Origin of the sequence: Lysinibacillus sp. FSL H8-0500 (assembly GCF_038051955.1) — a bacterium.
GTDB lineage: Bacteria > Bacillota > Bacilli > Bacillales_A > Planococcaceae > Lysinibacillus > Lysinibacillus macroides.
In genome coordinates this window covers 2,270,658-2,732,030 of sequence record NZ_CP150292.1, presented here as the reverse complement: position 1 = coordinate 2,732,030, position 461,373 = coordinate 2,270,658, and the positions used below count along the sequence as shown (strand labels likewise).

At 38.0% G+C, this 461,373-nt stretch carries 443 protein-coding genes, 11 pseudogenes, 3 CRISPR repeat arrays, 8 riboswitches and 3 other annotated features (2 of these 468 running past the window's edge); of the genes and pseudogenes, 302 read left to right on the top strand and 152 right to left on the bottom strand.

Features of this window, described 5'->3' with window-relative positions; all coding sequences use genetic code 11:
• The 7 genes from argH to MHB44_RS13065 form a co-directional block, all read left to right on the top strand.
• A protein-coding gene (gene argH / locus MHB44_RS13095) for an argininosuccinate lyase (protein ID WP_341299516.1) crosses the window boundary here: on the top strand, positions 1 to 658 show its final stretch. Its footprint begins 716 nt before the window's first position; only the last 658 of its 1,374 coding nucleotides appear in the window; its start codon lies beyond the left edge, outside the window; the stop codon is at positions 656 to 658.
• A gap of 208 nt (positions 659 to 866) precedes the next feature.
• A complete protein-coding gene (locus MHB44_RS13090; protein ID WP_341299515.1) occupies positions 867 to 1,247 on the top strand; it encodes a carboxymuconolactone decarboxylase family protein in 381 nt (126 codons plus the stop codon).
• A 292-nt stretch (positions 1,248 to 1,539) separates the two neighbouring features.
• Positions 1,540 to 2,802: an alpha/beta fold hydrolase gene (locus MHB44_RS13085; RefSeq protein ID WP_341299514.1), complete on the top strand. Its 1,263-nt coding sequence runs from the start codon at positions 1,540 to 1,542 to the stop codon at positions 2,800 to 2,802.
• A 12-nt stretch (positions 2,803 to 2,814) separates the two neighbouring features.
• Positions 2,815 to 3,129, top strand: a complete 315-nt coding sequence (locus MHB44_RS13080) for a DUF3784 domain-containing protein (protein WP_341299513.1) — start codon at positions 2,815 to 2,817, stop codon at positions 3,127 to 3,129.
• A 138-nt stretch (positions 3,130 to 3,267) separates the two neighbouring features.
• Positions 3,268 to 5,226: an AraC family transcriptional regulator gene (locus MHB44_RS13075; protein ID WP_341299512.1), complete on the top strand. Its 1,959-nt coding sequence runs from the start codon at positions 3,268 to 3,270 to the stop codon at positions 5,224 to 5,226.
• Between the two features lie 120 nt (positions 5,227 to 5,346).
• Entirely contained in the window at positions 5,347 to 5,499 is a 153-nt protein-coding gene (locus MHB44_RS13070; protein WP_083448495.1) for a YpzG family protein, read from the top strand.
• 117 nt (positions 5,500 to 5,616) lie between these two features.
• Entirely contained in the window at positions 5,617 to 6,153 is a 537-nt protein-coding gene (locus tag MHB44_RS13065) for a hypothetical protein (protein WP_341299511.1), read from the top strand.
• Positions 6,154 to 6,268: 115 nt separating this feature from the next.
• Here MHB44_RS13065 and MHB44_RS13060 read toward each other — a convergent pair whose 3' ends face one another.
• The 3 genes from MHB44_RS13060 to mscL all read right to left on the bottom strand — a co-directional run bounded on the left by MHB44_RS13060 (position 6,269) and on the right by mscL (position 9,219).
• Complete coding sequence (locus MHB44_RS13060; RefSeq protein ID WP_341299510.1) at positions 6,269 to 7,429, bottom strand: aminotransferase class I/II-fold pyridoxal phosphate-dependent enzyme; 1,161 nt, start codon at positions 7,427 to 7,429, stop codon at positions 6,269 to 6,271.
• Positions 7,430 to 7,432: 3 nt separating this feature from the next.
• Positions 7,433 to 8,548, bottom strand: coding sequence for a methionine biosynthesis PLP-dependent protein (locus tag MHB44_RS13055; protein ID WP_341299509.1), 1,116 nt, complete (start codon positions 8,546 to 8,548; stop codon positions 7,433 to 7,435).
• Positions 8,549 to 8,829: 281 nt separating this feature from the next.
• Complete coding sequence (gene mscL / locus MHB44_RS13050) at positions 8,830 to 9,219, bottom strand: large conductance mechanosensitive channel protein MscL (RefSeq protein ID WP_053994557.1); 390 nt, start codon at positions 9,217 to 9,219, stop codon at positions 8,830 to 8,832.
• 408 nt (positions 9,220 to 9,627) lie between these two features.
• Here mscL and MHB44_RS13045 point away from each other — a divergent pair, with 408 nt between their 5' ends.
• Entirely contained in the window at positions 9,628 to 10,326 is a 699-nt protein-coding gene (locus tag MHB44_RS13045) for a lytic transglycosylase domain-containing protein (protein ID WP_341299508.1), read from the top strand.
• 35 nt (positions 10,327 to 10,361) lie between these two features.
• Here MHB44_RS13045 and MHB44_RS13040 read toward each other — a convergent pair whose 3' ends face one another.
• On the bottom strand, positions 10,362 to 10,619 hold the full coding sequence (locus MHB44_RS13040) for a GlsB/YeaQ/YmgE family stress response membrane protein (protein WP_341299507.1): 258 nt from the start codon (positions 10,617 to 10,619) through the stop codon (positions 10,362 to 10,364).
• Positions 10,620 to 11,270: 651 nt separating this feature from the next.
• Here MHB44_RS13040 and MHB44_RS13035 point away from each other — a divergent pair.
• The 18 genes and pseudogenes from MHB44_RS13035 (at position 11,271) to MHB44_RS12950 (ending at position 33,820) form a co-directional block, all read left to right on the top strand.
• Positions 11,271 to 12,446, top strand: coding sequence for an amino acid deaminase/aldolase (locus tag MHB44_RS13035; protein ID WP_341299506.1), 1,176 nt, complete (start codon positions 11,271 to 11,273; stop codon positions 12,444 to 12,446).
• The gene (locus tag MHB44_RS13030; RefSeq protein ID WP_341299505.1) at positions 12,434 to 13,756 is read left to right on the top strand and encodes a D-arabinono-1,4-lactone oxidase; all 1,323 of its coding nucleotides are present in this window, start codon (positions 12,434 to 12,436) and stop codon (positions 13,754 to 13,756) included. Before MHB44_RS13035 ends, MHB44_RS13030 begins: the two co-directional genes overlap by 13 nt.
• A gap of 301 nt (positions 13,757 to 14,057) precedes the next feature.
• A complete protein-coding gene (ilvD, locus tag MHB44_RS13025) occupies positions 14,058 to 15,728 on the top strand; it encodes a dihydroxy-acid dehydratase (RefSeq protein ID WP_341299504.1) in 1,671 nt (556 codons plus the stop codon).
• A 427-nt stretch (positions 15,729 to 16,155) separates the two neighbouring features.
• A complete protein-coding gene (ilvB, locus tag MHB44_RS13020; protein WP_341299503.1) occupies positions 16,156 to 17,922 on the top strand; it encodes a biosynthetic-type acetolactate synthase large subunit in 1,767 nt (588 codons plus the stop codon).
• Positions 17,919 to 18,434 carry an acetolactate synthase small subunit gene (ilvN, locus tag MHB44_RS13015; protein ID WP_053994563.1) on the top strand — a complete coding sequence of 172 codons (516 nt, stop codon included), beginning with the start codon at positions 17,919 to 17,921 and terminating at the stop codon, positions 18,432 to 18,434. Before ilvB ends, ilvN begins: the two co-directional genes overlap by 4 nt.
• Positions 18,435 to 18,478: 44 nt before the next feature.
• A pseudogene (gene ilvC / locus MHB44_RS13010) lies at positions 18,479 to 19,540 on the top strand (ketol-acid reductoisomerase); the annotation flags it as partial.
• 117 nt (positions 19,541 to 19,657) lie between these two features.
• Positions 19,658 to 20,758: a 3-isopropylmalate dehydrogenase gene (gene leuB, locus MHB44_RS13005; RefSeq protein ID WP_053994565.1), complete on the top strand. Its 1,101-nt coding sequence runs from the start codon at positions 19,658 to 19,660 to the stop codon at positions 20,756 to 20,758.
• Positions 20,759 to 20,785: 27 nt separating this feature from the next.
• Positions 20,786 to 22,195 (top strand): 3-isopropylmalate dehydratase large subunit, encoded by a 1,410-nt coding sequence (gene leuC, locus MHB44_RS13000; RefSeq protein ID WP_341299502.1) that lies wholly within the window; start codon positions 20,786 to 20,788, stop codon positions 22,193 to 22,195.
• 31 nt (positions 22,196 to 22,226) lie between these two features.
• Positions 22,227 to 22,817 carry a 3-isopropylmalate dehydratase small subunit gene (gene leuD / locus MHB44_RS12995; RefSeq protein ID WP_053994567.1) on the top strand — a complete coding sequence of 197 codons (591 nt, stop codon included), beginning with the start codon at positions 22,227 to 22,229 and terminating at the stop codon, positions 22,815 to 22,817.
• Between the two features lie 137 nt (positions 22,818 to 22,954).
• Positions 22,955 to 23,971, top strand: coding sequence for an Rpn family recombination-promoting nuclease/putative transposase (locus tag MHB44_RS12990; RefSeq protein ID WP_053994568.1), 1,017 nt, complete (start codon positions 22,955 to 22,957; stop codon positions 23,969 to 23,971).
• A 137-nt stretch (positions 23,972 to 24,108) separates the two neighbouring features.
• Positions 24,109 to 24,801 (top strand): response regulator transcription factor, encoded by a 693-nt coding sequence (locus MHB44_RS12985; protein ID WP_053994569.1) that lies wholly within the window; start codon positions 24,109 to 24,111, stop codon positions 24,799 to 24,801.
• Positions 24,802 to 24,878: 77 nt separating this feature from the next.
• Positions 24,879 to 25,802, top strand: a complete 924-nt coding sequence (locus tag MHB44_RS12980) for an ATP-binding cassette domain-containing protein (protein WP_053994570.1) — start codon at positions 24,879 to 24,881, stop codon at positions 25,800 to 25,802.
• Entirely contained in the window at positions 25,795 to 26,544 is a 750-nt protein-coding gene (locus tag MHB44_RS12975) for an ABC transporter permease (protein ID WP_053994571.1), read from the top strand. The genes MHB44_RS12980 and MHB44_RS12975 overlap by 8 nt, the downstream gene beginning before the upstream one ends.
• Before the next feature lie 20 nt (positions 26,545 to 26,564).
• A complete protein-coding gene (locus MHB44_RS12970; RefSeq protein ID WP_341299501.1) occupies positions 26,565 to 27,491 on the top strand; it encodes a HAMP domain-containing sensor histidine kinase in 927 nt (308 codons plus the stop codon).
• A 643-nt stretch (positions 27,492 to 28,134) separates the two neighbouring features.
• Positions 28,135 to 29,982 carry a GTP-binding protein gene (locus tag MHB44_RS12965; protein ID WP_053994573.1) on the top strand — a complete coding sequence of 616 codons (1,848 nt, stop codon included), beginning with the start codon at positions 28,135 to 28,137 and terminating at the stop codon, positions 29,980 to 29,982.
• A gap of 101 nt (positions 29,983 to 30,083) precedes the next feature.
• Positions 30,084 to 30,560 (top strand): RtcB family protein, encoded by a 477-nt coding sequence (locus MHB44_RS12960; RefSeq protein WP_341299500.1) that lies wholly within the window; start codon positions 30,084 to 30,086, stop codon positions 30,558 to 30,560.
• Between the two features lie 558 nt (positions 30,561 to 31,118).
• Complete coding sequence (locus MHB44_RS12955; RefSeq protein ID WP_341299499.1) at positions 31,119 to 32,933, top strand: reverse transcriptase domain-containing protein; 1,815 nt, start codon at positions 31,119 to 31,121, stop codon at positions 32,931 to 32,933.
• Between the two features lie 74 nt (positions 32,934 to 33,007).
• Entirely contained in the window at positions 33,008 to 33,820 is an 813-nt protein-coding gene (locus MHB44_RS12950) for an RtcB family protein (RefSeq protein WP_341299498.1), read from the top strand.
• Between the two features lie 122 nt (positions 33,821 to 33,942).
• Here the strand turns inward: MHB44_RS12950 and MHB44_RS12945 are convergent, their stop codons facing one another.
• Positions 33,943 to 34,452 (bottom strand): ferritin, encoded by a 510-nt coding sequence (locus MHB44_RS12945; protein WP_341299497.1) that lies wholly within the window; start codon positions 34,450 to 34,452, stop codon positions 33,943 to 33,945.
• A gap of 195 nt (positions 34,453 to 34,647) precedes the next feature.
• Positions 34,648 to 35,409: a TerC family protein gene (locus MHB44_RS12940; RefSeq protein WP_053994576.1), complete on the bottom strand. Its 762-nt coding sequence runs from the start codon at positions 35,407 to 35,409 to the stop codon at positions 34,648 to 34,650.
• Between the two features lie 393 nt (positions 35,410 to 35,802).
• Between MHB44_RS12940 and MHB44_RS12935 the strand changes: the two genes are divergently transcribed.
• The 3 genes from MHB44_RS12935 to MHB44_RS12925 all read left to right on the top strand — a co-directional run bounded on the left by MHB44_RS12935 (position 35,803) and on the right by MHB44_RS12925 (position 40,961).
• Complete coding sequence (locus tag MHB44_RS12935; RefSeq protein ID WP_341299496.1) at positions 35,803 to 37,554, top strand: ABC transporter ATP-binding protein; 1,752 nt, start codon at positions 35,803 to 35,805, stop codon at positions 37,552 to 37,554.
• 673 nt (positions 37,555 to 38,227) lie between these two features.
• Positions 38,228 to 38,902: a tetratricopeptide repeat protein gene (locus MHB44_RS12930; RefSeq protein ID WP_341299495.1), complete on the top strand. Its 675-nt coding sequence runs from the start codon at positions 38,228 to 38,230 to the stop codon at positions 38,900 to 38,902.
• A gap of 370 nt (positions 38,903 to 39,272) precedes the next feature.
• Positions 39,273 to 40,961 carry a methyl-accepting chemotaxis protein gene (locus tag MHB44_RS12925; protein WP_341299494.1) on the top strand — a complete coding sequence of 563 codons (1,689 nt, stop codon included), beginning with the start codon at positions 39,273 to 39,275 and terminating at the stop codon, positions 40,959 to 40,961.
• Between the two features lie 202 nt (positions 40,962 to 41,163).
• Here MHB44_RS12925 and MHB44_RS12920 read toward each other — a convergent pair whose 3' ends face one another.
• The 4 genes from MHB44_RS12920 to MHB44_RS12905 all read right to left on the bottom strand — a co-directional run bounded on the left by MHB44_RS12920 (position 41,164) and on the right by MHB44_RS12905 (position 45,263).
• A complete protein-coding gene (locus tag MHB44_RS12920) occupies positions 41,164 to 42,630 on the bottom strand; it encodes a spore germination protein (RefSeq protein ID WP_341299493.1) in 1,467 nt (488 codons plus the stop codon).
• Positions 42,630 to 43,754, bottom strand: a complete 1,125-nt coding sequence (locus MHB44_RS12915) for an endospore germination permease (protein WP_341299492.1) — start codon at positions 43,752 to 43,754, stop codon at positions 42,630 to 42,632. Before MHB44_RS12915 ends, MHB44_RS12920 begins: the two co-directional genes overlap by 1 nt.
• A 107-nt stretch (positions 43,755 to 43,861) precedes the next feature.
• Entirely contained in the window at positions 43,862 to 44,752 is an 891-nt protein-coding gene (locus tag MHB44_RS12910) for a DUF3298 domain-containing protein (RefSeq protein WP_341299491.1), read from the bottom strand.
• Positions 44,745 to 45,263 carry a sigma-70 family RNA polymerase sigma factor gene (locus MHB44_RS12905; RefSeq protein ID WP_341299490.1) on the bottom strand — a complete coding sequence of 173 codons (519 nt, stop codon included), beginning with the start codon at positions 45,261 to 45,263 and terminating at the stop codon, positions 44,745 to 44,747. Before MHB44_RS12905 ends, MHB44_RS12910 begins: the two co-directional genes overlap by 8 nt.
• Before the next feature lie 337 nt (positions 45,264 to 45,600).
• On the opposite strand from MHB44_RS12905, the gene MHB44_RS12900 reads away from it, so the two are divergent.
• From MHB44_RS12900 to MHB44_RS12890, 3 genes are all read left to right on the top strand, one after another.
• Positions 45,601 to 46,026, top strand: a complete 426-nt coding sequence (locus MHB44_RS12900) for a hypothetical protein (RefSeq protein WP_341299489.1) — start codon at positions 45,601 to 45,603, stop codon at positions 46,024 to 46,026.
• A gap of 74 nt (positions 46,027 to 46,100) precedes the next feature.
• Positions 46,101 to 47,093 carry an LLM class flavin-dependent oxidoreductase gene (locus MHB44_RS12895; protein ID WP_341299488.1) on the top strand — a complete coding sequence of 331 codons (993 nt, stop codon included), beginning with the start codon at positions 46,101 to 46,103 and terminating at the stop codon, positions 47,091 to 47,093.
• A gap of 75 nt (positions 47,094 to 47,168) precedes the next feature.
• Positions 47,169 to 47,510: a DUF3221 domain-containing protein gene (locus tag MHB44_RS12890; RefSeq protein WP_341299487.1), complete on the top strand. Its 342-nt coding sequence runs from the start codon at positions 47,169 to 47,171 to the stop codon at positions 47,508 to 47,510.
• 64 nt (positions 47,511 to 47,574) lie between these two features.
• Here the strand turns inward: MHB44_RS12890 and MHB44_RS12885 are convergent, their stop codons facing one another.
• From MHB44_RS12885 to yfkAB, 3 genes are all read right to left on the bottom strand, one after another.
• Positions 47,575 to 48,837, bottom strand: coding sequence for a S1 family peptidase (locus MHB44_RS12885; RefSeq protein WP_053994587.1), 1,263 nt, complete (start codon positions 48,835 to 48,837; stop codon positions 47,575 to 47,577).
• Positions 48,838 to 48,997: 160 nt separating this feature from the next.
• Positions 48,998 to 49,165, bottom strand: coding sequence for a hypothetical protein (locus MHB44_RS12880; RefSeq protein ID WP_161804063.1), 168 nt, complete (start codon positions 49,163 to 49,165; stop codon positions 48,998 to 49,000).
• Between the two features lie 90 nt (positions 49,166 to 49,255).
• Positions 49,256 to 50,368, bottom strand: coding sequence for a radical SAM/CxCxxxxC motif protein YfkAB (gene yfkAB / locus MHB44_RS12875; RefSeq protein ID WP_053994588.1), 1,113 nt, complete (start codon positions 50,366 to 50,368; stop codon positions 49,256 to 49,258).
• A 191-nt stretch (positions 50,369 to 50,559) separates the two neighbouring features.
• Here yfkAB and MHB44_RS12870 point away from each other — a divergent pair, with 191 nt between their 5' ends.
• Both MHB44_RS12870 and MHB44_RS12865 read left to right on the top strand, forming a co-directional pair.
• Entirely contained in the window at positions 50,560 to 51,264 is a 705-nt protein-coding gene (locus MHB44_RS12870) for a YjjG family noncanonical pyrimidine nucleotidase (RefSeq protein WP_341299486.1), read from the top strand.
• Positions 51,265 to 51,389: 125 nt separating this feature from the next.
• The gene (locus MHB44_RS12865; protein ID WP_341299485.1) at positions 51,390 to 52,025 is read left to right on the top strand and encodes a 50S ribosomal protein L25/general stress protein Ctc; all 636 of its coding nucleotides are present in this window, start codon (positions 51,390 to 51,392) and stop codon (positions 52,023 to 52,025) included.
• Between the two features lie 543 nt (positions 52,026 to 52,568).
• Here the strand turns inward: MHB44_RS12865 and MHB44_RS12860 are convergent.
• The gene (locus tag MHB44_RS12860; protein WP_341299484.1) at positions 52,569 to 53,198 is read right to left on the bottom strand and encodes a YitT family protein; all 630 of its coding nucleotides are present in this window, start codon (positions 53,196 to 53,198) and stop codon (positions 52,569 to 52,571) included.
• A gap of 237 nt (positions 53,199 to 53,435) precedes the next feature.
• On the opposite strand from MHB44_RS12860, the gene MHB44_RS12855 reads away from it, so the two are divergent.
• A complete protein-coding gene (locus MHB44_RS12855; RefSeq protein WP_341299483.1) occupies positions 53,436 to 53,858 on the top strand; it encodes a pyridoxamine 5'-phosphate oxidase family protein in 423 nt (140 codons plus the stop codon).
• 41 nt (positions 53,859 to 53,899) lie between these two features.
• Here MHB44_RS12855 and MHB44_RS12850 read toward each other — a convergent pair whose 3' ends face one another.
• On the bottom strand, positions 53,900 to 54,451 hold the full coding sequence (locus MHB44_RS12850) for a flavodoxin family protein (protein ID WP_341299482.1): 552 nt from the start codon (positions 54,449 to 54,451) through the stop codon (positions 53,900 to 53,902).
• Positions 54,452 to 54,564: 113 nt separating this feature from the next.
• Here MHB44_RS12850 and MHB44_RS12845 point away from each other — a divergent pair, with 113 nt between their 5' ends.
• The gene (locus tag MHB44_RS12845; protein WP_341299481.1) at positions 54,565 to 55,428 is read left to right on the top strand and encodes a LysR family transcriptional regulator; all 864 of its coding nucleotides are present in this window, start codon (positions 54,565 to 54,567) and stop codon (positions 55,426 to 55,428) included.
• A gap of 57 nt (positions 55,429 to 55,485) precedes the next feature.
• Here the strand turns inward: MHB44_RS12845 and MHB44_RS12840 are convergent, their stop codons facing one another.
• On the bottom strand, positions 55,486 to 56,511 hold the full coding sequence (locus tag MHB44_RS12840) for an S-layer homology domain-containing protein (protein WP_341299480.1): 1,026 nt from the start codon (positions 56,509 to 56,511) through the stop codon (positions 55,486 to 55,488).
• A gap of 454 nt (positions 56,512 to 56,965) precedes the next feature.
• On the opposite strand from MHB44_RS12840, the gene MHB44_RS12835 reads away from it, so the two are divergent.
• From MHB44_RS12835 to MHB44_RS12805, 7 genes are all read left to right on the top strand, one after another.
• Positions 56,966 to 57,124, top strand: coding sequence for a hypothetical protein (locus tag MHB44_RS12835; protein WP_341299479.1), 159 nt, complete (start codon positions 56,966 to 56,968; stop codon positions 57,122 to 57,124).
• 91 nt (positions 57,125 to 57,215) lie between these two features.
• Positions 57,216 to 58,127: a zinc ABC transporter substrate-binding protein gene (locus MHB44_RS12830; protein WP_341299478.1), complete on the top strand. Its 912-nt coding sequence runs from the start codon at positions 57,216 to 57,218 to the stop codon at positions 58,125 to 58,127.
• A 9-nt stretch (positions 58,128 to 58,136) separates the two neighbouring features.
• Entirely contained in the window at positions 58,137 to 58,865 is a 729-nt protein-coding gene (locus MHB44_RS12825; RefSeq protein WP_341299477.1) for a metal ABC transporter ATP-binding protein, read from the top strand.
• Between the two features lie 11 nt (positions 58,866 to 58,876).
• The gene (locus MHB44_RS12820; protein ID WP_341299476.1) at positions 58,877 to 59,749 is read left to right on the top strand and encodes an iron chelate uptake ABC transporter family permease subunit; all 873 of its coding nucleotides are present in this window, start codon (positions 58,877 to 58,879) and stop codon (positions 59,747 to 59,749) included.
• Positions 59,746 to 60,615: a metal ABC transporter permease gene (locus tag MHB44_RS12815; protein ID WP_341299475.1), complete on the top strand. Its 870-nt coding sequence runs from the start codon at positions 59,746 to 59,748 to the stop codon at positions 60,613 to 60,615. The genes MHB44_RS12820 and MHB44_RS12815 overlap by 4 nt, the downstream gene beginning before the upstream one ends.
• Positions 60,616 to 60,831: 216 nt before the next feature.
• Positions 60,832 to 61,491 (top strand): metalloregulator ArsR/SmtB family transcription factor, encoded by a 660-nt coding sequence (locus MHB44_RS12810; protein WP_053994598.1) that lies wholly within the window; start codon positions 60,832 to 60,834, stop codon positions 61,489 to 61,491.
• 35 nt (positions 61,492 to 61,526) lie between these two features.
• Positions 61,527 to 62,795, top strand: a complete 1,269-nt coding sequence (locus tag MHB44_RS12805) for an MFS transporter (protein WP_053994599.1) — start codon at positions 61,527 to 61,529, stop codon at positions 62,793 to 62,795.
• Between the two features lie 209 nt (positions 62,796 to 63,004).
• Here the strand turns inward: MHB44_RS12805 and MHB44_RS12800 are convergent, their stop codons facing one another.
• Positions 63,005 to 64,333, bottom strand: a complete 1,329-nt coding sequence (locus MHB44_RS12800) for a transposase (protein ID WP_053993626.1) — start codon at positions 64,331 to 64,333, stop codon at positions 63,005 to 63,007.
• Between the two features lie 153 nt (positions 64,334 to 64,486).
• On the opposite strand from MHB44_RS12800, the gene MHB44_RS12795 reads away from it, so the two are divergent.
• Positions 64,487 to 65,353, top strand: a complete 867-nt coding sequence (locus tag MHB44_RS12795) for a DMT family transporter (RefSeq protein ID WP_341299474.1) — start codon at positions 64,487 to 64,489, stop codon at positions 65,351 to 65,353.
• 27 nt (positions 65,354 to 65,380) lie between these two features.
• Here the strand turns inward: MHB44_RS12795 and MHB44_RS12790 are convergent, their stop codons facing one another.
• A complete protein-coding gene (locus MHB44_RS12790; protein ID WP_341299473.1) occupies positions 65,381 to 66,067 on the bottom strand; it encodes a helix-turn-helix domain-containing protein in 687 nt (228 codons plus the stop codon).
• Positions 66,068 to 66,149: 82 nt separating this feature from the next.
• Between MHB44_RS12790 and MHB44_RS12785 the strand changes: the two genes are divergently transcribed.
• The 4 genes from MHB44_RS12785 (at position 66,150) to MHB44_RS12770 (ending at position 67,941) form a co-directional block, all read left to right on the top strand.
• Entirely contained in the window at positions 66,150 to 66,458 is a 309-nt protein-coding gene (locus tag MHB44_RS12785) for an antibiotic biosynthesis monooxygenase (RefSeq protein WP_341299472.1), read from the top strand.
• 153 nt (positions 66,459 to 66,611) lie between these two features.
• Positions 66,612 to 67,139 (top strand): PA2928 family protein, encoded by a 528-nt coding sequence (locus MHB44_RS12780; protein WP_341299471.1) that lies wholly within the window; start codon positions 66,612 to 66,614, stop codon positions 67,137 to 67,139.
• A gap of 291 nt (positions 67,140 to 67,430) precedes the next feature.
• Positions 67,431 to 67,619 (top strand): hypothetical protein, encoded by a 189-nt coding sequence (locus tag MHB44_RS12775; protein ID WP_341299470.1) that lies wholly within the window; start codon positions 67,431 to 67,433, stop codon positions 67,617 to 67,619.
• Between the two features lie 31 nt (positions 67,620 to 67,650).
• A complete protein-coding gene (locus MHB44_RS12770; RefSeq protein ID WP_053994603.1) occupies positions 67,651 to 67,941 on the top strand; it encodes a hypothetical protein in 291 nt (96 codons plus the stop codon).
• 45 nt (positions 67,942 to 67,986) lie between these two features.
• On the opposite strand, the gene MHB44_RS12765 is transcribed toward MHB44_RS12770, so the two are convergent.
• Both MHB44_RS12765 and fdhF read right to left on the bottom strand, forming a co-directional pair.
• Positions 67,987 to 68,466, bottom strand: a complete 480-nt coding sequence (locus MHB44_RS12765) for a DUF1641 domain-containing protein (RefSeq protein ID WP_341299469.1) — start codon at positions 68,464 to 68,466, stop codon at positions 67,987 to 67,989.
• A 4-nt stretch (positions 68,467 to 68,470) separates the two neighbouring features.
• Entirely contained in the window at positions 68,471 to 71,428 is a 2,958-nt protein-coding gene (fdhF, locus tag MHB44_RS12760) for a formate dehydrogenase subunit alpha (protein ID WP_341299468.1), read from the bottom strand.
• Between the two features lie 474 nt (positions 71,429 to 71,902).
• On the opposite strand from fdhF, the gene MHB44_RS12755 reads away from it, so the two are divergent.
• From MHB44_RS12755 to moaA, 3 genes are all read left to right on the top strand, one after another.
• Positions 71,903 to 72,250 (top strand): DUF2294 domain-containing protein, encoded by a 348-nt coding sequence (locus MHB44_RS12755; protein ID WP_053994606.1) that lies wholly within the window; start codon positions 71,903 to 71,905, stop codon positions 72,248 to 72,250.
• A gap of 69 nt (positions 72,251 to 72,319) precedes the next feature.
• Entirely contained in the window at positions 72,320 to 73,081 is a 762-nt protein-coding gene (gene fdhD / locus MHB44_RS12750) for a formate dehydrogenase accessory sulfurtransferase FdhD (RefSeq protein WP_341302972.1), read from the top strand.
• The gene (gene moaA / locus MHB44_RS12745) at positions 73,082 to 74,098 is read left to right on the top strand and encodes a GTP 3',8-cyclase MoaA (RefSeq protein ID WP_341299467.1); all 1,017 of its coding nucleotides are present in this window, start codon (positions 73,082 to 73,084) and stop codon (positions 74,096 to 74,098) included.
• Between the two features lie 133 nt (positions 74,099 to 74,231).
• On the opposite strand, the gene moaC is transcribed toward moaA, so the two are convergent.
• Genes moaC through MHB44_RS12730 form a run of 3 tightly spaced genes read right to left on the bottom strand, consistent with a single transcriptional unit; the run spans position 74,232 to position 75,788 of the window.
• Positions 74,232 to 74,714, bottom strand: coding sequence for a cyclic pyranopterin monophosphate synthase MoaC (gene moaC, locus MHB44_RS12740; RefSeq protein ID WP_341299466.1), 483 nt, complete (start codon positions 74,712 to 74,714; stop codon positions 74,232 to 74,234).
• A complete protein-coding gene (locus tag MHB44_RS12735; protein WP_341299465.1) occupies positions 74,707 to 75,297 on the bottom strand; it encodes a molybdenum cofactor guanylyltransferase in 591 nt (196 codons plus the stop codon). The genes moaC and MHB44_RS12735 overlap by 8 nt, the downstream gene beginning before the upstream one ends.
• Positions 75,294 to 75,788, bottom strand: a complete 495-nt coding sequence (locus MHB44_RS12730; protein WP_341299464.1) for a MogA/MoaB family molybdenum cofactor biosynthesis protein — start codon at positions 75,786 to 75,788, stop codon at positions 75,294 to 75,296. The genes MHB44_RS12735 and MHB44_RS12730 overlap by 4 nt, the downstream gene beginning before the upstream one ends.
• 98 nt (positions 75,789 to 75,886) lie before the next feature.
• On the opposite strand from MHB44_RS12730, the gene MHB44_RS12725 reads away from it, so the two are divergent.
• From MHB44_RS12725 to moaD, 5 genes are read left to right on the top strand one after another with little or no spacing between them, the layout of a single operon-like run.
• Positions 75,887 to 76,903 (top strand): thiazole biosynthesis adenylyltransferase ThiF, encoded by a 1,017-nt coding sequence (locus MHB44_RS12725; RefSeq protein ID WP_341299463.1) that lies wholly within the window; start codon positions 75,887 to 75,889, stop codon positions 76,901 to 76,903.
• Positions 76,904 to 76,915: 12 nt separating this feature from the next.
• A complete protein-coding gene (glp, locus tag MHB44_RS12720; RefSeq protein WP_341299462.1) occupies positions 76,916 to 78,208 on the top strand; it encodes a gephyrin-like molybdotransferase Glp in 1,293 nt (430 codons plus the stop codon).
• Positions 78,169 to 78,702, top strand: a complete 534-nt coding sequence (gene mobB / locus MHB44_RS12715) for a molybdopterin-guanine dinucleotide biosynthesis protein B (RefSeq protein WP_341299461.1) — start codon at positions 78,169 to 78,171, stop codon at positions 78,700 to 78,702. The genes glp and mobB overlap by 40 nt, the downstream gene beginning before the upstream one ends.
• A complete protein-coding gene (locus tag MHB44_RS12710) occupies positions 78,690 to 79,148 on the top strand; it encodes a molybdenum cofactor biosynthesis protein MoaE (RefSeq protein WP_341299460.1) in 459 nt (152 codons plus the stop codon). Before mobB ends, MHB44_RS12710 begins: the two co-directional genes overlap by 13 nt.
• 1 nt (position 79,149) lies before the next feature.
• Entirely contained in the window at positions 79,150 to 79,383 is a 234-nt protein-coding gene (gene moaD / locus MHB44_RS12705) for a molybdopterin converting factor subunit 1 (RefSeq protein WP_341299459.1), read from the top strand.
• A 53-nt stretch (positions 79,384 to 79,436) separates the two neighbouring features.
• Here the strand turns inward: moaD and modB are convergent, their stop codons facing one another.
• Positions 79,437 to 80,093 carry a molybdate ABC transporter permease subunit gene (gene modB, locus MHB44_RS12700; protein WP_341299458.1) on the bottom strand — a complete coding sequence of 219 codons (657 nt, stop codon included), beginning with the start codon at positions 80,091 to 80,093 and terminating at the stop codon, positions 79,437 to 79,439.
• Complete coding sequence (gene modA, locus MHB44_RS12695; protein ID WP_341299457.1) at positions 80,094 to 80,885, bottom strand: molybdate ABC transporter substrate-binding protein; 792 nt, start codon at positions 80,883 to 80,885, stop codon at positions 80,094 to 80,096.
• Positions 80,886 to 81,037: 152 nt separating this feature from the next.
• On the opposite strand from modA, the gene MHB44_RS12690 reads away from it, so the two are divergent.
• From MHB44_RS12690 to MHB44_RS12680, 3 genes are all read left to right on the top strand, one after another.
• Entirely contained in the window at positions 81,038 to 81,952 is a 915-nt protein-coding gene (locus tag MHB44_RS12690; protein ID WP_341299456.1) for a helix-turn-helix transcriptional regulator, read from the top strand.
• 242 nt (positions 81,953 to 82,194) lie between these two features.
• Positions 82,195 to 82,794, top strand: a complete 600-nt coding sequence (locus MHB44_RS12685) for a trimeric intracellular cation channel family protein (protein WP_341299455.1) — start codon at positions 82,195 to 82,197, stop codon at positions 82,792 to 82,794.
• A gap of 57 nt (positions 82,795 to 82,851) precedes the next feature.
• Complete coding sequence (locus MHB44_RS12680) at positions 82,852 to 83,547, top strand: NAD-dependent deacylase (protein ID WP_341299454.1); 696 nt, start codon at positions 82,852 to 82,854, stop codon at positions 83,545 to 83,547.
• Positions 83,548 to 83,574: 27 nt separating this feature from the next.
• Here the strand turns inward: MHB44_RS12680 and MHB44_RS12675 are convergent, their stop codons facing one another.
• From MHB44_RS12675 to crcB, 3 genes are read right to left on the bottom strand one after another with little or no spacing between them, the layout of a single operon-like run.
• Positions 83,575 to 83,916, bottom strand: coding sequence for a hypothetical protein (locus MHB44_RS12675; protein WP_341299453.1), 342 nt, complete (start codon positions 83,914 to 83,916; stop codon positions 83,575 to 83,577).
• Between the two features lie 21 nt (positions 83,917 to 83,937).
• Positions 83,938 to 84,267 (bottom strand): CrcB family protein, encoded by a 330-nt coding sequence (locus MHB44_RS12670; RefSeq protein WP_341299452.1) that lies wholly within the window; start codon positions 84,265 to 84,267, stop codon positions 83,938 to 83,940.
• A complete protein-coding gene (crcB, locus tag MHB44_RS12665) occupies positions 84,264 to 84,626 on the bottom strand; it encodes a fluoride efflux transporter CrcB (RefSeq protein ID WP_341299451.1) in 363 nt (120 codons plus the stop codon). Before crcB ends, MHB44_RS12670 begins: the two co-directional genes overlap by 4 nt.
• Before the next feature lie 337 nt (positions 84,627 to 84,963).
• Here crcB and MHB44_RS12660 point away from each other — a divergent pair, with 337 nt between their 5' ends.
• The 4 genes from MHB44_RS12660 to MHB44_RS12645 all read left to right on the top strand — a co-directional run bounded on the left by MHB44_RS12660 (position 84,964) and on the right by MHB44_RS12645 (position 91,173).
• The gene (locus MHB44_RS12660) at positions 84,964 to 85,773 is read left to right on the top strand and encodes a hypothetical protein (RefSeq protein ID WP_341299450.1); all 810 of its coding nucleotides are present in this window, start codon (positions 84,964 to 84,966) and stop codon (positions 85,771 to 85,773) included.
• Between the two features lie 14 nt (positions 85,774 to 85,787).
• Entirely contained in the window at positions 85,788 to 87,287 is a 1,500-nt protein-coding gene (locus MHB44_RS12655) for a hypothetical protein (protein WP_341299449.1), read from the top strand.
• Between the two features lie 413 nt (positions 87,288 to 87,700).
• Positions 87,701 to 89,443 carry an ABC transporter ATP-binding protein gene (locus MHB44_RS12650; RefSeq protein WP_341299448.1) on the top strand — a complete coding sequence of 581 codons (1,743 nt, stop codon included), beginning with the start codon at positions 87,701 to 87,703 and terminating at the stop codon, positions 89,441 to 89,443.
• A complete protein-coding gene (locus MHB44_RS12645) occupies positions 89,440 to 91,173 on the top strand; it encodes an ABC transporter ATP-binding protein (protein ID WP_341299447.1) in 1,734 nt (577 codons plus the stop codon). Before MHB44_RS12650 ends, MHB44_RS12645 begins: the two co-directional genes overlap by 4 nt.
• Before the next feature lie 46 nt (positions 91,174 to 91,219).
• On the opposite strand, the gene MHB44_RS12640 is transcribed toward MHB44_RS12645, so the two are convergent.
• Complete coding sequence (locus tag MHB44_RS12640) at positions 91,220 to 91,588, bottom strand: hypothetical protein (RefSeq protein ID WP_341299446.1); 369 nt, start codon at positions 91,586 to 91,588, stop codon at positions 91,220 to 91,222.
• 440 nt (positions 91,589 to 92,028) lie between these two features.
• On the opposite strand from MHB44_RS12640, the gene MHB44_RS12635 reads away from it, so the two are divergent.
• On the top strand, positions 92,029 to 92,466 hold the full coding sequence (locus tag MHB44_RS12635; protein ID WP_341299445.1) for a MarR family transcriptional regulator: 438 nt from the start codon (positions 92,029 to 92,031) through the stop codon (positions 92,464 to 92,466).
• Between the two features lie 989 nt (positions 92,467 to 93,455).
• Here MHB44_RS12635 and MHB44_RS12630 read toward each other — a convergent pair.
• Positions 93,456 to 93,821: a cupin domain-containing protein gene (locus MHB44_RS12630; RefSeq protein ID WP_341302971.1), complete on the bottom strand. Its 366-nt coding sequence runs from the start codon at positions 93,819 to 93,821 to the stop codon at positions 93,456 to 93,458.
• 284 nt (positions 93,822 to 94,105) lie between these two features.
• Complete coding sequence (locus MHB44_RS12625; RefSeq protein WP_341299444.1) at positions 94,106 to 94,468, bottom strand: cupin domain-containing protein; 363 nt, start codon at positions 94,466 to 94,468, stop codon at positions 94,106 to 94,108.
• 224 nt (positions 94,469 to 94,692) lie between these two features.
• Here MHB44_RS12625 and MHB44_RS12620 point away from each other — a divergent pair, with 224 nt between their 5' ends.
• Positions 94,693 to 95,592 carry a LysR family transcriptional regulator gene (locus tag MHB44_RS12620; RefSeq protein ID WP_341299443.1) on the top strand — a complete coding sequence of 300 codons (900 nt, stop codon included), beginning with the start codon at positions 94,693 to 94,695 and terminating at the stop codon, positions 95,590 to 95,592.
• Between the two features lie 466 nt (positions 95,593 to 96,058).
• The gene (locus MHB44_RS12615; RefSeq protein WP_341299442.1) at positions 96,059 to 96,832 is read left to right on the top strand and encodes an IclR family transcriptional regulator; all 774 of its coding nucleotides are present in this window, start codon (positions 96,059 to 96,061) and stop codon (positions 96,830 to 96,832) included.
• 15 nt (positions 96,833 to 96,847) lie between these two features.
• On the opposite strand, the gene MHB44_RS12610 is transcribed toward MHB44_RS12615, so the two are convergent.
• Complete coding sequence (locus MHB44_RS12610) at positions 96,848 to 98,041, bottom strand: aminotransferase class V-fold PLP-dependent enzyme (protein WP_341299441.1); 1,194 nt, start codon at positions 98,039 to 98,041, stop codon at positions 96,848 to 96,850.
• 14 nt (positions 98,042 to 98,055) lie between these two features.
• On the bottom strand, positions 98,056 to 99,144 hold the full coding sequence (locus MHB44_RS12605) for a Xaa-Pro peptidase family protein (RefSeq protein ID WP_341299440.1): 1,089 nt from the start codon (positions 99,142 to 99,144) through the stop codon (positions 98,056 to 98,058).
• 265 nt (positions 99,145 to 99,409) lie between these two features.
• Here MHB44_RS12605 and MHB44_RS12600 point away from each other — a divergent pair, with 265 nt between their 5' ends.
• The 12 genes from MHB44_RS12600 to cas2 all read left to right on the top strand — a co-directional run bounded on the left by MHB44_RS12600 (position 99,410) and on the right by cas2 (position 114,546).
• Entirely contained in the window at positions 99,410 to 100,345 is a 936-nt protein-coding gene (locus tag MHB44_RS12600) for an LCP family protein (protein WP_341299439.1), read from the top strand.
• A 392-nt stretch (positions 100,346 to 100,737) separates the two neighbouring features.
• Positions 100,738 to 100,845, top strand: a complete 108-nt coding sequence (locus MHB44_RS12595) for a hypothetical protein (RefSeq protein ID WP_053994635.1) — start codon at positions 100,738 to 100,740, stop codon at positions 100,843 to 100,845.
• Between the two features lie 154 nt (positions 100,846 to 100,999).
• Positions 101,000 to 101,563 carry a signal peptidase I gene (lepB, locus tag MHB44_RS12590; protein ID WP_341299438.1) on the top strand — a complete coding sequence of 188 codons (564 nt, stop codon included), beginning with the start codon at positions 101,000 to 101,002 and terminating at the stop codon, positions 101,561 to 101,563.
• A gap of 409 nt (positions 101,564 to 101,972) precedes the next feature.
• Positions 101,973 to 102,072, top strand: a riboswitch (purine riboswitch).
• 66 nt (positions 102,073 to 102,138) lie between these two features.
• Positions 102,139 to 103,332, top strand: coding sequence for an MFS transporter (locus MHB44_RS12585; protein ID WP_341299437.1), 1,194 nt, complete (start codon positions 102,139 to 102,141; stop codon positions 103,330 to 103,332).
• Between the two features lie 2,107 nt (positions 103,333 to 105,439).
• Complete coding sequence (locus MHB44_RS12580; protein ID WP_341302970.1) at positions 105,440 to 106,201, top strand: DUF817 domain-containing protein; 762 nt, start codon at positions 105,440 to 105,442, stop codon at positions 106,199 to 106,201.
• 508 nt (positions 106,202 to 106,709) lie between these two features.
• Positions 106,710 to 109,079: a CRISPR-associated helicase Cas3' gene (gene cas3, locus MHB44_RS12575; protein ID WP_341299436.1), complete on the top strand. Its 2,370-nt coding sequence runs from the start codon at positions 106,710 to 106,712 to the stop codon at positions 109,077 to 109,079.
• A gap of 12 nt (positions 109,080 to 109,091) precedes the next feature.
• Positions 109,092 to 109,817: a type I-C CRISPR-associated protein Cas5c gene (gene cas5c / locus MHB44_RS12570; protein ID WP_341299435.1), complete on the top strand. Its 726-nt coding sequence runs from the start codon at positions 109,092 to 109,094 to the stop codon at positions 109,815 to 109,817.
• Positions 109,814 to 111,709 (top strand): type I-C CRISPR-associated protein Cas8c/Csd1, encoded by a 1,896-nt coding sequence (cas8c, locus tag MHB44_RS12565; protein ID WP_341299434.1) that lies wholly within the window; start codon positions 109,814 to 109,816, stop codon positions 111,707 to 111,709. The genes cas5c and cas8c overlap by 4 nt, the downstream gene beginning before the upstream one ends.
• A complete protein-coding gene (cas7c, locus tag MHB44_RS12560) occupies positions 111,690 to 112,571 on the top strand; it encodes a type I-C CRISPR-associated protein Cas7/Csd2 (RefSeq protein ID WP_341299433.1) in 882 nt (293 codons plus the stop codon). The genes cas8c and cas7c overlap by 20 nt, the downstream gene beginning before the upstream one ends.
• A complete protein-coding gene (gene cas4, locus MHB44_RS12555) occupies positions 112,558 to 113,217 on the top strand; it encodes a CRISPR-associated protein Cas4 (RefSeq protein ID WP_341299432.1) in 660 nt (219 codons plus the stop codon). The genes cas7c and cas4 overlap by 14 nt, the downstream gene beginning before the upstream one ends.
• On the top strand, positions 113,214 to 114,245 hold the full coding sequence (gene cas1c, locus MHB44_RS12550) for a type I-C CRISPR-associated endonuclease Cas1c (RefSeq protein WP_341299431.1): 1,032 nt from the start codon (positions 113,214 to 113,216) through the stop codon (positions 114,243 to 114,245). The genes cas4 and cas1c overlap by 4 nt, the downstream gene beginning before the upstream one ends.
• 10 nt (positions 114,246 to 114,255) lie before the next feature.
• Positions 114,256 to 114,546 (top strand): CRISPR-associated endonuclease Cas2, encoded by a 291-nt coding sequence (gene cas2, locus MHB44_RS12545; protein ID WP_341299430.1) that lies wholly within the window; start codon positions 114,256 to 114,258, stop codon positions 114,544 to 114,546.
• A 160-nt stretch (positions 114,547 to 114,706) separates the two neighbouring features.
• Positions 114,707 to 118,649: a CRISPR direct-repeat array (repeat unit 32 nt; unit sequence GTCTCTCTCTATATGAGAGAGTGGATTGAAAT).
• A gap of 10 nt (positions 118,650 to 118,659) precedes the next feature.
• Here the strand turns inward: cas2 and MHB44_RS12540 are convergent.
• Positions 118,660 to 120,057, bottom strand: coding sequence for an IS4 family transposase (locus MHB44_RS12540; protein WP_341299429.1), 1,398 nt, complete (start codon positions 120,055 to 120,057; stop codon positions 118,660 to 118,662).
• Positions 120,058 to 120,170: 113 nt separating this feature from the next.
• Positions 120,171 to 123,573: a CRISPR direct-repeat array (repeat unit 32 nt; unit sequence GTCTCTCTCTATATGAGAGAGTGGATTGAAAT).
• A 135-nt stretch (positions 123,574 to 123,708) separates the two neighbouring features.
• Between MHB44_RS12540 and istA the strand changes: the two genes are divergently transcribed.
• From istA to MHB44_RS12525, 3 genes and pseudogenes are all read left to right on the top strand, one after another.
• A complete protein-coding gene (istA, locus tag MHB44_RS12535) occupies positions 123,709 to 125,262 on the top strand; it encodes an IS21 family transposase (protein WP_341299428.1) in 1,554 nt (517 codons plus the stop codon).
• Positions 125,262 to 126,014, top strand: a complete 753-nt coding sequence (gene istB / locus MHB44_RS12530; RefSeq protein WP_341299427.1) for an IS21-like element helper ATPase IstB — start codon at positions 125,262 to 125,264, stop codon at positions 126,012 to 126,014. Before istA ends, istB begins: the two co-directional genes overlap by 1 nt.
• 51 nt (positions 126,015 to 126,065) lie before the next feature.
• Positions 126,066 to 126,230 (top strand): annotated as a pseudogene (locus MHB44_RS12525) (IS21 family transposase); the annotation flags it as partial.
• Between the two features lie 87 nt (positions 126,231 to 126,317).
• Here MHB44_RS12525 and MHB44_RS12520 read toward each other — a convergent pair.
• The 7 genes and pseudogenes from MHB44_RS12520 to MHB44_RS12490 all read right to left on the bottom strand — a co-directional run bounded on the left by MHB44_RS12520 (position 126,318) and on the right by MHB44_RS12490 (position 131,996).
• Positions 126,318 to 127,910 carry an IS66 family transposase gene (locus tag MHB44_RS12520; RefSeq protein WP_341299426.1) on the bottom strand — a complete coding sequence of 531 codons (1,593 nt, stop codon included), beginning with the start codon at positions 127,908 to 127,910 and terminating at the stop codon, positions 126,318 to 126,320.
• Positions 127,911 to 127,963: 53 nt separating this feature from the next.
• The gene (gene tnpB / locus MHB44_RS12515; RefSeq protein WP_341299425.1) at positions 127,964 to 128,317 is read right to left on the bottom strand and encodes an IS66 family insertion sequence element accessory protein TnpB; all 354 of its coding nucleotides are present in this window, start codon (positions 128,315 to 128,317) and stop codon (positions 127,964 to 127,966) included.
• Positions 128,314 to 128,508, bottom strand: a complete 195-nt coding sequence (locus tag MHB44_RS12510; RefSeq protein WP_053994648.1) for a hypothetical protein — start codon at positions 128,506 to 128,508, stop codon at positions 128,314 to 128,316. The genes tnpB and MHB44_RS12510 overlap by 4 nt, the downstream gene beginning before the upstream one ends.
• Before the next feature lie 96 nt (positions 128,509 to 128,604).
• A CRISPR array of direct repeats spans positions 128,605 to 128,901; the repeat unit is 23 nt; unit sequence TATATGAGAGAGTGGATTGAAAT.
• Positions 128,902 to 129,031: 130 nt separating this feature from the next.
• Entirely contained in the window at positions 129,032 to 129,574 is a 543-nt protein-coding gene (locus tag MHB44_RS12505; RefSeq protein WP_341299424.1) for a hypothetical protein, read from the bottom strand.
• Positions 129,575 to 129,603: 29 nt separating this feature from the next.
• The gene (locus tag MHB44_RS12500) at positions 129,604 to 129,870 is read right to left on the bottom strand and encodes a hypothetical protein (RefSeq protein WP_341299423.1); all 267 of its coding nucleotides are present in this window, start codon (positions 129,868 to 129,870) and stop codon (positions 129,604 to 129,606) included.
• The gene (locus tag MHB44_RS12495; protein WP_341299422.1) at positions 129,855 to 130,580 is read right to left on the bottom strand and encodes an ISL3 family transposase; all 726 of its coding nucleotides are present in this window, start codon (positions 130,578 to 130,580) and stop codon (positions 129,855 to 129,857) included. Before MHB44_RS12495 ends, MHB44_RS12500 begins: the two co-directional genes overlap by 16 nt.
• Positions 130,581 to 130,870: 290 nt before the next feature.
• Positions 130,871 to 131,996: pseudogene (locus MHB44_RS12490) on the bottom strand (IS4 family transposase).
• 448 nt (positions 131,997 to 132,444) lie between these two features.
• On the opposite strand from MHB44_RS12490, the gene MHB44_RS12485 reads away from it, so the two are divergent.
• The 13 genes from MHB44_RS12485 (at position 132,445) to MHB44_RS12425 (ending at position 142,335) form a co-directional block, all read left to right on the top strand.
• Positions 132,445 to 133,065: a hypothetical protein gene (locus MHB44_RS12485; protein ID WP_341299421.1), complete on the top strand. Its 621-nt coding sequence runs from the start codon at positions 132,445 to 132,447 to the stop codon at positions 133,063 to 133,065.
• A gap of 331 nt (positions 133,066 to 133,396) precedes the next feature.
• A complete protein-coding gene (locus tag MHB44_RS12480) occupies positions 133,397 to 133,912 on the top strand; it encodes a hypothetical protein (protein ID WP_341299420.1) in 516 nt (171 codons plus the stop codon).
• A gap of 487 nt (positions 133,913 to 134,399) precedes the next feature.
• A complete protein-coding gene (locus MHB44_RS12475; protein ID WP_341299419.1) occupies positions 134,400 to 134,963 on the top strand; it encodes a TetR/AcrR family transcriptional regulator in 564 nt (187 codons plus the stop codon).
• 59 nt (positions 134,964 to 135,022) lie between these two features.
• Positions 135,023 to 135,958, top strand: a complete 936-nt coding sequence (locus MHB44_RS12470) for an NAD-dependent epimerase/dehydratase family protein (protein ID WP_341299418.1) — start codon at positions 135,023 to 135,025, stop codon at positions 135,956 to 135,958.
• Between the two features lie 148 nt (positions 135,959 to 136,106).
• Complete coding sequence (locus tag MHB44_RS12465) at positions 136,107 to 137,633, top strand: right-handed parallel beta-helix repeat-containing protein (protein WP_341299417.1); 1,527 nt, start codon at positions 136,107 to 136,109, stop codon at positions 137,631 to 137,633.
• A 450-nt stretch (positions 137,634 to 138,083) separates the two neighbouring features.
• Positions 138,084 to 138,275, top strand: a complete 192-nt coding sequence (locus tag MHB44_RS12460) for a hypothetical protein (RefSeq protein ID WP_341299416.1) — start codon at positions 138,084 to 138,086, stop codon at positions 138,273 to 138,275.
• Between the two features lie 167 nt (positions 138,276 to 138,442).
• Positions 138,443 to 139,030 carry a class I SAM-dependent methyltransferase gene (locus MHB44_RS12455; RefSeq protein ID WP_341299415.1) on the top strand — a complete coding sequence of 196 codons (588 nt, stop codon included), beginning with the start codon at positions 138,443 to 138,445 and terminating at the stop codon, positions 139,028 to 139,030.
• Positions 139,031 to 139,053: 23 nt separating this feature from the next.
• A complete protein-coding gene (locus MHB44_RS12450) occupies positions 139,054 to 139,629 on the top strand; it encodes a DNA-3-methyladenine glycosylase I (RefSeq protein WP_341299414.1) in 576 nt (191 codons plus the stop codon).
• 581 nt (positions 139,630 to 140,210) lie between these two features.
• Positions 140,211 to 140,411, top strand: a complete 201-nt coding sequence (locus tag MHB44_RS12445) for a hypothetical protein (protein ID WP_341299413.1) — start codon at positions 140,211 to 140,213, stop codon at positions 140,409 to 140,411.
• A 138-nt stretch (positions 140,412 to 140,549) separates the two neighbouring features.
• Complete coding sequence (locus MHB44_RS12440; protein WP_341299412.1) at positions 140,550 to 140,837, top strand: hypothetical protein; 288 nt, start codon at positions 140,550 to 140,552, stop codon at positions 140,835 to 140,837.
• Between the two features lie 20 nt (positions 140,838 to 140,857).
• Positions 140,858 to 141,244 carry a hypothetical protein gene (locus tag MHB44_RS12435; protein WP_341299411.1) on the top strand — a complete coding sequence of 129 codons (387 nt, stop codon included), beginning with the start codon at positions 140,858 to 140,860 and terminating at the stop codon, positions 141,242 to 141,244.
• A gap of 51 nt (positions 141,245 to 141,295) precedes the next feature.
• Entirely contained in the window at positions 141,296 to 141,916 is a 621-nt protein-coding gene (locus tag MHB44_RS12430) for an SDR family oxidoreductase (protein ID WP_341302969.1), read from the top strand.
• Positions 141,917 to 142,179: 263 nt separating this feature from the next.
• Complete coding sequence (locus tag MHB44_RS12425) at positions 142,180 to 142,335, top strand: hypothetical protein (protein ID WP_341299410.1); 156 nt, start codon at positions 142,180 to 142,182, stop codon at positions 142,333 to 142,335.
• Between the two features lie 263 nt (positions 142,336 to 142,598).
• On the opposite strand, the gene MHB44_RS12420 is transcribed toward MHB44_RS12425, so the two are convergent.
• Positions 142,599 to 142,799, bottom strand: coding sequence for a hypothetical protein (locus MHB44_RS12420; protein WP_053994673.1), 201 nt, complete (start codon positions 142,797 to 142,799; stop codon positions 142,599 to 142,601).
• 151 nt (positions 142,800 to 142,950) lie between these two features.
• Between MHB44_RS12420 and MHB44_RS12415 the strand changes: the two genes are divergently transcribed.
• The 9 genes from MHB44_RS12415 to MHB44_RS12375 all read left to right on the top strand — a co-directional run bounded on the left by MHB44_RS12415 (position 142,951) and on the right by MHB44_RS12375 (position 148,374).
• Positions 142,951 to 143,253, top strand: coding sequence for a hypothetical protein (locus MHB44_RS12415; protein WP_053994674.1), 303 nt, complete (start codon positions 142,951 to 142,953; stop codon positions 143,251 to 143,253).
• The gene (locus MHB44_RS12410) at positions 143,237 to 143,875 is read left to right on the top strand and encodes an O-methyltransferase (RefSeq protein ID WP_341299409.1); all 639 of its coding nucleotides are present in this window, start codon (positions 143,237 to 143,239) and stop codon (positions 143,873 to 143,875) included. Before MHB44_RS12415 ends, MHB44_RS12410 begins: the two co-directional genes overlap by 17 nt.
• A gap of 207 nt (positions 143,876 to 144,082) precedes the next feature.
• Positions 144,083 to 144,955, top strand: coding sequence for an AraC family transcriptional regulator (locus MHB44_RS12405; protein WP_341299408.1), 873 nt, complete (start codon positions 144,083 to 144,085; stop codon positions 144,953 to 144,955).
• 69 nt (positions 144,956 to 145,024) lie between these two features.
• Positions 145,025 to 145,315, top strand: coding sequence for a DUF5316 domain-containing protein (locus MHB44_RS12400; protein ID WP_341299407.1), 291 nt, complete (start codon positions 145,025 to 145,027; stop codon positions 145,313 to 145,315).
• A gap of 91 nt (positions 145,316 to 145,406) precedes the next feature.
• Positions 145,407 to 145,715, top strand: a complete 309-nt coding sequence (locus MHB44_RS12395) for a hypothetical protein (protein WP_341299406.1) — start codon at positions 145,407 to 145,409, stop codon at positions 145,713 to 145,715.
• Positions 145,716 to 145,780: 65 nt separating this feature from the next.
• Positions 145,781 to 146,200 carry a hypothetical protein gene (locus MHB44_RS12390; protein WP_341299405.1) on the top strand — a complete coding sequence of 140 codons (420 nt, stop codon included), beginning with the start codon at positions 145,781 to 145,783 and terminating at the stop codon, positions 146,198 to 146,200.
• A gap of 101 nt (positions 146,201 to 146,301) precedes the next feature.
• Entirely contained in the window at positions 146,302 to 147,123 is an 822-nt protein-coding gene (locus MHB44_RS12385) for a DnaD domain protein (protein WP_341299404.1), read from the top strand.
• Positions 147,124 to 147,201: 78 nt separating this feature from the next.
• Positions 147,202 to 147,978, top strand: coding sequence for an N-acetylmuramoyl-L-alanine amidase (locus MHB44_RS12380; RefSeq protein WP_341299403.1), 777 nt, complete (start codon positions 147,202 to 147,204; stop codon positions 147,976 to 147,978).
• 108 nt (positions 147,979 to 148,086) lie between these two features.
• Positions 148,087 to 148,374 (top strand): hypothetical protein, encoded by a 288-nt coding sequence (locus MHB44_RS12375; RefSeq protein ID WP_341299402.1) that lies wholly within the window; start codon positions 148,087 to 148,089, stop codon positions 148,372 to 148,374.
• Positions 148,375 to 148,417: 43 nt separating this feature from the next.
• Here the strand turns inward: MHB44_RS12375 and MHB44_RS12370 are convergent, their stop codons facing one another.
• The 4 genes from MHB44_RS12370 to MHB44_RS12355 all read right to left on the bottom strand — a co-directional run bounded on the left by MHB44_RS12370 (position 148,418) and on the right by MHB44_RS12355 (position 152,016).
• Positions 148,418 to 149,005, bottom strand: coding sequence for a copper amine oxidase N-terminal domain-containing protein (locus tag MHB44_RS12370; protein ID WP_341299401.1), 588 nt, complete (start codon positions 149,003 to 149,005; stop codon positions 148,418 to 148,420).
• A 165-nt stretch (positions 149,006 to 149,170) separates the two neighbouring features.
• Positions 149,171 to 149,662 carry a DUF2975 domain-containing protein gene (locus MHB44_RS12365; RefSeq protein WP_341299400.1) on the bottom strand — a complete coding sequence of 164 codons (492 nt, stop codon included), beginning with the start codon at positions 149,660 to 149,662 and terminating at the stop codon, positions 149,171 to 149,173.
• 118 nt (positions 149,663 to 149,780) lie between these two features.
• Entirely contained in the window at positions 149,781 to 150,488 is a 708-nt protein-coding gene (locus MHB44_RS12360) for a DNA alkylation repair protein (protein ID WP_341299399.1), read from the bottom strand.
• 289 nt (positions 150,489 to 150,777) lie between these two features.
• Positions 150,778 to 152,016, bottom strand: coding sequence for an IS110 family transposase (locus MHB44_RS12355; protein ID WP_341299398.1), 1,239 nt, complete (start codon positions 152,014 to 152,016; stop codon positions 150,778 to 150,780).
• Positions 152,017 to 152,634: 618 nt separating this feature from the next.
• On the opposite strand from MHB44_RS12355, the gene MHB44_RS12350 reads away from it, so the two are divergent.
• Positions 152,635 to 153,477, top strand: a complete 843-nt coding sequence (locus tag MHB44_RS12350) for an aldo/keto reductase (protein ID WP_341299397.1) — start codon at positions 152,635 to 152,637, stop codon at positions 153,475 to 153,477.
• A gap of 59 nt (positions 153,478 to 153,536) precedes the next feature.
• Here the strand turns inward: MHB44_RS12350 and MHB44_RS12345 are convergent, their stop codons facing one another.
• Both MHB44_RS12345 and MHB44_RS12340 read right to left on the bottom strand, forming a co-directional pair.
• Complete coding sequence (locus tag MHB44_RS12345; RefSeq protein ID WP_341299396.1) at positions 153,537 to 154,676, bottom strand: S26 family signal peptidase; 1,140 nt, start codon at positions 154,674 to 154,676, stop codon at positions 153,537 to 153,539.
• Positions 154,673 to 155,188, bottom strand: a complete 516-nt coding sequence (locus MHB44_RS12340; RefSeq protein WP_341299395.1) for a sigma-70 family RNA polymerase sigma factor — start codon at positions 155,186 to 155,188, stop codon at positions 154,673 to 154,675. Before MHB44_RS12340 ends, MHB44_RS12345 begins: the two co-directional genes overlap by 4 nt.
• Positions 155,189 to 155,414: 226 nt before the next feature.
• On the opposite strand from MHB44_RS12340, the gene sstT reads away from it, so the two are divergent.
• Both sstT and MHB44_RS12330 read left to right on the top strand, forming a co-directional pair.
• Complete coding sequence (sstT, locus tag MHB44_RS12335) at positions 155,415 to 156,620, top strand: serine/threonine transporter SstT (RefSeq protein WP_341299394.1); 1,206 nt, start codon at positions 155,415 to 155,417, stop codon at positions 156,618 to 156,620.
• Positions 156,621 to 157,192: 572 nt separating this feature from the next.
• Positions 157,193 to 157,360, top strand: a complete 168-nt coding sequence (locus tag MHB44_RS12330) for a hypothetical protein (protein ID WP_162838600.1) — start codon at positions 157,193 to 157,195, stop codon at positions 157,358 to 157,360.
• 96 nt (positions 157,361 to 157,456) lie between these two features.
• Here MHB44_RS12330 and MHB44_RS12325 read toward each other — a convergent pair whose 3' ends face one another.
• Positions 157,457 to 158,077, bottom strand: a complete 621-nt coding sequence (locus MHB44_RS12325; RefSeq protein ID WP_341299393.1) for an FMN-binding negative transcriptional regulator — start codon at positions 158,075 to 158,077, stop codon at positions 157,457 to 157,459.
• Between the two features lie 137 nt (positions 158,078 to 158,214).
• On the opposite strand from MHB44_RS12325, the gene MHB44_RS12320 reads away from it, so the two are divergent.
• Genes MHB44_RS12320 through MHB44_RS12310 form a run of 3 tightly spaced genes read left to right on the top strand, consistent with a single transcriptional unit; the run spans position 158,215 to position 160,023 of the window.
• Entirely contained in the window at positions 158,215 to 159,264 is a 1,050-nt protein-coding gene (locus tag MHB44_RS12320) for a beta-eliminating lyase-related protein (protein WP_053994693.1), read from the top strand.
• Entirely contained in the window at positions 159,261 to 159,812 is a 552-nt protein-coding gene (locus MHB44_RS12315; protein ID WP_341299392.1) for a DUF1697 domain-containing protein, read from the top strand. Before MHB44_RS12320 ends, MHB44_RS12315 begins: the two co-directional genes overlap by 4 nt.
• 10 nt (positions 159,813 to 159,822) lie before the next feature.
• Positions 159,823 to 160,023 (top strand): hypothetical protein, encoded by a 201-nt coding sequence (locus MHB44_RS12310; RefSeq protein ID WP_053994695.1) that lies wholly within the window; start codon positions 159,823 to 159,825, stop codon positions 160,021 to 160,023.
• Positions 160,024 to 160,308: 285 nt separating this feature from the next.
• Here the strand turns inward: MHB44_RS12310 and MHB44_RS12305 are convergent, their stop codons facing one another.
• Entirely contained in the window at positions 160,309 to 161,082 is a 774-nt protein-coding gene (locus MHB44_RS12305) for an alpha/beta hydrolase (RefSeq protein WP_341299391.1), read from the bottom strand.
• Positions 161,083 to 161,568: 486 nt separating this feature from the next.
• On the opposite strand from MHB44_RS12305, the gene MHB44_RS12300 reads away from it, so the two are divergent.
• Positions 161,569 to 162,213, top strand: coding sequence for an ApaLI family restriction endonuclease (locus tag MHB44_RS12300; RefSeq protein WP_341299390.1), 645 nt, complete (start codon positions 161,569 to 161,571; stop codon positions 162,211 to 162,213).
• 4 nt (positions 162,214 to 162,217) lie between these two features.
• Positions 162,218 to 163,411: a DNA methyltransferase gene (locus MHB44_RS12295; protein WP_341299389.1), complete on the top strand. Its 1,194-nt coding sequence runs from the start codon at positions 162,218 to 162,220 to the stop codon at positions 163,409 to 163,411.
• A gap of 153 nt (positions 163,412 to 163,564) precedes the next feature.
• On the opposite strand, the gene MHB44_RS12290 is transcribed toward MHB44_RS12295, so the two are convergent.
• Positions 163,565 to 164,551, bottom strand: a complete 987-nt coding sequence (locus MHB44_RS12290) for a YhdH/YhfP family quinone oxidoreductase (protein ID WP_341299388.1) — start codon at positions 164,549 to 164,551, stop codon at positions 163,565 to 163,567.
• Between the two features lie 107 nt (positions 164,552 to 164,658).
• Between MHB44_RS12290 and MHB44_RS12285 the strand changes: the two genes are divergently transcribed.
• Together MHB44_RS12285 and MHB44_RS12280 are read left to right on the top strand one after the other, a co-directional pair.
• Positions 164,659 to 165,078: a MarR family transcriptional regulator gene (locus MHB44_RS12285; RefSeq protein WP_341299387.1), complete on the top strand. Its 420-nt coding sequence runs from the start codon at positions 164,659 to 164,661 to the stop codon at positions 165,076 to 165,078.
• Positions 165,079 to 165,091: 13 nt separating this feature from the next.
• Positions 165,092 to 165,715, top strand: a complete 624-nt coding sequence (locus MHB44_RS12280) for an HAD family hydrolase (protein ID WP_341299386.1) — start codon at positions 165,092 to 165,094, stop codon at positions 165,713 to 165,715.
• Between the two features lie 167 nt (positions 165,716 to 165,882).
• Here the strand turns inward: MHB44_RS12280 and MHB44_RS12275 are convergent, their stop codons facing one another.
• The 4 genes from MHB44_RS12275 to MHB44_RS12260 form a co-directional block, all read right to left on the bottom strand.
• Positions 165,883 to 166,362: an HXXEE domain-containing protein gene (locus MHB44_RS12275; RefSeq protein WP_341299385.1), complete on the bottom strand. Its 480-nt coding sequence runs from the start codon at positions 166,360 to 166,362 to the stop codon at positions 165,883 to 165,885.
• A 94-nt stretch (positions 166,363 to 166,456) separates the two neighbouring features.
• The gene (locus MHB44_RS12270; protein ID WP_341299384.1) at positions 166,457 to 167,092 is read right to left on the bottom strand and encodes an excalibur calcium-binding domain-containing protein; all 636 of its coding nucleotides are present in this window, start codon (positions 167,090 to 167,092) and stop codon (positions 166,457 to 166,459) included.
• Positions 167,093 to 167,291: 199 nt separating this feature from the next.
• Entirely contained in the window at positions 167,292 to 167,948 is a 657-nt protein-coding gene (locus tag MHB44_RS12265; protein ID WP_341299383.1) for a type II CAAX endopeptidase family protein, read from the bottom strand.
• Between the two features lie 22 nt (positions 167,949 to 167,970).
• Positions 167,971 to 168,567 (bottom strand): TetR/AcrR family transcriptional regulator, encoded by a 597-nt coding sequence (locus MHB44_RS12260; RefSeq protein WP_341299382.1) that lies wholly within the window; start codon positions 168,565 to 168,567, stop codon positions 167,971 to 167,973.
• A 451-nt stretch (positions 168,568 to 169,018) separates the two neighbouring features.
• Between MHB44_RS12260 and MHB44_RS12255 the strand changes: the two genes are divergently transcribed.
• From MHB44_RS12255 to MHB44_RS12245, 3 genes are all read left to right on the top strand, one after another.
• Positions 169,019 to 172,387, top strand: coding sequence for an Ig-like domain-containing protein (locus tag MHB44_RS12255; RefSeq protein ID WP_341299381.1), 3,369 nt, complete (start codon positions 169,019 to 169,021; stop codon positions 172,385 to 172,387).
• A gap of 135 nt (positions 172,388 to 172,522) precedes the next feature.
• A complete protein-coding gene (locus MHB44_RS12250) occupies positions 172,523 to 172,747 on the top strand; it encodes a DUF3953 domain-containing protein (protein ID WP_341299380.1) in 225 nt (74 codons plus the stop codon).
• An 88-nt stretch (positions 172,748 to 172,835) separates the two neighbouring features.
• Positions 172,836 to 173,381, top strand: coding sequence for a hypothetical protein (locus MHB44_RS12245; protein ID WP_341299379.1), 546 nt, complete (start codon positions 172,836 to 172,838; stop codon positions 173,379 to 173,381).
• 128 nt (positions 173,382 to 173,509) lie between these two features.
• On the opposite strand, the gene MHB44_RS12240 is transcribed toward MHB44_RS12245, so the two are convergent.
• Entirely contained in the window at positions 173,510 to 174,025 is a 516-nt protein-coding gene (locus tag MHB44_RS12240) for a hypothetical protein (protein ID WP_341299378.1), read from the bottom strand.
• A gap of 216 nt (positions 174,026 to 174,241) precedes the next feature.
• On the opposite strand from MHB44_RS12240, the gene MHB44_RS12235 reads away from it, so the two are divergent.
• From MHB44_RS12235 to MHB44_RS12220, 4 genes and pseudogenes are all read left to right on the top strand, one after another.
• A complete protein-coding gene (locus MHB44_RS12235; protein ID WP_341299377.1) occupies positions 174,242 to 174,412 on the top strand; it encodes a hypothetical protein in 171 nt (56 codons plus the stop codon).
• A complete protein-coding gene (locus tag MHB44_RS12230) occupies positions 174,399 to 174,806 on the top strand; it encodes a hypothetical protein (protein WP_341299376.1) in 408 nt (135 codons plus the stop codon). The genes MHB44_RS12235 and MHB44_RS12230 overlap by 14 nt, the downstream gene beginning before the upstream one ends.
• 66 nt (positions 174,807 to 174,872) lie before the next feature.
• Positions 174,873 to 175,145 (top strand): annotated as a pseudogene (locus MHB44_RS12225) (RNA polymerase alpha subunit C-terminal domain-containing protein); the annotation flags it as partial.
• A 39-nt stretch (positions 175,146 to 175,184) separates the two neighbouring features.
• On the top strand, positions 175,185 to 175,748 hold the full coding sequence (locus MHB44_RS12220) for a DUF4256 domain-containing protein (RefSeq protein WP_341302968.1): 564 nt from the start codon (positions 175,185 to 175,187) through the stop codon (positions 175,746 to 175,748).
• A 479-nt stretch (positions 175,749 to 176,227) separates the two neighbouring features.
• Here the strand turns inward: MHB44_RS12220 and MHB44_RS12215 are convergent, their stop codons facing one another.
• Entirely contained in the window at positions 176,228 to 177,169 is a 942-nt protein-coding gene (locus MHB44_RS12215) for a bile acid:sodium symporter family protein (RefSeq protein ID WP_341299375.1), read from the bottom strand.
• A 421-nt stretch (positions 177,170 to 177,590) separates the two neighbouring features.
• Positions 177,591 to 177,829, bottom strand: a pseudogene (locus MHB44_RS12210) (ferredoxin family protein).
• A gap of 319 nt (positions 177,830 to 178,148) precedes the next feature.
• Here MHB44_RS12210 and MHB44_RS12205 point away from each other — a divergent pair.
• The 10 genes and pseudogenes from MHB44_RS12205 to MHB44_RS12160 all read left to right on the top strand — a co-directional run bounded on the left by MHB44_RS12205 (position 178,149) and on the right by MHB44_RS12160 (position 185,280).
• The gene (locus tag MHB44_RS12205) at positions 178,149 to 178,499 is read left to right on the top strand and encodes a PadR family transcriptional regulator (RefSeq protein WP_341299374.1); all 351 of its coding nucleotides are present in this window, start codon (positions 178,149 to 178,151) and stop codon (positions 178,497 to 178,499) included.
• On the top strand, positions 178,486 to 179,484 hold the full coding sequence (locus tag MHB44_RS12200) for a hypothetical protein (protein WP_341299373.1): 999 nt from the start codon (positions 178,486 to 178,488) through the stop codon (positions 179,482 to 179,484). The genes MHB44_RS12205 and MHB44_RS12200 overlap by 14 nt, the downstream gene beginning before the upstream one ends.
• A gap of 157 nt (positions 179,485 to 179,641) precedes the next feature.
• A pseudogene (locus tag MHB44_RS12195) lies at positions 179,642 to 179,901 on the top strand (IS4 family transposase); the annotation flags it as partial.
• A 339-nt stretch (positions 179,902 to 180,240) separates the two neighbouring features.
• Positions 180,241 to 181,080 (top strand): hypothetical protein, encoded by an 840-nt coding sequence (locus tag MHB44_RS12190; protein ID WP_341299372.1) that lies wholly within the window; start codon positions 180,241 to 180,243, stop codon positions 181,078 to 181,080.
• A 202-nt stretch (positions 181,081 to 181,282) separates the two neighbouring features.
• Positions 181,283 to 181,468 (top strand): hypothetical protein, encoded by a 186-nt coding sequence (locus MHB44_RS12185; protein ID WP_341299371.1) that lies wholly within the window; start codon positions 181,283 to 181,285, stop codon positions 181,466 to 181,468.
• 397 nt (positions 181,469 to 181,865) lie between these two features.
• Positions 181,866 to 182,297, top strand: a complete 432-nt coding sequence (locus MHB44_RS12180) for a BrxA/BrxB family bacilliredoxin (protein ID WP_341299370.1) — start codon at positions 181,866 to 181,868, stop codon at positions 182,295 to 182,297.
• Positions 182,285 to 183,085 carry a class I SAM-dependent methyltransferase gene (locus MHB44_RS12175; RefSeq protein ID WP_341299369.1) on the top strand — a complete coding sequence of 267 codons (801 nt, stop codon included), beginning with the start codon at positions 182,285 to 182,287 and terminating at the stop codon, positions 183,083 to 183,085. Before MHB44_RS12180 ends, MHB44_RS12175 begins: the two co-directional genes overlap by 13 nt.
• On the top strand, positions 183,086 to 183,646 hold the full coding sequence (locus tag MHB44_RS12170; protein ID WP_341299368.1) for a hypothetical protein: 561 nt from the start codon (positions 183,086 to 183,088) through the stop codon (positions 183,644 to 183,646).
• Positions 183,647 to 183,650: 4 nt separating this feature from the next.
• Entirely contained in the window at positions 183,651 to 184,145 is a 495-nt protein-coding gene (locus MHB44_RS12165; RefSeq protein ID WP_341299367.1) for an immunity 22 family protein, read from the top strand.
• Between the two features lie 412 nt (positions 184,146 to 184,557).
• Entirely contained in the window at positions 184,558 to 185,280 is a 723-nt protein-coding gene (locus MHB44_RS12160; RefSeq protein ID WP_341299366.1) for a hypothetical protein, read from the top strand.
• A 152-nt stretch (positions 185,281 to 185,432) separates the two neighbouring features.
• On the opposite strand, the gene MHB44_RS12155 is transcribed toward MHB44_RS12160, so the two are convergent.
• Both MHB44_RS12155 and MHB44_RS12150 read right to left on the bottom strand, forming a co-directional pair.
• Entirely contained in the window at positions 185,433 to 186,290 is an 858-nt protein-coding gene (locus tag MHB44_RS12155) for a manganese catalase family protein (protein WP_341299365.1), read from the bottom strand.
• A 29-nt stretch (positions 186,291 to 186,319) separates the two neighbouring features.
• Positions 186,320 to 186,829 (bottom strand): DUF3231 family protein, encoded by a 510-nt coding sequence (locus MHB44_RS12150; RefSeq protein ID WP_341299364.1) that lies wholly within the window; start codon positions 186,827 to 186,829, stop codon positions 186,320 to 186,322.
• A 259-nt stretch (positions 186,830 to 187,088) separates the two neighbouring features.
• Here MHB44_RS12150 and MHB44_RS12145 point away from each other — a divergent pair, with 259 nt between their 5' ends.
• From MHB44_RS12145 to MHB44_RS12135, 3 genes are all read left to right on the top strand, one after another.
• Complete coding sequence (locus MHB44_RS12145) at positions 187,089 to 187,220, top strand: hypothetical protein (protein ID WP_341299363.1); 132 nt, start codon at positions 187,089 to 187,091, stop codon at positions 187,218 to 187,220.
• 118 nt (positions 187,221 to 187,338) lie between these two features.
• Positions 187,339 to 188,184, top strand: coding sequence for an MBL fold metallo-hydrolase (locus MHB44_RS12140; RefSeq protein WP_341299362.1), 846 nt, complete (start codon positions 187,339 to 187,341; stop codon positions 188,182 to 188,184).
• Positions 188,185 to 188,527: 343 nt separating this feature from the next.
• On the top strand, positions 188,528 to 188,881 hold the full coding sequence (locus tag MHB44_RS12135; RefSeq protein WP_341299361.1) for a hypothetical protein: 354 nt from the start codon (positions 188,528 to 188,530) through the stop codon (positions 188,879 to 188,881).
• A gap of 465 nt (positions 188,882 to 189,346) precedes the next feature.
• Here MHB44_RS12135 and MHB44_RS12130 read toward each other — a convergent pair whose 3' ends face one another.
• Both MHB44_RS12130 and MHB44_RS12125 read right to left on the bottom strand, forming a co-directional pair.
• A complete protein-coding gene (locus tag MHB44_RS12130; RefSeq protein WP_341299360.1) occupies positions 189,347 to 189,667 on the bottom strand; it encodes a DUF4183 domain-containing protein in 321 nt (106 codons plus the stop codon).
• Positions 189,668 to 189,697: 30 nt separating this feature from the next.
• Positions 189,698 to 190,111 (bottom strand): DUF4183 domain-containing protein, encoded by a 414-nt coding sequence (locus MHB44_RS12125; RefSeq protein WP_341299359.1) that lies wholly within the window; start codon positions 190,109 to 190,111, stop codon positions 189,698 to 189,700.
• 1,084 nt (positions 190,112 to 191,195) lie between these two features.
• Here MHB44_RS12125 and comX point away from each other — a divergent pair.
• Together comX and MHB44_RS12115 are read left to right on the top strand one after the other, a co-directional pair.
• The gene (comX, locus tag MHB44_RS12120; protein ID WP_341299358.1) at positions 191,196 to 191,357 is read left to right on the top strand and encodes a competence pheromone ComX; all 162 of its coding nucleotides are present in this window, start codon (positions 191,196 to 191,198) and stop codon (positions 191,355 to 191,357) included.
• Entirely contained in the window at positions 191,338 to 193,620 is a 2,283-nt protein-coding gene (locus MHB44_RS12115) for an ATP-binding protein (protein WP_341299357.1), read from the top strand. Before comX ends, MHB44_RS12115 begins: the two co-directional genes overlap by 20 nt.
• Positions 193,621 to 193,939: 319 nt before the next feature.
• Here MHB44_RS12115 and MHB44_RS12110 read toward each other — a convergent pair whose 3' ends face one another.
• Positions 193,940 to 194,167 (bottom strand): transposase, encoded by a 228-nt coding sequence (locus MHB44_RS12110; protein ID WP_341299356.1) that lies wholly within the window; start codon positions 194,165 to 194,167, stop codon positions 193,940 to 193,942.
• Between the two features lie 424 nt (positions 194,168 to 194,591).
• A complete protein-coding gene (locus MHB44_RS12105; protein ID WP_341299355.1) occupies positions 194,592 to 195,851 on the bottom strand; it encodes a hypothetical protein in 1,260 nt (419 codons plus the stop codon).
• A 672-nt stretch (positions 195,852 to 196,523) separates the two neighbouring features.
• On the opposite strand from MHB44_RS12105, the gene MHB44_RS12100 reads away from it, so the two are divergent.
• Entirely contained in the window at positions 196,524 to 197,132 is a 609-nt protein-coding gene (locus MHB44_RS12100) for a YpjP family protein (protein WP_341299354.1), read from the top strand.
• Between the two features lie 395 nt (positions 197,133 to 197,527).
• Positions 197,528 to 197,902: a DUF6713 family protein gene (locus MHB44_RS12095; RefSeq protein ID WP_341299353.1), complete on the top strand. Its 375-nt coding sequence runs from the start codon at positions 197,528 to 197,530 to the stop codon at positions 197,900 to 197,902.
• A gap of 358 nt (positions 197,903 to 198,260) precedes the next feature.
• On the opposite strand, the gene MHB44_RS12090 is transcribed toward MHB44_RS12095, so the two are convergent.
• Positions 198,261 to 198,659, bottom strand: a complete 399-nt coding sequence (locus MHB44_RS12090; RefSeq protein ID WP_341299352.1) for a hypothetical protein — start codon at positions 198,657 to 198,659, stop codon at positions 198,261 to 198,263.
• A 559-nt stretch (positions 198,660 to 199,218) separates the two neighbouring features.
• Positions 199,219 to 199,872 (bottom strand): FusB/FusC family EF-G-binding protein, encoded by a 654-nt coding sequence (locus MHB44_RS12085; RefSeq protein WP_341299351.1) that lies wholly within the window; start codon positions 199,870 to 199,872, stop codon positions 199,219 to 199,221.
• A gap of 480 nt (positions 199,873 to 200,352) precedes the next feature.
• Here MHB44_RS12085 and MHB44_RS12080 point away from each other — a divergent pair, with 480 nt between their 5' ends.
• From MHB44_RS12080 to thrS, 7 genes are all read left to right on the top strand, one after another.
• Entirely contained in the window at positions 200,353 to 202,551 is a 2,199-nt protein-coding gene (locus MHB44_RS12080) for an NERD domain-containing protein (protein WP_341299350.1), read from the top strand.
• A gap of 253 nt (positions 202,552 to 202,804) precedes the next feature.
• The gene (locus MHB44_RS12075) at positions 202,805 to 203,203 is read left to right on the top strand and encodes a MarR family transcriptional regulator (RefSeq protein ID WP_341299349.1); all 399 of its coding nucleotides are present in this window, start codon (positions 202,805 to 202,807) and stop codon (positions 203,201 to 203,203) included.
• Entirely contained in the window at positions 203,203 to 203,550 is a 348-nt protein-coding gene (locus MHB44_RS12070) for a DUF3147 family protein (protein ID WP_341299348.1), read from the top strand. The genes MHB44_RS12075 and MHB44_RS12070 overlap by 1 nt, the downstream gene beginning before the upstream one ends.
• Positions 203,551 to 203,687: 137 nt before the next feature.
• Positions 203,688 to 204,149: a hypothetical protein gene (locus MHB44_RS12065; protein ID WP_341299347.1), complete on the top strand. Its 462-nt coding sequence runs from the start codon at positions 203,688 to 203,690 to the stop codon at positions 204,147 to 204,149.
• Between the two features lie 125 nt (positions 204,150 to 204,274).
• Positions 204,275 to 204,862, top strand: coding sequence for a hypothetical protein (locus MHB44_RS12060; RefSeq protein ID WP_341299346.1), 588 nt, complete (start codon positions 204,275 to 204,277; stop codon positions 204,860 to 204,862).
• Positions 204,863 to 204,874: 12 nt separating this feature from the next.
• Positions 204,875 to 205,231 carry a hypothetical protein gene (locus tag MHB44_RS12055; protein WP_341299345.1) on the top strand — a complete coding sequence of 119 codons (357 nt, stop codon included), beginning with the start codon at positions 204,875 to 204,877 and terminating at the stop codon, positions 205,229 to 205,231.
• A 416-nt stretch (positions 205,232 to 205,647) separates the two neighbouring features.
• On the top strand, positions 205,648 to 207,561 hold the full coding sequence (gene thrS, locus MHB44_RS12050; RefSeq protein WP_341299344.1) for a threonine--tRNA ligase: 1,914 nt from the start codon (positions 205,648 to 205,650) through the stop codon (positions 207,559 to 207,561).
• A gap of 115 nt (positions 207,562 to 207,676) precedes the next feature.
• Here thrS and MHB44_RS12045 read toward each other — a convergent pair whose 3' ends face one another.
• Positions 207,677 to 207,838 (bottom strand): aspartyl-phosphate phosphatase Spo0E family protein, encoded by a 162-nt coding sequence (locus MHB44_RS12045; protein WP_341299343.1) that lies wholly within the window; start codon positions 207,836 to 207,838, stop codon positions 207,677 to 207,679.
• Between the two features lie 986 nt (positions 207,839 to 208,824).
• Here MHB44_RS12045 and MHB44_RS12040 point away from each other — a divergent pair.
• The 3 genes from MHB44_RS12040 to MHB44_RS12030 all read left to right on the top strand — a co-directional run bounded on the left by MHB44_RS12040 (position 208,825) and on the right by MHB44_RS12030 (position 211,029).
• Positions 208,825 to 210,252: a serine hydrolase domain-containing protein gene (locus tag MHB44_RS12040; RefSeq protein ID WP_341299342.1), complete on the top strand. Its 1,428-nt coding sequence runs from the start codon at positions 208,825 to 208,827 to the stop codon at positions 210,250 to 210,252.
• Positions 210,253 to 210,502: 250 nt separating this feature from the next.
• A complete protein-coding gene (locus MHB44_RS12035; RefSeq protein ID WP_341299341.1) occupies positions 210,503 to 210,703 on the top strand; it encodes a hypothetical protein in 201 nt (66 codons plus the stop codon).
• A gap of 17 nt (positions 210,704 to 210,720) precedes the next feature.
• On the top strand, positions 210,721 to 211,029 hold the full coding sequence (locus tag MHB44_RS12030) for an SMI1/KNR4 family protein (protein ID WP_341299340.1): 309 nt from the start codon (positions 210,721 to 210,723) through the stop codon (positions 211,027 to 211,029).
• Positions 211,030 to 211,342: 313 nt separating this feature from the next.
• On the opposite strand, the gene MHB44_RS12025 is transcribed toward MHB44_RS12030, so the two are convergent.
• From MHB44_RS12025 to MHB44_RS12015, 3 genes are all read right to left on the bottom strand, one after another.
• Positions 211,343 to 211,543 (bottom strand): cold-shock protein, encoded by a 201-nt coding sequence (locus tag MHB44_RS12025; protein ID WP_004230248.1) that lies wholly within the window; start codon positions 211,541 to 211,543, stop codon positions 211,343 to 211,345.
• 177 nt (positions 211,544 to 211,720) lie between these two features.
• A complete protein-coding gene (locus tag MHB44_RS12020; protein ID WP_341299339.1) occupies positions 211,721 to 212,347 on the bottom strand; it encodes a response regulator transcription factor in 627 nt (208 codons plus the stop codon).
• A complete protein-coding gene (locus tag MHB44_RS12015; RefSeq protein ID WP_341299338.1) occupies positions 212,322 to 214,565 on the bottom strand; it encodes an ATP-binding protein in 2,244 nt (747 codons plus the stop codon). Before MHB44_RS12015 ends, MHB44_RS12020 begins: the two co-directional genes overlap by 26 nt.
• 164 nt (positions 214,566 to 214,729) lie before the next feature.
• On the opposite strand from MHB44_RS12015, the gene MHB44_RS12010 reads away from it, so the two are divergent.
• The 4 genes from MHB44_RS12010 to MHB44_RS11995 all read left to right on the top strand — a co-directional run bounded on the left by MHB44_RS12010 (position 214,730) and on the right by MHB44_RS11995 (position 217,251).
• Positions 214,730 to 215,632 (top strand): hypothetical protein, encoded by a 903-nt coding sequence (locus tag MHB44_RS12010; RefSeq protein WP_341299337.1) that lies wholly within the window; start codon positions 214,730 to 214,732, stop codon positions 215,630 to 215,632.
• A 62-nt stretch (positions 215,633 to 215,694) separates the two neighbouring features.
• On the top strand, positions 215,695 to 216,672 hold the full coding sequence (locus tag MHB44_RS12005; RefSeq protein ID WP_341299336.1) for a thymidylate synthase: 978 nt from the start codon (positions 215,695 to 215,697) through the stop codon (positions 216,670 to 216,672).
• Between the two features lie 147 nt (positions 216,673 to 216,819).
• Positions 216,820 to 216,999 carry a hypothetical protein gene (locus MHB44_RS12000; RefSeq protein WP_341299335.1) on the top strand — a complete coding sequence of 60 codons (180 nt, stop codon included), beginning with the start codon at positions 216,820 to 216,822 and terminating at the stop codon, positions 216,997 to 216,999.
• 45 nt (positions 217,000 to 217,044) lie between these two features.
• Positions 217,045 to 217,251, top strand: coding sequence for a thymidylate synthase (locus MHB44_RS11995; RefSeq protein ID WP_341299334.1), 207 nt, complete (start codon positions 217,045 to 217,047; stop codon positions 217,249 to 217,251).
• A 60-nt stretch (positions 217,252 to 217,311) separates the two neighbouring features.
• On the opposite strand, the gene MHB44_RS11990 is transcribed toward MHB44_RS11995, so the two are convergent.
• Positions 217,312 to 218,265: a DUF5643 domain-containing protein gene (locus MHB44_RS11990; protein ID WP_341299333.1), complete on the bottom strand. Its 954-nt coding sequence runs from the start codon at positions 218,263 to 218,265 to the stop codon at positions 217,312 to 217,314.
• 2 nt (positions 218,266 to 218,267) lie between these two features.
• Positions 218,268 to 218,777, bottom strand: coding sequence for a sigma-70 family RNA polymerase sigma factor (locus MHB44_RS11985; protein WP_341299332.1), 510 nt, complete (start codon positions 218,775 to 218,777; stop codon positions 218,268 to 218,270).
• A gap of 235 nt (positions 218,778 to 219,012) precedes the next feature.
• Between MHB44_RS11985 and aspA the strand changes: the two genes are divergently transcribed.
• Entirely contained in the window at positions 219,013 to 220,434 is a 1,422-nt protein-coding gene (gene aspA, locus MHB44_RS11980) for an aspartate ammonia-lyase (protein ID WP_341299331.1), read from the top strand.
• 102 nt (positions 220,435 to 220,536) lie between these two features.
• On the opposite strand, the gene MHB44_RS11975 is transcribed toward aspA, so the two are convergent.
• Positions 220,537 to 220,917 carry a hypothetical protein gene (locus MHB44_RS11975; protein ID WP_341299330.1) on the bottom strand — a complete coding sequence of 127 codons (381 nt, stop codon included), beginning with the start codon at positions 220,915 to 220,917 and terminating at the stop codon, positions 220,537 to 220,539.
• 94 nt (positions 220,918 to 221,011) lie between these two features.
• On the opposite strand from MHB44_RS11975, the gene MHB44_RS11970 reads away from it, so the two are divergent.
• The gene (locus MHB44_RS11970; protein ID WP_341299329.1) at positions 221,012 to 221,389 is read left to right on the top strand and encodes a PH domain-containing protein; all 378 of its coding nucleotides are present in this window, start codon (positions 221,012 to 221,014) and stop codon (positions 221,387 to 221,389) included.
• A gap of 81 nt (positions 221,390 to 221,470) precedes the next feature.
• Here MHB44_RS11970 and MHB44_RS11965 read toward each other — a convergent pair whose 3' ends face one another.
• Positions 221,471 to 222,613 (bottom strand): MFS transporter, encoded by a 1,143-nt coding sequence (locus tag MHB44_RS11965; RefSeq protein WP_341299328.1) that lies wholly within the window; start codon positions 222,611 to 222,613, stop codon positions 221,471 to 221,473.
• A gap of 197 nt (positions 222,614 to 222,810) precedes the next feature.
• Here MHB44_RS11965 and MHB44_RS11960 point away from each other — a divergent pair, with 197 nt between their 5' ends.
• The 10 genes from MHB44_RS11960 to MHB44_RS11915 all read left to right on the top strand — a co-directional run bounded on the left by MHB44_RS11960 (position 222,811) and on the right by MHB44_RS11915 (position 230,735).
• Positions 222,811 to 223,782 (top strand): VOC family protein, encoded by a 972-nt coding sequence (locus MHB44_RS11960; protein WP_341299327.1) that lies wholly within the window; start codon positions 222,811 to 222,813, stop codon positions 223,780 to 223,782.
• Between the two features lie 26 nt (positions 223,783 to 223,808).
• Complete coding sequence (locus MHB44_RS11955; protein ID WP_341299326.1) at positions 223,809 to 224,540, top strand: PIG-L deacetylase family protein; 732 nt, start codon at positions 223,809 to 223,811, stop codon at positions 224,538 to 224,540.
• Positions 224,540 to 225,250: a 4-carboxy-4-hydroxy-2-oxoadipate aldolase/oxaloacetate decarboxylase gene (locus tag MHB44_RS11950; protein ID WP_341299325.1), complete on the top strand. Its 711-nt coding sequence runs from the start codon at positions 224,540 to 224,542 to the stop codon at positions 225,248 to 225,250. Before MHB44_RS11955 ends, MHB44_RS11950 begins: the two co-directional genes overlap by 1 nt.
• 14 nt (positions 225,251 to 225,264) lie before the next feature.
• Complete coding sequence (locus MHB44_RS11945) at positions 225,265 to 225,645, top strand: RidA family protein (protein WP_341299324.1); 381 nt, start codon at positions 225,265 to 225,267, stop codon at positions 225,643 to 225,645.
• 32 nt (positions 225,646 to 225,677) lie between these two features.
• Positions 225,678 to 226,688 (top strand): TRAP transporter substrate-binding protein, encoded by a 1,011-nt coding sequence (locus MHB44_RS11940; RefSeq protein WP_341299323.1) that lies wholly within the window; start codon positions 225,678 to 225,680, stop codon positions 226,686 to 226,688.
• A 103-nt stretch (positions 226,689 to 226,791) separates the two neighbouring features.
• Positions 226,792 to 227,307: a TRAP transporter small permease gene (locus MHB44_RS11935; RefSeq protein ID WP_341299322.1), complete on the top strand. Its 516-nt coding sequence runs from the start codon at positions 226,792 to 226,794 to the stop codon at positions 227,305 to 227,307.
• Complete coding sequence (locus tag MHB44_RS11930; RefSeq protein WP_341299321.1) at positions 227,304 to 228,581, top strand: TRAP transporter large permease; 1,278 nt, start codon at positions 227,304 to 227,306, stop codon at positions 228,579 to 228,581. The genes MHB44_RS11935 and MHB44_RS11930 overlap by 4 nt, the downstream gene beginning before the upstream one ends.
• 159 nt (positions 228,582 to 228,740) lie before the next feature.
• Positions 228,741 to 229,382, top strand: coding sequence for a GntR family transcriptional regulator (locus MHB44_RS11925; protein ID WP_341299320.1), 642 nt, complete (start codon positions 228,741 to 228,743; stop codon positions 229,380 to 229,382).
• Between the two features lie 220 nt (positions 229,383 to 229,602).
• Positions 229,603 to 229,787: riboswitch (cobalamin riboswitch) on the top strand.
• Positions 229,788 to 229,813: 26 nt separating this feature from the next.
• Complete coding sequence (locus MHB44_RS11920) at positions 229,814 to 229,939, top strand: hypothetical protein (RefSeq protein ID WP_341299319.1); 126 nt, start codon at positions 229,814 to 229,816, stop codon at positions 229,937 to 229,939.
• 73 nt (positions 229,940 to 230,012) lie between these two features.
• The gene (locus MHB44_RS11915; protein ID WP_341299318.1) at positions 230,013 to 230,735 is read left to right on the top strand and encodes a hypothetical protein; all 723 of its coding nucleotides are present in this window, start codon (positions 230,013 to 230,015) and stop codon (positions 230,733 to 230,735) included.
• 77 nt (positions 230,736 to 230,812) lie between these two features.
• Here the strand turns inward: MHB44_RS11915 and MHB44_RS11910 are convergent, their stop codons facing one another.
• Entirely contained in the window at positions 230,813 to 232,750 is a 1,938-nt protein-coding gene (locus MHB44_RS11910) for a translation factor GTPase family protein (protein WP_341299317.1), read from the bottom strand.
• Between the two features lie 145 nt (positions 232,751 to 232,895).
• Positions 232,896 to 233,085: riboswitch (cobalamin riboswitch) on the top strand.
• 126 nt (positions 233,086 to 233,211) lie between these two features.
• On the opposite strand from MHB44_RS11910, the gene MHB44_RS11905 reads away from it, so the two are divergent.
• Genes MHB44_RS11905 through MHB44_RS11895 form a run of 3 tightly spaced genes read left to right on the top strand, consistent with a single transcriptional unit; the run spans position 233,212 to position 236,969 of the window.
• On the top strand, positions 233,212 to 234,207 hold the full coding sequence (locus tag MHB44_RS11905; RefSeq protein WP_341299316.1) for an ABC transporter substrate-binding protein: 996 nt from the start codon (positions 233,212 to 233,214) through the stop codon (positions 234,205 to 234,207).
• A 47-nt stretch (positions 234,208 to 234,254) separates the two neighbouring features.
• Positions 234,255 to 234,932: a precorrin-3B methylase gene (locus MHB44_RS11900; protein ID WP_341299315.1), complete on the top strand. Its 678-nt coding sequence runs from the start codon at positions 234,255 to 234,257 to the stop codon at positions 234,930 to 234,932.
• 48 nt (positions 234,933 to 234,980) lie between these two features.
• The gene (locus MHB44_RS11895; RefSeq protein WP_341299314.1) at positions 234,981 to 236,969 is read left to right on the top strand and encodes a S9 family peptidase; all 1,989 of its coding nucleotides are present in this window, start codon (positions 234,981 to 234,983) and stop codon (positions 236,967 to 236,969) included.
• Positions 236,970 to 237,017: 48 nt separating this feature from the next.
• Here the strand turns inward: MHB44_RS11895 and MHB44_RS11890 are convergent, their stop codons facing one another.
• Complete coding sequence (locus MHB44_RS11890; protein ID WP_341302967.1) at positions 237,018 to 238,214, bottom strand: class I SAM-dependent rRNA methyltransferase; 1,197 nt, start codon at positions 238,212 to 238,214, stop codon at positions 237,018 to 237,020.
• Between the two features lie 62 nt (positions 238,215 to 238,276).
• Positions 238,277 to 239,194: an alpha/beta hydrolase gene (locus tag MHB44_RS11885; protein WP_341299313.1), complete on the bottom strand. Its 918-nt coding sequence runs from the start codon at positions 239,192 to 239,194 to the stop codon at positions 238,277 to 238,279.
• A gap of 133 nt (positions 239,195 to 239,327) precedes the next feature.
• On the opposite strand from MHB44_RS11885, the gene MHB44_RS11880 reads away from it, so the two are divergent.
• Positions 239,328 to 239,810, top strand: a complete 483-nt coding sequence (locus MHB44_RS11880) for a dihydrofolate reductase (RefSeq protein WP_341299312.1) — start codon at positions 239,328 to 239,330, stop codon at positions 239,808 to 239,810.
• A gap of 35 nt (positions 239,811 to 239,845) precedes the next feature.
• Here MHB44_RS11880 and MHB44_RS11875 read toward each other — a convergent pair whose 3' ends face one another.
• Positions 239,846 to 240,481 carry a hemolysin III family protein gene (locus tag MHB44_RS11875; protein WP_341299311.1) on the bottom strand — a complete coding sequence of 212 codons (636 nt, stop codon included), beginning with the start codon at positions 240,479 to 240,481 and terminating at the stop codon, positions 239,846 to 239,848.
• A gap of 232 nt (positions 240,482 to 240,713) precedes the next feature.
• On the opposite strand from MHB44_RS11875, the gene MHB44_RS11870 reads away from it, so the two are divergent.
• The 6 genes from MHB44_RS11870 to msrB all read left to right on the top strand — a co-directional run bounded on the left by MHB44_RS11870 (position 240,714) and on the right by msrB (position 244,511).
• The gene (locus tag MHB44_RS11870) at positions 240,714 to 241,556 is read left to right on the top strand and encodes a DegV family protein (RefSeq protein WP_341299310.1); all 843 of its coding nucleotides are present in this window, start codon (positions 240,714 to 240,716) and stop codon (positions 241,554 to 241,556) included.
• Between the two features lie 119 nt (positions 241,557 to 241,675).
• Positions 241,676 to 242,062 carry a hypothetical protein gene (locus MHB44_RS11865; protein ID WP_341299309.1) on the top strand — a complete coding sequence of 129 codons (387 nt, stop codon included), beginning with the start codon at positions 241,676 to 241,678 and terminating at the stop codon, positions 242,060 to 242,062.
• The gene (locus MHB44_RS11860) at positions 242,035 to 242,958 is read left to right on the top strand and encodes a GDSL-type esterase/lipase family protein (RefSeq protein ID WP_341299308.1); all 924 of its coding nucleotides are present in this window, start codon (positions 242,035 to 242,037) and stop codon (positions 242,956 to 242,958) included. Before MHB44_RS11865 ends, MHB44_RS11860 begins: the two co-directional genes overlap by 28 nt.
• A 4-nt stretch (positions 242,959 to 242,962) precedes the next feature.
• Positions 242,963 to 243,544, top strand: coding sequence for a YpmS family protein (locus MHB44_RS11855; protein WP_341299307.1), 582 nt, complete (start codon positions 242,963 to 242,965; stop codon positions 243,542 to 243,544).
• Between the two features lie 12 nt (positions 243,545 to 243,556).
• Positions 243,557 to 244,090, top strand: a complete 534-nt coding sequence (gene msrA, locus MHB44_RS11850; RefSeq protein ID WP_341299306.1) for a peptide-methionine (S)-S-oxide reductase MsrA — start codon at positions 243,557 to 243,559, stop codon at positions 244,088 to 244,090.
• The gene (gene msrB / locus MHB44_RS11845) at positions 244,077 to 244,511 is read left to right on the top strand and encodes a peptide-methionine (R)-S-oxide reductase MsrB (protein WP_341302966.1); all 435 of its coding nucleotides are present in this window, start codon (positions 244,077 to 244,079) and stop codon (positions 244,509 to 244,511) included. The genes msrA (MHB44_RS11850) and msrB overlap by 14 nt, the downstream gene beginning before the upstream one ends.
• Positions 244,512 to 244,582: 71 nt before the next feature.
• On the opposite strand, the gene MHB44_RS11840 is transcribed toward msrB, so the two are convergent.
• Positions 244,583 to 246,421, bottom strand: coding sequence for a methyl-accepting chemotaxis protein (locus MHB44_RS11840; RefSeq protein WP_341299305.1), 1,839 nt, complete (start codon positions 246,419 to 246,421; stop codon positions 244,583 to 244,585).
• Between the two features lie 249 nt (positions 246,422 to 246,670).
• Between MHB44_RS11840 and MHB44_RS11835 the strand changes: the two genes are divergently transcribed.
• Together MHB44_RS11835 and deoD are read left to right on the top strand one after the other, a co-directional pair.
• Positions 246,671 to 246,889: a YozE family protein gene (locus MHB44_RS11835; RefSeq protein ID WP_053994775.1), complete on the top strand. Its 219-nt coding sequence runs from the start codon at positions 246,671 to 246,673 to the stop codon at positions 246,887 to 246,889.
• An 89-nt stretch (positions 246,890 to 246,978) separates the two neighbouring features.
• Positions 246,979 to 247,686: a purine-nucleoside phosphorylase gene (gene deoD, locus MHB44_RS11830; RefSeq protein WP_053994776.1), complete on the top strand. Its 708-nt coding sequence runs from the start codon at positions 246,979 to 246,981 to the stop codon at positions 247,684 to 247,686.
• Between the two features lie 593 nt (positions 247,687 to 248,279).
• Here the strand turns inward: deoD and MHB44_RS11825 are convergent.
• Both MHB44_RS11825 and MHB44_RS11820 read right to left on the bottom strand, forming a co-directional pair.
• Positions 248,280 to 248,624 (bottom strand): IS3 family transposase, encoded by a 345-nt coding sequence (locus MHB44_RS11825; protein ID WP_341299304.1) that lies wholly within the window; start codon positions 248,622 to 248,624, stop codon positions 248,280 to 248,282.
• Between the two features lie 113 nt (positions 248,625 to 248,737).
• Positions 248,738 to 248,926, bottom strand: a pseudogene (locus MHB44_RS11820) (helix-turn-helix domain-containing protein); the annotation flags it as partial.
• Between the two features lie 420 nt (positions 248,927 to 249,346).
• Here MHB44_RS11820 and MHB44_RS11815 point away from each other — a divergent pair.
• A complete protein-coding gene (locus tag MHB44_RS11815) occupies positions 249,347 to 249,547 on the top strand; it encodes a cold-shock protein (RefSeq protein ID WP_049664906.1) in 201 nt (66 codons plus the stop codon).
• 150 nt (positions 249,548 to 249,697) lie between these two features.
• Here the strand turns inward: MHB44_RS11815 and MHB44_RS11810 are convergent, their stop codons facing one another.
• A complete protein-coding gene (locus MHB44_RS11810) occupies positions 249,698 to 250,750 on the bottom strand; it encodes an Ig-like domain-containing protein (RefSeq protein WP_341299303.1) in 1,053 nt (350 codons plus the stop codon).
• A gap of 266 nt (positions 250,751 to 251,016) precedes the next feature.
• Between MHB44_RS11810 and MHB44_RS11805 the strand changes: the two genes are divergently transcribed.
• The 3 genes from MHB44_RS11805 (at position 251,017) to MHB44_RS11795 (ending at position 253,898) form a co-directional block, all read left to right on the top strand.
• A complete protein-coding gene (locus MHB44_RS11805) occupies positions 251,017 to 252,447 on the top strand; it encodes an S-layer homology domain-containing protein (RefSeq protein ID WP_341299302.1) in 1,431 nt (476 codons plus the stop codon).
• Between the two features lie 218 nt (positions 252,448 to 252,665).
• The gene (locus MHB44_RS11800) at positions 252,666 to 253,022 is read left to right on the top strand and encodes a hypothetical protein (RefSeq protein WP_341299301.1); all 357 of its coding nucleotides are present in this window, start codon (positions 252,666 to 252,668) and stop codon (positions 253,020 to 253,022) included.
• A gap of 570 nt (positions 253,023 to 253,592) precedes the next feature.
• Positions 253,593 to 253,898: a hypothetical protein gene (locus MHB44_RS11795; RefSeq protein WP_053994778.1), complete on the top strand. Its 306-nt coding sequence runs from the start codon at positions 253,593 to 253,595 to the stop codon at positions 253,896 to 253,898.
• Between the two features lie 213 nt (positions 253,899 to 254,111).
• On the opposite strand, the gene MHB44_RS11790 is transcribed toward MHB44_RS11795, so the two are convergent.
• Both MHB44_RS11790 and MHB44_RS11785 read right to left on the bottom strand, forming a co-directional pair.
• Positions 254,112 to 254,291, bottom strand: a complete 180-nt coding sequence (locus MHB44_RS11790; protein ID WP_053994779.1) for a hypothetical protein — start codon at positions 254,289 to 254,291, stop codon at positions 254,112 to 254,114.
• A 632-nt stretch (positions 254,292 to 254,923) separates the two neighbouring features.
• On the bottom strand, positions 254,924 to 256,012 hold the full coding sequence (locus MHB44_RS11785) for a serine hydrolase domain-containing protein (protein ID WP_341299300.1): 1,089 nt from the start codon (positions 256,010 to 256,012) through the stop codon (positions 254,924 to 254,926).
• Between the two features lie 765 nt (positions 256,013 to 256,777).
• Between MHB44_RS11785 and MHB44_RS11780 the strand changes: the two genes are divergently transcribed.
• From MHB44_RS11780 to MHB44_RS11765, 4 genes are all read left to right on the top strand, one after another.
• Positions 256,778 to 257,068 (top strand): hypothetical protein, encoded by a 291-nt coding sequence (locus tag MHB44_RS11780; protein WP_341299299.1) that lies wholly within the window; start codon positions 256,778 to 256,780, stop codon positions 257,066 to 257,068.
• 376 nt (positions 257,069 to 257,444) lie between these two features.
• The gene (locus MHB44_RS11775; protein ID WP_053994782.1) at positions 257,445 to 257,807 is read left to right on the top strand and encodes a hypothetical protein; all 363 of its coding nucleotides are present in this window, start codon (positions 257,445 to 257,447) and stop codon (positions 257,805 to 257,807) included.
• Positions 257,808 to 258,283: 476 nt separating this feature from the next.
• Positions 258,284 to 259,882, top strand: a complete 1,599-nt coding sequence (locus MHB44_RS11770) for an AraC family transcriptional regulator (protein ID WP_341299298.1) — start codon at positions 258,284 to 258,286, stop codon at positions 259,880 to 259,882.
• A gap of 118 nt (positions 259,883 to 260,000) precedes the next feature.
• Positions 260,001 to 260,954, top strand: a complete 954-nt coding sequence (locus tag MHB44_RS11765; RefSeq protein WP_341299297.1) for an ABC transporter substrate-binding protein — start codon at positions 260,001 to 260,003, stop codon at positions 260,952 to 260,954.
• Between the two features lie 196 nt (positions 260,955 to 261,150).
• On the opposite strand, the gene MHB44_RS11760 is transcribed toward MHB44_RS11765, so the two are convergent.
• The gene (locus MHB44_RS11760) at positions 261,151 to 261,783 is read right to left on the bottom strand and encodes a hypothetical protein (RefSeq protein ID WP_341299296.1); all 633 of its coding nucleotides are present in this window, start codon (positions 261,781 to 261,783) and stop codon (positions 261,151 to 261,153) included.
• Between the two features lie 291 nt (positions 261,784 to 262,074).
• Between MHB44_RS11760 and MHB44_RS11755 the strand changes: the two genes are divergently transcribed.
• From MHB44_RS11755 to MHB44_RS11745, 3 genes are all read left to right on the top strand, one after another.
• On the top strand, positions 262,075 to 262,383 hold the full coding sequence (locus MHB44_RS11755) for a hypothetical protein (RefSeq protein ID WP_341299295.1): 309 nt from the start codon (positions 262,075 to 262,077) through the stop codon (positions 262,381 to 262,383).
• A gap of 13 nt (positions 262,384 to 262,396) precedes the next feature.
• Positions 262,397 to 262,552, top strand: coding sequence for a hypothetical protein (locus MHB44_RS11750; protein WP_341299294.1), 156 nt, complete (start codon positions 262,397 to 262,399; stop codon positions 262,550 to 262,552).
• 1,818 nt (positions 262,553 to 264,370) lie between these two features.
• The gene (locus tag MHB44_RS11745) at positions 264,371 to 265,570 is read left to right on the top strand and encodes an MFS transporter (protein WP_341299293.1); all 1,200 of its coding nucleotides are present in this window, start codon (positions 264,371 to 264,373) and stop codon (positions 265,568 to 265,570) included.
• 91 nt (positions 265,571 to 265,661) lie between these two features.
• Here MHB44_RS11745 and MHB44_RS11740 read toward each other — a convergent pair whose 3' ends face one another.
• Positions 265,662 to 267,035 carry an MATE family efflux transporter gene (locus MHB44_RS11740; RefSeq protein ID WP_341299292.1) on the bottom strand — a complete coding sequence of 458 codons (1,374 nt, stop codon included), beginning with the start codon at positions 267,033 to 267,035 and terminating at the stop codon, positions 265,662 to 265,664.
• Between the two features lie 19 nt (positions 267,036 to 267,054).
• The gene (locus tag MHB44_RS11735; protein ID WP_341299291.1) at positions 267,055 to 267,534 is read right to left on the bottom strand and encodes a DUF6530 family protein; all 480 of its coding nucleotides are present in this window, start codon (positions 267,532 to 267,534) and stop codon (positions 267,055 to 267,057) included.
• Positions 267,535 to 267,679: 145 nt separating this feature from the next.
• On the opposite strand from MHB44_RS11735, the gene MHB44_RS11730 reads away from it, so the two are divergent.
• The 5 genes from MHB44_RS11730 to MHB44_RS11710 all read left to right on the top strand — a co-directional run bounded on the left by MHB44_RS11730 (position 267,680) and on the right by MHB44_RS11710 (position 274,984).
• Positions 267,680 to 268,123: a hypothetical protein gene (locus MHB44_RS11730; RefSeq protein WP_341299290.1), complete on the top strand. Its 444-nt coding sequence runs from the start codon at positions 267,680 to 267,682 to the stop codon at positions 268,121 to 268,123.
• Between the two features lie 692 nt (positions 268,124 to 268,815).
• A complete protein-coding gene (locus MHB44_RS11725; protein WP_341299289.1) occupies positions 268,816 to 270,501 on the top strand; it encodes a methyl-accepting chemotaxis protein in 1,686 nt (561 codons plus the stop codon).
• 326 nt (positions 270,502 to 270,827) lie between these two features.
• Positions 270,828 to 271,037, top strand: a complete 210-nt coding sequence (locus MHB44_RS11720) for a hypothetical protein (RefSeq protein ID WP_341299288.1) — start codon at positions 270,828 to 270,830, stop codon at positions 271,035 to 271,037.
• Between the two features lie 2 nt (positions 271,038 to 271,039).
• Entirely contained in the window at positions 271,040 to 271,366 is a 327-nt protein-coding gene (locus MHB44_RS11715; protein ID WP_341302965.1) for a TlpA disulfide reductase family protein, read from the top strand.
• Positions 271,367 to 271,873: 507 nt separating this feature from the next.
• A complete protein-coding gene (locus tag MHB44_RS11710; RefSeq protein ID WP_341299287.1) occupies positions 271,874 to 274,984 on the top strand; it encodes an ATP-binding protein in 3,111 nt (1,036 codons plus the stop codon).
• Between the two features lie 98 nt (positions 274,985 to 275,082).
• On the opposite strand, the gene MHB44_RS11705 is transcribed toward MHB44_RS11710, so the two are convergent.
• Entirely contained in the window at positions 275,083 to 275,640 is a 558-nt protein-coding gene (locus tag MHB44_RS11705; protein WP_341299286.1) for a recombinase family protein, read from the bottom strand.
• A 117-nt stretch (positions 275,641 to 275,757) separates the two neighbouring features.
• Between MHB44_RS11705 and MHB44_RS11700 the strand changes: the two genes are divergently transcribed.
• Complete coding sequence (locus tag MHB44_RS11700) at positions 275,758 to 277,185, top strand: SulP family inorganic anion transporter (protein ID WP_341299285.1); 1,428 nt, start codon at positions 275,758 to 275,760, stop codon at positions 277,183 to 277,185.
• A 10-nt stretch (positions 277,186 to 277,195) separates the two neighbouring features.
• On the top strand, positions 277,196 to 277,615 hold the full coding sequence (locus MHB44_RS11695) for a universal stress protein (RefSeq protein WP_341299284.1): 420 nt from the start codon (positions 277,196 to 277,198) through the stop codon (positions 277,613 to 277,615).
• 306 nt (positions 277,616 to 277,921) lie between these two features.
• Here MHB44_RS11695 and MHB44_RS11690 read toward each other — a convergent pair whose 3' ends face one another.
• Both MHB44_RS11690 and MHB44_RS11685 read right to left on the bottom strand, forming a co-directional pair.
• Positions 277,922 to 278,749, bottom strand: a complete 828-nt coding sequence (locus MHB44_RS11690) for a copper amine oxidase N-terminal domain-containing protein (protein WP_341299283.1) — start codon at positions 278,747 to 278,749, stop codon at positions 277,922 to 277,924.
• A gap of 532 nt (positions 278,750 to 279,281) precedes the next feature.
• Positions 279,282 to 280,130 carry a copper amine oxidase N-terminal domain-containing protein gene (locus MHB44_RS11685; protein ID WP_341299282.1) on the bottom strand — a complete coding sequence of 283 codons (849 nt, stop codon included), beginning with the start codon at positions 280,128 to 280,130 and terminating at the stop codon, positions 279,282 to 279,284.
• A gap of 495 nt (positions 280,131 to 280,625) precedes the next feature.
• Between MHB44_RS11685 and MHB44_RS11680 the strand changes: the two genes are divergently transcribed.
• From MHB44_RS11680 to MHB44_RS11655, 6 genes are all read left to right on the top strand, one after another.
• Entirely contained in the window at positions 280,626 to 281,129 is a 504-nt protein-coding gene (locus MHB44_RS11680; protein ID WP_341299281.1) for a hydroxymyristoyl-ACP dehydratase, read from the top strand.
• 60 nt (positions 281,130 to 281,189) lie between these two features.
• Positions 281,190 to 281,933 carry a polysaccharide deacetylase family protein gene (locus tag MHB44_RS11675; protein WP_341299280.1) on the top strand — a complete coding sequence of 248 codons (744 nt, stop codon included), beginning with the start codon at positions 281,190 to 281,192 and terminating at the stop codon, positions 281,931 to 281,933.
• Between the two features lie 313 nt (positions 281,934 to 282,246).
• The gene (locus tag MHB44_RS11670; RefSeq protein WP_341302964.1) at positions 282,247 to 283,758 is read left to right on the top strand and encodes a S41 family peptidase; all 1,512 of its coding nucleotides are present in this window, start codon (positions 282,247 to 282,249) and stop codon (positions 283,756 to 283,758) included.
• A 67-nt stretch (positions 283,759 to 283,825) separates the two neighbouring features.
• A complete protein-coding gene (locus MHB44_RS11665) occupies positions 283,826 to 284,728 on the top strand; it encodes a CobW family GTP-binding protein (protein WP_341299279.1) in 903 nt (300 codons plus the stop codon).
• 336 nt (positions 284,729 to 285,064) lie between these two features.
• Complete coding sequence (locus tag MHB44_RS11660) at positions 285,065 to 285,730, top strand: CAP domain-containing protein (protein WP_341299278.1); 666 nt, start codon at positions 285,065 to 285,067, stop codon at positions 285,728 to 285,730.
• A gap of 489 nt (positions 285,731 to 286,219) precedes the next feature.
• Complete coding sequence (locus MHB44_RS11655; protein ID WP_341299277.1) at positions 286,220 to 289,177, top strand: EAL domain-containing protein; 2,958 nt, start codon at positions 286,220 to 286,222, stop codon at positions 289,175 to 289,177.
• Positions 289,178 to 289,227: 50 nt separating this feature from the next.
• Here MHB44_RS11655 and MHB44_RS11650 read toward each other — a convergent pair whose 3' ends face one another.
• Positions 289,228 to 290,574 carry an MATE family efflux transporter gene (locus tag MHB44_RS11650; protein WP_341299276.1) on the bottom strand — a complete coding sequence of 449 codons (1,347 nt, stop codon included), beginning with the start codon at positions 290,572 to 290,574 and terminating at the stop codon, positions 289,228 to 289,230.
• Positions 290,575 to 290,740: 166 nt separating this feature from the next.
• On the opposite strand from MHB44_RS11650, the gene MHB44_RS11645 reads away from it, so the two are divergent.
• Complete coding sequence (locus MHB44_RS11645) at positions 290,741 to 291,817, top strand: undecaprenyldiphospho-muramoylpentapeptide beta-N-acetylglucosaminyltransferase (protein WP_341299275.1); 1,077 nt, start codon at positions 290,741 to 290,743, stop codon at positions 291,815 to 291,817.
• 69 nt (positions 291,818 to 291,886) lie between these two features.
• Here the strand turns inward: MHB44_RS11645 and MHB44_RS11640 are convergent, their stop codons facing one another.
• Positions 291,887 to 292,435: a GNAT family protein gene (locus tag MHB44_RS11640; RefSeq protein ID WP_341299274.1), complete on the bottom strand. Its 549-nt coding sequence runs from the start codon at positions 292,433 to 292,435 to the stop codon at positions 291,887 to 291,889.
• A gap of 685 nt (positions 292,436 to 293,120) precedes the next feature.
• On the opposite strand from MHB44_RS11640, the gene MHB44_RS11635 reads away from it, so the two are divergent.
• The 10 genes from MHB44_RS11635 (at position 293,121) to MHB44_RS11590 (ending at position 306,322) form a co-directional block, all read left to right on the top strand.
• Positions 293,121 to 295,148 carry a PAS domain S-box protein gene (locus MHB44_RS11635; RefSeq protein ID WP_341299273.1) on the top strand — a complete coding sequence of 676 codons (2,028 nt, stop codon included), beginning with the start codon at positions 293,121 to 293,123 and terminating at the stop codon, positions 295,146 to 295,148.
• A 99-nt stretch (positions 295,149 to 295,247) separates the two neighbouring features.
• Positions 295,248 to 295,922, top strand: coding sequence for a response regulator transcription factor (locus MHB44_RS11630; protein ID WP_341299272.1), 675 nt, complete (start codon positions 295,248 to 295,250; stop codon positions 295,920 to 295,922).
• A complete protein-coding gene (locus tag MHB44_RS11625; RefSeq protein ID WP_341299271.1) occupies positions 295,919 to 297,304 on the top strand; it encodes a HAMP domain-containing histidine kinase in 1,386 nt (461 codons plus the stop codon). Before MHB44_RS11630 ends, MHB44_RS11625 begins: the two co-directional genes overlap by 4 nt.
• 233 nt (positions 297,305 to 297,537) lie before the next feature.
• Entirely contained in the window at positions 297,538 to 300,363 is a 2,826-nt protein-coding gene (locus MHB44_RS11620) for a 2-oxoglutarate dehydrogenase E1 component (protein WP_341299270.1), read from the top strand.
• A gap of 90 nt (positions 300,364 to 300,453) precedes the next feature.
• A complete protein-coding gene (gene odhB / locus MHB44_RS11615; RefSeq protein WP_341299269.1) occupies positions 300,454 to 301,692 on the top strand; it encodes a 2-oxoglutarate dehydrogenase complex dihydrolipoyllysine-residue succinyltransferase in 1,239 nt (412 codons plus the stop codon).
• A gap of 390 nt (positions 301,693 to 302,082) precedes the next feature.
• A riboswitch (Lysine riboswitch) is annotated at positions 302,083 to 302,269 on the top strand.
• Between the two features lie 118 nt (positions 302,270 to 302,387).
• On the top strand, positions 302,388 to 303,251 hold the full coding sequence (locus MHB44_RS11610) for a transporter substrate-binding domain-containing protein (RefSeq protein WP_341299268.1): 864 nt from the start codon (positions 302,388 to 302,390) through the stop codon (positions 303,249 to 303,251).
• 154 nt (positions 303,252 to 303,405) lie between these two features.
• Positions 303,406 to 304,131 carry an amino acid ABC transporter permease gene (locus tag MHB44_RS11605; protein ID WP_341299267.1) on the top strand — a complete coding sequence of 242 codons (726 nt, stop codon included), beginning with the start codon at positions 303,406 to 303,408 and terminating at the stop codon, positions 304,129 to 304,131.
• A gap of 12 nt (positions 304,132 to 304,143) precedes the next feature.
• Positions 304,144 to 304,875, top strand: a complete 732-nt coding sequence (locus tag MHB44_RS11600; protein WP_341299266.1) for an amino acid ABC transporter ATP-binding protein — start codon at positions 304,144 to 304,146, stop codon at positions 304,873 to 304,875.
• A 166-nt stretch (positions 304,876 to 305,041) separates the two neighbouring features.
• Complete coding sequence (locus MHB44_RS11595; protein ID WP_341299265.1) at positions 305,042 to 305,794, top strand: glucose 1-dehydrogenase; 753 nt, start codon at positions 305,042 to 305,044, stop codon at positions 305,792 to 305,794.
• A 330-nt stretch (positions 305,795 to 306,124) separates the two neighbouring features.
• Positions 306,125 to 306,322, top strand: coding sequence for a DUF6501 family protein (locus MHB44_RS11590; RefSeq protein ID WP_053994820.1), 198 nt, complete (start codon positions 306,125 to 306,127; stop codon positions 306,320 to 306,322).
• 54 nt (positions 306,323 to 306,376) lie between these two features.
• On the opposite strand, the gene MHB44_RS11585 is transcribed toward MHB44_RS11590, so the two are convergent.
• Together MHB44_RS11585 and MHB44_RS11580 are read right to left on the bottom strand one after the other, a co-directional pair.
• Positions 306,377 to 307,444 (bottom strand): toxic anion resistance protein, encoded by a 1,068-nt coding sequence (locus tag MHB44_RS11585; protein ID WP_341299264.1) that lies wholly within the window; start codon positions 307,442 to 307,444, stop codon positions 306,377 to 306,379.
• Positions 307,441 to 308,091 (bottom strand): 5-bromo-4-chloroindolyl phosphate hydrolysis family protein, encoded by a 651-nt coding sequence (locus MHB44_RS11580; protein ID WP_341299263.1) that lies wholly within the window; start codon positions 308,089 to 308,091, stop codon positions 307,441 to 307,443. Before MHB44_RS11580 ends, MHB44_RS11585 begins: the two co-directional genes overlap by 4 nt.
• Before the next feature lie 301 nt (positions 308,092 to 308,392).
• On the opposite strand from MHB44_RS11580, the gene MHB44_RS11575 reads away from it, so the two are divergent.
• Both MHB44_RS11575 and MHB44_RS11570 read left to right on the top strand, forming a co-directional pair.
• Positions 308,393 to 308,602 (top strand): hypothetical protein, encoded by a 210-nt coding sequence (locus MHB44_RS11575; RefSeq protein WP_341299262.1) that lies wholly within the window; start codon positions 308,393 to 308,395, stop codon positions 308,600 to 308,602.
• 219 nt (positions 308,603 to 308,821) lie between these two features.
• Positions 308,822 to 309,628: an alpha/beta hydrolase gene (locus MHB44_RS11570; RefSeq protein ID WP_341302963.1), complete on the top strand. Its 807-nt coding sequence runs from the start codon at positions 308,822 to 308,824 to the stop codon at positions 309,626 to 309,628.
• A 144-nt stretch (positions 309,629 to 309,772) separates the two neighbouring features.
• Here MHB44_RS11570 and MHB44_RS11565 read toward each other — a convergent pair whose 3' ends face one another.
• The 5 genes from MHB44_RS11565 to MHB44_RS11545 all read right to left on the bottom strand — a co-directional run bounded on the left by MHB44_RS11565 (position 309,773) and on the right by MHB44_RS11545 (position 311,425).
• The gene (locus MHB44_RS11565) at positions 309,773 to 310,135 is read right to left on the bottom strand and encodes a Uma2 family endonuclease (protein ID WP_341299261.1); all 363 of its coding nucleotides are present in this window, start codon (positions 310,133 to 310,135) and stop codon (positions 309,773 to 309,775) included.
• Positions 310,132 to 310,332, bottom strand: a complete 201-nt coding sequence (locus MHB44_RS11560) for a hypothetical protein (RefSeq protein WP_341299260.1) — start codon at positions 310,330 to 310,332, stop codon at positions 310,132 to 310,134. The genes MHB44_RS11565 and MHB44_RS11560 overlap by 4 nt, the downstream gene beginning before the upstream one ends.
• A 301-nt stretch (positions 310,333 to 310,633) precedes the next feature.
• On the bottom strand, positions 310,634 to 310,846 hold the full coding sequence (locus MHB44_RS11555; RefSeq protein ID WP_341299259.1) for a hypothetical protein: 213 nt from the start codon (positions 310,844 to 310,846) through the stop codon (positions 310,634 to 310,636).
• 14 nt (positions 310,847 to 310,860) lie between these two features.
• A complete protein-coding gene (locus tag MHB44_RS11550) occupies positions 310,861 to 311,139 on the bottom strand; it encodes a type II toxin-antitoxin system RelE/ParE family toxin (RefSeq protein WP_341299258.1) in 279 nt (92 codons plus the stop codon).
• Between the two features lie 76 nt (positions 311,140 to 311,215).
• On the bottom strand, positions 311,216 to 311,425 hold the full coding sequence (locus MHB44_RS11545) for a helix-turn-helix transcriptional regulator (RefSeq protein ID WP_341299257.1): 210 nt from the start codon (positions 311,423 to 311,425) through the stop codon (positions 311,216 to 311,218).
• Positions 311,426 to 311,989: 564 nt separating this feature from the next.
• On the opposite strand from MHB44_RS11545, the gene MHB44_RS11540 reads away from it, so the two are divergent.
• The 4 genes from MHB44_RS11540 to MHB44_RS11525 all read left to right on the top strand — a co-directional run bounded on the left by MHB44_RS11540 (position 311,990) and on the right by MHB44_RS11525 (position 314,072).
• Positions 311,990 to 312,502: a hypothetical protein gene (locus MHB44_RS11540; protein ID WP_341299256.1), complete on the top strand. Its 513-nt coding sequence runs from the start codon at positions 311,990 to 311,992 to the stop codon at positions 312,500 to 312,502.
• A gap of 99 nt (positions 312,503 to 312,601) precedes the next feature.
• Positions 312,602 to 312,952, top strand: a complete 351-nt coding sequence (locus tag MHB44_RS11535; RefSeq protein WP_341299255.1) for a hypothetical protein — start codon at positions 312,602 to 312,604, stop codon at positions 312,950 to 312,952.
• Positions 312,931 to 313,233, top strand: coding sequence for a hypothetical protein (locus MHB44_RS11530; RefSeq protein WP_341299254.1), 303 nt, complete (start codon positions 312,931 to 312,933; stop codon positions 313,231 to 313,233). The genes MHB44_RS11535 and MHB44_RS11530 overlap by 22 nt, the downstream gene beginning before the upstream one ends.
• Before the next feature lie 326 nt (positions 313,234 to 313,559).
• The gene (locus tag MHB44_RS11525) at positions 313,560 to 314,072 is read left to right on the top strand and encodes a hypothetical protein (RefSeq protein WP_341299253.1); all 513 of its coding nucleotides are present in this window, start codon (positions 313,560 to 313,562) and stop codon (positions 314,070 to 314,072) included.
• Between the two features lie 241 nt (positions 314,073 to 314,313).
• On the opposite strand, the gene MHB44_RS11520 is transcribed toward MHB44_RS11525, so the two are convergent.
• Together MHB44_RS11520 and MHB44_RS11515 are read right to left on the bottom strand one after the other, a co-directional pair.
• On the bottom strand, positions 314,314 to 314,595 hold the full coding sequence (locus MHB44_RS11520; RefSeq protein ID WP_053994825.1) for an acylphosphatase: 282 nt from the start codon (positions 314,593 to 314,595) through the stop codon (positions 314,314 to 314,316).
• A 45-nt stretch (positions 314,596 to 314,640) separates the two neighbouring features.
• A complete protein-coding gene (locus MHB44_RS11515) occupies positions 314,641 to 316,368 on the bottom strand; it encodes a globin-coupled sensor protein (protein ID WP_341299252.1) in 1,728 nt (575 codons plus the stop codon).
• Positions 316,369 to 316,455: 87 nt separating this feature from the next.
• Between MHB44_RS11515 and MHB44_RS11510 the strand changes: the two genes are divergently transcribed.
• From MHB44_RS11510 to MHB44_RS11500, 3 genes are all read left to right on the top strand, one after another.
• Complete coding sequence (locus tag MHB44_RS11510; protein WP_341299251.1) at positions 316,456 to 316,776, top strand: DUF1033 family protein; 321 nt, start codon at positions 316,456 to 316,458, stop codon at positions 316,774 to 316,776.
• 225 nt (positions 316,777 to 317,001) lie between these two features.
• The gene (locus tag MHB44_RS11505; protein WP_004230088.1) at positions 317,002 to 317,202 is read left to right on the top strand and encodes a cold-shock protein; all 201 of its coding nucleotides are present in this window, start codon (positions 317,002 to 317,004) and stop codon (positions 317,200 to 317,202) included.
• A gap of 274 nt (positions 317,203 to 317,476) precedes the next feature.
• A complete protein-coding gene (locus tag MHB44_RS11500; protein WP_341299250.1) occupies positions 317,477 to 317,968 on the top strand; it encodes a DUF1232 domain-containing protein in 492 nt (163 codons plus the stop codon).
• 54 nt (positions 317,969 to 318,022) lie between these two features.
• Here MHB44_RS11500 and MHB44_RS11495 read toward each other — a convergent pair whose 3' ends face one another.
• Both MHB44_RS11495 and MHB44_RS11490 read right to left on the bottom strand, forming a co-directional pair.
• Positions 318,023 to 318,847, bottom strand: coding sequence for a serine protease (locus tag MHB44_RS11495; protein ID WP_341299249.1), 825 nt, complete (start codon positions 318,845 to 318,847; stop codon positions 318,023 to 318,025).
• Positions 318,848 to 318,905: 58 nt separating this feature from the next.
• Complete coding sequence (locus tag MHB44_RS11490) at positions 318,906 to 319,544, bottom strand: hypothetical protein (protein ID WP_341302891.1); 639 nt, start codon at positions 319,542 to 319,544, stop codon at positions 318,906 to 318,908.
• A 172-nt stretch (positions 319,545 to 319,716) separates the two neighbouring features.
• On the opposite strand from MHB44_RS11490, the gene MHB44_RS11485 reads away from it, so the two are divergent.
• From MHB44_RS11485 to fabF, 3 genes are all read left to right on the top strand, one after another.
• Positions 319,717 to 320,187 carry a DinB family protein gene (locus tag MHB44_RS11485; RefSeq protein ID WP_341302890.1) on the top strand — a complete coding sequence of 157 codons (471 nt, stop codon included), beginning with the start codon at positions 319,717 to 319,719 and terminating at the stop codon, positions 320,185 to 320,187.
• An 80-nt stretch (positions 320,188 to 320,267) separates the two neighbouring features.
• On the top strand, positions 320,268 to 320,825 hold the full coding sequence (locus MHB44_RS11480; RefSeq protein ID WP_053994831.1) for a TetR/AcrR family transcriptional regulator: 558 nt from the start codon (positions 320,268 to 320,270) through the stop codon (positions 320,823 to 320,825).
• Between the two features lie 28 nt (positions 320,826 to 320,853).
• Positions 320,854 to 322,089 (top strand): beta-ketoacyl-ACP synthase II, encoded by a 1,236-nt coding sequence (fabF, locus tag MHB44_RS11475; RefSeq protein WP_341302889.1) that lies wholly within the window; start codon positions 320,854 to 320,856, stop codon positions 322,087 to 322,089.
• 84 nt (positions 322,090 to 322,173) lie between these two features.
• On the opposite strand, the gene MHB44_RS11470 is transcribed toward fabF, so the two are convergent.
• Positions 322,174 to 323,778, bottom strand: a complete 1,605-nt coding sequence (locus MHB44_RS11470) for an ATP-binding cassette domain-containing protein (RefSeq protein WP_053994833.1) — start codon at positions 323,776 to 323,778, stop codon at positions 322,174 to 322,176.
• 466 nt (positions 323,779 to 324,244) lie between these two features.
• Between MHB44_RS11470 and MHB44_RS11465 the strand changes: the two genes are divergently transcribed.
• From MHB44_RS11465 to recQ, 5 genes are all read left to right on the top strand, one after another.
• The gene (locus MHB44_RS11465; protein WP_341302888.1) at positions 324,245 to 326,128 is read left to right on the top strand and encodes an FAD-dependent oxidoreductase; all 1,884 of its coding nucleotides are present in this window, start codon (positions 324,245 to 324,247) and stop codon (positions 326,126 to 326,128) included.
• 75 nt (positions 326,129 to 326,203) lie between these two features.
• Positions 326,204 to 326,423 (top strand) — a binding site (T-box leader).
• A 44-nt stretch (positions 326,424 to 326,467) separates the two neighbouring features.
• Entirely contained in the window at positions 326,468 to 328,141 is a 1,674-nt protein-coding gene (gene argS, locus MHB44_RS11460) for an arginine--tRNA ligase (RefSeq protein ID WP_341302887.1), read from the top strand.
• A 130-nt stretch (positions 328,142 to 328,271) separates the two neighbouring features.
• The gene (locus tag MHB44_RS11455; protein WP_341302886.1) at positions 328,272 to 329,450 is read left to right on the top strand and encodes an MFS transporter; all 1,179 of its coding nucleotides are present in this window, start codon (positions 328,272 to 328,274) and stop codon (positions 329,448 to 329,450) included.
• Positions 329,451 to 329,701: 251 nt separating this feature from the next.
• Positions 329,702 to 330,790, top strand: coding sequence for a hypothetical protein (locus tag MHB44_RS11450; RefSeq protein WP_341302885.1), 1,089 nt, complete (start codon positions 329,702 to 329,704; stop codon positions 330,788 to 330,790).
• 7 nt (positions 330,791 to 330,797) lie between these two features.
• Positions 330,798 to 332,573 (top strand): DNA helicase RecQ, encoded by a 1,776-nt coding sequence (gene recQ / locus MHB44_RS11445; RefSeq protein WP_341302884.1) that lies wholly within the window; start codon positions 330,798 to 330,800, stop codon positions 332,571 to 332,573.
• Positions 332,574 to 332,841: 268 nt separating this feature from the next.
• Here recQ and msrA (MHB44_RS11440) read toward each other — a convergent pair whose 3' ends face one another.
• Positions 332,842 to 333,363 (bottom strand): peptide-methionine (S)-S-oxide reductase MsrA, encoded by a 522-nt coding sequence (gene msrA, locus MHB44_RS11440; protein WP_341302883.1) that lies wholly within the window; start codon positions 333,361 to 333,363, stop codon positions 332,842 to 332,844.
• A gap of 120 nt (positions 333,364 to 333,483) precedes the next feature.
• On the opposite strand from msrA (MHB44_RS11440), the gene MHB44_RS11435 reads away from it, so the two are divergent.
• The 3 genes and pseudogenes from MHB44_RS11435 to MHB44_RS11425 all read left to right on the top strand — a co-directional run.
• Positions 333,484 to 334,434, top strand: a complete 951-nt coding sequence (locus MHB44_RS11435; RefSeq protein ID WP_341302882.1) for an LCP family protein — start codon at positions 333,484 to 333,486, stop codon at positions 334,432 to 334,434.
• A 65-nt stretch (positions 334,435 to 334,499) separates the two neighbouring features.
• The gene (locus MHB44_RS11430; RefSeq protein WP_341302962.1) at positions 334,500 to 335,699 is read left to right on the top strand and encodes an AI-2E family transporter; all 1,200 of its coding nucleotides are present in this window, start codon (positions 334,500 to 334,502) and stop codon (positions 335,697 to 335,699) included.
• A 99-nt stretch (positions 335,700 to 335,798) separates the two neighbouring features.
• Positions 335,799 to 335,987, top strand: a pseudogene (locus MHB44_RS11425) (cupin); the annotation flags it as partial.
• A 251-nt stretch (positions 335,988 to 336,238) separates the two neighbouring features.
• On the opposite strand, the gene MHB44_RS11420 reads toward MHB44_RS11425, so the two are convergent.
• On the bottom strand, positions 336,239 to 336,640 hold the full coding sequence (locus MHB44_RS11420) for a hypothetical protein (protein ID WP_053994841.1): 402 nt from the start codon (positions 336,638 to 336,640) through the stop codon (positions 336,239 to 336,241).
• Positions 336,641 to 336,941: 301 nt separating this feature from the next.
• Between MHB44_RS11420 and MHB44_RS11415 the strand changes: the two are divergent.
• A pseudogene (locus tag MHB44_RS11415) lies at positions 336,942 to 337,098 on the top strand (cupin); the annotation flags it as partial.
• A 52-nt stretch (positions 337,099 to 337,150) separates the two neighbouring features.
• On the opposite strand, the gene MHB44_RS11410 reads toward MHB44_RS11415, so the two are convergent.
• Positions 337,151 to 338,326: an aminotransferase class I/II-fold pyridoxal phosphate-dependent enzyme gene (locus tag MHB44_RS11410; RefSeq protein ID WP_341302881.1), complete on the bottom strand. Its 1,176-nt coding sequence runs from the start codon at positions 338,324 to 338,326 to the stop codon at positions 337,151 to 337,153.
• 332 nt (positions 338,327 to 338,658) lie between these two features.
• Here MHB44_RS11410 and MHB44_RS11405 point away from each other — a divergent pair, with 332 nt between their 5' ends.
• Positions 338,659 to 339,465: an AAA family ATPase gene (locus tag MHB44_RS11405; RefSeq protein WP_341302880.1), complete on the top strand. Its 807-nt coding sequence runs from the start codon at positions 338,659 to 338,661 to the stop codon at positions 339,463 to 339,465.
• A gap of 145 nt (positions 339,466 to 339,610) precedes the next feature.
• Here MHB44_RS11405 and MHB44_RS11400 read toward each other — a convergent pair whose 3' ends face one another.
• Positions 339,611 to 340,405, bottom strand: coding sequence for an enoyl-CoA hydratase/isomerase family protein (locus tag MHB44_RS11400; protein WP_341302879.1), 795 nt, complete (start codon positions 340,403 to 340,405; stop codon positions 339,611 to 339,613).
• A gap of 295 nt (positions 340,406 to 340,700) precedes the next feature.
• On the opposite strand from MHB44_RS11400, the gene MHB44_RS11395 reads away from it, so the two are divergent.
• Positions 340,701 to 341,576, top strand: a complete 876-nt coding sequence (locus MHB44_RS11395) for a site-specific integrase (RefSeq protein ID WP_341302878.1) — start codon at positions 340,701 to 340,703, stop codon at positions 341,574 to 341,576.
• A 43-nt stretch (positions 341,577 to 341,619) separates the two neighbouring features.
• Here MHB44_RS11395 and MHB44_RS11390 read toward each other — a convergent pair whose 3' ends face one another.
• From MHB44_RS11390 to MHB44_RS11380, 3 genes are all read right to left on the bottom strand, one after another.
• Positions 341,620 to 342,474, bottom strand: a complete 855-nt coding sequence (locus MHB44_RS11390; RefSeq protein WP_341302961.1) for a transglutaminase family protein — start codon at positions 342,472 to 342,474, stop codon at positions 341,620 to 341,622.
• A gap of 61 nt (positions 342,475 to 342,535) precedes the next feature.
• Complete coding sequence (locus MHB44_RS11385) at positions 342,536 to 343,501, bottom strand: alpha-E domain-containing protein (protein WP_341302877.1); 966 nt, start codon at positions 343,499 to 343,501, stop codon at positions 342,536 to 342,538.
• Positions 343,455 to 344,945: a circularly permuted type 2 ATP-grasp protein gene (locus MHB44_RS11380; protein ID WP_341302876.1), complete on the bottom strand. Its 1,491-nt coding sequence runs from the start codon at positions 344,943 to 344,945 to the stop codon at positions 343,455 to 343,457. Before MHB44_RS11380 ends, MHB44_RS11385 begins: the two co-directional genes overlap by 47 nt.
• Before the next feature lie 78 nt (positions 344,946 to 345,023).
• Here MHB44_RS11380 and MHB44_RS11375 point away from each other — a divergent pair, with 78 nt between their 5' ends.
• On the top strand, positions 345,024 to 345,437 hold the full coding sequence (locus MHB44_RS11375) for a hypothetical protein (RefSeq protein WP_341302875.1): 414 nt from the start codon (positions 345,024 to 345,026) through the stop codon (positions 345,435 to 345,437).
• Between the two features lie 479 nt (positions 345,438 to 345,916).
• On the opposite strand, the gene MHB44_RS11370 is transcribed toward MHB44_RS11375, so the two are convergent.
• Both MHB44_RS11370 and MHB44_RS11365 read right to left on the bottom strand, forming a co-directional pair.
• Positions 345,917 to 346,138, bottom strand: a complete 222-nt coding sequence (locus tag MHB44_RS11370) for an acetyltransferase (RefSeq protein WP_341302874.1) — start codon at positions 346,136 to 346,138, stop codon at positions 345,917 to 345,919.
• Positions 346,139 to 346,319: 181 nt separating this feature from the next.
• The gene (locus MHB44_RS11365) at positions 346,320 to 346,490 is read right to left on the bottom strand and encodes a hypothetical protein (RefSeq protein ID WP_341302873.1); all 171 of its coding nucleotides are present in this window, start codon (positions 346,488 to 346,490) and stop codon (positions 346,320 to 346,322) included.
• Positions 346,491 to 346,702: 212 nt separating this feature from the next.
• Here MHB44_RS11365 and MHB44_RS11360 point away from each other — a divergent pair, with 212 nt between their 5' ends.
• The 13 genes and pseudogenes from MHB44_RS11360 (at position 346,703) to MHB44_RS11300 (ending at position 360,584) form a co-directional block, all read left to right on the top strand.
• Complete coding sequence (locus MHB44_RS11360; protein WP_341302872.1) at positions 346,703 to 347,656, top strand: tyrosine recombinase XerC; 954 nt, start codon at positions 346,703 to 346,705, stop codon at positions 347,654 to 347,656.
• A 118-nt stretch (positions 347,657 to 347,774) separates the two neighbouring features.
• Positions 347,775 to 348,320 carry a sigma-70 family RNA polymerase sigma factor gene (locus MHB44_RS11355; protein ID WP_341302871.1) on the top strand — a complete coding sequence of 182 codons (546 nt, stop codon included), beginning with the start codon at positions 347,775 to 347,777 and terminating at the stop codon, positions 348,318 to 348,320.
• On the top strand, positions 348,289 to 349,635 hold the full coding sequence (locus MHB44_RS11350; protein WP_341302870.1) for a DUF4179 domain-containing protein: 1,347 nt from the start codon (positions 348,289 to 348,291) through the stop codon (positions 349,633 to 349,635). Before MHB44_RS11355 ends, MHB44_RS11350 begins: the two co-directional genes overlap by 32 nt.
• Positions 349,636 to 349,779: 144 nt before the next feature.
• Positions 349,780 to 349,929: a hypothetical protein gene (locus MHB44_RS11345; protein WP_004230023.1), complete on the top strand. Its 150-nt coding sequence runs from the start codon at positions 349,780 to 349,782 to the stop codon at positions 349,927 to 349,929.
• 122 nt (positions 349,930 to 350,051) lie between these two features.
• Positions 350,052 to 350,222, top strand: a complete 171-nt coding sequence (locus MHB44_RS11340) for a transcriptional regulator (protein WP_341302869.1) — start codon at positions 350,052 to 350,054, stop codon at positions 350,220 to 350,222.
• A 319-nt stretch (positions 350,223 to 350,541) separates the two neighbouring features.
• The gene (locus tag MHB44_RS11335; RefSeq protein ID WP_341302868.1) at positions 350,542 to 352,245 is read left to right on the top strand and encodes an EAL domain-containing protein; all 1,704 of its coding nucleotides are present in this window, start codon (positions 350,542 to 350,544) and stop codon (positions 352,243 to 352,245) included.
• A 37-nt stretch (positions 352,246 to 352,282) separates the two neighbouring features.
• Positions 352,283 to 352,503, top strand: a binding site (T-box leader).
• 49 nt (positions 352,504 to 352,552) lie between these two features.
• Positions 352,553 to 353,989 (top strand): proline--tRNA ligase, encoded by a 1,437-nt coding sequence (gene proS / locus MHB44_RS11330; protein WP_341302867.1) that lies wholly within the window; start codon positions 352,553 to 352,555, stop codon positions 353,987 to 353,989.
• Positions 353,990 to 354,151: 162 nt separating this feature from the next.
• Entirely contained in the window at positions 354,152 to 354,676 is a 525-nt protein-coding gene (locus MHB44_RS11325) for a VanZ family protein (RefSeq protein WP_341302866.1), read from the top strand.
• 39 nt (positions 354,677 to 354,715) lie between these two features.
• Positions 354,716 to 355,402, top strand: a complete 687-nt coding sequence (locus MHB44_RS11320; protein WP_341302865.1) for a diphthine--ammonia ligase — start codon at positions 354,716 to 354,718, stop codon at positions 355,400 to 355,402.
• A 159-nt stretch (positions 355,403 to 355,561) separates the two neighbouring features.
• Positions 355,562 to 355,885, top strand: a complete 324-nt coding sequence (locus MHB44_RS11315; RefSeq protein WP_341302864.1) for a metalloregulator ArsR/SmtB family transcription factor — start codon at positions 355,562 to 355,564, stop codon at positions 355,883 to 355,885.
• Positions 355,885 to 356,295, top strand: coding sequence for an SRPBCC domain-containing protein (locus MHB44_RS11310; RefSeq protein ID WP_053994859.1), 411 nt, complete (start codon positions 355,885 to 355,887; stop codon positions 356,293 to 356,295). The genes MHB44_RS11315 and MHB44_RS11310 overlap by 1 nt, the downstream gene beginning before the upstream one ends.
• A gap of 71 nt (positions 356,296 to 356,366) precedes the next feature.
• Positions 356,367 to 359,536: pseudogene (locus MHB44_RS11305) on the top strand (ATP-binding cassette domain-containing protein).
• Positions 359,537 to 359,639: 103 nt separating this feature from the next.
• On the top strand, positions 359,640 to 360,584 hold the full coding sequence (locus MHB44_RS11300; protein ID WP_341302863.1) for a nucleoside hydrolase: 945 nt from the start codon (positions 359,640 to 359,642) through the stop codon (positions 360,582 to 360,584).
• A 91-nt stretch (positions 360,585 to 360,675) separates the two neighbouring features.
• On the opposite strand, the gene MHB44_RS11295 is transcribed toward MHB44_RS11300, so the two are convergent.
• The 3 genes from MHB44_RS11295 to MHB44_RS11285 are packed head-to-tail and all read right to left on the bottom strand — an operon-like array spanning position 360,676 to position 364,442.
• Complete coding sequence (locus tag MHB44_RS11295) at positions 360,676 to 361,800, bottom strand: Ger(x)C family spore germination protein (RefSeq protein ID WP_341302862.1); 1,125 nt, start codon at positions 361,798 to 361,800, stop codon at positions 360,676 to 360,678.
• On the bottom strand, positions 361,787 to 362,908 hold the full coding sequence (locus tag MHB44_RS11290) for a GerAB/ArcD/ProY family transporter (RefSeq protein ID WP_341302861.1): 1,122 nt from the start codon (positions 362,906 to 362,908) through the stop codon (positions 361,787 to 361,789). The genes MHB44_RS11295 and MHB44_RS11290 overlap by 14 nt, the downstream gene beginning before the upstream one ends.
• 16 nt (positions 362,909 to 362,924) lie before the next feature.
• Positions 362,925 to 364,442, bottom strand: coding sequence for a spore germination protein (locus MHB44_RS11285; RefSeq protein WP_341302860.1), 1,518 nt, complete (start codon positions 364,440 to 364,442; stop codon positions 362,925 to 362,927).
• Between the two features lie 563 nt (positions 364,443 to 365,005).
• On the opposite strand from MHB44_RS11285, the gene MHB44_RS11280 reads away from it, so the two are divergent.
• Both MHB44_RS11280 and MHB44_RS11275 read left to right on the top strand, forming a co-directional pair.
• Positions 365,006 to 365,890, top strand: a complete 885-nt coding sequence (locus tag MHB44_RS11280; protein ID WP_341302859.1) for a GNAT family N-acetyltransferase — start codon at positions 365,006 to 365,008, stop codon at positions 365,888 to 365,890.
• Between the two features lie 316 nt (positions 365,891 to 366,206).
• Positions 366,207 to 367,679 (top strand): DHA2 family efflux MFS transporter permease subunit, encoded by a 1,473-nt coding sequence (locus tag MHB44_RS11275; protein ID WP_341302858.1) that lies wholly within the window; start codon positions 366,207 to 366,209, stop codon positions 367,677 to 367,679.
• Between the two features lie 46 nt (positions 367,680 to 367,725).
• On the opposite strand, the gene MHB44_RS11270 is transcribed toward MHB44_RS11275, so the two are convergent.
• Positions 367,726 to 368,640: a C40 family peptidase gene (locus MHB44_RS11270; protein ID WP_341302857.1), complete on the bottom strand. Its 915-nt coding sequence runs from the start codon at positions 368,638 to 368,640 to the stop codon at positions 367,726 to 367,728.
• Positions 368,641 to 369,242: 602 nt separating this feature from the next.
• Positions 369,243 to 370,121, bottom strand: a complete 879-nt coding sequence (locus MHB44_RS11265) for a DMT family transporter (RefSeq protein ID WP_341302856.1) — start codon at positions 370,119 to 370,121, stop codon at positions 369,243 to 369,245.
• Between the two features lie 113 nt (positions 370,122 to 370,234).
• Between MHB44_RS11265 and MHB44_RS11260 the strand changes: the two genes are divergently transcribed.
• The 9 genes from MHB44_RS11260 (at position 370,235) to MHB44_RS11220 (ending at position 376,999) form a co-directional block, all read left to right on the top strand.
• A complete protein-coding gene (locus MHB44_RS11260; RefSeq protein WP_341302855.1) occupies positions 370,235 to 371,119 on the top strand; it encodes a LysR family transcriptional regulator in 885 nt (294 codons plus the stop codon).
• Positions 371,120 to 371,389: 270 nt separating this feature from the next.
• Positions 371,390 to 371,842 (top strand): MarR family transcriptional regulator, encoded by a 453-nt coding sequence (locus MHB44_RS11255; RefSeq protein ID WP_341302854.1) that lies wholly within the window; start codon positions 371,390 to 371,392, stop codon positions 371,840 to 371,842.
• A gap of 20 nt (positions 371,843 to 371,862) precedes the next feature.
• Positions 371,863 to 372,381, top strand: coding sequence for a GNAT family N-acetyltransferase (locus MHB44_RS11250; RefSeq protein ID WP_341302853.1), 519 nt, complete (start codon positions 371,863 to 371,865; stop codon positions 372,379 to 372,381).
• Positions 372,382 to 372,688: 307 nt separating this feature from the next.
• A complete protein-coding gene (locus MHB44_RS11245; protein WP_341302852.1) occupies positions 372,689 to 373,444 on the top strand; it encodes an NADH dehydrogenase FAD-containing subunit in 756 nt (251 codons plus the stop codon).
• Positions 373,445 to 373,496: 52 nt separating this feature from the next.
• Positions 373,497 to 374,165, top strand: coding sequence for a hypothetical protein (locus MHB44_RS11240; RefSeq protein WP_341302851.1), 669 nt, complete (start codon positions 373,497 to 373,499; stop codon positions 374,163 to 374,165).
• Positions 374,162 to 374,860, top strand: a complete 699-nt coding sequence (locus MHB44_RS11235) for a hypothetical protein (protein ID WP_341302850.1) — start codon at positions 374,162 to 374,164, stop codon at positions 374,858 to 374,860. The genes MHB44_RS11240 and MHB44_RS11235 overlap by 4 nt, the downstream gene beginning before the upstream one ends.
• Before the next feature lie 12 nt (positions 374,861 to 374,872).
• Entirely contained in the window at positions 374,873 to 375,511 is a 639-nt protein-coding gene (locus MHB44_RS11230; RefSeq protein ID WP_341302849.1) for an ABC transporter ATP-binding protein, read from the top strand.
• 208 nt (positions 375,512 to 375,719) lie between these two features.
• On the top strand, positions 375,720 to 376,391 hold the full coding sequence (locus MHB44_RS11225) for a copper amine oxidase N-terminal domain-containing protein (protein ID WP_341302848.1): 672 nt from the start codon (positions 375,720 to 375,722) through the stop codon (positions 376,389 to 376,391).
• A 230-nt stretch (positions 376,392 to 376,621) separates the two neighbouring features.
• On the top strand, positions 376,622 to 376,999 hold the full coding sequence (locus MHB44_RS11220; protein ID WP_341302847.1) for a metalloregulator ArsR/SmtB family transcription factor: 378 nt from the start codon (positions 376,622 to 376,624) through the stop codon (positions 376,997 to 376,999).
• A gap of 122 nt (positions 377,000 to 377,121) precedes the next feature.
• On the opposite strand, the gene MHB44_RS11215 is transcribed toward MHB44_RS11220, so the two are convergent.
• Positions 377,122 to 378,246 (bottom strand): IS4 family transposase, encoded by a 1,125-nt coding sequence (locus MHB44_RS11215; protein WP_053994495.1) that lies wholly within the window; start codon positions 378,244 to 378,246, stop codon positions 377,122 to 377,124.
• Positions 378,247 to 378,400: 154 nt separating this feature from the next.
• On the opposite strand from MHB44_RS11215, the gene MHB44_RS11210 reads away from it, so the two are divergent.
• Positions 378,401 to 379,399, top strand: a complete 999-nt coding sequence (locus MHB44_RS11210; protein ID WP_341302846.1) for an NADP-dependent oxidoreductase — start codon at positions 378,401 to 378,403, stop codon at positions 379,397 to 379,399.
• 343 nt (positions 379,400 to 379,742) lie between these two features.
• On the opposite strand, the gene MHB44_RS11205 is transcribed toward MHB44_RS11210, so the two are convergent.
• Entirely contained in the window at positions 379,743 to 380,642 is a 900-nt protein-coding gene (locus MHB44_RS11205; RefSeq protein WP_341302845.1) for a LysR family transcriptional regulator, read from the bottom strand.
• Positions 380,643 to 380,773: 131 nt separating this feature from the next.
• On the opposite strand from MHB44_RS11205, the gene MHB44_RS11200 reads away from it, so the two are divergent.
• Positions 380,774 to 381,970: a YbfB/YjiJ family MFS transporter gene (locus MHB44_RS11200; protein WP_341302844.1), complete on the top strand. Its 1,197-nt coding sequence runs from the start codon at positions 380,774 to 380,776 to the stop codon at positions 381,968 to 381,970.
• Between the two features lie 49 nt (positions 381,971 to 382,019).
• Positions 382,020 to 383,111: a nitronate monooxygenase gene (locus tag MHB44_RS11195; RefSeq protein ID WP_341302843.1), complete on the top strand. Its 1,092-nt coding sequence runs from the start codon at positions 382,020 to 382,022 to the stop codon at positions 383,109 to 383,111.
• A 451-nt stretch (positions 383,112 to 383,562) separates the two neighbouring features.
• On the opposite strand, the gene MHB44_RS11190 is transcribed toward MHB44_RS11195, so the two are convergent.
• Both MHB44_RS11190 and MHB44_RS11185 read right to left on the bottom strand, forming a co-directional pair.
• Complete coding sequence (locus MHB44_RS11190; protein ID WP_341302842.1) at positions 383,563 to 383,946, bottom strand: hypothetical protein; 384 nt, start codon at positions 383,944 to 383,946, stop codon at positions 383,563 to 383,565.
• An 836-nt stretch (positions 383,947 to 384,782) separates the two neighbouring features.
• Positions 384,783 to 385,739 (bottom strand): bile acid:sodium symporter, encoded by a 957-nt coding sequence (locus MHB44_RS11185; RefSeq protein WP_341302841.1) that lies wholly within the window; start codon positions 385,737 to 385,739, stop codon positions 384,783 to 384,785.
• A gap of 1,190 nt (positions 385,740 to 386,929) precedes the next feature.
• A riboswitch (cobalamin riboswitch) is annotated at positions 386,930 to 387,110 on the top strand.
• A 170-nt stretch (positions 387,111 to 387,280) separates the two neighbouring features.
• On the opposite strand from MHB44_RS11185, the gene metE reads away from it, so the two are divergent.
• From metE to MHB44_RS11150, 7 genes are all read left to right on the top strand, one after another.
• Positions 387,281 to 389,572 carry a 5-methyltetrahydropteroyltriglutamate--homocysteine S-methyltransferase gene (gene metE / locus MHB44_RS11180; protein ID WP_341302840.1) on the top strand — a complete coding sequence of 764 codons (2,292 nt, stop codon included), beginning with the start codon at positions 387,281 to 387,283 and terminating at the stop codon, positions 389,570 to 389,572.
• Positions 389,573 to 389,717: 145 nt separating this feature from the next.
• Positions 389,718 to 389,911, top strand: a riboswitch (cobalamin riboswitch).
• 135 nt (positions 389,912 to 390,046) lie between these two features.
• Positions 390,047 to 390,376, top strand: coding sequence for a hypothetical protein (locus MHB44_RS11175; RefSeq protein ID WP_341302839.1), 330 nt, complete (start codon positions 390,047 to 390,049; stop codon positions 390,374 to 390,376).
• A complete protein-coding gene (locus tag MHB44_RS11170; RefSeq protein ID WP_341302838.1) occupies positions 390,363 to 390,488 on the top strand; it encodes a hypothetical protein in 126 nt (41 codons plus the stop codon). Before MHB44_RS11175 ends, MHB44_RS11170 begins: the two co-directional genes overlap by 14 nt.
• A 36-nt stretch (positions 390,489 to 390,524) precedes the next feature.
• Positions 390,525 to 390,677: a hypothetical protein gene (locus MHB44_RS11165; protein WP_341302837.1), complete on the top strand. Its 153-nt coding sequence runs from the start codon at positions 390,525 to 390,527 to the stop codon at positions 390,675 to 390,677.
• A gap of 188 nt (positions 390,678 to 390,865) precedes the next feature.
• A complete protein-coding gene (locus tag MHB44_RS11160; RefSeq protein WP_341302836.1) occupies positions 390,866 to 391,231 on the top strand; it encodes a DUF2089 domain-containing protein in 366 nt (121 codons plus the stop codon).
• Between the two features lie 13 nt (positions 391,232 to 391,244).
• Positions 391,245 to 391,631 carry a hypothetical protein gene (locus MHB44_RS11155; RefSeq protein WP_341302835.1) on the top strand — a complete coding sequence of 129 codons (387 nt, stop codon included), beginning with the start codon at positions 391,245 to 391,247 and terminating at the stop codon, positions 391,629 to 391,631.
• Between the two features lie 9 nt (positions 391,632 to 391,640).
• Positions 391,641 to 391,922: a hypothetical protein gene (locus tag MHB44_RS11150; protein ID WP_341302834.1), complete on the top strand. Its 282-nt coding sequence runs from the start codon at positions 391,641 to 391,643 to the stop codon at positions 391,920 to 391,922.
• Positions 391,923 to 392,055: 133 nt separating this feature from the next.
• On the opposite strand, the gene MHB44_RS11145 is transcribed toward MHB44_RS11150, so the two are convergent.
• The gene (locus MHB44_RS11145; RefSeq protein ID WP_341302833.1) at positions 392,056 to 392,823 is read right to left on the bottom strand and encodes a sulfite exporter TauE/SafE family protein; all 768 of its coding nucleotides are present in this window, start codon (positions 392,821 to 392,823) and stop codon (positions 392,056 to 392,058) included.
• Positions 392,824 to 392,928: 105 nt separating this feature from the next.
• On the opposite strand from MHB44_RS11145, the gene MHB44_RS11140 reads away from it, so the two are divergent.
• The 9 genes from MHB44_RS11140 to MHB44_RS11100 all read left to right on the top strand — a co-directional run bounded on the left by MHB44_RS11140 (position 392,929) and on the right by MHB44_RS11100 (position 401,310).
• Positions 392,929 to 393,813, top strand: a complete 885-nt coding sequence (locus MHB44_RS11140) for a LysR family transcriptional regulator (RefSeq protein WP_341302832.1) — start codon at positions 392,929 to 392,931, stop codon at positions 393,811 to 393,813.
• A gap of 599 nt (positions 393,814 to 394,412) precedes the next feature.
• Positions 394,413 to 395,243: a GIY-YIG nuclease family protein gene (locus tag MHB44_RS11135; RefSeq protein ID WP_341302831.1), complete on the top strand. Its 831-nt coding sequence runs from the start codon at positions 394,413 to 394,415 to the stop codon at positions 395,241 to 395,243.
• Positions 395,244 to 396,064: 821 nt separating this feature from the next.
• Positions 396,065 to 396,670, top strand: a complete 606-nt coding sequence (locus MHB44_RS11130) for a hypothetical protein (protein ID WP_341302830.1) — start codon at positions 396,065 to 396,067, stop codon at positions 396,668 to 396,670.
• A 293-nt stretch (positions 396,671 to 396,963) separates the two neighbouring features.
• Positions 396,964 to 397,605 carry a nitrous oxide reductase accessory protein NosL gene (locus tag MHB44_RS11125; protein ID WP_341302829.1) on the top strand — a complete coding sequence of 214 codons (642 nt, stop codon included), beginning with the start codon at positions 396,964 to 396,966 and terminating at the stop codon, positions 397,603 to 397,605.
• Entirely contained in the window at positions 397,577 to 398,842 is a 1,266-nt protein-coding gene (locus MHB44_RS11120) for a right-handed parallel beta-helix repeat-containing protein (RefSeq protein WP_341302828.1), read from the top strand. The genes MHB44_RS11125 and MHB44_RS11120 overlap by 29 nt, the downstream gene beginning before the upstream one ends.
• Positions 398,839 to 399,291: a nitrous oxide reductase accessory protein NosL gene (locus tag MHB44_RS11115; protein WP_341302827.1), complete on the top strand. Its 453-nt coding sequence runs from the start codon at positions 398,839 to 398,841 to the stop codon at positions 399,289 to 399,291. Before MHB44_RS11120 ends, MHB44_RS11115 begins: the two co-directional genes overlap by 4 nt.
• A 44-nt stretch (positions 399,292 to 399,335) precedes the next feature.
• The gene (locus tag MHB44_RS11110) at positions 399,336 to 400,085 is read left to right on the top strand and encodes an ABC transporter permease subunit (protein ID WP_341302826.1); all 750 of its coding nucleotides are present in this window, start codon (positions 399,336 to 399,338) and stop codon (positions 400,083 to 400,085) included.
• A complete protein-coding gene (locus MHB44_RS11105; RefSeq protein WP_341302825.1) occupies positions 400,082 to 400,768 on the top strand; it encodes an ABC transporter ATP-binding protein in 687 nt (228 codons plus the stop codon). The genes MHB44_RS11110 and MHB44_RS11105 overlap by 4 nt, the downstream gene beginning before the upstream one ends.
• Positions 400,765 to 401,310 (top strand): TlpA disulfide reductase family protein, encoded by a 546-nt coding sequence (locus MHB44_RS11100; RefSeq protein ID WP_341302824.1) that lies wholly within the window; start codon positions 400,765 to 400,767, stop codon positions 401,308 to 401,310. Before MHB44_RS11105 ends, MHB44_RS11100 begins: the two co-directional genes overlap by 4 nt.
• Positions 401,311 to 401,609: 299 nt before the next feature.
• Here MHB44_RS11100 and MHB44_RS11095 read toward each other — a convergent pair whose 3' ends face one another.
• From MHB44_RS11095 to MHB44_RS11085, 3 genes are all read right to left on the bottom strand, one after another.
• Complete coding sequence (locus MHB44_RS11095; RefSeq protein ID WP_341302823.1) at positions 401,610 to 402,500, bottom strand: RNA polymerase sigma-70 factor; 891 nt, start codon at positions 402,498 to 402,500, stop codon at positions 401,610 to 401,612.
• Positions 402,501 to 402,535: 35 nt separating this feature from the next.
• On the bottom strand, positions 402,536 to 403,717 hold the full coding sequence (locus tag MHB44_RS11090) for an FAD-dependent oxidoreductase (RefSeq protein WP_341302822.1): 1,182 nt from the start codon (positions 403,715 to 403,717) through the stop codon (positions 402,536 to 402,538).
• A gap of 795 nt (positions 403,718 to 404,512) precedes the next feature.
• Positions 404,513 to 404,785, bottom strand: a complete 273-nt coding sequence (locus MHB44_RS11085) for a YqhV family protein (RefSeq protein ID WP_341302821.1) — start codon at positions 404,783 to 404,785, stop codon at positions 404,513 to 404,515.
• 281 nt (positions 404,786 to 405,066) lie between these two features.
• Here MHB44_RS11085 and MHB44_RS11080 point away from each other — a divergent pair, with 281 nt between their 5' ends.
• The 3 genes from MHB44_RS11080 to MHB44_RS11070 all read left to right on the top strand — a co-directional run bounded on the left by MHB44_RS11080 (position 405,067) and on the right by MHB44_RS11070 (position 407,145).
• The gene (locus tag MHB44_RS11080) at positions 405,067 to 405,225 is read left to right on the top strand and encodes a hypothetical protein (protein WP_341302820.1); all 159 of its coding nucleotides are present in this window, start codon (positions 405,067 to 405,069) and stop codon (positions 405,223 to 405,225) included.
• A gap of 548 nt (positions 405,226 to 405,773) precedes the next feature.
• Positions 405,774 to 406,361 carry a TetR/AcrR family transcriptional regulator gene (locus MHB44_RS11075; RefSeq protein WP_341302819.1) on the top strand — a complete coding sequence of 196 codons (588 nt, stop codon included), beginning with the start codon at positions 405,774 to 405,776 and terminating at the stop codon, positions 406,359 to 406,361.
• A 34-nt stretch (positions 406,362 to 406,395) separates the two neighbouring features.
• On the top strand, positions 406,396 to 407,145 hold the full coding sequence (locus MHB44_RS11070) for a hypothetical protein (RefSeq protein WP_341302960.1): 750 nt from the start codon (positions 406,396 to 406,398) through the stop codon (positions 407,143 to 407,145).
• A 423-nt stretch (positions 407,146 to 407,568) separates the two neighbouring features.
• Here the strand turns inward: MHB44_RS11070 and MHB44_RS11065 are convergent, their stop codons facing one another.
• A complete protein-coding gene (locus tag MHB44_RS11065) occupies positions 407,569 to 408,165 on the bottom strand; it encodes an SCO family protein (RefSeq protein WP_341302818.1) in 597 nt (198 codons plus the stop codon).
• A 567-nt stretch (positions 408,166 to 408,732) separates the two neighbouring features.
• Between MHB44_RS11065 and MHB44_RS11060 the strand changes: the two genes are divergently transcribed.
• The 5 genes from MHB44_RS11060 to MHB44_RS11040 all read left to right on the top strand — a co-directional run bounded on the left by MHB44_RS11060 (position 408,733) and on the right by MHB44_RS11040 (position 413,217).
• Positions 408,733 to 409,068: a DUF485 domain-containing protein gene (locus tag MHB44_RS11060; RefSeq protein ID WP_341302817.1), complete on the top strand. Its 336-nt coding sequence runs from the start codon at positions 408,733 to 408,735 to the stop codon at positions 409,066 to 409,068.
• Complete coding sequence (locus MHB44_RS11055) at positions 409,069 to 410,622, top strand: cation acetate symporter (protein WP_341302816.1); 1,554 nt, start codon at positions 409,069 to 409,071, stop codon at positions 410,620 to 410,622. It abuts the gene before it with no gap.
• 473 nt (positions 410,623 to 411,095) lie between these two features.
• Positions 411,096 to 411,434 carry a DUF485 domain-containing protein gene (locus tag MHB44_RS11050; protein WP_341302815.1) on the top strand — a complete coding sequence of 113 codons (339 nt, stop codon included), beginning with the start codon at positions 411,096 to 411,098 and terminating at the stop codon, positions 411,432 to 411,434.
• Complete coding sequence (locus tag MHB44_RS11045; RefSeq protein ID WP_341302814.1) at positions 411,431 to 412,975, top strand: sodium/solute symporter; 1,545 nt, start codon at positions 411,431 to 411,433, stop codon at positions 412,973 to 412,975. Before MHB44_RS11050 ends, MHB44_RS11045 begins: the two co-directional genes overlap by 4 nt.
• 65 nt (positions 412,976 to 413,040) lie before the next feature.
• Positions 413,041 to 413,217, top strand: a complete 177-nt coding sequence (locus MHB44_RS11040; protein ID WP_341302813.1) for a hypothetical protein — start codon at positions 413,041 to 413,043, stop codon at positions 413,215 to 413,217.
• Between the two features lie 27 nt (positions 413,218 to 413,244).
• Here MHB44_RS11040 and MHB44_RS11035 read toward each other — a convergent pair whose 3' ends face one another.
• The 7 genes from MHB44_RS11035 to parE all read right to left on the bottom strand — a co-directional run bounded on the left by MHB44_RS11035 (position 413,245) and on the right by parE (position 421,616).
• The gene (locus MHB44_RS11035; protein ID WP_341302812.1) at positions 413,245 to 413,994 is read right to left on the bottom strand and encodes a TatD family hydrolase; all 750 of its coding nucleotides are present in this window, start codon (positions 413,992 to 413,994) and stop codon (positions 413,245 to 413,247) included.
• Positions 413,984 to 414,733: an ABC transporter ATP-binding protein gene (locus MHB44_RS11030; protein WP_341302811.1), complete on the bottom strand. Its 750-nt coding sequence runs from the start codon at positions 414,731 to 414,733 to the stop codon at positions 413,984 to 413,986. Before MHB44_RS11030 ends, MHB44_RS11035 begins: the two co-directional genes overlap by 11 nt.
• Positions 414,708 to 415,481, bottom strand: coding sequence for an ABC transporter permease (locus MHB44_RS11025; RefSeq protein WP_341302810.1), 774 nt, complete (start codon positions 415,479 to 415,481; stop codon positions 414,708 to 414,710). The genes MHB44_RS11030 and MHB44_RS11025 overlap by 26 nt, the downstream gene beginning before the upstream one ends.
• Positions 415,481 to 415,771, bottom strand: coding sequence for a thiamine-binding protein (locus tag MHB44_RS11020; protein ID WP_341302809.1), 291 nt, complete (start codon positions 415,769 to 415,771; stop codon positions 415,481 to 415,483). Before MHB44_RS11020 ends, MHB44_RS11025 begins: the two co-directional genes overlap by 1 nt.
• A 1-nt stretch (position 415,772) precedes the next feature.
• Entirely contained in the window at positions 415,773 to 416,774 is a 1,002-nt protein-coding gene (locus MHB44_RS11015) for an ABC transporter substrate-binding protein (RefSeq protein ID WP_341302808.1), read from the bottom strand.
• Positions 416,775 to 416,955: 181 nt separating this feature from the next.
• Positions 416,956 to 417,066: riboswitch (TPP riboswitch) on the bottom strand.
• A 129-nt stretch (positions 417,067 to 417,195) separates the two neighbouring features.
• On the bottom strand, positions 417,196 to 419,643 hold the full coding sequence (parC, locus tag MHB44_RS11010) for a DNA topoisomerase IV subunit A (protein WP_341302807.1): 2,448 nt from the start codon (positions 419,641 to 419,643) through the stop codon (positions 417,196 to 417,198).
• Positions 419,640 to 421,616, bottom strand: coding sequence for a DNA topoisomerase IV subunit B (gene parE / locus MHB44_RS11005; RefSeq protein WP_341302806.1), 1,977 nt, complete (start codon positions 421,614 to 421,616; stop codon positions 419,640 to 419,642). Before parE ends, parC begins: the two co-directional genes overlap by 4 nt.
• Before the next feature lie 480 nt (positions 421,617 to 422,096).
• Here parE and plsY point away from each other — a divergent pair, with 480 nt between their 5' ends.
• The 6 genes from plsY to MHB44_RS10975 all read left to right on the top strand — a co-directional run bounded on the left by plsY (position 422,097) and on the right by MHB44_RS10975 (position 427,234).
• Positions 422,097 to 422,699, top strand: a complete 603-nt coding sequence (gene plsY, locus MHB44_RS11000) for a glycerol-3-phosphate 1-O-acyltransferase PlsY (protein WP_341302805.1) — start codon at positions 422,097 to 422,099, stop codon at positions 422,697 to 422,699.
• Between the two features lie 21 nt (positions 422,700 to 422,720).
• Positions 422,721 to 423,011: a HesB/YadR/YfhF family protein gene (locus MHB44_RS10995; RefSeq protein ID WP_341302804.1), complete on the top strand. Its 291-nt coding sequence runs from the start codon at positions 422,721 to 422,723 to the stop codon at positions 423,009 to 423,011.
• 122 nt (positions 423,012 to 423,133) lie between these two features.
• Positions 423,134 to 424,663, top strand: coding sequence for a spore germination protein (locus MHB44_RS10990; RefSeq protein ID WP_341302803.1), 1,530 nt, complete (start codon positions 423,134 to 423,136; stop codon positions 424,661 to 424,663).
• Between the two features lie 3 nt (positions 424,664 to 424,666).
• Positions 424,667 to 425,869 (top strand): Ger(x)C family spore germination protein, encoded by a 1,203-nt coding sequence (locus MHB44_RS10985; protein ID WP_341302802.1) that lies wholly within the window; start codon positions 424,667 to 424,669, stop codon positions 425,867 to 425,869.
• A gap of 1 nt (position 425,870) precedes the next feature.
• Positions 425,871 to 426,104: a hypothetical protein gene (locus MHB44_RS10980; RefSeq protein ID WP_341302801.1), complete on the top strand. Its 234-nt coding sequence runs from the start codon at positions 425,871 to 425,873 to the stop codon at positions 426,102 to 426,104.
• Positions 426,105 to 426,124: 20 nt separating this feature from the next.
• A complete protein-coding gene (locus MHB44_RS10975; protein ID WP_341302800.1) occupies positions 426,125 to 427,234 on the top strand; it encodes an endospore germination permease in 1,110 nt (369 codons plus the stop codon).
• 42 nt (positions 427,235 to 427,276) lie between these two features.
• Here MHB44_RS10975 and metA read toward each other — a convergent pair whose 3' ends face one another.
• The 3 genes from metA to MHB44_RS10960 all read right to left on the bottom strand — a co-directional run bounded on the left by metA (position 427,277) and on the right by MHB44_RS10960 (position 429,822).
• Complete coding sequence (gene metA / locus MHB44_RS10970; protein ID WP_341302799.1) at positions 427,277 to 428,212, bottom strand: homoserine O-succinyltransferase; 936 nt, start codon at positions 428,210 to 428,212, stop codon at positions 427,277 to 427,279.
• A gap of 88 nt (positions 428,213 to 428,300) precedes the next feature.
• Positions 428,301 to 428,412, bottom strand: a riboswitch (SAM riboswitch).
• Positions 428,413 to 428,645: 233 nt separating this feature from the next.
• A complete protein-coding gene (locus MHB44_RS10965; protein ID WP_341302798.1) occupies positions 428,646 to 429,029 on the bottom strand; it encodes a hypothetical protein in 384 nt (127 codons plus the stop codon).
• Positions 429,022 to 429,822 carry a HipA domain-containing protein gene (locus MHB44_RS10960; protein ID WP_341302797.1) on the bottom strand — a complete coding sequence of 267 codons (801 nt, stop codon included), beginning with the start codon at positions 429,820 to 429,822 and terminating at the stop codon, positions 429,022 to 429,024. Before MHB44_RS10960 ends, MHB44_RS10965 begins: the two co-directional genes overlap by 8 nt.
• A gap of 344 nt (positions 429,823 to 430,166) precedes the next feature.
• Between MHB44_RS10960 and MHB44_RS10955 the strand changes: the two genes are divergently transcribed.
• The 5 genes from MHB44_RS10955 (at position 430,167) to MHB44_RS10935 (ending at position 434,836) form a co-directional block, all read left to right on the top strand.
• Positions 430,167 to 430,844 carry a response regulator transcription factor gene (locus MHB44_RS10955; RefSeq protein ID WP_341302796.1) on the top strand — a complete coding sequence of 226 codons (678 nt, stop codon included), beginning with the start codon at positions 430,167 to 430,169 and terminating at the stop codon, positions 430,842 to 430,844.
• Complete coding sequence (locus tag MHB44_RS10950; RefSeq protein WP_341302795.1) at positions 430,816 to 431,751, top strand: sensor histidine kinase; 936 nt, start codon at positions 430,816 to 430,818, stop codon at positions 431,749 to 431,751. The genes MHB44_RS10955 and MHB44_RS10950 overlap by 29 nt, the downstream gene beginning before the upstream one ends.
• Positions 431,752 to 431,819: 68 nt before the next feature.
• Positions 431,820 to 432,572: an ABC transporter ATP-binding protein gene (locus MHB44_RS10945; RefSeq protein ID WP_341302794.1), complete on the top strand. Its 753-nt coding sequence runs from the start codon at positions 431,820 to 431,822 to the stop codon at positions 432,570 to 432,572.
• A complete protein-coding gene (locus MHB44_RS10940; protein WP_341302793.1) occupies positions 432,569 to 434,386 on the top strand; it encodes an FtsX-like permease family protein in 1,818 nt (605 codons plus the stop codon). Before MHB44_RS10945 ends, MHB44_RS10940 begins: the two co-directional genes overlap by 4 nt.
• Before the next feature lie 78 nt (positions 434,387 to 434,464).
• Positions 434,465 to 434,836 carry a nucleotide excision repair endonuclease gene (locus MHB44_RS10935; RefSeq protein ID WP_341302792.1) on the top strand — a complete coding sequence of 124 codons (372 nt, stop codon included), beginning with the start codon at positions 434,465 to 434,467 and terminating at the stop codon, positions 434,834 to 434,836.
• A gap of 48 nt (positions 434,837 to 434,884) precedes the next feature.
• Here the strand turns inward: MHB44_RS10935 and MHB44_RS10930 are convergent, their stop codons facing one another.
• Positions 434,885 to 435,682, bottom strand: coding sequence for a helix-turn-helix domain-containing protein (locus tag MHB44_RS10930; RefSeq protein ID WP_341302791.1), 798 nt, complete (start codon positions 435,680 to 435,682; stop codon positions 434,885 to 434,887).
• A 104-nt stretch (positions 435,683 to 435,786) separates the two neighbouring features.
• Here MHB44_RS10930 and MHB44_RS10925 point away from each other — a divergent pair, with 104 nt between their 5' ends.
• On the top strand, positions 435,787 to 436,560 hold the full coding sequence (locus tag MHB44_RS10925; RefSeq protein ID WP_341302790.1) for a TSUP family transporter: 774 nt from the start codon (positions 435,787 to 435,789) through the stop codon (positions 436,558 to 436,560).
• A 33-nt stretch (positions 436,561 to 436,593) separates the two neighbouring features.
• On the opposite strand, the gene panF is transcribed toward MHB44_RS10925, so the two are convergent.
• From panF to MHB44_RS10910, 3 genes are all read right to left on the bottom strand, one after another.
• Entirely contained in the window at positions 436,594 to 438,042 is a 1,449-nt protein-coding gene (gene panF, locus MHB44_RS10920) for a sodium/pantothenate symporter (RefSeq protein WP_341302789.1), read from the bottom strand.
• Positions 438,042 to 438,299, bottom strand: coding sequence for a YhdT family protein (locus MHB44_RS10915; protein ID WP_341302788.1), 258 nt, complete (start codon positions 438,297 to 438,299; stop codon positions 438,042 to 438,044). The genes panF and MHB44_RS10915 overlap by 1 nt, the downstream gene beginning before the upstream one ends.
• Before the next feature lie 248 nt (positions 438,300 to 438,547).
• Complete coding sequence (locus MHB44_RS10910; RefSeq protein ID WP_341302787.1) at positions 438,548 to 439,528, bottom strand: diaminopimelate dehydrogenase; 981 nt, start codon at positions 439,526 to 439,528, stop codon at positions 438,548 to 438,550.
• 265 nt (positions 439,529 to 439,793) lie between these two features.
• On the opposite strand from MHB44_RS10910, the gene MHB44_RS10905 reads away from it, so the two are divergent.
• The gene (locus MHB44_RS10905) at positions 439,794 to 440,105 is read left to right on the top strand and encodes a hypothetical protein (RefSeq protein ID WP_341302786.1); all 312 of its coding nucleotides are present in this window, start codon (positions 439,794 to 439,796) and stop codon (positions 440,103 to 440,105) included.
• A gap of 22 nt (positions 440,106 to 440,127) precedes the next feature.
• Here MHB44_RS10905 and MHB44_RS10900 read toward each other — a convergent pair whose 3' ends face one another.
• The 3 genes from MHB44_RS10900 to yeiL all read right to left on the bottom strand — a co-directional run bounded on the left by MHB44_RS10900 (position 440,128) and on the right by yeiL (position 444,671).
• Positions 440,128 to 441,822 (bottom strand): HAMP domain-containing methyl-accepting chemotaxis protein, encoded by a 1,695-nt coding sequence (locus tag MHB44_RS10900; RefSeq protein WP_341302785.1) that lies wholly within the window; start codon positions 441,820 to 441,822, stop codon positions 440,128 to 440,130.
• A 30-nt stretch (positions 441,823 to 441,852) separates the two neighbouring features.
• A complete protein-coding gene (locus MHB44_RS10895; protein ID WP_341302959.1) occupies positions 441,853 to 443,604 on the bottom strand; it encodes a methyl-accepting chemotaxis protein in 1,752 nt (583 codons plus the stop codon).
• A 404-nt stretch (positions 443,605 to 444,008) separates the two neighbouring features.
• Positions 444,009 to 444,671 (bottom strand): transcriptional regulator YeiL, encoded by a 663-nt coding sequence (yeiL, locus tag MHB44_RS10890; RefSeq protein ID WP_341302784.1) that lies wholly within the window; start codon positions 444,669 to 444,671, stop codon positions 444,009 to 444,011.
• A 96-nt stretch (positions 444,672 to 444,767) separates the two neighbouring features.
• Between yeiL and MHB44_RS10885 the strand changes: the two genes are divergently transcribed.
• Positions 444,768 to 445,919, top strand: a complete 1,152-nt coding sequence (locus MHB44_RS10885; protein ID WP_341302783.1) for an MFS transporter — start codon at positions 444,768 to 444,770, stop codon at positions 445,917 to 445,919.
• A gap of 167 nt (positions 445,920 to 446,086) precedes the next feature.
• On the opposite strand, the gene MHB44_RS10880 is transcribed toward MHB44_RS10885, so the two are convergent.
• Entirely contained in the window at positions 446,087 to 447,574 is a 1,488-nt protein-coding gene (locus MHB44_RS10880; protein ID WP_053995685.1) for an L-lactate permease, read from the bottom strand.
• A gap of 131 nt (positions 447,575 to 447,705) precedes the next feature.
• Here MHB44_RS10880 and MHB44_RS10875 point away from each other — a divergent pair, with 131 nt between their 5' ends.
• On the top strand, positions 447,706 to 448,266 hold the full coding sequence (locus tag MHB44_RS10875; protein ID WP_053995684.1) for an XRE family transcriptional regulator: 561 nt from the start codon (positions 447,706 to 447,708) through the stop codon (positions 448,264 to 448,266).
• A 440-nt stretch (positions 448,267 to 448,706) separates the two neighbouring features.
• Here the strand turns inward: MHB44_RS10875 and MHB44_RS10870 are convergent, their stop codons facing one another.
• Entirely contained in the window at positions 448,707 to 450,140 is a 1,434-nt protein-coding gene (locus tag MHB44_RS10870; RefSeq protein WP_341302782.1) for a PLP-dependent aminotransferase family protein, read from the bottom strand.
• A gap of 110 nt (positions 450,141 to 450,250) precedes the next feature.
• Here MHB44_RS10870 and MHB44_RS10865 point away from each other — a divergent pair, with 110 nt between their 5' ends.
• On the top strand, positions 450,251 to 450,853 hold the full coding sequence (locus MHB44_RS10865; RefSeq protein WP_341302781.1) for a LysE/ArgO family amino acid transporter: 603 nt from the start codon (positions 450,251 to 450,253) through the stop codon (positions 450,851 to 450,853).
• A gap of 42 nt (positions 450,854 to 450,895) precedes the next feature.
• Here MHB44_RS10865 and ileS read toward each other — a convergent pair.
• The 4 genes and pseudogenes from ileS to MHB44_RS10845 all read right to left on the bottom strand — a co-directional run bounded on the left by ileS (position 450,896) and on the right by MHB44_RS10845 (position 456,641).
• Positions 450,896 to 453,987, bottom strand: a pseudogene (ileS, locus tag MHB44_RS10860) (isoleucine--tRNA ligase).
• Between the two features lie 61 nt (positions 453,988 to 454,048).
• Positions 454,049 to 454,288 (bottom strand) — a binding site (T-box leader).
• Between the two features lie 388 nt (positions 454,289 to 454,676).
• Positions 454,677 to 455,636, bottom strand: a complete 960-nt coding sequence (locus tag MHB44_RS10855; protein WP_341302780.1) for a DUF3221 domain-containing protein — start codon at positions 455,634 to 455,636, stop codon at positions 454,677 to 454,679.
• Positions 455,629 to 456,147, bottom strand: coding sequence for a sigma-70 family RNA polymerase sigma factor (locus MHB44_RS10850; RefSeq protein ID WP_341302779.1), 519 nt, complete (start codon positions 456,145 to 456,147; stop codon positions 455,629 to 455,631). The genes MHB44_RS10855 and MHB44_RS10850 overlap by 8 nt, the downstream gene beginning before the upstream one ends.
• 56 nt (positions 456,148 to 456,203) lie before the next feature.
• Positions 456,204 to 456,641, bottom strand: coding sequence for an Lrp/AsnC family transcriptional regulator (locus tag MHB44_RS10845; RefSeq protein ID WP_341302778.1), 438 nt, complete (start codon positions 456,639 to 456,641; stop codon positions 456,204 to 456,206).
• Between the two features lie 141 nt (positions 456,642 to 456,782).
• On the opposite strand from MHB44_RS10845, the gene MHB44_RS10840 reads away from it, so the two are divergent.
• Positions 456,783 to 457,367 carry a DJ-1/PfpI family protein gene (locus MHB44_RS10840; protein WP_341302777.1) on the top strand — a complete coding sequence of 195 codons (585 nt, stop codon included), beginning with the start codon at positions 456,783 to 456,785 and terminating at the stop codon, positions 457,365 to 457,367.
• A gap of 145 nt (positions 457,368 to 457,512) precedes the next feature.
• Here MHB44_RS10840 and MHB44_RS10835 read toward each other — a convergent pair whose 3' ends face one another.
• Together MHB44_RS10835 and acnA are read right to left on the bottom strand one after the other, a co-directional pair.
• Positions 457,513 to 459,045: an S-layer homology domain-containing protein gene (locus tag MHB44_RS10835; RefSeq protein ID WP_341302776.1), complete on the bottom strand. Its 1,533-nt coding sequence runs from the start codon at positions 459,043 to 459,045 to the stop codon at positions 457,513 to 457,515.
• Between the two features lie 194 nt (positions 459,046 to 459,239).
• Positions 459,240 to 461,373 carry the 3' portion of an aconitate hydratase AcnA gene (gene acnA, locus MHB44_RS10830; protein WP_341302775.1) on the bottom strand. It continues 572 nt past the right edge of the window, so 2,134 of the gene's 2,706 nt are visible here — the last part of the coding sequence; the start codon falls outside the window, past its right edge — the gene reads right to left on this strand; the stop codon is at positions 459,240 to 459,242.

Below are 461,373 nucleotides of genomic sequence, written 5' to 3'. Positions count from 1 at the left end.
AAGCAACTCATCCCTGCTCATGGCGCATCTATCGCGCTTTGCAGAGGAGATTATTATATGGTCTACAGATGAATTTAAGTTTATCGAGCTGGATGATGCCTTTTCCACAGGCTCTTCCATTATGCCACAAAAGAAAAATCCTGATATGGCAGAGCTGATTCGTGGTAAAACGGGTCGTGTCTATGGCAACCTAATGGGCTTATTGACGGTGTTAAAAGGTACACCATTAACATACAATAAAGATATGCAGGAGGACAAGGAAGGCATGTTCGATACGGTACATACAATCCTTGGCTCACTCAAAATCTTTGAAGGTATGGTTCGTACAATGACCGTCAATACAGAACGCTTACATCAAGCTGTTCATGCCGATTTCTCGAATGCCACGGAGCTTGCCGATTATCTGGCTACAAAGGGTATGCCATTCCGTGAGGCACATGAGGTAACAGGAAAACTTGTCTTTACGTGTATTCAAAAAGGCATTTACTTATTAGATTTACCGCTTGATGAGATGCAGAAGGAAAGTGCGCTGATTGAAAAGGATATTTATGATGTCTTAGCGCCAGAAGCGGCTGTTCGTCGTCGTCATTCCTTAGGCGGCACTGGCTTTGAGCAGGTGCAAATCCAAATTGAGCAAGCGCAAGCCTGTCTTGTCTAATATTACTTTTGCGTGCATGTCCTTGTGACTTTTGCATAGATAATTCATGAAAGCTGTCCTGTGAGGCGCTATGAAAACCAAATCCTTTTTCAACAAAGCCAGAGGGTGATGTGAAAAAGAGAACCTTACATACGTGAAGGACAATCCTCAATTCTGGAGACGCGGAATTGAGGTTTTTGTGTACAAAAAACAGGGGGAGGATTTATCAATGAGTGAACGTTTTACAAAGGGACTTGAAACGATTAAACAGTATGTAACAGAGGAAGAAGCAGCGAGAATGATCGAATCCGATGCATTAGCTGAGACAGCACCAGATTTACGAAAAATGATTATTGAGTTTGCTTATGGAGATGTTTATTCGAGACCTGGGCTTGATGCGAAAAGTCGAGCACTTGTTGTGATCACAACGGTTGTCACACAGGGAGCTGCACCTCAAACTAAAACACATATCCAGCGTGGCTTACATGCAGGCTTAACGCAAACAGAAATTGTCGAAGCACTTTTACAATTAGTACCTTATGTTGGTTTCCCACGTGTGCAAAATGCTTTAACAATCGCACAGCAAGTTTTTGCAGAAAAAAATGAATAAAAACATGGGAAATGGCTCATCATAATAGCGGAACCACTTATTAATCTGTGATGATGGGGAGGATATAGAATGAGTAGTCAAACACCCAAAGACCAAGAATCTCAGGAAAGTCCGCCACAACTGTTAAAGCTATTAACAGTAAAAGTCAACAAGAAACAATAAGTGTCCATGGATCCAGAATTTTTCTGGGTCCTTTTTTCGTTTGCCTAAAAATTGGTCCATCAAAAATTTAAAATTTTGACATACTAAAAAATCTGTAATACTCTAACTATAACAGATTGGGGGAGAGGCTATGAAAAAATTATTATGGCTATGCTGTATATGGTTGCTTTTGGGAGCATGCACGCAAAAAGAAACAAAGGGGGAAGTTCATATGAATGAGCAGTTTCTTGGCAAATGGGAGGGAACGATTGAAACACCCAATGGCCCATTACCGATGATGGTTGAGTTACAGAAGGATAGTGGTACATTATCGGTGCCTGCACAAGGCTTAGCCAATTTTCCCTTTCAACGTGTCGACTATATAGATGACCAAGTAAATATATCGATTCAGATAAATGGCGCTGCTATCGCGATTAAAGGTAAATTAAAAAATGATCAGATAGAGGCTACATTCCAGCAAAACGGTGGTATATTCCCATTAGTTTTAACAGCCTACCAGGAGCAGCCCATTACGTATGAGACAGTGAGAATACCTGTTCAAAATGGTGATTTAACGGTAGCCCTACACAAGGCTAGCACAGCCCCATCGCCCGTGGCACTAATTATTGCTGGCTCTGGGCCAACAGATAAGGATGGCAACTCAGCTTTGGCGGGCAAAAATAATAGCTTAAAAATGCTTGCAGAAGGCCTTGCCGAAAAGGGAATTGCCACAGTGCGCTATGATAAACGGGGACTTGGCGATAATCAAGCACTCTTAACGAAGGAGGAGGACAGTACATTCGATCAATACGTGGATGATGCCGTACAAATCCTTCAAACATTGCTAGCGGATCAAGCTTATACAAGCGTTCATATTATTGGCCATAGTGAAGGTTCACTGATTGGATTACTAGCAGCACAAAAAACAGATGCGGCGTCCTTTATTTCGATCGCGGGCGCAGGGAGACCATTAGATGAGGTTTTAATGGAACAATTACAAGGACAGCTAGCACCAAATCTTGTCAATGAAGCAACCGATATTTTGGCTACTCTTAAACAGGGTGAGCAGGTAAAAACAATTTCGCCAGAATTACAGGCCATCTTTCGTCCATCTGTGCAGCCTTTCTTGATTTCCTTGCTGAAATATCACCCTGCAGCTGAGCTTGCCAAAGTGAAAAGTCATGTATTATTGATACAGGGAACAAATGATTTACAGGTGAAGGAAGCGGATGCTGCAGCATTAAAAGAAGGGAAGCAAGAGGCACAGCTACTTTATATGGAAGGTATGAACCATGTGCTAAAAGCAGCGCCAACAAATCGCGCTGGCAATTTAGCAACCTATGCAGATCCCTCACGCCCATTACATGAAGAATTGTTACCTGCTGTTCAACAATTTATCCTAAATGGAAAGTAAGGTGATGTGTGTTTGAGTGCCTTTGTATATTTTATAATGATGCTACCATTTCTAATCTTTGCGATTGTTTTATCGCAGGGGAAGGGAGCCTTTTTACTGGCGGGGTTTAATACGATATCACAGAAAGAGCAGGAACAATATGATGAAAAGGCACTGGCAAAATTTATGGGGAAGGTCATGTATGGATACTGTTTTTGCCTATTATTATGTGCTCTGGGTGAACTTTTGTTCATACAATGGTTATTAGTAATTGGGCTTAGCCTATTTGTAGTACTCACTATTTTTGTGCTTGTTTATACGAATACAGGCAATCGTTTTAAAGAATAATACAGTAGAAAAGGACTTGTTCAATGGAATGGCAAGTCCTTTTCGATATTTCTTTATGAGAACCATTATCATTTAATTGGATTTCTGTTAAACTAGATGCATAAAAATGGTTCAGGCTAGAAAGGGTGCTTTAGCACGATGAAATTAAGCGATCATATACTTTTGTGGAATCATGCCCACATTAAAGTAATGGATGTACGTTTTAGAATGATGAAGCAGGGAGAGAGTTTCGGTCCCTATCGATTACCGACAAGTGCCTTTCTATATACGAAAAGAGGCAGTGCACAACTATGGATGGATAAAAATAGACATATGATTCAGCCATTTTATGTTCTTCACGCAGGAAAGGGCGTTTATATAGAGATTGAGGCTGAAAAGGATATGGAATACTATATGATCTTCTATAAAGCAACGCTCCCCTTACCAAATCGACAAGAGCTCATAGCCTTATTGGAACATAACAATCCATTTTACTATCAATATGCCTTTGCGTCAGCCATGCCACTCGCACTATTTGATAAAGTGGAACAGATGCAGAGGATTTGGTTACAATCATCTGATAAAGGATTGAAAAATTTACATATCAAATCATTATTTTATCAGTTTGTCGATGAACTTTTACAACAAATGCATAGACAGGCTATCCAGCCATTAAAATCAGACTTAGTGACAGAGGCAGTTCGCTATATAGAGGACAATGGCCATCAGCCCCTGACGCTTGAACTATTAGCGCAAGAGTTAGCCTGTAGTGTAGGGTATTTATCGAAGCGCTTTAAAGAAAAAATGCGTACCAGCCCTATGCACTATTGGGGTGAAGTGCGAGTTAATAAAGCTGCAAAATTGCTGGTACAAACAGATGCGACATTGCAGGAAATTGCTGAGCATGTCGGCTATCCTGATGGACATTCACTAAGTCGAAGCTTTAAACGATATAAAGGCATATCTCCTGCTCAATTTAGACAAAAGCAGCAAGGCAAAAATGAAGAATTGCTACATTGGAAAGGAAGATCTGCTATTCTCCCAGATAAACACGAGTGGTATATTGATGATGAAATTGAAAATCATTATCAACGAAAGGGAGCAAGCGAAATGTCAAAGTACAAAAATATGAAAATAAAGGCCATGACTTTATTTATGTGCCTGTCTTTATTATTAACAGCATGTTCAGGAGCAACTAATACAAATGGAGCCTCACAATCACCGACAAATCAAGTGGAAACACAAGCAAATAGTGAGCAAGAAGCAAAAACAAGAATGGTTTCTACACCAAAGGGAGATGTTGAAATTCCAGCACAGCCTCAACGAGTGGCAGCAGATCAGTATATGGGACAGCTATTAAAGCTAGGAATTATTCCAGTGGGTGTGCGAGAAGGGATGTTACATGAGGCCTGGATTGAGAAATCAGGTATTGCTAAAGAAACATTAGCTAAAATAGAGAATTTAGGTAATTTTCCAATGAATCCTGAAAAGCTTACGATGTTAGAGCCTGATTTAATTATTGGCTCGATAGAAGATAATATTGAGCAATATGAAAAAATTGGCACGACAGTCTTTATCCCTTATTGGGAGGAGCTTTCAACGGCAGGACCTGTAGAAAAATTTAAAAGAATTGCAGAAGTATTTGGCAAAGAGCAAGAAGCAGAGGAGTGGGTAGCAGAATACCAGCAAAAGGTTGAAGAAGCTCGCAAGCAAATAGAGGGTATTATTAAAGAAGGCGAAACGGTGTCAATCGTCCAATTAAGCCCTACAGGTTTGTTTGTGCTAGCTGCTGAGGGTGGCAATTATGGGAGTAATACCATCTATCAAATGCTGAAATTACCGCCTACAGAGCAAGCATTGAATATGAAAGAAGGCTTTGAAAATATTTCATTAGAGGTGCTGCCCGATTATTTAGGCGATCATGTATTTGTCTATGTGAATTCCCCAGAAGATGCAAAAGAGATTTTAAACAGCCCTGTTTGGCAGGGAGCGCCTGCTGTGAAAAATGGCAATGTATATATGTATGGTGAATTTGGAGATGAATTTGTGATGGAGGATCCTTACTCTTTAGAGCTTCAGCTTGAGAAAATCGTCCATATTTTATTGGAGAAAAAGTAGAGTATCCAGAGATGAAACAAATTTTCCTAATGGAATAATGTAAGAGGTATAGATGAGTAGACATTGGTCATAATAAAAAAGATTTCACTTATAAAAGCTCAATGATGAGGAGGATGAACAATGAGTAGGTTCGAACAATTAGATCCGAAATCTCAAAAAATCCACCGCAACTGGTCAAGGATGAAGCATTCCAAAGCGCAAGTCAATGGCGAAACGGAGATTACACTCCATAACCGTCTCTTGCGAAGTGAAGCAAAGGCCCGACAGTTTTAATCATGCTAGACAAATAAGTGTAATCAAGCCCAAAAGCATCGAGATGAAAAATTCTCGATGTTTTTTATGTGAGATTATATACTATACATACTACTTGAAAAATAAGGAGAGAATACCATGAATATTCCGATTCCACTCTATTTACAGCCATTTGCAGAAAAGATAGAGCAAATAGACGATGTGATTTCACAATTCCAGCTTCGCTCCAGCGCAGGCAATCATCACTTTGAGATTTGGTATGCTGGTGATTTATTAGCAATCGATGGTGAAGAATTGTCCTTTATTACAGGGGCAACAGCTAAAATCATGGCAAAGGATGCTTTAACAGGTGAGGAAATTTTGCTCTTTGATCGTACAGAACATGGCTATGATGCGATGTTTTGTGATGAATACACCGAGGAGGAACGGGCAAATCGCTCACTGCAAAAATACAATATGCCAGCAGGCGAGGTACTGCTCGCCTTTTGTTACAATATTGACTATGATGAGGAGATGGATGACTACGAGGTCAATCAGCAAGGTGATGTACAGTTAATCAATGGCAAAACAGCAGACTGGCAAACTGTCAAAAGCAATGGCTATGACGCATTTGCTTTTTATCTAAAGCAAGCGGATGGCACACTACTTCTATTTGCAGAGGAAGAATTAGCATAACCACTAAAGGAGATAGAGGCGAGGATGCTGATAGCTACAGTGATTTACAAGATGAATGGCTGAAAATGGTGAAAAAGACTGTGAGAAAATGCCTTCTCACAGTCCTTGAAGTGAATTAAACTTGTGCAGCAATATCTAATGCTTGTGCGAAATCAGCAATTAAATCATCTACATGCTCAAGCCCTACTGAAAAGCGTAAAAGTCCATCTGTAATCCCACGTTTTGCGCGCTCCTCAGGCTCCATCGCAGCATGACTCATCTTTGCTGGATACGAAAGTATAGATTCTACACCGCCAAGAGAAACTGCGAAAACAGGAATGGTCATCGCTTCGACCAATGCCTTTGCAGCAGCATAGCTTGGCAAGCGGAAGGATAAGACAGCACCTGCGCTTGTACATTGGCTTTGATGAATAGCATAGCCAGGATGTGAGGCAAGTCCAGGATAATATACTTGCTCCACAACAGGGCTGGCAGCTAAAAATTCTGCAATTTTTTGTGCAGATTCAGTAGAACGACTAAAGCGTACATCGGTTGTTTTGATATTTTGTAGTAGTGTGTAACAATCCTGCACACCTAAAATATTGCCGAATGAATTTTGGATAAAGTAAAGGTCCTGTCCAAGCTTTTCATCGGCAGTAACTGTTAAGCCAGCTATAATATCAGAATGGCCAGATAAGAACTTCGTCGCACTATGAATCACTACATCCACGCCAAGCTCTAATGGACGTTGGTGTAACGGAGTCATAAATGTATTATCTAAAAACGTGAGGCATTGGTGTTGCTTCGCAAGTGCCACCACACCACGAATATCTGTAATGCCTAATGTTGGATTTGAGGGTGTTTCCATATAAAGTAGCTTTGTAGCTGGCGAAATTGCTGCTTCTACTGCCGCTAAATCCGTGAAATCTACAAATGTATGAGAAATCCCAAAGCGTGGTAATACTTTTGTTACAAAACGATAGGTGCCACCGTAAACATCCTCTGTCATCACAATATGATCGCCCTGTGATAGTAGCATTAAAGCTGCTGATACGGCAGCAATCCCTGAAGAAAAGGCATGGGCACGCACACCGCCCTCTAGCTCAGCAACCGCTTTTTCTAGCGCATCTCTTGTTGGGTTACCAGAGCGCGCATAATCATATTCGCCAAACTCATCAATACTTTCTTGATGGAAGGTAGAGGACAGATACATTGGGACATTGACCGCCCCTTTTTTATTTGCATAGCCATCACGCACACCAGCATGAATAAGACTCGTTTCAATACGTTGCTTCATAAATTATGCCTCTTTTCTTAGGATATCAAATACTTGTCGTAAGTCTGCAATTAAATCCTCTGCCTCCTCAATACCAACAGAGAAGCGCAGTAAACGATCACATACGCCACGCTCAACACGCTCTTCATACGGCATATCTGCATGTGTTTGTGTTGCAGGATACGTAATAAAGCTTTCAACACCGCCAAGACTTTCAGCAAACGTAATTAATTTTAAGTTGCGCAGGAATGGGTCAACCCACTCAGGCTTTTGCAGGCGGAAGGATAGCATACCACCTTTTCCTGTATACAGCACATCTGTTACAAGCTCTTCTTCCTCTAAGTAAGCAGCAATTGCTTTGGCATTTGCATCATGCTGTTTTAAGCGGAGATGCATTGTTTTTAAGCCGCGAATCAGCAGCCATGCATCCATTGCGCCTAGCACCATACCGCTCCCGTTATGAATAAAGCCAACACGTTCTGCTAATTCCGTACCCTTTACTACTACAAGACCTGCTAGCACATCATTATGCCCGCCAATGTATTTTGTCGCAGAATGAAGGACAATATCTGCGCCTAATTCAATAGGACGCTGGAAGTATGGTGTATAAAACGTATTATCAACAATTAATAATAGATCATGCTTCTGTGCTAGCTCAGCATATAATTGTAAATCAAATTCCTGCATTAATGGATTTGTTGGTGTTTCAATGAATAATGCACGTGTATTGGCTGTGATTAACGCCTCCACCTGCTCAACAGCTTCAAATTTTGAATAAACAGGCTTAATATTATAGGTTTCCTCAAAGAAGCCAAATAGTCGGTATGTCCCCCCATATAAATCATCAGGGACTACTAGCTCATCGCCTGGTTTAAATAAGGAAAGCACTAATTGAATGGCTGCCATCCCAGAGCTACAGGCAAAACCCATATCGCCGCCCTCTAAATCTGCAATGCCTGCCTCTAAAAGGGTACGTGTTGGGTTTTTTGTACGTGTATAGTCAAAGCCAGTAGATTCACCAATTCCAGTATGCTTATAGGCAGTTGATAAATGAATTGGCGGGCTCACAGCACCTGTTGTAGGGTCGCTTAAATTTCCTAATTGTACGAGTTTTGTTTCAATGCTTCTGTTTATTGTCATAATGTCACTCTTTTCTCTAATGCTGAATTAAAAGCCCTCATATACGCTTTTAATTCATTGTATTTTCAATAATTGTTATCAATTTAACATGTATGGAAAAGAAGAACAAGGGTGATTTCTGAAAATTAGTGGGATTATTGCTAGTTAATCTCCTAGGAATAGTAGGAGATATTGAATAGAAGGAGGATTATGCTTTATAGACGAATGCTTCTACATAAAGACAAATACGTGCTCCATATAAAAAATCTGCCTCGTGTATAAACGAGACAGATTTTTGATCCTTATGCTTTTTCTTGCTTTAATAAATCGCGAATTTCCTTTAGTAGCTCTTCCTTTGCATCCAGCTCAGGTGTTGGCTCCTCAACGACCGCTTCTTCCTTTTTACGTGTCAGCTTGGTCATAATTCGTAAGGCCATAAAAATCGCAAAGGCAATAATTAAAAAATCAAGAATGGATTGCAAAAATACACCTAATTGGATTTGGGCTTCACCTGAGCCGTACACAAAGCTTTTCGTTAAATCAATGCCACCTGTTAACACACCCACTAATGGCATAATAATATTTTCAACTAAGGAGGTTACAATTTTACCGAAAGCACCCCCAATAACAACTGCTACGGCAAGATCGATAATGTTGCCTTTCATCGCAAATTCTTTAAAGTCTTTCCACAAAATAAATTCCTCCCTATTTTTATCCCGTATTAATAGGCTGTAAGACCCCCGATAAACACGGGGATCAACAGCCTGTAATAAAGCGTGGTGAAACGTCCAATCAGTGGGGCTAGTGCGAAACCCCATTCATTAAAGATTCACTTTATCCATTTAAAATAAATCAATTTGTATTTTACTATATTTTTCCCAACCATTTCAACTGGATTCGTAGTGGAAATGATTTCTCTCCCTTCAATCAATGGGAGATGTCCGTTTCAATATAGAGCGAATTCAATACGTCTTTATCCTGCTTAAATGAAGAGAAAATCTTGAGACGATTTCCAACATCGTGCTATTGATGAAAAGATATACTACATTTATCAGTAAGTTTGGTAATATGGAAGAAGAATATTGAATTAGGTGTGACATATGGCAAAGAAAAAGAATAGCAAACCGATGTTATCATCCGCCACAAAAAAGGGCATGATAGCGTTATTAATACCAATAGCAATAACCGTGTATGTCCTTATCTTTTTTGCGTGGAAGGAGCTACAAACATTACCGATTTTCGAAAAGCTAGCCCAGCAAAAGGCAATGGAAGAAATTCAACAACAATTCGATATGAATATCCCAGAGCAATTTATTCCTATCTATGTAGCGGCAGAGGAAAAATACGGTGTGCCCTGGACATTACTAGCTGCTCATCATCGTATAGAAACACGCTTTTCTACCATAAAATCAATGGTTTCTTCCGCTGGAGCAGAAGGGCATTTACAATTTATGCCTTGTACCTTTGTCGGCTGGCAGCATCCTACCTGCTCTGGGCTGGGGAAAGGCAATATACCGAAGGCGGAGCTCATGAATCCAGCCATTATTGAAAAATATGGTGGCTATGGTGTAGATGCCAATGGTGATGGCCTTGCAGATCCCTATGATATTGAAGATGCAGTCTTTAGTGCTGCCAATTATTTAGCTAAATCTGGCGCTGCGAATGGCGACATTAAACAAGCCGTTTTTCAATACAACCATAGTGATGAATATGTAGAGAATGTGCTATATTACTTTCAATTATACAACGACTATCGCGATGAGCTGAAAGCAGCCCTGCTGATGAATAATGAAAAATAAAGAGCCACCGCAATGGATGGCTCTTCATTACATATTTAAGTTGCTTTACGCATACCCTTTAGAATAAGGCTTACGATAAAGATCAGTACAATTGCACCGATTAATGCAGGGAACACATAGAAATCACTAACTCGCCAACCCCAGTTACCTAAAATCATACTACCAATCCAAGAACCGATAATACCAGCAATAATATTCCCGATGATGCCACCAGGTACATCCTTACCTAAAATTACGCCAGCTAACCAACCTAAAATCCCACCGATGATTAAATACCAAATGAAACTAATCATTATTTTTCATCTCCTTAAATTAAGATATAATGGCGATTACTTAGTTATACCCTGAATAAAGCAGATTAAACGCTATCCGCTTTTTTAGTAATTATTACATGCTTTTTTTGAACAGTAGACAGCTTTTCAGCTAGCTACTTTTATCTGCATACATCGCTGTAAACTTGAGCAAATTAACTACAGTAACCTATGTCTTGTACATAGCATGATTTCATCGCTTACTGCTATCATATGTTCAACAAAAAAATTTGTACCAGCCACATGTCAATATTGAAACTTCCTATTTTAAATCATAATAAATAAAAAAAGTATATATAAAATAAAAAAATAGTTTGAAAATTTTGTGACAAATCACTATAATAATAAAAAAGGAGAGTGATTGAGATGGATATGGCTGTTATGAAACGTTTAAATCGACAAGGTTTTCTTATTGCAGGGTTGCATTTACTAGTTATGCTAAATTTTGCAGTTGAATTTTTATACGCATCGTAATTAACTACTATAGAAAGGTGAATACAATGTTTATCCAATCTTAAAACAATCGTGAAGGCTTTATTTAGCCGATGCTCACGATTGTTTTTATTTTTGCTGAAAAGAGGGATTGGTTTGTTAAATGTCAAATACATAGTACATATAAGAGGAGGCGATGGTATGACAGCAAGACTCGATCAAGCATTTTATCATTTGGAACGACCATTTGCTTGGCTGGACTTAGATGCAGTAGATAAAAATATTCAAACGGTGCACAACGCTTGTGGTGAAAAACAAATTCGAATTGCAACAAAATCCATTCGTTCTGTGGAGGTGCTGCGCTATATCCAAAAGAATCTTGCGAATGTTGTAGGCTTGATGACATTCACGGCAGCAGAAACGATTTATCTATTAGAACAGCATTTTGATGACGTATTGCTAGGCTATCCCGTTATGGAGGAGTCAGCGATTCAACGACTATTACATTTTGTGGAAAATGGAAAAACCGTTACTTTTATGGTGGATCGACCTGAGCATATCCACCTATTAGCAAAGCTGGGGGAGGAAATGGGTGTACGTGTGGAGGTTTGCATTGATATGAATGTCTCCACTGATTTTAAACTATTGTATTTTGGTACGAAGCGTTCTTCATTGCATTCCCTTGAGCTATTAACATCATTTTTACAAGTTATTCAACAGCATCCTATTATTGAGGTTGTTGGCGCGATGGGCTATGAGGCTCAAATTGCAGGTGTCGGCAATCGCCCTGCAAATGCTTTAAAAGGTAGGTTGATTGAAACGATGCAAAAACAGGCCAAAAAGCAAGTGACCCAATTTCGTCGATTCGCCATTGCCCATATTAAGGCTTATTTTCCGAATCTTCGCTTTGTCAATGGAGGAGGGTCAGGCAGTATGAGCTATACAGCCCAGCAAAAAGAGGTGACTGAAATTACCGTAGGTTCCGCCTTTTATGCGCCTGCATTGTTTGACCAATTTACACATTTACAGCTAGCAAAAGCAGCCGGGTTTGCATTACGTGTTACAAGAAAGCCTGACAAGGATATTGTTGTTTGTCATGGTGGTGGTTATACCGCTTCTGGCGCAATCGGTATTGATCGTTTACCTGTATTCTATGAACCTGCTATATTTGCATATCTTAGCTTAGAAGGAGCAGGGGAGGTGCAAACGCCCGTTAAAGTAAAGGGAAGACAGCTACAGATTGGCGATACAATTTATTTTCGACATGCCAAGGCTGGTGAGCTTTGTGAGCGCTTTCAAGTATTGCATAGTATTCGTGGAGATAAGTATATGGGACCTTACACCACATATAGGGGGGATGGACAATGTTTTCTATAGATAAATGGCATAATGGGGCAAAATGGACAAATTGGGCTGGCAATGTGGTGTCATATCCAGGTGAAATGCACTTACCGCAGTCGATTGAGGAAGTTTCAGCAATCGTCAAGCAAGCGCGTCAAGCGGGGAAAAATATTCGTGTCACAGGTGCAGCTCATTCCTTTAGTGCTGTAGCCATGCCTGAGCATATCGCTATTTCCTTACATAATATGCGCGGATTAATCGCCGTGAATAAGGATAGGCAGGAGGCCACATTATGGGCGGGAACCTACCTCTATGAAATTGGCCCACTGCTAGCGCAGCATGGCTTTGCATTAATCAATATGGGCGATATTCAGGAGCAAACAATTGCAGGAGCAGTATCAACTGGCACGCATGGCACTGGAGTGACACTTGGCTCCTTGTCTGCTGCTGTTAGGGCATGGGGATTTGTAGATGGCACTGGTGCTTACCAGGAGCATAGAAGAGGGCTGGATGAGGTATCTGAAGCACTTCATGTATCGCTTGGAATGCTTGGTGTAGTTGTCAAAGTAACGATCAAGGTCATACCACTATACGCTTTGCATTATGTGGGAGCAAGAGAAACTTTGGCAAATGGACTTGCCATTTTTGCAGAGGATATTCGCCAGCATCGCCATGTGGAATGGTTTTACTTTCCTGGTAGTGAAACCGTTCAGGTAAAGCGTATGAATGCGGTAGCGCCTGTCTATCAGAGTGAATGGCATAAACGAGTAGAAATGCTAAAGCTGCAAATTGTGGAAAATGGTGCTTTTTTTGCGATGTCAGAGCTTTGTAGATGGAAGCCTGCTTTAAGTGGCGTGATGAGTAAGATCGCAGCTGCAAATGTAGTAGAGGGTGAAAAAGTAGGCATTAGCTATGAAATTTATCCGTCACCTCGTAGTGTAAAGTTTCAGGAAAGTGAATATGCGATTCCATTAACCCAATTTGAAGCCTGTATGGAGGAAATACATGCAACCTTTCAAAAGGGCATCTTCCATGTACATTTCCCATTAGAGTGTCGAACAACGGCTGGAGAACCAGGCTTTTTAAGTCCAACGCAAGGACAAGAGTCAGCCTTTATCGCCTTTCATATGTATAAAGGAATGCCAGAGGAGCCCTACTTTAAATGGGTCCATACATTGATGCAAAAATATGAGGGACGTCCTCATTGGGGCAAGCAGCATCATTTAACAGCGCAAGCAGTCCATACATTGTATCCAGAGATTGAAAGATTTTTAACCATTCGTCAACAATATGATCCTGATCAAATATTTTTAACAGGATATCTAAAAAAATTATTTATATTGTAGCGGATAAATCATAAAAAAATTAAAAATTACATGAACTATTAAAAATTTTATCAAAACGAGATAAAAATGATATTTAATCAGCATGAAAACGATTTCAAATTTAGCTGATTTTTTGAATTGTTTAAACAATTCAAAAAATACTGTTGACGAGAAGCTTTTTTCGTACTATGATAACAACAATTTAACACGTTTGTTACAGCCGTAACGAAACGAAAAAGCTATGATTCTATAAACAAAATTAAAATAGACAGAACATTTTGTATATAGCAACAAACAGAGCAATAAATGAGGGGCGTTTAAAATGAGAAGTGACATGATTAAAGTAGGCGTAGATCGAGCGCCGCATCGAAGTCTTTTATATGCAACAGGCAAAGTAAAAGCGAAAGATTTAGGCAAGCCATTTATTGGGGTTTGTAACTCTTATATCGACATAATACCAGGTCACGTTCATTTACGTACATTCGCTGATGTTGTCAAAGAAGCCATTATTGAGGCGGGCGGTATTCCATTCGAATTTAATACAATTGGTGTTGATGATGGTATTGCAATGGGGCATATTGGTATGCGTTATTCATTACCAAGCCGGGAAATTATCGCAGACTCAGCAGAAACAGTTATCAATGCACACTGGTTTGATGGTGTGTTTTATATTCCAAACTGTGACAAAATTACACCAGGTATGCTAATGGCAGCAGTTCGTACTAATGTACCATCCATTTTTGTTTCGGGTGGTCCAATGGAGGCTGGTACATCTGCTTCAGGTAAGCAGCTTTCATTAACATCTGTTTTTGAAGGTGTAGGTGCTCATAAATCTGGCAATATGTCAGCTGAGGAGCTATTAGATATTGAAAATAATGCATGTCCAACATGTGGTTCATGCTCAGGGATGTTTACAGCAAACTCGATGAACTGCTTAATGGAAATGCTTGGTGTCGCTTTACCTGGAAATGGTACAATTGTAGCCACTTCTGAAGAGCGTCATAAGCTGATTAAGGAAGCAGCTAAGCAATTAATTCGTATGGTCAAAGAGGATGTTAAACCTCGCGACATTATTACAAAAGAGGCAATCGATGATGCGTTTGCACTTGATATGGCAATGGGTGGTTCCACAAATACGGTGCTCCATACATTAGCGATTGCGAGTGAAGCAGAAATAGATTACAACATTGAAGATATTAATAAAGTAGCAGAGCGCGTACCATATTTAGCAAAAATCATGCCTGCTTCAGATATTTCAATGGATGATATTAATAAAGCGGGTGGCGTAAGTGCCATTATTAATGAATTAACAGCCATTCCTGGAGCTATTCATCCAGACCGACCAACAGTGGCGGGTGTAACGATGGGTGAGCTTGTAAAAGATTATCATATTACTAATGATCAAGTCATTCGAACGAAAGATAATCCATATAGTGCTGTAGGTGGTTTATCGGTATTATTCGGTAATATCGCACCAGAAGGCTCTGTGATCAAGGTTGGAGCAGTTGATCCTTCCATCAAGGTATTTACAGGAGAGGCAATCGTCTTTGATTCACAGGAGGCAGCACAAGAAAATATTGATAATGGAACAGTGCAAGAGGGTCATGTTGTCGTCATTCGCTATGAAGGACCAAAAGGTGGCCCAGGGATGCCTGAAATGCTTGCACCAACATCTGCAATTCAAGGTCGTGGTCTTGGAACAAAGGTTGCCCTAATTACAGATGGTCGTTTCTCAGGCGCATCTCGCGGTATTTCAATCGGACATATTTCACCAGAAGCTGCTGAGGGTGGTCCAATTGCTTTAGTAGAAAATGGCGATATCATTTCTATTGATTTACCAAACCGCACAATTCAGTTAGAAGTTTCAGAGGAAGTTTTAGCTGAACGTCGTGCAAAATTACCAGTCTTTGAGCCAAAGATTAAACGCGGTTGGCTCGCAAGATATTCAAAATTAGTGACAAACGCTTCAACAGGTGGCGTAATGAAGATTTAACAATTAGATATTTGAAAACGTTGATGAGGTTAAAGGTTTTAGAGTCTTGTATCTACCAGAGAGCCGGTCGTGCTGGAAGCCGGCGATACAACTAAATCCGACATCCCCTCGGAGTGAGCTATTAAACGTGTTTACACCATTAGATAGCTTCGGGCATAGTCGAAAGTGCTCGTTATTAATGAATAAATGTTTTATGACACTCTATTGGATGCGATGTCTTTCGCATTGGTGCATAAATGCAGTCATTTATTCGCGAGGTAGCAATTATTTGCTATAAAAAAGGGTGGTACCATGGAAAGTCTTTTTCATCCCTACGTAAGGTAATTCTTTGCGTGTGGAGAAAAAGGCTTTTTATTATGTTCAACATGGAATAAGCCAACTCTTTAGTAAAAAATAGGATTGAAAAATATGAAGGAGGCATAATTTGATGAGTACAAATGTTTCGATCAACGAAAAAGAACAATTAGCAGCAACAGCCACTGATAAACCAGCTTATCAGGCGAAGGATGGTGCAGATATATTAGTACAAGCACTACATGATCAAGGTGTTGAAATCATTTTTGGCTATCCCGGAGGAGCCGTACTACAAATTTATGATGCGATGTATAAAAATCCAATCCGTCATATTTTAACAAGACATGAGCAGGGAGCAATTCATGCAGCGGAAGGCTATGCACGTGTATCGAATCAACCAGGCGTTGTTATTGCAACAAGTGGACCTGGCGCGACAAATCTTGTAACAGGTATTGCCGACGCCATGATTGATTCCATCCCATTAGTTGTCTTTACAGGTCAGGTTTCTACCGCTGTTATTGGCACAGACGCTTTCCAAGAAGCAGATATTATGGGGATTACAACACCAATTACTAAGCATAATTACCAAGTACAGGATATTAATGATATTCCACGTATCGTGAAAGAAGCTTTCCATATTGCCAACACAGGTAGAAAGGGTCCTGTTGTCGTGGACTTCCCAAAAAACGTCTCACAAATGTTATTTGATGTAGAGAATCCACCACAAGCACCTGATGAAATTTATTTACCAGGTTACCAGCCGACCTATAAGCCAAATTATTTGCAAATTCAAAAGGCGATCCAAGCCATATCTTTAGCTAAAAACCCAGTGATTTTAGCGGGTGCGGGTGTTCTGTTTGCTGATGCACGTGAAGAGCTAACAACTTTCGCAGAAAAATATCGCATTCCAGTAGTTAATACCTTGCTTGGGCTAGGCTCGATTCATGGTGAACATGAGCTATTCCTTGGTATGGCTGGTATGCATGGGACAGTGACAGCAAATACCGCTATTACAAAATCAGATTTATTACTAAATATCGGTGCGCGCTTTGATGACCGTTTAACAGGTAATTTAGCTACCTTTGCACCAAATGCAACCATTATCCATATTGATATCGACCCAGCTGAAATCGGTAAAAATGTACCAACGGATATACCGATCGTTGCTGATGCAAAAGAAGCTTTAAAAGCATTATTGAAAAAGAGCTTTGAGGGTCCTGATACAGCAGAATGGCTAGCATTTTTACAAAATCATGCTGAAGAATACCCATTATGGTATGTCAAGGATGCGAATGATCAGGAAATTTTACCACAAGAGGCATTACAGCTTGTACACAAAATTACAGAAGGTGAAGCAATTGTCACAACAGATGTGGGTCAGCATCAAATGTGGACAGCGCAATACTATCACTTAAATAATGCACATGGATGGGTAACGTCTGGTGGACTTGGTACGATGGGCTTCGGCTTCCCTGCCGCAATTGGCGCCCAGTTTGCGAAACCAGACAAAAAAGTTATTTCGATTGTAGGAGATGCAGGCTTCCAGATGACAGCACAGGAGCTTTCGCTACTACAGGAGTTTAACTTACCAGTAAAAATCGTGATTTTGAATAATAGCTGTCTTGGAATGGTACGCCAATGGCAAGAAACATTTTATGAAGAGCGCTATTCATCGTCACTAATGCCAATCCAACCAGATTTTGTTAAATTAGCAGATGCCTATGATATTAAAGGCTATCGTATTAACACAATCGATGAGGCAGAAGCCATTTTCCGTGAGGCACTACTTTCTGATGAGCCAGTATTAATTGATTGCCGCGTGAAACAGTTGGAATGTGTTTACCCAATGGTAGCACCAGGCGCAGGCTTACACGAAATGATTGGGGTGAAAAAGAATTGAAACGAGTAATTACTGTAACTGTGATTAACCAAAGTGGTGTATTAAATCGATTAACAGGTTTATTGATGAAGCGTCAATTCAATATTGAATCCATTACAGTTGGTCATACAGAGCAACAAAACTCTTCAAAAATGACCTTTGTGGTGCATGTAGAGGATGAGCGCAAAATCGAGCAGCTAGTCAAGCAATTATCCAAGCAAATTGATGTATTAAAAGTGAATGACATTACTGACAAAGCCATTGTTCTACGCGAGCTAGCACTTGTAAAGGTTATTTCACCACCAAATTTACGATTGGAAATGAATTCGATTGTCGAACCATTCCGTGCACAAATTATTGATACGGCCAAAAATGTTGTGACGTATCAAGTAGTAGGACACCCTGAAAAAATTGATGCCTTTATTGAGCTCATTCGACCATATGGCATTAAAGAACTTACACGTACAGGCGCAACAGCATCCGTACGTGAAACACAAATCGTCTCAAACCCACAGCTTTCTATTTTAAAATAGTTTGCATATAAAAATTAACCGCTTTTCCGAAAGCGCTAAAACAAACACATTCTAGGAGGAAACAAATTATGGCTACAATGTACTACGAACAAAATATCAATGAAGATGTATTAAAAGGAAAGAAAATCGCGATTATCGGCTATGGCTCACAAGGTCATGCGCATGCACTAAACCTTAAAGAATCAGGTTTCGATGTAGTTGTAGGAGTTCGTCCAGGCGGCTCTTTCGATGCAGCAAAAGCAGATGGTCTTGATGTGAAAACAGTTGCAGAGGCAGCACAAGAAGCAGATATTATTCAAATTTTACTACCAGATGAGCGTCAAAAAGCTGTTTATGAAGCAGAAATTGCACCACATTTACAAGCTGGAAAAGCATTAATGTTTGCTCATGGTTTCAATATTCACTTCGGTCAAATTACACCACCAGCAGATGTTGATGTATTTTTAGTAGCACCAAAAGGCCCAGGTCACTTAGTGCGTCGTCAATTCCAAGAAGGTGCGGGCGTACCAGGTTTATTCGCAATCCATCAAGATGCAACAGGTCAAGCAAAAGACATCGCACTTGCATACGGTAAAGGAATCGGTGCTGCACGTGGTGGACTTCTTGAAACATCATTTAAAGAAGAAACAGAAACAGATTTATTCGGTGAACAAGCAGTATTATGTGGTGGTGCGACAGCATTAGTACAAGCAGGCTTTGAAACGCTAGTAGAAGCTGGCTATCAACCAGAGCTAGCATACTTTGAAACACTTCATGAGTTAAAGCTAATTGTTGACCTAATGTTTGAAGGTGGTATGGCAACAATGCGCTACTCTGTATCCGATACAGCGGAATGGGGCGATTATGTAGCAGGACCACGTATTGTGGATGAATCTGTGAAAGCTCGTATGAAAGATGTTTTAACAGATATCCAAGATGGTACATTTGCTCGTCGTTGGATTCAAGAAAATGAAAATGGTCGTCCTGAATATACAAAATTCAAAGAAGCTGGTGCAAACCATCAAATCGAAGAAGTTGGCGCAAAATTACGTGCGATGATGCCATTTATCAATGAAGGTAAAAAGAAAGTTGTAAGAGAAGAAGCAGCAACAAGCGCGAAAAACTAATTATTTCGATTCTACAATGTAGAATGTGAATCAACCATTACGCTCACCTCAATCAAAGGTAGGTGAGCGTAATTATTCAAATAACGAATGCACTATACAAAGAAAGGTGTTTTGACGATGGAGAAAAAAATTACAGTCCTTCCTGGTGACGGAATCGGACCAGAGGTTGTTGCTTCTGCTGTACGTGTATTACAGGTGATTGGTAAGCGGTTTAATCATACATTTCATTTAGGGTATGCAACAATTGGAGGTGCTGCCATCGACCAACACAATAATCCACTACCTGATGAAACAATTGACATGTGTGAAAATAGTGATGCCATTCTATTAGGAGCCGTTGGTGGCCCAAAATGGGATCAAAATCCACCTGAATTACGTCCAGAAAAAGGATTATTGCGTATTCGTAAACACTTTGATTTATTTGCAAATCTACGTCCAGTAAAGGCGTTCCCGAGTTTACTAGATGCTTCACCATTAAAGCGTGAAGTAGCTGAAAACGTTGATTTAATGATTGTACGTGAATTAACAGGCGGAGTATACTTTGGGGAACCACGTATGCGTACTGAAAATGGCGCAATTGATACAACGGTTTACTCAAAAGCAGAAGTGGAGCGTATCGTTGAAAATGCCTTTGAGCTAGCACGTTTACGTGGAGGCAAATTATGCTCTGTTGATAAGGCGAATGTTCTTGAAACAAGTCGCTTATGGCGTGAAGTTGTAGAAGAAAAGAAAAAAGATTATCCAGATGTACGAGTAGAGCACAACCTAGTGGACTCTGTAGCAATGAAGCTTATTACTAATCCAGGACACTATGATGTAGTCGTTACGGAAAATATGTTTGGTGATATTTTAAGTGATGAGGCATCGGTTATTACAGGCTCACTTGGTGTACTACCATCTGCATCCATTCGTGGTGATAATTTTGGCTTATATGAACCTGTCCATGGTTCAGCGCCTGAAATTGCAGGACAAGGTGTTGCCAACCCTGCCGCTACAATTCTTTCAGTAGCGATGATGCTACAATACTCCTTTGGCTTAAAGGAAGAGGCAGCAGAAATTGAACGTGCTGTCAGTGCAGTGTTTGATGATGGCTACTTTACAGCAGATCTTGCTCGTGACGGCGGTCGCACGTTATCCACAAATGAATGGACAGATAAAGTAATTAATGAAATTGATACAAGCTTTGTTTCAGAAAGCATTATGACAACATATATCTAATGAAATTTAAAGAAATAGGTGAAGACAATGGGTAAAAATATAATTGAAAAGATTTGGGATAAACATGTTGTTTATCAGGAAGAGGGCAAACCGGACCTGTTATATATTGATCTTCATTTAATTCATGAAGTAACGTCTCCACAGGCTTTTGAAGGACTACGTATCAATGGACGTAAAGTGCGACGCCCTGATTTAAGCTTTGCGACAATGGATCACAATGTACCAACGAAAAACTTACCAACAATTAATGACCCAATTGCACGCAACCAAATCGAAACATTGGCAAAAAATGCGGAAGAATTTGGTGTGGAGCTTGCAGGAATGGGACATCCAGACCAAGGAATTGTCCATGTTATTGGACCAGAGCTAGGCCTAACACAGCCAGGTAAGACAATTGTTTGTGGTGACTCTCATACATCTACACACGGAGCCTTTGGTGCGATCGCCTTTGGTATCGGTACATCAGAGGTGGAGCATGTTTTATCCACACAAACATTATGGCAAAGCAAGCCAAAAACAATGGAAATTCGTGTAGAAGGTGAGCTACCAGTTGGTGTAGCCGCAAAGGATATTATTTTAGCGATTATTGCCAAGTTCGGTATTGGCGTTGGTACAGGGCATATTGTGGAGTTTACTGGAGAGGCCATCCACAAGCTGTCAATGGAAGAACGTATGACAATTTGTAATATGTCGATTGAGGCGGGTGCAAAAGCAGGATTGGTATCACCTGACCAAATTACAGTTGATTATATTCGTGGACGTCGCTATGCACCACAGGGTGAAAAATTTGAAGAGGCTACGGCTTATTGGCTAAGCTTAGCATCAGATGAGGATGCAACGTATGATGAAGTACGCATCATCCAAGCTGAGGAAATCGAGCCAATCGTGACATGGGGCACAAATCCATCCATGGGTTCAGGTATCTCAGGAAATGTACCAACACAAGCAGATTATAATGATGAGACAGATAAGGCGGCTCTTCGTAAAGCACTTGCTTATATGGGCTTAGAGGAAGGGCAACCACTAACATCCATCGACATCCAGCATGTCTTTATTGGCTCCTGTACAAACTCACGTATTAGTGATTTACGTGCAGCGGCTAGCGTTATTAAAGGACGCAAGGTGCATGATCGTGTCACAGCAATTGTTGTACCAGGTTCTCATTCTACGAAAAAGCAGGCAGAGGCAGAAGGACTGGATAAAATCTTTATTGAGGCAGGCTTTGAGTGGCGAGAGTCAGGCTGCTCGATGTGTCTAGCGATGAATGATGATGTAGTTCCAGCTGGCGAACGCTGTGCCTCTACATCCAACCGTAACTTTGAAGGACGTCAAGGTGCAGGTTCTCGTACACATTTAGTATCTCCGCCAATGGCAGCAGCCGCTGCCATTGCAGGTCACTTTATCGATGTACGTGAATTTGTAAAGGAAACTGTGTAAGCCTTGCTTTACATGGAAAGGATGATTGAAAATGGAACCAATTAATATCGTAAATAGTGTGATCACACCACTTGACCGTAAAAATGTAGATACAGACCAAATTATTTCAAAAGAGTTTTTAAAGCGTATTGAGCGTACAGGCTTTGGCCAATATTTATTTTACCATTGGCGCTTTGATGCACAGGGCAATGAAATACAGGACTTTGTGCTGAATAAACCTGAATTTAAAGATTCAAAAATTCTTGTAGCACAAGATAATTTTGGCTGTGGCTCTTCTCGTGAGCATGCACCATGGGCTATTTTAGACTATGGCTTTAATGTTGTTATCGCACCATCCTTTGCAGATATTTTCCATAATAACTGCTTTAAAAATGGGATTTTGCCAATTAAACTAACAGAAGCAGAATGCGATGATATTCTAGCAAAAGGCTTAGCAAAGCCATATACAATGGAAGTCAACCTTGCAGAGCAAACGGTGACAGGTGAGGATGGCAAAGTCTATCGTTTCACAATTGATCCATACTATAAGGAAACATTGCTAAACGGTTGGGATGAAATTGCTCTAACCTTTAAATACGAAGACCATATTGCTGCCTACGAGGCACAACGTGTGGCCTATTAATAGCGAGACTGAAGACAATTATAATGTTGTCTTCAGTTTTTTGTTATTTTATATCCATTATCATTATTCGCATCTTAAAAAGCAAAATTGTATAATAAAGATACTTAAAATTATTTATAGGTGAGGTGATATTAAACGTGAAGTTACAAAATCCACATGATAAGTTTTTTAAGGAATCATTTGGTGATGTGGAGGTCGCAAAGGATTTTTTGTTGCATTATTGTCCAAAGGAAGTATTGCAAGTGTTGAATTTAGACACACTAACACCACAGAAGGACAGCTTTTTAACACCTGAACTAGAAGAAAGTTTTTCCGATTTACTGTTTAAGGTCGATATTTGCCAGCGAGAAGGCTATTTATATTTATTATTTGAGCATAAAAGCTACTTGGATAAAGGAACAATATTGCAATTACTGCGCTATATGTTAGATATTTGGGAGGCAAAGCGCAGCAAGGAGCGTGTAAAAAAGTTGCCCATTATTATTCCATTGCTTATGTATCATGGGAAAAAAGAATGGCAATTGCCAACAAACTTAGGTGAGCTATTGGATGGCTATCAGGCATTACCAGATTCCATTAGAGCGTATGTGCCTAATTTTAACTATTTAGTATATGATTTCTCTCAATATGATGATAATGATATACGTGGTACTGTCCGCAATCGTATTCTCTTCACACTATTTCGTGATGTACAAACAAAACAAGGCAGGGCATTATTAGAGGCCATTTTACGTGCCTTTCATTATTTAGGTGAGCTAGAGGATAAACAAACGGCAGTAGGCTATATTGAAACGATGCTGCGTTATATTTATGAGGCTGGGAACGATTTAACAAAAGAGGATATGGGCAAAATTATTGAACGCCTTGAAAACCACGAGCTGAAAGGGAGTGACTTAGTCATGACATTGGCGGAAATTTGGAAAAATGAAGGATTACAAGAAGGATTACAACAAGGGCTACACAAAGGCTTACGACAAGGAGAAAGAAATGCTTTATCGCAAATGGCAACAGTCCAATTAACACAAAAATTTGGTGAGTTGCCTGAGGAGCTAAAGCAGGCTATAAGCCAAGCAAATGTAGAAGTGTTAAATGAAATTGTAGCAAATATTTTCACAATTAGTAGTTTGGATGATGCAAAGAGCTATTTATCATAGTCTTAAGAAGAGAAGCACTAATAGAATGGTGAGACTGAAGACAAATATAATGTTGTCTTCAGTTTTTTTGTGTTTAATCAAAAAATCTCGCTATACTATCATTAAGATGCCCTATAAAAAGTAGGAGGGATTAGGCGATGACAGAAAAAGTAAATATTTTAGTGGTGGAAGATGATGATGCGATTAACCAATTGCTCTGTAGTATTATTAAGAAAAATGGCTATTTTCCTCAACCTGCTTTTTCAGGAACAGAGGCAATGCTCTATTTGGAAAAGGCGGAATGGGATATGATACTCCTTGATCTTATGCTGCCAGGGATGTCTGGAGATGAGCTACTGACAAACATTACAGCGCAAAGTCCTATACCGATTATTATTATTTCTGCCAAGTTAGACCAACAAACAAAAATAGGCATGTTACGAACAGGAGCGGATGATTATATTACAAAGCCCTTTGATATTGAAGAAGTATCGGCAAGAATCGACTCCCATTTAAGAAGATACCAACGTATTACAAGGCAGCCAGCAACAAAGCGACTTGTCCATAAGGATGTAGAGGTTGACCAAGATGCAAAAGCTGTTTTTATCAAAGGGGAAGCGTTGAATTTTACCGCTCGGGAATATGAGATATTTGTGCTTCTTATGGCATCACCGAAGAAGGTGTTTACAAAGAAAAATATGTTTGAAAGTGTGTGGCAGGAGACCTATTATGGGGATGATAACACCATCAATGTCCATATTAGTAATATCCGTAGTAAATTAGCAGCGGTGAATCCAGAGGAGGACTATATTGAAACGGTTTGGGGGATGGGGTATCGATTGAAAACTTAAGCTTTTTTTAAGAATTGCCTTAAGTCTTTATTAATACTTCCTTTTTATACTTGATGTATCATAGAAGGAGGGATTATATGACGGATTATATATTGAAAACAAGTCATTTAACGAAGCAATTTAACAAACAAATCGCTTTACATAAAGTCAATCTTTCCATCAAAAAAGGCTCTATTTACGGCTTTATTGGACAAAACGGTGCTGGGAAATCTACCCTGATTCGCATTGTTTCAGGTCTTGCTATGCCAACTGCGGGATCAATTGAATTGTTTGGCTATAGTCATGGATCAGCGCTAGTGGAAGCGCGCAAACGTATCGGAACAATGATTGAGGGGCCTGCATTATACCCATATATGACAGCGGCTGAAAATTTAGAAGCTCACAGGCTGTTAAAGGGCATTCCAGGGAAAGACTGCGTAGAAAAGGCATTAGCCATTGTAGGTCTTCAGGATACAGGGAAAAAGAAGGCAAAAAATTTTTCATTGGGCATGAAACAACGCTTAGGTATAGCCATCTCCTTACTGGGAGACCCAGAGTTTCTGATTTTAGATGAACCAATCAATGGTTTAGACCCAATGGGGGTTGTTGAAGTACGAGAACTGCTGAAAAAATTAAATCGTGAATATGGTATGACCATTTTAATTTCAAGCCATTTACTAAGTGAGCTTCATTTACTTGCTACGCATTATGGCATTATCCATAAAGGTGATTTATTGGAGCAATTAACGGTAGAAGAGCTGAATCATCAATGTCAGCAATTTCTGCATATTAAGGTAAGCAATCCTGAGAAGGCTGCGGCGATTCTGGAAACGACTCTTGCGACAAATAACTTTGAAGTAATGCCAGATGGCTGTATTAAGCTATATCGTTATGTAGATACGCCTGGAAAAGTTTCTTCAACGCTTGTCAATGAAGGGCTTATTATTGAACAATTTATGCCAATGGGTCAGGATTTAGAGTCCTATTTTATGGAGCGCATTGGAGGTATTTATCATGAATAATGTGATCAAGTCAGAATGGTATAAGCTTAGGAAGGATCGCTCACTATGGACATTGCTTATTATTCTAATAGTAATTAGCCTCTCCTATCCGTTGTTAATTATATTTGATGAAGGTGCAGATACTATAGCGGTTAATGACTTTTACCGTCAGACGATTCTTGGGGGCAATAATTATATTATAAGACTGGTGCCCTGTGTACTAGGAGGGTTCTTTATTTCCAGTGAATATGCAATGGGCACGATGAAAAGCATTGTCGCGTCAGGAAATAGTAGAGTGCGTATTTATTTTGCAAAATTAATGGTCTACTCGATTGGAGCCATTTTGATTGCATTTGTCTTTCCTTTTGTGTTTACAGGAGCTGTGGCTATTTTTCTGCATTTTAATGGGATGCCTACACTTAGCTATTTTGCAAGCACAGTTGGCTTAACTGCTCTTTATACAATCGCTTTTGCATCCATTATGGCTTTATTTGCTACAATTTTTACGGAGAGTGGGAAGGCCATTGGCTTTATGCTGTTCTTTTTCTTGCTGTTGGATAGTCTATTGTATACATTAAGTCACTTCTTTCCAGTATTTGAGGTCGTTTTTAACTCCTCGATCTTTAAGCTGTTTTTAGATATTGGACGCATAGAGACCATACATGGTGCTGAGCTGGTGCAATTAATCATGATGCCCATCATTACCTTTATTGTTTTCGGTATTTTAGGAAGTATTGTATTTCAGAAAAAAGAAATTAAATAAACAGGGAGGTGGGGGAGAAAATGCTATATGTGGTCATCGTTTTAAGCTTTATCACAATATGTCTTCTCGCCCGCTTTCTATGTTTGAAAAAGGAAATACGCAGTGCAACGAAGCAATTACAACAACGACATAAGCAGCAAACTACGAAGAAAATTAATCTTAGCCTTTATGATAAAGATTTTGAACGGCTAGCAGAGGAAATTAATCATGAAATAGATGAAACAAAGCAGGCGATTGCTGAGCAAAAAAGAACAGAAAATGAGCTTAAGCAGGCGATTTCCAATATTTCACATGATATTCGTACACCGATGACCTCTATTTTAGGCTATGTGCAATTTTTAGAGGATGAAACGATTCCTCCTCACATACGCCAGGAGTATATGCGCATTGTCAAATCAAGTGCATTAAGGCTAAAAGTATTATTGGAAGATTTTTTTGAGCTATCCGTTATTGAGTCTACCGACTATTTATTAAAGATGGAATGGGTTCAATTGAATGATTTGGTGTTAGAGGTGTTAGTTAGCTTTTATGAAGCATTTAACCAACAGCAGATCGAGCCAACTATTCATATGCCAGAAGAAATGGTAAGGGTGAAGGCAGACCCATCAGCACTCAAGCGAGTCATTGAAAACTTAGTGACCAACGCTTTAAAGCATTCGGTGGGGCACGTTACCATCGCCCTCCATCAAACACCATCATGCACGGAGCTGATCATTAGCAATCCAGCACCACAATTACAAGAGCAAGACCTTTTTCATCTATTTGACCGTTTTTACAAAGCCGATCAAGCAAGAAAGGGCAAAGGCACAGGACTAGGCCTATCTATTGCCAAAAGCTTGATGGAAAAAATGAACGGTACTCTTTCAGCAAAATTGCACGACCAACAATTATCGATGAAATGTCAATGGTGTGTTTCTACACCAAAGACTGGTGATGAAGCTTTATAAAAACTGAACTTTTGAAATGAAGTAATTTTTTCGTTTTAAAAAAATAAATATACTGGTTGTGCGTGCGGATTGGCGATGTAGAAGATGTTAAAGAAAGAGTGAAACAATAGAAGGAACTATAGCGATTGCACAGGTAAGAGAGGAAATGGAGCTGATCATTAGAAGGATTAAAATGAATCCCGATCATATATAAAGAGGATGACCTGCCTGCTTTAACAGATGAATGGGCTTGCAGCATTTAAAGAGAATCTTCTTCCCTGCAATTGGGGAGAGGTTCTTTTATTTTTGATATTTTTGGAAGTGACAAATAGAGGGGATGACCAGAATTGAGGAACAAGGCCAGCGTAAATAGAGAGGGATAACACCCTATTTCCTAGGAGAAAGGTCATCTGGTTAAGAAGGCTCTATTATCAAATTTAATAATTTTTTCGATTTTACGGTAATGATGGGCAAGGTAGCTATTTCTTTTAGTCTGAGTAATAAATCATCCAACGAATAGGCGTTAGAGTAGAGTGAGAACGAATTCCTATTTATGAACGAAACGTCTAAGTATATTGTCCTTTTTTCAATGATTGATGTATTAGAAAAGCAATAGTTTCATTTATAATGAAATTATAGATACATATGAAAAGAGGTATTGAGGATGACGAATAATAATAATACGCCAAACGAAGCTACAACCTCAGCGAATAATACGTTGCCGCAACTTGTTGATCAGCTACGACAACTATATAGCATCATTGTCCAAAATACATATGTGAAAGATACTGTGAAACATTTAGATCGCATTATTCGGGATGCAAATAACCAGACGATGATTCTTATTGTTGGAAAGGAGCGAGTGGGAAAGACAACACTTGTAAATGGGCTTCTTGGCCGTGAGGTGTTATTCGTAAGTGATCAACATCCAACAGGTGTCAATACATTTATAAGATATGGCGAACATGAGGAGATTAAAGCGTATTTTTTAGATGGGGTTGTGGCTACCTTTGATATGAGCAAATTAGAGTTGTTAACGACTGGCGATACATTCGCCTCTCAAATTTTACGTGAACATTTAGACTATCTGGAAGTCTATGTGAAAAATGATCTATTAAAATCGGTGACGATTATTGACTCTGTTTCATTAGAGGCAGGGGGAGGAGAAATGGCCTATTTTTCGGAGGCATTGCTCAAGCGTGTGGATGAAATCTTTTGGACTTTACGTGCCGGTTCTATGGCGATTGATGCGGAGCTGTTATTGATAGAGTCGTTAAAAAACAAAGGGGTTGAACCTTTATGCGTGATTAATGGTATTGATGCCGTTGACGATGCTGATGCCTTTATGAAAGCAGAGCAGCAACGAATCGGTCATTTAATGAGTAATTTTCTTGCGGTTTCTGCCAGAAATGCCTTGGAGGCTAAGCAAACGAATAATCAAGAGCTTTGGCAAAAAAGCCAGTACGACTATTTAATTAATGAGATTCACCGTGTTGCTAAAAATAGTGATAAAAAAACCTATGCTATTTTAATTCGCTTTTTGCAATGGCTGGAACGATTCCGCTTTGAATTAACGGTTATTCCACAGCGTGATCCATTCCAATCAGCTGCTGAGCATATTGAAAGGTATACAGGTGATACACAATATGAATTTTCTCGCTATCAACGTGATTTAGCGATTGTTCAGGAATATGAGCAAGAATATGAGCAGGTAGCCAATACCTTCAAAAAGGTTCAAACACTGTATCAGCTCTTACAAACGATTGCACAGCATGATTATTTACAGGATGAAAAGGTCGAAGAATTTACAGAAATTGCTGTACACTATCAGCAAATGCTACGAGAATACCGCAATATGCATAGTGAATATATACACGAATATGAGCGTTTAGATGTACAGCATAAAAAAATTCATGGAAAGGGGCTTATGAAGGCGATTTTTGGTCAGCATACCCAAAATGAATTTTTCAAGGAACGTGTGAATAAGTTAAATGAGCAACAGGTTATTTGTGTTGCCCAATATGATAAAATCCAGCAAGCTGAGACCTCCGTACTGCAAATTATGCAGGATATCCAGCAGCACTTAATGGAGTTAGTAAGAGCGCGTTTGGCACATGTTGAGCATAAAGCACAAAAATTAAACCAGCAGCGTGCAAAAGAGAGGCGTCAATTAAAGCTCTATACGGATAAATTAAATGAATTTTCATGCTTGATGGAAGCTCAGGGCTATATGAAAGATCATTTGCAGCCATTTTTAATGAGTGAGCAACTTCCTCTAAAAGCCAAAGATCTTAACATGCTTGAAGATACGATGCAGGCCATTTTAGACATTGATCTATCCTACAATGGATTACTGGCACGAAGTCAGGTTAAGAATACGGAAAATGTGGCCATTCCTTTTGTTGTGCAAGACAAATATCCACTGTATATATTGAACTTAAAGGAAGAAGATGTGAAATCCAATGATATACCAGAAATCCCTAATAAATTAACGATACAATATGAAGAATAGATCTGCACTAAACGTTCTACAAGTATATAGGCTTGTAGAGCGTTTTTTATAAATGAAACAAATAGGGATGTTTTTCGTATAGAAAGAAAGGAGGTATTTAAATGATTGAAATGACTGGACGCTATACAGGCGCTAAAATTTATGCACAAACGGCATTACAAACAGCTATCGACCAAATTCAAGAATTGATCAATCAGCCCTTTATGGCAGGCACAACAATACGAATTATGCCTGATTATCATGCAGGAAAAGGCTGTGTAATTGGTACGACGATTCAGTTGCAGGATTGTGTTGTACCAAATCTTGTAGGTGTTGATGTAGGCTGCGGTGTATTTGTCGCGGAGATAGATGCATCAATGGTTGATTATGCAAAGCTTGATACAATCATTCGAACCTATATCCCAAGCGGGCAGGATATTCACCAAGATGTATCGCCAACACGTCATTTTTTGGAATTTGACAGCAAGCAATTTCGAGCGACTGGCTTAAAGGATGATTATACAAATTTATCCTTAGGAACGCTTGGTGGAGGTAATCATTTTATTTTGCGCCCAAGATGGGCAGTAAGTATTGCGTAATTAGGTAACGATGCCCTAAGAAAACTGGGGTAATGTCAACAGCCTTATCTGGAATCGAAAGTGAACAGGGAGTGTAGCATGGCTGTAAAGGTACAAGTCAATCAGTTGGTAAGATTGCGACTGTGTATCGAGACATAAAGGATTGTATGAGGATAAAGACTATACTGTTTGAAGTTCGAGCGTGAGCGGTGCTATGGTTCACTGTTAGGAAAACCAACTGAAACCTAACATAAACTCTACTTTAGATTAATCGATGAATATTCTAAAGGTGTCGTAGTTAAATCAATAAATTAATATACGATGGTTTTCGCTATAGAGTTTACGCAGTTACAGATGTAATGAAAACGTGAAAGAACTATCCGACAACAATCTACCTATACTTATTGTGCTAACTGGGGATTACCTAAATGGAGATGCCAAATGGCTATGAGCATCGGCTCTGAATACTCCACATGGTAACGGAGTTCTCGTAGTAGTCCGAGGTGGGGAAAGCCTACTACATGGCGAAGGGGAACAGTTTACAAGGATTAACACTATGCAGAAAGGAGCGAAAGGCTCTTGCAAAATTCTAATGTAGTCTTAATCAATCTATCGAAGAAGGCGATTAAAGGAGATTACTATTTCGATAGGTTATATAGGATACTATATAACCCACAAATGTATATCAAGGCTTACTCCAACATTTACAAAAATGATGGAAGTTCTACGAGTGGGATAGATGGTGAAACTGCTGATGGATTCAATGAATTACGAATCAATAAGATTATTGATTCTCTAAAAGATGAGAGTTACCAACCAAAACCTGCAAAAAGGGTATACATTCCTAAGAAAAATAGTAAGAAACGACCGTTAGGAATACCATCGTTTATGGATAGGGTTGTCCAAGAAATTTGTAGAATGATTTTAGAGGCAATATACGAGCCGAATTTCTCTGAACACTCTCATGGGTTTCGACCAAATAAAAGTTGCCATACTGCTCTAATGGAGATTTCGAGACTTTATACAGGGGTAAATTGGTTTATTGAGGGAGATATTAAAGGTTTCTTTGATAATATCGACCACAACGTACTCATTAACCTTTTGCGTAAAACTATTAAAGATGAAAAATTCATCAGATTAATGTGGAAATTTCTTCGAGCAGGTTACGTTGAAGACTTCAAATTTAACAAGACTTATAGTGGAACACCTCAAGGCGGCATTATAAGTCCAATTCTAGCAAATATTTATCTAAATGAACTTGATAAATATGTTGTGGAAGAATTAAAGAAGGACTTTGATAAAGGTGACAGAAAGAAAGACCAAAAACGAAATCCAGTCTATAGAAATCTTGAGTTTAAGGCAGGAGCATTAAAAAAGAAAATTAAACTCTGCGAAATTGAAGCTGACAAACAGAAATTACTTCAAGAATACAAGTTGATTAAACAACAAATGTCTAATACTAGATATATTATTGATTCAACTGAATTCAAGCGTATCAAATACGTTAGATATGCTGATGACTTTATCATTGGCATTAATGGAAGTAAGGAAGATTGCCAGAAGATTAAGCAGACAATTAAAGATTTTCTTGATACCCATCTAAAGTTAGAACTTTCCGATGAAAAAACGCTAATTACTCACAGTAGCCAAAATGCTAAATTTCTAAGTTACAACATTTGCGTAGGTAATAATGATAAAACCTATAAGAACTCGAAAGGTGTAGCAATCAGAAATGCAAGAAGAAACATTCGTCTGATGATGCCTAAGGAAACACTAAGAAATTTCATATCTGAAAATAATTTAGTCGAGGACATTAACGCAAAAGTTTGGAAACCGATTCATAGAAATCAGTATCTAAGACTTAGCGACCTTGAAATCGTTAATATTTACAATGCTGAAATTCGAGGTATGTATAATTACTATCGACTAGCTGAAAATGTCACTCATAAAATGTGGCAGTTAAGATATGTGATGGAATATAGTTGTTTGAAAACTTTGGCTGGAAAACACCAATCGAGTGTTCGCAAAATGATTAATAAACTAAGAAAGGGGAAACATTGGGGGATTAAATACAAAACTAAAAAAGGTGAATCTTTCTGTTATTTTTATAACAAAGGTTTCGTCAGAGATAAGACAATTAGGAAGGATGACCCTAATGTTATTCCAAATACGCAGATGTTTAGTTTATCCACTACTGAGTTAGAGAGAAGAATTAGCACTAGAAAATGTGAAGGGTGTGGGAAAGAGGATGTACCATTTGAGATTCATCATGTTCATAGATTAAAAGATCTAAAAGGAAAAGAATTATGGGAGAAAATGATGATTGCTCGAAATAGAAAGACCTTAGTGCTGTGCCATGATTGTCATAACAACATTGCACACCCTCATGGATAGATATTTGTAAATGGAAAGCCGTATACACAGAGATGTGTACGTACGGTTTGGGAGGAGGCTACTGAAAACCTACTGTGGAAACACAGCAAGGCGTCGGTAGCCCACCTCACGAGCTCGCAAAGGATGAAGCGGATCGCTATTATTTGCTTATTCACACAGGCTCGCGCTATGTAGGGGCAAAGGTAGCCAATTGGCATCAAAAAAGAGCCTATGAAAATTTAAGCCGCCAAGATTTAACGGAAAAAATAGCGGAGCTGAAGCAGCAAGGGCGAGCCCAAGAAATTCAGAGCATGATTCAAAGCTATAAAGTGCAAAATCCTGTGATTCCAAAGGATTTAGCTTATTTAGAGGGTGATCTTTTCCATGATTATATTCACGATATGAAGATTGCCCAGCAGTATGCACGCATGAATCGTTGGACAATCGCTAAAACGATTGCTGGGCATATGGGGTGGCAGTTTACGGAGACATTTGATACGATTCATAACTATATTGATACGGAAACAATGACATTGCGGAAGGGCGCTGTTCGTGCCAATCGAGGAGAAAAGCTGGTGATTCCAATGAATATGCGGGATGGGTCACTGATTTGCATAGGAAAAGGCAATGCAGAGTGGAATTATTCAGCGCCGCATGGAGCAGGGCGTATGTTTTCACGTCGCGCTGCCAAAAAAGCCTTAAATATGGACGATTTTAAAGAAACCATGCAGGGCATTTGGACAACATCCGTCAATGAGGAAACATTAGATGAGGCACCAATGGCCTATAAACCAATGGCGGAAATTACCTCTGTTATTGGTGACACAGTCGATATTGTCAAAGTGATTAAGCCAGTCTATAACTTTAAAGCAAGTGAAACTGTAAAACCCTATCAAAGAAAAGGCTAGATAGTTATTAAAAACGAAAAGAAGCGTTGATTTTTTAGGCAAAAAACCGCTTTACTTGTGCAGATCAACATATATTTTATGCTTATTTGCAAAATGTAAAGCGGCTTTATTGTTCATAAAGTTTAAGCTTCTGCTTCTGGTGAGAATGTGCGGTTTGCTAATTCTGCATCCAACATAAAGACAGCATTGGAGTCACTTTCAATACGCTCAATTTTATGAATTAATGTATCAAATGTCGATTCTTCTTCCACTTGCTCATCGATAAACCATTTTAAAAAGGCCATTGTTGCGTGCTCACGCTCATCTAAGGCAATATCAGATAGATTGTAAATACGACGTGTTACTTCTTTTTCATGTGAAAGAGCTGTTTTGAAGGCATCTAAAATGGATTCAAAATGGTTGCCTGGGCTATCAAAGCCATGGATTGTTGCACGGTAGCCCATATCGCTTAAAAAATTATAAAATTTCATTGCATGGAAACGTTCTTCCTCAGCTTGTACTAAAAAGAAATTAGCAAAGCCATCATAATCTTGATCTGTACAATAGGCTGCCATTGCCATATAAGCATGCGCAGAGTAAAATTCAAAATTCATTTGTTCATTTAGTGCTGTGTGTAATTTTTCAGATAACATATAAGTTTCCTCCCTTTGAAGTAAATGCCTACAGCTCTAGTATACAGTGTAGCTATCGCAATGGACAAAAATTTTAAAATTAAGAGCAAAACATGCAAAAGTTAATTGATATCCGTTATCAATTAGAAAATTCGCGCACTTTCTGATAAAAAGAAAAAATCGCTTCAACTGTTGTTGAGGCGATTTTTTTCGACATTATGCTTGTTTTTTCTGATTTTTAAGACCGATTAAGTAGCCACCAAGTGCAATGGCGATTAAGACGATCCAGAAGGTAGCTTTCCACAATGTAGAATGTGGAAACTCATGTGGAATCAGTTCTAATTTTTCATGTCCTAATGTTAAAACAGCTAATTTTACACCAACCCAACCTACGATCAGAAAGGCAGCTGTTTCAAGAGAAGGAAATCTTTCAAGAACAGTGACAAACCAACGAGCAGCAAATCGCATCATAATCACGCCAATAATACCGCCCAAGAACATAACAGCAAATGGACCTGCGTTAATGCCGCCAATATCAAAATCACCGATATGCGGAAGTGTTACAGCAATCGCTACGGCTGCTAAAATCGAATCCACCGCAAACGCGATATCCGCAAGCTCAACCTTTACAACCGTCATCCAAAAGCCAGATTGCTTTTTAGGCTCCTTCAGTTCCTCTGAATCATCGGATGATGCTTTCCAGGATTCATAAATATGCTTAATGGATATAAATAGTAGATAAATGGCACCAACCGCTTGGATTTGCCAAAAGTTCACAAGGGTTGTGATTAAGAATAAGGCAATAAAGCGGAAAATAAATGCCCCAGCTAAGCCATATAATAATGCTTTTTGTTGTTGAACTTTTGGTAAATGCTTCACCATAACCGCCATAACAACAGCATTATCTGCCGCCAATAACCCTTCTAGTACGATTAATACGACAAGTACCCATGCGTATTCTAATAAAATTGCTTCCAAAATCGTTCCTCCTTTATTCATTGAACAGAAATGAATGATGTGCTTCTAACCTATTTTTACCTATTTTAAGCAAAAGAAAAAGACCCCTGCCTAAAAAATAGGCAAAGGTCTTGCTAAGCAATGTATAACTTGTTATACAAAAAATGCTATCACACCCGATGGTATTAAACCATGTAATGACGAATGTGAAACCAGATGCTTCGTTCGCATCTGCTAGCTACTCCCCCTTGACAATAAAGTCAAAAGCTATTCAATTCTTAGTTAGATAATAACATATAGCAGAGAATATGTAAATAAAAATATACCGTTATAGAAAAAATATTTTCCATTACAATTGTAGAAATGATACTATTAACAACAGGTGAAATTTTTACAACTAGAAGGGAGACAAGCATGTATAGAAAATTTTTTTCCTACTATAAGCCTCATAAGCGATTATTTATCATTGATTTTTCAAGTGCCATTATTGTCGCTATTTTAGAGCTTGCATTTCCATTAGCTGTACAATGGTTTATTGATAAGCTATTGCCAACAGGTGATTGGAGTATGATTGTCAAAGTCAGTCTATTATTGCTGCTTGTTTATGCTATTAGTACACTCTTGAACTTTATCGTCAACTATTTAGGCCATAAACTAGGCATCAATATTGAGACCGATATGCGGCAAGAATTATTTACACATGTGCAAAGGCAATCATTCCGTTTCTTTGATAATACGAAGACAGGTCATATTATGAGTCGTATTACCAATGATTTATTTGATATAGGGGAGTTTGCCCATCATGGACCTGAGGATTTGTTTATTGCCATTATGACCTTTATTGGAGCTTTTGCAATTATGTTTAATGTCAACCCAACACTCGCACTAATTGCGGTAATTATGGTGCCGTTTTTAACATGGCTTGTAACATTTAGTAATATAAAAATGAATAATGCCTGGAAAACGATGTATGGCAAAATTGCGGATGTCAATGGCCGTGTGGAAGATAGTGTATCAGGTGCACGCGTTGTGAAATCCTTTACGAATGAAGCGTTTGAAATTAACCGCTTTAAAGAGCAAAACGGCTTTTTCCGTGCAGCTAAATTATATGCCTATAAAATTATGGCAGGCACGCATTCCAGCATTTATATGATGACACGTCTGTTAACATTAGTGGTGCTCGTTGTTGGTGCTTGGCTCAGCTTCAATGGCAAACTTTCTTATGGAGAGCTTGTCAGCTTTGTATTGTATACCAATGTACTCATTAAACCAATTGATAAAATTAGTGCCTTATTAGAGCTTTATCCGAAGGGGATGGCTGGCTTTAAGCGTTTCCGTGAATTAATTGAGCAGACGCCAGAAATTCAAGATCGTAAGAATGCAAAGGCAATCAAGCATTTAGATGGTAATATTTCATTTAACCAAGTGGATTTTAATTATGATACGTCGAAGCAAGTTTTACAGGATATTTCATTTGATATTCGAGCAGGGCAAACCATTGCCTTTGTAGGGCCATCGGGAGCGGGTAAAACGACTATCTGTTCGTTAATTCCGAGATTCTATGAAGTGACAAAAGGTGCAATTACGATTGATGGAATCGATATACGCAATATGACCCAGGCTTCACTGCGCGCTCAAATTGGTATTGTGCAGCAAGATGTCTTTTTGTTTACTGGCACAATTCGTGAAAACATTGCATATGGCAAGCTAGGTGCAAGTGAGGAAGAAATTCGAGAGGCAGCGAAAAAGGCTCATTTAGAGGCATTTATTGCAGAGCTACCAGATGGCTATGAGACGCAAATTGGTGAACGTGGCTTAAAATTATCAGGTGGTCAAAAACAACGACTAGCGATTGCCCGTATGTTCCTGAAAAATCCACCGATCTTAATTTTAGATGAAGCAACCTCTGCACTAGATACGGAGACAGAAATGATTATTCAGCAATCCTTAACAGAGCTAGCGGAAAATCGTACAACGCTTGTGATTGCACACCGTTTAGCGACAATTCGCAATGCAGACCGTGTACTTGTAGTAACACCGAATGGCATTGAGGAAGATGGCACATATGACGAGCTTGTTGCGCAAAATGGTATCTTTGCCAAGCTTCACCATATTCAATTTCGTAAGGAACAATCCGTACCAAAAGATTTTGTTGAGCTAACTTGAACTCCCCCACTTATAGAAATGTGGGATTCCTGCGAACACCAGACCAACGTCTAGTTATAGTAGCAGGCTCTACCTGTATTCCCTACGGTGAAAAACTTGCAATGATTGTACGTTGGACTCCGCTGTCTAGCGTACTGCTTGGTTTTCGCTTTTCGGCTAGACAGAGCGATAGAACGTTAAAGATTTTATATAACAGACGAACTTTCTTGTTATAACCTCCTATCCTCAGTTTTCAAAGAGCAATCTGTACAGGTTCATTAGAGCACATACGTTCTAATTGTGTGACAATTTAGGCTAACGCCTACCGACATTATCTCCCATTTACTCACAGGGTATCCCCTTCACATTCCTTAAAGTGGAGATGTTCTATCGGAAAATGATAAAAAATAGCATTCTCTTACATATCGTTGAGGGGATGCTATTTTTTTAGGGTGCTACCTAATTGTTTAAAATACCTCACAAAAAGGTATTAAAATAAAAATAATAAAATTTTACTAATAATGAAGGAAATTTTTATAGCCGAAAACTATTTAATCAAAGGATTTTAGACAGGCTAGTATTTGTTTCATTTATAAAAGGAGTTAAATTTTTGCAAAGAAAATATATTTTTAGTATCCTGAGCTATTAATATACAGGGCTAAAACGATATTAAAACAGACTGGAGGGTTTACCATTGCATGAAGATAATGATAAAAAGAAAAAATTCTCGTTATTCAATCAGCTTTCTAAATCACTAGGATTCGAGCAAGAGGAACAGACGACTACAGAACAAACATCAAATGTCATTGATTTTATTGAAGAAAAGGAAAAAAATAAGGCCCAGGAAGGCATAAAATGGCTAAAAGCAGCTGCTGATTTAGGGGATACAGGAGCCATGAATGAATTAGCCTATAGTTTTTTAACAGGAACTGGCTTACCGCCAAATATTGTGGAGGGTGAGTACTGGCTACGGCGATCTGCAGAGCTTGGTAACTTGTGGGCGATGGTTGATCTAGCGATTCGTTTACTTGATGGCGAAATACTAGGAAAAAATTCAGCGGAGGGGGAAAAGTGGCTACGATTAGCAGTTGATCGTCGCGATAGTGTGGCGACAAGAATTTTAGGCTATCGTTTAATCCATGGGGATAGCTTAGGGCAAAATATAGAAGAGGGCGTTAACTGGCTTCGCCTAGCCGCTGAGGAATTAAACGAACTTGTAGCCATGAGACTATTAGGCATCTACCTGATTAAAGGTGAACATATGGAGCAGCATGTGGAGGATGGTGAATACTGGCTAAAGCGAGCGGCTGAGGCAGGAGAGAAGGTAGCGATGAGAGAGTGGGGGAAATATTTAGTGAGAGGTTTATAGGCTCACTCTTCTGAATATTGAATAGAGCTTCGAATAAAGCCACTTATTCGAGGTTCCATCAATAGGTGATTTAGACAAATTTAAGTATTATTTAAATTGAAAATATTTTATATTTGTTTTATAATTTAACAGATTTACAAGAAAGCAAGGTGATTTGTAGCTATAAACTTCAAAAGATACTATCCTTATCCTGAATAACTTCATTTAAATAGTATACCTTTATGGTATAAAAATCCTCTAAAGTGTAAAAAGGTAAATCACTATCTTATAGCAAAAACAAATCAAGCATAGCCTCAATAGAATACATACAATCAACACAGATGCTTAATTAACAATAACGATCCTAAAACTATACAACAAAAGGGTGTTGATGATGAGCGTAGGAAAAAAATTAAACCTGTCTTTTATTACCTTTATTTTTTTATTAGCTGCTTCCATTGGTAGTAGTATCTTCAACTTAAATACGATTGACAAACGAACAAAAGAAGCGATGGATTCTCGTTTAGAACAGCTTCTCCTTATAGAAGAACTCCGCTTTACCATTGCTACACAAGAAGTATTTATTCGTGCAATGATTTTGAATCCATCATCTGAAAATAAAGAGCAGCTTTTAAACACTGCAAAGCAGCTAGACGATACCATTGTTACATTAGAGGGTTATTTAAAGGCTCAGGAAATGAAGGAATTATGGTCCCAAGTAAATGACGCTAATAACCAATTCAATACAGAAATGCCAAAACTCATAGCAGCTACGGAGAATGATAATATTGCACAAGCAACCTCCATACTGAATACAACCATTTCACAGGCTAATGTAGAACTATTTGATATAGCCGCACAGATGAAAGACTATCAAACGGCACAAATGGAAGATATTGAGAATTCAACCTTCTCTGCCATTATCAATGCACGAACAATATCTATTGCTATTTTAGTAATCACTATAGTAATTGCGATTGGTTTAATGATTTATGTACGCCGTGCCATCACAAAGCCGTTATTAGGCATGATAGATGTTGCAATGGTTATTCGTAATGGTGATTTATCAAAAGAGGATATGACAATAATTTCCAATGATGAAATTGGTCAATTAGGTACTGTGTTTAACGAGATGAAAAATAATTTAAGTAATTTGATTATACATATCCAAACCAATGCGGAACGATTAAGTGCATCTGCCGAGGAGCTTTCTGCAAGTGCCGAGGAAATGACAGCGACAACCGAGGATGTGACAAGGCAGGCAACAGAAACGGCAGAAAGCTCACAACTAGCGTCCGGTGCAGCAAATGAAAGTGCGGTTGCAATGGAGGAGACAGCACACGGTATCCAGCGTATTGCCGAGGCTTCCCAGCAGCTTCACACCTCTTCCCTTTATGCGAGTGAGACAGCAACAAATGGTACAGAAATTATTGCGGATGCCAAAAAGCAAATGGATACGATTAATGAGTCAACCTCTACCGTCAATGAGCTGGTGCAAAAGCTGGCAAAGCAAACAGAGGAAATTGGCAATATTACGAAGGTGATTACGGATATAACTGAACAAACCAACTTGTTAGCATTAAATGCAGCGATTGAAGCAGCGCGTGCAGGGGAGCATGGGAAAGGCTTTGCCGTCGTGGCAGATGAGGTGCGTAAGCTGGCAGAGGAATCCAAGGCATCTGCAAATAGTATTACAATGCTTACAACAGAAATTCAGCAGGATACGGAAAATGTCGAACGTGCTATGACCAATTCACTGGCGTCTGTACAGGATGGGGTAGTGGTGATCACCAAGGCTGGCGAGTCCTTTGCAACAATTGTGGGAGCAGTTGGTGAAATGACCCATCAAATTCAAGAGGTTTCGGCAACGGCTGAGGAGCTTTCTGCCAGTGCGGAACAAGTGTCAGCCTCTGTCACAGAGATTGCCACAGGCGCGAAAAATATCACAAGCAATATTGATACGGTGGCAGCCGCAATGGAGGAGCAGTCTGCAACGATGAATGAAGTGACAAATGTGGCGACAGCGTTAAGCGAAAACGCTCAGGAATTACAGGAAGAAGCACGGAAGTTTAAAGTATAATTTATCACTGTAAACCGCTAGCATTCTCTAAAAGGGATGCTGGTGGTTTTTTTCCATAATAACAGACTGTAAGACCCTCACTGTACAACATAAGCTAATACATTATGTTTAAGTGGGATCTTACAGCCTGTATAAACAAAGGTTGATGCAACGTCCAATCAGCAGGAGATATGCGAAAACTCGCGCTGATTGAAGGCTCACTTTATTGTTCTTTTTGATTAGGAATTTTGGATGTTCGTGTAAAATCTTGAGGTGCAAGTGCTTTATTACGCTCTGAGTAGCCTTTGGGAGATAGACGGAAAATAGATTTTTTTATGGTCATCCAATTTAGATCTGTCGCTAAATTCATGTAAGAATAACCGTAAATTCGAATATTGCACAAGTATAAAAATGTGAGGTATAACGACACAAAAAAGCCAAATAACCCTAAAAAGGCACTTGCTAAAATAAAGGCGACACGCAATATACTAATGGATGTAACAAGGGACTGATTCACTAATGTAAAGGAAGCAATTGTAGAAATAGCGATGATCACAATCATTTCTGGGCTTGTTACACCTGCGCGAATCGCTGCATCTCCTATAATTAATCCTCCTACAACACTAATTGTGCCCCCGATAACAGAGGGTAGACGTAAGCCTGCCTCACGAAATAGCTCAAACATGAGTAGCATCAGCAGCATTTCCAGTGAAGAGGGAAGCGGTAATCCTGCCTTCGCTTGTACAACTGTTGCTAGTAGCTGTAGCGGTAATTGGTTTTGATGATAGGTTGTTAAGGCAAGCCAAAAGGCAGGAAGTAGTAACCCAATCAGAATCCCGAAAATCCTTAATAATCGTTCTAATGAGCTAAAGACAATGGGATACTCATTATCCTCAGCAGATTTCAGTAATAAAAATAAATTCACAGGTGTAACAACGCCATAGGCCACACCATCCACAAAAATAATAAATCTGCCTCTTGCTAATGCCTGCACCGCATAATCAGGCCGTCCCGTGTAATCAAATTTTGGAAATAGCTTGGAATTTTTATTGACACGCTCCATCAATAAATCGCCACTAAAAATAATATCTGTATCAATCGCTGCTAATTGCTTTTTTATGCCGTGTAAAATATCCATATCGACAATATCATCAAAATAAAGAATCGCCACCGTTGTTTTGGAGCGTTTGCCAATCTCCATTTTTTCCACGCAAAAAGAATTGGTTGGTAATCGTTTACGTAGCAGAGCAATATTGACACGAATATCTTCAATAAAATTATCTCGTGGTCCTTTAACAATTACCTCCATGCGTGTTTCTTCAGGCTGGCGATTTGGTTTTTTCGCAATATCACACGCGTATAACAGCTTGTCTTTATCAAAATAGAGCAGCAAAAAACCACTATAGACCAATGTAATAAGCTGTTCTTTGTCCTGTACTTTTTTGAGACTAGGTAGATGAAGATGACGCGTAATATTTTCTTCAAAGGGAATCTCTTCTAAATGATCATAGAAATACTGAATACGTTGCATAATAACTTCGTTCAGCATTTGCTGATCAATCATCGCATCACAGGTAATAAAGTGTACCTTTTGTTGATGAAAGGTATATTCCTGAAATTGAATATCTGCTGATTTTTGAAATAATTTTTTTAACGTATGAAGCTCTAGCGCCTGCTCTTGCTGAGGCATTATGACTCACCGCTTTCCATGTCTTGTTTTTCAGTTTTCCCCTTTTGAGAAGATTTATCCGACAAGGAAGCAATAATCACGAAAAAAATAGAAAGTGCAAAGAAAAAAATAAACGTAGTTGTTAAGATATAGTTTCCCTTTATCTTTAAAAATAAATTTTCATTTAACATAATTAATGGCAAACAAATAATAAAGAAGGGCGGTGCAAGCATGTTCCATATACGCTTAGGATTGCCCGTCATTTTTAATAAATCTGCGACGATATAAAGCAAGAAACTAACACGAATAAAGGTTCCTGTGAGCCATTGATAAATCGAGAAAAAGTCAAGATGTTCAATATAGCGCCCAATTGTCACCAATCCCCATTCTTCATAGGCAGGGTATCGTTGTTTAGCTGCTTCTACTGGACCGAATTCTGTAATAGCGCCAATTAATGGCCCTAATGTAAGTCCCGTTAGAATAAATAGCATAATAGCAAAGTGATACCAGCGAATACGTTCCTTATATTGATGCTGTAAAAATAAGAGGATGAATAGCTCAATAAATCCCGATGCTGGAAAGATCATGCCCTTTATGACAGGCTCGAAACCATGCTCAAAAAAGGGTCGTAATAAATCATAGTTTTTGACTTGTATATTGGTAAAGGCTACAAAAAAACCAAAGACTACCACGCCAAAGAGCACAAAAACATTTAAAATAACCATGGTTTGTAAGCTTGTTGTTACAAGTAAGATACAAAGGATGGTATAAATAAATAATAGGATAATGACAGGCGTCTGTGGTAAAAAGGTTGTGTTGACCCACTGTAACGTTTCAACCATTGTAAAAGCAGTTACAATAATTAAATAAATGGCGATTGTGTAAATCACAATAGTAGCGCCGATTTTTCCAATTTTTTGATGTAACCAATCCCCTATAGGCTTCTGCTGTGTTTTTTTTTGAACATACACTAATAGAAATAGCCAAAAGAACAGAATGACTGCCGCAAACAGCACAGATAGCCAGCCATCTCGTTGGGCTGTATCCAGTAGTGGAGGAAGAATGGTTACATGGTTTTTTAAGCCAATAACAGTCATTGATAAGAAGATAACATGTAAAATACCGATTGATCCTACATCTTTCATGATGAAAACCCTCTAACATTGATTGATACATATTAGCTTAGACAAAAAACACCAGCTTTATAAGCAAAAAAGAGACGCTTGTTACAAAGCGTCCCTAGTTCCCTGTATTAATGAATATACGTCATACTAACAAGATTTTCCTTTAGGATAGCGGTTGGAATTTCAAACTCCACCACACCCATATAGCCCGGTGCTACTTCATATTTATCAAAGGAGATAATAAGCTTACCAGTATCAGAAATATAAAATTGCTGATTAGGCTTAATAGTCGTAAATTCCTCCATCAGCTCTTCATCCGCTAGGCCAGCACCTTTCACCCAATAGATTTTTTCCTGATTCGATTCGGCTATCTGCGTACGCATTTGCTCTTTAATATTGTCACTAATAATATCAATATATTGCTGATCTTTAAAAAGCATTGGCAAGGTAAGTAAAATTTCATGTTCTTTATCAATGGTATCGTATTCTATCACTGTTGAAGAGGAGGCAACGGTATTTACAACATAACGACCAATGGATAAAATTTGCTCATTATCTGTTTTAACTTCAAAGCCGCTATCAACACCTAAATGACCACCCCCATTAGCTTTTAAATCACCAACTTCAGCGATAAACTCCTCATACAATGCCTTTCCTTGTGCGCGATATTTTTCATTTAATATCTGTGCAAGATCTTGATTTTCTAAGTTTTCAATGGAAGGTACTTGAATAGTGGCATCATAGCCGTCTTCTTCCACCTTATATTCTGTCCATGTTAAAACCTTCACAACACTCCCCACAACAGGAATTTCTGAGAGTGTCCGTGCCATGGCAGGACTCATATTTAAACTAGCGGTAAATAGCATTGCCGCAGCGGCTGTACCGAGCAGCCATTGTGGAGTACGTCTTTTTCTCTTGTTGCGACCTTGCTTTAGCGCATTTTCTACAACGCTGTCTAGCTCCTTTGGAATCGGAATTTCTGTATAGTGTTTTTCTAAATCCTGTAATTTTTTATCCATGGGTACTTTCTCCCTTCACATCTCCCAGGTGTATTTTCAACAGTTTCAGTGCTTTATAAAGACGCGACTTGGCTGTACTCAGCTTAATATCGAGAATCTGGGCAACATCTGCGAGCTTTAAATCCTCAAAGTAATGAAGAATAATCACCTCTCGATACATTTGTGGAAGCTCGTCTAATGCATGCTCCAAATCAATATTTTCATAAACATCCTCTTGGGCAGGGGTTAAATATTGCAATGTATCATCATCTGTCACTTGTAAGCGTTTATGCTTGCGTAAAAAATCAATCGCTGTACGGACAACGATTTTATAAAACCAGCTTTTCATATAAGTAACATGTTCAAGGCGATCTAATGATAGCATGGCCTTTTGAATACTATCCTGTACAATATCCAGTGCGTCCTGTTCGTTTTTGGTATAGCTATAGGCGAGCAAGTAAAAGCGCTCTTTTTGTTCACGAATAAATTGGACAAACACCTCTTCGTGTTGAAATGCATTTCTTATTTTCATGTCCAAAGAAGCTCCTTTTTCACATTATCAAATTGTATACATTAACTTAGACGTACAAAGGGCAGGAAAAAGTTAATGCTTTCTAAAAAACGGTAGGATGAGTTTTTGCCTACCACATGGGAATAATGAAAAATAGTCATATGTAGTTGTCTATCCTAATAGAATGGTCATAAATCATTCATTCATCGTAATGAATAGAAAAAAGATAAATTACCATCAGGTGAAACCTAATAAGTGTGTAAAATCTCTATAATAATCAAATATTTTCTACTTTAAGTATATATTTTGATGTATGATGATATTAACAGTGTTTGGACGTAAAGGGGACGTGAATCACATGAGTTTAGGCAATCATATCCGTATATTTCTTTGTGTAGTGTTTATGGGCGTGCTTGTAGGCTACGTCTTTAATGCACAAAAAGATATAACAGATCATGCGTATATTGAAATGGTGAAAGAGGGCTATTTAGAAAACTTTTCAGATGTTAAAGTGCGTAATGCCTTTAACTATGCTTTCTTTGAACCTTACTGGCGTTACTATGAAGCTAAAACAGGGGAACATGTTGTGGAATTATCGGGCGATATTCTATTTCAAGGGAAAGATGGGCACGCCATTTTACAATTTGTAGTGAATGAGCATACAGAGCAATTTTCACTACGTGGGATGAAATTTAATGATACCGTGCTAAGTACAGTACAAAAACAACAGCTCGTTGGTCTGGTCTATCAAACATGGGAAATGAAACAACTAGCTTACGAGTAAGGTTTTTTGCTTTGTAAATAAGGCAAACTATATTACAGTAAAGGAGGAGCCTATAGATAGAGAGGGTGTTTTGAATGAAGTTAAGTATTTTAGATCAAATGCCAATACCAAAAGGCCATTCAGCAGAAGAAGCCTTTCAACGTACAGAACAACTGGCACTAGTAGGGGAAGAACTTGGCTACCATCGTATGTGGCTAGCAGAACACCATAATAGTCAATCACTGGCAAGCTCAGCTCCTGAGGTAACCGCTGCTTTTTTAGCTGCAAAAACAAAACGTCTTCGCGTTGGCACAGGCGGTGTGATGATGATGCATTATTCGCCTTATAAGCTAGCAGAGGTTTTTAAGACATTAGCAGGACTCGCACCAAATCGTATTGACTTTGGTGTAGGGAGAGCTCCAGGTGGTGATCCTGCCGCTATTTATGCGTTAGCAGAGGGAAGAAGACAACGTTTCACGGAGCAATATGATAAGCTGGAAATCATTTTAAAGCTGATGAATAATCAAAAAACAGGTGAACATGTCTATGATCAAGTGGTCGCAGCACCTGTTCAAATCGCCTTACCAGAGGCTTGGCTACTAGGCTCAAGTGGCCAAAGTGCGATGCAGGCAGGGCAGCTTGGCGTAGGCTATTCCTATGCACAATTTTTCACAGGCAATATGTCAAAGGATATTTTTGATGCCTATAAAGATCATTTTACGCCTTCTTATTATATGGAAAAGCCACAAATCATTGTGACCTATGCGGCAACGGTTGCACCCACATTAGAAGAGGCAGAATATTTGGCAAAGCCTATTGATATTTCTCGCTTACAGCTTATGAAGGGGCAAATTATTCAATCCATATCACCAGAAGAGGCGAAGGATTATCCATTATCGGAAATGGATAAATTAACCATCGCTAATAATCGTAAAGCCAATCTTGTGGGTACACCAAAGGATATTGCTACGTTTCTAAGCGCGGAGCAAGAGCACTATGGCTTTGATGAAGTCATGCTAAACTGCAATCAATATGAGCTTGCAAGCCGCTTAAATTGTTATACATTTTTGGCGAAGGAATTGCTCTAACATAAAAAGCCGTATTTCGTTGTGGAAATACGGCTTTTTGAGAGAGAACGTGTTGGAGTTGAGAGGAGGTAAACTATGCGAAGGTTATGTTTTTTAATTTTTACAATGATGATATTGCTTTTGATAGTAGGGTGTTCCAATGACACAAATGAAGTGACATTGGAAGAGCGTGAAATAGGCTATGTCAAAGAAAAAAGTACTACTCGATTATTAGTTGTTCATAGTGAGAGTAAGGATGAGGCATTAAACAGTTCAATGGAAGACTTAAGAGATATGGGAGCTATTTGGTTAACCGTAACGAATAAACAAATTGAACATATAAAAATCGGTGATAAAGTATCTTATACAACAGGTCCTATTGATCAATCCTCTCCAGCTTCGGGAACTGCTAAAGATATTAAAGTGATTGATGATTAAAAGATTAAAATTCCGCCTTAAATATTTTAAATAGATTTAAGGCGGAATAATTTGTTTGTCAAATTTACTTAGTAGTTGGAGTTATACCTAAATCATTTGCAATGTTTCCAACATGTGAATATACCAATGGATATCCAGGTGCAGCACCTTTTACTATACCAAGTACAGTATAATCTGAATAAACTGTACCACCACTATCTCCCTTAGTATTTGTTGCAGTCGCACCACGTAGATTGAAAAATGTAGAACCATCAACACTATAACCTACGTTTCTACTTGTTAATTTTCCACATGTTACCTTAGTTGTATGACCAGTTTTGCAAACTACTTGACCAACAACATCATTAGACGAATTCTGAAAGCCATTAATAGTTCGCAATCCACCATTTAGATTCATCTCTTTAACCGTTACATTTGTAACTGCGATTCCCATAGCATCTGACATACCATAGTAACTCCAACGTGAACTTGCATGACCAAGATATGTTCCATTATAATTCCAACCTTGACCAGACAAATAGACCCAGCCACCCGTTGATGTATTTTGTATTCTACTACAATGTGCTGCTGTAATAACATAGTATTGACCTGAACTATCTTTAGCACCAAAACCAATGGAACAGCCTCGATTATTTGTAGATATGATTTCTTCACCACCTCTTACAGCTGTATCAGTGGGTGGGTCTGTAACTTCTGTAATAGATATAGGCATCCCTTTAAAGTAGGATTTAATAAAATCCACATTTGCTTTAGTTGTTTTTGCGATTCCGATTGTTACAGTTTGATTTATTATATCTGTAGAAACCATAATTAAATCGATTCCTTGGTTCAACAATTCATCTTTTGCAGCCCATACTTGTTTATTATAGTTATCTAAATCTTCTTCACTGTATACTGTTTCAAAAACCTCGACTTCGTTTCCAAACTCTTCTTGAATTTGTTTAATAGCATTCTGAGTGTTCCGAGATCTAATATTTTTAAATCCGACTTTGATTTTTCCGTTATTTTTTTGATCAATATATATAATATCTATTGCTTCGTTTGCTTTAATTATATTTTTTATCTTAGGGATATATTCCTCTTGAATTTTAATGCGTCTATGCATTTCTTTTTCTTCAGTATCTGTTAGAGCTACACCAAATGTCTTTTTAGAATTAGGATTTTCCATTACGTTTTTGACAAAGCTAGTATCAGAATTAAGTCCAAAATCCTCTCTAAAGTTTTTTTCTTCAACAATGTTAGTAGATAAATCATTTTCCGCACTAACTACACCAGAATGTAAGAAAGGTAGAAACAACGAAACTACTAGTATTGATTTTAATTTCATAAAATTAACACCTCCAAATATGGTTAAATAATTCATTGTATATATATTTTACCAAATATATTTAAATTACTCAATGTGTATTGTGAATAAATTAAATAGTTCTACTTATTTTTATAACTATCACCTCTCTATCTGCTCAATTGAGGTGGTTTTTGCGATATTAAATCTTGTATAACTTAGTATATACCTGCTTATCACTCATTATTGTAAAGGTAAACGGCTCTTTTTTGACAATGGCTGTTTGCTTGTTATTTGGCTGTTTGTGCCCATCATGACAAGCAACCAATAAAAGTGTTAAAAAAGCAAGCAATATAATGTTAATTTTCATATATACACCTACCCTTCCTGATAAAAAATAAAGCCCACTCCTTTGGCAAAAAGTTATTTCCCAAAAGAGCAGAGCTGTCTATCGTAATTGTTAAACCTGAGCCGAGCCGCTTGTAAAGTTGGTGTTTTGATAGTACATATTTTTGACAAGCACATTTGGACCAAGGCATTTGACGGCTGGGCAATGGCAGTTTAATGATTTTGCCAAATCGCTTGCCATCCATTTGTCAAAAATGGCAGGTAATGTATCGTGGGCGATATTGCCAAGTGCAGGTGTATCGCCAAAGTCTGTGACAATCACATCGCCTGTGAAAATATTGACATTTAAGCGTGAGCGACCGTCTGGATCATTACGCATTGTGACATTTTTCGCTGAGCGTAAACGTTGTAATAGGCGTTGATCTTCCTCGTTTGTACTACAAGGGTAGAATGGCAGTGTGCCAAATAGCATCCATGTTTGTTCATCGCGAATATCTAATAAGTGATGAATCGCTGCCCGCGTTTCATCTAATGATAATGATGTCAGCGAGCTGGCGAAATCGGATGGGTACATGGGATGCACCTCATGTCGTGCACACTTCATTTCATGAATAATTTGATGGTGAATATGGGCTAAATAAGGCAATGTTTTTTTATTAAGCATCGTTTCAGCAGAGACCATCACGCCATGTTCAGCTAGCATTTGAGCGTTAGTAATCATGCGTTGGAATAAAGCTGCACGTTGGTCATATGTCGGTTTGCGCTCCATCATCGCAAAGCCTGTTTCTACAAACTCATCAATTGTTCCCCAGTTATGGGAAATATGGAGCACATCTAAATAAGGCGCAATCAGTAAATAACGCGCTGGCTCCAATGTTAGGTTGGAGTTGATTTGTGTGCGTACACCTCGCGCATATGCGCATTTCAATAGTGGCAATACATAATTTTGCACAGATTTTTTACTTAGCATCGGTTCGCCGCCTGTAATGCTAATCGTTTTTAAATGAGGGATTTCATCTAAGCGCTGTAAAATTAGCTCAATTGGCAGTGCTTCGGGGTCTTTCTGTTGCAATGTATAACCAACAGCGCAATGTGCACAACGCATATTGCAAAGTGTTGTTGTGGTAAACTCAATATTTGACAGTGTCATCTGTCCATGCTGCTCAACATCTAAATAAGCCTCCCATGGATCAAAGATAGGCGTCATTTTTTGTAAGGTTGTCATCTTTCGTACATCTTCCTTTCTAGCATTCTATTTTCTCATATTCACTGATAATTTTAAATATGAATAAAGAAAAAAGGAGAAGGATTTCAATAGTTGTCAATACAGTAGGTCATTTTACTGTTATTTTTCTAAAAAAACGTTATGATAAATAGAGTAAAAGTCACAATGTTTCGAAGAAAGTGGGAATAACTATGACGAAGTATGAAACACTATTATTTGACGTGGATGACACGTTATTAGATTTTAATGTAGCGGAAAATGCGGCACTGGCTCAAGTGTTTCAGCAGGAAAATATAGCGACTACACCAGCCATGATTGCGCGTTATAAGGAAATTAATGACTCCATGTGGCGGGCTTTTGAGCGTGGGGAGATCACCAAAAATACCCTCCATAACACACGCTTTGCCGTTGCTTTAAAAGAATTTGGCTTTGAGGTGGATGGTGCCTATGTGGAAACGGTTTTTCAAAAATATTTGCAGCAGGCACATCCATATGTAGAGGGAGCCTATGAGGTAATTGCGCATTTAGCAGAGCATTACGATTTATATGTTGTCTCAAACGGTGTAACGATTACACAAAATAAACGACTGACAGATGCCAAGCTAGCGCCCTATTTTAAAGGCATTTTTGTATCAGAGCAAACAGGCTATCAAAAGCCTATGCCCGCCTTTTTCGACTATGTATTTGAGCGTATTGAGCGTTTCCAAAAGGATAAGGCCTTAATTATTGGAGATTCCCTTACATCAGATATAAAAGGTGGCTTACAGGCAGGCATTGATACATGCTGGTTTAATATTCATAATATAGAAAATACAAGTACGATTACACCACATTATGAAATTACCGCCTTACATGAACTACATGGCTTACTCAGCCATAAGGTGCCCCAGTATTAAAAATAAGGCAGTTTCTTTGCGCTCGAGGATGGGCAAAAGAGCTGCTTTTTTTCTGATAGGTATAAAAACCATGAGAACAGGCAAAACCTTTTATAAGACTCGTTCTTTGAAAGGGGAATTATATAATGACAATGGTTTTAACCGTTCAACAACGTCAAAAAGGGCGTCGTTCATCTTTAACACAGCTTAGACAAGATGGAGCTATACCTGGTGTTGTCTATGGCTTTCAAATGACCTCAACAGCCATTTCTTTAGATGCGCGTACATTTGCTAAAATGCTAGCTACGTATGGAACGAATGGTGTGTTTCAATTAGAGCTGGAGGGTCAGCGTGTCAATGCTGTGTTAACAGAGGTGCAGCGCTGTGCATTAAAGGGCAATGTCAAGCATGTCGATTTTAAATCCATTAATATGGCAGAGGAGCTAGAAGTAGATGTGCCAGTCAATCCTATAGGTGATGCTGTTGGTGTTGCGGATGGTGGCTTATTGCTACAGCCAAATCGTGAGGTACGCATTAAAGTGAAGCCAACAGAAATTCCTGAGGCAATTGATATTGATGTTACCAATGTTGCCATTGGCACTTCGCTCTATGTGGGTGATATCCGTCAGCAGTTGCCATTTGAAATTTTGCAGGAGGATGACTATACATTAGTGACAATTACACCACCACCTGCGGAAAATGTACAGGAAGATGATACAGTCGATGAGACACCGGAAGTGATCGAAGCGACAGGGCAAAATACAGCCGAGCCACAAGCATAAGAAAGTGAGCAATCAATTATCAAAATGTTGATTGCTCGCTTTTTTATTTTACGATAGCGCATATATGCGATGAGGTAGACAATACAGGCTACTATTAAGAACGATAGCGGGTAAGAACGATAGCGGGAAAAGCGCATAAGAGCAAAGATGTTTCAAATAAAAAGCAAAAAGGAAAACAACGCCTTCTTTATCGCATAAATCTGGTGTGAAATAAGCATGTTTGCTATTGAAAAAATACACGGCAGGCTGCTGTCTTCATACAAAAGCATGAACCAGATGAAAGTGATTATGTCCCAATTGCTCGCATGTTGCATAAAATACGTTGTGCATCCTCTGCATGAACAGGTGTTATTCGTTTGTATTTCCGTAAATTTACAATAGTTCCTTACATCGCACCCGCTGCATTTCTGACACTGCCCGCGCTCATTTCTTCGATTTTTTGCATTATTGCATAGCCATATAGCGGCTTACATCATGCATAGTTTAGTAATTTATTTTTTTTACGTATTTATCTCCACTATACAATGTACAAAAACATTGTTTTTAGGAAACGATTGCCGTTTTTACACCTGTCCATCGCCATAATAGTTTTTCATTAAAAGCGATCGCAAATTGAACAATTGGTCCAAGTCCAAAAGCCATGAATACTGTACCAATGCCAAGTGGTCCACCGAGTAAAACACCGACAATCGCAACCGTTACCTCCATTGTTGTACGAGCGCGTGTTACACTCCAGCCTAGCTTATGCACCATCATTAACATTAACGTATCACGGGGGCCAATGCCTAAATTGGCAACCATATACATACCACAGCCCCAGCCTAATAAAATTAATCCGATTATATAAGCAAAAAGTTGCAGCCAAAAGCCATGAATGTCAGGTAGCCAGTAGTTAAACACATCAATAAAAATACCTGCTAAAAACATATCTATAAAAGTTCCTGGTAATGGAAATTTTTTTGTTATCAGCATATCAAAGGCTAAAATGGTAAGCCCTAATAAAATAGACCATGTGCCGATTGTTAAGCCGATTGTTTTCGTTAAGCCAATATGCAGTACATCCCAAGAGCCAACACCGAAAAACTGCCCTTTAATCGTTAATGTAATGCCAAACGATAAAACGAAAATTCCTGTGATAAAAAATATACAGCGTGATAAAAAAGCTTGTTTCATTATGTACCCCTCATTGATCCCGTATGAGCATCTTTTTTGTACCGAAAGCGAGGCTGTAAGATCTCGATTTACTGACTAAAGATTCACTTTATACGAAAATTCTTGTTGTCCAATAACGTATTATAGCAGGACATTCCTTATCTGCCCGAAAATTGTCATTTCACATTTTTCAAAAAAAACGGTTGAGCTTTGAGAGAGGAGGGTACACTAAACATGTAGAGGAAAGGATGGGATGAAATGACTTCTGTACGCGAGGAAATTTTAGCAATTTTAAATCGAGAAAAAATAGGTACAATGGCAACAGTGGAAAATGGCAAACCGCATTCTCGTTATATGACATTTCAGCATAAAGATTTTGTTTTATATACCGTTACTAATCAGCATTCTGAGAAAATGGCAGAGCTTCGTAAAAATCCATATGTCCATATTTTATATGGCTATGACAATGGTGGCTTTGGCGATACGTATGTGGAAATAGAGGGCAGGCTAACAGAAGTAGAGGAAGAAGGTTTAAAAAATAAAGTAGCTGAATTTTTCACAAGTCTATTGATTGGCAATCAAGACGACATGGTAACCTTAAAAATTGAACCGCTTCGTATGCGCCTCATGAATAAAAAAGGAGAGCCGCCGAAAGAGTTAACCTTTTCAAATGAAGCGTAACAAAAACGACCTAAGAGGCTTTAGGTCGTTTTCTAATGAATTTATAGCGTACGAGCTTTTAATTGTTTATTTAGAATAGCTGCCTGTGCAAGTGCTTGCTTATCATTGGCAATATCCCCAGGCTTATTACCTTCCCCGATAATATAAAACGTAAACGGCATTTTAATAAAATCAAAGATATATTGGAATTGCTGAATCATTGGTAAAGCTTTGACGGTAGGGTTATCACCACCAACAGCCAAGACAATGGCTTCTGTTGTTGTGAGCTTTTCCTTTAACTGTGGAAAACGTTCATCGCGAATGGCTTGGCTAAAGCGATCTACCATATTTTTCATGATACCGGACATGCTGTACCAATAGATCGGTGTAGCGAACACAACTAGATCACTTGTAAGCAGCGCCTCAATTACTTGGTCATAATCATCCTCCACCAATTGAAAGCCATGGGCATCATGACGTAAATCGGTAATAGGCTCAATGTGTAAATCCTTTAAGTATAATTTTTTATAGGTAATGCCTTCTAGTACAACATCTGTTAAGTGCTCACTATTGCTGTGGGCTCTGGAGCTGCCAATAAATGCCGTAATGTTCATATGGATTCGCCTCTTTCTTTTAAGTTACCTCTAGTGTAAACTGAATTTTATTATCGATAAAGCTGAATGTTTCGATAAAATGTATCGAAAAAATTGAATAGAGGAGGGGAGCAATGGATAGTAAGCAGCTCCAAACATTTTTAATCGCAGCTAAAACCCTAAGCTTTACACAAACAGCCCAGCGTCTGGACTATGCTCAATCAAGCATAACGGCTCAAATCAAAGCATTGGAGCAAGAGCTAGGTGTCCTGCTTTTTGAACGGCTTGGCAAACGCATTGTCCTAACAGAGGAGGGCAAGCATCTACAGCAGTATGCTCAAAAAATGGTAGAGCTAGAGCAGACAATGAAAAAGGCCATGCGTAATGAGCAGGAGCAAATGGTATTAAAGGTGGGCGCACAGGAAAGCCAATGTGTCTATCGTTTACCTAGTATTTTACAGCAATTTCAGCAAGCATATCCACAAGTAAAAATTATTTTTAAGCCTGTACATACGACTGAAATTGCCAAAGAATTATTGCAAACAGGCGCATTAGATATTGCTTTTATTACAGATACCTACCAAGAAACTGTCATGCTACAACGAGAACATTTAACGGAAGAACAGCTTGTTTTTGTGTGTGCTTTCAATCATAAAAGACAGCCATTATCCATGGAAACATTACTGTTAACGGAAGCGGGCTGCTCTTATCGAAATCAATTAGAAACATATTTACAGCAGGAAAAAGTTATGCCACAACAAGTAATTGAATTTGCCAGTATTGAAGCAATTAAGCAATGTGTCATAGCAGGATTAGGCATTACCTATCTACCTAAAATGGTGGTAGAAAGGGAATTACACAATGGCGAATTGATCGAATACCCACTTTCCTTTATACTAGCGCCAATTCATACAGATATTGCTTGGCATAAAGATAAACATGTGCAGCCAGTCCTTCAAGATTTTATTACAATAGCAAAGCAGGGGTATCGACCTTAAAGTAAATGGACTGCATGACATCAAAGCTTTTCCACTTGATGTCATGCGGTTTTATAGTTATTGCTTTTTCAGCGTACCTGAATAATTTGTGCCTTCATTGCGCTCTGCACGACAGTCAATCTCTGTTACTTTGAGCGCATTATTGGATAAACGCTCAAACTCAATCACACAGCGATTACCATTCGCAGACGTATTCATTAATGCTTTATTGCTACTTGTGATGGTAGCAGTCCCCTGAACACTGCCTGAGGCCTTCCCATCATTTGCTGTTAGAGAAATGCCAAAATTCTTATTTGTGGCATTGGTGATAACGGCATCACGTCGGTTAAAATCATTCGCTCCCTTGCCCCATTTATAATAATACGTGTAGATTCCCTCCCAAGCGCTTGTACTAGGTGCTGAGACTTGCAGAGATGGATCAAGCTGGCTTTGTGCATTTTTGGCACGGGTGTTTAATGCTAGCTGATTGGCATTATCATGGCTAGCTTGTGCATCCTCCGAAATTTCATAAAAATTGCGCTCGTCCATACGATACAGCATTGTAACCACCTCGGCGCGGGTAATATTATTTGCTACACCGTAGAATTTTTGTAAATTTCGATCCTCATACTTCGGGTTTTGCCCTGATGAAATATAATAATCGAGTAAAAATTGAATAGATTGATTTAAGTCTTTTTTCCCGCTGGCTAAATGGGCAATCGCCTGTGCCACAACGCCACGTTTAACAGTAGCCGCACGAATACGATTATCAAAATAACCATTTAATGGAACGCTATAGCTAGCGAGTTGATCATAATAGTCATCAGACCAATTGGCAGCAGGTGTCTGCTTGTCTAACTCCTCAATCGGTGACTCCAGCTCATAAAAATTAGCAAGCAGCTTTGCCAATTGCTGTTCTGTAATCGTTGCATTTGGCTTAAACGTCCCATCTGTAAAACCATTCACAATATCATATTCCTCTGCCCACAAAATCGCCTCATACGCATAATGCTCCTCTGAGACATCCTTAAAGCCAGCAGCCTGTACATTGCTCACACTGCCTGCAAGCAGCATAAAAAATAAGATACCTACGAGTTTTTTCATATCGTCAGCCTCATCCTTTCTTACATGTTCTATGTAATAGTTTGCAGGAAATGGATAGAAACTGCAAATGTCTTTTGGCGAAGGCGGGGGAGCATAGCAAAGAGTTGTAAGGAATCCGAGCAAAGGTGGATAGAAAGGGAAGAGCGAAGGATAGCCCGAGCCAAGTAATGGATAGAGCGCAGCGGTAGAACAAAAAATGTAGGGAGTCTGTGCAAGGACGGATAGCTCGAGAAAATTGACAGATAGAGGCTTAGAAGAGACGGATAAACACAGTGCCACTTCAGACTTTCAAGAATTTTAATTAGAGGATGTAGGGACACTAAACTTACAGGATTTCCGCCTAGAAAAAAAATTTAAAAAAGAAATTTTTATAAAAGGGTTGAATTATTTTAACTTATAGCATATATTTTTCCTAAGGGAAACAAAATATCTATGAAGAAAGAAGAGTGAGTGTATGAAAGAGACAGATGATTTCAAGCTGACAATTCTTCCAATGGTGATTTTTCTAATGCTCGCGATACTATGGATGCTTACAGATTCTATAGGAGCAGGAATTATGTTTATTCTTTTCTGGATAAGCTGGCGACAGTTTATTCGAAAAAATAAAATATAAGCCATTGTAGAAAATGCTAGCGGGCATCATGAAAGTTGTCCGCTATCCATTTTCAAGCAATCGCTCAAAACAAGAAAGAAGAGGTAAAGGAATGAAACAATTATTAGGCGTATTGGCCGTATCACTCTCGCTGTTGTTTGGCTGTTCAGCGACAACAGAAGGAGAGAAAGAAGGTATTGTTGTGGCAACAACAGGACAAATTGCAGATGTCATTCAAGAAATTAGTGGCGATCATTTACAGGTATCTGCATTAATGGGATCAGGCGTAGATCCACATCTATACAAGGCAACACAAAGTGATTTATCCAAATTAGAAAAAGCAGAGGTTATTTTTTATAATGGCTTACATTTAGAAGGACAAATGCTCGATATTTTTGAGCAAATGGCCAAGGATAAAACGGTGGTAGCTGTCGGTGAAACAGTAGATGAAAAACAGCTACTTGCTAGTGATGATCATGCCATGCTACACGATCCACATATTTGGTTTGATATTGATATTTGGAAAGAAGTAACAAAGACGATTAGTGAGCAATTACAAGAAGAATATCCAGAATTTAAAGAGGATTTCCAAAAGAATGAAGAAAAGTATGTAAAGGAATTGAATGAATTACAAGCATATGCAAAAGAGCGTGTCAATGAAATTCCACAGCAGCAACGTATTTTAGTAACGGCTCATGATGCCTTTAACTATTTTGGTAGAAGTCAAGGCTTTGAGGTACGTGGCTTACAAGGGCTTAGCACAGAGTCAGAATATGGTGTGAAAGATGTGCAGGAAATGGTAGATTTCTTAGTGGCTAATAAGATTAAGGCGATTTTTGTTGAGTCAAGTGTGTCCGATAAAGCGATGCAGGCTGTTATTGAAGGTGCAAAGGAAAAAGGACACGATATTGTTATCGGTGGAGAGCTGTTCTCGGATGCAATGGGCGCAGAGGGCACGGAAGAAGGCACATATATTGGGATGTATCAGCATAATATCAACACAATTGTTGATGCACTAAAGTAGGTGAAGCAGATGTATGCATTAGCAGTGGAAAATTTATCAGTGGCATATGATAAGAAAACTGTATTAGAAAATGCTTGCGTAGCAGTACCGCAAGGACATTTGGCTGCCATTATTGGGCCAAATGGGGCAGGCAAGTCAACCTTTTTAAAGGCGATTTTAAATCAGCTTCCTAATAAAGTAGGGAGAGTTAAAATTTTAGGGAAAGCATTTGAGCCCAAAAGCTTAGTCGTTGGCTATGTCCCTCAGCGCAATGCCGTTGATTGGGGCTTTCCTACAAATGCACTTGATATTGTGTTAATGGGACGCTATGGTCATATGGGTTTATTGAAAAGACCATCCAAGCAGGATAAATTAATTGCTCGGCAGGCTTTAGCAAGTGTTGGGATGCAGGATTTTGCGGAGCGTTCCATTGGGCAACTGTCAGGAGGACAGCAGCAGCGTGTCTTTCTGGCAAGAGCCCTTGCCCAAAATGCCGATATTTACTTTTTAGATGAGCCATTTGCAGGGGTGGATGCGGCAACAGAAAAGACGATTATTGATATTTTAAAAGACTTAAAGGCACAGGGAAAAAGTATTTTTGTGGTGCATCATGATCTGCAAACCGTTAAAGAATACTTTGATTATACCATTTTATTAAATAAAACAATTTTAGCAGCAGGCGCAACAGAGGATGTTTTTACACCAGAGCAATTACAAAAAACCTATGGTGGCAAACTTTTTATGATGCAGCATGTGTAGGGAGGGTCACGATGTTAAGTGGTAACTTATTATGGGTACTAAGCGGAACAATGTTACTTGGCATTGCGGCTGGCATTACAGGTACTTTCTCCTTCTTACAAAAGCAAAGTCTAGTTGGTGATGCTGCGGCACATGCAGCATTACCAGGCATTGCGCTGGCGTTCCTGCTAACAGGACAAAAGGAATTACCGATTTTAATGCTTGGGGAGGGCATTACCTCTGCTTTATCTGTCTATTGTATTCAATGGATTGTATCATTTTCAAAATTAAAAGCAGATGCAGCCATTGGGTTGGTGCTTACAGTATTTTTTGGTATTGGCATTGTTTTTTTAACGGTTGTCAATCGTAGTCCACTTGGCAATCAAAGCGGGCTGAATAGCTTTATTTTTGGGAAAGCGGCAACCATGACAAAGGCAGATTTACTGTGGCTGTTTATGAGTGCCATCATTATTATTGTGGTAAGTCTTCTATTCTATAAAGAATGGAAACTGCTTATTTTTGACCCTGTTTATGCAAAAGGCATTGGTTTGCCGATCGAGAGGTTAAAGGCAACCTTAACCGTGCTAATTGTCATGACGATTGTTACGGGCATTCAAGCTGTAGGTGTGATTTTAATGTCTGCGCTATTAATTATCCCTGCTGCTAGTGCGAAGCTCTGGACCAATAAATTAAGCTCAATGCTAATTCTCAGTGCCGCTATTGGTGGTATTGCTGGTATAGCAGGTACCTTTATTAGCGCAATCAGAACAGGCTTATCGACAGGGCCAATTATTGTATTGGTGGCAGCAGGGATATTTTTTATTTCTTATTTTATTAGTCCTACAGGCCAAATTCGTCAATATTATCGAAAAAGACAGTTTCGAAAGCAAGGTGATGTAGGATGATTGAATTTTGGGTAATTGTTACAGGGCTGCTAGTGGGCATTACCTGTGGGATTGCAGGTGTCTTTTTAATACTGCGGAAAATGGCCATGATTGCGGATGCCATTAGCCATACGGTATTATTTGGCATTGTAATGGCCTATATCCTTACACAAACACTGAATAGCTTTTGGATGCTTGTTGGGGCAGCACTCGCGGGTATTTTAACGGCTTATCTTGTGCAATTATTACATTCCTCTGGGATTCAGGAGGATGCTGCGATTGGGGTAGTCTTTACATCGTTATTTGCTGCGGGTGTTCTGCTTATTACACTATTTGCGGGGAACGTGCATTTAGATGTTGAGCATGTTTTAATGGGAGAAATTGCTTTTGTGCCGTGGAATCAATGGTCACTGCTTGGTATCACCATGCCGAAAGCTGTCTGGATGCTATTATTCGTGCTAATAATTAATGTAACATTCCTTGTCTTGTTCTTTAAGGAAATGAAGCTGGCAACCTTTGATCCTGTGTATGCCGCATCGATTGGTCTGCCGATTGTCTTTCTTCATTATGCCTTTATGACATCGATTTCCTTTACAACCGTTGCTGCATTTGATAGTGTAGGCGCTATTTTAGTCGTTGCCATGTTAATTGGCCCAGCTGCAACGTCCTATTTAATAAGTAAAACGATTAAGCAAATGTTTCTCTATAGCATGTTGTTTGGTGCGTTGGCGGCTATAATTGGCTATTATTTAGCAAAGCTTTGGGATACTTCCATTGCAGGGATGATGGCAGCAGCTGTAGGTATGCTATTTATGATTGTCTTAATCGGTCAAAAACTAATTGAGCGTAAAAGAAAGGCACATATGCATAAACTAAAAATAACTTAATGAGCAGCCTCGTTGGATATGTTTATCGAACGGGGTTTTTTCTTGGCAATTTCAAAGTAAAGCTCTATGTAAAAATAGTATTTTCGTTAAAAAACGCTATCAACAGGAGTGGCTTATTTTGATGAAGTAAATTTAGTGGTTGACAATGGAAAAATAAAGCATTAATATTCAACTATTCAAGTAATTTATTGAATAATTGAAGGGTGGCTAGCTATATTGAGTGAGCGTAATTTAAAGGATTTATTGTATCAAGAATTCGCTAGAATAGGAAAGAGCTTATCAAGCCCTAAACGATTAGAAATTCTCGATATTCTTTCTCAAGGGCCAAAATCTGTTGACGCATTAGCCAAACATACAGATATGTCAGTGGCGAATGTGTCCCAGCATTTGCAAACACTTTTACATGCGAGGTTAGTAACGTTTACGAAGGAGGGGAATTTTGTTATTTATGAATTAGCAGATGACATCATTGCTGATTTTTTAACAACATTCCACGCTCTAGCTGAAAAGCAATTGCTACAAGTGCAGCAAATCAAGGAAGCCTTTTTAAATCAGCAGCTTGGAATAGAGGGTGTACCACTTTCAGAACTGATGCTTCGTATGGAGCAAGGTGAGGTTTTATTAATTGATGTTCGACCGAAAGAGGAATTTGAGAAAGCGCATATCCCAGGAGCGCTGTCGATTCCTATTGAAGAGCTTGAGGAACAACTAGCTTCTTTACCAACGAACATTGATATTGTGGCTTATTGTAGAGGGCCTTATTGCTTAATGTCAGCACAGGCTGTAGAAATGTTGAAGGCACAAGGCATTAATGCTTTTCGATTAGAGGAAGGCATAAAAGATTGGGCGCAATGGCTAAAAACAAATAATAGCTAATAAAAATTATGACGATGATGGAAAGAAGGAGAAAAATGTTTAACAAAGCACAAGTTTCGGTAGAGACGTATATAGAGTCACCTGAAAAACTAAAAAGCTTATATAAACGTGTATTATTTGTTGTTAGCTTATCGCAAATTTTTGGTGGAGCAGGCCTTGCAGCGGGGGTTACAGTGGGTGCGCTGTTGGCTCAACAAATGCTGGGCACAGATGCCTATGCAGGTGTACCGTCTGCATTATTTACCTTAGGGTCAGCAGTAGCGGCTTTTGCTGTAGGGAAGCTGTCCCAGCGTTATGGACGTCGCTTGGGTTTATCAGGGGGCTTTATTGTTGGCGGGTTAGGGGCTGTTGGCGTTGTGATGGCAGCTGTATTAAATAATGTACCTTTATTATTTGCTGCTCTATTAATCTATGGTGCGGGTACGGCAACCAATTTACAGGCACGCTATGCTGGTACCGATTTAGCCAATAGCAAGCAGCGAGCAACAGCCATTAGTACAACCATGCTAATGACAACATTTGGCGCTGTTTTAGGCCCCAATCTTGTCGAGCTCATGGGGAAAGTGGCACTATCCGTTGGCATTCCAGCGCTGGCAGGGCCTTTTCTATTATCGGCTGCTGCTTTTATTCTAGCAGGTCTAGTGCTTTTTATAATGTTGCGCCCTGATCCTTTAGAAATTGCAAAGGCGATTGAAACCCATAAGCAAAAAAATCAAGAACATAAAGCCCAAACCTTACCTACATCCAGCAATAAAAGAGGTCTGGCTGTAGGGGCAACGGTTATGGTGTTAACGCAAATTGTGATGGTGGCGATTATGACTATGACACCTGTACATATGAAGCATCATGGGCATGGGCTAGCAGAGGTTGGTGTTGTAATAGGCTTCCATGTTGGCGCTATGTATTTGCCATCGCTTGTAACAGGTATTCTTGTCGATAAAATAGGGCGAACAGCGATGAGTATTGCTTCCGGTATTACATTATTATTGGCAGGTCTCTTAGCTGCATTTGCACCAAGTGATTCGATGGTTTTACTGATCGTAGCACTGTCCTTGCTGGGATTAGGCTGGAACTTTGGTTTAATTAGTGGCACGGCCCAAATCGTTGATGCGACAGAGCCCTCCACCCGTGCAAAAACACAGGGAAAAATGGATGTCTTTGTTGCGCTGGCAGGTGCATCTGGTGGTGCACTCTCAGGGATGGTAGTGGCAAATTCAAGCTATGCAGCATTGTCCTTGGCAGGAGGGCTGCTATCCTTACTATTGATTCCTGTGGTGATTTGGTCAAGAAGGGCAACTTCATAACAGTCAAAAATCTTACCCTTGTTGTTTTGGGTAAGATTTTTAAGTGGAATAGTATAGATGTAATCCATACTTCGATAAGCATTGAACTACTTTCTGTTTATAATTAGTATAATTGAATCAATTTCATAATTCGATTTTTTTAAGAGCTTAGACTGCTCCTGTGCCTGATTTTTAATTTTTTAAAATTACGTTGCGTTGTTTTGAAGCTGTCAAAATACATTCATACGATCGACTGCTAATTTGCAGGCATTATAAATAAACGTCACGAGATTGAAGTGCAGTTTGGCTTTTCTACCGGTTCTGTGGCGGACGTTGTTTAACTGAAAGAATTGCTTTAAATAGGCATTTACTCGTTCGACAGCTGTGCGTTCCTTATAAATTGCTTTCCATACTACGGAGCCACGTGCTGGATACGTGTATTTGCGGAGATCTGTTTCACATTTAATTTTAAATACCTTTTGACAGAGCGAATCCTCACGTAATGGACAGGTTGCGCATTCTTTTGGACGCGTGAACTTAAGCGTCTGATATTTTTCATCAAAGCTGTCGTAACAGTAGCTATGTTCACGCACACAGGTTGGACGGAAATGCTCATCAAAACCAACCATTTCGCCTTCGCGTCTTTTCACATAAGGAATCACAGGTTTCATCTCATGTATCCATATTTGGCGATAAATCGCTTCATAATCATAGCCCGCATCGAAAATGGCCGTTGTGAAATGGTTAGGCATGATGTGATTCACCTTTTTTAGTAACGGAATCGCCGCTTTACTATCACTCAGATTTCCGGAAGACATCAGACGCGCCACGATATACTGGCTTTTTGTCGAAACAGCTAAATGCCCTTTAAAGCCGTACCAGAATGTGTTTTTACCATCGCTATTTTTCTTAATGCCCCACTTTGGTTCAATGGGAATTTCTTGCCAAAGAGTCATCAATGGAATGGTTATTTGTACTTCCAACTTCTTTTCATAAGTCGTTTGATTCGCTTCGATTTCGGCTTGTTCAGCGAGCCAGGCAGCACGTTCTTCCTTTGATTTACGCCCCCGTTTTTTCGGAGCGATTTCTTTTTTCTCAGAAGGTTTTGCGGCATCTCTCGCTTCAAAATGTGTCGCGTCAAAACCAAGATGTTCTTCTTCAAGAAAACCTTCTGTAAAAGCAGTCTGAATCAGTTCATCGTGCATGCGATCTAACACATCTGATTGACTAATCGCGTCGACCATACGTGAATACGAGGCTTCAGATGGCACGGTGTCCGAAACTAAAAAGCCACAATCTAAACGAAAGACAAAATCAACCGTTAAACGATTGACCAAATCTTTAACGGTTGGGATACGCTCGACAATGCGAATAATCAATGATTGAATCATCGCCCCGTAATTACATTCACGTGGAGCACCACGCATCGTCTTCTTTCGAAATAGCTGAAAGATCGGCTGCACATCGAAAGTGGCTAAAATCGCATCAAAACGACGAGAACTTTCCATTTTCAATAATTCATGGATGTCAAAAAGGCTCATTTGTTTTACAATCGTCATAGGGCATTCACCTCTTGGTTGATTTTGGTTTGGTCACTTAAATTATACCAAAATGGGGAGGTGCCCGTTTTTTATTGTCTTGAAACCCTTGGGAGACAAGGGGTTAGAATTATGAAATTAACTCAATTATTAAATTAGGATAGGAGATTTTCTATGAAAAACTATCAATTTATTGCTTTATTAGTTGTAACGACCTTTTTAATGGGTTCATCGTTTGCTATCGTTAAATTAGGATTACCATATTCCTCGCCTTTGTTACTAGCAGCACTTCGCTTTATACTGGCAGGAATAATGATGGCTGTTGTTGTTAGGCTGTTCAAAAGACCCCATCCCACCTCAAAGAGAGAATGGAGCAAGCTATTGATGATTGGGGCCTTTCAAACGGCTGGTGTCATGGGATGTATTTTTTTAAGTCTACGGACCATTACAGCAAGTGAGTCTTCAATTTTAACATTTACAAATCCATTACTGGTTGTAATATTTGCCACGATCTTTATCAAAGCACGTTACCAACTCTATCAATGGATAGGCGTTTTGTTTGGCTTAATAGGCGTCATTATTACAATGGGCGCCCAGGTTGAATTGAAAATCGGACTTCTATTTGGATTTTTATCAGCTGTTTTTTGGGCCATTGCAACACTCTTAGCTAAAAAATGGGGGATATTATTTGATACTTGGGTTTTATCAGCCTATCAAATGCTATTTGGCGGGCTACTCCTTTTATTAGGAAGCTTCTTATTAGAGCAACCGTTCTTTGTCATAAATCAGCAGTCATTATTTATTTTGTTTTGGCTGACTATCTTTTCCTCCATTGTTCAATTTGCAGGTTGGTACTATCTTCTGCAAAATAGCGATCCAGGTAAAACAAGTGCGTATTTATTTTTAGCTCCTTTTTTCGGTGTTTTAACAGGCTGGCTGTTATTAGATGAACCATTAAAGCCATCGTTAGCGATCGGTGGGTTATTTATTATCATTGGCATTTATTTAGTGAATCGTACCTTTAGTAAAAAAAGAGACTAGCAGGCGATCTTCAAGTTCCTTTCTATTTTAGCAGTCTAAATGAAATATTTCTTTAAAGCCGACCTTCCCTTTCTCTGTTACTTTAATGGCGCGAATGGATGGAACACGAGTTAGCCAGTCAAGCTCGAGGAGTCGGTTTAATAGTTCACTACCTAGTGCACCAGCTAAATGATAACGCCGCTCACTCCAATCTAAACAGGCGTGACAAAAGGAGCGCCGTTGTCTTTTTAAAGCAGCTATATCAATGCCGAATGAGGTAAAAAATAAAGTGCCCTCATTGGTCAGTATAAATTGTTTTTCTTCCAGCTTTATATAGCCTGCTGCCACCAATGATTCCGTCAATTGAACGCCTAGCTTACCAGCCAGATGATCATAGCAAGTTCTAGCAGCCTGCAATAATTTGATTTGACTCGATTGCTTTAAAGAACGAACTTCAGGTGGAGGGGAGATGGCTAGGAAAGCTTCAAGAAATTGAGCAATGTCGTCACTCGCTAATTGAAAATAACGGTGTCGGCCTTGCTTTTCAACTTTTATTAGTTTACCTTCTACTAATTTAGCAAGATGAAAGCTAGCTGTTTGCGGTTTGATGGCGGCCATATAGGCAAGTTCACTAGCTGTATGAAAGCGACCATCCATCATACTAGCAAGTATTGTTGCTCTTGATGTCTCGCCAAGCAGTGCAGCTATTTCAGCCATATTTGGATTAATTCCCATGTGTCACAATCCTTTCAGTTTTCTATAGTTGATTTTAGGGAAAGTAATGATCATTTACAATAAAAATAAGGAGGAGAACGACATGGAAACATATTATGCAGTGATTTTTACATCACAAAGAACGGAGCAGGACGAGGAGGGCTATGGCAAAATGGCTGAAAGAATAGATGCCTTAGCACAGCAGCAGCCTGGTTTTCTGCGTGCTGAGAGTGTAAGAAATGAGGAAGGAAAGGGAATTACGGTGTCTTATTGGGCATCATTAGAGGCTATTCAAGCATGGAAGGAACATGCAAAGCATTTAATAGCACAGCAATTGGGTAAAGATAAATGGTATACGGCATACAATGTGGAAATTTGCCAAATGCTTAAAGCGTATTCTTTTAAAAAATAGCAGCTAGGAGAGCTTGAGCTTGGATTATACTTATTTTAGTAGAAGGTGAAGAAATGGAGCCATTTCTTCAGCGATACATATATTCCTGGCGCTTTAACGGTTGGCTTTTCCATGATATGGTGTTGGGGATTGTACTAAGCATAGGAATGTTACTTGTATTGTTTCTTAATTATAAAGCGTAGCCGTGTTGTAACAGCTATCATTTTATTAATTGCTTTTTTTAGTGCCAGCAATTTTGCCATGTTTATTTTTGGGTTAGCGGGGCGGGGCTTTCCCATTCAGGCGGAATCAGCTATTTATACGGATGAAGAGCAGGACATTGCTGTTCAAATGGTGCGAGGACTTGAAAATAATGGTGTATCTCTTGGTATTACCCAGATAATTTCGCATTATTTAATGATTGCGGTTAATTTGCAAACGGGTGAGAAGCAATGGGTAAAATCTGCCTCCCATAAAGAAAAGCTTATTGGCCACTTTATGGATGGTTTGCTTGTTCATCATCGTAATGGTGAGTTTGGACAATTGTCGCTCTTAGATATTGAAACAGGAAAAGAGCTACTTTCTGAAAAAGAATTTCGGCAACAACACAAGGCACTCATTGATATTTTAAGTAATGGTGCACATGATATCGTTGCTTTACAAAACAATTTATATGTAGAGGGTGTTGATGGCAAGTTTTAATGCTATGATGGTAAACATTTAAGTGAAGACCCGCAGGCGAAGGAAGATTTAGCAACACGTTTCTTCCTTGAAACAACCTTACCTCACTATTTTGCTGTCCATCAGCAGCTTTTAAAGGATGATGAAGAAATTCGTGCGTTTAGTAGTAGGATATTAGAGGAGCCTGCTATAAAAGCCTATCAAAATTTAGATCCAAAAGTAATTGATGTAGATATACAGGCACAAACAGCGCTTCTTTCTTACCGACAAACAAAGCGTGAAAGTGCAGATCATCTACTCGTGCTGTATGATATGAACAAGCACCAAATTGGCTGGGAAATCAATATAGGTAGAGTGAATTCATATCAGAAGCAGCCTAGTGTTCATACATTAGATAATAATTATATTATTCAAACGGGAGATCATTTGCTAATAGTAGATAAAGACACAAGAAAAATTCATGTAACCTATCATTTACGCTGGAATCGACCTATTTCGTAAATAGCACTACATACAGGAAGGGTGAAACATCATGAATGAACAAGTAGCAGCTTGGATTATACGCTTTCAAAGGGACAAGGATAGAGAGGCACTGGCCAATTTAAAAGCATATTGCTCTAGCATGATTGAGCCCTTAATCGAGGAATTTACGGACAAATATGGTGAGGAGGCTGGTGCATTATTACGTTTAAAATGGAATAAACGATTTTATTTTATTTTTACCAAATACCAGCTACATGTTGGACTACCATTAGAAACCTTTGTCCAAAACACCTACCGTTTTTATTTTATGCAAGTATTGAAAAAGGCAGGCTATTCATAAGAAAAATCCGCGTAGTGTAGCAAGCACACTCGCGGATTTTATAATTTATTCTTTTAACCCTTTGCCAAGTCCTTTTAAGAAATGGACGCCAAATTGAACAGCTCGATTGACATCTGGATCATTGAGCATTTTCACAAGTTTAAAGGCACTTATTTTTTCATCGGCTTCAAGTGCTTTGTTAGCTTCCTCTACCCCAGCATTTAAGCCTTCAACCAGCTTTGCCGTTGTTTCAGGATTTAGCTCAGTCAATGCGCCAGCAACGCCCATTAGATTATTAATCATATTGGTCACTGGCTTGCGTGTTAATTGTTCAAGAGCAATATGGGCAACTTCCTCTTTGGCTTCTAATAGCTTCATGGCTGCCTCTAATGCACCAATATCATTTAACTCCGCCATAATGCTAAAAACCTGATTGACCGTTTCTTCATTGTCTGACAGCAGCTGTTGCAGATTGGCTAATTTTTGTTCCTTGAGTTGCTCTTCTGTGAATTGCAGCTTTTTTATTTTTGTAATGGGTACAGCCATACTCTCACTCTCTTTCGTTAATGGTTGTTAAGTGAACATAGCCAGGACGATTCCATTTTCGTTGTACCTCAACACCATTTTGAGGATGCCGCTTTTTATAGCGTGGGTTTGTACGCGGAAGCGGCGATTTCCCTTTTGGTTTTAGCACCTCTACTCGCACCTTTGTTTGCTTATATGCTGGTGTTGATGTATTGACATCTGCAGCAGGGCCCGTTAAAAAATTAATGGCTGAATCTTTGCTAACAGAGTTCATTGGTAAGAATAATTCATTTCCTTGCACGCGATCTGTGACAAGGGCATTTAGCTTTAAGGCACCATATGGAGACACTAAACGGAGTAGGGCGCCATCTGCAATGCCTCGTTCTTTTGCCAATTCTGGTGATACTTCAACGAAAATTTCAGGTACTTTTGATTGAATCCCTTGTGATTTATTGGTTAAATTTCCTTCATGGAAGTGTTCAAGCATACGACCATTATTAATATGACAATCGTACTGTGCCTCAAATTCAACTGGTTGCACCCAATCGTTTAAAGCAAAACGAGCTTTTTTATCAGGGAAATTAAAACCGTCTTCATATAATAATGGTGTATCTGTGCCATCATGGCTACCCCAGCAGAAGCTACCCCAGCCCTCTAAAACATCATAGTTAGCCTGTGAGAAAAGGGGAGATAGACTCGCCATTTCATCGAAAATGTCACTTGGATGATTATAATGCCAATCTGCCCCTAGGCGACGTGCCACTGCTTGAAGGATTTCCCAGTCTGCCTTTGACTCACCAAGAGTTGGTAAAACCTGATACAGCCGCTGCACACGACGTTCTGTATTGGTAAATGTTCCCTCTTTTTCAAGTGATGGTGCAGCAGGTAAAATCACATCTGCATATTGCGCTGTACGTGATAGGAAGCAATCCTGCACAACGAAGAAATCTAATTGTGACAGCACTTCATCTATATGGTTGGCGTTACAGTCCACAAGCGCCATATCCTCACCCACTAAATACATGGCCTTCATTTTGCCTTCCATGATCGCATCAAGCATTTGTCCGTTTTTACGTCCTGGCTGTGATGGAATTTTAACACCATAGGCTTTTTCAAATTTGGCACGGGCTGTATCATCTGTCACTTGTTGATAGCCTGGCAATAGATTTGGCAATGTCCCCATGTCACAGGCGCCTTGTACATTATTATGACCACGCAGCGGGTAGGCTCCAGCACCTGGACGACGATAGTTACCTGTTGCTAAAAGTAAATTTGAAATAGCTGCTGAAGTATAAGAGCCACCAGTATTTTGTGTTACACCCATACCCCAAAGTACACATGTGCCGTCTGCATCACGAATCATTTCAGCCACTTCGATCAATGTTTCTTTGCTAATACCCGTCATTTCCTCAGCGTAATCAAGTGTATAGGTTTCAAGCACCTGTTTAAAATCATCAAAATAAAGGACATTTTCTCGAATAAAGGCTTCATCATGCCAGCCTTGATCGATGATGTATTTGGTTACAGCCATTAGCCAAACTTGATCGGTTCCTGGCTTTGGACGCATAAAAATATCGGAGCGCTCTGCCATTTCATGCTTACGAATATCCGCAACAATTAATTTCTGTCCATGCAGCTTATGAGCACGTTTGACACGCGTTGCTAAAACAGGATGCCCCTCCGCTGGGTTAGCTCCAACAATAATGACAAGACCAGCCTTGGCAATATCCTTGATTGTCCCAGCATCACCACCCATACCAACAGTACGTAATAAACCATCCGTAGCAGGGGATTGACAATAACGAGAGCAATTATCTACATCATTTGTTTCAAACAATTGACGTGCCATTTTTTGAATTAAGTAATTTTCTTCGTTCGTAATTTTAGACGAGGAGATAAAGCCAACAGAGCCAGGGCCATATTGCTGCTGAATACCACCAAGCTTTGTAGCAATTAAATCGAGTGCCTCATCCCAAGATGCTTCTACAAATTCCTCATTTTTACGAATCAAAGGCTTGGTAATACGCTCCTCCGAGTTGATAAAGTCCCAGCCAAATTTCCCTTTTACACAGGTAGAGATGGCATTTACTGGCCCCTCTGAAGGCTGTACTTTTAAAATTTTGCGATCTTTTGTCCACACTTCAAACGAACAACCAACACCACAGAATGTACAGACGGTTTTTGTTTTTCGCGTGCGCTTACTCCGCATCGCTGCTTCGATTTCAGATACCGCAAAAATACCACTATAGCCGGGTTCCACTTCTTTAATTAAATGAATCATCGGATCTAACATATCCTGCTTAAGCCCCGTCATAAATCCAGCCTCTCCAAGCATGGATTTTTCCATTAGGGCATTACACGGACAGACAGTGACACATTGCCCACAGCCTACGCAGGAAGAATCATTAATCGCCACGCCCGTATCCCAAATAACGCGAGGTCTTTCTGCCTCCCAATCTAAAGACAGTGTTTCATTTACCTGTAAATTTTGACAAACCTCTACACATTGCCCACATGCAATACATTGATTGGGATCATAGCGGTAAAATGGGTGGGACATATCCACCTCATTTGGCTCTACTTTTGGCTTGTATGGATATTTTTGATGCTCGATTTCCATTAGCTCAGCGGTGTTGTGTAATGTACAATTGCCATTGTTGTTATCACAAACCGTACAGTAAAGTAGGTGATTTTCCAGTAGGCGATCCATTGCCTCGGTTTGCGCAGCCTTTGCTTTTTCTGAATTTAGTAAAACATCCATGCCATTAGCAATTTTCGTTGAGCAGGAACGCACTAATTGGCCATCTACCTCAACGATACATGTATCACATGTCTCAATAGGGTCAACAGCTGGCACATGACAAATTTGAGGATGGGCAATGTCATGCTGATTAATGATATCAAGGATTGTAGCGCCTTCTGTTGCATCATACGGTACGCCATTAATATTGATTTGAGTCAAGGGGTCTTCCTCCTTTTGCATGTTAAGTTGACTAGAACAATTGTTATAGCTTCAAAGAAAAAGGGAATAACATATCAAGTGAATGATTTTAGTAAAAGATTGTCTTGCTATTATTGTAATTCCTTCATAACCTTGAAGCTACACTTAAATTGCTAGAGTGTAGCAAGTTGTTCAATGTTCGCATAAAAAAATCCACCATGAAAAAACACGTCTTGGACATGTTTATGCTTCATGGTGGATAAAATTCTTAGCAGGTCTTGCTAAAAACTCAATCTACTTTTATGTGCGTAACAATAGAATTCAACCATTAAAATAGCTTAATTCCATTACTGTTCCTCACCATTATAGTCCTTTTTGGTTAAATGAACAATATGGATTGCCTAAAATATTTGCCCTTTTATTTTTTTGCAAGTTACTATATCATTAACAAACTGTAAGGGTGACCCTGATAGAGACGGCATCCAAAAGTCTTAGAACGATGGGGGAAGCATAGCTATGTCTAAAAAGGTACATGAATTTAACGATATCATTCGAAAGCTGCGCAAAGAAATATTTGGGAAAGGTCCAGAGCGTATTCATACCGTTTTTGTGGATAATATGGCTGTGTCCACTTTATATGGCAATCTTACACCAACCGAAAAATTTATTGCCAGTACACCTGAAGGGCTACAGATGGTACGTACAGCTCGCACAAGTATGATTCAAGATTTATATACACAATCACCGCCTGAAGGAATGGAGGAATTAATGGGCAGTCAATTACTCCACCTCTTTTCAGACATTAAAATTGAAGAGGATTTTGCGATTTCTGTCTTTGTTTTTGACAAGAACATCAGTGAGTAAGGAGGATGCCATATGGAGCGAGCCATCACAAGGAAAATTTTACGTGTGGACAATCAGCAAGTGAAAACAATGAATGATCTCGTTGTGTCAGAATATGCGGTGACAGTCAAGATTAATGGACAGGAATTTGTCACGATGGTTTGTACGCCTGAGTATGTGGAGGATATGGTCATTGGCTATCTTGCCTCTGAGCGTGTGATCCGCAGCTATGAGGATATTGAGGAAATATGGTATCAGGAACAACAGGGCTTTGTCCATATTCGCACAAAGCATGTCAATCCTTACTATCAGCAAACACAAAATAAACGCTATATTACATCCTGCTGTGGCATGAGTCGTCAAGGCTTTGTTTTTACAAATGATGCATTAGTAGCGAAAAAAATGGACGACATCCATGTGCAAATTACGTCTGATGATTGCTTTCGTTTAATGCTTGCGATGCAGGATAGTGCTGATATTTTTAAAAAAACAGGCGGTGTGCATAATGCGGCACTATGCGATGTCAATGGCATTGTGTTAAGTCGCATGGATATTGGCCGTCATAATGCTTTAGATAAAATTTATGGCCATTGTCTGCGCAACAACATCAGTATGCAAGGTAAAATTATTGTTTTTAGTGGGCGAATATCATCGGAGATTTTACTGAAAGTATCCAAGATTGGCTGTGAAATTGTGCTGTCGAAATCAGCACCCACAGAATTAGCTCTACAATTGGCAGAGCAGCTAGGGATTACAGCAGTAGGCTTTATTCGCCGCAACACATTGAATATTTATACACACGCACAACGCATTTTATTACCCACAAATGAGGTATTGAAAGAAGGAGATTAAATGACGAATCTACAAGACCAATACCAACGACCATTAAGAGATTTAAGAATATCTGTGACAGATCGCTGTAATTTCCGCTGTCGCTATTGCATGCCCGCAGAAGTATTTGGTCCAGATTACGCATTTTTACCATCTGCTAAAATTTTAAGTTTTGATGAGATTGAACGCTTAGTCACCATTTTTGTGGCATTAGGGGTGAAAAAGATACGTATTACAGGTGGTGAGCCGCTATTACGTCGTGATTTGCCCACATTAATTGAACGTATTCATCAGATTGAGGGCGTTGAGGATATTGCACTTACAACAAATGGTGTTTTATTAAAAAAATATGCAGAGCCATTGGCAAAGGCGGGTTTATCGCGTGTTTCTGTTAGTTTAGATTCACTGGATCATGAGCGCTTTTTTGAGATGAACGGTCAGCGTGGCAAGGTTAGCACTGTATTAGAGGGCATTGAAAAGGCAGCAGAAGCGGGCTTGCAGGTCAAGATTAATATGGTTGTTCAAAAAGGGCAAAATGATCAGGATATTGTAGCAATGGCACGATTTTTCAAAGAGAAGCAGCATATTTTACGCTTTATTGAATATATGGATGTTGGGAATTCAAATGGCTGGCGGCTTGATGATGTTGTATCAAAAAAGGAAATTCTCGATCAAGTGCAACAATTTTCACCGTTACAAGCCATTGCCCCAAACTACAAAGGAGAAGTGGCGACACGTTATCAATATCAGGACAAGCAAGGTGAAATTGGTGTGATTTCTTCCGTCACGGATTCTTTCTGCTCCACCTGCTCGCGTGCCCGTCTATCGGCAGAGGGAACCTTATATACGTGCTTATTTGCAACAGCAGGCACGGATTTAAGAGAGCTGTTACGCACAGGGCAGGATGATGCAACGATTCGCCAGCACATTGCACATGTCTGGGGCGATCGAACAGATCGTTACTCAGATGAACGCAATGAGCAGACGAGAGCGAAAAGACAAAGCGCGAAAATTGAAATGTCTCATATTGGCGGATAAGCAAGGACCAACAAAAAAATCGGCTCAGTCATTGTCCGATTTTTTTGTTTATCCTATATGAACAGATGTTTTTGATGCGAATTCCAAGCATAAAAAATGTTTAATTCAGGGACGGGGAGACTGTAAAAACCCTTTATTTATGCATAAATGTGCCGCTTTTACCACCTGTTTTTTCCACCAGATAGGTGTCTTTAATAACCATTGTTTTATCAACGGCTTTACACATATCGTAAAAGGTTAGAGCTGCAATGGAGACAGCCGTGAGTGCCTCCATTTCAACACCTGTTTTTCCGCTACATTTCACCGTTGCTTGGATATGGAGCTCATAGCCATCTTTTGCCTTTGTATAGTCAAATTGCAGATCTGTTCCCTGTAGCATAATGGGGTGACACATTGGGATAATATCGGCTGTTTTTTTCGCGCCCATAATCCCAGCAATTTGTGCTACATGTGTAGGGTCGCCCTTTTTTATGCCACCTTGTTGGATGGCTTGATAGACCTCATCAGATAGGGTAATGGTACTGCGCGCAGTGGCTGTTCGTGTTGTAATTTCTTTCGCTGAAATATCGACCATTTTCGGACGGCCTTCTTCGTTCCAGTGTGAAAATTTAGTCATGGTTGCTCTCCTTGTTAGCGATTTGCGCCCAATCTTGCTGCGCATTGATATTAATAAATGTGGGCTCATGCTCTGTAAATGGCACATAGCACACACGAAGCTGCTCTAATAACACCTTCATATTGCGTTTGTTTTGCTGGATCAGCGCCGTTGTTTTGGCTAATGCAGTGCGACGATATAATGCCGCTAGTGGCTGGTAGCGTTCCCCTTGCCTTGGCACAATGGCATCATACTGATCATCGATAAAGCCAAGCATTTGTTGAATAAATAGTGCATTCATGCACGGCATATCACAGGCAACGATAAAAAACCACTCCACTTCAGGATAGGCTGTGAGAATTGTATGTAGGGCAAAAAGAGGCCCTTGATGTGGCCTTTTATCAATTAGCCATTGAACATGATCCTCTGTAAAATATGGCTGTAGACTGGCATTTGTCGCTATGATGATTGGGTCTAATTGACTTTGCTGTAATGCTGTAAGACTCTGTTTATATAATGGCTGGCCAGCAAATAACGCAAACATTTTAGGCTGGCCATAGCGGGAGGATTGACCACCTGCTAATAGAACACCTGCAATATTCATAGGCGGTTCAGCTCACCAACAAAATGCTGCACAGTAGGGTTAATCAGTTTGGTCATAGCGAGTGTGACGGCATTAGTTGAGCCTGGTAATAGATAAATGGCTGTTTGTTGGCAGCTACCTGCTGTGGCACGGCTAAACATTGCTTTCGGTCCAATTTCTTCATAGCTGAGTATGCGAAATAATTCGCCAAACCCCGTCATCTCCTTATCAAAAAGAGGAACAATGGTGTCGTAGGTTTGATCTCTTGGTGTAAATCCTGTACCACCTGTCACGATAATGGTATTAATGTCAGGATGCGCACACCACTGCTGGATATAGTGCAAAATGCTCGGTGGTTCATCCTTTGTTAGTTGATAGTCTATAATATCAAATGAAGCCTCTTGCAGCAATGAGTGAATACGCTGTCCACTGCGATCATCTGCTTTTGTACGGGTATCACTTACAGTTAAAATGGCAGCTTGAATCGATAGCTGCTGATGTGTGGGATGCATTGATAAAAACCTCCTTCACGCTGTCAAACATTGTTTTCATTATAATGCTATCAACGAAAAGGTCAAACGAAAATTCATAGAAAGAAAGGCAAATGTTTATGGAGAATAGATATTCAAGACAACAATTATTTCGCCCAATTGGTGAGAATGGGCAGCAAGCACTTGGGCAAAAACATGTCCTCATTGTTGGAGTTGGCGCATTAGGTAGTGCGAGCGCAGAGGCACTTGTAAGATCAGGCATTGGCAAGCTAACGATTATTGACCGTGATTATGTAGAGTGGAGCAATTTACAAAGACAGCAATTATATACGGAGCAAGATGCACAAGACAAAATGCCAAAGGTGATTGCAGCCAAAAAAAGACTCCAGCAAATTAACACAGAGGTAGCCATTCATGCCGCTATTATGGATGCCAGTGCCGCATCATTAGAGCCACTGCTGGCAGATGTCGATGTGATGGTGGATGCCACTGATAATTTTGATGTGCGCTTTCTTATGAATGACCTTGCCCAAAAATATGACATTCCATGGGTATACGGCTCCTGTGTTAGTAGCTATGGCGCGACCTATACGATTATACCGGGGCAAACACCATGCCTGCATTGCCTGCTAAAGGTGATGCCTCGTACTGGAATGACCTGTGATACGGTAGGCATTATTAGTCCAGCTGTGCAAATTGTAGCTGCCTATCAAGTGGCTGAGGTTTTAAAGCTAGCAGTGGGGGATAAGAAAGCCTTACGCAAAAGCTATTTAACCTTTGATGTATGGCAAAATCAGCATTATGAAATCAATGTGGATACAATGCAACAGGATGATTGTCCATCCTGTGGTCAAAACCCTACATACCCCTATTTATCTTATGACAATCAAACAAAATTAGCAGTATTATGTGGTCGTGATGCGGTTCAAATTCGACCAGCCAAGCCGATTTATTATCAATTAGAGCAGTTGGCAACTAAGCTTCGTCCGTATGGTGAGATTCAGCTTAATCCTTATTTGCTAGCTTGCCAAGCAACGGATTATCGCATTGTTATTTTCCAGGATGGACGAGTTGTGATTCATGGTATTCAAGATATTCAACAAGCGAAAAGCATTTACTATCGTTTATTAGGCTAAGGAGTGGATGAAATGGTAGAAAAAAGAAAACCGATTGCTGTAGGTGAGGCTGTGCAACGTGTGATGCATTATGCCTTTCCAGCCAAAAAAGAGCTTGTGCCACTAACACAAGCATATGGACGTTTTATTGCAGAAGATATTGTAACAGATCAGGATATACCCGCCTTTGATCGTTCACCCTATGATGGCTATGCGATCCGCTCCATTGATAGTCAAGAGGCTTCATCTGAGCATCCTGTTCGTTTTCAGGTTGTAGGGGAAATTGGGGCTGGCTTTGTCTATGAGGAGGACGTTGGCTATCGACAAGCAGTACGGATTATGACAGGTGCGCCGATTCCAAAGGGCTGTGATGCCGTTGTCATGCTTGAATTAACCCAGACATTTGAGGTAAATCATCAAACCTATATGTCCATTAAACGCTCCTTTGCAGCAGGAACAAATATTTCCTATAAAGGCGAAGAAGTGCGACAGGGAACAACGCTTATTACTGCAGGGCAATACATCAATCCAGGTGTGATGGCGTTACTTGCCACATTTGGCTACCAGCAAGTACCAGTGTTTCGCAAAGTAACGGTCGGTGTCATTGCGACAGGCAGTGAACTACTAGAGCCAGAGGAAGCGTTACAGCCAGGCAAAATTCGTAATAGTAATGCCTATATGGTAATGGCACAAATTGAACGTGCAGGAGCGGAGGTTCAATACTTTGGCAAGCTTAGTGATGACCTTGACTTATGTATTGAAATCGTTGGAAAAGCATTGCAGGAAGTGGATATTTTAATAACGACAGGCGGGGTATCAGTGGGTGATTATGATTATTTACCTGCCATCTATCAAGCCATTCAAGCGGATGTCTTGTTTAATAAAGTAGCCATGCGCCCAGGTAGTGTCACAACAGTAGCTGCTCGCAATGGACAATTATTATTCGGGCTTTCTGGCAATCCATCCGCCTGCTATGTGGGCTTTGAACTTTTTGTACGTCCAATTATTCGTACAGCCGTTGGCAATCAGCAGCCACATTTACGTAGAGAACAAGCCGTACTAGGAGCAGATTTTACCAAGCCAAATCCATTTACACGCTTTGTACGAGCAAGTGCCTATTATGAGGAAGGGCAGCTTTTTACTGTACCCTCTGGCTTTGATAAATCGAGCGCCGTTTCTTCTCTAGCAGCAGCCAATGCCTTTATTATGTTACCAGGCGGTTCAAGAGGCTATGAAAAGGGTAGGCAGGTGGCCGTTTTATTGCTAGAAGACTTGCAGGGAAGTGAATGGCCTTGGGACAATATCAAAAAATCCTCCAAATCGTAGGCTATCAAAATAGCGGGAAAACGACCTTGATGGAGCAATTAATTGCACACGCGACAGCGCAAGGGCTACGTGTAGGAGCCATTAAGCATCATGGACATGGTGGTATTCCCATGATCGAAACAACGAAAGATAGTCTGCGCCATGAGCAGGCAGGAGCAAGCGTCACAGCAGTAGAGGGCGATGGAACATTACGTCTAAGCATTCATCAAAATAGCTGGCAGCTTGCCGATATATTAGCGATTTATGCCAACTTGCCAATGGACTTGATTTTAGTTGAGGGCTATAAAAAAGAACCTTATCCAAAGGTCGTACTTTTACGAGCAGCACAAGACCAAGCTTTACTGCAACAAGTGTCGAATATTCTCTGTGTGCTCTATTGGCAGGACTGTATAGTGGATAAATCACTAGCGATTCCAGCTTTTTCAATAGATGACCCAGCACGGTATATGGAATTTTTATGGACAGAAATGAGGGGAAATGATTGTTTAACATAACAGAAAAACCAATTGATGTGGAGGCAGTACGCCAAAAGGTAGTTAGCCGCAATGCAGGGGCGATTACGCTATTTATTGGCACAGTAAGAGAGCTGACAAATGGCAAAAAAACACTACACTTAGAATATCAAGCCTATCCAGCAATGGCAGTGAAAATGTTTGAGCAGATTGCCAAAGAAATTCAGGAACAATGGCCTGAAGCAAAGGTGGCAATTACACATCGCGTTGGGCATTTAGCAATTTCTGATATTGCAGTTGTTATTGCTGTGTCATCTCCCCATCGTAAAATGGCTTATCAGGCAAATGAATATGCCATTGAGCGCATGAAGCAAATTGTGCCGATTTGGAAAAAGGAATTTTGGGAAGATGGCAGTGAATGGATAGGCGATCAATTAGAAAATATCCCTTATCCTCAGGGACAGCCATCTATTGACAAGGAGGACTAGCATGATTCATATACTATTATTTGCACATTTACAGGAAGTGGTGGGCGAGTCGAAGTTAGCAGTAGAGCTGTCGCATATTACAGTGGGTCAACTAAAGACTTGGCTGGAAAAGCAATATCCACAGCTATCACTGCAATCTATAATGGTGGCCATCAATGAGGAGTTTGCCACAGATACAACGATGATTCAATCAGGTGATACCATTGCCTTTATTCCACCAATTAGCGGAGGATAACAACAGCATTCAATCATAGGAAAGAGGTAGTTGGTGGGGAGCCGACTACCTCTTTACACTTTGAGCAGATGAATGCTAAGCAGCATTAAAAACGAAATGCCAATCATGCACAGTACCCATGCCCAAGCAAGCGACATATTGCCACCATCAATTGCCATATAAATGGCAAGTGGCGTTGTTTGGGTTTTCCCTGGAATATTGCCAGCAAACATTAATGTTGCCCCAAATTCACCTAAAGCGCGGGTAAAGCTGAGTATGCCTCCTGAAACAAGGGCCTTCAATGCAAGCGGCACGGATATATAGAGAAAAACCTGCCATTCATTCGCACCATCTATACGCGCAGCATTTTCAATATCTGGGTCTACAGAGGCAAAGCCCGTTTTAGCCGATTGATACATTAACGGAAAGGCTACAATGGTCGAGGCAATCACAGCCGCCCACCATGTAAACATCACGGGCTGGTGAAACAGCCATATAAGTAGCTGCCCAAAGACACTATTTTTGCCAAATATAATAATTAACAAAAAGCCTACAACTGTGGGAGGCAGTACTAGTGGCAGTAGCAATACGGTTTCGAGTAATAACTTCCCTTTAAAATGGCAAGTAGCCATCCATTTGCCAAGCAAAATCCCTGCGATTATGGCAAGAATGCCTGCAACAAAGGCAATTTCAATGGATAGTTTCACAGGAGACCAGAAATCGGCACTCATTTATTCTTGAGCGCCTTTAAAGCCGTACTTTTTAAAGACAACCATCGCTTCATCACTTTGTAAAAACTGATAAAAAGCTTGCGCCTCCTGTGCGTGTGGGCTATCCTTGATAACCCCTACAGGATAAATAATTGGTGTATGCAGCGTATCACTGGCAGTTGCCACAATCGCCACTTTTTCTGATACAAGGGCATCTGTTTTATAAACAATACCAGCATCTACATTCTCTGTTTCTGTGTACGTTAGCACTTGGCGTACATCCTTTGTATAAACCACTTTAGGCTCTACTGCTTCCCAAAGATTCATATTTTTTAATGTCTCCATACCATATTGCCCAGCAGGAACGCTTTCAGGTGTACCGAGTGCAATTTTATCAGCCTGTGGTAAATCCTCAAAAGATTGAATCTGTTTGTTATTATTTTTCGGAACAACTAAGACAAGCTCATTTGCTAAAAGGTCTGTTCCTTGGTTCGCAGTGATCATATCTTTTTCTACGAGTGCATCAAATTTGTCCTCTGCTGCTGAAAAGAATAGATCAGCAGGCGCACCGTTTAAAATTTGTTGCTGTAATGCACCTGAACCACCAAAGTTATAGAGCAATGTGATAGTATCATGCTCTTTTTCATAGGTTGTTTTTAACTCCTCTAAAGCATCTTGTAAGCTAGCAGCCGCAGAAATGGTTAATTCGATAGGTTCGTTGCTTACTTGTGTATCTTTTTCTTGGTTACTACAGCCTGCTATCATACAAGTGAGTAGTAGGAATGCAGAAAAGAAACGATAAAATTTTTTCATATGAATAAGGCTCCTTTTATAATTCGTTATAACAAGATATAACTAATTATAATCAGTTATAAATAAAAATGGAATATGAAATTTCAAGATGTTCATAGTGTGCTAAATACGTTACGATAGATGGAAGCGGTCTACAGGGGGAGAATTTTTATATGTCACAAGAACAATCCTATACAATTGAAGAGGTTGCACAATTATTAAAGGTGTCGAAATTAACGATTTATGATTTGGTGAAAAAGGGAGATTTACCTGTTTTTCGCGTTGGTCGCCAAATGCGGGTGGATCGTGCAGATTTGCAAAGCTATATACAAAAGCGCAAAACAGGAGCTACACCACCAGCCGTAACCAGCCCTCCTAAAAGCCAACAAAAAATTATTATAAGTGGACAGGATTTTGTGTTAGATTTATTAGCAAAATATATTGAAAAGCGACAAGCCATTAAGGTGCTGCGTTCACATGAAGGTAGCTTAAACGGGGTAATGGCGATGTATAATGGTGAATGTGATATTGCGAGCTTACATATGTATGATGGTGACTCAGGCGATTACAATACACCTTACCTTAAAAAGATTTTTGTCAGCCATGCGTTTCTACTCATTAATGTTATTACACGCAGGGCGGGCTTTTATGTGCAGAAAGGCAATCCCTTACACATACATTCCTTTGACGATTTTAAAACGAGGTCATTTCAGTTGATCAATCGTGAAAAAGGCTCAGGTGCGCGTACATTATTAGATGAGCAATTGCGTATCCATCAGATCAAGCCATCGACGATTAAGGGGTATGATAATGAAGGCAGGAGCCATATTGATGTAGCCTCGGCTGTGGCAAATGGTCATGCAGATATTGGCATAGGCATTGAAAAAATAGCCAAGCTGATGAATATTGATTTTGTACCTGTGGTGAAGGAGCGTTATGATATTGTGCTCTTTAAAACAGTGGAAAATGAAGCATTGATTCGCGCGGTAAAGGAAATTTTAACAGCAGCAGATTTTCAGGCAGAGGTGGCGGCACTAGGGGATTATGATATTAGCCAAATGGGGCAGATTATTTATGAAACACTTTAATGAAAATTTATATTGAGTTAAAAAATGAAATCAATTACAATTTGATTAGAAAATTTTATGGTCGTTAGGTAATTGTTGAATTGCTTCATGTCCATGAAATTTTTTATGAATGAATGGTGAGATGGATAAATAAGTAGGGACAACTGCTTAGGTATTAGCCCACCATAAAATAGCTTGCGTAGCAGATGCGCAGCTATTTTATGGTGGGCTTTTTGCTGTAAACATAAAGGGGGAGTGATGAAGTGACTTGGGCAGTATTACACATAATTGGCATTATTGCGTATGCAATCAGTGGAGCATTTGTGGCATTACAGGCTAACTATTCTTTTATTGGCATATTTGTGCTTGGACTTGTAACGTCTTACGGTGGCTCTATTATTCGCAATATTGTACTCGATATACCAGTTTCAGCTATATGGGATCGTCAATCGTTATTAGTGGTACTGATAACGTTAACAGCTATTTTATTTATAAAAAGAAATTGGATCCATCACTGGAACCGCTGGGGCTATTTCTTTGATTCGATTGGGCTTGCATCCTTTGCGATACAGGGGGGACTACTAGCCAAAAGCTTAGATCATGATCTAGGCATTATTATGATTGCTTGTATGTTTACAGGGGTTGGCGGCGGAATGATTCGTGATTTGTTAGCTGGCCGAACACCACTGGCATTAAGGGAGGAAATTCATGCTGTATTGACCTTTTTATGTGCCTTTTGTATTTGGATTGGCTGGAGTAGTCCGCTTGAATTATCCATTATTGTTGTGTTGATTGTCTTTATTCGAATGATAGCTGTCAATTATAAATGGATGTTTACATTTCCTGTGAAGCAATCTAAATAAATTGACAGGAAAACAAATCTTCTTGTCGAAATAGTATGGTGGAATGGAGGAATGACAATGACAATCGAACGATTACGTGAATGGCTACATGCCTCGACAAATACCGTTATTTTAACAGGTGCTGGCATGTCAACGGAAAGTGGTATTCCTGATTTTCGCTCTGCATCAGGCTGGTGGAACAATATTGATCCTCGCACTGTCGCGACAACGGAGGCATTAGCGCAAAATTATGCATTATTTCATGAGTTCTATAAAATGCGTATTGAAAATTTAGCAAAAGCGATGCCACATGAAGGGCATCATATTTTAGCAGATTGGGAAAAAAGTGGAATGGTTTCCTTAATTGCTACGCAAAATGTAGATGGTTTTCATCAATTGGCAGGTAGTCAACGAGTGGAGGAACTTCATGGCTCCATACGCACCATTCGTTGTGATCGCTGCCAGCAAGCTGCTGCAATGGAGCATTTCTTTGACAAGATTGAGTGTATACATTGCGGTGGACAGCTACGCCCAAATGTTGTGTTATTTGGAGAAAGCCTACCACAGGCAAGCTGGCATATATCTATAGAGGCAATTAAAGCTGCTGAGCTTGTTCTTGTCATTGGCACAAGCCTCGAAGTGTACCCTGTCAATCAACTGCCTATGATGACAACGGGAAAAACGGTGTATATTAATTTAGATGTTTCACAGCATAAAACCCAATTCGATCTAACAATTGCGGGAAAAATAAAAGAGGTGTTGCAACAATTATAAGGGCGCCCTTAGCAAGTAAAGGAGCGCCTAAAACATTTGAGGTAAAATTTCTTTTAGATAGCGCTGATTTTTCCGGAGCCATATTTTTAAAATAATACGATGTGTTAGCAGCTTTTTCCTTTTTCGAGGCCTTGCTTTCGCTTCTATTAAACTTAGTAGGAGTATACGTGTTTCAGGTGCAAATGCTTGCGGGTCTACAAGCACATCAAGCTTATAATCAATTAACTGTGCTGCCTGCACCTTTGCAAGTAATTGGGCAAAATGCTCATTCATCTCTAAGTAGTTTTCATCTAATGCTAGGTCAATTAATGTAAATAATGTTTGTTCAATGTCTGCTTCGAGTATTTGTAGCTGCTCTGGTGTCGCCATTATGAAAAAATCACCTCTTTCTTAGACAACGAAAAATCCGAGTGTGGCACAAAGGATGCCAACGAGAAGTGTTGTACTTATATAAATAATAGCTTGTTTGTCCTTTTTTTGCTCAATCAGTTGTAAGCATTCAAAGCCAAATGTTGAAAAGGTTGTATAGGCCCCTAAAAAGCCAATGCCAACTAACTGCCAAAGCGTATCACTTGGGTGTAGGGCAAATAACAGACCAAGCGCAAAAGACCCTGTGCTATTAATGAAAAAAGTTGCCCACGGATACGGATGGGCAAGGTATTTGCCTAGATAAAATCTTGTGATGGCGCCAAAAAACCCGCCAAGACCAACCAACATCATGCAGTAAGCCTCCTTGCTAATTGAATACCCATCCATGCACAAATAAGACCTCCACCAACACTGCCAAGGCTATAAAGAATAGCCTGTAGCCATTCACTGTGCTGTAAAAGTAATAATGTCTCTAAGGAAAAGGTCGAAAAAGTTGTAAAAGCCCCTAAAAAGCCTGTGCCCATTCCTACAATGATCGGTGTTGGTTTTGTAAATGTTGTAAAAAGCCATGCAAGGCATAAGCAGCCTAGTAAATTTATACAGAGTGTTGCAAAGGGAAAGCCACCTGCATTTGGAATGGCAAGGCTAAGGCTATATCGACAAATAGCCCCCAAAAATCCCCCTATACCAACAGTAAAAAATGATTTCAAAGATTCATCGCTCCTTTAGGTATAAAGATTGTATCACGGGATGTTAGGAATGGATAGCCTGTTTCCTTATTACTTATTTACTATAACTTTATAATAATAGTGAAAATGATTTAATTGAATACTATATCAGACTAAAGAATGAATTTTCTAAAAATTTTAACATTTTTTATTGATTACTAGAAACACAAAGGATTAAAATAAAGACGAGGCTATCTAACAAGCATTTTTTAATTCAGCTTAATAATTTGTAAGCGCCTCCAAATAATTTATCTGAGCAATGATAATAGGTATATATGCTTACAGGATAGTGTCATAAAATGAGGTAGGGGGTTTATTTATGAAAAAAATAACAATGGGTTTTGTCTCACTGCTTATGTTGCTGATGGTATTGGCTGCATGTAGCGATACGGGAGATGACAAGGAAGATAAAGCAGCGGAAAAGAATGATACAGGGTCACTTGTTATTTCAGGAGATATTGTCTCAGAGCAAGGTGGATGTGTCTTAGCAAACCGCTTCTCACCAGGCGATAAAATTATTTTCCGTAATAATGTGGTGGATGGTCTAACAAATGAGCAAGTCAAGGATGCTAAGGTACAGGTTCATCTCTCTACAGGCGAAACGCTAGATATGGCCTATGGTAAGCATGGAGAGGATAATTTTTGGGTAGTGGCGTATCCTGTAACAGCCGATACACCAACAGGTACGATTAATTACACAGTGTCAGCAGAGTATGAGGATCAAAAGGGTGAGTTCAAGCCGTTTAATGTTGCTCCTTCATTATTAACAATTGTTTCTGAGGATGTAGCGGCAGCACCACAGGAAGAGCCAGCTGCAGAGGAAGAGGGAGTAGATTTGGCTACAGTGGAAACCAATCAAAACGTTGAGATCATTGGGAAAAATTTTGAGTTCCATGGTCCAAATGGCGAGCAAACTTTTTATGTAAAAGCAGGCGAGGAAGTAACGCTTTCGTTAAAATCTGAAGAAGGTGTACACGGTGTATCCGTAGAAGGATTAGATGTTAAATTAGATAAGGATGGTTCTACAAAGTTTACACCTGAAAAAGCGGGTGAATATAACATGTCATGTAGTGTATTTTGCGGTACAGGACATGGTGATATGACAGCAAAATTAGTCGTTGTTAACTAAAGGGAGGGGTATAGATGAAGTATATTGGTAAAACGCCCCTGCTTATGCTTGTATTGTTTATAATGAGCGTCATGTTAATCGCTTGCTCAGATGAAGATAAGGCAACGACAGATAAACAACCTGCTAACAAAAATGCAGAGCAGCAGGAAGCAACGGAAGAAAAGCTATTAAACAATATTACTCTATCAAAGGCGCGTGGGTTTGTTCGAGATGAAGTATCGTTTGAAGTAACAGACCTACAGGCGAATGAGCCAGTGGAGTTAGTGTGGAATGCCATCAACGGGGAGTATGAGATTGAGGATTTATATGCGGTGATCGGACCAAAGTTCGCAGAGGAAGAAATCGTTTTACAGCAGGGAACGGCTGATGCCGAAGGAAAATGGAATGGTATGTTCCATGTACCTGAAGGCTTTGGAGGGGATTTTACCGTATGGGTCAAGCAAGATGGTAAAAAAATTGGGCAAGTCGGCTATACGGTTGATCCATCATTTGTCATGGAGCCTACATCAGGTCCAGTTGGTACAGAAATTACCATTAAAATGGAGGGCCTTGGCTGGAGCACCTATATGCGTAACTGGCAATTAACGTATGATAATAAATATACGGGGCTTGTTACAGGTATCTCAACAAACGGTACAGCAGAGGCGAAAATTCGTGCTGCTGGCGCTGTTGGTGACCACGCGATTCGTCTGCGCACAGGCTATTTAGGAATGCAGTATATCAACTACTTACAATCGCCATATCCAGATAAGCCAGCACCTGACTTTATGTTTACGATTACAGAGGGTGTTGCTGCCACGATTGAAAACCATGTAGAGGATGCGCCAGTTGCGGCATCAGGTGGTTTGGAAATGCCAAAGTTACAGCAAGCAGAAAATGTGAAGGTGGCACTAAGTAAGGATGAAGGTATCGTCGATGAGCCTATCACATTAACAGCTTCAGGCTTACCAAAGGATACAGAAATTGAGCTTATTTGGAATACAATGAAGGGTAGCCGTGTGAGTGGGAAAGGCTTTGGTGAGGAAACCATGTCACTCGATAAGGTCAAAACAGACGCCGGGGGGCAACTGCAATATGACTTTAAAGTGCCCGATGATTTAGGTGGTATTCCCCATCGTTTAGATTTAGTAGCAAATGACAAGGTGCAGGGTCAGGCGTATTTACGCATTTTACCATCCATTGTTGATTTTACGCCAAAATCAGGTCCAGTTGGCACAAAAATTGCCATTACCATTAAAGGCGGCGGCTGGACAGAATTTGATAATGCCTATTATTTAACATATGACAATGCATATACAGGCTATTTATGTGCTTTTAATAGCCAAGGAAACCTAACATTTGATGTCATTGCAACAGGTGATGTGGGTTATCATTTAATCGACTTATACCCTGGTATTTATAAGCAGCAGGAAAAGGATACAGATATGACGTTAATTCCACAATTAACGTATTCTACAGACCATCCTGGCTCAGCAATGCCTGCGATTCGCTTAGCCTTTGAGGTAACAGAGTAATCATTTAATGCTTTAAAGCGCAAATTATTTACTGAAAATAGCAAAATGATGGTTGACAAATATTTCTACACTATGATAATCTTCAAGAACACTATAACAAATAAACGAAAGGAGGGCATGGCAATGTTCATTTTACCAGTAGTATATTCCAACACAGTTCCATACATTGTCCATGCCTGATTTCTAATTTTAATCACATAGAAAAGGTATGGCTCTGTCCTGCCTTTTATAAGAGACACATGCTCTTTGTAGGGTATGTGTCTTTTTGTGTGTTAAAAAGGTTGTGGTGATACTAAATAAAGGAGTGGATGTTGATGAGAAGAAACATCGGACAACGTATGATTTTCAAAAAGGAATTGCTAGAAAGCGGGTAGTATAACTCTAACAGCACAGAAGAAAGAAGGTTATCATCTATGTTTGACGTCTTAAGTAAATTAAGCTGGTTTTTTAAACAATACTGGAAGCAGTATACGATTGCGATTATTCTACTGATAATTGCCAGTGGATTAGAGGTTGTGCCTCCCTATTTACTCGGCTCGATTATTGATATATTGACAGCGGGAGAAATGACACCAGCCATTTTAACGAACTATATCTTAATTTTTGTAGGGATTATTATTGGTGGCTATTTCCTTAATTTTGTCTGGCAATTTCGATTATTTGAAGGGGCTATTAACCTTGAGAAAATTTTACGACGAAATTTAATGCAGCATTTTTTACGCATGACCCCAACATTTTATGAGAAAAATCGTACAGGTGATTTAATGGCACGAGCAACTAATGACTTAAATGCCGTGTCCATGACAGCCGGCTTTGGTATTATGACATTGATTGATTCAACGATTTATATGGGCTGTATTATTTTTGCGATGGGCTATATGATTTCATGGAAGCTAACATTGTTTGCGATGTTACCCGTGCCGATTATGGCTATTCTCATTCAATATTTAGGAAAAATCGTACATGAACGCTATATGAAGGCACAGGATGCTTTCGGTGAGCTTAATGATAGTGTGCTTGAATCTGTCGCAGGTGTTCGTGTTGTGCGAGCCTATGTTCAGGAGAAAAAGGATGAGGCTAGTTTTGCGCAGATGAGTGAAGAGGTGTATGCCAAAAATATGCATACAGCTAAAATCAATGCCTTATTTGGACCCATTACGAAAGTAGGTACAGGCATTAGCTATGTTGTAGCACTTGGCTATGGCGCTCATTTAGTAGCAATTGAGGCGATGACAGTTGGGCAGCTTGTCACATTTAATGTTTATTTAGGGCTAGCTGTTTGGCCAATATTTGCAATTGGCGAGCTTATAAATGTGATGCAACAAGGGAATGCTTCTTTAGATCGTGTACAGGAAACATTGAATTATCAGGCGGATGTTCAAAATAGTGCGAATCCACAAATAATGGCGACACCAAAGGCCATTGGATTTGATGCTTTAACATTCCAATATCCAATGAGTCAGGTAAAAAATCTACAGCAAATTTCGCTGTCATTGAAAAAAGGGCAAACACTTGGCATTGTTGGGAAAACAGGAGCAGGAAAAACAACCTTCCTACGACAACTATTGCGGGAGTATCCAATTAGTCAGGGTCAGCTATTCATTGATGATATTGATATTACTGCTCAAACGAAGGAGCAAGTGCTGGATTGGATTGGCTATGTACCGCAAGACCATATACTTTTCTCACGGACAATTCGTGAAAATATTTTATTTGGGAAAGAGGATGCCACACAGGCTGAATTAGAGCAGGCAATTCGTGCCGCCTATTTTGAAAAGGATTTAGATAATTTACCAATGGGGCTTGAAACGCTCGTTGGTGAAAAGGGTGTATCTCTTTCAGGTGGTCAAAAACAGCGTGTGTCCATTGCGCGCGCATTAATTAAAGACCCTGAAATTTTAATGCTGGATGACTCATTATCCGCTGTTGATGCCAAAACAGAGGCAAAGATTATTGAAAATATTCAGCGAGAGCGTCATGGTAAAACGACCATTATTACGACACATCGTTTATCTGGTATTCAGCATGCGGATAGGATTATTGTTTTAGATAATGGGCAAATTGTAGAGCAGGGTACACATGAGGAGCTTCTTGCACAACAGGGATGGTATAAAGAGCAATTTGACCGTCAGCAACTAGAAGGAGGTGCCTCATGAGTACGAGTCAACGTTTAACACGCTATGCGATGTATTTTAAAAAGCCGATACTACTAGGCTTATTTTTCCTAACAATCGCTGTTTTTACGGAGCTTGTTGGGCCATTTATTGCCAAGCATATTATTGATAACTATATGACTATTGGTCAGATCGATATCAAACCAATTACGTGGCTATTGTTGGTGTATTTACTACTAGCCATTGCAACTGCTATATTACGCTATTTTATGTATATATATTTACAAATAGGGGCGAACCGTGTTATCCAAAAATTACGGCAGGATGTGTTTGCCCATATTCAAACCTTACCTATCCAGTATTTCGACAATTTACCAGCAGGAAAAATTGTCGCACGCGTGACCAATGATACAGAGGCAGTGCGCAATTTATATGTGCAGGTGCTGTCGAATTTTGTCACAAGCTTTATTTCCATTATTGGTGTCTATATTGCACTCTTTATTTTAAACTGGAAAATGGCGATGCTTGCCTTAATCATGATCCCTATTATTTATGTATGGATGATTTTGTATCGAAAGTTTGCTTCTAAATACAACGATGTCATTCGTACAAAAATCGCTGATCTAAATGCGATGATTAATGAATCCATCCAAGGCATGACGATTATTCAGGCATTCCGACGTGAGCAGCAAATGACGAAGGAATTCGATGATATGAATAATGAGCACTATGCTTATGGAAGAAAGCTATTAATGCTTGATTCAGCCACTTCCTTTAACCTTGTAAATACGTTAAGAATGATTATGTTTACAGTTTTTATTTTCTATTTTGGTACGCAATCATTTACAGCGACTGAAATCATTTCGGCTGGGACCTTGTATGCCTTTGTTGATTATTTAACAAAGCTTTTTAATCCCATTACCAATATTGTGAATCAATTTTCCCAGCTTGAGCGCTCACTTGTTGCAGGTAAACGTGTGTTTGAGGTATTGGATACAAAGGGTGAGCCTGTCTCCGAAAAAAGCCTGCCACGTTATCAGGGAAATGTCGTGTTTGAGGCTGTTTCCTTTGCCTATAAGGAGAATGACTATGTGCTGAAAAATCTATCCTTTGCGGCACATCAAGGGGAAACGATTGCTTTAGTCGGTCATACAGGCTCAGGGAAAAGCTCCATTATGAATTTATTGTTCCGCTTCTATGACCCATCAAAAGGGAAAATTACCATTGATGGTATTGATATAACGGCTGTGCCCCGTCAAACAATGCGTGAGCATATGGGCATTGTGCTGCAAGATCCTTATTTATTTACAGGAACGATTGCCTCCAATGTTAGCTTAAACAATCCTGCCATCTCACGAGAAAAGATAGAGGCTTCCTTAAAGGCTGTTGGGGCAGAGCGTGTATTAGCGAATTTGCCCAAAGGCTATGATGAACCCGTTATCGAGAAGGGCAGTACACTATCCTCAGGGCAACGTCAGCTGATTTCGTTTGCCAGAGCTCTTGCCTTTGATCCAGCGATTTTAATATTAGATGAAGCTACGTCAAATATTGATACGGAAACAGAGGAAATCATTCAACATGCTATGGATGTTCTAAAAAAAGGACGCACAACCTTTATTATTGCCCACCGACTTTCTACTATTAAAAATGCCGATCGCATTCTTGTGCTGGAGCGAGGTGAAATTGTAGAAAATGGCACGCATGATGAGCTGTTAGCACTTGGCGGGACTTATGAAAAAATGTATCAAATGCAAGCCAATTCATTGCAATAATGTAAACACGAAAGCCCCACATCGCGACAAGTGGGGCTTTCCGTATTTATCTCACATATTTAAAGATATTGACAAAGAATAATAGCGCAGAGAGGGCTACAGCTATGCTACCCCCTGAGACAAACAACTCAAATAACCAACGCGGTACATCCAAATAGACCATCATCATGCCGATCAGTAAAAATGGTAGGCCGAGATTATAAAGCCAGAATTGTGCCTTTGCAAGCCTTGTTTCCGCAGCTTGCCGATAGATCGAATAAATTAACCCAATAAATCCAGTAGTAAGCCAACCGATCACACCAATATGAGCATGTGTTGCCTTCCATTGAAGTTGAATCGTATAATGCATAAACAGTCCAAACGCTAAAACAATTACTAAATACACGATTGAAATCTTAATCCATTTCGCACCCATCCGTAACAACTCCTTTCCTGAAAGTATTTTAGCTAGCTGCTACAGTATATTCTTGTCAAATAAAAAAGATGCTTGAAGGAATTTGAAAATAACTGTAATTTACTGTCTTTATTGATAAAAGAGTCGACAAATGATGAAGGGGAATTCTCATAAATCGTGCATGTTTGGCAGATATACTGAGTGAATTGAGAGCCATTTCTGAAAATTATTGATACAGTCGTAGCAAAATACGGTAAACTAGATGTGCTAGTTATCATGCACATACTATGAAACACAGTGCGAAGGCATATTTCTAAATGGTCATAAATAGGAAGCGGTGAGAAGTAAAATTCGACGCGGTCGTTTTGGCAGGGTATCTGACAAGAGGCTGTCTGAGGATGCACACTATCGTACAGCTTGACCGGAGGCTCACCAATGCTCTATATGTAAGGAGGATTTTTTTGAAACAAACCAATATTTTTAAACTCATCCATATGGTTGAACAGGTGAATAATGCTAATATTATACGTTTTACAAAAGCATTTCCTTATCCATTAGGAATTTCGCCTATTTTGGTATTAAATGAGCTTCATGCAAAGGGCCCGCAAAAGCAAGCAGAATTAGCTGAAACCCTTGGCTATACAAAAGGAGCGATGACAAGTATTGCGGAAAAACTTGTGAAGCTTGACTTAGCAGAAAGATTATATGACCCAACTGACCGTCGTATTATACGTTTACAAATAACCGCTGAGGGGAAGGAGGCATTGACAAAGGCACAGGCTATTGGAAAAGAGGTCTTTGTCCAGCTTTTTGAAGTATTGGATGAGGCGGAAATTACACAATATTTGCTGATTCAAGAAAAATTAGTACAAGGCATCCAGCAAAAAACAGCTTATTAAAAAGGCATTTTACTCTGTAATATTATAAAAATGTACATTACTAAATTCAATTTTAGTGGTGTACATTTTTATTTTACGCTCTTTTCTATTGATTTAATAAAGAATTAGATGATTATATAGAAAAAGTCGGTGTACATAATAAAGGATTAAGTAAGACTTGTGTAACAGATTATGGATATCCAGCTAAAATGCAATGTTTAGGTTGTAAAGCAAAAATTCCTGTTCCAGACCAACAGAATGAACGTTAGAAGTTATTCAATTATCGAAAGACATGGAGAAACGTTTTAAACAATTAGGATTAGAAGTTGAAGTACGGAAAGCAAAGATTAAGTTGAAAGAAATTAATTTAATCAAGGAATATAGAGAGGAATAGCAATCTGAACCAACTATTCAACACAATTCATTCAGATAAGCGACAATGGCTTGATCAAGTGCATCAAAAACGTAAAAAGTGTTCTATTTTCATTGGGATTGATACTATAGAATATCTAATTGCCCTGTAACCTATCCTAGTATAAGTCAGTATACGAAGCCATTTGACCCTCAAGGGAAAGAAATTCATTCCAATACAAGAAAGCGTAATGATGAATTGTATACGTATTACAAAAAGCACAGCAAACCATATAAAGTAAATAAGGTACGTAAACAGCTTCTATATTAGTCCCCTAAACATGATAAAGACGTTGGTAAAACGAAGTATATGAAGCTCTCAAAAGAAGAGTGAGTGGCATAGATTAATAGGGATTGAACAATCCGATGCAGAAAATCAAAAACAAGGAGGTGCTAATTCTTTTAAGCAGTTTAAATAGATAATTAATTAGATACAAAGATAGCCTTGAAAAAGTTTTAACAAGGCTATTTTGACTATCTTAGTTCAACTAAAGGACACCGTTAGTTGAAGAATATCTTTAAGAATTTGTAGATAATTTTAAATGTTTATCAGTTAAGAGAATAATGGTTATATTCCATCTTGGATGTAACTTATTTGTTTAAATCCATACATCGTCTTCGGCGGTTAATTCCGAACAAGTTTCACCAGTGTTGACTACACCTCTAGGCTCTACTATCATTGCCTGGCATTCATTTTCAGCATAAGTCTTATACTCTACACCTTTTGGGATCACAAACATTTCTCCTTCAGAGAGTTTAACCTCTCCATCTCGGAATAGGATGGACATTTCACCGCCTATTACGAAGAATACCTCATCGGTATCTTTATGAATATGCCAGACAAAATCCCCTTGAATCTTGACTAACTTTAATTGATAGTCATTCATTTCACCAATGACCTTTGGCGACCAATGTTCATTGAACTTAGAAAATTTTTCATTCAAATTAATAGCTTGGTAATTAATATTAACCCCACCTTTTTCGTACTCTACGTACCATATTATTAACTTCGTTCCTTGTTACCCATCCTGCTCTTTGGTTTAAAGGCTGATTAATAAGGAAGAATCAGCCGCTAACATAGTAGAAAATTTCTCTGTAACACTTTCCATGGAGCTGAACAAAGATTGGTATAGTTGGTGCTTTCTTCATGACTCAAAAATGCTTTGTTATCAAGCAATTGACATGCATAAGTAGGAAAGAATCGATAGCAAAAAATTGAATTAAAATCAGTGTAACTATTTAGCATATATCAAATTCGTTGAGGAATCGAAACGGTTCGCTCATTGACCACATTTCCCGTGTTTAGAGTAGTTTTTGGTTCGATTAATAGCAAATGAACTTCTTCTTCAGCAATTGGCTGATGTTCAAGTCCTTTAGGTATCACAATAAACTCCCCTTCATTAAGAGCGATTTCACCATCCCTAAAACGGATTACCAACCTCCCTCTCCATACAAAAAACATTTCGTCCTCGTCATCATGGTGATGCCAAATGAATTCACCCTTAATCTTTACCATTTTAATGTATGAATCGTTCAACTCTCCGCCTATTCTAGGATTCCAATAATCATTTATTTGCAAAAATTTTTCTTGGACATTTATCTTTGAAATCAATAGATTCCCTCCTCATTAATTGGAAATGTGTGTTTTATCTTATCCTATCTAAAATCCTCTTTTTCTCAATTCTCCTCCTCATTATCAAATAACAAGGTACGCAATTATGTAGTTTTAGCGTAAACCCTTATACAACTTAGTTTACATACTTCTATGGATCACGTAAAATCAAAAAATAGTGTATAGATAATCACAATTTGTGATGCAAAAAGGAGAGAGTTATTTTGGACATTAAATCTTTGGAAGTATTTAAAGCAGTAGCAACTGAACAAAGCATTACAAAAGCTGCCGAGAAATTAAATTATGTACAGTCAAATGTTACTGCACGAATACAGCGTCTTGAACAAGAATTAGGCGTTCCTCTGCTATATCGATATCATAAGAAGATATCGTTAACGCCTGCAGGACGTGAACTGTTGCCATATGTAAACAAATTGCTCTACGATTTCGAAGAAGCGATAGAGGCAGTAAAACTTTCCTCTACTCCGCGAGGAACTTTGCATATTGGTGCTATAGAGTCAACTGCTTCTACAAGGCTGCCAATAATTTTTACACAATATCATAAGAAATTTCCGCAAGTAGAATTGAGCCTATATATGGCACCTACCGTAGATCAGGTTAGTGCCATTCTCAACTATAAGGTAGATGGCGCATTGGTAGATGGACCAATTCTTCATCCGGAAATTATGGAATACCCTGTATTGGAAGAATCCCTCGTTCTGATTACAAGCTACTCCCCGAAGCCATTCCAGGTAGAATCAATTTTACATGAACCATTGCTCTCGTCATTCGCGCATTGCATCTATTTGGGGCGTTGGCAACAATGGCTAGAGGGCAATGGCTATGCTCCTATGAAGGTAATGGAATATGGCACTCTGGAGGGTGTCCTTAAATGCGTTGAAAACGGGCTAGGAGTCACCGTATTACCGAAATCTATGGTTGAATCTCGGGTGCAAGGCAGACTTACCTGTCATCCATTACCGGAACCACATAGAACAGTACCTACTGTGTTTATAAGGCGTCGTGATTCGTACATGACCAGTGCTCTCTCACGATTTATGGAGTTAATGGGCATAACTAATGTGGGATCAGCGACAGCTAGCCTTTTGAAAGAATCTAGGTAGGATACAGCAGCAACGTTCTTTAAAAATGGAATGGAGGTAATCTATATATAACGGCATAAACAAGATATATAGTTAAAAAGAACTCTCTTCTATGTACCATAGATATTTTCATACATTTCTTTATAGCCAATTTTCAGATGAAAAAGATGGCAATAATAAATTCGTTATAAAATTGCAATTCCTTATTGAACTAACTTGCTTTGTTAGTTGAATAACATATACTACACTTTTATTTTATAACCATTCCAAATTATATTTTTAATCATAAATTTAATAATAGCTTATTGTAATGTTGCGCATTGTATAGAGGATACTGATGTATTAACTGCATTACTTTGACTAATGATTTTTAATAAAACATGCTGGAACGTCTTTTTATTTGTAAAATAGTTGAATTTATTGAAAAGTATCCTGATTCATTTTATAATAGATTATGGTTCTATTATAGAAACATGTGAGGTGGACAATGACATTAAAAACATTAGATAACTCATTAGAGGTTTTGAAATATTTTAATAAAGAAAATCCTACATGGGGTGTACGTGAATTAGCGAAGGAAATGAATATTAGCCACTCCATTATTTATCGAATTTTGACAACGTTTGAACAACATGGTTTCCTCATTCAAAATCCCGAGACAAAAAAATATGAATTAGGGCTACGTTTTTTGGAATATGGGCAGATGGTCAAGGATAAATTAAATCTTTCTGATTTTGTGCTACCGATTATGAAAAACGTTGCGGATACGGTGAAGGAATCTGTATTTTTAACATGGTTAGATGGCACAGATGGCGTGACGGTGGAAATTGCGGAAAGCTCTCAAACCATTAAATTTTCGGTGTCGATTGGCACACGTACACCATTATACATAGGCGCATCTTGTAAAACGATTATGGCTTTTCTACCTGCAGAGAGAAAGAAGGAAATTACGAATCATGGCATGAAGAAATTAACGCCTGACACGATTACAGATCCTGACGCTCTATTAGCTGATTTAGAGAGGATTCAACAACAGGGCTGGTGTTTTACAACGGGGGAGTATGCACATTCGGTATTTGGCCTTGGCGTTCCTCTTTTTAATAACAAAAGAGAAGTAATTGCCTCATTAACCATTGCTGGGCCTATTTATCGTAAACCAACAGAGGACAGGCTACCTGAAATGATTAATGTTCTGCAATATGGTGCGATGAATATTCAACGCTACTTTGATCAATATAGCTTTAAATTATATCATGAATAATAAAAAAGGCGCGTGCTATCTCGCGCCTTTTATAAATTCCTTGATAAAGGATACAGCTCTATCAATTTCTTCACAGGTATTAAAATAATGGGGTGAAAAACGCGCCATTTGCTGAATATGATTACGCTCCATAATTGTATTTGCCATAAATGTGCCTGCTTCAATGATCACACCACGAGCGGCTAAATAATTCGTTAGCTCCTCAGGAGAAACACCCTCAATATTAAATGGGGTAATTGATAAGCGGTTTGCTATATTTTGTGGTCCATATAAAACCAGCCCTGGAATGGTTTCAAGCTGCTTTATTAAATACTTTGTTAATTGCTGTACACGCTGATAAATATGGTCGATACCAATCTGATTGGCATAATCAATAGCAGCTCCTAGTCCTAAAATACTGGGAATCACAGGACAGCCCGGCTCAAAGCGTTTGGCTGTTGCTGAAAATGAATAGTCATTTTGCTGATAATGCCACGTTGTACTGCCCCAGCCAATCATAATCGGGGTAATGGTTGGCAGTAGCACTTGTCGCACATATAAGATGCCTGATCCTTCTGGTCCACGTAGCCATTTACGTCCACAGGCAATTAAAAAATCACAGCCAAGCTCCCGCACATCAATGGGTGTTAGACCAACTGTTTGATTGGCATTGATCAATGTGCGTACATCATGCCTTTGTGCAAGCTGACAGATCTCTTGTGCAGGCTGTAGTGCACCAGCAGCATTGGACATATGAGCAAAGGCAATTAATCTTGTTCGCGGTGTTATTAGCTGTTCAAGCTCCTGTAAATCCACCATATATTCTGTATTAGTTGGCAACACCTTTAACTGAACGCCTTGCCGCTCAAGGGCAAGCCACGGTACATAATTACTTAACATTTCAGTATCTAGCACAATCACTTCATCGCCCTTGTGCCACTGTAAGCCACCTGCTATATAATTAATGCCCATTGAGCCATTTGGCACAAGGGCAATTTCCTCTTTTTTAGCACCAATAAATAAAGCTGATTTTTCACGAATACGTTCTACCTGTTCATATGTTTCTTGACGAAAGGAGGGGAGGTAGGGCCCAATACTTGCCTGTTTTTGTAGATAGCTGGTCATGACATCTACTACTGGCTGAGGCATGGCAGAAGCAGCAGCCGTGTTTAAATAGATGTAGTGCTCTAGCAGTGGCATATCCTTTTGAATGCGCGTTATATCTATCATTGCAGTCACCAGCCTTATAGAATGATTAATTCTTTTGAATAAGTCATTAAGTTTTCATAGCCATCCTCTGTCACCAGAAGGTTATCCTCAATGCGAACACCGCCAATATCCTTTACATAAATACCAGGCTCTACCGTAAATGTCATCCCTGCTGTTAGGACAAGCTCATTCTGTTGCATCAAGTATGGCTCTTCATGTGCGCTTAAGCCAATCCCATGTCCAAGTCGATGTGTAAAATATTGTCCGTAGCCCGCATTATTAATAACATCTCTAGCAATCATATCAATGTGATGAGCAGTCATCCCCGGCTTTATCGCTGCTATTGCCGCTTCATTGGCTTGTTTAACAAGCTGATACATATTTTTTAATGTAGGTGAAATATCCCCTAAAGCTACTGTTCTCGTAATATCTGCTACATAGCCTTGATAAATAGAGCCAAAATCTAAGACGATTAATTCGCCCTGCTCGATTTTCTTTGTGCTTGCTCGTCCATGTGGCAGTGCACCTCGATAGCCAGAGGCAACAATGGTGCCAAAGGGTGTTCCCTCTGAACCACGGCGGCGCATTTCATATTCCAACTGTGCAGCTACATCCATTTCTGAAACACCAACTTGAATCGTTGGCAATATTGCCTCAAGACTTTCCTCCACAATTTTAACAGCCTGCCGCATTAATTGAATTTCATGCGGATCTTTTGCCATACGCAGTTCACGAATAGATGCACCAATATCGCATATAGACTGATATGTAAGTTTTTCAATGGCTCTTTGCTCCTTAACACGCATGCTGTCATATTCAACCCCAATGGTCTGCAATTTACCTAACTCTCTTGTTAATTGCTCGAGGGTTTGCGTTGGACCTTCTTCATCGGAATAATAGAAGATCGTGCCACCGTTACTTGTATCTACTTTATTGACCTCTACTTGTGGTACTAAAAAATATAATTGATTATTAGCAGTGATTATAGCGAATGTTAAACGTTCACTTTGCTTTAACTGTAACCCTGTAAAATAGTACATATTGGCTCCAGGTACAAGTATCGCCCCATCTATCTGCTGTTGCTTCATATGTGAAACAAGGTGCTCTCTTCGTTGTTGAAACATCCAGTGATTCCTCCTTATCATATATATTTGTTTCTAATATAGAAACGTTGTATCTATAAATATTATATACGAACAAGCATGAATTTTCAATTAATTCAAGAAGGAAGTTAATTTACAAATAAGGGAATAGTCTATCGTTTATTGAGTAAATACTAGTGTACGTCTTTTTTTCGTCTATTATGCATATAAGTAGACTAGGTCAACTTTTTTCCAACGTAATACGTCAAAAAGAGGGGTAAAATTGTAAGCAGAAAGGGACTTATGTATGGAAAAAAATATGAAACGCTCAAAAGAGAAAAAGAGCAAGAAAAAAATATGGCTATGGGTTGTTGCTAGCCTACTCACCCTTTTTTTAGTGTTGATAGGGAGCGCCTACTTTACCATTCAAAAAACGATGAATAAAATCAATACACCACTTCTTCAAACAACAGAAGCTACACAGCAAGAGGTAAAAACAGTTATTAGAAAAGATCCATTTTCAGTATTACTGCTTGGTGTGGATGAGCGCAAAGAGGATAGTGGCCGTTCAGACACAATGATTGTGGTAACTGTAAACCCTGAAAAACAAACGATGAAAATGCTTAGTATTCCCCGCGATACACGCACAGAAATTGTAGGGCATGATACGGTTGATAAAATTAATCATGCCTATGCCTTTGGTGGTGTGCCAATGGCTGTGGATACAGTGGAGCATTTTTTAAATATACCGATTGATTATTATGTGTTTATTAATATGGAGGGATTTTTACAAATTATAGATACACTTGGCGGTGTGACGATTGATAATGATATGGATTTAACCTATAACGAATATCATTATCCCAAAGGGGAAGTGACGTTAGATGGGAATGAGGCACTTATTTTTTCCCGTATTCGCTATGAAGATCCACGGGGTGATTTTGGCCGCCAAATTCGTCAGCGTCAAATTATTGAAGCTGTTATGAAAAAAGCCTCCACCCCATCTACATTATTAAAAGCCACAGATATGCTTGATGTATTAGGGGATAATGTGCGCATGAACTTCTCTGTGAAAGACCTTCTTCAGCTACAAAGCCTATATAAAAAAATGAATGCTGATATTGAACAATTATCCTTTGAAGCGGGAGAAGGAGAAAGAATTCGGGGTATTTGGTATTATATTCCTGATGACAAAGAGCTTCAACGTATCCAGTTAACATTAAACAATCATTTAAAAAAATAGGGAAGCAATGTCCATGAAAGGGGGAGAACAATGAATGGGAGGACCCAGGTGCTTAGGTATACAGCACTAAATCATTGCATGCAAAGCTCTATACCTAAACGCAAAGCAAGAAAAAGCCTAGTCCAATCAGCAATGAAAACCTTACAATTAGTCTATTTAAAATTATTATCATAACAGACAAAAAAATCATTCAGGTAGGATGCATGCCTAGTTGAATGATTTTTTTGTAGTGAAATAAACTACCACACCAAGCGTAACATTGTTTTATTGTAAGGCCCCACTTCAAAATAGGTGGGGATCAAGAAAATACAACTGTTTGAAGATTCACTTTATTGAAATATCAGAAAATTTAATGTATAATGAAATTAGAAATGGTTAAGGGAGTGATTGTAATGATGATCGGCACAATTTTATTAGCAGTGGCATTACCAGTAGGAATTGCTTTAACAGCTAATTTATTAAATGAACAGCGTCACTCTGCTACACCAACTAACCATTAAGAATGATCAAACAATTAAATGATAGCTATCCAGACAATGTTACCTTGTAACCTTGTCTATTTTTTGTGAACTTGCAACTAATTGTATGTTTCTTTCGTCAATAATAGAAAGAAAATGTTATACTATAAAAAAAACACAGTATTGGGGAATGAACATGCAAGAGGAAAAAGCAACCAACTTAAAAAAGGAAATATTATCCTACATTAAAATTATTGTGATTACAGCAATTATTGTGTTAGGCTGTAAGCAATTTTTATTTACGCCTATTAAGGTGCAAGGAGCATCCATGTACCCAACCTATCATGATAAGGATATTATTATTGTCAGCAAAACAAGTAAAATTGAACGTTTTGATCAAATTATTTTCCAATCACCAATAGAGGATGAATATTATATTAAAAGAGTAATTGGTCTACCTGGTGATAAAGTAGAAATGAAAGATGATGTTTTATATGTAAATGGCAAGGCATATACAGAGGACTATGTAAATCGTGAAACAGATGATCCTAACCAATTACGCATTACCGAAAACTTTACGTTGGAGCAATTAGTCGATCAACAAGAAGTACCAAAGGGCATGTATTTTGTGCTTGGCGATAATCGCTTAAAAAGCTCTGATAGTCGTCATTACGGTCTTATTGCAGAGGATGCCGTATTAGGTGAATCTAAATTAATTGTCTACCCATTTAGCCATTTCCATGTAGGCTCCAAAGAATAGATAAAAAACGCTTGAAGCCATTTCAAGCGTTTTTTATTGCTCCATTAATGATGTTTGGGCAAAGCAGTACAAACTTTCTGTGTGGGGTAATAAACACAAACTGTTGAGTGCTCAACCGTTTCTTTTATCGGAGATTGCCTAGCTATCGTTGGTGAACTGATTGCTGACTGTTTGAGGGCGAGCTCCTCTGCCACTAATTCTACTCCATAAAATAGCAATAAAAAATAGCAGACAAATCCTATAATGCGCAAACAATCACCTCGTTCAATCATTAGTATATGTTATTATATATGGTTAAATTCGTTAAAATATAATCGAAATCTCTAAATTTTCTCTCTGTTAAACTGTTTTTTCTGGAGTAGCTTCTATAAAAAAAGATGTTGTCAGACCAATTTTCATATGCTACTATAGCTAAAGTAAATAGTTGATCTGTATAACCTCAATAATATGGATTGAGGGTCTCTACCAGGAACCATAAAATCCTGACTACAAAACTTTGCTTCATGTTTGTAGTCAGGATTTTTTATTGAAAAAATCTCCTACAAATATGAAAGCGGTATGAAAGGGAGATTACGATGAATTGGAGAGTTTATATTCTTGCCGTGACAACCTTTGCCGTAGGGTTGGTTGAGTTAATTGTTGGTGGGATACTACCAAATATTGCAGAGGATTTACATGTATCCTTAGCAACATCAGGGCAATTAATTACAATTTTTGCACTGGTCTATGCGATTTCTGCGCCTGTTCTACTATCCCTAACAGCGAAGGTAGAGAGAAAGCGCTTGTTCCTTATTTCTTTATTAATTTTTACATTAGGCAATTTACTAACATTCTTTAGTACCACATTTTTAACCGTGATGATTGCTCGTATTTTTACAGCGATGAGTACCGCACTAGTTATTGTGCTATCCTTAACGATTACAACGAGAATTGTTGCGCCTACGCATCGAGCAAAAGCATTAGGTCTTGTATTTATGGGCGTTAGCTCTGCGCTTGTAATTGGTGTGCCAATGGGCATTTTTATTACAGAGGCTTTTGGCTGGCGAGCCGTTTTCTTAGGCATTAGTTTATTATCAACGGTTTCTATAATTTTAATTGCCTTATTGCTTGAAAGGATGCCGATTGGGGAAATTGTGCCATTAAAAACGCAGCTAAAATCATTAGGAAATTTAAAAATTTTAACTGCACAATTAACTACATTATTTATGCTAGCGGGTCATTATGTGCTATACGCCTATTTAACACCATTCCTAGTGGAAGCATTTGATATGGGGGCTTCATGGATTAGTATTTGTTATTTAATATTTGGGATTGCCTCTGTTAGTGGGAATGCGATTGGTGGCTGGGTAAGTGATAAAATCGGTACAAGTAAGGCGCTTATTGTAATTGTATCTACATTTGCACTTGTCTTGTTTACAATTCCATATACAACGATTGCTTTCCCACTCTTTTTACTGTTCACCGTTTTATGGGGAGCATTAAGCTGGGCATTAACACCGCCATTACAAAGCTATTTAATTCAAGCTGATCCAAAATCCTCAGATATTCAGCAAAGCTTAAATACAGCAGCCCTTCAAATTGGGATTTCGATTGGCTCAGCTGTTGGTGGTGCTATATTTGCAGTAACAGCATCTGCCATGCATTTAGCAAGCTTCGGCGCTCTTTTCGTGCTTTGTGCATTAGGCTGTATAATCTTTTCAATTAAAAGAGCGCCTATAACACAGGAGCAAACGCTGAATTATCCATCAGCACAGCATCACTCCTCATAAATAGGTAAGGCTTTCTAAAGGGCAACCAAGCATACAAAAGGTTGCGAGAATGGTAAATAAAATTTGATTTTCCCGATAGCTCCTTTCTACCTTAAACTCGTACAGTAACAGGGCTGACAGAGAAGAGGGAATAAAAATGCCAAAGCGTTGATTACACAGCGTTTTGGCATTTTAACATTGCGCTCTGATTTTATTAAAAAGAGACGAGAGCATGGATGCATTGATGCAAGTTGTATAAGGTCATCCATTAAAGCTAATCTGTACAACAGGAGCGAAAAAACAATACTTGGATCATTGCTGATTTTATACGAAAAGAGATTTGTGATAATCTATGTAATAAGTTGGAGGAGGATATAGTGTCTTTTACCTAGAAGGCATAGAGAGCACAAAAAATACATAAAAGGTGTTTTGATTTCTTTCATCAGATGGAAGAAAACTTTGCCAGTACAGGGAGTAAGCAAATAGAAAGTTCCCATAAGTTTCGTACTAATTATAAGGTGAGGCTATGAATGATGGGTTGGCTGTCAATTAAGGAGAGATGGCAATTTTTCAAAAATTAAGTAAATTTACAGTCACTCTGAATGTAGCGAGTGCGGATTAAAAGCAACGATTTAAAGTGTGCCAGTGATAAAGCTGATGTCATTCTGAATGTGGGAGTGTGGATTGAAATCCTCCGCTTGGGTGTGGAAATGGGGGGCTAGATGTCACTCTTGATGTGAAGAGTGTGGATGGAGATTCCACCAATCATATGTCTTACAACAATGCCCTATTGATTTGAGGCCCACGAGGATTTCTTGTTTGCTATGTATAAATTGCTTCCAATTCACCTCAAGCTTGTAGGTTTGCCTTAATATGTTGGATTGAACAATACCAAGGACCTATGGATTATAGAAGCTTAATTAATTTTCTCTCTAACTATAGGTATTCGATTAATAATGGGAGAGAGAAATATGCTCTATATATCAAATATGCAAAAGTAAAAGGTGGCTAGTGATTTTAATATAGGCGTCAACAATTAATAAAATCCCCTATGTGAAATAGTTGGTACTATTAGGACGGACCCTATAAGTGCAAGCAGTTTTTAAACAATAGGTGCGAATGTGAAGCAAACATGATTATCCAAGGAGATTCGCACCTATAAAACAACCAATTTTCCATTGAAATGGAAGAGGAATTAGGTTAATATAACCTTATAGATTTATTTTTTTGTGAAAATCAATTATAAATATCATTTTTATATTGTTTTTCGCAGTCTCTCTTTGTATAAAGGGAGTGGATTGAAACTCCATTTTACGCTTGGGAATGCCTTTAAATTTTTGTCTCTCTTTGTATAAAGGGAGTGGATTGAAACTCTTTTATATCACAAAATAGATGGCACTTTTGAGTCTCTCTTTGTATAAAGAGAGTGGATTGAAATGCATACAAGTGTATTTAAAGAACGATGTCAGTGTAGCTCTTTATCCGAAAAGTAGAATAACATATATTTAAAAGTCAAGCCCGAAGAATTTTACTGTTTGTAGAATTTTTTGGGCTTTTTGTGATCTCTTTTTCTGCCTTTTTCATTTAAGTGGAACCTCATCCGTTATACTGTAGTCTTATACTATAAATGTTTTTCAATATAAAATTATTGATAAACGATAAAAATATAACTGTATATGAAAAAGTAAATATTTTTGAAAGTAACTTTAATGATCCTTGCTTTGCCGATGCTAGTAACGTGTATTCCAAAAATCGGAGGTGGAGATCTGTGCGGCATTGAAGTGATTAAACTAGCTTGATTACTATGGTGCATTCTTCTATAAATCCATAGAAGCGTTGAAAAAATCAAGGGGGATGCTTTTATCATTACAGACTTATACGCAGCAAAAATATGTTGGCGTAATTGGCTTAATGTTAGGTGGTGTGGCACTCGTTCTCAGTGTCTTTGCAGCAGGAACTGTCAAGAGGAAAATAAGAAACAATTTAAAAATTTGGGGTGGACGAATATGGAGATATTTATTGCATTCGATGTCAGGTTTGTGAAAAGAATCATGTGCGTCAAAGGGCTATTAGAAGCAAGCTTTATGCTATCAATCTGGAGTGATTGGGCGATATGAAAAGTAAGATCATCCATATGCTAAAGCAGCTGTTCTATTTTGGACGTGAACAAGCATTTGCGTGTATTTTTCCAGTTGTAATCTTTGCTTCGCTTGCTATAACAAAATTTATGCCCTTGCCTTTATTGCCGAGGTATGACTGGCTACTTATCATCTGTCTCACGATGCAATGGTGGATGCTACGCGCTGGTCTCGAAACAAAGGATGAGCTCAAAGTCATTACATTATTTCATTTGATCGGACTGACACTCGAAATTTTTAAAGTACATATGGGCTCATGGGCATATCCAGAGGAGGGGCTCTTTAAAGTTTTTGGTGTACCGCTTTATAGTGGCTTTATGTATGCGAGTGTTGCAAGTTATTTATGCCAAGCATGGCGGCGTCTATATGTGGAGCTTGTCAATTGGCCACCTTATGTAGTGGTTGTTCCCCTTGCTATTGCTATTTATTTAAATTTTTTCTGGCATCATTTTTGGTTGGATGTTCGTTGGTGGCTTGGGCTGTTGGTTATGATCATTTTCTGGCGCTCGTCTGTAAATTATCAAGTAAATGGCATAAAGTATCGTATGCCCATCGTGTTATCTTTTGTCCTTATCGGCTTTTTCATTTGGCTTGCTGAAAACATTGCCACTTTTTTCGGGGCATGGCAATATCCAAATCAAACACACACCTGGAGCCTTGTCCATTTAGGGAAAATTAGTTCATGGCTACTGTTAGTGATTGTGAGTTTTTTGATTGTGGCGGAGTTGAAGCGGGTGAAGGAGTCCCAATAATAGTTACTACAACTAAGAAGCTCTATCAGTATTTTCCTGATGGAGCTTCTCCTAGTTTTCATACTATCAATTGGATTTTCGATCCATGTAGATTGAACTTGCGGCTTTTTAATAATAACATATCCTGAATTTATTTGATAATTCCAGTAATTATGAGAGGATCCCTTAAAATTAGGGAATATTAGTGTACTAATAATTATAAAATCTTCTCTGAATGATAATATAATTAAGAGTTGTGATTGAATGTACAAAAAAGAATATATTATCTATCAAGCTTTTAAATCAGGAGTATCCATTAAATGCTTGAGCAAGAAATATAATATACCAAGAAATGAGATTGAGGGGATAATATGCTACTATCTATCTCCTATATTTTTATTACTCTTCTTTTATTTTATATTCCTTTAAGAAATAGCTATGAAATTTACTAGTATTATGCTATTTTATTCAAAAAATACATTGCCTTCCTAAAATGGCTATAGTATGCTAAAGAAGAGGGGTGGAACGTATGTTTCTAGCACATATTCGAGAGGCAGATTATGCTGAGCAAACAGTACAACATCATTTAGAGGAAGTGGCAGTTTTAGCAAGAGCGTATGGAGAGCCAGCGGGTGTAGGGGCACACACGGAGCTTGCTGGATTTTTACATGACTTAGGGAAGTTTACTGAGGAATTTACTATTTATTTAAAGAATGCAGTTTTACATAATGAAGTCGCTAGCAAGAAAATTGACCATTCTACAGCTGGTGCAAAATATTTATATGAACGATTTTATCATGGTGATGGTATGCAAAAACTTGTTGTAGAAACAGTGGGGATGGCTATTTTATCACACCATTCAGGGCTACAAAACTTTGCTCAGTTGGATTTGGAAATATCTGATTATATGAAACGAGTTGTAAAAAAAGATTTACCTTATTATGATAACATCGTTCAAAATTTTGAAGCGATTGAAGGTAATAAGGAACGTGTACAACGTTTAGTAAATGAAGCAACAGAGGAATGTCGTGCGTTTTTTGAAAAAATAAAAATGAAAGCGCATTATAGTATTTATTTTAGTTATTTCCAAAAGCTTGTTTTTAGTTGTTTGATTGATGCTGATCGCACAAATACTAGATGTTTTGAAGAGAATACATCAGCAACAGTAGCAGATTATACAAATGTATTTTTAGAGGGTTATCAACACCTGATGAAGCAAGTTGAAAAATGGAAAGAGAATAAGGAACCGATTAATCAACTACGCACTTTAATGTCTGAAAATTGCGACTCATTAGCGATGCAACCCTCGGCAATTTATACTCTCTCGATTCCAACAGGCGGCGGCAAAACATTTGCTAGTTTGCGCTATGCTTTAAAACATGCCAACCAATATCAAAAAGCACGAATTATTTATATTGTACCTTACACAACTATTTTAGAGCAAAATGCACAAGCCGTGAAAGAAATCATCCAGCAATCACAAGCCGTTTTAGAACATCATGCAAATGTAGTAGATGATAAAGAGATTAATGAAAAACTTGATAATGAGCAAGATTTTTATGGAGTCCCTTATCATAAAAAAATACAATTAGGGCGAGATAATTGGGATTATCCTATTATATTTACAACAATGGTGCAGTTTTTAGATGCCTTTTTTCAAAAAGGAACGAGGAAGTCAAGGAGATTACATAATTTAACAAATGCCGTCATTATTTTTGATGAGGTACAATCGGTTCCATATAAACATTTTAGTTTATTTAATACAGCATTGAATTTTTTGCACCATGTTGGAAATAGCAGTTTAGTTTTATGTACAGCTACACAGCCAACCGTTGGAACAATGAGCTATGGCATTGAATTGCAGGACAATGCTGAAATGGTTTCACAACTTACAGATACAGTAAAAGCATTTGAACGTGTGACCATCCATAATCATGTTACAACTGATGGATATGACACAGAAGAGTTGGCAATGTTTGTGCAAAATATAATGGAAAATCGACAATCTACATTAATCATTTTAAACACAAAGACTGCTGTACGTAAATTATATGAGGAACTCGTGCGTACGCAAGAATATAAAGTATATCACTTAAGTACATCCATGTGTCCTGCACATAGGAGCAAAATACTAAAAGAAATTAATGATTGTTTAGGAAAGGAACGAGTGATTTGCGTTAGCAGTCAATTGATTGAGGCTGGAGTAGATATTAGCTTTGAGGCAGTTGTTCGCTCTTTAGCAGGTTTAGATTCTATTGCACAGGCAGCAGGACGTTGTAATCGTCATCATACACAAGAAAGGGGCGATGTATATATTGTACGAGTAAAGGATGAGAACTTGAGAAATCTGCCTGAAATCGCAGTAGGTGGGGAAGTGACAGCAAATTATATTTTGAGAGATGACAAGTATGCTACAGATATGCTTAGTCCACAGGCAATTTCTCATTATTTTAGACATTACGATAATTATATAAAAACTAAAATAAAATTAACTCCACCTAAATTGAAATATGAATTGATTAAGTTACTTGAAAAAGATATACAATCGCCAGCAAGAGAGAATTTATCTTATGCATTATTTAAGACGTTAGAGCAACATTTTCAAGCGATTGATTCGCCTACAAAGGCTGTTATTGTGCCTTTTGAAAAAGGTAATGATGTGATAGCTGCTTTAAATGAGCCACAACTGGATTTAGTCAATTTTAATCAATTATTGAAAGAAGCACAGCAATTTACTGTGAATTTATATGAACATGAATACAAATTGCTTGGTCAACAAGGTTTATTAAAGCCTCTATATTATGAGTCATTTTATTATTTAGATGATAAGGCATATAGTACAGCTTTCGGTGTTTCAATTAAAGGAGAAGAAAAAATGGAAGATTATTCAGCATATTAAAGAGGTGAGAGGATGCGTAATCAAATTGAATTTAAAGTATATGGTAAATATGCTTTATTTACAGACCCTGTTACACGTATTGGGGGAGAGAAATTTACCTATCAAGTACCAACATATCAAGCATTAAAAGGGATTGTGGAATCTATATATTGGAAGCCGACGATTACTTGGTATATTGATGAAGTACGTGTTATGAATGCTATTCAAACAGAAGTAAAAGGGGTTCGACCAATAAAGTATCAAGAGGATTCCAATGATTTAGCTTATTATACGTATTTAAGGAAGCCTGTCTATCACGTACGAGCTCACTTTGAATTCAATGAAAACCGACCTGATTTAACATATGATCGAAACGAAGAGAAGCACCATAATATCGCTAAACGTTGTGTAAAACGTGGGGGACGGCGTGATATTTACTTAGGAACACGGGAATGTCAAGGTTATGTAGAGTATTGCGAGTTTGATAGTGGTAGTGGATTTTATGATAAATACGGGGAGATCAGCTTTGGTCCAATGTTTCATGGCTTCACATACCCTGATGAAAATAGTGCGGGAGAGCTAGAAGCTAGAATTTGGAGACCTACCATGAAAGATGGGAAAATTCAGTTTGTTCGACCAGAAGATTGTGAAATTATACGTTCGATTAGAAAAGGCTCTGTGAAATCTTTTGAGGAAAATATCAACTTTAAAAGTGTCGATGATGAATATGAAGAGATTTTTAAGGGGGTGAATCGATGAACTGGATGCAGCAATTAGAACAAGTATATAACAATAACCACCAGCACGTTGGGGAATTTGAAGAAAGATATCAACAGCGTATGACATTATTGCCCGTATCTCATATGATGCAAAGCGCACAAATTGAAATTCTTATTAGTCCAGAAGGTGACTTTATTGAGGCAAGGGTGGTTAATAAAGAGCATGCAAGGACAATAGTCCCTGTTACGCTAGCTTCTGCTAATCGAACAAGTGCGAGTGCACCGCATTTTTTACATGATAAGTTAGCATATGTTGCTGGAGATTATCTAGCATTTGGCGGTAATGAAAAGCGAGCTACTTATTACAATGATTATATCAATCAAATGCAGCAATGGGTGAATGATACACATGTGCCACAGCGTGTACAAGCAATTTATGATTATGTAAAAAAAGGAACAGTAATAGCAGACTTAGTGCGAGAAAAAGTATTGTTTGTGGATAAACAAAATAAAATTATAACGAAATGGACAGATAAAGAAAAGCCATTCATTTTTCAAGTAGTGGTTGGTGATGTGCTTGATGCCTTTGTTCGTTTTGATGTACTACATACAACATACGAGGAGCGAGCTGTATGGGAAGATAAAAAGCTTTTTGATGCCTATATTGCATTTTTTAATCAACATTCTTTAGAAGAACAAGGCATTTGCTATATTACTGGTCAGCAAGTAGCGTTAACTTCTCAGCATGGCGCACGTATAAGAAATGCAGGTGATATGTCAAAATTAATTTCTTCTAATGACAGTGCAGGGTATACATATAGAGGTCGTTTTACCAAACCAATTGAAGCTGTTCAAATAGGTTATGAGGTTTCTCAAAAGGCACATCATGCATTACGATGGTTGATGCAGAGACAGAGCATGTATATAGATTCGCGCTATTTTATCACTTTTGGTATTGAAAAACCTAATATTGCTGATCCATTTGAAAGTTCGATTGGTTTAATTTCCTCTAGTACAAATAAAAAATATACAGCTGAAATAGAAGCTGATGCCCTACATCAAGCAATCAAGGGTTACAAAAATCAATTAACGGAAGATAAGGTAGAAAATATTATTGTAATGGCAATGGATGCTGCTACATCAGGACGTTTAGCAATTGTTTATTATCAACAGTTTCATCCAAATTTATTTTTAGATAATATAGAGTATTGGCATAACACATGCAAATGGCTGCAATTTATAAAAGATGAAGAAACCAAGAAAGTGTTGCGTGTGATAGGAACACCTTCCACATATCGAATTGTAGAAGCTGTTTATGGGAGTAAAGCAGATGCGAGAATTAAAAAGCAACTTTATACACGTCTATTACCATGTATTGTGGAACGAAAGCCAATACCATTAGATATTGTTCGGTTAATCTTTAATCGCATTAAAAATCCTGCTAGCTTTAAAAATTTAACAGAATCTTGGGAAGGGGTACTTAATGTTGCTTGTGCATTAGTATTGAAATTACATGAAGGGGAGGGATACACAATGGCATTACAAAAGGACAATGTAACACGTGACTATTTATTCGGTCGCCTATTAGGAGTAGCAGAAGTGATGGAGAAGCGAATTTTAGAAGATCGTGAGAAAGGCAAAAAAGATAAGGATAGAAGATCTACGAATGCAACGCGTTATTTCAATGCATTTATACAAAATCCTGCTCGCACTTGGTTGGTAATACGTCGCCAGCTACAACCTTATTTTATGAGACAAGCAATTGATGTCGAGTATTATGCTATGTTACTTCAACAAATTGAAGATCAAATTACACCTGAGCGAATGAATAATCAACAACTAAGTCCATTATTTATACTTGGCTATAGCAGTCAAATCCAAGATATGTACAAAAAAAAGGAGGATGTACCAAATGACAATATTGGAGAATAAAATTGATTTTGCAGTGGTATTTACAGTAAATAAAGCAAATCCAAATGGCGATCCTTTAAATGGAAACCAGCCAAGACAGGATTTTAACGGTCACGGTGAAGTATCAGATGTTGCAATTAAGCGAAAGTTACGTAATCGCTTACAGGATGAAGGGGAATCTATTCTAGTACAATCAGATGAACGACGAACAGATAATCATCGTAGTATCCGTGATCGAGTAGCCGCAGTGGAAGAATTAAATAAAATCTTAACAAAGGGGAAGGGAACAAGTGAAGAAGAAGCATCTGCTGAAAAACTTGCTTGTGAACATTGGTATGATGTGCGCGCATTTGGACAAGTATTTGCATTCAAAGGCGATAAGCTGTCCTTAAGCGTTCGAGGTCCTGTATCTATTCATGCTGCAACAAGCATTGAACCAGTAGATATTACAAGCATGCAGATTACAAAAAGCGTAAACTCCATTACCAATACAAAAGATCCAAGTCAAAAAACTTCTGACACAATGGGTATGAAACATCGAGTTGACTTTGGTGTATATGTATTTTATGGCAGTATTAATCCACAGTTAGCAGAACGGACAGGTTTTACATATGAAGATGCACAAAAATTAAAAGAAGCGCTTCGTACATTATTTGCAAATGATGCTTCTTCGGCACGTCCAGATGGCAGTATGGAAGTAAATAAATTATTTTGGTGGGAGCATAATTGTAAGTTAGGACAATATTCATCTGCTAAAGTACATCGCTCTGTAAAAATTGAAAGAATACATGAAAATGATAAGCCAACCGTTGAGGATTATTCGATTACAGTCAATGAAGCGGAATTAGCAGGCTTAACTGTCCAACAATATGATGGCTTATAATGAAGAACAATTTTTAATGTTGTCGGGTTTGCAACATTTTGTCTTTTGTCGTAGACAGTGGGCACTCATTCATATTGAACAAGTATGGGAAGATAATGTACTTACTGTTGAAGGCAATACTTTACATGAAAAAGCAGATGATCCTTTTGTACGTGAAAAACGTGGGGATACAATCTATGTTCGTGCTTTACCAGTTCATTCACCTACATTAGGTATCAGTGGCATTTGTGATATGGTGGAGTTTACAAGAACAATAAATGGAATTACTCTAGCCAATGAAGAAGGCCAATTTGCGGTGAAGCCAATTGAGTATAAGAGGGGTGCACCAAAAAAGCATGATGCTGATATTGTGCAGTTAGTAGCCCAAGTGTTCTGTTTGGAGGAAATGCTTCAAACAACGATAGATGAAGCTGCACTGTACTACCATGAAACAAGGCGACGAGAAATAGTGGTGATTACAGAAGAATGGCGTGATAAAGTAATAGCTATGGTAAAAGAGATGCATCAATACTATGAACGCAAACATACACCACGTGTGAAGGCGGGAAAGCACTGTAAAAATTGCTCTTTACAGCATATTTGCTTACCAGAGTTATTAAATAAAGAATCTGTATTCGCTTATATAGATAGGGTGACAAAAGAATGAAGCGATTATTAAATGTAGTTTATGTATCTCAGTCTGACGTATATCTTGCACTAAATGGTAAAAATCTTGTTTTATTAAAAGAAGGTAACGAGCTTGGGAAAGTACCAATGTTAAATCTTGAAGGCATTTGTACATTTGGTCATCAAGGTGCGAGTCCTGCTTTAATGGCTACATGTATGGAACAAAATATAAGCCTAACCTTCTTTTCAAGTAGTGGACGTTTTCGTGGAAGATTGACAGGTGCTATTAATGGCAATGTAACATTGCGTAAAAAACAATATGAAGTATCAATGGATGAATTAGAAAGTGCAGCAATAGCACGTCATATGATCGTTGGAAAGATTTATAATGCTGAGCAAAATTTGAAACGTACGATACGTGATCATGCGTTACGCGTAAATACTGAACGTCTAACGCAAGTCGTTGAACGTTTAAAGCAGGCAAGAAAATTGGCTTTTTCAATAACTAGTTTAGAAGAATTACGCGGTATAGAAGGTAATGCTGCCAGTGCTTATTTTAGTGTTTTTGATGAATGCATTCTACAACAAAAAGAGGATTTCTATTACAAAGGTAGAAGCAGACGCCCACCTCTTGATCGAGTAAATGCATTGTTATCATTAGCGTATTCTTTGCTTGCCTCTGAAACGGCTGCTGCGCTGGAAGGTGTAGGGTTAGATGCTTATGTAGGATTTTTACATCGAGATCGCCCAGGACGAACATCACTTGCCTTAGATATAATGGAGGAACTACGCCCAGTTATTGCTGAACGCTTTGTTTTAAAGCTTATCAATCGTAAACAAATACAAGCTAGCGATTTTATTGTGAAAGAAAATGGTGCAGTTTTATTAAAAGATGATGCAAGAAGAAAATTTTTTAAATTATGGCAAGATGTTAAACAAGAATATGTGACACATCCTTATTTAAAAGAAAAAATTCAATGGGGATTAGTGCCTCATGCACAAGCACTTTTATTGGCCCGTTTTTTACGAGGAGATTTGGATGCGTACCCTCCATTTTTAATAAGGTAGGTGAATGCTTTTGTTAGTATTAGTAACTTATGATGTGCAAACAAGTACAACAGGTGGAGCAAAACGTTTACGCCAAGTAGCAAAAAAATGCGGAGAATATGGGATAAGGGTTCAAAACTCCGTATTCGAGTGTGTTGTTGATGCTACACAGTACAAGCAACTTCAACTTGCACTTGAAGATATTATTGACCCAAAGCGAGACAGCCTTCGATTTTATAACTTAGGAAATAAATATAATTCTAAGGTCACTCACATAGGAGCAAAAGAAACATTAGATGTAGAAGCACCACTTATATTTTAATTTTGCGAACCCCTAGTGCCCATAAAAGCACTAGGAGGTTCGCGCAAAATTTTAGCTAATTTGATGTATTTTAGGATTAACCTTTCCTAAGATGTTTGTAATATGTTTTAATGATATCAATATATAGTTTGCGAAGAGACGATTTTAACTATATATTGCGGTCTCTCTCTATATGAGAGAGTGGATTGAAATCAAATCACCCTTGTTATCATGGGTTTGAATTAATAGTCTCTCTCTATATGAGAGAGTGGATTGAAATTCAAACCAATGTCTCGCAAGCAGATATAACGCCCCCGTCTCTCTCTATATGAGAGAGTGGATTGAAATCTACTATTAAAATGACTATTGACCAATAGTTAAAGTCTCTCTCTATATGAGAGAGTGGATTGAAATACTGGTCAAGTGAGGTTTGGGAAAACAGCTCTTGTCTCTCTCTATATGAGAGAGTGGATTGAAATAGCCTTACGAAAACCTACAGACTGGAATACTGTAGAGTCTCTCTCTATATGAGAGAGTGGATTGAAATAAAGTGAGGACGATCAATATTGCCTGTCCAATCACGTCTCTCTCTATATGAGAGAGTGGATTGAAATAAAAAAAATTAGTAGAATCTTACGCGACATTAGTGTCTCTCTCTATATGAGAGAGTGGATTGAAATTTTTCTTTGCTTTTCTAACGAATCTAAAAGCTCGTCTCTCTCTATATGAGAGAGTGGATTGAAATGAAAATCTATAATAAATTAAAAGGATTATAGCCGTGTCTCTCTCTATATGAGAGAGTGGATTGAAATCAACTTGCGGCTCAATCACAAATTTTGGTACGTATGTCTCTCTCTATATGAGAGAGTGGATTGAAATGGATGTACTATAATATTTACGAACTTTATTTACGTCTCTCTCTATATGAGAGAGTGGATTGAAATGCACGTGCCTCAATCGCCCCGTTTATTTTTGCCGTCTCTCTCTATATGAGAGAGTGGATTGAAATTTTGACCGTATCCACGACGTTATCAATCGCCGTGGGTCTCTCTCTATATGAGAGAGTGGATTGAAATCGCCAATGGATATCGCGCGTCCTGACTTGAGTGTGTCTCTCTCTATATGAGAGAGTGGATTGAAATGCACGTGCCTCAATCGCCCCGTTTATTTTTGCCGTCTCTCTCTATATGAGAGAGTGGATTGAAATCATAAAAAACCCTCCTAATAAATACTAAATAACGTCTCTCTCTATATGAGAGAGTGGATTGAAATGAAGAATATGGTGGGGTATTAGCAAGTGAAACTGCTGTCTCTCTCTATATGAGAGAGTGGATTGAAATAAATTCATCCTCTGCTGTTATTACAGTGTAATGTGGTCTCTCTCTATATGAGAGAGTGGATTGAAATTGCCTTTGCTGCCTCATTTTGTTTTGGTTGTAAAGGTCTCTCTCTATATGAGAGAGTGGATTGAAATTTTGTGTTTCTTGCTGCTCAATATCTTCTAATTCTGTCTCTCTCTATATGAGAGAGTGGATTGAAATTGATAAAACAATACGTGCTTCTCGTGGCGATGGAGTCTCTCTCTATATGAGAGAGTGGATTGAAATTATCACGTGTACCTAATAAACCAGTATATTCCGCCGTCTCTCTCTATATGAGAGAGTGGATTGAAATATTTGACTATACAATGGGCTGCATTAGCGTTTGTGTCTCTCTCTATATGAGAGAGTGGATTGAAATAAATTTATGTTCATTGTATTCAATCAAAGGAAGGTCTCTCTCTATATGAGAGAGTGGATTGAAATATCGTAGCTCCAATTGGTATATCCGCTACAATCCGTCTCTCTCTATATGAGAGAGTGGATTGAAATAAACTTACAGACTTAGGGAATGCCGAACGAATAGTCTCTCTCTATATGAGAGAGTGGATTGAAATATGATAGTGATCTGAATCTGGTCTATTCTCAGTGTCTCTCTCTATATGAGAGAGTGGATTGAAATCAATAGCCCCTAACGTAGGGGTCGTTTGTAAGTGTCTCTCTCTATATGAGAGAGTGGATTGAAATGAAAACTCTTTTGATTGTTTTATTTTGTGAATTGTCTCTCTCTATATGAGAGAGTGGATTGAAATATTGCTGCATCGCGGGCATCACGATATGTTGAATTGTCTCTCTCTATATGAGAGAGTGGATTGAAATTGGAATACCCTCTCCAACAACTGGTTCTGTACCATCGTCTCTCTCTATATGAGAGAGTGGATTGAAATTCTACATTGCGTTGGTAGTTACGATTAATCACCTTGTCTCTCTCTATATGAGAGAGTGGATTGAAATGATAAGCTCTAAACTAATGTTTTCTGTCACTTAGTCTCTCTCTATATGAGAGAGTGGATTGAAATCTGAGATACATACTCACCCGTAACTAGTCCGTGTTGTCTCTCTCTATATGAGAGAGTGGATTGAAATAATGGGGGTTGGGGCAAAACAGAAATAAACATTTGTCTCTCTCTATATGAGAGAGTGGATTGAAATCGTTTGACGAGAACGTGGTGTTGGTAAATCACCGGTCTCTCTCTATATGAGAGAGTGGATTGAAATGTTGATAGTTTTGCAAAATCATATTACGAATTTGTTCGTCTCTCTCTATATGAGAGAGTGGATTGAAATGGCTATGCTTATCAGGATATTGAGCACGGATAACAGTCTCTCTCTATATGAGAGAGTGGATTGAAATATTGCTAATTAAGTGTTGTTGCACTCTAATTTTTGTCTCTCTCTATATGAGAGAGTGGATTGAAATAGTTTGTCACCCACTCGAAAGCTCTGATTGTTAAGTCTCTCTCTATATGAGAGAGTGGATTGAAATTCGATTAATTTTTTATCTCGTTTGTGTGCTGGTAAGGTCACTCTCTATATGAGAGAGTGGATTGAAATTTTGTACAAGGCGAATATATCGCGGCTATTGCAGGCGTCTCTCTCTATATGAGAGAGTGGATTGAAATTTTTTGTGTCAAAAAACCCTGTAATAAGATAAAAGTCTCTCTCTATATGAGAGAGTGGATTGAAATCATTACTTTGCTCCGTAAATTTCACGGCATACCATGGTCTCTCTCTATATGAGAGAGTGGATTGAAATCACCGAATTAGAGGAGTTTTCCGTGAATGTCACCAGTCTCTCTCTATATGAGAGAGTGGATTGAAATACTACTTTCAAGTGCTTTCGCAATACTAAGATTAGTCTCTCTATATGAGAGAGTGGATTGAAATGTGAATCATGAACATTGAACCTAGTTCCATAATTAGTCTCTCTCTATATGAGAGAGTGGATTGAAATGTCTGTTGTATCAGCAATTGCTGGACTTGATGCGTCTCTCTCTATATGAGAGAGTGGATTGAAATAATTGACCCTCTGGCACATCGTCAGGCTCTGGGGTCTCTCTCTATATGAGAGAGTGGATTGAAATAACAACTTTATCTTTATCAGTAAGTGAACAACCGTCTCTCTCTATATGAGAGAGTGGATTGAAATCAAATTTGCGAAAGTATATATAAAACCACCGTTTGTCTCTCTCTATATGAGAGAGTGGATTGAAATTTATATTATAAATATAAATACAGTGAGGTGATTTATGGTCTCTCTCTATATGAGAGAGTGGATTGAAATCATATTGTACACGTATGATGGCTAGACTAACCTGTCTCTCTCTATATGAGAGAGTGGATTGAAATATCTAATGATATTTTCAATCCACCAGCATCTATTGTCTCTCTCTATATGAGAGAGTGGATTGAAATACGTGCTGCTTTAGCATCCTTATGAGCTTTTTGGTCTCTCTCTATATGAGAGAGTGGATTGAAATTCTAGTAGCATTAGATAGTCTGTCCTGCTCTGTTGCGTCTCTCTCTATATGAGAGAGTGGATTGAAATCGTTAGCTATTTCTTTTATTTTATCCCACACATTGTCTCTCTCTATATGAGAGAGTGGATTGAAATCAAAATCAATGATTTTTTCGAGCGTAATTTCGCGTCTCTCTCTATATGAGAGAGTGGATTGAAATGTAAAACTGTAAAAGTGGACGAAACGACATTTGTGTCTCTCTCTATATGCTATGCTTGCCCCACAAGATATCCTAATTATGGAAGGAGATGTTGATAATACTCAAGTACGGTATAGAATCGGTTGAATCCTCGCCACAGGACTTTGACACCCGGGTCCCCATCTGCTTTCCGTCCGAGGAAGCCGCCCATCTTGGCTAAGGAATCAACGGCTTCTTTGATGCTTGGTGAGACAGAAGGGAGAGTAGATGTTTTATTCGAAATACGATAGAGTACCTGCCATTCCTCCTCGGTTAGAAATGACGCACAGGATGCTGTTGGTTGCTGTCTTGCTAAGTAAGTCATGCCGAGGATTCGGACAGCGATGATACTGTACATGTGTAGCTGTTTTTCTAGTCGTTCGGCTGTACGATTCTGCTTCTCCTCTATCTTACAGCCGCTTTTCAAAATGTAATGAAATCGCTCAATCTTCCAGCGATGTATATACCAGCTCACTTTTTCTATCGCTTCCTCCAGTGTAGTCACCGCTCGGTTCGTGATTAAATACCATTCGATTGGTTTTGGTTTGGACAAGGGAGTTTCTTCTCGTACATGCAGAATGGACACGGCGATGGTTGCCTTTTGCTTCGGTGTTTTCAAGCCATTCATTGGCGCCGTCATGTGTACATGCTTGAACCGAATCGCTAAAGTTGCCTGTCGTTTGGGCAAATTTCTGCGTGTATCTCGTGGGATTTCTACGCAAATTTTTCCTGCTGGAGGGGTTTGCTTCACTGCATCAACTAATTTGCAGGCTTCTGTTGTTCTTCGATTTTGCACAACACGCACAAGGAAGTCCTGTTCTTTTTCGAGGGCATGTTGAAAAAATTCATAGATGTCGGCTTCACGGTCACCAACATGAACGTAACGAACTCCTTTTGGTTGGTTCTTGCAACTATTATCCATACTTTTTAACCATTTGTAACTTTCCTTAGCTTCAATCGGTCTCTGTCGTTTGGATGTCCGTTTCCCTCGTTCTTCTACAGGACGTGTCCAAACAAATTGATCAAGTAAACCGAGAGGAATACCATCTGTCGTCACCGCAATAGCCGAATGAAGGAGAAGTCCTTGATGATGGGGACTTGCGCCAAAATCACCCAATCCTTCTGTCTTTTTGTGAGCTGTATAATTAAGTGTGGTTGTATCTTGCACGACTAAAATAACAGATTCTTCTCGTTTTTTGATGTGTGCCATCGTTGCTTTTCGATGTGTTTGTAAGAGGACAGAGGGCGTGACTTTTGGATTTGCCAGTAGACGGTAGATTGCTTTCGCTTCGGCTTTATCTGCACTGGCACTCGCAATGGATGTGCCCATCTGTTTAGAAAGTGTCTGCATGGATCGAATCACCCGTTTAATCGTCCTTCCACAAGCAATTCCCATATCTTTGAATTCGTTATAGGTCCAGTGATTCGTGTCTAGTTTTTCTGTCGAGAATGCCATTTCCCTCTCCTCCCCCTTCACGATTTTGTTTCTTCTATTTTACTATTTTTGTGTTGGTTTGAGGAGAAAGGAGCTCACAGCAACATCCATTTATTGTATTCATTGTGGGGCAAGCATAGCTCTATATGAGAGAGTGGATTGAAATCGATGTGTTATGAATAGTGCTTTACGCCATGCCGGTCTCTCTCTATATGAGAGAGTGGATTGAAATCAAGTACCTGTGTCAACGCCGGCTGCAAAGATGGCGTCTCTCTCTATATGAGAGAGTGGATTGAAATGGAATTATTGTATGCTGCTACTAATGCAAGACCGTCTCTCTCTATATGAGAGAGTGGATTGAAATAACGATTGAAAAAAGATATTGCAGGGGGATTAATGTCTCTCTCTATATGAGAGAGTGGATTGAAATTAACGCTCATCGAATGATGGCGAATGATGGCATAAAGTCTCTCTCTATATGAGAGAGTGGATTGAAATAAAGTCGCCTTTAGAGGATTATATGTGGTATTGGTCTCTCTCTATATGAGAGAGTGGATTGAAATAGGTGGAAATCCAATATCAAGTAAGCCATTCACTGTCTCTCTCTATATGAGAGAGTGGATTGAAATTGACAATTTTGTTTAGAAATGAAGGGGTGATGCAGTCTCTCTCTATATGAGAGAGTGGATTGAAATAAAGGATGGTGGCATGAATGATAACAGATCAATTAGTCTCTCTCTATATGAGAGAGTGGATTGAAATTACTGCTACTCGACACTGCAACTTGTGATAAGAGTCTCTCTCTATATGAGAGAGTGGATTGAAATTCTGTACTCATCAGGCTTTGTATATTTTTTGAAGTCTCTCTCTATATGAGAGAGTGGATTGAAATGAAAGAAATTAATAAAGTGACTACTAATACTCCGTCTCTCTCTATATGAGAGAGTGGATTGAAATAAACATTTCTTCTTTTTTTGCGTTGATACATGGCGTCTCTCTCTATATGAGAGAGTGGATTGAAATCTTGCTGTTAATCAATACTATAAAGGAATATCTCAGGTCTCTCTCTATATGAGAGAGTGGATTGAAATTTTTTACCACAGAATGATGTATCGAGCATGACGTGTCTCTCTCTATATGAGAGAGTGGATTGAAATTTTACCAAACGTTGAAACAAAATGATTTGAGATGTCTCTCTCTATATGAGAGAGTGGATTGAAATGAATATGAAGAAGATGCAAATAAACATTTTAAAAGTCTCTCTCTATATGAGAGAGTGGATTGAAATACCATCATGTAAATCGTAGCTTACAAAAACACCTGTCTCTCTCTATATGAGAGAGTGGATTGAAATGTGACAAAATTGTTAATCATATTATGGGCATCGGTCTCTCTCTATATGAGAGAGTGGATTGAAATATTGAAAATTTAAGTGAATGGAAGTTCGAACGTGTCTCTCTCTATATGAGAGAGTGGATTGAAATGAATTTGCTAGTTCGTTGGCTGCCAGCTCAGCGCATGTCTCTCTCTATATGAGAGAGTGGATTGAAATAAACCAATATGTAACCTATGCATCGTCTAATCCAGTCTCTCTCTATATGAGAGAGTGGATTGAAATTCAATTAGACGAATTTCAAATGTTATGGCAGACGTCTCTCTCTATATGAGAGAGTGGATTGAAATCATATTCGATCCTGAGTATGCTGGGTCTATAAGTCTCTCTCTATATGAGAGAGTGGATTGAAATCGATTGTATGCTTTAACACTATCATATGGCTCTGCGTCTCTCTCTATATGAGAGAGTGGATTGAAATAATCATCGTTTGGCTCCAAAGAGCTTTTTCTTTAGTCTCTCTCTATATGAGAGAGTGGATTGAAATCAGATTGCGCGCATGTTGGGATTGTTATTACAAAGTCTCTCTCTATATGAGAGAGTGGATTGAAATAACCTACAAATATACCGTTTTTAGATTTATGTAGTCTCTCTCTATATGAGAGAGTGGATTGAAATGAACGTAGAAATAACGGTAATGGTTTACGCATTTGGGTCTCTCTCTATATGAGAGAGTGGATTGAAATCAGTAGTGTTGGGCGTTATCTCGGCAATAGCGCCGTCTCTCTCTATATGAGAGAGTGGATTGAAATTCAGATTGTAAGCGTAGCGATATTGGCGCCCGTAAGTCTCTCTCTATATGAGAGAGTGGATTGAAATAAAAGAAATAATAACATTTTTGATGCAAGACCATGTCTCTCTCTATATGAGAGAGTGGATTGAAATGATGACGTCCAGTTGCAAATAAAAATACTTGCGGTCTCTCTCTATATGAGAGAGTGGATTGAAATAATTAGTAGTAGCTGATGCGATTACAGCTACCTGTCTCTCTCTATATGAGAGAGTGGATTGAAATAAATAACCTCCTATTTCTATTCTGTATCTACATGGTCTCTCTCTATATGAGAGAGTGGATTGAAATTCATCGCATAATAAAAAGCCTTACCGTGCTAGGTGTGTCTCTCTATATATGAGAGAGTGGATTGAAATACAACACAGCAAACGATGCATCGGCAGTAAACGAGGTCTCTCTCTATATGAGAGAGTGGATTGAAATATTGCATGTACCGCAAACCACATCTGTTTCAGGTTGTCTCTCTCTATATGAGAGAGTGGATTGAAATGAAGTTGTCGAAGAAAAAGAATCAGTAAATAGTGTCTCTCTCTATATGAGAGAGTGGATTGAAATCGAAATAGATTCATTTGTTGCGGCCATCGTTGTCCGTCTCTCTCTATATGAGAGAGTGGATTGAAATACAAATACACCTGCAAGCTTGTTCGTCGGAATCCGTCTCTCTCTATATGAGAGAGTGGATTGAAATTTTTTGCAAAAGTGTGAAATTTTTTTGAAAGTGCGTCTCTCTCTATATGAGAGAGTGGATTGAAATCATCAACAAGTTGAAGAAGCATCTTTTGATAGTGTCTCTCTCTATATGAGAGAGTGGATTGAAATATTGTAGTACGGTAGGGCTAGAGGTTATGGACACGTCTCTCTCTATATGAGAGAGTGGATTGAAATTCCAGGTTCCCGAATGAGTGCGTATTAATAAACGTCTCTCTCTATATGAGAGAGTGGATTGAAATCTGATTGGGATGAAAAAGTGTCGCCAGAGTTACCAGGTCTCTCTCTATATGAGAGAGTGGATTGAAATAATGAAATCAAAGTGAAATATAGCCCTTTTGTTTGTCTCTCTCTATATGAGAGAGTGGATTGAAATATGTTTGCGGTGATAATGTCCAGCCCTTCATAAGTCTCTCTCTATATGAGAGAGTGGATTGAAATTAGTAGTGGAGAAGGAAGAGAGATATAGTTAACATCGTCTCTCTCTATATGAGAGAGTGGATTGAAATCTTTTAATGCCCCAGCAACTTGATCGTTTGTTTTAGTCTCTCTCTATATGAGAGAGTGGATTGAAATTCCAGAAATTATAGATAAGGTTCTTAATGCTGTTAGTCTCTCTCTATATGAGAGAGTGGATTGAAATATTGCGAGGGTATGCCTGGCATCAAACAGACAAGGTTGTATTTGTTAAGCTAAATCTGAGCCACCAACGCAATTGAAATGAGAGCCACTTTCTATCAAAATAATCCTAACTGTAAAAAGTTAGGGGGATATAGAGGTGATTAGTTTGGAGAAAAAGCAGTTAGTACTGATTGAGTACTACCAGCACAATAAAAGCCAGCGTCAAATTGCAGAAAAGCTCAAAATGTCTCGTAATACTGTTAAAAAATACATTGAGCAAGATCTAGCAGCTAGACAACAAGATACAAGGAATTTACCAATCACAGATAATTACGTTACGCCTCCGGCATATAAAAAGCGTAATGGAAAAAAGAGAGCTTTAACAAATACGGTGATGAAGCGTATTCGTGAAATGATGAAAAAAAATGAAAATAAGCGAGAAGTAAATATGCATAAGCAGCAATTAAAGATTATTGATATGCATGAAAAGCTTTTAGATGAAGGTTTTAAAATTGGCTATACAACTGTTCGTAACTTCGTAAATCGTGAGGAGAAAAAGCAAAAGGAAGTATTCATCCGTCAAGAGCCAACAGCTGGTCGTGAAGTTGAGTTTGATTGGGGCGAAGTAAAATTATTCATTGATGGAAAATTAAGAAGTCTTTCAATGGCCGTATTTACTTTAGCCTATAGTAATGATCGTTATGCCCGACTCTATGAATCAGAAACAATGGTTTGTGTACAGGACGCACACGTAAAATGTATCGAGGCCTTAGGCTTCGTGCCGAATGTTTTTACATACGACAATATGCGTACCATCGTCAAAAACTTTATTGGTTACGACCGTCTTATGACCGACGGTATGAAAAGTTTGTCCTTGCATTATCATTTTCAGATACGACTTTGTGAGCCTCGTAAAGGTAATGAAAAAGGCCATGTAGAGCGAAGCGTAGAATACATACGCCGGAAAGCCTTTGCGCATCGAGATACGTTTGTTTCGTTGGAAGAAGCACAGGATTATTTAGTCTCGATTGTTGAAAATCTAAATAATCGTGCTCATTATTTGAAAGAAAAAACACATCATGAATTGATGTTGGAAGAAAGAGCAGAACGAGCTGGCAGCTTAACAGCGGCACCTTTCGATCCTGCAGAATTAATAGAATTACGTGTGGATAAATATAGTACTGTTACCTACCGTCACAACCGCTATTCTGTACCGGAGGGGCATGTAGGAGAATACATTAAGTTAAAAGCTCGTGCAGAGGAAGTACTTCTATTTAGCGAAGGTGAATGCATCGCTAAACACAAACGAAGTTGGCAAGTTCATGCCTGGGTGATGAATATCTACCACTATTTAAACACCTTGGAAAAGAAAAAAGGTGCCTTAGCCCAAAGTGAATGTTTGAGTCAAGCACCAAAAGATATAAAAAATATCTACCACCGCTATTATATCGGAAATGAAAAAGATTTTCTAGAGCTGCTTGTTTATGTCAAAGAACGAGATTGCCTAACAAGAGTACTAGAAGTCATTACTGAGCTAGAAAAGAACCCTTTGATTCATCTTACAACGGAAAAAATCATTTTCTTAGCAGAACAGTCAGCTGAAGTACGCACTGTTCTAACGGGCCAAGATGATGTTACTAACCAATCTTTAGATAACCTATCTTCATTAGCAGCGTTATTTCATTCTAAAGGAACAGGGGTGGTTCATTAATGGACAAGCAAAAAGAAATGATTGAAATGTGTAAAGAATTACGTTTACCAAGTATTCGTTCTTTACTTGAACAGGGAGCTTTATTTGAACAACATACATCGCCAGCTGATTTTCTCTATTTCGCTTTAAAACAGGAAATGGAGGACCGCTATGTGCGGGCAAAAGCTAATCGAATTCGATTAGCCAACTTCCCAGAGAAAAAGCTATTAGAGGAATTAGATGTAGAGGCACTGCCGCAAAATGCGGCGGTTCGTCTTCCCCATTTGAAGGAGCTAAAATTCATTCAGGAGAAACAAAATATCCTGTTAATTGGCTCACCTGGTACTGGTAAAACCCATCTTGCGATTGGCTTAGGCATTGAAGCCTGTTTAGCAGGCTATAAAGTGTATTTCACGAGTGTAGCCTCATTGGTGAATCAATTAAAGGAAAGCCGTTCTGCGAGAACGTTGCGCTCCTTTGAGTTGAAATTTGAGAAGTATGATTTAGTAATTATTGATGAGCTCGGCTACATTTCATTTGATAAAGAAGGAGCGGAGCTTCTATTTACACACTTATCATTACGTGCCGGTAGAGCAGCAACCATTATTACAAGTAACCTAACATTTGAACGTTGGGAAGAGGTCTTTCATGATCCAGTATTAACATCAGCCTTAACTGATCGACTGACGCACCGAGCGCACATCATCAACATGATTGGTGGCTCCTACCGAATTTTAGAAACGAAAGAATGGATGAAACAGAGCAATTTTTAGTGGCTCACATTTTAATTAACAATTGGCTCAAATTTAACTTGCGAAATACATATGTACATAACGCTAGATGTTCAAACGAATTTTGAGATTAACAGTCTTTGAGACTTACCAAAATTCAAACAGTTAATGGGGAATTTAAAGATGAAAATAAATAAGAGTCAGTTGGCAAGAGAAATGGGTGTAGATCGACGTACTGTTGATAAATACTTAAATGGATTGTAAGCCCGAAATATAAAAAAATAGCGCACCTTAATGGTACGCATGACGAGTGGCCAGCTAGCTGAATTTTTTTCAGCTGGCTGGCTATTTTGCACATGTGGCTTGAATATTTTCTGACCATGGTAGATAGTTATGTAAAATTTCAGGTTGCTGGTGAAACAGTACATTGGGTAACTCTGTCATCAACTTGACCAAGTACTGATAAAAATCAATTCCGTTTGCCTTAGCTGTTTCAGCTAAACTTAAACAAATGGCATTTGCTTTCGCACCTGCTTCACTAACAGAGAAAAGCCAGTTTTTTCGACCCATGACATTTGGACGAATCGCATTTTCAGCTGGATTGTTATCAATGGCCACATTTCCGTTTTCAAGAAACATCATTAACGCTGCTTTGCGGCTCAATGTATATTCAGCTGCTTTCGCAATAGCGTTTTTACCAAAGAATGGCGAGCGATCAATCCAATCAAAAAATTCATCCACAATCGGCTTTGCTTCTTGTTGGCGAATTTGCACACGCTCTTCTAATGAAAAGTGCTTAATTTTACGCTCAATCTGAAATAACCGATCACAATATGCCACGCCTATTCGTCCATTTTTACTGTCAGCTTTTAACCAATAACGACGTACATGTGCCCAACAGTTGGCGAACTGAACATGAGGTAATTGACCATATGCTGAATACCCATCACAGATGACAGTGCCTTTAAAACCCTTGATTAAATCTTCCAAGACGGCTCGCCCACGAGAAAGGGCACTCTTAAATAAAACGATAATAAACCCTTCACTCTGGACACTACGACATACCCAATTATAGGCGTTTGATTGTGCTGATTTTCCATCAGAACGCTTAATGATTTGTGCATAGGTTTCATCTATATGAAGCACAGATTTTTCCGTTACTAGCTGCTTCATTAAATCGTAAAGTGGTTGAAGCCAATCTTCTGCCACACGTATTACCCAGTTAGACAAATTTTTATCGTTTGTATATAAGCCATAGCGTTCCCACTCATTTACCTGACGGTAAAGAGGTAAGTACTGAATAAATTTATCGTAAATAAGCTTCGCCAATACTGTAGGGCCGGCAATACTTCTTTGAATCGCACCTTGTGGTGCTTTCCCACGTTTGATTTGTGCTTTTTGTAGGGCATCTTTTTTACATGATTTACACTCGTATACATGTTCAAAATGCTGCACACGTTTCATCGTAGCCGGAATGAACCTTGCTTCTTCACGTACCAAGATGGAAGTGAATTCAACCATTTCCCCACGACAACAGTCACAAACTAAATTAGCAGGGTGATGATGAATTTCTTCCATTTCTATCTCTTCATGAAACGAATCATTTCGTTTTTTATTTGTCTTTTTGCGAGTAATCGTATAACTAACTGCTTCGGTGCTTTGTTCTTCTGTCTGCTCAGATTCGTTAAAAGACGGGTCATTTTCAAATAAAGAAACTTGCCTATCGGGCGCTTGATACTTGGATTTCTCTGATTTGGAGCGATATAAAGCCTTTGTTAATTGGCGGACTTGTTCCGTTAATACTTCAATTTGTTTAAGTGATTGATCCAATTTATTAGTTAATTCGTCATTCTGTTCATTCGAATGTGCTAATTGTTGCTCTAACAATTGAATTAATCGTTCAGTCTGTTTCGTGGAGGCATTTTCCAAATCATTCACCACATTTCGTTCAAGATAAGTTATGGATGATTATACCATTGAGGAAACGTTGATTAAAAGATACTTTTTGCAGATTTTGCAATGGACTTTGGTTGTTGTAAGGATAATCCTTCTAACAACCAGCGTAGTTCCTGTTGTGAAAGGCTTCGTACCTCTTTTTCATCTTTTGGCCATTGAAGTTTGCCATGATCTAATCGCTTGTAAAGCATAGCAAAGCCATCTCCATCAAAATACAAACATTTATAGCGGTCCTTACTCCATCCTGAAAAGAGAAAAATAGAATCACTATAAGGATCTAATTCGAAAGAATCTTGAATCAGTGTTGCGAGACCATCGATGCCTTTTCGCCTATCTGTCTTCCCACAAATCATATAAATGTTTTGCACATCCGTAAAATCATGCCTCATCGACTTTTCAGCTCCTTCATAACCGTTTGGATGATGTGCTCATTTACGCCATGATAAAAGGTAACTTCAGCTACTCCCATTTTTACAATACAAGCTGGTGCAGCGGTCATTCTCGAAGAAGGGAACGAAGAACTTTCCGTTGAAAGAGGATCAAGTTTGACGGGAACTATGGTTAATTTGTTTGTGGACATAAATAGGGCACCTCCTTTAATTGATACGTTTATCGTACCGGAGGTGCCTGGTGTTTTATATGCGTTATTTGATTACGGGCTTACGATAATGTCAATGTCTCTCTCTATATGAGAGAGTGGATTGAAATACAAAATTAGAGAATACAATACTTAAAGAAAATCAAGGTCTCTCTCTATATGAGAGAGTGGATTGAAATTTGGGATGCTGGACGTACTTTTAGCATTGGTATTGTGTCTCTCTCTATATGAGAGAGTGGATTGAAATCGAGAACAAATGAATGTGAAGGAGCGTCAACGTCTCTCTATATATGAGAGAGTGGATTGAAATAAAAACAGGCAGACATATATGTGATCAATCGTGGTCTCTCTATATATGAGAGAGTGGATTGAAATGAAAGGCTGCCTGTACAGTCACAGGACTACCATTGGTTATAAATGCTAGTTTAAATAGGTTTTTACGCAAAGTTGGTGAAAACATTCAGACTTATGTATAACTACAATTCAAAGTTATTTCAGAATACAATCAAAACCGATATTGCATCCGTTTTTCCAGTAAATCTGGTTTTGCGCGACCATACATCATGCGTTTAATCCATTTTAATCGATTTACTTGTCCCTTCAATAAACCATTTGAATAGGGGGATGCAAAAGCATTTTTTACAGCCGCTAAATCTATACGTATACCAATACTGTGACTGTGAAGTGGGGAAAGCTTGTTTGATAATTGTTTCTTCATCCATACGATTAAGGCCCTAACATCCTTTTCTTGAAAGATATTTCGATAATCCTGTATGACTTTTTCGACTTGTAATACATCAGGATACACAGTAATGCACCGCTTTAAAAGTAGCTGTTTTTCCTCATTCAACGATGCGAAACCAGCCCAGATAAATGACAGTACTTGCGTTCTAAAAACGCGACATTCCAGTGTTTGAATGAATTGTTTTTTCTTTTGTGCGCGAAGAGGCTCTAAAAATTTTCGAACAGCTGAACAACTACCATCATAGCCCTCCGTACGGAGTTTTCCAACGATTTGATTGGTGGTTAAACGTTGTTCTTCATACAAAATAATGGATTCATCATAAGGTTGTAGCTTTAATTGAGATGGCTTAGATTTGCGTTTTGTTTTGAGTGGTGGTGTTTGTTTTTTAAGTATTTATAAAACGTTCCTCGACTAAGTTGGTATTTTTTAGCCAATGTTATGATACGTAAACCAGCTTTATAATCCTGTTGGACTTGCTGAATAACTTGCCATTTTGTTTCATCAATGGGCTTCTCTATAGACATTATTGGTTGCGGTTTATCATTTGACGTATGCCATTCGATTTGAGCTGGGATGTGCTGCTCTAACCATTTCCCCAATGCTTCTTCGCATTCTTTAGGAGATGCCAGCGGTCGCTTATTTGCTGGATCTTAGGATTCGTTTTCGTAATGGCTTCACGATAAGTTTTTGATCCGTCTCGACTAATAAGTTGAATGTTGGGATGTTGTTTTAGCCAATTTTCTATAATTTCACCAGTTCTTTCTGGGAGGATCGCTATTGGCCGATGAGCGATTAAATCACAAATCAATGTGCCATATCGATGTCCTTTGCAAAATGCAAAATCATCAAGTCCTATTGCAGTGGTTGTAGGTAGTTCAATCCGTGTAGCTCGAATTAATCGTAAGAATGTGTCATGGCTGATCGAGGGAAGAAATGGACGAATGACTTGTTCAGCTTGCCGGCACCCCATTGAAAAGGCGATTCTCCGAAGGAGTACCTGAAGTCGATCGGTTCGTCTAGTATAGGGTTTCACCCATGAAAAACGTTCAGTAAAGATTTTTCTCGGACAAAAGGATTCATCACAAAACCATTTACGAGATTTCAAATGAATTTTGATGTGTTGTGTACCAGATGAAAGATCAAACAAAAAACGATAATAGTGGCTATGCAAATGTGTACTTTGAGTGCCACAAGATGGGCAAAATGCATAGGATCTCACTAATTGCAAATGCAATATAATCGCTGCTTTACTTGTTTGCATAAATTGCAAAGACAACTGTTTTTCAGGCGCATGCCAAGGAATCAACATAAAAATCAGTCCTTTTCTAATGCTATACCCGAAAAACAATGAAAAAACGCTTCACCAAAATTGCGTAAGAACCTAGATTAGTTGACATTTGTAATTACGAACATCCAAAAATTTATGAGAAGTTATATTTAAACTAACTGAGTACACTAGCGTTGTATAAATTTTAACTGAATTTTCTGTTTTTTTATATTTTTCAGTTGAGAAGAAAAACAAAGACATTTGAATAGTGGTAGGTATCATCCATTTTTTCACTATATCCTTTGACCTATGCAACAGAAACCGAAAAACCTTTATGGCACCGCTTTTCCTGTGATTTTTCGAAGCCATAAATGCGCTGCTTTCCATGGTGCTGCTTTCAGTAAACGACTAATCTTTAAGTACGTTTGGGAGCTGTTTGTGTTCAACTGTGCCAACACATGCAGGCAATACACAATCATGGCGATGTACACTTGATTGTGTACGCCTTGTTCACTTTGCGCGTAAAACTTTTTGATGTTCAAGTGCTGCTTCAGCCATTTGAAAAATAACTCAATTGCCCAGCGTGATTTGTACAAGTCGGCGATTTCGTCCGCACTTAAATCAAATCGATTCGTGATGAACTGGAGCTCATATCCTTTTGAATCCAGTACTTTGATGAGGCAAAAGCCATTTTCTGCACGGTTTTGCGACGTGCCAATCAAGATCATTTCATCCGATACAACCGTTGACTCTTCGGGTAGTTCGAAAGGCTCTAGTACACGAATAACAGCGTTTTTTCGCAAGCGTGAAACAAAGAAATAGCCGTCGTTCGTCATCCGGTCAAATCGTTCATAATCCAAGTAGCCACGGTCAAAAACGTACATACATGCTTTGTCGTCTACGAAGACTTCTAGTTGACCACGATCATGCCGCCTTGGCATTCGTCAAAACTGCTTTGTCTGGGTAGGAACAGCCTTTTTCTACGTAAAGGAGACGCAAATGAAGCTTGATGCCTGCTTTCGTTTTCCTAAATTCTGCCCATTTGTGGTTGTTTACATGTAAAGGCAGCGTACTCGACTCCATGATTTTCAGCGGTGTTGAAATTTTACGGCGCTGTTCCTATAGAGATTTTTCATGAATCTGGGCAACCAAGTTGAGAAACACTTGTTGGAATACAACAGTCGGCACTTGGTTTAATCGGCGTCCTAGTTGGGAAAAGCTAATCGATTCTAATTCGGTTACTTTTTGAAGGTCGTCTGAAAACAGTGTATCACTGACCGCACGCAGACTTTTGGTTTCATTCAGCTGCGCAAACAGCAGTAATTTCAAGAAGGCAGTGATATGTAGCTTCTTTGTATAGGTATTTAATTGATGGGTTTCCACCAATTCCTCTAGTTTTGTCGAGGAAATCGGTGAAAGCCATTGTTCAAATGATGTTTTTCGTGTAAACTTGTCCATGTGTATGTCCTTTATATTGGATTTGGATAGGTTCCTACCATCCAACCATTATAAAGGATTTTTTGTTGGGTAAATATGATTTCTGAAAATTTAGATTTTAATTTCACATTCAATTATTTTAATGCGACGCTAGTGAACTGAGTATTTTTGTTAAAAATTTGGTTTAATAGTAACAATCTTTTAGAAAACAGCTAAAAAATAAGGAAATCGGAATTTAGTAAATAATTCCAAACTACATAAAAATAAAGTTGATATAATTGTATTTATGTAATACAATTATTATGAATCGATTCTAAATATTTCCGTTTTTATAAAAAAATGTAGTTTTTTCGTTCGTACTCACTTCTAATACATAGTGGATTTTAGGTATTCGTATTGAGTGTTGAAAGCTTATTTAAGATTATGTTTATCATTTGTATATCAGTTTTAAAAACAGGAGGATTATTTAATGATAAAGCTAAAAAAAATATTTTTAATTTTGATAGTATCTATTTCAGCAATTGCCTCACAATTTATAGGGGGTGAGCAGATTTTTGCTGATACCCTGAGTGAAGAGACTGTTAATGATAGTATTCTCTTTGAAGACATCCAGTATCCCCCGTTAGATCCTAGCACAATTATAAATTTGGATGAAAATCCAAACTATTTTGAGAATCCAATTAATTCTAGGGCTATTAGTTGTGGTTACAAAAGTTATGAGAAAACATCAGCTTCAGGTTCAAAAATTTTACTTTATGGAGACTCACCTACTTTTGGATACTGTCATATAAAGGATAGGCATATGCAAATTACTGGTATGGATGATTTAACTATAGGTAATGCTAGTCAATTCTGGGGTTCTTATAGCGCGTTAGGAATGATGGATTTAGTAATGCAAGTTGTAGATGGTACAACAGTTTTAAATCCTACAAATAATCCGAATAGAAAAACTAAAAAAACGTATATTAGTTTGGAAAGAAATAATGTTCTTGTAGTACTTCATAAAGGCAGTGATTGGGCAGGCTATGGTAATTACGATTGGGTTGTAATATCTGCATACCCTGTATTTGTACCAACTCAAGTACGATAAAATACTTGAAATTTTATATATAAACTAATCTATATATCAAGATTTAACTAAGATTGTTGAAATAATGTCACAAGACATCACCTTTGAGCCCTTATTAACTCTAGTAAGAGTTTCCAAGGGCTCTGTGTATTTTGACCAGGTTAATATCAAGTATCCTTTGGGTATGCTATCCCATCTTTATACTTTGGCTTGGAAAACCATAATTAATGAGTTTCCTAATATTAGTACTGGGATTCTTACAGCTGATGGTGACTCATTTATACTTTACATATCAGAATAGATTATTAATTATTTAGAGGTTTGCAATGACGATAGAAATGAGGAATTATATATGAAAAGGACTTTAGTTGACAAGGCAAAGAGTATTTTAGAAGGAATTGAAATTGGATTTTTTGATACTGCGAAATATTGGGATGAGGATAATTATGATGAATATTATAGATACTTTTCACATTCAGATATCGAAGTCAGAAAGTATTCGCTTCTAATTTTTGCAGCTGGTCTGGGTAATTGGGTAATAGGGTCAAGTATTATCTTTCGTCCAATTAAAGATCAAAAAAAAGAAAAGAGCTACAATTCATCTAAAGACAGGACTTATAATTTTGAAGATTATGTTAGAGCGTTTATCGATAATAGAGATGCAATTAAACAAGAGTTCCCAATTTTATACAATGCAATAATAAGTTATTTAATTCAGTTAGATAATACAGAACAATTAAATTTTGTTGAAATGCAATTGTACTTGATTCTTAGACAGGTGCTAACTGACTCAGGCCTTAAAGAACATAGATATAACTTTAATGACCTATTAAGAGAAGTTGGGCTTCCTACTTTTTTTAAAGATTAAATGAGATGGCATATCAATATTAAGTGGAGTTAGAACTTGATGCAACGACATTCGAAACAAACATTCTTTCTAGGATTTACAAAAAATAAAAGCCAGAGTTTACTTTACAAGTACCTAATTTGTAGATTAACTCTGGTTTTCTGTTGTATTGAATCCTTTTCCTTATAGAAGCAACAATCTTTGAGAAAACAGCCTTACGGAAAAAGGCGAACCATAGTTTTCTATTAACAAAATGGAATATAAATACACAAGTAGGCGGCATAGAAGTTTTACAGGATGCACGTTTTCATTAACAAAATGAACTATGAATCACTATGCTGCTGTTGCACTATCCGTTGCCATACTGCATTAACAAAAACGTTCACCATAAGGTTTATTTTGGGTATTTTTGTTTGTGGGCTGTGCTTGTTTTATGAATTTATTGGTTGTGTGCAATCAAATAATTTGCTACAATTCAATTGACCAGTGGTTAGTGAGGTGCTGAGAGATGGCGAGAAAAAAGGTAGAGGATGAATTGACAAAGGAAATGATTGTGGAAGAGGCGGATCGTCAGTTTTTACAGCAGGATTTTCAGCAGGTGTCGATGCGGGCGATTGCGAAGGCGCTTGGTTGTAGTCATGGTGCGATTTATTATCATTTTCAGAATAAGTCTGATTTATTTCATGCAGTAATTGAAAAGTATTTTGCGGTGTTGAATCATTACTTGGATGAGGCGTTACAAGAGAACGGGCTTGAGGGGACAAAGAGGGTGCTGTTAAAGTATATGGAGTTTGGCTTGAATTTTCAAAGTCAATACGAGCTTATGTTTGTGAAGCGAGATGATTTTTTTGATCCTTTACTGCAACAAGCGCCGAACGCAAGCTATGAGAAATTTAGTGCTACGCTCCAAGCATTGCATAGCCATCAGCTAAAGCCTGTTGATATTTACGCTACCTTTATGGCCTTGCATGGCTTTGTGCTTAATCATAAGGGGCGCGTGAAGCATTATGAAGAGGCACAGCAAGCGGCACAAAATTATTGTGACTATTTAGTAAGAGCTCTAGTTTACTAGAGTTTATTTTTCACCATTAATTAACCAGTGGTTAGTTAAATGACTTGGAGGGATAATCATTGAGAAATGAACATGTAGTAGTAGGAACAGGTCCACTTGGCTTAGCGATAATAGATGAATTATTGAAGCAGGGTAAGAAGGTTATAGCGGTCAATCGGAGCGGGCAAGCAGTATCTGAAAAGGTTTCCTTTAAACAATGTGATGTGACAAACTACGAACAGATAAGTGCTATCCTGAAAAATGCAGTTGTTGTCTATCATTGCGTAGGTCTTCCATATGCGGAATGGCAGCAGACCTTGCCTACCATCATGGCGAATTTAATAGCTGCGGCGGAGGAGCATCATGTGAAGATTGTCTATGCAGATAATTTATATGCCTATGGGCCTCAAAAAGAGCCTTTTCATGAAAAAATGACTTATCAATCGATAGGTATAAAGACGAGGGTTCGAGCTGAGGTCGCCAATATGTTAATGACAGCGATAAAAGACCGAAAAATAACCGCAACGATTGGTAGAGGGTCTGATTTTTATGGTCCCAATGTGCGCAATGCGATGTTAGGGCAGCGCGTTTTTCAGCATTTATTAGAGGGCAAGCCAGCGGAGCTAATTGGTAATCCTGATCAGCTTCATGCACATATTTATATCAAGGATTTTGCTACGGGCTTGGTGATGCTTGGTGATGAGTCGAAGGCAGATGGGGAGGTATGGCATATTCCTCATCCTACTCCTATGTCTACGCGTCAATTAGTAGAAGAAATTGCTAATCATTTAGCGATCAAGCCTAAGTATCGTATTGCAAATAAGCTAGTTTTAACAATGATGGGCATGTTTAATCCTGTTATGAAGGAATTTAAAGAGATTCTTTATCAAAATACGCAGGACTTTATCGTAGATTCAAACAAATTTACTGCTTATTTCCCATTTCAGCCAACACCATATAAACAGGCGATTATGGAAACGTGTGAGTGGTATAAACAGCAAAATAATATTTCTTAATAAAATACAGGGAGGATGGTTTTTCCAAAAATAATGAAGGATTATATTTTCACATTTGGCTGTTGCAATTTGCCCAACATTGAATAATCATAAGCGTGTTCGGTATATAAATAGGGTACGACTATTTTTATGCTGAAGGAGCGTGTGTATGGCAACACTTGTGGTGAAGAGAAGTATTATGCATCGTTATCAAAGTATCGGGCAGGCGATTGCAGAGGCAGCGCCAGGGGACCAGATTGAAATTCGGGATGGTATTTATGAGGAGGACTTGGATATTGCGAAGCGGCTGACGCTTTATGGGGTAGGCAATGTCACGATTAAGGGTGGCGTATTTATTCGCTATCAAACCCATGTAAGCATGCGTAATTTGCGTTTTCGTCAAGGGCAGGGCATCTATGTTAAAGGTGATTTGCAGCTAGAAAATTGTATTATTGAGGAGCAATTGATTCGTACACAAATTATGGTTAGCTATGGCAGTCTTTCGATGCAAAATTGTGCAGTGCTGGCTACACCGTTGAATCATTTTGGCTTACGGGTGGCGAATGGCTCAAGTGTTATCCTAGCTGACACAACATTTGAGCATCATGAGAAGGCACAGATTATCGCACAAAACTGTGAGCTGACATTGACAAATTGCATGCTGCTGGAGGGGAAAAAGCACGGGATTTTTGCGATACGTCATGTCCAAATGACGATGGAGCATTGTGAGCTTCATGGGCATCAGAAAGCGCAAATTATGGCAGCAGCCAGTCAGCTTACCATCACAAATAGCCTGATTCATCAAGGGCAAGAGATAGGGCTGCAAATTTTTGATAGTAGTACATTACGCATGGATGGCTGTATGCTCAGGGATCATCTTGATGCAAGTATGATGGTGCATCGTAGTGAGTTAATGTTATCGGATTGTCAGTTTTCAGATGGGCAAGGTCATGGACTGTATCTCGGTGAAAAAACAGAGGCAAAGCTCTATGATTGTCAGTTTTCTCATCATGTAAAGGCACAGATTTTGATCGAAAATAGTAAGGCAGAGCTGCGCAAATGCCGTGTGCAAAATGGCATGGCAGCAGGTGTAACCATTGCGGATGAGGCTGATGTTGCCATAACGGACTGTCAAATTCAGCACCATCAGCAATTTCATATCATTGTGGATGCGAGTGGGCTTCAGCTCCAGCAATCCACCCTACAATTTGGGCAATCGGGGGGTATTTATGGCAATGACCATGCTAAAATTACATTGCAGCATACTGTGATGCGAGAGCTGAAAAGTCACCATATTTACATTAATCAAGCACGTTTATTTACACAGTATTGCACATTTGAGCAAATGCAGGAAAATGGAATTACGTGTATTGACGCTATTTTTGAGGTAGCCCATAGTCATTTTAAACAGGGCATCGACAGTCCTTATGCGATGGTTTGGTCTGATCATTCAATGGGTCGTATTGAATCGTGCACGGTGGATCAGGCAGCACGTCCATTTTTAGCATTGTCAAATAAATCATTACTGGAAATACGCCATACGGATGTTCATGCGCTGAAAATACCCGCAGTTGTGCAGGAACGTAGTCAATTGTATGTGCAGAGCTGTCACAATATCTCGACCTGGAAAAAAGATGCAACCTCTAGGATTACAAAAATAACAGCCGATAAGAATAAAACAAAATATGTTAAATGAAAAAAGTAGTTTCAATTTTGAAATTACTTTTTTTGTGCAATGATCGAGAGCTGTACACTGTATAAAAAGTGTAGAAGCTCATTCCTTATTTTATTCTATGTTTGACTGTAGGTAGAAATGGGTAAAGGGATGTTTGTGCGCAAGTAGACGTAAAAAACTAAAATTCGACAAATGAAGCGAATATTTCTATAATGGTATAGATGTCTTTTTTAAAATTACTGTAATATTCCGAAACATTTGTAACAGCCTATAAAAATGTGAATCAAATAATAAATTTTTTGATTGATGTAAAAAAATTATTAAACCTATACGTATCATCAATTGATTATTTTCCATGTTTTATCTTATAATTAGTAAAAATGATTCATAATTTAGGGTGTTGTTTGTTAAGAAAAAAGTGTGTGTAATGATTTTACAATAATAAAAAGAGAGAGAATGAGGTGACAAGGCTTGTTTGGGCTAACAAAAGAAGAAATTATGTTACTACTGGAGGACAGTGGTTTAGCAGAAAAACAAAAAAGTGCGATTGCTGATATCTTTCATCTAAACAATATGCGAATAGAGCAGCAACTCGCATTGATGATTCATTTAATTATTGAAGAGCGCGAACACAATACTTCTAACAATACATATTTAAATTAGATATACGAGACATAGCCATTAAAAATCACAAGTGTTCAGATCAAAACATTTGTGATTTTTTTATGCATGCTGAAACAAAATTCCCTTGAATACGTACAAACTAATAAGGATTTCTTGTTAAAAAAGTACATATCTCACATCATTGTGTAAAGCGAGGGAATTGGCTTATGTCACTATTACAAACACTCATTGAACAGGTAAAAAAACCAACTGGCAGGATGGGCGTATGGATGCTCCGTATCATGAATAGGGCACATCGTGGTATGTATGCCTGGTTTATTAGACAGGGGGCTATCAATGATGGAGCTTATGTGTTAGATATAGGTTGTGGCGGAGGGAAGATGCTGCAAATTTTAGCAAGCCTTAATCCCAATGGTATGATTTATGGGGTAGATATTTCAGAGCAAGCTGTGAAGGAATCGTTAAAGCTCAATAACAACAATAAACGTATTGTTGTGACACAGGCGGGTGTATCCAGTATTCCGTATCCCGATCAATTTTTTGATACCATTACAGCCTTTCAAACGCATTATTTTTGGCCATCACTCGAACAGGATGTTAAGGAAATAGGGCGGGTGCTGAAGGACGGGGGAAAACTAATTATCATGGCAGAGACATATAAAATGAAGTACCATATGGAGGCTTTTCAAACGCCAGCCGCGATGAAGCAACTATTGGAGCATACTGGCTTTCAAACCGTCTATATAACCGAAAAAACGAGTAAGGGATGGCTATGTATGACAGCCATTAAATAATTTATAAAATGGGAGAGATAGAAATGACAAGATGTGCATGGGTAAAATTAGAGGAGCCGTTATATGTAGACTATCATGATAAGGAATGGGGTGTGCCTGTTTATGAGGATCAGCTGCTATTTGAAATGCTGTGCTTAGAGGGGGCACAGGCTGGCTTAAGCTGGTGGACAATTTTACAAAAGCGTGAGGGCTATCGAGAGGCTTTTGACCAATTTGATGCTACGAAAATCGTGCATTATACAGAGGAGAAGCTAGCAGAATTGCAGCAGGATACGCGTATTGTACGCAATAAATTAAAAATCGCTAGCGTGGTGACAAATGCTAAAGCCTTTTTACGTATACAGGAGCAATATGGCTCATTCTCGGATTATATTTGGGAGTTTGTGGAACATCAGCCCATTATCAATGAATGGACATCCATTGCGGAAGTGCCTGCTACAACAGTGCTTAGTGAACGTATGAGCAAGCAATTAAAGAAGGATGGCTTTAAATTTGTTGGCAGTACAATTTGCTATTCTTTTATGCAGGCAGTGGGTATGGTGAATGACCATACCGTAGATTGCTGCTGCCGTCAGGAAGTCGATGCGAATGACAATTAAAAGCATTCAAGCACCAGCAAACAAGGGGGCATCAGACCAACTCATGAATGATTGGCGAGCTGTTAAATGATCAGGAACAGCAATCACAGGGCTATCAGCTTCTTGCAGCGTTATTTTTAAAGGACTTGCCCTATGTACCCGAGGCTTTCTGGTCCGTTGCATTCATGTGCATGAGCATGTTTTAGATTATCTGATGGAGAATGACCTAAGTCCTCTTGCCTATCCAACATTCGCTGACTTGATTAAGGGCGACTGGCAGCACAGGGCTATCCGTGCCTTCCCGTTTGTACTGAAAAAAATGACAGATGATTATCCAAAGGGGGATTTCACGCTAAATTGAACAAGAGATTGTAAGGCTAGAGCGGGACGGGGAGCTAGACTATTTTGATGAAAATGTTGAGTCGCTTTATCCTGTTCATAAGATCGGAGGCTATCCAACCGTCTGTCAAAGTGAACATGACTTTGGTAAGGATTATCCATTTGTCCTTTAAAAATAATGGCAATTTTTATTTCTTCTACCATCCTGACAAGCAGCTTTGACGTGTGCATGGTGATTTTTATTAACCAAAGGGGGAAACGTCTTGAGAGGGCATGATGGAGAAATAAGAAAGGTAAGGAAGGTGAAAAGGATGGAGCATAAAACCGTTGTAAAAAACGGGATTGGCTTTGGTTCGGTGTTAGCCATTACCATTTCATGGAGCATCCATCATTCAGTTATTTGGGCGATAATCCATGGCTGCTTTAGCTGGCTATATGTTCTTTACTATGTCTTTACACGTTAAGGGAGCCGTTTGAAAAAGCATACCATGGGGTATAGAGCAGGGACGTTCATAATTTCAGCACAATAAGCATAAATAACAAAGTGCTCTTTTTCAAAAGAACAAACTTATTGCGATGAACGTAGAAGAAAGGTTGATAGAATGACACATCAAGTAACTGCTTTAAACCATGTAAACGGCAATGCTACGGGAGTGGATGGTATTTTGCAAAATGTAGCATTTATCTTATCGACATTTGCGCTACCTTGTCCGCTTCGAAACTATGGTATGAAACCCTTCCAACGTCTAAAAAAAATAAATACAAATCGCCTGCTAGAATGTATTCAACGCTTTGAGCCAAGAGCAATTGTTGTGGAAGTTGATTATTTGGGCGATATTAATAGAGGTAAGTTAGAGCCAACTGTTAAAGTGATTGTTAATGAATTGTAGAAAGGAAATGGAGCGTATGGATGAAGAGGGTAATTCAAAGTTGCTTGCTGCTACTATGCTTATTGGTGTTTGTTTTTGTAGGGATGGAGCAACAGCAGCCTACAGCCGCACCAACAAATCCAAATGCGTCTGCTCTCTATGCCGAGGAACTAAGTAAAAGGCTACAGGCAACCAATTTTACACAACAGGTTTTACAGGCATTGCGAGAAGCGGGCTATTCGCCTGATAGTACGATTGGTTATTTAATTGATTCGTCAAACTATCAAATTATCACGATCCAATTGCACGATGGCGAAAAAATAGATAAAAGCACAGAAAGTAAGATTCAATCCATCATCGATAAGCTAACAGCCAAGCATCAAATGCATCCATTCATTGTCAATATCGAGCGACTAGAGGCTGATTAAAGAACAAGGCACATTGTTATAAATTTGTCTTTTTTCTAAGAGGTGAGAACAATTAATATTTTACTATTAGGAGCTACAGGGCGTGTCGGGAGTCAGCTTGTGGCACGGGCATTAAAGGAGCACCACAATGTAACTGCCCTGGTACGTAATCCCCAACAAAGGCTTGTCCAACACAGACAGCTACACATTGTCCAAGGTGATGTTTTAGATAAGCAAGCAATTGAGCAGGCCATGCTTACTATAGACGTAGTGGTCAGCGCGCTAAATACAGATGGTAGCACGACCTTATCAGCCAGTATCCCCATTATACTGGAGGCAATGAAACAGTACAATGTAACAAGAATTATTACGATTGGTACAGCAGGCATATTGCAAAGCCGTGTGACACCAACAATTTTTCGTTATCAATCCAGTGAATCAAAACGCAAATCTATCTTTGCCGCACAGGAGCATCAATATGTTTTTGAGCATTTGCAGCAATCAGCGATGGATTGGACAATTGTGTGCCCTACCTATTTAGCTGATGGCGACTTCACAGGTGTCTACCGTGTTGCACGCAATTTTTTACCAGAGGGTGGCACTAAAATTTCAGTAGCCGATACAGCAGACTTCGCCTATCAGCAACTATTTAGCAAGGAGTTTTTTAACACGCGCGTAGGCATTGCTTATTAAGGAAAAGGGTGAAAAGTCACATTCCTCCCTTTGAAGAGATTATCATTTATTAGCATAACAAGGAAGAACTCTTCGCCATTTTATATAACAGTATATGGCTTTATAGGGTATGTTTATCTTAAAATATGACAAAATTCGGTAAATAATAGTACCCTTGGTGTCTAAAGACATATGTTCAAAAAAGTGAACATTATATGACTTTTTTCCTTTTTATAGAAGGTTTGTTATACTTTACGTCGAATCTATCATGTAGAGGTGATGACATGGACAAAGAGATAACAAATAGCTGGCAATATCCTAAATACCTATCAACCAACCATGAAAATGAGACAACAGAATTATATGTAATAAAGATTACAAAGGAACATGTAGATCGGTTAATTGAGGATATTGATCAAACATTAAAGGCGTCGACTTGACGTCTTTTTTTCTGGAGAAAAGGAGGGAACTCTGTAAAGCCCCTGCTTTATAGTGCAAGCAGAGCGACAAATACCTTCGTAAAAGATAGGGCTGTCAGAGAAGATTTTTCTTTTCTGACAGTCCCTCAAAACAGGAGAGTTTGTGTAAAGCTAGATTCACTTTACATTACTATAAATATGGCAAAATAGTTTATTGCGCTAGCCATTTGTCTATAAGCTAAATAAAAAATTATTATTCCTTCTATTAATTTTATGTACAGCTACTAGTCCTTTTGACATAAAAAGGAGTAATTCAGTGCCAAATAATCTCTGATAATGGTCGGTTGCCCTCCTTTTTCGAGACATAATTTACTAGCAATTTTAATTTCCTTTTGGTTATAGTACGATTGCACACCAATTAAAAATATGCCAGACAGGACCAATAAAGAACCGATTGCCAACATATATTTGATGCCCCGCTTCAATTCGCTTACCCCCTTATTGCTGGAATCATTCCTTCTCCTATCCTATGTTGCACCATAAAAGCAATATGTTTAATTGACAAATTGTATACATATGTATACAATAGGTTTTAAATAAGTGTATACATATGTATACAAAAGGAGGAAGTTAATAATGAGAGGCGAGGGATTTAGAGAAGGGCATCATCGTAGAGGGCGTCATAGAGGCATGGAGGGTTCTCCACAGCGCGGCGCTAAAACATTCCGACGAGGCAAGGCACTTACCTTTTTAGAAATGCTCCATGTAAAACGTGCAACTATTAAACAGCAATTAGAACAACCAGAGTTTCAAGGCATTCAGCAAATTTTAGTGGGTGAATTAAAGGCTATAGATATGGTGATTCAGGAATTTAGCCAAGTATTTGATATTCAAGAAAATGAAATAGAGGAAGATCCCATCCATGAAACAAATGAATAATTATATCGATAAAACATTTTATCAGCAAGATGCACTGTTAGAGGAGGTCCTTGCCTCGATTGCGGACAATGACATGCCAGCAATTTCTGTGTCCCCCTCCTCTGGAAAACTGCTCACGATGCTTGTGTCAATTGCAGGAGCTAAGGATATTTTGGAAATTGGGGCACTGGGCGGTTATAGTGGGATTTGTCTAGCAAGAGGGATAGAGGACGAGGGCACCTTAACCTCCCTAGAATTAGACGAAAAATATGCACAGCTAGCTGCTAAAAATCTTGCCAAGGCAGGCTTCGCGCAGCAGGTTACTTATCTAACAGGTCCTGCACTGCAAAGTCTTGAACAGCTTGTAGTTGATGAACGATGCTTTGATTTCTTTTTTATTGATGCAGATAAAGATCATTATGAGCAGTATTTAGATTATTGTATTGCACTAGCCAAGCCTGGCGCATTAATTGTCACAGATAATGTTCTGGCAGCGGGGAGCGTGGTTGATCCTGAGGCGCCGCCAAAGCGTTATACAGCGACCATGAAAAAATTCAATATCACCGTAGCGAACCACCCACAGCTTGAATCGATTCTCTTACCTATAGGAGATGGCATAACGCTTTCTAGGGTTAAAAAGTAATCCAGCGATTAAGCTGCTTTATCCGCTACTAATCCGCCAATTTGTCCAATATTTAGTCCATCATTGTAGATTATTTTTTGCTTGTGCATTACAAGGATGAGGCATTCTTTAAAACTACACATGATGAGAAGCCGGTAAAATCGTGCACGAATTGTCGGATGCCGTGTTTCATTTCCTGTTATTGTTGTGAAAAGGGAGGTTATAGATGTGGATTCATTGATAAGTATGAATAATGCAATTGCCTATATAGAAGCCAATTTAACGAACGATATCGATCTGAAGGAAGTAGCACAAAGGGCTTATTGTTCTGAATATCATTTTAAACGCATGTTTTCATTTCTTGCGGGTATCTCACTGTCTGACTATATTCGTCGTAGACGTTTAACAGTAGCGGCCTTTGAGCTGTCAAATTCCTCCATGAGAATTCTGGATATTGCGATTCGTTATGGCTATAGCTCAGCAGATTCTTTTGCGCGAGCCTTTCAGCAAATGCATGGTATTACACCCTCAGAGGCAAGACAAAGTGGCCAATACTTAAAAGCTTTTCCACGAATGATCTTCCAATTAACCATTACAGGAGGGAATGAAATGAATTATCGAATTGAACAAAAGGAAGCCTTTCATATTATTGGACTTATGAAAAGAGTGCCTATCGTTTTTCAAGGAGAAAATCCTGCCATTGTAGAAATGGCACAATCTTTAACAATGGAAGATATCGAGTATTTGAAAGAGCTGTCCAATATCGAGCCAAGAGGCATCATCCAAGCATCAACAAACTTTTCAGAGGACCGAATGGTGGAAAAGGGGGAGCTAGATCATTATATTGGTGTAGCTACAACACTAGCAGCTACAAAAAGTTTCACACAGTTACACGTCCCTGCTTCTACTTGGGCTGTATTTGAAGCGGTAGGGCCATTTCCACATACGCTTCAGAAAATCTGGGGGCGCATTTATGCTGAATGGTTTCCATCATCTGCCTATGAACAAATAGCAGGACCTGAAATTGTGCATCATGCGAGTACCGATTTTACCTCGCCTTCCTTTCAAAGTGAAATATGGATACCGATTCAAAAACGCTAATTAATCAGTCTCTTTATTTGAAACTAAAAGAAGTGGTCATCCGTATAGTTAAATAAAGGGGATGTGGTTATGAGGTATGTAGTAATTGGTACCATTGTATCCATGCTAGGAGTTGTGGTTTCGATGCTTCTCTGGGGAGTACAACAGGCTTACTTTCTACCAGGGATAGTAGGTTTTATATGTCTTGCCGTATCGATGCTATTGTCGGGTGCGTTGGTAAGTGGGGATCGAATGCGGGCGAACTTTGCCACCGAAACAACAGCAGGTCGACATGAACGGCATCGCGTGATGACACGTGCATTACTGCTTGCTGTGCCAAATCTTATTATTGCTATAATCGCGTATACACTCTATTCATGAAAATCCTGTAAAAGGGTCACATCTAACTAGGTGTGGCTTTTTTGTTTGCATTTACTAGGAAGAAGCACATTTGCAATAGAGAGGTGGTACGATGCAATTAACAGATGGCACATGGCTATTTGATACAGAGGTGATTGATGAAGCAGCGAAAAAGGTACAGCGTGATGAGCAGGAGCGGGAAATGCTCAATGCATTTGCGCGCTATGCCTATTCGCGTTACAAGCAAATTCGAGATAAGGTCAATCCGCGGAAATGCAAGTATATGTTTATCCATCAAGTACGTCAGCAATTAGCGTTACCTGCTAGATTGCAGCGCGTTTGCAAGCTGCTAAATATGACGGAGGAAGAAGTGCTGTATATTGTGGAGTTTGTGCGCAAATATTTAAAATACGTAAAATAAATGCGATTATTTTTCAACGCCCCACGCTTATAGTATGATAGACGTGGATAAAGGAGTGTGAGTCGTTGAGAATACTAAAGTTTCTAACTGTTTTGGGGATTTTTCTTGGTGTTGCTGGCTATGGTATACTTCATTTCGGCACAAAATTTGCCTCTGAAAAAATCGTGGATACGCTCTCAACAGAATTAGAGAATAGTGGGCAAATGGAAGAAATTAAACAAACGATTGAAAATGATCCAGAGCTAAAGGCATTTATGGAGGAGGCTCAAACAGTCGATAGTAGTACATTGCCGTTTACGACAAAGGAAGAGGCGACGAAGGTATTAATGCAGAAGGTAGGCATTACAGAGCTAAATGATATTCGTGTGAAATTGCAGGATGGCTCGATGACCAAAGAGGAAGCGCTTCAGCAAGTACAAGGAAAATTATCAGCAGAGGAAATTGCTGCGTTAAAAGTGATTGTCTATAAAGAACTTTATGAATAAGGACATACTGCCAAGGTATGTCTTTTTTTTTATGCCTGTAAAATGTCCTTTTTCGTGTATTTTTTTGTATATAACAAATAAAGCGGAAAGAGGGATTGGCGATGGCTATTTATCGAGTGCCGAAAAAGGGGAATTTTGTTGTATTAGATAAAGGATTTTTAAATGATGCACGATTAAGCTGGAAGGCAAAGGGGCTGCTTGCGTATATGCTGTCATTACCCGATGATTGGTCGTTTTGCATAGCAGATTTAGCAACTCGCAGTAAATGTGGGCGTGAGGCAACAACCAATATTGTCAAAGAGCTTATACAGGCAGGCTATTTGCAAAAGGAGCAGGCAAGAACAGCGAAGGGAAAGTTTGACAAGGTGGAGCTTTTCGTTTTTGAAGCGCCATCTCATGCTGCCCTTCCGTTAACGGGAAAACCATCCACGGCATTATCGCCAACGGATAAGCCGCCACTACTAACTAATCAATCACTAAATAACCAGTTACTAAAAAGGAACGATAATGAGCAAGAGTCTCTTACTGTTTATCAATTTTATGAGCAGCATGGTTTTGGCTTTCGTTCAGCCCATATAACGAATCAAATGCATCATTGGCTAACGATTTTTTCAGAGGAGGTAGTGATCTATGCAATGAAGCTCGCTGTAGAAAACAATGTCTTACGCTGGCGCTATGTCGAAAAAATTTTGCAAAACTGGCAGGCGAAACAGCTTAAAAATATGGTGGAAATTCAAGCAGATAGACAGCAATTTCAAGCGTCTAAGAGAGGACAAAGGCGTGAAGTGGTGCCAAAGTGGTTTGATCAGCGTCATCAGCAACAAGAGGAACAGCCATCAACCATTGATTTTGCAGCAGAGCGTCAAAAAATACTGGCTATGCTAGAGAGTGTGAAAGAAAAGAGCAAAAGCACAATTAACTAGAAAACATAGATTTGTGTGCATTTACTAGTAGTAAGTGAATAGCTTTATGTTCACTAAAAATGAAGGGAGGGATGGAGATTGAGCTATATTATTGAAAAGCAGTTGATGTCAGGCTTACCGAATCTGCCACTAACGGCGATTAAATATATTGTCGCTCATGAATCAGGCAATTCAAGCAATACAGGGCCAAATGCATTAGAAAATGAGATTGCGTATATGAAGCGCAATAAAGCGAATGCCTTTGTGTCTCACTGGGTTGGCGGGGGCGGTCGGATTGTCCAAGTAGCGCCTGTTAATCGTATACAATATGGCTGTGGTCCAAAGGGCAATCCATATAGCTATGCACAGGTAGAGCTGGCACGAACGGCTGATCCACAGCAATTTCAAAAGGATTATGCGGCATATATTTGGCTCTTACGCAAGCTTGCGATAGAAGCAGGCGTTCCAACAATGTTAGATGGCACCGGCAATGGCATTAAATCGCATCGCTGGATTGCAGATAATTTAGGTGGCACAACGCATAGAGATCCATTTGCCTATTTACAAAGTATGGGCATTACCGAGGCGCAGTTTCACCGTGATATTCAAAATGGACTTGAGGAGGGATTAACATTGTCACAATACAATGAGCTAAAGCAGGAAATCGCAGCCTTAAAAAGCTTACTCGCGGAAAAAGCTAGCACTCATTCTCAGCAGGACGTAGGTGCATCGTATAAAGAGGCATGGGAATGGGCAATAAAGGAAGGGCTGATTCGAGGAGATGGCAGTAAGAATATGAACCCAGCAGGTGTACTAACGCGCGAGCAGATGGCCACGATACTCAAACGTTATTACGATAAATTTATTGCCGATTAATTCAAGAAGGATAAAGCTTGTTAGAATCACAAGCTTTATCCCTTTTTTAATAAATAAAGGACTTTGAAAATTTTTGTCGAATAGAGTAATAAGAGAGGAGTTGTTTCGATGTTAACCAAAATTAAAAAGGTAAAGTTGGAACAGGCAAGAAAAAAACCATTATATCAAGTTGTTATGGAGTGTCCAGATGGCAAACAGCTTTATGTAAAGTTTGATTATACCTATGCAACCCAAAATTTCTGGCCGTTAAAAGTCAATTATAATCGTAAAAACTACGGAGCTAAGCTAGCGTGGTATACCAATGAAGTCGAAAATATGACAGTTGCCCTCTTTTTAGAAACAATCGCTCAGAAAGTTAATAGGAAATATCAATTTGACCTAAAGCAGCTTCCATAGAAGGAGGCTGCTTTTAAATTTAATGAGTGAATGGCGAGTAAAGCTATTTTGTTTCAATATAAACAATTAATGCCGCTTCATCAAACGTTACATTTGCGCCAAGTGCTTGACTCACAAAGCGTAATGGCACCATTGTTGTACCTTGATAAATTTCAGCAGGATGATTGAGCGTAATAGTGGAAGTTGCGCCATTTGTATCAACATAGGCGACTTTATTGCCAACACCGATAATAATTTTTTTATTGTCCTTGATCGCGGTTACCTTTTTTGTCGCACTCTCATAGGAAACCGTTGCGCCAAGAGACTCAAAAATAGCCTTCATTGGAACCAATGTTGTGCCATTTTTCATATAAGCGCCAGGTGTATAATTTTGCTTGGTATTATTCAGATAGACGCCCACCTTTGTAAGTGCTGGAGCTGGAGCGGCTTTTGGTGGCTGAGGATTGCTGCTTTGATCGTTCGCTTGGTCACCGTGGTGATAATGATAACCTGAACACAGCCCCTTTGCCTTGGACTTCTCGGAACAGTTATGCCCGCCATTGCTGTCTAAACGCCCTGGATGCGCCTCAGCAATAGAGGCTGTTGTTAAACATACGGTAAGCATAGCTATCAATAAAACCAATTTTTTCATAGATATCCTCCAATTTTAGAAATATGTAAGTATTATACTATTTAAAAATAAAATTTGATAGGTTTTTTTGGTTAAAGAGAAGAATGGTAATAGAAAATCACTAAGCACCGCCTGTAACTAAATAGATCTATAGGAAAAGAAGTAGCACGATTAAACAGCTCAGGCTTATATCGTTAATTTATTTTCAGATTGGGCCTCCAGCGTTTGCTGTACAAGCCAGTGTAGCACGGCTGCAAAGGCTGCGATTACACTGGCGCCAAAAATACTGATAAGTGCCAGCATCATAGGGCCCGTCACATCTTCCTTTCCATAAAAGAGAAGAAGTGGTAGAGCAATGCCTACTACAAGCAAAACGATAATTGTCATGGCACAATGCTTGATACTGCTTAAAGCTTTTATGGATGATGCAGAAAATGTATTATGACAACTGATATTTGTTAAAAGAAGGTAGGCTTGATACAGCGCAATAAAAAATGGCGTACAGAGCACATAGGCATAAAGTAAAAAAAGATAGGATACATACATCGTGTCAGGATGTGCCGCTGCATCTTTGTTTGCCATTACAGGTAATAAAAATAAAGCTACCACAAAAACAGCCATACCTATTAAGACTACAACACCCTTTAAAAAAATAATAGCTCCTTGTTGACCTTTCATCAAAACACCTCGCTTATGAATAGTATATTGATTTTAAATTAAAATTTATTGTTTATCAATAAAAAAATATTGAAGAACATAAAAAAGCATCAATCCATTATGGATCAATGCCTCTCATTTAACATCTTACATATTTTCGTTTAAAGCCAACCCTACCTCGCTCCACATCCTTTTGAATGTTTTCATACGCATGCAGCGTTGTATTTTTTTTCTGATCGCGTTTCATTTCTACGGGTCCAACTGCCTTCGCTGTTTCTACGGCTCTGTCATGAAGCGGCACATACGAAATCGCCACCGTATATAGGAAATTATTCATCGCTGATTTTGTGCGTTCAGGTGCAGCGTGAATCGTATTTTTCACCATTTCAAGCATCTTAGCAAGCTTGCTTTCGGAAAATTCATGGTCCTTGCGATTGCCGAGTAGCCAGCAGTAGCAGCTCCAGCCGGCTGACATGCGTAGCTCCTCGTCACTTGCTATCCAGGCATCTGCTACCTCCTGTGCAATGGCCGCTTCCGCCAATGTAACGGCGACCACATAGTCGGACAGCATATAAAAGTAAGCACCATCCATCCAACGGTCAAAATCGGCTGCGGTCATTGCCTTTGGGTCTGCAATTACTCCCGCAAAGTACATTGCATCATAGTTACCTGTTGCATAAAGTTCCTCTGCTAAAGCCTGATCGACCTTTATTTGCTTTGCCAGAGGCTTCATCGCACCTGTTGCTACGCCAAATAATGGCTCCTGCGCCCCATTTGATAGATACATTTTTTTTGTACGCTCCTTGCCCAGCGCCTCTAGCTCCTGCATTACTGTTGCTACGTTCATTGATTCACACATCCTTTTCATTACTAATGATTATTATCCTATAAGAAGGGCCTATTTGTCATGGCTTGTACTTTATTTGAATAGTAAGTTTATGGTAGTCTTAGAGAAAGAGTCTAAGCCCAGTGGTGAAATGTCAACCATTAAAAACAGTAAAATTGGAAATTCTTAAGCTCTATAGCCGCTGAATGCTTGATTTTAGGCGCACTTAAATAAACCACACGCTTTTTAACTAAAAATAGTTAAAAAACGGAAGTTATAAATTAACTAAAGAAAAGTGAGAAAAGATTCGTTATTCTCTCCTTTCTTCTTTGGGGATGTACAACTGTTTCGTGCGTAGTAGCGAATGCACGAGTCGTACAAGTTTTCTAGCGGTTAAGACGAGCGCGCGTTTGTGTTGATGTTTCGTTACTTCTTGGTATTTCTTTTGATAAAAGGCTTTATATTCGGCGTCATGTTTTCGTATGGCGTCTGATGCTTGCACAAGATAATAGCGTAAATACTTATTGCCGGTTCGCATACGGCTGGTATCCTCGGCTTCATACTCGCCTGACTGATACTGTGTCCATACGAAACCTGCGTATTTCGCTAAAGCGTGGTGATCATCAAAACGATGAATATCCCCAATCTCTGCGATTAAACCCGCTGCGTACACGGGACCGATGCCTTTTACCGAAGTTAATGTTTGTGGAATACCTTTCATCATGCGTTCGATTTCCTTATCTAACCGCTTTACTTGGGTTTCCATGTGTTGAATAGTGCTTAAAATCACGGATAAAGAAAGATTAACCGGATCGGCCATTATTTTATCTAAACGGTACGAATTACGAGCGAGCTGCTTGAGATATTTCGCCATCTCCTCAGGCTCCGCAAAACGGTTTTTACCTTTTTCTTGTAGGAACTCGACCAGCTCCTCCAAAGGCATTTCAGCGATGATACTAGGGTCCAGTTCTTCAATGACGGCGATGCTTGTCGCACCGAATGTATCAGAGAACGGATTATCTTGGCGTAAGCCGCTAAATTTTAAGTACAGTTGATTTAACATGTATGTTTTATTACGCGCAATTTCATGAACTAAATGGAAGCGCGTACGTGTTAAACGACGCAGGGCATCGTAAATTAAGGTTTCTTGCATTTCATGTGGCAATCGTCCAAAGCGTAGATGATCCGCAATAACCCAGGCGTCTACTTTGTCGTTCTTCGGTAATGTATCGTAGCCCTTTTTAAAGCGAGCTACTTTACGCGCGTTGAGCATATAAATCGCTGTTTGAAGATGGGGTAAGACTTTTTTACATTGTGCTTTTAAGTAATGGGCAAGGTGCCAACTATATTGATCCGTGGCCTCCATCCCGATTTTTAATTGATCTGTTTGATTTTTTTCCGCTGTTCGTATAATTTTTTGAATCAAAGTGTCCGCACCTTCTACATCATTTCGAACAGAAAAATCAGCGAGTGTGTGACCCTCTCCATGCATGAAATGAACATGATGGGAGCGCAAACTCACGTCAATACCGACTAGCATATGTGACATGCCAATCACCTCCTAAGGGGGAATTAATCAAGATACACGCAGACCTGGGTGCCCAGTCGAATCATCGATGTCTGCCTCGTTATCAGCAATCGCAAGTAGAAGACCATTTATGAGCGCTACACTCTCTTCTGAATCTTACGTCGCAGCCAGTGGTTAGACCTTCCATAATGAACGATGGGTAGCAGGCTTATGAAGCAGTACACAAGTGTGTCTGCAAGGAGTGAAAGCTATTTCCTGTGAATACCTTGTCTGTTCCATTGTCGCATGGACACAGGGCTGCGTGAACTATTTTGGATGACTAAAAAAGGACGAAGTACTGAAATGGAGCCTCCTCCATCCTTCGCCCTTGTGCTATAAAATTGGGTTAAAAAAGGGATGACAAATAAACAGGTAAGCACCTGTAGGCAATACTTAAAATAGTATTTAACAATAAAATGATGATTTCCTTTTGGCTCCCTCGGTCAAACAGGGGTCAAACAGGTAAAACATAAAACAAGAGTGAGGGAGCCAATCGGCGACCACTTCCTATAGGAAATCCAACAGATCCCCCAGTTGTCCGGATCAACTGGAAATTCTATCGGAAAGAGCTCTTACTACTAATATACGAGGAGTGATGGTATGGGCAAGACAATTCCACTAATTACATTAAATGATGGATTGCAAATTCCAAGTATAGGACTAGGAACATATGCATTAAATGGCGCGCAAGGTGTGTCGGCTATCCAAAGTGCATTAGACAATGGCTATCGTTTACTTGATACTGCCTTTAACTATGAAAATGAAGGCGCAGTTGGCGAGGCGATTCGTAGAAGTTCTGTTGCCAGGGAGGAAATTATTGTAACGTCTAAGCTGCCTGGTAGACATCACCGCTATGATCGGGCGTTAAAAACCATTCAGGAATCGTTATATCGCCTACATGTCGATTATTTAGATATTTATTTAATCCATTGGCCAAATCCAAAGCGAGACTTATACGTGGAGGCTTGGCAGGCATTGATTGATGCTAAAAAATGGGGCTTAGTACGTTCGATTGGCGTATGTAATTTCAACGCGGAGCATATTGATCGTTTACTACAAGAAACGGGTGTTGCCCCAAGTATCAATCAAATTGAATTACACCCACGTTTTTCACAGGTTGAGCAGCTTGCCTATAATCAATCACAGGGCATTGTGACAGAGGCATGGAGTCCGCTCGAACGCTCAGGCAGTGTTTTACAGGACGAAAAGCTTATCCAGATTGCCAAGGAACATGGCAAAACACCCGGTCAAATTATTTTACGCTGGCATATTCAACTAGGCGCTGTTCCACTACCAAAATCAGCCTCGCCAAAGCGTCAGCTTGAAAATCTACAAGTCTTTGATTTTGCATTAAATGAGCAAGAAATGCAGCTTATCTCCTCACTGACAAGCGCAACAGGTCGCATTAACAACCAAGACCCTGCGGAATATGAGGAATTTTAAAACACAGCCTTCTCAAGCAGCTGCGTGAGAAGGCTGTTTAAATGGATGAAACGGACTAGTTACTGGCGCTGATAACCAAGCACTTTCCCGTTTACTTGCTCAAGAGAGATGACCTCTATAGCGCCGCGAGCCCAATTATCGGGAACGACAAAAATTTGCGTTGGTGATAGCTGTGTCGCGGGGAAACTATAAAAGAATGTCTTTTTAGCTGTCTCTCGATTATTCAGGTGATTGCCAAGCTTTTCAACATAGCTTTCGTAGACCGTTTCGCCCATGATAGTGGCAAACATAAAGGGATGCGCAAATGATACGGTATTGATAACCACAGTGCCATTGATAATTTCAACGGTTTCATGAGGGAGCCCAAGCACACGGCTAATGGTTTGCTGACCATCCTGTGTGGTATACGTAATAACATCGCCTCGTTCCAGCTTAGTAAATTGCGGATCAATGACAATGGGGGATTGATAGTATTCACGATTGCCACGATCCATTGTATCTGTTTTTAATTCAATCACTTGTTGCATATCTGATAGGGTATCAATGATTGGAATGTTGTAAGTTGGCTCATTGCTAGACTGGAGCTCGGTTAGTCGCTCCCAGGTATTATCTGTCCGTTTCGCTATAATTCGTGCAGCCTTATCACTAACCGCAAACCAGTAAACAAGGTTGCCCTGCAGAGCAATTTGTGTTGCCTGCTGCTTGCCCACAATAATTTGGCTGATCTCCGTTGCATCAATCACGCCTGCATACATAAAAGGCTCCTGTGCAGTGGAGGTCCATGATTCCTTGCCCTGATAAGGCTTACTTTGTGTACCCGTTGTTTGTAGCCAGCGCCACTTTTTCTGATAGTCAAAATAGGCTAGATAAATTTTCTCCGTGTCCTCTTCCTGCTGGATAAAAGCAACAAGGGCATCATTGTCCTTGAGGGAATTAAATTCTTGGAAAATCACCTGATAATCGGCATCACCCATTTTTTCTTGAAAGTAGCGCGTAAATTGTGCCTGCTGATTTGGCTGCCATAAATAAGCCCCTAGAAAAAATAGGAATAAGGCGATAAAGCTTACAGTGATGAGCGGTACACCCCATTTTTTTCGCTGAGGCTGGTGTATACGCTGAATCACCGTATCCTCGCTCTGTTGACTAAAGCGTTTTGTGTCTTCAAGCACCTCTTTTAGCGCACGCTTAATATCATTCATAAAAAATCACCTCTCAGATTCAATTCGCTCAGTGATGTTTTCAATAGCTGCCGTCCTCGCCTTAAGCGTGTTTTAATGGTATTTTCGGAGGTATCCAATAATGTCGCAATTTCAAGGCTTGTTAGTTCTTCATAGTAAAACAGGACGATAACTTCTCGATATTTGATAGGCAGCGCCAGCACGGCTTTGGCAATAGCATGTTGTTCAAGCTTCTTTAATGTTTGCTGTTCACTGGAAGGCATAGTGTCCTTCTTGCTTTTCCAAAAGTTTTCTAAAATGCGTAGACGATTTTTCACGCTGCGTAAATGATCGCAGCTTTTATGAATGGTCATTTTGGCTAAATAGGTTTTTATGCTTGCCTCGCCCCGATATTGCTGTGAACTAAAGTATTTAACAAAAACGTCTTGCACAATATCCTCTGCATTGCTCCAATTCCTTACATAAACATAGGCAAGGCGTGTTAAATAATCGCCATATAAACGCATCAATTCTCTCATATCTTCTGTCTGCAAAGTCCGCTGCCTCCTTTCTTCACGCAATAGACGGATGGGGGAGGAAAATAGTTTCAACAATAATAATATTATTTTTAGAAAATAAATTTAATTCTAAATATTCGGTGCAAATAAGATGATAACGCTTATTTGTTTGTTTAGAAAAGACAGTTGTATTATTGTAATATACATTGTATGATTATTTTACAATAAAAAATTAGACAACTTAAGAGTGATGGAGGAAGAAATGAAGACATTATTTGAAACATGGAACCGTATTAATCTCGTTAGCCGCATTGTGGTGGGGATTATTGTCGGTATACTTTTAGCTTTAACGGTTCCAGAGGCAGCAAGTGGCATAGCGATTTTAGGAACGCTTTTCATAGGGGCATTAAAGGCTGTTGCGCCTGTCCTTGTATTTATTTTAGTGATTAATGCGCTGGCATCTCATGTTAGTGGTAAGGCAACGAATATGAAGATGGTGATTGTGCTCTATTTAGTAGGTACATTTTTAGCAGGATTAGTAGCGGTCATTGTCAGCTTTTTATTCCCAACAACGCTTACATTAAAAACAGGCGCAGAGGAAATTACTCCGCCAAGTGGAATTACAGAAGTATTAGAGTCGCTTTTATTTAATATTGTATCTAATCCTATTAGTGCCATTATAGAGGCGAATTATCTTGGTATTTTAGCATGGGCAGTGTTGTTTGGAATTGCGTTAAAGGCAGCCAGTGCTACCACTAAAACAATGCTTAGCAATGTATCAGATGCCATAACAAAAATTGTGCAATGGATTATTAGTTTAGCACCGATTGGCATTATGGGGATTGTGTTTGATATTATTTCATCAACAGGTTTATCAGCATTGGCAGAGTATGGGCGATTAATTGTTATTTTAGTGGTAACAATGTTCTTTATTGCATTAGTGATCAATCCATTGATGGTCTTTGTGGTGGCGCGTCGCAATCCATATCCACTTGTGATCACATGCATAAAGGAAAGCGGCACAATGGCATTCTTTACACGTAGCTCGGCTGCTAATATTCCAGTCAATATGGCGTTAGCAGAAAAGTTAAAGCTGAATAAAGATACATATGCAGTATCCATTCCATTAGGGGCAACGATTAATATGGCTGGAGCGGCTGTAACGATTTCTGTGTTAACAATGGCAACAGCACATACGTTAAATATTGAGGTAGATATTTTAACAGCGGTGATTTTAATGGTACTGGCAGCGGTATCAGCGGCTGGTGCATCGGGTGTGCCAGGTGGTTCTTTATTATTAATTCCGCTTGCCTGTAGCTTACTTGGCATTTCGGACGATATTGCCATGCAGGTTGTAGCAATTGGCTTTATTATTGGCGTTGTACAAGATTCCTGTGAAACAGCGTTAAATTCATCATCAGACATTGTCTTTACAGCAGCTGCGGAGTATGCGAAGGAACGAAAATAACAAAAAAGCATCTTTTACGCTGGAATATTAAAGACAAGTAAATGTCCATGATCGTTTATTACATCATAACTTGTCTAAAATGTTGCCCTTATTATAAAAATGTACATTACTAAATTCAATTTTAGTGGTGTACATTTTTTTATTTTGCTTTTATTTCTGTTGTTTTGATAATTTATTGAACAACTTACAATAAAATTTAACAATTATTCTAAGAGGTGTTAATAAATGGATTGGTATGAATACTGCCTGAAGCATATCAAAAGTAAATATCAGTTACTTGTTTTCAAAGGAAATCAGCCATTTCTATCATGACTGTTTAGGGAAAACTGATAAGAATTCTGCAACATCTTATTTAAACTGCTTACTTCTAGTGGTTAGAGGAGGAGAGCAATTCCCAAGGAAAACGAGTGTAATGGAATGATTCAGAAGAGAAGATACGTGTAGCTGTGGAGGATCATCTGATTTATGAAACGAACTGTAAGATTCGTGATAAAGAATCATTTTATATAAAGCGAAAATCGGGAATAGATTAGCATAAATCGGGCAAGGTAATAGTACTTGGAGGTGATGATGTGACAAAGGGTAAGCAATATAAGCGTGAGTCGGAGCTCGCTGAATTAGCGATGGATTTAAGTCCAGATGATTTAGATGTGCGTGAAGATAATGCGTTAACACAGGAGCAAAAGAACAATGCAGATAATCATAACGATACAAAAAAATCCTCAGCACATAAAAAATAAGCATAACATACAAGGCTATGGAGGACGTTGAAACCTTCTCGATAGCCTAATTTTATTGAAAAAGGGTAGGGAAGTAGTAGCTAGCATGACAGTAGCCTAATGCTTTGGCAAGCCAGCCTTTTTCATCGCCTCTGCCACAGCCGAAGCATTTGCATCGTTTTCTTCATTAAGCTTCTTCATAATATTTTCATAATCATGCGACTTACGATTTTGGCTTAATTTATAGGCAGCTTGGATATCTTCCACAGCAATTTTGATACCAACAATGCCCTGTAAATTTTCCTGCAATGTTTCAGGGGAAAGGGTATCCCATAAAACTGCATTGTCCCGATGCTTTTCATATTTCTCCAAGATAGCTGCCAAATGCTGTGCCAATGCTTCTCCCTCGAATGTAGAGGCTTTTCCATAAATATGTACAGCTTGATAATTCCATGTCGGCACATTTTCCTGTTCATACCAAGAGGAGGACACATAGGCATGTGGCCCTTGGAACATAACAAGCACCTCACCGTTCTCAAATGTTCGCCATTGCGGATTACCATAGGCTAGATGTCCCGCTAAATAATAATCGTCGCCTTCCTGCTGTAAAAGTAGCGGCACATGCGTTGCAATTGGTTTGCCCTTGCGAATGGATACAACCGTTGCAAATGAATGCACTTGAATAAACTGGCGAATTTCTTCCATATCCTGTACTCGATAATATTTTGGAATATACATATATAAACACTCCTCTTAAAAAGTGATGATTGATTTGTATCATAACAAAAAGAAGGTGAATCGCCAATCGATATTTGTTTACAGCTAGCAGATAGCGTAAGATAGAGAAAGAGAGAGCAACACTGGAGGGACAAGAGATGATACGATTTGACAACGATTATGCAGAGGGCGCACATCCACAAATTTTGCAGCGTCTAGTCGCAACGAATGAAGAGCAATCACCAGGCTATGGCATGGATGCGTATAGCGAAAAAGCGAGAGCCTCTATTCAAAAGGCCATTGCAGTAGAGCAAGCAACGGTTCATTTTTTAGTGGGAGGTACACAAACCAATACCACGGTGATTGCCTCTATTTTACGGTCATATCAAGGAGTGGTATCAGCGAGCACAGGTCATATTGCGGTGCATGAAACAGGAGCTATCGAAGCAGCGGGTCATAAAGTTTTACCAATTGCAAGCGATGATGGCAAAATAACGGCTGCACAGGTAAAAGCTCTTTATGATGCACATTGGCAAGATGGTACACATGAGCATATGGTGCAGCCAGGCCTAGTATACATATCACATCCTACAGAAAATGGAACAACCTATAGCAAGGCAGAGTTAACCGCATTGCGTGAAGTTTGTCAAAACTGTGGTTTACCATTGTTTTTAGATGGTGCGCGCTTAGGCTATGGCCTTGTAGCACAGGATAATGATTTATCGTTAGCTGATATTGCTACGCTTTGCGATGTCTTTTATATTGGTGGCACAAAAATGGGCGCTTTGTTTGGCGAGGCTGTTGTCATTGTCAATCCTGCCTATCAACCGCATTTTCGCTATATGATCAAGCAAAGAGGCGGACTTCTTGCGAAAGGTCGGTTACTAGGCATTCAATTTGACACATTATTTGAAGATAATCTTTATCTGGATATTGCCCATCATGCGGTGGCAATGGCCATGCAGATACGTCAAGCATTTATCGACAAAGGCTTTGCATTGCGCTATGATTCCAAAACCAATCAGCAGTTTCCCATTTTGCCAAATGATTTATTAGAGAAATTAAGCGAAAAATACTCCTTCTCCATTTGGGAGCCCTATAATGATACACATACCGTTGTGCGTTTTTGTACAAGCTGGGCGACGAAACAGGAACATGTGGATAGATTACGAGCGGATATTGAGAAGTTAGAAGGTGGGAACCTATGACCAAGTATATCGCATTGCTAAGAGGCATTAATGTAGGCGGGCATAATCAAATAAAAATGGCTGCATTACGTGAAGCACTGCAAACATTGGCACTCCAAAATATTCAAACCTATATACAAAGCGGCAATATTCTTTTTGACTCAGGTGAATCTGAGGCTGCGCTGCAACAGCAAATTCAAGCTATTCTTCAGGAGACATTTGCTATTACAAGCACGGTCATCCTAAGAACAGCCGAGGAATTTCAGGCAATTATGAAGCAATGTCCTTTTTCAGAGCAGGATATTGCGGAGGCAAGTGCTACAGCTGTAGGTGAGTGCCTTCATGTGGCGTTCCTGCCAGCTATACCTACCAAAGCTAATGGTGAGAAGCTCTTATCCTACGCAAATGACAAAGAACGCTGTGTGATAGAGGGCAGAAATATCTATTTATTATTTTCTCATAGCATCCGTAATGCCAAGCTTGGTCAGCAGCTCCCTCAGCTAGAGCTACCAGCAACCGTTCGTAATTGGAAAACCATCACGAAGCTGACTACGATGATTGACGAGTAAGGGGGAGGGCATGAAAAAGCATCAATTTACCTATTTTTTATATCCATTTGTGTATTTTGTGGTAGTCACCTTAAATCAATGGCGAAAGCAGGACACGATTACATGGCAAGAAAATATAACGATGTGGATTATTACTTCAGTGGTGATTTATTTATTTCTTGTCCTATGGAATTGGTCAGAAAAGCCATATCAATGGGGGAAAAAACAGTAACGCTAGCATAACAATAAAAAGCTGTAGCGCACATTGACGCTACAGCTCAGAATTGGTTGATGCCCTTTGAGTTTCTCATATTGCATTATAGCATAATGATGGATAAGGAGAAACTATTTACTTCATTTGGCCAATAATTGAAAAATAAATGATGGAGTTAAGATAAAGGCAAGCGTCAATGCTCTTCATCGCTTTTTTACTCACTATATGTAAAAAGGTACTTTGCACAAGCATCTCTGCTGCTATGTAATCCTGTCTACGCTCTTGGCGATTTATTTGCGCCTATTATTTTCTTTGTATAGCATCACCAATAGCATTAGCTAAACCAACAGGATTTTCCCAAGCCATAGAGTGCCCTGCATTGGGTACAAGCCCAATATGAATACCATGTGTAGCGAGTACCTGCATATCTGAGTCAGGCAGTGAATGCTCGCCAAAAATAAAGGTTTTAGGGCAATCAAGTGCATATAATAGTTCTCGCCATGATGGATGATTACCCTTTGCGGCTGATTGAGAAATCAGGTAGGTGGCTTGAGGTGACCATAGCGATAAGGAGGCAGCCCACATGTGATTGCCACTAGCATAGCTTTCCTGCACCAAATCATGAAAACCATGCTGTAGAAATGCTGACATTTCATAATCCGCAATGTATTTGCTAGTAGAGCCAGCACTGCTTTTGTCCAAATTAGCCTCGCTTAAAATAATACGATGAATACGTTCAGGGCACTTTGCTGCTAAAGATAATGCAACAGCTCCACCCAAACTATGACCAAATAAAATAAATGATTCCAGTCCAATAACTGTTAGAAAATCAAGTAAATATTCAGCATGATCATTGACGGTATAAGGAAAGTTAGCTGGTTTATCACTATACCCAGCCCCTAAAAGATCTACAATGACACAACGATGATTTTTTAATGCTGCTTGAGCGGCAACCTCGGGGTAATCAAATGAACCAGCACAGCCAAGTCCATGAATAAATAAAATGGGCATATCCTTTCCCGGGAAATCATTATAGCGAAGCATACAATTTGTTTTTTGAATAAAATATTCTTTCATAAAAGGATCCTTTCTATATGTCTATAAAAGTGTGTCTCTCTTTGAGAGAGCAGCGCACCTCCTTGTTAGTCCTCTCAAATCATACTAAATACCCCATTAAAAATGAACAAAGAGACTCACAAAAGATGAAAAATAGTAAACCCTTATTCCATTGAAATGGTTGGCACCAGTTCTAAATTAGGCAGTTTTGGCAATACACAAGGCGTTGATAGGATAACGGCAATGACCAATGAATATATTGTGACCATAATTTACGAATAATGACGCGAAATTTCCCCCTAATATAGACTTTTATTAGTATAAAGGAAAATCCATTGTTTTAATAGGAAAGCGTATAGCGTTTTTAGAAAAGCGAGCAATGCTATCCTGTACTAAAAAATAGGCGATTGATAGAAATAGAGATTGTCTCTAACAAAATACCTCCAATTATTCATCAAAAGAGGTATGCTATAATATAAAATAGATTTTTAAATGTGGGGGAATACGATGAAAAATACTGTCGAAAAAGCCATCAGAACACTGGCTGAAGCTTATGCAACTAAATTAAATAAACAAGTGTTACAGCGTGTAGAGGACATGGAAAAAGATGATAAATCACACTATTTAATTTATCAGGTTTTACAAGTGACCTTAGAAGAGGGTGAAATGATTGATATCTATCAAAATAAGGGACGTTTTCTTTACAAATATGCTGGCTCATTTTTGGAGGAAGCGGCCATTCTTTGTTTTGAATATAGGTTTGGTGAGAAAGCACTAAAAAAGGTGAAAATCCCTAACACCATCGGGCAACGACCTAAAACATTTGAAATTGATTGCCTTGTTGGTGACAATGCTTATGAGATAAAATGGAGAGATGCTACCACAGATGGCGATCATATTACGAAGGAGCATACCCGTATGCAGGTAATTAAAGACGCAGGTTATACGCCGAATCGTATTATGTTTTATTATCCTAATCGGACGCAAGCTATTCGTATTCAACAAACATTAGAGACTTTATATCAAGGTGCAGAAGGCCATTACTACTATGGTGATGCTGCCTGGGACTATATTTATGAAGTAACCAGTGTTGATCTGAAAGGAATCCTGATTAAAATAGCGAAGGAAAATCGAGCAAGCAAGGAGCAATAACGTTATGTCAATTTTCTTAGGGGACTGCTTAGAACAGCTAAAAAATATACCTGATGAAACTATAGACCTCATTTACTTAGATCCACCTTTCTATACTCAAAAAACCCAAAAACTAAAGACTCGAGATAACCTTAAAGAGTACTCATTTGAGGATAGTTGGACATCCATTCAACAGTATTTCAACTTTATTAAGGTTAGATTAGTGGAGTGTCACAGAGTGTTAAAGAAAACGGGTAGTATATTTTTACATTGTGATAAATCAGCTTCCCATTATTTACGGATCGCATTAGATGAAGTTTTTGGAATGGATAAATTTCAAAGTGAAATCATTTGGGCTTATAAACGTTGGTCAAATTCTAAAATGGGCTTATTAAACAATCATCAAACAATTTATTTTTATAGCAAGACCCATAAATTTAAGTTTAATAAAATCTATACCGATTATTCTGCCACAACAAATATTGATCAAATACTACAGGACAGAGTGCGTAACAAAAATGCAAAATCTGCCTATAAGCTAGATAAGGACGGTAAGCCGATTATTGGCAAAGAGAAAAAAGGCGTGCCATTATCAGATGTATGGAATATTCCCTTTTTAAATCCTAAAGCAAAAGAAAGAACGGGGTATCCTACACAAAAACCGATCCTTCTGCTCGAACAAATCTTGAAAATCGCAACGGATGAAGGGGATGTTGTGCTAGATCCGTTTTGCGGAAGTGGGACAACTCTTGTCACGGCAGATATGATGAATCGTCAATATATAGGCATAGATATTTCAGAGGATGCTATCGAATTAACGAAGCAACGGCTTGACAACCCTATCAAAACCACGTCTTACTTACTGAAAAAAGGAGAACAAGAGTATGTTACGAAGACAGAGGAAGAGCTAACTATTTTAAATAGTATTGATGCCATGCCCGTTCAACGAAATAAGGGAATAGATGGCATTCTTAAAGAATACTATGAGGGAAAACCAGTACCAATAAAAATACAAAAGCCAGAAGAAACATTAGAGGAAGCGATTGATAAATTACTGGCTGCCAGTAAAAAAAGAGATTGTATTTTAAAAATCCTAATAAGAACTCATCGAGACACAGATCAATTGATTCAAATGAATGATTATCAAAGCGACAACCTTCTAATAATTGATAGCTATGATTTAATAATCCAAAGTAAATTGAAGGCTGATGACCTCTAAAAAGCTTTCCCTACATGTATTTTCAGTAAAAGGACCTCTGTGAACGCTCACTTAGGTTCTTTTTTAAAGCTACATCAGCGTTTGGTGAACTTTTGTAGCAAGCATACAAAAAGAACACAAATAATCTATGTTATCTGTGTTCCTGATCGTTTTCTATAACTTTATAATTGTTCTTCCTAAATGCTGTCCATTTTTGATGGCATCAATGGTTTGAGGTACTTCTTCCAGTGTAATTTCTTCTGTTAAAGCATTGTGAGTGATATTCCAGTCATTTGCCATTCTTGCCCAAACGCTTGCTCGTTGCTCAATTGGCACATTAACCGAATCAATGCCTAAAAGCTGAACGCCTCGTAAAATAAATGGCAAGACATTCGTTGTTAACTGCACCCCACCAGCATTGCCACACATGCTGATGCTACCGCCATAAGCAATTTGTGGAATTACTGTAGCGGCAACATCTCCACCGACCGTATCTAACACATAATCATATTTTTGCTGTTGTAATGGCTTTTTCAGATCACCTAGCTCACTGGCAAAAATAACGTCCGTTGCGCCTAAAGATTTTGCAACTGCCACTTGAAGCTCTTTTCTTACCAATGCCGTAATATTGCTATAGCCGATTTTTGCCAGCATTTGAACGGCAAGACTACCAACACCACCTGTTGAGCCTGTTACAAGTATACGTGGATTATCCTCTACCCTCATGCCATGCTGCTCAAGCGCGATAATCGACAGTGCCGCCGTATAGCCTGCTGTGCCAAAAATCATGGCATCCCTTGCATCTAAATTTTCTGGTAACGGCACAATCCACTCAGCAGGCACACGCGCATATTCGGCAAATCCACCTGTATGCGTCATGCCCATCGCAAAGCCTGTGACAATTACTTGCTGTCCAGCTTGAAAGCGCGCATCCGCCGATTGAACGACTGTCCCACTTAAATCAATACCCGGAATCATTGGATAATGGCGAATCACACCGCCATTTTTCTGAACAGCCAGCATATCCTTATAGTTAATGGAGGAATATGCCACTTGAATTAGCACATCCCCTGCTGATAAATCGTCCACAGTAGCTGTCTCTACGTCATATATAATTTGCTCGTCCTGCTCTTTAACAACAAGTGCTTTAAAAGAATCCATTATAATCGTCTCCTTTAATTTTTAATGCAAAATAGTTTTGGTGCAGAAATATTTCTAATTGAAAGTTATCATGATAAGATAGGTATTGTCAAGATGGAGGAGATACGATGGAATTACAGGAATGTATAAACTTTTTATTAAGCACAAGTCAAAATAAAGTGTTTAAATATTTTAGCAAGCTTTTAGAAGAATATAATGTGACACCGGCTCAATATGGTGTATTAAATTGCTTATGGCGTGAGGGACAGCTACTTCCTAAACAAATCGGGGAAATGCTCTATTTAGAAGCGCCTACAGTTTCTGGTATTTTAGATAAAATGCAAAAGGCGGGTTTAATTGAGCGCTCCATCGCCCCTGATAATCGCCGAACAGTATTAGTCGTTGCCACACCAAAGGCACACGAGCTGAAGGAAAAAATCGAAAAGGCAACAATGGAATTAAATCAAATAGCCTTTCAAAATTTGTCGAGCAGTGAGCAAGCAGTTCTTAAAAAAGCTTTATACACAATTATTAATACGCAATTTTAAAAGGGGGATAATAATGCTAAAAGCCATTATTTTTGATGTAGATGGAACGATTTTGGATACAGAGCAGGCGATTTTACAATCATTGCAACGAACTTTACAGCAAGAGCAGCAAGAAACCTATTCGTTTGGTGAATTGCGATTTGCCCTAGGAATTCCAGGGAAGGATGCTTTACAGAGGCTTCAGGTACGTGAGATAGAGGCTGTGCATCAAAAGTGGTCTGCAGCAATGCTTGATTTTTCACATGAAGTAGCTGTTTTTGCAGAGCTTAAGCCTGTTATTCAAACCTTGGCGACAAAGCCCTTACAGCTAGGCATCGTGACTTCCAAAACAAGACAAGAAATAGTGGATGAATTTGATCCATTTGGCTTAAGCCACTACTTTAAGGAAATTATAAGCGCAAGTGATACAAAAAAACACAAGCCTCATCCAGACCCACTCTTAAAATGCTTGGATTTATTACAGGTAGCGCCTAAGGATGCTATTTATATTGGCGATTCCAAATATGACCTGCAATGTGCTAAGCAAGCAGGTGCGAAATTTGCCTTGGCGCTATGGGGAGCTAAAACAACAAAAGGCTTTGAGGATGCTGACTTTATCTTGCAGAAGCCTGCGGAAATTTTACAGCTTATTGAGTAATTCATTGGATGGTCAGCCTCTGCTTGTTCAACTACAACAGAAGCTTTCCAAAGAATAACAGCTCAAGAATTTACGTCACAAGGCAATCAAGAAAAACATGTTGGCATACCTGTTATGGATAGAGAAAAAACGTACATGAAGCAAATTTGAGGATAGGTAAGGGCTGGTTAAGCTTTAATTAGTTTCCCCATTCTAAATAATAAAGGAATTAATGCAATTAAAATTATGCCTATAATTATTGTTGAAAAAATAGTTTCTTTCAGGGACATTCGTTCATCCATCAACATTGTATATAATATAAAAGTGTTGATGGGGATATTGAGTAAAACACCTGTTAAAAGTCCAGGTGCATATCTTTTCATAACAATTGTTGCAAGAAGATGAGGGAAGATCGCATTAAGAATCATGGCCCCTAAAAATCCAATAAACAGCCATTTTGCTAGAAGTGACTCAGGAAAATAACAATAACTAAAGGCTGCTAAATAAGCAAGTGATGTAATAACCAATACAGCAAAATGAAATTCATTGGCACTTACTGCTTTTTGAAATTTTGAAGGCTGCTGGGACCATTGCGGTAGCCATAGAGCTTCTTCTATATTATGTAATGTGATCGCTAAACAAAAGAAAATAAACAGTGATTCTTGCATAAACCCACTTCCTTCTAACTATTTACTGGTGATATGAAAAGAGCGATAGGAATCTAGTCAAATCGCTCTAATTATTAAACAGAATATTTGCTAATTATTCACAACCAACCCCATCACCATCTCGGTCAAGATGACGAGCATAGCCCGGTTCACCGCTGTAAATAGGAGCGGCTCCTGCTGCACGCACTTGGCTACAGTTTTTATAGAAGACATGTTGGGAAGAGCTTGAGGATACTTCCTCTGTTTGGCTTGTTGTTGATGTGCTACTACTTGTATTGGCTGCTTGAGCACTTGCAAGCTGTGTAGTAAGTGCTTCGTTATCTTTTTGTAATGTGGCCACTTGCTCCTGTAGCTGCTGTTGCTTCTCCTGTAACACTTTTTTCTCTTCTTCAAATGCTTTAACTTGCTTGTCTTCAGCTTCCTTTATTTTTTGACTAGCTGTTGAAGCCTGCGCTAGCTCCTCTTTAACACTTTTCAGTTCATTATGTAATGTATCTACCTGATCTTGTAAATCTTTACTTAAACTTACTTGCTCCTGATATTGCGCACCAGAAACGGTATCAAACTGCATAGAAATGGTCATTAAAACCAAACTACCAACAAATGTTGATAAAAAGAGCTTTTTTGAAAAAGTACGATTTCTTTTAAACACCTTCATTATAATAAAATAAATAAGATAGCCTATCGCAAAAAGCAATGCAAGACTTCCCAAAAAATCTAAGACAACCATTTTACTTTCTCCTTTATTATGAAAATTTACCTATTAAACATATAAAATAAGGCACTTCTTTATAGTATGATGGAAATAAAGGATTGTCCATACATGATAGGGAAATTATTCATATTATAAAGGGCTTTTTTATTGGTAGCATTGAATTATTTTACTATGATATTTAGCGATTAATAAAAACAATTAAATATAAAAGCTGTTACGTGGTAGGAGGGATGTAGAGATTTAAGAAGGTTAAGACCGTTAGATTCCCGATATCTACAATAAAATGAGACAAAATAACCACACGTAAGCTTTGTGTTTTTAGGTAAGTGATCGCCCAGACAACACCTGCTACTGATAAATAAATATATAAATGATAAGACCGACTTGCATACGAAAATATGCCCCACATTAATGGATGACTTATGACAAAAAGTGCGGTTGTATAGAAAATCACAAACCATGTTGGAAATCTAGTTAATAAACGATCAAACAACACACCACGCCAGTAGTATTCTTCAAACCAAGGATTCAGAAGGGCAAATACTAGCCAATAGAAAACTAACCAAGCGGACTCAAACAAATGATAATTCATCATAAGAATCGTTAAGGGAAACAGGCCGATGAGCACTGTAATGGTTATCCAAAAAGGAGCTTTTTTTGACTTTTGAAACCAGTCTCCTAATCTTTTATGATCGTTAAAAAACCAAATAGCAAAGCCTAGCAAACTCCAATAAACGAGCGCAAGCGGAATCCAAGCCCAACCGCCAATAAAAGAATGAAAAACTGTAGCCGTTAAAAAACCTAGTAATATAATAAGAAATGGTGAGAAGAATAAACACCAAAATTTCACGTTTGAATTACGGGTCGTCATGTTAAACCTCTTTCCTTCAAAGTTATTTAAAAATTTTCATAATAGATGCAGCTTCAGGAAGGGGACATTGCGCCCACTGTAGCTTATTAATGGCAAAGCCTTGAATAAAGGCATAGTAGCTAACCGCTAGTTGTAATGGATTTTCTTGAATAATTTCATTGTGCTGCTGGCCTTCCATAATTAAGGGCATCAAGCAATGAACGGGTGATTTAAATTCCTTAGAAGTTAAAAATTGCTTCACTTCCTCGGGTATAGCATCTGATGTACTCGCTTGAATCATAATTAAAAATAATAAAATTTGCTGCTCCTCTGCCAAGCTATGAAGAATTTGCTCTGTCATCCATTTAATTTTTTCGAATGATGAGCCGTCTCGAATATAGGCTTGTTCAATAATTTGCACAGAGCTATCCGCAGCGCGTTGTACTAAAAGCGTAAAGATTTCCTCTTTTGATTGAAAATAATGATACACAAGTCCATGACTTAACTGAGCCTCTTTCGCGATATCACTGATCTTTGTTGCCACCATTCCTCGTCTAGCAAATACATGTAAGGCAGCCTGTAAAATTTCCTCACGTCTTTGTGTCCGTAATTCTAAATTTTGTGTTTCAGTTCTTGGCATATTGATAGCTCCTTTTCGGTTGATTAATCAGTCAATATAAAAATAAAGCAAAAGCTATATATTGTCAAATCTATAGTACTGGCGGGAACTTGTGGTGCAAAAATATGTGTCATAGGCTTTTCTTATCTATTTGGCAGTGCTCCCTCACAGTCTACATAAAATAGTTTTGATTTTTTAACCTAATTTTAACCTTTATCCTTTAAAATTAAAAAACAACGAGGGGGGATTGAGCCATTCACATAGCTGTCATCGTCATTACATCTTTAAAATCCTTAAAAGTGAGGTGGACCATAGAACAAGCCGATGAAACCATATAAAACGCTTGCTATTTTTTGTTGCCACTCAAATAAAAAAACAGCGTATCAAAATTGTTAGCTCTTATACAGAGACGATTAGCACGTCATTAACCACACAATTTCTATTTACACAAAATATTTGGAGGTGTTTAATCGTGCATAGCAATAAAATTAGTATCAATATTTTTTTAACGATTCTTTTAATAATTTCCTTGTTTCCAGTGATGCCACCTCATGCGGCTGCTGCTCCTATACTACTTGCGCCAATTGACGGAAGAAATAGTTTAGATTTGGGACAAACAGTGAATTACGGTTATATTAATGGTCGCGCTGGTGAGTATTCAGCAACAGCATTTCAATTTGGGGGAATTGATACCAGTCAACCTATCACGTCAGCATATTTTACTTTTGTTGGTGCCGCAGCAGAGTATGAGGTGACGAATTTAAAGATAGCCTTGGCTGATGATAATTGGTTAACTGGTCAATTGCCAGCACCAGTTTTACCTGAAAATGCGTACAATGCTATAAGCCCTCATGCTCTCAATCGCAATAACTATAATCCAGTTGATGAAACCTATACGTATCGATTCGATGTGACAAGTTTGATGACGCCTTCCAGTAAAATTGGTGTAGATGGACTAATTTCTTTTCTATTATCTACTGATTCATTACAAGATGCGTATATTATAGAACCAAAGCTGGAAATCGAATATGCTACATCGTTAGTGAATACAGCACCTGTTTTGACGGGAATAGGCGATCGAACGGTGAATGAAGGAAGCTTTTTGACATTTACAGCAAGTGCATCAGATGCGGAGGGAGATTCCCTCACTTACAGCTTAGTAGGAGCCCCTGCAGGAGCCACTATAAACGCAGCAACAGGCGTCTTTACATGGACACCAACGGAGGCACAGGGTCCAGGAAGCTATACGTTTACTGTTCGAGTAAGTGATGGGACATTAACAGCTCAAGAAAGCATTACAGTAACCGTAAATGAAGTCAATACAGTGCCTATATTAGCAGCAATAGGTAATAAAACGATAAATGAAGAAAGTCTATTAACCTTTACAGCAACAGCAATAGATGCTGATATACCTGCCAATACTTTGATCTACAGCTTAGTAGGAGCGCCAGCGGGGGCAAGTATAAATGCAGTAACAGGTGTCTTTACATGGACACCACAAGTACCAGGAAGCTATCCATTTACCATTCGAGTAAGCGATGGCGTATTAACAGATGAAGAACAGATTACAGTAACGGTGAATACAATTACTCGTCCAACCGCAACCATTGAAATATATGATACGATGCTGGCTATTGGCGATACAACTCAAGTGACATTCATTTTCTCGGAGGCAGTAACAGGCTTTACAAGTACAGATGTCTTCGTTGCGAATGGCACATTAAGCAATCTAGTGACAACAGATGGTGGTGTGACATGGACAGCAACATTAACGCCAGAAGCCAATATTGCAGATGCAACAAATCTGCTAATACTCAATAATGCAGGTGTACAAAACGCGGCAGGGCATACAGGCTCAGGGACAACAACTTCTCGCAACTATGCGATTGATACAGTACGTCCAACCGCAACGATTGTAGTGACAGATACAATATTAACAGCTGACGAAACATCACCTGTGACCATAACCTTTTCCGAGGCAGTAACCGGCTTAAGTATTGCAGATTTCACAGTCGCCAATGGAAATTTAAGTAACCTTAGCACAGTGGATAATATTACCTATACAGCAACGCTCACACCAGCAACGAATACTACAGCAGCAACGAATGTGATCGCACTGGATAATACAGCTTTTCAAGATATGGCAGGGAATACAGGCGTAGGGACATTAATTTCCAATAACTATGCAATTGATACAACTACACAGACGGTTGTTCGTCCCACTGCCATAATCGTTGTAACGAAGCCAATGTTAAAAGCTGGTGAAACATCCCCTGTCACGCTGACCTTTTCCGAAGCTATAACAGGTCTTGATTATGGAGATATCACTGTTGCGAATGGCACATTAAGCAATCTAAGCACAACAAATAATAGTACCTATACCGCAACACTGACACCAACAGCAAATATCAGAGCGACAACGAATATGATGACCTTGGATAACACAGGTATACAAAATATAGCAGGGAATACGGGGCTAGGAACAACTGATTCCAATTCCTATGCGATTGATACAGTACGTCCAACCGCAACAATTGTGGTAGCAGATACGATGTTAACTGCTGGTGAAACCTCTCTTGTTACATTTACCTTTTCTGAGGAGGTAACAGGGTTTGACAACGCTGATTTAATTGTAGAAAATGGCATATTAAGTGCTCTTCAAACTTCCGATCATCGGATATGGACAGCGATCTTTACGCCACAGGCAGCCATCAATATAACCAATAATGTGATTAAGCTGGATGCTAGCGGTGTGACGAATCAAGCGGGCAATGCAGGACAGGGCATAACAGCGTCCAATTCATTTTCCATTTCCACAAGGGTGACAGCAGGTGGTGGAAATGCTAATCACACACCGAATCATGAAGTACCACCAATTGTAACAGACACAGTTGTTACATCTAAAAATGGCAAGTTAAAGCTACCAATAGGCGCGGCAGGCATCGTGAGTCTAGGAGAAAAAATCGAAATTTCTATTCCAAAGGATGCAGCTAAGCAGGAATTAGAGATTTCTATAGAGGAATTAACGGAGATAGAAGCCCTTTTAGAACATGGGAAGATTTTAGCGAGTCCAATCTTTGAGCTAAGAAAAAATAGTTCAGAGCCTTTTTCAAAACCTGTCACACTTTCGATATTATTTGATTCATCCTATGAAACAGTCGGGCTCTTTTATTACGATGATGTGAAGAATGCATGGATACAGGTTGAGGATACACATATAAAAGACAACCAATTAACAGCAGAGGTGAAGATGTTTTATAAATATGCAATAATGGCTGTAGATCCACCAGCGGAAACGGAAAAACCAACTGCTACACCTGATAGAGAACATCATTTCCCTGATACGGGAGGACATTGGGCACAGGCTTCAATTGCTGATATGTATAAAAATGGGATTATCCAGGGGTATGAAGATGGCACATTCCGACCAGATCATTCTATTACACGAGAACATATGGCTGTGATGCTAGCACGAGCTTTGACACTTCCACCTGTTCGTCCAGTCCGCCCATTCCATGATGTTGCGGTAGATAGTCCATACTATGAGGCTATTTATCAGCTTCAAACAGCAGGGGTTATAGATGGTACAAATGGAGCTTTTCATCCACAAACAGCAATGACGCGCGCTGAACTGGCAAAAGTGCTTGTGCTAGCATTTGGCTATGAGAGCGATGGCAACTCAACCTTCCAAGATGTTCCTAATACTCATTGGGCACATAACTATATTGCCGCACTGGAACAACAAGGAATTGCGCTTGGAGATCAAGGGAAATTTAAGCCAAATGCCCCAGTTACACGCGCTGAATTTGCTACTTTTTTATATCGTACATTTAAACAATAAATGGTAAAAGGCAGAAATGTGGTTAGCTCAACATTTCTGCCTTTTACATGTGTAGATAAAGACTGTTAATGGTCAAAAAACAATTTATTCATGTTATAATACTTTTATTGGAATTCATTGGATAGGAGAAAGCCATTGCTAAAAATTTTCTATACTATTATTACCATTTCGTTAGGGGCTTATGGATTAATAACGCGAGATTTTCACTTGAATTTTTTAATGATCTTCTTTATGGGGCTAGCCCTGTTTATTTTAGCAATTAGAGAATTTCAACAACAACGTAAAGTGTATGGCTGGCTATTAATCATTGTATTTTTATTTTCGACATTTGTTTCCATTCAAAGTCTTATCTTAACATGAGACAGCATACATAGGGTATTTCTTGACAAAGTAATTATAGAATTTCCGCTATTCTCCATGTATAGTTAGAGAGAAGGGAGATTTATCAATGAAAAAAATTTTACTAGTATCACTAACAGTCGTGCTTGGCATTATCCTTGCAGCATGTAGTGAAGATAAAAAATCCGATGAATTGGCAGAGGTTACAATACCTGCTACATTCTTTGAGGGACAGGATATTGACGCAGCGATTGCAAATGCAAAACAAAGTGGAATAAAAGAAGTCATCAAGAACGACGATGGCTCTGTCACATATAAAATGACGACAGCAGAGCGTGAAGAAATGCTAAATGGTATCAAGGAAGGTATTCAAGCAACCATTAATGAAATGGAAGAAGGAGAAGATTTTCAATCCATTAAAAATGTAGCCTATAATGATTCTTTTTCAGAGTTTACGCTAACTGTAAACAAGGAGGAATTTGACAAGGGGCTTGATTCCATTGCATCCTTTGGGCTTGGTATAGCAGGTATGTACTATCAATTATTTAACGGTGTCGCTGTAGAGGATTATCAAGTAACAGTGAACTTTACAGACGAAGCAACGGATGAAGTCATTAAAACAATCGTTTATCCAGATGAATATAAAGAGCAATAAGCTTAACAAGGGCTAGGCAAAAGTGAAAATCTTTTGCCTAGCTCTTTCCTTTACACCTTACAAGAAGAGCGATTTTAGAGGCGTTGTCTGTCCAATATTTATAAAGAATCTATCAGCCTACAGGTCTATTAGTGACTCAGTTGTACAACCGTCAATGAACGATTGGTATAACCAGCAAGCGGTGAGTTTGAGGATACACTAACGCCCACTTGATCACCCGCAGCCAATTCTGCCTGCACAACATATGTGGAACTACTTCTATTGAGAACGTTAAAAAGTGCTAAGCCTTGGAGAAAAATAGGTGCGCCATTCACGGTAATGCTAGCTGTAAAAAAAGATTGTGTAGGATCAGGCTCGGATGTAGCGACGGCATTTAGTGATACTGTAATTTGATAGACACCGCTTTCCATGACGACTAATTCATTACCTGTACCACTAACGCTCACATTACGCAAAGGTCCAGCGACTGAAAATGGCACAGGTGTTGCTGTAGGAAAAACAATTTCAGCCGTCTCGCCCCTTAATGAACCAAAGCCAAGAACATCAGCAGCAGGAGCCATCTCGGGATTGGACGTCGCAATAATTTTTGGATAATAATTTTTAGCACCGTCACAGCAACATTCATTTTTACGGGTAAATGACATATGTCAAACCTCCTTCCTACCATCTATAGTATGTATAGGCATAGAAAGAGGAAATGATTATTCACCCTACACTTGTTACTTTTATGATGAAAATCGCAAACAGGAACGTTAATCCTGAAATTCAACAAAATGATAGCATTGATAGAACACTGTTTGGAATGTTCCGATAAGAATAACTTTGCGGTTACAATCAATAACAAAAATGGAGTGATACCTGTGAAACGGTATAAAGTTTTACCCCCAGCAGCACCCATACTAGCCTTATTAAGTACTAATGTTAGTGCTTCTGCATCTAGTATTACAACGATGGAGCAATTAGATAAAAGGTTTAATCTTCAACCAGTTACAGAAATTCCTGAAGCTGTGATCCCTCTTGCATTCGATTGAAGAGGCAGCCACTTACTTAGAACCAAGGTATAGTGACACAAGCACTATAAACGATCATTCTGCCTTTAATAGCCAAATTTCACCATTAGCGCAGAGTGAAACAATTATTAGAACTGCTAATTTTAAACCAATAAAAGAGGCCTATCTAGTAGCAACCATTAGCTTTGTAAGATTACCGAATGGCTCAATTGATCTTGCTCACATATCAACTAGTATTGCTGGGCATGCGTTCTGGAGTTGGTTACGTAGCTCTTATACAATGAAAAGACTAGATGGGGGTAGGTCATTAGGTATATATATGGAAGGAACGTTAAGCAATATTATCTCTGTGGACGGACAAATAGAGAATATCATTATCCTGAAAATGTCTATATTGAACTTTAAAGCACTCTAAGCTAAAAGCTTCTGTGATCATAAAATATGTTAAAATAGGCGATAGTACAGATGGGGAGGAATTGTTTTGGTAACCGAAAAAAGCTTAAGAACGTGTGATAAAGGTCATCAGTATTATAAAAGCACGGACTGTCCAAGCTGTCCTGTTTGCGACCAAGAAAATAAACCAAAAGAGGGCTTTCTATCAAAGCTTAGTGCACCTGCAAGAAATGCACTACTACATGAGGGTATTGATACAGTGGAAAAGCTATCCAAGTATACAGAAAAGGCTATTTTACAATTGCATGGGATTGGTCCAGCTTCCTTACCTGTTATGAGAGCATCGCTAGAAGCGGAAGGATTATCATTTCAACCAGCTACTACAAGGAGGAAAAATAAGATGACAAACAGCAAAGAGCTAGCAGCACAACAGCGCGAGCAAATACTACAAACTTTACAGGCACGCTTTGAGAAACATACAAGCCGTCACGAGGGGCTTGAGTGGATAAATGTGCAGGCAAAGCTTGAGGCGAATGAGGACAAGCTATGGTCGCTTTATCAAATGGAGGAAACGGGCGGTGAACCTGATGTTATCAGCTATAATCAAGAAACCGATGAATATACATTTTATGATTGCGCAGCAGAAAGCCCTAAAGGTCGTCGCAGTGTTTGCTATGACCATGAAGCATTAGAGGCGCGCAAAAAGCATAAGCCCGAAAATAGTGCAGTGGGCATGGCAGCCGATATGGGCATCGAGCTATTAACAGAGGAACAATACCGCGCATTGCAGCAGCTTGGTGAGTTCGATTTAAAAACATCAAGCTGGGTGCAAACACCTGATTCGATCCGAAAGCACGGAGGAGCCATCTTTTGTGATCGTCGCTATGATACGGTCTTTGTCTACCACAATGGTGCAGATTCCTACTACGCTGCAAGAGGCTTCCGCGGCTCTCTAAAGGTCTAAACATGTAACGCGCTAACAAAAAGTTGTTGGCGCTATTAATTTAATTTGGGCTGTATGATGAAATATGTCACCATGAATTTCTTTGAAAGCCCTATGCGTGGAGCGATAGGAAAGGGACTTGCTAATTATAGCTTTCCAATCAAAAAACATAGGCGAGGTAAATCGAGGATAGCATAGATGGAGAAAGGGCTGCTCTACATAAGAAAAGGGAAATAAGCTTTTTTTCTTTCCCTCCACTTGGATGTGGAAATAGAGGATTCGATAAGAGAAAAAAGTAAAAGCAGTCAATTATCTCCCCATCGAAAGATAAGCTAAGTCCAGGAAGATTAGCATATTTAAAGCGTTGAATTGACGAGCTCTCCCTCCTTAACAGAAGAAGGGCTAGCTCAACAAATGACGAAGACATATTTTGTCTATCATTAGCTATTAACATACAAAGAACACCGAGGATGGTTGCAGACCCTCACTAACGAAGCTACTTACTTAACGGTAACAGTATTTTTGATAATCACTTTGCTAAATATTGAAGCTAAAACTTGTTGAAAGAGCATACCGAACACAACAGGCATAGCCACTTTACCTGGAAAGTATGTTGTCGCAACAATAACCCCAACAGCAATATTTCTCATGCCCCCCGTAAAGACAAGGGTCGTCATTTGTGGACCATCTTTTAATAGATAGCGGCCGATGAGGTAAGCAAGCATATAGCCTGAGACAGCAAGTAAAAACACTAAAAGGATCACGAAAAAAAGATGGAAGTTAATAACCTTTAAGTAGGGAGCAATGGCACTACTATTAATCAGTATGACTGCAAATAAACAGAGCTTGGAAAAAGGAGCAAGCTTTTTGCCATATTTTTTAGGTATTTCCCCTTTTGACAGTTCATTCACCAAGATACCTAAAATCGTAGGTAGCACAATCATCCACAGCAAATTCAAAATCAGTGATGCCACATCCAATTCAATTTTTTCACCCGACACAATATAGAGGATAAAAGGTAAAATGAATGGCGCAAGCAGTGTATCAATTAAAATAATCGCTAAGCCTAACGGTAAGTGTCCTTTACAAATATTAATCCAAATCACACTCGTTACACCTGTTGGAAGGGCAACAGCTAAGACAAAGCCAACCGTTAACAAATGATCATCAAAGATAACGGTGGATAAAAAATAAGCCCATAAAGGCATCAAAAGATGAAGAAAAAGAATGGAGAATAAAATAAGCACGGGATGCTTCATAAAAATTTTTATATCCTTAAATTTCATCGTTAAGCTTCCAGCGAATGTCATAAAAGCAAATAGCCATGACACAAGGAATAATAAATGCTGACCAACGCTTTCTAAAAGCACACCTACAACTAAACTTAACGGTGTCAGGATCGCAATGTATTTTTGAAGAAATACATTCAATTTTTCTAACATACAAAGACCTTCTTTTTTTATCTGATTTTATCACATCATTATAATATTAATCAGGGAATAGCAGGAGTATTTACAGCGAAAAAGCAGCAGGTTACCCCTTGCTTGATGAAGGTCCACTTGAAGAGGATAAGAATAATTAATTATTTTCTTATTTATTAGTAAATGGAATTTTCGAAATACCTATAATAAACGAAACCCTTTCCACAGCATCATAATCAGAGGTATTTTGGAATTTGTTTTTATAATTTAAAGGAGAAATTTATAAGAGACCAGAAGGATTATGAAGAGGAAATGCACATATGTAAATAACGCGCTGTAACTAGGAGGGTCATTCATAGAGAAAGCTCTTATTGTATAGGAAATCGACTTTTTTAGGTAGGACATTCTCGCTTATATTCAATTTATATGGAAAAAGCCCATTTTAGTTTCGAAAATAATTGAGTGCTAGCAGGGTTGCTAAATGATATTCAGAAGGCAACTCATCCCCAAAATAAATCGCTTCTACTGGACAAACTAATTCACAAGCTCCACAATCAATGCAAAGATCAGGATCAATTACATATTGGGTATCTGTCATAACATTGCAATTTACTGGAGACAGATATCCAAACAGATAGCCGCTTTTTCGTTCCCACATAATTCTGTAGTGACAAATGCCATTTTAAATTTTCCTATACAGACAACTGGTGTTTTAATTCTTCAGGTGAGTGTTTCCAATACGCTTCATTAAATCCAGATAAAAACTGATAAAGTAGTTTTTTGAATTACTATTTTATATGCTGCAAGAGAAATTCCCCTTTCCGTTTTAATTGGTAGAAACCAAGCAACTGAAAAAGGGACTAAGAATCCTATGTTGAAAAACAGCTTTTTTACTCTATAGGAAATTAAAATTGCTTGTTGTTGTAACAACAATAGTGTACGATACATAGTATAAGTTATACAGTGTATGTCATATAGTAAGTGGAATTGAGGTGAGTAAATGAGTACGTTACTGAATTCATTAACGACAGAACTTAGGAGAGGAACGCTGACATTAGCCGTTTTAAGTCAATTACGAACACCCCAGTATGGATATTCACTTGTTCAATTATTAGAGGAATCGGGCATTAACATCGATCAAAGTACCTTATATCCATTGCTTCGCCGTTTAGAAAAACAGGAGTTAGTGACGAGTAGCTGGGAAACATCTGAGAGTAGACCGCGCAAGTATTATGTATTAAGTGAATATGGATTAGACATCTTTTTGCAATTGAAAAAAGAATGGATTAATAATTCAAAAGAACTCTATGAGCTACTAAAAGGAGATGAGGATAAAGATGAATCTGACTGAAACTTATATTCAAGAAGTCACGCGGAGGCTGCCTGAAAAAAATCGTGAGGATATCGCACTTGAGTTACGATCAACCATTGAGGATATGCTGCCTGATGATTACAATGAGGATGATGTAAAGGATGTTCTTGAGAAATTAGGAAACCCGGCAGCATTAGCGAGTGGTTATCGAGATCAACCCATGCATTTAATTGGCCCACGCTATTTTGATGTATACATCTCGTTATTAAAAATGATTATTCCAATTGCGGCTGTCGTTGCAGTGATCTCGATGATTGCTGAATACTTTATTGGTTTTGGTGGAGAAGAGGCGGTTCTTAATGTTGTCATCACGATGATCAGTGAAGGAATATGGAGAATCATCGAAGTAGGCATACATGTCTTTTTCTGGCTAACACTCGTATTCGTCATTTTGGAACGAACAGATAAAGGAAAAGAACAACATCCATTATCAGCAAGTCTTAAAAAATGGACCCCTGAAGATTTGAAAACCGTCATTTATATTCCGAAGAAAAAAGCGATTACGAAGCTTGAAGTATTTGGCTATTTAATGTGGACGGCTATTTGGGCAACTTTTTATTTTTATGCAAATCACCTATTAGGTGTATATGAAGGTGGTGGGGATGGACTCAGATTCGTAATGCCAGCTTTCAATCAGGATGTTTTACTTCGTTATTGGCCCATTGTGCTCGTTGTCATTACTTTCGAAATTGGGTTAGGTCTCTACAAGCTACTTAAAGGACAATGGACGAAAAAAGTGGCAATCTTTCATACAATTGTGGAGCTTTTCGCAACCGTTGTATCCATTGTGATAGTAAGTAATCCGAATTTAATGAACCAAGAATTTATTATATACATGAGTAATTTATTTAGCACATCAACTAAGCAATTTGAAATATGGATAGTTGGCGGCGTAATCATTATATTTGTTGTATATGCCGCAATCAGTATATTCGATGGCTTCCGTAAGGCTCGAATCCGTTAATTCATCGTTGTTTATAAAAGAGTAGAACTTGCTCAATTAGTACGCATAGATTTAGCAGTCTTTGATCTTCCACAATATCATCTACCTTAAATCATTTTAATTATCCTAAAAAAGGATATTTTACTTAAAAATGGGTTTCGTATAGTTCCATTTTTTTCCTTTTAATGTAAAGAATTATAGATGGGCTGAATTCCGTAAAACAAACTCAGGTGTGTAGTTACTTTTGCGCCTTGTTCACCTAGAAAAAGGTTGTTCGTACCTTGATATAAAGCAGTGCTAACAAATGCGAAAGAACATGATCAGGGCAAACTTGAAGTTCTCGTTGATGACAAAGAGTATATATACGTGGGTTATTTAGATTATAAGCGCTTTGACCGCATGACAGATGAAGGTGTTTTCTTACTGTCTCAAAAACGAACGACAGTTAGTGCCCTATTCAATGGCTTTTTAAGCATTAGAGTGCTTTTAGTCGAAATTAAAGGATATATAAAGGAATAAAATAAGCTATCTTTAAAGCTAAGTAGAAAATTGTAAAGGAAATAGATTTATTGGCATGTTTAAATGAGAATACAAGAATTAAAAATAAATATGGATAGGAATCTTATTACTGCTATAATGGAATTACCTTACATTTGTGTGATTATATTGTCGCGAGGTAAAGCCAAAGTAGCTGTTCCTCCAGTGATCTTCCTAAACTGAAGTCGTCACACATCAAGGATGGATAAAATAAATTAGATGAGACGAGGGGGATGAGTTTTGAAAGAAAAAATTATAATTGAAAGCATAGAAGAAGGGCTTGAAAAGTATAAGTATTATGATTCATATAAATATAATATGGATTATTTAAATGAACAATTAGAGAATATTGAAAAGAGATTTCGTGACCAAGAAGAAGCTTTTAATAAAGAAAGTGATAAAAGGGAAACAGCAATTTTTCCTGCACATGTTTTCTATAAAATGCAACCAAGTATAGTTGCACCTGCTTACAATTTGAATCAATACCTTACAAAGCTAAATGAGTACACAGTTTACTATAATTTCGGTGAACGTGAAAAATTAAAAAAAACAGAAGTTGAGCTAAATATATATGTAAATCAGATTTTTATTTCTATAAAGACGTTATTGGATAGGTGCGTAAGTCTTTTTACTTACTATATAAAAGGCGTATCAAAAGATAGTACTTTTGGACATATTAAAGCAAATGGTACAGCAACAGGTTTAATAAACAAAATAATTACTATTAAAAAAAAGCCAAATGATGTTGATAAAGAAAAAGAACCATTGTTGGACTATATTTATGAACAGTATAATGAATGGATTAGAATTGCAGTTGGCCCAAGAGATATGATTATTCACTATAATGATTTTTACACTAAATATCAGCACCCAATCGATGGAAGAATTTTTCCTGTCCACTTAGAAATCCGCACTTTTGATGATCCTTATATCGATGGAGAGTATGTTGAACCGTGCGATTATAATTACAAAATTTTATACCAAAAAATTCATCAATTATATGAATTTTTCTTTACAATTACAGCTACACTAAGTCATCCGGCTTATAAAATTTCGTTATCTAAGATGCATTATATTTAAAGTTATGTAGATATAACTTTAATATGATGAAATTAATAAATAAATAATCTACTATTCTTATTATTAAAGACATTTGTTAAATATTAGAGATTTACGAATGATCAAAATAAAAAGACAGAGTTGATGCTACACATATTGTAGATTGACTCTGTCTTTATGTTTTAGTACCAATAATATTTGAGAAAATAGCCAAGATAAAATAATGGATATATCAGAAATTGTTGTAAATACGGCAGCTATTGCTAAAATGCTCAATTTGCCTGAAACACGTATCCACCAACTTGTTGAAGAGGAGGATATAATGAAATTTACAATCAAAGAAACGAAGGAAGCCATAGGGAATTATATCGAGCAAGCTATCGACAAAAAATTAATTGATAAGTCTTGATTTGATAAAAGTGAAATGACAGGTGGTAATTTTGAAGGTTTGAAAATTATTATTTCTCAACGATAACATTTAATAGCAAAGCCCAGATGCTCATGTAACAATGAGTACCTGTCCATTTTTATGGTCTGTATTTAGCCTATAATCCCTCTACCCCCTCTGCAGATGCTAATATTTCCGTTTGCATTAATTTTATAAATCATCTCTTTAAATATGATTTATTGTCTATTGGTAAAAAATGCAACCGTTGCACTTTTCAAAAAGCCATTTCTGAAAAACTAAAAAAATAACACAAAAGTACCAAGAATATTCGAAAACTTCTCGGAATCGAAACATTATACATTCCCAAAAAAGCTTGCTATAATAACCCTTGCGAATACATATGAAAGAGGGCGAAGAGATGAACGCTTATGATGAATATATGAAGCAGGTAGTGAAGCCGATGCGTGAGGAGCTGGTGGAGGCTGGATTTATGGAGCTGACAACGGCTGATGCGGTGAATGAGTTTATGGCAGAGGAGAAGGGAACAGCGTTAGTGGTCATTAACTCGGTATGTGGTTGTGCGGCAGGGCTTGCGCGTCCAGCAGCGCGTGAGGCGATTGCAGCGGTGAAGCCAGATCATTTGGTGACGGTGTTTGCGGGGCAGGACCCAGAGGCGACTGCGGCGATGCGTGGTTATTTTGAGGATGTGCCACCAAGCTCACCATCCATGGCGATTTTAAAGGATGGGGAATTGGCGTACTTTATCCCACGCGAGCAAATTGAGGGATTCCCTGTGGAGCAAATTGTGGCTCATTTAACAGGCGTGCTAGAGCAAACATGCGCGAAATAATAACGATTGTGACGACAGCGGGCAGACCAGACGAGTTATCGATGGCGCTCGCTGCTTTTGCATGCAAAGAATTGGGAGCTACGTTTGAGCCACGAAAAAAACGTTCCATTCGTAAGATGTCGCAGGAATTACAGGCACATGTAATCGTTGCGGGGAAATATCGCTATGATTACTATGCCTATGGCGCACAGGAGCCGTTTTTCTTTCATCCTAATTCGGCCGCATTTCGTTTAAAGCGGGTAGCGCGTGGTGAACGTGAGCCATTTTTAGAGGCGGCACAGCTTCAACAGGGTGATACGGTGCTGGATTGTACGCTGGGGCTAGCAGCGGATGCAATGCTGGCAGCTTATGCGGTTGGTGCAACAGGTCGTGTTGTTGGACTAGAGGTCAATGCAAATGTGGCATTTATTGTCAAACAGGGGATGCAAGCCTATAATATTTCCGAGCTGCCATTAACTGCCTGTATGCGACAGATTGAAGTCGTGCAGAAAGAGGCTGTACATTATTTACAAGCATTGCCTGATCAATCATTTGACGTTGTTTATATGGACCCGATGTTTGAGGAAACGATTGAAGAGGCGAATAATTTTCAAGCGTTACGGCAGGCGGGAGAGCATATGACATTAACGAATCAGTGGGTTGTGGAAGCAAAGCGGGTAGCAAGAAAACGTGTTGTGTTAAAGGCACATTTTCGCTCGGAATGGTTTGCATACTATCATTTTCAGCAATATAAACGAGCAACAGCAAAATTTCATTATGGCGTTTTAGAACTTTCGAGGGGGAATTAGATGGCAAAGCATGAGATAAGAACCTCTTTTGAGCTGGATTTACTTGCGAAAGCACAGTCATTAAACTGTATGAAACCTCCTAGTCCTTGGATATATGAAACGCTTATTCCAGCAGCCGGGATATTTGCCTGTGGATGGGATCAAGATGAAAATATTGTACTCATTAGTGACTCAGGCTATAGTGTAACAGCGCCCATTACAGGTGAGCGCCTTGAACGGGAGCGGGATGCGAATTTCACCCATAGCTGCATTAGTGACGATTATTTATTTTTTCAGCTACCGTCATCACAGCAACGAATTTCAATTTTTGGCTTTGAGGCAGGGGATGGTATTCATCTAACGGCAGATGGCTGGCAGGTTGAGGTGATTTATCCTTGGTGGCCACGTGCAACGGTTGTGCTCGATTATCTGTTTACAATGCATTACCAATATTTACAGCAGGCGACAGCGATTGACCTTCAACGCTTAGATGGAGCCATTAAATGCGGCTTTTCTCCATCAGGCCAACACCTTATGATGATGGGGGCAGGAGGAGCCTTGCTGTATTCGAGAAAGGAATGAGTCGATGCATTATGACAAGGATGGCTATGTGTCTATATGGGCGGGCAATGTTAATAGTGAAGAGCAGCTTTATACATATTTAGCAACTGTTTATCAAGGCGAGGAGGAAACAGATCAGGCTTTTGCTGAAAAGCTTGGGCAGCTTTTTTTGCCTGAACATCAATTTCGAGCCTATGAGAGTGACTTGAAAGCTCTTTTCGATGAATATTATCATCAATTTGCCTATGATTTTGGCATATTATTTGATGAAGATTTTTGTGAGGCATTCTGTTATAAAGGGCCCTCCAATGAGCTTTCACAATTAATTCATCCTGATTTTTCCTATGCTGAGCACTTTACAGCTAATCTCATTGAAAAAATTGGCAATAAGCTATCTGTATCCTATAATGCGGTGATTATCTTATATGATTGCCACTATGATGGGCATATTGCATCAGTTCGTCATCAAGATGCTCATATTGATTTTCTCGGTGCTGTGGAAATGTCTTTACTTTTATAAAAAATAATGCTATGATAATATATGTGCTATTTTAGGTAGCATACTTCCGTAATCTGGCATTCTGCTTTTGTTTTTGAAGATACTTATTCACACTGGCGCATGCTTTGGGGCTGCAAGGACGCAAAAGAAGGTAGGGTTTGCGTTGCTTAAGTTAGAAGGCACACAGTGGAATTTTACCGCGGTGATGAAACAAGATTGTTTCGAGATAATTATTCCCCAGATGATTGGGTTGAGACTTTTACAATTTACGAGAATGTTACCTATAAATACTAAAGGGGTAGTTTCGCAATGGCGGGGCTACCCCTTGTCTAATACTAGGACTTCCATTTTTTAGCTGGTATGCATTGCCGTTTACGCTGATCGTTAAATACGTAATAATAAAGACAAACAACGAAAAGGCGAGGGATTTTTTATGGCAACAACTATTTTGACACAATTAACGGCAAAGGCTAACGCACAGCAAAAAAGCTTAACGCAATTGATAACAGCCTATTGTCAGGAAAGACTACTATATCGCTTATCCGCATCATCCTACGATGACCAATTTTACGTAGATGGCATGATGGAAGAGGTCATACTACCTTTAAAAAAAATTACGCTATTAGCTAGGACAAATGCTCAGCAAGCCAATATCGCAAAGCAGGCTTTCAAGGAAATTTGTGCGATGGAAGGATTAGAGGATGGTATTGAATTTTTAGGAGATGAGTTAGCAAGCACTGTAAACGCTACTAGTATTCAACTTACAATTCCTACTAGATTGGCTCAAGTAACGATATACATAGACGTAATAATAGCCTTTCATGACAATAGGCGAGTAACACCAAAGACTATGATTTTTCCAACCTTGCTAGATATGAAACCAGCTGAGCTGTATACATACCCAGTGGAAATGGTGATTGCGCAAAAATTTCTAGCACAGAATGAAACGGCTATTTATCAGTTGATCCAGACGCAAACGATCGAAGGGCGCGCCTTGCAGGGCTACATCGAGGAACTGCTGGATCAACAACGACTGCCAATTGAAGTCTATCATCCACTCACATTCAATAAGGAATTAAAGCCCTTTTTTGATGTTATATTGACAGAAGATGAGTGCTTTAAACAATGGGATTATCACAATCAGGCTTGGCAATAATTGATGAAAGCCCGTGAACTACAAGCATGTTCGCGGGCTTTGTCATGTAAAATATTCATATGTGACTTTTAACAAAATATAACTGCGCGTTGAAAAGCAAGCCGAAGAGCTATAATTTCTAGCTTCAGCCAATAAATGTAACGTTTATCAGCTTAATTATTCATATCTTTTAGACCTGGGCTGTGTTCATTTGGCATCTCAGGCATCATGGGTACTGGGAATCCTTCAGGTGGAGGCATCACATTTAATTCTCCGCCATTTCTACTTGGCGTTTGTCCGTGGAAGATTTCTTCGATACGTGTTGGATCTAATCTAAAGTTAAATTGAGCATTGTGATAGCCCATTTCAACAAACTTTCTACATTCAGGGTATTTGTTGATATCATAGTTCGGTATAGGGAATAGTTTCCCCCAATCTACACCTAACGTTTCTAATGCTTTGGCAAATGCATTTTGGTGCGCATTGTCACGCACAATTAGAAAAGCTAGTGTTTCTCTAAAAGTCTGATTAGAACTCATTTCATAAATACGTGTCTTTTGAAGTACACCCGTTGACTCAAGTACTAAATTATCCAATAAATCGGCAATAAGGTTTCCATGTGCATATACCCACGAACCATTCCAGGGATTACCTGCTGCATCTACAGGCAAAGATGATTGTGCACCCACAATATAATGGTGTGGATTTGCATGTTTAACTGCCTCATCTAAAGGTGCTTGGTCCACGCCATTATTTCCAGAAGCAGAGGATTCCCCAGAATTATTTAGTAATTGGTTGATTGTATTTTGTACAAGTTCAACGTGAGCGATTTCTTCTAAGAAAACGCCCCGTAATAAATCACGATATTGGGTTTCTTTGCCTCTAAAATTTGAGCTTTGAAAAAAATACTGCATCATGGTTCTCATTTCACCATAATGACCACCGAGTATTTCTTGCATTACTCGTGCTGCTTGTGGATCTGGTTTGTCAGGTTTAATAATATTTATCAATTCTTCTTTATAATAATACATTTACATGCCTCGATTCGTAGGAATAGCCTTTATTTTTCAGGATAATTAACATGTAATGGTGGTGGTACAAGCCAGCCCTTATTTTTATTCAAACGTAAAAGCTTAGCACCAAGTTGAGCCTTTGCCATATGGAATTGCCCATACATTAAGGCGATATCTTCACGAGTAGAAGTACCCATAGCTTGGCTACATGCAACTAACCCAGCTGCTACGTCAGCAGTAAGGGCAGCGCTTATTTCTGGATCATTAAACTTAGCACCTGGAGGAATATCTTCAAGTCTTGCTACAGGTCTTTCAGGTGATGCAGGAGGTAGTGCAATCCCGTTTGTTTTTAGAATTTTTTCTAATTGCTTTACTTCTTCCCTGCATGTTTCGATGATATCTTCAATAATTTTTTTAAGATCTTCATCACCAGCATGATTATAAAACGTTTGATAGCCAGAAATCATGCCATAGTCTGCAATTAAACTCGACCAAACACTAAATACCTCACCATAATGCAACGGTTCATCTTTTGGATTTCCACCAAGAATACCCATTCATACACATCCTTTTCTTATTTTTCGCCATGAAAGCCATGTTAGTATGGTTGAAAAAAGAAGGAAAATTCACTTTTATCTAAAATAGTTAAGATAGCGATAATAAAAGAAGCCACAGAGAATGAAATCTCTGTAGCTCTTTAAGTAGTGAGACACTACGTACTGTTATAATGGCTGTTAATCGTCTATTTATACTAAAAAGTTAAACGTATAGATCTTGGTCATCAGGACACTTTAAGGTATATTGGAGGTGAGTGTTTTGACGAAAGAAAAGAAAAGGAATGAATTAGAGCAAGAGGAAGTAGCGATGGAATTTAGCCCTGAAGAACTAGAGGCAACAGAGGAAAAAAACAAAAGGAAAGAGCAACAATTTAATAATGAAGAAAAATAATTAGCAGTTCATCGTGCCGCAATCTTTAGATTGTGGTGTTTTCATAATATAAGGGATTATAGCTTTAGCGACATCGTTAAAGAGTAGACTTGAATTTATGGAGGAAAGAAGGTGTAAGATGGACACGGATTTGAATTATGGTGAGGATTATAAATTTATTCCGGCTACTTCTGTTGGGAGTGGTGTAGGTATAGAGGTATTGCCTGATTTATATCAATACACGATTCAAATTGTAAACATTGTGCTTTATGGTGATCCAGGCACGAAAGAATTTGTGCTGATTGATGCAGGGATGCCAAAAAGTGCAGAGGAAATCATTTCAGTAGCTGAAGGCCGTTTTGGACCTAATTCGCGACCGAAAGCAATCATTCTAACTCACGGTCATTTTGATCATGTTGGAGGCATTATTGAATTAATTGAGCATTGGCATGTCCCTGTCTATGCCCATGCTTTGGAAATGCCCTATTTAACTGGACAACAAAGCTATCCAGAACCTGACCCTACAGTAAGTGCTGGCATGGTGGCAAAAATGTCACCTATGTTTCCAAATGAGGCTATTAATTTAGGTGAGTACATCAAAGAAATCCCTTCGGATGGGTGTATTCCATATATGTCAGATTTTCGCTGGATACACACCCCAGGGCATTCACCAGGTCATATTTCATTGTTTCGTGAGAAAGATAGAACATTGATTGCAGGAGATGCATTTGTGACGGTTAAACAAGAATCTCTTTATAAAGTTTTTACCCAGACAAAGGAAATTAGTGGTCCACCTCAATATTTAACAACGAATTGGCAAGCTGCTCGACAATCTATTGAGAAATTAGCTGCATTACAGCCGTCTACTGCGATCACGGGTCATGGCTTACCAGTAAAAGGTGAAGAACTTACGAGAGATCTGAAGAAGCTTGTCGATCATTTTGAACAAATCGCGCTGCCAAAGCAAGGTAAATATTTAAACTAATAGCATAAGGGTCTAACGAAATAAGTTTGGTGGGGAATATACCTACCAAACTTTATGAATTGGTTAGTGTAAAAATTTTAAGGAATGCCTAGAACCCGAAAACGTAGGATGCTAGCTTGCGAAAAAATGGCAGCTTAGAGCGTTGAAGCATGATCGGAAGTAGGACATTCATATAGATAGAGCATACATAATGACTTTCAATGGATTCCAGCTTTATATAAAGTGGATTGGAATAAAGACTAAACCTTTGATTCATGGCTGCTTACTTTTGAGAGGAAATTTGTAGAAACTTGTTTCAATTTATGGTTGATCTGCTTATTATTAAGATGGAGGTGATAATCAGATGTATAGTAATACGGCAAATATGCTCAAACAAACTTCAAATCTCATACATGCGTTGAATAAGTTAAAACAAAACCTATCTTTTGTGAAATCGTATGCGAATAACGATAAAATATTAGCACTCTATTTTTTTAATAATGCCTATAGTGATTTTAATTTATTCAAAACAATTTATTTATCTGTAACACCTGGTGATCAAAAAATCGATGGATTTTTACAATCCTATGAAAAAATTTTTGTAGAAGTAAATAAATACTTAGAATCCTTTACTGAAGATCAATTTCACAAAGAAGTGATGTTTGCGATTACTGAGGTAGAAATGTATTTATTGAATCTGATAGATATATATAGATAAATCCACTAGCGTCGCATTGTCTATTTTAATGCGACGCTAGTGGATTTTTGTATATCATCATTTACACGAATTTTAAAATAAAATAGCCCAACTCTAATTTTTATTAGTCCACCAAAATTTTTATTTATTATTCTTTGATAGATGAGAGGATCTCTAGTGTATTTAAAATTGAAAATTAAGAATTAGATGGAAATAAATATTGCTTTACAGTATTAGTTGTATAAAAAGGAATGATTATGTTGAAAAAAATTGGTGTCATAGTATGTTTATTATTAAGTTGCTTTTTTCTAAATGAAGATATACTTTGACGCGATGTAGTTTGCAAAGAGTATTAAACAACAGTTTGAAAAATGTGATTTTATGTAAATCATTAACTAGAAACGAGAAAGGGTCACTCTGAAAAAAGTGACCCTAAGTCCCAAAATAGGAGAAATCAGCTAAAAGTGATGGTTTTGTATGTCAGCATTAAATTTGTGTGACTAATTCTACTGCTTCTATCACTAATGGAGTTCCTGCTGTGAGTGTACCAGTAATATCATTAAATGTTAACTCCGTTGCAGAGATTGTATATAAATCACCTTCTTGTAAGACACCATTAATATAGAAATTATAGTAGCCATTCGTTACTACAGGGAAAGCAGTTGCCGCATTTCCACTATCATCTAAAAAGGCAGTTGCAGCAATAGTAGTTCCGTCTGTGACAGCTAAATTTGCTGCTAAAACATTAAAGAATCTAGTCGAAGAGCCAGTAACATTTACATGAATATTAATAATTGAAAGCGCCATTTTTTCACCTCCTTTCAAGAGCAGAAATGTTTATTGGAAGCCCAATGATTCTATAATAATCGGCGTTCCAGCAAAAATAGTGGCATTAAATGGATTAAGGTTTAAGGAATCTGGGGTTACGTTATAGGCGCCACCCTCCTGCATAACGGCATTGATATAAAGATTGACGTAGCCATTAGGACGAAAAAGCGTAAATTCAGTTATGGGAGCGCCATTATCATCGGTAAATAAATTAGCGGGAAGGGTTGCTCCGTTTGTTAAATTAATTGCCTCTGTAACAATATAGAAATATCGATTTATGATAGGAATAATCGTTCCAGCAGGAGGAACGACTGGGGGAGGTTGAATAGCACCTATGTCAATAGCCCTTATACGAGACCAAACAACCCGATTATTTTCACAGCAACTGTTACAAGACAACTTTTGGAGGTCCATTTTTTTCATTATTTTTCTCACCTCTCTTTCCAATATATTTTTGACCCCGAAAGTCATAGGCATTTGTTACAGAGAATGATGTTTAAAAAATAGATCTTGCTTTCATTACTATTTTATGAATTAAGATGGAAAGGTGATTGGCAATATGTCTATTCAATAAAGAGTATTTATAAAAAGATAAGTTTTTTGAATAGCTAAAATAGCGCCTGAAATAGGGGATAGAATTGCTCCATTTACAGCGGATAGATCAATCGATAACGGATAATAGTTGGGTTTAAGGATGAAGACTGAAGGAGAAGGCAGGAAGTAGGGAAAGGTAAGTATAGAGCATATTGATGTGTTTAGTACCATTCCAGAGAAGGGGAATCCCTCTGGTGTCGTATTGAATGACGAGGATTATACAGCAAACCACTTTTGTGACTCCTTCACGGGTCGCTGATTTTCGCATTCGTTACGTAAGAAGACTCTAACTTTTTATGGTGAAAATTAAGTGATTTTATTATCTCGATACACAATAAGATATACAGATTATCCGACAATAAGATCAATATAATAGAATAATCTTAAAAAACTTTCTAACAACGTAAGAGGTATTTTAGAGCTGTAAATCATTATTTTTTAAAAAGAAAATTTGTGTAATATCAATAACTGGATAGAGTAAAGGTGGGTAGACATTGTTTGTACTATAATCTCTATTTGCAATTGTCTGTATAGGAAGAGGGGTGCCGATTCCAACAGCTATTTTTTGTGAAATTGTTTACCCGTATGAGCAAAACATGAAATAACAAAAATTTTCGATGCTTACTAAGATACCATCAAAAATTGGCAAAATAATGATTTTTATTTTGGGGAAAAGGTTTTTGAGCGATTAACCCAACAGAAAATTAAAAAAATAAAGGTCGCAGCTATTTATCTGAAGAAATAGGGTGAATTTTAAAGTTTTTGGGAATTTTCAGAAAAATAATGTTGAATTATGAGGAAGGGATAGTATAATAAAAATATAGTTTCAAATATGGTTAATAACTCCTTTATTGTAGAGATTTAGTAGCTAATAGTTGTGACTATAAAAAAACTAGGAGATTGGGGAGATTTTATGATTAACATGATTCAATATTTAGAGCAAAATCCAGCATTAGTGACATTGTTAAAAGAAAAAAAAGCTTCTCTAATTGGTATGACAGAACTAGAACAACGGGCAATTTTGGAGTCGTTTGATAAGAATGTATCAATAGAATATGAATATTTCTGGTACTAATTTTTTAAAAAATAAATATTCTTGGCTTGCTATAAGTACATATTTAATGATAGGGGTTTATTTACTTTATGTTACTTATAGCACACCTTTCTTAGGAATTAAATTAAAAAAAGAGAACGAACAATGGGTAATAATTGATCTATATTATAAACAATCAATAGAAGAACAGGGAATTACTTTTGGTGATGTTGTCTTAAATGTTGATGGAGAAAGTATGAATGAATTAACTAGTCTCACATATGATCCTGTTATTAGAGTCGCTAAAGAATTAACTTTATTAAAGGGAAATGGGGAAATTATTCAGATTCATATTACACCCTTCGATATTCCTGAACATTTATTTTATATATTAATTCTACCTGGAAGTTACTATTTATTAAGCCTAATTCTTTCATTCTTTCTGTATAAGAAACAAAAAAACTCCAGTTTAATAAATTTACTTATCTTGTTTATACTTACCATAGCGTTAGCTTATGTTAGTATTGGTGCATCTGGTAGACTAAATAGTATTGGCACTATTGTCAATCGAAGTAGCATGCTCTTATGTCTTGTAATACTGATTCATTTTCTAAGAAATTACTTTATATTTTTAAATTTAAAATGGTCATTTATTAAGAAAATTAAACTATTATATACAATACCGCTGATTATACTGATTTTTAGTATAGTAAGTATTGTTTACCCATTTACAAATCCTTTATTTTCACAAATTACTTTAGGTTTATTTTTAATTTTACTGATTGTTGTTCTTGGTATTTTAGGGATTGGCTATATTCGATATAAAACGCCTCAATTAAAAATTTTTTTATTAAGTATTATTATTCCCTTTTTACCATTTCTTTTGTTATTTGTAGTGCCAAAGATTTTCTTTCATAAAGAAATTCTTTCTGCTGAAATTTGCTCCTTATTTTTTATGTTCATCCCGCTTAGCTTTATTTTCACACAGCTTACTGAACGTATCTTTGATATGGAGTATTATATTTCGAGGCTGCGTTATTATTTTAATTTTTCTTTTATCTTTACGCTTTGGCTTTTACTAGGGCTCTATTTTTTAACGGGTCTATCGTTGGCCCGCCTCACAGAGATTTTCCTTTTTACCTTTCTTTCGTTAATGGCACTGTTTTATATAAAGGAGCGGCTGGATTATCATAAGCGCAAGATTCTATTCTCTACCAAAGATGACTATATTCATCATCTGCATACTACTATCGATAGTATTGGTAGAGTGGTGAAAATTGAAGATTTGTTGGCACGATTTGCTCAGGAAGTGGCGCTACAGCTTGAGGTAGAACATGTTTCTGTGCTTACCTACGATTTTCACACTCATCAGGTTATCTTGAACAATCCATCCAAGGAATATATGGAGCACATTGATGAGGCATTGCTGGAACGATTAAGCTTAGGGGATATTCAAAAAACAGATTATTTTTACCTTGCCTTTATCCAGCAGGATGCTCACTTTAAACGCATTCTTGTCATCGACCATCGTCAAGCCATTTACCTGAAAGATGAGGAATTGCTCTGGCTTGAATTATTACTGTTATACTTAAATAATTTTATTGAAAACACCAAAATGATAGAGGATCTTTTACAGCAGCTCAAGGATAGAAAAGCATCTGATAATCAGGAACTATCGTGGCTCAATAAATTACTATGGCTACGTTTTGAGGAAGAAAAATATCAATTGGCCCAAGAACTGCATGATACGATTTTACAGGAACAGCTTCATATCGCTAGAGAAATGGATGCGCTGGTACATTGGAAGGACGTAGAAATGATCCCGTCACAGCTTGAAAAGGTGCATGAACAGATGGTGATTTCCTTAAATGATTTAAGGGGATATTGTGAAAGCTTAAAGCCCCCCTTACTGGACACACTAGGCTTAAATGCAGCACTTAAAAAACTAATTCAAAAAATTCATAAGCGTGTTGATTTTCTGTTAATCTATACGATAGATCGCCTATATTTAGAGGATGAACGTTTAAATTTAATGATTTATCGACTGTTCCAGGAGCTATTAAACAATGCACTCAAACATGCCTATGCTAATACAGTTGAAGTGCATTTACTTAGCACGGAGGAAGGCTTTGAAATTCTTTATACAGATGATGGTATAGGCTGTAATATGGATGATATTAGACATGCTGACTCGATGGGCATTCGTGGTATGCAGGAGCGCGTTCAGTCGTTTAACGGGAAATTCATGCTAGATACGAAGGTCGGAGAAGGGATGACCATTCGCATACAAGTAAATGAGGTATAAAAAAGACTTATTTACAAATTGTAGTGTTGAATGTTCAAAATTAGTTGTTATAGGTCCCTTATGATATAATTCATTACTGAGTCCATAAAAGGGCGACCAATTCTTAAGCAGTAGTGTAATTAGACGCTACTGCTTTAATTTTTTCTTATTTTCCAATGTTCTTTTATGTGCAAAATTCACTTCTTGAAACACCTAATACTTCGCACATCTTTGCCACACGGAAATCGTGTCGGTGCTGTTGAATAAAGTTGTAAATTACTTCTGGTCTTTCGCAAAGATGCTCATCGTCTTTTTTAAGATGGCGTTTTCCTCTTCTAGGTCACGTATTCTTTTTTTGTAAATCTTTATTTTCCTTGTCTTCGGTTTTTAAGTTCCCACTACCGACAAATGCAGCTTCCCCATCTTTACTAAATTTCTTTACCCAATTGTGTAATGTTTGTTCTGCAAGATCCAGCTCACGTGCAACCTCCGCAACCCTCTTGCCACTTTCAACTAATTGTACGGCCTCTAATTTAAATTCTTTGTCATAACTTTTTCGTTTTGTCATCTTAGACACTCCAGTAAATTGTTAAGATTATTATACTTTATAAACGCCCAATTCACTGTGTCCATAATTTAGACTAACATCAAAGTAAAATTAATCATACCCAAAATGAAATAGAGCTATTTTTTGAAACTCCAATTCATAATTAAGTCTTCCCGAATACGTAGAAAGTTTGGATAGGCTACACTTAGTTGGACAGTTTTATAGAGGGTAAGGTGCAATTACTAAGCCCTTCAACGAAGAAGAGCTTTATATGGAGCAATGGGCTTGATAGCCTCGTTTGGCTAAGCCAGCCCTATTTAGCTGGATTCTTGGCGCAATGAATCATGCCTATAGAGGCTCCATGTCAAGCAACCTGTCCGTCCCTTATGCTTTAAAGGAACCTTTAAAAAAGTTGTCCAAAAGTGTTACCATTCCAATATATCCTTCAACAAAAAAAATTGTTCTTAAGTAAATCCTTTGAATCAAGGTAATTAATTTCAATAGAATTAGCATAATTCAATGATTTACTATAAATCTTCTCAAGAATGTGTTCCCATGTTGATTTGAAAGTCTCTTTTGCATCGTCATCATAGAAAAAGTAAGTAATTTTAGGAGATTCTATTTTATTTGAATGGAAATAATAATATATGCTACTTAAAATGTGATAATCATTTTCTGGATGAACACCAAAAAATACAATGTGATTGATAAACTCTGATTTCAAATTTTCTTCTAAAATTTTACCTGGATCCTTCATCTGCTGGGCAAACGCTTGTTTGTTCATCACTAACTCATGAACAAATCCATCTACCACTTTAGTAGTTGTATAATCCCCTAATAAAATGTCATTTGTATAATATTTCTTTATATTGTTTGACAAAGCATATGAATAATAAAATATATCGCCTTCTTTAATTTCAGAAAACCTTCCATGTAAATGCAATGTTTCCCTTTGTGAAACAGTTTCTAAAATTAAGTCATAGTTTAAACTGAATAATAATCTATGATCATTCAGCCAAGTTTTTAATGCTTCTTTATTGATATTGTTGATATTTTCAAGTTTATCTATATCTACAGACTTTCCTTCATTAAATACAATAGATATCATTAACAATCTATAAAATATTGCAAAACCGTTAGAACGTGTTCTTGGCATTACAGAACCGGGTGTGTTTGGATCAAAAAGTACTAACGTTTCACCTAACTTCATTAAAGTAATAAAAAGATTGGGGTACTTATTAAATTCTATAAATTCCGGTGTTCTATCAACTAAGTTGTAAATCCAAAATAAAACAGGCCAGTTTTCAATATTTACATAATATATCCCTTTTTCTTTGCCTACTTTCGCAATTTTTCCAGTAATCTCGACCATGTTGGGAGCAGTTTTTGATTTATGTATATATTTACTTTCTAATAACATTTCAGAAATTTTAGGCGTATTTATTATAAATTCTGCAAATTCAAGAGCATCTATAAATATTTTTTCTAATTTAGATTGATTCATATAACGTACAAAGTTTAATACACTTGAATAGTTGGTTTTTAATGCTTTTTTTGTATTTGGTTTAGCCCCTAAAGAGATATCAAACTCACCTAACTTTAATAAAGTATTTTTTCCTTTATTAAGGGCCCCATAAATATTTGCAAAGGAGCGATCAAAATTAATGCTAAATCCATTACCGACAATTAGTGCTTTATTATCCATTTATAAAATCACCTAGTTCAAAATTTATTTTCGCTTTACTACTTTTAAGTATTGATTATACTTAGAATGCTACTAACTATACAAAATGGAATTTCTTTATTACTAATTAATTGATTCTTAAGAATCACTTTTGATTTTAGCACATTAATTGCATGTCATACAAAAATCAAATAAAAACCACCCATAAAAAAGAAAAACTTATGAGTTCCAAGATAAATAAAAGGATTGGGGTGTTAACCCCAATCCTACTCATATTCACACACTCCTGTACACACGCCGCATATTTTTTTTGCCCTAATTAGCCCCAGAGCAGCCCCATAACAAAGCCTCAATCAGCCCCAATTTAAAGCATTATTTTACATCATATTGCATTAAATGAAATTCAGAAAAATAGCTAAAACCTTGATAACACGGCGTTATATACAAGATTTGTGTTCAGTATGCATTGTGACTAAATTAGTCCGTGAAGCATAGAGATGATAAGTAACCTAACATTAATAAAAGACCAATACCCATTGCGATACTCATACTTTGTACCTCCTTTAAAAAACGACACATTCTTCATAAATATTGTACAATGAATTGTAGAAATATGAAACCTTTTAATGGCGATAACGTATATAATAATAAGGAGAATTACCAATTTGTACATAAAAGAGTAGGTGTGAATAAATGAAAACGTGGGTGAAAAAAAGTATTGTCATCATGGTGGCGTTTTTAACATTTGGTTTAATTACGCCGACACATGAAATTTGGGATGCATTTGATCAAGGCTCCTCTAACCGCGCCTCGATTGACTCTACACCAGGGATAGGCACGGCTGTTGCAGCAGAAACAGAGAATAGCTGGGATGAGCAGACTCAAGTACAGGAAGAAGCGGTTGATTATAGTGCTACGCTGATTGATGCCGCAAAAGAGCAATCATACATAAAGTTTGGCACAAAAATTGGTCCGAAAATTAGCAATGAATTTGACAGCATTATCTTCCCAAAAATCGAGGAAGCGATTGCAATGACAGTGGCTAGCTTGGACGAGCAATCACTAGCCTCCTTAACGATCTCTGAAAAGCCAAGCGGTCATTATGGCGAAAAAATTTTTAATGTGATCAATAATGCAACAGGCACAGATGTCATTCGCTTCCATGTGCGTACAGAAAAAAGACCTTTAGAAGGCTACTATTATAATTTCCACTACCATAGTGCCGAGGACAATTTTATGGCACACCACAATCTAGGCGATATTTACTGGAACAAAAACACACCACCGAAGTGGTTGTCATAAAAGACCAAAAACACTTGTTGAACATGCGAGTGTTTTTTTGTCCGAAAATGCTGATATAATAGGGTTTTTAGCAGTTTACGAAAAAACGGTTTTTATGAAGGGAATCAAGCAAAAAGGGTGGGGAAAACCTGTACCCCAAAATGTACCCGTTTTTTATCTGTTTTCACTTTCTTCAAATGAATTTAGCTTAAGCAATTGATCGTGTAATTCGAAGGTAGGGTGGTGCGGTAAGGTTTTCCTCACCTAATTGCTATAAAAGGCAAATTAGCGAAAAGTAAGTGAACTTCACTCACTTTCATTGTGACTTTATATCGACATATTTTGGTAGGTTTACTTGATATTTTGAAACTAACTTTATAGTAATATTGAGTATATAAAGATGTAGGAGGTTTTAGATGCCTGATTTATTACTGGTACTTTTTTTATTTAATCTTTCTTTATTTCTTTTGCACGAAATGGACGCAATAAGGCGCTCTGAGTGGCAATTGTTTATTATACTTAAAGATATGGAAGATGCAAAGGCTTATAAAGTTTTCACATTTATTCACCTTTTTCTTTACGTATTCATACTTTCCTTACTTTTTAGCCAATATCAATCGATAACTTTCTGGGTCCTTGATTTATTCTTTATCATTCATGCAATCCTGCATTTGCTTTTTGAACGACATCCTCGTAACGGGTTTAAAAATACGTTTTCAAGATCCATTATTTATCCAATGGGCATCCTTGCTGTCATACATTTATTATTTTTAATGAATAGTTCGATTTAAGTCCCATCTATATATGATGTGGCTTTTTATTATGAAAATAACCTATAATAACATTTCCTTTTTCTTGTCTCAAATCACATATCAAACCATTGGGCTCATGTTCTGTTTCACCGTGTAGTGTTGCTGCTCTTCGTTTATTAGCCATTATGGCGGTACATCCATAGTTTTTCATTCTTTGCATTAAAGTAATAGTAGAACGCTAGTTCTGAGGTAGTGGGTGTCGCTAATAATCGCGAAATGGTATTAAAAAAATAAGGTGGGTGATATTATACTTTCATCTTTGGGCATGTCTAAATGAAATATACGACAAAATTCAATAACTAACTACTCTATGGAATTTAACATGCTTGACTTACGTTCAGGTATCAAAACTGCCTAATATCATAAAATCAACAATGACTCCACTGACAGGATTTTCTGAACCTAAAACACTAATGCCTAATAATGTTACACCACTAATATTTGTAACGTTAGCAGAGACGTATTTTGCAGTAATGTTCTTCTCTCTCATTTGCACTCTCGGTCTTGAATTTATTGATGAATTTGTAGAAAAGACGCTGGCTACTGCATAGTCGATTGTTGATAATAGTGTATTGCCAGTAGCCAATGCATTATCTGTAAAATAAAACGTAGCTATGCCATTTGCATCTGATGTAGCTTGTCCATAAATAATGCGCTTTGCTTTTTTTGGATGGGGCTCTCCTGCTTTAAACACATGAAATAATGTTGGTGCTAGTGTAATAAATTCAATGCTCATCGCTATTCCCCTTTTTTATATTTTGGTATCCACTAAATTATAAAAATATATGATTCGTTAATATTTTATGACCAATCTATTTTTTTATTACCTACAGGGCCTTATTGAATGCTTTTAAATAAAACTTCCATGAGCGATTGCCTCTAACCTAAAATAGTGTTCTTTCTTAGCGTGTTAGTAAATTATCTTGTAGTATGGACGGATAAGATATGAGGTATTGACGCTCATTATGCTAGAAGCTATTGGTTTATTGTTCACTCAGGCTATAGTAGATTTTTTGATCGATGCGCTAACAGGAAAAGAAATGTTAATCATTGAAGATCACCATGTCGACTAGATATTTTTATTGCAAGGCAATTTTTCTAGGCGTTATTAAAAAGGTAAATAAAAATTTGGTCACCATTATCACCTGGGAAAGAAATTTTGTTCTTGAGAATTTAGACGTACTAGGTGTGAAGAGGAGAGGTTGTTTTCAGTCAAGCTATGCAGAAGCAATCGTGGACTTTCATTAGCTAATAAAAGGCAGAAACGTTACTTTCGTCTCTGCCTTTTTCATTTATTATTTTTGGGTAATTCGTTCGAAAAATGCTAGGGTTTTATCCATATCTGTGACATGTCCATTGCACGTTTGGCTATCGGCACAAATGTAATTGCTGTGGTTGGTATAAGTTCCCACAGCTTGCCCTTTAACGGAAGTGGTAAAGAGCCCCACATCTGAATGGCGATTACAAACAGCACAAATACCACGAATTGTATTGTTGGAGAATATGCCTTTAATGGCTTTAAACTGCCCCTCCTGCTCAAGTACCACGTATTTTCGATGTGTGCCAGGGTCATCCCAAGCTAAATAGCAAATTTGAGAGAAATCGAGTTCCTCCAGCTTTGGTAGTTTGAGCTTTTTCTCTTTTTTAAACAAGCTTTTTAGCGTGCTAACTGTAAGAGGCTTGAACGGAATAACGTAGGGCTTAATCTGCGCTAAAAACGCCTCGCCTTGTGGGCGATCAATCACGCTAAATAGCTGTTCAATCAATTTTGTTTCTGCTGATGAAAGCGCTAATTTAGCTGTAATTTCACTATCCACAAGACCGCGTACTGCAAGGATAACATTTTTATCCTTCGTGGTTATTAGGGCATGTAGAATTTTATTTAGTTGCTGCTCAAGTAAATGATAGTTAGCCACCGTTAAAAATGGCTGAATTGTTTGTTTGTCCATTTGAAATCTCTCCTGTAGTATAGGCTTTTCATGCATATGGCCTAAAGAGATCATTCAATCACTATTAGTTGTGTAACTTACACAAGACCTCTTTGACCGAAAGAGGGAGTTCTAGTGTAAGCATTTCTAAAAAATGCGTTCAAATTGATTCCTCCTTAAAAGAAAACGATTGGTATATATGCATTTTGAGTAGGAAGATAACCCACTTCTCATAGATACCTATAGATATATTAACATGAAAAAAGCGATGCTGTATGGAAATAAGACATTAAAAAATATATCTGACAGATAGATACATAATAAATTTAAGGACCTTGAATCCTAAATTGCTAATTTTTTATAAATTTCAATCCCTTAAAATAACAAATATTAATATTTATTTTAATAAATAGGTCCTATTATTTTAGTTAATTTGTAATAAAAGTAATTATATAGTATTATAATACTGATTTATTTTCTGAATTTTATGTGAAAGGTCTGATGATATTGCCATTTGTTGAAACGGAGTATTTAGGAAAACCAGGAGAATCTGGTGAAAAAAAAGTTTGGGATTCGATTAAACAAGCTTATCGTGATAAAGAAAGGACGGATAAATGTCTAGCTTATTGGCGCTATCCTTTATTCACAAATGTTGGTCAAACACGTAAAGAGCCTGATATCTTGATTGCCGATAAAGATAATGGAATTATAATTATTGAGGTAAAATCAATAACCATTCATCAACTTGTAGCAGTTAATGGTCACCTATGGGAATATAAAGATTTCTATGAACATACAGGAAATCCTTATCAACAAGCAGAAAATCAATTATTTTCTCTGCTCGGTATCTTTGATCGTGAAGCAGCGATTCGTAGGAAAATTAGTGGTAAAGTTTTAATTGCACTGCCTAACATCTCTGAAGAAGAATGGATTTCCCATGGCTTTGACCGTCTTCCTAGTGTGCCTCCTATTATTTTTAATAATGATTTAGGGCGCGCCACACTTCTAGCAAAAATAGAAAATACTATTAATATTCAAAAAGGTGAAGAAATTAATGATGAGCGTTGGAAAATGATATTATCTATTTTAAGTGGCTCACCAATTTATAGAAAAGAAATCACTGAAGCACAAAGTGATATTACCACTCGTTTGGGAGTTGTGAATTCACTTATTGAAAAACTTTCTGAAATGGATATCCAACAAGAAAATATTGGGAAAACTATTCCGTCTGGACCACAACGTATTCGTGGAATTGCAGGATCTGGTAAATCCGTTCTACTTTGTCAAAAAGCAGCGCATATGTATTTAAAACATCCAGATTGGGATATTGCACTTGTCTTCTACTCAAGGAGTTTATACGAAGAGGTTGTGAGTCAAGTAGATAAATGGTTAAGACATTTTAGTAATGGTGATGTATGTTATAACGAAGAAGTAGGAAAAAAATTAAAAATTCTTCATTCGTGGGGAGGAAAAAGTAGACAAGGGTTCTATAGCTATATTTGCGAAGCTCACGGTGAAAGAAAACTAACTTTAAACGATGCTAAAGATCAGGGAATCAGAGGAACGGGAGATTCCTTAGGATATATATGTACACAGTTTTTAAAAAATGTGCCAGAAGTTATACCTTTATTTGATGCAGTTTTAATTGACGAAGGTCAAGATTTCATGGTAAGCGATGCCTATAAGTTTGAAGATAAACAACCATTCTATTGGTTTGCATATCAAGTATTACGTCCAGTTGATAAAACAGATCCTACTAATCGTAGACTTATTTGGGCATATGACGAAAGTCAGAGTCTGGATAATTTAGTTGTTCCAACAGCTCGTGAGCTCTTTGGGAATGCTCCTGAGTTTAAGCAGTTTGTTTCAGGTATACATAAAGGTGGTATTAGAAAAAGTGAAATTATGCATCGCTGCTATCGTACGCCGGGACCTATTCTAACAGCTGCACATGCTATCGGTATGGGTCTATTACGCCCAGAGGGTATGTTGCGAGGTATTACAAATAAAGATGACTGGAAAAATATTGGTTATGAAGTATTAGAAGGGAACTTTCGTCAAGGAGAAAAAATAGTGTTACAACGCCCTAGTAAAAACTCTCCTAACCTTGTTCCAAAAGTTTGGAATAATCCAGTATTAGAATTTAAAACTTATATATCAAGAAATGAAGAACTTCAAGCTCTTGCAACAGAAATTAAAAATAATTTACAAAAAGACCATTTAAAAGCTTCAAAAAATATTTTAGTCATTGTACTAGGCGAAGCTTGGGAAGCATCCGTTCTTCAAAAAGAAGTCGCAAAAGTATTAATGCAACATCAAATTGATATTTATATACCTGCTGAAAGTGGTAAAAATACGACGAACACTTTTTGGAGGGATAAAAAGCTGGATCAATTTTGGGAAGAGGGGGCTGTGACCATTTCACTTGTCCCACGTGCTAAAGGAAATGAAGCGCATATGGTTTATGTGGTAGGTGCAGATTTAGTGGCTAGTAATGAAGGAAATATACAATTGCGCAATCAACTGTTTGTAGGATTGACTCGTTCAAAAGGCTGGGCTAAATTATCTGGTATTAGTCATTATGATATGTATGATGAAATAAATCATGTCATCAAAAGCGACGATACATTCGAATTTACCTTTAAACGTGCACCGTTACAAAATATTAATGAAGATTTAGAGGAAGTTGTATTTGCATAAAAACTGTAACAGTGATTTTTAAATACAATAGAAACTGATTAAAGAATTAATTTTAGCAAGCAAAATACACAAAGTATCAGCTCGAAAAAATTTAACTAATGCTATAATCAGCCTTTTTTATGATAAATTAATGAACCTACTCTAAAAAAACTTTAATGAGTAGGTTCTTTTAGTTACCTAAAAATATGCCCTTTAAATATATCGTAAATTACGATATAATCGCTTATGACGATATATTAAAGGAGATAAAGCAATGATTAATGAGATTAATAGTTATTTTACAACGATATACTATCACCTACATACAACACATGAAGATGTGATTTCCCATCAAAGCGTACGTATTTTACAGATGATTCAAAAGGAAGAGGAGGTAACGGTGCGCGATATTGCGGAGTTCCTCTATATTTCCCATAATACCGCATCTGAGCATGTTAAAAAGCTAGGGCGACATGGTTGGGTGCAGAAGGAGCGCGCTGCTGAGGACCAGCGCAAGGTACTTCTTCATTTAACACAAGAGGGGCTACAGGTGCTAAAGAAGAATGCAGAATTGGATGATGCGAAGCTACAGGATGCACTGAATCGCTTAACAGAGCAAGAGCAACAGGCCATCCTACAGGCATTTCGACGTTTAAGTGAGGTGGCAAAGTAATGTATACATTTGTTAAAATTTTAAGCTCCGCAGCGATTATTGGTATTGTGACAGAGATAGCGCGTAGATTTCCAACCTATGGGGGCATTATTGCAGCCCTGCCCTTGGTAAGTATTTTAAGTATTATTTGGCTAACGGTGCAAAGTGAACCGAGCGAGCATATTCAGCGTTTTACAGTAGGGGTTATGGTGGGCTTACCAGCAACGATGTGTATGCTGTTTGTTATTTATATCGCCATGAAATCCTCACTGCATCTCGTTTTCGCCATTGGTTTAGGGATACTTTCATGGGCAGTATTTTTAGGTATTCAAAAGGCTATCGCGAATGTTTTCCATCTTTCTATGTAAGGAGTTTAGCTTTGATAATACTGCCAATTCAATCGGTAAGTCGGTACCCCATATAAGATGAAATACGTTTACAAAAACAGCTTGTCTTGCCTTAAGTCAGGTTGTTTTTTTGTTATACTGAAAAAGAGGAGGTTCACATGAAAAAAATATTATTTGCATTATTATTAAGTGTAGTCGTAGTCGGAGCTATATTTATTGTTTATTTAAAAAGTAATCCACCGCTTGTCATGCAAAGCTATATGAAAATGCAGGACAATACAGCGGTCACCTTGATTACGCTGGATAATCAAGGCTTGCGTGAGATTAAGCTAAAACAGTTGCTTGTTAATGATAAGCTTCCTGAGCATGTAGGGCTTGTGATTAGTAAGTCTGAGCCCTTTGAGGTAGACACTAAGCTAGAGGAAAGTAGCGAGATGTCCTTGCATAAATTAACACAGGTGGCGATGCTACCGCGACAATACATAGACCCACAAGCTATTGGCAAGCCGCAGCATTATGCGATCCAAGTAATAGCACCTGATATAAAGAAAATCACCATTCAATATGAATATTTAAATTTACCATTTACATTAACAGCTGAGCTACACAGTGATCAATAGGTAGAAGAAATTCTTCAAACATGTCTCTTTTGCATCCTAATCAGTGAATTTAGGCCGTTTATGGAACCAAATAGGGGAAATAACGTATAACAGAGAAAAGGCTTATAGGATGGAGGAGAATAGACATGAATGAACATTTAGCAACGGACAAGCCACACGCAATAGATGAGCAAATTTGTGCACTTTTACAGCAACGTAAAGAGCTAATCAATCATAAGCCAAGCCTTCCTTCCGCTGAAACCATCAAGGAATGGGCACAACAATATGGCTTTGAGGAAGCATTTTTAGCTATGATTTTTAGCTGGCTAAGATCAGAAAAATACTATCAACCACTTGTAGAACCAACGGGCTTTCGTCGCTATCTTCCTGTTTTACAGTCAGTGGAAATAAATAAACGGCTTTATACAGTTGCCGTTATTCGCCAATATCACAATGCGAGTGTTGTGCAATTATTGGTCGATTGGGATGCCCAGCAAGTGCCTGTGCAGGATATTCGTGAAAAATTAAAGCATCGTCATTTTGGATTGTTTATCAGTGACCATTACAAATGTCGTAACAAAGGTATAAAAGGCTCAGAAGGACATGAATGTCATACATTTATTGTGACACCACCATTGCCAGATCATATAGAAGGGCTTGACTTTATTTTTACTGAATATAAAGATGTCTTTGAAGAACGATCAACAGGCTTCGAAGTAACCATTCAAGGTTAGGGGGAATGTCTAATGAAAAAATGGATTTTTCCAATACTAATGTTGATGTTGCTAGCAGCCTGTCAAAATCCCCAGCAAGAGGTGCATTACATTGCCAAAAGTGAGCATTGGAAAGCGGTGTACCATAGCAATGCCAAGGAGGGCCTACGCTTGTTTTATCTAGGCGATCACGATGATTTGGGGCCTTTACAAATCACGCTGGAAGGGACAAAAGAATCTCAAACATTGGATGATGCACAGTTAACCAAAGATGGGTATTATTCTTTTACACGAAAAGAAAGTGAGAAGATTTTTAGACGAGATGCGAAGCCAAAGATTCATATGCAATGGCAATTAAAGAGAGAGACTTTAGAAGTGAAAAATCATTAGTAGATAACAAAAATATGCGAATTGAGCAGGGTAGGTATGTGGTGGTCATTTGTCGGTCACTCGATATTTTTTTAAATTCAGTGTTTGACAAAAAATCCAGTATTCGTTATAGTAATTAACAATTTCATGCAAAAATGAAATGGGCAATGAAAAGGACAAGAGATTTGATCAACCATTTTCAGAGAGGGAGGCAATTGCTGCAAGCTTCCTAATGTTGTGATCCCATCTTACTACCTTGGAGCCGTGCTTGGAAACTTGCACCGTTTTTTGCGACGTTACAGCAAAATCAATGAGCCACTAGCACATAAACTAGTGGGAATTTGGGTGGAACCACGGGTAAACAACACATACTCGTCCCTTTGGAGGGGCGAATATGTGTTTTTTTATTTTTATTTTTACTAAAAAGGAGTAGAGACATGTCAAATCAAAGTATTCATATTCAATTTCCAGATGGTCAACAGCAAGCATTTACAAAAGGTGTGACACTAACCGATATTGCACAAGCGATTCGTCCAGAGCTGCGCAAAAAGGCAGTAGCAGGAAGTATTAATGGAACCATCATTGATTTGACGTGCCCGATTATGGAAGATGCTCAAATTACATTGTACGATGCAAGCTCAAAGGAAGGGATCGAGGTCATTCGCCATTCTACGGCCCATTTATTAGCGCAGGCAATTAAACGACTTTACCCACATGCACAATTTGGGGTAGGACCAGTCATTGAAAATGGCTTTTATTATGATATAGATATTGCAGATACTCTGACACCGAGTGATTTGCAGCAAATTGAAAAGAAAATGAAACAGATAGTGCAGGAAAATATACCTGTCCATAGACGTGAGGTTTCACGCGAAGAAGCGAAGCAATTATTTGCCCATGATGCGTTAAAGCTTGAACTGCTAGAGGCAATTCCTGCGGGTGAGCTAGTCACGATTTATGAGCAGGGAGAATTTTACGATTTATGTCGTGGCCCACATGTCCCATCTACAGGCAAGTTACAGCATTTTAAATTAATGCATGTGTCGGGTGCTTACTGGCGAGGTGATAGCAATAATCAAATGCTTCAGCGTATTTATGGCGTTGCCTTTGCCACAAAGGAAGAACTGCATGATCATTTTGTCTTTTTGGAGGAAGCGGAAAAGCGCAATCATCGCAAGCTAGGCAAAGAGCTGTCGTTATTTATGTTTTCAGAAGAAGCACCTGGCATGCCATTCTATTTAGCCAATGGTCAAATTTTACGAAATGAACTGGAATCGTATTTGCGACATTTACAAGCAAAATATGACTATAGGGAAGTACGAACACCGCTGATGATGAACCAACGCCTATGGGAACAATCGGGTCATTGGGATCATTATAAGGACAATATGTATTTCACACAGGTGGATGACCAAAGCTTTGCCTTAAAGCCGATGAACTGTCCTGGGCATATGCTGATTTTCAAAAATGCCTTACATTCCTATCGGGATTTACCAATACGTATGGCGGAATTTGGGCAAGTACACCGACATGAATTTAGTGGCGCCCTAAATGGTCTATTGCGTGTACGAACATTTTGTCAGGATGATGCTCATATTTTTGCAACACCACAGCAAATTGAGGATGAAATTGCGCTGGCACTGAAAATTATTGATGAGGTATATAACGTCTTTGGTTTCGAATATACAATTGAATTATCGACACGGCCAGATGATTATATGGGTGATTTGGCGCTGTGGGATCAAGCAGAAGCAGCATTAGAAAATGTCCTAAACAATTTAGGCATTGCCTATACAATCAATGCGGGAGATGGGGCATTCTATGGACCGAAAATTGATATCCATATTAAAGATGCGATTCAGCGCAGTCATCAATGTGCAACGGTTCAGCTTGATTTCCAGCTACCAGAGAAATTTGATTTAACATATATTAATGAACACAATGAAAGGGTGAGACCTGTTGTCATCCATCGTGCAGTGTTTGGCTCGATCGATCGCTTCCTAGGTATTTTAATCGAGCATTTTGGCGGAGCATTCCCAACTTGGCTTGCCCCACAGCAAGTGCAGGTCATTGGTGTAGCAGAGGTACATCAAGACTATGCCACACAAGTAGTGGAAGCCTTACAACAGGCACAAATTCGGGTGCAATTAGATGACCGCCCTGAGAAGCTAGGGAAGAAAATTCGAGAGGCGCAGTTACAGAAAATACCATATATTATTGTGATTGGTGATCGAGAGGTTGCTAATCAAAGTGTAAGTGTCCGTAAACATGGGCAGCAGGCCTCTATTGAAAAATCACTGAAGCAATTGCTAGAGGGCATAACAGCAGAAGTGCAGCAAAAAAGTCTATAAAAGAAAGCTTGCTTTGAATTATAAATATTCAAGGCAAGCTTGTCATTTTATAAAAAATAGGGCTCCTAAAATGGGTGTATTGTGCATATATAGTAGAAGCGCTAACATCAGTCGATTAGGAAGTCTTTAAATATTTATTTAGTAGAACGTCCAATTCTTGACTGTAATCTACCACAATAGGGTGGGTAAAACCAAGATCCTTTGCTTTTTTATACATAATTCTTCGTTTGATCTCGATTTCTGCCTTCAAGAATTGTTTAAGCAATAAGTTTACCACAATATTTTCCTCCTATTTTGATTCATACTCATAAAATAAATGCCTTTGGCCTTGATTCAACCTTTTCATTGTATATCAAGTGATGTGAAAAAAATGTCATATCGTGTATCACAGGTGAAATTCGTCATATAGTCATAGATAAGGATATGGACCCTTATTGTCAAAAAGGAAAAGGATCGTTAATACTGCATGTTACAGGCGTCCTTTGAATTTTTTAATATGTAGAATAATCAAAAAAATTGTATCCTTTTTACTAAGAGGAAAGTTGTGGGTAAGGTGGAATTTTCGAATTATGATAGTATTTTGTCATATTTTATCAAATTAGCATTGATGCTGTTTGGAAATAGAGGACGATTTCCACTCATAAGTAATAGTAGTAATTTTAAGATAATTAATGAATGTTGTGTTTAAGTTTTCTATCAATCTTGGCTGTTTACTATATGTAAAAGTAGGAGATAAGGAGAGGATTATAGCTTAAAAAGAGCTCCCCTTACCATATGCTTATTCAACAATTAAAAATATTTTCCATTGTTAGTCTTCCCTGTAGAAGGGCTATAAATCTAAGATTGATAAACGTCTGTTGTACTTTTCGCAACTCCTTTATTAATAAATGTTTTTATCATAACAGAAGGGCGTTATAGAGTAGAGCTGTGTAAAATATGCCTATAATAAAGAAAGAGGGTGTATAATGATAATAAAGTTATTGAATTTTGATTAATAAAAGATAAGAGCCTTACTACATTCTACGTAGCAAGGCTCTTTAAAGTTATTTCAACTTACATCCATCTGTTTATATAATACTTAAAAAATGAATAATAAAGTCGTTTACTTCTTATTGAATTAACGCATCTGTCGTTTAAGTGTAACTCTTCACAATTACTTGACATTCTATAGGTGAATAGAAAGATAAATTAAAATTTAGTTTAGGAGTTGTAAAAGTAGGTTATTTATATTATTCTCTTATAATTTTTCAAAAAGGAGAGTTTATGAAAAAGATTATTGTTTTTGTATTAACGCTATTTATATTATTCTCAGGATTCGCAACACAAAGTTATGCTCTGTCAGATTCGAAATCTGCGGCAATACAAGCGTTGCTAGATGATGCCTCTCGTATATCAGGTGTGCCGGGAATGTCCATCTCAATACTTGCTGATGATGAAGTGTTCTACTTTTCTTCAGGGTATGCTGACCGTGAAAAGGGGCTGTCTGCAAGTGAAAATACACTGTATGAGCTAGCCTCGGTCAGTAAAGCTTTTACCGGGATGGGTATTATGCTGTTGGAAGAGCAAGGGCTGCTCTCAATGACTGACCCTGTCCAAAAATATTTACCGTGGTTTACGTTAAAGTATCAAGGGAAACCTGTGGATATGCAAAGCCTTACACTAAATAACTTTCTTCACCATACCAGTGGTCTAACAAATAGTAGGCATACTCAACATATTCCACAAGGCAATACACCAGATATGTTGCAAAAGACTGTGGAAATGCTTGTAGATGCTGAATTGGCGTTTCCTCCCGGTGAACAGTATAACTATGGAACCGTTAATTATGACGTATTGGGTTTGGTTATTGAGGTTGTATCGCGACAAAGCTATGAAGATTTTATGAAGGAAGAGGTATTTCAGCCATTAGGTCTTTACCAGACGTATGTTTATAAAGAAGATGCTCAAGCCACTGGACAGTTGGCACAGGGCTACCGTTCTTCCTTTTTTATGACAACTCCATTTAAAGCTCCGGATTATGCTGGGAATAAACCCGCAGGCTACATCATTTCTAATACAAAAGATATGGCGCGTTGGATGGGCATACAGATGGGTACCGTGCAGGACATACCCGAAATATTCCACACGGTTATCGAAAAATCACATAGGGGTGATATGTCTGTTTCGGCTGTCAACGATATGTATTATGCGGCAGGTTGGTTGGTAAACGCCGACCAAACGATTATAGAACACACTGGGGGCAATCCAAATTTCAGAACCGAAGTTGCCATACTGCTAAATGAACGAACAGCCATCTGCTTGCTGAGCAACGGTGCAAATACCAATATAAACCTGGTACTAAAAGTTAAAGATATATTAGACGGCAATCTAACTCAGTCATATGAAATAAGTGGCACACAGCTTTTGGATATCATTTTGTCGTCTATCACAATTATTTTTTGCCTATTGGCCGTTTTGCTATTTCTCTTAGGATTACGCAGAAGGAAAACGAATGAGCGGCAGCCAATGACAAAAAAGAGAATAATCGTAACAGTTATTTTCCTGATTGCTACGATTGCCCTAGGTATACTGTGCTGTGCTTTCGATTGGTCAACGATACTTATTTGGCAAACATATAGTACTCTTACAGCTTTGATTTCGTCAGCATTATTAACAGCAAGCCTTACATGGTTTGTATACACTCACCAATAAAATACCTCACTCCCAAGATAAGCAGAATGTTAAGTAATTAAATTTTAATTTTTCGGTATGCTTAATTTGAAAAACATAAGGCACTTCGGTGTCTTTTTTAATATCATCGACAATTTTCCTAGTCAAACCTAATTTCTATTGCTTCCACTAACCTGCTCTGTTCGTGGAATATGGATTTTTAAACAACTTTATTATTTCTGCACAGAGGGTAGAGGAATGCATACAGTCTATTTTCAAAACTTATTAGCCTATGGAACAACTCCAATTACAGCAGGCAATAGGTGCAACAGATGAACAAATTCAAGCCTTGCTGGAAATTTTCTCAAACTGCCCCCAAGCCTTACTAGAGCTTTTACAGGATATTAAAGGTACCTATTATTGTCAGCATGGCAAAGAAACGATTTATGTTCTTGGGCTAGGCTCTGATATAGGGATTATCCATACTATTTAAAGTCTGTAGAGTAAATAGTGGCGGATTATCATGATAAGCGTGAAACTATTTTTGAACGGTATAAAGATTTTTTAGAGCATGTGGAGATAGATGAAAAGATTAATAGGCATGTGCCCTTGAATGAACGTTTATGCTTTACAGATTGTATGAATAATGGGGAACATCTTGATTTTACGCCAAATGAAGCGGGACAGGTTGGACAAGTGGTGCGTTATGTGCATGATCCTGATAGTTTTGCGGTGATCGCTTCTTCCTTTGAGGAATACTTACAGCAACTTATGGCAGGGGACTATGAATTTACGACAATTTTTGAGGAGGAGTTTTAAGCCCATATAAGATATCAAGCCTTACCACAAAGCTAGGGTGAGGCTTACTTTTATTTTGTAGCTTTTATAAATAAAAAGGATGGTCTGCGTAGCTCCTTTTCAAGTGATCAATCTAGTGAAAGCTTCGCTCAATAATAGGATAAAAGTGATCAATCTAGTGAAAGCTTCGCTCAATAATAGGGTAAAGTGATCAATTCAACAAAGGAAACGCTCATATAGGACAATAAAAATGCTTAACCAACCCATCGCAATTCAAAAAAGACATTCTACAGGAGAATGTCTTTTAATGTTGCACGTCTATGTTAGGTGAAGATTATAGTTTCACTACATTCGTTGCTTGAGGTCCACGGCTACCTTCTTCTACGCCGAATTCAACCTTTTGACCCTCTTCTAATGTTTTGAAGCCATCTGATTGGATTGCTGAGAAATGTACGAATACGTCATTGCCGCCTTCCACTGCGATGAAGCCAAAACCTTTTTCTGCGTTAAACCATTTTACTGTTCCTTGTGTCATGTAAACACCCTCCCAAAAAAATTCAACAATCAATTACTTCAATAGCAAGTTGAATCTATCTTTCTTCATCGTAGCACTTGAAGGAATATAATCATTGCCTTTATTATAATACAGATTTGAGTAGATATCCAGTAAATTCCGCTTTTAGTAAGAAAAATATATATTACTACATGCTGACTAGTTAATCCAAGCTTTTTCCTTAGCGACAATCACAGCCTCTGCCCGCGATTCTACATTGAGCTTCACAAAAAGCTTTGATAAATAATTTTCTACTGTGCGCTGCGTCACACCTATGGCTGAGGCAATTGCTTTATTTGTACAGCCCTGGGCAACAAGCTGTAAAATTTCCTGTTCTTTATCGCTGAGTAAGATTTCCTGCTGAATATTTGGTAAATTGGTGCGTTGCTGGATAAAGTCTAAAAAATCGGCTGCGAGTAAAATTTCACCGCGAAACGCCGCCTGAATTGTTTGAATCACTTGCTCCTTCGTTGCCAGCTTCGATAATAAACCATCAATTTTTTTCTCAATTAATAGCTCATAATAATCAGATAGTTCATAGCCTGTATAAAGAATAATCAATGCTTCAGGCTGCTTTTTCTTAATGTTCTCGGATAGCTGGATACCATTAATTGGCTTCATATTAATGTCAATAAGAAATAGCTGAAAGGCTTCCGATTCCATTCTTGTTAGCACCGCAGCGCTATCCTGCTCTGTTTCAATATGGACATTTGTTAAATCCTGTAACAAGGTTTTCGTACCATCTAAAACGACAGGATGATCATCTATAATCAGTATATTCATCATATGAATCTCCGTCCTCCTGTATTTGAATAAAAATATGCATCCCTTCATTGCGACTTGATTGGATTGTAATCGTACCATTAAAAGCACGGACACGCTCTCGGATACCATTAATGCCCATCGAAGCGGAGGACTGCATTAATTGCTCAATATCACAGCCCACACCATTATCATCATACTGCAACGTAAAGCCATGGGGGATTGCTTGTAATTGTAGCGAAACCTCTGTTGCTTCGGCATGCTTAATGGCGTTATTGAAAAGCTCCTGTACAAGACGATAGACAACTAAATGAAGCGTAGCATCCTGAAAGTGTATGCGTTCTATGTGCGTAGTTAATAAAAAATCAGCGCGTATTTTTACCTTTTGGATTAATTTTTTTAAGGCCATTTGTAAACCAAAGGTGTCCAAAAGAGGGGGGCTTAAGTTTTCACAATATTCGCGTAAGTCCTTCGAGGCATTTAAGAGTTGCTCCCGAATATCAAGAACTCGTTCTTTTTTAATGACCGCTGCCTCCGCAAGTACATCCAGCTCCCTTGCCAAATGAAGCTGCTCCTGCAAAATCGTATCATGTAATTCCTGCGCTAAAATACTTTTTTCCTTCTCAATAATGTTCCATAATAGCTTATCGAGCCAAGGCAACGCTGTATCACTAGTATTTTTCATATGCTGAATTTCAAGCACTAAATCCTCAATTAACTGTAAATTATTAATAAACATCGACACATAGAGTGCTAGCAATTCTAACCATAGCAGCTCTTCCTTTTGCAAGGCATGTCTAATTTCAAGTATGATTTTTTCATCACCTGCATCATGTAATAACAATTGCGTATAATTGTCTTGATACTCGAGGGCGATGTTTTCCTCTGTGACAGTTTGAATATAAAAGGCGGTTGTGCCAAGTTTTTCAGTAAGTTCGGAGGTAAAACGCTCCAATAGCTCCTGTTGTGTTTTCGCTTTCCCCATACGCTGCACCGCGGCATATAAATTATGTACATAATTGCCAGTAGAGGAGAAAATAATTTTCCGATATTTAAAATCAATACGCTCCTTGATATAAAAGCTTGCGAGCATTCCCATAAAAACAAGTAAAAAGATACTTGTGAGATGAACGATGGAGAGCTGTCCCATAAATAAGAGCGCAATACCTGCTGTTAGCAACAACGCGCTAAAAAAAGCTAATGTCGAATAATAACGTAAACGTGATAGTTGGTATTCAATATCAAATAGCCGTTCATTCACCTGAATAAACAAAAAGGAGAAAGGAATAAACAATAAAAATAATGCTGCCACCTCTGCATGGAGCAATGGCTTATGCCCTAAAATTTCAGGTGTTACAAAAAATAATAGAAATGGTAAAAAAGGAATGATAAAGGCAATAGCAATTAAACGTAGCTTCGCCAATTTTGTACGTAAATAGCTTGTCACTAAAATATAAATCGCATAGAGCACAAGTAGGGCAAATAAGCTTAAGTTTAATAGCGGTGTTAGTTCTCGCATTGCGGGTATAAATCCTTCTATTATGTAACAGCACGGAATAATAAGCGGTAGTAGATAGAGCCATTTGCTATGCATATAGGACCATTGAATATGTTGATAATGGAAAAAGTGCTGTAAAAAGTGGATAAAGAGCACCATACATAAAACAATGCAAACTCCAATCACAATTCCCCCAATAAAATTGCCTCGTGCTGAAGCCCCTGTACTGATATAGGCTAGGGAGCATGTTAATAAAAATAACGTTAATAAAAACATCGGTACATTATTTTTATTGCGATAGCCTAAATACAGAGCGACGACAAAAGCTAATAGAAAATAAAAGATGGGGAATAAAATTTGCAAATATAATTCTTCCGGGATGTCTCTATGCTTCACAGTAATGGCATGAACTGTGTGATCATGCTTCTGAATCGTTAGTGTATTGGCACTTCGAATAACAGCATCAAGTTGTACGGAACGATTCTCTAAGGCAGGCTTTCCATCAATTGTAACAACAATATCGCCTTTTTCAATATTTTTTTGCTGTGCCCACTGCGGATAGTAAAGATCTATAATAACAGGCTGACCATTTGTTGTATCAAGGGTAATACTAATAAAAGGTGTTTTAATGGCAATCCCTAATACATAGATACCAAGTACTAAATAAAGTAAAAAAATACTATATGTCCGTGTTTTCATTGCCAAATCTCTATTATGTCTATCATCATAATGCCTCCAATTCATTGCCTTGCTTCCTTTTATTATCGCTAATAATTGTTAATTTTGGAATACCGAAATGATGGGTTTCGGAAAACCACTATTGCTTTTTCGGAATAACGAAATAGTTTTTTCGGACAAGATTATGATAGGGTGAAATAAAGAGTTGTGACGAAAAGGAGGAGTATTGCGTGAAAAATGGTAGTTTAACACTTATTTTGTTGTTTCTTATCGCTATCATCGCCAATCCATTGACCGCAATTGCTAAAACTACAGATCAGGAGAAAGTTAAAGTCGAAATTTGTATGATCGGCAGTGATAATTATTTTGTTTATAAAATTCCAAAGCATTTACATAAGGATATTCCCTATACAGAAATGAGCAATGGTATTCAATCCACCTTAGCCAGTCATTGGCAGATCAAGGAGGCTTATTATCAGGCCGAGCAATCAGATGTTGCCTATACCTTTTATATTCAAGATTTATTTCAAAAGAAGCAGGATGGTCAGCTAAAAGTGGCCATTCCTTATCGTATTTTAGTAGGGATGTTTGGGGAGCAAGATCCAATTCAATTGCGTATTTTAGCAAGTAAGCTATCAGAGTGGACCGTCAATACAAAGGACTGGGCAGCACTGGGCTTTATGGAGCCTCTTACTTCATTTAGTGAGCGCGAGTATATTTATGAGGGGGCTGTTCATGATCTGTTAAGCCAACGTGTTGGGCATTTTGATGGGACTATTCATAAAGGTCAATTCTTCACCTATAGCTTGCTATACTTTGGATTTATCGGCATCCAGCTACTAGCCTGCTTTCTATTATCCAGAAAGTTAAAACGCAAGGTGATTAATAATCCAGAAAATATGCATCATTTTCGCAAGCTCAATTATATGTATCAAATTGTGCCAATAACTATTATTATAGGTCAGGTTATCTTCCTTGTGCTATCAGGTTTGATGACAGCCTTTAGTCTCTATTTTAGTGCAGGCATTGATTTACTGATGATTGTTGGACCGATCTTGTTAAATATTATCCTGCTTCCAACCTTTTTCGTCACAGCAGAGAGTAAAATTTCACGAGAGCTGAATAATCTTTAACGAAAAAATACAATGAAATGATATAATGATCAACAGCAAACTTGAAGGAGCTGTTGAGAACAATGACACATCCAGAAATGGCGTACTTACATTTACTACAACATATATTGGAGCATGGCGCGAAAAAAGAGGATCGTACAGGCACAGGCACGTATAGTATCTTCGGCTACCAAATGCGCTTTGATTTAAGCAAGGGCTTTCCGCTCCTCACAACAAAGCGCGTACCTTTTAAGCTTGTTGCCAGTGAATTATTATGGTTTATAAAGGGCGATACCAATATTCGTTATTTATTGCAGCATAATAATCATATATGGAATGAATGGGCATTTAAGAAATGGGTGGAATCTGACGAATATACAGGGCCTGATATGACAGATTTTGGCCGTCGCTGTTTAGTAGATGAGTCCTTTAATACCCTTTATCAGCAAGAGCTTGCATTATTTTGTGAGCGTATTTTAATGGATGATGCTTTTGCAGAAAAATATGGTGACCTTGGCAATGTCTATGGCAAGCAATGGCGTCGTTGGACAAATTCCGAGGGGCAGGAAATTGACCAGTTACAAGATGTGATTGACCAAATTAAAACAAATCCAGACTCTCGCAGATTAATCGTGAATGCATGGAACCCTGAGGATGTTATCAATGCAGGTGCAAAGGGCAGTAAATCGGCGCTTCCACCATGTCATGTGATGTTCCAATTTTATGTGACAAATGGTAGGCTCAGCTGTCAATTAATGCAACGAAGCTTAGATACACTGCTAGGTTGTCCATTTAATATTGCCTCCTATGCGTTATTAACGCATCTAATTGCCCATGAATGTGGGTTAGAGGTAGGCGAGTTTATCCATAGCATTGGCGATGCTCATATCTATATCAATCATGTGGAGCAAGTGAAGGAGCAGCTTTCACGCACACCTAAAGACTTACCAACACTACGCATTAATCCAGCGAAAACCTCTATTTTTGAGATAGAGCTGGAGGATTTATCGATTGAAGGCTATGATCCACATCCTACGATTAAAGCCCCAATCGCTGTATAAAAGAAGCAGCAGCCGTCATGGTTGCTGTTTTTTCAAAAGATAAAATAGATGGATCGATAGTTGACATAAAAAGTAAAAAATGTTTATATTAATAGTGGCATTATTTGGAACTATAGATGTGTAAATTCAATGATAGAGGTGAAAGCTGTGGAAAAAACAATGGTATGTCAGGTAGATGAACATGTACAGCAGTCTCGTCGGCAAATAGTTGCTAAACGACGACAGAAGCTTTCTGCCAACACGTTAAATTTGTCCCAACAGCAAATTCACGAAATAATGCAAGTCATCGAGGAGATTCGGTTAAAAGGCTATCAAGAAACACTATAAATGAAAGCGCCTCCTAAGCTATAATAGCTTAGGAGGTGTTTTTTGGTGAACGTAGTTTTCGTTGATTCATTTTCTGGAGAGGAGCTGCTGCAAATGGTGTCACAAGATGTAGCAGGTGTTTTAGCAGCAGCCCAAGGAGAAAGTGTGACATTCCCTGTCGGTCATTTTAAATATGAATTTCATAATTTAGATTTTTATGAGGAAGACGGGCACATCCGTCAAGAATTAGTGATTTATGTAAAGAAAGTATAAAAGGATGGTCGTGTTTTAAGACGACCATCCTGAAAAAAACCAATCAGTGGGTTTACTTTATTATGGCTGCACGACTAGCTGTTCACTTTTCTTCGTGCCGATATAAAGAGCTTGCTTGCTAAAGAATGCGCCTGGGAAATGCAGTATACCTGAGCCATCATCCTCATGTGTGGCGGAATCCCACATGTAGCGCTCACCATTTTTGTCAAATAGTGCGAAATCGAGCCTTTGTGAAGCGTTGCTATAGTATATTGTTGTTGAAATAGGTGTTGTAACGATGCGTTCAACTGTAAAGCTTTGTCCATCAGCTAGTGTTATAGGCTGCTGAATTGAGTATTCTTTTGTTTGCTGTTGAACAGCTTCCTGTGTTGCCACAACATTGAATGTCCAAGGCTCCTCCAATAGCTGTCCAAACGGCTGTTTGTCATTTGGCAGATGCATACGGTTATAGCTTAATTGTATAGATACTTGTGCAGCGTCTACTGGCTGCGGTAGCTTGATTTCATTATAGATGGTAAACATAGCATTATTTTGCTCAATGGATTGTGTACTAACGCCTATATCTTCAATTGGCTGTCCGTTGATGGAAATTGTTGGCATTAGCTGATGGCGATAAGAGAATGTTCGCTTGGCTGCTGGCTGTAATGTCGCACTGACAAGCACTTTATCGTAGTCAAGCAGTACCTCATTGACCGTTAAAGCACCAAATTGTGTTATTACGGTTTCACCTACAATGTTTTTATAATTACCCCAATCGACGGCTTTATCCTGCCGCCATTCCTCCAATAAACTAGCGACAAATGGCATATTGGCAATGCTTTGATGCTGAAAGATAACAATACTAAGCACTAAAATAGCGACAGTGCCAATGCGATAGCCAATACGACGGCGTTTCCTAGGCAATTGTTTAACAATACGGCGCTTTAGTCTTTTCTGCTCTAGCTTTGTCAGGGGTTGCTCCTCAAATTCAGTGGTATCTATTGTAATATCATTAAAATCTTTATACATACCCATTGCTACACCTCGTCTCTTAAAAATAATGTGCGTAATTTTTGACGACTGCGTGATAATTTATTATGCACCCATGATGTCTTTGTCTGGTAGTGCTGGGCAATTTCCTTCGCTGCTAGTCCCTCAAAATAGTATTTTTGAAAAATCTCCTGCTCCTTTTGTGGTAATTGACGAAGGAGTGTGTGCCAATCTAGCTCCATGTCTTGTGTTGTTGCAAGCTGCTCAGGTAATTCAACGGTAGTCTGCTGCCGTTCTATTTTTCTTAGCCTATCAATGGCTTTAAATTTGGCAATCACCGCAATCCAGTTTTTAAAGTCATTTTTGGTTGCATCAAAATCGTCAATATGATACCAAATGGCTACAACAATATCTGCCATACATTCCTCGATTTCCTGTGGTCTGCCTGCAATATATTTGCGTACAATGGCGTTCAATAAGCCGCCATAGTGTTCAAGTAATAATGTTACGCCCTGTTCTTGTTTTTGCCGAATGGCTTGAAGTATTTGTTTGTCCATGACACACCTCTCTAAACGTTTTTTCGCGAAAAGTCCGTTCACTCTTATATTCGTTGGGATTGTCAAAACCTATCATATTTTTTAGAAAATAAATAAAAACTTTCACCATCTTCTAAAATAAGCTCATTTTTAAGCAGATTTTTTACTTTTTCAAGAAAGAGCGTAAAATGCCTGTTTACAATCCTGCATTAATTAGCTACTATCAAGGATGAGTATCACATAAAAGGAGACGACAATGATGTCAACACAACGTATAGAAAAAGATTTTTTAGGTGAACGCATACTACCAGCAGAGGCGTATTATGGGATTCAAACATTACGTGCAACAGAAAACTTCCCAATTACAGGTTACACAATCCATCCAGCATTAATTAAAGCAATGGGCATTGTGAAGAAGGCGGCTGCACTTAGTAATATGGAGGTTCATCTATTATCGAAGGATATTGGTGAGGCAATTGTCGAAGCAGCACAAGAGGTCATTGATGGAAAATGGGCTGCACAATTTATTGTAGACCCTATTCAAGGTGGGGCAGGTACCTCCATTAATATGAATGCCAATGAGGTGATTGCCAATCGTGCCCTAGAAATTTTAGGGAAAGAAAAGGGTGACTATCACACAGTAAGCCCAAACAGTCATGTTAATATGTCACAATCTACAAATGATGCTTTTCCAACAGCTATTCATATCGCTGTGTTACATTTAATAGATGAATTACTAGTAACGATGGATACGATGCAGGCTGTATTCCATCAAAAGGCAGAGCAATTTGCACATGTCATTAAAATGGGACGTACCCATTTACAGGATGCTGTGCCTATTCGCCTAGGGCAAGAGTTTGAAGCGTATTGCCGCGTCATTAATCGTGATATTGTACGTATTCGCCAAACGCGTCCAAATTTATATGATGTCAATATGGGGGCAACGGCTGTTGGCACAGGCTTAAATGCCTTCCCTGATTATATTAAAACAGTGGATGAGCATCTTGCTGAAATTTCTGGTTTCCCGTTAAAAGGTGCAACCCATTTAGTGGATGCAACACAAAATACCGATGCCTATACGGAAGTATCAGGGGCATTAAAAATTTGTATGATTAATATGTCAAAAATCGCCAATGACTTACGCTTAATGGCTTCTGGTCCACGTGCGGGCTTAGCAGAAATTGTCTTACCAGCGCGCCAGCCAGGGTCATCCATTATGCCGGGTAAGGTCAACCCTGTTATGCCTGAGGTACTCAACCAAGTGGCGTTCCAAGTAATCGGCAATGACCATACAATTTCATTGGCATCCGAGGCAGGTCAATTAGAATTAAACGTGATGGAGCCTGTATTAGTCTTTAATCTGATCCAATCCATCAGCATTATGAATAATGTTTTCCAAGCGTTTACAGAAAATTGCTTAAAGGATATTGAAGCAAATGAAGTGCGTATGAAGGAATATGTAGAGAAAAGTGTAGGGGTGCTCACGGCTGTTAACCCACATATCGGCTATGAGGTGGCTGCACGTCTTGCACGTGAGGCAATTTTAACAGGTCGCTCTATTCGTGAGCTTTGCATTGAAACGGGTGTCTTAACAAGTGAGCAATTAGACTTAATTTTAGACCCATATGAAATGACACATCCAGGTATTGCAGGCTCTAGCCTTATGCAATTAAAATAATCACATTGACTGTAGACCAGCTTTTTCAGGCGATCTACAGTCTTTTTGGTTCTATAAAGGGACATATGCAAAATACTTTGTCCAGTAGGTCTCTTTTGTCACCTAAGAAAGCAGTGTACGTAGCGATGCTGTGGCTTCTTCTGTGAGGGCGTAGAGCGTATGTGTATCTGTTGCCTCCATTAAGCTACTTTGTTGTCCCTCTTGCCCTAGCCATAGATAATAATTGGATTTCTGGCTCTTTGTAGTGACAAGCTGTAAATCAAATTCAGGGTCCACAACATTCACAGCTCCCTCCTGCTGCACCGCGGTTGCGATGGCATGTTGGAAGATATCTAGTGATGTCTTGTCTGTATATACGGCAAAAAAATCACTATTCATTTCACCAAATCCTTGGCTTTTTGAAATGTTCACGTTAGTAAGCTGTCCCTGTCCACAACCCGTGGCAATCACTAGAAGAAGTAATAATAAAAGGATACGCACCATTGAAATCATCACCTCACCTTATTATATAATAAACAAGCTGCTGCTGTCGTAGGCTTAGCTCCTTTGTAATATAGTAGAAAAAAGGAGGAGACAGATGGGGTTATTTGATGGATTAATTGGCAATGCAAGTGAGGTGAATTTGGAAAAATTACAGGAGGAGGTCAAGGATTTATTAATCACCAATGAAACAATCCAGAATGCCTATAAAATTATTCGAGATACTTTTATTTTTACGGATAAACGATTGATTTTAATTGATAAGCAGGGCGTCACAGGCAAGAAAACGGAATATCATTCTATTCCCTATAAAAATATTGTTCATTTTTCTGTGGAAACCGCAGGCACATTTGATTTAGATGCAGAGCTAAAGATCTGGGTTTCGGGCAGTCAATCACCGATACAAAAAAACTTTAACAAGTCCACAAATATTTATAAAGTTCAAGGTGTCCTAGCGAAGTATGTGTTAGGATAGGCCCATTGATGGTAATCTAGCAAGGATTAAAAAAGCCCACATTTTATGTGAGGCTTTTTTAGTGTGTTAGCATATGGAGCGCTACGTTTTAGATTTTTTCAATGGTTGAAGCAAGGACCTACCACTCAGCACGAAGAGGGTAGTATTGAACCAAAATATTGAAAAAAAACCTAAAAAGCTAATGCTGCCAAATAGGATAGGTACGGTAAATTGCACAGCTTTATTAACGGTTAGGCGAATACCTAATACTTCTCCTGTGTGACCTGCTGGTGAATGGTCATATGCCATCACAATGGACAATGGCTGACAGCAACCAAGACCTAAACCCATTATAAATGACAGCAGAGCTAATAGTGGGACGGTTGTGACAAATGGCATAAAGAAAAATGTAACTGCAGCAATGAGTAAACAGCCCCCAATAATTTGTATCGATGTAAATTTGCGCTGTAAAAATGGCATAAGTAAGCGTGAAAGTATAAATGCACATGCATTGATACTGACTAATACACCAATGATTGAAGCCGATAAGCCAAGGGAATCCGTATAAATTGGGAAATAAAACTCAAATAAGCCGACCCCTGTTAAAATAACCCCACTTGTAACAAATACTTTTTTTAGCTGTGGATGAAAGAGCAACTGTAAAAAGCTCCGCTCCTCTACGATCTCCTTCAACGTAACCTTCTTTTTCTTAATAGGTATAAACAAAAAAATCACGCCAGAAGTCAGGGCAAAAATTCCCAACACCATATAAGCAATACGATAATGAAAGAAATCGATAGCACCCCCAACAATTAACGGACCAATTAAATTAGCAATAGATACAGATAATGTATAGATACCATAATTTTTGGCGCGATTAGCGGAAGTACTTACAGTGCCAATTAAATTTTGACTGCTCACCACCGTTAAAATTTGGAATAAACCAAAGCTTACTTGCACAGCTAATAATACATATAAATTATTGTAGAAAAAGTATGGCATAAATAATGAAAGCGCTGCTCCAATCATGCCTATTGCTAATAAATAATTGATCGCGATCCGATCTGATAATCTGCCTGCATAAGAGGCGAGTAACATTGGAAATAGAGAACCGAGCGCTAGAATAATACCTAACATGGTAGGGCTAGCCTCTAAATGTAAGCCTGTTAATGTTACTAAAATAATATTTCCTTTTAAGCTAATTTGAAAAAGCAATGTTAAGAAAACGACAATATAGAAATTCATTACTACACATCCGTTTAACAATTTTGTTGAACAATTATATTGTAAAACGAATAAAATAATTGTCAACCAATTACAGAATGAGTTATTAGGATAAACCTATTATTTTAAATATTTAGAAAAAACATTGACTGTGAATAAAATAGTGTTTTATAATTGGTTTGCAATATTGTTCAACAATTATTGAAGGGGTGATGGCAATGGAAGAGTTTCAAAAGGAAGCAATTGATGATATTGCGCATATTGCACATGTGGAGTTGTTTACACCAACACTACAGGAAAGTATTGATTTCTTCTATGAAAGCTTAGGGTTAGAAATTGTCAAGCAAACAGCCAACAAGGCCTATATGCGTTGCTGGGGTGACTATGAGCAATACTCTATTATTTTAACGCAAGCCGATGAACCAGGTGTGGGGCATACTGCTTTTCGTGTTAAAAGTCCACAGGCTTTAGAACGTCGAGTGATAGCAATTGAAGAAGCGGGTGTTCAGGGAGAATGGATAGAGGCCGATTTTGGACATGGACGTGCTTATCAATATCATGGTCCAGACGGTCATTTAATGGAGCTTTATTTTGAAACGGAAAAATATCAAGCACCTGAACATTTACGCCCAACCTTAAAAAATCAGCCACAAAAGTTTTTAGGGCGTGGGGCAGCGGTTAAAAATTTAGACCATATTAATTTTTTATCGTCTGATCCTGAAAAAGATGGTGATTTCGCTGAGCATGTACTCGGTTTACGTTTAACAGAACAAATTCGTTTAGACAATGGCACACGTCCAGCCGTTTGGTATCGTGCTAATAGCAAGTCCTATGAGCTTGTTTACACAAAAGACGCAACTGAAGCAAAGGCCCGCTTCCATCATTTAGCTCTGTCAGTGGATACCAATGAAGGCATTTGGCGCGCGGCAAATTTATTTGTCGATCAAAATGTCTTTATCGAATTTGCACCAAGTAAACATGCAATTAACCAAACGTATTTTGTATATGTTTATGAGCCAGGCGGTAATCGTATTGAAATTTGCTCTGGTGGCTACTTAGTAGTAGACCCAGACTTTGAGGTCATTACATGGACAGAGCAGGAACGTAAGCGTGGTCAAGCTTGGGGCAATAAAACCATCGAAAGCTTCCATACATATGGAACGCCAATTGTCAAAGAAATTGTGAAATAAATGAATGCTATATCGGAGGGATAAGGATGATTGATTCAACGACAAACGTACTCATTGTGAGTGCACATGCTGCAGACTTTGTATGGCGCAGTGGCGGTGCTATTGCAAAATATGTGAAACAGGGTGCAAACGTCCATTTAGTTATTTTAAGCTATGGTGCCCGTGGTGAGTCCAATGATTTATGGAATATAGAGGGACAAACATTAGAAAACGTAAAAGCACAACGTAAAGCAGAGCTTGAGGCAGCCGCTAAATGCCTAGGAGTGACCAATATTGAAATTTGGGATTACCAAGATTATCATATGCAGCTTAATGAAGAGCGTATGGAACGTTTAGTTTATAAAATACGTGCTGTCCAACCACATATCATTATTACACATGGTCCTCGTGACGCATTTAATCCTGATCATGAAGCCGTCTCAAAATTTGTCTTTGATGCTAGCGTACTATCCACTTCCAACGGTGTACGTTTAGAGGGGACAAAGACGGCAAAGCAAGCGAAAATCTTTGGCTTTGAACCACATCAATCTGAAATCTCTGACTTCAAGCCAGATGTGATTTTAGATATTTCAGAAGTATATGAGCGAAAGAAAGCAGCGATGGAATGCTTTAAGGCGCAAAAACACTTAATTCAGTACTATGGCTATAAAGCAGAGCTACGTGGCAATCATGCGCGCCGTTGCTCTGGTAACAACGACTATAAACAAGCGGAGGCATTCAGCAGATTCTTCCCCTATGTTGGAGGTGAATTTGTGTAATGCAAAAATATGTGGTTAAAGAGATTCAGCGTCCAGCACTAGCACTCGTGCAGCAATATCGTCAACTAGATGTTTCTACAGTTTATGAGGCACAAGGCAAGCAAGGAATTATGAACCCGCGGCTAAAACCTATTTTATCGAATAAGATCATTGTCGGGCCTGCTGTCACTGTTATTTGTCAGGCGGGTGACAATCTTATGATTCATGCAGCCATTGAAGTGTGTAAACCAGGCGATATTTTGGTCATTACCACAGCAGGCGATTGTGTAGCAGGAATGATTGGTGAATTAATCGTCACAGCGTTAATGAAAAAAGGTGTTCAGGGTGTCATTATTGATTCGGGGATTCGAGATGTGCGACAGCTTCGCGCATTAGACTTCCCTGTGTGGACGCGTGATATTTTATCACAGGGAACAAACAAAATAAAGGGCGGCTGGGTCAATGCACCAGCAACCTGCGGGGATGTCACGGTAGCACCTGGTGACTTAATTATGGCAGATGATGATGGAGTCGTGGTTATTAAAAAAGAAGACCTGCAAAGCACATTGGATTTATCCAATGCTCGCCTTAGAAAAGAAGAGGGCACAAAGGCAAAAATTGATAGTGGTCAAATTAGCGTAGATTTCTACAATTTGCGCCCTGTTTTAGAGGCAGAAGGCGTTGTTTATTATGAAAATGAAGAGGAATTATTGCAAGCTAAACATTCATAAGGGGGTATATCGGGATGATAAAGCGTGAGGTACTGCATATTAAAGGCTCTGAACATCAAAATCCAATTCCTACTGCTGTGAAAATTGGCAATATGGTTTATACATCTGCCTTAATCGGCTCAGATCCAGACACAGGGGAGATACCAGAGGATGTCAATAAGGAAATTCGCAATCTATTTTATTACGTAGAAGAAATTATGAAGGCAGCAGGGGGGACTACCGACAATATTGCACACCTTAGCGTCTATATGGTTGATCGAAAATATAAGGAAAATGTCAATATTGAATGGCTAAAAATGTTCCCACATGCGGATAATCGTCCAGCACGTCATACAACAGAAAAGAGCTTGCGACAGGGTTTACGTGTGCAATTTGAAATGACCGCTGTACTTTAATGTTCGGTATTCAATAAAAAGGGGTGGAAGTCATGAAGAAATGGTTTTCTATGCTAGTATTAGGTGCTTTAGCAGTAGTATTAGCGGCTTGTGGTGGTGATGCAACAGGTGGCTCAGGCGATACAGTGGATGCAGACAAGGGGCAAGCTTACACATTTAAGCTAGGTCATGAAGCAGCCGATTCACATATTAAGTTTAAGGTTGCTGAAAAGTTCGCTGAGGAGCTCGAAAAAAATTCAGACGGTCGTATGAAGGTAAATATCTATCCAGCCAATCAATTGGGCAAAGAAGCGGATATGCAGCAGCAAGTGGAGTCGGGTACTTTAGACTTTGCCATTTTAAGTAATGGGACGATGAGTAGTATTTCTGAATCTATTAATGGGTGGTTTATGCCCTATTTGTTTGAAGATTTAGAGGCAGCAGCTAAAGCCTCAAATTCTGAGCCTGCTAAACAGATGATGACAGACCTTGAAGAAAAAGGCATGGTAGGCTATGGTGTTTTCTTTGCGGGACAGCGCCATATTATCGCCAGTAAAGGGCTTCAATCTGTAGCAGATTTAAAAGGGTTAAAAATTCGTATTCCTGGTAGCCCTGTGTTCGAATCTTATTATAAAGCTTTAGGGGCGGGCCCAGCTTCCATGCCTTTACCGGAGGTCTATACATCCTTATCAACAGGGGTAATTGATGCAGTGGATACGGATTTAGATGCAGCGGTATCACAAAAATTTTACGAAGCAGCAGAAGTGCTTACGTTAACAGGTCATATTGTTTTTCCAGAAGTAGTCATTGGTAGCAAAAATGTCATAGATGGTTTAAGTGAAGAAGATCGTCAAATCATAGCAGATACTTGGCAATCCGTGATTGATTGGGGTGTACAAGAAGGGATCGCTAAAAACGACGCATTGTTACAAGAGTTAAAAGATTTAGGTGTGACAGTAAATGAAATCTCTGACCTTACAGCATTTAAAGAAGTAAGTAAGAGCGTCTATGAGCAATACTCTTCAAACGATACCATTAAAGCATTTATTGAAGCGAATCAATAGCTAGACGTGGCTGTCCATTCAGCGCTGTTAGAAAATGTGAGGGGGGGTAGGGGTGTTCAACAACATTCCTACCGTTCTTATTTTGCAGAGGAGGAAGGTAAAGATGAAAATAATAGCGACGATTAGCACTACTCTCTATAAAATGGAAAAGGTACTAGCTGTTATTTTAATGAGTGTGATGCTAGGAAGTATTGCCTTAGGTGTGGTATTTCGATACTTCTTCGGTAACCCTTTAACTTGGACAGATGAATTAGCAGTCTATATGCTGATTTGGCTAACCTTTATAGGGGGGAGTATGAGCGTTAAAAGTGGGAAAGCTGCTAGCTTAGATTTAGTTTTTGAAAGAGTGCAGTTAATATGGAAGAAAATCTTTTTAATTGTTGGCTATGCCTGTGTAATTCTCTTTGCGGCAGTTGTAGCATATATGGCGATTCAATGGATTTCCAACCCTTCCATTCAAACAAAAATATCACCTGGATTAAAAATTTCGATGTTTTTACCTTATTTAGCCATTCCATTTGGCTTAGTTTGCTTAACGGTGCATTCCTTTAACCATTTTGTTCAGGCATTTACATACAGAGAGAACGACCTAGCGGATGAGGGGAGTGAGGTAAAATGACAGCAACGCTAATTGTATTTTTTCTGCTGCTATTATTAAAAGTGCCAATTGCCTTAATTTTGGGGATTGTTAGCCTTGTTTATATTGCGGTGACTCAACAATTTTTCTTATTAAACAATATACCTCAGCAGCTATTCTCAGGGGTGCAAAGCTTTAGCCTATTAGCCATTCCCTTATTTATGTTAGCTGGAGAGCTGATGAATGCCTCAGGAATTACAGTTCGTTTAATCGAATTTGCCAAAAAATCAGTGGGTCACTTTAGAGGTGGGCTTGCCTATGTCAACGTTGTGGCTAATATGTTTTTAGCCTCAATTATTGGCTCGGCAACAGCGCAAACAGCAATGATGAGTAAAATTATGATTCCTGAAATGGAAAAAGCGGGCTATAAACGTGAATTTGCAGCGGCAACCACTGCATCCGCTGCCATGCTAGGGCCGATTATTCCCCCAAGCATGCTATTTATCATTTATGCTGTTGGTGCAAGTGTCTCGGTCAATGATATGTTTATGGCGGGTATAATTCCCGGTATTTTGTTAGCGCTTTCGTTTATTGTATTAATTATGATTTTAGGCATAAAAAATAGCTATCCAAGCTCTGAAAAAGCTGCATTTCAGGAAGTCATTCGTGCATTTGTAAAAATTATTCCAGCATTACTAGTGCCAGCCTCCATTATTGTTGGTACAATTTCAGGTGTATTTACAGCGACTGAATCGGCGGCAGTTGCCTGTATTGTCGCCATCTTAGTTGGGAAATTCTTTTATAAGGAGCTTACATTCCAAGAGTTCCCATCACTGTTAATTAACGCGACAATTGCAACCGCTGTTGTGACATTATTAATGTCCACTGCCAGTATGTTTGGATGGATTTTGGCGTTTGAACGTATTCCGCAAACAGTGGTGGAAGTAATGGGGAATATTTCTACGAATCCATGGGTATTTTTATTATTGGTCAATATTTTCTTATTAGTAACAGGTATTTTCCTAGATGAATTAGCAGTGATGATTATTTTATTACCAATCTTTATGCCACTTGTTCATAGCTTTAATATTGACCCTGTACACTTTGGCGTTATGCTATGCTTAAATGCAACAATTGGCTTACTAACACCGCCTGTAGGTGCTGGCTTATTTATTGCCTCTAGTGTTGGTAACGTCAAGATGGAAAAATTAATTCGGGCCATCATTCCCTTCGTGCTAGTGGCTATTTTTGTGCTATTCTTAATAACGTATATTCCAGCACTCACAACATGGTTACCAAGCATAACAGATAAATAAATGCTGTGATAGCTTATATGATAATTGCCCACAAGCGGCTGTGTTGAAATCGCTATTTCAGTACAGCCCCTTTCTTATCAGCTTCTATTGTATTGTCAAAAAAACATCTTTATATTATTACTATAAGGTAATTTTAAACTATTGAAATGAGGGGTTATTTTGAAAAGGCCAACAGAAATTGCCTATGAATTTATAAAAGAAAGAATACTGGAGGGCATTTATCAACCTTCACAAAAGCTCATTGAAAATGATCTCTCACTCGAAATTGGTGTGAGTCGTAATACGGTCAAAAAAGCGTTATTAAAGTTAGAACAAGAGAACCTCGTTGTATTAGAAAAAAATAAGGGCGCAACGATTAAATCCTTTTCACTCGATGAAATCAATAACTTTTTAAAAATCCGTGAAGTGTTAGAGGGATTAATTGCTTCAGATGCAGCACAAAATATTACAGAAGAAGATTTACAAAAGCTCGATAAAATTTTAATGGAAATGAAAAATCATCTCCAAAATCATGACTTTGATGCCTATTCACAAAGCAATTTAGATTTCCATGAAGTCATTTACAATGCCTCGCATAATCAACAGGCTGTAGATATGGTCAAAATCATTAAACAGCAACTAAAAAGATTACAATTTAAAACAATTCTTGTGCCAGGCCGTAATGAAAATTCATTAGAAGAGCATCGTCATATTTTAGAAGCCTTACAAAACCATGATGCAGAGCAAGCGGAAAACTATTTAAAACGCCATGTTGAAAATATCCGCCATACCATTTTAAACAATTACAATGTTCTTTTGTAAAATAAGCATCGATAGACAATGGACATCGCTTATGGCTAAGTACTTCCTTGGGATCTATTGATGGATATATTTAACTGTTAATTACAAAAAAACGACATTACATTATCATTCTTGTAAGCTGGGTAGGTCATTGAAAATAGTTTAAAATCTAGTGTTCATTGACTTCTAAATGACACTCCTCTACAATAAATGCTAGTAGGAATAGCATTCCTTCACAACTAAATAGCGTGTAGTAATAGGTGTAAATTGCGTGCAATTTGCTTAAAAGGGAAGTCGGTGCAAATCCGACACTGTCCCGCAACTGTAAATGTGAGCGACCTTTCAGCAACCACTGTCTTTGGACGGGAAGGAGAAGGGAAGCGATGACCATAAGTCAGGAGACCTGCCTACTACGAGTACACACCAGTAACCTACGAGGAATAGGAGGTGGCATGTTGACAAAACAGAATGCTCTGTTCGTCACAGTACGTCAAACGCCCAACGAAAATGAAAGTGTTCATCCTTGGACATATTCAATTTTAGATGAGGCTTATTTGGCATTGTGTGATGAAAGATGATAAAGTAAAGGATTTCCTCGACACGTAGGGAATCCTTTTTGTTTTGCAAATATGTACGCAAAGGGGATAAAAAATGAAGCATTATATGGATATAAAAATTTGTAAGCAGCCACGGACAGAGGTAGCTAAAAAGGCGAAAACACGAATGGCTGTGGAGTCGCTGATCGATCGATTATTAGCAACGAAGCTTATTCGCAATGACCGATTTTTTGAGCAAATTTTATATAATAAAGAAATTGTTTGGCTACAAAATGGCGATGTGCATGGTCATCTTTTTGCAAAGGCAACGCTAGCAGATCAGCTAAAAACAAAGACAAATGGCTTTATGATGTATATGCCGTCAAATCCAATTGTTTATGAGGTGGATGGAGAGCTGTATCATTTACTGACACGTATTGATTCAACACGTGCTAAGCCGAATCTTGCGCGCCTGTCGCAGGAGCCTAAGCCTGTGTTAAGTGCTGCCCGTGTCAATGATTTATTATGCTCAATTGTTATGCGCTTTTATGAAACCTATATACATGATTTAGCGCCAATTCCTTATACCGAGCAATTAATGGCATTTGTGCAGCAGGAGTATACGCAATTTTTACAAGCTATCCAAGCGCTGAATGATGTTCATTTCAATTGGCATCCTCGCGGCAACGGTCATAGCAAGCTAGTGCAATTAATTGCCGACTTGCAAATGATTAAAAGTCATCCAGGCAAGCTCTTAATTGATTTTGCCAATACACATAACTATGTTGTCGTGAAGCCTGCTTATTTGCCAGCAAAGCCAGCTCAGCAAGCACTATAAGCCCAAGCCCTCCAAAATGCGGAGGGCTTATTTTCATAGTAAAGAGCGCAGAGGTGAAATCCCCGTAACCGCCCCCGCTACTGGCAGTGCATCGCTGCCTGTGCTTGGTCCCATGGTACAGAATAGCCCTTGCCTTTTGCACAAAAAATGCTAGAGGATGTATAGTCAGGATCAGCGTTTTTATCGTAGCCAATTTGTGCGATAACTTCCTCCGCATTATGGCAAATATCATAGCCATCAAATTGGAGTGTCAGGGCGCCTTTGCCATTTGTATAGGCAGCAAAAGTAGTGCTATAGCTCATAAAAGTGGCAACGGGCGCACGTCCAGTTAAAAGTACATCTGTCTCCGTTAAAATCGGGTCATTAAATGTGCCAGCCATTTGCTGAATATCTGTCATCATACGGCCGATAAAATCGTTGGAAGCCTTCATTTTAAAGCGATAGTACGGCTCTAGCAAAATATTGTGCGCTTGCTCTAGCCCTTGACGCAATGCTCGGAAGGTTGCCTCGCGAAAATCGCCGCCCTCTGTATGTTTTATATGGGCACGACCTGTTAGTAGTGTAAAATGAATATCTGTAACAGGCAAGCCCGTTAATAAGCCATGATGGTTCCGCTCAAATAAATGCTTTTCTACAAGGCGCTGGTTGCCTACTGATAAGGCATCTGCATGGCAGGCATTGCTAAAGGTATTGCCTGTGCCACGTGCATTTGGCTCCATTAATAAATGCACCTCTGCATAATGCCTTAATGGCTCAAAATGTCCATAGCCTGTTACTGTATTTTCAATGGTTTCCATATATAAAATTTGCGGAGTGCCGAAGGACACCTCCAACGAGAAGCGCCTCATCAATACATCAACAAGCACCTCCAACTGAATAACGCCCATAATATGGACATGAATTTCTTGGAATTTTTCCTGCCAAACAACGCGTAATGATGGCTCCTCAGCTTCCAGCAGACGGAAAATCTTTAATACCTCTTTCATATGCTGTTCGCCCTGATACTGAACCTTCGCCTGCAAAGTAGGCATAAGCTCATAAGGCTGTATATACGCCGTACTGCCGATTTGATCGCCAATATTTGCAGCACTCAGTCCTTTGACAGCAAAAATTTCGCCAGCCTCGACCTGTTGAACCGTATTAAAGCGACTGCCATTATAAAGACGAATCTCCGTAATTTTTTCTGTAACCTCTCCAAATGTTAATTCATCGCGAATATGTAGTGACCCCTGCAAAGCTTTTAGAAAGGTTAAACGCTGATGCCCGTCATGGCGAATTTTAAAAACCTCTCCTTGAAACGATGCATTCTGTTTAAAGTAAGTTGCAGTCAATAGTGGAAGCTGTGCCAATAATTCCTGAATGCCTATATCCTTTAAGGCAGAGCCGATAAAGCACGGAAAGGCACGCTCGTCTTTCACCATCACCTGTAGCTGTGCAAGACATTGCTCATAATCCAGCGTGTCCTGTAAAAAGGCATCCAGCAATTGCTCGTCACGCTCAGCAAGCCATTCCATCATCCTGCTCGATACATAATTGGCTTGCAACGGTTCATCCACCAAGAGGACATGCTCAGAGCAATCCTTACGAAGCTGTGCCATTACTGTCGCTACATCTGCGCCTTCACGGTCGATTTTATTGATAAAAAAGAAGGTTGGCACATGATACTTGCGTAGGAGCTGCCAGACGGTTTCGGTATGTCCCTGCACACCCTCCACTGCGCTTACAATAATAATGGCATAGTCCATAACACGAATAGCACGCTCCATTTCAGGGGAAAAATCGACATGCCCCGGTGTATCAATCAGTGTATACGTATCCTCGCCTAGCATGAAGCGACCTTGCTCAGCAAATATCGTAATACCGCGCTGTCGCTCCAGCTCATGATTATCTAAAAAGGTGTCCTGATGATCGACACGTCCTCGTGCCTGAATACTCTTTGTATGAAAGAGCACTTGCTCAGAAAAGGTAGTTTTTCCAGCATCCACATGTGCAAGCACACCAATTGTTTTATACATCCTAAATCCCCGTTTCCATTACTTTTTTTATCAAATATTAGCATGAATAGTGCCTGTCAATGTCAAAATAGTGCTAAAATAAGTATAATTATTAATTTATGCATTGCCATAAAAATATTCTTCTGCTAGTCTATCAATAGTATCAATAATCATAAAACATATTGGTGCAAATAGCATTTGTTATTTGCTTAAAAGGGAAATCGGTGCAATTCCGATGCTGTCCCGCAACTGTAAATGGGGAGTCTATACAATATGCCACTGTAGCGTCATGCTACGGGAAGGCGTATAGATGATGAACCTAAGCCAGGAGACCTGCCACTATGGATGAATGAACTACGAACCACGAGGATGGGGATAGTGATAAAGGTTGACAAACCATTTTTTCACTATGCTACCCTCTTGGTGACAAGAGGGATTTTTTATGCCTTCTTGCTATTTTTATAACAAAGGAGAACAGGAACATGAAAAAATGGAAAAGTAGTTGGCTTGTGCTTATCATTGCCCTTGTAGCGATGTTAGCCGCATGTAATGCCAACGATAAATCGGAGTCAGCAGAGCAGGAAGAAAAGACGGAGCCAGCGGAAACAGCTGCAACGGAAGTCGTAGTCGACAATAATGATACAACGCAAACCTATACAGAAGCACCAACAAAAGCAATTAGTTTAAATCAGCATGTGACAGAAATTATGCTAGCGTTAGACTTAGAGGATTCAATGGTAGGTACGGCTTACTTAGATGATAAAATTTATGAGCCATTGCAAGCGGCATATGACAAAGTGCCTGTTCTATCAGACCAATACCCAACAAAGGAGCAGGTCATTGATGCAGAGGCAGATTTTTTATATGGTGGCTGGAAAAGTGCCTTTGGTGAAAAGGGAGTTGGCACACCTGAGGAGCTGGAGGAGCTAGGCATTCATACGTATTTACATACATCTTCGAATATGACAAAGCCAACATTGGAGGATATTTTCACTGATATTCGCAATGTGGCAAAGATTTTCCGTGTGGAGGAGCGCGGAGAGGCATTAATTGAGCAAATGACAAAGGATGTAGATGCTGTTCGTGCGAAATTACCGCAGGAGGGCGAAGATTTACGTGTTTTAGTATTTGATAGTGGTGAAAAGGATGTGTTCACGGCTGGTCAAAACTTTATGAATGAGCTTGTAACCATTGCTGGCGGGCAAAATGTTTTTGGTGATGTGGAATCAGGCTGGACAACTGTATCAAAGGAGGATGCCGTAGATCGCAATCCTGAGGTTGTTGTTGTTATTGATTATGGTGAAACAACAGCCCAACAAAAAATAGACTTCTTAAAAAACGATCCTGCATTAAAGGAAATGGAGGCAGTTAAAAATGATCGTTTCGTGATCCTACCACTATCAGCAGCGTCTGAGGGGGTACGTGCAGCAGAGGCGATTGAAATTTTAGCAAAAGGCTTCTATCCCGAAAACTTTTAAAAAGAGCTAGCGCTTTGCTAGCTTCTTTTTCTTAAGGAGCGATATGCATGAATGCATTTCAGAAAAATATACCTGACAAAACCTTTGAAACATTGAATCGTCAAGGTGATTTTACACGTTTGGTTATTAGCCCTGGCGTTATTAATAAGCATTATACACCTGCACAATTTCAAACGATTGCAGAAGTTGTTGGAGAGCGGGGCGCGATTAAGTATTCGGCCTCCTATAGCCTATTATTAGCTATTCCAACAAGCGATGTTAAAGAAGCTATTTATACATTGCAGCAGGCAGGGCTTTATAGTATGCCTGCAGGGGCAATTGTAGCAATGAAGGCCTGTGATTTTTGCGATGGGGAGAAAATGGAGGCAGCGCCAATCACAGAGCAGCTTTATCATACATTGAAGGACGTGACAGTACCTACAAGAATGCGTGTCAATATCAATGGCTGTGCATCTGCCTGCTATAATGCCGTCTATGATGATATTGGGCTCGTTTATCAACAGGATAGCTTTGATGTCTATTTAGGTGCAGTGCCAATGGGCGCAAAAGCACAGGCAGGCACATTATTTGCCAAAAGGGTAGCGGTAGCAAAAATTGAAGCGTTTGTACAGCATATTATTCAGCTCTATAAGGAGCATGGACGCCTAAATGAGCCTTTTTATAAATTTTACCGCCGAACAAAGTCGGACGATTTTTGGCAGAGCCTAAGCAGGAATTATCATTAGTGTGTCGAAATATTATAAGGGAATACTTATAATTAAAGGGGCAAAAAGATGACAGTAAAGCAAGGCATTCAACCACAAGACTTATATCACTTAAAATCGGTCTCTGACCCACAGCTATCGCCTGATGGTACAGAGGTTATCTATATAGAAACAGCTATGGATGAAAAGAGCAACGACTATATCTCACATTTATATTATCTTAATTTACAAGATAAACAGCCACAGCAATGGACATTTGGCGAGGAGAAAACAAGCGCTCCAACATGGTCACCAGATGGCAGTAAAATTGCATTTGTTTCAACTAGAACGGGCAAGCCACAAATTTTTGTATTGGCAAAGGCAGGTGGCGAGGCAAAGCAAGTAACCCATTGTAAACATGGGGCAACCTCACCTGTATGGTCGCCCTGTGGCAAAAAAATTGCGTTCTCCGTTAAGCTTGGTCAAGAGGATAGCATTTATGATCAACCCGAAGAGCCTAAAACAGGGGACAAGGAACTAAAGCCACTGGAAGTTGACTATATGAAGTATAAGTCAGATGCAGCAGGCTTGTTGGATATGGAGCAATTTACCCATATTGCCATTGTCTATCTCGCAACAGGTGAATTGGAGCAGCTGACAGCAGGGTGTCATCATTTTTACCTTGGTGCATGGTCACCAAATGGCCAATATCTTGCGTATACAGCCGATTTAGCGGAGGATCAAGATCTTTCATTTACCAATGATCTTTATTTATTGGATGTCGTGACAAAGCAGAGTTGTCAGCTAACAGCGGGGATAGGCATGTTTTATCAAATTTCATGGTCGTCAAATAGTCGCTTCCTGACGTTTCTTGGTAGTAAACGTGAATTTCAAAATGCTACCCAAGCAAAGTTATGGTTATATGATTTAGCGCAACAGCAGCTGACATGTGTGACAAGTGATTTTGACGCACATATTGGTGATTGTATGATTGGCGATTTCCTGCAAGGCGTTGTAGCCCCTCATGTGCAATGGCTGGCAGATAATGAAAGCTTTTATTTCCAAGTGACAGACCAAGGCAGCACAGCGATTTATTTTGGCAATCTTGCAGGTGAATTATATCCAGCTATTTTGGATGACCAGTATGTTTATGGCTTTTCGTTGGATGCTAAGCGTGATAAAGCCATTGTGGCCATTAGCACGCCAACAAATCCTGGCGATTTATTTTATATAAATTTACAAACAGGGGAAAAAGAGCAGCTTACGGCCGTGAATCAGGAATTTTTACAAACAAGAGCCTTAGCTGTGCCTGAAGCGATTGAATTTAAAGGGGCAGAGGGCTGGCGTGTTCATGGCTGGATGATGAAGCCGATTGACTATCAAGAGGGCAATAAATATCCACTTATTCTGGAAATTCATGGCGGTCCACATGCGATGTATGGCAATAGTTATTTTAATGAATTTCAGATTTTAGCTGCACAGGGCTTTGCCGTTTTATATACAAATCCACGTGGCAGTCATGGCTATGGGCAAACCTTTGTTGATGCTGTGCGTGGTGATTATGGCGGCAATGATTATCGGGACCTAATGGCAGCGGTGGATTACGCACTGGTACATTTTGATTTTATTGATCAGGCTCGTCTTGGTGTGACAGGTGGTAGCTATGGCGGCTTTATGACGAACTGGATTGTTGGGCATACAAAACGCTTTAAAGCTGCTGTTACGCAACGTTCGATTGCAAACTGGATTAGCTTTTATGGTGTGAGTGATATCGGCTATTATTTTACAGACTGGCAAATTTTTGCGGGGCTAGAGGATATTGATAAGCTATGGCATCACTCACCATTGAAGTATGTAAGTGCTATAGAAACACCATTATTGATTTTACATGCTGAAAACGACTATCGTTGTCCAATTGAGCAGGCAGAGCAATTATTTATCGCCTTAAAGCAGCGCAAAAAAGAAACCAAATTTATTCGCTTCCCAGCATCTAACCATGAGCTATCGAGAAGCGGCAAACCATCACTAAGAATCCAACGCCTCACGTATATCCGTGATTGGTTTATGGATTATTTATAAACAAAAAGGACGTGTTTCAAATAGCTTTTGAAACACGTCCTTTTCTAGTTAGTTAAGCTTTTTAATAAAAACAACCTTTAAATAATTAAATTCAGGGTATTCTCGCAGAACGCGGAAATCCTTTGGTAAACTATGCTCTTCCATTATTTTGTAGCGTGTATTTGTCGCTTGAAAGGCTTGGTCAATAAAGCCTTTAAACTTTTTCATACCAAAGCTTGCATTATTGGTTGAAGCAACAATAATGCCATTTTTTGCTGTAATGGCAATGGCATCCTTAAGCAATTTAGGATAGTCCTTTGCAGTGGAAAACGTCATTTGCTTTGTACGGGCAAAGCTTGGGGGGTCTAATACAACAAGGTCAAATTGTAGCTCGTGGCGCTGCGCATATTTAAAATAATGAAAAACATCCATCACCTTAATATCCTGTGCCTCATAGTCAATATCGTTTACACTAAATTGCTCAATCGTTTTCGCTAAACTGCGCTTCGCTACATCGACACTCGTTGTTTTAAGCGCACCTCCAAGTGCCGCTGCTACTGAAAAGGCGCCTGTATAGGAGAAGGTATTCAGCATATTTGTCTGGTTTGCATAGCGCTCACGAATCGCCAATCGAACGTCACGCTGATCAAGAAAAATACCTGTCATGGCCCCATCGTTTAAATGCACGGCATAGACCATACCATTTTCCTTCACCATGATTGGAAATTCGCCTGGTGTACCCATGACAAAATCATCCTGCTCTACATACTGCCCTTTGCCCTCAAAGCGCTTTTTCTCATAAATCGCCTCGTAGTGAACCGTTTCCGCCAATGCCGCATAGACCGCTTCTTTAAAGCAATAAATACCCTCGCTATACCAGCTCACCATATAATAGCCATTAAAAAAGTCAATTGTGAGACCACCAATACCATCCCCTTCGCCATTAAACACACGAAAGGCTGTTGTGCTCGGATTATTAAAAAAAGCTTCACGATTCTCGATAGCCTTTTTAAATTTTTTGCTAAAAAAAGCTTGATCAATCGCTTCAGTGGCATCTGTTGTTAATACCCAGCCGATGCCTTTATTTTGGATACCATAGTACCCTGTCCCAATAAATCGCTGATGCTGGTCAACGAGTCTTAGCAATGTGCCCTGCTGCGCTGGGAGCTGGCGTGCATCCACGGCATCCTTTGTAAGAAGCGGGTAGCCCTTTTTTAATGAATTAGCAAAGGGCTGTTTAAGTTGTAAAGTTACTATTTGTGTCATCATGTCATCCTTTAAAAAACGTTTTGCCTTATTATCGCATTGTTTAAGCTGGATAGCTAAAGTTATTTCAGAAACTGGGCAATTTTTTCAACTGTATCAATTGTCGCATCCTCAAAATAAGTCATTTTACTAAAATAGCTATGGATTAAGCCATGCATCGTGATATGTTCAACAGCCACCCCTGCTTGTGTCAGTTTTTGTGCGTAGGCCTGACCTTCATCGTAAAGTACATCGGCATCTGCAGCGATAATCATCGTTTTTGGAAAAACACTCACATCCTCTATTAATAGAGGGGAAATAAGCGGGTTTGTAAAGTTTTGCTCATCTGTATAATGATGGGCAAACCATTCCATCCCTTCCTTATCTAAGCCATAGTTTTCACCATAGGTAGCATAAGAAGTTGTGGAAAAATCCACATGAACAACAGGGTAAATAAGTGCCTGTGCATGGATAGCTGGCCCATTTAATGTAGCAGCTAAATAAGTGACAACCGTTGCCAGATTACCACCAGCACTATCGCCAGCAATGGTGATTTTTGTGGCATCACCACCCAGTGCCTCCAACTGCTCCTGCACCCATAATAAGCTATCATAGGCATCATAAAGTGGAATAGGGAAGGGATACTCTGGAGCCAGACGATAATCGACTGATACAACAATTGCCTGTGCTTTCTCGGCTAATAATTGACAGCCTGCATCGACAGAGTCCAAATTGCCATAAACCCAGCCGCCACCGTGGTAAAACACAATCACAGGTAGCTTTTTGCCAATAACAGGCGTATAAATCCGTATAGGAATTTGTGCGCCATCACGTACAGGAATATATTTATCTTCAATTGCTGCAAGCTGTGGCTTCTGCGCAGATTGCCATGGTGTAACACTGCGCATCGCTCTTGCTTGTTGTGGAGAACATATATAATAAGGTGTATCCGTATGATTTGCTTGAATGAATTGAACTGCTTCATCTCTTAATTTTGTCATTGTTATCCATCCTTTATCTCGGTCGTTTGGTTTTATTATAAACTATTCATATAAAATTACTAGGATTTAATGCAAAAAATTTTTAGTATCACGCAAAAATAGGGTTATAATAGAGAGTGACTGGAGGGATAAAATGATTTCTTTAATTGTAGCGCACGATGACCATGATGTGATTGGCTATAACAATGGTATGCCTTGGCATTTACCCGGTGATCTGCAATATTTTAAACAGAAGACAATGGGCAAGCCAATGATTATGGGGCGCAAAACGTTTGAATCCATTGGACGTCCGCTACCTGGCCGACGCAATATTATTATTACGCGCGATCCAAGCTACTCAGCAGAAGGTATTGAAACAGCGACAAGCTTAAAGGATGCCCTGGCACTTGCTGGAGATGTGCCTGAAATTATGATTATTGGCGGTGAGCAAATTTTCCGTCTATCGATGGCTATGGCTGATCGCTTGTACATTACCAAAATCAATCATTCGTTTCAGGGGGATACCTATTTCCCAAAATACGAGCAGGATTTTGTACAAGTATCATCAGAAGCACCTGAAACAGCACCAGACGGCTATACATTCCAGTATCAAATTTTTGAACGAAAAGCCACATAAAAGCACGGTGTTCACACGCACCGTGCTTTTTCATGCTATAAGTAAAAATATACGCAGCCATACATCGAGGCACAGCCAGCTAGAACAAAGAGATGCCAAATTGCATGATTATAAGGTAGGGAGCGCCATGCATAAAAAATCGCGCCAATTGTATAAAATAACCCACCTGCTAGTAGCAAGGCAAAGCCATGAAAGCCTAAGTATAAATAAACAGGCTTAATAGCAAAAATAATTAACCAGCCCATCCCGATATAAAAAATTAATGAGAGCATTTCAAAACGCTCAATAAAGAAGCATTTAAAAAGCACTCCAAGCATCGCCAATGTCCAAATAATACAGAGCAATGTTAAGCCTACTGCGCCACCAACAGCGATTAATAAAAACGGCGTATACGTACCAGCAATTAAAATATAAATGGATGAGTGGTCAAGAATGGCGAAAAAACGCTTATATTTTTCTGGCATGCTATGCAGCAATGTCGACATTAAAAATAAAATAATGACCGAAGCGCCAAAAATACTAAAAGTTGTTACATGTAGGGCATTTCCTGTTTGCATGGCTGCTAATAGTAAGACCACCAATGCTGGAATGCTGACAATAAAGCCAATACCGTGTGTAATGGCATTCCATAGCTCTTCCTTCCATGATTTATAGTCAAATGAATCCACCATTTGAAACACTCCTTTCGTTGATATATTTACTATACCCCGATAGCATCTAAACAACCATTTACATTTGTCATATCTTTTCTATCCAAAATGTCATATGCCTTGATGGGCTTTTATTGTTGTCACTTTAAGAGAGCGCTTACAATAAGACTTGGCTTAATGACAAATGTCATGTTTACATAATGATTCATTCATCTATATAATAAATGCTAATGAAGTAAAAGGATGTGTCGAAGTGGGACGAATTCATATAGTAACGGACTCAACTTGTGATTTAACAAAAGAAGAGATAGCACAGCATGGTATACATATTGTGCCTTTAACCATTCAAATTGATGGTAACACGTATATAGATGGGGTAGATTTAGAGCCACAGTCCTTTTTAGGGCTAATGAAAAATGCGAAAAATTTACCAAAAAGCTCGCAGCCTGCACCGGGAAAATTTAAGGAATTATACGATGAGCTTGGTAAAGATGGTGATCACATTCTTTCCATTCATATGACGGGGGGCATGAGCGGCACGGTTGAGTCTGCACGTCAGGCGGCACAAATGACAGATGCCCATGTTACGGTGATTGACTCTCGTTTTATCGCTATAGGTCTTGCTATCCAGCTTCGAGAGGCCATTAAGCTGCGTGATGCAGGCGCAACGGTAGAGGAAATTGTAGCACGTCTTGACAAGGTACGTGCCAACACACATTTGTATGTAATTGTGGATACGCTGGAAAACCTTATTAAAGGTGGTCGAATCGGTAAGGGTACAGGCTTTATCGGCTCATTGCTTAATATTAAAGTAATTGCTAATTTAGAGGGTGGCGTTTACAATCCTGTGTCAAAGGTGCGTAGCCATAAGCAAGTGGTGAATTATTTATTTAAACAATTCCAAGCAGATACGGCTGGCAAAACCGTGAAGGCGGTAGGTATTTCCCATGCAGATGGACTTGCGACGATGGGCAATCCATTAAAAGAGCTGGTTGAGAGCACGGGCTTTAAGGATGTCGAAATCGCCTTTACCTCTCCAATTATTTCAACCCACACAGGGCCAGGAGCCATTGGGTTTATTTACTACGCGGAATAATAGACAGGAGCTACTACATTTGTGAGTGTAGTGGCTTTTTTCGTATAGTGAAGATTAGGCGAAGTTCTGACAGCAATTATTGTATTGATCACTTACGGCAAGGAAATGAGCGAAGTCGCGTGGAATTGATCACTCTCGGCAAGGAAATGAGCGAAGTCCCCATAGAATTGATCACTCTCGGCAAGGAAATGAGCGAAGTCCCCATAGAATTGATCACTCTCGCCAAGAAATTGAGCGAAGTCCACGCAGAATTGATCACTCCCGCCAAGGAAATGAGCGAAGTCCCCATAGAATTGATCACTCTCGCCAAGAAATTGAGCGAAGTCCACGCAGAATTGATCACCTCCACACAAAATGGAGCGAACTGCTATAGAATCCATCAAAATTATCAAGAACAAAAGGGAAGTCACTTTCCATTGCGGTATGAACTATTCTATAATAGAAGTAATAGAAAGGGATGGAAGGTGGTCAAATCGGCATGTGGCGATTTATATTGTCATGTTTGACCGTCTTTGTACTAAGTGGTTGTGCAATATCAATCGACGAACCGAATCCGCAAGCAGAGCCAGATGGTGAGCAGGCAGAGACGGAGCAAGAGATGACGCAGGATGAGCAACAAACAAAGGACGAGGAAAAAACCTCTAAGAATATGTTGACGCAAATTTTTGAACATTTTTTTGAGCCATCAGCAGAGGATTTATCGCAAATTGATGAAGAAAACGCAAAACAACTACATTACTTGGCACTAGGCGATTCATTAACGGCCGGTGTTGGTGATGAGTATAGTCAAGACGGTTATGTGGGAAGATTAGCAGATTCATTGTTAACATGGCCCTCTGTAGCAGAGGTAGAGGTCGATAATCGCGGAAAACGTGGTAGACGCAGTGATCAGCTACTAAAATTAGTGAAAAAGGGGCATTATAATGAAGAGCTGCAACAGGCACAGCTCGTTTCATTAACAATGGGCGGCAATGATGTAATGAAAGTTGTTAAGCAGGATCTATTTAATTTAAAGCGCGATGCCTTTGATAAAGAATTGCTTGCTTATAAGGAGCGCTACAGGAAAATTATTGAAGGGATTCGAGCGAAAAACCCAACGGTGCCCCTATTGCTCATTGGTTTTTACAATCCATTCTCCATTGTTACAAATGAGGCCAATGAATTTGATACAATTATTACAGAATGGAATAAGGTGATTGAGGAAGTAGCAAGTGAGGATTCCAATGCCTGCTATATTTCGGTGGAGGATTTATTTGATTCAAACGAAGAACTTGTTTATCATACAGACTTTTTCCACCCAAATGCAAAGGGCTATGACAAAATGACAGAGCGTATACTCGTAACAATGGAGCAGTGTGAGATGGAAAAAAAGATTAACAAAGCAATAGGCTTCGAGGAGTGACAAAATGAATAAATGGAAGGTCGCATTTTTTGCCTTAGCGGGCACCGTGCTTTTTGCAATCCTCCTCGTTGTTTTTTTAGCAACTAGACCAGTAGATGGTGTCAATGTCGCAAAGAATACAGTAGGTAAAAGTGAAGGCAAAGAGAATGTTCTCGTTGTGCAAACAACAGCACAAGAATTAGAATCAATATCGAAAAAATATTTAAAGGATGCAGTAGAGGGATCACCCTTACCAATTGATTATACAATCGGAAACGATATTCAATTAAAAAGCACGCTCACTGTATTTTATACAGAAATTCCAATTTCGATGAATTTTGATCCGATTGTAGATGACAGTGGTAATATTATTTTAAAGCAAACCGGTATGAATGTGGGGCTACTCAATATTCCACCAGAAACAACGATGAAAATTATGCGTGATTCGGTGGAATTCCCCTCATGGATTACGGTAAATCCTAATGAAGCGGAAATTTATATTGATTTATCGCGTATTAATATTGCATCAGGTTCACGTGTTCGTGCAAAGGAATTGGATTTAGCCAATGATAAAATTTTATTAGAAATTATTGTACCTGGTGAATAAGGAGTGAAAGCTATGGTAAGGCAATATGCAACATTTGCAGGTGGCTGTTTTTGGTGCATGGTCAAGCCCTTTGATGAAACACCTGGCATCGAATCAGTCATATCGGGCTATACAGGGGGACATGTTGAAAATCCCACATATGAACAAGTATGCGCTGAAACGACTGGACATGTGGAAGCTGTACAAATCATCTTCAATGATGAGCTATATAGCTACGAGCAATTACTTGCAACCTATTGGACATTAATTGATCCGACAGATGCTGGTGGTCAATTTTATGATCGTGGACAATCCTATACAACGGCGATTTTCTATCATAATGAAGAACAACGTGAGTTAGCTGAGCGCGCCAAGGCAGATTTAGAGGCGTCTGGTAAATTTGATAAGCCGATTATGGTAAAAATCTTACCAGCGAGCACGTTTTATCCGGCTGAAGATTATCATCAACATTATTATAAGAAAAATCCAATGCATTATGAGCGCTATTCGATTGGATCAGGTCGCAGAGCGTTTCAGGAGCATCACTGGGGGAATAAACATGAATAAAGAACAGCGTTTAAAAGAATTAACTGAAATGCAATATTATGTGACACAGGAAAATGGTACAGAGCCACCGTTTCGCAATGAATATGATGACCATTTTGAAGAGGGCATTTATGTAGATATTGTTTCTGGGAAGCCATTATTTAGTTCACTGGATAAATTTAATTCAGGCTGTGGCTGGCCTGCTTTTGCCAAGCCCATTGAAAAAGAGGAAGTAGCAGAGCATTTTGATACATCCCATGGTATGCGTCGCGTAGAGGTACGTAGTAAAGAGGCAGACTCTCATTTAGGTCATGTCTTTCCAGATGGGCCAAGTGAGCTAGGCGGCCTGCGTTATTGTATTAACTCAGCGGCATTGCGCTTTATCGCAAAAGAAGACTTAGAAAAAGAAGGCTATGGCAACTATTTAGCATTATTCAAATAAGAAAATCCTAGCAAGGGGATCACTACCTCCTTGCTAGGATTTTTTATGTTCTTGGCAATATTATTGAGTAGCTATACTTTAAACTCACTTACGAGGTTGCGTAGACTATCTGCTTGTTGAGCAAGCTCTGTAGCGGCTGCATTGATTTCCTGCATGGATGCAGAGCCTTGTGTTGCCGCTGCCGCAGAGGTCACCGTGTTAGCTGCTGATTGCTCCGCATATGCATTGACATGGACGAAATCATTGGCTACAGCATTACTATAATCAATGGTTGTGCCAATTTGCTCAACCATTGCGGCAATAATCGCTGTTGTTTCCTGTGTATGTGCTAAAATATTTTCCAATGATTGGTTGGTTTCATTGGTTACCTCGACACCGCGGATAACCGATGTAACGCCCTCATGATTTTGCGTAATAATAGAGGTCACTTCCTCTTGAATGGATGTCACAATCCCTGTAACTTCCTTTGCAGCACTTTGTGATTGCTCAGCCAGCTTCCGCACCTCATCCGCTACAACGGCAAAGCCTCGTCCATGCTCACCAGCGCGTGCTGCTTCAATGGCTGCATTTAAGGCAAGTAGATTGGTTTGCTCAGCAATCGCTGTAATCGTGCCAATAATGGAGGTAATATCGGCTGATTTACGACCTAGTGCCTCAACAGTGGAGGTTGTGGATGCCATTGTTTCTTCAATCGATTGCATAACAAGTGATGATTGCTCAACAGAATGACTGCCTTCATCTGCGGCTTGTTGCATCGCGAGTGAGGCATGTTGCACAGCGCTAGCCTGTTCATTTAATTGATGCATGGAGTGCTCAAGGTCGCTCATTTTTTGCTGTGCACTATTCATGCTGGCAATCGTCTGATCACTATCGCTGGCAATATCAGCTGTGGCATCTGCAATATCTTGAATAGTACGTGCATTTTCATCAGCTAAGGACATTAGCTCTTGGCTACTGCTGGATACATGATCAGCCAGCTCACTAACACGTCTGATTAAGTTAGAAATCGACTCAATTAATGTATTGGTGGAAGCGGCAATAATCGAAAATTCATCACGATTTTGTACTTTTACACGCCTTGTTAAATCGCCTCCAGCCTGTGCTATATCGAGAATCGAATCATTAATGACCCGTGTATTACGCTTTAGTGATTTAAAGAGCATATAACCAAAAATCACAATCGCTAAAAAGCCAATAACGGATACGAGAAAGAATGTGACAATAGACAGATTAACCTGTTGATTGAGCTTGTCCAATTTTGTTTTATTGGACACATCCATCACATTATTAATCGCTACAATATTACTATCAATATGCGCTTTCATGGTTTCCCCAGCAGCACCCATTATTAATTTACGCGCCTGCTCAAGCCCTAATTCATCACGCATAGTCATTACTTTTTTTGAATAATCAAGATAATTTTTAAAATATTGTTCAATGGCCTGCATATGACTAAGCTCTGTTTGTCGATCCTCAAATTGCTTTTTTAATGATGTGAGTTCTTTCTGAATGGTGTCCGTTTTCATATGATAGGAGGTAAAATAATTGCCGTCTCCTGTAATTAAATAGGTTTGCTCTAAATTGGTTAGTCGTGCAATCTCATATGCCAGCTTATTAACAGTTAACTGCTCCTGCACATTTCTCTTGGTGAAATCCTCCATTTGCTGCTGTAGATTTTGGATATTGACATACGATAACACCCCCATAATGCCGTTAATGACAATAAGCAGTGCAAACATGAGGAGCACCTTGCCCCGAATTAAATGATAAAAACGTTGCTGCTTTTCTTTAATAGGAGGGGAATTAGTCCCGCTTTCCTCTTTTATTGCTTCCTTCTTATTAAAAAAACGAAAAGCAGAGAGAGACGGGCGCTGTTTCGCTGTGTTAGAGTCTTTTCTAGTCTTTTTCATCGCCATCACCTTCCTATTTTTTTAACCATCGATTTCAATTTTATCTTATTTTAGTAGATATTTCTATTGGAATTTACAAAAATAAAAATTTTCTGATAAATAATGTCGTGACAAAAGTCTATATTGTCCAAGGAAATAGTGCTAAATACATCGATAGGTAAAAATTCATAGCACTAGAGGCTATGACGAATGTTAGTTTTTTTGGTACACTAGCGAAAAAGCAATCGCAGTAAAAGGGGAAATCGTGTAATGAAAAAAAGTTTTTATCTCTATGTACTAGCCTTTCGGGGTGGTGATTGGTCAGATCCTAAAGTGCGCTTTGCAGAAGAAATGTTTCAGGAGCATAATTTTCCAAAGCAAAGCACAGACTTTAATGAGCTATCTACCTATATCGAGTCTTATGCAACAGCCAATCTAACAACAGAGGCTTTCGATACTTTATGGGCGCTTTATGAAGAGCAAGCATAATTTTTTAGTTGCTAGACGTCTAGCATTGCGAAAATAACAAAAAAACAGTATGATGGATATGATATCTGACAGAAAAGAGGGATTGCAGTATGAGTATTCATATTAATGCAAAAAAAGGTGAAATTGCTGACACAATTTTACTGCCAGGAGATCCATTACGTGCAAAATATATCGCAGAAACATTTTTAGAGGATGTAACTTGCTACAATGAAGTACGTAATATGTTTGGTTACACAGGTACGTATAAAGGAAAACGTATTTCTGTACAAGGAACAGGTATGGGTGTACCATCGATTTCGATCTACGTAACAGAATTAATGCAAGAATATGATGTCCAAAAATTAATCCGTGTTGGTACTTGTGGTGCAATTCAAAAGGATGTAAAAGTGCGTGATGTGATTTTAGCGCAAGGTGCAACATCGGATACACGTATGAACCAAATCATTTGGGGCGGAGCGATCGACTTTGCACCAATCGCAAACTTTGACTTATTATTAAAAGCTTACAACGCTGGTAAAGCAGCAGGTCTTAACTTACAAGTAGGCAATATCTTTACGGCAGATCTATTCTACTCAGACGAGCATCAAAACGAAAAATTAGCGCAATATGGCGTGCTAGCAGTAGAAATGGAATCCGCAGCACTTTACACATTAGCTGCAAAATTCGGCCGTCAAGCACTTTCTGTTCTAACAGTAAGTGATCATATTATCACAGGCGAAGTAACAACAGCTGAAGAACGCCAAACAACATTCAATGATATGATGGTTGTCGCATTAGAGGCAGCGATTCAGGAGTAGTTGATATATCAACGTTTGTAAGAGCTATGTAAAGTGTTGAAAATGGACGAGTGACCAACTAAAGCAGTTTATTAAAAATGAACTGCACCCGTCAAGTAGACAGTGGAAATAATAAAAATTGAATTAAGCGGTTTGAGCCCTGAATTCTAAAGGACTCAAGCCGTTTAATCGTTTCTGGTAGCGATAGTGATTATAAAAATGAATATATAGCCATCAATCGATAGTTTTAACTCTTCATATGAATCGTACTTATGTAAATAATACTTCTCACATTTCAATATACCCCAAAATGCTTCAATCGGTCCGTTATCAATACATCGACCAACACGCGACATACTTTGTGTCAATTCTGCTTTATCAACGATTCGCTTAAACTCTTTTGATGTATATTGAAAACCTTGATCACTATGTATGAATGGCTGCTCACCTTGTTGTAATAATTCAATTGCTGCTTTTATTGTTTTGAAAACGTGGGAATTATTATTCGAATGATTTACTACATAACTTACAATTAAACCATCATATAAATCGACAATTGCGCTTAAATATGCCTTTTTCCCGCTCCCATACTTAAACTCTGTTACATCTGTACACTATTTTTCATTTGGCTTTTCCGATGCAAATGCCCGATTTAACACATGCTCTGCCACGTGACGTGCGGGTGATTTATGATAAGGTTTTCGTTTTCGCCGAATAACGGATTTCAACCCACTCACCTGCATCAAACGATAAATACGCTTCTCATTAACTACCGCTTGATTCTTCTCTTTTCGCTGGCGCTTGATTGTCAACGCTATACGTCGATAACCGTAAATGTCATCTACTTGTTGGTAAAGAAGATGAATATCCCTTAAAATTGCTTCATTTTCAACTTCTCTGTTAGAAGGCTTACGACTTAGCCACTTATAGTAAGCAGCGCGTGAAACATCAGATTTCACCTAATGAAAGAATTGCAATTTTTTCCTCTTGATGTAATTCTTGAATCGCTAAATAGCGTTGTTGTAAGCGAATTTGGCTTAGTGACGCCTCCTTTCGATTTCCTCTACCTTTTTTAAAAATAGATTTTCTGCCCGTAAGGCTCATTTTCACGCTCAATACGTTGAATCTCTAATTTCAACTTTTCTTCAACTGTTAATTCAACCTCATCTTTTGTGCGACCACAGCGATCACGTAATCCCTCTTCACCATTTGCTTCAAATTTCTTCGTCCATTGATACACCTGCTGATATGAAACACCATAAGTGTGTGCTGCTAAAGGATGTGTAGTTTTAACTCAAGTGGATGTTTGCTTCGCCCCATAAAAAATACTCCCTTTAGATAAACAGATTTTATTTTTTAATCTGTCTACCTAATAGGGAGCATATCGCAAATAGGTAATGGGCTTTTTTTATTTTCACAGATTAATACTTGTCAAAATACAAATGAATGTTCTTGTTGGCAGTCATTTAGCTTAGTTTATAGTTAATGAGTTCGCTTTTACACTAGACAAATATGATTTTTTAACATATAATTAATGTAATAAAATCGTTTGCAAGGGAACAATGAATTCACATATTACAAAGAGTAATCGTGTATTGTTAGATACTTTTTGTAATATGTGAATTTTTTTCTTTTGAAGTAGTATGATTTTATTTAATACAATTAATGGAGGTCATTATAAATGGCACAAGGTACAGTGAAATGGTTTAACGCAGACAAAGGTTTTGGTTTCATCGAAATGGAAGGCGGGAAAGATGTATTCGCACACTTCTCAGCTATCCAAGGTGATGGATTCAAATCACTTGAAGAAGGTCAAAAAGTTGAATTCTCAGTAGAAGATGGCCAACGTGGACCACAAGCTGCAAACATCGTAAAACTCTAACTTTTAGGGGTCACCTCATTAGTAGAGTGGTTTTTGTTCAGCATTTGTTTAGGTTGTTGTGTTTTTTATTAATGTAAGATTTCATATTTTACCTAAACCTAAACTTCAAAAAAAGCCCAGGTACTCATGTGAGCCTGGGCATTTTTGTGTCTAATATTCTCTTACTTCAAATGAAGCAATCTTATCATGGGCAATATATTCAGTTACCTTTTTATAAGGTGAAATGGTTTTTGAAAATTTGAATGTAGAAGTACCTTGAGCACTATCAAACCAATTTAAGTAGTTGTTTAAAACGGCATTTGTTACATCATATTCTTTTGTTATACCGTTTACTAGAGTGATACTTAGAATAGCACTTGAAAATGCATGATCTGGTTTCTTAACAATAACTGTACTTGTTGCTGAAATATCTGTGTTTTCTATTGTTGCTGTAATGATTGCTGAACCTTCGCTAATAGCAGTTATATTACCATTCTGATCTACAGTAGCAATTGATTCATCACTTGATGACCATGTTACTTTTGCAGTATCTGGAGTAACTGTAGCTGTTAATTTATTTTGACTACCTTCTAAAAGTTCTAAATTATTTTTGTCTAATATGATTGCTTCTACATTAGGTTCCTGAAGTGGAGAAAGTAATTCACTGTTTGCATCAATGTCTATTGCATCGATATTTATACCCTTTTTAAAACCTTCTGCTACACGGATTATTGCTTTGTGTCTCTTATTTTCTAATCCAGTTACTTCAGCTATTAAAGTCTGATTTTGAGTAAGTCCGTGAATAGAAAATACTTGCTTTACTTCTCCATCTATAACTAATTCAACTTTTTCAGCGTAATAATTATTTGTGTTCCATTTGCGGACAATAATTCGAACTTTATCCCCAGTGAAATCAAATAGAACAGGTTTATCATTTGCAGGTGTATAAGAATATTGACCTTTGTACGAGCCAGTATCACTCTGAGTTAAGTAACCGGTTTTTATAATAGCTTGATGAGAATTGTCATATCTTTTCCAACCAATTTCAGGGTGTGTGAGTCTATCACCTACTACAGCACTATTTTCAGGAGTATTATTTAAATTAGTTATCCCTTCTTCATAATCCACAGTTTCTGCTGCAGATGCACTTTCAACGCTAATACTAACTAGTACTAATAACGTTAATGCTAAATAAATAAAACTTTTTTTAAACAAATTAACCACTTATGTATCCTCCTTTAAAATTGTCTTAGGTTATTCTTTTAAGTAACTCATAGTAACAAATTTAACTATAATTATACTTATTTACCATAATAAAAAACAGACAACATTATTAGTTATCTGCTTCATCTTAAAACGGAAGTAAGAAGGTAATTATATATAATTTGTAGAAACTTCTGTAAAGGAGTGAAGATCATGTATTCCTTGCTTAGGTTTAATATGGTAACTTTGGTATGTACATAGATTTTGCATAAAAAGGAGAGTATGAAATGTTACATAGGAAATCAGCGAAAAATAATTTAATGACTAAAGCAATAGCAGCGAGTGTTATGACAGCTGCTATGGTTATTCCAATTGCTACTGAAAATGTTCAAGCAGCACCAGTTACTCAAACAACCTTTAATGATGTACCTAAATCCCATTGGGCTTATGAATCAATTAAACTGGTCGCTGAAAAAGGACTAGTAAAAGGATATGATGACGGTACATACAAGCCATCTGCTCACGTTACTCGTGCTGAATTCGCTTCTTTTTTATCCCGTATCTTAGGAATAGAAGCTGACAAGAAAAATTCTTTCCCAGACTTGCCTTCTAGCCATTGGGCGTATGATGCAATTAATAATGGTATCAGTGCAGGAATTATAGAATTAGATTCTTTTAAATTTGAGCCTAATAAACCAATGACTCGTGTTGAGATTGCTACGTGGTTAACTAAAGCATTAATTAACAATCACCCTGATTATTCTAAAATAGTTTCAACTTTAGGACATTCAGACCTTACGTTAATCCCGATTCCCGAATTTTATAAGGGTGGAGTAAACAAAAAAGACTTACCTTATATTGGGGTAGCACTAGGTACGGGATTGCTTTCAGGTTATGAGGACTTCACCTTTAAGCCGAATGGTAATACAACTCGTGCCGAGGTAGCAACAATCCTTATTCGTTTCATGGATACATTGAAGAAAGTGCCATCTGATTTCATAGGTTTACAGGAACTTCGCGAGGTTGCTAATACTGGGACGAATATATTGACACTCACAAATTTTGAAAAAAGGAGGTATAAAGATACTACTTCTTGGTACAGTAGTACAGAAAAATCTGCAAAAAAGTTAAATATGAGTGTAGAAGAATATATAAATATGGTCTATGGGGTGGCATTTAAGCTACCAGTTGAGGGAGAAGCAGTAGGTGGTTTTGAGGATGTACTAGGGAAACCTTATACTTTGCTAAACAAACGTGCTGTTAACACTATAGAACGTGTCATTTTCGTGGACACAAGAGGTTCACAAGCAAAAGGTATTTACAAGGATATGTTTTTTTATATAAACCCAAAACCGAACCTAGATGGTAATATACTTAATAGAAATTTATATCATGTATATACCGAATATACAACAACACCAAGTCAAAATACCACTTTATCTAGTATGTATAATGGTTCTATAATGGGACAAGCAAGTTCGCAAGTTGTTAATTTGGTAAAAGCGAAACAATTTGGTATCGCGACACCTCGAACAACAGACGGATGGTACTACGAGGAAGTGGAAAAGGGGGTATTCAAAAAAATAACAAACGATTTCTTCACAAAAGGTAAAACTGTCCGCTATTGGGCTGTAGAAATTGAGAGTGAAACAACTGATGATCCAATATCAGGAAGAACAGATGATGGTAGTGGATATTATTATGAAATTATAAAATAAAAAGTGTATTCAAATACTTAGAATTTACAATTTTAACTAAGATAACAAGTGAAAAAAGTATAAAGAAAAAAACAATTAAGACCACTCCGTGATGGGTGGTCTTTTGCTATTTTTCAATGCCCCATACCTCTCATGGTTTTGTACCTATATTTATTTGAATATTGTGGATAGAAAAAGTCCAGATGCACATATACCTTATAAAAAGTGAGATGATTAAGTTGAAAGCAAAGCATATTCAAAGTGAAATAGAGGCTATGCATTATTGGGATGCAAGAGTATTGCAAATGGACACTAGTTTTTTTGGTGATGAGCTTACCATTATGTTTGAGGACACCGATTATAATGTAAATTTACTATTCACTGGTTGTTCAAAATTTTCATTTATAACCAGTGTTGAGGATAGATTAAAACCTCTAAAAGAATTAACTAAACCTCAGATTCCTTATTTTATTCAGGATATTGAAATCAGTGAGCTGGACATTGAGGGCGGAAAAACCTTATTAAAGTGCAATATTTTTATGCCGCCATTAAAGGTGGAAGTTGTATGCACTAAAATTTTTATTGACAAGGTATAATTTGAAGAACTTGATTGGCTGTACTGTGTTAAGAAAAGCATATCCTTCCTGATGGAGATGGTTGGGCTTGTGAAAGATAAGCTTATAAAAAATAAAATTTATACAAAAACAGTCTGCCATTAAAAGGTGGCCTGTTTTATTGATTATTATAGTAGAAAGTCAATTTTGAAGTCCTTATTATCAAACACTTATTGAAATGTTTTGAAGGAAAAAATTATATATTCTCTATGGATATTAAGGATGGTGTGTTAACCGTATAAAGTACACTGAGCGCTGTATTTTCAGGGGGCATATAGTAAGGCTATAAAGCGTTCTAGTATAAAGATTAGTTAAATTCATCATCTGTGGAGGGCAAAGCTCTTAGAGAACGTCCAGTCCCTTTCTATAATTGGCTGGAGTGGTAAATGGAAATAGTTATCCTAGTGATATTGAGATGAGGTATTATTAAACTAAAGGAGCGTTCAGTTGAATAACAATATGGTTTTTTGTGGTAAAATAGTAGACGGTAGGTGCATCTACATCTTTGCAGGAAGGTGGGATGGGCTACCGTTTAGTTAGGAGGTAGAGGTTTTGGCTGTTTTGGCTGTTTTTGGTGTTTGGGGTGTTTTAATTTTGTTAGTTGCAATAATTTTATTTTGGTCGGCTGGATTACCGAAGATTAAAAGTAAAAAATTATCATTTGTTATGATTAGTTTGGGATTCAATGTAATCGCAACTCCATTGGCTTTATTTATAGGTATAATGGCAACAGCCTCACCGACCAGCACTACAAATGATTTTTGGACAGGATTTCTCCTCATCCAGGGAATACCACTTTTAATACTAATAATTGGAATCTTAAAATGGTTTATCATTGACAGAAGAAAAAATAAATAAGCATATAAATAGTAATAATTAATTAGGTTTAAGAAAGACAAGTTTGTGAAGAAATCTCTACTTAAACTATATGGGTGATTTTCTTGAAGATTATTGAGTTGCATATACAGCTCTTTTTTCTTCTTCAACTAACGGAATGCTTTAATTAAATACACCATAAAAGACCACTCCAATATGGGTGGTCAAAATAAATAAAACCTACTTAGTCTTATATTATAGTGAAGTTGACTTACTTTTTTTCTCATTAATAATAAGGTCTTCTTCATGTTGTGGGCGAGGGGGTTCAGTAGCTCCTTTATGCCCATTAGGTTTTTCTAGGTCTGCTCCATTAGAAAATGATTGTTTTGTTGGCTCATCTGTTGCAAATTCTGTAATTTTTTTATCTCTTTTCATTTCGACACCTCCTAAAGATATTATTTAACTTATTCAATAAAATATCCCTTGTTTATTTCAACTTTACACTTAAATTATTTTAAAATTAGACCATTCCGTGATGGGTAGTCTTAATCGTTAAAAAAGCAAGCGACTAAAATCCGACCAAACCATGATATTTAAAGATTATTTATGATAATTCTTGAGGATTAATAAAAGATTGCAGACAATAAAATACTGTTATATCAAGCTGTTGACCAGTCATGATTTATTGTGATAGCACAAATATTTCAACGAGATGATGGTTGTCGTGTTAGAGGCAGCGGTTCAGGAGAATCGGTTGCTTTTTCTTTATCTTTACCTGTTAAATATAAGTATTTATGGTGTCTCAAATAACTCTAAAATTTATATTTTTACTTATCATCTATAAAGCATATGTGTGGTGTAATTGATGAAAAATTAGACGTTCCATCAAGAGGTGAAGGAAATTCATGACTTTCACAAATTGAGTTTTTTATCATCTCAGCAATGTCATCGTATTCATTCATAGTATTGAGTGTAGTTAATAAAATTGTATTTCCCAATATCTCTTTACTTCATTCATCAATCAATAGCTTTAGAAAAAGCACCTTTTAATACCAATTATTTTCTAATCAAAACTTCTCCTGCCATATCCAAATCGGCTGCTGGAGAACGATGGATGTCAGATGTCGATTGATTCTTTTTGAATTTATTGTCATCTCGTTGCTAAGAACAATCACTGTTAATTCCTCATCATTTAGTCGTGTTACATAATGACGAAAACCACTTGGATATCCTCCTGAATGCCCGACAGCTTGTTTCCCCATGACATCTTGAGTATACCAGCCATATCCATATTGATGGGGGAACTTTTTAGCATGAGTTCTACTCATCAGCTCTGATGTCTCTTTGCTTATCAATACATGATTACGCAAGGCTCTGTCAAACAGCTCTAAATCTTCAATTGTCGAAATGATATCCCCGGCTGCATACGCTGCAGAATTATGTATGAAGGGCCCGACTTTTCCATCTACGTATCCTTTCGCTTTCGGTACACCTGGCGGAACTGTAAACATAGAATTAACCATGTTACTCGGCTCAAAAATATGTTGTTCTATATAATTCGCATAGGATTGGCCACTGACTTTTTCAATAATAAGTCCTAGCATCACATACCCCGTATTACTATAACTAAAGCTTTTGCCTGGAGTAAACTTTAATTCAGAATCACGAATGGTATTTACAATATCATTGGGCTTCCATTCTTTGCTGTAGTCAAATTCAGCATTTTCCGTTAGATAATCAGGAATGCCCGAGCTATGACTTAGTAGATGACTGATTGTAATTGTTTCTCCATTTGGAAAGTCCGAAAAGTATTGAGAAATTGGATTATCTAAGCTTAGAAGATCCTTTTCTACTAATTGCATGATTGCTACAGCAGTAAATGTTTTAGATAGTGAAGCAATCTGATAGAGGGTGCTTGGGCTATTAGGTAAACCAGGAGCTGCCATTCCGTATCCTTGTGTAAATAAAACTTCTCCTTCCTTTGCAATAAGGACGGTTCCCTGGAATTTTTCATTTGTTAAATATTGATCGATTTTTTCAGAAACGCTTCCAGATAAATTACTATGGTTGTTACGTCCAAATAATAGCAAGGCTACTACCGACACGATTCCAATAACAAGTATAGTAACAGAGGAAATTTTTAAGAACTTTTTCATATTTATACCTCTCATTCTATTTTTTGTAGCCTATGAAACACTTCCTATTATAAGACAGGCTTCAACATAAAAATACAAAAAATGAGAAAATAACCAATTTATTTATGAAATTAAATCTGCCATGTAATTTTGGAATTTATCGTAAATTTCATGACAATTGTCAGCCCACTCTAGGTTGAGGGGGTTACTAAAAAGCTGTCCAATGTTTAAAATTTAGGTAACATTTTAAGAAACCTTTCATAAAATATAAAATACTGTTAAATCAATGTTATTGAAGTATTTTGACTTGATAAAAAGTACTAGTAATTTAAGTTATGATAATTGTAGTCTTAGAGGGAGGGATTTAGGAATAATCGATATGGCAGGGTTTTCATACTATAAAATGATCACCTGCTTCTCTTGATCTTTAAATATTAAATTGCTAGCATGAATGTTTTCATGTCTGAATTGTTTCTGAATAATTTTACAGATTTATAATAAAAGTGAACGCTGTAGCAAGAAAAGAAACTTAATTTCAAAGCAAAGGACTGGCGATTAATTTAATAAAAGCACAATTTGATAGTGCTATACTTCATGATTAAAGGAGTAATTTTGTAAATACTGAAGGGACTATAGTAGTCTATCTGTAACAGCTACGCAAGCAGAGACTTTTATTGCGTCTGACAGATAAAGGCGCTACATTGAAGATTTGCGTAGATCAAAAATTTATTAAAGGATATTCTCTGTTTTTGTCGAAAGTTTAGTAGCTAAAGGGGGGTTTGTTGATTGGGATCAGAGTTGTTGGTGCAATTAGTCATTGTTTTATTTGATTTAATAGTAGGATTATACATAGGTTTTCGACTAGGTAAAGGGAAATCTATAAAAAGAAATATTATTTGGGGAATCGTAACTATATTGGTGATAGCACCGTTATTAGCAGTGCTAGTGAGTTTTATCATTGGCTTTATTTTAGATGATGGTTGGACAGGAATTGCAATAATGGTAATAACGTTCCCATTGTTCTTTTTTATAGGCATTGGGCGTCTTTTCACGGGCATTACTAGAAAAAATAAATAAATGCAAAAGCTAGTGTTCTTTTTTATGCCTTCCATAGATTGCTGTGGAGGGCTTTTATTTTATCCAAAGCAAGGTATATGGGAGTACGAAAACGCCCATCCATGATTAAATAAAATTTCTACAATGATGATTGGGGCAGGTTATTAGCATTTATTATCAAAACAAGCTTACAGTAAAAACTACGACACAAATTATTTTTGTGGCCCTCTTATTTAAGGGCCCTATTTTGCTATGACTTACGTTAATCGTAAAACAAAATAAAAGGGAGACCAAGGTAATCAAATTTGTACATAAGCTTTTTGTGTATTTAATTTAAGAATAGATTTACGTATAATGGACTGTATAATATTGAAAATTTAACAAGAGGAGGAGAAAAATGGGGAGTAAGATAACGATAGATATGAGTAAGGGTGCCTATGAAATAGCCAAAAAAGTTTATTTTAAGCAGATCACAAGAATCGAGGGCTCTTTAGAAATAAACAAAGTTACAGGAATGAATGTAGGGTCAGCACAAGCTTTTATTACTATATTCCTTGCTATGATGAATGGAGAAGTATATAAAAGAGCATTCAATAATGAAACTAATAAATTTTTACTTGAAAGTATTAAAGAAGACTTTGGCAATGATGCTTTCCAGGATGCTTTAAGCGCTGTACAGAAACATATAAACTATTATTCAACTTTAGGAAAGGGAAATCTAAAAGGATTACAAGATATTGTTTGGGAAATGAGTCGATAAATATTTTTTATTTAGAACTTTATCACTTGTTCAATTTTTCATGTCTTTTGACTAGTAAAGTTATGTAGCATAAACAAGATGGACTGTTTTCAAAATGTCTATCTTACAGGGTACAATTAACTTTGAACCTAAGCTTTTTTGTTAACAGCCATAAGAAACGTAAAGAGCCCTACTAAATAATGACTATCCTGCGGGCGGCTGTCACAAACCCTTTGCCTTTCCTGATATCATCCAAAAAATGTAACAATATGGTAGAATAAAACTGGGGTAATGAACATTTTTCCAGGGGGTTTGTTCACATACTGAAAATGCTGTTTGATCTAATGTGAAATAATTCTAAATATGGTAGTAGTGTCTAAATCCATGTAGAAGCACAACTGATCGGTTTTAACAGTCTTTTGGATTTTCTTATGATAGTTTGTAGTTTAGTTGTTTTACAATAATAATCGATTATCTAACAGGGAGGATCAAGTAAAATGCTAACATATGAGCTACTGGATACAAGGCTACTAGCCGATGAAGGAATGATTAGTCCTGTGGTGCTGACGGGGATGTTTCCGATGATTATTATTCCTACGCAACCGATAGTCATTCAAGCAGAGAAACATGCTTGTCGAATAGGCAAAGGGCAATTTATCTTGCTTCTATACCCAGAGCAGGGTATTTATATAGTCCCAAGTGAGGGTGAAGAATTGGCTCCTGTTTATAGCATTTCCTTTAACAGCTATCGGTTGGCAAAACGTGAAAAAGATACGCTATTATATGAAAAGGATACAACACATTTGCCTGCGCATGGACAGATCCTGGAATTTCCACGGTATGCGGAGGGACTGCTAAAAAAAATAATGGAGCAGTTTCAGCAGACACAAAGACCACATGCTACTCCTAAGCTTCATTTGCTTCTACATGAGTTACTCGATACAATTTTTGAAAGAAAGAGCATCGATATCAGCTTTGTGACAAACGATCAAGCAATTCAGCAGGCTGTTACCTATATTAAACAGTATTTTGAAGCACCCCTAACGCGTTCTTTTATGGCCAATATGACGGGTTTTAACGAAAGCTATTTTTCCTCATTGTTTAAGAAAGAAACAGGGTGGAGCTTTGCTGAGTATGTAAATCAAATACGAATTGATCAAGCAAAGCTTATGCTACTCGGAACAAATGATAAATTACAGGATATTGCATTGAAAACAGGATTCGCAGACGGCTCATATTTGGGAAAAACGTTCACCAAGTACGTACATCTGTCACCTAGTAGTTTTCGCAAAAGGAAGCATACAAACCGTATAGTCAGTATACAATTTCTTGGGGCATTACTGGCTTTAAAAATTCAGCCTCTTGCTACTACACGAGAGCTGCTTCAATCATCCCAGCTGTTACACAAACGAGTGCCAGATATTGTAGAGATAGCGTTCTTTGACCAAATCGAAGTGATACAACAATTAGACCCAGAGTTAATCGTGGCTCCAACTTATTTATATAATTATCCTGATATATTGAAGGCACTCGAACAAATTGCCCCTGTTTTGATGATTCCTTGGGGACAGTTGGACAAGCTTGAGGAGGTGCGACTGCTTGGGAGACTTTTTGGGCGAATACAAGAGACTGAGGAGTGGATTGCGAGGTTGCAGCAAATAGCGATGGGAGCAAGAAAAGCCATCACTCCCATTATCGAGTCTGGCACAACAGCAGGGATCTTTGAATTAGGTCACGATAATTTATGGCTAATGCCTTATTTATCGGTTCGCTCTGCCTATACGCTATATCAGCTTTTAGGACTCAGTGCTCCTCAGCGTATTCAGCAGGAGGTACTGCAAACAGGGAAACATCTTAAAGTTGAAGAGCAGGACCTCCCATTGTACGCGGCAAGTCACATGTTTTTAATTGTGCCAACGGATGATACGGAATCCTTTCGTGCCAAGCTGATGCAGCGCTCTGTGTGGCAACGATTAGTGCATGAACAAGGCTGTCAATTGCACTTACTTAAGCTAAATGAGTTTTGGTTTGATGATGGTCTTTCATTAGAGCTTCAGCTTGACGTAATGGTAAAATTGTTAATGGAGCAAAGTTAAATCCAACAATTTTCCCTATGAAACATCCAATTTATAGACATTGTCCTTGTACAAGACTGTCTTTATAATGAATATATCATCGCGAATGATAATCATTATCAAACAAGGAGGTATAATCTTGTACTTACATAAGCTATTAAAATCGATATTATTTCTTGCTTTAATTGCTATACTTACTGCTTGTGGCAATGCGCATGATAGCACAAATAACGACTCGTCCACAAAAGCTGAAATATCAGAGTCAGCAACAAAAATAATCAAAACAAAGCGTGGTGATCTTGAAATGCCAAGTCATCCACAGCGTATTGTGACGGATGGCTATTTACCAGAGCTACTTGTGCTAGGTGTTAAGCCAATCGGTTCGACTCAATGGGATTTGGAGAACAAAGTAATACAGGATCAGATTGATGGAATTGAATCGACTGGAGAGCGATCATTGGAGACAATCGTGCAGCTGAAACCAGATTTAATCATTACTTGGGCGAGTGATGAAAAGATCCTTCAGCAGTATGAGAAAATCGCACCAACGCTCGCAATCCCGTACAGCTCTACAGGTGATATTTATGAAACGATGCGTCTTTTAGGCGATGCTTTGGACAAAAAGGATGAAGCGGAGCAATGGATTAAGCAGTTCGATCAGACAGCAGAGGAAGCACGGGCACAGCTTGCAGATATTATTAACCCTAATGATACATTTGCACTGATGGGCGTTTTTGTAGTAGATAAAGGATTTTATATTTACGGTGATGGAGGCTATAGGGGTGGTGAAGCCATTTATAAGCATCTTCAATTAAAGCCACCAGCGAAACAGGAGAAGGAGATGATAGGGAAAGAGGCCTATCGTCAAATTTCATACGAGGTCATTCCTGAATATGCTGGCGATTATATTTTTATTGATCAGGGCGACTTGATCTCGGAGGTATGGGGTGAGAGCGAGGGGCTTTGGAAGTCACTGGATGCTGTGAAAAATAACCGAGTGTTCAAGCTTGACCCAGATTTATTCTGGGGCAATGACCCAATATCATTAGAGCTGCAAATAAAAGAAATTGTAAATATGTTGTCTCAGAAATAACCCTGAAGAGAAACTTAAAGAGGATGTCCCCCAGAATGCTTGGGGCATCCTCTTTGGTAATTTTATTTATGAAAAGAACAAAAGCTACTGTTGCGAAATGTAGTATGCATTGTGATGGAAAATCTAAAAGTTTAATAGAGAAGACGAGGTACTCTCGCTACAATAGTAACAAACGTTGGACAGGGCTTTTATCTCGTTATTTATCTAGGGGTATTTCTACTTTTAAGTCTTCTCCTATATGATCAAAAGTATCATTAGATGCTCCACTGATATGTAGTGTCACTTTTTTTACAGCCTCATCATGCTTAAGAATCCAAATAATATTGCCGTTTTTCTTGACTTTACCTAAAAACTCTCCACCAATATCGTCACTAAACCAAATATCTGCGTTAACTTGCTGACCAGTATCTGTGACAAGTTTTGCTTGATTCAAGTCGTAGTTTATCGTGTTATCAACTGTATTTTCTGCTGAAGCTTTAATCGTTACAACCGTTACTTTATCTTGTCCGTCAAATGACTCTTTATAGGATTCACTAGGCTCAAGAGTGGCCAGCTGGATTTTATTTAATGTTGCATTTACTGGACCATTATTTACCGTCCTATTAAGCTCTTTATCTTTATAGAGAACGGTTAATTTACCTAGTGCAGATTCTGTTGTTTCTCCAACGCCATCTGATTCCTCAGCAGGCCCCTCCCGTTCGTTGTCGGTAGATACAGGTTTTTGCGCTTCTTCTTTGGGCGTTTCTTCATCTTTTACCTTTTCTTCACCACAAGCTGCCAGACCCAAAGATAAGACTAAAGCCACACTAAATATTAGCTTTTTCCTCATATAGAATATCCTCCTTTATAGGTAATTATTATTAAATTATATCAATAATGGTAAGTGTTGTCAGTGAAGTGATTGGCTTTCTTATAGAATCTTCTTTGTTGGTACTTTAGTACTTTTTAATTACCGAATAAAACCAATATAAATAAGGTCAAAAGAGAGGTGTTGATCCATAATAATAGATAAAAACAACCTGCCTTATTTATGTAGATAGAAGAAAAAATAGCCCCATGATCCGTGCTATCAGTTATGATGGATATAAGTTTATTTTATCTGGAAAGGATTGCAATTTATTTGAAAGTATTTTTAAAAAACGTGCCATGGTTGTTTATTAATGACGCTGTGGCAGAGCGACTTCAACAGGAATTAGTAAAGGAGCTTTCTCAAGAGCATGTATTATACGGTACAAAGGCTCAAGCCATAGCGAAACGAGAGGACAATGATGATGTTGTTTTTTGGATAAGCGCCATTGATCAATATGCAGTTGTCCATTTGACGTATGCACAGGAAACTTCCAAGACATTTCCCATTGCAAAGTTATTCTCAGCAGAGGAATTGGCAGTGTATTGTAAACATATTTCTCAATATTACGAACAAGAATAAAGGAGGCGTTTGTATGCCAGTAGCAAGCAGCCACTATCAGTTCCAAGATAGTTATTTTATGGTAATTCATCCATTTACATATATTGTCATTGGTGCGGTTGTATTAGTGGGATGTGTGTGCCTGATGATATGGAGAAAAAGACGACATCATAAAAAGCCCACTTTATAAAGAGTGGTCTGACGAACGATTTCTTTGAGTGTCTGTACTTCCTCACGAAGCTTTTTTATTTCTTCCGTTTGTGCAAGAATAGGATGATTCATTCTATTTGACATAAGTTTGGAAAAGATCATACACAAGCTTCGACGGTTTGCTTAAATATGGAATCACCCTATAAAGTGAATGCTACACTCTGTTGAAAAAGTGTATAGATCTGCTTTTTCTGGCTTCACTAAGCAAAGTTTCTTGTATAAGGTTTATAGTATTTATCGTTTTACTAATCCACTATTTTGTAAAGAATTTGTTGAGGAATTGTTTAGAAGTTGTAGAGAATGATATGATAATCTTACTAACGTCGGGATGCGTAAGTAACTAACACGCACAAAAAGGACAGGGTGAATGTGCCTTGTCCTTTTTCCTTTACTTGATTAGGATAAAAGTAAAGCGAAGGGGATTTCTATTAAAGACGACCAAATGACTCTTATTTTTAACAAGTTTGCTTGTTTTAGCACTGTTTATGGTTATCGATCAAATGACAGTAAGCCCGGTGACTATCTCAGGTAATGGCAATCCAGCTTTATTAATTGCGATCTTCCTACTGCCGCTATTTATCAAAGAATCACTTTGGCCAATTATCGAGAGGTTATAAAAGAGGCATGGCCCCAGCAAAATGGTACTGCCGATCTGCAATATATTAAAGATATCACCACTGGCTTAACCATCTATATGAACAATCAATATTTTAATTTTTATAAATTTTGTCTATCTATTTCCTGAATATGGTGTTTAATGGATAAGCAGAATGCGTAGTGAAAAATAAAAAATTTTTTATTTTTTTGTGTAACCTTTCTTATTATGAAACGACTACTCTAATAGTAGAATACAAAACTAAGGCAATTCGTAACATTCACTTTTCACAAAATGACCAGGGCTCAGGATTGAGTGCCTGGTTGTTTTGTTTTTTTGGGAAATGGCATATGAAAATGCCATTAACGCTTTAGTATTTTAATTTACCTATTTTTATAATACTACCAATAAAAGCTACCAAAGCGATAAGAGGAGCTATAAAAAGAGTCTTATATTGATTCCAAGGCGTTAGGCTAGCAACAACACCTGTTGTTAAAATAACAATAAAAACAGTAATATTTCTTGCTTTACATTTAATTTTTTAAACATCTACTTTGCTCTTAGCATAGAGGAATTACTTCTGTATTTACTATCAAACTTTCTGAAGCTCTTGGCCTCTTTTTCTCCGTTTATGGAATTATAATCATGAACCATATATTTTTCTTGAGTATGTTTAACTAACGGCATAGTAAGACTATTGTGTTCGTATTGAATTATAATACCTATTATACCTGCTGCAACAATAGGTGCTCCCTACTAGCCGTATCCTTTTTAAAGACAAGTATAAATTTTTTATTTGTACTGCTTTCCGTATAAACTAGCGCATTGATTTACTATTTAATTACACTTCGATGAAATAAAATCATTCACATTCTATAATGTTTTTAGTAAATAGAATTTCTTGTGGCTCAGATTATTCCTCATTTAAGTAAGTATTAACTCTAAACCTATTATTATCCATAAGATATTCTAGCTTGTTTGTATTTCTAGCCTTATCTATAAAGCTTTCACCTGATTCATTAAAAATATTCCAAAATCATTCCTTCAAGCAACTCTATTGAAAAAGTGATGAGCGATAAGAAAAGGTTACATTATCATTTGTAGGAAAATTTTGATAGTGTAAATTCCTCCATTTTAAAGTAAATATGCTAAAATTATTAAATCACTATATATGAGATATTGGAATCCGTTTGGGGGGAAGGGATGATGCAAGGTTCTTGGAGAGCATTGGTGTGGATTGGATTAGCCGAATTATGTGCCTTAAGCTTATGGTATAGTGCTTCCGTGATTGCCCCTGAACTAATTGCCATGTGGCATCTTAGCGCTAATATGGAGGCTTGGCTTTCTGCTGCTGTGCCTATTGGCTTTGTTATAGGGGCATTATGTAGTGCGTATTTTGGGGTTGCTGATCGTTTTAACACCCGCAAAGTTTTTGGTATTTCAGCATGTTTAGGTGCATTCTTAAATATTTTATTAATTTTCGTTGATTCTGGTTTTTTCGGTATTTTACTAAGAGTATTAACAGGCATCACACTTGCTGGTGTCTACCCAATCGCTGTAAAAATTTTATCGGAATGGTTTCCTAAAAAACGCGGGTTGGCAATTGGTATCTTAATTGCTGCATTAACAGTAGGATCATCATTGCCACACTTTATGGTTATGTTCTTTTCTTCATTAAGTTGGCAGTTTGTGATTTTTTGTAGTTCAATGTTAGCTTTATTGTCAGCTTTTATTGTTTTCTTTATTTTAAAGGATGCTCCAGTAAAATCGAAAAAATTGCCTTTTTCTTTAAAATTAATTAAAAAAGTAGTGACAAATAAACCTGTTATGCTTGCGAACTATGGCTACTTTGGTCATATGTGGGAATTGTATGCGATGTGGACATGGCTTCCAGCTTTTTTGGCGGCTAGCTTTTTAGCCTATTCACCAGCAACACCACAATGGTTTATTGCCTTATCCTCTTTTCTATCAATTGGCATTGCAGGGGGAATTGGTTGTGTGATTGGTGGACTTATCTCAGATAGAATTGGAAGAGCTAATCTAACGATGCTGGCTATGCTAATCAGCGCTATTTGTTCGATCGTTATCGGCTTTACATTTGGACACTTTATTTGGCTCACGCTGATCGTCTCTGTTATTTGGGGTGGAGCTGTTATCGCTGATTCCGCTCAATTTTCTGCAGCCGTTACAGAAATAGCCGAAGAGGATTATGTAGGTACAGCCCTTACTTTTCAAATGTGCATCGGTTTTTTAATCACGATATTTTCTATCAATTTAATTTCACTAATTCAAAGAGTTGTTGGTTGGGAGTGGGTCTTTACAATATTGGCGATTGGACCTATTCTTGGCATGATAACAATGGGTAACTATAAGCGCTATGAATTTAATGGCAAGAAAGCCTAATGTTAGTCAAACCTAAAATAGGGTATTGTTAGGCCAAAATTAGAAAAGGGGATGTTTCAAAAGCCAATTGAAACATCCTCTTTCCATTTTATTATTTTAACATAGCTTGTAATGTTCGTTTTTGCCAGCCTAGCTTAAAGTACGCATACTGCATAATAAAGAGGACACAGAAGGTAATCGGGTAGGCTAACCATACACCATTTAGAGCAAGTGAAGTATGGTGGGATAGGAAATAGGCTAACGGCACTTGCACAACCCAAATGCCAATAATTAAAAAGACAGTCGGCCATAGCACAACGCCTGTTGCGCGCATGGTTGCTGACACAGTTTGCATATGTCCAAAAATTAAATAGCTCCAAAAGGCAATAAATAAATAATTTTTAGCAATATGCAGGGTTTCCTGTGTATCAATAAATAAAGCGAGAATAGGTCCTGCGAATACATACATCAATAAAATAATGGCGCCACCTAAAAGATAATTAATTTGCACGCCCATCTGACGAACTTTTTTAATCATTTCTGTAGAGTTTGCGCCTAGTGCCTGTGCAACAAAGACAGATGTGGCAATAGCAATACTCATAGCTGGCACTTGGGCATAGCTTGCCACCTGATTGACAACACCATAGGCAGCAGTGGCATTTGAGCCATGCAGATTGACAAAGCCAATAACAGCAATTTCTGCAACAGAGATGGCAACCATACTAATACTTGAAGGAATGGCTAGCTTTAGCAGGGACGTTAAAATATCCTTTTTCAGCTTAAAGTGCTGTAAAATAGTTTTGTCTAAACGTAATAAATGCTTTGTTTTATGCAAGTAAACAAATAATATTAACATGGTTACAAGGTTTGAGAGCACTGAGGCATAGGCAGCACCGTTTAAGCCAAATGCAGGCAAGCCCAACCAGCCAAATACTAATGGTGGAAGAAAGGCAATATTGAGAATAACACTAACAACTAAAAATAAAAAGGGTGTTTTGGAATCGCCAACGCCACGCATAAAAGTTGTATAAACAAAATACCAAAACATAATTGGTAGCGTGAAAAATAAAATTTGTGCATAGCTAATACTCATATCTAAAATATTAGCGGGTGTTTGCATAAAGCGTAAAATCCATTCAATAAAGAAGCCGCCAAAAATCGCAACAGCAATGGATAAAATCGTTGTAAAGGCAAGCGTTACCCCAACAACCTCCTTCATTTTTTCATGGTTGCCAGCGCCAAATGTTTGCCCAACTAAAATTGAGCTACCTGAGCCAATGCCAATGGCAAAAGCCATTAAAAAGAAGAAAAATGGAAAGAATGCCGAGATGGCAGCTAATGCATCGACACCTAAATTGCGCCCGACGATAAACATCGCAAATACTTGCCCAACTGATTGCAGGACATTGGCGAGCATCACGGGAATTAAAAAATTAAAAAAAGCCTTACGTAGTTGTTTGTCATCCTGTAATAATTGTTCATTCATAATTTGGTCCTCTTGAGTATTAATAACCCATTTCTTTTAAAATTCGTGATAATGTGCGCAGGCGTTCACCGATTAATTCATCATCATTGTTTAATGCCTGCTGAAAAAGCTGAATATCTTCGTTAATTTGCTCATTATCTGTGCAAACCTCTACAGTCATGGCATCTCCCTGCAAGCCTACACGCTTAATAAGCGGATTTTCCTTATCATATAAATGCTCATGACGATACGCCTCCTTGAAATAAAGCTCTGTTTCACATACTAAAATAGCGAGGTCAAGCACGCGGTGAAGGGGTAACTCCTCTGATTGGCGCGACCATTTGCCACCTGTATGTCGCCAAACCTTTGCGGAAATATCGACCTTTCCGCGGTCATTCCATTGTGCTAAGCCAAGTGACAGCCCCTGTGCATCTGTGTCGTATGCTGTGCGTCCATCGATATTGGCATAGTTTTCTGCCACAATTACGGGCTTATGCTTTAAATGTGTTGGTATTTTCATTTTTTAACGCTCCTTTTTATTAGTAATTTACTAAATTACTGCCTTAGTAAATTTAACATTCCATCTATGAGAAGTCAATCTTTATGTTGACCACTTGGAACTTTTTCTCCAATACAGAGGTCTACTACTAAAAGGAGAGGGTTATATGAATCCACGAAAACCACTCATTGAAGCTATAGTACTGCTTGTTATGCTTGTTCCTATGAAAGCCCTTGCGACGAGCTGGGTCTATCTTTTTGTTGTATGGGATGGCTATATATATGTGGTGGGGGATGAGCAAGTAACAAGCCTTGACGAAAAAATTGGAGCTGTCACAGCTTATTCAGATATGGAGCAATATGCAGGCAACTTCTCTAATATCTATCCAGTGGGAACAAGCTATTATGCGATTAAAGGCATAGATACGGCTCATGCAATTGCGGTACACACGCCAAATGATACCTATGTCAAGGCAGTTAGAGAAGGGGAATATAAAGAGACTACCTTACAAAAAAGCGTTTGGTATAAGGCACTAGGGGGTATTGTAGCTATCGGTCTCGGGATTATCTTCTTGATGAGGCATTTTAAAAAGAGGGCATATAAAAAATAATAAGGACATCGAGAAATTCACTCTCGATGTCCTTTGTTAATAGGCTATCTCACCATTTTATTGTTTATTCCTCAAGGAAATAAAATCCCATTTCAACCAGCAAATTTATAATTTTGCCAATTATAATTCACACGTGTAATAGTGTAACACCATGTTCAATTACTACTTGACTACTAAATGATTGTTTCTCGCCGTTTACATAAATGGATGCACTAACACTTTTGTTTCCTATTCCAATTCATACACAAAATAATAATAGAATGATCATTCTTAACTTTCAAGTAGCTTCCTCCTAGTAGAATAGTAATATGTTATTGTTTTACCAAAAATGTCTGGCTTTGCAATTAAAGAGATAAAATTAACCTACTCTTTTTGACGAGAAGTATTAGCTTGTATGGACGTATACACCTTATGTTTTGATAATAGGATTTCTTAATTTACATAATTTCCAATATAGAGTAAAATAAGATGACAATCATCCTGTATATTTATTTTCGTTTTTTAAAAATTCAAGTGAATATACCTACTATTTATAAAAGGAGAGTGTTTATTTATAAATGAAGCGCTAGTAATCAATAAAATTATGTTAAATGTATAAGTTTTATTTGTTTGTAGCACCTATCAGACACCTTAGATATACATACAAGCACTATGACAAACAACTGGTAGCAGATAGAGGGAGGTTAGTGTGAATGAGGTTTAAGTCAATACGAACAAAAATTTTAGTTGGTTTTTCCATTGTTTTAATAGGGATAATAGTACAAAGTGGTTATACCATTTATTCAAATATAAAAATGAACAAGGAAATTGAGAATATAGTCGAGAAGGAGCTAGAGTTGTCCATTATTGATCAACATTTAGCGAATTCCATGTCGATGAGGATAGGAGCTGTACGAGGCTATGTGCTAACAGGTGAGCAATCCTACAAAGAGACATTTGATGAATACATTAAAATTTCTTTAGAAAATGAAGCTCGTGCTCGACAGCTTAGCGAGTCAGAGGATTTTGAAAAATATACAGCAAGAGCAAAAGCTTGGCGTCAATATATTGAAAAAAACGTTTTCCCTGTTTATGAGGCTGGGAATATAGATTTAGCGATTCGGAATGTAGTAAGTCAGGAAGAAGTGGTGCAAGAGATTCAACAAGGATTTGAGTCATTAGCGATCGCTCGTGAGGAAATAATTCAACAGGCTGGAGACCAATTAAAGGATAATAATAATCGACTTACTAACATGAGCATCATTATGTTTGTGGTCATCATAGTAGTGTCCATTGGGGTAGCTTTCTATAATGCGACAGCTATTTCCAAGTCTGTGCAACGAATTTCACAGCGTGTGAAATTAATTGCAGATGGTGATTTAAGCCAAGAGGCACTTGCTAACGATGCAAGAGATGAGCTTGGTGAGTTAACGGATTCTACCAATACGATGAATACAAAAATAAAGGATATGCTACAGCGTATTCACAGTGTGTCCAATGAAGTAGCTGCACATAGTGAAGAATTGCTCCAGTCTTCGATTGAGGTAAAAACAGGCACAGAGCAAGTAGCACTTACGATGAATGATATTGCGGAGGGCACCGAATCACAGGCCAACAATGCAAGTGATTTATCGCATTTAATGAGTGACTTTGTAAAACACATGAACGAAGCTAGCCAAAATGGTCAGCGGGTGGAAGATGATTCCAATCAGGTTCTTACATTAACGGAATCAGGTCAAACATTAATTCAAGCATCGACAGAACAAATGTTAAAGATTGATCATATTGTTCATGAGGTAGTAGGGAAGGTAGAGGGCTTAAATGATAAATCCAAAGATATTTCCAAGCTTGTGGTGGTCATTAATGATATTGCTAAGCAAACGAATTTATTAGCTCTGAATGCAGCGATTGAAGCGGCACGAGCAGGAGAGCAGGGACAGGGCTTTGCTGTAGTTGCTGAAGAAGTACGGAAACTAGCTGAGCAGGTGTCGTTATCGGTGGTCGATATTGAGCATATTGTAGAAGAAATTGTAGATGAAACCAATCATGTAACAAATTCATTAAAGTCAAGCTATGAAGAGGTACAGCATGGCTCAGAGCAAATTTCATTAACCAATGAAACCTTTGTGGAAATTGGCACTGCTGTGACAGCGATGGCGCAGAATATTTCAAATGTTTCACAAAATCTTGATCTGCTAGTGGAAAATTCGGTGCGCATCGACCAAGCGATTGAAGATATTGCGGCTATCTCAGAGGAATCGGCTGCTGGGGTTGAACAAACCTCTGCAACAATGCAGCAGACCTCAAGCTCGATGGAGGAAATTTCAAATAGCTCTAACCAGCTAGCCAACATGGCAGAGGAATTAAATCAGCAGGTAGGACAATTTAAACTAAATTAGGGAGGCAAACTATTAGTAAGGAGCTGAAAAAAGCCTTTTAAGGTAGCTTACGGAATGCGTTTAACACCTGCAAGAATCAATTAGTCCTAAAAAATTTTTGAAAATCTGTAACTTTTATTGGCTTAGCGCGACTACTATAATAGTAGGATACAAAAACTAAAGCAAAGCTTAGTAAGATTCACTTTTCACAAAAAGACCAGGACTCAAGTATTTTGAGCTTCCTGGTCTTTTTGTGTTTGAAACGTAAACGATTTTTTTTTGTTAAAATAAAAATATATGGACATCTCTTGGCAAAATGGTTCTCAAATGATGAAAGGAGACGGAACATGCAACGAAAAACACTTAGGTTGATGCTTTCAGCGTTCATCATTGTTTTATTACTTGGGATAATGCTGAAAAATATATTGAATAAAGAGGAAGTATCATCAGCGATGGTGGATTTAGCAGATGGTACAACACAGCTTGATTTTACGTCACCATTAACAAAGCTAGATCAATCCATAACAACGTTTGAGGCTTATAAGGGTAAAATTTAGTTATTAACTTTTGGGCATCGTGGTGTGGGCCTTGTCAAGAGGAAGCGCCTGCATTAAACGCCTTTTATCAGCAAAAATCCAAGCAAGTAGAGCTATTAGCAATCAATGCAACCAAGTATGATAGCTATAAGCAAGCAATGGCATTTCAGGAGACCTATCAATTAAAATTTCCCGTCTTTTTGGATCACAACGGGACGCTTCAGCAATCCTTTCAAGTGGTAGGGTATCCAACAACTTTTATTTTTGACACTGAAGGTATATTAACGTATACAATTAAAGGTGACATCAGTAAGCAAGAATTAACTAAATTAGTGGCAGCTATCCAATAGTGAGAAAAATGAAACACCTTATGCGTGAGGGATATAAAAAGAGTGACGGTTTAGGGAAAGGGTCGCTATCCTATACATATATTGTATTGATTACTTTGGTTGCTAGAATGTTCTCTGTCCGCTTTATCGTTTTACAGGTATGATATTAGACTATCTTTCCAGTAGTGGTAGGATGATGACAAGACTTTATGCAGCTCGCAAACAGGTAGGAGATTGGAATGATCCTGTCTTTGCGGCGTCACTCGTATTCTTCTTATTGCTTGTAACAGGAATAGTATAGAGTTTATTGGTGCAGTAGATGATAGAGTGTCTGTTGTACCAAGAGAAGCCCTGATGGATCACACAGACTTTCAAGAGAATTTTCTGTGTGAGCTTGTAACAATGATGCCTCAATATAATTGAAGTGAGTATGTTAAAAGGTCAAGTCAGTAACACTACTGTCTCGACTTTTTTTTGTAAAGAATTTGTAGAGGTCTGTTTGTTAAAATAGATCGGATATTAGACTGTATGGGTCAGGGAGGTGAAATTGGTAGAAGGTTATCATCGATTAGCTCTTTTACAATATCGTTAATGAAAACAAAAAAGATTATAGTTATTATTACACTATTTGTTATAACGTTAACAGCTTTACGGCTATTGTGGCTTGAGGTGTTTACGCAGCAACAGCAATTATATGCCGACAAAGGTCAATTAGATGTACGAGATTTTCATTTTCAAGATAGCACCCTTACATTAGATGGTGAGTGGCTGTTTTATCCATCTCAATGGTTGATGGAGCAAGAGCAGCAATCAAATCAATCCACATATTTACATGTTCCAGGCGGCTGGGATAAAGTTGTTCAGGAGGAACGGAACCCTTATGGCTATGGTTCTTATCGCCTTCATATATTGGTTAATCCAGAAGAAACAACGACTTATAGTATAAGAGTACCAAGTATTCGTAGTGCATCAGAAGTTTATGTCAATGGGCGATTATTAGCGAAATCAGGTAAATTAGGTGAAAATCGTACAGAAACAGTCGCGGAAAATGTACCATTTACAGCTTCTTTTGACGTACAGGGACAAAGCGAAATTGAGATCGTTATTCAAGTAGCCAACTTTCAAGATCCTCGTATGGGTGGTATTGTGCGTTCCATTAAATTTGGACATGAGGATGTTATTTACCGTGAAACATTATTGTCCATCACTATGCAGCTATTGGTCGCTGTTGTTTTACTTATTCATGCTGGCTATGCAATTATTCTGTATTTGGTAGGCAGCAAGGATAAACGTTTACTTTATTTTTCCCTGTTAATGGTTAGTACGATGTTTTATTATTTGCTGAGTAACGATGACAAACTATTGACCTTTTGGTTTTCGATTAATTATGAGTGGAGCTTTATACTTGTCCATCTTACGGCCATTGGCATTGCCTACCCAATGCTTCAATGTATTGAGCAGTGGCTACCACCACATTTCAAACCGTATAAATATGGTTTTGCAATTATCTGTGTTGTGGCTTCATTGCTGGCTATCCTATTGCCAACCCACTATCTTGTAACCATACAAATCGTCTATATTCTTATTTTCGGTGTCTCTATTATGATTACAATAATTATCGTACTAAGAAACTCAGTAAAGGATATTCGAAATAATATTTTTGTTTTACTCGCAATCATCGCCTTTGTGAATAGTATGGTTTGGGCTGGTATATTGATGATTATAGGAAGTAAGGTGATCTTTTATCCATTTGACTTGATTATCACGATTGCTTGCTTGGCGATTGTCTGGTTTCAAGGCTTTGCAAAGGTACATGCTGATACAAAAGCCTTTGCCTTACAACTGCAAAAAGCAGATAAACAAAAGGATGAATTTTTAGCAAGCACCTCCCATGAATTACGCAATCCACTTCATAGTATTATTAATATTTCAAGAGCGGTATTAGATCGTGAGGTACATGCATTGAGCGATACAAGTGTAAATGATTTAGAAGCGGTATTAGCTGTAGGGAAACGCATGTCCCTTTTATTAGATGATTTGCTGGATGTTATGAGTTTACAGGAAAATACACAGAAATTGCAGCTAGGGAATGTTTCCATTCATACAGTTGTATCGAGTGTGTTAGAGATGCTGCGTTATACAGTAGAAGGGAAGCCTGTACAATTTATTCATCGCATTCCAGCCGATTTTCAGCAAGTATGGGCTGATGAAAATCGTGTAGCACAAATCGTTTTAAACTTAGTGCATAATGCAGTGAAATTTACGAATGAGGGCTATATTAGTATTTTAGGCTATACAACAAAAGGCGGCATGGCAAAAATTATAGTGGAGGATACAGGTATTGGTATGGATCAAGAAACAATACAACGTATATTTAGACCATACGAGCAAGGGGCAGCAGGTAAAAATATTGTTGAAGGTGGCTTTGGATTAGGACTAAGCGTTAGTAAGCAATTAATTGAACTGCAGGGTGGTACATTGGAGGTGCAATCGGTGCTAGGTAAAGGGTCAACCTTTACGTTTACACTGCCATTATCCAAAGATGTACAGGATGATATGGTGACAGAAAGTAATTATTATCACCAAGAGGATATGCAAATAAAACCATCTACAGAGGCTACTAGCGTTGAAGATGGCAATCGACCTCGTATTTTAGTGGTGGATGATGAGCCGATTAATTTAAGAGTGGTAGAAACAATTTTAACGAATGATAAATATGATATTGCCACAGTAACAAGTGGCATAAAGGCATTGGAATGCATTCAATCGCAAAAGTGGGATTTAGTCATTTCAGATGTGATGATGCCAAAAATGTCTGGCTATGAATTAGTACGGATTATTCGCAAGCAATTCTCGCTAACAGAATTGCCTGTATTATTGCTGACAGCGCGTAGTCAGCCTCATCAGATTGAAAAGGGCTTTTTAGTAGGTGCCAATGATTATGTGGTGAAGCCTGTGGATGCTTTAGAGTTAAGGTCTCGTGTAGAGGCATTAGCGAGGGTGAAGCGCTCTATACAGGAACGGCATCGTATGGAAGCTGCTTGGCTTCAAGCACAAATTGAACCCCATTTTTTATTTAATACATTAAATGCAATTCTTACATTAAGTGAAGCAGAAAGTGCACGAACAAGTAAATTGGTAGAGGCTCTGAGCGATTTTTTAAGAGAGTCTTATAATTTTCAAAATGTGGAAGCTCTTGTACCGTTAGAAAATGAACTTCGATTAATTCGAGCTTATCTTTATATTCAGCAGGAGCGCTTTGGTGATCGTATTCAGGTGGTGTGGGAGGTAGAGGCAGAGGAAGATGTGCTTATTCCACCGCTCATTATGCAACCTTTAGTGGAGAATGCTTTAAAGCATGGTATTTTAAAGCGAACAGAGGGTGGTACCATTTATATTCGCATTATGGATAATGAGGATCATCTTGAAATCATTGTGGCTGATGATGGCGTTGGTATGAATGACAGACAGGTGGCACAGCTCTTGCAACGAACAGCCCATTCCTCCAAAAGTATTGGCTTATTAAATACCCATCTTCGCCTGCAGCAGCATTATGGGCAAGGCTTACAAATTTTAAGTAGCCCAAATCAAGGCACAACCATATCCTTTATTGTATTAGCTAAGAAAGCGGTCTATTAACGTAAGGATCGATTCAAGTCAAGCTGTCAAAGAAAGCAAAATTAAAATGCCAAAGCGTTGATCAAACAACGTCTTGGCATTTTAAAATTTAAAGGATGTTAGTCCTCTCTTTGCTGTTTATTGATCTCATCTATATAGCGATACAAGGTGGATTTACTAATGCCTGTTTCATTTTTAATATCAAGTAATGAAAAGGTCTTGCTTTGATACATCGCAAGGGCCTTACGCAAATTATCATCGGATTTTTTAGGACGGCCAAGGGCTTTGCCAGCCTTCTTTGCCTCAGCTAGCCCAAAGGATGTGGCATGACTTTTAAGCTGGGTTTGTAAATTGGCAAAAAGTGCGGCGCTGTCTAACAAAGACATATGTAAATGCGCTATATTTGTAATTTGTTCCTGTCGAAATGTAATCTTCACATCATCCTTTGCCAAAATATGCAGGATATCTGCTAATTGGTGTATGGAGTCGGTAAGGACTACTACATTTTCAACGAATATTTCATCCCCAGCCTGTATGACCATCAATAATTCCTCTAACGCTTGTCGCTTTTTTGCATAGGGATGTCTCTCCACAAATAATTGATCCAGCGCTATACCTGCTAATTGCTGTTCCCCTAATTCATCGCCAATAATCGGGCGCTTGTAGCCATAAATCATGATTTTTCCTCCCAAAACCATTCCTTTTTGGGAATGATTATGCTATGCTACTTGTTGTCGTTCCAAAAAGGTATCTTTTGGTACGTTTATTTATACTATAACTAAGGGAGCTTATTTATGCAAACATTAAAAGAACAATGGTTTGGCAATGTTCGTGGCGATATATTATCAGGCATTGTTGTGGCTCTTGCATTAATACCTGAGGCCATCGCCTTTTCTATAATTGCAGGTGTTGACCCAATGGTTGGGCTCTATGCCTCATTTTGCATTGCAACGATTATCGCCTTTGTAGGGGGAAGACCCGCCATGATTTCCGCTGCTACTGGGGCGATGGCATTGGTCATGACAAGTCTTGTCAAGGAGCATGGGCTGCAATATTTATTGGCTGCTACCATTTTAACAGGCTTATTACAATTGCTATTTGGTGTGTTGGGTATTGCTAAGCTTATGCGTTTTGTGCCAAATGCGGTCATGATTGGCTTTGTCAATGCATTGGCGATTTTAATTTTTATGGCACAAGTTCCGCATTTTTTAAAGGAGGGGCTTTGGACATATCTATTTATCGCCATAACATTGCTGATTGTATATGTTGTGCCTCGATTTTTCAAGGCAATCCCTGCACCGTTAATTGCGATTGTTATCTTAACTATTGTAACCTTTACAACAGGTGTAGACCTAAAAACAATTGGTGATTTAGGCGCGATTGAACGTGCATTGCCCTCGTTCTTCCTACCCAACGTACCCTTCAATCTTGAAACAGTGATGATTATTCTACCGTATTCCTTAGCTCTATCTATTGTTGGGCTATTAGAGTCATTATTAACGGCTCAAATTGTCGATGAGATGACAAGCACGAAAAGTGATAAAAACCGTGAGGCACGTGGACAGGGAATTGCTAATATCATTAACGGATTTTTCGGTGGGATGGCTGGCTGTGCGATGATTGGTCAATCGGTGATTAATGTAAAATCAGGTGGGCGAGGTCGTTTATCTACCTTGGTGGCAGGCGTATTTCTTATGTTTTTAATCATTGTTCTGGGTGATTTAGTGGTGGATATTCCAATGCCTGTGCTTGTGGGGATTATGATTATGGTAAGTATCGGCACCTTTGATTGGGGTTCCTTTCGTTATATCGCAACTGCTCCTCGCGCTGATGCCTTTGTGATGATTGCGACAGTGCTGATTGTTGTGTATACCGATAATTTAGCCATTGGCGTAGTGATTGGTGTCATTTTAAGTGCGCTATTTTTTGTGGCCAGCATCTCAAAGGTAAGGATTCAGCAGATGGGGACGACCTATATAATTGAAGGGCCATTATTTTTTGCCTCGACTAAAAGCTTTATGCAGGCATTTGACCAGATTGAAGCGTCTAATATTACCATCGATTTATCAAGCAGTCATCTCTGGGATGAATCGGCTGTAGGAGCACTTGTCAAGGTAATCCATCGCTTAGAGGCACAGCATGTTCAAGTCAATGTCATAGGCTTAAATCCTGTCAGCCAAGCCTTATATAATCAATTGAGTGGCTTAACAATAAATCAATAGGAGGAATGAGATGTATCCGCATATTTTAGTAGCAGTTGATGGCTCTGATAATGCATTTCGTGCAGCACAGGAGGCCATTAAAATCGCCAAGCTTTCAAAGACTTCCATGGTTGAAATCGTGTATGTGGTTAATGTAGAAAAAGTAAAAAATGAATTATTACGAGCAGGCTCTCCTGAAACAATGGAGTTAGCACGTCAACGTAAAATCGCCCCTGTTGAGCAAGCACTAACAGCCGCACAGGTTCCTTTTCAAACAACGATTTTAAAAGGAGAACCGGGACCAGAAATTGTGCGCTATGCCAATGAAAAACAAGTAGATTTAGTAGTGATCGGCAGCCGTGGCTTAAATCGTTTTCAGGAAATGGTGCTTGGCAGCGTTAGCCATAAAGTAATGAAACGTGTCCAATGCCCTGCTTTGGTGGTGAAATAGAGAGAAGCTTCCTATTTGGAGGTTCCTCAATTTGTGGATAGAGCGCTGTATTTGACGGCTAGAACTGAAAAAGAGAGGTACTTTGAAGGATAGAGCCGCTTCATCGAGGAGAGCTTCCTGCAAAAACGAAATGTGCGGATAGGATCCTGACATAGAAGGATAGAATCGCAAAAATGCGGGATAGAATGGGAAAAGAAATGGATAGCAAGGTTACTTTGAAGGATAGAACCTTCATATTAAAAAACGATAAGTAATGAAGAAGAGCAAATTTTGACCTATAATCAAAATTTGCTCTTGTCGATTGAATTATACAGTTGTAAAACCGTTATTTGCGGCATTATCCACAATATGCTGAATTGCCTTAATCTCTTTTTCTGTAAATAGATACCAAACATTCTCATTGAAATCGTGGAGAAGGAAAGTTGGATACGGTGCTAATTCCTCAGCAGAGAACGATTGATTTAATTCATAGATGTCATACTGTTCCACACTATTATTGTCTTGGTTTAAAAAGTCATACTGCTTAAGCTTCGTATAAGAGCCAACCGTTTCTAAATTAAAGCGCCAATAATAGTCTTTAGGAGCCTCTACTTTTTCACCTCTTTGCTCTTGAAGCACGTTATAAATTGCTTGGTGATAAGCATTTCCCTTAATTAGCTGCATCTCTCCACCCTTTGCCATGTTATATTCATAGCGAAGCGTTTTGATTTGTTCATTGTCAATTAGCAATGGTGTTGATGTGATGCTGATGTTCCCTTGATTGTAATCAACCTGACTGCCAAATGTTTCTGCAATAAAACGAATCGGTACAAAAGTACGATTATTTTTTACATATGGTTGCACATCTAATTGTTCAACGTAGCCATTTTTAATGACTGTCTTGTTCTTTAAATTTAAAGTAACGGTTGCCTCATCCGTTGAAAGGGTAATTTGAGCATCCTTCCATTGTACGTGTGCACCTAGATTTTCACTAATCACGCGCAAAGGCACCATTGTTCGATTATTTTTGATTTCGGGTGCTACAGCGGATTTTACGACAACCTCATCCATTTGAATGTGCGTTGTCGCGGCATCAGCGGGGGAAACCATCAAAAACATAGATGTTAAAACGATCCCCGTGAAAAACTTCTTCATTGCAAAAAACCTCCTTTATTCAAAACACATAGTAACCAAGCAATTTTACCATAATATTCTTTGGTATATACGAAAAATTTTACTATTTTTTATAACCTTTCTTAAAAAAGAAGGAGCTATCCCAAAAGCTTAAAATAATGGTGAGTAGAAGAACGATGATTTTTTTGATACTTGATTATTTTGATTATATATGCTGTTAATTAGATTTATTGTTATATAATTACAAATTAAACTATTTTTGTGATGCAAGAGTAATCGCAATTCTGTGAAGATAACTTTAATTAAAGTTAATTTTTTAGTTTATGTTGCTTAAAATTTTTCTAAGTTATTTTGATAATGTCGTTATGAAGCTATTGTTTGCGGTGTTATCTAGGATATGCTGAATCTCCTTAATTTCTTTTTCCGTAAGTAGATACTATGAAATTGTGGAGAAGGAATATTTGGTAGGGGAAGGTGATATAATTCGTAGATACTAAGTTTAAGAAGAACACCGCTGTTGATGTGTTCTTCTCAAAGCTTGCTCGTTAATTTATTAAGCCACTGTGTTACTAATAACCGTGTTAAAGCCGTTTTTTATGGCATTCTGAATAAGTTGGCTAATCGATTGTACACCTTTTTCTGTAAATATATACCATTTATTCGCGCTTACATCATGAAGCAATAAGGCGGGGGAACCCTCTAACAGTTCAACAGGAAATCCTTTATTTAAAGAATAAATATCAAATTGCTGAACGCTTTTACCCTCAATGCTTTGAAAATCGTATTGACCAGTTTTAGAATAAGACCCTGGCTGCGCAATACTAGGCTGCCAAGAATAGTCAGCAGGAGCTGCTACGGGATGGCCTGGCTGTTCTTGGAATATTTTGTGAATTTCTTTTATATAAGCATTGCCTTTAATATCCTGTACCACTCCACCCATTGTCATATGGTATTCATAACGAAGAGCTTGAATTTTTACATTGTCAAGGAGTAACGGTTCATTCGTGATATAAACAAGGCCATTGCTGTAATGAACTTGACTCCCAAATGTTTCAGCAATAAAACGAATCGGTACAAAGGCGCGATTATTTTTTAAGAATGGCTGTACATCCAATTGCTCTGGGTGACCATTTTTAATGATTGTACGACTGCTCAGCTTTAATTGGACTGTCACCTTATCTAGGGTAAGGGTAATGGTTGCGTCCTGCCAGTGAACTTGAGCACCTAAATTTTCACTAATCACGCGAAGAGGCACCATTGTTCGGTTATTTTTAACTTCAGGAGCTATGTCAGATTTTACAAGCACGTCATCCATTTTAATTTGAATGGCTGCTGCATCAGCAGGAGTCATTATCAATAGCAATATACATGCTGCAAAAATACCTATGAATAGTTTTTTCATAATTCGAAACCTCCTTTTATCGGAATTGTACCATATGAACCTACTATTTCCATGCTTGAAAAGGAGTAATTATTTACGATAAAGTTGAAGGAAATGGATTAACGAATGCTTATGTTGATTTGAAAAGGGCTTATATGTACAAGATCATAAGCGATTTTTGCTCGCATATAGGGGAGCTATTTTACAGTAAAAGAGGCGATTGATTAGCATTATCGAGAAGGATAGCACTTGATATAACAGAAAGAATTCACATAAGTTCATAGATTTTGAATAAGGCTAAGCGGACACCATATCCGATATAGACACAGGCAAATGAGAACTGCCTTAAAGATTTTTTCACCAATAAAGCTCGTTATTATCATGAATGAAATGGTTAAAGCTAACAATTCACTATAAATGGGGAAGAACAAGTGAAAATAGCAAGGGCATATCCTCCCTTTATTCTTTCATATAGTATAGTAAGAGAAAGGATATCACAAGGAAAGGATGGGAGGCTTGAGACATATAAATATCATTAGTATGGCTAATAAAAAAGAGCTGCTAAGACCTGAACAGATATTGGATAAAGAGTTCTGTGATCAATTTATCCAAAAAATTCATAAAAATATTTTGGATAAAAAGCTTCACCATGATGTTTATATGTCTTATTTTGTGATTTTTCAACAGCGTTATACGATAAAGGAACTAGACTATATCGTTGACCGTTTGAAGCATCAAGCCGAGGAATTACTGCGATTAAAACCTATTTTTATTTTATTAAGTGGTGTTATTTTATCCCTTATCACATTCCTTGCTGCTGTGATGAGTAAGCTGCTAGTAGAGGTTTCATTGATACAAATAGTAGCATTAGCTGTAGTAAGCTTAAGCGTTGCTATTCTTGCCATTTCATATAAAGTTGAGAAAGAATATAAGAAAGCCCAGGCTGTTATTAATTTACTGAATTATTATATCCTCATCTATCCTACATACAGCCAGACGATTAATAAAACTGAATTTTAGGCATCATTTAATAAAATCCTCAAATAATAAAGTACAAAAATTATTTGGGGATGTGAAGTTGTGAAAAAATTTACGCTATTTTTACTGCCGATTTGTCTGATCACCACGTTGTTTTTTTATAGTAAAGTAAGCTCTTCTGAAAATAAAGGAAGAAAATATTATGAAGAAGCAGGTCAAATTTTATGGGAAATCCAAACCGAGGAAAAAATTATTGCTTTGACCTTTGATGATGGACCACATCGTATCTATACACAGGCTGTTCTTGATGTTTTGCAAAAGCATAATGCCAAAGCAACCTTTTTTATTGTCGGTCAAAATGCGCAAAAAAATCCTGAGATTATTGCAAGAATGTATGAAGAAGGGCATGAATTAGCCAATCACACCTTTACACATCCTTTAAAAACAACGGTGCCAAATTTAATGAAAGAAATTCAACAAACCGATGAAGTCATTGCTGAAATTAGTGGCTATCGACCAACACTATTTCGGCCAGTAGAGGGCCAATATACAGATGCTATGATTGAGGCGATAACAAAAGAGGGCTATAAGGTGGTCATGTGGTCTTGGCATTTGGATACACTTGATTGGAAAAGCCCTGGTGTGTATCGCATTGTACAGACAGTGCTAAAAGGTGTAAAGGCAGGAAATATTGTGTTATTTCATGATGGTGGTGGCAATCGAGCGCAAACTGTGAAGGCCTTAGAGCAAATTCTTCCAGAGCTAAAAAAACAGGGCTATCAATTTGTCACTGTTTCGGAATTACTGGAGGTACAAAATACTAATAAAAAAATGGAAAAGAAATAATAGTGTTGAAGCCACCTCTTTCAACACTATTTTTATTCCTGTGCAACTTTTCACAGTACTTGTACGTTATACTCTTATAGGTTTTCTATGATTCTTTGGATTTTTAGTTGACTGCTACTAGGAAACGAGTAAAATGAAAAGGCAGTATCCTTATGTACCTATGCTTAAATGGAAGAATAGACGATGAAAGCGTGATAACACAAGGTCTGTCAAGAAATTGTGACAGTCTTTTTCTTTTCGTCTTCTTGATAACCTGTTAAGATGGTAGTAGTGTGACAAGAAGTTAGTGTAAATGAGAGTGGTGACAATCAAGATGGATGAACAGAAAAAAGATCGTATAGAGCAACAAGAGCCAACAGAAGCTGAAGTAAAACCAGCGGGGCAATTTATACAATTAAAACCGTTTAAATTTATTATGTTGATGTTCTTTACAATTTTGATTACTGCAGGGTTAACGATTTTTGCGTTAACATTTGGTGATAAAAAGGTAGTGGAAGTAAAGGTTCCTGTTGAACGTGCAGAATTTACAAAATTATATGAGGCTTTTGATTTACTAAAAAATAAATATTACCAAGATGTTGATGATGAAAAAGTAGTCGACGGTGCAATTAATGGGATGTTTGATGCACTAGGCGATCCATACTCCGACTTCATGGTTAAGGAAGAAGCTGACCAGTTTAACTCTGGTTTATCCTCTAGCTTCCAAGGAATAGGTGCGGAAATTCAAGAGCGTAATGGTAATATTACGGTTGTATCACCCATCAAAAATTCTCCTGCTGAAAAGGCGGGCTTATTACCAAAAGATATTATCTTAACAGTGGATGGTAAAAGCATTCAAGGCTTTAGTGCAACAGAGGCCGTAGCACTTATTCGCGGGGAGAAAGGGACACCTGTAAAGTTAACGGTAAAACGTGGAGAAAATACAGAGCCTATTCAGATGACGATTGTTCGTGATGACATTCCAGTTGAGACGGTTTACGGTGAGCTGCTTGATAACAATATTGCCCATATTCAAATTACATCATTTAGTGAGGATACGGCAAAAGAGCTTGAAACAATTCTTGCTGAGTATGAAGGCAAAGGCATGAAGGGCATTGTTTTAGATTTACGTCAAAATCCTGGTGGGTACTTAAATGCAGCTGTGGATATTTCGAATTTATTTGTACCAGAGGGCAAAGCGATTGTGCAGGTACAAGAAAAAGGTGAAGAACCACAAATTACAAATGCAATAGCAGGTAAAAAATATAATCTACCAGTAACTGTTCTTGTCGATAATGGCAGTGCTTCTGCCTCTGAAATTTTAGCAGGTGCACTAAAGGAATCGGTCGGTGCAAAGGTTGTTGGAGAAACATCCTTTGGTAAAGGAACTGTCCAAAATGTAACACCATTAAAAGATGGCTCGAATTTGAAATTCACAACAGGTAAATGGTTAACACCGAATGGCAACTGGATTAATGAAAAAGGAATTGAGCCTGATGTCAAAGTGGCGTACCCATCCTATGCTTCCTTACCATACTTAAATGCTTCTTTAGAGATGAAGGAAGGTATGCAGTCTGAATCCATCAAGGCAGCAGAGGAAATGCTACAGGTACTAGGGTACGAGCCTGGTGAAATCGATGGTATTTTTGATAACAATACAGAGCATGCTGTAGAACAACTACAAGCAGCGAATAATCTTGAACAAACAGGTATTTTAACAGGTAATACAACGTATGCATTAATGGATGCTTTACGTGCGAAAATGAAAGCGGATGATCCACAGTTATTAAAAGCGAAAGAGCTTCTTATAGGAACAGCCGAAAAAACGGAGGAAACAACAAACTAACAGTGTAGCTGTCGCAGCAGTCGTCTTTTACGGCATGTGCGACAGCTTTTTTATAGGAGGAAACAGAATGAAAGATGTATACTTATTTAGTGGCTTTTTAGGGAGTGGCAAAACATCGATGCTGACAGATGTCATTCGCCAGCTAAAAGAAAAGAAATTAAAGCCTGCTGTTATAATGAATGAGCTAGGAAAGCTGCCATTTGATTCACAAGCAGTGGAGAAGGATATCCCACTTAAGGAGATGCTAGAGGGCTGTATTTGCTGTTCAGGCGCCGAAAAAACAGAGGCTCAAATTCAATCTCTTCTATTAGATAGTGATTTTGATGTGTTAATTATCGAAACAACGGGTGCTGCCCATCCTGTGGAAGCATTGGATGCGGTGTATTCCCCGCTTTTTGCCGATCAATTGAATGTGAAAGGGATCGTGACAGTCGTGGATACAAAGCTATGGCTGGATCGTCAGTCACTGACACCCCAAGTGCGCTCGTTATTTATGGAACAGATTCGTCATGCGCACTTATTGCTAGCAAATAAAATGGATTTATTAACAGAGGCAGAGCAGGGACAGGCGATTTACGAGCTACAGGGATTAAATTCACATGCCTTTATTTTGCAGACAACAAATGGACGAGTGCCATTAAAGTTATTAGAGGATTTAAAGACAACAGCCCAGGTGGCTAAAAAGGATATTATCCAAGCACCAATTAGCGCTATGCAGCTTGGTTCACGCTTAGTAGAGTTTACAGGCAAGGAATTTACACAGGAGCAGTTTGAGGAGTGGGTTCGTACATTGCCTCATACGGTTTATCGTATGAAGGGCTATGTGCCGATTGAGGGCATTAAAAACCCAATGCTATTTCAATATGCCTATGGTATGGTGCAATGGCTACCTGAATATCTCAACATGCCAGCCAAGCTTGTGGTGATTGGTGAGAATATAGACAATTTACCTATTATCGGTTTTAATTGAATAAAAAACCAGCCTGCGAATGTACATTTACGCAGGCTTTTTTATATTTATGTAACATGAATGTAACACAAATGTAATATTAGCGCGGCTAGAGGCTTGATTGTATATGAATAAAATATGCATTTTATTGGTGGTTATTTGCTAGTTTAAGAGGGGTGTCAACACTCTTTTAAACGTAAGTATTTCATAGATTGGTGAAATCTACTAAAAAATAGTGTGAAACAATGCCGATTTTTCGCGCATTTTTTGGTGGACTGGCGCAGTTGGTAGATGTTGGTGAGATTTTAACGAAAATTATCCTTTACGATTAGTGGCAGACAAGGAGGAATTGCAAACATGAAAAAAACACTTACTGCAATTTGTGCAACATTTCTTTTAGCAGCTCCAATTCAATTCGCATCAGCTGCTGCCAATACATCAGAGGAGAATGCTGTACAGCCATCAACGAACTGCAACGTTTCTTATTATAAATGGTCTAATCATCATAAGTGGTCGATAAAACAACCACAGCCATCAACACCATCTAAAGAAGTACCAAATGCGACGCAGCCATCAACGCCATCTAAAGAAGTACCAAATACGACACAGCCAACACCGCCAGCTACTACTACACCATCAACAGATGTCAATGCATTTGAGCAAGAGGTAGTAACATTAACAAACGCTGAACGTACAAAAGCTGGTTTATCACCACTTCAAACAGATGCACCACTAATGGCGGCAGCTCGTGAAAAATCACAAGATATGCAAAAAAATAAGTATTTCTCTCATACAAGCCCAACATTCGGTTCACCATTTGACCGCATGAAGGCTTTAGGCATTCAGTATAAAGCGGCAGGAGAGAACATTGCTCAAGGTCAGCGTTCACCACAAGAAGTTGTTAAAGCGTGGATGGATTCACCAGGTCACCGTGCCAATATTTTAAATGCGAAATTTACGCATATTGGTGTGGGCTATGTTCAATCAGGTAACTACTGGACACAACAATTTATTCAAAAATAATAATAGATTTATCAAGGATGCCCTCGCAATTTTAGCGGGGCATCTTTTTTGATGCGTAGGTGGCGGTTATAGAGTAGAGCCGCTATCCGTTAATGATGGGGTTCTATCCATTAAAGTAGTGATTTAATCCACCGATTGAAGCGTTCTATCCGCCAGATGAGGTAAATGGCTAAATAGAAAACTTCAATCCATCAGAATAGCAGCTCTATCCGTCAAAGTATCGATTCAATCCGCTGATTGGCACGTTCTATCCACGAAATGAAGCGCTTCCCTGAATAGGGAGCCTTTCTCCATGAGTGTATTATTTTCATCAGTCACTTTAGCAACCCAATCTATCACCTTAGTTGTTCTATTCGCCAGTTGAGCCAAGATGCTATTCTATAACGCTTCTATCCTAAAATAAAAAATAGAAAAATAGGAGTTTTTAATCTATAATTTTAGGGAATTACTAAATTAGTAGTAGGTAAAAAGTATGGAGAGGTGAGAGGGATGAAACGGTCGAATCGATTAAAGCAGTTTTTTTCAAAAGAAGTGGTTGCACAGCCAGTTGCATTAGACACAGTTCAGGATTCTCAATTATTTGCCTATGCCTTATCCTTTGCAAAATACCATCCCGATATGATGATTGTCTTTGCGGCGGATGGTGAGATGATTTATGTGAATCAAGAGGCGCTTTACCAACTCTTGCAGTATCAACCGAACCATGCAGAGGACTTTAAGCAGATTTTCTCAGCGACAGATTATAAGCGTTTAAAACGGGCCTTTAATCAAACACTACAAGGGCAATCAACAAAGCTGGAAATTAAAAGTCTTCAGCATCAAGGGCGTCATCTTAGCCTTACTCTCACATTTATTCCAATTAAAAATAATGAGGAGCAAGCGGAAGGCATTTATTTAATCGTTGAAGATATGTCCACCTATGAGGCGATGAAGCATCAATTATTGCTTCATGAAAAGCATTTAAACTATGCCCAGCAAATTGCTGCGGTCGGAAGCTGGGAGTATTTTATTCAACATGATAAGCTTTATTGCTCAGATAATTTTTATCATATTTTCGGCTTTGACCGTTCGGAAAACGAGAGCATTCGCCAGCCATTTCAATTGATCCATCCAGAGGACTATGAAAGAACGTCTAAGGCCTTTGATGCGGCTTGTAATGGTATAAATTTTGACAGTGAATTTCGGATTTATCATGGTAAAACGGATGAACTACGCTATTTACAGGCAGCAGCGGAGGTGATTTGGAAGGATCAAAAGCCCTTTAAAATGATTGGTGTTGTTAAAGACCATACATCCTTTAAGCGAATGGAGCAAACGCTTAATGATACACTCACAAACTATCATGATATTTTTAATAATTTAGATGCAGGGGTTTGGATGAGGAATTCGATTCGTGGGAATATGCTTTTTGCTTCAAAAGGGCTTGAAGGAATTTTAGGGATTCCATTAGAGACGCTTTATGAAGACTCAGAGGCTTGGATTAACTTGATTCATCCTGCACATCGTGAGGAGGTCTTAGCCTATTCCGACCATCTTGCATTAGGGCAAAGCTATCAGGTTATCTATCGGATTATCACCGAGGATCAAACAATAAAATGGCTGCTGGAGCAAATTGTCCCGCGACTGGATCAGCAGGGGGATGTCAATCATATTTTTGGCTTAGTCACAGATATTACAACTGAAATTGAGCGGAAGGAACAATTGAATTACTTGGTGTACTATGATGAGCTTACAGGCTTGCCCAATCAGCTTAGCCTGCATAATAAGCTTGACACTTTATGTACAGCAGACGATCAATTTGCCCTTTTATATATGTCGATCAACCGCTTCCATGTTGTGCATCATGCGCTTGGTTTACAAATTGGTGATGAATTGCTGCGAGTGGTGACGAATTGTTGCGCAACAGTGTTAGATGATCATAGCTATATGGCACGACTAGATCACCAGCATTTTGTTATTATTATTAAAAAATATAGTAGTAAACAAACTATTTATGCGCTAGCAAGTCGGCTGTTAAAAGTCTTTGATACAGCCCTTATCGTTAAAGACTATCAGCTCCATGTATCTGCAAACATTGGTATTGTTTTTTATCCAGAAGACGGCTCAAGAGGAAATATTTTATTAGAAAATGGCTATGCTGCTTTGTGCTATGCGCAGCAGCAGGGGCGCAATAATTTTCATATCCATGCCATTACAGAAGATATTACCTCTTATAAGCAATATGTGCTAAATCGGGATATGCGACAGGCTTTGCTAAATGGGGAGTTTGAACTTTATTTTCAACCATTAGTAGAACCGCAGAAAGGTATTATATATGGTGCGGAGGCATTAATTCGCTGGCATCATAAAGAATGGGGTCTCGTATCACCTGGTGAATTTATTCCATTAGCGGAAGAAAATCATATGATTCATATTATTACTGATTGGGTGATTAAAAAGACGTGTACATTATTACAAGAATGGCAGCAGCAAGGCTATGTACTACGCACCATTGGCATTAATATTTCACCTATTCATCTAGTGAAAAAAGGATTTGTAGAATTTGTGCAGGAGCAAATAAGTATCCATGCTATTAAGGCAGACTATTTAGAGTTTGTGATTTCAGAAAATGCCATGCTTAAAAATAGTAAAAGTGTGCGGAATATCCTACAAGCGTTACAGGAACTCGGTATCAAGATTGCCATTGATGATTTTGGCGCAGGTTATTCCTCATTAGAATCGTTAAGAACGTTTCGACCAACAACGATTCATATTTATGAGGCATTTATTCGTCAACTTCGCCATGACCGTCCCATCGAAAATGGGCTGATTTCCACAACGATTTATTTAACAAAAATGCTTGGTATTCAGGTAGTAGCGAAGGGTGTTGAAAGCTATGACCAATTTCTCTTTTTAAAGCAGCAGGAATGTAACTATATCCAAGGCAGTATTTATACAGAGGCGGTTCCTGCCAAGGCGTTTGAAAAAATGCTGGCACGAGGCTTTTTAACACCACAGAAAGTGAGCCCGAAAAAGAAGCCAGCTGTTGAACGACGCAAATATTATCGTTTCCCTTTTCCAGCCTACGTAAAGGGCTCTATGACGATTATTGAAATGAATCAGCAAAAAATTAATATTGGCCATACACCGATTTTAATTGAAAATATTAGCTTAGGTGGAATGAAAATTCGTTCGACGTTAAAGCTACCGATTAACCAAACGATGAAATTCAAATTTAGCTTTGTGCTAATGGACCAAGCCTTTCATATTGAGGGGACATTTAGATGGACATTGGAGGAGCGCTATCAAATCTATTCTTACGGTGTGGCATTTCAATTAAAGCCTGAAGATGAGGGAAAGCTAGCGCCGATTATTAATCGAATGACGGCGTTGCATAATCAGCATAAAAAAATTAAAGGAACGCCGTTTATCTATGAGGATATTGAAGCGTTTTTTAATAAAGAATAGGACATAAAAAATCGCCTTCTCCCTTTTTATGGAGCGAGGCGATTTTATTGTTAAATAGTCACTCTTTTTTGCACAATAAGTAGACGCATAAAAAGGGTGATCGCACCTGCTGTTAACCCTGCCACAAGCCCAATCCAGTAACCAAATGGGCCAAAATCAGTATGGATGGCGAGGACATAGCCTACAGGCAGGCCAATAACCCAATATGAAATAATCGCCATAATAAAGGTAATCATCACATCTTTATAGCCCCTTAAAGCCCCCTGTACAGGTGCTTGGATCGCATCAGATAACTGGAAAATGGCTGCGTACACTAAAAAATGCACTGCATATTCAAGTACAATATCATCGGCTGTATACATCTGGGCAATCGGTTCACGCAAGATGAATAAAATACAAGCAGAAATAAAGCTAAATAAAATAGCTGTTGCTATACATAGATAGCTATACGTACGCGCATCTCGCATACGGCCAGCCCCAACCTCAAAGCCCACTAATATCGTGACACCCATCGAAATACTAAGCGGCACCATGTAAAGTAAAGATGTAAAATTTAAAGCGATTTGATGGGCTGCGATGATGGCTGTACTAAAATTACTCATCATCATTGTTACCGCAGAAAAAATACTGGTTTCGGCAAATAATGAAATACCAATTGGTACACCAATCAGTAAAATTTCCTTCCAGCGTAGCCATTCCAGCTTCGGCCATTGATGGAACAAATGGAAGCGTTCAAATGGTACGCGTTTTGCAATAATCCATACAGTGATAAAGAAAATAAGCCAGTAGGTAATGGCTGTTGCCACACCAGCCCCGATGCCACCAAGCTCAGGCAACCCAAATTTCCCGAAAATAAATAGATAGTTTAGGATAATATTAATAGGTGTTGTCAGCATGGTAATCATCATTGTAACACGCGTTCGACCAAGTGCATCAATAAAGCAACGCATGACAAAAAATAAAAATAATGGCACAAGACCAGCGCACATCGCCTGAATGTAGCTTTTGGCAATACGATGGACAGCAGGCTCTAAGCTCATTTTGCTAAGAATCCAATCAATGCTAAGAAACAGGGAGATAAAAATAATGATGGCAAGCGTAATCGCTACATAAATACCTTGCTGGACAGCCTTTTTAGCATCCATTTCTTTCTTTGCTCCCACTAGCTGTGAGACAATAGGTGTAATGGCAAGAAGAATGCCTGATAGACCTGTGTAGATGGGCATCCAAATGGAGGAGCCAATGGATACCCCAGCTAAATCAGCCGTACCATAGCGACTTGACATTAAAATATCAAAAAATGAAATTAAATAAATAGCTATTTGCGTCACTAAAATAGGTACAATCATTTTTAACAATAATGTATATTTCTCTTTGATGGTGGATGTTTGATACATAGTTTAAACTTCCTTTATGAACATAATGAAAAAGTATAGCATATTTAATAGAGTGAGAGGCTGAAATTTTCATGCTTCATCTATATCTTTTCATTCGCATATAGTAAAATAGAAGACTGAAAGTAGTACCTGACTACGATGGCTTTTACGGAATAGGAGAATTTGTGTGAAACAACAAACAATCATTTTAACCGGTGGTGGGACAGCTGGTCATGTATCGTTAAATCAAGCGATACTCCCGTCCTTACTTGAACAAGGTTATGATGTCCATTATATTGGCTCAGATGAAGGGATCGAAAAAGAATTAATTGGCGAGGCATTCCCGCATGTCCCATTTTATGGAATTGCTAGTGGGAAGCTCCGTCGTTATTTCTCAATGAAAAATTTTACAGATCCGTTTAAAGTGCTTGCTGGCGTGATGCAGGCCTTTCGCATTATAAAAAAAGTAAAGCCCCAAGTAATATTTTCAAAGGGTGGCTTTGTTTCTGTTCCTGTTGTGATGGCGGCTAAGCTTGCAAGTGTGCCAGTTGTGATCCATGAATCAGATGTAACACCAGGCTTAGCAAATAAAATTGCGCTGCCTTTTGCCTCTCATGTTTTCACGATTTTTGAGGAAACATTAAAGCATTTGCCGCAGGAAAAGGCAACATGCACAGGTTCTATTATTCGCCCAGAGCTATTTAAGGGAGAAAAGGCAAGGGGGCTATCTTTCTGTGGCTTTACAACATTAAAGCCTGTTTTATTGGTAATGGGGGGAAGCTTAGGCTCTGTCGTATTGAATGAGGCATTGCGTAAAAATTTACCAGAGCTATTAAAGCAGTTTTATATTATTCATTTATGTGGAAAAGGGCACTATGATCAGGCATTGGCTGCAATGCCAGGCTATAAGCAGTTTGAATATGTAACGACAGAATTGCCTGATTTACTACATGCTGCTGATTTTATTGTGTCACGTGCAGGCTCCAACTCCATTTTTGAATTTTTAGCACTGCATAAGCCAATGCTATTAGTGCCGCTATCTGCACAAAAAAGTCGTGGCGACCAAATTTTAAATGCTAATTTATTTAAAAAACAAGGCTATGCAGAGGTACTGCAGGAGGAAGAGCTGACAAAAGAATCATTTTTGAAGTCCGTTTATACATTGACGGAGCGTGAGGTGGAAATGGTGGCAACGATGGAGCAAACGCCAAAGCCAAAAACGCCAGATGAAATGGCAGCGCTTATTTTACATTATAAGAAATAAATATTGCTGTAAAATAAACAGAAGCTATATGGCATAAATAACCTATAGCTTCTGCTTTATAAAAATTACTTACATTGCTTGTTCTTCGTCCTCCTGCATGGTATGTGCAGTTGTCAGATAGAATAAATCTTTAGGAATTTTAAATAAATTAAATTGCGCTTCGCCGCTATTCACCTGTGCTAGTAATGTTGGATGACTTTCATTGGCCTCTACCACATAAGGTAGCTTTAATGCAGCACGCTGTGATTTTATATTTTCAACTCGAATTCGAAGAAATACCGTATGGAAATGATAGTCAAAAAATAATTCATTCAGAAACAGCAATTTTGCTTTCTGATTATAACCTTGACCTTGATATGGGACGCCAATCCATGTTCCTAAGAAGCCAGCACCATTTTCAATATCATGAATGCTAATAGTGCCGATTGGTTGACCCCAGTCATCTGTAATGGTTCTTGAGATAGCGAGATTTCGCGCTTCCTCCTCAATCAGTTGCTTTGTCATAAACCAGTACTCATCGGCTGATGTGGCTTTTTGGCGGACAAAAGGGAATACAGAAGGGTGTGATAATAGTTCATAAAGCTCTGTGCATTCATGCAGGTCTCGATGTCTAAGCATACGAAACGCCTCCTTTACTAGGGTAGTTATACAATTCCTTTAACACATAAAGAAGAAAACTAATATTCGTACTGGAATTAAAACCCAAAGAACTAGACGTTATAACTATGATATTCCATAATCTCCCGCTGTCTTACTGATTTTACCATACCGAAAAAAAGGTAGTTTTTTAAATATAATATATCAAACAAGCTACTTCATGCAATATTTTTGCTCGAAAAAACTAAAATTTAAGTTTAAAAGTCAGTAAATTCTGATAAATAGCGAATGCTGTCAGTTGTCTTTGTTTACAAATTTCATCTATATAATTGTTAGCTCGCTGTACAGATAGGCGGCACTGCTGACAGACAACAGGATCTTAGCCTTCATTTTCCCTGTTTAATAAAGTTAAAACATGTCAATATTTCATCTGTAACATTGTCGACAATATGATTGCTTTTTGATTTTAAGACTAGCTGATTATATTTATCTACTATCTAATTATTTATATATTTCTTTAGTAATATATTATTTTTTCCAATAGAGGCGATATAGCAAAAGTATCCTCAAGAGGATTTAATTTCTCTTATTCTTTGAAAGGTAATTTTTTAATTTTATGTTATAATAGTAATGTTGATTTTTAGATAAATAAGCTAAATAGTAATATTTTGAGTATGATAGCATGGTTTTTTCTGGGGGTGACAGTATGGAGTATCTTTTAAGCGAAGATTTTTTTAATGAATTATTCATTGGTAAGGATTTTGTTTTTCTTATGAAAAAAGTAGGGGATGATTATCAATATATTCGCTTAAACCAAGCAGCTCAAGAACTGTTATCAAATGAAGCGATTGGAAAAATGCTTTCCAGTGTTATGTCAAATCATTATTTTTCAACGATTCAGAAAAGCTATCATCAAGCGATTAGCGAGCATAGTCAGGTCGACTATGTAGATTATGCATATGTGCAGTCAGAGGTTCGTAAATACGAAACGACTGTTAGACCATTGCGCTATAAAAACGATGATTATATTTTAGCGATTATGAAGGAAATTTGTTATGGTCGCAGCATTGAAGATAAATTTTTATTTATGCAGTCCATACTTGATCACGCCTTTTTCTCAACCGTAATGTTATCGGCTGAAGGGATGATCTATGAAGTAAATGCAAGATTTATGAAAGATTTTCACTTGGACCATGCAAGTGTAAAGCAACAGCTATTAATGGATTTACCGATTGTTCCAAAGGATGAGGCACCTAAAATCAAGCTGTATATACAAAAGGCAGCTAGGGGAGAAACTGTTAGCGAAAAGCTTATTAAGCTGTATACATTAGATGGCGAGGAGCGCATGTATTTATTCTCCTTATCACCAGTGAGGCAGGATGATCATTCATTTGCGATTTTTTTAATTATGCAGGATTGCACACAGAATGCGCTTCAAAAGGCAGAATTGCGCTCAAAGTCACATGGACTAGAGGTTTTTAAGTCTGCCTTAAATTCAGCAACAGCCATTGCTCTGCTAGACCATGAAGGTACTGTGATCGAGGTAAGCGAGATGTTTTTACGTGCTTCTGGTTACACAGCAGCAGAATTAATCGGTCAGCCCTATGATATTATTGAACCCCGCCATCACTCCAGTAATTTTTTACAAATAATTGTTGAACAGCTTGATGCAGGAGAAATGTGGCAAGGGGAGCTTTGCTATCGCACTAAATATCATGCGGATTATTGGGTAGAGGCAACCATTGTTCCGTTGAAAAATGAATCTGGTGAATTAGAGCAAATTTTAAGCATTAACTATGATATTACAGATAAAAAAAGAATGTTTACAGAATTAAAAAATATTGAACGTACGTTCCGACTGATCACTGAAAATACCAATGATTTAATTGTTATTACAAATGAGGATGGCATCATTATTTATGCGTCTCCATCTTGTCGTCTTTACTTAGGCTATGAAAATGTAGAATTGCAGGGGCAGTTTTATAGTGATATTGTCGATGAAGAAAGTAAGAACGCATGGCAAACCTTTTTAAATAATTTTACAGGTCAAACGGATACACAATTTGAGCTATTATTAAAAGCAAAAGATGGCACTCTTATTTGGACAGAAAGTAATGTAACGGTCGTGCATGACCCTGAACGTGAAAAGGTGTCACAAATTATGATGATTTCTCGGGAGATTACGCATCGTAAGGAAAGAGAAAATGATTTATTATATTTAGCTTACCATGATTCATTAACACAATTGCCAAACAGACGCTTTCTTCAAAAGGAATTTCCAAAAATAGTGGCTGAGGCACAGGTCAATCAGACATCTGTAGCAATGCTTTATATAGATGGGGATGATTTTAAAGAGGTCAATGATCGCTATGGTCATGAGACAGGTGACGCGTTTATTCAGCGATTTGGTCATGCATTAAGCAAAACGATTCGCAGTCATGATATGGTGATTCGAATGGGCGGCGATGAGTTTATCGTATTGCTAACAGGCTTAACAAGAGACCAAGAGAAAAGACATGAGCAAATGATGCATATTATTCATCGCATTCGTGGCGATTTAGCAGAGGGCTGGATCATTGATGGCCATCATTTTACACCAACCGCTTCAATGGGGATTTCCTATTATCCAGACCATGCCCAAACATTAGAGGTGTTAATGGATTTAGCTGATCAAGCGCTATATAAATCAAAGGAATCTGGCAAAAATAATCTTTCTATTTCAGAAACACATTAAAAGTCTGTCTTACAAGTAGCTACTTGTAAGACAGACTTTTTGTTTAATGATATGCTATAACAAGATGAGGGATGTTATTTTAAAATAGAAGGTGATAGGATGCCGAAAAAGCTATTATTGGTTGAAGATGAAAAGCATATTGCACGTTTTGTGGAGCTAGAATTACAGCATGAGGGCTATGAGGTCACTGTTGCCTATGATGGTCGTGAAGGGCTTGCGTTGGCAATCGCTGAAGCTTTTGATGTCCTGCTACTTGATGTGATGCTACCAGGGCTCAATGGCATTGAAATTTGTCGGCGTATCCGCACGCAATCACAGGTCCCCATTCTTTTATTAACCGCAAGAGATGCTGTGATGGATCGTGTGGCAGGCTTAGATGCAGGAGCGGATGATTATATTGTGAAGCCTTTTGCGATTGAGGAGCTACTAGCTCGCATACGCACAATTTTACGCCGTGTAGCACCACCACAGCCCACAGGTGAAACACTGCATTTCCGTGATATTAAAATGGATACAGCCGCCTATGAAGTTTTTGTGCAAGGGAATAAACTTGACCTGACAAAGACAGAATATGATTTACTCAAACTATTAATCGAGCATAAGAATCGAGTATGTACACGCGAGCAAATTTTGACATCTGTTTGGGGCTATGATACGGATATTGAAACAAATGTAGTAGATGTGTATATCAGACATTTACGCACAAAGCTGCCAGGTGATATGAATGCCTATATTGCAACTGTTCGTGGCGTTGGGTATGTGATGCGCGAATGACAAGCTTAAAAACTTATTTACGTCACCAATCCTTGCAAAAAAAATGGATGCTCACATCAAGCAGTGTGATCTTTATTAGCTACACAATTATTTGTATCGTTGTCTATGTATTCCTTCATACATGGCTCTTACATGAAGAGGAAAGCAAAGCTATACGTACTAGTAAGGATATTAGCTCTTTTTTAGAAGCGCAAGGTCCAAATATTACGATTCAACAAATTCAACAAAATACGGGCTTGCTAGAATCCATTGTTGATCGCGATCAAACCGTTAGAATGTTTAATGGAGACGGCATCGAAATACTGCGGATTAACAATACGTCCGCTGCTGCACCATTAAATGTGATACAGGAGATTTTAGAGATGACCATTGATAAGCAGGATGCCCTTGTTATCAACGAGCCGATCCAGCTTGGCTTTTTTCAAGGCTATACGCAAGTAATCCATCCATTAACGAGCTTTCAATCGCTTATGCATTATTTGCTGACAGCGATGCTAATTGCAGGACTAGGGGCATTGATTGTATCTGGCTCGATTGGCTATTATCTTGCTAATTATTTAATGAAGCCGCTCCATGCCCTGCGTGCCTCCATGAAAACGGTGATGGATCAAGGCTTTAAGGAGCCAATCCAGCTAACCTATACATCGCATGATGAAATTGGCGATTTATTGAAAATGTATAATGCGATGATGAATGAGCTTCAAATATCCTTTACTCAGCAGCAGCAATTTGTGGCTGATGCGTCCCACGAACTACGCACACCCATCCAAGCTATTGAAGGGCATCTTTCTCTATTAAAGCGATGGGGGAAACATGATCCAGCCATTTTAGAGGAATCTATTGAGACATCGTTAACAGAGATTGCTCGCATGCGCAAAATGATTGAGGAATTATTGGAGTTGGCAAGGCGTGAGGAAAAGGACGAGGCGTGTGAAGCAGATGCAGCAATCGTTATTGAAGCGGTGATAGAGGAGATGGCACTATTACATCCTGAGGCCCGAATTACGCTGTCAAAAAATGGCGAAATCGGTCTGCTATTTATGACAGAAAATGCACTTAGCCAAATTGTTCGTAATATGATAGAGAACGCTATTCGTTATTGTGAAAAAGTTCCTGAGATTAAACTGTCAGTTTTTACCACTGGAAATCATGCATGTTTAGAAATTGTAGATAATGGTATAGGCATAGCAGAGGATAATTTACCATTTATCTTTGATCGGTTTTATCGAGTCGATGAAGCAAGAAATCGACAAATTGGTGGAACAGGCTTAGGATTGAGTATTTCGAAGATGTTACTTGAAAAATATAATGCCTCGGTAGAAGTCAAGAGTGAAATAAATGTTGGAACCGTTTTCTTGTTGAAAATACCGCTAAAATATTAAGAAAAATATATGCTTTATTTCAGAATTCTATCCTTTGCGAAAAAAATTGCTTAATTTGCTAAAAAGAGTTGTATTTTTTGTGAAGAGTAGTAAGATTGAAGTGGAAAAAATGTTCTTTAAAATATGGAAAGACAATGAAATACAACCTTTTAAAGAACAGTAAAATATTATATAATTAATTGCAATTTAATTAATTGGAACTGCCAAAAGGCAAAATTTGGAGGTCATTTTTCATGTCGAACAACGTAGCAACTGTAAGTTCTCCATGGTCAGCTTTCTCTGGTCCTAACCTAGGATATGTGATGGAACAATACGACTTATTCTTACAGTCTCCTGAAGAAGTAGAACCAGAGTTAGTTTCTTTATTCCAACAATTTGGTGCACCAGTAGTAGTAGAGGGTGAAATAGCTGTAGCTAGTCATGCGGAAGCGGCTCCTGCTGGCGATTATAAAAAAGTTTTAGCCGCTATAAGATTAGCAGAGGCAATACGTTCACAAGGGCACTTAGCAGCAGATCTTTATCCCCTGAAAAATCGTGAACTTCAAACAGCTCAAATTGAAGAAAGCGCGTTCAACTTAAGCGCTGCAGACTTAGCAGCAATCCCTGCAGCAATCTTCTTCAAAGATGTGCCAGCAAACGTGAAAAATGGTAAGGATGCAATTGACTATTTAAAAGCTGTATATACAGATAAAGCAGCATTTGAATATAGTCATGTAACAGCAACAGAAGAACGTGAATGGATTCAAGCACAAATTGAATCAGGCGCTTTGAAACAAGCATTCACGGCTGAAGAGAAACAAGCATTATTAGATCGTTTAACACATGTAGAAAATTTTGAAAAATTTATTCATAAAACTTTTGTAGGGCAAAAGCGTTTCTCTGGTGAGGGCTTAGATACGCAAATCGTTCTATTTGATGCGATTTTAAAAACTGTAGAAGCCGATAACATGGAAAATGTACGCATTGGTATGGCACACCGTGGTCGTTTAAATGTTTTAACACATATTTTAAATAAACCATACGACATGATGTTCGCTGATTTTGCGCATGTTTCAAATGATTTATTTATACCAGAGCATGGCCGCCTTGAAATTACAAAGGGCTGGACAGGCGATGTAAAATATCATATGGGTGCATCTTACCAACGTGAATCAGGTATGAATGTTAAGCTTGCTTACAACCCATCTCACTTAGAAGTAGGCGATCCAGTTGTGCTGGGTGCTACACGTGCAACACAGGACGATACGTCAAACCCAGGTCAAGCTGTTCATGATCGCGCAAAAGGCTTAGGTATTCTTGTCCATGGTGATGCAGCATTCCCAGGTCAAGGAATTGTAACGGAAGTGTTAAACTTTGCCAAAACAGAAGGCTTTACAACAGGTGGAACAATCCATATTATCGCCAACAATATGATTGGCTTCACAACAGAGCAGCAAGATTCACGTTCGTCTATCTACTCTTCTGATCCAGCAAAAGGCTATGAAGTACCAGTAGTTCATGTAAATGCAGATAGCCCAGAGGCTGTGGCACAAGTGGGACGTTTTGCAGCTAGATACCGTCAAAAGTTCGGAAAAGATATTGTGATTGACTTAATCGGTTACCGTCGTCATGGTCACAATGAAACAGATGACCCAACAGTAACAAACCCAGAAACTTATAAATTAGTAGCGAAGCATGAAACAGTTCGTGCTTTATATGGTCAACAATTAGTAGCAGAAGGTCTTGTATCTGCTGACGATGTTGCGGCATTAGATACGGCTACTTATGCAGAAATGCAAGCTGCGTATGACCATGTCAAAGAAATGGCTGAGAAAGATGAGCATGAACAATTAGCAATGCCAGAAGAATTAAAAGTTGAGTTCCCACAATTAGATACAGCCGTTGGAGCAGAACGTTTAGAAAAAATCAATGAAGAGCTTTTAGTGTTTGAAGAAAACTTTGAGCCACAGAAAAAGCTTGGCAAGATTTTAGAAAAACGTCGTGATGCTTTTGCTTCTGCAAAAATTGACTGGGGCCATGCAGAAACTTTAGCATATGCAACGATTATTCAAGATGGTACACCAGTGCGCTTTACTGGTCAGGATGCACAGCGTGGTACATTCTCACAGCGTCACTTAGTGTTACACGATAAAAACAATGGAAATGTCTTTACACCACTTCATCATATTTCAGGGGCTAATGCATCGTTTACAGTGTATAACTCTCCATTAACAGAAGCGGGTGTAGTAGGCTTTGAATATGGCTATAACTTAGAAAACAGCCATGTGCTAACAGTTTGGGAAGCACAATTTGGTGACTTTGCGAACATGGCTCAAGTGATGTTTGATAACTTTATTTCAGGGGCACGCGCAAAATGGGGTCAAAAATCTGGCTTAGTTATTCTATTACCGCATGGTTATGAAGGGCAAGGTCCAGAGCACTCCTCAAGCCGTATGGAACGCTATTTACAAATGTCAGCAGAAAATAACTGGTTCGTGGCAAACTGTTCAAATGCGGGCAACTACTACCATTTATTACGTCGTCAAGCAGCGTTACTAGGTACAGAAGGGGTACGTCCACTTGTAGTTGTATCACCAAAATCATTATTACGTCATCCATTAGCAGCAGCGAGTGCTGAGCAATTAGCAGATGGTTCATTCCAAGAAGTGATTGAACAACCGGGCTTAGGCACTAAACCAGAGGCTGTAGAGCGCATTGTTTTAGGTACAGGTAAAGTAATGATTGATTTAGCAGATCGTGTGAAAGACGGAGAAGGCTTTGATCACCTGCATATTATTCGTGTGGAACAACTTTACCCATTCCCAAAAGAGCAAGTTGCTGGTATCATTGCTAAGTATCCTAATGTTAAGGAAATCGTATGGGTACAAGAAGAACCTAAAAACCAAGGTACATGGAATTATGCATTAGAAACATTATATGAACTTTCAGCAGGTAAAAAGCTCCGCTATGTAGGACGTCCTGCAATGAGCTCTACTTCTGAAGGGGATGCAGATTCTCATAAAGCAGCACAAGCAGCATTGATTGAAGCAGCAGTTGCTGAGCCAGTAAAGGTTAAATAATCATATATTAATTTTTGACAGCTGGGCTACTTGCCTAGGCAGTAGCCCTTTTATGTGCAGAATGCACGTTAATCAAAGGAGGAAATAAAAGTGGCTGAAATTAAAGTCCCTGAATTAGCAGAATCGATTACAGAAGGTAGTATCGCACAGTGGGTAAAAAAAGTGGGCGATCGCGTTGAAAAAGGTGAATTCATCGTTGAACTTGAAACAGATAAAGTAAACGCTGAAATCATTTCTGAAGAAGCAGGTGTATTAACACAAATTTTAGCTGAAGAAGGCGATACTGTACTAGTTGGTCAAGTGATCGCAGTAGTAGAAGCAGGCGAAGGTGCAGCATCTACACCAGCAGCGGCTCCAGCTGAAGCAACGCCAGCTCCAGTAGCGCCACAAGCAGCACCTGCACCAGTTGCAGCAGCTCCAGTAGTAGAAGAAACATCTGGTGAGCGTGTGATCGCATCTCCAGCAGCGCGTAAACTGGCACGTGAAAAAGGCATTGATCTTGCAGCGGTATCTCCAGTAGACCCACAAGGTCGTGTACGTGTGCAAGATGTAGCAGCACATGGTACAGCACCTGCACCAGTTGCGGCGGCTCCAGCAGCACCAAAAGCAGCATCTCCAGCAGTTGATGAATCACGTGTAACTGTAGAAAAAATGAGTCGTCGTCGTCAAACAATTGCGAAACGTTTACTTGAAGTAAAACAATCTACAGCAATGCTAACAACATTTAACGAAGTAGATATGACGAATGTAATGGCTTTACGTTCTCGTAAAAAGGACCAATTCTTCGAGTCAACAGGCTCTAAACTTGGTTTCATGTCATTCTTCACAAAAGCAGTTGTAGCAGCACTGAAAAAATACCCATATGTGAACGCTCAAATCGTTGGTGATGAAATTCACTTAAACAACTTCTATGATATCGGTGTAGCTGTATCAACAGAAGAAGGCTTAGTCGTACCAGTTGTTCGTGATGCAGACCGTAAAAACTTTGCTGAAATTGAAGATTCAATTGCTGATTTAGCGAAAAAAGCACGCGATAAAAAATTAGGCTTAGCAGATTTACAAGGCGGTTCATTCACAATTACAAATGGTGGTGTCTTTGGTTCATTAATGTCTACACCAATCATGAATGGTACACAAGCTGCTATCCTAGGTATGCACACAATTAAAAAACGCCCAGTAGAAGTGAATGGTGAAGTTGAAATTCGCCCAATGATGTACTTAGCACTTTCTTATGACCACCGTATTATCGATGGTAAAGATTCTGTAGGCTTCCTTAAAACTGTTAAAGAATTACTTGAAAACCCAGAAGATTTATTATTAAATTCATAATGCCCTTGTGGCTAAAACAACCCTGCTGATGTCACTTAGCAGGGTTGTTGTTTTGAGCAAAGTTGTTTATTCATAAATAAATAGCAGATCTATTTTACGATAAACTCTATAAGCATGAAGCAAGCAACCTCTAAAAAAGAAGGTCTAAAAGTCATTGGAAATATCAAATGCTTATATCTTTTTACATATAGATGACTTTTTTTTTATTAAAAATTTATTGAATTTAGAGGGATTCTCACTAAAAATAGATTGCTATAAGTTGGATAGAGAAAGTATAAACACCTAATATTGTCATTAGTCAGAAAAATGATAAAATTACCTTGACGAATAGATACATTTTATAGTAGTATCTAAGTAGCAATTAAATAGACAAACCTCACTGTTGTCAATAAGTGAGGTAGAGGCGCGATATTTATTAGTTCATTGCTGAGTACAAGCAAGCGAAGACGCAATGAAGAAGGAAATATCGCCGAAGTATAAAAGGAGCTCGTACTTTTATGCTGGGTCTGCAGTGAATAAGTGCAGGACTGTCCTAGTAAAATGATTTCCAGATTTACTAGGTTGTGCTATCTCGGAAATATGGAAATTATAGTGAGGATTTGGGCAACTGTTATAAAAGGTAAGACCTAAGTTCAAATACTTAGGTCTTTTTTAGTACAGTTGTTTTATTTTTTGACAGAAAAGGGGAGCTTTGCATGAAAAGAAAATGGTTGTTACTAATGATCTCGATCATGACGGCAATTGTGCTAGCTGCATGTGGCACTAGCGACAAAAAAGAAGAGGGATCAGGTGATGCTGGAGCTGATAGTGAAGAAGGTGGCGGTGAATTCCGCATCGGCATGGAGGCTGGTTATCCACCATTCAACTGGACACAGCAAGGTGATGCCAATGGTGCAGTAAAAATTGCCGATAATGCAGAATATGCAGGTGGCTATGATGTACAAATGGCGAAAAAAATCGCTGAAGGTTTAGGTAAAGAGTTAGTCATTGTTAAAATGGAATGGGACGGTCTAGTGCCAGCTCTACAGTCTAATAAAATTGATGCCATTATCGCAGGTATGTCGCCAACTGAAGAGCGTAAGCAAACAATTGATTTTACAGAAAACTATTACACATCTGATTTTGTGATCGTTGTGAAAAAAGGCAGTGAATTTGAAAAGGCAACATCAATTCAAGATTTCTCAGGTGCTAAAATTACATCACAATTAAATACATCAAACTATAATGTTATTGATCAAATTGAGGGTGTAGAGAAGCAAACAGCGATGGAAAACTTCCCAGCAATGCGTGTTGCTTTAGAGGCTGGTAAAATTGATGGCTATGTAGCAGAGCGTCCAGAGGGTATTTCTGCTGCTGCAGCGAACGATAAATTCTCATATGTTTCATTTGAAGAAAATAAAGGCTTTGAAACAGATCTTTCAAACACATCTATTGCTGTAGGCTTACGCAAAGATGATGCAAATCTCGATAAAATCAATGAAATCCTACAAGGTATTTCTGAAGATGAGCGTCAGCAAATTATGGAAGATGCAATTAAGCAGCAACCAGCAGCACAATAATAACATTGCACGGACTAGTTATTGGTCCGTGCACTATCATTTCATCATTATTAAAATGAGAACCTCTCTACATAATGATACAGTTCTAGCCATCATAGAATACTAGAACAAAAAAGATATACACAAGCAACACCCGCTTGTTAGGAGGATCATCATGAGTCTTGAATGGATACTTTCAATTATTGAAAACAACTGGCAAATGTTTTTACGAGGTGCGTATTATACATTACTAATTTCGATTATTAGTACAATTATTGGTGCATTTATCGGATTTTTCATTGGAATTATGCATACGATTCCTGTTCGTAAAAAGAATTTGAAATTTTATAGTTTAAAGCTTATTAATTTTATACTAACATGCTATGTTGAATTTTTCCGTGGTACACCAATGATTGTACAGGCGATGGTTGTCTATTACGGATTAGATATTGCATTTGGTATTGATATGCACTTTATCACAGCAGGGATTGTTGTTGTTTCACTGAACACAGGTGCTTATATGGCAGAAATTGTGCGTGGCGGAATTGTGTCGATTGATAAAGGTCAATACGAAGCGGCATCAGCGGTTGGGATGAACCATGTTAAAATTATGTTCTATGTTGTCTTGCCACAAGTTGCACGTAATATACTGCCAGCAACTGGGAACCAATTAATTATGAATATTAAGGATACGGCTGTTTTAAATGTGATTGGGGTAACGGAGCTATTCTTCCAAACAAAATCAATTGCAGGAAATAATTTCCGCTATTTTGAGTCATTCTTTGTGGCATGTGTGCTTTATTTCGTCATGACATTTACCGCATCTCGCATTCTTCTATATGTTGAAAAACGTTTGGATGGACCTGATGCCTATCAAAAAGAACAAAAGGAAGCTATATAGGGGGATGCACAAATGGCTGTTATTAAAATTGAGCATTTAAGTAAATCATTTGGACGTAACCAAGTGTTAAAAGATGTGAATTTTCAAGTGGAGAAGGGTGAGGTTGTCTGTTTAATTGGCTCCTCTGGCTCTGGTAAATCAACATTACTGCGCTGCATTAATTTATTGGAAACGCCAAGTGGTGGACAAATTATTTATAAAGGGGAAGACATCCTCGATGATAAGCATAATATCGATGAATATCGTACACATTTAGGAATGGTGTTCCAGCAGTTTAATTTATTTAATAATCATAATGTTTTAAGTAACTGTACAGTAGGGCAAATGAAGGTATTAAAGCGCTCTAAAAAGGATGCGGAGGAAATAGCGCTAAAATACTTAAAAATCGTTGGGATGGATCAATATGTGAATGCTAAGCCACGCCAGCTATCAGGAGGACAAAAACAGCGTGTAGCGATTGCACGCGCATTATCGATGAATCCTGATGTAATGCTTTTTGATGAGCCGACATCAGCCCTTGATCCTGAAATGGTGGGAGAGGTATTAAAGGTCATGCGTCAGCTCGCCGATGAGGGGAATACGATGTTGATTGTCACACATGAGATGGAGTTTGCGAAAGAAGTAGCAGATCGCGTGGTCTTTATGGATAAAGGTGTGATTGTTGAGGAAGGACCGCCTACCCAAGTATTAGTACACCCACAACATGAACGCACAAAAGAGTTTTTAAAGCGTACATTAAAGTAAAGCGTATAAATCCGTGTAGCCTTCTATGGAAAGTGAAGCGGATTTTTAGCGTTTGTTTAGCAGGGTGAGGATAGCCCCCATAAAAAACATAATCAGTAATCTAACAAAATCCTCCAAAAGATTTAACGAGAATACTTATTGAAAACACTTTGATAGGAGGGAAGCTATGCATAATTTATCTGGAAAGGTTATTCTTATCACAGGTGCAAGCTCTGGTATTGGGCTTGCCACAGCTGAGCTACTGGCCGCTAAAGGGGCTAAAGTCATTATGAATTATCATTCAAATGTGAAGGCTGCAAGGGAAGCCGTCCAACGTATCCAAGAAAAAGATGGAGATGCTATTGCCATTCAAGCTGATGTGATGCAGCAAGAAGAAGTGAATGCAATGGTTGAACAAGCTATTTCTACATTTGGTACAATTGACGTTTTAGTGAATAATGCTGGCGGTGGTATCCGCCAAAGTACATTTATGGATATGTGTGAAGAGCTATGGGAAGAAACGTTTAAATTAAACGTTAATAGTGTTCTCTTATGCTCCCAAGCTGTATTAAAATATATGATTCCGAAACAAAGCGGAAAAATTATTAATATATCTTCAGCGGCCGCACGTATTGGTGGAGCAGGTGAAAGTATTCATTATGCATCTGCTAAAGGAGCGATCAATACGATGACAATTGGCATGTCCAGAGAGCTAATTAAATATGGAATTATCGTAAATGGGGTAGCACCAGGAATAGTAGAAACACCTTTTCATGATAAATTTGCGCCCGGTGATAATCGACTTGAGCGTATGACTTCAACTGTACCTATTAATCGGGCGGCAACACCTATGGAAATAGCAGAGGTAATTGCCTTTCTTTCCTCCGAAGCTTCAAATTATATCCTTGGAGAAATTATAAACGTTAGCGGTGGAAGATAAATGTTGAATTTGAACGGGTAAAAAGCCTTGCTACAATAAAATATAGCAAGACGCTTCTATCTTTTATAAATAAATTTTAAGATCACTCAACAGAATAGCTATTTTCTGGAATTCCACTCTGCATAAAGGACAAAGCAGATTGCGAATGCTACGGCAATAATAAAAAACCATTGCGGTACACCACCAAAGCTCATGCTAACACCTCAACTATTCAAAATTTTTTGGTTTAAACAGGTCTTCTATCGCTTTTTTCTCCACAAAGACCCAAAAATATTATAAAATAAGCAATAGACATTAGCTTCGTGCTAGTAAAGAGAGGTAGAGAAACATATGTTACATTTAAAATGGAAAGATGCGCCAACATTACGTACAGTCACTTGCAAACATACAAATGCATCAAAATACTTGGTGTCAAACGTATTAACAGTTGGGAAAGAATATGAAGTGAAAAATGAAACAGAGGAGTTCATTTTTATCATCGATAATACAGGCAAAATCGGTGGCTACTATAAAGATTATTTTGAATAAACAAATAATAGCAGGGTGGTTCAGAGTTGCTGAGCCACCCTTTTTTCATATACGTTAGTCTCTTTCAAAACTGCGAGCATTTGCTACATCTTGTAATTGCTGCTTTTCCTGTTCAGTGGCTGTATGGAGCGCGAAAACGTCCTTAATGGCTGTCTGTAGCTCCAACTGGGTTTCTTTAAATTTCGATACTTGCTGCTCAAAGGAAGGGCTTGCAAAGCGATCCTGTGCACGTGATAAGCGTTGCTCTAGCTGGGCATAGTGATGATCCATATGCATCGACAACATCATCGCAAGCTGATTTTTCCATAAAGGAATTAACGTTACAATGGAAAACTCTATTTTTTCAGCCAATGTTTGATTCGCCTGCTGAATCATACGAATTTGTGGAGCTGTTTGAAGTGCGACTTGCTGTGACACCTGTAAATCATAAATACGCTGATCCAATCGTTCAATTTGTGCAGCAAAGTCATTGAGCTGCTGAATGGCTAACGGTTGCTTTGTTGCTTGAACATTCACTACCTGTGCTGGTAGCTCCTCCCTGATCGCTTGCTGTTTTTTCATTTGACCCGCTGCAATGGCTGTAGCCAATTCCTCAAAAAATCCTCGATTATGTGCATAAAGTGCCTCTAAGTTTTCAACATCTTTCATAAGCTGGAGCTGTGCACGTTCTAGCTGTACGCCAATACGCTCCACCTGTATACTAATGCGTTCAAATTCTGTTAAGGTTTGTTTGACAGTGGGCTCTGTTTTACTAAAGATTTTTTTCAAAAAGGATTGCTTCTTTGGCTCTAAAGCTGCTGGGTCTACCCGATCCAATGTCTGCATAAGTGAATCAAGCATTTGCCCAATTTTCGTGACATCTTTTTGCTTGACCTGTGCCAGCATACGATCTGCAAATTGAGAAAGGGCTCGCTGTGAATCATGCCCAAGTGACAGCAATGATTCAAAATTAGCCAAATCAATTTGACTCGCATACAGCAATGCACGACTTTGGGCAAGAGGCGATAGCGTTTCAAATGTCGCCATCGCCTCTTGCTGTGGAGTCGTCTCTAAGTAGGATTGCACGAGCGGAGAAAGTCCTGGTATTGTATGGAGCTGAAATGCATGGTTATTTGCTGTCATTTGTCATCGCCTCGCCAATCCAATTGTTCTCTACGTCTAAGATTGGAGCGATTTGCAAATTCAATCTCCATTTGCAGGTGATCGATATCATTTGCAAGCGCATCCTTTAAATCGATTTGAATCGTATCGTTTAAATCGGTTAACGTCTCACGTGTTTTTGATAATGTTAATTGAATATCCTTATCCTTCACAGGTTGCTTTGACAGCATTGAATATTTCTCTGTTAATTCGACAGCAGAAGGTAAGTGCGCATAGAAAAATGGCTCAACATTATAAAATTTACGTGGATCAGTCTTCACGATTTTTACAATATTTTTGGAGATACGTGTCATTTCGAGTAGTTGCTTAAAGGCTGCAACGGAGCGTACACGTAAATAATTTTGACTTAATGTTTGAATTTGTTTACTCGCTGTTGATAGCTGTGTTTCAATGTGTTTGTATTCTTCTTTTGTGATACCTGCTATTTGCATGACTTTTCTTTTTTGTCTATGTTTCAGCAATGCTGTACTCACCGCATATGAACCTGCAAACAGTAAACCACCAAGGAAGAATCCAGGATTTGCCGCAATTGCTGCGATAGAAACAGTTGTGAGCGAAATAAAGAAGCTAGCAGTATGTCTTGAAAAAAACTGTCCAACACTAAGCATTGTTCCTGCCTCCTTGCTTTTCAATATATCTATCTTCTTATACGAAATAATCGACATAAAGTTTCATTGAAAAAAGAAACTCTACATAAATTTTACTGCGAATCGCTAACTTTCTCAATGATAATACATAGAAAAAGCAAGTTGTTTCTCTAATAATGGCCATATAAGGAATAGCTTTGAGCAGTTTTATCCAATTAAGAAGCACCAAGCAAATATTTATGGTGTTACATTTAGAGAGAGGTACTTTTTTTATGAAACTTTTTCCAATTATATTCGTACGTTAGACAAGAGGGAATACGACATGACGAAAATTTATAGGCTATCCATTACGAAAGAGACTGATGGACAAGAATACGAACAGCAGATCAAAGAAAAAGTATTTAAGAGAAAGGCAAAGCTAAAAGAATATCTAAACAAAGAAGGCTATTTTAAGGAATCCAAAAATCAATATATGAAAATCACAGAAGCATCTATATATATTGCTGAAATTCACAAAATGAAAATTAAATAATGACCATTTTGGAATAATACTGTACCTTACTTATATCGAAGTGCTTATTACCAACCTCCGCTAGTAAATCGTCAGCTCAGCCAATTCGAGATGAGTGGATGCACAGACGTCTCCCCATAGTATACTAAGATAAAGGAAAGCATCTTTATAAGGGGGCTTAATGGAGTGAGGAAAATATATGGTGAATATACAATTAATAATTTATCCATTGAATACACAATGGTAGGGATAGGGGAACCTGTACTTGTTTTTCATGGTGGGCATTCGAATTGTCATGAAGAATTTGGATATGAAGCATTAGTAGAGAACGGCTTCTCTGTTATCACACCTTCGAGGGCAGGGTATGGAAAAACATCCAAAGAGATAGGGGATACTCTTTCTATGGCTTGTGACTACTATGTAAAGCTTTTACAGCATTTAAATATTGCAAAGGTGCATGTAGTAGCGATATCAGCGGGTGGGCCAACGGGAATCATTTTTGCAAATAAATTTCCACATCTTACGCGTTCACTTATATTGCAGTCGGCAGTCACAAAAGAATGGCTTACGCCAAAGGATCAAACATACAAGTTAGCATCAGTCTTATTCAATGCTAATACCGAAAAGTATACTTGGGCTATGATTGCTGGGATAACGAATGTTTTCCCACGCTTCATGTTTAAACAAATGTTTTCCTCTTTCAGCACTCTAAAATATAAACAGGCAAAAGACAAAATTAATGATAAGGACATTCTATTAGTTGCTCACATGAATCGTCGCCAACGTTCAGGTCATGGATTCTTAATGGATTTATCGCAAACCAAGGAACTAACCGTGAAGGATTTAAAGTCTATTAATTGTCCAACCTTGATCATGCATAGTAATTTTGATAGTTCAGTTTCTACAGAGCATGCCAAGCTAGCCCATGCCAATATACGACATTCCAAACTATGTTTATTAGATACTTGGGGACACTTAATTTGGATCGGAAACTTATCCCAATATACGGATGATATAGTTATTAAATTTTTAAAGAGTTTGTATTAAAACACTTATAAAATAGTGAAAGCACATGTAGATGAATAGAAGCAACTCACAGAAGGAGAATTTGACCTTTTATGTATGAAATAACAAAAGCACCTATTCAAATGAACGGGTGCTTTACTATTTTAGGGCTAGAAATACGAAACGCTAGTAAGTAATAACGTTTTCGAATACCTCTTTGATGTCGATTATAAAGTCATCATAAAGCGATACTTTAAAGGTGAGCACAGCTTCTATTTTATCTTCCTCAGTCATTTTCGACCAATCATCATCAGGAATCACAGTATAGATATTATCCCATTTATATTTGCCGTCTTTTAATAAATAGACTTCAATAGACTTCTCATCAGGACTAATTATCCAATATTCTTTTACACCATGCTTTTCATAAAGTGCCTTTTTATCGCCTTTATCCCGATGCGCTGTAGAAGGTGAAAGCACTTCGATCACTAAATCAGGTGCGCCATATACACCATCTCGCTTGATAATATCTTGATTACAGATAATCATAAGACCCTATTTTTTTCGTCTAGGTGAACATCTACGCCGTCAGAAAGATTAGTACACTTTTTCCCTTTTAAATAAACACCAAATAGTATAGATAGATTGACAATGATCTTATTATGGTTAACAACTGGACGTAGTGACAGCATCATCGTTTTCCCGTTAATCATTTCAGAACGCTGCTTTAAACGTCGTTCATCCATTGCTATTTGCTCCAGCTCCTTAATTTTATTTGTGCTTCCAGTATAGTGTATATGCCATAGCTATTCTATTCATAGGGAGGGTCAAATTTAGCCCCAATCTTATATTTAAAAACTTGCCCCCAGCAACGTCATTGTCATGCATAATTGACAATAGCCAAAAAGCTTAAGAAACCTTGCTCCAACACTACAAAAAGAAAAGAGCCAGACTAAAACTAAAATGTACCCTATACAATAGACACTTTGAAAAAAGACTATCGTATAGGGTACATTTTACAGGAGAGTAGATGCCTTTTTAGGTTATTTAGTTCCAATCAATATCAGCGTAATTAGTTACTTCGCCCCGTTTTAAATCTTGGGTTGATTCTTCAAGTCGTGCACGTTCTACGGGTGTTAGCTTGGTATAATCACTATCCCAAGCAAGTACAAGACGCTTTACCATTTCATACGCTAAATCTTGTTCGGATTCAGGTAATAAATTGAACATTTCTACTAAATCCTGTGCGCGGTTATTCATTGTATAGCCCCCTCTTATTTGTAGATGTCACCACGTGAATCTATATCATGAATATAGATAAATGGGGAATCTTGATTTTCTGAAATTACTTCATATATAATTCGATATTTTCCTACGCGAAGCCTGTGCATTGTCGGTTGATAACCTCGTAAAATTTTAATATCTCCTCTAGGTGGAATTTCACATAGACCGTCAATAGCTTTTTTAATTCTTGTTTTTGTTGGTTTATCCGCTGCATTGATAAATTTTACAGCAGCTTTAGAAAATTGAACATCTATTGTTCTCCCCTCCATTACAGTAGCGGCTGTTACTACATGTTTATTATAGCCTGCACTGAATAGCGCAATCAATTATTGTGCAGTGTTGCTATTAGATTTTTTCACCGTTTTCTAATATGAAATATAAATCAAATTTTACATCTAACGCAGCAGCAATTTTTTCTAAGTCGGCTACAGACAAACTGTTATTTTGTAGCTTTTTAGATAAATTAGGTTGAGAAGTTTCTATTTTCTTTGCTAACTGTGTTATGTTCATATTTTTTTCAAGTAACAATCTTTTAACCTTCATTGAAGTATCCAAATTTTTTCTCCTTTCAAATTTAGTGTCCCTTTATTATAACACTAAAAGGAATGAAAAATAATTAAAAGTTATAAAAACAATTGATAATTATTCTTTTTGGTTTTATATTATAACTATGAGTTATGAAATCCCATCAAAGGGCAGCAGTGAATGGACAAGAAATAAGCCGCGCATTTATCAAAGCGCTGTGATACCGAGCCAATGACGGTATAGTCGGAATTTATAGCAGATATGACGGTTGCAACGTTAGAATAGATGAAAGGAGCTAATGGCATGAAATCAATTGAGCAGCGTCAAATGTATATCAAATTAAAGTATAAGCAACACAGTAGTATTACAGATGTGCATAAGTACCAGCGCAGGCTTAAATGGCTTATATGCTACCATGCGCTCTTAACTAAATTGGAGATAGCAGAAATTAGGAGGTGTGTACAGCGCGCCACACAAAGATAAAGGAGTGATCGCTTTGAAAGTAACAGGTAAAGAATGGTGTGTCATGTCAGACCACAACAAGCAACTACTGTTACGTGCTGTAGCAAATAAATAAGAAAAGAGGGGATCCACATGGAACAAGTAGCAGAAAGAGTAAAGTCATTAGTACAAGACAATAGCCATGAAGTTTATAGCTTATCAGCTCAAATGGTGCAACTACAGGTTATACAGGGTGCAGTAGCACGTTTACTTGAACGTATTGACGATATTGTATATAAGGGCTGGCACACCAATTCAGGAATGGCTCACCTGTCTATTTTAGAAATTAGGGATACTGTGCGCCTCGTTGATATAGGCTTTCATCCACTCCACACAAAAATGCAAGAAACGGTCAATGCCGTTGAAAGTTTTTCAAATGAGCTATTCGACATCATCGTAAGTCCAGATGGTGGCAAGCCATGTATTAACAGCTTAATTGGCTGGAACTATCATGCCATGAATAACAATATTGATGTATTCAAACGTGAATTTGGCAGAGAGCCAGAAAGCTTTGAGGAAGTGGCAACGTATATATTGGATACTACAAAAAAAGTGGTAGCTAAAAGCGAAGAAAATAAAAAAAGCCGATGCGCCAACATCGACTAATGAAAATATTGCAAATTGACTATATCAAATACAGCGAGCGGCTTCAACTATTAATATGGCCGCATCTTAATTTAATTATATAACTAGGGGGAATGAAGTATGTACTTTGTGCCAGACATACAATCAGTAGAAGAAATGAAAATGCATAATATTTATTTAAAAGCCTATATTCGCTCATTAAAGGCGTGCCCACTGGAGGAAGGGGCTGACCAATCCAAGCATATACCAAAGGTTATCTATTATGGTGTGAAGGCTGTCGGCACATATCCCAAACTAAAGAGTTATGAGGAGGCTGTTACATGCTTTGATTTTATCAGAGGGTTACACGGTATTATGAGTTTTCTTACACTGCATGAATTTATGACCCTATTCCCTATTGAGAAGGTGTTTGACGGGGCTAAATATCAAATGAGGACTACTATTCAACTGTGGAAGCTATTCAGGAGCTAGGACTACAACCACATGAAAAGATAGGTGAAAGTATCCTAGAGTTAACCGCAGAATATATGAACAATGACCTCATGCATTTTTTTGTCCAAAGTGCTACAACTGTAAGTGCAATACGGCGCTTTGAAGGGTATTTAGATTTGATGGAGGAATTCATGGCTCAACAGGGCATGGACACACCTAATACGTTCAAAAACAGCAAAGGCGAGGTGATCTATGTAAGGTATGGAAAGCTAGTAAAGTTAAAGCTTAACAAGAAGCAACATTTGCAGATTATTAAATAGATGGCGAGGGCATCCACAATAGTTAGTGTGGGTGTCTTCGTATGATTATCGGATGAAAATTCAGCCTGTCATTATTTGTCTTTAGATTTAGTGATTAGTACAAAGAGAATATTACAGTGATGGTAATAATTTAGGTGAGCGCAAATCTGCGCCGATCTCAAATGAATATTTGGATGATGGCCACAAAATTGTGGGCAACTACTGCGGGTCTTTTTGCCAGGAGATTAGTGAAGACGATAAAACATAAATCTTTATTTATTGTCAAAAATAAAAGGAAATCCTTTCCTTTTATCGAATTAAACAGGTGGAAGGAAAGGAGATTATATATGGGGTATTCTGAATGGATAACTTTAGCTGGCGTAGTGGCAACAAGTTTTTTTAGTTTTTTGGTTTGGATAGCAACTAAAAAAAGCGCTGATGTCGCAAAGGTAACACTTGAATTAAATAAAAGTATTACCCAAAGAGAAAAAGCAAAAGATGAAGAGTATAGAAAGATAATGAGAAATCATATACTGAATGAGTTAGTGAAAGACTCAAAAACTGTTCATGATGCTGTAATTTCTGTTGATGAAATGGTAATTCATAAAAATTTAATGAGTGATATCCCAACAACTCTAAATGTCGATATCGAAGTGTTGGCTAAATATTTTACTGAATATGAATATAATTTAATTACAGAAGCTTGGGATTCATATAATTATTATAGAGAAACATATTTTAAAAGTGGTCATAACGATAACGGTATAACAATGCTTGTGACTAAAGCACCAATAGTTATTGATAAGTTTCATCTGTTGTTGGAAACTTTAGAAAAAATGAGACGAGGCATTCTTAATTAAGGGTGATTATTCTGGAGAGCTTTTATATGCAACAACCTAAGCAATGCACTGTGCGGAGCAGTGCTATTTTTTATGTAAGTAAGTTACTTTTATAATTGACCAACAAAAAAAGATTGAAGCAATTAGCCCCAATCTTATATTTAAAAACTTGCCCCCAGCAACGTCATTGTCATGCATAATTGACAATAGCCAAAAAGCTTAAGAAACCTTGCTCCAACACTACAAAAAGAAAAGAGCCAGACTAAACAATGTCTGACTCCATGCGTACATATCCTTTTAAATCCTCATACAATTCTAATGAAAACGAATTGGAATCTGCTTGGGGGCTAACGCCTTTTTGTACAAAAAGAAGAAATTCATTGATGGCTTTTTCTGAGCCTTCCACTTCCACTTCAATTTGCTCTGCTTCATTAAGTTTACAGTATCCTTTTAATCTTAATTCAATTGCTTTTTGCTTAATAAAGAAACGATAGCCAGTTCCATAGACATCACCAAAAAATTTAATTCTTGCTCGTTTATTCAAGCGAATACCTCCTACGAATGAGGGAGAGGGAATGTTCCTCGCCCTTTATTGCATCACACGATCTTTTTCCACAAAGGCAATTAAGTTATTAATATAATGAAGAACTTGTTGAGAGGCTTTGTCGATCTCTTTTAAATGAATCTCAGCCTGTTCGATCCTGCCCGCTCTATGGGCCTCTGCTGCGAGCTTCGCTGATTCATGTACTTGTAAATGATAGCTATCTAATTCACGGTAATCCTGTAAATGACCAAAGCGCTCGACTGTACGAGGGGCCGTATACCATTTACCAAGACGACAATCTCGATGAGAGGAGACATCGCTTGGTTCCACATGTTCTAAGCCAAGGAACATATTATAAATACGCCACTTCCATAAAATATGATCAGCTTTCGATAGCTGTAACAGGGCAACAGATGATAGCTGTACATTATTCTTGGCAATAATATCATTGCGGAAACGATTAATTTCTTGTCCTAATAAATGAATATCCTTCGATGTATGATGGCTAGAGTCTCGTATATCTTCCTGCAAATTAGAAATTTTGACCATTCTTGTAGCCACCTCATCAATAGCCGCTGCTTGCTCCTGCGAAATGGCTGCTGTATTCGTGACATCGGTATTGATACGTTCAATTGTATGAACAATAGCATTTAATAATGGCAAAGAATCCTTTGCCTCAACGGTTGCATCTTTAATAATTGCCGTTGTTTCTGTAATCGAGCTAGCTACCTCGTTAGAATAACTTTTTAAATGATGGACATTTGTCGATACTTCGCTTAGGGCAGAAACCGTGCTTTCTGCTAGCTTTCGCACTTCCTGTGCAACGACTGCAAAGCCCTTGCCATGCTCGCCTGCACGTGCTGCTTCAATCGAGGCGTTTAAGGCAAGTAAATTTGTTTGATCAGCAATTTGATTAATTAATGTGACAACCTGTTCAATATCATTTACCCGTTTTTGCAGTTCTGAAAATGATTGAACAATAGATGTAAAAGTTGTTTCAGTTTTAAAGATTTCAGTTAAGGCATGTTCAATCGCATTTTTACCTTTCGTCGCATGATCAACTGACTCCGTTGTTTTCTCTGATATATGTGAGGACATACGTGCAACTTCATTAATAGAAGCGGCCATTTCCTCTGTAGCAGCCGTAGAGGATTGAATTTCCGCATGTTGCTTGTCTAAGCTAAAGACTAAGTCCTTCATATACATAATCTTTGCATTGACATCCATTAAAGAGGATATTTCACTAACGACATTTTCGATAATGCGTTCTGTCAATACTTCCACAAGCAGCTCCTGATCAACGTTGATAGCGGCTTGGAAAGATTTCATATATTGAAAGGCTTTATTTGGCTTGATACCGAAGTTGTGTAAGATATATGTAGTAATATAAAATGCAAATTGATTGAAAACAACCATTAATTGACCAGGTTCATATCGTTGCTGACGTAGTAAATCAAAAAATTTAACGGTTTTATCTACATAAGCATCATCACGTGTTGCTAAGAAAAATTGTGTTAAGTATTGTTGAATCTGTTCTTCACTAATAGTTAATTGAGAGGTAGGAGATATCTCACTTAAATAATGATGAAAAATGGCATTCATAGGAGGAGAAACATCTTTTAACTTCTCATAGAGTGTTTTTAAACGCTCCTCATCTTCTGACTGAAAATGATTAAATGCCAATGTTCGGTGAAATCGACCTGTTGCATGTAAATCTGTACCACGTTTTAGTAACTCGTCTAGCTCTGCCTTAGGACGAATGCTTGAAAACATAAAAATACCTCCTGAAAGTATGTATAATAAGGTAATGATAGCATAATACAGATAGTTTTAATAGACATTTCAGGTGGCTTTGCTAAAATGAACATATCTTATGACAGCAAGGAATGGACAAATATGTATACAATTATTTATATGAAAGCCGATTATGAGCCTTGGTGGAAATTTGAGGGCTGGGAAGCTTTTATTCAAACACAAGATACATTTGAAACAAAGGAGCTATTTGAGCATGCCTTACAGCAAAAATTAGCACACTTTCGTTCAATCTACGATAATGAAGCAATGAAGGAAGGGCAGTATTGGGCTTTTTGGTCGGAGCATGAAAGCTTTTACTGCGAGGCTTGTGATGATGATGCACAAGTTTATCATGGCATTATTGCTTGTAAGCGAGAAGTACTGTAAAATAATTTTGAAAAAAACTTTAAAAAAAGTCTTTTCTTTATTTGACAAAATTATGAATGGCGGTTATACTTAGGTTAACAATTTAATTGCTTCACCGGAAACATGAATTCACATATTACAAAAAGTGATCGCGTTAGTTCGGTACTCTTTGTAATATGTGAATTTTTTTCATTCGCTGAAGAAATTACATATTGTTCACTTTTATTTTTTTGGAGGTTTTCTTAAATGAAACAAGGTACAGTAAAATGGTTTAACTCAGAAAAAGGTTTTGGATTTATCGAGGTTGAAGGTGAAAACGACGTATTCGTACACTTCTCAGCTATCCAAGGCGAAGGTTTCAAAACTCTTGACGAAGGTCAAAAAGTGGAATTCGAAGTTGTAGATGGCAACCGCGGACCACAAGCTGCTAACGTAACTAAACTTTAATTCACAATAATTAAAATTACTTTCGTTAAACACCAGACATCCTATGCAAATAGGATGTCTTTTTTGTATTATTTAGAACTTTAAGGATTACAAATCTTAATTTAGGTTAAATATAAAGTAGCAGTGGATAGCAATGCTAAAATGACGGATAGGCTTACTAAAGTGACGGATAGCCCCGTGAAAGAAGCGGATAGTGCTGCAAAAATGGAGGATAGCTGTAAAAGAAGTGGATAGCCCCGCCAAAATAATGGATAGCTTGCAAAGAAGGAGGCAGATGAATATGAATACTGTAGAAAAAACACCTGATGAACAGGAGCAGCAAGATTTTTATCAGAAACTACGTACAAAATTAGTAGCTTATCTTGGATCAAAAAAAGGAAAGAGCAATAAATTTACTCCGTATTTAATGTTTGTGCCTGATTTATTTCATTTATTAATTAAAACCGTAACTGATGCAGGTGTGGATAAAAAAAGTCGTGCGTTAATCGGAGCATCCATTGCGTATTTTGTGCTGCCACTGGATCTGATGCCAGAAGGACTGTTGGGCTTTGGTGGTTATTTAGATGATGTTGTGCTAGCAACTTTTGTGGTAAATACGATCATCAATAAATTGGGGCCAGACGTAGTAGAGAAGCATTGGACAGGGGATGACAAGCTTTTACATGTGCTGCAAAAGGTGGCCGAAGTGAGTGATAAGGTGGTTAGTAAAATCCCTGTTAAATCGCCAATCGCTCAGTTTGTCAAGCAAGAGAATAAAGATAAATAATATTATTATGTAAAGCAAAAACACCCTTAAAAAATGAACCTGTGATAAGCAGGTTCATTTTTTATGTTGCTCTTCTAATAAATTCCGGAGCTGTTGTACAGGTACAAACAGACCGACGCGTCCCACGGGCTCATATTTCATCGTTGCAAAGATCACCCCAATGACTTCGCCCTGTTGATTGATTACTGGGCTACCACTATTTCCTCGATAAACAGGTGCTTTTAGCATCATAACAGGCTCCTGCCAATCCTCTAATTGAATGGCTTCAAGTAATGTCCCTTCATTGGCAATGCCTGTGAAGGAAAGTGGGTTCCCAATAAAATAGACATGTTCATCTGCAGAAAAAGGTGGATCTTCTGCAAGAGGAAGGTAGGGGAGTTGCTCAGCTTCCACCTGTACGAAGGCTATATCTACGGCTGGATAGCTCTCGATTAACGTTGCCTCCATTAACCCCTCATCAGGAAAGACGACAGATAATGTTGTAGCATCTCCTACTACATGGGCATTGGTGACAATCAGACCATCAGGAGAGATAGCAAAACCAGTGCCTTTACTGGAGCCTGTCGAAATTTCAACGACTGCCTTTTTATAGGTTTGGATATCCTCTTGTGCCGAGAGTCGCGTTGAAGCCTTCAAAAATTCAATTGCTGGTATGGAATAAATTTGAAAAATTAGGGCAAACGTATTGAAAAACAGCACCAATGCCATGCCCCATACGATCCAGCGTACAAGAGGCTTTTGTTTTTTTGGCTTTTTTCCATAAATGCGTTCTTCTCGCGCCTGTGCTAATGCTTTTTGCTGTTCCTCGAGTACAAGTTCAATAAATTCTTCTTCCGTTAATTCATCTTGCTTTGGTGTTGCGTTATGTATATCACTCATTGATTGGCCTCCTTTGCTAAAAAACAGACGCCCAAGCAGGACGCCTGTTTTCTTTCAATTATTCTATTTTTTGCAAGGTTGATGTCACAACAAATGGCTCATCTTGTTCTGTTTCCATCGTATCCTCTTTACGGATTAGACCAATATCCTTTGCAAAATATTTGGTTGTGGTCATTTGATCTTCAGTGCGGCTTAGCTGGATGACATCTTGATAGACCGTTGTGCCTGTATCGACAGTAGCGGTCGTTGATTCAATGGTCCAACCTTGGAAGCTCATCCCGACTTGTAATGGCTTTTGAAGTATGGTTTCCAGTACAGGATAGGAAGCTACCTCTGCTGCACTTGGCATGCTTGGATTGCTGTCAACAGGTTCTCGATAGATAAGATCAATGCTTGTATCCGTTATGCGATAGATTTTTAATAGTGTTACACCACCATTATCCTCTATTTGTGCGATATGCTGTGTATCGAGATAGCTAGTTTTTAGTGTGAAGCTGGCAAATTCATTTCCTTCCCCTTGAAAAGAGGCGACGGATCCATCAGGTGGAAAATAGGATAGAAGTGACGTTTGATCTTGTGCCCCTGATTGCTTATCCTCCACGGATGGTGTTGGCGATGGCACAGGCTCTTCTTGGACCTCTTCACGACAGCCAGCAAGTAAAAATGCAAGAGAAAGTACTAGAACATGGTATCTCATAGGCACACTCCTTTGCTATTTTCTTTCATTATACGTGAAGGGAGTGTGTTATACGAATGAAATAAGATATTTATCTTATAATAATATTATGTAAACTATATAGTAGAAACTTGTAACAGAATGGAAAATTAACTATGATAGAAATGAAGTTAAAAAAATGGGGGGCAAAGATATGTATAGACAAGTAGATGATTTTTTACAAGAATGGTCGAATGCATCGCAAGGAACCTTACAAGTATTGCAGGCTTTAACAGATGACAAGCTAGAGCAAAGCATTGTAGAGGGTCACAGTACACTTGGCTGGTTAGGCTGGCATTTAGTAGGAGCAGCAGGTTATTTTAGCTATCTTGCAGGCTTAAAAGTGCCGTCGATTCGTCAAGAAGATCCTGTGCCGACGACTGTGGCTGAGATCGTGACAGCCTATGAAAACGTTGCAAGCGGTATTAAAGAGGAAGTGGCAAAGCTTTCTAATGAAGATTTACTAGAGATCGTAACAGGCTTTACAGCACCAATGCCAAAAGGGGCTTTATTACGTGTATTAATCGATCATCAAACACACCACCGTGGACAAATGACGGTCCTGCTACGTCAAGCAGGCTTACCAGTACCTGGTGTGATGGGACCAACAAAGGAAATGCAATAACCACGCAAGCGGCAGATATATCGTTTATCTGCTGCCTTTTTTAAATTGACACTTACCTACTAGTAAGTTAGTATAAAGCCATGACAAATAGAAAAATGCAAATTATAGAATTAACATTGAAGAATATTCAGGAAAAAGGTTTCACATCATTTAGTTATGAGCATTTAGCAAAGGAGCTTGGCGTTACGAAGGCAAGTATTCACTATCATTTTGAGAAGAAGGGAGATTTAGGGATCGCTGTTTGCGAAAGAATTCAGCAAGGGTTAGTGGGGGCTTATACACTGATTAAGGAGTCCACTATGCCAGCTGAGGAAAAGCCTTTTGCCTTTATTATGCAGCGAGTAAAATTCCTTGAGCAAGATGGTGTTTGCCCTATCTCAGCTTTACAGGCAGACTATCAAGAATTACCGCAACCGATGCAAGAAAAGCTTCAGCAGCTTAGCCAAATGGAAATCGATGTTTTTGTAGAGCTACTGAAAGATGCTAAACAACAGGGCGCACTCCAAGCCACTAATGATTTGGAGGCACTAGCTGTATTCCTTATTTCAAGTACGAAAGGGGCATTACAATACAAACGCGTTTTAGGAGAAGCGTTCTTTCTCAAAATGCTGGCGCAATTACAGGAATTGTTAAAATAAAAAACGAAAACAAAAAGGAGCGATGTACATGGTACGAAGAGTCGTAGTTACTGGATATGGTGTTGTTTCCCCGTTAGGTAATTCAGTATCAGCCTTATGGGAGAATATTAAAGCAGGACAATCAGGGATTCATAAAATTCAAGCGGAGGCATTCAGCGGTATTAATACGCAAATTGCTGGGATGATTACAGATTTCGATGCCATGCAGTATATGGATAAAAAAGAAATCAGTAAGTATGATTTATTTGTACAATATGCTGTTGCCGCTTCCCAACAAGCCCTGACACAAGCCAATTTAAATATGGAGCAGGTGGATAAAGAGCGTTTAGGCGTTTACATTGGCTCAGGCATCGGGGGCATTGATACAATTTTAGAAAATCATCAGGCTATGCTTGATAATGGGCCTAGAAAGGTGTCACCATTTATGGTGCCGATGATGATTAGCAATATGGCTGCAGGAATACTAGCAATTAAAACGGGCTTTAAAGGGCCAAGCTTTTCACCTGTTTCAGCCTGTGCGACAGGAAATCAAGCGATTGGAGAAGCGTTCTTAGCGATTCGGCATGGCTATGCGGATGGTATTTTAGCAGGCGGAGCGGAGGCACCCATCAATCCACTTGGCTTTGCAGGTTTCTCTCGTATGAAAGCCATGTCTACTAGAAATGATGAGCCAACAAAGGCTAGTCGGCCATTCGATAGCGAGCGCGATGGCTTTGTCATGTCTGAAGGGGCTGGCATCGTGTTGCTAGAGGAATATGAACATGCTAAACAACGGGGTGCAATAATTCTTGGTGAAATTGTCGGCTATGGTGTCACAACAGATGCTCATCATATTACAGCACCTGATTTTACGGGCGCTGCCAATGCCATGAAGCTGGCATTAAAAATGGGTGATATTGATGGCTCAGCTGTCGATTATATCAACGCACATGGCACAAGCACACCAGAGGGAGATAAATCTGAAACGAAGGCTATTAAACACGTTTTTGGTGACCATGCCTATCAACTAAAGGTTAGCTCCACAAAATCAATGACAGGGCATCTCTTTGGCGCGGCTGGTGGGATCGAAGCTATTATTACATTGAAAAGTATAATGGATAGCATTATTCCACCAACAATTAATTATGAAACACCTGATCCAGCGTGTGATTTAAACTATGTACCAAACGAGGCACTGCAGCAACCTGTCAACATTGCGCTATCCAATGGCTTTGGCTTTGGTGGCCATAATGCTGTGCTAGCGTTTAAAAGGTTTGAGGAATAAAATACTCTATCATAATGCCCTGCAATGGTATGTTAAATAAACAAAAAATCCTCTGCCAATAATTTCAGGCAGAGGATTTTTCCATTAGCTTAAGCCTTGGCTGTCTTTCCACTCTAAGAATTCATCATAGGTTAATTGCTTATCTAAAATCGAGCCGTCTTCACGGATTTCGATGACACGGTTAGCAATAGTTTGGATAAACTGATGGTCATGTGATGTGAAAATCATCGCGCCTTTGAAACGAATTAAGCCCTCGTTCAATGCTTGGATGGATTCAAGGTCAAGATGGTTCGTTGGTTCATCAAGTAAAATAACGTTTGCTGTCGCAAGCATCATTTTCGATAGCATACAACGTACTTTTTCGCCCCCAGAAAGAACAGCAGGGGATTTCTTCACTTCTTCACCAGAGAACAGCATGCGTCCTAGGAAGCCACGTAGGAAGCTCTCTGTTTCATCATCTGGAGAATATTGACGAAGCCATTCTACTAATGATTTCTCAGAGCCTTCAAAGTATTTATCATGGTCGTTTTCGAAGTAGCTTTGCGATGTTGTCACACCCCATTTAAATGTGCCAGCATCCGCTTCTGTTTCTTCCATTAAAATATCGAGAAGCGCTGTTTTTGCCATTGGGCTACCTAGTAAAACAATTTTATCTTCTTTGTTCATCGAGAAGCGAATATCCTTGAATAATGTTTCGCCTTCATGACTCGCAGTAAGACCATCCACTGTTAGGACATCATTACCGATTTCACGACCAATTTGGAAGTTGATAAATGGATATTTACGGCTTGATGGTCTAATATCATCCAGCTCGATTTTATCCAGCATTTTTTTACGAGATGTTGCTTGCTTGGATTTAGAAGCATTGGCAGAGAAACGTGCGATAAACGCTTGTAATTCTTTAATTTTTTCTTCTTTTTTCGCATTTTGGTCTTGTGCCATTTTTTGCGCTAATTGAGAAGATTCATACCAGAAATCATAGTTCCCTACATATAATTGGATTTTAGAGAAGTCCAAATCCGCAATATGTGTACATACTTTGTTTAAGAAATGACGGTCATGGGATACAACAATAACTGTATTCTCAAAGTTAATGAGGAATTCTTCTAACCATTGAATAGCCTTTAAGTCAAGGTGGTTGGTAGGCTCATCGAGTAATAGCACATCAGGCTGACCAAACAGTGCCTGTGCAAGTAATACTTTGACCTTATCAGAACCTTCAAGATCGCCCATTAGCATGTAATGAAGATCATCTGAAATACCTAAACCGTTTAACAATGTTGCTGCCTCTGAGTCAGCTTCCCAACCGTTTAGCTCCGCAAATTCGCCTTCTAGCTCTGCTGCACGCATACCATCCTCATCTGAGAAGTCTTCCTTTGCATAGATAGCGTCTTTTTCTGTTTTCACATCATAAAGGCGTTTATTCCCCATAATCACTGTGTCGAGCACTGTATGCTCATCGTATTCGAAGTGGTTTTGTTTCAGGACAGATAGGCGCTCGTCCTTACCCATTGATACGTTACCTTCTTGGGCTTCAATTTCACCAGAAAGGATTTTTAAAAATGTTGATTTACCAGCACCATTTGCCCCAATTAAACCGTAGCAATTCCCCGGTGTGAATTTTATATTTACGTCTTCAAATAGTTTACGATCGCCATAGCGAAGACCTACATTACTAACTTGAATCATGCAAGTTCCTCCTTTTTTCACAATGGCTCTAGTATAGCATGAAATATGTTCCATAGTCTATAAACATTATTAAATCAAGGTTTGGCGTTCTTTTCACTATTTTTATGACACATAAATTGAATAAAGGTACAATAAAAATTTTTTATCTGTAACTTTTTACGAGAAGAAGACGTCTATTATGTCAGGTGATTGACTGTTCTTGAAAAAGAATGGAAACATTGCATCATTTTCCATTGCCTATTAAACGTAGTATCAACTAAAATGGAGGCTGACTGTTTTTACTTCGGATCACTTGACATGTTTCGACCACAAAGCTATTTGGTGAAATTTATTACTCCCTCACTTTTATACCAATAGCTAAACAGCAAACAAACCCTTTCGTGAATACATCGCAAATAAAATAGAGTAATGGAAAGAGTGGTTACATCAGCTTATTCATGGAAATATTAACTATAGGAGGTGTTTTATGGGCAAGAAAATATTGTGGGTAGCCGCTACGATTATTGTTATATTATTGGGGCTGGGTGCCTATTATTATATTAAAGAAATGATAAGCGAGCGGGCCTATCAGCAATTAGTAGAGGCATATCAAAAGCCAGTACCCATACAGGATATTGAGGAACAATATGATGTGATTGTCATTGGTGGCGAGCCAGAGGGCGTTGCGGCTGCGGTAGCTGCGGCACGAAATGGCGCAAAAACATTACTGGTTGAAAAAAGAGAAGAATTAGGTGGCTTATTTACATACGGTATGCTCAATTTTCTTGATATTCCACGCGATGGTAATAATCATTCCCTCAGTGAAGGCATTTTTAAAGAATGGCATAAGCTTGTGAAAGGCAAAGATGCTTTTGGGATTGTAGGAGCAAAGGCAGCCTTTAAAAAGCTTGTTGATGAGGAGCCAAACTTAACATTGTCCGTACAAACAGAGGTCATCAAGGCGAATCTCAATCAACAGCAATTAGCCTCTGTGACATTAAAAAATGAATTTGGTACATATGTTGTAGCAGGTAAGTCATTTATTGATGCGACACAGGATGCTGATTTTGCGACGATGGCAGGTGTTCCTTATTTTGTTGGTGGTGAGGACATTGGTATTAAGGATAAGCGTATGGCAGTAACGTTAATGCTGCATTTAAAAAATGTGGATTGGGATCAAGTGAAAGCAGCAGCCAACTCCGATGTATTTGGTGGTGCTAACTTAAACGCCAGCGTGATGTGGGGCTTTACAAAGCTTCATGATGAATACAAGCCTCTTCAAGAGGGAGTAAGATTACGAGGCTTGAATTTAGCACGCGTGGATGATGAATATTTTATTAATGCCTTACAAATTTTTGGTGTGGATGGCTTGAGTGAACATTCCAAGCAAGCTGCTATTATAGTAGGGAAAAAAGAAACGGAGCATATTTTACATTATTTACAGGAACACTTCCCAGGGTTTGAACAGGCTGAAGTTGTGAGCTATCCAGAGGAATTATATGTTAGAGAAACAAGACATATTTGGGCAGAATATCAATTACCAATGGCTGATATTTGGACGAACAGCGATCATTGGGATAGCATTGGCATTGCATCCTATCCCGTCGATGTTCAAGCGCAAACACCACACGATTATGGCTATGTTATTGCTGCACCAAAGCAATACGCCCTTCCATTCCGTTCACTTGTACCAAAGGACATTGATGGCTTACTTGTAGTTGGACGTTCGGCTGGTTATTCTTCACTGGCAGCAGGAAGTGCACGTATTGTGCCAACAGGAATGGTGGCAGGGGAAGCGGCAGGCACAGCAGCAGCTCTAGCCCTTGAGCATACTATAAGCTTTAGAGAAATGAGCCAGGACAAAGATCTAATTGCTTCACTGCGAAAGCAACTAGCTAAGCAAGGCGCATATGTCGATGCCTTTTCTGTTGATTATCCATATCAAGGAGAATGGTATGATGAGGCTCTTCAAACATTAATCAATTATGGCCTTGTGGTAGGTGGCTATGATAATGATTTAAACGTAGATAGTAAAGCAACAAAACTAAAATTTGCGAAAACATTAAAAGAAGGCATGTTACGTGCCTATCCAGAAAATGCTACCAATATGCGTGATCAGCTAGAAATTGTGATTAATAAAGTGTACAGCACAGGGGATGAAGCAATCACACGTGATGAAGTGGCACAATATTTAGCGGATGTACTGATTGGTGAATCGGATGCAACAAGTTGGGATACGTTGATCGATAAAGGGATTGTAACAGAAAAAGTGGCTGATAAAATCAAGGACAATAAGAAACTGAAATTAAAAGAAATGTATGCGATTATGGCAGATGCTATTCGCTATGTTGAAAAGGAACGTTCCTCTTAATGAGGGGCGTTTTTTGCCAAACGATAAAGGGTTGACGCCAAAAAGAAAGTCCTGTAATATATGTCAAAATCATAGAAAAATTCGATGAAAAAGAGAGTAATTGATGGGATGACTGGCAAGCGAGTTAGGGATGGTGTGAGCCTAATGCAGGGACCATGAATGAAGCGCACTTTGGAGAAGATTCTCGAACAAGTAGTAGAGAATAGCGGGGCGTCACCTCGTTAACAATGGAAAGTGGTCATGTCACATGGCAACTAGAGTGGTACCACGGGATTATCATGCTCTCGTCTCTAATTTTAGAGGCGAGGGCTTTTTTATTTGGACAGGAGGAGAATCAAGATGAATAAACAAATCGCGGACAGTATAGCAGTCGCATTAAATCAACAAATAACAGGAGAGGAAATATTGTCATTATTAGAAAAACCAAAAAGCTTGGAGCTAGGGGACGTGGCTTTTCCATGCTTTACCTTAGCAAAAGTGTGGAAAAAGTCTCCACAAAGTATCGCTGCACATATAGCAAGTCAATTAAACCATGACAGTATCCAGCGTGTGCAAGCTGTTGGAGGCTATGTCAATATTTTTCTAGCTCAAGAAAAGGTGACGCAACAGGTGTTAAGCAAGATTCTGCGCGACAAGCAACAATATGGCACTATGCCAACAAAGATGGAAGCAGTCGTCTTGGATTTTTCCTCTCCTAATATCGCCAAGCCTTTCTCGATGGGACATTTACGTTCAACGGTCATCGGTAATGCCTTAGCGTATATAGCAGTGAAAAATGGATATCAGGCCATACGTATCAATCATTTAGGGGATTGGGGTACACAGTTTGGGAAGCTGATTGTAGCCTACCAGCTTTGGGGTAATGAACAGGCCATTTCAGCGTCACCGATTGAGGAGCTATTAAAGATTTATGTGAAATTTCATGAAGAGGCAGAGCAAGACCCAACGCTCAATGAACAGGCTCGTGCCGCCTTTAAAGCATTGGAGGACGGTGATGCAGAGGCACTGGCGTTGTGGCAATGGTTCCGAGATGTGTCATTAGTAGAGTTTCAAACAATATATGAGCTGTTAGGAATTGATTTTGATGCCTTTACAGGTGAAGCTTTTTACAATGACAAAATGACACCGGTTGTGACAGAGCTAACAGACAAAGGGCTCCTCGTGGAATCAGACGGAGCGTATGTTGTGGAGATGGGGGAGATGCCTCCATGTTTAATAACGAAAACGGATGGGGCCACACTTTATGCAACGCGTGATTTAGCAGCCGCCCTGTATCGCCAACAGCACTACCAGCCCGAAAAGATGTTCTATGTCGTTGGTAATGAGCAATCCCTCCATTTTAAACAACTTTTTCAGGTCATCGAAAAAATGGGCTATCCTTGGGCAAAAAATCTGCAGCATGTCCCATTTGGCATGATGCTTAAAGGTGGCAAAAAAATGTCGACTCGTAAAGGCAAGGTGGTGTTATTAGCAGATGTGCTAGCAGAGGCTATAGCGACAGCACAGCGTAATATTGAGGAGAAAAATCCTCATCTTCCAAATAAAGAACGAGTAGCACAGCAAGTGGGCGTTGGAGCAGTAATTTTTAATGATTTAAAATACCATCGCCTAAACGATATTGAATTTTCAATTGAGCAAATGATGAATTTTGAAGGGGAAACAGGACCATATGTGCAGTATACGTATGCGCGTATTTGTTCCATTTTAGATAAAGCAAATGCACCAACTCAAGATATGACGATCACACCATTAGGAGAGCAGGCTTGGCCGATTATCTTATTATTAGAACAGTTTCCCAAAACGGTAGGCATGGCTTTTGAGCAGGCTGATCCGTCCCAAATAGCGAAATATGCCTTACAACTAGCACGTTTATTGAATAAATATTATGCACAGCATAAAATATTAGCTGACGATGAACAACAAGCATCTCGTCTTGCACTATGTCGTTGTGTTGCGATTGTCTTAAAAGAATCATTAGCGCTATTGGGTATTGAATCACCTGAAAATATGTAATAAAAAAACAGCCATCTTCAAGCAGATGGTCCAATGATTGACCGTTTATAGAAAACATGGTAAAAGGATAAAGTAATGAATAAACTCTTTCAGAAATGAATGTTGCGTGACAGTAGAGAGGATCAAACAAATGGCTAAAAGGCAATGGACTATCTCACTCATACTTATGGTGGTAAGTATATTTTTTGTTGCACTCAATATGAGACCAGCAGTAACAGGGATTGGACCACTATTTAATGTACTAATGACATCCTTACATGTCTCCAGTACAAGCATAAGCTTACTTACATCTATCCCTGTTTTTTGTATGGGATTATTTGCCTCCCTTGCTGTACCGCTTCAACGCAAGATTGGCACGAAATCAGCCATCGCGCTCTTATTGGTTATCCTTATCCTAGCCAATGGGCTACGTTTTTTACAGGAAAGCTATCTCTTGCTAGTTATGACAAGCTTTGCTGCAGGCTTGGCGATTGCGATAATGGGTCCTATTTTAAATGCCTATATCAAGAACAAATTTCCCCAACGTTTTACAACCGTTGTGGGCATTTATTCATTTGGTATTGGCGTAGGTGCTACATTAAGTGCCGCCTTAAGCGTGACCTTTTATCAGAGCTTTGGTAATAGCTGGACGGTTGCCCTTGGAATTTGGGCTTTACTTGCTGTGGTGGCACTAGTGATATGGCTGTGGGCGATACCAGCGCAAAGCAATGAGCAGCTACAAAGGATCACAACGATTGAACATGCCCGTAATCCATGGACATCAGGACGTGCTTGGGCAATTTTACTATACTTTGGTTTACAAACATCGCTGTTTTTCTCAATGATGGCATGGCTTACACCGCTCTTGCAGGATAAAGGCATGTCACTTGAAACAGCAAGCGTCATGCTAACGTTTATGTCCATTGTGCAAATGCTTGGTAATATTGCGGTGCCACTACTTATGGAAAAATGGCAAAGTCGGACGGTATGGTTACTAGCACTTGGCTTTGTAGGATTGATAGGCTTTACGCTCCTATGGCTTATGTCAGGTGCTTATTTGTGGCTGGCTGTTTTATTAATCGGCATTGTGTTAAGTGGGCTATTTCCCATTGGCCTGTTATTACCGCTTGACGAAGCCAAAAATGATCTGGAGGCTAATAGCTGGTCATCGATGGTGCTATCAGGTGGCTTTATGTTAAGCGCCATTATTCCGATGATAATTGGGGTTTGCTATGATAGAACAGGCAACCATACATGGACGTATATAATCTTTTTAGGATTGATGGTGGGCATTATCGCCACGACAGGACTGTTAAGAAAAAATAGATGAAAAAGACATGTGGCATAGTGCACATGTCTTTTTTAATGAATATTATTTTATGATGAGGTGCTCGTTCAATTCTCATAGCAAATTTTATATTCCGTAAATAATAATAGGTAGAATGAAATAAATTTAGAATGGTTACTGCATTTTTCTAATACTTAAATATAAATAATATTATTATGTAAACTTGAAACATCCTAAATCCTTGATTATGATAGACAGGAGAGAATGTTACTATAGAAAGTTTTGGTGAACGTATGTATAAAAAAAGGCTTATAGTCGGTGCAGCTATGTTATTGTTAACAGGCTGTGATAAGGGATCCTCTGAGCTAAACAATGCAGAGTTACAAACAACCGTGACGACGAAGCAAGCACAAAAAATAGTGCCAGAGGTTAAGGTTATCGGTGAGTATGGTAGTGGTGCAGGTATCATTATCAAGCAACAAGATGATCAGCTATATATTTTAACAAATGGTGCACTGGTTGCATCGAAACCAACTGCTCTTGTTCAATTTGGTCAAGACAAATTAGTGGCAGCAAATGTTCATTTTATGTCAACCGCTTATAATGTTGCTCTTTTGCAGGTATCGTATAAAGCACATGTGCGAGTCCCGAAAATCTATGAAGGTGAGCTATCTCAGTTGGCCGTTTATGTGAATGGCTCACCTTATACAATCCAACAATATCAGGACAAGATCGCCGCTTACTATATTGATGCGCAAGAAGCTTTACCTATAGGAAGCCCTGTGATGGAGGCTGCTAGTGGGGCTATTGTTGGTCTTTATTTTAAACGTCAACAGCAGGGGAAATCACAGCCATACATACTGCCTCTAAAGGAGCTTCAATCACTGATGGATCAATGGATAGAAGAGAGTATGAAAGCTAGTGTGCGATTATCTCAATCCAGAAATTTATATCCGTATATTGAGCAGGGCGATCAAGAAGCTGTACAGCAAGCTATCGATCATTATGGTGAAAATGTGTTTGCGTATAATACAGATGAAATCAAGCTCTTTTTAGAGGTGTTCCATAAGTATTTAAAGGGAGCGGTAGCGATACAGGATGCCAGCGTTATGCAGCCAATCGTAGGCACAGAGGATTTACAAGATACCTTGGCTGGTATGGTTGCTTACTATGCCTCTAAACAAGCAAAAATACATTTCTCTGACACGGACATTCAGAATATTCGCGTAGAGGGACAGCATCTCCTAGTGCAAGCGAAAACGGAATATATCTTGACAAATGCAGCAGGACAGGAGGCTTTGGCTTATTCTACGGTCCTGTATAAATTATCAAAAAATGAACAAGGCGAGTACAAGCTACTACATCTAACAACCGAGGAGTGAACATTCTATGGAGCGAGCAAGACAAATGCTACAGCATCATTTTGGCTACGAAAACTTTCGCCAAGGCCAAGCGCAAATTATTGAGCAAACATTACACGGGCAATCAAGCCTATGTGTGATGCCAACAGGTGGAGGAAAGTCGATTTGCTATCAAATTCCTGCGCTAATGCTTGAAGGGCTAACGATTGTTATTTCCCCGCTGATTTCATTGATGCAGGATCAGGTAGAGGCGTTACGCACTGCCAATATTCCTGCTGCCTATATTAATAGTACATTGACAGCACAGGAAGTGGATGAAACGATGCAGCTTGCAAGTGTTGGCTATTTAAAGCTCTTGTATATTGCACCAGAGCGCCTGGATAGCACAGCCTTTTTACAGGCGCTGTCACATGTTGCTGTGCCACTGATCGCAGTAGATGAGGCACATTGTATTTCACAATGGGGACATGATTTTCGCCCAAGCTATCGATCGATTCAAAAGCTTGTTACCCTATGGCCGCAAAAGCCCACTGTTTTGGCACTAACAGCTACAGCTACGCCAACGGTTTGTGAGGATATTCGTCAACTATTAGAAATTGATGAACAAGCAACGGTGATAACAGGCTTTGCGCGTGAGAATTTAGCGCTTTCAGTGTTAATTGGTGAAAATAAAGAGCGCTATATTAAAAATTATTTACTGAAAAATAGCCAAGAAGTGGGCATTATTTATGCTGCTACACGCAAGGCAGTAGACGCCATTTATGAGATGCTTCAACGTGCAGGCGAAGCGGTTGCAAAATATCATGCGGGGCTGTCAGAGGATTTGCGGATGCTGGAGCAGGAGCGGTTTTTAAAGGATGAGGCACGGATTATGGTAGCGACAAATGCCTTTGGAATGGGCATTGATAAAAGCAATGTGCGCTTTGTCCTGCATTATCACATGCCGCGCAATATGGAAAGCTATTATCAGGAGGCAGGCAGAGCTGGGCGTGATGGCTTACCAAGTGCTTGTATTTTACTATATGCCTCAGGAGATGTGCAAACACAGCGTTTTTTAATCGAACAGGCTCAGGACGAGACACGTATCCCCCAGGAATTGGCAAAGCTACAAACAATGGTCGATTATTGTCATACGGAGGGCTGCCTGCAAAATGCGATTTTAGCGTATTTTGGAGAGATCCAAGAGCAGCCCTGTGGTCGCTGTAGTAATTGCAATGATGGACGAGCCGTAACAGATGTCACAGAGGATGCACAGAAGGTATTAGCCTGTGTTGTGCGCATGGGGCAAAAATTCGGTAAGACCATGGTGGCACAGGTCTTAATTGGTTCTAAAAATCAAAAAATTACTGACTTTGGCTTTGCGCGTCTATCCACTTATGGTTTATTAAAAGGGCAGTATTCTTTGAAGGATGTGTCAAGCTTTATTGAATTTTTAATTGCAGAAGGCTTATTAGCCGTGAAGCACGGTACATATCCAACTATTTATGTGTCGGCGAAGGGCAAGGAGGTACTGCTTGGGCAGCAGCAGGTTATGCGCAAGGAGGCAGTGGTCGTTCGCCAAATTGCAACGAATGACCCACTATTTGAGCATTTACGTGTGCTTCGCAAGCAAATTGCCGATGAAGAACGTGTGCCACCATTTGTAGTATTCTCAGATAAAACATTGCGTGAATTATGTGATAAAAAACCAAGCCAGTTGGAAGAGCTACGCCATGTGAGCGGCATTGGTGAGGTGAAATTTGACAAGTATGGCAAACGCTTTTTCGAAGCATTGCAAGCTTTTTTAGCAGGAAATCCTTTATAGCAGGCTAGCTAGGAAGTTGCATCCATAATATTTTTACCCTGAGGAGCCCTTTATGCTTAGGATTGTTGGCAAGCGGGCTACTATGCAATCTTATTTTTTCATTGTAAGCTCTTTTCTTAATAATTATTGAATATAAGGTTAGCTAAAACATTTTTATGTTTCGCATTTTTTGATATAGAAAGAGTACTTTTGCAGCTCTATAGATTGGATTAATCGTATGATAAAAGCCTTATTTCCCTTTGATAATCGAGAGAAATAAGGCTTTTATTTATTGATCCCAATGCTTGGCAATAAAGGCATCACGACCAGAAATAGCGCGGTCTTGCTGATAATGTTCAGCTTCCTTTTTATAATAATCTTGATGATAGTCTTCTGCTGGATAGAAGTGTTCGGCATCACGAATTTTGGTTACAATAGGTTTATCAAAGCGTCCGCTACTCGCCAGCTTTTCCTTGGAAGCTTCTGCAAGGCGCTTTTGCTCAGCTGTATAAGTAAAGATGGCCGTTGTATAGGATTCGCCGCGATCATGGAATTGGCCGTAAGCATCCGTTGGGTCAATTTGCATCCAGTAAATATCAAGGAGCTGCTCATAGCTAAAAATCGCTGGATCAAATTCAATTTCTACGACTTCTACATGACCAGAAGTCCCTTTTTTGACATCCTCATATGTAGGATTTTCAAGATGACCACCCATATAACCAGATGTTACTTTATGTATACCATCCCATTCAACGAACGGCTTGACCATGCACCAAAAGCAACCGCCCGCAAATGCAGCTTTTTCTATCATTTAAATCATCCTTTCTTTATGTGAACATTATTATAGCATTTGTAAAATAAAAAGGAAGATGAAACTTTCCAGCGACTCATTCGTTACATTAATTATTATAAAATAGAGGAGTTAGACAGTATGGAAGAGCAAGAATATACAAGACGCTCACAACGTCCCAGAAAACGTCGATTGCGTAAAGGAAGAGCCATTTTTACCCTATTGATACTCTGTATGATTGTGCTCGTAGGTTATTCTGTGATGCAATATCGCAGTGGCTTAAAGCTTGCCACTAATACCAATGTAATGCAGGAGAATTTTACGGGTGACTCGATAAAAGGCGATATCGAAAATTATTTAATATTAGGTGTGGATACACGCGGGGAGGAAAAGTCACGGACCGATACAATGATGGTATTATCGTGGAATAAAGCCAGTAATGATATGAAGCTTGTTTCCTTTATGCGTGATATTTATGCAGATATTCCTGGCTATCAGTCGTATAAGCTAAATACAGCCTACTACTTAGATGGTGTGCAATTATTAAAAGATACACTTACACATATGTTTGGGCTACCAATTCATCACTATGCTCTGATTGATTTTAAAAACTTTGAAGCATTGGTTGATATTTTAGCACCAAATGGGGTAGAGATGGATGTGGAAAAGGATATGTCTGAACATATTGATGTAGAGCTTAAGCAAGGTGTACATCGTCTAAATGGGCAGGAGCTGTTAGGGTATGCACGTTTCCGTCAAGATGCAGAAGGCGATTTCGGTCGTGTTGCACGTCAGCAAAAAGTTATAGAGGCCTTAAAAACGGAACTGTTAACGCCTACGAATATGTTGCATTTACCAAAATTCGTTGGAGCAGCACAGGGCTATATTACAACAGATTATTCATCTGCTGAGGAAATGCAGCAAGTGCTTAAATTACTATCAAAAGGCAAGGTCAACATTGAAAAAGCAACGATTCCGATTGAGGGTAGCTATCAATTCCAAAACTTTAGCCATGCAGGTGATTCGATTGTCATCGACGTGGAGCAAAACAAAGCCTTTTTAAGTGATTTTTTAGGTATTTCACTAGAGTAGATATTTCGCAAAAACCCGCATGATCCTGTACTATAAAGGGAGAGCATATGGATTGGGGTGGATATATGGAAAAAGAGAGACCAAAAGAGCGTTCAAACCTATTAGCAACCAAGTTTATTCGTTTTTTAGGTGGTAGAAACCTATTATTTACACTGGTGATTTTATTGCTAGTGGCATGTGTAATTTTTATGTTTAATCAAGTTTCCTTTATCTTTACCCCCCTTCAAGTATTATTTGAAGTAGTGATTTTGCCAGGGGTATTAGCTGTCATTGGCTACTATTTATTACGCCCATTGTTAGCGCTATTGGTGAGAGGGCGAATCCCAAGAATCTGGGGTATTTTACTGCTTTATATTGCTGTTATCGGTGTTATTACATTATTGGTTGTGTTGGTCTATCCATTTTTACGGGATCAATTCACTAATTTAGTCCAGGAGTTTCCTGAGTATTTTATGGCATTTACGCAAAATATTGTTGAATTCCTGAATCAATCACGCTTTAATGAATACTTAGATAAAATTAATATGAATTATGATGAAGTTGTGAATAATTTCACAACAGATATGATTGAAACAGTGAAAGATACGGCTGCGAATGTCGCACAGGGCGTAGCATCAGGTATAACAGGGTTCTTATCTACATTAACAGGTATTATTTTATCGCTTGTAACGGTGCCATTTATTTTATTTTATTTACTAAAAGAAGGCGAAAAATTACCGAAATTTATGCTGAAAATCTGTCCGCCTCGTATGCGTAAAGAGATGACTGATATTTTTCATGATATGGACAAGCAAATTAGCTCCTATATTCAAGGCCAAATTTTAGTCTCAATGTGCATAGGGGCAATGGTGACGATTGGCTTTTTAATTATCGGTATGAAATATGCACTACTACTTGGCTTTCTGGCAATGATTACAAGTGTCGTACCTTATCTAGGACCCGTTATTGCGATTACACCCGCTGTTATTATTGCGCTGGTAACATCCCCATTTATGCTTGTGAAGCTAGCGATTGTATGGACGATTGTTCAGTTAATCGAAGGGAAGTTTATTTCTCCACAAATTATGGGAAAATCACTAAGCATTCACCCGATTACGATTATTTTCGTGCTGTTAACGGCAGGCTCGTTATTCGGTGTGCCTGGTGTAATTTTAGGGATTCCAGGCTACGCTATCTTTAAGGTGCTTGTGACTCATCTATTTAAGCTCTTTAAACAACGTTATAACCGTTATGAAGATGATATCCATCAAAAATATGATGTATGATCAGCTACTGTCTCGTTGCAGTAGCTGTTTTTTGTTAGAAGAGAGGCCACTACTATGCTATTTTTTGATGAGATGCATAAAAAGGATGGGGAAGAGAGCATGTCATACATACCGATTAATATTCAAGAGAAATTAGCTAAATTTCAAGATCAGTGGGCACCAAAAGTAATTGCAGAAATGAATGATTATCAATTTAAACTTATGAAAGTGCGGGGCGATTTTCTTTGGCATAAGCATGAAGATACGGATGAAGTTTTTATAGTGATTGAAGGGAATTTAATCATTGATGTTGCTTTGAAATAAAGTTTGAGCAAAAATGCCTCGCAAACCCTTATTTTACGATAAATAAGAAGAATCCCTTTTGAAAAAAGATTGATCAAAAGGGATTCTTCTTTAGCAGTTTTAAGTTAGGTTTTATAAAGAAGTTTGATTATTTTCTACCTGTGTTGCTCCACAATCGCTCCCTGTTATGGAAGATCATATATTTTGTCTTATGTTATTTTATTATAGATGAGCACCCAGTAGCGAAAGAAGATTAATTATTGTTCAATTACAATTTCTCTTGCAGAGCATTGTGGTATTGCTGGTTGATTGCACTTGCTAAGATTAGCTTTTAATGTAACTGTTGTCTTTATGTCCTCAAAACGAACAGTTTCTTCGTTTTCATTATAAATTTTAGTGTTCTCTTTCGAAAAAACCCACATTTGTTCCGCCCTTTCATTTCCCATTTCTGTTAAATCTAATAATACTCCTTTATTCTCACTATCTACTTCGGTAACAATCCCTGCAATATCATAATTTTTATTCGTTACATCATTCTCGGTTGCTTCATTCTGTGTTGTAATATTATCATTGTTATTTTCGATTCCACTGCTTTGTTGGCAACCAAATAAACCAATTGATAAAAACAGAAAAGACAAAATTAAGCTAATTTTTTTCAATATCATCACTCCCTCATAAGATTTGACGAACATTTTTACTATCTGTTACAAAAATTATGTTTAACTTGTTCCATTATCCTGCACTATTAGCTTAAGTACATTCTTCACAATCAAACAGCTATATGAACTTAAATATTCATTTTTAATTGGAAGCCTTATTCCATTAAATGGCCCGTTTGTTGAATAAAAAAATCCTGCATATCAACACAGGATGTTTAATCAAACTTTAATATAAATTATCAATCTTTGTTTTAAATAATCGAACTTTTTTTAAGTGATTAAACTTTTTTATAAAACTACAATTGAATTCCTAGATGGTGAAGTGCGTTTAGGTGCAGGTGAAATGTTTGTTGTACCACGCAATGTGGAGCATAAACCTTACGCTGCTTCAGAATGTAAAATTATGTACTGGTGAAGAAAGAACAGCACAGACAGCAGAAAATGATGTCTGGCTTTAAAAATCATAACAAAACCCTTCTAGCCTGCAACGTTAGAAGGGTTTTTGTCTGATTAAGGTTGTGGTATTAATTGCACTTGCGCTAAGCGTTCGATTGCCTCTTGCAGCACCTCTTTTGGTTGTACTAATGCTAAGCGTAAATACCCTTGTCCCGCAGTACCAAATACGGTTCCAGGAACTGTGACAACGCCAGCTCGCTCAATCAATTGAAAGGCTAGTTCTGTACAGTCAATATCATACGGATATTTCGCCCAGACAAACATACCTCCCTCTGACGGAGCTGCTTCCCAGCCTAATGCTTGTAAGCCGTTCATAAGCGTTTTATGGCGCTCTGAAAAGGTTGCACGGAGATGGTCAGTCACTTCCTCCGCATGATCAAGTGCGACAACCGCTGCCTCCTGAATCGGCTCAAAAATCCCAAAGTCTAAATTAGATTTGAGTTGCTTTAACACAGCAATCATCTCCGCATTCCCTGCGATATAGGCAATTCGTGTTCCAGCAAGACTAAAGCTTTTTGAGAGGGAGTTAATTTCTAAGCCAACTTCTTTCGCACCTGGTGCAGCAAGGAAGCTAATTGGCTGATCTCCTGTAAAATAAAACTCAGAGTAGGCTGCATCATGCAACACCATAATATTGTATTTTTTGGCAAAGGCAATCACCTTTTCAAAATAGGCGAAAGATGGCATGGCAGGTACTGGATTGCCTGGTAAGTTTAAAATTAATAGCTTTGCTTGATAGGCAATTTCCTCAGGCACCGCGTCTAAGTCAGGTAAATAATCGTTAGCTGCTGTTAGGGGCATATAGTAAGGCGTTGCTCCAGCTAAATGAATGCCTGCATCATAGGCAACATAAGCGGGATTGGTAGAGAGTACAATATCGCCAGGGTCACAGAAGGCAATTGGTAAATGAACTAAGCCCTCCTGTGAGCCCATTGTTTGAATAATTTCCGAAGCGGGGTCTAAGTCAACATGGCTACGGCGCTTGTAGTAGCGGCTAACAGCTTCATAGAATCGCTGTGTACCTGTGAGCGTATAGCCGTAAGATGCTGCTAGGCTTGCTCGGTGGGATAGATGCTCACGAATTTTCGCATGTGGGGGGATGTCAGGGCTGCCTAGGCTTAAATCAATCATATGCATTCCCTTTGCTTGCTGTTGTTTTGCAAAGTTTTTTAAATCTCCGAAAATTGCTGGTGTAAATAATGACATTTTTTTAGATGGTATGATTTTCAAAACACGTACACTCCTTATTGTTCTATGAGGATTCCTATCAAAGAATAGTAGTTCACATTTTATCATACGAAAGCGTAGAAAGGGCAAGATATTCTGAAAAAAGAAAATATTTATTTAATAAAGAAAATGGTTGCATAGGCTAGCGAATTTTACGGTAGAGAAACCAAGTTTTTTAGGAGTGGACTTTCCGAAATAGCTAAACTTGTATTATACTAAATAGGAAAATTTCTTCATTTGGGGAGCTTGATGAGAACCGAGCAAGAGATATTTGACTTGATCTTAACAATTACACAGCAAGATACATCCATTTTTAAGAGAGGAGGAGAGTGCTGTTGAAAGTATATTCATTAAGTGGACCAAGCGGTACAGGCAAAAGTACCAGCGCGCTTGCCTTTGCGCATAAATTAGATGTCGAAGCCATTATCGATGATGGTTTACTGATTGTTAATGGTACAAGAGTGGCAGGTGTGTCAGCAAAGTTTGAAAAAAATACAATTACGGCTGTACGACGTGCTATTTTTACAGATGAAGTGCATCGGGAGGCTGTGAAGAAAGCGTTAGCTAGCTATCAGGTTCAGTCGATTTTAATTATTGGTACATCAAATAAAATGACCAATAGTATTGCAAAGCAGCTAGCATTAGGACCTATTGAGCAGTATTATGATGTGGGGGATGTTCGTTCCTCTAAGGATATTCAAAAGGCACGCTTTATTCGTCAAACACAGGGGAAGCATGTAATGCCTATCCCATATCGCCAAGTCGAGCAAAATTTTTTTAAGCGCTTAGTGCAAAAGGGTATAGAAATTTTTAGTCCTAAACGTGAGAAAATTGGTGAAACAACGATTGTGCGTCCTGATTTTCAGCGGGAATATATTGAAATTGGCAAGCAGGTATATGTTCAGCTACTAACCTATTGTTGTCGTAAGCAGGCCATTGTCCAGAAGGTGGAGCAGGTACAATTTATACTAGGCGAGCAGGTGCAAGCAATTGTGACGATACAGCTTAAGCTACCCATTGATTATCCATTAAAAGAACGCTTGCATGCCTTGCAACAAGCGGTCCAACAGGAGTTTTATCAGCACTTTGGCTATGAATTAGATGCAATTCATCTTCATGTCAAAACAGCTAAAAAACCATAAAAACAGGTACTCCACTCGCCAAATAAGCGAAGAGAGTACCTGTTTTTTTATCCTTCACATAGTTAGTCATGTGATCATAATAGCTCGAATTCTTTATCCCAATTTATATTGCCATTATTCTACGCCTCATATCGAAGCTTTTCAATTATTTTGGCTGACGCGTAAATTGGGGTTGACGCTTTTCAACAAAGGCACGGCAGCCCTCAGCAAAATCACTGCCAACAAAAGGAGTAGATCCTTGCCATAACACGGGTGCACTATCGAGGCATTCCTGCACAGATTGTTTCACAGCTAGCAACGATTCTGGCGACATGCCCGCAACCAGCTTGCCCATGCGAATCATATATTTATTTAAGTCTTTTTCTGCCACTAAGTAATTAAGCAATCCTAGCTTAAAGGCTTCCTCAGCTTTAAACATGCGTCCTGTAAAGACTAAATCCTTTGTGGTAGCGGGACCAACTAGCTGCACTAAGCGCTTGGCAAATTGATTATTTAATGTAATGCCTAATTTGCCAACGGGAATACCGAGCTTGGCTTTATCAGAGCCAATGCGAATATCACATGCTAAAGCGAGCTCTAGGCCTGCGCCCATCGCAGGTCCATTAATCACGCCAATCGTTGGCAGGGGAAGACGCTCAATCGTAGAAATGGTTTTTTCCATATGAAGAAACGCCTCCTCTGCTTTGTCGAGAGAAATGGCATTAAATTCTTTAATATCGGAGCCTGCTGTGAAGTTTTCACCTGAGCCGCGTAAAATTAATACTTTATTTTTAGGATTTTCTAATACTTGCTGAGCGATCTTTGCTAATTCATCCCACATATTTGCGGTTAACGCGTTTTTTGCCTGCGGGCGGTGAATGGTAATAATCGCTAGTCCAGCGGTTTCTTGATAAATAATTTTTGCATCTTCTGCTTCCAGTCGAGTTGTCCTTACTTGCATATCGGCAAAGCCTCCTATAGGTTTCGTTCATTTACTTATTATATAACACAAACAATAAAAAACGCGAAATTATCTGAATTCTACAAGGAAGCGGCATTTCTGAGTGAAAGCATGTCGCAAATATAAGAAATTGCTATAGGAACATAAGTTTCTTATTGCTGTGAGGGCATCCTAATAAAGAAATAGTTAAATACAGATTATCCGACATTACTATTTAATAAAATAATAGGAACAGACGCGCCCAAAATATAGTAAACTATAAATAATTTACGCATAGCAAATAAGGAGAAACTCTATGGTCACATTAAAGGAAGCATGGAATAGCTATTTATTATTGCTGCAATCATTGAAAAAAAGCGCTGCCACAAAAAAACAGTACAACATGGATGGGCAGCAATTTTTAACATTTGCTCATGAGAAAAACTACTTATATGTAGATCAGCACTTCAAAGATTTATTAGTCCTCTATTGTAACTATCTCAAGGAAACATACAGCAATATCAATACATTTAATCATAAAATCGCAACGCTTAGAGGCTTTATAGACTTTATTTTTTTACGTGAATGGCTGGAGCCTTTTGATTATCAGCATATTTTACAGCCGAAAAAACGGCAAAAAGAGGCACTTCAATTACTAACAAATAAACAGATTATGCAAATTTCCAATGTTTGGCCAACCTATTTTCAATATGCTAAAACAGCAGAACATGCGTGGCTGGCACGGCGCAATGGCTGTATTGTCCAGATGCTAATGGAAACAGGATGTAAGCCAGCAGAGCTTGTGCGCATGAAATGGACACATTTTAACTATGACGAATCATCCCTCTATATTGCCAATCGCAATGGACGGCGGGCCATCAAGCTATCTGCGTTATTAATGGATATGCTGGCACATTATCAAAAGGAGGCCGAGATGTTACACCAGCAGGAGGTGGGGGAATGGGTGTGGGTTAGCGAGGCAAGTCAGACAAAGCCAATTACGACCAAAACCGTGGAGCGCATTTTTCAAACCATCTCTCAGGAAATCGGGAAAAATGTCAGGGCAACGGATTTACGCTATACCGTTATGCAGAGGGCGTTTCAGCAGGAAAAAACATTGGAGCATATTCAGCAGGAGATGGGCTATGTGCGTAAATGGGTGCTAACTGAAAGACAGCAACGTTTTGAATAAAAATGTGCAGCAACCGCATTTTCGCCATTACTGCACATTTTTGTTATAAATGATTTAATGCTTTAACGCTTACCTTTACTGTTAAATCATGCTTACCACCTGTATAAACACCTTCAACGGGGCTTATATCACTATAATCACGACCAATGCATAAAATAATATGGTTTTCTAATACTTCCACATTATTTGTCGGGTCAAGACCAATCCAGCCAATACCAGGTATCATGACCTCCACCCAGGCATGTGTCGCAATATCACCGATAAGACCAGAATTTTCATCCACATATAAATAACCGCTAACATAGCGTGCTGGAATCCCTTTGGCACGCAGTACAGCCAGCATGACATGCGTAAAATCCTGACAAACGCCTCGCTTTAATGCAAATGCTTCGCTAGCAGTTGTTGTGACATCTGTTGCAGCTGGATCATAATCAAAGCTAGCATATAAATATTGCATTAAATTCAACGAAAACAGCACAGGATTTTCAGCATGACCAATTGCATGATAAACCTCCTCTAATTGCCGCTCTGACATAAATGTAAAATGAGTCGTCTTTAAATATGGTAAATAATGCTCATAAAATAGCTGTGAGTGAAAGATAGTCTGCATTTCAGGCGAATATTGAATACGCTGAATAAATGGTGCACGCTGAATACTAACAATAGAGGATGTATCAATCTCTAATGTTTGATGTTGCTCTGGAATATAAAAAGAACCAACTGTATTGCCCCAAATATCCGTATGCTCACGGGTCAGGGAAGATGGCGTAATGGCAATTCGATAGGATAATAATCGCTGACGCTCATCACTGCGCGGCTTTAAACGAATGGTATTTAAGCTTTGATCGACTTCAGACTCATATTGAAAAATATTTGTATGCTGAATTTCAAATTTCATTGTGTCCGCTTCCTTTTGCTTACTGACTTGCTTGTTGACAGGGAGCTGTGGTGGATTCCCTTCAAGGTTGTAGGTTGGGTTCATATAAATAATAGATTGTTGAAAATGTATCACCAAAGGCAATGCATTGCCCCAATCGTTCCTCCATAATGATAATAGCTTCGTGCATATCCAGTTGCTCAAAATTAATCGAGTTCATTGTAGAAGCATAGCGCTTTAATGTTGCATGCAGCGTTAAAAATCTTTCAGATGAAGCATCTTGTTCAATGGCTATGACAGCTTCTTCAATTTTTTGAAGACAAAACATGACTGAACATGGAAAATGCTCATCCTGTACTAAATAGCACATAACCGCTAATAGGCTCATTTGACGATGCTTACGCAGGAATGATTCCCTTGCTGCGGCAAGATCCAATAAAAAGATGCCATCTCCCTCCACAAGAGGTATAGCTGATTCTTTATGTTGCACTAAAATAGTGACGATCATTCGAAGAGTTTTTTCTGCTCGTTCAAGCCATTTACCAATCTGCATAAAATAAAAGGGGAGATCGCGGTCCATCGTGCCCTCAATCAGTCCAGTTGCTTTTAATAAAGTTTTTCGTATATCCTGTAAAAAGGCTTGAAGCTCAATAAGTGGAATGGGGCGTTCTCTTGTCAATAAGGCCTGCTGCTTTGTTAAATAAAAAGCATTTTGTATTTCCCATAGCTCTGCTGGCATACTATCTCGTGTCACACGTGCATTTTCCCGCACAGCACGCAATGTCGTATAGAGTGCATTACCGTTTTTCGTTGAAAATAGCAGATAATCAATTAATGGATTAACACGTATAGCTGTGTAATCTGATAAATATTCCTGTTTAGAAGCACAAATATTTAAGATAGCTTCCCAATGATCAAGATAATCATGTTCTTTTCCCGATTGCTCCAGCATATTCAACAGCTGTACCTGTAATATATGTGCATTTGTTTGTGTACGTTCACTATACCGTGCCATCCAGTACAGTGCGTCCGCTACTCGACTTAGCATGCTGTACATCCTCCTTTAGTATCCAAGTATCCTTAGCGCCACCACCTTGCGATGAATTGACAATCAATGACCCTTCCTGTAATGCTACTCGCGACAAACCACCAGGCAACACATAGCAATCATCATTTTTTATCACATATACACGTAAATCAACATGACAAGGATAAAAGCGTCCTTGCTGAAATGCAGGTGCTCGTGACAGCTTAATCGTTGGCTGTGCAATATATTGCAGTGGCTGTGCTACTATTTTTTCCTTAAATAGAGCAATTTCTTCCTCGCTTGCATGTGGACCAATCAGCATATCATAGCCCCCAGAAGCACCGACATTTTTAATAACGAGCTCCTGTAAATGCTCCAGCACCCATGTACGCTGACGTTCATCTCCTAAATGATAGGTTTTTACATTCGGTAAAATAGGCTCCTCCTGCAAGTAGTAACGAATCATCTCAGGTACATAGGCATACATCGCCTTATCATCCGCCACACCATTACCCACAGCATTTAAAATCGCAACATTTCCTGCTTGGTACGCTGTCATTAAAGATGGAACGCCCAATAAGGAATCCTCCCGAAACACAGCAGGGTCTAAAAAATCATCATCAATCCGACGATAAATAATATCGATTTGCTGCAAGCCATAAATCGTTTTCATATAAACTTTTAAATCTTTCACTACTAGATCGCGCCCCTCGACGAGCTGAATATTTAAGTGTTGGGCTAAAAACACATGGTCATAGTAAGCTGAGTTATACATACCTGCTGTTAGTAACACAGCTTTTGGCTCTCGCTCTGCTGGCATAGAAGATGGGCGATGCGCCAGCAATGCTTTTTGCATATAAACGATATGCTTATCGAGAGAACGTATCGTATGCTTGGAGAAAAATTCAGGATATACCTCCTTCATGACATGGCGATTTTGAAAAACATAGGAAATGCCAGAGGGGTTACGTAGATTATCCTCTAATACATGGTAATCACCATGCTCATCGCGAATTAAATCAATTCCTGCTAAAAAAATATGATTAGCAATCGGAACCTTAAGCCCTTTCATCGTTAGCGCATAATAAGGATTATTCTCAACAAGCTGTCTTGGTATATGTCCATCTCGAATAATTGCTTGATCCCCATAAATATCCTGTAAAAATAAATTTAAAGCTTTAACACGCTGTTTTACACCAGCCTCAATGGTTGCCCATTGTGCATGTGGAATAATAATGGGCACACAGTCAAAGGGCATTGTGCGCTCTGTTCCATCCTGCGCACCGTAGACCGTAAAGGTAATTCCTTGTGTGAGAAAACTTGCCTGTGCTTGGCGGTATTTTTCTTCAAGTTGCTCCTGAGAAAACATGGCTAGCTTGCGATAAAATGAACGATAATGCGGCTTGGGCTGAGTCCCATCAAACATTTCATCAAAGAATAAGCTGGAATCATAGAAATTCATCATAATAGCATCGCCTCCGAATTTAAGTAGTTGTGAAAACATGTTACACTGTGAATAAATAGATAAAAGGAGCTAATAGTTATGACACTGATTAACTTAATGCAAGCCTATGAAATAGATAAGCTATCCAAACTACAGTTAGCAGATGAGGAAATTCTACAAGTTTTGCGAGCAGGGGATGTATCAGCTTGGCAGCAACAAGTACCAAACTATGAATTTCAAGAAACAATGACACTTTATCAGGAAGGGGAACAAAAGTTCTTATCTGCCTTACATGGTCATTATCAAATTAAATATGTAACATTGCCAGGCATCCAACGTTTATTGCAGCTACGCTTTCAATTAGAGGCAGGCAAGGATTACGAGCTAACAGAAACAGGTATCCAGCATTTAACATGTGATCGGGAGACAATCGACAAGCTTCAGCAAATGCTATCCAGCAATTGGTCACTCCAAAAGCAGGCAGATGGTACATACGCTATATTTGTAAAATAATGTAATGTTCGTTATGAGAAGAATCGACATAGGTAGTTATCCATCTTCTGTTTTTTCAAATCGTTTCACAGCGCAAAAAGTCTCTACTAAATGTTAATATTCATAAACAATGAATTTTATACCTATATTGCAAAAATCCTCTTTACTGACAGAGGATTTTTTTATTTCCTTCGTACAGAACGTTTGTTCTATACTTCTGAAAAGGGCATTTTTCTAGAATGAAAAAACAAAAAAGCATGTAACACTATTCCACATGCTTTGATCGCTAAATTTCTTGAAAACTGCTAATAATTTTTACTTGCTCATATTGATGAATATAATCTTCTGGTAATAGCAGCCTTCTATTTTCATCCCCACTATATTCTTTATCTTGGATAATAAAAACGTTCCCAAATTTGTATTTGGGAACGTTTTTTATAGTAAAGAAAATACAAAAGCTCCATTTTGATAAAGGATTAATCAAAATGGAGCTTTTCGTTTTAGGTAAGTTTATGAGGTTCATCTACAAACATCCCTAAAATATAACCACAATCTTGGCAATAGTATGAACTTATTTTGGAATTCTTTCTTAGGTGAGAATTAAGTGGTGCGTTTGTTTTAAATGATTCTTCAGGAAACATATGAAGTGGAGCATGAGCAGCTCGAATAATTCCCCTATGAATATCCTTATTATTACACTGTGGACATATCTTCAATTCCATAGTAACCCCCCCATAAGCTTTTCTATATTCTATTATAAACTTTTTCGGGTCTCCCTGTTTAAGCACTTCAGGAATAAACATATTTAATAAAACAAAACAGCTAGCTACCATTAACTAGCTGTTTAAAAAGGGACGAGGTGCTCCTGGGCTTATAAACGATGTTCAGTAATATTGCTTTTCTTCATTTTTCTCTAAAAGGAATTGAAGATAGAAAATTATCATCCATGTATTCAATACCTGTAAATAATATTTCATCCGAATCTAACAAATCAATGGATGTTACTTGAATTTTATCATCCCATTGCTTTACAACATCAATTTCAAGAGTGTTAGAATGCTGTAGTTGAAGCATAACTCAATTAATGTTAAATATCGTATCTTTATAGTATGTTCTTTTTCTAAATGATGTAAATAAACAATTTGGTCACTAGTTAACTCTAATTATATCTCTTATATTGAAATATCCATTTCCTTTCATAGCCTAGGTAAAATTAAATGATCTACTCTAAATACAATTTGGGAACGTTTTTTATGATAAAATAGAGAGCAACCAGAGGTGATTTTATGCAAAAAACAAAACTACCAAAAATCATAAAGGACTTTCTTATTTATTTAACAACCATTAAAGGCAAATCACAGCGCACAAGAAAAGAATATGAATATGATTTACTATTATTTTTCCGCTTTCACAAGGCTGTGCAGGATGATATAGCTACTGATCACTTAGCAGCCATTGATATTGCTAGTATTTCCATTGATGATATCCGTGAGATCACATTAGAGGATCTTTATTTATTTATGGAATATTGCGAGGTACAGCGTGGCAATTCGGCTGCGGCAAGAGCACGTAAGGTCGCAACCTTAAAATCCTTCTTTAAATACATAAAGGGTAAGCGTCGGCTGATTGAGGAAAATCCAGCAGATGAATTAGAAACACCAAAAATTGGACGCAAAAGACCAATCTATCTAAATATGCAGGAGGCAACACAATTTATGGATGGTCTACAGGCTTCTCCACGCAATTACTGCATTATGATGTTTTTCTTAAATCTAGGAATCCGTGTCACAGAGCTTTGCCAGCTTAATAAGTCTTCCATTCAAGGACGTTATTTAACGGTCGTTGGAAAGGGCAATAAGGAGCGCACGGTTTATTTGAATGATAGCTGTATACAGGCACTGGCAGATTATGAAAACAGCGGTAAAACAACCTACAAGGAGGAGGGCGAGGAGCCGCTTTTTGTCTCACAAAAGGGCACACGACTTACGCGCCAAACCGTTGCAAGAATTGTAAAACGCATTAATCAGCAATCAGGGTTACAAAAGGAACGCTTAACACCACATAAGCTGCGCCATACCTCCGCTACAATGATGTACAAGGCAGGTGCTGATATTCGTAGCCTGCAACATATTTTAGGGCATTCCAGTGTCGCAACCACCCAAATTTACACCCATATTGAGGACGAACAGCTACAACAAGTACTCGACAACAATCCATTTAATACTGTTCATAAAAAATAAGAAGAAAACGGGGTCATCGGCTTGATTTTTAGCCAATGACCCTATAATTTTTCCCTAATAAAAAAATTGAAACTTTTTGGCTGAGTACCGTCTCTAATGAACGAGAGGAGGTTGGGGCATGAACGAAAGAAAACTAGTAAAAAAGGCGATAAAGGGTAACAAAGAAGCGTTTGAAAAACTTCTCGTTCTACATAGCAATCAATTGTATCGCACTGCCTTTTTATATGTAGGAAATCGTGAAGATGCATTAGATATTGTACAAGAAGCCGCTTATAAAGGGCTTTTAGCAATAGGTCAGTTAAGAAACGAGGCATTTTTCTTAACATGGCTCACAAAAATTTTAATGCATTGTGCTTTTGATGTCATAAAAAAGAAGAAACAAGAAATACCTATTGAAAAAATAATGGAGCTTTCATCTGAAAAATTAGAAAAAAGAGATACCCATTTAGATTTAGTGGAGGTGATCCATCAATTAAAAAATTCTTATCGGGATGCTATTATTCTATTTTATTTTCATGATTTGCCGATTAGTGAGGTAGCCAAAATAATGAATATTCCTGAAAATACAGTGAAAACATACCTTTATCGTGGCAAGGGACAGTTAAAAAAACTACTAAGGGGGGATGGTTACAATGGAGAAGAAACCGTTTCAAGTAGAATATGAAAAGATTGAAGTACCGCAGGAGGAGGTTTTACAGGCTATACAGACTGGTATTAATCGAGCAACGGCTACAAAAAGTGTAAAAAAACGTTTAAAACCTTATCTACTAGCAGCAACAGCAGCACTTTTTATTACAGCGAGCTTTATCTCTCCATCTATATCATACGTCATGGCTGAAGTACCTTTTATCGGCAAGGTATATGAAAATGTGAATGATTTAGTCGGTAGAAATTTAGCCTCACAACAATTAATTACTCAATTAAATGAAACAGCCAGCAATCAGGGCATTGATATTAGCATTAAAAGTGCCTATTATGATGGCGCAGTGATGGGCGTTACTTTTTATATCACTGGTGATGTTCAAACAGAAGCTGATGGCAGATTGATAGGCTTTTATAAACTATTTGATGGGAAGGAAGAGATAGCAGATAGTAAAGAACTGGTCTATTTAGATCCTACTGAGGGTGGCTATGTAGGTCATATTCGATTATATTATCCAAAAACGGAGCTGCCGCCTAACGCAACTTTTCCACTTGAATTTAAGCGTATAGGCACAAAAGAGGGTGCTTGGAAGTTTGATGTGCCGATTCAGCAATTACCGTATAAAACTATTCAGCTTCAGCAAAAAAGCAGTGCTATAGATACAGATGTAAGCGTGTTGTTTGATGCCATTATACAAGGACAGGCATCCACTGCGATTAATTATACAGCTACCTTTCCCCGTGAAGGAAAGCATGATCAAGTAAGATTAGAAATTTTTGATGATAAAGGAAGACAACTACCATTATTAGCAGATGGTATTGATTTAGAAACGTCTAAGGATCAGCATTTTATAACTGTTCAAGGAAGAACGATCATACCACAGCCCCTAGCAGAAGTAACAAGCTATTTAACAATCTCTCCAAAAGTAGCTGTCTATGAAAAGGATCGGTTTATCACATTAGAACAACCAACGCCGATTCATATTGACTCTGCTCGACAAAAGCTAGGTGTAACAGTAGAAAAGATAACATTAAAGGACGAAAAATTGACGATTGATTTCCACTTCAATAGCGAACATAAAGATTTCATACTGTTTGAAAACTTTGCGCGAAACAATGTCGAACTTGTTGAAGAATCTGAAAAAAAAGTGTATAAGAAGCTGATCAAACATACAACAAAAGCAATAGATAAAGATAACTTACGCTTTCGTAGTACATTTAATATTGGAACAATTCATGATTTTAGTACAGATAATTATGTTCTAAGAGTCAATTTCAATACACTACATGCAAATATACCCGTTGAATTGGATACAGTAAAAGTTGATTTGAATTAAACAGCAGAGAATCTGGCTCTTTGCGATAAAGCCAGATTCCTTTATTTTTTTAAAAGAATACTTGACGGATAAAAAAATCTGTTATATATTAAATAAAAATAATAACAACTGTTATAAAACAGATTTATTCAAGGAGGAATTTATATGTCAAAGTATCGTGATGGTTATGAGTTTTATTGTGAAATGTGTGAGCGTTATGGATTAGAACCAATTTCTTTCCGCTATTATGTATTACAGCTATCACAGCAACAGCTTTCTGCTTATAATATGCAAGCAAAACAATTAGGAATTTAAAAGGATGTGGTTATGACGGAAGCCGACGTGAATATTTTATAAACAGCCCAGCCATACTAAATAACATGGACTGGGCTTCTGCAATTTTAGTATACTCGCACCACTGAAAGGAAGTTATAAATATGACAGATTATCGAGAAGGGTATGAATATTACCGACAAGCTTGTGAAAAGCATGGTTTGGAACCTATTAATTTCCACTATTACATTTTAAATTTATCGCAAGAGCAATTAGATGCTTATAATCATTATGCAAAAACATCAGGAGGTTCAATCGAATATGAGGTCTCTTAGTCTGTAAAATGCCTTGCTGTTTACCTAGGACAGTAAGGTATTTTTTACTGCCATTTTAAAAAAATAAATTATCCATTATGGTAAAAAAGTAATTTATGAAGAAAGAATAAAAAGATTTAAAAAACCTATTATTTGTTTTTTTGTTAAAATATATAAATATTAACCTTGAATGTTTTTGATATTTGGGTTGAATTAACTGCTTTTCTAGGACTATAATATAGTTACATAAAAAAGGGGCGCTATACCACAACTTTATACCTCGCTGTAAGATAAAGCAAAAGTACCAAACCCTTCATATTTTAATGAATGGAGAATGAAAATGATGAATATCACGCCTAGTAGTATGAATCAAATCAATTATAGTTTAAAAGAATTACAGGATATCTTTTCTGCTATGAATAGTTCCATTATTGTTGCTATTACGGATCGCACAGGAAAAATCACATTTGTGAATGATCATTTTTGTAAAATTTCGAAATATTCACGCGAAGAATTAGTAGGGCAGGATCACCGTTTATTAAACTCAGGCTTTCATCCTAAATCTTTCTTTCGAGAGATGTGGAAAACAATTGGTAACGGAAAGATGTGGAACGGTGAGGTGTGTAATCGTGCAAAAGATGGTAGCCTTTATTGGGTAAAGACAACTATTTTCCCTTTCCTTGATGAAAAAGGGAAGCCATATCAATATATTGCGATACGTGTGGATATTACAGCACAAAAGGATATAAAGAAAATTACACATATTGCCTATCATGATGAATTAACAGGACTACCAAATCGTCGTAAATTAGAACAGCGTTTAGAAAATGAATTTCATCAATCTCGGCGTACAGGAGAGAAGTTTGCGCTATTTTTCATTGATGTGAATCGTTTCAAACACATTAACGACGGGCTTGGTCATATTATTGGCGATATGTTTTTAGTAGAAATGGCCAATCGTTTACACAGTATTGATTATACATCCAACTCATTCTACCGCCATAATAGTGATGAATTTGTGATGATTTTAAATGATGTCAATCGCATCGATGAAATGGCAAAGGAAATTATTAATGCATTTAATGAAAGCTTTATTATTGATAACTATGAGTTTTATGCAAGCATCAGTATCGGTATTAGTGTATTCCCTGATCATGCAAGCTCCATCGAAGAATTATTGAAGAACGCAGATATTGCGATGTATGCCGCAAAAACAAAACGTGGTAATCAATATCGTTTATATCGTGATAATATGGAAGAAGCAAACGATAAATGGCTTTTATTAGAAACAAAATTACATCAGGCTTTAAAAAAGGATAGTTTAGCATTACATTATCAACCTAAAATAGATTTAAAAACAGATACAATTGTTGGCATGGAGGCATTGTTACGCTGGTATGATCCAGAATTAGGACATGTTCCACCAGACCGTTTTATTCCATTTGCGGAGGAATGTGGGCTTATCAATGATATTGGGGTATGGGTGCTACGCAAGGCATGTGCACAAGCCCGCTTTTGGAATGAAGAGTATAACCTAAGCTTACGTGTCGCTGTTAATATTTCGCCTATTCATATTAGTACCCACGGCTTTGTCGATATAGTTCGTAAAATAATTACAGAAACAGCCATTGATCCACACTTATTAGAAATTGAAATTACAGAGATGAGTATGCTCGATTATACAGAGGAATTAATTAATACAATTAAGCAATTACGAGCACTAGGTATTACCATTTCATTAGATGATTTTGGCACAGGCTATTCATCGTTAAATTATTTAAAAAAATTCCCTGTGGATGTGCTAAAAATCGACCGCGCTTTTGTACGTGATATTGTACCTGAAAAATCAGGTATCGCGATGATTTCAGCGATGATTTCCTTAGCCCATGCCTTAAATCTACAGGTTGTAGCTGAAGGGGTTGAGGAGGAGGCAGAGTTAAAGGTTTTACGAGAGCATGGCTGTGAATATGTACAGGGCTATTATTTCAGCAAACCTTTGTCTGTAGAGGATTTTACCAATTTAATTAAACAATCCAGTTTTTAATTGCTATTAAGAAGCTGTTTTGCTAAAGTTAGATCAAATATAATTGATGATGTGGCCAAGTAAGGAAGAATTGTGAAACAGAAAATATAGCAGTTGCTGAAAGCTATATCACCGCTTCTTCGCTGAACACCTACCACGGAGATGTTATGCAAACATAACCGAGTCGTTTTCGTTATCAAACGTGAGAGGGTTTTAAGTTTTGATTTAAAGCTAAATCAAGGTGGTACCACGTCAATCCAGCACAAAGACGTCCTTATATTGAGGACAGCTTTGTGCTTTTTTATTTTATATAGATGGAGGAATGCATATGTCAAAGCAACTAGAGGATTTTTCAAAATGGTATATCGAAACCATTCAAAAGGCAGATTTAATGGACTATACACCTGTTCGTGGCTGTATTGCCTTTAAGCCAGATGGCTATGAAATTTGGGAGCATATTCAGGAGGAAATGGATCGCCGTTTTAAAGAGACTGGCCATCGCAATGCCTATTTCCCAATGCTTATCCCTGAATCTTTCTTTCAAAAGGAAAAGGATCATATCGAAGGGTTCTCACCAGAGCTTCCTTGGGTGACTGAGGCAGCAGGTGAACCATTAGAGGAACGCCTAGCACTTCGCCCAACTTCGGAAACAATGATTGGCCATCTTTACTCGAATTGGATCAAAAGCTATCGTGACCTACCTGTTCTTATTAATCAATGGGCAAATGTCTTTCGTTGGGAAAAGAAAACATTGCCATTTATTCGGACCTCTGAATTTCTATGGCAGGAGGGGCATACCGCTCATGTAGACGAAAAGGATGCGCGCCAAGAAACAATGCAAATGCTGGAAATTTATAAAGAGGTTGTGGAGCAAGTATTAGCCATTCCTGTCTATGCTGGACAAAAAACGCCTTCTGAGCGTTTCGCAGGCGCTGTCGATACGTATTCCATTGAGGCCATGATGAAAAATAGCAAGGCTGTGCAAGCTGGTACTTCGCATTATTTAGGCACTAAATTTGCGCAAGCCTTTAATATTAAATATTTAAACAAAACAAACGAGCATGTCTATGTACACACAACCTCTTGGGGCACTTCCACGCGTTTAATTGGCTCTGTCATTATGGTGCATGGTGATGAACAAGGGCTTATTTTACCGCCGCGTATTGCACCAACACAGGTTGTGTTAATTCCTGTAGGGCCATGGAAAAAGAACCCTCAAATTATGGAGCAGCTAGACGAAATTTTTGCGGCGCTTAAGGCGAAGGCCATTCGTGTACGTCTCGATGATTCAGACCAATCTCCTGGCTTCAAATTCAATGAGTGGGAGCTCAAAGGTGTGCCATTGCGCGTAGAATTAGGACCTCGTGATCTCGAAAATAATCAGGCACAACTAAAGGCACGTGATGAGGTGGATAAACAAGCAATTGAGCTAGCCAATATCGTCACAGCCATTGAGCAAGAGCTAGCAACAATGCAAGGACGTTTACTCGAAAAAGCACGCCAGTTCCGCGAGGCCAATGCTCATACACATATCGAGTCCCTAGCACAGCTTCAGCAGCATATTGAAACAGCCAAAGAGAATAGCACAATTCCGGGCTGGATACTTGCTGGGTGGTGTGGCGAGGATGCCTGTGAGGAACAAGTAAAAGAAGAAACAAAATACACCTCTCGCAATATTCCATTCAATCCACCAATAACAAAAACAACTTGTATTGGCTGTGGCCATAAAGCCAAGCATACAGTTTGGTTTGCCCAAGCCTATTAACTATTATTTATCCAAGCCGATTTTAAAAAAAATCGGCTTATTTGGTAAAATTCAGTCAGTCATTATAATAATGGCGAAATAACTCAAATAAATTACTTAAATTTTCTTCGACTAATGCTGCTGTTCGTTGAAGATTTTATGATAAGGTGAACTACAAAAATTATGATTAGATTAGACTCATTAATATGGTTAGCTATTCCTTGGATAAGTTATAGAATTATAGTTTTAATAGTTAACAAGCAGCTCTCTCTAAAAAACGAGTTGATTAAAGCTCTTTTCTATTTTTCAGTAACTTTTATCTATTCTTTAACTCTCTTTCCTTTTCCTTTTTATGACTATCCACATATGGAAGGTGGAGGTAGGAACCTGACTCCCTTTAGAAGCATATATAGTATACTAGCTCATTCTAATTTTATATATTCAATAAGAAATATTGTCGGAAACATCCTATTATTTATACCTTTAGGTTTTTCTATTCCACTAAGATTTAAAGTAAACAAGTTTTGGAAAGTAATGCTTTTAGGATTTTTTACTTCATGTTTAGTTGAGGTCATACAATTATTAACTTCTATACGTTCATTTGATGTGGATGACCTTATACTGAATACGCTTGGAGTCATTCTAGGGTTCATTCTTTATCGGCTATTTGATAAAGCTAGACCTTCAACAAAACAAATTAGAAAATGATTTTCAGCGATTTATCGATAGCAAAAGGAGATTATTATAATGTCACAAACTGTAAATTGGACAAACAATGCACAAGGTCAGCGATTTATCGCCTCCTTTAGTGGTGGCAAGGATAGCATGCTAGCATTATATAAAGCAAGAAAAGTTGGACAAGCTATGGGCTTGATTGTAATGCTGGAGGAGGAAGGCAAACGTTCCAGATCGCATGGTATGCCTCCTGCACTAATAAAGGCACAAGCACAGGCGATTGGGCTGCCTGTTTATACGGCTGCTGCGAGCTGGGCGGATTATGAGCGTGTATTTATCCAACTTTTAGCAGATGCCAAGCAACAAGGAGCAGAGGTATTAGTAACAGGGGATTTAGATATGCCTGTTCATGATTGCTGGCATGATAAGGTCACAAAGCAAGCTGGCTTACAGCTTGCTATGCCATTATGGGACATGGATCATCGTGAGGCTGTGCAGGAATTTATTGATTTAGGCTTTGTTACAATGGTGGTGACGGTTAATTTATCACTTGGTATGACAGAGGAAGATTTAGGACGTGTGCTTACCCATGATTATATAAAGGAGCTTGAAGCACGTGGGATTGACCCTTGCGGAGAAGGAGGGGAATTCCATACAACCGTTCTGGATGGACCACTTTTTCAACAGCCTATCACTGTTCGTCAATGCCCTATTCACAAAGATGGTGAATATGCTTTTTTACCGCTGGAATTAGCCTAAAGGTTATCAATTAATTACGTATTAAAACGTTATGGAGAAGGGAAAGATTTCTTTATAGCGTTTTTTTGATGGAAAAAATAAAGGAGGTGTTGACTAGACACTTAACGGTGTCATATAATTAGGACACCATTAAGCGTCCAATTAGAAAGGGTGGTGGTTGTGAGCCATAATAATCAAGAGCGTGATGTTTATGTAGCCATTGCTGACCCAACAAGACGTCAATTATTGCGTTTATTAGCAGAGGCAGAGGAATTACCACTTCATGAATTAACCGCTCATTTTCACATGGGGCGCACTGCTGTATCCAAACATTTAACTATTTTAAAGGATGCTGGTCTTGTGCTTGCAAGAAAGGATGGTAGGGAAACGAAATATCGTTTACATGCTGCTCCATTACAAGAGGTTCAGGATTGGGTCGCATTTTATGAAAGCTTTTGGAAGCAACGAATGGATCAATTACAACGTTTATTGGAGGAAAACTAATGAAACCAGATGTATCAGTTGATTATCAATTTACAAGTTCGATCAAACAAGTCTGGCATGCCTTAACAGATTCGGATATGCTCGCAAAATGGATATGGAGCAATGATTTTCAGCCAGTTGTAGGTCACAAGTTCCAATTCCGTGCAGAGCCAAATGAATGGTGGGACGGCATTGTCCAATGTGAGGTGCTGGAAATTGATGAGCCTCATAAAATATCGTACACTTGGGCAAGTGCTGGTGAAACAACAACCGTTACATGGACACTCACACAAAATGAGGATGGTACTACCCAGCTACGCCTCGACCAATCTGGCTTTAGTGAAGAGACAAAAGCACGTCAAGGAGCAATTGAAGGGGCTAAATATTCCTGGATAACAATGGGTGAACAGCTTCAAAAGGTATTAGCATAGTGAAAAAGAACGCAATTCCTTACATAGAATTGTGTTCTTTCCATTTTTATTGACAGAGAAAGGACCATACCATGAAAATTAACCAACTAATTGCCAACAATATTTATCGCCTAAATGTGACATTACCAGAGAATCAATCACTCGGTATTGCTGGGTTATCTGGCTCAGGGAAAACAACATTTTGTCAAACAATTGGAGAAGAATCAAAGAAACGCCTTGTATCGTTATTGCCAAAGGCTGAATATCAATATTTATTTCCAGCTATTATGGAAACCAATTTTAGTGCCATTCAAATGGAGGATATGCCCTTAGTGCTGTTTTTAGGGAAATCATCTATTTCCACTAATCCACGTTCAACAATTGGCACACATACAGGTGTTTTTAAAGAAATACGTCAGCACATGGCAGAGGAATTTCAGCTATCGCCAGAGGTTTTTTCCTTTAACAATGTACTTGGCTGGTGTCCTGCCTGTAAAGGACGGGGCACAACAAAAAATATACAGTGTAAAAAGTGCGAAGGGAAGCGCTACAATTCTGAGGTAGAACAGTATATTATAACATTACAAGGTCAGCCCTACAGTATTTCAGCTATTCATGAATTAAGTGTTGAAACCATTTATACATTAGCAGAGGAATTAAAGATTAGCGAAGAGAAACAGCATATTCTACGCAATATTATGGAAATGAATATTGGTTACTTAACATTAAATCGCATTATGGGCACATTATCAGGCGGGGAATTAACAAGACTTTACCTAGCAGAGTTTATGGCCACAAGTGAAGATACGGTCATTATTGTAGATGAAATTTCTGTTGGTCTTGACCATAATACATTGCTAAAGATTTTACAGCAAATTCAACAATTAGGCACAAAAAATCAAATTTGGTTGATTGATCATTCTAATACGGTGCTTGATACGGCTGATCAGCCTATATTCTTTGGGCCGGGCAGTGGGAAATACGGTGGAAAAATTGTTGAAGAATCACCAAGACCTCAGCCCATCTACTGCAAACGTAATGAGGCAACTCCTACAGACTATTATCAATTTCATGATTTATATTGTCGTAATATCCAAATTGATCATATCGAAATTCCAAAAAACCGTCTTGTGACCTTTACGGGTGAATCTGGCTGTGGAAAATCCACACTTGTCAATGAATGTATGGCAAGGGACTTTAGCAAGCGTTATCCACAAGATAAGCTCGTGATGGTTGGACAAGATCGCAACCAGTCCATTACAAGTCGCTCCACCGTTGCAACATTTTTAGATATTAAAAAGAAGCTGACAAAATATAGTGAAGATATTGAGGATATTTTCCAGCGCTCCATCGAAGATATTATTGATGAGCTACCAACAGCAGATATTGCCCATAAGCGTCTAAGCCTATTAATTAAGCTTGGTCTTGGCTATTTAACACTTGAACGCAAAACACAATCTCTATCAACAGGGGAATTCCAATGTGTGCACTTAGTATCAGAGCTATTTGCCAATACGAAGCATCCACATACACTGTTTATTTTTGATGAGCCTTCAAAAGGATTATCGCAAAATATTTTAAATCAATTTATTGATAGCATCCGTACTATTTTACAAGATGAAGCCATTTCCATACTAATGATTGAGCATAATGCCTATATGCTGGAAAGCTCTGATTTTATTGTTGACTTTGGTAAAAGACAGCAGGAGCCAGTTCAGCATCTCCATGTTGTCAGTCATCATGACTATTTCCAACCATCAAATAACAAAGAGCATGCTACACCATTGCAAATTACCTCAACATTGGCAGTGAAAAACGGTATTGCCTACCAAGAAGATGACCCTATCAGCTACTTTAAACAGGCTGAAAATATTTATAAGGGCGGCATTTTAAAGAGTCTATCATCTATGGCACGCCTCATTTATGGGGAGTATGAATCGAATAAAATTGCGCCTGTTGTGGCGATTGATCTCGAAAGACATTTATATAGCCAATATAGCTTCCTGTATGAAATTGCTGGACTTATTAATCATATTGTTGCTGCCCATCCAACAAATAAAGATACACGAAGCTTTGACTTTTTCCGTCAAGAAAATCATTGTCCAAGCTGTTCAGGTCGTCTGGAAATTGAAAAATTTAATATAGATATTGTTATACAAAATAAAGACGTGCCATTTTGGGATGGCTTATTACATCCTGATATTATGGAAGTGCTACAATACTATCAGCATTCAAAATTAGCCTTTTTATTTGAGGAAATAAAAAATGAACTTGGACAGGATTTATCGAAAAGCTACAATGATATGACAGAGGCTGAGAAGCATACATTTTTATACGGCTATTGGGATAAGCCGTTTTATGATAAGGCCACAAAATCATCGAAGAAATGGGAAGGCTTTAATTTCATTATCGGACGTTATATTGTGATCTCCAAATCTGCTATTAAACAGCAAATTAAAGATTCAAAAGAGAAGCTACCTTGTCCAATCTGTCATGGCACTGTGCTTAACCATCAAAGAAAATTGCTGTTTGGCCATACAGATATTCGTGAAATCATTCATCTACCAATTGATGTGGTGATCAATATCGTTGGCAAACTACCCGTGCTTGAGAGGCTAAAGGCAATTGTCGGTGGGGAGATGTCCTTGCTGCAAGATGTGTCCCTGCTGCCACGAGCAACACAAGTATCCTTAAAAATGCTTGAATTGGAACTAGCAAGCTTTGTAGGCTATGAAATCGTACTGCAAAATGCTTTACCATTCTTGGATACAATCAAAGATAATATCGAAACGATTAGTCATAAAAATCGTATGACAATCTGTGATTTTGCTAATATTGATGAAACAAGAGAGGCTATGATCGATCAATATTTCACAAATGGAAAATATAAAAAGCTCACATATGTCTATGAAGCATTTGGCTATAAAAAAATCGTTACACAAATGAATAAAGTAAAAGCAAGTTATCCATGTCCATTCTGTAAAGGGAAAAGGTTATCGCAGAGGACGGCTTGCATGATGGGGTTCAGAAATTATCCATTCCTTGTGTTAGCTGTGGCGCAAGTGGTATCAATGAGGAAGGGCTAAAGGAAAGCATTGAAGACATCGCTGTTCAGACGTGGCTAACGGGTACTGTTCGTGATGTCATCGCAGAGAGCTTATATACAGAGGATGCCGCCAATATTTCTATTTTTAGTCGTATTCGAGAGTTAAATAAACAACAGATGATGGCGATTTATCACTGCCTTGAGCAGCATCGCTAACAACAATGCTCATTTGCCATAGCAATTGGCAAATGAGTTTTTTTTATATAGAGTATCGTCTTACAAGCTTTCACCGTACTATAAGGGAAAGGAGAGGATATTATTGGGAAAAAAGGTGCTGTTATTTGGAGATATTGGTATTGATGATACAGTCGCCTTAATCTATGCATGGCTGAATCAAGAGATTGAAATTGTAGGGCTAGTGGCAGATTACGGCAATGTATCGAGGGATGATGCTGTAGCCAATATTTATTATGTGATGAAGCTCTTTGATTTTCCACAGGATATTCCTGTTATTTTAGGGGCAGAGGTGCCATTAACAGGAGAGCAGCCTACTTTTTATCCAGAAATCCATGGCGAGCGTGGACTTGGACCTATTATCCCAGCCAATGATCATGATATACAAATTGAAAACTTTCTTGAAATCGTTAACATTATTAAGCGCTATCAAGATGAGCTAGTAATTGTTAATATTGGCCGTTTAACCTCACTGGCAATTATGTTTATTCTGTACAATGATTTAATGAAGCATATCAAGGAATATTATATTATGGGTGGTGCTTTTTGGGTTCCTGGCAATGTCACAACCGTTGCAGAGGCGAATTTTCATGGCGACCCTTTTGCGGTCAATATTGTACTGACATATGCCAACAATGTAACGATTATTCCATTAAATGCGACGCAAAAGGCGATTGTCACACCCGGCATGGTGAATTATATTGATTCTTTCGGCAAAGCAAAAATCTTAAAGCCTCTAATGGACTACTATACAAACTTTTATCGAGAACGTGATCCATCCCTATTAGGCAGCCCTGTGCATGATGCCGCAACACTCATAGCAACAATTCATCCCGAAATGTTTATCTTTGAGTCCTATCCTGTGATGGTCGTTGATAAGCTGGAGGGACCTGCACGAGGGCAAAGTATTGCTGAAACAAGGCATTATGAAAACGAAAAAAACGGTGCGAAAGTACACCGTATTGCCTTTGACCTTCATTATGAACAATTTTTTCATCACTTTTTAACAGTGATGACAGGGCACCACTGAATAGTCATTTATCTCGTATTAATAGGCTGTCAGACCTCATTTCAAAATAGATAAGTGAGGATCAAACAGCCTATAAAAACAAAGATTCACTTTATTCAAATACACCATTTCTCAAAATAACAAAATCAACATGAATATTGACTTTCATATCTCTATACATTTCATGCCATTTTTCTCTTGTGAGTTGCGCGTGTCTTACAGAACCTCTATATATCTCACCAAAGCCAAAAATATCTGACTCCACCTTCTGGCTTTGGGCAATCACCTTCTCTAATTCTTTAGCTAATTTGTTTTGAATGGCTTTTTCCAGTGCAGCCACACTTTTGGGATCTCCCTGATTAATATCTGGATAGGTTTCTAAAATTCTTGCTTTGATTTTAACGTTTAGATCAAACTCTGGATTCGCAGCATCCACCAATGTGACTTTTCTTTTGGAATGGATCGCATCGAAGGCTACTGTCATGTCATCCGTTGTTATTTTTTGTAAGGCGGAAGGAAGGTCTTCATGGTGCAATATCGTTTCGTATAATCCAGCTTTAAATGTATCTCTGACAATTTTTACATAAAAACTATCTGTGGCTGGGAGTCTACTTACCATTTTGCCATCTTTAAATAAGGCTACACCACTTAATTTCACAAGCTCCTTCTCTCTTTTAATAATAGGCATGGCTACATCTTTACCAACGGAATAATAATCGCGTGCCACTTCATGCAATGTGCTTGAAATCATATATTCCTGCTCGATGTTTTGTTCAATAAGGCGAAAGATATGCTGACCAATATCCTCAATATTTTCGTATTCATATTCCAATAAGGGTGCGACTCTATCCTCTACGACAGCCATATATATACCATTGCTCACACTGGCATTTTCCAAATTCGTATCAATATAGTAACGAAGACCTTCTTTTGCCAATTCTTCGCCAAATAAAACAACCCTCATTTGACCAACAACGACCTTTTTCGATAGCTGCTGATTGGCTTCTATCCGATTGCCTTTACTTGTATCATTTTCTGTTGTCAGCACCTCTACATTACTTTGAAATTCTGGATTGACCTCCCGAATCACCACCGTCGCAGCTATCTTTTTTTCTGTGCCTACATCATAGCCAACTAAGGTTGTTAGCCCTACTTTATCGAGAATGTTGGTTTGCGCACATCCATATAAAAGCACCAACGCAAGCAAAGGACTATAAAAATATTTAAGCTTGTTCATTTTTTTGCTCCTTTTTTGTGGTGATTTTCTTTTTCAATGCAGCTATGATCCATAACACAATCGGATAGACAAAGATGGCATAAAACGCTATGTTTGCAAATTGATTGTTAATCGCATTGATTTGTACACGTGTTTGCACAAATAATGTACCAAGGAAAATAAAGAAGGCGAAGAGCCAAACAAATTTTGTATGACCAATATTGACTAAACGAATCGCACCACGATAAGCAGCCCATAAATAAAGACAAAGATTCGGCAAAATAATAAGCATCCAAAAGCACACTGCCATAAATTCAAAGCGTTCGATAAAAGGGAAGCTAATAAAGCTAAATAATGTTAATGTGGCCCATACAGTTTTTACGATTTCCTCATTGCTATAATAGGTAATCGAAACGGCCATCACAGCTACATAGATAGCCGTTGTAGCGAGCAAACTTAAATGAGCATATTTCTGAACATGCTTTTTATCGTTTAGAAAAGGATAAATAACCATTAATATCTCAAAGCCAATAATGGTAAAGGTCATGGATTTTGCCCCTTTTAAAATAGAGCGAAAATCTGTTTCTAACACAGGGAGTAGGCTGTTTATAGATGAAAATTTCAATGGAAAAGCAAGCATGGGAATAATCCATAAAGACAATACAACACTAAAAAAGGAGACACCTACAATCACACGTAATCCACCTGTAAAGGCATAGATAATAATGATTAATAAGGTTATCGCTAAAAACCATGCACTAATACTAGGAAAAATCCATGCCTGAATAACCTCAATATAATTACGTAAAATGGAGAAAAACGACATAAAGCAATAGAAAATATAAAGGATATTCAAAACATTACCAATTAATTTTCCAAAGATATCTTGTTGAATGCCATAAAGGTCATTAGCGCCATATATTTCTAATGTTTTAATCATAAAAAAGGTCACAATATGTGTGGCAATACCCGCTAATAGAACTGAAATCCATGCATCATGTTTTGCATCCTGGAACACAATACGTTGAAATCCCTGTACACCCACCCCAATTTGAGCACTGTGCATCACGAAAAACAGTAGATAAGTATTGACCATATCTTTAGGGTTAAGCTGTAGAGGATTTTTCATTTATTTCACCTTCAGTTCAACTTTTTTTCGGCTTGATCGGTTCAGGGTCGAACTTGTAGTCATCTTTTGATCTTGTTAAAGCAGGCCTTTTTGCTGTTAATGGAATCGGCATTCGGATAATACTATCTCGCATTTCCTTTAATCTTGGAGGATAAAAGGGAGACATATACGGTGCGCCCAAGCTTGACTGGCGTAAAAGATGCACCAGTATAAAACAGACAGCCAGCATAATCCCATAAAAGCCCCAAAATCCTGCAAGTATAATAATTGGAAAACGAATAAGTCGAATCACATTCCCCATCATATAACTTGGGGAGGTAAAGGATGCCAAGGCACTTAAAGCAATAATAATTAATAAAATATTACTGGTAATGCCTGCCTGAACCGCTGCTGTACCGATGACAATACCGCCAACAATACCGATTGTTTGCCCAATTTTAGTAGGCAGCCGTGCACCTGCTTCTCTCAATAATTCAATAATTATTTCCAGCAGCAATGCCTCAAATATGGGTGGAAAAGGCACTAAAGCTCTCGATTCACTTAATGGCACTAAAAAGGCTTGTGGAATCACCTCATAATGGAAGGTGAGGGCGGCCACATAAAATGGTGTTAAATAAACAGATAAAAAGAAGGCGGCAAGTCGTAATAATCGCACAAAGGTAGCGATTTGCCAACGTAAGTTTTGATCCTCCTGGCTTTGGAAAAATTCAGTAAACGATTGCGGACAAATAATTGCCATCGAGCTTCCGTCTACAATCACACCGATCTTACCATCCAATAAACCATCACAAAATCGGTCAGGTCTTTCAGTTAACAGCATTTGCGGAAAAACAGACAATGAATTATCATCAATCATTTCGGCTAAAACCGCACTATCAATTAATGCATCCAAATCAAGGTTGGCAAGACGCTGACGTACAGTATTGACCATTTGGTCGGAGGCAAGACCATTCATATATAATAGTGTCACAGCCGTATTCGTGCGTCTGCCAATTTTTATTTTTTCATTACACAGATCTGGGCTTACTATGTAACGACGAATTAGCGAAATATTTGTAGATAGACTCTCATTAAAGGCAACCTGTGTACCGATTACTTGGGATTCATTTTCAGGTGTCGATAAAGCTCTCGATTCTCGACTCGCAATATTGGCTATGACAACTTGTGGATAGCCTCCTATATGAAGTAAAACAGATCCATTAATGATTCCTTCTATCGCTTTTATCAGTAAATTCGTTATAGTGACCTCAGGAATGGAAAGGGCAGCCATCAAAATTTCTGGTGTATCGCTTGGTTTGTTTTGTAAATCGGCTATGATATTATTGTTTAATGTCTGATCATCCACTAAATTATCGATATAAATAAGGGTGATATTTGGTGGGAAAGATTGAATAATTAAATCATCTGGATTATTCGTAGCGTCCTTTATCGATTGAATAAAATCAGCTTGTGAATGCGCAAGTTTTTCGAGATTTTCGCTAGGAGCTTCTGAGTTCATTTCTGTAGATGATTGGTTTTGATTGAAAGGCTTCATATTTGAATAATAAGGCTCCCTTCATTGTTAGCTTAGTTTATAGAATTGACGGTAGAAGGGTGTTCTATACTTATTTCATTTATTTTCAATCATTCCTTCCTTTAGATTGGGAGACATAACCAAATAATGCAAAGTGTGTTGACAAATAAAAAGTAATTGTTCAAAAGGAAAGTGAGAGCACTATTGTTAGCGAAGCCCATCTTAAGACGAAATGCTAGACATTCGTCACCATTCGATAGTAATATATCTATAATCTTAAAAGCAGAAGGGGATTAGACAGCTATGCTAAAACTTATTATCGCAAATTAAATTCCTATGAATTTAATAGAAGGGTGAGTCTATCATATGATAGGTTTATTTGTGTTGCCCTTTTGCGATAATGATGAGATGCTAAAATGTCTAATCCATTATAAGCAGAGATAAAGATAGCCCATGGTTTACTTGATCCTGCCTATATATTAAAGACTTTATGAGTTTATGCTCATAAGGTCTTTTGCTGTTTTTAGGAGGTGATCATTCCCATAGAAATCTAATATTAAAACAGACAATGAGAGGGAATAGACATGAAAAAATATGAATTAGTGAGTAATTATCGCCATGATGAAAAATTGAAAACGAGTTTTAATGATCTAGCCATCAAAACGTTTGGCTTAGATTTTCAAAATTGGTACAACAAAGGCTATTGGAATGACCAATATATTTCTTATTCATTTCTTGAGCAAGGAAAGGTTATTGCCAATGCTTCTATCAGTAAAATGTCAGTAGTGATAAATGATCAACGCTATAATGGTATTCAAATTGGCACTGTGATGACAGATGAAAATTATCGCCATCAAGGTTTAGCTAAGCAGTTAATGCAGCATATTCTCAATGAATTTAAAGAAGCTTGTGACTTTATCTATCTTTTCGCCAATGATACAGTATTGGATTTTTATCCGAAGTTTGGCTTTTCTCGCATACATGAAAGTGAGTTTAGCTTAGACCTCATAAAAAATCCCATCCAACGGAAGCAGCATGCCAACGTACAGCAGCTTACCATTGAACAGGATCTTATACTTCTTGAAAAATACGCAAAAAATCGTCAGGTAAATTCAACTATTTTAGATGTTGAACATAATGAGCATTTATTAATGTTTTATTTCATTCTAGTATTCCATGAAGCCATTTATTATATAGAGGATTTAGAAACAATTGTGCTTATGGAGGAAGAAAACAATGTGCTAAATATTTACGATATCATTGCGTTACAATCATTTAAGATAGATACTGTATTAGCAAGGATTGTCAACGAAACAACGAAAAAGGTAGTCTTTTATTTCACACCTGATTTTTCTATTGAGGGCATGACAATAGCCTTACATCCAAATGATGATGATGCTTTATTTGTTTTAGCGAAAAAGCCAGTGCTAAGAGGGAGCTTTAGGTTTCCTCTAACCTCCCATTGCTAATTTAAAATAAAGGCAGGAAATAATTAACGAAAACCACTATCTGATAAATAACTAAAAAGTCGATTCCTTAAATATGCAGGAATCGACTTGAAATCAATTATATTTTATGATAAATTTAGATAGATAGACTGCGTATAATTATTTTTACTCACATCTCCACATTTTAATTATACAATGAAAACTATCTTTATGTCAACTCTTATATTTATTTTTAGAAGAGGTTGACATCCATTTACAATTTCAACAGATTGGGGGACAAGATCAGTACATGTAGTCATAATTAAGATAAAAATATAGAAAGTAGGACTGAGGCTATTTGACAGAAAACATAACTTCCACCCAAACAAAAACACCCTATGGTATGATTGCAATTTTATTTATTGGAGCCTTTGTGGCGATTTTAAATGAAACATTACTTAATATTGCCCTGCCAGCAATTATGACTGAATTCCAAGTCAAGGCAACGGCTGTGCAATGGCTCTCTACAGGCTATATGCTGATTAATGGTATTTTAATACCTGCAAGTGCCTTCTTTATTCAACGTTTTACAGATAGAAAGCTATTTATTACGGCCATGGCATTATTTACACTTGGGACATTCCTGGCAAGTGTTGCACCAGCCTTTGGTGTATTATTAGCTGCTCGTATGATTCAGGCAGCAGGCTCAGCAATTATGATGCCTTTATTAATGAATGTTATGCTAACAGCCTTTCCAGTTGAAAAACGTGGAGCAGCGATGGGGATGTTTGGGCTTGTGATGATTACCGCTCCAGCGATTGGACCAACACTCTCTGGCTGGTTAATTGAGCATTATAGCTGGCGTATCCTATTCGATATTGTCTTACCAATTGCCGTTTTAACGTTAATTTTTGCGATTTTTAAATTAAAAAATGTCACACCACAGCGTGCTATTAAGCTCGATGTGTTCTCGCTTATTTTATCAAGTATCGGCTTTGGTGGCCTGCTTTACGGTTTTAGCTCAGCAGGGGATAAGGGCTGGGATCATATACTTGTTTACAGCACAATTATTATTGGTACACTCGCATTAATAACCTTTATTCTTCGTCAGCTACGAATGAAGGAGCCGATGCTGGAGTTTCGTATTTTCAAATATCCAATGTTTGCGCTATCCTCCGCCATTGCAATTGTTCTTTCAGTCGCAATGTTTTCAGCCATGATCTTAATGCCTATTTATGTGCAAACCATTCGTGGGATTTCCCCGATGGATTCAGGTTTACTGATGCTACCAGGAGCGATTGTGATGGGGATTATGTCACCTATTACAGGTAAGCTCTTTGATAAATACGGTGCAAGAAGCCTAGCGATTATCGGCTTAACCATTACCATTGTGACAACCTATTACTTTAGCAAAATTGATATGGAGACAACTTATGCTACGCTTGTTTGGCTCTATACATTACGTATGTTTGGGATGTCCATGGTCATGATGCCCGTGATGACCAATGGCTTGAATCAGCTACCAGCCTATAATAACCCACACGGTACAGCAATGAATAATACATTACAGCAAGTGTCAGGGGCTATTGGCTCTGCTGTATTAATTACTGTGATGAACAATAAAGCCACTGCAAAAGCAGAGGAATTAGCTTCTTCCGCTACGCAGGGGACAGCCAATATAGTGAATGAATCAATGCTGCATGGCATTACCTTCACCTTCTTTATTTCCACATTAATTGCAGTCATCGCACTTATTCTTGCTTTCTTTATGAAGAGAGTTACACCTGCTCATGACAATATCATGAATGAGGAAGTTAGTGATCATAAATAAATGACAAAACGGGGGCTCCTTAAAATACGCAGCCCCGTTTTATATGTTACTGACTTAATCGTTGAATAAAGGTAGCTAATTGTTCTAATGTGACATTGTCATTTACCCCAAATATATTGTCTCCTTTACCTACTGTAACTTTAGTGGAGGCAAGAATCACTACATATGGATTAGCCCAGTGTGTAGGCGGAACATCTGTAAATTCATCTGCTGTTCCTTGTTGTTGTAAATGAAAGGCTTCCACTAAAACCTTGGATAACTGGCCACGTGTAATAGGAGAACTTGGATTAAATTTTCCGTGTTCATCGCCCGTAAAAATGCCCATCTTTTTTAGTGCTTCCACAGCACCTGCATAGTTAGAAGATGGCTTGATATCAGGGAAACTTGTATTTATCTCACTTGTATCTAGCTGTAGTACGTCCGCAAGTCGAAGTGCCACCTCTCCACGTGACGCATAAATGCTAAAGTCAATCTCTGCATCTTTTACTTCTCCAAAATCATTTTCAGTAAAGTCAGCAACACGTTTTGCCCCTATGTAACGAGATCCCCAGTAATAGGGATCATTAATTTTATCTATTTTAACCCCAGCACTTGTTGTAGCTGAAATAAACTTACTGTCACCTATGTATATACCAACGTGGGAAACACCGCTTCCTGAAGTATTAAAGAATACAAGATCACCTGTCTTTAAATTGTCCTTTGAAATAGACGTACCTTCTTGATATTGAGTTTGGGAGGTACGTGGTAACGAGATGCCTACCTTCGAAAAAACAAATTGTGTATAGGCTGAGCAATCAACGCCTGTCCTCATATCGCTTCCTCCATATTTATAGGGAACCCCGATATATTCCTTGGCTGTATTAGTAATATCTGTTATAGTAGCTGCTTTTGCATCATGAATACCGATTCCTGTGAAAAGTGTGAAAGATGCAAAAATGGGTAGTAACCATTTTTTCTTCAATTAACCTTACTCCTTTCAAATCGCTTTTGCTTTTGACTAGAGTAAGAATAGCACGAAATAGATAAGTATTATTTTTCAATAGTATTACTGATTATTAGTGAATAACAAATTTGAAACCTTAATTTTATCTATGTAAAATCTCTGCAATAATCATGGTCAAATTTGTTAAAAAAATATAAAATTATAGGATAAATAGGGACATAAGAGTTAATTCCCAAGTTTTCTCTATTATTTTAACTATAAATAAAAGGAAAGCAGAGAAAGAGGAAAATTTTTTCCCAAAATTTCTCCTTTTCCTTTGTTTACTGCTGTTATGGAGAGGGAGTAGGGTTGGTTCTACAATACTACAACAGTTAAAACCAGTACAATAGATATTGAAAACTGTAGCACCGCGCTAGGAAACCTTGCTGAATGCAAACGGAATCCCAATACAAAAGTATGTCTATTTAGGGCTCCGTTTACTTTTTTTAAAACATGCGTCCCACAACCATTTTACCTCCTATACTTACTTTTTAACTAATGATGCTTATTATGATGTAATTGTGGATAATATCTGCCCATATCAGTTTCTCTTCTACAGATTCTTGCTCTACGGCATATAATCATTCTTTTATCTCCTGCAATGTAATTTGTTTTTTAACAGGCAAATTTGCGATTAATACGCCCGCTAGAATAAGTGAAGCACCAAAATACCCTTTACCTCCTATATTTTCATGCAAAAAGATAAATGCCAATATAGCTGAAAAAACGGGTTCGAGAGAAAATAAAAACCCTGTACTTTCAGGGGTAGTATACTTTTGTGCAATTGGCTGCATGACAAACCCATAAGCAGAGCAAATAATTGCTAGCCCAAGAATGGCTAACCAAGCCTTTGTATCACTAAGTAAAAAGGGAGCTTTAAATACTAAGCTGCCTAGCAAAGCATAAAAACTAGCAAAGCCAAGCTGGAAAATTCCTAATTGAAAAGCATCAACCTCTCGCACAAAGTGATTAGTAGCGATAATGTGTATCGCATACAGAAAAGCAGCAACTATACATAAAATTGAACCTGAAGCTAATGTAAAATCTTCTGTAATGGTAAGAAGTGATAAACCAATAGAAACCGTTATCACTCCATATAGAATTTCTTTCTGAGGTAGTTTTCGTGTAATGAGTATTTGCAAAATAGGAACTAAAATAACAGTTGTGCTCGTTAAAAAGCCTGCTGATGAAGCCGTTGTTGTTGTCATTCCATACATAAGAGCAATAAAAATTCCGCACAATAAAGCTCCGACAATTGCACTGCACTTTAAGGTTTTGATATTCACATGCATTAGTTTTTTATGAAATAAAACAATCATAATTAAAAATGCAATTCCAAATCGTAAGGCGATCACTGTAAAGGGAGCAACATTATTCGCAAGAAGCTTCATAAAAATATAAGATGTTCCCCATACTAAAGAGACGCTTGCCATTAATAAATTAGCCTGTTTTTGTGTCATTAGTTAAACCCCCTTTATGAATAGTGGCTTTATCGTAGCACCTGTATTTCCATTAGTAAAACGAATGTTTATAATAGAACTATTAGGAAAGCTAATGTAAAGGGGGATTAAAAATGAATGCCTATCATGCTTTTATCAAAGTAATAGAAACAGGTAATTTTACGAAGGCTGCTGAAGAACTTGGTTACACCCAGTCAGCCATCAGTCAAATGGTGAATTCCTTAGAGAAAGAACTTTCCACAACGCTTATTTTACGTTCTCGAACGGGTGTTACACTTACCCCTGATGGCGAGGAATTTTTACCGTATATTCGAAATATCAGCAATTCGCATTTTGAGCTATTGGAAAAGCAAAATGAGATGAAAGGGCTACAAAGAGGGCTTATTCGTATTGGAGCATTTTCTAGCGTGGCATGTCATTGGCTACCAGAGCTGATAAAAGATTTTAAAGAGCAGTACCCAGCTGTACAATTCAATATCTATCAAGGTGAATATACGGTTATTTCTAATTGGGTAAAAGAAGGTTTCGTCGACTTTGGCTTTGTGAACCCTGAAGCTGTGTCCAAACTCACAACCATTCTATTACAAGAAGACGAAATGCTTGCTGTATTACCCACAAATCATTCTTTAGCAGCTGACAACAAAGTTTTAATGAAGGAATTGATCGCAGAACCATATATCCTGTTAGATGAGGGAGAAATAAATGAAACCGTAACCGCTTTTCATCAGCATGGCCTTGAACCGAATATACAATACCGAGTCCATGATGATTACGCAATTATGTCGATGGTTGAACAAGGCCTCGGTATATCCGTTTTACCAAAGCTTGTCTTAGATAGATGTCCCTATAATATTGTAACAAAACCAATCTTGCCCTCTGTCATGCGTACAATAAGCTTGGTGTACAAGGATAAAAGGGTATTACCAATAGCAAGTAGATACTTTATTAATTTTATCCTTGAAAGCTTTAGGGAGGGTTTAGCGTTAAAGCATAAATAAAATAATTCCGTAAAAGGCCATAATTTTGATGATACATTGTTCAAATTCCTGGCTTTTCATCCTTCAATAAGCATATAAAGATGCAGTTATACATAGAGCGTGGCATCAAAAGGAGATATATCCAGACTGGCTTGAATCATTAACGAAATCCCAAATTACCTTCTAGCCTTCAGTTTCTGTTTTTTGTTGTAAATACAACAAAATTATATTATATTAAACATATAGCCTTTTTATTGTATTTGCAACAAAAAAATGCTAAGGAGGTGCAACATGACAGAAATTCTTCGTGAAATCGGTATGATTGCTAGGGCATTGGATTCCATCAGCAATATCGAATTTAAAGAATATCATTTAACAAAAGGTCAATATTTATATCTTGTACGAATATGCGAAAATCCAGGTATTATTCAGGAAAAGCTAGCTGAGAAGATAAAGGTAGATCGAACAACCGCCGCACGCGCTATCCAAAAATTAGAGGCAAATGGCTTTATTGAAAAAAGAAACGATACGCAAAACAAAAAAATAAAACGGCTCTTTCCAACTGATAAAGGCAGAACAATATTTCCAATGATTAAACGAGAAAATGATTACTCAAACAGCGTGGCATTAACAGGTTTTTCTGCTGAGGAAACAGACCTTATTTTTCAGCTCCTTGAAAGGGTTCGGAAAAATATCGAGGTTGATTGGGAGCTTGTCAAAAAAGGGCATAAAAGAAATTATTAGAGATAAAAGAGGTGGCACTGATGACAATTACGTTAGCAAAATGTCAACAAAACGATGTAAAACAATTACAAGCAATTAGTATAGAAACCTTCAATGATACATTTAAAGATCAAAATAGTCCTGACAATATAGAAGCATATTTAGCACGAGCGTTTACGGAAGAACAGCTAAAAAAGGAACTAGCAAATCAATCATCAGCATTTTATTTTATCGCTGTGAATGAAGAGGTAGCAGGCTATTTAAAGGTCAATGTTGATGAGGCACAGTCTGAAAAAATGGGGGACGAAGCACTAGAAATTGAGCGAATTTATATAAGAAGAAACTACCAAGGACAAGGGCTTGGTAAATATTTAATGGACAAGGCCATCGAGCTTGCTACAGCACAAAATAAAAAAAGCATTTGGCTAGGCGTGTGGGAAAAAAACGAGCCAGCGATCGGTTTTTACAAAAAACTAGGCTTTGTCCAAACAGGCACACATTCATTTTATATGGGGGATGAAGAACAGATAGATTGGATGATGACGAAGGTACTTGGGTAAAAGCTAAAAGCCATTATTTTGATGCATGTATTCAAAATAATGGCTTTTTCAGGTTCAAAAACCAAATGATATTTACTAATTTTGTAATAAATACTATAATATAATAAAAATATTTATTGTATATAACTAACTATTTACGAATACATGCGATTTGAAGTAAATGAAAGAAGATTGGAGGATAACAATGCTCATTGAATACAAAAAATTATTAAAAAATAAAAATTTTTACCTTAGCCTTTTTTTATTAATACTTATTGTTGTAATCGCAGTCTTTATAGGAGTGAATACGCATAAAGAGGAATACCAATTGGTAGAGAGGATTTATGAAAAAAATGCAACGGTGTTAAGTCTAATTTCTCCTCATAAACAATGGATTGGCTTCTCCAGTGCTTCAAATTTTGCTTCAAGCCTGTACTATTTCTTCTTTCCAGCAATTATATCGATTGCACTTGTAGATTCTATTTATCGTGAAAAAAGAAGTGGTAATCAAAACTATCTATTTATGCGGATGAATAGAAAGAAATATTATACGATCAAGTTTGCAACAACCTACATAACAGCTTTTTTATTATTTGTACTGCCATTATTACTAGGTGTGATACTTGTTAATCTCTTTACAAACCACTGGGATTATGCAGCTTATGCTACTAGCTATAAACAGTTAGTGGAAGGAACAATTATACTACCAGATGATGCTTTTAAAGGAGATATACTAGACCTTTTTTCTGATTTTTTAATTACATCTCCCTATGTATATATGATTTTTTATTATGTACTGGGTGGGCTATTTGCCAGTGGCTATATTTGCATGGGACTAGCACTCTCTATGTTTATTAAAAATCATTATTTAGTAATATTTATGCCACAAATTATTTATATTGCTTGTTGGGGGCTACTGACTGCCTTAGGGAAGCCAAGCTGGGATCCATTTAATTTAATAAGCCCTAGACAAAGTTTAGAACAATTATCGGTTACGGCAATCATCATTACATTTCTTTTACAGCACTTGTTAGCATTTGCGATTTACTTCATCGGTATAAGGAGAAATCGTGATGTTTTATAAATATATCATGTATAGTATGCAAGATATACTACTGAAAAAGAAGGTATTTTTCATGGTTATATTTTTTATAATAATCATGATGACATTGGCTATTATACCTAATCATACAATGGTATTAACGAAATGGCATTCCGTGAAAGATTTTATGCTATTGTTTCGCTATGAGTATTTTCATTTGCCTATATTACTTGTCTTATTAGGCTCTTTTTCAGAGATAAATGAATGGATACTGCTAAGAAGATATACACAACGCCAACAAATTGCTTGGCAAAAGGTCTGTTTAGTGTTCATAGTTACTGCTATTTTAACTGTAATTATAACGCTGGGTAGTATTATTTGCACGGCTTTAGTAAAGTGGCTAATTTTCCCCTCTACAATCAATTACAGCTCTTTGTTTTTATATACACCTGAGCGTATAAGGGAAGACTCATCGCTTTATTTTATTTATATGTATTTCTGTGTGACTGCTATTTGTGGTCTAGTGTTTATTGTCCTGCAACAGCTAGTCAAAAATAACTTTTTAAGTATGATTATTGTGCTAAGTGTTGCTATTTTAGATCAGATGACAATAAGCATAATACCAATTTTCTTCTATAGCAGTGAATTTACATCACCTATTAGCTCATTACTAATATTACTAGCCATTGCTGTATTATTCATTAATACAATTCATTATTTAGTCAATAAACTAGACTTTTATGTGCGAGATGATAAAGAATGAAGACATTTGGATTAGAGTGGAAATTAATACGAGAGGATGCACTTAAAATCAGCTTGATTTGTACTATCTTTCCTATTCTTAGTGCATTATTATTTCTTGATAAAGCAATATTATTTGATAGTATGACGTTACGACAAGCCTTTACAATGCTATTTGGTCAAATTAATCAATTTAATGTTATTTATTGGACATTGTTATGGTTTGGCTATGTTATTTTGCTACAAATTTTATGGAAGCCTCGCTCTAAATATTTTTTATACAATATGCTATTACGTTATCCAACAAAGAGTTGGTTTTGGCTAAATCAACTATTATTAATATTTATTTTTACAGTAGGCTATGTCACACTTTATTTTGTCACAAGCTTTTGCCTCTTTTTATTGTTTAAAGTGCATATACAGTTCAGTTTCTTAATTGTGCTACAAATTGTTGTGATATCCTTAAATATTTACTGTCATGCGCTATTATGGAAATTAATTGAGCTACTATTTTCAGCAAAAATTGCTACGGTGTTACTTGTTATTATATTTTACGCTGGTGTAAAAGTACCCACTCCCTATATCCCTTTCTATTTTGGAATGACGGAACACTTCAGCCCCAGCATATTATTCACTGTTTTATTAACTGAAGTATTGCTTATTTGTATGATGAGTATATGCATTATACGCATCGGCTTAAAAAAAGATTATTATTAAGGAGGCTGCGATATGTCTATTGAAGTATCAAATGTTTCAAAGGTCATTAAAGGACGAACTGTGTTACAGGATATTAACTTTCACTTAACACAAGGAAAAGTGTATGGCTTTGTTGGGCACAATGGCTCAGGAAAGTCGATGTTATTTCGAGTTATTTGTGGCTTAGTGAAGCCTAGTACAGGAACAGTAAAATTATTCGAAGATGTCTTACATAAGGATATTTCGTTTCCTAAAAGTGCAAGTATCATTCTCGAAAAACCGGGATTTTTAGAGCACTATTCAGGATTTTTGAATTTAAAGTTTTTAGCAGCTATTAGAAAGCAAATTAATGATCACGATATAAAAGCAGCAATTGAACGGGTTGGATTGGACCCAACAGATCAACGTCCAGTAAAAACATATTCTCTTGGTATGAAACAAAAACTAGCGATTGCGCAAAGTATTATGGAAAAACCCGATATTATTTTACTAGATGAGCCAATGAATGGGTTGGACGAAGATGCTGTGCAAGCAGTATATGAAATCATCAAGGCTGAAAAACAACGAGGTGCGACAATATTATTAACTTCACATAATAAAGTTGATATTGAATCCTTATGTGATCGAGTATATATGCTACGTGATGGTGTATTGACGGAGAAGGTTATATAGTTTGGACAGGGCAGAAGCATTGTAATTTCAATGCTTCTGCCTTTTGCTATGATGCTTATTTTAGTTTACATAATATAAAGTTTTATGACTAGATAAAGTGCCTATAATATTATTATTTAAAGAAAAAATAAACTTAGAAAATTAAGTATTTTTTGGGTGCGAGTGATATAATAGAGATACTTTTAGCCTATAGAATGGGGGAAATGTTATGTTAAAACGATTATTCTTTGCCAGCTTACTATTATGTTTATGCTCTTTGGGCTATATAGGAAGTAGTAACTATGCACATGCCAATAATGGTGAAGTAGTACTTTTTGATAGTGGTACAGTAATCAATGGCCGAACGATGTTACCAATGCGAAGTATATTTGAATCATTAAATGCAACCGTTGCTTGGGATGCCTCTAAGCAAACTGTAACAGCGAGTAGAGGAAATACAACGATTCAATTAAAGGTAGGCTCCAAGAAAGCATTCGTGAATGGCAAGGAAACTTATTTAGATAGCCCAGCCGTAATGATTAACTCAACTACAATGGTGCCAGTAAGATTTATTGGTGAAGCTTTAAATTTACCAGTTGAATGGGACGCCTTCCTAAGAGTAGTGAAAATAAGCGCAAAAGAGAAAACCATTTTTGTTTATGTTGATGATCCATTAATCACAAGTACATATCTTTATGGTAATAAGTATTATCAATTAGAGGCTTTAACTTATAATATTTCATTGATAACATACAGACTGCAACTGGAACTACACAGCTACCCTAATCATTCTCAAGAATATCGTAATATATTAGGTAAACAGCTACTAATGGAAACACTTAAGTTGAAAGCATATAAAAAAATGGAAGCAATATTACTGGATTCTATCATGCGAGGATAGAAAAGAGACCTATTTCCTTCACAAATTAGATTTATTTTCATTCTTTTAATATGAATATTATCATGAAAATCCTCTTTAAATTTAAAGAGGATTTTTGTGTGTCTATTTCTATCACTATTGATTCGTCTCGATTTACTTTCTCAATATTGCACAGAATACAACAATGGTATATCGTTATATGTAGCAATATGGTTCAATAAATTAAACCATTAAACAGACTATCGGAGGTATTGTATGGAATGAAGAAACAAGACCAACTAAACATTATTAAAGAAGATTTTATGAATTGCCAAAAGGTCTTATTGGCCATTGGGGATGAAACACGCCAGGCTATTTTATTAGTATTAATGGGAACGGATTGTCAAACAGGGTTGCGTGTAGGGGAAATCACTGAACAAACACATCTTTCACGTCCTGCTGTATCGCATCATCTGAAGATTTTGCGGGAGGCTGGCGTTATTTTAATGCGTAAAGAGGGGACAAAAAATTTTTATTCTATCAATGTCCGTTCAGAAATTGGTTTATTAAAAACGCTTGTAGTGAATATTGAAGAATTTATGCAGAAATTTTATAAACATGACGGAGCACTAGCGTCGCGTGAATTTTAATTGAATTTTCTGTTTTATTTATTTTCCATTTTAGAAGAAAAACAAAGACACTTGAACAGAGGTAGTAATCATCCATTTTTTTACTATAACCTTTAATCTGAGTAACAGAAGCGGAAAAACCTTTAGGGGACCACTTTCCCACCGATTTTTCGTATCCATAAGTGAGCCGATTTCCACGGGGATGCTTTGAGTAAACGACTGATTTTCAAGTACGTTTTCGAGCTGTTTGTGTTCAGTTGTGCCAGGACATGTAAACAATACACAATCATCGCGATGTACACTTGATTATGAACGCCTTGTTCGCTTTGTGCGTAGAACTTTTTGATGTTCAAGTGCTGCTTTAGCCATTTGAAAAACAGCTCAATTGCCCAGCGTGATTTGTACAGTTCAGCGATTTCATCCGCACTTAGGTCGAAACGATTTGTGATAAGCTGCAGTTCGTTTCCTTTTGAATCCAATACTTTGATAAGACGAAAGACATTTTCTGCTCGATTTTGTGTTGTGCCAATGATCACCATTTCATCGGATGAAACAAGTGAATCTTCTGGCAGCTCAAACGGCTCGATTACACGGATAACCGCGTTTTTTCGTAAGCGCGAAACGAAAAAATAACCATCGTCCGTCATGCGGTCAAATCGCTCATAATCTAAGTAACCACGGTCAAAAACGTAAAGGCAATCCTTGTCATCAACGAGTACCTCTAGTTGACCACGATCATGTTCAATCGCGTTTGTTAAAACCGCTTTGTCTGGATAGGAACAGCCTTTTTCTAAGTATACAAGGCGCAAATGAAGCTTGATTCCTGATTTTGTTTTGCGAAACTCCGCCCATTTATGGTTGTTTAAATTCAATGGTAACGTACTCGAATCAATGATTTTCAGCGGTGTCGTGTTTTTACGACGTTGTTCATACTGAGACTTTTCATGAATTTGGATAACTAAATCTAAAAATATCTGTTGGAATACCTCTGTCGGCACTTGATTTAATCGGCGTCCTAATTGCGAAAAGCTGATGGAATCTAATTCTGTTGCTTTTTGAAGGTCATCTGAAAACAATGTCTCACTGACTGCACGCAGACTTTCTGTTTCATTCAACTGCGCAAACAGGAGTAATTTCAAAAATGAAGCGATGTGTAGCTTCTTTGTATAGTAATTTAATTGATGGGCTTCAACCAGTTCTTCTAATTGTGTAGTGGAAATCGGCGAAAGCCATTGTTCAAATGATGTTTTTCGTGTAAACTTATCCATGCGTATGTCCTTTATTTTGGATTTGGATGGTTTACTACCGCCCAACCATTATAAAGGATTTTTTTGTGCATAAATAAAATTACAGAAAATTTAATTTATTCAATAAAGGTGAATCATTTTAATGCGACACTAGTGATGACGGAGGTATAAAATAATGAAAGCAATGGTTATTGATAAATATGGAAAAGCGCCAATGCGTTTGGCAGAAATGCCTGTGCCTGAAATAGGAGAGTATGAGGTGCTTGCAGAAATTCATGCAGCAAGTATTAATCCTATTGATTTTAAAATACGTGATGGGAAAGTGAAGATGCTCGTTAAATATAATATGCCTCTGATTCTTGGCAATGATTTTGCTGGTGTCGTAGCAAAGGTAGGGGCAAAAGTAACTCGCTTTAAAGTAGGTGATGAAATATATGCACGTCCACGAAAAAGTAAAATTGGTACTTTTGCGGAATACATCGCCATCCATGAAGATGATATCGCCCTAAAGCCTAAAAATTTAAGCTTTGAGGAAGCAGCATCCATTCCACTGGTTGGTTTAACCACGTATCAAGCCTTACATGACATACTTCAATTACAAAAAGGACAGAAGATTTTGATTCAGGCTGGGGCTGGTGGTGTCGGTACGTTTGCTATTCAATTGGCAAAATTAATGGGCGCTACTGTTGCAACGACTGCCAGTGAAGCTGGTGCAAATTTAGTAAAATCTCTTGGTGCAGATAAAATTATTAATTACAAGACAGAAAAATTTGAAGAGATACTGAAAGACTATGATGCTGTATTTGATACGCTTGGAGGTGAGATACTCGAAAAATCCTTCCGTGTTGTCAAAAATGGAGGAAAAATTGTTTCTGTTTCAGGGCTACCAAATGCTCGTTTTGGTAAGGAGTATGGTTCAGGGGCTTTTAAAACGCTGTTGTTTTCAATTGCTACTAGGAAACTGACTGCACTTGAAAAAAAGCATCATGCACAATATACGTTTTTATTTATGAAGCCAAGTGGAGAGCAATTACAGATCATTGCTAATTTTATTGAAGCTGGAAAAATCAAGCCCATCATTGACAGCGTTTATTCATTTGCAGACGCTCAAAAGGCAATGGACTATGCGGAGTCGGGAAAGGCAAAGGGCAAAATCATTGTAAAAATCAAATAGTTAAACGCCCCTTAAAACGCTTGTGCTTTTAAAGGGGCGTTTTTTATAGTTATTCAGTTTATTGGTTCAATAATAATGCCAATGTCTACTAGTCGATTATCTAATTTTATCTGTAATATCATCGGTATTGCCATTATATGAATGGAATAACTTGATGATTTTTTTAGATTTGCTCCATACAACGCATTGCATCTGTTGCTTCACCCCCAATGTATATTTCTTCCAAATGTCTTTCGCCTTTATTAATAAAAGCAAGCCTTCTGTTGTTAAGATAATTTTGCGGTTTCTCTGAATAAAGACGTTCCTAATTCTTCCTCTAAGTCACTTAGCTGTCTCAATAATGTTAGCTGGGATAGACCTTTTGTTTTTTTAACAATTCCACTTCATTCTCTAACATATCTATGAATTTTATTAAAGACGCAGGTACATATCTATCCTTTCGATAAATAAATGTCGTTTTGACTTTTCCATATACATTCGGAATGGGATGCTGTCTAAGAATGCCCTCTTGTATATGTTTTGCAATAACACTATTAGGAAGCATACTTATGCCTAGACCCGCAGATACACATCCAATGATCGCATCAAGGGTTCCAAATTCCATAATCTTATTGGGAATCACGCCCTCTTGGTGTAACCATTGTTCAAGTTTTGCCCGATAAGAGCATCCGGAACGAAATACAAGTAGCGTCCTAGTTTGGATATCTTTAATGGAGGATAAAGGAGGTTGTATTGTATCTGTAATAAGTACCAGCTCCTCTTCGATTACCTCCTTTTGAATGAGTTCGGGATGTTCGATTGGGCCAGCCACAAAGGCCCCATCAAGTTCATACTGAAGAACGCCTTGAATATTTTGTTCAGTCGAACCTGTTTTTAAAGTAAAATCAACGTCAGGATACTCTTTATGGTACGTTGAAATAAGGGCTGGTAAGCGAACTGCGGCAGTTGTTTCCATAGATCCAATGACTAATGGCCCCTTTGGTATTTGATCGTCATTCATCACGTTCCTTGTTTCTTCTACAAGATGAAATATTTTTTCAGTGTATGTTAATAATGTGCTTCCTTTGTCTGTCAAGGTAGTGCCACGATTATGTCTATAAAATAGGGTTGTTTGAAGCTCACTTTCCAATTGTTGAATTTTCATGGTGATATTAGACTGTGCATATTGAAGTTCCCTTGCTGCCTGTGATATGCTCCCTAGCTTGGCAACAACCTGGAAAATTTTTAATGTATGTAAATCCATAGAAATCCTCCTCTGATATATCTCCTCTGCCATCTGATTAACTGATACCTAATATCATTTTTATGTATTATACCATATAGCCAAAAAAAGATATTCTTAAAATGTAGCATATTTTAATCGGGGGTGAATATTTGAGAAAGCACTTTATTCTTTTTTTAATAGGGGGCATCTTATCTTTAATCATTGCTATGGGGATTGGAAGGTTTGCTTATACACCCATTCTTCCACTTATGCAAAAAGATCTCTCTTTTTCAAATGCAGTCGCCGGCTACCTAGCCTCAAGTAATTATGCAGGGTATTTGCTTGGAGCAATTTTAGCAGGTGCCATTCCTTTGAAAAAATATAGAACGATCTCTTTAAGAATCCATCTAATCACCAGCATCTTAACCACTATGCTAATGGGTCTCACATACTCTCCTTTACTTTGGTATATGCTTCGTTTTGTATCAGGGTTTGCCAGTGCTTTTGTATTGGTCTTAGCCTCTGGCATAGTGCTGGATAAACTCGCTTCTATAAACAAAACTAGTTGGTCTGGCTTGTTCTACGGAGGGGTGGGGCTTGGAATCTTTTCATCAAGTATAATCATCCCGATTCTAAATCAATCATTTCAATGGGAAGGGACCTGGATAGGGTTAGCTGCTATAAGTGGAATCCTTGCTTTTTTCGTATGGAGCTGGCTTTATGATACTCCCAATAATGTTGAAATGAAGAATACACAAGTAGCTTTTGCTCAAGTACCTCCCAAGAAATGGATTCCTTGGCTGACGATTGCATACGGTTTAGAAGGATTGGGCTATATTGTTACAGGAACGTTTATCGTATCTATCGCTGAAAAGACCTCATTCTTTCATAATAATGCAACCTTCGTGTGGATGATGGTGGGATTGGCTGCAATTCCATCCTGTCTCATCTGGTCTGTTCTTGCTAAAAAATGGGGTTATGTTAAATCCTTAGTGCTTGCAATGGTTCTACAATCCTTTGGTATTATGATGCCAGTCTTTTGGATGTCAAAAAATAGTTTTGTCATAAGTGCTTTATTGTTTGGAGCTACGTTTATGGGTATCACTACACTTGCTACAACATTGGGACGGCAAATGAATCCATCGAATAGCAGTCAGACTATCGGCAATTTAACCGCTATTTATGCTGGTGGACAGTTGATAGGACCAACCCTTGCTGGCGTCATATCATCGTTCACTCATAATTTTAACCTTGCTTTGCTAGGAGCAGCTAGTGTCATATTACTGGGTGCAGGTTTGCTTTTCAATGGAATTAAATTTGAAAGGGAAGCTCCAAAAATGACTAAGCCGAAAAATTTTTCTCTTTAGAAAAGAACGGCTAAAAATATAAACAAATACAGATTACGGGGTGGTATGAATGCTAGATAATACTATGACTGAACTTTTGAAAATTGAATATCCAATTGTACAAGCTCCTATGGCTGGTGGAATAACAACATCGAAATTAGTGACTGAGGTTTCAAATTCTGGAGGTCTAGGAATGATTGGGGCAGGCTATCTGACCGCTACTCAAACAAGAGAACAGATTAGGGAAATAAAACAGTTAACATCAAACTCTTTTGGTATTAATCTATTTGTTCCTAACGAATTTAAAGTGACAGAGAAGGAAGTGAAATTAGCTAATGAGATTTTAAGCCCCATTCGTGAGCAATTGAATCTATCTCCAAAAGATAACTTTGAAATTTCTACATTTCATAACGCATATGAAACATTTAATGAACAAGTTAAGGTTGTAATTAAAGAAAAGGTTCCTATTTGTTCATTTACATTTGGTATTCCTTCTAAGGAAATAATTGCTGAGTTAAAACAACACAACATTATTCTGATAGGAACAGCTACAACAGTGAGAGAAGCAATAGAAAATGAAAAATCAGGAATGGATATAGTAGTTGTTCAAGGGAGTGAAGCTGGTGGGCACCGTGGGACCTTTATAGATGGGTATCAGGAGAGTTTAGTTGGCTTAATGTCACTTATACCGCAGGTTGTTGACAATGTAAGCATTCCTGTTATTTCCGCCGGAGGAATTATGGATGGGAGAGGGTTGATGGCTTCCCTCTGCTTAGGAGCGAAGGGAGTACAGATGGGGACGGCTTTCTTGACTTGTATTGAAAGTGGAGCACATAAGGCACATAAAGAAGCAATTCTTCATGCTAATGAAGATCAGACTGTATTAACTCGTTCTTTTTCAGGTAAATGGGCAAGAGGAATTAAAAATAAATTCATTTTAAAAATGAGCGAACACGAAGAATTTTTGCCAGATTATCCTGTTCAAAACACATTAACTCAAGAAATTAGGAAGACTTCCTCAGCACAAAACAATCGAGATTTTATGTCGCTATGGTCTGGCCAAAGTACAAGATTAGCCAAAAATCAATCCGTTGAAATATTAATTAAAAATATTATTACAGAAGCTAAAAATATAAATTTAGATATAGAAGCATTGCAATAGCTTCTTGCTTTTCTGTAGATTTCTTTTATATAGAAGTCGCTAAAGATAGGGTAAGGTCAATCAGAAATATTTCTGGTTGACCATTTTTTTGTTTTACTATAGGAAGTTAGGAAAAACAAGGCTGCTCAGGCAATTAGGAAGATGGGGAGGAGAATGGTTAACTCACCTCTGAAAAAATGTTAAGGACATTACACTTCTGGCAGGGCAGAGGTCAAGCAGGGAACAGTACTTGGATAAAGTTATAGGGCACTCTCTTTGTTAACAAATATTTATCGCTAAACTGACAAAACTGTATCGAAAACTATTAATATAATATAAGGAAACGGGATGAAGGCATCTTTTGGGTGAAGTCTTGGAGATTAATAGATTTTAAGAAAGACACTAAAAATAGCAACCATCTTTGAGAAATGTCTTTTCTGACAGATTGTTGCTACACCATAATAGAAGTAATTTATTTTTGTTCTCGATACTTAATAGCCTCTTTAAATTCGTCAGTAGCTAGAATATTGTAAAATATATTTCTATTATTTACATTTGCTATTGTCCCTGTGACTGTATGGTCTATCCATAAATAATATTCATCATCGTTGAGTTTGATCTTATATTGCGGAACTATTTTGTTATCCACTTCACCGAATTCTCTAGCTTTTTTAAATGTTTCCTCTATAATGTTAATATCCTTCGCATCAGAGATTAGCTGTAATGTGTCGGGTTTTTCATCTTCAAAATTAATTAATTCTCGAATTTCTATAGGTTGTGTTGTTTCTTTATTACTGCTACAAGCCACTAACCATACAGAACAAATAAACAAAAATAAAATTATTTTTATTTTCACCTTCTCTTCACTCCTTCTTCTATAATCGTTGACTTAAATATATCCCCGTATAAGCACTTCTTCAACCTTAAAAACACCCATTTTCTTCTATATTAAAGCAGTCGTCAGTCCAATAGCTACAGCTACATCATTTGTTAGCATATGAAATGATGTAGTCATTCAATTATCAACCATTTTGAGTATAAGTTACGAGGGAAAGAGGCATGCCTTGTTTCTGTTTATAGTCGAGAAAAATAAGGCTTCCTTATATTTGTTCATATACTTATAAATGTACTATTAATTTATCATTCAAAGGAGATAGTTTATACAAATTGAGGTGATCACTGTTTAAAGTGGCGCTTTTTAGTGGAAAAAAAGGTGAAGTAAAAGTGCTAACAAAACTGTTGAACTACCCTCACTTATAGAAGTGTGGGACTGCTGCGAACACCAGACCAACGTCTAGTTATAGTAGCAGGCTCTACCCGTAGGCCCTACGGTGAAAAACTTGCAAGGATTGTACATTGGACTCCGCTGTCTAGCGTACTGCTTGGTTTTCGCTTTTCGGCTAGACAGAGCGATAGAACGTTGAAGATTTTACATAACAGACGAACTTTCCTGTTACAACCTCCTATCTTCAGTTTTCAAAGAGCAAACTGTACAGGTTCATTAGAGCACATACATTCTAATTGTACGACAATTTAGATCGACATTCATCTCCCCCTTACTCACAGGACTATCTCCTTCACGTTCCTTAAAGTGGGGGTCTTCTATCGGAAAATAATAAAATAAGAGGAAAGAGCGTGTTTAAGCAAGTCGTTCTTTCCACAAATTAGATAAAAAATTATTTCGAGACTAGCTTATTTAAGTAAATTCGGAACAACGCGAATATAAATAATTTCCCCTATAATTTCTACAATTGTTTGTGTAACAATAATTGCAGCGACTAACGTATTTATATGGTCTGGCAAAGATAGAGCTAGAGGAAGAACGACCAGCGAATTACGAGTAGAACCGCTAAAAATCAATGCTCTACCTGATTCAATATCCAATTTGAACGATTTTCCAATGAATTTAGAAATAAACGGCATCATAATCATAAAGGCGATATATATGGGGATAACCTTTATGATCCATTCAAATGATGTCGATAATTTTCCAATTTGAGATGCGACTACAACAAAAAGCGTTAACGCCATAAACGGAACAGGGAGCCATGCAGATAGATGAATTAATTTATTCCCAACTTGTGATCTTTTAGCAAACAGTTGGAGAGTAATAGCAATGACTAATGGTATGACAATAAGCCCGAAAAATGCCTCTAGGAAAGGGGCTACTTCAACAATTTTCGCTGCTTCATTCCCTATAAATAACCATAAATATAAAGGCAATAATAGCATTTGAGTAATGAAGAGAATGGGTGTCGAGATTAGCATGGCCTTTTCATTACCACGTCCAAGTGCCGTAAATACAATCACATAATCAATGCATGGTGTCAGTAATACTAAATAAACACCAAGCAATAAAGGGGGATGTTCCGGTAATAGCCTTGCTAGCAGCCATACAACGATAGGTACAGCCATATAGTTGACAGTTAGCAGAGCCCAAATAAAACGACGATTAGAAAACGATTCTTTTAAAGATGTAAATGGGATTTGCGAAAACATGCTATACATTAAAATAGCAATAACAAATGAAATGGTAACGTCAAGTTGCATACCGATACGGGGTGCTAATAACCCTACACTTGCTGCTATTAACAAAACAATTACATACAGAAAAACTTGATTGTTTTCTAATTTTTCTCTTGACATCATTACTAGATAACTCCTATTTTATTGACACCATCGACTTTTAGAAAAGTTGAAAGAGGCATTGTGTATTTTAAATTCTTTTATACTCTACCATATTATGTTGGTTAAAAGTAGGGAATGTAAATCCTTAAAACCCTCCATTTTTCACAAGATAACTTTTGCATATTTAATTGCGTTTAGTTATTTCAATGTATCTATACACAGGGCTATCTTTTATAATTTTTAGCCTTTGTTCATTTTGCATAAACAATTCCTCAAAACTTCGACCAATATCGGTTCCTCACATACTAATAAATGACCTTAACAGTTTTTTTCTGTGAAAATAAAGAATGCCTTTGTCATTTGAATATTATTATTGGAACTAGGTTATTCTATACACAGTGAAAAAGACAATGAGAAAGCAAAGGTACCTGCGGAGAAAGTATCTTGGTTTAAAATTCTTGGTCTTTGGCTACGCTATATCACTTGTGGTTCTTTATAGGGCAGTAACATGGAGTAAATAATTCGAAGCATTCGATGCGAAATCGCAACGAGTGCTTTTTTCTTGCTCCTACGTGCTGCAAGTGGCCAATACCAACGATTTCGACCTCTTGAAACAGCCCAGGTTGCCTCATGGCTGATTTAAGATGTGGATTTCCCTTAACGGGAAGCATACATTTTCTTTTTCCCACACTCTCATGATTACCAGGGGGATAAAACTCAGGCTTCCAGTAGACGCTTGTACTTTTCATCACAACATGGGTTACACAATAGTCTTATAATCACTTTAACAGACGAAATAAATCCTTTGTAGGGATAGGGAATGTCTCGGTTTCCTGAAAATATTCTTCCTAAAGACTTCCATTGATCTCACACCATTCTGTTAAAATCACAAACAGTGAGTGAATTTGAAGATAGGCATTTTTCTGTCCGTAGTTATCCTCTACATGCATAGGAACTACCAACAAAATTCACTTAAACAGTTTTATTTCCAAGGTCTAAGCCATCATAAAAAACCATGTCTTACATCCTATTTGTAGTTGCTAACATTCTTGGCAAGAACACCACATTTTCATGCTAGGGTTGGGAGTAAAAAACTCATGAAAGTTTTATTATTAAAATTAGTAATCCAATTAGTTTAGAACATTTAGCAAAATAAATAGTATAAAATAATTACACTATTCTGAAATGTATGTTATAGTAGGAACATAATTGAATAATGTGTAAGACTTGGTGCCAAACGAGAGTTTGGCTTAAAAGGGAAGTCGGTGCAAATCCGACGCTGTCCCGCAACTGTAATTCGGAGCAAATCACAAATGCCACTGGGGAAACTGGGAAGGCTGTGAGGCGTGTTGATGAAAAGCCAGGAGACCTGCCAATTTCTAGTACACACCAAATACCTACGAGGAAATAGGTGGTGAAAAGTGACCAGATAGGCACCGTGCGATAATGTTTATGCGAAAGGAGATACTTTTCGTATTGTTTTAGCATTAATAATTTTAACATGCAGCCATTTTCCAAATAGGAGAATGGCTTTTTATTTTTTTAAAAAAGGAGATTAAAACATGACCTATACAAGCACACTCATCGGCTACCCATATATAGGGGAAGATCGCGAATGGAAAAAAGCATTAGAGGCATTTTGGCGTAATGAAATTTCTGAAGAAGACTTTGAGGAAAAATTAAAGAAGATCCGTTTATCGAGAATAGACAAGCAGCTACACCTTGGTATCGATATGGTGACGGTTGGCGACTTTACGTATTACGATAGAATGTTAGATACGGCTTTGATGTTTGGTCTAGTACCAAAACGCTTTAACTGGCAAGGTGGTAAAGTCGATTTACATACCTACTATAGTGTAGCAAGAGGGAACAAAACAGCCGTAGCTAGTGAAATGACAAAATGGTTTAATACCAATTATCACTATATTGTTCCAGAGTATGAGGGACAAACCTTGCAGCTAACAGAAAATAAAGTATTAGCCGACTTTTTAGAGGCGAAGGAAGCATTCGGAATCATTGCGAAACCGACATTAATTGGTCCCTATACATTTTGCAAGCTAACGAAAGGCTACAACAAATTAACACAGGTTGAATACTTATTAGCCTTAATACCGCTCTATATGCAGGTATTAAAAGAGTTAGTGGATGCAGGTGCCACTTGGATTCAACTAGAAGAGCCATCCCTTGTTACAACTCTTGATCCAGCAGAGATAAAGCTAGTGCAAGAAATTTACGAGCAGTTAGCTGTTGCCGTTCCAGAGGCTAAGATCGTGCTACAGACTTATTTTGAAGCATTATGTGCCTATGAAACATTGATTACGCTGCCTGTTCAAGGATTTGGCCTAGACTTTGTTCATGGCTATAAAGGAAATATGGCGTCACTTCGTCAATTTGGTTTCCCGCAGGATAAAGTATTGGCAATTGGGGTTGTAAATGGCCGTGATATTTGGCGTTCAAACCTTGCAGAGGTCAACGCAACGATTCAAGCCATTGAACAGCTAAGTCATGCGGCAGAACTATGGATTCAACCATCCAGTAACCTACAGCATGTACCTATCACAACCTCTCTTGAAAATAAACTTGAGCCTGTTTTAAAGCAGGCGCTAGCCTTCGCGGATGAAAAAATCGTTGAAATTACAGGGCTAACTAAATGTAGACGAGATAAAGATGGTACCTTACAACATAATTTTTCAGAAAGTATGAAGGCGATTGAAGGTCTAAAAAATCATCCAATCCGCCAAAACAAGTTGATACAGCAAGCTGTTCAAACTGTGACAACGCAAGATTTTGAACGACACAGTGATTTTACGCAGCGCCAAGCGATTCAACAACAAGCCTTAGCATTACCGCTGTTCCCAACAACGACAATCGGTAGCTTTCCACAATCTGATGAGGTGAAAAGAAATCGTAATGCTTGGCGAAAGAAACAATTATCGAATGATGACTATGAAGCATTTATAGAGCAGGAAACAAAACGCTGGGTAACAATACAAGAGGAACTAGATATCGATGTACTTGTTCATGGTGAATTTGAGCGCACAGACATGGTCGAATATTTCGGTGAAAAGCTGACTGGCTTTGCCTTTACAGAGAAAGCATGGGTCGTGTCATATGGATCACGCTGTGTAAAGCCTCCGATCATCTATGGAGATGTTGCGTGGGCTTCACCAATTACTGTAAAGGAATCAGCCTATACTCAAAGCCTAACAAAGCGATTTGTAAAAGGCATGCTGACAGGGCCAGTAACGATATTAAATTGGTCCTTTGTGCGCGATGATTTGTCCCGTAAAGATGTTGCTTATCAAATTGCATTAGCACTTCGCAAAGAGGTGGAAGCACTAGAAAACGCAGGTATATCGATTATTCAAGTGGACGAGCCAGCGTTAAGAGAAGGTTTACCGCTTCGAAAGGAAGAATGGGGCGCTTACTTGGATTGGGCTGTCAATTCCTTCAAGCTTGCGACATCCAGTGTCAAAGATGAAACACAAATCCATACACATATGTGCTACTGCGAGTTTAATGATTTCATCGAACCGATTAGTGCATTAGATGCAGATGTGATTTCCATTGAAACATCGCGAAGCCATGGGGAACTCATTACCTCACTACAAGTGCAGCCCTATAAAAAAGGAATTGGCTTAGGTGTCTATGATATTCATAGCCCTCGTGTACCAAGCGAGGAAGAAATGCTCGCGATTATGAAAGATAGTTTACAGGTACTAGATCGTCATCAATTTTGGGTAAATCCAGATTGCGGCTTAAAAACGAGAAAAGAAACAGAAACCGTTGCAGCTTTAGCGAACATGGTTGCTGCTGCTAAAACATTGCGTCAAGCCGTACAGCAATCTACATGAAGATAACGAAATGATTTTTTAAAACTACTACATCTACTCTCCTATAACGAAGACTAGGGTAAATCCCTAGTCTTTTTATGTTATTTATTATATTCAGAAAATAAAATTGACGTGAACAAGTGAGCATGTTACGTTAATTACTAATTTCATAGCAATCATTATAAGTTTGAGTGAAATCGTCTTTCATTCAATTAAAAGGAAAATGGGTGAAAACCCCATGCTGTCCCGCAGCTGTAAATGAGGAGTTTTGTTTCAAATGCCACTGAGTGAGTACTTGGCAAGGTGAAGCAAAATGATGATTCATGAGCCAGAATGCCTGCTTGTAAGAAGATTCATTGATGATCTACGAAAGATAGGGAGATGGATGGAGACTTGCTTATCGTGAGTTTTTCTGTCCTTATTCTTTTTTAGAATAAGGTTTTTTTATGTCCTCTCTTCTTTAACAGTACTACGAATAAAGATAGGAGACAGAAAATGAGATTGACAAAGTATTTACTTCCTTTACTACTTGTGTTGACGTTCAGTTTACTTGCTGCCTGTACAAGCAAGGATGAAGAAAAGGAAAAGACCTCAGCAAACCAAACAGATGAAAAAATGATAACGATTGGCTGGCCATTAGATGTCGGTCCATTGAATCCTCATACATATTTACCGAATCAAATGACTGCCCAAGCAATGGTTTATGAATCCTTAGTGGAATATAACGATGATGGATTAGAGTGCGTAGAGTTAGAGTGGGCAATGGCTCAATGCTACCCTTCACAGCTCAGTTGGGGGACAGCAACAACGAATGAACATCGCTAGAGCTCTTGAATTAATTGTTTTAGATGAAGCTATTAGTAGCTTTGATATGGTTTTACAAAGGACGATTATAGAGCTATTACAATCACTGCAAAAAGAGCTACAGCTTGCTTAACTATTCATTTCACATGATTTACAAGCGACACGTTTTATGTCAGATCGCATCCTGGTGATGCAGTATGGTCAGCTAGTGGAGGAGATTGGGAAAGATGGAGCCTATCAACACCCCGCCTCACAAGAATTATACAATGCTATTTTGCCATCACACCCGCGAGAAAGAAAAAAGAAGGATAGACCAAATTAAACAGAAACTCCATTTTGAAAAATTCAAAATGGGGTTTTCTTTATTATTAAAGTAATGCAGAAATAAATTAATAATATCAATTATAAAATTAACTTTATTTATATTTTTATTTAAAAAATTAATTTTATTATTTACTTCTTTAAATTCTTTGTTATATAATCAACTTAACTTAAAGGAAGGAGTTCACTATGGCTTATCAAGTAATCACAAATTGCCCTGTCTGCAGTAAAACTTTGAAAATTACGAAGTTACAGTGTTCTCATTGTCACACGACGATTGAAAATGAATTTGAATTATCTAAGCTCGCATCATTATCAAACGATCAGCTTCAATTTGTGGAAGTATTTTTAACCTGTCGAGGAAACATAAAAGAGGTTGAAAAGGAACTGGGGGTTTCGTATCCAACAGTTCGGGGCAAGCTCAACGACATTATTTCATCCCTTGGCTATGCCCAAAAGAAGAAAAATGAAGTAGACGAGAAAAAAATTGTAAGCATGCTAGAAAATGGCGAAATCACAACGGATGAAGCTATAAAGCTCTTAAAAGACGAATAGGGAGGAACAGACCATGAAAGAGGAAATTACAAAAGTGTTAACCATGATTCAAGAGGGGAAAATTGATGCTGATAAAGGATCAGAACTTATTCAAGTATTACAAGAGAAAGAAGAATCAGGAAACAAATTTGTGGAAAAAACAAAGTATTTAGATAAAACGTTAAAGGTTCGTGTTGTATCCACTGAAAATGATAATGTCACGGTGAATTTGCCCTTAAAACTTGTCAAAGCCGTACTAATGGCAGGGCACAGTATCGCAGCAAGTATTCCACAATCGGAAAAATACGTAAAAGATATCGACATCAACCTTCTTCTTGAAGCCATCGAAAATGAATTAGATGGACAGATTGTGGATATAAAATCGGCGAACGGGGATTCCGTTGCAGTCTTCATTGAGTAGAGGCGACGAATGATGCATGTAAAAGTGAAAGCAAAAGACGTTGGCTTTACCGTCCCTGTACCCTATGCTGTGCTAAACATTATTCTCTCCATTTTAACTTCCAAAAGGATTCAGCAACAAGTCAATAAGTGGACAAAGGCATACTTCGATAGAAAAAAACTAGACTTTACCTTTCCGCTCATGGACAAAGAAATGCTAAAGCCGATTATCAAGGAACTACAAAATTATAAAGGACTCGTGCTAGTCGATGTCAAAGCTCAGGACGGAACTGAGGTTAAGGTTAAACTATAATAACTCAAGATAGATGATTAGAGCATGTTTGAATAAAAGCATGCTCTTTGCTATTTATAGAAAATCCTTTTTCTAGCCTTTGAAAATTACCTGTATTTAGCTCTGGAAGTATGTAGAATCCAGCAGGGTGGATTTATTTTAGTAAATCCGATACAACCTGAACAATTAGAAAGAAGAAAATGATTGGTAATGCAACTTGAAGCCACTTTGTTTGAATATAAGGAATGATTTTTAAACCGAAGAAAGAGCCAATAATTGAACCAATTGCAACAGGGATGGCAATTCCCCAATTAACAATGCCTGTAAAGTAATAAAAGAGAAAAGCTCCTGTGCAACTTGAAAAAGAGATAATTCGTGCTAACTCAACTGCTTTTATATAAATATAGTGCTTTTTTAGGAAATAAGTTATATTCATAAGAGCTGAGCCTGGCCCAAAACCACCGTCATAGATTGAAATCGCAAACGGAATGAGCTTATTAATTGGTTGTTCCTGTGTTTCTTTCTTGTCTTTTACAATCAATTTATTACTGAAAAGTACAGTAATAAATGCGAAAATTAAGCTAATGCAAGCTACTATCCCCATAATTTGTTCCGACAATCGAGTGGCTAAAAATGCGCCAGATACACCACCCAAGCTTGAAACTAAAATTAAAGGTATATATTTTTTTAACGATACATGTCCTTTTATGACAAATGATATGACATTTGATAAGGATGAAATTCCTGTCGCAAATTTATTAACAGCTACAGTTGCATGAATCGGAATGCCAACAAGTAACATAGAAGGCATCAAAATAAAGCCAGCCGCCCCAAAAAGAACACCGATTACTGCCGCGAGTAAACCAATTGTAAATAACATAAATCCTTTTACTGATAACCAATCCTGTAGTAAAATTTCCATTTAAATCACCTCTATACTTAAATTACTGGTAAACTATATATAAAACAAATATATAATAATTGCTTATTCATAAATTATATTTATGAATAGAAAGGTGTGAATAAGATGAATTTGCATGCATTGAGGATTTTTACGAATGTCGCAAAGCTTGGTGGAATTACGGCAGCAGCAAATAGTATGCTACTTAGTCAACCTGCTGTCACCATTCAAATTCGGAAACTAGAGAATGAAATAGGGACAAAATTGATTGAAGGCAAAGGTCGTGGAATTCAATTAACTCCTGAGGGGAGATTTTTATACGAGCAGGGAATACGTTTATTTTATTTAGAAGCACAAATTGATGAGAAACTCAGTAAATTTTTAGCAAAGGAAGACAAAATACATATGGCTTCCTCCTATATCCCAACTAATTATATTCTTCCGCCTATTATAGCAAAGTATAAGCTTGCTAACCCTCACATTGAATTTTTTGTATCGTTAGGCAATGTAAAATCTGTGGAAGAGCAAGTGTTGAATTATGAAGTAGATTTTGGTTTTGTCGTTCAAAGTAAAATAGGCCATACAGATTTACAGTTTGAAAAGATAGTAGATATCCCATTCTGGTTTATTGTTCACCCATCACATGCTTTAGCAAATCAAACGGTTACCATTTCCAAAATATCGAACGAGGATTTTATTTATCGAGGGCGTGGTAGCTCGACACTCGATTTACTGGAGTCGGTATTTTACACGTTTAATGCGCCATTACCTAAATTAGGGCTTCAAATGCAGGGCTTACATGAATCCATTAAAGTAGTAGAGGCAGGGTACGGTATGACGTTAGCACCCTCCTATAGTGTGTTAGAAAGTATAACAAATGGCAAATTGGCTCGAGTATTTGTGGAGCAGGCAGATATTCAGCAAAGTTTATTCATATGTACACGCAAATCAGATATAGTAGAGCATCCGTTTATTCAGTATTTAAAAACTCATTTAGAGAATTTCAATTAAAACCAAAAATCGAGAACAAGCATTAGATACGCTTCTTCTCGATTTTTTAGATTTGTTATCAGATTTAACAATACGTTATTGAAAATAAATTAAAGAGTGTCTAAAACGTTCTTGTCCATATGCATTCAAGCTCTCCGCTTGCCAAATGGTTTTTATTTTACATAATATAAGTACCTTAGTCACAAATTTTTAATTATCGGAATATTCTCACAATAGATCATTCAAAAGGAGATTATTCATTTATTTGACATATATATCTTATTCTTTATTACGTCCAAATAGTGTAAAATGATATAATTTATATACATTGATTGCTCAAGGTTTTTTTATGAAACCACATATTACAGAAGTCCTGCTCAAGTTGCAACCGAAATCCATATTATAAATTCACAGTAGAAGACTCTATGAAGTGCCTATAAAATTTATAAAGCTTGGCAACGCGCCTATCATTATCTGCCAATGGATATAGTCAAAACGAAGTTGCACGAGAAGAAGAAAAAGGAACATATTGAAATCTCATTACTGAGAGGTGTGCTAAAGTTATTTATGGAAGAATGGAATCTAATATATAAAATATTTTATGAATAGGCAGTGAGGAAATGTCTGAAATATTATTAAATGATTTATTAAAATTCGATGATAATAGTATTGCTAATGTAAAAATAAAGTTCAATCAAAGGGACGGCCACAATGATCCGATGGAATTATATAAAGAAAATCCGGATGTCATTAATAATCAATGGCTATTTTGGCGCAATAAGACACGTTATTTTTCTGTTGGTCAAATTGCAATTTGTTTCCTAAAACTCTCGCCTGATACATGGCTACTTACCACCATTAAAAAAGTAACAAATGAGCTAAATCGTTTAGAGGGCATTAATTACGAGGGGGAAGAATTACCGCAATATAGTCAATATTATGGAAGGATTATCGTGAAATTTCATAAAACGTTTATGACACAAGGCCGCTATTTTAAAGATATTCATTACCAATTAGTTGTGCAACAGATTTTACCGTCAATTTTTGAAGGTGATGATTTTCCTGGTTATGACAAAGTAAAATTATCGTATCAGCAATTACATACTATTATAACGCGTGGGAAACGTGATTGGGTCGCTGCTTTAGAAAATCAAAAGGCAGTCTATGTTATAACTGATAAGTTCAATGGCAAGCTTTACATCGGCTCTGCTACTAGTAATAGAGGGATGTTACTTGATAGATGGTCAAGCTATGTTCAAAACGGGCATGGCGGTAATCACGCACTAAAACAACTAGTAGAAGATAAAGGAATCGATTATGTTAAACAACATTTCCAATACGCCATATTAGAAAATTACAATGCTAAAATTGATGACAAGATTATTTTACAACGTGAAGCGTATTGGAAGGAAGTATTACAGAGTAGGGCGTTTGGATACAATAGGAATTAATCATTTTAATACTTGCTCGTTTATGGAAGTACAGTATCTAATTTGACTGTTTCCCTATACTACTTACATTAATAGCAAGGGAATTTTTCCAAAGGAAGATCTTTAATGAAAAGATTAAGCCAAATACATATATATTGTATCCACTAAGAACTCCTCAAAAGCCACACTGTCCTGCGATTCCTTTGCAATGTTGCTGGCATTTAAAAAATGTATGATGTGGCAGTATATTATTTGCATACAAACGCTTTACATGGAAAGGTGAGCATGATAGGCTAATTGCCTTGCGAAAGGTTCCTCTTTCGCTCTTCGCAAGAATTCATGCTCATAGAGGCTCCATGTCAAGCGACAATATGCATATGTATTTTTATAAGTATCAATGATTTAACATACTGCCGTTTGATACATGAGTTAAATGCCAAATACACTTTGCAATAAAAACAGATATTCAAAAGAAGAGACTTTTTGAATATCTGTTTTTATTTATTAGACTAGCCATTAGAGGATATTTAATAATTAGACATTCATCCAAAATTTAGATCAAGAATGACCAGACAAGCACTCTCCAAAAGTGATTTGACTTGACCATATACAACAGCAGTATTTTTTCAGCAACCTCAATCATTTGAGAGTGGACATATTGTTTTGTTTATCGATCAATAAATAGCTAAACTCAAATTCTACAAAAATATAGGGAAAATTTGAGAGGAAATGAAAATTTTTTCGTTATAGTAGTAGGGAGGTGAAACAAATGGAGATGGATGAAGTCATTACACGAATAAAGAATGGTGAAAGTCATCATTTTGCATATATTGTAAAACATTATGAGCAGAAAATTTTTACCTAAACTTGATGAAGCACAGGATGACTTTTTCGGTGGTGTAAAATCAAACGTTCGATTTGCAATTCGAGATAAAGCAGGACAATTAATTTTAACTACTAAACGTATAGACGAAGAACAACCAATGATTTCAAATTCTTCAGTTAGTGGTGACGGCACAGATATATTGGGCGAAATGATTTACACGACATTCGTCCCAAAATATACTAACCCCGCTACGTTTGAAGTGCTTCAAATGGAAGCATTTGTGTTCGATTTATTTGAGACGGAGGTAAATACAGCACACTTACAGCCATTTCAATTTAATAACGTTACTTATACAATTGATTCTTTAGAAATCAAACAACAAACACTTCATTTAGCAATATCTACAGAGGGTGAGCCAGAGGTGCTGCCATCTGCTTGGAGAATGGAGATTGATAATCGTTTGATTGATTTTAATTCTGCCTCCTTAGATTACATTAATAATCGTACTGTTTATAAATTGCAATTTGAGAATTTCGAACAAATCCCAACTAATTTAAAATTAGTACCGTCTACTGTAATGATAAAAAAACAAATTGACCCAATTGTATTAGATTTACACTAATAAAAGCCTACACATCAAAAGTGTATTGCTGTGCCGCGAGCACAAAGAGTATCCTGAGCGTAAACACTTATGGTTCTGGAAGCTAACGTAAGAAAAATTACGAAAATGTATAAATTGACACGAAATAAATTAACAATTTACTCCTGTTGGAAGTTTTCATTTCCTTCAATCAAAAAAACTCAAATTTATTTCACAGATTGTAAATATTATTGTCATTTATATTTCTAACTTCTTTCACAGATTATTAGTAAAGTAAAGATGTTAAGTAAAAAAATAACTGTGGAGGTAAAGAGATGAAGAAAATTCTTCTAGCTGTCCCGTTTGTATTAGCACTATATGCTTGTAATGAAGAGAGTACAACAGGAACAAATAAGGAATTAGTATCAGAACAAAAACAAGAAGAGGTTGTATCAGAACAGCCAAAAAACGAAGTTACATATTTAGCATCTACTGCGGAGTGGGAAATCGATGATCGTCTACAAGAGCCAGCAGAGGATACTGTTTGTGAAATTTGTAATATGAAAGTCTATACAAAGGATCATGAGCTTGGTGTTTTTTCTGCACAATCAGTCAAACCAGATGGTACGATTGCATTTTATGACGACATTGGCTGTTTATTAAATGCGGAGTTAGTTCAAAACCAAACGAATGAAAAATTTGTGCGAGATTATATTACATTAAATTGGATAGATGTTGAGGAAGCTACAGTTGTTAAAACGGATATGAAATCTCCTATGAACTGGGGGTATATATTCTTTGCCTATGAAGAAGATGCAAAAACGTATATTACAGAAAATCCAACAGCAAAAGTTGAAGCATTAGACGTAGTTAAACAAGCAGCAAAAGAACGTCGTGAAAAAATGATGCAAGAAAAAGGAGACCAGGAACAACAGAGTGGGGATCAGCATGGAACTGAAGAAACACATAGTCACTAATATGAAAAAGGGCAGTTTACTTGCCCTTTTTTTCTGCATAGTTGGATTTTCAACACCTGCATATGCTCAGAGCGTACAACAGCAGATCGATAGTCTCTCGTCGGGGGAGGTTTTAGAGCTAGAACCAGGGCAGTATTCAGAAAATTTATTAATAAAAAAACCCATTAAAATATACGGAAACAAGGGGGTTAAATTCACTGGAAAATTAGAAATAAAAGCTGATGATGTAGAGGTTAGTGGCATTCAATTTCTTGGAGAGCAAGGGGTTGTAGCAAAGAAAGTTGAAAACATCAAAATAACTCAAAGTTCTTTTCAAACAAAAAGATTTCCTATTTACTTCGATGGTGTAGAAAATAGTGAAATTGCTGAAGTAGACATTATCGGTAAATCCGGACATTATTCAGAAAAAAGTCACGGTATTTCTCTTTATAACTCAAAAGGTATTCATGTTAAAAATAATAGTATTACTCAAACACAAGACGGAATTTACTTAGAGAATAGCAGGCAAGTTACAATTGAAAAAAATACGATTACGTATGGACGTTACGGTACTCATATCATGTATGGTAGCGATATGAAATTGTTTCAAAATAACTACGCCCATCATATAACGGGTGTGATGTCCATGATGGCAAAGAATGTAGATATAGAAAAGAACACAATTAAACATCAAAATGCTCTAAATAGTTCTGGAATAACACTTTATCAAACTTCTAAAGTAAATATAATCAACAATATCATTCGTGAAAATTCTATTGCAGTTCAGTTACAACAGGCAGATACGGTGGATATGTCTAGCAATATATTCGCTAGTAATTTGTTAGTACTAAAAAACATTCAGCCCAAAGGTGTCCTTGTTACAAACAATCAACTTTATGGAAATGTGCTAGTTGCTTCAAGTGGTTCTGAAGGAATAACACTTATAGGGAATGTTTATGATGATTACGAAGGGGATGATTTCGACGAAGATGGCTATGGTGATAGTGTTTACATTGCAACTTCTACATTTGGTAAATGGGTATTAAAAAATGAATATTATCAATATTTTATTGGAAATACAGCCACTGGATTATTAGAAAAAATGGATAATAAACTATCAAAACCAAATTATTTAATAGATGAGAAACCTATTGTTCATAGGGGGCAACCTTGGCAATTATCATTTAAAGGGAAACATTTTAGCATTGGCGTTGCATTACTGATTGTACTAGTTTTTAGTTGGAGGAAATTGAAATGAAAAAGATCATTTTATTAGTAGTAATTGGACTTTTTTTGATGGGGTGTTCGGAGAAGACCATAGAACCTCGAGATATTGATCCAGAGACGGATATTTGTATTGTTTGTAACATGGGTATTACGCATCCTGATTATGCAGGGCAAGTGATTTTCAAGAATAATGATTATTTAGTGTTTGATGATCTAGGTTGTTTAATTGAATATTTGAAAAGTCCAGAGCAAGAAGTAGCAGCAGCTTATATCAAATCAAACGATAAGCAAGAATGGATAGATGTGAAAACGGCAGCTTATTTATATAATGAGGATTATTGGACACCCATGAATTATGGTGTACTTGCCTTTGCATCGATTGGAGACGTAGCAATTTATGAGCAAGAAAATGGTGCGGGTAAGCCTCTCGGATACGAAGAATTAGTAACGTCATTTAATTGGGGTGTGCATGAACATTGATTAAATCGGAAATAAAACAGCTTTTCCGGAGTAAGTGGATTTACATGTTGCTTAGTATTTTTATTGTATTATTTGTTGCTATTTTGATGTTGCAACAGTTAAACACGGATGCAGGTGGATTCGATCGCTTTCAAGCCTCTCTCTTAAATTTATTACTTTTTTTGTTTCCTTTATTTATTTTAACAATAGGAGCAATGAGTATAGCTGCTGATATAGAATCAGGTTGGTATCAATTAATACGATCATATCCTGTTAGTATCGCGCATTACTTAGGGGCAAAATATGTTGCATTAGTATCCATTTTTTTATTTGCTTTAGCAACTACAGAGGCAGTTATTTTAATTGTAGGTTCTTTCTTTGGTGGCGTTCATATAGATACTCAATTTCTTGTATTAACGACTGTTATTATCGTTGTTTTTAGTGCTATAAGTGTAATGATTGGCGCTTTTTCCATACATCGATTACAGGCATTAGGTTTTAGTCTAGGGCTATGGGCAGTTTTTACATTATTAAGTAATTATGTAGTAATGGCAATTGGAACCATTATTCCAAAACATGTCTATGAAAAAATAATCTATACACATGTTCATATAAATATTATTGAGTGGCTCCGATATGTCTATTTAATTCAAATCGAACAAACAGGTATTTTAGGGAAGTCGTTTTATTATTTATCACAGTTTTACGAAACTAGTCTAGGGATTGGCTTGATAATAGGTATAACAATATTATGGTGGTTTATTCCTCTTTGTCTTGCTTATTTTAAGTTGAAACGTAAGGAGAGCTATAGATGATAGAGCTACAAGAGGTTGTGATTACATATCGTAAAGGACAACAAATTGGTCCAGTTACTTATCAACTTACAAGTGGGAAAATTGTAGCTTTAGTGGGGGAGAATGGTGCTGGAAAAAGTACGCTAATGAAATTAATTATGGGGCAATTACCAATAGAGAGTGGAACTATAACGGGTATTCCTAAAGGAAGAGTTCGATATATGCCTGATGATTTAAATTTTCCACCTACATTAAAAGTGGGTGAAATTATTGAGCTTTTAGGAAAATTAAAAGGGATTACTAGTAGAGGTCAAGATGACATTTTAACGCTAGTCGATCTATTTGAGCATAAAAATAGCTTTGTCAGTGAGCTTTCAAAAGGAATGAAACAACGTTTAAATTTTGCACAAAGTTTGCTAGGTGAATGTGATGTTTATATTTTAGATGAACCTACAAACGGCCTAGATCCCTATTGGATTAACCGAGTGAAAACAATTTTAAAGGAGGAAAGAAATAAAGGCCAATTGATCCTATATTCTACTCACTTACTATCCACAGTAGAGGAAATTGCAGATGAAGTAATTTTTATTCATAAAGGTAAAATTCTTGCTTCTGGTAATATTTCGAGTTTAAAAAGACAATATTCCGAAGAATTTTTAGAATCTCTATGGTTGAAATTGTATCTAGGGGAGGAAATGCCTTGAAGAATTGGCTTTCAGCAAGTGGTATTTTAATTTTAATTGGTATTGTCTTTATTAACTATTTAGCTTCAGATAAAACAGAAACTTCTAAAGAAATAATAGATAGTACAGTTAACACAACACATATCAAACTTTCAGATAGGGCAGTACAAAATTTTGAATTGCCAAATATTTCAGGTGAACAAACAACATTATACAATTATCTAGGCAAACCAGTAGTCCTTGTATTTTGGGCTACCTGGTGTGGACCTTGTAATGAGGAAATGCCACACTTACAAAATTATTATGAAACAAAAAAAGATGTACAGATTGTCACAGTCAATGCAACTGATACCGAAGCAAGTATAGATACCGTAACTAAATACGCTACTAAAAAAGGATGGGATTTACCCATTTTAATGGATGAAACTGGAGATATCCGAAAGCGATTCGGTGGTTTTACAATACCCACTACAATATTTCTAAGCGCAAATGGAGAGATTGTTCATGAAGTGTATGGACCTATAGATGAGCAATATATTGACAATATTATTAATGAACTATAATACGATAAAAAAACAGGTGCTAATTGTGTTTTAACACCTGTTTTTTAGTTAAGTTCCTTAAAACTAATTACTTCCTCAAATAGCTGTTTTTTTCTTTTTAGTAATTGAAATAAAAAGTTCGATTATAACCACTATAAAATAAGAGAAATACTGAAGAGTGGCATAATGATATAACGCCTATCGACATTCATCTCCCACTTACTCACAGGACTATCCTCTTCACGTTCCTTAAAGTGGGCGTCTTCTGTCGGAAAATGATAAAAAAATGATTAGAGTACTTTTGTTCTTTACACTTCTTTTCAAGCTAGTGTATGACAAAAACTCAATTTATCAGGATTAATAATACAAAATATGGATTTTATTTTGTTTCTTTCAAATTCAAAGCTTATGACAGTAATAACTTTTCCCTCATTCCTGATTACAACACCAGTACTGCCATTGACCTCTACCTGCATAATTGAGTACTTTTCTTGATTTATAAAAAATTTAGTTGCTAAAGCAATAAGAAGTTGGTTTACTCGTGTAGCACCGTAAATAGGTTTTGCTGCAGCTGTTACTTTACCACCTCCATCTGCATAATAAACTACGTCTCCCTGAAGAACTTCCATCAACTGCAATGTGTTTCCTTGCTGAATAGCACGGATAAAACGAGTAATCACTTGTTCACGGTCCGTTTTCACTTGTTCAATAGTCATTTGTTTTTCAAGCTCAGGAAGCATCTTTTTTAGCCTGCTTAGAATTTTCCGGCAATTCACTTCCTTCTTTTGTACAATTTCAGCAATTGTTTCATAATCATATTCCAAGACTTCACGAAGGATAAAGATCGCTCTTTCAATAGGATTTAGCTGTTCAAATAACACGAGCAAAGCATAAGAAACATCACTTTTCACCATCATTTCCTGTAATGGGTCCTTTTCTATAAAAACCATCGGCTCTGGTAACCATGTTCCAACGTATAGCTCTCTTTTATTTCTAGATGATTTCAACAAATCTAAACATTGGTTAGTCACCATTTTACATAGAAACGCTTTTATATTTCGTTTGTGCTTTACCTCATATCCATTTAGTTTGATAAACACATCTTGAATCACATCTTCTGCATCAGCAACACTGCCTGTCATTTTATAAGCAAGCGAAAATAAAAGTGACTTGTATTCGACGTATAGACGGCTTAGTTCAGTTTGTTCCACAGTAAGGAGCCTCCCCTTCCTTTGCACACACATATTTACACAAGTAAACTCGCTTGATCCCATGTTTTTTCTCGAATACGTGCGCCCATCTTCCCAGATATGATAAAATCTAATCCCCATTTTTGCACCCAAACAAAGCCATTATCAGGACCAAGACTAATACAATACAATTTTATTGGAAATGCTTTGTGCGTTATAGAATGGGAATTACCATAGACTTCATTTTTTAATATTTTGCTTAACCTTGCTGCCTGAGGAATCGCTTCCTTACAAGTCATGCCGTCCACTTGATTTGTCTTTCTATCTAAAATTCTTGCACAATCCCCGATTGCAAATATATTGGAATAGCCTTGAATACTATAAGTATCGGTCACTAGTATTTGATGCTCTTTAGTCAAAGGGAATGGGAGTGTTTGAATGAATGGATTTACTTTGACACCTGGCGTCCAAATACACTCTCCTACTTTATAAGTAGTGCCATCAACGGACAAGATTTGACTATCTTCAAACTGCTTCACTTTTGTTTTAACACGAATAGTAATCCCTAGTCTATTCAGTTCTTTTACTAGTTTTTCACTTACCTTTACTGGGGCCCCTTGCAATAAATGCTCCTTTGAATCAAACAAGATGACCTCTACCTCATTAGAATTGAGCCCTGCTTCTTGCACTTCTTTTTTAAACCAAGTAGTTAGTTCTGCAGCTGCTTCAATTCCTGTAATACCTCCACCCACAATAGCAACGCTCAATAAACTTTTCCTCACTTCTTTATTTTCTTCAGTTTTAGCTAGTAAAATGTGTGATTGTAGTTTTTGTCTGATATCTAGTGCTGCTTTCATACAGCTTAATGTGATCCCGCCTAGGCTACTGGAAACCTTCTGAACAACACTACCAAGCGCTACTACAAGATAATCAAATTGGAATGTGATGTTTTGTTCATCCTCCATTTTAAGCGTCATTGCTTTCTGAGTGTGATGAATTGTAATAACTTCTCCTTTTAAATATTCCACACCATTTGTACAATACCTTGTTAAAGGAACTTTTAATTGAACATCCTCAATAATCATTTTAAACAATAACACTTTTCGAAAATGAAACGAGTTTTTATCTACTAATGTTATTTTTACATCTTTACCAATTGAATGACCAAACTCTTTTATTAGTCCATTTACCAAATTTATTCCTGCGAAACCTCCACCCAATATGACAATATGTTTCATCTTTCATTCCTCCTTTACCTTAAAACGAAATTACCACATCATTTGTGACATTTGGTTCATTGTATTTGCTCTGTTATTCACTCAATTTCATGAATAAAAAATACAATATCAACGTTAAATATATACTTTAGCTGACGAGAAACAATTAATAGATTTATTAAATTAACAAGAAGAGATGAAGTTTAAACGTCATAAAGCAGAAAAATGTATATCTTTTTCAAAACCACCAAATGAGACCTTCATTAAAGGAAGCTCTTTTTCCTAATGCGAAACGAAATGAAGCTTGTATTGTACTATTCACGAGTCCTTGCGAAAAACCTCTTCTGGCATATTCACAAAATAATAGTGAAAAGAAGGAATCGAAACAGGGATGACCACCTTTGAAACAATTGTGCAAAGTGAACAGGTATGAGATGAAAGATATCATGCAACATTACGCTTTGTAGCAGAAGAACACAATAGTGTAATTGGTTGGATTGCCATTACACCTGTTTCAACATGTGTTGTTTATTCTGGAGTGGGGGAAGTTAGTGTGTATATACTAAGTGATTGTAAAATGGAGGATATTTCCTAAAGTTATTTAAAATACTAATTGAAGAGAATGAAAATGAAGGGTTTTGGACACTCTAATCATCTATCTTTGCAATCAATATTTCGAGTATTCAATTACATAAAAAGATAGGTTTTAAATTGTTGGCACAAGAGAAAAAATTGCTCAGTTAAATGGAGAATGGCATAATAAAGATTTAATGGAAAGAAGAATACAGCGTAAAAATAAAGTTTCAATTTTTATTATTACTTAATATGTGAGCTAATAATAATAAGTGTTATGCCCGTAAATAAGCAAATGATTCTCGTCACAGGAACTTTATCAGCTAGTCCAAATAATGCAATTGCTGTCGTTACGATTAAAACTGTTGGACCTACCAATGCAAGCATTGTATTAATATAGAATGCTTTTTCTAAATTATTCAGCTTTAGCATCAACAATCCAGCACTTACTTCAATACTTCCAGACAACACACGTAATATAACCATAGCAAGAACCGATTTTTCAATAATTGTCATCACCCTATCTTTATAGAAAATTTCTGCTTATAATATAATTCCATCTTTAAGATAATAATAGAGCTTTGTTTTAATGAAATACTAAAATCAATATATGTATGATTCGTATCTAATATTCTTGTTAGATTCTGCTTTATATTAATGAGTGATTTTCTAGTTAAAAGTTTAGGGAATTTATTAATAGAATCAGTTTTATATATCCATTTTCTTTTTCAAAAGGAAATAGTATAGGTGCATATAATAAAATCCTAAAGATTTATAAAGAAGGAATCGAAACAGGGATGGCAACCTTTGAAACAATGGTACCAAGTGAACAAGTGTGGGATAAAAGCCATCATGCAACATTGCGCTTTTTTGCAGAAAAACACAATAGTAGTGGGATGGATTGGCATTTCTCCCGTCTCTATATGCGTCGTTTATTCTGGAGTGAGAGAAGTTAGCGTTTATATATTAAGGGATTGTAAAGGAAAGGTATTGCCTCAAAGCTATTTAAAATACTAATTAAAGAGAGTGAAAAGGCAGGTTTTGGACACTCCAATCATCTATCTTTGCCATTAATACCTCAAGTATTCAATTACATAAAAAGATAAAACTGAAATTGTTGGTACGAGGGGAAAAATTGCTCAGTTATATGAGAAATGGCACGATACAGTTTTAATGGAAAGAAGAAGGTAGCTTCGAAATAAAGTTGCGATTTTTATAATACTTTGGATATATCTAATATGGAACAAAAAAAATCATGGGTAGCCATTGTATTTTTATAAAAAATATTGATCATTTATAATAAAGTTTAATTAAGAATCCTGTGTTGATATGCAGAATTTTTTTGTTCAACAAACAGGTCCTATTATTTAGTAACAAACATGCAATTAACCCCACTCATTTATTTTTCAAAATGAGTGGTTTTCTATAATATTTGACTGAACTATATTCAGTGGTATATCATTGAATGAGATTCAGTCGTAAAGGACACAGTAGGAGATGGATTATGAAGAGAATATCAAAAGAACCAGACGTAAGGCGTCAAGAGTTAATGGATATTGGTTTTGAGTTTTATATGAAAGGTGGAGTAAAAGGATTTAGCATAAAGGATGTCGTTAATCACGCAGGAGTAGCAACAGGATTATTTTATTACTACTTTAAATCTAAAGAAGAGTTCGTTGATGAAATCTTAAATGATTTTATTGTAAATAATATGGAAGAAATTCAACAAATACTTAATTCTGATAAATTGACCGTTATGCAAAAGATGACAGGATCATTAGAAACATTTTGGGTATTTATTGAAAAACTAGCACCATATAAAAATGAGGATTCATTTCAAACAGAACAACATTTTCAGCTCGAGCAAAAAGTATTCATACAAATGCAGCCACTCATACAACAGGTGATTGAAGATGGAGTAAGAACGAGGATTTTCAATACGGATAATCCAATTTTAGCCTCTGGATTTATTTTATACGGGCTCAGTAGCATTGCTCATTCAAAGAAGTTAGATCTAAATAATGACATTAAGAAAGAAATGATTAATTTGGTATTAACCACACTAAAATACAATCAGAAAGAAGACATCTAAAAATTACTGATTTAAGAAACAAAGGAGAATTCATATAAAAATTTATATTGACGGAAAAGACATAACAAACGAACAATTGACAGAATGGAAAAGAAAACGTGTAAAAAAAGTTTTTAAAGTATTAAATTATAAAAGTGCCGAAATAAATAATCCAGATAAGATGAGTGAAAAGCTAGCCGAAATTAAAATAGGCTACTCATATCAAGAAATGTATAACGAATTGGAATCTAAATTGAAATTAAGTGAAATAATAATGCGTATGGGCGCTGCTTTATCTGGAAATAGACGAAAATTTTCTCAAACAGAAATCTATTTAGATGGAATTACAGCTGAAGAGGCTTCGAAGGGCATAGACAATCTTATGTTAAATCAATCACTTGAAAATAATCGGGTAAATTTATCGGCTTGTCCTGACCATTATGCATTAAGACCTTTAGGAAAAAATGAACTCGAAGTAATTGAGACAACTGGAAATTCTCCGTTACCTGTTCAGTTTTTTATTGTTTTTGATGATGAAAGAGGGTTACAAACACCTAGAGATTACTCTTATGAATTTCAATCAGTGGGTGTTGCTCGTTTGAAAGATCACACAGTTATCGGAGGTGTTCGTCACCAATTTAAAGATACTAAAACGGGGATAAAAGTTAAGCTTTCCGTGGAATTTCCTGTGCTTGCTCCTACAAGCATTATCAAATCACATCAAATGCATTTGGCATGTGAATTTTCTTATTGGCTACAATGGATAAAGAATCAAAAAAATAACGACATATCATCCTTGAATTAAAAATTTAAACGCTAAAATGGAAATTTTGCATATAAGGAAGATCACATATTTAATTAATTACTGTAAATTAGAAATTAAAAAGTTAAAGTAAACCAGGATAATTTATGAAGTTGTGGCTATTGTGAAACTGTACATGTAGAAATGATCAAACTTTGTTTTAGATATAAAGATAGACATGGGGTGTTGACGTATTCAAGCCCCCCTCCTCAACAAATAATTTTAGTTTACATAATATAAATTATAGGAAGTTATATTTCAATGAAAAGTATACTAATAACAGTGAGACAGAATTAAAAAAATAAGGCTGGGGTATCTTAATTTGTCCGTTATAAAAGCCTGCTGATTTCTTAAACGAACAAAGCCTTATAAACAGAAAACTCAAGCTATCATGTAATAGCTTGAGTTTTTCACTAGCTAAATGCCTTATTTGCTTTCTTTAATAAGAGCTTTCATATCCGCCACAATGGTTTCAACGGGTACCTCTGTTGCGCCATCATAATCCTTTACAACTGTTCCATCTGCGTTCACTAAATAATAACGTGACATATGTATAACCTGGTCTGAATTTGGATCATTTCTTACCACCGAATTAAAAGATTGGCGTGCAAATTGCTCAATGAATTTTTGTTCATAGCCCGTTAATAGTTGCCACTTGCTTTGATCCACAACATTATACTTACTTAGGTAATCTGCTAATACTTCAGGTTTATCCACCTCAGGATCAACACTAAACGCAACGATTTCATAATCTTCAACATTTTTGTCCTCTAGTGCCTGTTGAACTTCTGTCATATTAAATGTCATTGGTGGACAGACTGTCGTGCAGTTTGTAAAGATAAACATTGCTAGCCATGTTTTTCCCTTTAAATCATCCAAACGAACCTGCTCATTTTGTTGATTCGTCATAGAAAAATCTTGCACCTCTATATTTAATGACGGTTCAAATTTGTAGCTTCCGCAGGCAGTTAATATGCTGCTTATTAGCAGTATTAAAATAAGCACAATACTTTTCTTTTTCATACTATGACTCACTTCCCTTCAATCACCATTTTTATTTTATGCATTCACAAAGTTAAATACAAGCTAATGACCTTATTCATCTATTGCTTTTTGTGTAACAGATACATATTTATCATACTGGATTTTCCAAACAACACAAACTTTTTAGAAATTCTTTCAAAGCTTATTTTTACTATTTTTATTATTTCTCACAATAGCAGATAGTTGTTATATAACAAAGTTTTTCTACTTTTTAACATTTCAGGAATTTCAATTGTACAATAATAAATTACAGAAAATTCTCTTTTATGTTTAAATTTTGTCCTATACTTCTTATTCTCTATCATAAACTATTTTAACAATATTATTTCTATAGAAAACACCTCTTACTTTCTAATAAATCATTTCTAGTAAATCCTTATTATTTCTATGTTCTTCCATTCATTTTGATTTGACTAAAAATTATTAAAAATCAAAATTTAGTATTGCATTATAGGAATCTCCCCCATAAAATAAGTGAATATAACGACGAACCAAAAAGAAATATGTCGTTTAAAACAGAAATATATAACTTTAGGGGGAATAATAATGGCTCACGTTTCAAGCAAAAAACAAGTACAAGCAATTGATTATGATGCAATTGAAGCAATGGAATCATTCAATAGCTTTGTCAAAAGGAAAAATACCTTCCTTTTCTCGATTACAGCAATATTTCTAATCCTTTATATCTTGCTGCCCATCCTTGCTTTCCAACCTGTACTACAACAAAAGTTCTTAGGAAATATTACGGGTGTTTGGGTTTATTCTGCAGGATTATTTATCATGACTATTGTGCTCTGTACAGTATATGTAAAAAAAGCTGCTTCATTTGATAAAGCTGCAGCTGCTGTACTGGCAGAGTATCAAGCGAAAGGCGGAAAATAAATGAATTTAGTATCGGTTGGTTTCTTTTTAGCAATTGTTGGTTTAACGCTTGTTGTGACATATATTGCAGCTAAGCGTACGTCCTCTGCGGCTGATTTTTATACGGCTGGCGGTGGTTTAAAGGGCTGGCAAAATGGGTTTGCCATTGCTGGTGACTATTTATCTGCAGCAGCATTCCTTGGAGTGTCTGGTGCTATTGCTTTAACAGGCTTTGATGGTTTCTTCTTCTCTGTTGGTTATGTAGTAGCCAATTTAGTGCTGCTTTATGTTATTGCTGAGCCTATGCGTAATTTAGGTCGTTATACATTGGCAGATATGCTAACGGCACGCTTTAATGAAAAGCGTATTCGCGGTGTGGCAGCATCAGGCACAATTATTATTGTCATTCTGTATATGATTGCACAGCTAGTTGGTGCTGGTGCACTTATTAAACTGTTATTCGGTATTGAATATTGGATTGCCGTATTAATTGTCGGAGTTATGATGACAACTTATGTATTATTTGGTGGGATGACAGCTACGTCTTGGGTGCAAATCATTAAAGCTACATTGCTATTATTTGGGACAGGCTTATTAGCAACATTAGTATTAGTAAAATTTGATTTTTCGCTTATGAAGATGTTCGATACGATTGCTGTAGATCATGGTGAGGAATTCCTTGTACCAGGAATTAAATATACAAGTACGATTGACTCTGTTTCCATGATGATGGCGTTAGTTTTAGGAACTTCAGGCTTGCCGCATATTTTAATGCGTTTCTTTACAGTAAAAGATGCAAAGACAGCACGTGCTTCTATTTCTTGGACAACTTGGATTACAGCTATTTTCTTCTCATTAACAATTTTCTTAGGGTTCGGTGCATTAAACTTTGTAGGTCTTGATCAAATTCTTGCTGAAAGTAAAGCTGGCAACACGGCTGCCCCACTGCTTGCACAATACTTAGGCGGAGATGTGTTAATGGCATTTATTGGAGCTGTAGCCTTTGCCACAATTTTAGCAGTTGTATCGGGCTTAGTATTAACAGGAGCTTCTGCTATTTCTCATGATATTTATGGGGAAATTATTAAAGATGGAAAATTAACAGAAAAACAACAGGTAATCGCTGCTCGTACAGGCTCTATTTCGATTGCGATTGTATCGATTATTTTAGCTTTATTTGCGCAAAGCTTAAATGTTTCGTTCCTCGTATCCTTTGCATTTTGTATCGGTGCATCTGCAAATTTACCTGTTATCCTTTATACAATTTACTGGAAAAAGTTCAATTCAACAGGTGCTGTAACAGCTATGGTGACAGGTTTAGTATCATGCTTAATTTTAGGAGCAATGGGACCAAATGTTTGGAGTCCTGTTGAAGGTGCTGCTATTTTTGTTGGTACGCCACTTGTTCCGCTTGCTGTACCAGCTATTATTACTATTCCACTGGGCTTTATTGCGGGATACCTTGGTACGATTCTGTCATCCAGTAAAGTTTCAGATGCAGAGGCAGAGCGTATTTATAAAGAAATTCGTGTAAAAGCGAATACAGGTGTCTCTGTATCAGATATTTCTCATTAATAAGTTAGGTAAGCAATGAATCTTCATTCAAAATATACGAAAAAACATGCGAAAAAACCGATTTCTTGTCGATTTTTTCGCATTTTTCGTTATTGTTTTCTACTAAATTACTTATCGAACAATATTATTTCCCTTCCAAAAAACAGAAAAAAACCAATTTTCACTAGGATAATAGTGTTTAATTTCGCTTGAAAAAATCGATTTTTTTTGTAAATTTTCCCTCTATTTTTTATGAAGAACATAGATTACTCTTCACTTCTTTTATTTATCTGAATATTCTAAAACCCTTTGTCTGCTTGACTTTAGAGCGTTTTTTCTCACCTAGGACTATTTTCTAGGAAATTTTTTTTGCATAATTTTTCTGAAATGTATTGCAATTTTGTAAACTGTTTCATAAAATGAAAATGTGAATTCACTAAACTAGCAAAATTAAGTCTTAAGGCAGTAAAAAAACACACAAATGGGGAATGTTAATGGCGAACAATCTAACAAAAAAAGAAATTGTAATTGATTATGAAGCAATTGCAAAGCAGGAATCGTTCAAGGCACTTGTACGAAAGAAAAATTCTTTTCTATGGTCTATGACTGTCATATTTTTAGCAGCTTACATGTTGTTACCAATTTTGACATCATATACGACAATTCTACACCAAAAGGCTATTGGGGAAATCACTTGGGTGTGGATCTATGCTGCAGGATTATTCATTATGACTTGGAGTTTATGTCATCTATACGTAGCAAAAGCGAACAGCTATGATAGAGAAGCAAAAGCAATTATCGCTGAATATGAAAATGGAGGTGGCCGCCGATGAGTTTTACAGCTATATTTTTCTTCGTAGCCATTGTAGGTTTAACATTAGTTATTACATGGTGGGCATCTAAACGTACATCTTCAGCAAGTGACTTCTACACAGCTGGTGGCGGTTTAACAGGCTGGCAAAATGGACTAGCTATTGCAGGTGACTATTTATCTGCAGCGTCCTTCTTAGGTATTGCTGGTGCAGTAGCATTATTCGGATTTGATGGATTCTTCTTCTCTGTTGGTTATTTAGTAGCTTACTTAGTGGTGCTATACATCGTAGCTGAGCCATTACGTAACCTTGGGAAATTTACATTAGCTGATATGATTACAGCGCGCTTTAATAATTCAAAAGTTCGCGGAACAGCAGCTTTAAGTACAATTACAATTGTTTTATTCTACATGATTGCACAGCTAGTTGGTGCAGGAGCACTTATTCAATTACTTTTAGGAATCGACTATTGGATCGCTGTATTACTTGTTGGTGTTATGATGACAACTTACGTATTATTCGGCGGTATGACAGCAACATCTTGGGTACAAATTATTAAAGCTTGTCTTTTAATGTTAGGTACCGTGATTATTTCTTTCTTAGTATTAATGAAATTTGATTTCAGTATTGCGACAATGTTTAAAGAAATGGCAACTGCTACTGATAACGGTGCAGCATATTTAAATCCTGGCTTACGTTATACAGATGGTCTTGATACAATTTCGATGTTAATTGCCTTAGTTGTAGGTACTGCGGGTCTGCCACATATCCTAATGCGCTTCTTTACAGTAAAAGATGCAAAAACAGCTCGTTCATCTGTTATTTGGGCAACTTGGATTGTAGGTCTATTCTATGTATTAACAATCTTCTTAGGCTTTGGTGCAGCAGCATTCGTTGGAAAAGATGCGATTATTGCAGCTAACCCTGCTGGTAACATGGCTGCTCCACTTCTTGCAGAAGCACTTGGTGGCGATATTCTATTCTCATTCGTTTGTGCGGTAGCATTTGCGACAATTTTAGCGGTAGTAGCAGGTCTTGTACTGTCAGGTGCATCTGCCCTATCTCATGATATTTATGGTCAAATTATTAAAAAAGGTCAAATTTCAGAGAAAGAGCAAGTACTTGCAGCTCGTATCGGTTCAATTACAATCTCTGTTATCTCTATCCTATTAGCACTTGGTGCACAAACATTAAATGTTGCGTTCCTAGTATCACTTGCTTTCTGTATTGCGGGTTCTGCTAACCTTCCAGTAATTATTTACACAATCTACTGGAAACGCTTTAATACAGCGGGTGCTGTAACAGCGATGTTAACGGGATTAATTTCAGCATTAGTAATCGTAGCTGTGTCACCGAACGTATGGAATCCAGTTGAAGGTAAGGCAATCTTTGTGGGTGAGCCGTTAATCATGTTAACGAACCCTGCCCTTATTTCCGTACCACTTGGCTTCCTTGGTGGATTCATTGGCACATTGCTTTCTAAAGAAAGTGATGAGGCGAAATATCGTGAAGTTGATGTTAAAGCAAACACAGGTATTTCTGTACAGGACGTATCTCACTAATATGTATAAACACCTCGTAAGTATCATGCTTACGAGGTTTTACTTTTGGAAAGGAGGAAACAATTATGTCCCAATCAAAGGCGAAAAAGAAGCGAAAGCATAGCAAACGGATCAGTGGCAAGGATGTTGAAAAAAATCGCCAGTCTACCCTATTTAGTACGCATGAACGAATAACAAAAACAAAGGACGAGCAATTAGAGCAAGATCACACTAAATATAAAAAGCAGTATCAGGACGATTAAATCGTTGCTGATGCTGCTTTTTAAACGTTAAAGTTGATAGAAGTTTTTTGTGTTTTGCATCAGTATATACGCCGCTTCCTGTGCAGTTAACCCCTTGATAGCCGCAATCATACGAATAGTTGAATGCATCATCCATGGCGCTGTTCGTTTACCTGCAAAAGGCCCCTCAAATGGCCATGGTCCATCCGTTTCCACCATCATCAATTCAATAGGATAGACTTGAATTAATTGCTGAATCTCCTCCTCATACAAACAATCAGGTGTAATAGAGATAAAGTAACCGTGCTGAATCATTCGTTGGACTACTGTCTGATCCCCTTTAAACCAATGAAAATGCGCTTGATTGACCTGATGCTTTTCAAGCAAATCACAGGCAATAGTGGCATCCTCATAAACCGCATGTAAAACAATTGGCTTATGAAGCTCTTTGGCCAACATGATAAAACGTTCTAATAAAGTGATATAGGGACGATTATCAATTGCTTGCTCTTGTCTTAAATAATACGGTAAACCTACCTCGCCCACAGCTACCATATCAGCTGCGTGACAACGAATCCACTCAAATAACGCATCCTCATCTCTTAGGCTTAGCAAAGGCTGCTCAGGATGAAAACCAAAGGCAGCCTTCACTTTACGATACGCTTGTGCTAACCGCCATGTTTTTTCACAAGAAGATAGCTGCATACTCACGGCAATCACCGCATCCACCTCCTCTAGTAAAGAAGGAATTTCCTCAGCCGTATATTGCTCTATATGAATATGAGCATCAATCAACATAGACATCCCCCTTTTCTTCCTGTAAGTATGTAAATAATTGTTGCTTCAACGCTGTAAATGCAGCAGAATGGCGAATTTCCTCTTGCCGTGGTCTAGCAAATGGCACAATCATTTCTTTTTTGATGGAGGCAGGGCGTTTCGTTAATACAAGAATGCGATCTGCTAAAAAAAGGGCTTCCTCAATACTATGGGTCACAAATAAAATCGACTTGCGATATTCCTCCCAAATGGATAAAAGCCATGCTTGCATTTCTAGCCTTGTAAATTCATCCAGTGCGGAAAACGGTTCATCTAAGCATAAAATAGGCTTATCACTGACGATAGCACGTATAAAAGATACGCGTTGTTGCATCCCTCCTGATAATTCATGTGGATACGCATGAATAAAGGATACAAGCCCAACCTTTTCTAACCATGCCTTAGCACGCTCTATATTAGGTTTGCGCTCAAGCTCTTCGACAATTGTGACATTCTCTAAAATAGTACGCCAGGGCAATAAAGAGGATTGCTGTGGCATATAGCCAATTGTTCCTCTTTTTTGCTGAATATCCTCACCATTTAATAAAATAGCTCCTTTATCAATGGACGCTACACCACCAATTAATTGAAAAAGTGTACTTTTACCGCTGCCTGAAGGTCCAATAATGGCTACAAATTCGCCTTCCCTCACCTCAAAGGATAAATCCTCAAGAACTTGAAGGGCGTCAAAGGTCTTAGCGATGTTTTGAATGCTGAGCATGATAGCCTCTCCCCTTCACCATGAATTTTTCAATCAAACGAATACTGCTAAATAATAATAAGCTTAATAAAACAATCGCAAAAATTGCCACAAATACACGATCTGTGCGGAAGGAGGACTGTGCTAAGGTCATATAAACACCAATGCCCTTTTTCGCCCCAAGCCACTCCGCAATAACCGCTCCCATCACGCTGTAGGTAGCAGCGATTTTAATGCCTGAGAAAATCGCTGGATAGGCATAAGGCCATTCTAGCTTCCAAAAGGTTTGTGCCTGTGATGCACCAATCATTTCAAAATAATGCTTTAACGAAGCATCAGTTTGACGGAAACCATCCATCGCGGCAATAACAATCGGAAAAAAGCATACAAGACAAATGATAATCAGCTTTGGTAATAAGCCAAAGCCAAACCAAATAATAAGCAATGGTGCTAAGACAAGAATCGGAATATTTTGCGACATAATCAGAATCGGATAAAATAGCTCACGAATAAATGTAAAACGATGCAAGACAATGGCAACCGTCAAACCACAGCAAATCCCAAGGGCAAGCCCTAATAACGCTAATTGTACCGTTGCAAAAGTATGTGGTAGAAAGGCTTGATACGACTGAAAGCCTTCCCTCACAATACTACTCGGTGCAGGTAGTAGCCAATGAGGAATTTCAGCCACAAGCACAATTAGCTCCCAGACGAATAAGAGGAAGGCGATAAAAAATATCGTCCTTCCCTTGTGCAATGCTTGTTTCATTACTGATATTTCTCCGTTAATGTACTCATCGTAATACCAGATGGCTGATATAAAATTTTCACCTGTGTAATCACATTGATGGCACCAAGTTCAATCATTTTGTCATTCATTTTCTCAATAATTTGCAGCAAGGCTGACAGCTCACCCTCCATTGTTGTTTCCAGTGGATGCACCTCATACTTCACACCAGAAGCATCAATAACAGCAATAGCCGCATCAACATAAGGTATAATATCCTCATATCTTTCTGTTTTTGGGATAATTTGAACACTAATTAATGAATTTGCCATATTAGTTTTTCTCCTTTTTTGGTAAAAAGTCATTGGTAAAGGCTTGCTCAGCATTAAATTCGCCCTCCAACACCTGATTGCTGGACATCCAGTTAGCATAGTTTTCCCAAACGGACAGCTTTTGCTCTCCCCATTGTGCCGCATCATCCTGATACTTATCTGCTAACCATTCTTGACTTTTATGTACCAGTTCTTTATCTAAGTCAGGAGCTGCTTCTAGTAAAATATCAGCTGCCTCACTAGGATGCTCAATTGCATATTCATAGCCTTTTGCTGCAGCAGCAACAAATGCCTTCACCGTGTCAGGATTGTTTTCAATCATCTTTTCATTTGTTGCCAAGACAGGTGTATAATAATCAAGCTGCTCACTATAATCCGTTAGATACAGCATATTAATCTGTTCACCACGAAGCTCTGCCTCAATACCTGTCCATGCATAATAAATCCACGCAAAATCAATATCCTTCTGCATCATGGTAAAGAAATCTAAATCGCCTGCATTTACAATATCAAGCTTATTGATATCGGCGTCCTCTGTTTGCATTAAGGATTGCAATACTGCTTGCTCAAGTGGTGCACCCCAGCCACCATATGTTTTTCCTTCAAAATCCTTTGGCGACGTAATACCCTTTGAGGCAATAGAAGCAAAGCCAGAGGTATTATGCTGAATAATGGCAGCAATGGAGACAAGTGGCACATCCTGTACACGCGCCTGTGTAATGCCTTCCTGATAGCTTACCCCGAACTCCGCTTTCCCAGATGCGACAAGCTGATCAGCTCCCGCCTCACCAGGCATAATAATTTCCACATCTAAGCCCTGTTCCTCAAAATAGCCAAGCTCTTTTGCTACATAAAGCCCTGTATGGTTGGTATTCGGTGTCCAATCCAGGACAACAGAAACCTTTTGGAGTGCATCATCAGCTAGCTTGTCCTCCTTCTCACTACAGCCAATAAGTGCAAGCAGTGCTGTGACTGTCAATACAATAAATGCCCATTTTTTCATGCGTAATCCCCCTAGTTTAAAATATGAAAGCGTTCATACAATGAATGTTAGCACCAGAAGAACATTGGCAAAATGTACGTAAAGCATATTTATGACGCCATCTGTGACATCTCCGCTGAACTAAAATAAAAAACGCCTAGGATTTCTCCCAGACGTCTCACAATCAATCTCCAAAATAATGCTTTTTTGAATAGATGTTCCCTACGCTGGTACGAGCCAAATCAGGTTCAAAGGGTCAGTGCCTATCGGACACAATCTCAGCTAGCCGCTACTAGCCCCCCTACATTCTTTCGCTATGAACTTTTCGATGATTATTATACCCATAGTTGATTGGAAATGACAAGGGCTCGTCTACATTTTTAGATGTATGACTAAAAAAGCACCGACCTGTAACTGGTACAGGTCGATGCGTTCATTTCTACTAACTCTCTTTTACGTCAGCTGGCTCTTTTTTGGCGATTTGCACATGTGAAATCGGCCCATCTGCTACAACATCCACCTTAAAGGAACCATTAGAATGACGATCTGCACGTGTTAAAGCTTGTACATCTAACACCTCCTGCACCCCTTTTTCGGTTTCAATCACAACCTGCTCCTTATCCGTTGCTTGGACAATCGCCACAATACGGTGTGGATTTGCCTTTAATTCTGTTAATACCTTGAGCCCACGTTTTGCTCGATTGGCCATCTCTACTTCAGCAACATTCATTTTCTTCACTGCTCCACGCTGTGTCACAATGACCACATACTGCGTTTCATGAGGCTGTAACACATTCACCCCAACTAAGGCTTCTTCCTCTTTTAGCGTAATGCCTTTCACTCCGCCTGTTTTTACACCTGTTACAGGCAATTCCTCAATTGGAAAACGAATGGCATACGCAGTATCTGTTGTCAGCATAAGCTCTACATCATCTGTCACAAGGGCGGCATAGATCATTGTATCGCCAGCCTTCACATTCATCGTTTTAATTGGCTTCGAATAACGTGTGACAACATAATCTGCTAATGGGGAGCGCTTAATTTGACCATCTTTTGTGGCTGTCAGGATATAGGTATTTGGCTGCTCAAATGTAGCAAAGCCATATACTGCAATAATAGCTTCATCCTCACCTGTCGGTACAATACTGGAAATATGCTGACCAAGCTCCTTCCAGCGAATATCAGGAAGCTCATGAACAGGCTGATAAATATAATTACCTCGATTTGTAAATAGTAACAAATGATGCTGTGTGTTTAAGGTTGCTTCATACAATAAGTAATCCGAGTCCTTCATCGCGCAATCTTGTCCATTGGAAGCGGCATGTGAACGTGTAGATGTACGTTTAATATAGCCATCCTTTGTGACAGTGACCACTACTTCCTCGCTTGGCACAAGCACATCTAAGGTAATTTTAATTTCTTCGATTTCCTGCTCAATTTTGGAGCGACGTGGCTCTGTAAAGCGCTTTTTAATATCCTGTAATTCCTGCTTGATCACACGTATAAGCTTTGTCTCACTTTGCAAAATGCCTTCTAGCTTGGCAATTATTTTATTCAGCTCATCCTGCTCTTTACGAAGCTCTGTAATATCAGTATTGGTTAAACGATATAATTGCAGGCTGACAATCGCCTCTGCTTGTGGCTCTGTAAAATCAAACTTTGCTTGTAAATTTTGCTTAGCATCTTTTTTATCATTCGAAGCACGAATCGTAGCAATAACCTCATCTAAAATAGACAGTGCTTTTATAAGCCCATCTACAATATGGGAACGATCCTTTGCCTTTTGTAAATCATAAATGGCACGATTTGTGACAACTTCCTTCTGATGGGTAATATAGGCATCCAGCAATAATGGCAATGTCATCATAGTTGGTCGACGATTATGAATCGCAATCATATTAAAATTATAAGCTATTTGTAAATCGGTTGTTTTAAATAGATACTGTAAAATCCCTTGTCCTGGTATATCCTTTTTAAGCTCAATGACAATACGCAAGCCTGTACGATCCGATTCATCACGAATTTCAGCAATTCCCTCTAGGCGTTTATCCACGCGTTGCTCATCTATTTTTTTTACAAGATTTGCTTTATTGACATCGTATGGCAATTCTGTAATAACGATTTGCTCCTTGCCACCCTTAATCGACTCCACAACGGCTAGCGCGCGTACAATAATTTTGCCACGACCTGTTTCATAAGCCTTTTTAATACCATCAACGCCTTGAATAATGCCACCTGTCGGGAAATCAGGTCCTTTTATGACCGTCATTAATTCATCCACTGTCGTATTTGGCTTGTCTAAGCGCATTAACACCGCCTCTAATACCTCATCTAGTGCATGCGGTGGAATATCTGTAGCATAGCCAGCAGAAATCCCTGTAGAGCCATTGACCAATAAATTCGGGAAACGTGCAGGTAAAACGGTTGGCTCCATATCCTGGTCATCAAAGTTCGGCACAAACTCCACTGTTTTCTTACCAATATCTCGCAGCATTTCAGCCGCAATAGTAGAAAGCCTTGCCTCTGTATAACGCATCGCAGCAGGTGGGTCTCCATCAACTGAGCCATTGTTGCCGTGCATTTCAATCAGCATATGACGTGCCTTCCAATCCTGACTCATACGTACCATCGCTTCATAGACAGAGCTATCCCCATGTGGATGGTAATTACCAATAACATTCCCGACAGTTTTAGCCGATTTACGGAATGGCTTATCATGTGTATTGCCCTCTGTGTGCATCGCATATAGAATACGACGCTGCACAGGTTTAAGACCGTCGCGTGCATCAGGCAACGCGCGGTCTTGAATAATATATTTACTATAGCGACCAAAACGGTCACCCATTACTTCTTCTAAAGGTAAATCCTGAAACACTTCTATACTACTCATGCTTGGCCCTCCTCTTGTTGGATGAATTCATTATCTAAAATATTGGCATCATCCTCCATACCGAAGTCTACATTCGCTTCGATCCATTTACGACGTGGCTCCACCTTATCCCCCATTAACGTCGTGACACGTCGTTCTGCTCGTGCACCATCCTCAATTGTGACACGAATTAATGTACGTGTTTCAGGGTTCATCGTTGTATCCCACAGCTGGTCTGCATTCATCTCACCAAGTCCTTTATAGCGCTGTAGTATGTAACCCTTGCCCACTTTTTTGATGGCCTTTTGTAAATCACTTTCTGTCCAAGCATATTCAACCACTTCTTTTTTCCCTGTTCCTTTAGACACTTTATATAATGGTGGCAGTGCAATAAAGACTTTCCCATCCTCAATAAGCGGACGCATATAACGATAGAAGAACGTTAATAGCAAGACTTGAATATGTGCCCCGTCTGTATCCGCATCAGTCATAATGACAACCTTATTGTAAGCAGAATCTTCAACGGAGAAATCTGAACCGACACCTGCCCCAATCGCATGAATAATGGTTGAAATTTCCTCATTTTTCATAATATCTTGCAGCTTTGCCTTTTCGGTATTAATGACCTTCCCTCGCAATGGTAAAATGGCCTGGAATGTGCGATCACGTCCTTGCTTGGCTGAGCCACCTGCAGAATCACCCTCGACTAAATACAGCTCATTTTTTGCCGCATTACGTGACTGAGCTGGGGTTAATTTTCCTGATAAAATCGTACTTCCCTTTTTATTTTTCTTGCCATTTCGTGCATCCTCACGTGCCTTTCGAGCCGCTTCTCGCACTTGCTGGGCACGAATTGCTTTTCGTACAAGAGAGGCTGATAATTCCGCATTTTCCTCCAGCACATATAAAATTTGCTCCGATACAACACTATCTACAGCGGAACGAGCCTCACTTGTACCAAGCTTGCCCTTTGTTTGTCCCTCAAATTGTAGTAAATGCTCTGGAATTCGCACAGACACGATGGCTGCTAAACCCTCTCGAATATCCGTTCCTTCTAGGTTTTTATCCTTTTCCTTCAGCAAGCCAATTTTCCTAGCATATTCATTAAAAACGCGTGTGAGTGCCGCTTTTGCACCTGTTTCATGTGTCCCACCATCACGTGTACGCACATTATTGACAAAGGATAAAATCGTTTCGGAATAGCCATCGTTATATTGGAAAGCAAACTCTACTTCGATATCATCCTGTATGCCTTCTACATATTTCACAGGATGAAGGACATCTTTTTCTTCATTCAAATACGCAACGAAAGCTTCAATACCGTTCTCATAAAAGAACACATCCTTTTTGCCTTCCTCGCGCTCATCAATTAATTCAATTTTTAAGCCCTTTAATAAAAAAGCTGACTCACGTAAACGCTCTGCTAATGTATCGTAGTTAAATTTTGTCACAGAGAAAATCGTTTCATCTGGTAGAAAATGAACCAGTGTCCCTGTTTGCTTTGTCTGTCCAATTTCTTCAAGCGTTGTTACGGGATGTCCACCGTTTTCAAAGCGCTGACGATATTTTTTCCCATCGCGATGAATCGTTACCTCTAAAAAGGTTGATAGCGCATTCACAACAGAGGAGCCTACACCATGCAAGCCGCCACTTGTCTTATAACCGCCCTGCCCAAATTTCCCGCCAGCATGTAATATCGTAAAAATAATTTCAGGGGTTGGCTTGCCCATTTTATGCATACCTGTTGGCATCCCACGGCCAAAGTCACGCACACTTACACTTTGATCTTTATGAATCGTGACAATAATATGAGCTCCAAAGCCAGCCAGTGCTTCATCCACCGCATTATCTACGATTTCATACACAAGGTGGTGAAGTCCACGGCCATCCGTTGAACCGATATACATGCCGGGTCGTTTGCGTACCGCTTCTAATCCTTCTAATACTTGTATGGCGTCATCATTATAGACGCTAGGTGACTGTTTATTCGTCAAAAAATTCCCCTCCAAAAACAAACGCATGTTCTATTGCTATTCTCATCCTAATCAATCATAGCATTTCCTGTCAAGATCTAGCGACAGGTCTTATTTAATTTTACTCTTTTCAATAGTAAACATCTTCAACACTTTCTTAAAAATGGGATTTAAGCAAGTTAAGTAGCTGCTCTTCTCTTAGTCGTAACATTTGACGCATCATTACGCATTTAGTTGCAAAATAAACTACACACCAATCCTCCATACATCATCAGCAAACATGCTAAAGATAGACTTCTATTCTATCAAAGGAAGGAACAATTGACAAAATGACCATTATCCCTATATTTGCGTTGCTACTCTCTAATGATTGGATTGTCTAACTATTTGAATTCAAGGCTTCCTGTGAATTCTCCTTCCGAACATTGTAGATTCACAAGAAAAAGTGTAAAATACTTGTGACAAACTATTCGTATCAAGTGAAGGAAAGGTGTCTACCTTATGGTGAATGGACTTATTATTTTATGCGCTTATCTAATTGGCTCTATACCTTCTGGGCTATGGATAGGCAAACTTTTTTATCATACAGATATTCGTGAACATGGAAGCGGTAACCTTGGTGCAACCAATACCTTTCGAATATTAGGGAAAAAAGCAGGGATTGTTGTCACGGTGATGGATGTTTTAAAGGGAACAGCGGCTGTTTTACTAGTATCATTGCCCGTTTTCGCAGACAGCCCTATCCATCCATTAGTGCTTGGTCTAGTTGCCGTAATTGGTCATATGTTCCCTATCTTTGCTAATTTCCGCGGTGGAAAAGCGGTGGCAACCTCTGCTGGTGTGTTACTTGGTTATTCATGGCCCCTATTTGTCCTGTTATTTATAACATTTATTGTGACATTAAAAATAACAAAAATCGTTAGCTTAACCTCTATGATCGCCGCATTAGTAGCACTTATCTATGCAATCGTTTATTATTTTGTTACAGGCGATTTTGCATTAGGCATCCTAGTAGCCTTTTTATTTACCTTTATTATTTATCGTCACCGCGCCAATATTGGCCGTATTAAAAATGGCACGGAGCCAAAGGTAAAATGGCTTTAGAGAAGAGAGGAGCATGTACGTATGGACATTGCATTGACAGATCAAGCGCTACAATGGTTTAAACAAGAGATGGAAGTCGAGCCTGGTGATACAATTCGTTTTTATGCTCGCTATGGCGGCTCTAGCCCCTTTCATGAGGGCTTTTCACTTGGCATGACACGTGAGGAACCAATTGCGATTGGTGTTGAAACCGTTATTGATGATGTAACCTATTACATTGAGGAAAAGGACTTATGGTTTTTCAACGAGCATAATTTACATGTAGACGTTGATACAAATAATGATGAATTACAATACGACTATCGTACATAAAGCAGTATATCTCCTTCGAGCTACGTGGGAGATATACTGTTTTTTAATGGCTTCCTTCGTTTATCTCCTTCTAAAGTTGTCTATTCTATAAATAATGAACGTCCATTTGAGGAGGAACGCACATGTCTCTGTCTAACAATACCAATACCTCCCCATTCCATGAAGTATTAAACGAATCCCTAGAAAAAAATCTAAAGATAATTGATCATACACTTGGTCATAGTAACGATATCATGGTACGTAAAATAACCGTTGGCCACCATACCCTGGCCATGATTGCTATTGATGGCTTAGTCGATAAAACAATGATTGCGGATGCAGTGATTGATAAGCTGATGATGCATAGCGAGGAAGAGCATGAGTTTGATATTTCAACCATTTATCAACATATTCGAAATTCCTTTTTAACAGTGGGTGACATCGCCAATATCGAACATTTTACAGCACTCTATCAAGCAATTCTTAATGGCGAAACCGTGATCTTGTTGGACGGCTTGGCATCAGGCTTTGCTACAAACACAAAACATGCCAGAGATCGAGCTGTCACAGAGCCATCCACCGAATCAGTGATTAGAGGACCAAAGGAAGCTTTTACTGAAACATTGCGTACCAATACAGCATTAATTCGTCGAAAAATTAAAAGTCCTAATCTTTGGATAAAGTCACGTGTAATTGGCGATGTCACACAAACAGATGTAGCCATCGTGTATATCAATGGCATTGCTAATGATAAAATTGTCGCTGAGGTATTAGCACGTTTAGATCGCATTGATACAGATAGCATACTAGAAAGTGGCTATATTGAGGATTATATTCAAGATGCTAAAACCTCTATCTTTCCCACTATCTATAATTCTGAGCGCCCTGATGTCATTGCTGGCGAATTATTAGAAGGCAAAATAGCAATAATTGTTGATGGTACCCCCTTTGTTTTGGTTGTACCTGCATTATTTACTTCTTTTCTACAATCAGCAGAAGATTACTACCAGCACTGGTTTATTAGCTCACTCATTCGTATATTGCGATTTTTTGGTATTAGCCTAGCCTTAGTCGCTCCCTCGCTCTATGTAGCGATTACCACCTTTCATCAGGAAATGCTACCAACACCAATGCTGATTAGTATTGCTGCCCAACGAGAAGGCGTGCCCTTTCCTGCTGTAGTGGAAGCACTCATTATGGAGGTTGCCTTTGAAATATTACGAGAGGCAGGGCTTCGTATGCCAAGAACCATTGGGCCTGCTGTCTCCATTGTGGGTACTCTTGTTATTGGACAGGCCGCTGTAGATGCTGGTGTGGTGTCAGCGGTAATGGTTATTATTGTGGCCTTAACAGCGATTTGCAGCTTTTTATTTCCAGCTTATGGCTTATCAAATACCATTCGTGTGCTACGCTTTCCCCTAATGATTATAGCTGCTATGTTTGGCTTATTTGGTGTAATGTTTGGCATTATGCTTATTATTCTTCATCTATGCAGCATTCGTACATTTGGTGTACCTTATTTAAGCCCATTTGCACCATTTATCTTAAAGGATCAAAAGGATGCATTTCTGTTGCTCCCACGTCGATGGTTACGAACACGACCTCGCCTGATCAATCAAAAAAACATGGTAAGAGGGCACGCCTATATCAACCGCAAAGGGCGAAAGGAATAAGATATGGCTAAAGTAAAAGGGATTGGCTTACTATGCATCCTTACCATACTTCTAAGTGGATGCTGGAGTAAACGTGAATTAAATGAATTAGCGATTGTCGTAGCACTTGGCATCGATAAAGTCGAAGATCACTTTGAAATAACGGTGCAAATTGTTGATCCTAGTGAGATTTCTGTACGACAGGTCTCCACTCAGCGCGCCCCAGTCATTACCTATCATGCACAGGGTGAGACTATCTTTGAGGCAATCCGAAAAATGACAACGGTTGCGGCCAGAAAGCCGTATTTTTCCCATCTCCAAGTCGTTGTGTTAGGAGAGGACCTTGCAAAAGAGGGGATTGATGAATCACTTGATTTAATTGCACGAGATCATGAATTTCGAAATGATTTCGATGTCATTATGTCCTATGAGGCGACAGCGAAGGAAGTGTTAAATATACTAACACCCATTGAAAAAATACCTGCCAATAAAATGGTCAATTCTCTGCGAACCTCTGAAAAAGCTTGGGGCTCTACAATTGCTGTCAATATAGATGAATTAGTCGATATGCTTCATAAAGAAGAGAGAGGTGCCATTCTTACAGCTATTGAAATCCATGGTGATAGGAAATTAGGAATGGATCAAACAAATGTACAACGGGTAAAAACCTCTGCTTGGCTACAGTATGCAGGTTTAGCTGTTTTTAAAGACAATCAATTCGTGGGATTACTATCAGAGGAAGATAGTAAAAGCATTAGCTTTCTGAACGACACCATTAAAAGTACGGTGGAAAGAATCGCCTGTCCTGAAAAAGGAACTTTGTCTATGGAAATCACGCAATCCCATACCAAAATAAAAGGTACTTTTGAGCGTGGGACACCGAAAATTGATGTACAAATCAATATTATTCAAAATGTGGATGAAGTAGGGTGTACGATCAATCTCATGGAAAGTGCCACCATGGATTATATCAACCAAAAGACCGCGCAAAGCATCCAGAAACGAATTGAAAAAACATTAGAGACGATTCAACAATACTATCAAGTCGATATTTTGGGATTTTGTGATGCCCTACATCGAGCTGATGCAAAGCAGTGGAAAAAAATCAAAGCGGATTGGCCTACCATGTTTCCAGAATTGCAGGTCAATGTGGATGTAAAGGTGAAGACACAAAGTATAGGCACTCTGCAAAACTCCTTATTAGATATGCCAAAGGAGGAAGAATAGCATGATTCTGGCAATAGCAATTATTATACTTTCCATTATTATTGCTCTACTATCGGTTCCAACGCTAAAAAAGCTACAAGACACAAAGACGATTGTAGTATTTTCTATTCTTTTACTAATTGGCACAGCTTTAAATATAGGAATCGCTCTTAAAATCAATATTCCAAGTCCATTAGACGTTATTACCTTTATCCTTACACCTATTAAAGAGTATATTGTGTCATTCACCAAATAGCTACATGGAGGAGTCAGTAGATGGAAAAAGAAATGATTAGTTCAAGACAGTTCACCATTATTACAATACTCTATTCCATCGGTACGGCTATCTTATTTATCCCTGCCAGCATTACGAATATGGCCAAGCAGGATGCGTGGATTGCGGCAAGTATTGGTGTCATACTCAGTTTATTCATTGTAAAATTATTGCTAACCCTAGCTAAGCAAACTCCTACCCTGACATTTGTTGAGGTAAATAAGAAAATTTTAGGACGCTTTTTTGGCACTCTCACAACGATGTGCTTTTTAATCACAACCATTCTTTCAACAGGCGAATTATTATATTTTATTGGTATTTTTATGCAAACAGAGATTATGCCAGAAACACCTACGATGGCCTTTGCTCTGCTTTTTAGCATTATTATTATGTATGCAGCCTACTTAGGTATTGAAACCTTTGCACGTTCTGCTGAAATTCTCTTTCCGCTATTTTTCTTGATTTTTATTTTTTTCGTGATTTGTATTGCACCACAAATTACGTTTGACAATATACAGCCGATGTTGGAGGCTACGAAAACATCGATGCTCTATAGTATTGCACGCTTTTTAAGTATCTTTTCATTTCCATTAGTGGTGCTATTAATGCTTTATCCAATAACGGTCAATGTACAGCATTCTGCACAAAAAGGCTTTTATAGAGGCACTATTATTGGTGGGGTTGTTCTTACAACAATGGTAACACTCTGCATACTTGTCTTAGGACCCGATAACACTGCTGCTCGAACATTTCCTAGCTATGCGCTTGCACAAAGAATATCAATCGGTAATTTTTTGCAGCGCATTGAAGTGATAATGGCGTTTATGTGGATTACGACTCTGTATATTCGAACATTTATGTACTTCTATGCAAGTGTTGTAGGACTTGCCCAGATGCTAAATATCAAGGATTATCGACCCCTTGTTGTGCCAATGGGCTTAATGATACTTGGACTATCGCAAATTGTGCATCCAAATATTATTCATTCCAATAACTACAATAATGAAATTTGGCCTATTTTATCATTTATCCTAATGATTTTACTGCCTATTCTATTGCTAGTGGTGGCTATTATTCGAAAGCCTAAGCCACAAAAGAAGGAAGAAGTCTAATTTCCTCTGCATAGCGAGAAGAAATTAGACTTTATTGATAAACTAAATATGATATTCAAGCTCTTCCACCAAATCCCATTCATATGGTGTTTCTTGATAAACATAGTAGTTCAACCAGTTTGAAAATAATAAATGCGTATGGGCACGCCATGTATTGATGGGAGCTTGTGTTGGGTCATCATTTGGAAAATAATTAACAGGCACTGCCGTAGCAAGCCCCTTCTCCATATCGCGATGATATTCATCCGCCAATGTTGTCGCATCATACTCTAAGTGACCTGTAATCATAATATTTTTATTATCCTTCGATTGTACAATAAAGACTCCTGCATCCTCTGAATAGGACAATAAACGTAAATCAGGGTGATTACGTACCTCATCAATGGAGACAGAAGTATGGCGTGAATGCGGCGCTGTAAATAAATCGCTAAAACCACGCACTAAATCAACCGTTAAATCGGTAATAACATGGGAATAAACCCCTGAGCATTTAGCAGGAAGCTCAAACTTACCAATACCATAATGATGATAGAGTGCTGCCTGTGCCCCCCAACAAATATGAAGAACAGATGTCACATTGGTTTTGGACCAATCCATAATTTCCTTTATTTCTTGCCAATAGTTCACGTCCTCAAATTCCATTTTCTCGACGGGCGCTCCTGTAATAATCATGCCATCATAGCGACGATGACGAATTTGCGAGAATGTTGTGTAAAATAGCTGTAAATGTGATTTACTCACATTTTTTGATTTATGTGTCGCCGTATTTAAAAAGGTAATATTAACCTGTAACGGCGTATTTCCTAATAAGCGTAGCAATTGCAATTCTGTTTTTTCTTTTTCAGGCATTAAATTTAAAATTAATATACTTAACGGACGAATTTGCTGTGTTCTTGCGCGATCCTCTTCCATCACGAAGATTTTTTCCTCACGTAAATGTTCTCCAGCTGGTAAATTTTTCGGAATATTAATTGGCATCTTGCATTCCCCTCTCTGTTATTGCTTACAATTAAAAAATCCCTCTCATTCCATACGAGATAGAATGAGAAGGATTTTTTCACGTCCACTCTTATCTCTCAAAGGAAAAATCCTTTGCTGGAATTAGCACCTTTCTAACCATTGTTAGAGGTTGCTGAAGCGTCATCGGGCCAAATCCCTCTGCTTTCTCTTGATAAGGTTTATTTAACTACATCGAATTGTAGCACTATTTAAAATATTTGACAATAGGGTTTAGCATTCCTCTGTTGAAAAACACCCTACTTCTTTTGTCAACTTTTATAATCTTGTTGTATAACATACGAAAAGGTTTAAGTCTACTGAAGAAATTTCTGCTACAATTTTATCAAGCCTATTTTCCGCAACAACAATTTCATCGTGATATCCATCATCAATTTCCTGTCGTTGCTATGCATTAAGCTTCTTCAGGATAATAAAGGTTTTTTCGCAAACAAACATCCCTATGTGTCAATGTTTCTCCATCAAATCGCAACCAAATTTCATCATCCGCCATCACCCCATGCGTTTTTCGCACAATGCCCCAGCGATTAAATGCCTGCATACCAAGACTTTCCAACAATTCATCCGCATTAGCACGAGTAGGAGGGAAAGTGCGCCATTTCAACCATTTCTCAAGCTCCTCGATTGTAATATGCCCCTCCATATTCGGTGAAAACTGCTTATTAAAATCATCAATATAATTTATAACATACGGTGTTCCACCATTCATAGGCTTTAAATCCACTCGTGCAATAATATCATCCATCCACATCACATCAAACTTCAAATAATCAATCATCACAATCACTTCCTTCATAGAAAAGATGGGCAAAACTAGGGTCATTTAATTGCGAAAGTAACACTTGCTTTGCTCGTCCAAAATCAATAACCGTTGTTTCAAGTAATTGCAGTAGCTTTGCCTTATTAATAAATGCAGGTCCCCTATATAGGGCGAGCTGTTTTGAGAAGTTAGAATTAAATGGTTTTGCTTTCACTTTTCTTTTTAAAATGCTCAATGGCTTACCTAGCGGATAGTCTTTTTCATCCGATAAAAAACTAAGTCCATTATCAAAAATTGGTGCAAGTCGCCATGATTTTCTGGTAGGATCATAGAGAAATAAAATATTATTTGTATGACGATCTTCGTTCAAAATAAGCGCATCAAATGCAAGCAAACGAGCCACTTCTGTTCGTACATCCAGCCCAGTAAATACTTCAACCTGTTGCATCAACTGTTCAAATTTCTCTGCTGTCGATAATGCCGTATGATTTAAAATGGCATCTGTTGTTGTGAAATTGGCTTCAAATAAACGTTCGAGTGTAACTTCCTGTAGCTTGCCTCGAAAGTCATAGGAGTAACAGCCAATAGCTGTATCTCCATTCGGTAAAAGGATTTCACAAGGGCTATATGCAACATATTCCTTTATGGTAGAGCAGGATAAGATAAGGGATGCCAATACCTCAGCCTGTCCTTCATAGCCTAGTGTATTTTTTTTAATCCACCTATTGTTCACATGCCATTTCGATTGATCCCCCTTACTTGAAGTACTGATTATTTGGACTGCTTCTGCGGGAATAACGACTTTCTCCATATGGTTCACATCCTTCTATCCAACTATATTTCATGAAGTTATCCATCAAAAAAATTTGTTATGTTGGCTTCGTTCATTTCGTCACATTATGGTCTATATAATACAGAAATTTAGAAAAACCTGCTGTAATCGTTATTGTCATCTTTTATTTCATAATACCTACCACTAATTATAAATGAATGTGACGGTAGTGCCATTATCACCTTCAAAAATCTTTTGAATCATTATTATACTACAGAAATGAAGAGAACGAGATTTGAACTTTTTAGTGCCCTCCCCAGCAACAACCTTTTTAATCTAGGAGGAAATGTTTTCATGGTGTATCATTAATGCGAGGTGAAATCATGATAAAAATCGCAGTAGTTGAAGATGATGAGCTGTTAAAAAAGTACATCAAGGAATATTTACAAGCCAATCACTATACGGTTTTTTTAATTGATGAGTTTGGCGATGTGCTTACGCAAATTGAAGAAATTCAGCCGGATTTAATTTTATTGGATATTAATTTGCCGCAATATGATGGCTTTTTTTATACAAAAATTTTGCGTAAACGTCTGACAACTCCCTTGATTATTTTATCAGCAAGAAGTGATGAATCTGAACAAATTCGAGGTATTACACAAGGGGCTGATGATTATATAACGAAGCCCTTTAGCATGGGCATTTTGCTTGCCAAAATCGAAGCGGTGCTACGTAGAGTAACACCACAAACAACACAGCTAGCCATTGATGCGCTTGTCTTAAACTGTGATAAAATGGTACTTTCCTATCTCGGAGAGGTGTTAGAGCTTAGTAAAAATGAGTTTAAATTAATGAAGCTATTTATGCAAAGCCCTCACACGGTCATCACAAGAGAAGAGTTACTAACAGAGCTTTGGGATGATGGGCATTTTGTCGATGATAATACGCTATCCGTTAATATGACACGCTTGAAACTCAAGCTAAAATCCCTACAAATTGTGGATGCATTTGTCACGAAAAGAGGGGTCGGCTATGTTTTTACACCGCCTATGGCAAAATAGCAAATGGTTTATTTTGCTATACTTTGCCAATACAGCAATGCTCACACTGTATTTTTATTTATACGGCACATTAGAGGAAACTTGGTATCCCTTTGTTTTAAGCAGTTTTTTGCTCCTCATTGCACTCGTGATACAAGCAGTGAAGCTATGGCATTTTGAACAGAACTTAGCACGTGCTAAGGCAGGCACTATGGTCAAAAATGCGCATATAGCGATTCAAGCATTGCAAGAAGTCCATCAGCAATATCGCAACGAGCTCAATCGACAAAGCCTACAAACCGAAGAACAGCTCGCTATTATTTCACAGTGGATTCATAATTTAAAAGTTTCAGTAAACGTTATCCAACTAGCAAGTGAGAGCAACCATACACAGGCGAAGGAGGATATCCTAAAAGAAAGCGAGAAAATGGCACATAATTTAGAACAGTGCCTGCAAATGTTACGGCTTGCTGACTTTGCGCAGGATTATGTGGCAAAGCAAACCACTATAAAAACGATACTTGAAGCCGTATTAAGGGACAATAAAACGCTCTTTATTTATGAAGGCATTTTCCCTAACGTTTCACTAACAGAGGAAATTATTTATACAGATGAAAAATGGTGCAAGTTTTTGATTACACAGCTTCTCACAAATGCTGTGAAATATAGTACAAACGGGCAAACAATACTGATTTACAATGAAGGCAAGCAGCTTTATATCAAAGACACAGGATTAGGCATTCCAATGGAAGATTTACCACGCATTTTTGATCCCTTTTTCACAGGGCAAAATGGACGGCTTTATCGCAATTCCTCAGGTGTCGGGCTATTTTTAGCGAAGCAAATTGCCGATCAATTACATCATCAGCTTACAATCACATCAGAAAATGGCACAACCGCCATGTTATCTTTCGAAAATGAAAGATAAGGTCACGAAATTCACTATGTAGAAAAGTTGCACCTGCGATAAGCTAAAAGTGAAAGGAGTGACTGAGCATGATTACAGTCCAAAAACTAACCAAGCATTACCAAGCCTTTCCTGGCGCAGCAATCGTCAAAGCGGTGGATGGCATCTCACTCACAATCGAAGCAGGAGAATTTATCGGCATTATGGGCGCCTCAGGCTCTGGAAAAACAACATTATTAAATATGCTTGCTGGCATTGAACCTGTGACATCAGGCGAAATTACTATCGCCAATACTGATATCACAAAGTTATCAAAGGATAAAATGGCTTTATTTCGCAGGGGGCAATTGGGGTATATTTTCCAAGACTTTAACTTACTCGACAGCCTTTCCGTCAAAGAAAATATAGGGCTACCCCTTATTTTAGACCGTCAGAACCCTAAAATCGTTGAACAAAAAACTCGACAATTAATGAACTACTTAAATATTGCCCATATCGCTGACAATGCCCCTGCTCAAATTTCAGGTGGACAAAAGCAGCGTGTGGCAGCCGCCCGTGCATTAATTACAGAACCCGCCGTTATTTTTGCTGATGAACCAACAGGCAATTTAGATTCAAAGTCAGCCAATGATTTAATGCTGATGCTTAAGCGCCTAAACAATGAATTGGCAAATACAATCGCGATGGTTACACACGACGCATTTTCTGCCTCATTCTGCAAAAAAATTATTTTTATGAAAGACGGCAAGCTAGAAATGACCATTGTATCTAATGGCAATCACACACAATTTTTTGACCGTATTTTAGAAGCACAGAGCGCGATTGGTGGTGCAAAAGATTGAATTTTCAAGGCATCATGAAGAAAAATATGCTATTCCATGCACGTAAGTACATTTCTATTTATATTGTCTATGCGCTGATTGTGACACTGCTCTTTTTATTCGCGAGCCTATTGTATAATAAAGTCATCATTCAAACACTAAAACCAAGCTATTATCAAAACTTACAGCTCGCACTTAGCATGGTAGCCGCATTTTCAGTTATCTTTATTACCTACGCTACTGTATCTTTTGTGAAATATCGTGGACAGGAATTCGGTACATACATTACTTTGGGCATGACATCCAAGCAAGTAATTCGCTTACTTAGCTTTGAGCAATTGATTATTACAGGCAGTTCACTTGCCACAGGTTTATTAGCAGGCATCGTATTCGGCAGGCTATTTTATTTAGGCTTCCAACAATTTATACACATTCCTGAATTAACATTTCAATTGAATGCACCATCTTTCAGCATCACCATTGCCATCTTTTTAAGTATTATGATGGTCACATTTTTCCTTAGTGCGCTTTATATCAAACGTCTATCGTTGGTACAATTAATCCGTGCAAAAACGCTTAAAGATGCCACAAAGGGCAGCTACCTTCTAGGGTTTATCAGCATTCTTTTATTTGCTGGCAGCTTATGGATAATTCCTTATGCGATGGCGAATAGGCATGAAATATTACTTAAAATAGCTGTTGCGCTTACATTGATTACACCTTATTTCATGATTGGTGCAGGCCTTTTAGTCATTAAACATATCATAATGAAGATATCCACCAAATTTTACCAACGTTTGATGTTGACCTTCTCTAATGTTACACATCGACTACGTGCCTTCCAAACAACGTTGTATCTTGTGATGATTATGCTGGGTGGCTCTATTGTCTTTATGGGGCTTGCGTATGTACTATATGCCTCGACAGAAGAAATGAACGACGCTAGTAATCCAGCTTCTTATATGTATGTCACATCAAAAGATTGGCAAGGGCTTGATGAACAAAGCGAAACATTCGATTTTGTGGTAGACAACTATGCAAGGCAGATTCAAGGCGAATGGGGAAAGCCACTCGATATTATTGTCGTATCAAAAACACAATATGAAAACTATATGCATGAAAAAATCACCACACCTGCCCTTATTCGAAATGACAAAGAGCTTGAGCCATTCAAAACACCTATAAAATGGAACGGTATGACCTTAAAAGACGTTCAACATCTATCACGTGCTGTCACAAACAGTAGCTTATTTGGCTATAATATACAAGAAATCCTTGTAATAGATGACCCAAGTATTTATCAAGAAAATATCTTTACAGCACACAAGCTGGGGCATAGGGTAAGCAAAGCTGAGGCATTGGTTTATGAAAAAAAGCTAAAGAGCATCAATAAAGTAGATCAAATTCCATCACAGTACAAACCCGCCTCCAAAGAGCTTGAACTTGAAAGCGATTTTCAGCGCACAGGCCTAGCCCTCTTTATCTCAAGCTTTATCGGTCTGCTATTTGTACTCGCCAGCGGCATCGTGCTCTTCTACAAAGTACTTTCTGACCTCCCAGCACAAAAAGAATATATGCAATCTTTAGAGCGCATCGGTTTACGTAGAAGAGAGAAAGAGCAACTCATTCGCAATGAGCTACGTATCCTCTTCTTCACCCCTTTCTTTTTAAGCGTCATGCTTGTCTCGTACTATTTCTATCTATTTTTTCATCGATTCCCAAATACATGGGATTATATGCAGAAGCTAGGGCTTGTGGTAATTGTGTTCTTTGTCATTCAGTTTATTTTTTATAGCTATAGTCGGGTGAGGTGTGAGTGGGAAACAAATTTATAAATAAAATTTCCCTTTCTGGTAAACATACCATTAGTATGGTATCATATAGCTTTAGGGATAGAGAGGAACGTGAACAGCTTGATTAAAATTGAATTTCCAAAACCAGATGTAGTCATTCGTCAACGTGAGCAAGATCTAAAGCCTGGTGATGTGCCGATTACACCTTACCATGGATTTATTGATTTCCATAAAATCACACGCGAAAAAGGCGGCATTTTCTTATTTTATAATGAAAAAAATGAACTTTTATTTGTTGGAAAAGCCCGTAAAATCCGTCAACGCATTAAAAAACATTTTGAAGACAATGTCTCACCTGTGAAAAACCATCGTGATGAAATTTTTAAAATTGAGGTATATGAAATAGAAGACCCAATGGAACGCGATATTTACGAAACATATGCCATCAATGTCTTCCGCTCCAAATACAATATTGATAAAGTATTTTATTAAGAAAAAGTGAAATCTCTTTCAATAGGGATTTCACTTTTTTTTCTTGGCTCATATGCTAGAGCTTCCATCGAGGAAAAAGGCTTGGCGCTCTTTTGTAATCCACTCCTCCAATGCTTGATCATCACGCTTGATTAAACGATTGACTAGCACATCATGCCAAATATAATCCTCCAGTAAATAAATATGCACAGGGTCTGTTGTAATAAAGGCGATTTCCTGCGTGGATGGTACATGACCATAAATCATTTGCTGTCCATCGACGGAAATAATAAACCAATGCGGTGTGGAGGGCTTTTGTGTATAGTGTGTCATGCGATGCTGTTCTAATGTAGCAAGCGGATTTTCCACATAGAAGGTAATGCCGTGAATAGGGACACGCTGCCCTGCCTCTTGAATGGCTTCATATAACGCTTCATACATATCCTCCCACATTGATAACAGCACTTTCTGCTTAGCATTTTGGAGTAATGATTGACAATAGTTTACAATCGCTTCCTTGCCTTTTAGCATAACGACTTTATGCTCCGCTTCTTGCTCCTTTGTTTCTAGCCTGGCTAACTTTGTACCAATAGATGTAAAACTTGCTTGCCAACGCTGCTGCATTTGCTGTAAAAAAACCGCTACAGGTAGCGCAGCATATATGGTTTGCTCGGCTGTTTCCTCCTTGAGCACAATTCCTTTGTCAACAAGGCTTGTTAAAATATCATAAACTCTAGCACGAGGTATTCCTGAATTTTTACTAACCTGATAGGCATTTACATGGCTATGCTGCACAAGTGCCGTGTAAGCCTTTGCTTCATACTCCGTAAAGCCTAGTTCCTTTAATTGGACAATTAATTCCTCCATCAAATCCCTCCATTGCCCTTATTATAGACGAAAAAATAAAGGGTTTACAGCATTCATTAAATTAGTTACTATTCTAGTAGTAACTAATTTAGTGGGGTGTTATCATGTTTTTCGATATAGATATAGATATACATATTCTTCTTTTGTTAATTGCCTTTGGTTTTTTAGCAGCCTTTATCGATTCTGTTGTAGGTGGCGGTGGCTTAATTTCATTACCCGCTTTACTATTTGCTGGGCTAAATCCAGCCGCTGCTGTTGCAACGAATAAGCTTGCAGGCTCGATGGGCTCGCTTACCTCCACCATTTCCTTTTATCGCTCTGGGCAGCTTGAGATTCGCCCTGTTCTTAAATATTTCCCACTTGCCTTTATTGGTTCATTGTTTGGCGCATGGACTGTGCACTTAATCAACCCAGCGCTGTTAAAGCCATTAATGCTTGTGATGTTAGCGGCTGTGGCAGTTTATACAATCTTTAAAAAGGATTGGGGCGCTATAGCAGCCGTGAAAACTCTTTCGCGCACACATTTACTGTTATTTATGGCTTTATTATTTAGCATTGGCTTTTATGATGGATTTCTCGGTCCTGGGACGGGCTCTTTTTTAATTTTTAGCTTTTTACTTGTGGGCTTTGATTTTTTAAAGGCTGCGGGCAATGCAAAGTTTTTAAATTTAGCAAGCAATGTAGCAGGTCTTTGTATGTTTGCCTACTTAGGGCAAATTCATTATGTCTATGGATTTGTTATGGGGATTGCGCAAATTGCTGGGGCTATAGTTGGTTCACGCCTAGCGATTCAAAAAGGAAGCGGCTTTGTACGTATACTGTTTATTGTTGTAACAATCACACTGCTTGCCAAAAATGCCTATGATTATTTAAAATAAAAATGCCGCAGAAGCTTATTCTACGGCATTTTTTTATTCGATTATTAGAGTTGTATCTTTCATTTTATGATGGGTCAGCAAACTGACGCTTACAAAAATAATCAAGGATGCCACAATGGGAATCGTCACAGTATGCATGCCAAAAACGGAAGGATAGAATCGATCAATGACAATATATAAGGTCATTCCTGCAATCATGGAGGCAATTGCCCCATATTTATTAGCCTTTTTCCAATATAGCCCTAAGACAACCGACCATATAAAGACTGCCTCTAGTCCCCCAAAGGCAAATAAATTTAGCCAAATTAAAAAGTCTGGTGGATTCAGTGCAAAGAGAACCACGGCTAAGCCAATCACTGTTGTAACGATAAAGCTTACTCGTTTAATCTCGGTATCATTCGCTGATGGTTTTATATAATTTAAGTAAATATCCTTCACCATTGTTGAGCTTACAAGCATTAATAGCGCATTAACCGTTGACATTGTAGCCGCCATTGGGGCAGCTAGTACAATACCTGCTAAAAATGGCGGTAGCACCTTTAATGTCAGTAATGGCATCACCTTATCACCAATTTCAATCCCTGGTAAGACAGGTCTTGCTAGGACACCAATTAAGTGCATTCCAAACATAATTGTCCCTATGGCAACCGTGCCAATAATAATTGCAAGGTGCATACTTTTCGAGTCCTTGTAGCTCATTGCACGTACAGCAATTTGCGGAAGCCCTACAACGCCTACACCAATTAAAATCCAAAATGTTGACACATAGAGCGGTGTTAAATCACCCTCTGCCCCAAATGGTGACACAAAATTGGGATTTTCAGCAACGAGTGAGGCCATAATATTATCGATGCCACCCCCTGCCACAATGGTTCCGATTAATAAAATAATTGTCCCAATCACCATAATAGAGCCTTGGACAGTATCTGTTAATGCAACAGCTCGAAAGCCACCAATAATTACATAAACTAAAACTGAAATAGCAAAAATAAAAAGTGCTGCTGTGTAGCTTAAGCCTGTTAATGACTCAATTAAGCGCGCTCCACCTACCCATTGCGCCATCATCGCAGAAAATAAAAAGACAATAATACTAATAGCCGATACTATCACAATGGTATGGCTTTTGTAGCGTTCACGTAAAAAGTCAATTAATGTAATAGCTTGATAGCGGCGAGCAAGAATCGCAAATTTCTTCCCTAGTATCATCAGCACAAAATACCCCGCAGGCAGCTGTGCCATTGCCAGTAATACCCAACCAAGCCCCTTTGTATAGGCTACACCGGGTCCCCCGATAAAGCTACTTGCACTGCCGTATGTCGCAATCATCGTCATCGCAAGGATAAAGCCGCCCATTTCACGGCCGCCAAGAAAATACTCCTGCAAGAATGAATTGGAAGAGCGAATATGCTGATTAGCCCAAATACCAATGCCAAAAATAATAATTAAAAATAATACCAATGGAAATACAACTTGCCAATGCATTAGCGCTCCTCCTCTTCAAATGGAACCTCTTTGAAAAAGAGCTTCATCACAACCCATATAAGCAGAATCATAAAGCCTGTCCCTACAATGCAGCTATAGAAAAACCATGCAGGAAAACCTAAGACATACGAATAATTCGCAGGATCACCTGCACCCAGCCCATAGGCAAAGCCGAACCAAATAGCAAAATTAATTAGAACAAGTCCAATCCCAATCAGCGCCTCTTTATGCGCTATTCTAAAGCGTTGATCTTTCACATGCCAATCCTCCTAACCTACTCTATTTTACTGATATGTTTGCCTGATGGGAAGCATTGTGCCTATTCAGTGGTGAATCCGCTTGGTGCTCCTATCCATCTACTAGAAGGATTTCATTTTTGCATGGCTTCTATCCGCGGGTTCAATGCTTCTATCCGTCAGCCACGCAATTCTATCCATCCCATTAAACCGCTCCTATATAAAAACCCCTGATTATCCAATAAATGATAACCAGGGATTGTTGAGGATTATAGTAATTCTTTACGTAGTTCAGCTGCTGATTTTGGCGATAATAAGCCATATGGGATATCGAATACTGTTTTTGCTCCTTTATCACCCGCTTGGCTTAAACGGTGTGCTGCACGTGCATATGCTACTAATACACTTGATGTAAAGTTTGGATTACTTTCAAGTTTTAATGAGAATTCAAGAATTTGTTTATCGTTAGCGCCACTTTCACCGCTGCGAATCACGAAGCCACCATGCGGCATACCTGTATGATTTGCTTTAAATTCTTCCTCAGAAATAAAGTTAACTGTTGTGTTATATTCATCAAAGTAGTTAGGCATTGTCACAATTTCTTGTTCCACCTTTGTGGCATCTGCCCCCTCTTCTAGGACAACCCAGCATTCACGCGCATGTTTTTCACGTGTTGTTAATTCAGGATTTTCACCGTTACGTACACGCTCTACAGCTTCTTTAATCGGTAGTGTGTATTGAACAGCATTTTTCACACCTTCGATACGACGGACTGCATCGGAGTGACCTTGGCTTAAGCCATCTCCCCAGAACGTATATGTTGTACCAACTGGTAATACTGATTCTCCTAGTAGGCGATTTAACGAGAATAAGCCTGGGTCCCAGCCAACCGAAATCACAGAAACCTTTCCAGATTTTTGTGCCGCTACATCTACAGCCTCGAAGAATTCAGGAATTTTCGCATGTGTATCGAAGCTATCAATTGTATTAAACCATTGCGCAAAATGTGGCCCTTGCTCCGGTAAATCTGTTGCAGAACCACCACATAAAATCATAACATCAATGTCGTTTTGGAATTTTTCAGCGTCATCTACTAAATAGACGCTCGCATTACTTGCTATGTTAACTGTTGAAGGATCACGACGTGTGAATACTGCCACTAATTCCATATCTGGATTTTGTGAAATGGCATGCTCCACCCCACGACCTAAATTTCCATATCCTACAATACCTACCCGAATTACACTCATTCAAATTCCTCCTTACGATTTCGTGACTATGTGAAAACTTTCACGTTAAATCTACATACAATAATACTTCGTGTTAGGAAAATTCACAATAGTTTGAGTAGGAGTTTTTTTCAAGAACATATATCTGTTTTCTATCATTTCCATTCCATTCTCAGATGAATACGGTTCCATCTATCATAAAGGTTTTGTTAAAATTTTGTAAATAACAACTATTTTCACAAACCTTTTTGTACAATAAAGGTAACGACAAAAGGGGGCATGTTGAATGAAAAGTATTGGTTACTCATCAAGCACAACATTAGCACAAGGAGAACTACTTGCATTCCATATGACACAAAATACTGCAAACACACATAGTGAAGCGATACAATCGGGCAGGAAGTCGCACGAAAAATTTCCATCAAACAATCATGTATGTATTGGTGTTTTACCTTTTGACGTTTTAGAAGACATCCCTGACATCTCCATCCGAAAAAATAAGGTTAATGAGGTGGATTTCTACTATAGTGGTAAGGATATCGCCCGCTGGTTTATTAAAAAAAGTGAATACAACAAGGATGGCTTTGACCTCATGTAAAGAAGTTAAAGCCATCCTTATTTTATAGCTTATAAAACTGAATTAATTCCTCTAATTGATCGGCTGTTTGTGCTAGCTGATCTGTACTGTTTGTCACAACCTGAAGCGAGGTACTGGATTGCTCTGCTGATGCGGCTGTTTGCTCCACACTGGCTGCAGCCTCCTCTGTTACAGCAGCTATTTCCTCAATCATTTTACTAACATTTTCACTATCCCTCATGACCATTTCAATTCTCTCAGAAGTATCTTGAATATTAGTTGTCACCATTTTAACGGCCTCATTAATATTTTCAAAGGTATGCCCTGTCATTTTCATTTGCTCTGAACCCCTTGCGACCTCTACATACCCCTGTTGTAAAAATTCTGTCACCGTGTGGGTTTCTTGCTGAATTTTCTCCACAATGCCTGTAATTTCAACTATAGAATAGGAAACTTGATTGGCCAATTTCTTTACTTCCTCTGCTACAACAGCAAAGCCTTTTCCGGCATCCCCTGCACGAGCCGCTTCAATTCCAGCGTTCAATGCTAATAAATTCGTTTGATCGGAAATCTCTCGAATCACCCTAACAAGCTGATTAATTTCCTGTGATTGCTTTTCTAAATTGTTTACATTTGTTACGGTACCCTCAAATACCTGATGAATAATGGACATTTGTAGTAAAGATTGATCCATTAATTCTTTTCCCTCACCCGTCATCACTAATATATCATGTGACTTCTGAAATATATGCTGACCATTTTCATTCATTTCACAAATATTTTTGGAAAATAGGTCCATCCTAGTCACCATTTCAGTTGCTAAATTCGCCTGTGCTTCAGCTCCGGAGGCAAGTTCTATCATTGTTTCCGTAATTTGCTCTGATCCATTGTAAACTTCTGTAACAGACTGAACAATAAAACCAACTTGTTGATGTAATTCCTGTGCAGAACCTTTTACCTGCTGCAATAAACGATTATTATTTTCACTAACAAAATTAGATGCCTTCATCAGCTCTGCCACTTCATCTTGAAATTTTACATTGAATGGTGGATCTGTTAAATCACCTTCAGCAATTTTTTGTAAACGTTTCATTACCAAATTAATAGGCTTCACAATGCCATTTGTTACTAATATGGCTATAATTATTCCTGTTAGAACTATAATAATAGTGAAAATTGAGTTGAATTGAATATTTTTATTGCCTATTTCAATCACATGGATGCCTTGTTCTAATACATTTTGCTGGCGTTCGTCTGCCATCGCTGTAAAACCACTCATCAATTCTCTTGCATAATTTTGTGCCTCTCCATTTAAAATAGCTTCGGCTTGTTCAATCTTTCCCTGCTCAAAAAGAGGAAAAACATTTTCAATAATCATTTCATGCCATTTTCTTCCTAATAATATAAGCTCCTCCGTCTTTGCCGATTCCGTTTGTTGCAGTAATTCTTCCTCTAAGGTATTGGCTTGCTCAGCGTATTTCTCAAATTCATTTTTATAGGAAATATCACCTGTTAGAATATACCCTCTGGCTAATGCAATTTTTTCTGCCGTGTTAAAGGCCATAGATTGATCCAGCATAAGTAAAGGGAGCTGCTCCTGCATAATATAGTTGGTGTCTTGATGAATGTTTTTCATCGACTTGATTGTGTAAAATGATAGGATAATCATCAGTAACAAGACAAGCAAGAAACCAAATAAATTTTTCTGTCGAACTGATTTAAGTTTAATTATTGCCATTTTTATTCCTCCAGAATTGTTTAAACCCTATTAATGTTCATATTGTTGTTTCTCACTTACTAAAAGAGCTTTTAATTGCTGTAATTTATTCACTACATCATGAGAAACCAAGGTAATTTCTCGCAGATAAGCTTCCGTTTGATCTTTGTTGCCCTGATTGAATGCTTGTACAGCCTTTTTTGCCAATTCATGGATGAGTATATGAGGTTCTTCTAGCTCTTTAAAAATAGCTTTATCTCCAAGCAATGTTTTACCTAATCCGTAATACCATTTACCGAGACGACAGCTTTGATAGGAGGCGATTTCTTCTGCAGACATTTTTTCAAAGCCTAATAGTAAATTATAAATTTTCCAACTCCAGAGCAAATGATCAGTAATCGCTAATTCTATAACATCTTCCTGACTAATAATGTAATTATTTGAAATTGTTTTGGTACGGTAATCATCAATCATATGGCTCAGTCGATAAATGGAGGAGCCCATATGAAATACGATTTCCTTACTTTTCGCCATGCTCTCAGTAATATTTTGATTGCACTCCGAAATATAGTTAGCAGATGCAGCTTGATTTCTAGCTACCTCAGCAATTTCCCCAAAACGAACACCTTGCTGCTGAATATTATCGTTTAAATTTGTGAGTGTTTCTGTAATCATTGCCGTATCGACTACACCCTTATGCAAATCTTTGGCAAACTGCTGTGTAATCGATTGTATATCTGTAGTTATTAATAGTAATTCATTTATGTCAGCATGAATGGAAAGCACGGACGATTTTGTATCATCAGCTAATTTACGAATTTCCTCTGCTACTACAGAAAATCCTTTTCCTGCATCTCCAGCTCTGGCTGCTTCAATCGTAGCATTGAGTGCTAAAAGATTCGTCTGATCTGCAATGGCTTTAATTAATGCCATTAACTTTGCCACGCTATTTACATGGTTTACTAAAAGACCAATATTTACCTGCATTGATTTTTGGCTTTCATCCGTTAACTGTAGAATAGAAGTAATATGCTTTAAGGAGGCTAGGTCTTCATTTAATTCAAACAATGCCGTTTTAGTTTGAGCTGAAATATCACTTACAGAAACAGCAATTTCTTCAATACTATTTTCTAAATCCTGCATCGATTGATTTGCGGCAACAATCTCTTTTTGCTGCACCTCTTGAAACTCGATTAGTTCTTTGATTGAGACAAGTTGTGTATTATATTTAATAATTTCTCCTAACCCTGTAACAACAGAATTTGCTTGATTTTCTATATAGGTTTCAAAGATAATTTGCTGATCTATATTCAATAAACTTTCAAATGCGAGTAGGACATCTAGCATGTTTTTTGGATTTCGAGATAATTCTTTCACAATGAGCGGGATGAGCAATTGATTGATTAACATATAGATGGCAATGATCTGGTTTGGTAATATGCCAACGCTTAAAAGTATGGACGATAATTTCCTTCTTTTAAAAACATACTGAAGGTTCAATTCATCCTCAAACAGGCTCTTAAAATAATCATCGATTAATTGCTTTTCTCCTCCTATTTCAGGATACTTTTGAGCTATTTGTGCAAAATCATGTACGTCATACAAACGGTCAGATAGATTGTCTAAAATTTCTTGTCGATTATTCTCATAAATTGTACGTAAATAACGCACTAGCTCCCTTCTATTTTTCGAAAAAGCTAAAAAATCTAACTTTTCTTTAAATCGCTCATTGGATTCTATATCGGAAAAATTTAGTGCAGAAAAATAATTATAATCACCAGCTACTTTCCTAGAAAAGAACATTTTTCTTTCGCTGCATAGCCCTAGCAAATGGACAAAAGGCGTCACAGCTCCCCCCTTTTTCTTGTTCATGATTTTTATTATTTTCAAGTGATTCTTAGATGTCATAGTTAAAAATAGTATAAACACAGAAATAGATAAAAACAACCTATAAAGTGTAAGATTTTAGTTCAAATTAAATTCTAAAGAACCATTATAAAAGACCTATTCATTTTTCGATTTCTTCTATTTGAAAAATACAGGAGTTTTATCACAGTTCAATTTTGTACAGTGAAAGAATGCTTATTTTTGCTAGAATACTTATTTTTTAATAGGCAATTACGCTCTCTTCTATAAATGACAGGTACAAAAATATAAAAAAAGGGGACCCAAATAATCTTTGAGCCCCTCCTTGCGTATAATAGTTTTCATTGTATCTCCTGTGCTAGCTGAGCGAGACGCTTTTTATCAATAATATGGTAGCCAGTCTTGCGTTTTTCCACTATCTGCTCTTCACAAAACTGTGCCAATACATATAATAAATGACGATAAGAAACCCCTAAATACTCACAGATTTCCGTATGCTTCTCTTTATAAATACCTTGTTCAGCAGATAATTGAATAAAAGCCGCTAAACGATTTTCAAGTGGATAGGCTTGATTTTGTGTATATTTAGCCGTCATATTCGTTGCTTTTTCCCCTAAAAATAAACAAAGCCTGCGCAAAAATAAAGCATCTTCAAGTAACTTTTCCTTACATGACTGCGTAATCGAGTAACAAATGGTCTTGGTGACGGTCTGTATCCCCTTTGTATACCTTGCCTCATTTAACAATTCAATTTCCCCCATAAAAAGAGGCGCTTTTAGGTATTCAATAAGTGAAACCTTGCCATTTTTATGCGTCATATAGAGCTTCGCCTTGCCTTCTAGCATGTAATACAATGTGTCTGGAAAAGAGCCTTCCTGAAAAATCCACTCCCCTTTATCAAATTGGCACACTTCAAGATATGGCTGAATATCAAATGAAAAGAAATCGTCAATAGGATATTTTTTCAAATAATCGCTACGTGCTCTCCCTGTTAAAATATGCATTTTTTATATGCTCCTTTAAAAATATGAGATATCTCACATTATTGTAACGATGAACATGCTATGATTCAACATAGTTAATGGAGGTACGGTAATGATATGAATAATCAACGTTGGCTTTCTCAAAGTTTCTTTACATTTTTTATGACATGGGGCATTTTTTTACCCTACTGGACAGGCTGGCTTGTGGATGCGAAACAATTAACCGTTTCTCAGGCAAGTATTGTGATGGGCTGTGGCTTATTGGCTCGTGCAACATCAAATTTATTATTCTTTCCCATGCTAGCAAAATATGTCCATAATAAACGGCTCATTACGATTTTTGCAGTATGCTCACTACTAACTGCGCTGCTGTATATACCAAGCACAGGCTTTACCACCCTATTGATCGTAACAATTTTATTTAGTACATTTTATCCCGCATTATTGCCTGCTGTTGAAAGCAGTGCCGCAACGCTTGTCCAGCATGGCAATATTCATTATGGTAAAAGTCGCTCCTATGGCTCACTCGGCTTTGTCATTGCTGTATTAATCATTAGTATGCTAACAGGTGTTTTTGGCAAAAACGCGATTTTTTGGAGCATGATTATAGGATTAAGTGGTATGTTGTTAATGCAACAATTGGCAACACCAAAGGAATTACTGATTGTACCAACAAAAGAACAACGCGCCAAATCATTGTCAATGAAAGCATTGTGGCAGATAAAAGGCTTCCCGATTGTGCTATTTATTCTTATTTTACTACAGGGGGCACATGCCTCTTACTACAGCTATGGCTATATTTATTTAGAGGATTTACAGGTAGACCCATTCTATATGGGAATGATTATTAATATCGCTGTTATTTGTGAAATTCTGTATTTTATGAAGGCTGATACATTATTCACAAAATGGCGCACATCGTCTTTATTACTGTTAGCAGCTAGTGGCTCTTCCCTACGCTGGTTATTGATATTTATGTTCCCCAATATTTGGGTCTTTATTGCTTCCCAAACATTACATGCACTCTCGTTTGCCCTTGCACACTTCGCCTTTATTCGCTATTTAACACAAACGTTGCCAAAGGAACAAATTCCAAATGCACAGGGCCTTTACTCGGCATTGGCAATGGGCTTAAGCACAGCCATCTTAACATTTTTAGGCGGCTATTTATATGAAATTTCTCCAGGGCTATCCTTTGGTGCCATGCTGATTTGTACCGTGCCAGCAATCGCTATTTTGCTAATGACACGCCAGAAATATCACTATTAATACAAAAGCAGATGAGTTCGCCTCATCTGCCTCTAGGTTTGCTCCACGTTCATTTAATTTAGCAACTATATCTTATGAAATACTCATTTATAACTTTGATTTTTGTATTCTCAAAATACTAAAATAACTATATTGGCTAATCTTAAAAACAATACGCTATGTTTAAGCTAATCATGAAAGAAATATAGTATAAGCAATTCAATTAATATTATTGAAATAGTACCTAATCCTACTAATGCTACTTTTTTTTGAATCTCATTTTCAGAATTATTTATTTTACATACTGAACAACTTAAGGCCACCCGTGAAGGATTAACCATTGTCATTAAAGAAGAACTTACATTCTGAGAACATGCTATCAAGGTTGGTGACATACCTATTTGGAGTGCTGTCTCTGTTTGTAATCTAATAAACATCGTATTTGATGCTGTATTACTTCCTGTTAAAAAACCACCAGTTGCTCCAATTAACGGTGCTATAAATATGTAAAATTCGCCAAATGATCTTGCAGCTACTGAGGAAAGTAATTGTATCATCTTAGCTTCAGACATTATTTCAGATACTACCACATATAGAAAAGTTGTTACAATTACAGGCCAACATTTTTGTATAGTAGAGTAAATACTATCTTTAATCTCCAGTTTCTTCAAACGATAAAATAATATTGTAAAAATACAGACTATAATCAAGAAAAAACCTGGTGAATATAAAAATGCTAGTTGAAAATTATATTTTTCTATAGTCAAAGTAAATGTATTTGTTAAAAAATCTTTAAACGGGACAATCATTCTTGATGAAAATAATAAAATTATTAAAAGTAGATATGGCGTAATATTTTTTATAAATGATGATTGCATATTTTGTTCAGTATTATTATCTAAAGTATTCTTGCTTCGTTGTTTAATTATTAAAAAGATAGAGGAAATCACAATAAGTGATCCAAACAATCCAGCAAGTTCAACGCTAGCAAATCTATTACATAGCCATACCGAGGATCCTAATAAAAATCCAATAAATATAACAGAAAATAGCCTCTCCAATAAAGCCTTTTTTCCCACACCAATATAAACAACTAATATTGCATAATAAATATATATTGGTATACACATTAATGCACTACCCATTCCCAACTCATTTAAGGGAACATTGCCTAATGTTGCACCTATTATCGTCCCCATAGCCAATGTACCCCAAGGTATAATGCATAAACTGACTAAGGCAATTAGTGAAGATTGAATAGGGCTAAATCCTAAGGCAATTAGAATAGGAGCTATAACAATAACCGCTAAACCAAATCCACTCACTGCTTCTACTAACGGTGATAAACCTAAAGCTAAGATAAGAATCTGATATACTTTATCACTTGTTGATGTTGTAATAGAGGAGGCTATTCCATCAATAGCTCCTGATTTCTCCATTAATTGAAATAAGAGAATACCAAAAAATAATATATAGACTATTACAGATGTAGTAAGAATACTTTTTATAATAGGTTCAGGTAATATTTTTATGCTAGTATTAAATACAGGAGATACAGCTATTACTGTCGTTATGATACAAGCTACAACACCTGTAAAAATGGAAGATTTTCTTAAAACAAAAATCATAAATAAAATACTTAACAATGGTAGTAATGCAAAGATAACTTTTAACATTTTTATCACTCCTATTTCTTTTCTACTTTGCCACGCTGAAATTATACTATAGAAAAAAATTTTTTCTATAGTGTAATTCCGAGCTTTAAATATGTTCTACAAAAATAATCAAATAAAAGGAGAAATCATTAATGGGGTTTGGAAAACAAGTAAATACTATTAGAAAACAAAACAATATGACATTACAAGAACTTTCCACATTAAGTAAAGTAAGCGCATCTATGTTATCTCAAATTGAAAGAGATGAAAAAAACCCAACAATTCAAGTAGCTTGTCAGATTGCAGAAGCATTAAATACTACTTTATCTGCATTACTAGATCAACAAGAAAAAAGAGATATAATAATTATGAGAGCAGATGAACGTCCAACTTATTTTGATGAAAAATTTGGCTTCCAAAGGCATTTATTATCTCCTGCATTTCCATCTCGGGGCATTGAGTTTGTTAAAAACATTATTCCCCCGCATTCGGAATCTGGCATATTTCCAGCTCATAAACCAGGTGTTAAAGAATATATTTATGTCGAGAAAGGCCAATTAGTAGTGGAACTTGGAATTGATGATTTCCACGGGGAATTATTAGAAGGAGATTCATTATTTTTTGAAGCAGATACAGAACATAGATTTATAAATAATTCAATATCAGAATGTCATTACTTTTTAGTGATTGATTCAACACAAAGTAAAATTTAAACCTGATTAATGCTTCATCCATTACAAAATATAGATCCAATACAAGAATAATAATAAAAAAATAGGTTGACACCAAAAAATGAACTGAACCCCGAATAGTGGACACTTTAAAAAAAGTGGACCTTATTCGGGGTTCAGTTCACTAGCCTAAAAAAGAGGTGCTTTTTTGTACCATCTTGAACTTTTTATTCCCATATCGTTTCTTTTATCATTTTATTGATTCTATAACTGCTTAAATATATAATGTATATTTTAAAAGACTCGGTTGATTCTTGATTATTTTATAGAAACTATTATTCTTCAACCTAAACATCTCCGAAAACCTACGATCTATCAATTACTCCCCCATATCTCCTATAAAATCACTATTACAAATCATATTTTAATTACCTTTTTATGCAAACTCCAAATTAATACCTAATGGTCAATATTATTTACTTTCATCTTACCACTTCCTCCACAGCACATTCATATAATATTTTTAAGCCATTCTGTAATTCTTCATAACTTGCATAAGCATACGATAGGCGAATATGATGATGGTCTTGCGGGTTGTAAATATAGCCAGGATTCAGTAAAACACGTTGCTGTAATAGCTTAATAAAGAACGCTTTATCCACAATAGACTGGTGAAATTTTAGCCAAATATAAAAGCCTCCCTTTGGTTTATTCCAGCTAGCTATATCCTTAAATGTCTTCTGTAACAACTGTTCAACAAAATCGGCTCTCTCTTGCAATTGCTGACGTAAATGGAGAAGATGTTTTTCATATTTTCCAGATTGCAGCCAATGCCAAACAATTTCTTGGGAAATCGCACTAGAGCCGTAGTCTGTTTGCATTTTAATATCTGCTAGTCGCTTAATGACAGTAGTTGGACCGATGAGCCAGCCAATGCGTAGCCCAGGGCTTAGGGTTTTAGAAACGCTGCCAATATAAAGAACTTGTCCGCTACTATCCATTGCTTTAATCGGAGGTGATGTCTCTTCAAAAAGCAATTCATGATAAATATCATCCTCTATAATCGGAATGCGTGATGCCTGACATGCTTCATATAGCTGTTCTTTTTCCCGTGCTGTCCATACATGACCTGTTGGATTATGTAAAGTAGGTATGGCGTAAAATACAGCCTGTTTCTTTCGTTTCCTTTGCGTCAATGTTTGCGCAAGCTGTTCATTACGGTCAATGCTAATCATTTGCATGCCAACTGACTGAAAAGGATGAACAGAATTTAAATAGGAGGTTGGATCCTGAAAGACAATGGACCCTTGCTCTAATAAGCCAACAGCAATCAACTGTAGTGCCTGAAGAGCACCTGAGACAATACAGACGTTTTGAGGCTCAGCTGTAATACCCCTTTTTTGAACATATTCACAAATAGCTGCACGAAGCTGGTCATTGCCCTGTGGTGAAGAGTAGCCTAATGCTTTTGGCTCAAATGATAGTTCTTGAAGTGAGGCTTCTATTTCCTTGATGGGCAATAAGTTGGGGGCTAGCTCTCCCGTTCCTAAACGAATTATACCATCACGCTGTTCGTATTCGTTAATTAATTGGATGGTGTGGTAGTTTGGCTTATGGATGCTCGTTTCGATATAGGTTTGCCAATTCGGCTGTGTTTGTTGGATTAATGCATGCCAGGAATTGTGCGTAACGTAAACACCAGAGCCTACTTTTGCTTCAAGGATGCCCATTGCCCTTAATTCCTCCAAAGCCTGCTGAACCGTGCTACGATTCACATCGAACTGCATGGCCAGCTGTCTTTGGGTAGGGAGTTTTGTCCCTGCTGCCCAGTCTCCTCGTTCCACATTGGCTGTTATCCACTGTACAATCTGCTGCTGTAATGTAGTGTCACTTCGTCTATTCGGCTGCCAGCTCATGTTCCTTCCCCTTCCATGCTATAAAATTGGGTGGATAAAAAACCATCCGATTGGTCGTTTTCTTTTAGTTATACCATATCTAAAATAAGTAAAGAAAGGAGGAATGATCGTTGGAGGCTTTTCTTCATGGTATCATTTTAGCATTTGGACTCATTTTGCCATTAGGCGTACAAAATGTTTTTGTTTTTTCACAAGGAGCTACACAACCAAATTTATTACGTGCTTTGCCAGCAGGTGTGACAGCTGCGATCTGTGATACACTGCTTATTCTACTTGCGGTATTCGGTCTGTCATTAATAGTTCTACAATTTGAGTGGTTGCGTATCACTTTAATGACTATTGGTATCATTTTTTTACTTTACATGGGCTATAGCATTTGGCGTTCAAATCCAGCAAACACTGAAAATAGCGAAGCATTGCCTATAAAAAAACAAATTCTCTTCGCACTCTCTGTGTCACTTCTAAATCCACATGCTATTTTAGATACAATCGGTGTTATTGGTACAAGCGCATTAAAATATAGTGGAACCGAGCAAATAATGTTCACTGTTGCTTGTGTGTTCATTTCCTGGCTATGGTTTTTCGGTCTCACATTGACTGGCGCCTCGTTCAAAAAACTAGACGGCTCTGGAAAATTGATGCGACTATTTAATAAATGCTCCGCCGTCTTTATTTGGGCAACAGCATGTTATCTGGCAAGTGGCTTATTTTAACGTACATAGAAAAAGCTTGGGAGGTAACCCTGAGCTTTTCTTTTATAGAGAAACAAATAAAGTGAGCTTTTCATTAAACAATGCCGTCTCAATGGATTTTGCATGAGGCCATTGCTCACCATAATAAATAGCTTTGACTAATACATTTTCTTGTAATAAAGCTTCGTGCTGCTGAATCATGAAAAGTACCCCTGCACTACCATTAAAGGCAATCGATACATATTGCGCCACTGGTAGCTGCCATTTTTTTCGTGCATCTTGTATAGTACGAATCAATTCTCGTATTTGCCCTTCTTGTAGTAAGCTCTCTGTAAGTTGAACATTCATCAAGACACGGCAAGTGCTATCCTCCGCTAAAATATAATGGTCCTTGACGATTGATTCAGCTATTACATGTTCTCTTAATAATGTTAGCTGTTGACCGTCCATCATGAGATCCACAGTTTCATGATGTTGTAGCCTTTGTTTCTCTTCCTCTGTTAATGACAACACATACTCTTTTACTTGATGAACCTTTGGACCAAATGCCGCTCCCGCTGTTTTAAAATTCAATTTATAATGCACGCTTTCATAGGCTGAAAAATCATGTGTCCATCTACAAGCTTTGATGTTTAACTCATCCTGAATGAGTTCGCTATAGGCTTGGTAATCCGACAGTTCACCTTTTAGGGCAACAATGAGTTCACTTAAAGGCTGCTTGACCTTTATTCCCTGACTATTGCGAATGCTACGTCCAAGTTCCACAACTGTTAAGACCGTTGCCATTTCGTGTTCAAGCTTCACATCCACTAGTTGATCGTCGAATAGTGGATATTCCTCAAGATGAACACTTTTTCCACATAGTTGACGGTAGATATCCTCTGCTATAAATGGTGTAAACGGTGCTATTAATTGACAAATGGATGTCAGTGCCTCGTAAAGTGTGCTAAATGCACCTCGTTTATCTGCTGTCATTCCATTTGCCCAAAATCTAGCACGTGAACGACGTATATACCAATTGCTTAACTCTTCCACCAATTGACCAATTTCCCTTGTAGCCTGTGTAAATTGATAATCATCCATGGAGGTTGTGACAAGCAATATAGTGTGATGTAAGCGAGACAATATCCAATGATCTAGCTGTGAACGTGTACCTGTATTTGTAGCATCATACGTAAAGTCATCGATTTGGGCATACATGTCATAAAATTTAAACGTATTGTCGAGTGTATCCACAAGCTTAGATTTCGCATCTAAGACAATTTTCTTCGAAAAACGCTTTGGATTCCATGGGGAGCTATCAACTAAAAATGCCCAACGTAGAGCATCAGCTCCATACTCCTCGATTAACTCAACAGGCTCTAATGCATTGCCTTTACTTTTGGACATCTTCTGTCCATGCTCATCGAGTACATGCCCTAACGATAGCACATTTTTATAAGGTGGTTTTCCTGTAAACAAGGTCGATACTGCTAATAAGCTATAGAAAAATCCTCGCGTTTGGTCGATGCCCTCAATGACCACATCTGCTGGAAACTGATGATGAAAGTTCGCTACGTCTTCAAAAGGATAATGCTGTTGGGCAAATGGCATCGAGCCACTGTCAAACCAAACATCGATAACTTCAGGCGTACGTTTCATGTCGCCTTGGCAGACAGGACAGGTACAGACAATGGCATCTATAAATGGCTTATGGAGCTCTAATTGTTCATTGACAGCTCCTTTGGCTAATTGTTGTAGCGCTGCAACACTGTTAGGTGCCTCCTCATGATTGCAATCCTGACAGATCCACACATTGAGTGGTGTTCCCCAATAACGATTACGACTAATATTCCAATCCACTAAGTTTTCTAGGAAGTTGCCAAATCGTCCATCCTTAATATGGCTAGGGTACCATGTCACCTGCTGATTATTTTGTAAAAGCTGCTCTTTTAATGCCGACATTTTGATAAACCAGCTATCTGTTGCATAGTACAATAATGGTGAATCACAGCGCCAGCAATGCGGATAGCTATGCTCATATTTTTCTTTAGCAAATAAAAGCTCATTTGCTGCAAGCATTTTAATGATATCGACATCACAATCTTTCACAAATCGTCCAACAAGCTCAGGTACCGCTTCTGTATAACAGCCTTTAAGATCAACTACATTGACAAAGGACAAGCCATGTTGCTGCACCGTTTTATAATCGTCCTCTCCATAAGCAGGTGCTATGTGTACAATTCCTGTTCCACTATGCTCTGTCACATAATCTGCCATGACAATGATATGCCCTTTATCGACGGCTACATAGGAAAATGGCGATCGATAGGAAACACCTGCAAAATCCTGACCGTCATGCTCACTTAATATCTCAACAGGCTCTGAAAAAACCTTTGCTACCAACGATTTGGCTAGTATATAGATGCTGTTTGCATGCCTTACACGGACATATCGAAGAGCAGGATTCATAGCCAAGGCTACATTGGCTGGTAATGTCCAAGGCGTCGTTGTCCAGCCTAAGATATATTCGTCTCGATCCTCTAGCTTAAACATTGCAGTAACGGATAAATCCTTAACATCCTTATAGCCCTGTGCCACCTCATGAGAGCTTAAGGAAGTTTGACAGCTAGGGCAATAAGGTGAAACGCGATGTCCTTTGTATAACAGTTTTTCCTTGTGAACATGGCTTAAAATATGCCACACAGATTCAATATAGTCATTACTTAATGTTAGGTAAGGATCATCCATGTCAAGCCAGTAGCCAAGTTGCTCTGTAAAAGTACGCCATTTTTGCTCATAGGTAAAAACGCTCTTCTTACATGCTTGAATAAATTGCTCCACCCCATAGTTTTCAATCTCCTGCTTTCCAGAGATCCCTAAAGCCTTTTCTATCCCTAATTCCACAGGCAACCCATGTGTATCCCAACCTGCTTTGCGTTCAACTAAATAGCCTTGCATTGTTTTGTAACGGGCCACCACATCTTTTATGGTTCTACCAAATGCATGGCCGACATGTGGTAACCCATTCGCTGTTGGTGGTCCCTCATAAAATACAAAGGGCTGCTGTCCAGCACGATTGCTTACAGATTTGGCGAAGGTCCCTTCTTGCGACCATAATGCACGAATCCTTGTTTCCGTTCCACCGTTGTTTCCTTCTTTTGTTCTTTCTTCATATTAGTTCCTCCTATACAAGCAAATTTGTATAAAAGGCATACAAAAAACCCCGTCCCAAGGAAAAGGGACGGGGTTAACCGCGAATACCACCCTAATTTCTATTGACACGATGGCCAATAGCACTCAGCAACGTACAATCATACGTGTTCTTTTTAACGGTAGACACCCGGATTAGCTTACTCGATTCAGCTAATCTTCTCAGAGAGGATTTTCATGTAACACCTGCACACCGACTTCCACCAAATGTCGGCTCTCTGTAGAACAAAGTGAAACACTACTCTTTCTCATCAACGAATTTGTATGCTTTTATTGTCCTTCATCTTAGCAAATTACCAATTGTCTGTCAACAGTGGACAATCTTAAAAAATTCCGTTGAAACAAATGATAATGCTTTGATGAAGGAGCGCATATTGATGCTGATAATTAGTTTGAATCAACAGCTCTTTAGCTTTGAGCATTTTTCAACACACATAGTCTATCCTTTAATTTTCCTTCAATTTATGATGTAACCGCAAGTATATATCTCCCCTTCGTTCCTTCATGTTGTACTCAATACTACTTTCTTAAGATAGCTCCTCTAATTTTCATCCCTTTTTAAAACATTTATTAGAAAATATTACTTTTTCTCCAATTACAAAGAAAAAATAAAGACTAGACATTCCAGCAATTTAGAATGTCTAATCTTTTATTATTGATAATCCTCGACTATCTTTATTCCGATGTTATCCTTAAAATCTAAGAATGGCCTAGAACCGTCGCCACCAATTGCTTCGCTATATTGTACCTCCACCCGATCGCCAACGGACAATGCTTTAGGGACATTAACAAGGGGAAACCACGTACCATTTGTATGCTTCTGTACAATTTCATCCGCAGATAATTTCGTTAAATCGCCTGTAAAAGCACCCGATACAACTAAAAATTCATATTCCTTTAAAGCAACAACCATTCCGCTCCGTATATAAATCATTTGGTTTTCCTTTTCAGGTATCTTATATTTCTCTCGTAAAAAGGCAATCTCTCGATGATAATGCTGCTCTAAATAGCGCATCGCCTCTTGCTCAACAAACCACATACGAACTTGATCGCTTGTATTTGGATAATCAGCTTTCGTTGCGTCCCATAATAAGTCACCTGTCGCTGCTTTATAGGCAATTGGCTTGGCATAGCTTTCAATAAACGCCTCTTCTGACATTTGTAGCATTGACAAACGCTCACTCAGTGTAAGTGCCCCATAATGAAAACTATCCATGACTTCTTCTAATTTCTTAGCTACTTGCGATTGTGTAGGTGCTAGTCCTTGCGATTGTGCATAAACAAAGGCTGACTCTACCATTAAAAAGCTATCAAAGCTATATCTATATAGACGGTTCTTGCCATTCATTTTTGCATCGCTTTGTAAAGCTAGCTCCAACATTTGTTCATCTAATACAGGCGGGATCATAGAAGCTTGCTGTTGTGCATCCTTGTATTGATGATAAATAAACAATCCTATACATACGCTTAAGACCATGGTGAGTACCCCATATTGCCAGCGCTTAGAAGATTTTTTTTCATGTCGTTGCTCTAAGTGCTGCATAACATTTGTCATCACACGCTTTTTACTGTCCGATAAATTCCTTAGCACCCTTATATCTACCTTACTCATGCAAAAGCACCTCCCACTCAATATGCTGAAGCTTTGGCTTTAGTAACTCTCGCCCACGACGCAACCTTGTTTTCACTGTACTCTCAGGAATATTTAAGAGCTCCGCAATATCCACAACAGCCATTTCTTCAAAATAAAAGTGACTAATCACCTCACGCTGTTTTAACGGCAATGCCAGAATAGCATTTTCTATTAACGTTTGTTCATCCTGCTGAACAAGCATATCCCTTCTGATAATGGCTTGTTTAGCAAAAATTTTCTGCTGTACTTGAATTTTGCGATAGCTCCACCTGCGCAAATAATCTTTACTTCTATTTACAACTAGCTTTGATAAATAAGCCTTTAATTCTCCGCGTTCCTCATAATTTTGCTGGTTATCATAAAATTTAATAAAAACATCCTGAACAATATCTTCTGCACTTTGTAAATCCCTAACATAGTAAAAGGCAAGACGAATTAATCTTTCCGTATGCTGTTCCATAATTCGTTCTAGTTCGCTGATTTGCAACATCTCTCCCCCTCTCTATCCTATAAACGGTGCTCATGGACGGAAGGTTTGCTTTTTTATTAGTAATCATCAGAAAACGGTGTGATCACCATTTTTTCCATTGAAGATAAGATAATATTGGTAGATGGTGTACCATAGGGCATCGCTGCATCAATAAACTGCTCTAATGTTTCAACTGAATAGGTTGCAAGTTTGACAATATAGCTAATCTCCCCCGCTACCCGATAGCATTCAAGCACATCTGGATGCCCCTTACAAAACGCTGCAAGGCTTTTGCAATCAATGGATTTAAACAAAATAATTGCTTGAATGGTGCGCTCTATCTTTGTTAAATTCAATTTTGCATGATACCCTTCAATCACCCCTTGTTCCTCAAGCTTTCTTACGCGTTCAATAACAGCAGGGGAAGATAAATGAACCGCAGTAGCTAACTCCTTCATTGAGATTTTCGCATTGCCCTGTAGTTGCTGTAAAATATTCATATCAATTTGATCCATGATTAACTTCCTTTCTAAATTAACTATTCTCCCTATAATTCCTGTTAAAATAAAGTATTTTATCTACCTTACATTATACAGCTTCTGTTCTTACAATGTTGTATTGCTTACAATAAAAGCAACAAGGGAGGCATTAGGGATATGAAAAAAATATTGTTACTTTTAGCAAATGGCTTTGAAGCTGTGGAGGCAAGTGTTTTTACAGATGTACTTGGCTGGAATAAATGGGAGGGTGATGGCTCAACAGAGGTTGTAACGGTAGGCTTACATGCTCAGCTACAATGCACATGGAATTTTAAGGTTATTCCTGAAAAATTATTACATGAAATTGCTTTAGAGGATTTTGATGCTTTAGCTATTCCAGGAGGCTTTGAAGAAGCGGGCTTTTATGTGGATGCCTTTAGTGAGGAATTTCAGATGGTGGTTCGCCACTTCGATAAACAGCAAAAACCAATTGCTACAATCTGTGTCGCTTCGTTAATTTTAGCGCATAGCGGTATCCTGCAAAATCGTCTAGCAACCACCTACCATCATCCAACAAGTAAACGCTTAGTACAGCTAAAAAGCTATGGTGTGAAAATTACCGATGAACGTATTATACAAACAGGGCATATTATCACCTCTTCTAACCCAGGAACAGGCTTTGATGTAGTCTTTCGTTTTTTAGAAATATTGACATCTACCGCAAATACACAGAAAGTACAGGACTTAATGGGCTTTCATTAGATGTCACTATTTTAAACACCTAAACTCCTGACTTTTTTGCAAATCGGGGGTTTATTTGTCTATTATTCATCCCCCCTCTGCCCTATAAAGAAAACAAAAAATAGGCTTACACCAATTTGGTATAAACCTACTTTTTCGTAATGTCTTATTTGTTTGCTGTAACTTCTACTTTTTTGCTTTCTAACGCTGCTGTTGCTTCGCTTAAATCCAATTCTACAGCGTTTTCAAGCACATCTTGTGGAATTGTAATCGTTGTAACAGCATTGAAATCATGGTACTTGATTGTTGATTGCTGTCTTGTTTTAATCGAATTGCCCTCTACTTGCATATTGATTGTCATATCCATCGCAATTTCTTCTACATCAAATGTTTCTTTATTGATTACTAATGTAAACGCAAGGTTATCGAAAGACATATCACCTAATTGTGCCTCTAGGTCAGCATCTACACCTAAGTCCATTGCACCAAGCTGCTGCTGCACAAGCTCCATAAATTTATCGCCAGCACCTTTTAATGTTAACTGATAATGGCTTGCTGTTTCTTCTAATGTGAAATCGTCAGCAAATGCTTGTAGCATCTCTAATTGCTCTGCTGCATTTGGCTGTACCCCTGTTTGGCTCAGTGCATCCTCAAATAATTGACTCGGGAATTTCAGCCAAGCTTGCTGCTCTGCCTCATACATGTACATACCATCTTTAGCTGTCATATACATTTTAATTGGCAAATTAATAGCTTCACCGCTTGTTGGATCTGTCATTGACATTGTACCCTCCGCAAAGAACTGCATCGGCTCTGTCACAATATCCATGGACATATTGCCTTTAGAATCCATTGTCATTGTTTCCTGACCATCATTTACTTCTACAGACTGCGATATTGTCATTGTTGCCTTCACGCTTTTTAGCTCTTGCTGCTTCGCTAATGTTTTAGTAAATACTTCCTCTAATGTAGAGCTATCATTTGTTGTCTCAGGTTGTTCTTCTGTTGCTGGCTCTTCTTCATTTGATTGTTCTTCTGTTGGTTGTTCTTCTTTCGTATCCTCCGCTACAGTCTCTTCTTCAGCTAAGCCTAATGCATTCACAATAAATGTTGCTAGCTGACCGCGTGTTACATTTTTCTCTACACCAAACTCTGTTGCAGTAAGACCTTTTGCAATGCCAGCTTCATATAATGCCGTTACAGCATCTGCATATGGGCTATCTTGTGGCACATCTGTAAATGGACTTTCACCTTCTGCTGTTAAACCTGTTGCCTGTGCGACCATCACCGCCATTTGACCACGTGTAATTGTGTCATTTGGACGGAATGTATCATCCTCATAGCCTTGTACAACACCAAGATTCACTAATGTAACGATAGCTTCATAGTACGCACTAGATGTAGCTACATCTTTGAAATTCGGGTCTTCTTCAGTTGACTCGGGAGTAAGCCCGAAAGCACCTGCAATCATTTTTGCCGCTTGACCACGTGTTACATCCTGTGATGGCTTAAATGTGCCATCTGGAAAACCGTTAATAATCCCAGCTTCGTTTAGTGTTGAAATGCTGTTAAAATGTGCAGAGTCTTTGCTTACATCTGAAAATGAGTTAGCTGCTGAGGCAGGTACTACTACTAAAGCTGTCACCGCTATTGCCGTCGTTGCGGCTGTGTAAAGCTTATGTTTTTTCTTCGTCATCATAATCGTCCCCCATGTATGTATATTTAAAAAGGCTTACATTACAATTCTATATAAATTGTGGAGAAAATGCTAGACATTTGGCAATTAATTTAAAATTAACGGAAGAAATAGATTAAATTTTGACAATAATTTAATCTATTGCATATAAAAAAACAGCATGCTAGAAAAACTAACATGCTGTTTGATAATTTATATTATTCAGCTGCTTTTGCGCGTAGAACCATTTGTAGGATACCACCATGACGGTAGTAGTCTACTTCTACTTCTGAGTCGAAACGAGCTAAAGCTTGGAAAGTTTTAACTGTGCCATCTTCAGATTTAGCAGTTACTGTTAAGATTTCACGTGGTTTTACGTTGTCAGTAATGTTAACAGAGATTTCTTCTTTACCAGTTAAGCCTAATGTATCAGCAGATTCACCTGGCATGAATTGAAGTGGAAGAACACCCATCATTACTAGGTTAGAACGGTGGATACGCTCGTAAGATTGTGCAATAACAGTTTTCACGCCAAGTAGGAATGTACCTTTCGCAGCCCAGTCACGAGAAGAACCCATACCGTAGTCGTTTCCAGCAAGTACCACTAAGCCCGTACCTTGCTCTTGGTATTTCATACATGCGTCATAGATGTACTCTACATCGCCTGTTGGCCAGTAAGTAGTGAATCCACCCTCTGTACCAGGAGCCACTTGGTTACGGATACGGATGTTTGCAAATGTACCACGCATCATTACTTCGTGGTTACCACGACGAGAACCGTAAGAGTTGAAGTCACGGATTGCAACACCGTTTTCAATTAAATATTTACCTGCAGGTGTATCTTTACCGATTGCACCAGCTGGAGAAATATGGTCAGTTGTGATTGAATCACCGAACTTCGCCATAATGCGTAAGCCGTCTAAGCCTTTAATAGCTTCTGGCTCTTTTGCAAGACCTTGGAAGAATGGTGGGTTTTGGATGTAAGTTGATTTGTCATCAAATGTGTAAAGAGACTCAGTTGATGTTTCAATTGCATTCCATTTTTCGTTCGCTGTGAATACAGTTTCGTATTCTTTTTGGAATAACTCACGGTTAACAACAGTACTTAACACTGCGTTAACTTCTTCAGTTGATGGCCAGATATCAGCAAAGAATACTTCGTTACCATCTTTGTCTTTACCGAATGAATCTTTTTGTAGATCGATATCCACTGTACCAGCAAGTGCATAAGCAACAACAAGTGGTGGTGAAGCTAAGTAGTTCGCTTTTACAAGTGGGTGTACACGACCTTCAAAGTTACGGTTACCAGAAAGAACTGAAGTTACGAATAAGTCATTTGCTTTAATAGCATCTTCGATTTCAGGTAGTAATGGACCTGAGTTACCGATACATGTTGTACAACCATAACCTACAGTGTTGAAACCAATTTGGTCAAGGTAAGCTTGTAAACCTGAATCTTCAAGGTAACCAGTTACAACTTTAGAACCTGGTGCTAAAGAAGTTTTTACCCATTTCGGCACTGTTAGACCTTTTTCTACAGCTTTTTTCGCCACTAAGCCCGCAGCAATTAATACGTAAGGGTTAGATGTATTTGTACAAGAAGTGATGGCAGCGATTGCTACAGCACCTGTTGGAATTTCTACATCGCCTTCAGCGAATTTTGCTACAGAAGTTTTTGCGAATTCATCTTCTGTTAAACCGAAACCTTGTGTACCTTGTGGTGCCACTACTGCTTCTTTGTAGCGAGTACGCATTTGAGATAGTGGAATTAAGTCTTGTGGACGTTTTGGACCAGAAAGGTTTGGTTCGATTTCAGCTAAGTTTACTTCTAAAACATCAGTGTAAACTGGCTCTAATGTTGGATCAAAGAACATATGGTTTGCTTTTAAGTAAGCTTCTACAACTGCGATGTGCTCTTCGTCACGACCAGTTAAACGCATGTAGTTTAATGATTCTTCATCAATTGCGAAGTAACCACATGTAGCACCATATTCAGGAGCCATGTTAGAGATTGTCGCACGGTCAGCTAGTGGTAATTTAGATACGCCAGGTCCGAAGAACTCAACGAATTTACCAACTACGCCACGTTGACGTAATACTTGTGTTACTTTTAATGCTAAGTCAGTTGCAGTTGTTCCGTTTGGAAGATCGCCAACTAATTTAACACCGATAACTTCTGGGATTGGGAAGTATGAAGGTTGACCAAGCATACCTGCTTCCGCTTCGATACCACCTACGCCCCATCCAAGAACACCGATACCATTGATCATTGTTGTATGAGAGTCAGTACCTACTACTGAATCTGGGAATGTTTCGAATGTGCCATCAGCATTTTCGTTTACGTGTACAACT

Excerpts from the sequence above, each read along its gene's own strand:
- MHB44_RS13090 (WP_341299515.1), top strand. The coding sequence starts at position 867 with ATGAGTGAACGTTTTACAAAGGGACTTGAAACGATTAAACAGTATGTA.
- MHB44_RS13085 (WP_341299514.1), top strand. The coding sequence starts at position 1,540 with ATGAAAAAATTATTATGGCTATGCTGTATATGGTTGCTTTTGGGAGCA.
- MHB44_RS13075 (WP_341299512.1), top strand. The coding sequence starts at position 3,268 with ATGAAATTAAGCGATCATATACTTTTGTGGAATCATGCCCACATTAAA.
- MHB44_RS13070 (WP_083448495.1), top strand. The coding sequence starts at position 5,347 with ATGAGTAGGTTCGAACAATTAGATCCGAAATCTCAAAAAATCCACCGC.
- MHB44_RS13065 (WP_341299511.1), top strand. The coding sequence starts at position 5,617 with ATGAATATTCCGATTCCACTCTATTTACAGCCATTTGCAGAAAAGATA.
- MHB44_RS13060 (WP_341299510.1), bottom strand. The coding sequence starts at position 7,429 with ATGAAGCAACGTATTGAAACGAGTCTTATTCATGCTGGTGTGCGTGAT.
- MHB44_RS13055 (WP_341299509.1), bottom strand. The coding sequence starts at position 8,548 with ATGACAATAAACAGAAGCATTGAAACAAAACTCGTACAATTAGGAAAT.
- MHB44_RS13045 (WP_341299508.1), top strand. The coding sequence starts at position 9,628 with ATGGCAAAGAAAAAGAATAGCAAACCGATGTTATCATCCGCCACAAAA.
- MHB44_RS13040 (WP_341299507.1), bottom strand. The coding sequence starts at position 10,619 with ATGATTAGTTTCATTTGGTATTTAATCATCGGTGGGATTTTAGGTTGG.
- MHB44_RS13035 (WP_341299506.1), top strand. The coding sequence starts at position 11,271 with ATGACAGCAAGACTCGATCAAGCATTTTATCATTTGGAACGACCATTT.
- MHB44_RS13030 (WP_341299505.1), top strand. The coding sequence starts at position 12,434 with ATGTTTTCTATAGATAAATGGCATAATGGGGCAAAATGGACAAATTGG.
- ilvD (WP_341299504.1), top strand. The coding sequence starts at position 14,058 with ATGAGAAGTGACATGATTAAAGTAGGCGTAGATCGAGCGCCGCATCGA.
- ilvB (WP_341299503.1), top strand. The coding sequence starts at position 16,156 with ATGAGTACAAATGTTTCGATCAACGAAAAAGAACAATTAGCAGCAACA.
- leuB (WP_053994565.1), top strand. The coding sequence starts at position 19,658 with ATGGAGAAAAAAATTACAGTCCTTCCTGGTGACGGAATCGGACCAGAG.
- leuC (WP_341299502.1), top strand. The coding sequence starts at position 20,786 with ATGGGTAAAAATATAATTGAAAAGATTTGGGATAAACATGTTGTTTAT.
- leuD (WP_053994567.1), top strand. The coding sequence starts at position 22,227 with ATGGAACCAATTAATATCGTAAATAGTGTGATCACACCACTTGACCGT.
- MHB44_RS12985 (WP_053994569.1), top strand. The coding sequence starts at position 24,109 with ATGACAGAAAAAGTAAATATTTTAGTGGTGGAAGATGATGATGCGATT.
- MHB44_RS12980 (WP_053994570.1), top strand. The coding sequence starts at position 24,879 with ATGACGGATTATATATTGAAAACAAGTCATTTAACGAAGCAATTTAAC.
- MHB44_RS12975 (WP_053994571.1), top strand. The coding sequence starts at position 25,795 with ATGAATAATGTGATCAAGTCAGAATGGTATAAGCTTAGGAAGGATCGC.
- MHB44_RS12970 (WP_341299501.1), top strand. The coding sequence starts at position 26,565 with ATGCTATATGTGGTCATCGTTTTAAGCTTTATCACAATATGTCTTCTC.
- MHB44_RS12965 (WP_053994573.1), top strand. The coding sequence starts at position 28,135 with ATGACGAATAATAATAATACGCCAAACGAAGCTACAACCTCAGCGAAT.
- MHB44_RS12960 (WP_341299500.1), top strand. The coding sequence starts at position 30,084 with ATGATTGAAATGACTGGACGCTATACAGGCGCTAAAATTTATGCACAA.
- MHB44_RS12945 (WP_341299497.1), bottom strand. The coding sequence starts at position 34,452 with ATGTTATCTGAAAAATTACACACAGCACTAAATGAACAAATGAATTTT.
- MHB44_RS12935 (WP_341299496.1), top strand. The coding sequence starts at position 35,803 with ATGTATAGAAAATTTTTTTCCTACTATAAGCCTCATAAGCGATTATTT.
- MHB44_RS12925 (WP_341299494.1), top strand. The coding sequence starts at position 39,273 with ATGATGAGCGTAGGAAAAAAATTAAACCTGTCTTTTATTACCTTTATT.
- MHB44_RS12920 (WP_341299493.1), bottom strand. The coding sequence starts at position 42,630 with ATGCCTCAGCAAGAGCAGGCGCTAGAGCTTCATACGTTAAAAAAATTA.
- MHB44_RS12915 (WP_341299492.1), bottom strand. The coding sequence starts at position 43,754 with ATGAAAGATGTAGGATCAATCGGTATTTTACATGTTATCTTCTTATCA.
- MHB44_RS12910 (WP_341299491.1), bottom strand. The coding sequence starts at position 44,752 with ATGGATAAAAAATTACAGGATTTAGAAAAACACTATACAGAAATTCCG.
- MHB44_RS12905 (WP_341299490.1), bottom strand. The coding sequence starts at position 45,263 with ATGAAAATAAGAAATGCATTTCAACACGAAGAGGTGTTTGTCCAATTT.
- MHB44_RS12900 (WP_341299489.1), top strand. The coding sequence starts at position 45,601 with ATGAGTTTAGGCAATCATATCCGTATATTTCTTTGTGTAGTGTTTATG.
- MHB44_RS12895 (WP_341299488.1), top strand. The coding sequence starts at position 46,101 with ATGAAGTTAAGTATTTTAGATCAAATGCCAATACCAAAAGGCCATTCA.
- MHB44_RS12890 (WP_341299487.1), top strand. The coding sequence starts at position 47,169 with ATGCGAAGGTTATGTTTTTTAATTTTTACAATGATGATATTGCTTTTG.
- MHB44_RS12885 (WP_053994587.1), bottom strand. The coding sequence starts at position 48,837 with ATGAAATTAAAATCAATACTAGTAGTTTCGTTGTTTCTACCTTTCTTA.
- MHB44_RS12880 (WP_161804063.1), bottom strand. The coding sequence starts at position 49,165 with ATGAAAATTAACATTATATTGCTTGCTTTTTTAACACTTTTATTGGTT.
- yfkAB (WP_053994588.1), bottom strand. The coding sequence starts at position 50,368 with ATGACAACCTTACAAAAAATGACGCCTATCTTTGATCCATGGGAGGCT.
- MHB44_RS12870 (WP_341299486.1), top strand. The coding sequence starts at position 50,560 with ATGACGAAGTATGAAACACTATTATTTGACGTGGATGACACGTTATTA.
- MHB44_RS12865 (WP_341299485.1), top strand. The coding sequence starts at position 51,390 with ATGACAATGGTTTTAACCGTTCAACAACGTCAAAAAGGGCGTCGTTCA.
- MHB44_RS12860 (WP_341299484.1), bottom strand. The coding sequence starts at position 53,198 with ATGAAACAAGCTTTTTTATCACGCTGTATATTTTTTATCACAGGAATT.
- MHB44_RS12855 (WP_341299483.1), top strand. The coding sequence starts at position 53,436 with ATGACTTCTGTACGCGAGGAAATTTTAGCAATTTTAAATCGAGAAAAA.
- MHB44_RS12850 (WP_341299482.1), bottom strand. The coding sequence starts at position 54,451 with ATGAACATTACGGCATTTATTGGCAGCTCCAGAGCCCACAGCAATAGT.
- MHB44_RS12845 (WP_341299481.1), top strand. The coding sequence starts at position 54,565 with ATGGATAGTAAGCAGCTCCAAACATTTTTAATCGCAGCTAAAACCCTA.
- MHB44_RS12840 (WP_341299480.1), bottom strand. The coding sequence starts at position 56,511 with ATGAAAAAACTCGTAGGTATCTTATTTTTTATGCTGCTTGCAGGCAGT.
- MHB44_RS12835 (WP_341299479.1), top strand. The coding sequence starts at position 56,966 with ATGAAAGAGACAGATGATTTCAAGCTGACAATTCTTCCAATGGTGATT.
- MHB44_RS12830 (WP_341299478.1), top strand. The coding sequence starts at position 57,216 with ATGAAACAATTATTAGGCGTATTGGCCGTATCACTCTCGCTGTTGTTT.
- MHB44_RS12825 (WP_341299477.1), top strand. The coding sequence starts at position 58,137 with ATGTATGCATTAGCAGTGGAAAATTTATCAGTGGCATATGATAAGAAA.
- MHB44_RS12820 (WP_341299476.1), top strand. The coding sequence starts at position 58,877 with ATGTTAAGTGGTAACTTATTATGGGTACTAAGCGGAACAATGTTACTT.
- MHB44_RS12815 (WP_341299475.1), top strand. The coding sequence starts at position 59,746 with ATGATTGAATTTTGGGTAATTGTTACAGGGCTGCTAGTGGGCATTACC.
- MHB44_RS12805 (WP_053994599.1), top strand. The coding sequence starts at position 61,527 with ATGTTTAACAAAGCACAAGTTTCGGTAGAGACGTATATAGAGTCACCT.
- MHB44_RS12800 (WP_053993626.1), bottom strand. The coding sequence starts at position 64,333 with ATGACGATTGTAAAACAAATGAGCCTTTTTGACATCCATGAATTATTG.
- MHB44_RS12795 (WP_341299474.1), top strand. The coding sequence starts at position 64,487 with ATGAAAAACTATCAATTTATTGCTTTATTAGTTGTAACGACCTTTTTA.
- MHB44_RS12790 (WP_341299473.1), bottom strand. The coding sequence starts at position 66,067 with ATGGGAATTAATCCAAATATGGCTGAAATAGCTGCACTGCTTGGCGAG.
- MHB44_RS12785 (WP_341299472.1), top strand. The coding sequence starts at position 66,150 with ATGGAAACATATTATGCAGTGATTTTTACATCACAAAGAACGGAGCAG.
- MHB44_RS12775 (WP_341299470.1), top strand. The coding sequence starts at position 67,431 with ATGAACAAGCACCAAATTGGCTGGGAAATCAATATAGGTAGAGTGAAT.
- MHB44_RS12770 (WP_053994603.1), top strand. The coding sequence starts at position 67,651 with ATGAATGAACAAGTAGCAGCTTGGATTATACGCTTTCAAAGGGACAAG.
- MHB44_RS12765 (WP_341299469.1), bottom strand. The coding sequence starts at position 68,466 with ATGGCTGTACCCATTACAAAAATAAAAAAGCTGCAATTCACAGAAGAG.
- fdhF (WP_341299468.1), bottom strand. The coding sequence starts at position 71,428 with ATGCAAAAGGAGGAAGACCCCTTGACTCAAATCAATATTAATGGCGTA.
- MHB44_RS12755 (WP_053994606.1), top strand. The coding sequence starts at position 71,903 with ATGTCTAAAAAGGTACATGAATTTAACGATATCATTCGAAAGCTGCGC.
- fdhD (WP_341302972.1), top strand. The coding sequence starts at position 72,320 with ATGAATGATCTCGTTGTGTCAGAATATGCGGTGACAGTCAAGATTAAT.
- moaA (WP_341299467.1), top strand. The coding sequence starts at position 73,082 with ATGACGAATCTACAAGACCAATACCAACGACCATTAAGAGATTTAAGA.
- moaC (WP_341299466.1), bottom strand. The coding sequence starts at position 74,714 with ATGACTAAATTTTCACACTGGAACGAAGAAGGCCGTCCGAAAATGGTC.
- MHB44_RS12735 (WP_341299465.1), bottom strand. The coding sequence starts at position 75,297 with ATGAATATTGCAGGTGTTCTATTAGCAGGTGGTCAATCCTCCCGCTAT.
- MHB44_RS12730 (WP_341299464.1), bottom strand. The coding sequence starts at position 75,788 with ATGCATCCCACACATCAGCAGCTATCGATTCAAGCTGCCATTTTAACT.
- MHB44_RS12725 (WP_341299463.1), top strand. The coding sequence starts at position 75,887 with ATGGAGAATAGATATTCAAGACAACAATTATTTCGCCCAATTGGTGAG.
- glp (WP_341299462.1), top strand. The coding sequence starts at position 76,916 with ATGGTAGAAAAAAGAAAACCGATTGCTGTAGGTGAGGCTGTGCAACGT.
- mobB (WP_341299461.1), top strand. The coding sequence starts at position 78,169 with ATGGCCTTGGGACAATATCAAAAAATCCTCCAAATCGTAGGCTATCAA.
- moaD (WP_341299459.1), top strand. The coding sequence starts at position 79,150 with ATGATTCATATACTATTATTTGCACATTTACAGGAAGTGGTGGGCGAG.
- modB (WP_341299458.1), bottom strand. The coding sequence starts at position 80,093 with ATGAGTGCCGATTTCTGGTCTCCTGTGAAACTATCCATTGAAATTGCC.
- modA (WP_341299457.1), bottom strand. The coding sequence starts at position 80,885 with ATGAAAAAATTTTATCGTTTCTTTTCTGCATTCCTACTACTCACTTGT.
- MHB44_RS12690 (WP_341299456.1), top strand. The coding sequence starts at position 81,038 with ATGTCACAAGAACAATCCTATACAATTGAAGAGGTTGCACAATTATTA.
- MHB44_RS12680 (WP_341299454.1), top strand. The coding sequence starts at position 82,852 with ATGACAATCGAACGATTACGTGAATGGCTACATGCCTCGACAAATACC.
- MHB44_RS12675 (WP_341299453.1), bottom strand. The coding sequence starts at position 83,916 with ATGGCGACACCAGAGCAGCTACAAATACTCGAAGCAGACATTGAACAA.
- MHB44_RS12670 (WP_341299452.1), bottom strand. The coding sequence starts at position 84,267 with ATGATGTTGGTTGGTCTTGGCGGGTTTTTTGGCGCCATCACAAGATTT.
- MHB44_RS12660 (WP_341299450.1), top strand. The coding sequence starts at position 84,964 with ATGAAAAAAATAACAATGGGTTTTGTCTCACTGCTTATGTTGCTGATG.
- MHB44_RS12655 (WP_341299449.1), top strand. The coding sequence starts at position 85,788 with ATGAAGTATATTGGTAAAACGCCCCTGCTTATGCTTGTATTGTTTATA.
- MHB44_RS12650 (WP_341299448.1), top strand. The coding sequence starts at position 87,701 with ATGTTTGACGTCTTAAGTAAATTAAGCTGGTTTTTTAAACAATACTGG.
- MHB44_RS12645 (WP_341299447.1), top strand. The coding sequence starts at position 89,440 with ATGAGTACGAGTCAACGTTTAACACGCTATGCGATGTATTTTAAAAAG.
- MHB44_RS12640 (WP_341299446.1), bottom strand. The coding sequence starts at position 91,588 with ATGGGTGCGAAATGGATTAAGATTTCAATCGTGTATTTAGTAATTGTT.
- MHB44_RS12615 (WP_341299442.1), top strand. The coding sequence starts at position 96,059 with ATGACATTAAAAACATTAGATAACTCATTAGAGGTTTTGAAATATTTT.
- MHB44_RS12610 (WP_341299441.1), bottom strand. The coding sequence starts at position 98,041 with ATGATAGATATAACGCGCATTCAAAAGGATATGCCACTGCTAGAGCAC.
- MHB44_RS12605 (WP_341299440.1), bottom strand. The coding sequence starts at position 99,144 with ATGTTTCAACAACGAAGAGAGCACCTTGTTTCACATATGAAGCAACAG.
- MHB44_RS12600 (WP_341299439.1), top strand. The coding sequence starts at position 99,410 with ATGGAAAAAAATATGAAACGCTCAAAAGAGAAAAAGAGCAAGAAAAAA.
- MHB44_RS12595 (WP_053994635.1), top strand. The coding sequence starts at position 100,738 with ATGATGATCGGCACAATTTTATTAGCAGTGGCATTACCAGTAGGAATT.
- lepB (WP_341299438.1), top strand. The coding sequence starts at position 101,000 with ATGCAAGAGGAAAAAGCAACCAACTTAAAAAAGGAAATATTATCCTAC.
- MHB44_RS12585 (WP_341299437.1), top strand. The coding sequence starts at position 102,139 with ATGAATTGGAGAGTTTATATTCTTGCCGTGACAACCTTTGCCGTAGGG.
- cas3 (WP_341299436.1), top strand. The coding sequence starts at position 106,710 with ATGTTTCTAGCACATATTCGAGAGGCAGATTATGCTGAGCAAACAGTA.
- cas5c (WP_341299435.1), top strand. The coding sequence starts at position 109,092 with ATGCGTAATCAAATTGAATTTAAAGTATATGGTAAATATGCTTTATTT.
- cas8c (WP_341299434.1), top strand. The coding sequence starts at position 109,814 with ATGAACTGGATGCAGCAATTAGAACAAGTATATAACAATAACCACCAG.
- cas7c (WP_341299433.1), top strand. The coding sequence starts at position 111,690 with ATGACAATATTGGAGAATAAAATTGATTTTGCAGTGGTATTTACAGTA.
- cas4 (WP_341299432.1), top strand. The coding sequence starts at position 112,558 with ATGATGGCTTATAATGAAGAACAATTTTTAATGTTGTCGGGTTTGCAA.
- cas1c (WP_341299431.1), top strand. The coding sequence starts at position 113,214 with ATGAAGCGATTATTAAATGTAGTTTATGTATCTCAGTCTGACGTATAT.
- MHB44_RS12540 (WP_341299429.1), bottom strand. The coding sequence starts at position 120,057 with ATGGCATTCTCGACAGAAAAACTAGACACGAATCACTGGACCTATAAC.
- istB (WP_341299427.1), top strand. The coding sequence starts at position 125,262 with ATGGACAAGCAAAAAGAAATGATTGAAATGTGTAAAGAATTACGTTTA.
- tnpB (WP_341299425.1), bottom strand. The coding sequence starts at position 128,317 with ATGAGGCATGATTTTACGGATGTGCAAAACATTTATATGATTTGTGGG.
- MHB44_RS12510 (WP_053994648.1), bottom strand. The coding sequence starts at position 128,508 with ATGTCCACAAACAAATTAACCATAGTTCCCGTCAAACTTGATCCTCTT.
- MHB44_RS12495 (WP_341299422.1), bottom strand. The coding sequence starts at position 130,580 with ATGTTGATTCCTTGGCATGCGCCTGAAAAACAGTTGTCTTTGCAATTT.
- MHB44_RS12485 (WP_341299421.1), top strand. The coding sequence starts at position 132,445 with ATGATAAAGCTAAAAAAAATATTTTTAATTTTGATAGTATCTATTTCA.
- MHB44_RS12480 (WP_341299420.1), top strand. The coding sequence starts at position 133,397 with ATGAAAAGGACTTTAGTTGACAAGGCAAAGAGTATTTTAGAAGGAATT.
- MHB44_RS12475 (WP_341299419.1), top strand. The coding sequence starts at position 134,400 with ATGGCGAGAAAAAAGGTAGAGGATGAATTGACAAAGGAAATGATTGTG.
- MHB44_RS12465 (WP_341299417.1), top strand. The coding sequence starts at position 136,107 with ATGGCAACACTTGTGGTGAAGAGAAGTATTATGCATCGTTATCAAAGT.
- MHB44_RS12455 (WP_341299415.1), top strand. The coding sequence starts at position 138,443 with ATGTCACTATTACAAACACTCATTGAACAGGTAAAAAAACCAACTGGC.
- MHB44_RS12450 (WP_341299414.1), top strand. The coding sequence starts at position 139,054 with ATGACAAGATGTGCATGGGTAAAATTAGAGGAGCCGTTATATGTAGAC.
- MHB44_RS12440 (WP_341299412.1), top strand. The coding sequence starts at position 140,550 with ATGACACATCAAGTAACTGCTTTAAACCATGTAAACGGCAATGCTACG.
- MHB44_RS12435 (WP_341299411.1), top strand. The coding sequence starts at position 140,858 with ATGAAGAGGGTAATTCAAAGTTGCTTGCTGCTACTATGCTTATTGGTG.
- MHB44_RS12425 (WP_341299410.1), top strand. The coding sequence starts at position 142,180 with ATGGACAAAGAGATAACAAATAGCTGGCAATATCCTAAATACCTATCA.
- MHB44_RS12415 (WP_053994674.1), top strand. The coding sequence starts at position 142,951 with ATGAGAGGCGAGGGATTTAGAGAAGGGCATCATCGTAGAGGGCGTCAT.
- MHB44_RS12410 (WP_341299409.1), top strand. The coding sequence starts at position 143,237 with ATGAAACAAATGAATAATTATATCGATAAAACATTTTATCAGCAAGAT.
- MHB44_RS12400 (WP_341299407.1), top strand. The coding sequence starts at position 145,025 with ATGAGGTATGTAGTAATTGGTACCATTGTATCCATGCTAGGAGTTGTG.
- MHB44_RS12395 (WP_341299406.1), top strand. The coding sequence starts at position 145,407 with ATGCAATTAACAGATGGCACATGGCTATTTGATACAGAGGTGATTGAT.
- MHB44_RS12385 (WP_341299404.1), top strand. The coding sequence starts at position 146,302 with ATGGCTATTTATCGAGTGCCGAAAAAGGGGAATTTTGTTGTATTAGAT.
- MHB44_RS12375 (WP_341299402.1), top strand. The coding sequence starts at position 148,087 with ATGTTAACCAAAATTAAAAAGGTAAAGTTGGAACAGGCAAGAAAAAAA.
- MHB44_RS12370 (WP_341299401.1), bottom strand. The coding sequence starts at position 149,005 with ATGAAAAAATTGGTTTTATTGATAGCTATGCTTACCGTATGTTTAACA.
- MHB44_RS12365 (WP_341299400.1), bottom strand. The coding sequence starts at position 149,662 with ATGAAAGGTCAACAAGGAGCTATTATTTTTTTAAAGGGTGTTGTAGTC.
- MHB44_RS12360 (WP_341299399.1), bottom strand. The coding sequence starts at position 150,488 with ATGAACGTAGCAACAGTAATGCAGGAGCTAGAGGCGCTGGGCAAGGAG.
- MHB44_RS12355 (WP_341299398.1), bottom strand. The coding sequence starts at position 152,016 with ATGTCACATATGCTAGTCGGTATTGACGTGAGTTTGCGCTCCCATCAT.
- MHB44_RS12350 (WP_341299397.1), top strand. The coding sequence starts at position 152,635 with ATGGGCAAGACAATTCCACTAATTACATTAAATGATGGATTGCAAATT.
- MHB44_RS12345 (WP_341299396.1), bottom strand. The coding sequence starts at position 154,676 with ATGAATGATATTAAGCGTGCGCTAAAAGAGGTGCTTGAAGACACAAAA.
- sstT (WP_341299394.1), top strand. The coding sequence starts at position 155,415 with ATGAAGACATTATTTGAAACATGGAACCGTATTAATCTCGTTAGCCGC.
- MHB44_RS12325 (WP_341299393.1), bottom strand. The coding sequence starts at position 158,077 with ATGTATATTCCAAAATATTATCGAGTACAGGATATGGAAGAAATTCGC.
- MHB44_RS12320 (WP_053994693.1), top strand. The coding sequence starts at position 158,215 with ATGATACGATTTGACAACGATTATGCAGAGGGCGCACATCCACAAATT.
- MHB44_RS12315 (WP_341299392.1), top strand. The coding sequence starts at position 159,261 with ATGACCAAGTATATCGCATTGCTAAGAGGCATTAATGTAGGCGGGCAT.
- MHB44_RS12310 (WP_053994695.1), top strand. The coding sequence starts at position 159,823 with ATGAAAAAGCATCAATTTACCTATTTTTTATATCCATTTGTGTATTTT.
- MHB44_RS12305 (WP_341299391.1), bottom strand. The coding sequence starts at position 161,082 with ATGAAAGAATATTTTATTCAAAAAACAAATTGTATGCTTCGCTATAAT.
- MHB44_RS12300 (WP_341299390.1), top strand. The coding sequence starts at position 161,569 with ATGAAAAATACTGTCGAAAAAGCCATCAGAACACTGGCTGAAGCTTAT.
- MHB44_RS12295 (WP_341299389.1), top strand. The coding sequence starts at position 162,218 with ATGTCAATTTTCTTAGGGGACTGCTTAGAACAGCTAAAAAATATACCT.
- MHB44_RS12290 (WP_341299388.1), bottom strand. The coding sequence starts at position 164,551 with ATGGATTCTTTTAAAGCACTTGTTGTTAAAGAGCAGGACGAGCAAATT.
- MHB44_RS12285 (WP_341299387.1), top strand. The coding sequence starts at position 164,659 with ATGGAATTACAGGAATGTATAAACTTTTTATTAAGCACAAGTCAAAAT.
- MHB44_RS12280 (WP_341299386.1), top strand. The coding sequence starts at position 165,092 with ATGCTAAAAGCCATTATTTTTGATGTAGATGGAACGATTTTGGATACA.
- MHB44_RS12275 (WP_341299385.1), bottom strand. The coding sequence starts at position 166,362 with ATGCAAGAATCACTGTTTATTTTCTTTTGTTTAGCGATCACATTACAT.
- MHB44_RS12270 (WP_341299384.1), bottom strand. The coding sequence starts at position 167,092 with ATGGTTGTCTTAGATTTTTTGGGAAGTCTTGCATTGCTTTTTGCGATA.
- MHB44_RS12265 (WP_341299383.1), bottom strand. The coding sequence starts at position 167,948 with ATGACGACCCGTAATTCAAACGTGAAATTTTGGTGTTTATTCTTCTCA.
- MHB44_RS12260 (WP_341299382.1), bottom strand. The coding sequence starts at position 168,567 with ATGCCAAGAACTGAAACACAAAATTTAGAATTACGGACACAAAGACGT.
- MHB44_RS12245 (WP_341299379.1), top strand. The coding sequence starts at position 172,836 with ATGAAAAAAATTTTACTAGTATCACTAACAGTCGTGCTTGGCATTATC.
- MHB44_RS12240 (WP_341299378.1), bottom strand. The coding sequence starts at position 174,025 with ATGTCATTTACCCGTAAAAATGAATGTTGCTGTGACGGTGCTAAAAAT.
- MHB44_RS12220 (WP_341302968.1), top strand. The coding sequence starts at position 175,185 with ATGACAAACAGCAAAGAGCTAGCAGCACAACAGCGCGAGCAAATACTA.
- MHB44_RS12215 (WP_341299375.1), bottom strand. The coding sequence starts at position 177,169 with ATGTTAGAAAAATTGAATGTATTTCTTCAAAAATACATTGCGATCCTG.
- MHB44_RS12205 (WP_341299374.1), top strand. The coding sequence starts at position 178,149 with ATGAGTACGTTACTGAATTCATTAACGACAGAACTTAGGAGAGGAACG.
- MHB44_RS12200 (WP_341299373.1), top strand. The coding sequence starts at position 178,486 with ATGAATCTGACTGAAACTTATATTCAAGAAGTCACGCGGAGGCTGCCT.
- MHB44_RS12185 (WP_341299371.1), top strand. The coding sequence starts at position 181,283 with ATGGATATATCAGAAATTGTTGTAAATACGGCAGCTATTGCTAAAATG.
- MHB44_RS12180 (WP_341299370.1), top strand. The coding sequence starts at position 181,866 with ATGAACGCTTATGATGAATATATGAAGCAGGTAGTGAAGCCGATGCGT.
- MHB44_RS12175 (WP_341299369.1), top strand. The coding sequence starts at position 182,285 with ATGCGCGAAATAATAACGATTGTGACGACAGCGGGCAGACCAGACGAG.
- MHB44_RS12170 (WP_341299368.1), top strand. The coding sequence starts at position 183,086 with ATGGCAAAGCATGAGATAAGAACCTCTTTTGAGCTGGATTTACTTGCG.
- MHB44_RS12165 (WP_341299367.1), top strand. The coding sequence starts at position 183,651 with ATGCATTATGACAAGGATGGCTATGTGTCTATATGGGCGGGCAATGTT.
- MHB44_RS12160 (WP_341299366.1), top strand. The coding sequence starts at position 184,558 with ATGGCAACAACTATTTTGACACAATTAACGGCAAAGGCTAACGCACAG.
- MHB44_RS12155 (WP_341299365.1), bottom strand. The coding sequence starts at position 186,290 with ATGTATTATTATAAAGAAGAATTGATAAATATTATTAAACCTGACAAA.
- MHB44_RS12150 (WP_341299364.1), bottom strand. The coding sequence starts at position 186,829 with ATGGGTATTCTTGGTGGAAATCCAAAAGATGAACCGTTGCATTATGGT.
- MHB44_RS12140 (WP_341299362.1), top strand. The coding sequence starts at position 187,339 with ATGGACACGGATTTGAATTATGGTGAGGATTATAAATTTATTCCGGCT.
- MHB44_RS12135 (WP_341299361.1), top strand. The coding sequence starts at position 188,528 with ATGTATAGTAATACGGCAAATATGCTCAAACAAACTTCAAATCTCATA.
- MHB44_RS12130 (WP_341299360.1), bottom strand. The coding sequence starts at position 189,667 with ATGGCGCTTTCAATTATTAATATTCATGTAAATGTTACTGGCTCTTCG.
- MHB44_RS12125 (WP_341299359.1), bottom strand. The coding sequence starts at position 190,111 with ATGAAAAAAATGGACCTCCAAAAGTTGTCTTGTAACAGTTGCTGTGAA.
- comX (WP_341299358.1), top strand. The coding sequence starts at position 191,196 with ATGATTAACATGATTCAATATTTAGAGCAAAATCCAGCATTAGTGACA.
- MHB44_RS12115 (WP_341299357.1), top strand. The coding sequence starts at position 191,338 with ATGAATATTTCTGGTACTAATTTTTTAAAAAATAAATATTCTTGGCTT.
- MHB44_RS12110 (WP_341299356.1), bottom strand. The coding sequence starts at position 194,167 with ATGACAAAACGAAAAAGTTATGACAAAGAATTTAAATTAGAGGCCGTA.
- MHB44_RS12105 (WP_341299355.1), bottom strand. The coding sequence starts at position 195,851 with ATGGATAATAAAGCACTAATTGTCGGTAATGGATTTAGCATTAATTTT.
- MHB44_RS12100 (WP_341299354.1), top strand. The coding sequence starts at position 196,524 with ATGAAAACGTGGGTGAAAAAAAGTATTGTCATCATGGTGGCGTTTTTA.
- MHB44_RS12095 (WP_341299353.1), top strand. The coding sequence starts at position 197,528 with ATGCCTGATTTATTACTGGTACTTTTTTTATTTAATCTTTCTTTATTT.
- MHB44_RS12090 (WP_341299352.1), bottom strand. The coding sequence starts at position 198,659 with ATGAGCATTGAATTTATTACACTAGCACCAACATTATTTCATGTGTTT.
- MHB44_RS12085 (WP_341299351.1), bottom strand. The coding sequence starts at position 199,872 with ATGGACAAACAAACAATTCAGCCATTTTTAACGGTGGCTAACTATCAT.
- MHB44_RS12080 (WP_341299350.1), top strand. The coding sequence starts at position 200,353 with ATGATATTGCCATTTGTTGAAACGGAGTATTTAGGAAAACCAGGAGAA.
- MHB44_RS12075 (WP_341299349.1), top strand. The coding sequence starts at position 202,805 with ATGATTAATGAGATTAATAGTTATTTTACAACGATATACTATCACCTA.
- MHB44_RS12070 (WP_341299348.1), top strand. The coding sequence starts at position 203,203 with ATGTATACATTTGTTAAAATTTTAAGCTCCGCAGCGATTATTGGTATT.
- MHB44_RS12065 (WP_341299347.1), top strand. The coding sequence starts at position 203,688 with ATGAAAAAAATATTATTTGCATTATTATTAAGTGTAGTCGTAGTCGGA.
- MHB44_RS12060 (WP_341299346.1), top strand. The coding sequence starts at position 204,275 with ATGAATGAACATTTAGCAACGGACAAGCCACACGCAATAGATGAGCAA.
- MHB44_RS12055 (WP_341299345.1), top strand. The coding sequence starts at position 204,875 with ATGAAAAAATGGATTTTTCCAATACTAATGTTGATGTTGCTAGCAGCC.
- thrS (WP_341299344.1), top strand. The coding sequence starts at position 205,648 with ATGTCAAATCAAAGTATTCATATTCAATTTCCAGATGGTCAACAGCAA.
- MHB44_RS12040 (WP_341299342.1), top strand. The coding sequence starts at position 208,825 with ATGAAAAAGATTATTGTTTTTGTATTAACGCTATTTATATTATTCTCA.
- MHB44_RS12035 (WP_341299341.1), top strand. The coding sequence starts at position 210,503 with ATGGAACAACTCCAATTACAGCAGGCAATAGGTGCAACAGATGAACAA.
- MHB44_RS12025 (WP_004230248.1), bottom strand. The coding sequence starts at position 211,543 with ATGACACAAGGAACAGTAAAATGGTTTAACGCAGAAAAAGGTTTTGGC.
- MHB44_RS12020 (WP_341299339.1), bottom strand. The coding sequence starts at position 212,347 with ATGATGAATATACTGATTATAGATGATCATCCTGTCGTTTTAGATGGT.
- MHB44_RS12015 (WP_341299338.1), bottom strand. The coding sequence starts at position 214,565 with ATGAATTGGAGGCATTATGATGATAGACATAATAGAGATTTGGCAATG.
- MHB44_RS12005 (WP_341299336.1), top strand. The coding sequence starts at position 215,695 with ATGACACATCCAGAAATGGCGTACTTACATTTACTACAACATATATTG.
- MHB44_RS11990 (WP_341299333.1), bottom strand. The coding sequence starts at position 218,265 with ATGGGTATGTATAAAGATTTTAATGATATTACAATAGATACCACTGAA.
- MHB44_RS11985 (WP_341299332.1), bottom strand. The coding sequence starts at position 218,777 with ATGGACAAACAAATACTTCAAGCCATTCGGCAAAAACAAGAACAGGGC.
- aspA (WP_341299331.1), top strand. The coding sequence starts at position 219,013 with ATGATGTCAACACAACGTATAGAAAAAGATTTTTTAGGTGAACGCATA.
- MHB44_RS11975 (WP_341299330.1), bottom strand. The coding sequence starts at position 220,917 with ATGGTGCGTATCCTTTTATTATTACTTCTTCTAGTGATTGCCACGGGT.
- MHB44_RS11970 (WP_341299329.1), top strand. The coding sequence starts at position 221,012 with ATGGGGTTATTTGATGGATTAATTGGCAATGCAAGTGAGGTGAATTTG.
- MHB44_RS11965 (WP_341299328.1), bottom strand. The coding sequence starts at position 222,613 with ATGAATTTCTATATTGTCGTTTTCTTAACATTGCTTTTTCAAATTAGC.
- MHB44_RS11960 (WP_341299327.1), top strand. The coding sequence starts at position 222,811 with ATGGAAGAGTTTCAAAAGGAAGCAATTGATGATATTGCGCATATTGCA.
- MHB44_RS11955 (WP_341299326.1), top strand. The coding sequence starts at position 223,809 with ATGATTGATTCAACGACAAACGTACTCATTGTGAGTGCACATGCTGCA.
- MHB44_RS11950 (WP_341299325.1), top strand. The coding sequence starts at position 224,540 with ATGCAAAAATATGTGGTTAAAGAGATTCAGCGTCCAGCACTAGCACTC.
- MHB44_RS11945 (WP_341299324.1), top strand. The coding sequence starts at position 225,265 with ATGATAAAGCGTGAGGTACTGCATATTAAAGGCTCTGAACATCAAAAT.
- MHB44_RS11940 (WP_341299323.1), top strand. The coding sequence starts at position 225,678 with ATGAAGAAATGGTTTTCTATGCTAGTATTAGGTGCTTTAGCAGTAGTA.
- MHB44_RS11935 (WP_341299322.1), top strand. The coding sequence starts at position 226,792 with ATGAAAATAATAGCGACGATTAGCACTACTCTCTATAAAATGGAAAAG.
- MHB44_RS11930 (WP_341299321.1), top strand. The coding sequence starts at position 227,304 with ATGACAGCAACGCTAATTGTATTTTTTCTGCTGCTATTATTAAAAGTG.
- MHB44_RS11920 (WP_341299319.1), top strand. The coding sequence starts at position 229,814 with ATGTTGACAAAACAGAATGCTCTGTTCGTCACAGTACGTCAAACGCCC.
- MHB44_RS11915 (WP_341299318.1), top strand. The coding sequence starts at position 230,013 with ATGAAGCATTATATGGATATAAAAATTTGTAAGCAGCCACGGACAGAG.
- MHB44_RS11910 (WP_341299317.1), bottom strand. The coding sequence starts at position 232,750 with ATGTATAAAACAATTGGTGTGCTTGCACATGTGGATGCTGGAAAAACT.
- MHB44_RS11905 (WP_341299316.1), top strand. The coding sequence starts at position 233,212 with ATGAAAAAATGGAAAAGTAGTTGGCTTGTGCTTATCATTGCCCTTGTA.
- MHB44_RS11900 (WP_341299315.1), top strand. The coding sequence starts at position 234,255 with ATGAATGCATTTCAGAAAAATATACCTGACAAAACCTTTGAAACATTG.
- MHB44_RS11895 (WP_341299314.1), top strand. The coding sequence starts at position 234,981 with ATGACAGTAAAGCAAGGCATTCAACCACAAGACTTATATCACTTAAAA.
- MHB44_RS11890 (WP_341302967.1), bottom strand. The coding sequence starts at position 238,214 with ATGACACAAATAGTAACTTTACAACTTAAACAGCCCTTTGCTAATTCA.
- MHB44_RS11885 (WP_341299313.1), bottom strand. The coding sequence starts at position 239,194 with ATGACAAAATTAAGAGATGAAGCAGTTCAATTCATTCAAGCAAATCAT.
- MHB44_RS11880 (WP_341299312.1), top strand. The coding sequence starts at position 239,328 with ATGATTTCTTTAATTGTAGCGCACGATGACCATGATGTGATTGGCTAT.
- MHB44_RS11875 (WP_341299311.1), bottom strand. The coding sequence starts at position 240,481 with ATGGTGGATTCATTTGACTATAAATCATGGAAGGAAGAGCTATGGAAT.
- MHB44_RS11860 (WP_341299308.1), top strand. The coding sequence starts at position 242,035 with ATGTGGCGATTTATATTGTCATGTTTGACCGTCTTTGTACTAAGTGGT.
- MHB44_RS11855 (WP_341299307.1), top strand. The coding sequence starts at position 242,963 with ATGAATAAATGGAAGGTCGCATTTTTTGCCTTAGCGGGCACCGTGCTT.
- msrA (WP_341299306.1), top strand. The coding sequence starts at position 243,557 with ATGGTAAGGCAATATGCAACATTTGCAGGTGGCTGTTTTTGGTGCATG.
- MHB44_RS11840 (WP_341299305.1), bottom strand. The coding sequence starts at position 246,421 with ATGAAAAAGACTAGAAAAGACTCTAACACAGCGAAACAGCGCCCGTCT.
- MHB44_RS11835 (WP_053994775.1), top strand. The coding sequence starts at position 246,671 with ATGAAAAAAAGTTTTTATCTCTATGTACTAGCCTTTCGGGGTGGTGAT.
- deoD (WP_053994776.1), top strand. The coding sequence starts at position 246,979 with ATGAGTATTCATATTAATGCAAAAAAAGGTGAAATTGCTGACACAATT.
- MHB44_RS11815 (WP_049664906.1), top strand. The coding sequence starts at position 249,347 with ATGGCACAAGGTACAGTGAAATGGTTTAACGCAGACAAAGGTTTTGGT.
- MHB44_RS11805 (WP_341299302.1), top strand. The coding sequence starts at position 251,017 with ATGTTACATAGGAAATCAGCGAAAAATAATTTAATGACTAAAGCAATA.
- MHB44_RS11790 (WP_053994779.1), bottom strand. The coding sequence starts at position 254,291 with ATGAAAAGAGATAAAAAAATTACAGAATTTGCAACAGATGAGCCAACA.
- MHB44_RS11785 (WP_341299300.1), bottom strand. The coding sequence starts at position 256,012 with ATGAAAAAGTTCTTAAAAATTTCCTCTGTTACTATACTTGTTATTGGA.
- MHB44_RS11775 (WP_053994782.1), top strand. The coding sequence starts at position 257,445 with ATGGGGAGTAAGATAACGATAGATATGAGTAAGGGTGCCTATGAAATA.
- MHB44_RS11770 (WP_341299298.1), top strand. The coding sequence starts at position 258,284 with ATGCTAACATATGAGCTACTGGATACAAGGCTACTAGCCGATGAAGGA.
- MHB44_RS11760 (WP_341299296.1), bottom strand. The coding sequence starts at position 261,783 with ATGAGGAAAAAGCTAATATTTAGTGTGGCTTTAGTCTTATCTTTGGGT.
- MHB44_RS11750 (WP_341299294.1), top strand. The coding sequence starts at position 262,397 with ATGCCAGTAGCAAGCAGCCACTATCAGTTCCAAGATAGTTATTTTATG.
- MHB44_RS11745 (WP_341299293.1), top strand. The coding sequence starts at position 264,371 with ATGATGCAAGGTTCTTGGAGAGCATTGGTGTGGATTGGATTAGCCGAA.
- MHB44_RS11740 (WP_341299292.1), bottom strand. The coding sequence starts at position 267,035 with ATGAATGAACAATTATTACAGGATGACAAACAACTACGTAAGGCTTTT.
- MHB44_RS11735 (WP_341299291.1), bottom strand. The coding sequence starts at position 267,534 with ATGAAAATACCAACACATTTAAAGCATAAGCCCGTAATTGTGGCAGAA.
- MHB44_RS11730 (WP_341299290.1), top strand. The coding sequence starts at position 267,680 with ATGAATCCACGAAAACCACTCATTGAAGCTATAGTACTGCTTGTTATG.
- MHB44_RS11725 (WP_341299289.1), top strand. The coding sequence starts at position 268,816 with ATGAGGTTTAAGTCAATACGAACAAAAATTTTAGTTGGTTTTTCCATT.
- MHB44_RS11720 (WP_341299288.1), top strand. The coding sequence starts at position 270,828 with ATGCAACGAAAAACACTTAGGTTGATGCTTTCAGCGTTCATCATTGTT.
- MHB44_RS11710 (WP_341299287.1), top strand. The coding sequence starts at position 271,874 with ATGGGTCAGGGAGGTGAAATTGGTAGAAGGTTATCATCGATTAGCTCT.
- MHB44_RS11705 (WP_341299286.1), bottom strand. The coding sequence starts at position 275,640 with ATGATTTATGGCTACAAGCGCCCGATTATTGGCGATGAATTAGGGGAA.
- MHB44_RS11700 (WP_341299285.1), top strand. The coding sequence starts at position 275,758 with ATGCAAACATTAAAAGAACAATGGTTTGGCAATGTTCGTGGCGATATA.
- MHB44_RS11695 (WP_341299284.1), top strand. The coding sequence starts at position 277,196 with ATGTATCCGCATATTTTAGTAGCAGTTGATGGCTCTGATAATGCATTT.
- MHB44_RS11690 (WP_341299283.1), bottom strand. The coding sequence starts at position 278,749 with ATGAAGAAGTTTTTCACGGGGATCGTTTTAACATCTATGTTTTTGATG.
- MHB44_RS11685 (WP_341299282.1), bottom strand. The coding sequence starts at position 280,130 with ATGAAAAAACTATTCATAGGTATTTTTGCAGCATGTATATTGCTATTG.
- MHB44_RS11670 (WP_341302964.1), top strand. The coding sequence starts at position 282,247 with ATGGATGAACAGAAAAAAGATCGTATAGAGCAACAAGAGCCAACAGAA.
- MHB44_RS11665 (WP_341299279.1), top strand. The coding sequence starts at position 283,826 with ATGAAAGATGTATACTTATTTAGTGGCTTTTTAGGGAGTGGCAAAACA.
- MHB44_RS11660 (WP_341299278.1), top strand. The coding sequence starts at position 285,065 with ATGAAAAAAACACTTACTGCAATTTGTGCAACATTTCTTTTAGCAGCT.
- MHB44_RS11655 (WP_341299277.1), top strand. The coding sequence starts at position 286,220 with ATGAAACGGTCGAATCGATTAAAGCAGTTTTTTTCAAAAGAAGTGGTT.
- MHB44_RS11650 (WP_341299276.1), bottom strand. The coding sequence starts at position 290,574 with ATGTATCAAACATCCACCATCAAAGAGAAATATACATTATTGTTAAAA.
- MHB44_RS11640 (WP_341299274.1), bottom strand. The coding sequence starts at position 292,435 with ATGCTTAGACATCGAGACCTGCATGAATGCACAGAGCTTTATGAACTA.
- MHB44_RS11635 (WP_341299273.1), top strand. The coding sequence starts at position 293,121 with ATGGAGTATCTTTTAAGCGAAGATTTTTTTAATGAATTATTCATTGGT.
- MHB44_RS11630 (WP_341299272.1), top strand. The coding sequence starts at position 295,248 with ATGCCGAAAAAGCTATTATTGGTTGAAGATGAAAAGCATATTGCACGT.
- MHB44_RS11625 (WP_341299271.1), top strand. The coding sequence starts at position 295,919 with ATGACAAGCTTAAAAACTTATTTACGTCACCAATCCTTGCAAAAAAAA.
- MHB44_RS11620 (WP_341299270.1), top strand. The coding sequence starts at position 297,538 with ATGTCGAACAACGTAGCAACTGTAAGTTCTCCATGGTCAGCTTTCTCT.
- MHB44_RS11610 (WP_341299268.1), top strand. The coding sequence starts at position 302,388 with ATGAAAAGAAAATGGTTGTTACTAATGATCTCGATCATGACGGCAATT.
- MHB44_RS11605 (WP_341299267.1), top strand. The coding sequence starts at position 303,406 with ATGAGTCTTGAATGGATACTTTCAATTATTGAAAACAACTGGCAAATG.
- MHB44_RS11600 (WP_341299266.1), top strand. The coding sequence starts at position 304,144 with ATGGCTGTTATTAAAATTGAGCATTTAAGTAAATCATTTGGACGTAAC.
- MHB44_RS11595 (WP_341299265.1), top strand. The coding sequence starts at position 305,042 with ATGCATAATTTATCTGGAAAGGTTATTCTTATCACAGGTGCAAGCTCT.
- MHB44_RS11590 (WP_053994820.1), top strand. The coding sequence starts at position 306,125 with ATGTTACATTTAAAATGGAAAGATGCGCCAACATTACGTACAGTCACT.
- MHB44_RS11585 (WP_341299264.1), bottom strand. The coding sequence starts at position 307,444 with ATGACAGCAAATAACCATGCATTTCAGCTCCATACAATACCAGGACTT.
- MHB44_RS11580 (WP_341299263.1), bottom strand. The coding sequence starts at position 308,091 with ATGCTTAGTGTTGGACAGTTTTTTTCAAGACATACTGCTAGCTTCTTT.
- MHB44_RS11575 (WP_341299262.1), top strand. The coding sequence starts at position 308,393 with ATGACGAAAATTTATAGGCTATCCATTACGAAAGAGACTGATGGACAA.
- MHB44_RS11570 (WP_341302963.1), top strand. The coding sequence starts at position 308,822 with ATGGTAGGGATAGGGGAACCTGTACTTGTTTTTCATGGTGGGCATTCG.
- MHB44_RS11565 (WP_341299261.1), bottom strand. The coding sequence starts at position 310,135 with ATGATTATCTGTAATCAAGATATTATCAAGCGAGATGGTGTATATGGC.
- MHB44_RS11560 (WP_341299260.1), bottom strand. The coding sequence starts at position 310,332 with ATGGATGAACGACGTTTAAAGCAGCGTTCTGAAATGATTAACGGGAAA.
- MHB44_RS11555 (WP_341299259.1), bottom strand. The coding sequence starts at position 310,846 with ATGAATAACCGCGCACAGGATTTAGTAGAAATGTTCAATTTATTACCT.
- MHB44_RS11550 (WP_341299258.1), bottom strand. The coding sequence starts at position 311,139 with ATGGAGGGGAGAACAATAGATGTTCAATTTTCTAAAGCTGCTGTAAAA.
- MHB44_RS11540 (WP_341299256.1), top strand. The coding sequence starts at position 311,990 with ATGGAACAAGTAGCAGAAAGAGTAAAGTCATTAGTACAAGACAATAGC.
- MHB44_RS11535 (WP_341299255.1), top strand. The coding sequence starts at position 312,602 with ATGTACTTTGTGCCAGACATACAATCAGTAGAAGAAATGAAAATGCAT.
- MHB44_RS11525 (WP_341299253.1), top strand. The coding sequence starts at position 313,560 with ATGGGGTATTCTGAATGGATAACTTTAGCTGGCGTAGTGGCAACAAGT.
- MHB44_RS11515 (WP_341299252.1), bottom strand. The coding sequence starts at position 316,368 with ATGTTTTCAAGCATTCGTCCTAAGGCAGAGCTAGACGAGTTACTAAAA.
- MHB44_RS11510 (WP_341299251.1), top strand. The coding sequence starts at position 316,456 with ATGAACATATCTTATGACAGCAAGGAATGGACAAATATGTATACAATT.
- MHB44_RS11505 (WP_004230088.1), top strand. The coding sequence starts at position 317,002 with ATGAAACAAGGTACAGTAAAATGGTTTAACTCAGAAAAAGGTTTTGGA.
- MHB44_RS11500 (WP_341299250.1), top strand. The coding sequence starts at position 317,477 with ATGAATATGAATACTGTAGAAAAAACACCTGATGAACAGGAGCAGCAA.
- MHB44_RS11495 (WP_341299249.1), bottom strand. The coding sequence starts at position 318,847 with ATGAGTGATATACATAACGCAACACCAAAGCAAGATGAATTAACGGAA.
- MHB44_RS11490 (WP_341302891.1), bottom strand. The coding sequence starts at position 319,544 with ATGAGATACCATGTTCTAGTACTTTCTCTTGCATTTTTACTTGCTGGC.
- MHB44_RS11485 (WP_341302890.1), top strand. The coding sequence starts at position 319,717 with ATGTATAGACAAGTAGATGATTTTTTACAAGAATGGTCGAATGCATCG.
- MHB44_RS11480 (WP_053994831.1), top strand. The coding sequence starts at position 320,268 with ATGACAAATAGAAAAATGCAAATTATAGAATTAACATTGAAGAATATT.
- fabF (WP_341302889.1), top strand. The coding sequence starts at position 320,854 with ATGGTACGAAGAGTCGTAGTTACTGGATATGGTGTTGTTTCCCCGTTA.
- MHB44_RS11470 (WP_053994833.1), bottom strand. The coding sequence starts at position 323,778 with ATGATTCAAGTTAGTAATGTAGGTCTTCGCTATGGCGATCGTAAACTA.
- MHB44_RS11465 (WP_341302888.1), top strand. The coding sequence starts at position 324,245 with ATGGGCAAGAAAATATTGTGGGTAGCCGCTACGATTATTGTTATATTA.
- argS (WP_341302887.1), top strand. The coding sequence starts at position 326,468 with ATGAATAAACAAATCGCGGACAGTATAGCAGTCGCATTAAATCAACAA.
- MHB44_RS11455 (WP_341302886.1), top strand. The coding sequence starts at position 328,272 with ATGGCTAAAAGGCAATGGACTATCTCACTCATACTTATGGTGGTAAGT.
- MHB44_RS11450 (WP_341302885.1), top strand. The coding sequence starts at position 329,702 with ATGTATAAAAAAAGGCTTATAGTCGGTGCAGCTATGTTATTGTTAACA.
- recQ (WP_341302884.1), top strand. The coding sequence starts at position 330,798 with ATGGAGCGAGCAAGACAAATGCTACAGCATCATTTTGGCTACGAAAAC.
- msrA (WP_341302883.1), bottom strand. The coding sequence starts at position 333,363 with ATGATAGAAAAAGCTGCATTTGCGGGCGGTTGCTTTTGGTGCATGGTC.
- MHB44_RS11435 (WP_341302882.1), top strand. The coding sequence starts at position 333,484 with ATGGAAGAGCAAGAATATACAAGACGCTCACAACGTCCCAGAAAACGT.
- MHB44_RS11430 (WP_341302962.1), top strand. The coding sequence starts at position 334,500 with ATGGAAAAAGAGAGACCAAAAGAGCGTTCAAACCTATTAGCAACCAAG.
- MHB44_RS11400 (WP_341302879.1), bottom strand. The coding sequence starts at position 340,405 with ATGCAAGTAAGGACAACTCGACTGGAAGCAGAAGATGCAAAAATTATT.
- MHB44_RS11395 (WP_341302878.1), top strand. The coding sequence starts at position 340,701 with ATGGTCACATTAAAGGAAGCATGGAATAGCTATTTATTATTGCTGCAA.
- MHB44_RS11390 (WP_341302961.1), bottom strand. The coding sequence starts at position 342,474 with ATGAAATTTGAAATTCAGCATACAAATATTTTTCAATATGAGTCTGAA.
- MHB44_RS11385 (WP_341302877.1), bottom strand. The coding sequence starts at position 343,501 with ATGCTAAGTCGAGTAGCGGACGCACTGTACTGGATGGCACGGTATAGT.
- MHB44_RS11380 (WP_341302876.1), bottom strand. The coding sequence starts at position 344,945 with ATGATGAATTTCTATGATTCCAGCTTATTCTTTGATGAAATGTTTGAT.
- MHB44_RS11375 (WP_341302875.1), top strand. The coding sequence starts at position 345,024 with ATGACACTGATTAACTTAATGCAAGCCTATGAAATAGATAAGCTATCC.
- MHB44_RS11370 (WP_341302874.1), bottom strand. The coding sequence starts at position 346,138 with ATGGAATTGAAGATATGTCCACAGTGTAATAATAAGGATATTCATAGG.
- MHB44_RS11365 (WP_341302873.1), bottom strand. The coding sequence starts at position 346,490 with ATGCTTCAACTACAGCATTCTAACACTCTTGAAATTGATGTTGTAAAG.
- MHB44_RS11360 (WP_341302872.1), top strand. The coding sequence starts at position 346,703 with ATGCAAAAAACAAAACTACCAAAAATCATAAAGGACTTTCTTATTTAT.
- MHB44_RS11355 (WP_341302871.1), top strand. The coding sequence starts at position 347,775 with ATGAACGAAAGAAAACTAGTAAAAAAGGCGATAAAGGGTAACAAAGAA.
- MHB44_RS11350 (WP_341302870.1), top strand. The coding sequence starts at position 348,289 with ATGGAGAAGAAACCGTTTCAAGTAGAATATGAAAAGATTGAAGTACCG.
- MHB44_RS11345 (WP_004230023.1), top strand. The coding sequence starts at position 349,780 with ATGTCAAAGTATCGTGATGGTTATGAGTTTTATTGTGAAATGTGTGAG.
- MHB44_RS11340 (WP_341302869.1), top strand. The coding sequence starts at position 350,052 with ATGACAGATTATCGAGAAGGGTATGAATATTACCGACAAGCTTGTGAA.
- MHB44_RS11335 (WP_341302868.1), top strand. The coding sequence starts at position 350,542 with ATGATGAATATCACGCCTAGTAGTATGAATCAAATCAATTATAGTTTA.
- proS (WP_341302867.1), top strand. The coding sequence starts at position 352,553 with ATGTCAAAGCAACTAGAGGATTTTTCAAAATGGTATATCGAAACCATT.
- MHB44_RS11325 (WP_341302866.1), top strand. The coding sequence starts at position 354,152 with ATGATTAGATTAGACTCATTAATATGGTTAGCTATTCCTTGGATAAGT.
- MHB44_RS11320 (WP_341302865.1), top strand. The coding sequence starts at position 354,716 with ATGTCACAAACTGTAAATTGGACAAACAATGCACAAGGTCAGCGATTT.
- MHB44_RS11310 (WP_053994859.1), top strand. The coding sequence starts at position 355,885 with ATGAAACCAGATGTATCAGTTGATTATCAATTTACAAGTTCGATCAAA.
- MHB44_RS11295 (WP_341302862.1), bottom strand. The coding sequence starts at position 361,800 with ATGAACAAGCTTAAATATTTTTATAGTCCTTTGCTTGCGTTGGTGCTT.
- MHB44_RS11290 (WP_341302861.1), bottom strand. The coding sequence starts at position 362,908 with ATGAAAAATCCTCTACAGCTTAACCCTAAAGATATGGTCAATACTTAT.
- MHB44_RS11285 (WP_341302860.1), bottom strand. The coding sequence starts at position 364,442 with ATGAAGCCTTTCAATCAAAACCAATCATCTACAGAAATGAACTCAGAA.
- MHB44_RS11280 (WP_341302859.1), top strand. The coding sequence starts at position 365,006 with ATGAAAAAATATGAATTAGTGAGTAATTATCGCCATGATGAAAAATTG.
- MHB44_RS11265 (WP_341302856.1), bottom strand. The coding sequence starts at position 370,121 with ATGACACAAAAACAGGCTAATTTATTAATGGCAAGCGTCTCTTTAGTA.
- MHB44_RS11260 (WP_341302855.1), top strand. The coding sequence starts at position 370,235 with ATGAATGCCTATCATGCTTTTATCAAAGTAATAGAAACAGGTAATTTT.
- MHB44_RS11255 (WP_341302854.1), top strand. The coding sequence starts at position 371,390 with ATGACAGAAATTCTTCGTGAAATCGGTATGATTGCTAGGGCATTGGAT.
- MHB44_RS11250 (WP_341302853.1), top strand. The coding sequence starts at position 371,863 with ATGACAATTACGTTAGCAAAATGTCAACAAAACGATGTAAAACAATTA.
- MHB44_RS11240 (WP_341302851.1), top strand. The coding sequence starts at position 373,497 with ATGGTTATATTTTTTATAATAATCATGATGACATTGGCTATTATACCT.
- MHB44_RS11235 (WP_341302850.1), top strand. The coding sequence starts at position 374,162 with ATGAAGACATTTGGATTAGAGTGGAAATTAATACGAGAGGATGCACTT.
- MHB44_RS11230 (WP_341302849.1), top strand. The coding sequence starts at position 374,873 with ATGTCTATTGAAGTATCAAATGTTTCAAAGGTCATTAAAGGACGAACT.
- MHB44_RS11225 (WP_341302848.1), top strand. The coding sequence starts at position 375,720 with ATGTTAAAACGATTATTCTTTGCCAGCTTACTATTATGTTTATGCTCT.
- MHB44_RS11215 (WP_053994495.1), bottom strand. The coding sequence starts at position 378,246 with ATGGATAAGTTTACACGAAAAACATCATTTGAACAATGGCTTTCGCCG.
- MHB44_RS11210 (WP_341302846.1), top strand. The coding sequence starts at position 378,401 with ATGAAAGCAATGGTTATTGATAAATATGGAAAAGCGCCAATGCGTTTG.
- MHB44_RS11205 (WP_341302845.1), bottom strand. The coding sequence starts at position 380,642 with ATGGATTTACATACATTAAAAATTTTCCAGGTTGTTGCCAAGCTAGGG.
- MHB44_RS11195 (WP_341302843.1), top strand. The coding sequence starts at position 382,020 with ATGCTAGATAATACTATGACTGAACTTTTGAAAATTGAATATCCAATT.
- MHB44_RS11185 (WP_341302841.1), bottom strand. The coding sequence starts at position 385,739 with ATGATGTCAAGAGAAAAATTAGAAAACAATCAAGTTTTTCTGTATGTA.
- metE (WP_341302840.1), top strand. The coding sequence starts at position 387,281 with ATGACCTATACAAGCACACTCATCGGCTACCCATATATAGGGGAAGAT.
- MHB44_RS11175 (WP_341302839.1), top strand. The coding sequence starts at position 390,047 with ATGAGATTGACAAAGTATTTACTTCCTTTACTACTTGTGTTGACGTTC.
- MHB44_RS11170 (WP_341302838.1), top strand. The coding sequence starts at position 390,363 with ATGAACATCGCTAGAGCTCTTGAATTAATTGTTTTAGATGAAGCTATT.
- MHB44_RS11165 (WP_341302837.1), top strand. The coding sequence starts at position 390,525 with ATGTCAGATCGCATCCTGGTGATGCAGTATGGTCAGCTAGTGGAGGAG.
- MHB44_RS11160 (WP_341302836.1), top strand. The coding sequence starts at position 390,866 with ATGGCTTATCAAGTAATCACAAATTGCCCTGTCTGCAGTAAAACTTTG.
- MHB44_RS11155 (WP_341302835.1), top strand. The coding sequence starts at position 391,245 with ATGAAAGAGGAAATTACAAAAGTGTTAACCATGATTCAAGAGGGGAAA.
- MHB44_RS11150 (WP_341302834.1), top strand. The coding sequence starts at position 391,641 with ATGATGCATGTAAAAGTGAAAGCAAAAGACGTTGGCTTTACCGTCCCT.
- MHB44_RS11145 (WP_341302833.1), bottom strand. The coding sequence starts at position 392,823 with ATGGAAATTTTACTACAGGATTGGTTATCAGTAAAAGGATTTATGTTA.
- MHB44_RS11140 (WP_341302832.1), top strand. The coding sequence starts at position 392,929 with ATGAATTTGCATGCATTGAGGATTTTTACGAATGTCGCAAAGCTTGGT.
- MHB44_RS11135 (WP_341302831.1), top strand. The coding sequence starts at position 394,413 with ATGTCTGAAATATTATTAAATGATTTATTAAAATTCGATGATAATAGT.
- MHB44_RS11130 (WP_341302830.1), top strand. The coding sequence starts at position 396,065 with ATGAGCAGAAAATTTTTACCTAAACTTGATGAAGCACAGGATGACTTT.
- MHB44_RS11125 (WP_341302829.1), top strand. The coding sequence starts at position 396,964 with ATGAAGAAAATTCTTCTAGCTGTCCCGTTTGTATTAGCACTATATGCT.
- MHB44_RS11120 (WP_341302828.1), top strand. The coding sequence starts at position 397,577 with ATGGAACTGAAGAAACACATAGTCACTAATATGAAAAAGGGCAGTTTA.
- MHB44_RS11115 (WP_341302827.1), top strand. The coding sequence starts at position 398,839 with ATGAAAAAGATCATTTTATTAGTAGTAATTGGACTTTTTTTGATGGGG.
- MHB44_RS11110 (WP_341302826.1), top strand. The coding sequence starts at position 399,336 with ATGTTGCTTAGTATTTTTATTGTATTATTTGTTGCTATTTTGATGTTG.
- MHB44_RS11105 (WP_341302825.1), top strand. The coding sequence starts at position 400,082 with ATGATAGAGCTACAAGAGGTTGTGATTACATATCGTAAAGGACAACAA.
- MHB44_RS11090 (WP_341302822.1), bottom strand. The coding sequence starts at position 403,717 with ATGAAACATATTGTCATATTGGGTGGAGGTTTCGCAGGAATAAATTTG.
- MHB44_RS11085 (WP_341302821.1), bottom strand. The coding sequence starts at position 404,785 with ATGACAATTATTGAAAAATCGGTTCTTGCTATGGTTATATTACGTGTG.
- MHB44_RS11080 (WP_341302820.1), top strand. The coding sequence starts at position 405,067 with ATGGCAACCTTTGAAACAATGGTACCAAGTGAACAAGTGTGGGATAAA.
- MHB44_RS11075 (WP_341302819.1), top strand. The coding sequence starts at position 405,774 with ATGAAGAGAATATCAAAAGAACCAGACGTAAGGCGTCAAGAGTTAATG.
- MHB44_RS11065 (WP_341302818.1), bottom strand. The coding sequence starts at position 408,165 with ATGAAAAAGAAAAGTATTGTGCTTATTTTAATACTGCTAATAAGCAGC.
- MHB44_RS11060 (WP_341302817.1), top strand. The coding sequence starts at position 408,733 with ATGGCTCACGTTTCAAGCAAAAAACAAGTACAAGCAATTGATTATGAT.
- MHB44_RS11055 (WP_341302816.1), top strand. The coding sequence starts at position 409,069 with ATGAATTTAGTATCGGTTGGTTTCTTTTTAGCAATTGTTGGTTTAACG.
- MHB44_RS11050 (WP_341302815.1), top strand. The coding sequence starts at position 411,096 with ATGGCGAACAATCTAACAAAAAAAGAAATTGTAATTGATTATGAAGCA.
- MHB44_RS11045 (WP_341302814.1), top strand. The coding sequence starts at position 411,431 with ATGAGTTTTACAGCTATATTTTTCTTCGTAGCCATTGTAGGTTTAACA.
- MHB44_RS11040 (WP_341302813.1), top strand. The coding sequence starts at position 413,041 with ATGTCCCAATCAAAGGCGAAAAAGAAGCGAAAGCATAGCAAACGGATC.
- MHB44_RS11035 (WP_341302812.1), bottom strand. The coding sequence starts at position 413,994 with ATGTTGATTGATGCTCATATTCATATAGAGCAATATACGGCTGAGGAA.
- MHB44_RS11030 (WP_341302811.1), bottom strand. The coding sequence starts at position 414,733 with ATGCTCAGCATTCAAAACATCGCTAAGACCTTTGACGCCCTTCAAGTT.
- MHB44_RS11025 (WP_341302810.1), bottom strand. The coding sequence starts at position 415,481 with ATGAAACAAGCATTGCACAAGGGAAGGACGATATTTTTTATCGCCTTC.
- MHB44_RS11020 (WP_341302809.1), bottom strand. The coding sequence starts at position 415,771 with ATGGCAAATTCATTAATTAGTGTTCAAATTATCCCAAAAACAGAAAGA.
- MHB44_RS11015 (WP_341302808.1), bottom strand. The coding sequence starts at position 416,774 with ATGAAAAAATGGGCATTTATTGTATTGACAGTCACAGCACTGCTTGCA.
- parC (WP_341302807.1), bottom strand. The coding sequence starts at position 419,643 with ATGAGTAGTATAGAAGTGTTTCAGGATTTACCTTTAGAAGAAGTAATG.
- plsY (WP_341302805.1), top strand. The coding sequence starts at position 422,097 with ATGGTGAATGGACTTATTATTTTATGCGCTTATCTAATTGGCTCTATA.
- MHB44_RS10995 (WP_341302804.1), top strand. The coding sequence starts at position 422,721 with ATGGACATTGCATTGACAGATCAAGCGCTACAATGGTTTAAACAAGAG.
- MHB44_RS10990 (WP_341302803.1), top strand. The coding sequence starts at position 423,134 with ATGTCTCTGTCTAACAATACCAATACCTCCCCATTCCATGAAGTATTA.
- MHB44_RS10985 (WP_341302802.1), top strand. The coding sequence starts at position 424,667 with ATGGCTAAAGTAAAAGGGATTGGCTTACTATGCATCCTTACCATACTT.
- MHB44_RS10980 (WP_341302801.1), top strand. The coding sequence starts at position 425,871 with ATGATTCTGGCAATAGCAATTATTATACTTTCCATTATTATTGCTCTA.
- MHB44_RS10975 (WP_341302800.1), top strand. The coding sequence starts at position 426,125 with ATGGAAAAAGAAATGATTAGTTCAAGACAGTTCACCATTATTACAATA.
- metA (WP_341302799.1), bottom strand. The coding sequence starts at position 428,212 with ATGCCAATTAATATTCCGAAAAATTTACCAGCTGGAGAACATTTACGT.
- MHB44_RS10965 (WP_341302798.1), bottom strand. The coding sequence starts at position 429,029 with ATGATTGATTATTTGAAGTTTGATGTGATGTGGATGGATGATATTATT.
- MHB44_RS10960 (WP_341302797.1), bottom strand. The coding sequence starts at position 429,822 with ATGGAGAAAGTCGTTATTCCCGCAGAAGCAGTCCAAATAATCAGTACT.
- MHB44_RS10955 (WP_341302796.1), top strand. The coding sequence starts at position 430,167 with ATGATAAAAATCGCAGTAGTTGAAGATGATGAGCTGTTAAAAAAGTAC.
- MHB44_RS10950 (WP_341302795.1), top strand. The coding sequence starts at position 430,816 with ATGTTTTTACACCGCCTATGGCAAAATAGCAAATGGTTTATTTTGCTA.
- MHB44_RS10945 (WP_341302794.1), top strand. The coding sequence starts at position 431,820 with ATGATTACAGTCCAAAAACTAACCAAGCATTACCAAGCCTTTCCTGGC.
- MHB44_RS10930 (WP_341302791.1), bottom strand. The coding sequence starts at position 435,682 with ATGGAGGAATTAATTGTCCAATTAAAGGAACTAGGCTTTACGGAGTAT.
- MHB44_RS10925 (WP_341302790.1), top strand. The coding sequence starts at position 435,787 with ATGTTTTTCGATATAGATATAGATATACATATTCTTCTTTTGTTAATT.
- panF (WP_341302789.1), bottom strand. The coding sequence starts at position 438,042 with ATGCATTGGCAAGTTGTATTTCCATTGGTATTATTTTTAATTATTATT.
- MHB44_RS10910 (WP_341302787.1), bottom strand. The coding sequence starts at position 439,528 with ATGAGTGTAATTCGGGTAGGTATTGTAGGATATGGAAATTTAGGTCGT.
- MHB44_RS10905 (WP_341302786.1), top strand. The coding sequence starts at position 439,794 with ATGAAAAGTATTGGTTACTCATCAAGCACAACATTAGCACAAGGAGAA.
- MHB44_RS10900 (WP_341302785.1), bottom strand. The coding sequence starts at position 441,822 with ATGGCAATAATTAAACTTAAATCAGTTCGACAGAAAAATTTATTTGGT.
- MHB44_RS10895 (WP_341302959.1), bottom strand. The coding sequence starts at position 443,604 with ATGTTCTTTTCTAGGAAAGTAGCTGGTGATTATAATTATTTTTCTGCA.
- yeiL (WP_341302784.1), bottom strand. The coding sequence starts at position 444,671 with ATGCATATTTTAACAGGGAGAGCACGTAGCGATTATTTGAAAAAATAT.
- MHB44_RS10885 (WP_341302783.1), top strand. The coding sequence starts at position 444,768 with ATGAATAATCAACGTTGGCTTTCTCAAAGTTTCTTTACATTTTTTATG.
- MHB44_RS10880 (WP_053995685.1), bottom strand. The coding sequence starts at position 447,574 with ATGTTAAAAGTTATCTTTGCATTACTACCATTGTTAAGTATTTTATTT.
- MHB44_RS10875 (WP_053995684.1), top strand. The coding sequence starts at position 447,706 with ATGGGGTTTGGAAAACAAGTAAATACTATTAGAAAACAAAACAATATG.
- MHB44_RS10870 (WP_341302782.1), bottom strand. The coding sequence starts at position 450,140 with ATGAGCTGGCAGCCGAATAGACGAAGTGACACTACATTACAGCAGCAG.
- MHB44_RS10855 (WP_341302780.1), bottom strand. The coding sequence starts at position 455,636 with ATGAGTAAGGTAGATATAAGGGTGCTAAGGAATTTATCGGACAGTAAA.
- MHB44_RS10850 (WP_341302779.1), bottom strand. The coding sequence starts at position 456,147 with ATGTTGCAAATCAGCGAACTAGAACGAATTATGGAACAGCATACGGAA.
- MHB44_RS10845 (WP_341302778.1), bottom strand. The coding sequence starts at position 456,641 with ATGGATCAAATTGATATGAATATTTTACAGCAACTACAGGGCAATGCG.
- MHB44_RS10840 (WP_341302777.1), top strand. The coding sequence starts at position 456,783 with ATGAAAAAAATATTGTTACTTTTAGCAAATGGCTTTGAAGCTGTGGAG.
- MHB44_RS10835 (WP_341302776.1), bottom strand. The coding sequence starts at position 459,045 with ATGATGACGAAGAAAAAACATAAGCTTTACACAGCCGCAACGACGGCA.